We start from the raw sequence: 418,178 nt of genomic DNA on the forward strand, positions 1-418,178 counted from the left end.
GCTCTTGGTGGAGGTGTTGTTGGGGATCTGGCTGGTTTTGTAGCCTCTACCTATATGCGGGGCATTCACTTTGTTCAGATTCCGACTAGTTTGACTGCTCAGGTTGATTCTTCTATCGGTGGAAAGACGGGTGTTAACACTCCTTTTGCTAAGAATATGGTGGGAACTTTTGCCCAACCAGATGGGGTTCTGATTGATCCGCTTGTCCTTGAAACACTCGGGAAAAGAGAGCTGATTGAAGGGATGGGTGAAGTTATTAAGTATGGTTTGATTGAGGATCCAGAACTATGGGCTCTCTTGACGGAGATAGATGGTTCTGTTGAGAGCATTCTGGAGCATGCAGAGACTTTGATTGAACATTCTTGTCAGGTTAAGCGGAAGATGGTGGTCGAGGATGAGTTGGACAATGGTGTTCGCCTTTACCTCAATTTTGGGCACACTATTGGTCATGCTATTGAAGCGACTGCTGGTTATGGCAAGGTCATGCATGGCGAGGCCGTGGCCATGGGGATGGTACAGATTTCCAAGATTGCTGAGGAAAAAGGTCTTATGCCAGAAGGAATAACCCAGTCCATTAGAGAGATGTGCCAGAAATTTGGTTTACCTATTGACTATGAAAACTGGAATGTTGACAAGCTCTATCAGGCTTTGACTCATGATAAGAAAGCGCGTGGCAACACCTTGAAATTGGTCTTGGTACCAGAGCTTGGTTCAGCGACCATTCACCCAGTTTCTCTGGAAGAGATGAAAGACTACTTGGTAAAATAAGGAGAACGTATGAGATATTTAACTGCAGGAGAATCACACGGTCCTCGTTTGACGGCTATCATTGAAGGAATTCCCGCTGGACTTCCTTTGACGGCTGAGGATATTAATGGAGACCTTAAACGCCGTCAGGGTAGCTACGGTCGTGGTGGTCGTATGAAGATTGAGAGTGACCAGGTTGTCTTTACTTCGGGCGTTCGTCACGGGAAAACGACAGGGGCTCCTATTACCATGGATGTCATCAACAAAGACCACCAAAAATGGCTGGACATCATGTCTGCAGAGGACATTGAAGACCGCCTTAAAAGCAAACGAAAAATCACCCATCCACGTCCCGGTCATGCCGATTTGGTTGGGGGCATCAAGTACCGTTTTGATGATTTGCGAAATTCTTTGGAGCGCTCATCAGCTCGTGAAACCACCATGCGAGTGGCAGTTGGGGCAGTAGCCAAACGTCTCTTAGCTGAGCTGGATATGGAGATTGCCAACCATGTCGTGGTTTTTGGTGGCAAGGAAATCGATGTACCTGAAAATCTGACAGTCGCTGAGATTAAGGAACGAGCTGCCCAGTCTGAAGTTTCTATTGTCAACCAAGAACGGGAACAAGAAATCAAGGACTATATTGACCAAATCAAACGTGACGGTGATACCATCGGTGGGGTTGTAGAGACAGTCGTCGGAGGCGTTCCAGTTGGCCTTGGCTCCTATGTCCAATGGGACAGAAAATTAGATGCGCGATTGGCCCAAGCAGTTGTCTCTATCAATGCCTTTAAAGGGGTGGAATTTGGTCTTGGATTTGAAGCTGGTTACCGAAAAGGCAGCCAGGTTATGGATGAAATTCTCTGGTCTAAAGAAGACGGTTATACTCGCCGTACCAATAATCTAGGTGGTTTCGAAGGTGGCATGACCAATGGGCAACCCATTGTTGTTCGTGGTGTTATGAAACCCATTCCCACTCTCTATAAACCACTCATGAGTGTGGATATCGAAACCCACGAACCTTACAAGGCAACCGTGGAGAGAAGTGATCCGACCGCCCTTCCAGCAGCAGGTGTGGTCATGGAAGCTGTTGTGGCAACGGTTCTGGCGCAAGAAATCCTTGAAAAATTCTCATCTGACAATCTAGAGGAATTAAAAGAGGCAGTTGCCAAGCACCGAGACTATACAAAGAACTATTAAGGAGTCCTTATGGCAAAAACCATCTATATCACAGGTCTCGGTTTGATTGGTGCTTCTATGGCACTCGGTATTAAGCGTGATCATCCTGATTATGAAATTTTGGGTTATAATCGCAGTCAGGCTTCGAGAGACATTGCCTTGGAGCGGGGGATGATTGACCGTGCGACGGATGATTTTGCCAGTTTCGCTCCCCTAGCAGATGTCATCATCCTGACCTTGCCAATCAAGCAGACCATTGCTTTTATTAAGGAGTTGGCAGATTTAGACTTGAAAGAAGGCGTCATTATCTCGGATGCAGGCTCGACCAAGTCAGCCATCGTGGATGCGGCGGAGGAACATTTAGCTGGCAATCCTGTTCGCTTTGTCGGGGCCCATCCCATGGCCGGTAGCCACAAGACAGGGGCTGCCTCTGCGGATGTTAATCTCTTTGAAAATGCCTACTATATCTTCACACCTTCGAGCCTGACAAGTCCTGACACACTTGAGGAAATGAAGGATCTGCTTTCAGGCCTTCATGCTCGTTTTATCGAGATTGATGCCAAGGAGCATGATCGGGTGACTTCTCAGATTAGCCATTTTCCTCATATTCTGGCTTCCAGCCTTATGGAGCAGACAGCAGTTTATGCTCAAGAACATGAAATGGCAAGGCGCTTTGCAGCGGGTGGTTTTCGAGATATGACTCGGATTGCAGAGAGTGAGCCAGGTATGTGGACTTCCATTCTCTTGTCTAATCGTGAGACCATTCTAGAGCGAATTGCGGATTTCAAGGAGCGTTTGGAAGCGATTGGTCAGTCTATCAGCAAGGGAGATGAAGAGCAAATTTGGAACTTTTTCAATCAAGCACGTGAGCAACGGCAGGCTATGGAAATCCATAAGCGTGGTGGTGTGGATAGCTCTTACGACCTCTATGTCGACGTTCCCGATGAAGAAGATGTCATCTTGCGGATTTTGGAATTGCTACGTGGAACTTCCTTGGTCAACATTCACATCAACGAAGAAAACCGTGAGGATGTTCACGGGATTCTACAAATTTCCTTTAAAAATGCTCAGGATCTGGAACGAGCTGAGCGCTTAATTACAGAAAATACAGACTACACAGTCGTCATCAAATAAGGAGAAAATCATGTCAAATATTTACGATAGTGCAAATGAACTCAGCCGTGGGTTACGCGAATTACCAGAATACAAGGCGGTCAAGGCAGCAAAAGATGCCATCCAAGCTGATGAACAAGCTAGCAAGATTTTTGCAGACTATCTCGCTTTCCAGCAAGAAATCCAAGTCATGGCGCAAACGGGACAAATGCCAGACGCCTCTTTCCAAGAAAAGATGCAGTCTTTCAGTAAGCAAATCCAAGAGAACGCTCTTTTGTCAGATTTCTTTGCCAAACAGCAACAATTGTCTATATACCTTTCAGACATTGAAAAAATTGTCTTTGAACCTGTTTCAGAATTGTTGAAATAGTATTTTATCTGTATAAAAGCCAGAAATTTCAGGAATTTCTGGCTTTTTTGTGATAAAATAAGAAAAAGTATTGCAAGTATGAGGTCAACTATGAAACTAAAAACAAATATTCGCCACTTACATGGCAGTATCCGGGTTCCAGGTGACAAGTCTATCAGCCATCGTTCGATTATTTTTGGAAGTTTGGCTGAGGGCGAGACTAAGGTTTATGATATTTTGCGTGGAGAGGATGTACTTTCAACCATGCAGGTTTTTCGTGACCTTGGTGTTGAAATTGAGGACAAAGATGGGGTCATTACCATTCAAGGTGTAGGCATGGATGGCTTAAAAGCTCCGCAAAACGCCTTGGATATGGGAAATTCTGGCACCTCGATTCGTCTGATCTCAGGTGTCCTTGCTGGTGCAGACTTCGAAGTAGAGATGTTCGGAGACGATAGTCTTTCCAAACGTCCTATGGATCGTGTGACGATTCCATTGAAAAAAATGGGCGTTAGTATTTCAGGGCAAACTGAGCGAGACCTGCCTCCTCTTCGCCTCAAAGGAACAAAAAATCTAACACCTATTCACTATGAGTTGCCAATCGCCTCTGCTCAAGTTAAGTCTGCCTTGATATTTGCAGGCTTGCAGGCTCAGGGGGAGTCCGTTATTATCGAGAAAGAATGTACTCGCAACCACACCGAAGATATGCTACAGCAATTTGGTGGTCATTTAAGTGTGGATGGCAAAAAAATCACAGTTCAAGGACCACAAAAACTGAACGGACAAAAGGTAGTTGTTCCAGGAGATATTTCCAGTGCAGCCTTTTGGTTGGTCGCAGGTTTGATTGTTCCAAATTCTCGTGTGGTGCTGCAGAATGTGGGCATTAATGAAACGCGTACTGGTATTATTGATGTCATTCGTGCCATGGGTGGAAAACTAGAAATAACTGAAATTGACCCAGTCGCTAAATCTGCTACTTTGACTGTTGAGTCTTCAGACTTGAAAGGGACAGAGATTGGTGGAGCCTTGATTCCCCGTTTGATTGATGAATTGCCGATTATTGCTCTTTTGGCGACACAGGCGCAAGGTGTAACGGTCATTAGGGATGCTGAGGAACTCAAGGTCAAGGAAACCGACCGCATTCAAGTGGTGGCAGATGCCTTAAATAGCATGGGGGCGGATATCACACCTACTACAGATGGAATGGTTATCAAAGGGAAATCAACCCTTCATGGCGCTAGAGTCAATACGTTTGGTGACCACCGAATTGGCATGATGACAGCTATCGCAGCCCTCTTGGTTGCTGATGGAGAAGTGGAACTTGACCGTGCTGAAGCCATCAATACCAGCTATCCTAGCTTCTTTGATGATTTGGAGAGCTTGATTCATGGCTAAGGTGTTATTAGGCTTTATGGGGGCTGGCAAATCGACTATTGCAAGAGGATTGGACCCAGACTACATCGATATGGATGCCTTAATCGAGGAACGTTTGGGCATGTCCATTGCGGATTTCTTCGCTGAGAAAGGAGAAGTGGCCTTTCGTCAAGTAGAGTCAGAAGTCCTAGCTGCCTTACTAAAAACGGACCGAGTTGTGTCAACTGGCGGAGGAGTTGTCATTTCTCAGAGAAATCGTGACTTGCTCAAGACTAATCCCGATAACATCTATCTGAAAGCCGATTTTGAAACCCTCTACCAACGTATCGCAGCTGACAAGGACAATCAGCGCCCACTGTTTCTAAATAATAGTAAGGAAGAACTGGCAGCTATTTTCCAAGAAAGACAAGCTTGGTATGAGGAAATAGCCAGTCAAGTTCTGGATGTGACCAAGCTAAGCCCAGAGGAAATTATAGAGGAACTGAGATGAAAATTGCCTATCTAGGTCCCAAGGGATCTTTTTCGCATCATGTTGTGCAGACAGCCTTTCCCAAAGAGGAATTGCAGGCTTTTGCCAATATCACAGATGTCATCAAGGCCTATGAACAGGGCTTGGTGGACTATTCTGTGGTACCAGTTGAAAACTCCATTGAAGGTAGTGTCCATGAAAGTTTGGATTACCTTTTTCACCAGGCTCGCATCCAAGCAGTTGCAGAAATTGTTCAACCCATTCACCAGCAGCTGATGGCAGTTCCAGGTCAGTCAAAAATTGAGAAGATTTTTTCCCATCCTCAGGCTCTGGCTCAAGGAAAGAAATTCATCGATATGCACTATCCAGAGGCCAAAATTGAGGTAACAGCCAGTACCGCCTATGCAGCTCGCTTTATTTCAGAGCATCCAGACCAGCCATACGCAGCTATTGCTCCTAGAAGTTCAGCTGAAGAATATGGATTGGAATTGATTGCAGAGGATATTCAGGAAATGGAAGCCAATTTCACACGTTTTTGGGTGTTAGGGGCAGAGATACCGAAGATTCCTTTGAACTCACAAGCTGAAAAAATGAGTTTGGCCTTGACCTTACCAGACAACCTACCTGGTGCTCTTTACAAGGCACTTTCGACTTTTGCTTGGAGAGGGATTGACTTAACAAAGATTGAAAGTCGCCCCCTTAAAACAGCCTTAGGAGAATACTTTTTCATTATTGATGTGGACTATAGTGACAAAGAACTGGTTCATTTTGCCAGACAAGAACTAGAGGCCATTGGGATCCAGCACAAGATTCTGGGAACCTACCCAATTTTTACCATAACTGATTTAGAAAAGGAGAGTCAATGAGCAAAGAAAATCCTTTAAGTCATCACGAGCAGTTACGTTATGACTATCTCTTCAAAAATATTCATTACCTCAACGACCGTGAACGGAGGGAGTTTGATTATCTGCAACAAAAAATGACAGGTCCCAAGTCTGAAGTTCACCATTTCTACCAAGAGGAAAAAGAAGAAACTTGGGGTAGAGATATTGATCTTCCGACTTATGGCAGTAGAAGTCGATCTAAGAGACGTGAAAAGGTAGCTCCTCTGCCTAAAGTCAAAAAGAAAAAAAGAAGAATTCGCTTCAAACGAATACTGACTTGGTTCTTGCTGTTGATTACATGTGTGGCTGCAGGGATGATTTTAATGTTTCTTCGAGGATTCCAGTCAGCGGCCAATCCAACAAATAAGCCAGCTGACGCCAAGGCGGCTCAAGTAGAGGTCTTTAACGGTCAGGATACCAAAGACGGTGTGAATATCCTAGTCATGGGGACAGATGGCCGTATCGGTCAAAATAGTGCAGAAACCCGTACCGATACGATCATGGTGCTGAATGTCAGCGGATCGGATAAAAAGATCAAGCTAGTCAGCTTTATGCGTGACAACTTAGTTTATATCGACGGGTATAGTAAGATTGTAAATGGCCAGAAACAAATGGATAACAAACTAAATGTTGCCTATGAACTTGGGGAACAAGAAGGGCAAAAAGGGGCTGAAATGGTCCGCAAGGTTCTAAAAGACAACTTTGATTTGGATATTAAGTACTATGCTCTAGTTGACTTCCAGGCCTTTGCAACAGCCATTGATACCCTCTTCCCTGACGGAGTAACGATTGATGCCCAATTCTCAACATTGAATGGTCAACCTTTGACAGAAGCCACAGTTGGAGATGACCTTCATGCAACAGAGACAGAGTCCCCAACTCAAACTATCAAAGTTGGAAAACAGCAGATGAATGGATCCACCTTGCTGAACTATGCTCGTTTCCGTGATGATGATGAAGGGGACTATGGTCGTACCAAGAGACAACAACAAGTCATGTCAGCAGTTCTTGAGCAAATCAAAGATCCAACCAAACTCTTCACAGGTTCTGAGGCACTTGGAAAAGTCTTTGGCATGACATCAACAAATCTACCGTATAGCTTCTTGTTGACCAATGGCTTATCTGTTCTAGAAGGTGCTCAAAATGGAATTGAAAGACTCACCGTCCCAGAACTTGGTGATTGGGTAGATGCTTATGATGTCTATGGAGGGCAAGGACTTCTTGTCGATCAAAATAAATACCAAACCAAACTTGCTCAAATGGGGATGAGATAAAAGGCTATAAATGAAAATCAAAGTTTGATTCACTAGTGAAATGGTGGTCTGAGCTTTGGTTTTTCTTACTATCTGATAGATTTTTAAGGCTTTTTTATGGTATAATAAAATGATATAACTCGTTATTGGACAGAAGAGGAGAGATATGAGTGATTTGAAAGCGATTCAGGCTCGTAGCCTGGAAATGGCTGAATATTTCGTCGCATTTTGTAAAGAACATGATTTGTTGTGCTACCTCTGTGGAGGAGGAGCTATTGGCGCCCTTCGTAATAAGGGCTTCATTCCTTGGGATGATGACTTAGACTTTTTCATGCCCCGCAAGGACTATGAAAAATTAGCAGAACTGTGGCCCCGTTATGCAGATGAGCGTTATTTCTTGTCAAAGAGTAACAAGGATTTTGTAGACCGTAACCTTTTTATTACCATTCGTGACAAGGAAACCACCTGTATCAAGCCTTATCAGAAAGATTTGGATTTGCCCCACGGTTTGGCCTTGGATGTGTTACCTTTGGATTATTATCCTAAAAATCCGGCTGAGCGTAAGAAACAGGTTCGTTGGGCCTTGATTTATTCACTCTTTTGCGCCCAAACTATCCCAGAAAAGCATGGTGCAGTCATGAAATGGGGAAGTCGCATCTTACTCGGCCTGACTCCAAAATCTCTACGTTATCGCATTTGGAAAAAAGCTGAAAAAGAAATGACCAAGTATGGTCTGGCTGAGAGCGATGGAATTACGGAATTATGCTCAGGTCCCGGCTACATGCGAAACAAATACCCAATCGCATCCTTTGAAGACAATCTTTTCTTGCCATTTGAAGGAACAGAGATGCCCATCCCAGTCGGCTATGATGCCTATCTCAGAACTGCTTTTGGGGACTATATGACACCACCACCAGCGGACAAGCAAGTACCGCATCATGATGCTGTCATAGCTGATATGGATAAGTCTTATACAGAATACAAGGGAGAATATGGAGCATGATGGGAGAAAAAATAAGCGTTATCGTTCCGGTCTACAATGTAGAAGCCTATCTGGAGCGATGTGTGGAGTCGATTCTTCAACAGACTTATGCCCATTTTGAGTTAATCTTAATCAACGATGGTTCTACTGATTCCAGCGGACAGATCTGTGATCACTTAGCATCTCAGTATGGGAATATCAAGGCTCATCATATCGAAAATGCTGGTGTTTCAAATGCTAGAAATATGGGAATTCAGCTAGCGACGGGTTCTTGGGTTACCTTTATTGATAGCGATGATTTCGTTACCCAGGATTACCTAGCTACTTTAGCTAGTGCAGTTGAGGGGTTGAATGTAGGCTTTGTTATTGCTCCTCTGCACCATATTAAAAATGGCGTTGTAACAGACCTACCTCCACATTCTGGAAAAACAGAACTCTGGTCAACAGAAGAAACCATGAAGGAACTACTGATGACCACCAGAACGTCATTTTTTCCAGTTGCAAAACTGTTTAAGAGAGACCTGCTTGCGGATGAAAGGTTTAATACAAATTATCACCTAGCTGAAGATGCCTTATTTTTAACTGAATTGCTACTAAAGACAAGATGCAGTAGCGTATTTATTGACAAGCCTGTTTATTATTATGATCATCGTGAGGGAAGTGCAACAACATCTGTTAATCAGCATGTGTTTGATACGATAGAAGTTTATCAGCAAATAATTGCTCAAGTTTCACAAGTCTTTCCTAATTTAAAATATGAATTAAAAAATAGAGAATGTTGGTCGTACATCACAGTTTACGATAAAATTATCTTTACTTCAAGTGAAGAGTATCAAAAGGAGAAGGTCGAGCTGAGGACTTGGATTGTTCAGCATCGACGCGAAATATGGAAGGATGCTTATTTCACTACTTTTCGCAAGGTAGCGATCCTTTCACTTGTCATTTCTCCATGGCTATATAAGAAAATTGTTGGATTAAAAAACTAATATCATGAGAAGGAGTTGAAAATGAATTTTTCAAAAATGGATGAATACTTTGAAAAATCAAAACCATGGATTGCGTATCTATTTGTTTTCATTTCGATTTTAAGTATGAGTTCACTGGTTTATAAGATAGCAAATCCCCTCTACAAGGGATTGTCCGCGATTGTAGTGCTTTATATTTGCTATACCTTATTGTTTAAGTGGAAAGAAATCACAGTAGATCGCAAATTTCTATCCTTATTTGGACTCTTAGCTGGAAGTCACCTGCTATCTGCTGTCTTCAATCGCTCTGGACATCTGATTGGAAATGTGATTGAAATTCTCTTCATGGTAACCTATGTTTTATTATTTACCATGTTACAATCAGGGCAACTTAAAAAATTATTTGACTGGATTGCCTATACGGTTCAAATTGTATCTTTTTCTTCAGCAATTTTTGCGTTTGGTTTATTGATAAGTAGAGTCCTCATCCTATTTAAGATTGGTGAACAATCTTATTACTATGGTGTCATGAATGGACGTCTGTGGGGGATTGTCAATCCAAATGCAAGTGCGATATTTTCATACATTAGCATTATTTTGGCTATGTATTTGATCCATAAGGGAAGTAAATATTCTGTTTATCTTAAACTGAACAATGTGATTCAATTCGTTTACTTCGCTACGATGCAAAGTCGAGGAGCCTTACTTTCTTTACTTCTCATGATTGGACTCTATAGTTTCTTTGCTACTAGAGGAAGTATCGTTAAACGATTCCTCACTTTTATAGTTGCTGGTTTGCTGATTACTGCAACTAATATTGGATTAAGCTATGTAACTTCAATCTATATCTCATCTGAAACAGCGACTGTCTTAGATTTAAACAAAGGACAATCCTATGCTGAAACAGATTCGTCTGTTACTAAGAAGAACGGTGAGCTCCATCTGATCGAAACAACACCAAGTGGTAGAACCTATATTTGGAAAAATGCCATCAAGATGGGAAGTACAAAACCAATTTTTGGTTATGGTGTACGAAATGTTCCAGATTACTATACAGAATATTTCAGTAAATTTGAGATTCAAAACTCCCTTATCGGTGGGAATTTCCATAACATTTTTGTGACCATATTTGTCAGTTCGGGAGTTCTAGGTTTGGTATCCTTCCTTCTTGTACTGGCTTATGTCATCAAGCGCTTTTTAACGTATTTGATTGTTTCAAAGAAAAATACTGATAAATTGATCATGATCCTTTTCTTCGGTATCTTGTTTGGTCAATTATTTGAAAGTCAGATTATGTATTCAACCAACTTTATTAATATCATCTTCTGGCTAGCGATTGGCTATGGACTCGTAGTCTGCAAACGGGATGAAGGAGTTCGGTACCAAGAAGTAACAGATGTCAATGAAATTCAAGAGATGGAACTTGGAATCATGGAGTATATTCATGAAGTTTGTCAGAAAATAGGGGTTAAGTATTTCTTAGCATATGGAAGTCTAATTGGTGCTGTTCGCCATCAAGGATTTATCCCTTGGGATGATGACATGGATATCTGCATGTTACGAGAAGATTATGAAAAATTGCAAGACTACCTTATCGCTAACCCTGATGAACGTTACGAGGTCATGTCTTATAAAAACAATCTCAACTATGTCTATCCCTTCATGAAAGTGCAGGATAACCATACCTACTTGCTAGAAGAAGATGTTCGCATCGATTCCAATATGGGAATCTATGTAGATATTTTCCCTGTAGATGGCTACGAGGATGACGTAGAATTTAAAAACAAGATGACGAAACTGATAAAGAAACGTCAATTGAGTTGCTACACCTTTAAAGGCATTACTAATACGAAAAGTGTACTGAATTCACTGCTACGCTATGTGTCAGTTATTATTTTCTATTTCACCAATACGAACAAATACGTTGCCCAGATTGAAGAGCTTGCAAAATCCCGTAAAGTCTCAGATTATGAGCAAGTGGATTATCTTATCTACAAAGATATGAACAAACCAGTGTGGAGACGTGAATGGCTGGAACAAGCTACTACTGGAACATTTGAAGGTAAGGAATTTACCATTCCGAAAAATTATCATGAAATTTTGACCTCAGACTACGGAGACTATATGCAATTGCCACCGGTTGAACAAAGAGTATCTCATCATGATTTTAAATTATGGAAGATTGTTAAAAGGTCTAAATGACGGGATTGGGATTAAGAAACGTTTAAAAATATAGTCAAATTTAGGAGAATAAAACCTATGTCTGAAAGAACTTTAACTCTTGAAGAAATCAAGCAAGTAGAATTGGATATTTTAAAGTATCTACATGAGCTTTGTGAACAACATCAAATCAAATACTTTATTGATTTTGGAACCTTACTAGGAGCTGTACGCCATAAAGGATTTATCCCTTGGGATGATGATACAGATATTTCCTTGGCGCGTGATGAATTTGAAAAACTGTATAAGGTTTTACAAAATGAAAATCATCCCTACTACAAATTGATTTCATTCAGAGAAACAAAGGGATACCCATACAGTTATATGAGAGTCTATGATGTAAGGACTCGTCGAGATGCTAACCTCGTAGACCCAACGGTCGTATTGGGAACTTGTGTTGACATTTTTCCATATGATGGTGTCGTAACACAAGAAAGTGACCGTAAGAAAATGAGGCTCTACAAATATTTGATTCGTCTTTCTTCTTTGAATTTTAAAGGGATCAAGTCTGAGAATGGGGGACTTAAAAACCTCCCTCGTTATATGGGATCAGCTATTTTCCGCTTAACTTCCCCACAGCTATGGAATCAAAAATTAGAGAGCCTTGCTTTGAAGTATAGTGTAGATCAAGCAACAGATCTTACTTGTACTATCTATGACCCTTATTATCCAAATGGTATAAAAAAAGAATGGCTCTATGATTTGATTGATATGCCTTATGAAAACATTGTGGTCAAGGTTCCGAGAAGGTACCATGAAGTACTTGTCTACGAATTTGGAGAAAACTATATGACTCCACCCCCTATTGAGCAGCAAGTCCCAGGAGGGGATAAAAACTACTGGATTGATTAGATTAGTAAAAGTTGCTTATTGTTAAGATAAAGGAGTTTTCAAGATGAAAAATAAATGGTTATTAAAATCAGTTAGATATAGTGTTCTCGCATTCTTTCTATTACTGATTCAGTTATCGCAAGGAGTAGATGCAGATACTATCTCTGCAGGTTCGGTCAATCGTATCCATTTCATAAATACTAAAGCAAAATCTGGAAGTGATGCCATCCTTCTGGAAAGTAATGGTCATTATGCTTTGATTGATATGGGAGAAGACTATGATTTCCCTGATGGGAGTGACCCACGCTATCCAAGCCGCTGGGGAATTTCCATGAGAAATAATCAAGTATTGGAAGATCGCTTGATTCGCCACCTGGATCAAATAGGTGTAAAAAAATTAGATTTTATTCTAGGAACTCATGTCCATAGTGACCATATTGGTGGAGCGGATGAAATACTCAATCGATATCAAGTCGGTAAGTTTTATTTGAAAAAATATTCAGATGATCGGATCACCTCACACTGGGGACTTTGGGATAATCTTTTTAATTATGATAATGCTTTGAGAGCGGCTCAAAAACGAGGGGTTACTCTTATTCAGAATATTACAGATGAGGATAGTCACTTTAAATTAGGTGATATGGATATCCAACTCTATAACTATAAGAATGAATATGATGCTGATGGGAATCTGAAAAGAGTTCGAGATGATAACTCCAACTCCATTGTTTCAGTGGTGACTGTGGCAGGAAAGAGAATCTATCTTGGTGGAGATTTGGATAATGCCGAGGGAGCAGAAGATAAGTTAGGTCCAGTTATCGGCAAGGTTGATATGATGAAATGGAACCACCATTATGATGCGACAATTTCAAATACGATTAATTTCCTTGAAAACTTATCACCAAAAATGGTTATTCAGACAACTGGTGGAGATATTAATGTTGCTTCAACCAGAGAATACCTTCAGAAGAAAAATATTCAGGTTCTTCATGCTGCTAGCCAAACTCAAGATGCTACCGTTTTTGATATTAGCGATAAAGGATTTGCTAATGTTTCAAATACCTTCCCTGATATCCCTGTAGTTGACGAAAAATGGTATCAAGAAGATGGTTATTGGAAATATCGTTTGACTGACGGAGAAATGGCTATCGGCTGGAAAGAGATTGGCGGAGCCACTTACTTCTTTAATGGAAAAGGACAAATGCAAGCAGGTCGCTGGCTTCACCTTAACGACGACTGGGGAGAAAATGCCAAAGGGAATGATTACTATCTGAACCAAAATGGTAAAATGCAAACTGGTGGTTGGTTCAAACTAGATGACTCTTGGTATTATATCCAATCAAATGGTGCTAGACGATTTAGCGAGCTCTCTGAAATTGGAGGGAAAAAGTATCTCTTTGCGGCAGATGGGAAGATGCTAACAGGACATCAAGTCTATAATGGCAAGAAGATGTTCTTTAGCGAAAGTGGTGCACTCCAAGCAGCAGGTAAGCCTTCAACTTGGCAAAAGATTGATTCTGATTGGTATTTCTATGATGAGGATGGGCTAAAGACTGTCGGTAAAAAGAATATTAATGGAAGCACGTACTACTTTAATCAAGAAGGTGTCATGCAAACTGGCTGGACCTTTGTTGATGGTCACTGGAACTATTTTGCAAGTTCTGGAGCTATGAAAACCGGCTGGGTCAAGGATCAGGAAACATGGTATTATCTGGATAAAGATGGCATCATGTTAACTGGCAGCCAAGATATCAATGGTGTTCGTTACTATTTGAATGCTAGTGGTGCCATGCAAACAGGCTGGGCCTTTGTTGATGGTCACTGGAACTATTTTGCAAGTTCTGGAGCTATGAAAACTGGTTGGATCAAGGATCAGGAAACATGGTATTATTTGGATAAAGATGGCATCATGTTAACTGGCAGCCAAGATATCAATGGTGTCCGTTACTATTTGAATGTCAGTGGTGCCATGCAAACAGGCTGGGCCTTTATTGATGGTCACTGGAACTATTTTGCAAGTTCTGGAGTTATGAAAACTGGTTGGTTGAAAGATAATGAATCATGGTATTATTTGGATCCAGAAACAGGTATCATGGCTGTAGGCTCTAAAGAAATTGACGGTAAAACCTATTTCTTCAAATCCTCAGGTATCATGCAAGTTGGATGGCAGTGGTCAAATGATTCTTGGCATTATTACGCTATGTCTGGCGCAGTCCAAACTGGTTGGTTGAAAGATGGTGATGCCTGGTATTATCTTGAAGGTAAGGAAGGCGTTATGTTAGTCGGCCTCCATCAAGTAGATGGTAAACAATATTACTTTAGTGGATCTGGTGCCATGCAAACTGGCTGGAAATGGTTTGATAATCATTATCGTTACTTTGAATCAAACGGAGCCATGAAAACTGGCTGGATAAAAGACAAAGGCGTCTGGTATTATCTAAATCCTGAAGATGGTATCATGTTGGTTGGCCTTCATAAAGTAAATGGTGATCAATATTACTTTGATTCAACAGGAGCTATGCAAACTGGTTGGAAACAGCTTGATAGTAACTGGTACTATTTCCAAGTTGATGGTTCTTTATTGAAGAATGCAACAACACCTGATGGTTACAAAGTAAACGAAGAAGGTATCTGGAAACAGGCTGTTGCTACTGCTGTGTATAGCGATGCAGTCAAGCCAGAAAAGAAACAAGAAGCTAATTCCTCTATTGTTGAACAACCTAAACAAGATTCAAATCTAGAAGCCAACGCTTCTGAAAAGAAAGAAAACGAATAAAGAGGAATCCCCTACTGGCAAATAATTTATCAGTAGGGGATTTTTTTAATTTCGTTTTATTTTAGCAAGTACTAAGTTCAGAGCATAGTGGAGTGTTTTATCTTTAGCGATAAAGAGGGTCAAGAGGTAATAGATGCCACAAGTTGCTATGGTAGACAGAACCATGAGAATCATATCGAAGTTTACTGTGTAGGAATTGATTTGGAAAATCATCTTGAAAATATAAAAGATTGGGATAAAACCAAGGGATATGAGGCTATAACGTGTTAAGGTTATAAAAATTTCTTTTAAACTAATCAGTTGGTGTTTCTTGATAAAATGAATTTCAAGTAAAACAACGATAGTTTCTGCAATAATGGTCGTAGCGATGTAGTACTCAGGTGCAAAAATATTATTGAAATACAAGATGCTATTTAATAGTATATTGGCCCCACCACCAAGGAAGTAGAAGGCGGTTAAGCGATTTTCATGGTCGTTGATAAAGATAATCTGTTTACCAAGAATCAATTCAATAGCCCAAATGATGGTACGAAAAGCGAAGACGCTAGTTACGATACCCGCTTCAAGATATTTTTCAGAAGAATAAATAACAGTTGCGTACCGTCCCAATATCATAATCCCGATACTAGTTGGAACCATAAGGAAATAGAATAAGGATGCCGCTTGATTCACGAGATAATTATAGGACTTGTAATCCTTTTTACCGAGATAGTAGCCAAGGCGCGGAATACTGACGTTGATAGCTCCACTCAAGACACTGGCAATCAACATGACGATACTATAGGCAATTGTATAATAAGAAATGTAGTTTTCATCTGGTCCCTTGGTGATAAACATTCTATCTAGCAAGGTATAAAGCATATTAGCGTTTGCTAAGAGAAGCATAGTAAAGAGTGGTTTAGAAGCTTTAGCTAATTCGACGAAACCAATCTTAACAAAAGAAACTTCTCTCTTAATCCAAAGAAAACTGAGCAGGTAGTTGAGGATAGTGGTCGCTGTCATAACGATAGCATAAGGAACGATATCATCTGCCGTTTTAACAAAGGCGAAGATAGCGACCAGCATGGTAATTCGAATAATTAATGTTTTATAGAGGATGAAGGCATAATTTTCATAAGCCTCGTTCATCCATTCGATATTGAGAAATTGGAAGAGTGCTTGGGCCCCTAGGATGTAGTAGAGGACTTTCAGATTCTCAATGCTGGTGTCAAAGAAGATAATGAGGAAGTAGATACCAGTGGTCAGGAGAGAGGTAAAAACCGAGATATAAAACAACTTAGAAAAGACGTAGTTGATTTTATTCTTGTCATCCTTGACCTTACTGATAGCTCGAATCCCGTAGTTGTATATCCCAAAGGCAGCTAGTGGAATAACAAAGCTAGCCCAGGTATTGGCCGTATTGAAATAACCGTAATTGGATTTGCTGAGAATCCGCGTCAGATAAGGGTTGGTTATCAGTGGAAAAACGATATTGAGAATATTGACCAGCAAGCTGGCCAAGGCATTTACTTTTATATTTTTCATTGAACTTTCTTTCTTAAATCTAAAATCATATCTAGTATTATATCACATTCTCGCTTCATTCTTTTGATAAAATCGTAAAAATCTAGTATAATAGATAGACTGAAAGTATGAGGTTACTAGATATGAAGATGAAACAAATTAGTGATACAACACTGAAAATCACGATGACTTTAGATGATTTGATGGATCGGGGAATGGAAATTGCAGACTTTCTCGTTCCTCAGGAAAAAACAGAAGAGTTTTTCTATGCTATTTTAGATGAATTAGAGATGCCAGACAATTTCTTGGATAGTGGTATGCTGAGTTTCCGTGTGACGCCAAAACCTGATAAGGTCGACGTCTTTGTGACCAAGTCCAAGATTGACCAAAATTTAGATTTTGAGGATCTGGCGGACCTACCAGATATGGAAGAATTAGCCCAAATGTCGCCGGATGAATTTCTCAAAACCTTGGAAAAGAGCATTGCAGACAAGACCAAGGACGATATTGAAGCTATCCAATCTCTAGAGCAGGTCGAAGCAAAGGAAGAAGAGCAAGAGCAAACAGAAACGGAGACTGAGAGTAAGAAAGAACCTTATATCTACTATATCCTGCGTTTTACAAGTCTTGCTGACTTGGTTGCTTTTGCAAAGACGGTTAACTACCAGATGGAAACATCTGAACTCTATAAGATGAATGGACACTACTATTTGACAATCTTAGTTGATGTGGAAAACCATCCTAGTCCATATCCAGCCTGGCTCTTGGCTCGTATGCGTGAATTTGCAGACGACAGTGATATCAGTCGTTCAGTCTTGCAAGAGTATGGGCAAATCTTGATCAATCACGATGCAGTTCTCGGTCTTCAAAAAATTCATTCATAGTTTTTAGAAATCAATTTTCATTTATCAGGAAAGACGAATCATGGGATTCGTTTTTTCTTTACCAGACTGAAATAGTGATTTACTATATTAGGAATTTTCGCAAAATTCTGTTATAATGGCTATATCAGAAAATTTCTAGGAGACAAACATGACAGTTAAAATTGCTTTACTTGGATTTGGTACCGTTGCAAGTGGTGTGCCATTCCTCCTAAAGGAAAATGGAGAAAAAATCGTTCAGTCAGCTCATTCGGAGATTGAAGTGGCCAAGGTATTGGTCAAGGATGAAGATGAAAAGAATCGCTTGCTTGCGGCAGGAAATGACTTTAACTTTGTAACCAATGTAGACGATATTTTATCAGACAAGGACATTACTATCGTAGTGGAATTGATGGGGCGTATCGAACCAGCTAAAACCTTTATCACTCGTGCCTTAGAAGCTGGGAAACACGTTGTTACTGCTAACAAGGACCTTTTGGCTGTCCATGGTGCAGAATTGTTAGAAATCGCTAAAAATCATAATGTAGCACTTTACTACGAAGCAGCAGTAGCTGGTGGGATTCCAATTCTCCGCACTCTAGCAAATTCATTGGCTTCTGATAAAATCACGCGCGTTCTTGGTGTCGTTAACGGAACTTCTAACTTTATGATGACCAAAATGGTCGAAGAAGGCTGGTCTTATGATGATGCTTTGGCTGAAGCTCAAAGACTTGGATTTGCAGAAAGTGACCCAACAAATGACGTGGATGGGATTGACGCAGCTTATAAGATGGTGATTTTGAGCCAATTTGCCTTTGGCATGAAGGTTGCCTTTGACGATGTAGCCCACAAGGGAATCCGCAACATCACACCAGAAGACGTAGCTGTTGCCCAAAACCTCGGCTATGTAGTGAAATTGGTAGGTTCTATCGAGGAAACTCCTTCAGGTATTGCTGCGGAAGTAACTCCAACCTTCCTTCCTAAAGCCCATCCACTTGCCAGTGTGAATGGGGTAATGAACGCTGTTTTTGTAGAATCTATTGGTATCGGTGAGTCTATGTACTACGGACCAGGTGCTGGTCAAAAACCAACTGCAACAAGTGTTGTAGCGGACATTGTCCGTATCGTTCGTCGCTTGAATGATGCCACCATTGGCAAAGACTTCAACGAATATAGCTGTGAACTTGTCTTGGCAAATCCAGAAGATGTCAAAGCTAATTATTACTTCTCAATCTTGGCGCCAGACTCAAAAGGTCAGGTCTTGAAATTGGCTGAAATCTTTAATGCTCAAGATATTTCCTTCAAGCAAATCCTCCAAGATGGCAAAGAGGGTGACAAGGCACGTGTAGTGATTATCACTCATAAGATCAATAAAGCACAACTTGAGAATGTTTCAGCTGAGTTGGCCACAGCTTCAGAATTTGACCTCTTGAATACCTTCAAGGTGTTAGGAGAATAGGATGAAGATTATTGTACCTGCAACCAGTGCCAATATCGGGCCAGGTTTTGATTCGGTCGGTGTAGCTGTTACCAAGTATCTTCAAATTGAGGTCTGTGAAGAACGAGATGAGTGGCTGATTGAACACCAGATTGGCAAATGGATTCCCCATGACGAGCGTAATCTTTTGCTTAAGATTGCCTTGCAAATTGCGCCTGATTTGCAACCGAGACGCTTGAAAATGATCAGTGATGTTCCCCTGGCGCGTGGTTTAGGTTCTTCTAGCTCGGTTATCGTTGCTGGGATTGAACTGGCCAACCAACTGGCCAAGCTCAACTTATCTGACCATGACAAATTGCAGCTGGCGACCAAGATTGAAGGACATCCTGACAATGTGGCTCCAGCTATTTATGGTAAACTCGTTATTGCAAGTTCCGTTGAAGGGCAAGTCTCTGCTATCGTAGCAGACTTCCCAGAATGTGATTTCCTAGCCTACATTCCAAACTATGAATTGCGTACTCGAGACAGTCGTGGTGTCTTGCCTAAAAAATTGCCCTACAAGGAAGCAGTTGCAGCTAGTTCTATCGCAAATGTTGCTGTTGCAGCCTTGTTAGCAGGAGATATGGTGACAGCTGGACAAGCAATCGAGGGGGACCTCTTCCACGAGCGTTATCGTCAAAGTCTGGTCCGTGAATTTGCGACGATTAAGCAAGTAGCTAAAGAGAATGGGGCCTATGCGACCTATCTCTCTGGAGCAGGGCCGACAGTTATGGTCTTGGCTTCTCATGACAAGATGCCGGCGATTAAGGCAGAATTGCAAAAGCAGTCTTTCAAAGGCAAACTGCATGATTTGAATGTTGATACCCAAGGTGTCCGTGTCGAAACAAAGTAAAGAATAGAAGATAGGATGGGGAAACTCTTGACCAGAGGGCTTCCTATCCTTTTTTTGAAAAGAAGTTTATACTCAATGAAAATCAAAGAGCAAACTAGGAAGCTAGCCGCAGGTTGCTCAAAACATGGTTTTGAGGTTGTAGATGAAACTGACGAAGTTAGCTCAAAATACTGTTTTGAGGTTGCAGATGTAAGCTGACGTGGTTTGAAGAGATTTTCGAAGAGTATTAGTTAAAAACTTGATAAAGGAGAAATAAAGATGGCAGAAATTTATCTAGCAGGTGGTTGTTTTTGGGGTTTAGAGGAATATTTTTCCCGAATTTCGGGAGTGCTAGCTACCAGTGTAGGCTACGCTAATGGGCAAGTCGAAACAACCAATTACCAGCTGCTCAAGGAAACAGACCATGCAGAGACTGTTCAAGTAATTTATGATGAGAAGGCAGTGTCACTTAGAGAAATTTTACTTTATTATTTCCGTGTTATTGATCCCTTGTCTATTAACCAGCAGGGGAATGACCGTGGTCGCCAATATCGAACTGGGATTTACTATCAGGATGAAGCAGACTTGCCAGTTATCTACACAGTGGTGCAGGAGCAGGAGCGTATGCTTGGTCGAAAGATTGCAGTAGAAGTGGAGAAACTTCGCCACTACATTTTGGCTGAAGACTACCATCAAGACTATCTCAAGAAAAATCCTTCAGGTTATTGTCATATCGATGTGACCGATGCTGAGAAGCCATTGATTGACGCATCCAACTATGAAAAGCCTAGTCAAGAAGTGTTAAAAGAAAGTTTGTCATCAGAGTCTTACCGTGTTACGCAAGAAGCTGCTACAGAGGCGCCGTTTAGTAATGCTTATGACCAAACCTTTGAAGAAGGGATTTATGTAGACATCACGACGGGTGAGCCACTCTTTTTCGCTAAGGATAAGTTTGCCTCAGGTTGTGGTTGGCCAAGTTTTAGCCGTCCGATTTCTAAGGAATTGATTCACTACTACAAGGACCTGAGTCATGGAATGGAGCGAATCGAGGTTCGTTCTCGGTCAGGTAATGCTCACTTGGGTCATGTTTTCACAGATGGACCTCAGGAGTTAGGTGGTCTGCGTTACTGTATTAATTCTGCTTCCTTACGCTTTGTAGCCAAGGATGAGATGGAAAAAGCAGGATATGGCTATCTATTACCTTACTTAAACAAATAAAACTGAGAGGGTGGGGCTTCCCACTTTCTTCATTTCCAGAATAAGAATAGAAGGGATTTATGAAACACTTACTATCTTACTTCAAACCCTACATCAAAGAGTCGATTCTAGCACCCTTGTTCAAGCTACTAGAAGCTGTTTTTGAGCTCTTGGTTCCCATGGTGATTGCTGGAATTGTTGACCAGTCCTTGCCCCAGAGAGATCAAGGGCATCTATGGATGCAGATTGGCCTGCTCCTTATCTTTGCAGTGATTGGTGTTTTAGTGGCCCTGGTAGCCCAGTTTTACTCAGCTAAGGCAGCGGTAGGTTTTGCCAAGGAATTGACAAAAGACCTCTATCGTCATATTCTTTCTTTACCTAAGGACAGCAGAGACCGTTTGACAACTTCTAGTTTGGTGACTCGCTTGACTTCGGATACCTACCAGATTCAGACTGGTATCAATCAATTCCTGCGTCTCTTTTTACGAGCGCCCATTATCGTTTTTGGTGCCATTTTTATGGCCTATCGAATCTCAGCTGAACTGACTTTCTGGTTCTTGGTCATGGTTGTTATTTTGACCATTGTCATTGTCGGTCTTTCTCGACTGGTCAATCCTCTCTACAGCAGTCTCAGAAAGAAAACGGACCAACTGGTTCAGGAAACACGCCAGCAATTACAAGGGATGCGAGTTATTCGTGCTTTTGGTCAGGAAAAACGAGAGTTACAGATTTTTCAAACCCTTAATCAAGTCTATGCGAGATTGCAAGAGAAAACAGGTTTCTGGTCTAGTTTACTAACACCTCTGACCTATCTAATTGTCAATGGAACCCTCCTCGTTATCATCTGGCAGGGCTATATTTCGATTCAAGGAGGTTTACTCAGTCAAGGTGCTCTCATTGCTCTTATCAACTACCTCTTGCAGATTTTGGTGGAATTGGTTAAGCTCGCCATGCTGATCAATTCCCTCAACCAATCCTATATCTCAGCCAAGCGAATCGAGGAAGTCTTCGCCGAAGCTCCAGAGGATATTCATTCAGAATTAGAACAAAAACAAGTTACCAGTGATCGGGTTTTGCAAGTCAAAGAATTAACCTTTACCTATCCTGATGCGGCTCAACCTTCTCTGAGAGATATTTCCTTTAATATGAAGCAAGGGCAAATCCTTGGTATCATTGGGGGTACGGGTTCAGGTAAATCAAGCTTGGTGCAAGTCTTACTTGGTCTTTATCCAGCAGACAAGGGGAGCATTTACCTTTATCGAGATGGACGTAGTCCTCGTAATTTGGAGCAATGGCGATCTTGGATTGCCTATGTACCCCAAAAAGTTGAACTTTTTAAAGGAACTATTCGTTCCAACTTGACTTTGGGTTTCAATCAAGAAGTGTCTGATCAGCAACTCTGGCAGGCCTTGGAGATTGCACAAGCTAAGGATTTTGTCAGTGAAAAGGAAGGACTTTTGGATGCCCTAGTTGAGGGAGGAGGTCGAAATTTCTCAGGCGGACAAAAACAAAGGCTGTCTATCGCACGAGCAGTCTTGCGCCAAGCTCCATTTCTCATCCTAGATGATGCGACCTCGGCACTGGACACCATCACTGAGTCCAAGCTCTTGAAAGCCATTCGAGAAAATCTGCCAAATACGAGCTTAATCTTGATTTCTCAACGGACTTCGACACTCCAGATGGCTGACCAGATTCTCCTCTTGGAAAAAGGTGAGCTCCTAGCTGTTGGCAAGCACGAGGATTTGATGAAGACTAGTCAAGTCTATCGTGAAATCAATGCATCCCAACATGGAAAGGAGGACTAGCATGAAACGACAAACTGCAAACCAGACGCTCAAACGTTTAGCCGTAGATTTAGCAAGCCATCCCTTCCTCCTTTTCCTAGCCTTTCTAGGAACTATTGCCCAAGTTGGCTTGTCAATTTACCTACCTATTCTGATTGGACAGGTCATTGACCAGGTCCTGGTGGCTGGTTCATCACCAGTTTTTTGGCAGATTTTCATCCAGATGATCTTGGTAGTCATAGGAAATACTCTGGTACAATGGGCAAATCCCCTTCTTTATAATCGCCTAATCTTCTCTTATACCAGAGATTTGCGAGAGCGAATCATTCATAAGCTCCATCGTTTACCGATTGCTTTTGTGGATCGGCAGGGCAGTGGAGAGATGGTCAGTCGTGTGACCACGGATATAGAACAGCTGGCAGCCGGCTTGACCATGATTTTTAACCAATTTTTCATTGGTGTCTTGATGATTTTGGTTAGTATTCTAGCCATGCTCCAAATTCACCTTCTCATGACCCTCTTGGTCTTGCTGTTGACGCCCCTGTCTATGGTGATTTCACGCTTTATTGCCAAACGTTCCTATCATCTCTTTCAGAAGCAAACAGAGACGAGGGGAATTCAGACTCAGTTAATTGAAGAATCGCTTAGCCAGCAGACTATTATCCAGTCCTTTAATGCTCAGACAGAGTTTATCCGAAGACTGCACGAGGCGAATGCCAACTACTCAGGATATTCTCAATCAGCCATCTTTTATTCATCAACGGTCAATCCTTCGACTCGCTTTGTCAATGCGCTCATTTATGCGCTTTTAGCTGGAGTAGGAGCTTATCGTATCATGATGAGGTCCACCTTGACCATCGGACGTTTAGTGACTTTTTTGAATTACGTCCAACAGTACACCAAGCCCTTTAATGATATTTCTTCTGTTTTAGCCGAGTTGCAAAGTGCTCTCGCTTGCGCAGAGCGCGTCTATGCTGTCTTAGAAAGTCCAGAGGTGGCTGAAACAGGTAAGGAAGTCTTGACCAGTGACCAAGTGAAGGGAGCTATTTCCTTTAAACAGGTCTCTTTTGGCTACAATCCTGAAAGGATCTTGATTAAGGATTTGTCTATCGATATCCCAGCTGGTAGCAAGGTGGCCATCGTTGGTCCGACAGGTGCTGGTAAGTCAACTCTTATCAATCTCCTCATGCGTTTTTATCCTATTAACTCGGGAGATATCTTGTTAGATGGGCAATCCATTTATGATTATACCCGAGCGTCATTGAGACAGCAGTTTGGCATGGTGCTCCAAGAAACCTGGCTCAAGCAAGGAACCATTCATGACAATATTGCCTTTGGAAATCCTGATGCCAGTCGGGAACAAGTGATTGCTGCTGCCAAAGCAGCCAACGCAGATTTTTTCATTAAACAGTTGCCACAGGGATACGATACTAAGTTGGAAAATGCAGGAGAATCCCTCTCTGTTGGGCAAGCCCAGCTCTTAACTATCGCCCGAGTCTTTCTAGCTATCCCAAAGATTCTTATCTTAGACGAGGCAACTTCCTCCATCGATACACGGACAGAAGTGCTGGTCCAGGATGCCTTTGCCAAACTCATGAAGGGGCGCACAAGCTTTATCATTGCTCACCGTTTGTCAACTATTCAGGATGCGGATTTGATTCTTGTCTTGGTAGATGGAGATATTGTTGAGTATGGTAACCATCAGGACCTCATGACTAGAAAGGGCAAGTATTACCAAATGCAAAAAGCTGCGGCTTTTAGCTCTGAATAATCCTTTCTATTTTGAAATATTATGGAAAAAAGTTGCCTTCGGGTAACTTTTTTGTTACAATAGCTAGAAAAATCAGGGTCTTAGAAGGAGAAAACAATGAAAGTCTATCAGCATGTAAATATCGTGACTTGTGACAAAGATTTCCATGTTTATTTGGATGGTGTCTTAGCCGTTAAGGACTCTCAAATCGTCTATGTCGGCCAAGAGGAGCCAGAGATTTTAGAGCAAGCTGAGCAGATTATAGACTATCAGGGAGCCTGGATCATGCCTGGTTTGGTCAATTGCCACACCCATTCTGCTATGACAGGCTTGCGAGGGATCCGGGATGATAGCAACCTCCATGAATGGCTCAATGACTATATCTGGCCGGCAGAAGCAGGATTTACTCCCGACATGACTACCAAGGCAGTCAAAGAAGCTCTGACAGAGATGCTCCAGTCAGGGACAACAACCTTCAACGATATGTATAATCCCAATGGTGTGGATATTGAGAGAATTTATCAGGCAGTCAAGGCATCTAAGATGCGTTGTTATTTCTCACCGACCCTCTTTTCTTCAGAGACAGAAACAACTGCTGAGACTATAAGTAGAACACGGTCCATTATAGAAGAAATCTTAGGATATAAAAATTCAAATTTCAGGGTTATGGTAGCTCCACATTCTCCGTATAGCTGTAGTAGAGACTTGCTAGAAGCGAGCTTAGATATGGCAAAAGAGCTGGACATTCCCATCCATATCCATGTGGCGGAGACCAAGGAGGAATCAGGAATTATCCTGAAACGCTACGGCAAACGCCCCCTCGCCTTTCTAGAAGAACTGGGTTACTTAGATCATCCGTCTGTTTTTGCTCATGGGGTCGAACTAAACGAACAAGAAATTGAACGTTTGGCAACTTCTCATGTGGCTATCGCCCACAATCCTATCAGTAATCTAAAACTGGCCTCAGGAATCGCTCCAATCATCCAACTCCAAAAAGCAGGAGTAGCAGTGGGGATTGCGACTGACTCGGTTGCTTCCAATAACAATCTAGATATGTTTGAGGAAGGACGGACAGCAGCCCTCCTTCAGAAAATGAAGAGTGGAGATGCCAGCCAATTTCCTATCGAAACAGCTCTCAAAGCTCTAACGATAGAAGGTGCTAAGGTTCTTGGGATGGAAGATCAGATAGGAAGTCTGGAAGTTGGTAAGCAGGCAGATTTTCTGGTCATTAATCCTCAAGGAAAAATCCATCTCCAACCTCAGGAAAATATGCTCTCTCACCTCGTATACGCAGTCAAATCCAGTGATGTTGATGATGTCTATATTGCAGGAGAGCAGGTTGTCAAGGAAGGTCAAGTTTTGACAGTAGAAATTTAAAAAAATTTCAAAAAAGTTTGCAAAAATCTTGCATTCTTTTTTTGTCTATGCTATACTTATATACGGTTTGAAAAAACTGCCTAAGACAGTAGGGGAGCTCGACTCATAAAGATCCTACCGAGGACAAAACGTATCATGTAAAAAGAAGCGTATTGTACTTTCGTGTCTAGGTTTGGGCGCGTTTTTCTTTTGGAAAAATTCCCCAAGCAAAATAATTACGGAGGTGAACACACTAATGAGTGAAGCAATTATTGCTAAAAAAGCGGAACTAGTTGACGTAGTAGCTGAAAAAATGAAAGCTGCTGCATCTATCGTCGTTGTAGACGCTCGTGGTTTGACAGTTGATCAAGATACAGTTCTTCGTCGTGAGCTTCGTGGAAGCGAAGTTGAGTATAAAGTTATTAAAAACTCAATCTTGCGTCGTGCAGCTGAAAAAGCTGGTCTTGAAGATCTTGCATCAGTATTTGTTGGACCATCTGCCGTAGCATTTTCTAATGAAGATGTTATCGCGCCAGCGAAAATCTTGAACGACTTTGCTAAAAACGCTGAAGCACTTGAAATCAAAGGTGGTGCAATTGAAGGCGCTGTCGCATCTAAAGAAGAAATCGTTGCTCTTGCAACTCTTCCAAACCGCGAAGGACTTCTTTCTATGCTCCTTTCTGTACTTCAAGCGCCAGTGCGCAACGTTGCTCTTGCAGTCAAAGCGGTTGCAGACAACAAAGAAGACGCAGCTTAATCTTAAGCTACGCAGCGTAGCATAGCTACGAAAAACTATTATAATTAAAAACTTATTTGGAGGAAATAACAATGGCATTGAACATTGAAAACATTATTGCTGAAATTAAAGAAGCTTCAATCCTTGAATTGAACGACCTTGTAAAAGCTATCGAAGAAGAATTTGGTGTAACTGCAGCTGCTCCTGTAGCTGTAGCTGCAGCTGGTGCTGCTGACGCTGGTGCTGCTAAAGATTCATTTGACGTTGAATTGACAGCTGCTGGTGACAAAAAAGTTGGCGTTATCAAAGCTGTACGTGAAATCACTGGTCTTGGACTTAAAGAAGCTAAAGAACTTGTTGATGGTGCACCAGGTGTCATCAAAGAAGGCGTTCCAACTGCAGAAGCTGAAGAAATCAAAGCTAAATTGGAAGAAGCTGGAGCTTCAGTTACCCTTAAATAATAGAGCAACTACATTAGTAGCTTAAAAACATGATTAAACCGCTATTCTTAGGATTAGCGGTTTTCTTTATAATTGAAAAGAGAAAATTTATAAAGTGTCTCCAGTTGTTCCATAAGATTTTCATCATAAAGTTCTGGAGTTTGATTAGAGAACCATGTCAATCAAACTCCAACGATCGATAAAGCGATGATGTATCTGTGGAAGGAGATTATGTTTGCTAAGGTATTTTTTGCAGAAATAGTGGTACAATATCCTTAGAATAGTTCAAAATTTATCTTTGCTAGGGGAAAGGGAGATTGAACTCCCTGATGCATCCGTCTTAGTATGGGATTAATGTCCTATAAAAAGGAAATGTTATAAAGGTGATATTGATGGAAAGATATGAATTTACAGCGACAACAGCAAAATCAGATATAATAATTGGTATCCTTTTTCCCATGTTCCTCATGCTTCCTGTATTGGGGATACAGTTGGCTATATTCTATTTAAAACTGAATGATTTTTTTAAATCACAACCTCTTTTTCTTTATACGATAGTATTAGTATTTTTTGGTATTAGTTTTCTTTTAATTAAAAAAATACAAGGTAGTCTAGTGAAGAATTTTGTCGTAGAATTATCTGGAAGAAATATTAGGATTTGGTGTGATGGAAAGGAGATTGTATCAGGAGAAGTTATTTTCTGTAGGATAAAAAATAAGGAGCCTAAACTGGGGGCGAGAGCCTTAAATGTAGACATAGACACCAAGGGGGATAACATTAAATTTCGAGTTCGGTCTAAGGAATATGAAAATTTATCATCTTCTACTTGGAATCCTCTCGGGACAAGCAAACCCTCTGATGTAGAAACGTTATTATCTTTGGGCAAAAAAATAAAAAATGTTATGGAAGAAGAAGTTTTGATAGAAGATGAAGCTTCAAAAAAACCTCGATCGTTTTGATTGAGGTTTTTAGCATATTTCTTAAACAATACCTTGTGCAATCATAGCATTGGCTACATTTTCAAAGGCAGCAATGTTTGCCCCTGCAAGGTAGTCAGTACCAAGACCATATGTTTCAGCAGTTGTTTTAGCTGTGTTGAAGATGTTGGTCATGATGTCTTTGAGACGTCCATCAACTTCTTCACGGGTCCATGAGAGGCGAAGGCTGTTTTGGCTCATTTCAAGCGCTGATACGGCTACACCACCAGCGTTGGCAGCTTTGGCTGGTCCGTAAAGGATTCCGTTTTCTTTGTAGACTTTAATCGCATCAAGGTCGCTAGGCATGTTGGCACCTTCTGATACGAAATACCAAACTCAACACATTCCTCTGAAAGCGAAGTATCCTGGAGGATTTGATGCTTTGTTCCTGCTTGGCTTTATGAATCAGTTGCCCGCAACTCTCTCAGAAAAGGATAGACCAGCTATCGACGCTCTGAGCTCTGATCAACTCTGGCAAAATTGTCAAGATACCATCAAGAGGAGTATTGGTCTTTTTGAGCAAGCTGGCTATGATTTAGAGGTTGAGGATTACCATTTTACTATTTTATTGGGTAACTCTGAAAAGGCCATGTTACAGCTCAATAAGGGTTATAGCGGAGATGGTGGAATTCCAGGTTACCTCATGCTTAGTCTGCTACCGAATGACTATACTTTGCCACGAGTACAAGCAGCGTTAGCTCATGAGTGTAACCATAATGTCCGTTTCCAATTTATCAAATGGAATCAGCAGACGACACTCGCAGACTGGGTAGTCAGTGAAGGATTGGCAGAGTCTTTTGCAGCTGAGCTTTATGGCAAAGATCTAATCGGATCTTGGGTCACTTCAACCAGTCCAGAGCAGTTAGAAGAGATTAAGCCCATCATCTCAAGTCAGCTTCAGCTAACAGGTATGGCGGAAATGGCTCCTTATCTCTACGGTGATGAAATTGCTGAGATTCAAGGTCAAATACCGGTTGGAATGCCCTATGCTGCAGGCTATGCTTATGGTTATCATTTGATACAAGCTTATCTGAAAAAGACTGGCAAGAACATTATTGAGGCTACAGCGACGCCTACAGAAGAGATTTTAGAGGCGACGAAAGACTTTTGGAAATGACACTTTTTGCTTGCAAATCTGCCAGAGTTTGATATAATGTAGGTAATTTCTGGAGGTGACTATATGCACTATAAAAGAGTTGAATTAAAACTCACAAATCAAGGTATCCATGAGCGCAAGATTTTTCAAGGTGTTAAGATTTTTAGTCGCAGTAAATTGTCCAAAGATCAGAAAAGTATTCTAACACAGAAGCTTTACCTGACTCTGAAGCAAAACATCGTTTACTATCAACGTACAGATGTCAACTATGATCAGAACTGGAATCATCATAAGGACTATTACGAATTAGCTTATGGTCAGATGGATAGAGAGACGGTTTTTAAGGTTTGCCAAGATTTTGACGAACTAAGTCCTTTTCTGGAAAATGAACTGCTGGAGAAGTTAAAAGAAAAGCAGTCAACAGGCAAATTTTTTGAAAAATTAGATATATAAAAATCCGGCTGCTTTTATAAGCAGTCGGATTTCTCTAATTTATAGTTTGATAATCTTTCATGATAAAAATAGATCTATTTTTATCATGAACAGCTAACTTAGTTAGAAATTGTAGAAACAGTATAGTTGAAATCTATGAAGAATAAGTGTATAATCAAGAAAAATGATTGAGCGCTCACTCAATTTTGTAGATGTGTAAAGGAGTTCATACAATGGTTGTTCAAGCAATACAATATAGTCGTTTCGGTGATGAAGAAGTGTTAGATTTAGTGAACATTAAATCTGATTCTTTGAAACTGAATCAAGTTAGGGTAGAAGTTCATGCAGTTGGTTTAAATCCTATTGATTATAAGACTTTTGAAGGTGCAAAGCCACTCCGATTTCTATCTTTTATGACAAAACTCAGGAAGCCAAGTCGTTGGTTTGAGTCAAAATCATCTCTTTTTCCAAGAGGTGTTGGTCGGGATTTTGCTGGAGTTATCACAGAAATCGGTGAAGGAGTAAGTAGGTTTGCAGTAGGGGATAAGGTTTTTGGAACAATGATCAGTGACCCTGGATTGGGAACCAAGAGGGGAGCTTTGGCAACAGAAATTTGTGTCAATGAATCAGAAATTGTGTTGAAGCCAGAGATGATTGATATGAACCATGCAACTACTATGGGTGTAGCCTCTTTAACAGTGGGAGGTGCTTTTAGAAAGATTGAGCTAAACTCTAAAGATGTTGTAGTTATTTCAGCAGCAGGAGGAGGTATTGGAAGTATCGCAGTACAGTATGCGGTTGCTAAAGGTGCGACAGTTATTGGAATTGCGAGTAAGAAAAATTCAGATTATCTAAAGTCCTTAGGTGCCATACCAGTAGCTTACGAAGGAAACATCCAGAATGCTCTTCTATCAGCAAGTGCAAAGCCAATTACAAAATTTTTGGATTGCTATGGAAGTGATTATGTTAAATTGGCTTTCAGTTTAGGATTGAAGGGCACGGCTATTGGAACGCTAGTACCTTCACCATATGTTATGATAAGAGGAGCTCAGTTCACGGGTCCGAGACATTCTACATATGATGATTTTAACACTCTAGCGGAAATGGTCTCAGATGGGAAGGTTCGGCTGAATATTGACCAGGTTTATGATTTTTCTCTAAAGTCAGTTAGAGAGGCATATCGTAGCCTGAAGTCGGGACATACTCGAGGTAAGAAGGTTGTAAAAGTAAGAGAGTAGCAGAGAGGTGCCAGCAATGGAAAGTTTAGAACAAAAGTATGCTCAGACATTAGAAAATAGCAACTTGAGTTTAAAACAACGTCAAGTATTGTTATCAAGTCTAAAGCTATTTTCAGAAATTGGCTTTGAAAATACAACAGCTAGCCTTATTTCTAAGGAGGCTGGAGTTTCAGAAGGGACAGTTTTTAGTTACTTTAAAACTAAGGAAGGCATCTTAGAAGCTATTCTGTCAACTTTTCTCGAACAGGTTATTCCAGATATGATTGCTGATTTTTCTGAGAAGAAATTTACAGCAAACCAAGAGTCTTTTCCGCTATTTTTGAGAAGCATTGTTCGAGATAGACTGGTTTTCATTCAGGAGAATCAAATGCAAGTTAAAATTCTCTTGAGTCGTTCTTTTATTGATAAAACTATTTCTGACCAGTTAGGGAATGTCATTGTTCACTCTATCATTAAGCCAATTAGTCCAGTTCTGAATCAGTTTAAAGAAAATGGTGTTATCCGAGATTGGTCAAATGAAAGAATTGTTCGCTATATTTTAGCTTTGAGTCTTTCTTATGCTCTTCCAATGATGTTGAATAATAATGAGGACCTAGACATAGATGAAGCAGTAAATGAAATAGTTGAATGCCTGTCTTTTGCCTTAGTAGAGGTAAAATAAATCTTGATTTTAAGCTTACTATTTTAAATAGTGAGCTTTTTTGAAGCCAACATAAAAATCCCCAATCATAATGATTGAGGATTAAGCAAATGAATCTTAAACAATACCTTGTGCAATCATAGCGTTGGCTACGTTTTCGAAGGCAGCGATATTTGCTCCTGCAAGGTAATCAGTACCAAGACCGTATGTTTCAGCGGTTGTTTTAGCTGTATTAAAGATATTGGTCATGATATCTTTGAGACGTCCATCAACTTCTTCACGGGTCCATGAGAGGCGAAGGCTGTTTTGGCTCATTTCAAGCGCTGATACAGCTACACCACCAGCGTTGGCAGCTTTGGCTGGTCCGTAAAGGATTCCGTTTTCTTTGTAGACTTTAATCGCATCAAGGTCGCTAGGCATGTTGGCACCTTCTGATACGCAGATAATTCCTTGAGCAACCAAACGTTTAGCAGCTTCACCGTTGATTTCATTTTGAGTCGCACATGGAAGAGCAATATCGTAGTTTCCAGCGTAAGTCCAAACAGAGCCTTCATGATAAGTAGCAGTTGCTTTCTCAGCTGCATACTCAGTCAAACGAGCACGGCGTTTTTCTTTAACATCAACCAAAAGGTCGAAGTCGATACCATTTTCATCGATGATATAACCATTTGAGTCAGATACAGAGATAACAGTTGCACCAAGTTCAGTCGCTTTTTGAAGAGCGTATTGGGCTACGTTACCAGAACCTGAAATCACAACCTTCTTACCAGCAAAGCTGTTACCGTTGGCTTTGAGCATCTCTTCAGTATAGTAAACCAAACCGTAACCAGTTGCTTCTGGACGAATCAAGCTACCACCGAATCCAAGAGGTTTACCAGTCAAGACACCAGCATCAAATTGGTTAAGGCGTTTGTATTGTCCGTAAAGGTAACCAATTTCACGTCCACCAACACCGATATCGCCAGCTGGGACGTCAAGTGATGGTCCGATGTATTTTTGCAATTCAGTCATGAAGCTTTGGCAGAAGCGCATCACTTCAGCATCAGTCTTCCCTTTTGGATCGAAGTCTGATCCACCCTTACCTCCACCGATTGGAAGTCCAGTCAAGACGTTTTTAAAGATTTGTTCGAAGCCTAGGAATTTCAAGATCCCCTGGTTTACAGTTGGGTGGAAACGAAGTCCGCCTTTATATGGTCCAACAGCTGAGTTGAATTGAACACGGTAACCACGGTTGACTTGGACTTTGCCTTCACGGTCAACCCAAGGAACACGGAAAGAAATTACGCGCTCAGGCTCAGTGATACGTGCCAAGATGTTTTCTTCGATATACTCGGGATGTTTTTCAAATACAGGTTCCAAAGTGCTGAAGAATTCTTCAACCGCCTGGAGAAATTCAGCCTCATGCCCGTTACGAGCTTTCACAGTTGCAAACACGCTTCGGATATAGTCTTTAGCAGATGTCATATCGTTCTCCTTTTGTTGTTATATTTTATTACATGAGCCATTATAGCAGAATTTTTTTTGAGTGTAAAGAAAAAAACAGAAATTTTCTAAAAATTCTTTCAATTTACAAAACCGAACATTTTATATAGAAATTAGTTTCTCAAAGAGAAAATCTTAAAGTATGGTATAATATTAGAAATAAAAGGAATCTGGAGGATCAGAATCATGGTATCAACGAAAACACAAATAGCTGGCTTTGAGTTTGACAATTGCTTGATGAATGCTGCGGGTGTTGCTTGTATGACGATAGAAGAGCTTGAAGGGGTCAAAAACTCAGCGGCGGGTACTTTTGTCACAAAGACAGCGACCTTGGACTTTCGTCAGGGAAATCCTGAACCGCGTTACCAAGATGTTCCACTTGGTTCTATCAACTCCATGGGATTACCAAATAATGGCTTAGACTACTATCTGGACTATCTTTTGGACTTGCAGGAAAAAGAGCCAAACCGTACTTTCTTCCTATCTCTAGTTGGCATGTCTCCAGAAGAAACACATACCATCTTGAAAAAAGTTCAAGAGAGTGAATTCAAAGGACTTACAGAGCTTAATCTCTCTTGTCCAAATGTTCCAGGAAAACCTCAGATTGCTTATGATTTTGAGACAACAGACCGTATCTTGGCAGAAGTTTTTGCCTACTTTACCAAACCTCTTGGAATTAAGCTCCCACCATATTTTGACATTGTTCACTTTGACCAAGCGGCAGCTATTTTCAACAAATATCCGCTCAAGTTTGTTAACTGTGTTAACTCTATCGGAAACGGCCTTTATATAGAAGACGAGTCGGTCGTGATTCGTCCTAAAAATGGTTTTGGTGGCATTGGTGGAGAGTATATCAAACCAACCGCTCTAGCGAATGTGCACGCCTTTTACCAACGTCTCAATCCGCAAATCCAAATCATCGGAACGGGTGGTGTTCTAACGGGTCGTGATGCCTTTGAACACATCCTCTGCGGTGCGAGTATTGTGCAAGTAGGGACTACACTTCACAAAGAAGGCGTCGGTGCTTTTGAACGCATTACCAATGAACTGAAAGCAATAATGGCAGAAAAAGGGTACGAAAACCTAGAAGATTTCCGTGGGGAATTGCGCTATATTGACTAAATGAACTTGAAAATCAAGAAGAAAGGAGAGAAGATGCTAGCAGTAGAAGAGAGTCAGACATTATCTCTATCAAACTTATCTAACCTGACCTTATTTACTGGTTCGGACCAAGGTCAGTTTGAAGTTATGAAGGATCAGGTTCTGAAACAGATCGGCTATGATCCAGCCGACCTCAATTTTGCCTACTTTGACATGAAAGAAGTAGCCTATAAGGATGTGGAACTGGAGCTAGTCAGTCTCCCTTTCTTTGCAGATGAGAAAATCGTGATATTAGACCATTTTGTCGATATTACAACAGCCAAGAAACGCTTTTTAACAGATGATGAACTCAAGTCATTTGAGGAATACCTTGACAATCCTTCACCGACGACTAAACTTTTGATTTTTGCAGAAGGAAAACTGGATAGCAAAAGACGGTTGGTCAAACTGCTCAAACGAGATGCGACTGTCTTTGACGCTATTGAACCCAAGGAACAAGAGATTCGTCAGTATTTCCGAAAATGGAGTCAGACACAAGGTTTGCAGTTTGAGGGGCAGTCCTTTGAAAATCTACTCATCAAGTCCGGTTTTCAATTTAGTGAAATCCAGAAAAACCTCCTTTTTTTACAGTCTTATAAATCAGACGGCATGATTGAGGAGAAGGATATTGTCGAGGCTATTCCAAAGACTTTGCAGGACAATATTTTTGATTTGACTCAGTTTATTTTAGCTAAGAAGATTGACCAGGCGCGTGACTTGGTTAGAGATTTGACCTTACAAGGGGAGGACGAAATCAAGCTCATAGCGGTCATGTTAGGACAGTTTCGAACCTTTACCCAGGTGAAAATTTTGTCGGAGTCTGGGCAAACAGAAGCACAGATTGCAAGTAGTCTGGGAACTTACTTGGGGCGCAATCCTAATCCTTATCAAATCAAGTTTGCACTGAGAGATTCGAGAGGGATTTCCTTGGCTTTTCTCAAGCGAGCGATTTCTTATTTGATTGAAACAGACTACCAGATTAAGACAGGTGTCTATGAAAAAGGTTACTTGTTTGAAAAGGCACTCTTGCAGATTGCGACAGAGGCAAACTGAGCAAAAAACTTGAAAAAAGAGGATGATTGCGTTATCATTTTCTTATAGAAAGAAAAAGAGGTATTACAGATGGCAATTATCTTACCAGACCTTCCATACGCGTATGACGCCTTGGAACCATACATCGATGCTGAAACAATGCACTTGCACCATGACAAGCACCATCAAACCTACGTCAACAATGCCAATGCTGCTCTTGAAAAACACCCTGAAATCGGTGAAGACCTTGAAGCTTTGCTTGCTGATGTAGAATCTATCCCAGCTGATATCCGCCAAGCGCTTATCAACAATGGTGGTGGACACTTGAACCACGCTCTTTTCTGGGAATTGATGACTCCTGAAAAGACTGCCCCTTCAGCAGAACTTGCAGCAGCAATCGATGCAACATTTGGTTCATTTGAAGAGTTCCAAGCAGCCTTTACAGCAGCAGCTACAACTCGCTTTGGTTCTGGCTGGGCATGGTTGGTTGTTAACAAAGAAGGGAAGCTTGAAGTGACTTCTACAGCCAACCAAGACACACCAATCTCAGAAGGCAAAAAACCAATCTTGGGCTTGGACGTTTGGGAACATGCTTACTACGTGAAATACCGCAACGTTCGTCCTGACTACATCAAAGCTTTCTTCTCAGTGATTAACTGGAACAAGGTAGACGAGCTTTACGCAGCAGCTAAATAATAAAATATGGAGGGAAGAGTCATTCTTCTCTTTTTGTTTTATAAGGCAGGAGTCTGACAAAATCGTCAGACTTTTTTCATTTTTATGAGAAACGTGCTAACTGCTAGAAATTATGGTAAAATAGAGTGTTAAGTAATCGTGGAAAAGGAAGACTATGCGTAAAGAAATTGCACCTGAATTATACAACTATAACAAGTTTCCTGGCCCAGAATTTCATGTGAATGGGGATAAGGTTGAGACTGAAGGGATTGCTTTTACCTTGGTTGAAAATATCAAGGATGCTTTCGATGTGACAGTCTTTAATCAACGCTTCTCAGAAGTGTTGACCAAGTTTGATTATGTCGTGGGTGACTGGAGCAATGAGCAGCTCCGCCTTCGTGGTTTTTACAAAGACGACCGAACAGAGGAAAAAAATGAAAAGATTAGTCGCTTACAGGACTATCTTTTAGAGTATTGTAGTTATGGTTGTGCCTATTTTGTTCTAGAAAATCAAGCACCGAAACGGGCTTCATTTGACAAGAAAATGCGTAAAAAGGATGAGGAAAACCTTCCTAGAAGAGGGAAGAAACCTTCGCAAAACAAGAGAAAACCAAACGCGGATAAGCGAAATAGACGTCGTCATAAGGACCAAAAGTCTCAGCAAGAGGACAAGGGACAGCGCCATTTTGTCATTCGTCAGAAATAGATAGAGAATAAGGAGAAGAGATGAAACCGTCTATTTATAGTTTAACACGTCAAACCATGCAAGAATGGGTATTAGAACAAGGAGAAAAGAAATTCCGAGCAGATCAAATCTGGGAATGGCTCTACCGTAAACGTGTCCAGTCGTTTGAAGAAATGACCAACCTTTCCAAGGATTTGATTGCCAAACTCAATGACCAGTTTGTGGTCAATCCTTTGAAACAACGGATTGTACAAGAGTCAGCTGACGGTACTGTTAAGTATCTTTTCGAGTTGCCAGATGGCATGTTGATTGAGACAGTACTCATGCGTCAACACTACGGTTTGTCAGTCTGTGTGACCACTCAGGTCGGTTGTAATATCGGTTGTACCTTCTGTGCGTCAGGCTTGATTAAAAAGCAACGTGATCTTAATAACGGGGAAATCGTAGCGCAGATTATGCTGGTTCAGAAATACTTTGATGAGCGTGGTCAGGACGAACGTGTCAGCCATATCGTTGTCATGGGAATTGGTGAACCATTTGATAACTACAACAATGTTTTGAATTTTGTCCGTACCATCAATGATGACAAGGGGATGGCAATCGGTGCTCGTCACATCACGGTTTCAACCTCAGGTTTGGCCCATAAAATTCGTGACTTTGCTAATGAAGGCGTACAGGTCAATCTGGCTGTTTCTCTTCACGCACCAAACAATGAATTGCGTTCAAGCATCATGAAGATCAACCGTGCCTTTCCGATTGAAAAGCTCTTTGCAGCTATTGAGTACTATATCGAAACAACCAATCGTCGTGTAACTTTTGAATACATCATGCTCAATGAAGTCAACGATGGTGTAGAACAAGCCTTGGAATTGGCTGAATTGCTCAAAAACATCAAGAAATTGTCATATGTCAACTTGATTCCCTATAACCCAGTTAGTGAACATGACCAATATAGCCGTAGTCCTAAAGAGCGCGTGATGGCCTTCTACGATACCCTCAAGAAAAAAGGGGTCAACTGTGTTGTTCGTCAAGAGCATGGTACAGATATTGATGCAGCTTGTGGACAATTACGCTCCAATACAATGAAACGTGACCGCCAGAAGGCAGTCGCAGCGGTAAATCCATAAAATGACTAAAAAAAGAGAATTAATCTTAAGATTGGGAGTGGCTGTTTACAGCCTATGCATTGTCTGTTTTTGCTTCACTCCCCAGCCTCAACTTCCTACAGGAGTGGAAACTCCAGGTATTCAAACTTTTGGACGCCTGGTTTTTCTTTTAACTCCCTTAAACTCCCTTTGGAATCTGGGTGAAGTGACTAGTTTGGGACAAGTCCTTTGGATCTTTTTGCAGAATATTTTAAATGTCTTCTTGCTTTTCCCGCTGATTTTCCAACTTCTCTATCTTATGCCTGGTCTAAGAAATACTAAGAAAGTGATTTTGTTCAGTTTTTTACTAAGTCTAGGAATTGAGTGTACGCAACTAGTTTTAGATTTTTTCTTCGACTTTAATCGCGTCTTTGAGATTGATGATTTGTGGACCAATACCTTGGGAGGCTATTTGGCTTGGCTCCTCTATAAAGGACTGCATAAAAACAAGATAAGGAATTAGAATGAGTATTTTAGAAGTTAAAAATTTGAGTCACGGTTTTGGTGATCGTGCAATTTTTGAAGATGTCTCCTTCCGTCTCCTCAAGGGAGAACATATCGGCTTAGTCGGTGCCAATGGTGAAGGAAAATCAACCTTTATGAGTATCGTGACTGGTAAGATGTTACCTGACGAAGGAAAGGTGGAGTGGTCTAAGTATGTGACTGCTGGCTATCTGGATCAGCATGCTGTGCTAAAGGAAGGTCAAACTGTGCGTGATGTCTTGCGTACAGCCTTTGATGAGCTATTTAAAGCAGAAACTCGTATCAATGAGCTCTATATGGAAATGGCAGAGGACGGAGCGGATATTGATGCACTGATGGAAGAAGTTGGCGAACTCCAAGACCGTTTGGAGAGTCGAGATTTCTATACTTTGGATGCTAAGATTGATGAAGTGGCGCGTGCCCTCGGTGTCATGGACTATGGTATAGATACAGACGTAACAGCCTTGTCAGGTGGACAAAGAACCAAGGTACTCTTGGCTAAACTTCTCCTTGAAAAGCCTGATATCTTGTTGCTGGACGAGCCAACCAACTATCTGGATGCCGAACACATTGACTGGCTCAAGCGTTATCTCCAAAACTATGAGAATGCTTTTGTCCTTATTTCGCATGATATTCCTTTCCTCAACGACGTGATCAATATCGTTTATCATGTGGAAAATCAACAGTTGACACGTTACTCTGGTGACTACTACCAGTTCCAAGAAGTCTATGCCATGAAGAAATCTCAGCTAGAGGCGGCTTACGAACGTCAGCAGAAAGAGATAGCGGACCTCAAGGACTTTGTCGCTCGAAACAAAGCGCGTGTTGCAACACGAAACATGGCCATGTCCCGTCAAAAGAAACTCGACAAGATGGATATCATTCAACTCCAAAGCGAGAAACCAAAGCCATCCTTTGATTTCAAACCAGCTCGTACGCCAGGGCGTTTTATCTTCCAAGCCAAGGACTTGCAGATTGGTTATGACCGTCCTCTGACCAAACCCTTAAATCTTACCTTTGAACGCAATCAAAAGGTTGCAATAATTGGAGCCAATGGTATCGGGAAAACAACTCTCCTGAAGTCTCTCTTGGGCATTATCCCACCAATCGCTGGAGAAGTCGAACGTGGCGACTACCTAGAACTTGGTTATTTTGAGCAAGAAGTAGAAGGTGGCAATCGTCAAACACCTCTTGAAGCTGTTTGGAATGCTTTTCCTGCACTTAACCAAGCAGAAGTCCGTGCGGCCCTTGCTCGTTGTGGTTTGACAACTAAGCATATCGAAAGCCAGATTCAGGTCTTATCAGGTGGAGAACAAGCCAAGGTACGCTTCTGTCTCTTGATGAACCGTGAAAACAACGTTTTAGTGCTGGATGAGCCGACCAACCACCTAGATGTGGATGCTAAGGAAGAACTCAAACGGGCGCTTAAAGAATACAAAGGAAGCATTCTTATGGTTTGTCACGAACCAGACTTCTATGAAGGCTGGATGGACCAAATCTGGGACTTTAACAAGCTAACTTAAAAGCAGTAAAAAAGCCAAGTCGAAATGACTTGGCCTTTTTGACTAGTAATTTAAATAGTTTTCAACTTCAGATTTCTCAATTTCTTTACCGTAGTGGCAAATCGGACAAGAAACGAAGTAACTCTTACCATAAGGGAAAAGTGGAATCCAGTAGAGGGTGAACTTGCGTCCAGTTTCTACAATCTCCCAAGTGTCAACATTGTTACAGTGACCACATTCGATCGCAGTTTGCGTATGTCCCAAATCTTTCTGATAACCTTTAGAACCCCAAAATAAAATCATGTCATCGTCTCCTTATCTGTTGATGGCTTATTTTTTGCTGAAGTCGTAGTCTTTCACGACTTCTATACTATCAATGGTGATAGCAGACGTTGGTTTGTCTTTCTCATCTTTTTCAGCTTTGGCAATCTTGTCAACAACATCCATACCATCAATGACTTGACCAAAGACGGGGTGTTTGCCGTCTAGACTTGGATTTCCACCTTCTTTATAGGCTTCAATGATTTTCTTTGGATACTTGCTTGTAGGGAGTTTAGCTGAAATATCTGTTGAGTTTTGATTGACGAAGAACTGGCTACCGTTGGTGTTTGGTTGACCAGTGTTAGCCATAGCAAGGGCTCCTCGGATATTGTATAGGTAAGGAGAGATTTCATTTTTGAAACCAGTTCCCTTGTCCTTTGTTTTATCCTTATCATGCCAGATAGATTGGCCCCCTGTACCATCTCCCTTAGGATCTCCAGTTTGGACCATAAAGCCATCGATGACACGGTGGAAGGTGATGCCGTTATAGTAGCCTTCCTTAGCGTGAGTAAGGAAGTTTTCAACCGCAAGAGGTGCTAGTTTTGGAAAGAGTTTGATGCGGATATCGCCTTGATTTGTGTGTAAAATGACCTCAGCTTCATCTTCAGCAACTTCCTTAGAAAGTTGAGGGAAGTTGGCATTTTCATTGGTCAATGCGTCATTCAAATCTTTGGCAGCCTGAGCAGCTGCTTTTGAGCTTTCTTCAGCTGAGATGCTGGAGTCGACATATTCATCACCACGGAGACTACGTTGGATACTAGTACATCCAACAAGGGCTACAGTTGATAGTAAAAGAAGGGTTGCTAGTTTTTTCATTGTTTTCCTCTCAAAAATTCATTTCTACCATTGTACCCTAAAAGGGAGGTGATTTCAAATATTAGTGACAAGGTAGTTTAAGAGGAAGCCGACCAGAAAGTCGCTTGCTTAGAGATTTTTCTTTGGATGACGGTCGATAATGTCCTGGTACTGTTCCAGTATCTGCTCTCCCTTCGGAGTCAATTTGTAACCACGAATTGAAAAGTAACTTGCTAATTCTTCTCCTGAAAAGTTGTCACGAAGGGATTGGTCCAAATCTGGAGCCTTCATCTTAGAAAGTACTGTAACTCTCCTTACTTTTGAGGATATTCTCTTTCATAGTGGTATTTAGATGATCAAGCGAGTCAAAGACAGTTTCGACAAGAGCATAGCCTTTTTCAACAGGTATTTCTAAATTTTTGGGGGGCATCAATGCCATAAGTGTACTTGAAGTATTTAGGAAACCAGTTCTTAAGAAAGCTCGTAAAGAATCATAATTAGTAAACGTTAATTCGAAAGAATTACTATATTTTAAAAGAGCACATTTTCAACGGATTTTTTCTTTCGGATTCAATTCCTAATTAATCAATGAACTTAATGCTAGGTCTCGAAAAGAATTATGCTTCCTCTTTCTGTCTGAATTCAAAGAGGTCTTCTACTTTCAGATTAAAAACTTGAGCAATTTTAAGAGCCATTTCCAGCGAAGGATTGTAACGGTTATTTTCCAAGTGCAGAATTGTCTCGCGTCGCATGCCAATGAGGTCGGCTAACTCCTGCTGGGTCATGCCTGTGGACTCACGAACAGATTTGAGATTAGTAATAATCTTACTTTCTTTGGCCATGCTTATCCTCTCCGTTCCAAGATAAGATAGACAACCGCAAAGATGCAAATTAAGGTAGCTATGCTAATAAAGATTTGGCCCATGTAAAGAGTGAAAGACCCCATATACCCAATGATAACTGCTAGGATCATCAGTGCGCCTAGTATAAAAACAAACATCAAGCTAGCTGCCTTGGCTAAATTAGCATAAAAGCGTTCGTCCGGAGTTTCCTTGACATTTTTCAAACAGAAAAAACCAAATACAATCACTTCAATAACGAGGCCAATTCCCAAAATCCATTCTTTAATACCAGAACTTTCGCTTGGGGTCGCAACCCAAATCCCTACTGTATAAAAAATGCTTGCTGCAAACAAAAGTATCGTGTAAAGCTTAGCAGACAAGTCAAAAATAGTCTTTCCTTTACCTTTCTGACTCTTATGAGGCCATGGTTTCATATGTAGCCAGCCCCAAATAGCTACAATCTGACCTAACACTGAAATACCAGCAATAATTAACTTGGGTCCCCAACTAAGATTAGAACCAAATAAAACAGTAAAATCAATAAAGAGAGCTGCGGAAATCATTGTAATGAGGCCACCCGTTTTTTGACTTTTTTTCATGATAGACTCCTTTCCTTATGTTAGAAATATTTAACAATCTTTATATTATAAATATATCACACTTAAATTTAGAAATCAAGAATTTATGTGCCAAGGTGCAATTATTTGAAAAAATTTTTTAATGAAAGCCTTCGCTAGTCAAACAACTAAAGAATTCTTTGAAGTAATGCATCGAATTTGGTTTGGATAGTTTCGTTAATAATATTTGAAGATTAAGAATTTTTGAAAAATCTAGATACTGTATGAATCTCTACTTTTTTTCTTAGACTGTTATAAAGTCTGTCAGAATAAGCTTTGTAGGTGTAGAAGTTAATTTTTACAGAACTAAATTATTCCCCTATTTAGAATCTATTAATTCATATTTTATAAATTAATTAGTAGATATCGTTCTTAAAATCCTTGATATTTCGCTTGGGAACAGGCTTGGAATTTAGGAGCCAAGCATCCAAATCACGTTCAGGAGAGATGAAGGGTTTGACTTGATGGTCTTTATAAAATGTTTCTAAAATAGTATTTATGACATTCTCTTTCTGATTTTTCTTTAAAAATATAACAAATTTCTAAATGGTTTAAAAATTTTATAGTCTGTCAAGTTTTTTTCTTGACACCTGTTAGAAATCTGCTATAATAGAACATGTGCTAAATAGCTCAGCTATTTCACCGAAATAAAAAATAAGAAAAGAGACTTTAAAAATGGCAGTTAAAATCCGTTTGACTCGTATGGGTTCTAAGAAAAAACCTTTCTACCGTATCAACGTAGCAGACTCACGTTCACCACGTGACGGACGTTTCATTGAAACAGTTGGAACTTACAACCCACTTGTTGCTGAAAACCAAGTAACTTTGAAAGAAGACCGCGTTCTTGCATGGTTGGCTGATGGAGCTCAACCTTCAGATACAGTTCGCAACATCCTTTCAAAAGAAGGTGTATTGAAAAAATTCCACGATTCTAAATTCTCAAAATAAGTTTAAAGTAGGTTGACAGATGGATACGATTGAAAATCTCATTATTGCGATTGTGAAACCCTTGATTTCACAACCAGATGCCTTAACTATCAAGATTGAAGATACACCAGAATTTTTGGAGTATCACTTGGATCTTGACCAGAGCGATGTCGGTCGTGTTATCGGTCGTAAGGGTCGCACTATCTCAGCGATAAGAACGATTGTCTACTCTGTCCCAACTGAAGACAAAAAAGTAAGAATCGTTATCGATGAAAAATAAAGAAAGCGGGACAGATGTCTCGCTTTTTTGTAAGGAGGAGAAAATGAAGGATTTAACGTTTAGACAATTACAAGCTTACTTACTCGAACATTACCAGCAATCTCGGACTGAGGAAGGCCTCTTTATCAAGCTAGTGGAGGAAGTCGGAGAGGTAGCAGAGGTCTTGAATGGGCGCTCCGGTCGAAAAAAGGGCGTTCAGGACTCAAATGAGGAACTAGCCAAAGAACTGGCTGATATCATTCATTACACCGTCGCAATCGCGGCTATCAACGATATTGACCTAACCAAAACCATCTTTGACAAAGATAAGAAGGCTGCCATTAAGTACCAACATGAACGAGATTTGGAAGGCTTTTTGAAGGGAGATTTGAGAAATAATGGACACTGACTATTTTTTAAAAATAGACTGGGCGATGTATATTGATTGGTTATTGCGAATTATACAGATTTCGACTTTTATCGGTGTAATTTTAAAAATTAGTTTCCAGAATAAGGCCTATATTAATAATATCGAAATTCAGGAAATTAAACCAATCGAATTTGATTCCTTACATACGAGATTTCATCATATTTATGAGTTTAAACATAATAAAAATGATAAACATTATAACCATTTGATTTTTTATCCAAAAGAAGTTGATATTGAAATTGTAGAATTTTATTCTTTAATCTATGATTCAAAAAGTAATCGTTTAGTCGTTCATGATAAAATACATACAGTTAAAAATTTAAAAAATTATACATGCCTATTAATTCATACAAATTTACCTGAGACTATACCTAGTTTAAGAATGAAATGGAAGACAAGTCAAGGTCAAATTGGGGAGTATACATTTTATAGTAATATGTATAATGGGAATATAAACATTTCTTCTTTCAAATATAAATTAACATTGAAGAGGAAACTACTAGCAATTTTGGGATTATAGCTGATTTTCTTCAACTTGTGAAAATCCCTGGAACGTGATAAAATAAAGGATAGAAATAGATACAGGAGACAAGATGAACTACTTTAATGTTGGAAAAATCGTTAATACGCAGGGTCTACAAGGTGAGATGCGAGTCTTGTCTGTGACTGATTTTGCTGAGGAACGGTTTAAAAAAGGGGCAGAGCTGGCTTTATTTGATGAAAAAGATCAGTTTGTCCAAACAGTGACCATTGCAAGTCATCGTAAGCAGAAGAACTTTGACATTATCAAGTTCAAAGATATGTACCATATCAATGCGATTGAAAAGTACAAGGGATACAGTCTCAAGGTCTCTGAGGAAGACCTAAATGACTTAGATGATGGTGAATTCTACTATCACGAGATTATCGGTTTGGATGTTTACGAGGGAGATAACTTGGTTGGAACCATCAAGGAAATCCTACAACCTGGAGCCAATGATGTCTGGGTGGTCAAACGAAAAGGTAAGCGTGATTTGCTTTTACCTTACATTCCGCCAGTAGTTCTCAATGTTGATATTCCAAACAAGCGGGTCGAAGTGGAAATCTTAGAAGGACTAGATGATGAAGATTGATATTTTAACCCTCTTTCCTGAGATGTTTTCTCCGTTGGAGCACTCGATTGTTGGAAAGGCTCGAGAAAAAGGGCTCTTGGATATCCAGTACCATAATTTCAGAGAATACGCTGAAAAAGCCCGTCATGTTGACGACGAGCCCTACGGAGGCGGTCAGGGGATGTTACTCCGGGCCCAACCCATTTTCGATGCCTTTGATGCTATTGAAAAGAAAAATCCCCGTGTCATTCTTCTTGATCCTGCTGGGAAACAGTTCGATCAGGCTTACGCTGAGGATTTGGCTAAGGAAGAGGAACTGATCTTTATCTGTGGTCACTATGAAGGCTATGACGAGCGCATCAAGACCTTGGTAACCGATGAAATTTCCCTAGGAGACTATGTCTTGACTGGAGGAGAATTGGCGGCCATGACCATGATTGATGCGACCGTTCGCCTGATTCCGGAAGTGATTGGTAAGGAGTCTAGTCACCAGGATGATAGTTTTTCTTCAGGACTTCTCGAATATCCTCAGTACACTCGCCCTTATGACTATAGAGGCATGGTCGTGCCAGATGTGCTCATGAGTGGGCACCATGAAAAGATTCGCCAGTGGCGACTGTATGAGAGTCTAAAGAAAACCTACGAGCGCAGACCTGACCTGCTAGAAAACTATCAACTGACAGCTGAAGAAGAAAAGATGCTGGCTGAAATCAAAGAAAACAAAGAATAAAGGAGAACCTTATGCAAGTAATCAAACGTAATGGAGAAATTGCTGAATTTGATCCAGATAAAATTTACCAAGCTGTCCTAAAAGCAGCTCAAACAGTTTATGTTTTGACTGATGACTTACGTCAAAACTTAGCTCAAGTTACTAAAAAAGTCGTTTTGGACTTGGAAGAAGCAAAAGTAGAACGTGCCACTATCAGCATGATCCAATCAATGGTTGAGCACCGCTTACTTGGAGCTGGCTACATTACCATTGCAGAACACTATATCTCTTATCGTTTGCAACGCGATTTGGAGAGAAGTGGTTATGGCGACCATATCGCAGTGCACCTTCATTTTGAACAAATCCGTTAAGAAAAAGAGTGGGATGCAGAGAACATCTCACTCTTTCTTAAATAGACTTTTCTGAGCTTTTTGTACGGTTGAGGGAACGAAACGAAGCCGTTTAATATCACTGATACGAATGATTCGAGTCACGTTTTTTGAAAAATTCTTGACGATAATTTGTTGGCGATTGACGTCGTGTTTGACAATATCACCCGTAAAACTTGTTTCTGCAAGTATCACATGAACAGCCGTCTTTTTCTGGATGGCTTGTTCAATCATAGCAGTGAGGGAGTTGTCCTCGATTTGAGGATGATCATCATTCCCATTGAGAAAACTATGTAGTTTATCTAGAACTAGTTGGAATGCCTGTCTCATAGAATCCTCCCTTCTTATATATCCACATTATATAAAATTTTCTTAAAAACTACAAGATTTTTCGAATAATCTAATGAAAACTAAAAAGGAGAACAAAATGGCAGAATTTACATTTGAAATCGAAGAACACTTGCTCACCTTGTCTGAAAATGACAAAGGATGGACCAAAGAACTAAATAGAGTTAGTTTTAATGGTGCCCCTGCAAAGTTTGATATTCGTTCTTGGAGTCCTGACCATACCAAAATGGGCAAAGGAATCACGCTTTCCAATGAAGAATTTCAGGTAATGGTCGATGCCTTTAAAGGGCAACAATAAAAAGAATCTTGAGTGCAACTCAAGATTCTTTTTTTAGGACACAATATAGTCACAGAGAGAAGTCTTAGACAATTGAATGAAAGTCTCTCTATACTCTTCAGGTGGAATTGGATTATCTTTACGAATCCAGACTTCAATGAAAGAGATTGCCATGGTCGTAATGATATAAGCGATGTCTTCTTTACTAAAATTATATTTCAGTTGGTAATTGACATTCTTTAGTACCCACTCAGAGTATGTTCCACGCAGAAACTCCTTCCAACATGGGTCGACTTGTGTGGTATACAAGGTACCGACGACTTCTCGCTTTTCATAGATGAGAGGAAGAATGTGGTCCGCTAAGAAAGTGATGGGATCGCCATCTCTTTCAGGACAGTAGTTGTTAAAATTATTAAAGATCTGTTGATCAGTCTCCTTGTGGATATAATCGATAATATCTTCAAAGTTATTAAAGTGCTTTTGATAAATCGCTTGGCGGGAAATACCAGCTTCTGCAGCAATCTCAGTCATGGTAAAAGAAGTTCGCTGAGGGTTTGTCCTTGCAAGAGTGATAAAAGCATCTAAGATTAACTCTCTAGTTTTATTTGCCATAGCTTTACCTTCCTATCTATAAATATTAAAAATACTAGATTTAGTATTACCCCAAGTTTTCCTTTTAGCATAAATAAACTGAATAGATGATTATTCGAAAGCCTTTATAAGACTATTATATCATAGATTCATTATAAATAACAGATTATTACGGGGAGCTAGTACTATTTGCAAACTCCTATTATATCAGTATTTTCAGACAATTCTTAGGATAGTCACTTTTTATATGGTGTTATAAGATAATATATCAAAAAAGTTGACATCGTGTAAATAAATAACTTGATAGATAAAAAGATTTTAATAAAAATATTCAACGATATGTAGTACAATAGTCATGGACGATATTTTGCTATATTTCCATCTGACCAAGAGTAATGATACTCCTGCTAAAGATTGAATTGAATAAATATTTTAAATACTATAATAGTGTAATTGTTTTTCAAAGCAAGTGTTACAAGTATGTTATCGTGTAACAAATCATGCGATTGAAAGGGGTGTTGCCTACTGGGAGAAGAAGATGCACTATTCATCAATTTCAATCATTTAGAAAGGAAAGTCATGAAATTTAAGAAATTGTGGCTCTATATTTTAACGCCACTACTCGTTTTATTGGGTTCTGCTGCTTTGACAAATACAGTTCAAGCACAAGAACTTAAAAATGTCATTACCAAAGTAGGAATTTGGGAGACTGATAATGGTAAGTTTGTGACACCAGATGCTAAAGGAGTTTACAACCTATCACCACAAAATCAATCTTACGAAAACTATAAGTTTGCTGCTGATTTTGATTTGAGCGCTTATGATGGAAAACTGCAGGATGGTGATACCTTTACATTCACTATTCCAGCTCCATTATCTGTTCGTGCTGAAACCTTTGAACTCAAAGATAAAGAGACTGATACTGCTGTAGGTGATGCAACAGTTGTTTCTAATGGTGACAACCAAGGTGGTAAAGTTACCATTACTTTGAAAAACCTTGCTGAGTACCTTAAGAAAAAAGGTGGTACAGATGTTCGTGGTGTTTCAGGTACCTTCTACGTAGCTTTCAGCTCTAAGAAAGAAACAGAAGAAGAATCAATTCAACTTGATAAGACAGAAACAAAAGATGATGTCAATTTTAAGATGAAGTTCAAAAAAGGTGGAGAACAGGACTATTCTAAGGGTATTGGTAAAACAAACATTAGCAAAGTTAATGGTACTATCAATAAAGAAAAATGGGAATCAGCTCTCCTTGGAAAATCAGGAGATTATGTTCACAAGTGGAATCTTCGTGTAAACCCTAAACAAGCTGAGTACAACAAGATTGTAGTTCGCGACTGGGTTGACAAAGACTACTCTCCAATGCAAATCATCCCTGAATCAATCGTGGTTACAGCTGGTTACTACAACAAGGTATACGCTTTAGTTGACGATGTAACTCTTGAAGCAGGTAAAGACTACGAAATCAAGTGGAATGATTCTTACACTGAGTTCACTATTACCTTTAATAATGCTAAAGCTATCCGTGCTACAAACGGTAAAGCAGCAGCATTCCGTATCGTCTATAACACAACAGCGCCAGCTGACGGAACAAAAGTTCAAAACAATGCTGAAATCACAGCTGATGATAAAGTTCTTCCAGTGAGCGATGATCGTACTGAAACTATTACAAAAGTTATTGGTAACTCAACAGTTACATCAGGTGGTACTATCCAACTGAAAACTGGTTACCGTATTACGCTGTATAAAGTAGATGAAAAATCACTTGACCGTCTTGCAGGAGCTAAATTTAAAATCACTCCTCCAGAAGGTGCAATTACAGCTAAAGAAGAAATAGTAACAACAGACGCTAGTGGTGTTGCCCAGTCTAAAATCTACACTGATGAAGACGTTAAAAAGGGTGAATTCACCATCACTGAAGTTGAAGCTCCTAAAGGTTACCAATTGGATTCTACTCCAATCAAAGTAACTGTTGGTCAAGAAGGTGTTATCAAAACAGTCACAAACAAACGCAACAACACAAAAGCTCAGATCCAAGCAATTAAAAAATTGACTGGTCGTGCGATGAAAGCTGGCGAGTTTGAATTTGACTTGTTTGATGATAAGACAAATAAAGTTGTTGAAACAGTAACAAACGATCAAGACGGAAACATTAAGTTTGCTGAATTGACATTTGACAAGGCTGGTACATACAACTATCACATCGTTGAGAAAAAAGCCAATAAAACAGAAAAAGGTGTTACTTATGATGCTAACCCTGTTGGCGTTACAGTCACTGTAACAGCAGACTCTGAAGGGAAATTGGCTGCAGCTGTGTCTTACGAAAGTGATGATAAGACTTTCGAAAACACTTACGCTGCTGAAAAAACTTCAGCTTCTCTTGAAGTGACTAAGAAGTTGACTGGCCGTGAGTTGAAAGCTGATGAATTTGAGTTTGTCTTGAAGAATGATGCAGATGGTTCAGAACTTCAAAAAGTGAAGAACACTGCTGACGGTAAAGTAACATTCGCTCCAATCGAATATACTAAAGCTGGTACATACAACTATACCATTGTTGAAACAAACGCTGGTAAGACTGTTGATGGTGTGACTTACGATAATCTTGAAGTTAAAGTCACAGTAGAAGTTACAGATGACGGCGAAGGAAAACTTCATGCGAATGTGACTTACCCAGCGGACAAAGAATTCAATAACAGCTATGGAACTTCAAAAGCAAAAGCAGCTCTTGAAGTGACTAAGAAGTTGACAGGACGTGAGTTGAAAGCTGATGAATTTGAGTTCACTTTGACAGGCCAAGACGGTGATGTGAAAGAAACCGTGAAGAATGACAAAGACGGAAACGTTAAGTTCTCAGAATTGGAATTCGACAAAGCAGGCACTTATACTTATAAAATTGCTGAAAAAGCGGGTACTGCTACAGGTATCCAGTACGATACTAAAACCATCACAGCTACAGTAACTGTAGTGGACAATGGTAAAGGTGTCCTTGAAGCAACCGTTGCTTATGACGGTGAAAAAGTATTCGAGAACACTTACACTCCAGCAGGGGCTACAAGTGTAACTCTTGGAGCTAAGAAAGTTCTTGAAGGAAAAGCTCTTGAAGCTGGTAAATACAGCTTTGTTCTGAAAGAAGGCGATAAAGAGCTTGAAACAGTAACAAACGCTGCTGATGGAACGGTGACCTTCTCACCAATCTCATATGATGAGAGCCAAGTAGGAACTCACAAGTACACTATCTCAGAAGTTGCTGGATCTGAAGCAGGAATCACTTACGATAAGACAGTTCAAGAAGTTGAAGTAACGGTTGAAAAAGTAAGTGCGACTGAATTGAAAGCAACGGTTTCAAAAGAAGCAAAAGATCTTGTATTTACAAACAAATACACTCCAGCGAAAACTTCGGTTTCTGTGACGAAAAAATGGGATGATAAGGACAACCAAGATGGTAAACGCCCATCTTCTGTCACAGTTAAATTGCTTGCAGACGGTCAAGATACAGGTAAAACACTTGAACTCAATGCCGCAAACGGTTGGACTGGAAGCTTCACAGACCTTGATGCTGATAAAGGCGGCACACCTATCCAGTACACAGTAGTAGAAGTAACTGTTCCTGGTTACACTTCTAAGGTTACTGGTGACGCTGCATCAGGATTCACTATCACAAATAGTTACTCTCCAGAAACAGTTGATGTAAAAGCAACTAAGAACTGGGATGACGCGAATAACCAAGACGGCAAACGTCCAACTAAGATTACAATCAATCTTTTAGCAGACGGTCAGAAAGTCGATTCGAAAGAGGTTCAAGCAGCCACAGACGGAACATGGACTGCTACATTCGAAAAATTAGCAAAATATAAAGCTGGTAAAGAAATCAAATACACTGTAACAGAAGAAGCCGTAGCAGAATACGAATCAACTATTACAGACTTTACCATCACAAACAAATATGCACCAAAAGAAATCGACTACAAGGTAACAAAAGTATGGAACGACGCGAACAACCAAGACGGTAAACGTCCTGAGTCCGTAACGGTTCAACTTTTCAAATCTGTAGATGGATCTAAACCAGTAGCCGTTGAAGGTAAGAAATTGACCTTGACAGTTAAGGATAAGACAGACGCTAACACTTGGGTAGCATCCTTCACCAATCTTCCACAATACGAAGCTGGTAAAGAAATCACTTACTCTATCGATGAAATAGATGTACCAGCTGGCTATGAAGCCTCTGTGACTGGTCAAGTAGTGACTAACACTCACAATCCAGATACAGTTATCCTTTCAGGAACTAAGGTTTGGGATGATAACAACAACCAAAGCGGCAAACGTGCAGATAAAGTGAAAGTTCAAATTCTTAATGGCGATAAAGTCGTTCAAGAAATTGAAGTTTCAGAAAAAACTGGTTGGAAGTTTGAATCTAAAAAACTTCCTAAGTATGAAAATGGTCAAGAAATCAAGTACACTGTCAAAGAAGTGGCTGTGAAAGAATATACCTCAACAGTTACTACGGACAAAGATGGTAAGTACACAGTTACCAATGAATACACACCAGTGAAAACATCTGTAAAAGGTCATAAGATCTGGAAAGGTGATGAAAACCATAAAGACGCTCGTCCATCTTCTATCACTGTGAAACTTCTTGCGGATGGTAAAGATACTGGTAAAACTGCAATAGCTTCAGAAGCAACTGGTTGGACTTATGAGTTTACTGGTCTTGAGCGTTATAAAGATACTAAAGATACAGAAATCAAGTACTCTGTAGAAGAAGTGCCGGTTGAAGGTTATTCATCTAAAGTAGAAGGCTTCAATATCACAAATACACACACTCCAGAAAAACCAACACCAGGTAAACCAAATGAACCAGGAAAACCAGGTTCAAAACCTCAACTTCCTAACACTGGTGAAAAAGCATCTAATGTAGCAGTAGTTGCAGGACTTGCTTTGATGGCAGTGACTGGTGGATTGTACTTTGTAAGCCGTAAAAATAAATAATCTCTAAAAGAGAGTTAATTTTCAGTTAGTTCTTAGGAAGTAATTAGAAAGGAAATAGTCCAGAACAATTGTTCTGGACTATTCTTTTATCTTGAAAAATATGGAAGGCTGTTCAATCGTTCGAGTAGGGGACGACTAATGAAACTAATGGCAATAATCTTACCAAGATCAGGGAGGATAAAGGGAAGGACACCGACAGCTAGTGCCTTATCAAATGGCATCCCGGCAAGGAAGTGGAGGCTGAGAATACCTCCGACAAAGACGAGTGAATCGCCCAAGAGGTTGGCTAGGAAAATGCGAATGTAGCTACTTTTTTGATGGATGAGATAAGATGTAAGTCCAGCATAGACAAGGTCGAACCAAAGATAGCCTGCACTTGGGCCGACTAAAACGTGAAATCCAGCTCCTCCCCCTGCAAAAACAGGTAAACCAATGGCACCCAGCAAGAGATAGAGAGCTACAGATAGAACAGCTTCTCTGGGTCTAAAAACAGTAGCAATCAGACCAATCGCAAAGTTTTGCAAAGTGAAAGGTACAGGACCGATAGGGAGACTGATTTGTGCCAATACAGCGATGAGAGCAGCACCGATAGCAGGGATAGCATAGATATGAGCTTTTTTCAAAACTGTTAACCTCTTTTCAAAATTATAGTAACTATTATACTAATTTAGAAAGAAAAGTCAACCTATTTATGAAATCAAGGTAACAATTTTGTAACAGCCGATTTTGCAAGTAAAAAGAGACCTCAAGAGGTCTCTTGCGATAATTAGCGCATGGTCACAAATTCTTCTGAAGCGGTTGGGTGGATAGCTACTGTAGCATCAAAGTCCGCCTTGGTTGCTCCCATCTTGATGGCAACAGCGAATCCTTGAATCATCTCATCCACTCCGTAACCAAGTCCGTGAAGTCCAACAACTTTTTCGTCATCACCGGCGGTGATGAGTTTGAAGCGAGACTCTTGACGATGGCTTGTAACGGCTGAGTACATAGATGCAAAGCTTGACTTGTAGACTTTGATGTTATCTTGGCCGTATTCTTTGATGGCTTGATCCTCAGTTAAACCAACCGTTCCGATTGCTGGATGGGAGAAGACAACAGTAGGGATAGTCGTGTAGTCCATCTTGGCATTTGTTTTCCCGTTGAAGAGGCGTTCAGATAGGGTACGTCCTGCCTTGATGGCTACCGGGGTCAGTTCCTTCTCACCAGTAACATCTCCAAGAGCATAGATGCCATCTACAACTGTATTTTGGTATTCATCTACTTGGATAAATCCACGTTGGTTGAGTGTGACGCCAGCCTTTTCTATCTCCAGACCGTCTACATTTGGACGGCGACCGGTAGCCCAGATAACTTGGCTGGCAGTGTGACTAGAACCGTCTTCGAAATGAATGGTAATACCTTGCTCCGTTTCTTCGAGCTTGACGGGTACCTTATGTGTGTGCAAAGGTAGACCTGTTTTTTCCATTTCATTGACAAGTCCTTCAACGATGTAGCTGTCAAAAGTGCGCAAGGGACGATCGCGACGGACAAACAAATCAGTTTTTACTCCTAGCGCGTGGAGAACACCTGCTAATTCAACGGCGATATAGCCAGCTCCAAGAATCGCAACGGATTCAGGAAGTTGCTCCCAAGTAAAGACATCGTCTGAGCTACCACCAAGTTCAGCTCCAGGGATAGTTGGAATGCTTGGACGAGCGCCAGTCGCAATCACGATATGTTTGGCACGAATCAATTCACCATTAACGCTGACCGTATGAGCATCAACGAAATGAGCACGACCTTCAATCAAATCAACACCGTTGCGCTTGAAACTTCCATCATAAGATGAGCGAGCACGGTCGATGTAGGCTTCACGGTTTTGACGAAGTTTTGCGAAATCAAATTGAACATCTGAGCTCGTAAACCCATAGTCAGGGCCGTAGTGGTGGAAGCTTTCAGCGATTTGAGCTCCATACCACATGATTTTCTTAGGAACACAGCCGACATTGACGCAGGTTCCACCTAATTTTTTCTCCTCGATAACAGCTGCTTTAGCACCGTGTTCGCCAGCGCGGTTCATAGTGGCAATGCCACCGCTCCCTCCACCGATGGCGATGATATCATATTCTCTCATAGAAAACTCCTTATAGCTTTGATAGTCATATTCTATCGTTTTTATTTTTTGAATGCAAAAATCTGCTACGATAAAAAAAATTATAAAAACGCTTGCCAAATTCAAAAAGATATTGTATTATATATCTAGCACAATAATCCAATAAACGAATACCGAACGAAATAATGATCCTGAACTATCATTGTTTCCATCTGAACTGTCATTGTTTGGTCTCGGTATTTCTGATATAATGGTTTTTGTAAGGCAAAAGAATAAAGGAGCTTAAAAATGAAAAGAAATAAGAAGGCAAAAAAATGGCAATTATACACAGCGATTGGTGTTGCCAGTGCTATTGTTATCGGTGCTGCGGGGATTTTGATTTTTAGACAACCTTCCCAGTCAGCAATCAAGGAGGAAACCTCTCATATCGTTACTGCTAAGGAAGGTTCTGTTGCTTCATCGGTTCTCTTGTCAGGTACGGTTACAGCAAAAAATGAACAATACGTTTATTTTGATGCTAGTAAGGGAGATTTAGATGAAATTCTCGTTTCGGTTGGAGACAAGGTCGAAGAAGGGCAAGCTTTGGTCAAATACAGCAGTGCAGATGCTCAAGCTGCCTATGATGCAGCCGATCGTGCAGTTGCAAAGGCAGACCGTCATATCGAGGAGTTAAACAAAGCTCGTGAGAATGCATCAGCTGCACCAGCTTCTCCACAAGTTCCAGCAGAAGCTGGACTCCCAGAACAAGCGCAAGCAGCGACTTCTTCCGTATCCTCTATCGACTCTCAAATCAGTGATGCCAAGGATAACCGTGCAGATGCTGTTGCCCAACTCAACAAGGCTCAAGCTCAGCTAGATGCTGCAACTGTCCTCAGTACACTAGAAGGGACTGTAGTTGAAGTTAATCGTAATGTTTCCAAATCGCCAACAGGTAATAGCCAAGTGGTAGTACATGTCGTAAGTAATGAAAACTTGCAGGTCAAAGGGGAGTTGTCTGAATACAACCTTGCTAACCTTTCTGTAGGCCAAGAAGTTACCTTTACTTCGAAGGTTTACCAAGATAAGAGCTGGACAGGAAAAATCAGCTATATTTCTGATTATCCTAAAAACAATGGAGAAGCAGCGAATGCAGCCCTTGGAGGAAATACTGGATCTAAGTACCCTTATACTGTTGATGTGACTAGCGATATCGGTGAGTTGAAACAAGGCTTCTCTGTCAGTGTGGAAGTCAAAAACAAGAGTAAAGCCATCCTTGTTCCTTTGACAAGTGTTGTTACTGAAAATGACAAAAACTATGTTTGGACCGTTGACGACCAGAAAAAAGTAAAGAAGGTAGAAGTTACTTTGGGGAATGCGGACGCAGACAACCAAGAAATTACTTCAGGTTTGACAGACGGTGCCAAGGTCATCAGTAATCCAACATCTTCCTTGGAAGAAGGAAAAGAGGTGAAGGCTGATGAAGAAACTAATTAGTCTCAAAAATATCTGTAGGAGTTATCGAAATGGTGACCAAGAACTGCAGGTCCTTAAAAATATCAATCTAGAAGTTCATGAAGGTGAGTTTGTTGCCATTATGGGACCTTCTGGTTCTGGTAAGTCTACGTTGATGAATACCATCGGAATGTTGGATACACCAACTAGTGGAGAGTACTATCTTGAAGGTCAAGAAGTGGCAGGTCTTGGAGAGAAACAATTGGCCAAGGTCCGCAACCAGCAAATCGGCTTTGTCTTTCAGCAGTTCTTTCTCTTGTCCAAGCTTAATGCTCTTCAAAATGTCGAATTGCCCTTGATTTACGCTGGTGTTTCGGCTTCAAAACGTCGGAAATTGGCTGAGGAATTTCTGGAAAAGGTTGAGCTGACGGAGCGCAGTCATCATTTGCCTTCCGAGTTATCAGGTGGTCAAAAGCAACGTGTAGCGATTGCGCGTGCCTTGGTAAATAATCCCTCTATCATCCTAGCAGACGAACCTACAGGAGCCTTGGATACCAAGACGGGAAATCAAATCATGCAGCTGTTGGTGGAGTTAAACAAGGAAGGGAAAACCATTATCATGGTCACGCATGAGCCTGAGATTGCTGCCTATGCCAAACGCCAGATTGTTATTCGTGATGGGATCATCTCGTCCGACAGTGCTCAGGTAGAAAAGGAGGAAAACTAAGATGCAGAATCTGAAATTTGCCTTTTCATCCATCATGGCCCACAAGATGCGCTCCTTCCTCACCATGATTGGGATTATCATCGGAGTTTCGTCTGTCGTTGTCATCATGGCTCTGGGAGACTCCATGTCTCGTCAGGTCAATAAAAACATGACCAAATCACAGAAGGATATCCATGTCTTTTTCTCCCCTATTAAAAGCAAGGACGGCTCCTTTACGCAGAAACAATCCGCTTTGACAGTCAGTGGGAAAGAAGAGGATGTTCATGTTGAACCACCAAAACCACTGGAGTCTTGGGTCAAGGAGGCTGCTAAACTTAAAGGAGTAGACAGTTACTATGTCACCAACTCGACCAACGTTACCCTATCTTATAAGGATAAGAAGGTTGAACGAGCGACTCTGACAGGCGGAAATAGCACCTACATGAACGCAGTTGAAAATGAAATCGTTGCGGGTAGAAGTCTAAGACCGCAAGACTACAAGGAATTTGCCAGTGTGATTTTGCTGGACGAAGAACTAGCCAAGAGTTTGTTTGATAGTCCCGAAGCTGCAGTTAATCAAATCATTTCTGTTAATGAATTTAGTTACCGTGTGATTGGTGTTTATACTAGTAATGAAGCTAAAACTGCGAAAGCCTTTGGGATTGGTGGTCTTCCAATTACGACTAACATCTCTCTCGCAGCCAATTTTAATACTGATGAAATCTCGAACATCGTCTTTCGTGTCAATGATACTAGTCTAACGCAGACCTTGGGTCCGGAGTTAGCTCGAAAACTGACTGAGATTGCAGGTCTTCAACAAGGAGAGTACCAAGTTGCGGATGCAACTGCCGCCTTCCAAGAGGTACAACAACTATTTGGTTTTATGACCACCATTATCAGTGCCATTGCAGGAATCTCTCTTTTTGTCGGAGGAACTGGTGTTATGAATATCATGCTGGTTTCGGTGACAGAACGCACGCGTGAGATTGGTCTGCGGAAAGCTCTCGGAGCTACACGGGCTAATATCTTAGTTCAGTTTTTGATTGAGTCCATGATCTTGACCTTGCTAGGTGGTATCATTGGCCTAGTTAGTGCAGCAGGCTTGACAATGTTAGCGGGTATCCTATTGCAAAATATGATTGCAGGTATCGAAGTTGGGGTGTCCCTCCCAATCGCTCTCTTTAGCTTGGCTGTGTCAGCCAGCGTTGGGATGATCTTCGGAGTCTTGCCGGCCAATAAAGCCTCTAAGCTCGATCCAATCGAAGCCCTTCGTTATGAATAAGATATAGAACAGAAAAAAACAAGATGGACATTTATCTGTCTTGTTTTTGTATGGATTTTCCTATCGAAAATCACTAAAAATATGATATAATGAAGTGTTAGAAAAACAGGTTTCATTTGCCTGGAAAGGAAAAATTATGTCTGAAAAGAATTTTTATATTACAACACCGATTTACTATCCATCTGGTAAACTTCATATCGGTTCTGCCTACACAACCATCGCTTGTGATGTCCTAGCTCGCTACAAACGCCTCATGGGCTACGATGTTTTTTATCTGACAGGTCTTGATGAGCATGGTCAAAAGATTCAACAAAAAGCAGAAGAAGCTGGGATTACACCTCAAGCTTATGTTGATGGGATGGCGGTTGGCGTCAAAGAACTCTGGAAATTACTCGATATCTCATACGATAAATTCATTCGTACAACTGATGACTACCATGAAAAAGTAGTGGCTCAGGTCTTTGAACGCTTGCTTGCTCAAGATGATATTTACTTGGGTGAATACTCTGGCTGGTATTCAGTCTCAGATGAGGAATTCTTTACAGAAAGCCAGCTTGCGGAAGTTTTCCGTGATGAAGCTGGAAATGTAACGGGCGGTATTGCTCCATCAGGTCACGAGGTTGAGTGGGTTTCTGAAGAATCCTACTTCCTTCGCCTCAGCAAATACCAAGACCGTTTAGTTGAATTTTTCAAATCTCACCCTGACTTCATCACTCCAGATGGTCGTCTCAATGAAATGTTGCGTAACTTTATTGAGCCAGGTTTGGAAGACTTAGCGGTTTCTCGTACAACCTTTACATGGGGTGTACCAGTTCCATCTAATCCCAAACACGTTGTCTATGTTTGGATCGATGCCCTCCTTAACTATGCGACTGCTCTTGGTTACGGTCAAGAGGATCATGCTAACTACGACAAGTTCTGGAATGGAACGGTCTTCCATATGGTAGGGAAAGACATTCTTCGTTTCCACTCCATCTACTGGCCAATCCTTCTCATGATGTTGGATATGAAATTGCCTGACCGCTTGATTGCCCACGGTTGGTTCGTCATGAAAGACGGCAAGATGTCTAAGTCTAAAGGGAATGTCGTTTACCCTGAAATGCTAGTAGAACGTTATGGACTGGATCCACTTCGTTACTACCTCATGCGTAGCCTTCCAGTTGGTTCAGATGGAACCTTCACTCCAGAAGACTATGTCGGCCGTATCAACTATGAATTGGCCAATGACCTTGGAAACCTCCTTAACCGTACAGTTTCTATGATTAACAAGTATTTTGATGGGCAAATCCCTGCCTATGTAGAGGGTGTGACTGAATTTGATAATGCTCTTGCTCAAGTAGCAGAGCAATCTATCTCTGACTACCATACACACATGGAAGCAGTTGACTACCCACGTGCCCTTGAAGCAGTATGGACTCTTATCTCACGTACCAACAAATACATCGATGAGACAGCCCCATGGGTCTTGGCTAAGGATGAAGAGCACCGTGACCAATTGGCAAGTGTTATGAGCCATTTGGCAGCCAGCCTTCGTGTTGTAGCTCACATGATTGAGCCATTTATGATGGAAACTAGTCGCGCTGTATTGGCACAACTTGGCTTAGCAGAAGTTTCTAGCCTGGAAAACTTGAGCTTGGCAGATTTCCCTGCTGGTGTGACTGTTGTTGCCAAAGGAACACCAATCTTCCCACGTCTGGACATGGAAGAAGAGATTGCCTATATCAAGGAACAAATGGAAAGTAATAAACCAGCAGTCGAAAAAGAATGGAATCCAGATGAAGTTGAACTCAGACTCAACAAGGATGAAATCAAGTTCGAAGACTTTGACAAGGTTGAGATCCGTGTCGCAGAAGTCAAAGAAGTGTCTAAAGTGGAAGGTTCTGATAAGTTGCTCCAATTCCGCCTAGATGCTGGTGATGGTCAAGACCGTCAAATCCTCTCAGGAATAGCTAAATACTATCCAAACGAACAAGAATTGGTCGGCAAGAAAGTCCAAATCGTTGCCAACCTCAAACCACGTAAGATGATGAAGAAATATGTCAGTCAAGGGATGATTCTCTCAGCTGAACATGATGGCAAATTAACCCTTCTCACAGTGGATCCAGCTGTACCAAATGGAAGTGTGATTGGGTAAAAGCAAAAAACCAACGTTAGGCACGTTGGTTTTTCTTGTTATGTACGAGATTATCTAAGAAGTGGTCTATCTCCTTTTGAGACTGGAGGACAATTACTTTCTCTAGATAGGTTTCTTGAACCCGTTGATAACGTTCTTTGGCATTCTTTGTCCGTCCATCCCAGAGAATCCATCGGATAAACTCCCAGTCAAAGCGTTCAGGGCAACCTGCAGCCATACTTTCTCTGACCTTGCCTCGGTATGTGAGATACCGTTTAAAGGCTCGAAAGAGACAAGTCCATGGTGAAAAGTTGAGAAAGATAATTTGGTCAGCTTCCAGCATTCTTTCTTCATAGCAACACCAAGAGTAGTTGCCGTCGATGACCCAAGCTTCGTGCTTTGTGAGAAAGTTTTTCATCTCGGTCAACATCCATTCGCGGTCACTATATTGCCAACCAGGTTGAAATTGGAGTGTGTCCATATGCAGTTTGGGGATGGAGTAGTAGTTTGACAACTTTTCAGCTAGAGTTGACTTGCCAGCTCCAGAATATCCGATGATTGCGATTTTCATTTTCTACCTTTTCTGATTAGAGGTCAAAAAAACAGCCTCTATGGACTGTTTCTTATTTAGCAAGTTTAGCTGAAAGACGAGCTTTATCGCGACTTGCTTTGTTTTTATGAATCAAACCTTTAGTTTCTGCTTTGTCGATAGCTGAACTAGCAGCACGGAAAAGTTCTTCAGAAGGGTTTGCTTCGAAAGCTTTGATAGCAGTACGCATAGCTGATTTTTGAGCTGAGTTTTTTTCGTTTTGTTTAACGTTCAATTCAGCGCGTTTGATAGCTGATTTAATGTTTGCCAATGTTCTTACCTCCATATTTACTAACTACACTATTATATCTGAAAACTTATGTTTTGACAAGGGGAAATTATTTTTTTAGGTAAATTTCATCGATTTCATGGTTTTTAGCCTTGTGGAGAATAACCTCGGCCCGATTCCTTGTCGGTTCGATGTAGTTTTGTAGATTTGTGAGATTAATGCTGGTCCAAACCTGATGTGCAAAGGCTTCAACTTCTCCAATCGGCATTTGCGTAAAGTGGTGGTAGTAGCTGTCTGGATCGTTTTGTGCAAAGCTAAGGAGTTTTAAAAATCGGTCTAAATACCAACTCTCAATGTCCTCAACAGCAGCGTCTACATAGATGGAAAAATCAAAAAAGTCGGTGATGTAAAGGCGCTCATTTTGAGGATTTTGAAAGACATTGATGCCTTCAACAATCACAAAATCTGCAGCCTTAACACGTTGTTTCTCCCCAGGAACAATATCATAAACCTCGTGAGAATAGACGGGGATATCAACATCCTGTCCATTTTTTAAGCGATCAAGAAAATTCAGTAAGGCTTCCATGTCATAACTCTCTGGAAAGCCTTTGCGATTTAAGATTCCTTGGTCTATTAACGTTTGATTGGGATAGAGAAAACCATCGGTCGTCACTAACTCCACAGTAGCGTCAGTCACTGTACGAGACAGAAGGATTTGCAGAAGTCGGCTAGTTGTTGATTTTCCTACAGCAACACTTCCTGAAACACCGATGATGAAAGGCTGAGATTTACTCTCTCTTTGGAGAAAAATTCCCTTAGAAAAGGCTAAATCCTCTTTGGTGCGTTTGTAAATTTGGATGAGATGAGCTAATGGTAAATAAATATCTGTCACATCTTGCAGGCTGATTTGGTCATTGAAGCTCTTGATGGATTCTAACTCTTCCTCTGTCAAGGGAGGGGTTGTCTTGCGATGCAAGGACTGCCAGGTTTCACGGCTGATTTTTTCAAAATGTAAAAATTCGTTGGTCATATTTTTTCCTCGTTCGATATTTTAGTATATCATATTTCTCATCTAAAGAGAGAATGAAATTCGATATTTCTCATTCTGATTCTTGAAAGTTGCTATAAGTTGCTCTAAAAGATCAAAAATAGAGGAAGTAATACAAAAATCTTTTAATTATTGTCATAACAGATTTAGTTTGTTTGTTGAATTTTAGCTTTGTAAACGGTGTTAAAAAACCTTAAAATATGCTAAAATAGTTTTATGAGTAAAATGTATTATGCAGAAAATCCAGATGCTGCTCACGACATTCATGAGTTGCGAGTAGAATTGTTGGGACATAAAATGACCTTTTTAACGGACGCAGGTGTCTTTAGTAAAAAGATGGTTGATTTTGGTAGTCAGCTTTTACTGAAGTGTCTCGAGGTTGAAAAAGGCGAGCGGGTGCTAGATGTCGGCTGTGGGTACGGTCCCCTAGGGATTTCTTTGGTCAAGGCTTACGGAGTTCAAGCAACCATGATCGATATCAATAATCGTGCTTTGGACTTGGCGCGAAAAAATGCTGAGAGAAACCAAGTTTCAGCAACTATTTTCCAATCCAACATCTATGAGCAAGTTGAAGGGAAATTTGACCATGTTATTTCCAATCCGCCGATTCGAGCGGGCAAACAAGTTGTTCATGAGATTATCGAAAAGAGCAGAGAGTTCTTGAAAGATGGTGGCGATTTAACGATCGTTATTCAGAAAAAACAGGGTGCTCCTAGTGCCAAAAGCAAGATGGAAGACGTTTTTGGAAATTGTGAAATCATAAAGAAGGACAAGGGTTATTATATCCTTAGGAGTGTGAAATCATGAGAGCAGTTGATTTAATCCAAAAGAAACGAGATGGTCAAGAACTGTCTTCGAGTGAAATCAAGTGGCTAGTAGAGGGCTATGTGGCAGGAACTGTTCCAGACTATCAGATGTCAGCCTTTGCTATGGCAGTTTATTTCAAAGGAATGACGACACGAGAGATTTCTGACCTGACGATGAATATGGTCAAGACAGGTCAGGAGTTTGACTTGTCAGCTATTGATGGGGTTAAAGTTGACAAACATTCTACTGGTGGTGTAGGTGATAAGGTGACCTTGATTTTAGCTCCCCTTGTTGCTAGCTTTGGTGTGCCTGTGGCAAAAATGAGTGGTCGGGGACTAGGGCATACTGGTGGGACCTTAGATAAGTTGGAAGCAATCAAGGGCTACCAAGTGGAGCGCAGTCAAGAAGATTTCATTCGTCAGGTACAGGACATTGGTGTATCTGTTATTGGGCAGTCAGATCAGCTGGTTAAAGCAGACAAACTCCTCTATGCCCTCCGTGATGTGACGGCGACTGTCGACACGATTCCTTTGATTGCTAGTTCTGTCATGAGCAAGAAAATTGCTGCAGGAGCGGATGCCATTTTGCTAGATGTGACTGTTGGTGAGGGTGCCTTCATGAAGACGGTTGATGAGGCGCGTGAATTGGCTCAAACCATGGTCGATTTGGGTAAGGCCGTTGGTCGAAAGACAGTAGCGGTTATTACCGATATGAGCCAGCCCTTGGGACGAGCCATTGGCAATCGTCTCGAAATCCTAGAAGCAATTGAAATTCTTCAAGGAAAGGGTCGAGAAGATATCAGTCACTTTATTTGTGAACTAGCTCAGATTATGCTTGGTTTGGCAAATGTCGAGAAGACGGTTGAAGAAGTCCGTCAACACCTTGAAAACGGCCAAGCGCTGGCTAAGTTTGAAGAAATGGTAGCAGCTCAAGGTGGTGATTTAGAAGATCTCTATCGCCCAGTCAAGGTGGCGCATGTAGTAGATATCCCGGCTCAAGAGTCAGGTGTCATTTCAGCCCTTCCAGCGATGGAATTTGGTCTCTATGCCATGAGATTGGGAGCTGGTCGCGCAGTCAAGTCTGATGATTTAGACTATGAAACTGGAATCGTTTTTGAGAAGAAGGTCGGTGACTCCGTTCAAAAGGGAGAAATTGTCGCAAAAGTTTATACAAATGGAAAAATTTCCCCTCAACTAGTTACAGAATTCCAAAAATATGTTAAAATAAATGATAGAGTGAAACGTTTGCAGGAAATAATTGAAATCATCTCATGAAAAGGAGAGAAATTCGAATATGAAGTTAAATAAATATATCGATCATACGCTTTTAAAGCAAGATGCAAGCCAAGAACAAATTGATCGTTTGCTATCTGAAGCGCGTGAGTATGATTTTGCCAGCGTTTGTGTTAATCCTACATGGGTTAAACATGCGAAAACAGGGCTTGAAGGCTCAGATGTAAAGGTTTGTACAGTAGTAGGTTTTCCTTTGGGAGCAACAACTTCAGCTGTGAAAGCTTTTGAAACAAAAGAAGCTGTCCAAAACGGTGCAGATGAGATTGATATGGTTATCAATGTTGGTGCCCTCAAATCAGGCAATCTGGATTTGGTTGAATCGGACATCCGTGCTGTCGTAGAAGCAAGTGGTGACAAGCTGGTTAAGGTCATTATCGAAGCTTGCTTGTTGACAGACGATGAAAAGGTTGTGGCCTGCCAATTATCCCAGAAAGCAGGCGCTGACTTTGTCAAAACATCAACTGGATTTTCAACTGGTGGTGCCACTATAGAGGATGTTCAGTTGATGCGTAAAACAGTCGGACCAGATATGGGAGTTAAGGCTGCTGGTGGAGCTCGCTCATATGCAGACGCTCTTGCCTTTGTGGAAGCAGGCGCTACTCGAATTGGAACATCAGCTGGTGTGGCAATTTTAAAAGGAGAATTAGCAGATGGCGACTACTGAGTTGATTGACTTAGCAATTGAAACCAGCAAGCAAGCCTATGTACCCTATTCTCACTTTCCTGTTAGCGCTGTTCTAGTGGCGAAAGATGGTAACGTTTATACAGGTGTTAATATTGAGAATGCTAGCTATTCTTTGACGAACTGTGGAGAGCGTACAGCGATTTTCAAAGCAGTTTCCGAAGGCCAAAGAGAGTTTTCAGAGTTGATTGTCTATGGACAGACTGAAAAACCCATATCACCATGTGGTGCTTGTCGCCAAGTGATGGCTGAATTTTTTGAAAAAGATCTAAAAGTGACACTTGTCGCAAAAGATAAATCGACGGTCGAGATGACGGTCGGGGAGTTACTTCCATACTCTTTTACAGACTTAAACTAGTCTGAGTCACTCTTTGAGTGACGCGGTCCTTGTGGCCAACCAATCCATACTTGCAACATCGTTGCACATCTTATTTAGGAGGTTCAGTAATGAACAAGAAACAATGGCTAGGCCTTGGTCTAGTTGCAGTAGCAGCAGTTGGACTTGCTGCATGTGGTAACCGCTCTTCTCGTAACGCAGCTTCATCTTCATCTGAAATGAAGACCAAAGCAGCGATCGTAACAGATACTGGTGGTGTTGATGACAAATCATTCAACCAATCAGCTTGGGAAGGTTTGCAAGACTGGGGTAAAGAACACAATCTTTCTAAAGATAAAGGCTTTACTTATTTCCAATCAACAAGTGAAGCAGACTATGCTAACAACTTGCAACAAGCGGCTGGAAGTTACAACCTGATCTTCGGTGTTGGTTTTGCACTTCACAATGCAGTTGAAGAGGCAGCAAAAGACCACTCTGACTTAAACTATGTCTTGATTGATGATGTGATCAAAGATCAAAAGAATGTTGCGAGCGTAACATTTGCGGATAACGAAGCAGCTTACCTTGCTGGTGTTGCAGCAGCTAAAACAACTAAAACAAAACAAGTTGGTTTTGTAGGTGGTATCGAATCTGAAGTTATTTCACGTTTCGCTGCTGGATTTAAAGCTGGTGTTGAGTCAGTAGACCCATCTATCAAAGTCCAAGTTGACTACGCTGGTTCATTTGGTGATGCTGCCAAAGGTAAAACAATTGCAGCTGCTCAATACGCTGCAGGTGCAGACGTTGTCTACCAAGCAGCTGGTGGTACAGGTGCTGGTGTCTTTGCTGAAGCAAAATCTTTGAACGAAAGTAAAAATGAAGACGAAAAAGTTTGGGTTATTGGTGTAGACCGTGACCAAGCAGCAGAAGGTAAATACACTTCTAAAGATGGTAAAGAATCAAACTTCGTTCTTGTATCTACATTGAAACAAGTTGGTACAACTGTAAAAGATATTGCCAACAAAACAGAAAAAGGTGAATTCCCTGGCGGACAAGTTATTGTCTACTCATTGAAAGATAAAGGGGTTGACTTGGCAGTGACAAACCTTTCAGAAGAAGGTAAAAAAGCTGTTGAAGACGCAAAAGCTAAAATCCTTGACGGAAGCGTAAAAGTTCCTGAAAAATAATGGATAAAAGTCATTTCTTAGGAAGCGACCATCGGTCGCTTCTTTAAGAATTGAGGCAATTTTTGTCTCAATAGAACTTGTTAACACGATTAGCAGGTTTTATTGAAACAAAATAAATCTCGGAAAGGAAAAGCATATGGCACACGAAAATGTCATTGAGATGCGGGATATTACCAAGGTGTTTGGTGAATTTGTAGCAAACGACAAGATCAACTTGCAACTGCGAAAAGGTGAAATCCATGCACTTTTAGGAGAAAATGGAGCGGGTAAATCCACTCTGATGAATATGCTGGCAGGACTTCTCGAGCCAACTAGTGGTGAAATTGCGGTGAATAGTCAAGTTGTCAAACTAGATTCACCTTCTAAAGCTGCTAGTCTAGGAATTGGGATGGTTCACCAACATTTTATGTTGGTTGAGGCTTTTACAGTAGCTGAAAATATCATTTTGGGGAGTGAAATCACTAAAAATGGTGTGCTAGATATAGCTGAAGCTACTAAAGAAATCAAGGCTCTTTCTGAACGTTATGGTTTGGCAGTGGATCCTGCTGCCAAGGTGGCAGATATTTCCGTTGGTGCTCAACAACGTGTAGAAATCTTGAAGACACTTTATCGTGGTGCTGATATCCTCATCTTTGACGAACCGACAGCCGTATTGACTCCTTCAGAGATTGATGAGTTGATGGCTATCATGAAAAACCTTGTCAAAGAAGGAAAATCCATTATTTTGATTACCCATAAATTGGATGAAATTCGTGCGGTATCCAATCGAGTGACGGTTATTCGTCGTGGGAAATCAATCCAGACGGTTGAGATTGCAGGGGCAACCAATGCAGACTTGGCAGAGATGATGGTAGGACGTTCTGTCTCCTTCAAAACGGAGAAACAGGCACCACAACCAAAAGAAGTAGTCTTGTCTATCAAAGACTTGGTTGTCAATGAAAACCGCGGTGTACCAGCTGTGAAGAATCTTTCTTTGGATGTTCGTGCTGGTGAAATTGTCGGTATTGCAGGTATTGATGGCAATGGCCAATCTGAACTCATTCAAGCCATTACGGGTCTTCGTAAGGTTGAGTCAGGTAGCGTTGAATTAAAAGGCAAATCAATCGTGGGGATGCATCCTCGACAAATTACAGAACTAAGCGTGGGACACGTTCCTGAAGACCGCCACCGTGATGGTTTGATTTTGGAGATGATGATTTCAGAAAATATCGCTCTTCAAACCTACTACAAAGAACCACTCAGCAAGAATGGTATCTTGAACTATGCCAATATCACTTCGCATGCTAAGAAATTGATGGAAGAATTTGACGTCCGTGCGGCGAGCGAGTTTGTTCCAGCAGCAGCTCTTTCAGGAGGAAATCAACAAAAAGCGATTATCGCTCGTGAGATTGATCGTGATCCTGATCTCCTTATTGTCAGCCAACCAACTCGTGGTCTGGATGTCGGTGCCATTGAATATATCCACAAACGCTTGATTGAAGAACGTGATAACGGGAAAGCTGTGCTTGTTGTCAGCTTTGAATTGGATGAGATTTTAAATGTTTCAGACCGAATTGCTGTTATTCATGATGGGAAGATTCAAGGTATTGTGTCGCCAGAAACGACTAACAAACAAGAACTTGGTATCTTGATGGCAGGTGGAAACTTGGGAAAGGAGAAGGATGATGTCTAAAAAGTTACAACAAATTTCGGTTCCCTTAATTTCCGTATTCTTAGGAATCTTGCTCGGAGCCATTGTCATGTGGATTTTCGGCTACGATGCTATCTGGGGTTATGAGGAGTTGTTCTATACAGCTTTTGGTAGCCTCCGTGGGATTGGTGAGATTTTCCGTGCCATGGGTCCTCTTGTCTTGATTGGTCTGGGGTTTGCAGTTGCCAGTCGTGCAGGTTTCTTTAACGTTGGACTTCCTGGTCAGGCACTAGCGGGTTGGATTCTTAGTGGTTGGTTTGCTTTGTCGCATCCGGATATGCCACGCCCAATGTTGATTTTAGCTACCGTAGTAATTGCTTTGATTGCAGGTGGGATTGTAGGTGCTATTCCAGGTATTCTCAGAGCCTATTTAGGTACATCAGAGGTTATCGTAACCATCATGATGAACTACATTGTTTTGTACGTAGGGAACGCCTTTATTCATTCTTTTCCGAAAGATTTTATGCAAAGCACGGACTCAACGATTCGTGTGAGTGCCAATGCCACTTATCAGACACCATGGTTATCTGAGTTGACTGGCAATTCTCGTATGAATATCGGGATCTTCTTTGCCATCATTGCTGTTGGCGTGATTTGGTTCTTGCTCAAGAAAACGACTCTCGGTTTTGAAATTCGTGCAGTTGGTCTTAATCCCCATGCTTCAGAGTACGCTGGTATTTCAGCAAAACGTACAATCATTCTATCAATGATCATCTCTGGTGCTTTGGCTGGTCTTGGTGGAGCGGTCGAAGGTCTTGGAACCTTCCAAAACGTTTACGTTCAAGGTTCATCATTAGCTATCGGATTTAACGGGATGGCAGTTAGTTTGCTTGCTGGAAACTCACCAATTGGAATTCTCTTTGCAGCCTTCTTATTTGGAGTTTTGCAAGTAGGAGCACCGGGTATGAACGCTGCGCAAGTTCCGTCTGAGCTTGTCAGCATTGTAACAGCGTCTATTATCTTCTTTGTCAGTGTTCACTATATTATCGAACATTTTGTCAAACCCAAAAAACAAGTTAAAGGAGGTAAGTAAGGATGTCTATTACAACATTACTCACCCTCTTGGTCTCTTCTATGCTGATTTACTCAGCACCACTTATTTTTACGAGTATCGGAGGAGTCTTCTCTGAACGTGGTGGTGTCGTTAATGTCGGTCTTGAAGGAATTATGGTTATGGGAGCCTTTTCTGGGGTTGTCTTTAACCTTGAGTTTGCAGAACAGCTTGGAGCAGCGACCCCTTGGATTTCCTTGTTAGTTGCTGGTATCGTGGGAGCTATTTTCTCCCTCATCCATGCAGTCGCTACAGTTCATTTCCGTGCGGACCATGTTGTCAGTGGTACAGTATTGAACTTGATGGCTCCTGCCCTAGCAGTTTTCTTGGTTAAAGTTCTTTATAACAAAGGGCAAACGGATAACTTAAGCCAGACTTTTGGACGTTTTGATTTCCCAGTTTTGGCTAATATCCCTGTGATTGGAGATATTTTCTTCAAGTCTACCAGTCTACTAGGTTATATCGCAATTGCCTTCTCATTCTTTGCTTGGTTTATTCTCTTTAAGACACGCTTTGGTCTTCGCCTTCGCTCTGTCGGTGAACACCCTCAAGCAGCGGATACCTTGGGGATCAATGTCTACAAGATGCGATATCTTGGGGTTATCATTTCAGGTTTCCTTGGTGGAATTGGGGGAGCGATTTATGCTCAATCCATTTCAGTTAACTTCTCAGTGACAACTATTGTCGGTCCTGGATTTATCGCTCTTGCTGCGATGATCTTTGGTAAATGGAACCCAATTGGTGCTATGCTTTCTAGTCTTTTCTTTGGACTTTCACAAAGTTTGGCAGTTATCGGTTCTCAATTACCTTTCTTACAAGGAGTGCCAGCGGTTTACCTTCAAATCGCGCCTTATGTCTTGACCATCCTTGTCTTGGCAGCTTTCTTTGGAAAAGCAGTTGCGCCTAAGGCAGACGGTATCAACTACATCAAGTCAAAATAAGCATACAAAAAAACGTCAGTTTCAAACTGGCGTTTTCTATTTTTAAAATTTCAGTTTTGAAATATATGATAGTAAATTATAGCGAATAAGCAACTCTTAAATTTTAAGTTCTAATTAAACTTAGTTTTCAATTTTTAGTATTCTAAAAATTTTAGGTAACATTATAATTATATATATTAGTAGGGTTCCTCCCCCGAATATGAATATCACCCCTCCATTCACTTCTTTTTGAAAAAGATAAGTGAATACTATGGTACCTATCGGCATGATAGATGTATTTAGTGTAAATAAAGTACTCATTACTCTGCCTAAAAATTTTGTTTCGATGGTACTTTGAAGGTAAGTCATCACAATAATATTTAAAACAACAAGAGTAAACGCAATGATTCCCATAAATATACTACCAAGAAAAGAAATAATAATTTGAGAGTTAGTTGATGCAAATATGATGCCTAAACCAATAATAGCCATAGTTAAGAGAACAAGTGGCATGGTTATCTTACTCGAGAGTAAGATGTTGTTTTCTTTCTTATCTGGCAATAGTGACATTGAAATACTTGCTAAAAGCATTCCTACTGCTGCCATAGTTTCAAGCATTCCTACTGTCGAGTTACCTAACAGAAGTTGTTCTTTTACTACAAATGGCACCCCAATACTGATAGATGTGTAGAAAAAATTGAGGATAACACTTACAAGAATAATGTATTTTACAATTTGATTTTCTTTAAGAAATTGAATGATTCCTTTGACTCCATGCAGAGGATTTTCACAATTCGTAGCCTTGTTCTCTTTCTCGTTATATTCATAGTAAAATTTCATACTAAGTAGAACTCCTAAAGAGAGGAGGTTTGCAAAGATTTCAATTAGAATAAAACCTGCAAAACCTAACCAACCATAAAAAATGACTCCAATGGCTGGAGAAAGCATGGTTGCAATTGCAATGGCAGTCTGTGTAACAGAACTTAATCTTTGAATTTTTTTATCATTTACTAATTCATGAATTGAGGCTGAATAACAAGTATCACTTATATTGACTGTAATAGAGTGGAGTATTACAAATGGAATTACTAGATATAAGATACTAGAAGAATCCATAAGAAAATAAAAAGCATAAAACAAAAGAAAGATAAAAATCCTAAAGATGAAATTATATATTAAGATTTTCTTGTGTGGGTATCTATCTACTAGATTACCAATGGGAACTAAGAAAATCAAACTGACTAAAGGATAAATAATCATATTAATCCCAAAACTCATTGCAGATTTTGTTTGATCCAGTAGCATCAAACCTAAAGCAAAATTGAAAGATTTCCCGCTCAAAGAGCCAATGAAATTGCTAATAAAATCTTTTATAATTTGCTTATTTGATATACGATCACTAATTATATTTTTCATCTACATCTTCCACCATGAAAGTTATTATTTAAAAAGTATATCTAATAAGAATCACACTAGGATATTAGTGTAATTGAATATCTTTAAACGCCAGTTCAAAACTGGCGTTTTATTTGTTAGGATTTTGATGGGTTAGGTTCAATCCCCAAGGGACAAGATTTTCAGTTTTATTTTTGATACGTGTGATATTATCCTTGTGACGAATGATAATCAAGCTAGCAAGTGCTAGGATAATCAGAATGAAGAGAAGGTCATAGCTGTCTAGGATAAATCCAAATAGTGGAAATAGGAGAACTCCGATAACGGCTGCGATAGAAGCGGCAACGCTAGACAAGGAAATCATACTACCAAGATAGAGGGTTCCAAAGAATACGACTGCTAGGTAGAGACAGAAGATAGGCGCAAATCCGAAAACAACTCCAGCGCTAGTTGCGACAGCCTTACCACCTTTAAAGCCTGCAAAGATAGGGAAGGTATGTCCAATGACAGCCAAAAGTCCAAAGACAAGAGGTGATACACCTTGTAGGTGGAAAAGAATTGGAAGCAGAGTGGCCAAGGTCCCTTTGAAAAAGTCAATTACAAAGGTTGCCATACCTGCTTTCTTACCCAAAATGCGAAAAGTATTGGTTGTTCCAGTATTTCCAGAACCATGTTCACGCAGATTTGTTTGAAAGAAGATTTGTCCGATCCAAAGACCAGAAGGGATTGAGCCTAGTAGATAAGCTGAAATTAATAATACAAATGTCATCATAGACCTATTATACCATGAAATAGTGTAGAAATGATGAGAATATCCTTTAAAATTGTGACAGCTGAACGGGAAAAACTTTGCAAAATCCCTAGAAAACCTGTAAAATAGAAAAGATGAACAAATAGGAGGTTCCTTGTGTCAAAAAAGGAAATCAATATTAATAACTATAATGATGACGCCATTCAGGTGCTAGAAGGGTTGGATGCGGTTCGTAAACGTCCGGGGATGTATATCGGATCGACCGACGGTGCTGGTCTCCACCATCTAGTTTGGGAAATAGTGGACAATGCAGTCGATGAGGCCTTGTCTGGCTTTGGTGACCGCATTGATGTGACTATCAATAAAGACGGAAGTCTAACAGTAGAGGACCATGGTCGTGGGGTGCCGACTGGTATGCATGCCATGGGAATTCCAACCGTAGAGGTTATCTTTACCATTCTCCATGCCGGAGGGAAATTCGGTCAAGGGGGTTATAAGACATCTGGAGGTCTCCACGGGGTGGGGTCTTCTGTTGTTAATGCCCTTTCTAGTTGGCTAGAAGTAGAAATCACTCGTGATGGTGCTGTTTATAAGCAACGCTTTGAAAATGGTGGAAAACCTGCCATGACTTTGAAGAAAATTGGTACAGCACCCAAGACTAAGACAGGTACCAAAGTCACCTTCATGCCAGATGCCAGTATCTTTTCTACGACTGACTTCAAGTACAATACCATCTCAGAACGCCTTAATGAGTCAGCCTTTCTCTTGAAAAATGTGACCTTGTCTTTGACAGATAAGCGAACAGATGAAGCAATCGAATTCCATTATGAGAACGGGGTACAAGACTTTGTTTCTTACCTCAATGAAGACAAGGAAACCTTGACGCCGGTTCTGTACTTTGAGGGGGAAGACAATGGTTTCCAAGTGGAAGTTGCCCTCCAGTACAATGATGGATTCTCAGATAACATCTTGTCCTTTGTCAATAACGTTCGTACCAAGGACGGTGGAACGCATGAGACGGGACTCAAGTCTGCCATTACAAAGGTCATGAACGACTATGCGCGTAAGACGGGACTTCTCAAAGAAAAAGATAAAAATCTTGAAGGATCAGATTATCGTGAGGGACTAGCGGCCGTTCTTTCTATTCTTGTTCCTGAAGAACATTTGCAGTTTGAAGGCCAGACCAAGGACAAACTTGGAAGCCCTCTGGCTCGTCCTGTTGTGGATGGCATAGTATCTGATAAGTTGACCTTCTTTCTAATGGAAAATGGAGAACTAGCTTCCAATCTCATTCGCAAGGCTATCAAGGCGCGTGATGCCCGTGAAGCGGCACGTAAGGCACGTGATGAGAGCCGAAATGGTAAGAAAAATAAAAAAGACAAGGGCTTGTTGTCTGGAAAATTGACTCCAGCCCAGTCTAAAAACCCTGCCAAGAATGAACTCTATCTGGTTGAGGGGGACTCTGCCGGCGGTTCTGCCAAGCAAGGTCGTGATCGTAAGTTCCAGGCTATCTTGCCCCTTCGAGGTAAGGTTATCAATACCGCCAAGGCTAAAATGGCGGATATCCTCAAAAACGAAGAAATCAACACTATGATTTACACCATAGGTGCGGGTGTGGGGGCAGACTTCTCCCTTGAAGATGCCAACTACGACAAAATCATTATCATGACCGATGCGGATACCGATGGTGCCCACATTCAAACTCTTCTTTTAACCTTTTTCTACCGCTACATGCGTCCGCTAGTTGAGGCGGGACATGTCTATATCGCCCTTCCGCCTCTTTACAAGATGTCAAAAGGAAAAGGCAAGAAAGAAGAAGTAGCTTATGCTTGGACGGATGGTGAGTTAGAAGAACTTCGCAAGAAGTTCGGTAAAGGCGCTACCCTTCAACGCTACAAAGGTCTTGGTGAGATGAATGCGGACCAACTCTGGGAAACAACCATGAACCCAGAAACACGTACCCTTATCCGTGTCACGATTGAAGATCTCGCACGCGCTGAACGCCGTGTCAATGTCCTTATGGGAGATAAGGTCGAACCACGTCGTAAATGGATTGAAGATAATGTCAAGTTTACGCTGGAAGAAGCGACTGTGTTTTAAGTCGGTTTTTAATGAATGGGTATCAACATGAGAACAGAAACAGAAATGCTCGATGTGATTTTACAGACTGCCAAATCTTTACAAGTCGAGGCTGTCGCCATGTCTGGTTCGCGGACTGATACAAAAGTGCAAAAAGATGAGTTTCAAGATTACGACGTGATCTATGTCGTGGACGACTTAGATAATCTGACGAGTGACCTTTCTTGGTTAGACCAGTTTGGCACTCGTATCATTGAGCAGCATAATGTCCTAGGCAACCGTCGACTTTATCTCATGCTATTTGAAGATGGCAATCGGATTGATTTGACCCTCTGTCCTACGGAGTATATTCAAGAGTGGGTGGATAGTGAAGCTGATTATACAGTTTTGCAAGATAAGAAAGGCTTGTTTGTTCCCTATTTCCCAAGTCCTCAACGTTACTGGACAAGTCTATCTAGTCAGACAGATTTTGAAAAAGCCTGCAATGAATTTTGGTGGGTGTCAGCCTACGTAGTCAAAGGAATCTGTCGCAAGCAAGTCTTCTATGCGACTGATCATCTCTATGGCATTTGTCACCAAGAACTCTTGAAGGTATTGGCTTGGCAGGTAGCAAGTGATAGGGGCACGGTTGATGTTGGCAAGAACTACAAGTATCTCTTTAGCTACTTGCCTGCTGAGAAAGAGAAGGAATTCTCAAATCTACTTGATTTTTCAAGTAGTGACAAAATCACTCAATCTTTGTTTGCTACGATGCAACTTTTCCACCAAGAAGTTCAATATCTTGCTAAAAAGATGGGCTTTGACTATGATAGGGAAGTGGGTGAGAAGATGATTCAGTATGCTGAGGAGAGACTTTCAAATCACTAACTAAATAAAGTATATAATTTAAAAGATTAAACTACAGAAAGGATAGTTTGGTTACTTATTGTAACTGAACACGGGACTATTTTCTTAGGAAAAAAGATAAATCGCTTTGTGTTCATCGAACTCTGCATCGATTTCCTATTTTTCTACAGAAATTTTCGGCAGGCCGAAACGTCCCTTTGTATCTTAACTGAACATATTTTCTATAAAAACCTACTCTACATTCTTTGAAAGGAGTTGAACACGCCCTAAATGCTGGGTGAAAAAGATAAATTTTCTTGTGAGCATCGCTCACTGCAATAATTTCCTATTTTCACTTTGCATTTTACGGGCTTTGTATCCTATATGAGTAATATCCAAAACATGTCCCTTGAGGACATCATGGGAGAGCGCTTTGGTCGCTACTCCAAGTACATCATTCAAGACCGGGCTTTGCCAGACATTCGGGATGGATTGAAGCCGGTTCAGCGTCGTATTCTTTATTCGATGAATAAGGATGGCAATACTTTTGACAAGAGCTACCGTAAATCGGCCAAGTCTGTCGGGAACATCATGGGGAATTTTCACCCCCACGGGGACAGTTCTATCTATGATGCCATGGTTCGTATGTCTCAGGACTGGAAAAATCGTGAGATTCTGGTCGAAATGCACGGGAACAACGGTTCTATGGACGGAGATCCACCTGCGGCAATGCGTTATACCGAGGCTCGTTTGTCTGAGATTGCAGGCTACCTTCTTCAGGATATCGAGAAAAAGACAGTTCCCTTTGCTTGGAACTTTGACGATACTGAGAAAGAGCCGACGGTTTTGCCAGCAGCCTTTCCAAACCTCTTGGTCAATGGTTCAACTGGAATTTCGGCTGGATATGCCACAGATATTCCACCGCATAATTTAGCTGAGGTTATTGATGCGGCGGTTTACATGATTGACCACCCAACTGCCAAGGTTGATAAGCTGATGGAATTCTTGCCTGGGCCAGACTTCCCTACAGGAGCTATCATCCAAGGGCGTGATGAAATCAAGAAGGCCTATGAAACTGGGAAAGGACGCGTAGTTGTTCGTTCCAAGACGGAGATTGAAAAGCTAAAAGGTGGTAAGGAACAAATCGTTATCACTGAGATTCCTTATGAAATCAATAAGGCTAATCTAGTCAAGAAAATCGATGATGTTCGTGTTAATAACAAGGTGGCAGGTATTGCTGAGATTCGTGATGAGTCGGACCGTGACGGTCTTCGCATCGCTATCGAACTTAAGAAAGACGCGAATACCGAGCTCGTACTCAACTATCTCTTAAAATATACTGACCTACAAATCAACTACAACTTTAACATGGTGGTGATTGACAATTTCACACCTCGTCAGGTTGGGATTGTCCCAATTTTGTCTAGCTATATCGCCCACCGTCGTGAAGTGATTCTGGCGCGTTCCCGCTTTGACAAGGAAAAGGCTGAGAAACGTCTCCATATCGTTGAAGGTTTGATTCGCGTGATTTCAATTTTGGACGAAGTCATTGCCCTTATTCGTGCTTCTGAGAACAAGGCTGACGCTAAGGAAAACCTCAAGGTCAGCTATGAGTTTACTGAAGAGCAGGCTGAAGCTATCGTGACCTTGCAACTGTATCGATTGACCAATACAGACGTGGTTGTCTTGCAGGAAGAAGAAGCAGAACTTCGTGAAAAGATTGCCATGCTTGCGGCGATCATTGGTGACGAACGAACCATGTACAATCTCATGAAGAAAGAGCTTCGTGAGGTCAAGAAGAAATTTGCGACACCACGTTTGAGTACTTTAGAAGACACTGCAAAAGTAATCGAGATTGATACAGCTAGTTTGATTGCCGAGGAAGATACCTATGTCAGCGTGACCAAGGCAGGTTACATCAAGCGTACCAGTCCTCGTTCCTTTGCAGCTTCTACTCTGGAAGAAATTGGCAAACGTGATGATGACCGTTTAATCTTTGTTCAATCTGCCAAGACAACGCAACATCTCTTGATGTTCACGACTCTTGGGAATGTTATCTACAGACCAATCCATGAATTAGCAGATATTCGCTGGAAAGAGATCGGAGAGCATCTGAGCCAAACCATTACAAACTTTGAAACTAACGAAGAAATTCTCTATGCAGAAGTAGTGGATCAGTTTGATGATGCGACAACTTATTTTGCAGCGACTCGCCTTGGTCAAATCAAGCGTGTAGAACGCAAAGAGTTCTCTCCATGGCGGACCTACAAGTCTAAATCTGTCAAGTACGCTAAGCTCAAAGACGAGACAGACCAGATTGTAGCAGTGGCTCCGATTAAACTAGATGATGTACTCTTGATTAGCCAAAACGGTTATGCCCTTCGTTTCAATATCGAAGAGGTTCCAGTTGTTGGTGCCAAGGCTGCGGGTGTCAAGGCTATGAACCTGAAAGCAGATGATGCACTTCAGGTTGCCTTTATCTGTAACACTTCATCCTTCTACCTCTTGACCCAACGTGGAAGCTTGAAACGTGTCTCTTGTGAGGAAATTCCAGCGACCAGCCGTGCTAAACGAGGCCTACAAGTCTTGCGTGAGTTGAAAAACAAACCGCACCGAGTCTTCTTGGCTGGAGCAGTTGCAGAGCAAGGTTTCGTTGGTGATCTTTTTAGTACAGAAGTAGAAGAAAACGACCAAACGTTACTTGTCCAATCTAACAAGGGAACAATCTATGAGAGTCGATTGCAGGACCTCAACTTGTCAGAACGTACTAGCAATGGAAGCTTTATTTCAGACACGATTTCAGATGAAGAAGTTTTCGATGCTTACCTCAAAGAAGTCTTTAAAGAGGACAAAACAAATTCGTAAAAAGAATCAGTCCAGAGGGCTGATTTCTTTATGTTGAAAAAATTTTCAGAAAATTACAAATAATACTTGAAATTTTACTAGAAAAGTGTAGAATAGAACACATAGTTTGAATAGTATAAAGGAGAAACACATGACAGTTGCAATTGATTGGGAAAATCTTGGTTTTGCTTATATGAAACTACCTTACCGTTATATCGCTCACTACAAAAATGGTCAATGGGATCAAGGAGAATTGACAGAGGATGCGACCTTGCATATTTCAGAGTCTTCTCCAAGTCTTCACTATGGACAGCAAGCATTTGAGGGATTGAAAGCCTATCGTACGAAGGATGGTAGTATTCAACTTTTCCGTCCTGATGAAAATGCCAAGCGTCTGCAACGTACCTGCGACCGTCTCTTGATGCCCCAAGTACCAACAGAAATGTTCGTAGAAGCTTGTAAAGCAGTTGCCCGTGCAAATGAAGAATACGTACCACCATATGGAACAGGTGGAACCCTTTATCTTCGTCCTCTCTTGATTGGTGTCGGAGATATCATCGGGGTAAAACCAGCAGAAGAGTACATTTTCACTATCTTTGCTATGCCAGTTGGAAATTACTTTAAGGGTGGATTGGTTCCAACCAATTTCTTGATTCAGGATGAATACGACCGTGCAGCTCCGAATGGTACAGGTGCGGCCAAGGTAGGTGGAAACTATGCTGCTAGTCTCCTCCCAGGTAAAATGGCCAAGTCACGCCAATTTTCAGATGTTATCTACTTAGACCCATCTACACATACAAAGATTGAAGAAGTCGGATCAGCCAACTTCTTTGGAATCACGGCAGACAATGAATTTGTAACACCATTGAGTCCATCTATCTTGCCATCTATTACCAAGTACTCTTTGCTTTACTTGGCAGAACACCGCTTGGGCTTAACACCGATTGAAGGTGATGTCCCAATCGATAATTTGGATCGTTTTGTAGAGGCAGGTGCTTGTGGTACAGCAGCGGTCATTTCTCCAATTGGGGGGATCCAACATGGCGATGATTTCCATGTTTTCTATAGTGAAACAGAAGTAGGTCCTGTTACACGTAAACTCTACGATGAATTGACGGGTATCCAATTTGGTGATGTAGAAGCACCAGAGGGATGGATTGTCAAAGTGGATTAAAAGACACGAAGCAAAGAGAAACTCCATAGCAGTTGTAAGGACTGAAATGGAGTTTTTTCTTGCTAGTTTGAGTATTTTCTTGTACAATAGAAAAAGTGAAAAGAGGTAAAGTATGAGTAAAAAAGATAAGAAAATTGAAATTCAATTAACAGATGCTAAAGTGACTGTTGGAAAAGACAGTTATGAAGGATACGTTTTGACAATCGGGAAAAAGGTCATTGGCGAAATTGCCGAATTAGATAACCAATTTGCCATCATAAAGAATGGAAATGTCGATAGTTTTTATAAAAAACTTGAAAAAGCTGTGGAAATTTTGATTGAAAACTATAATTTGACAAAATAATACTTGTTTTATTGAAAATTTCATGATATAATAGTCTTCGTTGAACATTGGAGAGATAGCGAAGAGGCTAAACGCGGCGGACTGTAAATCCGCTCCTTCGGGTTCGGGGGTTCGAATCCCTCTCTCTCCATTCATCATTGGGGTATAGCCAAGCGGTAAGGCAAGGGACTTTGACTCCCTCATGCGTTGGTTCGAATCCAGCTACCCCAGTTCTTAGGTAATAAGTTCAAGATAAAAAGAAAAATATCTTAGGGTATTTTATTTTTATAATTGAAAGGCGTGAACGATGTGAACATGTCTTTGCGGGTGCTTAGGAAAAAAATTATAAGTATGTCAAGTTTGGAAAGACTTGATTGTTGGAGGATTTTTTAGATGAACGAATTTGAAGATTTGCTAAATAGCGTTAGCCAAGTTGAGCCTGGTGATGTTGTTAGTGCTGAAGTATTGACAGTTGATGCGACTCAAGCTAACGTTGCAATCTCTGGGACTGGTGTTGAAGGTGTCTTGACTCTTCGCGAATTGACAAACGATCGCGATGCAGATATCAATGACTTTGTGAAAGTAGGAGAAGTATTGGATGTTCTTGTACTTCGTCAAGTAGTTGGTAAAGATACTGATACAGTTACATACCTTGTATCTAAAAAACGCCTTGAAGCTCGCAAAGCATGGGACAAACTTGTAGGACGCGAAGAAGAAGTTGTTACTGTTAAAGGAACTCGTGCCGTTAAAGGTGGACTTTCAGTAGAATTTGAAGGTGTTCGTGGATTCATCCCAGCTTCAATGTTAGATACTCGTTTCGTACGTAACACTGAGCGTTTCGTAGGTCAAGAATTTGATGCTAAAATCAAAGAAGTTGACCCTAAAGAAAATCGCTTCATCCTTTCACGTCGTGAAGTTGTTGAAGCAGCTACTGCAGCAGCTCGTGCTGAAGTATTCAGTAAATTAGCTGTTGGTGATGTAGTAACTGGTAAAGTTGCTCGTATCACTAGCTTCGGTGCTTTCATCGATCTCGGTGGTGTTGACGGATTGGTTCACTTGACTGAATTGTCACACGAACGTAACGTATCACCTAAATCAGTTGTAACTGTTGGTGAAGAAATCGAGGTTAAAGTCCTTGATCTTAATGAAGAAGAAGGACGCGTATCCCTTTCACTTAAAGCAACAACACCTGGACCATGGGATGGCGTTGAGCAAAAATTGGCTAAAGGTGATGTAGTAGAAGGAACAGTTAAACGTTTGACTGACTTCGGTGCATTTGTTGAAGTATTGCCAGGTATCGATGGACTTGTTCACGTATCACAAATTTCACACAAACGTATCGAAAATCCAAAAGAAGCTCTTACTGTTGGTCAAGAAGTTACTGTTAAAGTACTTGATGTTAACGCTGACGCAGAACGCGTATCTCTTTCTATCAAAGCTCTTGAAGAACGTCCAGCTCAAGAAGAAGGACAAAAAGAAGAAAAACGTGCTGCTCGTCCACGTCGTCCAAAACGTCAAGAAAAACGTGATTTTGAACTTCCAGAAACACAAACAGGATTCTCAATGGCTGACTTGTTCGGTGATATCGAACTTTAATCAAATTGATAATCACAAAATCCTTTGTTTAAAACAAGGGATTTTTCTTTTGTCTCTTTCTCATTTTTGATATAATAGTTTTATGTTAGATTCAGAAAAAAAATCACGTTATCAACTGTTGAATGAGGAACTCTCTTATTTACTAGAGGGTGAGAGCAATGTTCTTGCCAATCTTTCGAATGCTAGCGCCCTCCTAAAATCTCGCTTTCCAAATACTGTATTTGCAGGTTTTTATCTGTTTGATGGTAGTGAGTTGATTTTAGGTCCTTTTCAGGGTGGTGTTTCTTGTATTCGCATTTCGCTTGGGAAAGGCGTATGTGGAGAAGCTGCCGAGTTTCAAGAGACTGTTTTAGTAGGGGATGTGAGCACCTATCCAAACTACATTTCTTGTGATAGTATGGCCAAGAGTGAAATCGTGGTTCCCATGCTCAAGAATGGTCAATTGCTGGGTGTCTTAGACTTGGATTCTTCACTTATTGATGATTATAATGCCGTTGACCGCGATTACTTGGAACAATTTGTCGCTATTTTGCTTGAGAAGACAGAATGGGACTTTACGATGTTTGAGGAGAAAGCCTAATGTATCAAGCACTTTATCGAAAATATAGGAGCCAAACTTTTTCACAATTGGTCGGACAAGAAGTTGTGGCTAAAACCCTAAAACAAGCGGTCGAGCAGGAAAAGATTAGTCATGCCTATCTTTTCTCGGGTCCTCGTGGAACAGGGAAGACCAGTGTAGCCAAGATTTTTGCCAAGGCTATGAACTGTCCAAATCAGGTGGATGGAGAACCATGTAATCACTGCTATATCTGTCAGGCAGTGACAGAAGGTAGTCTAGAAGATGTTATTGAAATGGATGCGGCTTCAAATAATGGAGTTGATGAAATCCGTGAAATTCGTGATAAATCTACCTATGCACCTAGCTTGGCACGTTACAAGGTCTATATCATAGACGAGGTTCATATGCTGTCTACAGGAGCCTTTAATGCGCTTTTGAAAACTCTAGAAGAGCCAACCCAGAATGTTGTCTTTATCTTGGCAACTACTGAATTGCACAAGATTCCAGCAACCATTTTATCACGTGTTCAACGTTTTGAGTTTAAATCCATTAAAACTCAAGATATCAAGGAGCATATTTATCATATTCTAGAAAAAGAAAATATCAGTTCTGAACCGGAGGCTGTGGAAATCATTGCCAGACGAGCTGAAGGTGGAATGCGGGATGCCTTGTCCATTCTGGACCAAGCCTTGAGCTTGACACAGGGAAACGAGCTCACGACTGCTATCTCTGAGGAGATTACAGGCACCATTAGTCTATCAGCACTAGATGACTATGTAGCCGCCTTGTCTCAGCAGGATGTTTCAAAAGCGCTTGATTCTCTGAATCTTTTATTTGAAAATGGCAAGAGCATGACTCGTTTTGTGACGGATCTCTTGCAGTATTTGCGTGATCTACTGGTCGTCCAGACGGGTGGCGAAAATACTCATCATAGTCCAGTTTTTATGGACAATCTAGCTTTATCACAGGAAAGCCTCTTTGAAATGATTCGAATAGCGACTGTGAGCTTGGCAGATATGAAAGCAAGCCTGCAACCTAAGATTTATGCTGAGATGATGACCATTCGTTTGGCTGAGATTAAGCCTGAATTAGTGCTTTCAGGAGCTGTCGAAAGTGAAATTTCTGCACTGAGACAGGAAGTAGTTCGTCTAAAGCAAGAACTTGCTAATGTTGGAACGGTGCCTAAACAAGTGGCGCCAGTCCCTAGCCGTCCAGCCATTTCCAAGACAGTCTATCGAGTAGACCGTAATAAAGTTCAGGCTATCCTACAAGAAGCTGTTGAAAATCCTGAATTGGCACGGCAAAACTTGATTCGCCTCCAGAATGCATGGGGAGAAGTAATCGAAAGCTTAGCTGGTCCTGATAAGGCTCTGCTTGTTGGTTCTCAGCCAGTTGCGGCAAACGAACACCATGCTATTTTAGCTTTTGAGTCTAATTTCAATGCTGGGCAAACCATGAAACGGGATAATCTTAACACCATGTTTGGCAACATCCTCAGTCAGGCAGCAGGTTTTTCACCTGAGATTTTAGCCATTTCCATGGAGGAATGGAAAGAGGTTCGAGCAGCATTTTCAGCTAAAAACAAGTCTTCTCAAACCAATCAAGAGGTGGAAGAAGAGAGTTTGATTCCAGAAGGATTTGAATTTTTGGCTGATAAAGTGAAGGTAGAGGAAGACTAAAGAAAGATTTCATGATACAATAAGTTTATGAATAGACAACAATTTATTATGATAGCGTTATTTACGGCTGCTGAGACTTATTTTTTCAATGAAGCCTGGATGACCGGGCGTTATTTCATGGCAGCCTTTTGGGCGATTCTACTCTTTCGAAATTTTAGGTTAAGTTACGTGATGGGGAAAATTGTAGACACCATTGATCAGCACCTAAACCGCAAGGACTAGCTCCAAGCTTCTAGACAAAATCAAAGCCTTTTAGGCTTTTTTTTGTTATACTAGTAGAGTATATTTATGGACCTTTTCTTGTATTTTTTAGAGAAATGTAAGTGATTTCTCAAAGGATAAAGGAAATAAGCCTGAAAAAGAAAGGAATTATCATGTCAGTATTAGAGATCAAAGATCTTCACGTTGAGATTGAAGGAAAAGAAATTTTGAAAGGAGTCAATCTGACTCTGAAAACAGGAGAAATCGCTGCTATCATGGGACCAAATGGTACTGGTAAATCGACTCTTTCTGCCGCTATCATGGGAAATCCAAACTATGAAGTTACCAAAGGTGAGGTCTTGTTTGATGGCGTAAACATCCTTGAGTTGGAAGTGGACGAACGCGCGCGTATGGGACTTTTCCTTGCTATGCAATACCCATCAGAAATTCCTGGAATTACTAACGCTGAGTTTCTTCGTGCAGCTATGAATGCTGGTAAAGAAGATGATGAAAAGATTTCAATTCGTGAGTTCATCACTAAACTAGACGAGAAAATGGAATTGCTCAACATGAAAGAAGAAATGGCAGAGCGTTACCTCAACGAAGGTTTCTCTGGTGGTGAGAAAAAACGTAATGAAATTCTTCAACTCTTGATGTTGGAACCAACTTTTGCCCTTTTGGATGAGATTGACTCAGGTCTAGATATTGACGCCCTTAAAGTTGTATCTAAAGGTGTGAATGCCATGCGTGGTGAAGGCTTTGGTGCTATGATCATCACTCACTACCAACGTCTCTTGAACTACATCACACCAGACGTGGTCCACGTGATGATGGAAGGTCGTGTTGTCCTTTCTGGTGGTCCAGAATTGGCAGCCCGTTTGGAACGTGAAGGATACGCAAAACTAGCTGAAGAACTTGGCTACGACTACAAGGAAGAATTGTAATTCCCTCGTATCTTTTAGGAGAAGTAAATGACTAAAGAAACTATTAAACTTTTTTCAGAAATGCATGCTGAACCAAGCTGGTTGTCAGACCTCCGTCAAAAAGCTTTTGATAAGATTGAGAGTTTGGAATTACCAGTTATTGAGCGTGTCAAATTTCACCGTTGGAATCTGGGAGATGGAACCATCACGGAAAGTGAACCTTCAGCAAATGTTCCTGACTTCACTGCTTTAGATAATCACTTGAAGTTGGTGCAAGTAGGAACGCAAACTGTTTTTGAACAAACTCCAGTTGAGTTAGCTGAACAAGGTGTTGTCTTTACAGACTTTCACTCAGCTTTAGAAGAAATTCCAGAGCTTATTGAGGAATTCTTCATGTCATCAGTTAAGTATGACGATGACAAGTTGGCAGCCTACCATACAGCTTACTTTAATAGTGGTGCTGTTCTCTACATCCCTGATAATGTTGAGATTAAAGAGCCAATCGAAGGTATTTTCTACCAAGACAGCGATAGCGATGTGCCGTTTAACAAGCATATCCTTATCATTGCTGGTAAAAACTCTAAAATAAGCTATCTTGAACGTCTAGAGTCAAGAGGTGGAGGTAGTGCCAAAGCAACTGCCAATATCACAGTTGAAGTGATTGCTCGTTCTGGTGCGCAAGTGAAATTTGCTGCTATTGACCGTCTAGGTGAAAATGTCACTGCTTACATTAGCCGTCGTGGTAAACTAGGCAACGATGCCAGCATTGACTGGGCCATTGGTGTCATGAACGAAGGAAATGTTGTTGCGGACTTTGATAGCGACTTGATTGGGAATGGTAGCCATGCTGACCTTAAAGCCGTAGCTCTTTCAAGTGGCCGTCAAGTACAAGGGATTGATACGCGAGTGACTAACTATGGTTGCAACTCAATCGGAAATATCCTTCAACATGGGGTTATCCTTGAAAAAGCTACCTTGACCTTCAATGGTATTGGCCACATTATCAAGGGTGCCAAGGGAGCAGATGCGCAGCAAGAGAGTCGTGTTCTTATGCTTTCAGACCAAGCACGTTCGGATGCCAACCCAATTCTTTTGATTGATGAAAATGACGTAACTGCAGGTCACGCGGCTTCTATCGGTCAGGTGGATCCAGAAGATATGTACTACCTCATGAGCCGTGGCTTGGATAAGGCGACTGCAGAACGCTTGGTTGTTCGTGGTTTCCTTGGATCTGTTATCGTTGAGATTCCAGTCAAGGAAGTTCGTGATGAAATGATTGCAACCATCGAAGAAAAATTGTCAAAACGCTAAGGGGAAGCCTATGTTAGATGTAGAAGCGATTCGCAAGGATTTTCCAATTTTAGACCAGATTGTCAACGATGAACCTCTGGTCTATCTGGACAATGCTGCGACGACACAAAAACCACTAGCAGTTCTGGAAACAATCAACCGCTACTATAAGCAGGACAATGCCAATGTTCACCGTGGGGTTCATACCTTGGCTGAAAGGGCGACAGCTTCCTATGAGGCGGCTCGTGAAACCATTCGTAAGTTTATCAATGCAGACTCTACAGAGGAAGTACTCTTTACTAGAGGAACGACAACCAGTCTTAACTGGGTAGCGCGTTATGCTGAGGAAATCCTGACTGAGGGAGATCAGGTCTTGATTTCTATCATGGAACACCATTCCAATATCATTCCTTGGCAGGAAGCCTGCCGTAAGACTGGAGCAGAGCTTGTCTATGTCTATCTCAAGGATGGAGCTCTGGATATGGATGACTTGCGCGCTAAATTGACTGATAAAGTCAAGTTTGTCTCCCTAGCTCACGCCTCAAATGTTCTTGGTGTGGTCAATCCTATCAAAGAAATCACGCAATTAGCCCACCATGTTGGAGCTATCATGGTGGTGGATGGTGCTCAGTCTACGCCGCATATGAAGATTGATGTCCAGGACTTGGATGTGGACTTCTTTGCTTTTTCAGGTCACAAGATGGCTGGACCAACTGGTATTGGTGTTCTTTACGGTAAAGAAAAGTATCTGGAACAAATGTCACCAGTTGAGTTTGGTGGCGAGATGATTGATTTCGTCTATGAGCAATCTGCTAGTTGGAAGGAATTGCCTTGGAAATTTGAGGCTGGAACGCCAAATATGGCAGGTGCTATCGGACTTGCTGCAGCAGTTGATTATCTGGAAAAGATTGGTATGGATGCTATTGAAGCTCATGAACAGGAACTGATCGCATACGTCTATCCCAAATTGCAGGCCATTGAAGGTTTGACTATTTATGGTTCGCAGGACTTGGCTAAACGTTCAGGTGTGATTGCATTTAACCTAGGCGATCTTCATCCCCATGACCTAGCTACAGCACTGGATTATGAAGGGGTAGCAGTTCGTGCAGGTCATCATTGCGCCCAACCCTTGCTTCAGTATTTGGAAGTCCCAGCAACAGCTCGTGCAAGTTTTTATATCTACAATACCAAGGCGGATTGTGACAAACTAGTCGATGCCCTACAAAAGACAAAGGAGTTTTTCAATGGCACTTTCTAAACTAGATAGCCTTTATATGGCAGTGGTAGCAGATCATTCGAAAAATCCTCACCATCAAGGGAAGTTGGATGATGCTGAGCAAATCAGCCTCAACAATCCAACCTGTGGGGATGTTATTAATCTCTCTGTTAAGTTTGACGCAGAGGACCGTTTGGAAGATATTGCTTTTCTAAATTCAGGATGCACGATTTCAACTGCTTCTGCTAGTATGATGACAGATGCTGTTTTAGGGAAGACCAAACAAGAAATTCTAGAACTTGCAACCATCTTTTCTGAAATGGTTCAAGGTCAAAAGGATGACTGCCAAGACCAACTTGGCGATGCAGCTTTCTTGTCAGGTGTTGCCAAATTCCCTCAACGAATCAAGTGTGCAACCCTAGCTTGGAATGCACTTAAGAAGACAATTGAGAATCAAGATAACGAGTAAGACAAGTTGCTTTTGTCTTATAAATCATTAGAAATGAAGAAAGAAAGGATATTATGGCTGAAGAAAGAGTAGAACCAAAACCAATTGATCTTGGTGAATATAAATTTGGTTTCCATGATGATGTAGAGCCTGTCCTATCGACAGGAAAAGGACTCAACGAAGGTGTTATTCGTGAATTATCTGCTGCCAAGGGTGAGCCAGAGTGGATGTTAGAATTCCGTTTGAAGTCTTATGAAACCTTCAAAAAAATGCCTATGCAAACCTGGGGAGCAGACTTGTCAGAGATTGACTTTGATGACTTGATCTATTACCAAAAACCATCTGATAAACCAGCCCGTTCTTGGGATGAAGTTCCTGAAAAGATCAAAGAAACCTTTGAACGTATCGGAATTCCAGAAGCTGAGCGTGCTTATCTAGCAGGTGCCTCTGCCCAGTACGAGTCAGAAGTGGTTTACCACAACATGAAGGAAGAGTTCCAGAAATTAGGTATTATCTTTACAGATACAGATTCTGCCCTCAAGGAATACCCAGACTTGTTTAAACAATACTTTGCGAAGTTGGTACCGCCGACTGATAACAAGTTGGCAGCCCTCAACTCAGCAGTATGGTCAGGTGGAACCTTTATCTACGTACCAAAAGGTGTCAAGGTAGATATCCCACTTCAAACCTACTTCCGTATCAATAACGAAAATACAGGTCAGTTCGAACGTACCTTAATTATCGTTGATGAGGGAGCAAGCGTCCACTACGTAGAAGGATGTACAGCACCAACTTATTCAAGCAATAGCTTGCACGCTGCCATTGTAGAAATTTTTGCTTTAGACGGAGCTTATATGCGTTATACAACCATCCAAAACTGGTCTGATAATGTCTATAACTTGGTAACAAAACGTGCCAAAGCCTTGAAAGATGCGACTGTTGAGTGGATTGATGGAAACTTGGGTGCCAAAACAACCATGAAATACCCATCTGTTTACCTAGATGGAGAAGGGGCGCGTGGAACCATGCTTTCAATTGCCTTTGCTAATGCTGGGCAACACCAGGATACGGGTGCCAAGATGATTCACAACGCTCCACATACAAGCTCATCTATCGTGTCTAAATCCATCGCTAAAGGCGGAGGAAAGGTGGACTACCGTGGACAAGTAACCTTTAACAAGAACTCTAAGAAATCTGTTTCTCATATCGAGTGTGATACCATTATCATGGATGACTTGTCAGCATCAGATACCATTCCGTTTAATGAAATCCATAACTCGCAAGTTGCTTTGGAGCACGAAGCCAAAGTATCTAAGATTTCAGAGGAACAACTCTACTACCTCATGAGCCGTGGTTTGTCAGAATCTGAGGCAACCGAGATGATTGTCATGGGATTTGTCGAGCCCTTCACCAAAGAACTTCCAATGGAATACGCAGTTGAGCTGAACCGCTTGATTAGCTATGAAATGGAAGGTTCAGTCGGGTAAGAATATGCAAAATCTGAACAGGAAGAGTTCCTGTTCAGATTTTTTTCAAAAAGGACCTAATAAATATTCACAAAAATGCTTTTATATGGTAAAATAAAACAACTATATTTAGTGGAGATGAAGTATGAATATTTTTAGAACCAAGGATGTTAGTCTGAGACAGACAGAGATGCGTCGCCATTTGAAATTGTGGGATTTGATTCTATTGGGAATTGGTGCCATGGTGGGGACAGGGATTTTCACCATTACAGGTACGGCGGCAGCAACACTTGCTGGTCCATCACTAGTGGTTTCTATCGTGATTTCTGCCCTGTGTGTTTCTCTATCAGCTCTCTTTTTTGCAGAATTTGCCTCTCGTGTACCCGCAACTGGGGGTGCTTATAGTTATCTCTATGCGATTTTGGGAGAATTGCCAGCCTGGATTGCTGGCTGGTTGACCATCATGGAATTCATGACGGCTGTTTCAGGTGTGGCGTCTGGCTGGGCAGCTTACTTTAAGGGATTGCTCAGTGATTATGGTATCTCCATGCCCCAAGCCTTGAATGGTACCTTTAATCCTGAACAGGGGACCTATATCGACCTTCTGCCTATTTTAGTGCTGACCTTGGTAACAGGATTGGTTTTATTAAATTCTAAGGCAGCCTTGCGCTTTAATTCGCTTCTAGTAATCTTGAAATTTTCTGCTCTAGCCTTATTTATCCTAGTTGGTATTTGGTACATCAAACCTGAAAATTGGTCGAATTTTGCTCCTTTTGGCTTTGGCCAGATTTATGGAGGAAGCACTGGGATTATGGCAGGTGCATCTTTGATGTTCTTTGGATTTCTCGGATTTGAGTCTATTTCCATGGCAGTTGATGAAATCCAAAGCCCGCAAAAAAATATTCCTCGCGGAATTGTCCTTTCTCTGACAATCGTCACTATTCTCTATGCTTTGGTGACCTTAGTATTGACAGGGATTGTTCACTATAGTAAGCTCAATGTGGACGATGCAGTAGCATTTTCATTACGGAGTATTGGTATCGGTTGGGCAGCCAACTATGTTTCGCTTGTAGCCATTCTCACCCTGATAACGGTATGTATTTCCATGACTTATGCTTTGTCTCGAATGATTTATAGCTTAGCACGTGATGGACTTTTACCTCGAAGCTTTAAACAACTAAGTAAAACTAGCCGAGTTCCTAAAAATGCGACCCTCTTAACAGGAGTTGTTTCAGCCCTTGCTGCAGGAGTGTTTCCTCTAGCCAGTATTGCAGCCTTCTTAAATATCTGTACCTTAGCTTATCTCATTTTGCTAGCCTACGGAATAATAAAACTCAGAAAAGATAAGGGGATGCCAAAAAAAGGAGAGTTTAAAACTCCTTTGGTGCCACTTTTGCCAATCCTTTCCATCCTTATCTGTGTTTCCTTTATGCTTCAATATAGTCTAGATACCTGGATTGCCTTTAGCATTGCTCTTGTAGTTGGTTTAATCATCTACTTTACTTACGGTTACCATCATTCAACCCTCACAGAAGAAAAATAAAAGCTGGGAAATCCCAGCTTTTTAATCTTTCACATAAGTAAAGCCTTCACCCAGAATTTCATGGGCTTCTGTGATGGTGATAAAGGCTTGAGGATCGACTTGGTGAATCATATCCTTCATTTTGACGATTTCGTTCCGACCGACGATACAGTAAATAATTTTTAAATCTTTCTTACTGTAATAACCTTGACCAGATATAAAGGTCACACCACGTCCAAGCTCCTCATTAATCTTATCAGCCAGTTGGTCAGGATATTGAGTAATAATCATAAATCCTTTACCAGCGTATCCCCCTTCGCCAATCAGGTCAATAACGCGAGCGATGATGAAGTCAAACAAGAGAGTATAGGTCACAAGACGGAGATCTTGGAAAATAAGCAGAATTAACATTAAAATGAAAAAGTCAATTCCAAAAAGCAATTTCCCAATCGAAAGATTGGTGTACTTGTTGAGGATACGGGCAACGATATCAGAACCACCAGTGGTTCCACCAGCATTAAAGATAATTCCTAAACCAACTCCCAGTAAAACCCCTGAGACTAAAGCAACGATGATGAGGTCTCCTTGTAAATCAAACTGCAAGGGGATACGCTCAAAGATTGCGAGCCAAATAGAGAGAGAAATAGAACCCAGAAGGCTGGAGTAGAGGGTCTTGGAACCAAATATCTTCCAAGCCAAAATAAATAAAGGAATATTGATTAAGAGATTCATCAATGAGACAGGGATTTTAAAAAGATAGTAGGTAATCAAGGTGATACCTGTCGCCCCTCCCTCAAATAGATGATAAGGAACAACAAAGTAGGTGAGACCAAAGGCATAGATAGCTGCTCCAAATATAATCGTAATAATCGGTTGAACTTTTCGAATCATAGCTGTTCCTCGCTTTTCTATAGATAGATTATACCAAAAATTCAGTTTTTTTAATTGGATTACTTATGATTTTTTATCATTTTTTTGATATAATAAGAGTGAAAAATCCCAATCCTATTGAGAAGAATAGAAAGATTGAACTTATGACACAAGTAAAAATTGTAACGGACTCTTCTGTTACTATCGAACCAGAAGTAGTTAAAGAATTAAATATCACTATTGTCCCCTTATCAGTTATGATTGATGGCGTACTCTACTCAGATGCTGATCTAAAAGAGGGGGAATTCCTTCATCTCATGCAACAAAGCAAGAATCTCCCTAAAACGAGTCAACCTCCAGTAGGAGTGTTTGCTGAAGTCTTTGAAGAGCTGGGAAAAGATGGCAGTCAGGTTGTTGCTATTCATATGTCTCATGCCTTGTCTGGAACGGTTGAAGCTGCTCGCCAAGGCGCAAGTCTCTCAAGTTCTGATGTGACTGTTATTGATAGTTCCTTTACAGATCAGGCTATGAAGTTTCAAGTTGTTGAAGCTGCAAAACTTGCTAAAGAGGGTAAAGATTTAGAAACTATTCTAGCACATATAGAAGAAGTGAAGAATCACACAGAGCTTTATATCGGTGTTTCGACTCTAGAAAACCTAGTGAAAGGTGGGCGTATTGGACGTGTGACGGGACTATTAAGCTCACTATTAAATATTCGTGTAGTGATGCAGATGAAAAACCACGAACTTCAACCAATCGTCAAAGGACGTGGAGCGAAAACTTTCAAAAAGTGGCTTGAGGAATTAACCAATACTCTTTCCCAAAAATCAGTTGCAGAAATTGGAATTTCCTATGCTGGAACGAATGAATGGGCAAATGAGATGAAGAGTTTATTGCAAGCCTATGTTGAGAAACCAATCTCTGTACTGGAAACTGGCTCTATTATTCAAACTCATACTGGAGAGAATGCTTGGGCAATTCTAATCCGCTATAATTCCTAAAAAAATAGAGAAAAATGTTTGAAATGGTGTTTTTGACTTGACCTATGGGCAATTTTAGGATATGATTATATTTGTTAATCAGAAATTATTTGGAGGATTTGTTAACATGGCAAACAAACAAGATTTGATCGCTAAAGTGGCAGAAGCTACAGAATTGACTAAGAAAGATTCAGCAGCAGCAGTTGATGCTGTATTTGCAGCAGTAACTGAATACCTTGCAGCTGGTGAAAAAGTTCAATTGATTGGTTTTGGTAACTTTGAAGTTCGTGAACGCGCTGCACGTAAAGGTCGCAACCCACAAACTGGTAAAGAAATCGAAATCGCAGCTTCTAAAGTTCCAGCATTCAAAGCTGGTAAAGCTCTTAAAGACGCTGTTAAATAATGAATTTTCAAAAAGCCTATTGCATCAAGCTTTCTAGCTTGGTCAATAGGCTTTTTTTGTTGCTTTGGGGCATTTTGGGGGCAAGAACTAATACTTTTCCATGACATCTGCCACTGTTGATTTCATTTCTTTAGTTATATATGTATAAATTTAGGTGTTTTTCAACTGAGTCTTTGATATGATATATAACTTCTGAGATAAGTAGTCTTTTGAAAAATAGGGTTTAAGCCTTTACAGTAAAAGAAAAAAGGTTCCCATATTTGAGAACCTTCTTTTCATTAGTTTTTAGAAGCTGCTTGGAATTCAGGGTTTTTCCATGCTTCATCAATGATAGCTTGCAATTCTTTAGCAGATGCTTGCATTTTTTGAGTTTCAGCGTCGTTCAATGGGATGTTTACTGGACGAACGATACCGTGTGCACCAACAACAGCTGGTTGACCGATAAAGACGTTTTTAACACCGTATTGACCTTCTTGGAAGACTGAAAGTGGAAGTACTGCATTTTCGTCATCAAGGATTGCTTTTGTGATACGAGCAAGTGCTACTGCGATACCGTAGTATGTAGCTCCTTTTTTATTGATGATTGTGTAGGCGGCGTCACGAACACCTTCGAACAATTCAATCAATTCAGCTTCTTGAACGTTTTGAGTATCTTTAAGGAATTCTTCAAGGTTTACACCAGCGATGTTAGCGTGTGACCAAACCGCAAATTCAGAATCTCCGTGTTCGCCCATGATGTAGGCGTGAACGGAACGAGCATCAACGTCCAATTTTTCAGCAAGTGCTTGACGGAAACGTGCTGAGTCAAGTGAAGTACCTGAACCGATAACACGTTCTTTAGGGAATCCAGAGAATTTCCAAGTTGAGTAAGTCAAAACGTCAACTGGGTTAGCCGCAACAAGGAAGATACCATCAAAACCTGATTCAACAACTTGTGTTACAATTGATTTGTTGATAGCCAAGTTTTTACCTACAAGGTCAAGGCGAGTTTCACCTGGTTTTTGAGGAGCACCTGCAGTGATAACAACAAGGTCAGCGTCTGCACAGTCAGAGTATTGAGCAGCGTAGATTTTTTTAGGTGAAGTGAAGGCAAGGGCGTGGCTAAGGTCAAGCGCATCACCAACAGCTTTTTCGTGCAATTGTGGAATTTCGATAATTCCAAGCTCTTGTGCAATTCCTTGGTTAACAAGTGCGAAAGCGTAAGATGAACCTACGGCACCGTCACCAACAAGGATCACTTTTTTGTGTTGTTTAGTTGAAGTCATTATCTAAACATCTCCTTCATTTTTTTTAGGGGAATCCCCAGACACTTTCATTCTATCACTTTTAAAAAGCTTTGTCACGAATATTCTATTCGGTTATTGATGTAAACGTTTTAGTGGTTTTCAAAGACTGAAATGAAGGACAAATTATGGTATAATATATCTAATTACTAATAGTGAAATGAGGCATTTATGAATGCAGGATAGAAATTTAGTGAATGTCAATCTGACAAAGGAGATGAAGACCAGCTTTATCGACTACGCCATGAGCGTTATCGTTGCGCGGGCCCTTCCTGATGTTCGAGACGGTTTAAAACCTGTTCACCGCCGTATTCTTTACGGAATGAATGAACTAGGTGTTACACCAGACAAACCTCATAAAAAATCAGCCCGTATTACAGGGGATGTTATGGGTAAATACCACCCACACGGGGATTCATCTATTTATGAAGCCATGGTTCGTATGGCTCAGTGGTGGAGCTACCGTTACATGCTTGTCGATGGACATGGAAACTTTGGTTCCATGGACGGGGATGGTGCCGCTGCACAGCGTTACACAGAAGCACGTATGAGCAAGATTGCTCTTGAAATGCTTCGTGACATCAATAAAAACACAGTTGATTTCGTAGACAACTACGATGCCAATGAGCGTGAGCCCTTGGTCTTGCCAGCTCGTTTTCCAAACCTTTTGGTCAATGGGGCAACTGGGATTGCCGTAGGGATGGCTACCAATATTCCTCCTCACAACCTTGGTGAAACCATTGATGCTGTGAAATTGGTCATGGACAATCCTGAAGTAACTACTAAGGACTTGATGGAAGTCTTGCCTGGTCCAGATTTTCCAACTGGTGCCCTTGTCATGGGGAAATCAGGTATCCATAAGGCTTATGAGACTGGTAAAGGTTCCATTGTCCTCCGTTCTCGTACAGAGATTGAAACCACTAAGACAGGTCGTGAGCGTATCGTTGTAACGGAATTTCCTTACATGGTTAATAAAACCAAGGTACATGAGCATATTGTTCGTTTGGTACAAGAAAAAAGGATTGAGGGCATTACAGCAGTCCGTGATGAATCCAACCGTGAAGGGGTTCGTTTCGTGATCGAGGTCAAACGGGATGCATCCGCAAATGTTATCCTCAACAACCTCTTCAAGATGACGCAGATGCAAACCAACTTTGGTTTCAATATGCTTGCTATTCAAAATGGCGTACCAAAAATCTTATCTCTTCGCCAAATTTTGGATGCTTATATTGAACACCAAAAAGAAGTGGTTGTTCGCCGTACCCGTTTTGACAAGGAAAAGGCAGAAGCGCGTGCGCACATCTTAGAAGGCCTTTTAATCGCGCTAGACCATATCGACGAAGTGATCCGTATCATCCGTGCTAGTGAAACGGATGCGGAAGCACAAGCTGAGTTGATGAGCAAGTTTAAGCTTTCTGAACGTCAAAGTCAGGCTATCCTTGATATGCGTCTTCGTCGTTTGACAGGATTGGAACGCGATAAGATTCAGTCTGAATATGATGAATTGATTGCCTTGATTGCAGACCTAACCGATATCCTTGCTAAACCAGAACGCGTAGTGCAAATCATAAAAGATGAATTAGATGAAGTAAAACGTAAATTTGGTGACAAACGTCGTACCGAGTTGATGGTTGGAGAAGTCTTAACTCTTGAAGATGAAGACTTGATTGAGGAGTCGGATGTCTTGATAACCCTTTCTAATAAGGGTTATATTAAACGTTTGGACCAAGGTGAATTTACTGCTCAAAAACGTGGTGGTCGTGGAGTCCAAGGTACAGGAGTTAAGGATGATGACTTTGTGCGTGAGTTGGTTTCAACCATCACCCATGATCACTTGCTCTTCTTTACCAATAAAGGTCGCGTATACCGACTAAAAGGTTATGAAATTCCTGAATACGGTCGCACGGCCAAGGGATTGCCGGTTGTCAATCTTTTGAAGCTGGATGAAGGGGAGAGCATACAAACCATCATTAATGTTAAATCTGAACGTAGTGATGACGCCTATCTCTTCTTCACAACCCGTCACGGTATCGTGAAACGAACCAGTGTTAAAGAATTTGCTAATATCCGTCAAAATGGACTTAAAGCCTTGAATCTCAAGGATGAAGATGAACTGATTAATGTCTTGCTGACAGAAGAAGATACAGATATCATCATTGGTACTAAGTTTGGTTATGCCGTTCGCTTTAATCAATCAGCCGTTCGTGGTATGAGCCGTATCGCGACAGGTGTCCGAGGTGTTAACCTCCGTGATGGAGACACTGTAGTTGGTGCTAGTGTCATCACTGACCAGGACGAGGTCCTTATCATCACTGAAAAAGGTTATGGTAAACGTACTCTTGCAACTGAATATCCAACAAAAGGTCGTGGTGGTAAAGGGATGAAGACAGCCAATGTTGCTGAGAAGAATGGCCCTCTTGCAGGTCTCCTCACTGTTAAAGGAGATGAAGACCTGATGATTATCACAGATACAGGTGTCATGATTCGAACAAACGTTGCCAATATTTCACAAACAGGACGCTCAACTATGGGAGTTAAGGTGATGCGTCTGGATCAGGATGCTAAGATTGTGACCTTTACAACGGTTGATGCGGTAGAAAAAGAAGAAGTTGGGACTGAAAACGAAACAGAAGGTAAAGCATAATGTCTCATAAAAAAACGAAAAGTAAGAAGAATAAGCGTAGGAATCTATTTCTCAATATTTTAGCGGTTTTCTTAATTCTTTTATCCTTAGCTTTGATTTTTAATTCAAAGATTCGAGATCTCTTTATGGTGTGGAACACCAATAAATACCAAGTCAATCAGGTTACTAAAGAAAATATAGATGAAAATCTCAAAACAGAAGGAAATTTTGATTTTGATTCGGTTAAATCTATCTCATCTGAAGCAGTTCTAGCCGCTCAGTGGGACGCTCAGAAGCTTCCTGTTATTGGAGGAATTGCTATTCCCGAAGTGGAGATTAACTTGCCAATTTTCAAAGGGTTGGATAATGTAAACTTGTTCTATGGAGCAGGAACCATGAAACCAGACCAAAAAATGGGAGAGGGCAACTATTCTCTAGCGAGTCACCATATCTTTACTGCTGAAAATGCCAGTCAAATGCTCTTCTCACCTTTAGTTAACGCTAAAGCGGGCATGAAAATTTACCTGACCGATAAGGATAAGGTTTATACTTATGAGATTACGGAAGTTAAACACGTTACTCCGGACCGAGTAGATGAAATCGAAGATCGTGAAGGAGTTAAGGAGATTACGCTGGTAACTTGTGTGGACTATAATGCGACTGAGCGTATAATTGTTAAGGGGATTTTTAAAGAATCAAAAGCTTATTCAGAGACTTCTGAGGATATTTTGAAGGCCTTTAATCAACCGTATAGACAACGTTATTAACCTCAAAAACCAGTGAAATTGCTTCTTCACTGGTTTTTTCTCAAATAGAGTCATCATTCAAAGGAGAATAATACATGTTCGAATATTTTTGGATTGGAATGAAAATGATGTGGGAAAGTCCTGTCTTTAGTTTTGCCTTTTACTTATTAACCTCTATTCTTTTACTAATCTTTTGGCGACGTTTTATAATTGTCCGTCGTAGTGGTGGTAATTTTTTTGCCCCATTTCACATTGCCAATTGGAGACTTTATATTCACAATGCTTTCGTATTTGTGAAGCGAATCATTCCGCTGAATAACATCAAAAGGATTGAAGTCAAATATATTCGAAGTGTCAAATTGAATGGGGCAAGGTATCATGTGTTTATTGAACAGAAAAACAGAAAGACTCTATCATTTTTCTGTGGCAAATCAAAACAGAATGATCTCCTTGTGAAGAATCTAAAGAATGAAACTAAAAACTACCATATTAGAATTGTAATAGATGGATAAGTGTTTAGTTTAAGAAAGGAATGATCATGGATAAGCTACAAGAAGTCAGAGAAAATGAACAGTTAAGGACCTTACTGATGACTGAATGTGATATTTATTTTTATGACAAGATAAGTGAAGTCCAGTTTTCAGGGAACAATGAGGAATACTCTCTTGCCTGTAAGGCATTTGCCCAGGATGGCAGTGGGGGCGAATATGTTTTTCTTGAAGATAACAGCATAGGCTTTATCGGAAGTGAGGGCCAAGTGGGAAGAGTAGCAGAAAGTCTGGATGACTTACTGACATTCCTACTTCACGCAGGTTGTATTTCGGATTTTAGCTGTCAGTATCTTTATCAGAATACAGACTTATTGAAAGCATTTTGTAAAGGTTATGTGTCTAAAATACGAGAAAGCTATCAGATTAAGCAGGAAGATTGGGATCAGATACGAGGAAATATGGCTCAAAAACTATCACTTGATTTTAATCCTGAAAAACTAGAAAAAGTAGCCATGGCATTTTATCAAGCAGCGACAAGGAAGCCTGTCTTTTCCTGTAAGTATATAGACGGTGAAGAAGAGTATACCTGCGATTCAGTCTTGTCGGACATTGTAGGATTGTGGACGACAGAACTTGTAGGCATGAGTAGAGAAGAAATTGAAAACTATAAAATTTGATAATGTATGATACTCGCAAGATGATCATTCAACTTTAATGGTATCTTTTCAATATGAAAGGAAACTGGTCAATAGGTTGAAAGATTTATCGTAAGAAACCGAAGGATGTCTAGTATAAGAGAGGATAGATAATGAGTCAGTTAAGAGAAAAGTCTTTAGTTGGGCTCAAAGAAGACATAACAAGTAGTTTTCAATTTGACAAGGACCTTCCTATGATATACTTGGGAGAAATTGCCAATATGGCTGGACACTGAATCTTCACAGGAAAATCGGGGGAAGTCTTATTTTGGATATCATATTTCACATTTTAGAGAGCTAAGTGAAGATGAGATATAGGACTTTCGCAGTAGGAAAAATAGATGAGGAGTTGAGAATGAATAATCAGATTGATTTAGTACTTCCGAACGTATATGCAGAATTCTTGAGCAAAATCGACAAAGCAGGAGAGTTGGTAATAGAGAATACAGGTATCACCTTATACTCGAGGCTAGATTTGCTAGAGAGAAACTCCACCTACCAAATAGAAGAGTGGGAACCAGATTTTTTCCTGATTGGGCAAGATGGGGATGTCGCTTTTTTTATAAAGAAAGATTCTGACGACACTATTTATATGAATGATTTGGGGGCATTAGGTTCACTGGAAATGAAACCCATATCTTCGAATATTTTCGAGTTTGTGCAACAAGCAAGTGAACATTCTGATGATATCTTCTAATCATTGCAAGCGTTGTTATTTTATCGTATGTGCGTGTAGAAGACATTTTTATGAAAACATTTGAACATTTTGATTAATGTTAATAAATTTTTAGTAAATGATAATGATTTGGAAAGTGAACAATGAATTTTGATGAGAGTTTACAGCAATACACTTGTGAGTATGAGGGAGTGACCTTTGTTTGGGACGAAGAGCCTGATTGTGACTTTATAGATAAAGTTGAACTGTTATCAAAAAATTATCAGGAAAATCTCAATAGAATTGTCAACTTCATGCTAGCTGATCTTAAGGAAATGTATGGAGATGTCAGCGAGGAAGATGTGAAGAACAAGCTGGGGAAACCTATCATTGACTACAATCAAGGAACAGTTAGTTATTGTGAGCAAACCTTCGATGACTGGCACCTATTTGAGTTTGAATTTTTGGATGATCAATTTGAAATATTGAAATGTTTTTCTGTTAATGGGTAAAGGAGAGATTTATGGAATTCCCCAATGCATTGATTTTCTTTGTAGAAAACGTATACAAGAAAGGCTTTTCAAAATGCGTGCTTTATGTTATAATATTCACAAATAAAAGTTTAGGAGTTTTTTTATGGTCTCTTCAGAATTTATCTCAAAGATTGAATTTGCTTGTAAGAAGAAAGAAAGTCTTTATAGCCAAAGTAAGTTTAAATATGCGATTCGTTCCATGTTTGCAGGTGCTTTTCTAACATTTAGTACGGCTGCGGGCGCAGTTGGAGCTGATTTGATTAATAAGATCGCACCAGGCAGTGGACGCTTCCTCTTCCCATTCGTTTTTGCTTGGGGATTGGCCTACATTGTTTTCTTGAATGCTGAGCTAGTAACTTCAAATATGATGTTTTTGACAGCTGGCAGTTTCTTGAAAAAAATCTCATGGAGAAAAACGGCTGAGATTCTACTTTACTGTACCTTCTTCAACCTCATCGGAGCTTTGATAGCAGGTTGGGGCTTTGCCCACTCAGCAGCCTATGCAAATTTAACACATGATAGCTTCATTTCAGGAGTTGTAGAGATGAAGTTAGGTCGTTCCAATGAGCTAGTCTTGCTTGAAGGTATTTTAGCCAATATCTTTGTAAACATTGCCATTCTTTCATTCGTTTTGGTGAAAGACGGTGGAGCCAAACTATGGCTTGTCTTATCAGCAATTTACATGTTTGTATTCTTAACAAACGAACACATTGCTGCGAACTTTGCTTCTTTTGCGATTGTTAAGTTCAGTGTTGCAGCTGATTCAATTGCTAACTTTGACATACCTAATATTCTTCGTCACTGGGGTGTAACCTTTGTCGGGAACTTTATCGGAGGAGGTCTCTTGATGGGCTTGCCTTACGCTTTCCTCAATAAAAACGAAGATACTTATGTAGATTAAAAAAACAGGCACGAGTTAATCGTGCTTTTTTGTTTGATGTGTATGACTAGTCATAGTTGTTCCTTATATCAAAATATAGAAAAACGGTATTGGAAAAGCCTGTCCCAAGATGATACAATATCCGTAATGAAGCTATTTGGAGGTCGTCTTATGACTCGTGATTTTAAATTTGAAACTCTACAATTACATGCTGGGCAAGTGGTTGATCCAGCAACTAAGTCTCGTGCAGTACCGATTTATCAAACAACATCCTTCGTTTTTGATGACACGCAGGAAGGTGCTGATTTGTTTGCCTTGAGAAAACCAGGCAATATCTATACTCGTATCACCAATCCTACAACAGCAGCCTTTGAGGAAAGAATCGCTGCTCTTGAAGGTGGTGTTGGAGCACTAGCGACAGCATCAGGTATGGCTGCTGTAACCTACACTATTTTGGCGCTTGCTCACGCAGGTGACCATGTGGTAGCGGCGTCAACTATTTACGGTGGGACCTTTAACCTCTTGAAGGAAACCCTTCCTCGTTATGGGATCACAACTACCTTTGTGGATGTGGATAATTTGGAAGAAGTGGAAGCAGCTATCGGTGACAATACCAAACTTGTCTTGATTGAAACCTTGGGGAATCCCTTGATTAACATTCCTGACTTGGAAAAATTGGCTGATATTGCGCATAAACACCAGATTCCTCTCGTTTCTGACAATACTTTTGCTACACCATATTTGATTAACGTCTTCTCTCACGGTGTAGATATTGCCATTCACTCAGCAACTAAGTTTATTGGTGGACATGGTACGACTATTGGTGGAGTGATTGTCGATAGTGGTCGTTTTGACTGGGAGGCTTCAGGGAAGTTCCCTCAATTTGTTGAGGAAGATCCGAGCTACCATAACTTGAGCTATACTCGTGATGTGGGTGCTGCAGCCTTTATTATCGCTGTTCGTGTTCAATTGCTTCGTGATACAGGCGCAGCCTTGTCGCCATTTAATGCCTTTCTCTTGCTCCAAGGACTTGAAACTCTTTCACTTCGTGTGGAACGCCATGTGCAAAATGCAGAGAAAATTGTTGATTTCCTTGTCAACCATCCTAAGGTTGAAAAAGTTAACTATCCAAAGCTTGCTGACAGTCCATATCATGCCTTGGCTGAGAAATATTTGCCAAAAGGCGTGGGTTCAATCTTTACCTTCCATGTTAAAGGTGGAGAGGCAGAAGCTCGCAAGGTCATTGATAATTTGGAAATCTTCTCTGACCTTGCAAACGTAGCAGATGCCAAATCGCTTGTTGTCCATCCAGCGACAACCACTCACGGTCAGTTGTCAGAAAAAGATCTAGAAGCGGCAGGTATCACACCAAACCAAATCCGCTTGTCTATCGGTCTTGAAAATGTAGAGGATTTGATTGAAGATTTGCGTTTGGCCTTGGAAAAAATTTAAAGTAACAGATATAAACAGTGGGTTTCGACTCGCTGTTTTTGATTTTCCCTCAGGCATGATATAATGGTTACAGAAGTCCAGAAAGAGGAAAGTTATGAACGAAATCAAATGTCCCAACTGTGGGGAAGTCTTTACAGTAAATGAAAGTCAGTATGCCGAACTTTTATCCCAAGTGAGAACAGCTGAGTTTGATAAGGAATTACACGATCGCATGAAGCAGGAGCTGGCCTTGGCTGAACAAAAGGCCATGAATGAGCAACAGACTAAACTGGCTCAGAAGGATCAAGAAATTGCGCAATTGCAGAGTCAAATCCAAAACTTTGATACAGAGAAAGAGTTAGCTAAGAAAGAAGTTGAACAGACAAGTCATGAGGCCTTATTAGCAAAGGACAAGGAAGTGCAGGCCTTGGAAAGCCAATTGGCCACCTTGCGTTTTAAGCATGAAAATCAACTGCAAAAGGCTCTTTCTGACTTAGAAAAAGAACGGGATCAGGTCAAAAATCAGCTCCTCTTGCAAGAAAAGGAAAATGAGCTGTCTTTGGCTTCTGTTAAGCAGAATTACGAAGCCCAGCTTAAGGCTGCTAGTGAACAAGTTGAATTTTACAAGAATTTTAAAGCCCAACAATCTACAAAAGCTATCGGGGAAAGTTTGGAACAGTATGCAGAGAGTGAGTTTAACAAGGTTCGTAGCTTTGCCTTTCCAAATGCCTACTTTGAGAAGGATAACAAGGTCTCTGCGCGTGGTTCTAAGGGGGACTTTATCTTCCGTGATTTTGATGAAAATGGTCTAGAATTCATTTCCATCATGTTTGAGATGAAAAATGAAGCGGACGGAACAGAGAAAAAGCATAAGAATGCAGATTTTTACAAGGAATTGGACAAGGACCGTCATGAAAAGAACTGTGAGTATGCCGTTTTGGTGACTATGTTAGAAGCAGATAACGACTACTTTAACACAGGGATTGTTGATGTCAGCCACGAGTATGAAAAGATGTATGTGGTCCGTCCTCAGTTCTTCATCCAGTTGATTGGACTCCTGCGTAATGCGGCTCTTAATTCTCTCAAATACAAGCAAGAGTTGGCCTTGGTTCGGGAGCAGAATATTGATATCACCCATTTTGAAGAAGACTTGGATGCCTTCAAAGTGGCTTTTGCCAAAAACTACAACTCTGCTTCGACTAACTTTGGTAAAGCAATCGATGAAATCGATAAGGCTATTAAGCGTATGGAAGAGGTTAAGAAATTCCTAACCACATCCGAAAACCAACTCCGCCTCGCTAATAACAAATTGGAAGATGTTTCGGTTAAAAAACTAACGCGAAAAAATCCAACCATGAAAGCGAAGTTTGAAGCACTGAAGGGGGAGTGAGAAAGCAGTGGAAAATGAATTATTAGTATTGGGTACTGAAGAAGTAGATGAGTCTAAAAATATAAACTATGACGAATTAGAAGAACTATTGGAACAGCAATTTACAATGGAGTTTTCTAATCTCGAAAAATTAGAACTAGAATGTAAAGAGATTAGTTCACCAGATAAATTAGGAGATGTTATTTTAGATGAAATCTGGGATCAATTTGCGAATCAAATTGGTTTAGATATGACAGGTGACACGCTTCTTAAGCAGTATAACGATAAACATCCTAATGGTTATACAAAAGAAGAGGGTGCTAAAATAATGAAAGATAAAAGGTATACTGATGCAAATAATGCTATGAAAGAAAAGCAAAAATCTGGAAATTTAAAGGATGAATATACTGGAAAAACTTTAAAATTAAATGAAAACGCAAATTTGGATCACGTTGTAGCACGTAAACAAATTTTTGAAAATTCTTGGAGAAAGATTGCTGATATAGATACTGCAGATTTAGCAAACAAAAAGGAAAATTTAGCAGCAACTAATGAATCACTTAATAAAAGTAAAGGTGCAAAATCTAATAGCGAGTATATAAAGGATAGAGAAGTAAGAGAAAAAAATCTAAAAGAACAAGTTGAAAGAGCTAATAAAAAAATTGACAAGAAGGATATTTCAGATTCCGAAAAACGAAATCTTAAAGCTATAAACGAAAAAAGATTAAATGATAAATTAGCTGCTGATTCACATAAGATGCTAAAGGTTGAGAAAAGTGCAAAGAAAGCTATGTATAAACCAATAGCAAAGAAAGCAGCAGTTAGAATGGCGAACAAGGCAGGTAAAGACACAGTTAAAGCTATGTTTGTTGCAGCGTTATTTGAGATGTTGAAAGAAATAATGAATGCTTTAGTAAGATATTTTAAAGCAAAGAAACAATCTTTTGATACATTTATAGAGGAAATGAAAAAAGCACTTCATTCATTTTTTGGCAAAATCAAAGATTTTATTAAAGTAGGTGTAGATAGTATTGTTGGAAGCATCGTAGGAGAAATTATTGGCAGATTTAACCAAAAATTACAAAAACTTCCAAACTTGATTAAACAATTATTTGGTTCTATAAGAGAAAGTATTTCTTATTTATCTAACCCTGCAAATCAAACACATTCTACAGCAATTAAGATAGCTCACATTTCAAAAATTATTACTTCAGGTTTAGTTGCTGTAGGAGCAATGTTTTTAGGAGAATATTTTGAACAGTTCTTAAATAAGATACCAGGTATGACTTTTGAAATAAAACTTCTAGGAACAATTGCTAATATTTTAGGGATGTTCTTAGCAAGTTTACTAACTGGAATCTTAGGAGCGATAATCATTAACGGACTTGATCAATTTATTTCAAAAAAATTAATTGAGGAAAATCAAAAACAACAAGCTGATAAGAAGAACGAATTGCTAAGAATTCAGGATGTTCAAATTTTTGTTGCTGAGCAGAATGTTGCTATTAAAAGAAATGATATATTCAGTAAGATGGCTAAGAACCATCAAAAACTAAGAGAACTTCTTGGTAATGTTCAAGAGGAGTTTTCTAATTCGAAGATTGATTTCAAACAGCGATTATTAGCTAACGAAATGTACTTTGATGAAAAGCAAAGTGAACTTGAAGAAATGCAAAGTGCATTAAATGATTTATTATAGGAGAATGTTTATGTCAGAAGAATTAGAGATTCAGGTTTTAGCAAAATCTGAAAAATTTAATGAGAAAAAAGAAGCCCTAAAAGCTTTTAGTGAAGAGATTCCAGAACAATCAAATTTACCAACTGTCCCACAAGAAGATCCAATGCTAGGATTTATTGGCATGGAATATGATGTTAAAGGTAAGGATTTAAACGCTCTCACAGATGAAGTTCAAAATAGAATGATTGAACAAAACAAGCATATTAAAAAAATTATTCAGGAATTTAATACAATTTACGAAACATTTCAAATATTGGATGATGAGTATATTCAAAGCATTTCAAAGTCTTTGGTTGCAGCCAAAGAGGCAAACAATAAGGCTATACAGGGATTGCAAGAGATAGAAGAATATCAAACAGGTAATAAAAAACTATTAGATGATGTTTTTAAACAGAATAAAGATTTAATTGATATATTGAAGAAGCATCATAAAAAGCTAGAAGAGTTAGAACAACTTGAAGAGAAGCAAAGTGAAATTCAAATTGAAATTGATAGTTTAAAAGCGAAGCTAAAATCATTAGTGAAAATAGAAAATAGTTTTAACGATTTGCATTTACAAGTTAAAGAAACACAAAATGAACTGAAAAACGATGTAGATAAGATGAATTTTCGATTAATAGACGAAAGTAAAAATCTTACTTTAATAATCGAGAAATTTAAAACTGAATTAGAGGAAAAGCAAAAAGAGATTAGTTTCCTTAGAAAAGGATTCTATGCCTTAGGAATCTTATTCGCTCTAATAGTGGTATTTCTGTTATTTAAAGGAATGTAGATGATTAGTGAAACATATTTAAAACTGTTAAAATCTGAAGTGAAGAAAATTGATGATTTAACAAATAGTACTTATGAATTAGAAATAGCTATTCAAGATATAGTTGATAATGTTAAAAATGCAGAATTAGAGTTAATAAAACGTTTAGGAAATTTATCAAATAATGATAAATTTCCCAAAATTAAAGATAGACAATCAACGGTTTTAGAGTTACTGTATAAATATCTTGGTTCTAGATTAATAGATAGTGAGTACGCTATTTTAAAAGAAATCAATACCAAATCATTTGATGAGCTGTCCGATGAATTAAACTCCTTGATAGGTTTAGAAAATGTGAAGAAAGAGATTGAAGATCTAGTCGCATTTAATAAAGTTCAGCAAAGTAGAGAAAAAATCGGTCTTAAAAAAACAAATAGAACGATGCATATGGCGTTTTTAGGTAATCCAGGTACTGGTAAAACTACTGTGGCTAGAATCGTTGGGAATATGTATCGATCATTAGGAATATTAAGTAAAGGTCATTTTATTGAGGCGACTAGAACAGACTTAATAGCAGAATATCAAGGACAAACTGCTTCGAAAGTTAAGAGATTGATACAAAAAGCCAAAGGTGGTGTATTGTTTATTGATGAAGCATATAGTATTACTGAAAACGATAAAAGTGATAGCTATGGTCGAGAGTGTTTAACTGAGTTAACTAAAGCATTAGAAGACTATCGTGATGATTTGGTGGTTATTGTTGCTGGATATGATGAATTGATGAAAAAATTTTTTGAATCTAATCCTGGGTTAAAATCAAGATTTAATTATTTTATTACGTTTGAAGATTATACTGTGGACCAAATGTTTAATATTTTTCTTTCATATTGTAAAAATGAAGAGTACATTTTACATGATTCTGCAAAAGAAATATTAAAAAAATATTTAGAATTACATAGTAGCAATCCTGAAAATAAAAATGCAAATGGGCGATTTGTAAGAAATGTATTTGATAGGATAATTATGAACCAAGCAAGAAGATTAGCCACACTATCTTTTGTTACAAAAGTTAATTACATTACAATTCTTGAAGAAGATATTTCATGAATGAAATCAGAAAGCAAAACATGAACGGTATTATCAACTTAAAAAAAGAAGCGGGCATGACCTCGCATGATGCGGTTTTTAAACTGCGTAAGATTTTGGGAACCAAGAAGATTGGTCATGGTGGGACCTTGGATCCGGATGTAGTGGGAGTTCTGCCAATCGCGGTTGGCAAGGCAACCCGTATGGTCGAATTTATGCAGGACGAGGGCAAGGTCTATGAGGGGGAAATCACTCTTGGCTATTCAACGACGACCGAGGATGCAAGTGGAGAAGTGGTCGCAGAGACACCTGTTTTGTCGCCCTTAGATGAAACCATTGTCGATGAAGCGATTGCTAGTCTGACTGGGCCTATTACTCAGATTCCGCCTATGTACTCGGCTGTCAAGGTCAATGGTCGCAAGCTCTATGAGTATGCGTATGCAGGTCAGGAAGTGGAGCGTCCAGAACGTCAGGTCACTATTTATCAATTTGAGAGGACGAGTCCGATTTCTTATGAGGATCACCTCGCACGTTTTACATTTCGTGTGAAATGTAGTAAGGGGACTTATATCCGTACCTTGTCAGTTGATTTGGGAGAGAAGCTGGGTTATGCGTCCCATATGTCCCATTTGACTCGGACGAGTGCAGCAGGTTTACAACTGGAAGATGCTCTTACCTTGGACGAAATTGCTGCAAAAGTGGAGGCTGGTCAACTGGACTTTCTCCATCCTCTAGAGATTGGAATAGGTGACCTTGTCAAAGTTTTCTTAACTCCAGAAGAGGCTACAGAAGTGCGCTTTGGTCGTTTTATTGAGTTGGACCAAACGGAAAAGGAATTTGCTGCCTTTGAAGGAGATAAATTGCTAGCCATTCTAGAAAAAAGGGGAAATGTCTACAAGCCAAGGAAGGTTTTTGGCTAGTCTAACTGGAGTGTAGGGAATGTTGTTTCCCCTAGACTATCCAAATCAGACTATAAATTTTGCTAAAAATATGATAGAATAGACGACGGATAAAAAAACGGAGGATAGCATGCAAAATAGACCAATCATTATCGGAGTGACAGGTGGTTCTGGTGGTGGTAAAACCAGTGTTTCGAGGGCCATTTTATCACATTTTCCTGATGAAAAGATTTCCATGATTGAGCACGACTCATACTACAAGGATCAGTCTCACTTGACTTTTGAAGAGCGTGTCAAAACCAACTATGACCATCCATTTGCCTTTGATACAGATTTGATGATCGAGCAGATTAAGGAATTGTTGGCAGGGCGTCCGGTGGACATTCCAACTTATGACTATACAGCGCATACACGGAGTAGCAAGACCTATCGTCAGGAGCCTCAGGATGTCTTTATCGTTGAGGGGATTTTGGTCTTGGAGGACAAGCGTCTGCGCGATTTGATGGATATCAAGATTTTTGTGGATACAGATGATGATGTGCGCATTATTCGTCGTATCAAGCGCGATATGGAAGAACGAGGCCGTAGTCTGGATAGTGTTATTGACCAATATCTGGGTGTGGTCAAACCCATGTACCACCAGTTTATCGAGCCGACCAAGCGTTATGCCGATATCGTCATTCCTGAAGGAGTCAGCAATACCGTTGCTATCGACCTTTTGACCACCAAGATTGCAAAGATTTTGGAAGAAGCACGAAACAGCAAATAATCAGATGAGGAGGCCTAGCCTCCTTTTTCTATTTTTCCTTTAGTTTCAGTAGGAAAAAGGTGATTTTTAAGCATGTTTTTGGTATAATAATACCCATGGAAAAGCAAGAAAATGAATAGTAGGTGGAGATGGAAAAGTATTTATCGGTAACAACTTTGACCAAGTATCTGAAAATGAAATTCGATAAAGACCCTTACTTGGAACGGGTCTATTTAACTGGTCAAGTTTCCAACTTTCGTAAACGTCCTACTCACCAATATTTCTCCCTAAAAGATGACCGAGCAGTCATTCAAGCGACTATTTGGTCTGGGATTTATCAAAAATTAGGCTTCGACCTCGAAGAAGGAATGAAGATCAATGTGATTGGGCGTGTACAGGTCTATGAACCAAGTGGGAGTTATTCCATCATCATTGAAAAGGCAGAGCCTGATGGGGTTGGGGCGCTTGCGATTCAGTTTGAGCAACTCAAGAAAAAATTGACGGAAGAAGGTCTGTTTCAAGAACGCTTCAAGCAACCTTTGCCCCAGTTTTCAAAGAGAATTGGTGTAGTGACAAGCCGTAGCGGAGCTGTTATTCGAGATATTATCACGACCGTCAGCAGGCGCTTTCCAGGTGTCGACATTCTTCTCTATCCGACCAAGGTACAAGGTGAAGGAGCAGCAGAAGAAATTGCTCGAAATATTGCGTGTGCCAATCAACGGGACGATTTGGATTTGCTCATTATTGGTCGTGGTGGTGGTTCGATCGAGGATCTCTGGGCCTTTAACGAAGAAATTGTGGTACGGGCTATTTTTGAATCTCGTTTGCCAGTTATCTCCAGTGTTGGGCATGAGACGGATGTGACCTTGGCAGACTTTGTAGCCGATCGTCGTGCTGCGACGCCAACAGCTGCAGCTGAACTGGCAACACCTGTCACTAAGTTGGATCTCTTGACCCATTTGCAAAATCAGGAAAAACGAATGGCGATAGCTGTACAAAATGTCCTGTCAAGAAAAAAAGAAGCTCTGAAAAAATGCAGTCAGTCTGTTATCTTTAGACAACCAGAGCGCTTGTATGACGGCTATTTGCAACGCTTGGACCAGCTGCAACTGCGCTTAAAACAAAGTTTGCGAACACGGATTTCTGACAGCAACCAACTAGTCCAAGCAAGGACACACCAATTGGTGCAATTATCACCTGTTACCAAAATCCAACGCTATCAGGATCGGCTTGCTCAGTTGGACAAGCTCCTCCGTAGCCAAATGGCCTTAGTTTATGATGCCAAGGTTGCTGAGGTCAAGCGCCTTTCGGAAGCCTTGCTGATGTTGGATACTAGCCGAATTGTGGCGCGTGGTTATGCAATTGTCAAAAAAGAAGAGTCAGTTGTTGATTCGGTTGAGAAGTTGAAGAAAAAAGACCAAGTGACGCTTTTGATGCGAGATGGTCAAGTAGAATTAGAGGTTAAAGATGTCAAAACAAAAGAAATTTGAGGAAAATCTAGCAGAACTGGAAAACATTGTCCAAAGTTTGGAAAATGGTGAAATTGCTCTGGAAGATGCGATTGCTGCCTTTCAAAAGGGCATGATCTTGTCAAAAGAACTCCAAGCGACCTTGGACAAGGCTGAAAAGACCTTGGTCAAGGTCATGCAAGAAGACGGAACAGAAAGTGATTTTGAATGAAGAAGCAAGAAAAATTAGCTCTTGTGGAGGCTGCCTTGGAAGACTTTTATGGAGATCAGCAGTTTGCCTCTAGTTTACGAGAGTCTGTTCTCTATTCCATTCATGCTGGTGGCAAGCGTATTCGCCCTTTTCTTCTTTTAGAAGTTCTGGAAGCCTTGCAGGTTGCTATTAGACCAGAACATGCTCAGGTGGCTGCGGCTTTGGAAATGATTCATACAGGGAGCTTGATTCACGATGACCTTCCTGCTATGGATGACGATGATTATCGTCGGGGACGCTTGACCAATCATAAGAAATTCGGCGAAGCGATGGCAATATTGGCAGGTGATGCCTTGTTCCTAGATCCCTATGCCTTGATAGCGCAGGCAGATTTGCCAAGTCAGATCAAGGTGGATTTGATTGCCAACCTATCCCTTGCTTCAGGAAGTCTAGGCATGGTAGCAGGTCAGGTTTTAGATATGGAAGGCGAACACCAACATTTGTCTTTGGAAGAACTTCAGACCATTCATGCCAATAAGACTGGAAAATTACTAGCCTACCCTTTCCAAGCAGCTGCTATCATAGCAGAATTAGCGCCAGAAATCCAAGCAAAATTGAAAACTGTGGGTGAATTAATCGGACTTGCCTTTCAAGTTCGAGATGATGTGCTGGATGTGACAGCTAGTTTTGAGGAAATCGGCAAGACACCGCAAAAGGATTTACAGGCAGAAAAGTCGACCTATCCAGCCTTGTTGGGCTTGGAAAAGGCCATTGCCTTTTGTAACCAAACTCTGAATCAAGCCGAGGCTAAATTAGAAGAAATTGCCCAGCAGGTTCCCTTTGAAACAGCACCGATTGTGAAAATAGTAGAAAGTTTGAGAATCAATGGCTAAGGAAAGAGTGGATGTACTAGCTTATAAACAGGGCTTGTTTGAAACGCGAGAACAGGCCAAGCGCGGTGTCATGGCTGGACTAGTCGTAGCAGTCCTTAATGGAGAACGCTTTGACAAACCAGGAGAGAAAATCCCAGATGACACTGAGCTAAAACTCAAGGGTGAAAAACTCAAGTATGTCAGTCGAGGTGGTCTAAAACTAGAGAAGGCCTTGCAGGTCTTTGATTTGTCAGTGGAGGGAGCAACTACGATTGATATTGGGGCTTCCACTGGTGGATTTACTGACGTCATGTTGCAAAATGGTGCTGAGTTAGTCTTTGCAGTCGATGTTGGCACCAATCAGTTGGCTTGGAAATTACGTCAAGACCCACGGGTTGTCAGCATGGAGCAGTTTAATTTTCGTTATGCTGAAAAGACTGATTTTGAGCAGGAACCGAGCTTTGCCAGTATTGATGTGAGTTTCATTTCCCTCAGTCTGATTTTGCCTGCCTTGCACCGTGTCTTGGCAGATCAAGGGCAGGTGGTGGCTCTGGTTAAGCCCCAGTTTGAAGCAGGTCGTGAGCAGATTGGAAAGAATGGAATCATTCGCGATGCCAAGGTTCATCAAACTGTCCTTGAATCTGTCACTGCTATGGCAGTTGAGCAAGGTTTTTCAGTGCTTGGATTAGACTATTCACCAATCCAAGGTGGACATGGAAACATTGAATTTCTGGCATATTTGAAAAAGGAAGAGGGAGCAAGTAATCAAGTTGCTCCCGAAATAGAAAAAGTTGTAGAGAGAGCACATAGAGAATTTAAAGATGAATAAAAAAGAGAGACTTGAAAAAATTAGAAGATTTGTCACGGATTATCAAATCGGGACTCAGGAAGAAATCGTTGAGCATTTGAAGGAAGCAGGTATTTCTGCTACGCAAGCCACTGTCTCAAGGGACATCAAAGAGCTTGGTATTGTTAAAATTCCTTTGAAGAACAATACCTATATTTATGAGTTACCAAAATCAATCGTCAAAAGTTTGCAGTTGGCTGAGGATAATATTGTGAGTTCCGAGCTAATGGGAAATATGATCAACCTTTCTGTTATTCCTGGAAATACTATTTTTGTGAAGAGTCAGTTGGTTGAAGCATTTCCTGAACAGATTTTTAGCTGTCTAGCTGATGATGATTCTATCTTAATTGTAGCTAGAACAGCAGAGGCAGCTGAAGAAATTGTTGAACAAGTCAAAAAATGGTAGGTCAGTATGTTACTTGAAATTTCAATAAAAAACTTTGCCATTATTGAGGCGATTTCGCTCAATTTTGAAAAGGGTATGACTGTTTTGACCGGGGAAACGGGTGCCGGAAAGTCGATCATTATCGATGCTATGAATCTCATGTTGGGGGCTCGAGCAACGACAGACGTTATTCGTCACGGTGCTCCTAAGGCAGAGATTGAGGGACTTTTCTCGGTTGAAAACAGTCGCGTTTTACAGGAACTTTTTGATGAGCAAGGTTTGGAATTGGGCGATGAAATCATCATTCGCCGTGAAATTCTCCAAAACGGACGTAGTATTAGTCGCGTAAATGGCCAGATGGTCAATCTGTCTGTCTTGCGTGCCATTGGGCAACACCTTGTGGATATTCATGGTCAGCATGACCAAGAAGAGTTGATGCGTCCCCAACTTCATATCCAAATGTTGGATGAGTTTGGTGATGCTGCCTTTTTTGAGCTTAAACAAGCCTATCAGACAAGCTTTGACGCCTATCGCAAAATGCGTAAACAAGTTCTTGAAGTCAAGAAAAATCAGCAGGAACACAAGTCTCGCATTGAGATGTTGGAATTTCAAATGGCAGAGATTGAGGCGGTAAATTTGCAAGCAGGTGAAGACTTGGCCCTCAACCAAGAACGAGATAAACTCCTCAATCACAAGAATATAGCGGATACCTTGACAAATGCCTACACTATGTTGGACAATGAGGAGTTTTCTAGCCTAGCTAATGTTCGTTCAGCCATGAATGACATGGAAAGTGTTGAAGAATACGATCCTGAATACCGTGAAATTTCAAGTTCTCTATCTGAGACCTACTATGTTTTAGAAGATATAACTAAGCGTTTGGAAGATATCATTGAAGATTTAGATTTTGATGGCAATCGCCTCATGCAGGTTGAAAATCGCTTAGACCTTCTAAATACCATTACACGCAAGTATGGTGGAACTGTGGATGAGGTCTTGCTTTACTTTGCTAAGATCACGGATGAGTACAATCTCTTGACTGGAAATAACCTTTCCTCCGAAGACATGGAAGCAGAGCTTAAGAAATTGGAAGTAACTCTTGTCGACTTGGCAGGTCGACTTGCATCAGCACGCCATGACTTGGCCCAGCAGCTTGAAGCAGAGATTAAACAAGAACTGCAAGACCTCTATATGGAGAAGGCGCAGTTCCAGGTTCGTTTTAGCAAGGGTAAATTTAGTCGTGAGGGGAATGAAACGGTCGAGTTTTTCATTTCTACCAACCCAGGTGAAGACTTTAAACCCTTGGTCAAAGTTGCGTCCGGTGGGGAACTATCTCGCCTTATGCTAGCTATTAAATCCGCCTTTTCTCGTAAGGAAGGGAAGACTAGTATTGTTTTTGATGAGGTGGATACGGGAGTTTCAGGTCGTGTGGCTCAAGCTATTGCTCAGAAGATTCACAAGATTGGCCAACATGGTCAGGTTCTTGCTATTTCTCACCTTCCACAAGTGATTGCCATCGCGGACTATCAATTCTTTATTGAGAAGATTAGTGATGAGCACTCAACGGTGTCGACGGTTCGTCTCTTGACTTTAGAAGAGCGCGTAGAGGAAGTAGCTAAAATGTTGGCTGGGGAGAATGTAACAGAGGCGGCCCTTACCCAAGCCAGAGAATTATTGCAAAAGAGGGAGAAATAAATGACAGATTATTATGTAATTGGAGATGTCCATGGAAAAGCAGGTATGTTGGAAGACCTTCTCAAAACATGGGATGGTCACACCCAGTTGCTTTTTCTAGGGGATTTGATTGACCGAGGTGAAGATAGTCGCCGTGTTCTAGAAATGGTCAAGGACTTGGTGGACAATCAAGGGGCTATCTGTCTATCAGGAAACCACGAGTATATGTTTTTAACTTGGTTGGACAATCCTGAAGAAAGCTATGACCACTATCGTCGAAATGGTGGCGATACAACTATTAACTCTATTCTAGGTCGTCCCTTAGATGCACCTGTGGATGCAGTTGAAGACGCTAAACGTGTTGCGACTGAAGCAGCAGATTTGGTCGAATTTATTCGTCAAATGTCATTTGTAGTAGAGACAGACAAGTATATCTTTGTTCATGCTGGTATTGATTTGACCTTGGATGATTGGCATGAAACGACTGATTACAAGAAAGTCTGGCTCAGAAAACCATTCCACGAAGCCGAAAATCATACTGGGAAAACCATTGTCTTTGGGCATACACCGGTTTATGGTTTGCTCAAGCAAGACCGAGGTACAGCTGAGCTTTGGATAACAGATGATGGCAAGATTGGCATGGATGGAGGAGCTGTCTATGGTGGTGTCCTTCATGGGATCGTCTTTACAGACCAAGGAATGACAGAACACCACTTTATCGAAAATGATGGCTTTGTTGCCGAAGATTAGTACTCCTAACAGGGTATGGTCTTGTCAAAATGTTAAAAACAATTTATAATTAATAGATACCCTGAAAGGAAGAGCATCATGAACTTAGAAGAATTGAAACAACGACAGGAGAAGATTCGAAACTTCTCCATTATCGCCCATATTGACCATGGGAAGTCAACGCTTGCAGACCGAATTTTGGAAAAGACAGAGACGGTTTCTAGTCGTGAAATGCAAGCCCAACTTCTGGATAGTATGGATCTTGAGCGTGAACGTGGGATTACCATCAAACTTAATGCCATTGAGCTGAATTACACTGCGAAAGATGGGGAAACTTATATTTTCCACTTGATAGACACGCCTGGGCATGTGGACTTTACTTATGAAGTTTCACGTTCGCTAGCTGCCTGTGAAGGGGCGATTTTGGTAGTTGACGCTGCACAAGGAATTGAGGCACAAACTCTTGCCAACGTTTATCTAGCCTTGGACAATGATTTGGAAATTCTGCCAGTCATTAACAAGATTGACCTACCAGCAGCTGATCCAGAGCGTGTTCGTACAGAGATTGAGGATGTCATTGGACTGGATGCCAGTGAAGCGGTCTTAGCTTCTGCTAAGGCTGGTATTGGGATCGAAGAAATCCTCGAGCAAATCGTGGAAAAAGTTCCTGCTCCTACTGGTGATGTAACTGCTCCTCTCAAGGCCTTGATTTTCGACTCTGTCTACGATGCTTACCGTGGTGTTATTCTTCAAGTCCGTGTCATGGACGGAGTTGTCAAACCTGGCGATAAGATTCAACTCATGAGCAATGGCAAGACCTTTGATGTGACGGAAGTTGGTATTTTCACGCCGAAAGCAGTAGGGCGTGATTTCCTAGCGACAGGTGACGTTGGTTATATTGCGGCTTCTATCAAGACAGTTCAAGACACTCGTGTGGGTGATACAGTTACCTTGGCAACCAATCCTGCGGCAGAGCCATTACATGGCTACAAGCAGATGAATCCTATGGTCTTTGCAGGACTTTACCCAATCGAGTCAAATAAATACAATGACCTTCGTGAATCCCTAGAAAAATTGCAGCTCAACGATGCCAGTTTGCAGTTTGAACCAGAAACATCTCAGGCGCTGGGATTTGGTTTCCGTTGTGGATTCCTTGGACTTCTCCATATGGATGTTATCCAAGAGCGTTTGGAGCGTGAGTTCAATATTGACCTCATCATGACAGCTCCGTCTGTTATCTATAAGGTTAACCAAACTGACGGTGAGTCTATGGATGTCTCTAACCCATCAGAGTTTCCAGATCCAACCAAGATTGCGACTATTGAAGAGCCGTATGTTAAGGCGCAAATCATGGTACCACAGGAGTTTGTTGGGGCAGTAATGGAATTGGCTCAACGCAAACGTGGGGACTTTGTGACCATGGACTATATTGATGACAATCGTGTCAATGTTATCTACCAAATCCCACTTGCTGAAATCGTCTTTGACTTCTTTGATAAGCTTAAGTCTTCGACGCGTGGTTATGCAAGCTTTGACTACGAATTGTCAGAGTATCGCCCATCTAAGCTGGTCAAAATGGATATCCTTCTCAATGGTGATAAGGTGGACGCCCTCAGCTTTATCGTTCACAAGGATTTTGCCTACGAACGTGGGAAACTCATCGTTGATAAGCTCAAGAAAATCATCCCTCGTCAACAATTTGAGGTTCCAATTCAAGCAGCAATTGGGCACAAGATTGTGGCCCGTACTGATATCAAGGCCCTTCGTAAGAACGTACTTGCCAAGTGTTACGGTGGTGACGTTTCTCGTAAACGCAAACTCCTTGAAAAACAAAAGGCAGGTAAGAAACGGATGAAAGCTATCGGATCAGTAGAAGTCCCACAAGAAGCCTTCCTTAGCGTCTTAAGCATGGATGAAGAATAGAAAACAAAACTCTTGAGAAATTTTCAAGAGTTTTTGCTTTAAAGGAGAATGAGAAAAATCGTCAACTGACAGAATTGATCAAGTTAAAATTTGACAGGAGTCCTGATTTTTCTTATAATGCAGATGGAAAGGTGGTAGGATGAAAAAATTATTAATTTTAGGAACTGTTGTTACTGCTAGTGTTTTTCTAGCTTCATGCTCTAATAAATCGCAAATAGCAACCGAAGAAAGTTCGACTGCGGCTGTTAGTTCTTCTAGCAGTCAGGAAACGAGTAGCTCTAGCTCTACTGTTTCCGAAGCGAAGAAGGAAGAGACTCAAATCATCGGTTCGAATGAATATGGTTTTGTCAAGGTACCCAAATCATGGGTTCGATTCCATGAAGTAGAAGGTGGAAATGATATACAGTATTGCGATGGAACAGATATCAACATTGTTACGCTGAATACCTTCAAGGCTGAGCAGTTTAATATCAGCGAAGAAGAATATGCTAAACTGGATGTTGTGACTGTCTCATCTAGTATTTTAACTTCCAAAGAACAAAGCTCTGATTTCAGTAAGGTTTGGGGCTCCAAATCGACCATTGGAGGTTATGAAGCTTATGTTGTCAATGCAATTGCTAAGTCAGGGAAATACCTCGTTACCTGGGTCTTCCGATCAAATGATGGTAAAATCCGCTATGTTTCACTTGAAGGGGATGGGGAAACTTTAAAAACAATCTTACCGATGGTTGAAAGTAGCTGGTCAACTACTAAATCTGAATAAAAGAAAAAAAGAAGATTCTTGGTCTTCTTTTTATTTTTTTTACGAATAGATAGATGAGTAGAAAAGAAGAAATGGAGTTGTATATGAAGATCACAAACTATGAGATTTACAAATTGAGAAAAGCTGGGCTGAGCAATCAACAGATTTTAACTGTTCTTGAATATGATGAGACCGTAGATCAGGAGCTCTTGCTAGGTGATATTGCAGAAATATCGGGGTGCCGTAATCCTGCTGTCTTTATGGAACGCTATTTCCAGATAGATGATGCACACTTGGAGAAGGAGTTTCAGAAATTTCCATCCTTTTCTATTCTTGATGACTGTTATCCTTGGGATCTGAGTGAGATTTATGATGCTCCAGTGCTCTTGTTTTATAAAGGAAATCTGGACTTGTTGAAGTTTCCAAAGGTTGCTGTTGTAGGGAGTCGTTCATGTTCTAGTCAGGGAGCAAAGTCGGTCCAGAAAGTCATTCAAGGTTTGGAAAACGAGTTAATTGTGGTCAGTGGTTTAGCCAAAGGGATTGATACGGCTGCCCATATGGCTGCACTCCAGAATGGAGGAAGAACAATTGCAGTGATTGGAACAGGATTGGATGTTTTTTATCCCCGAGCCAATAAACGTTTGCAGGAACACATTGGCAATCACCATTTGGTACTTAGCGAGTACGGACCTGGAGAGGAACCCTTGAAATTTCACTTTCCAGCTCGTAATCGAATCATAGCAGGACTATGTCGAGGGGTCATTGTAGCAGAGGCAAGAATGCGTTCAGGGAGTCTCATTACCTGTGAGCGAGCTATGGAAGAAGGGCGTGATGTCTTTGCCATTCCAGGGAACATTCTTGATGGCCATTCAGATGGTTGCCACCACTTGATCCAAGAGGGGGCAAAGTTAGTCACAAGTGGTCAAGATGTGCTGGCAGAGTTTGAATTTTAAGGAGAAATTTGTTCACTCAGATAAACTTTTCTTCTATATATAGGACTTAGGTCTTGACAGCTATAGAAAAATGGTTTACACTTTATAAAGTTTATTACTTTGAAAAGGTGTGATAGTGTGGCTACGGCAACAAAGAAGAAAAAATCAACAGTTAAGAAAAATCTAGTCATCGTGGAGTCGCCTGCTAAAGCGAAAACGATTGAGAAATACCTAGGCAGAAATTACAAGGTTTTAGCCAGTGTCGGGCATATCCGTGATTTGAAGAAATCCAGTATGTCAGTCGACATTGAAAATAACTATGAACCACAGTATATCAATATCCGAGGAAAAGGTCCTCTCATCAATGACTTAAAAAAAGAAGCTAAAAAGGCCAATAAAGTCTTTCTTGCGAGTGACCCGGACCGTGAAGGAGAAGCGATTTCCTGGCATTTGGCTCATATTCTCGATTTGGATGAGAATGATGCCAACCGTGTGGTCTTTAATGAGATCACCAAGGACGCAGTAAAAAATGCCTTTAAAGAACCTCGCAAGATTGACATGGACTTGGTCGATGCCCAACAAGCTCGTCGTGTCTTGGACCGCTTGGTAGGCTATTCGATTTCGCCAATTTTGTGGAAAAAGGTCAAGAAAGGCTTATCAGCAGGACGCGTGCAGTCTGTTGCTCTTAAGCTCATCATTGACCGTGAAAATGAAATCAATGCCTTCCAACCAGAAGAATACTGGACAATTGATGGTGTCTTTAAGAAGGGAACCAAACAATTTCAGGCTTCTTTCTACGGTATGAATGGCAAAAAGATGAAATTGACCACTAATGAAGAAGTCAAAGAAGTCTTGTCCCATTTGACTAGCAAAGATTTCACAGTAGACCAGGTAGATAAGAAAGAACGCAAACGCAATGCGCCTCTACCTTATACGACTTCAACCATGCAGATGGATGCGGCTAACAAAATCAATTTCCGTACTCGAAAGACTATGATGGTAGCCCAACAGCTCTATGAAGGGATCAATATCGGATCGGGCGTGCAAGGTTTGATTACCTATATGCGTACAGACTCGACTCGTATCAGTCCTGTGGCTCAGAACGAAGCAGCAAGCTATATTAACGACCGCTTTGGTAGCAAGTATTCCAAGCATGGTAGCAAGGTCAAGAATGCCTCAGGTGCTCAGGATGCTCACGAAGCCATTCGTCCATCTAGTGTCTTTAACACACCTGAAAGCATCGCTAAGTACTTGGACAAAGACCAGCTTAAGCTCTATACCCTTATCTGGAACCGTTTTGTGGCTAGCCAGATGACAGGCGCTATCTTTGATACCATGGCTGTTAAGCTTTCTCAAAATGGGGTTCAGTTTGCAGCGAATGGAAGCCAAGTTAAGTTTGATGGGTATCTTGCTATCTACAATGACTCTGACAAGAACAAAATGTTGCCAGATATGACAGTAGGAGATGTGGTCAAACAGGTCAATAGCAAGCCAGAGCAACATTTCACTCAACCACCTGCTCGCTATTCGGAAGCGACTCTTATCAAGACCTTGGAGGAAAATGGAGTTGGCCGTCCGTCAACCTACGCTCCGACCATTGAAACCATCCAAAAACGTTACTACGTTCGTCTGGCTGCTAAACGTTTTGAACCGACAGAACTGGGAGAAATTGTTAACAAGCTCATCGTTGAATACTTCCCAGACATCGTCAATGTGACCTTCACAGCTGAAATGGAAGGAAAACTGGATGATGTCGAGGTTGGAAAAGAGCAGTGGCAACGTGTTATTGACGCCTTTTACAAACCATTCTCTAAAGAAGTAGCTAAGGCTGAATCTGAAATGGAAAAAATCCAGATCAAAGATGAGCCAGCTGGATTTGACTGTGAGGTTTGTGGCAGTCCAATGGTGATTAAGCTCGGTCGTTTTGGTAAATTCTATGCTTGTAGCAATTTCCCAGACTGCCGTCACACACAAGCTATTGTCAAAGAGATTGGAGTCGAGTGTCCAAGCTGTCATCAAGGACAAATCATCGAACGAAAAACCAAGCGCAATCGTATCTTCTATGGTTGCAATCGCTATCCAGAATGTGAGTTTACTTCCTGGGACAAACCAATTGGCCGTGACTGTCCAAAATGTGGACACTTCCTTGTGGAGAAAAAAGTCCGTGGTGGTGGTAAGCAGGTTGTATGTAGTAATGGCGACTACGAAGAAGAGAAAATTAAATAAAATGCAGAGTCCTGAAAATGAATTTCAGGCTCTTTTTTGTTGATGCTTGACAAATTTCCCCCTTGTATGCGAAACTAGAGGAAGAGTAATTTATCTAGGAGAAATCATGCGTATCATTTATCTCTGTATTGGCTTTATTTCACTGGCTTTAGCTGTTATTGGAGTTGTCCTACCACTTTTACCAACAACTCCCTTTCTTTTGTTAGCTATCGCTTGCTTTTCAAAATCTTCTAAGCGTTTTGAAGACTGGCTTTATCATACAAAGCTTTATCAGACCTATGTAGCTGATTTTCGGGAAACCAAGTCAATCGCGCGAGAACGCAAGAAAAAAATCATCGTTTCTATCTATATCTTGATGGGAATTTCTATTTATTTTGCCCCTCTTTTGCCAGTCAAAATCGGTCTGGGAGCCTTGACTGTCTTTATCACCTACTATCTCTTTAAAGTCATTCCTGACAAAGAATAGATAAAAATAGTAGTTATTTGCCTTGATAAAAATGAAAGCATATTTAAAATAATATGATATAATAAATTTAAAGAAAACATCAAGGAGAATCAAATGATTTACGAATTTTGTGCTGAAAATGTGACCTTGCTTGAAAAAGCGATGCAGGCTGGAGCTCGTCGAATCGAACTTTGTGACAATCTAGCAGTAGGAGGGACAACACCAAGCTATGGAGTAACCAAGGCAGCTGTTGAACTGGCAGCTAACTACGATACGACCATCATGACCATGATTCGTCCACGTGGTGGCGACTTTGTCTATAATGACCTAGAAATTGCTATTATGCTAGAAGACATTCGTTTGACTGCTCAAGCAGGTAGTCAAGGGGTCGTCTTTGGAGCATTAACTGCTGATAAGAAGTTGGATAAGGCTAATCTTGAGAAGCTGATTGTCGCATCTAAAGGAATGGAAATTGTCTTTCACATGGCCTTTGATGAATTGAGTGATGAAGATCAGTTGGAAGCCATTGACTGGCTCAGCCAAGCTGGTGTCACTCGTATCTTGACTCGTGCTGGTGTGTCTGGTGACTCGCTAGAGAAACGTTTCGCTCATTATCACAGAATTTTGGAACATGCTAAAGGTAAAATTGAAATCTTGCCAGGTGGTGGGATTGATTTGGACAACCGTCAAACCTTTATCGAACAGTTGGGCGTGACACAATTGCATGGAACTAAGGTTGTCTTTTAAAAAATAGAAAGGAACTGCTAGCTTTGGGTAGCAGTTTTCACTTATGTTTGAAATTTTTAAATCCTATCAGTTTAATAAAGAAAAAGCCCATGCCTATGGTTTTGTGGAAAATGGGGAAGTCTGGACCTATAGTTGCCAGATTTTGCAGGGTGAATTTTTCATGACACTCTCCATCACTCCTGATAATGTGAGCTTTCAGGTTTTTGACCAGGAAACGGGAGATCTCTATCCTCAAGTTCATATGGAAAGCATGCGTGGGAGTTTTGTCGGAAGTGTCCGTGAGGCTTGTTTGGAGATTCTTTACCAGATTCGGAAGGCTTGCTTTGATGTACAGGATTTTATCTGCCCTCAGACTAAGCGTATCATGGCTCAAGTTCAGGAAAAGTATGGTAATCAATTGGAGTATTTGTGGGAAAAATCGCCTGATACAGCTGTATTGCGCCATGAAGGCAATCAAAAGTGGTATGCTGTTGTGATGAGAATTCCATGGAATAAGCTGGAAAAGGGCAGAGAAGGACTAGTCGAAGCAGTCAACCTCAAACACGACCAAGTAGCTGACTTGCTTTCAAAAAAAGGCATTTATCCAGCCTTTCATATGAACAAACGCTACTGGCTTAGTCTGGCGCTTGATGATAGTTTGCAAGATGAAGAAGTGATAGAACTCATCGAAAGAAGTTGGAACTTGACTGTGAAAAATTAAAGAAAGTTACTTGAGTTTTCAAATACTTTCAATTAGCAAAATATTCTTTACTGAAGAAATTTTCAGAAAATAATGGATTTTTTCTTGACAAGTGTTTTTAGCTATGCTAAAATACTAAACAAGATATCAAACGAAGGAGAAAGTCAAACATGAAAACAGCTAAGTTTAATCAATTTGCTTTGTTGTTGAGGTACTCGGGCTAGTGCAAAAGCATTAGTCCTGTTTGGCTTACCAAGCGGGAGTAAATCAACATCTCGCTTGGGCTTCTGAGCGAGATGTTTTTTTAAAACCACATTTGGAAAAGGGGAAATCTTATGCGTAAAGTTGAATTTTTTGATACAAGCCTTCGTGATGGGGAACAAACACCTGGTGTTAACTTCTCAATAAAGGAAAAAGTTTCCATTGCAAGACAGCTGGAGAAATGGGGAATTTCTGTAATTGAAGCTGGTTTTCCGGCTGCTAGTCCAGATTCATTTATAGCCGTTCAAGAAATTGCTAAAGTCATGAAAAAAACAGCAGTGACAGGATTAGCTCGTTCTGTAAGATCTGATATTGATGCTTGTTATGAGGCTCTTAAGGATGCCAAGTATCCTCAAATTCATGTCTTTATCGCTACCAGTCCGATTCACCGCAAGTATAAGCTCAATAAAAGCAAGGAAGAGATTTTAGAAGCTATCAAGGAACATGTTTCTTATGCTCGTTCTAAGTTTGAAATCGTCGAATTCTCTCCTGAAGATGCGACTAGAACAGAGTTGGATTTCCTCTTACAAGTCGTTCAAACAGCGGTCGATGCAGGTGCATCTTATATCAATATCCCTGACACAGTTGGCTTTACGACTCCAGAAGAGTTTGCACGTATCTTTGATCACTTGACTGAAAATATTAAATCAGATCATAAAGTTGTCTTTGGTGTCCACTGTCACGATGATCTCGGTATGGCAACTGCAAATACTTTGACAGCAATTAAACACGGTGCTGGACGTGTCCAGGGAACTATTAATGGTATCGGTGAACGCGCAGGTAATGTTGCTCTTGAAGAAGTAGCAGTGGCGCTTAATATTCGCCAAGATTACTACCAAGCAGAAACCAGTATTGTCCTAAACGAAACCATCAATACATCAGAAATGGTTTCTCGCTTCTCAGGTATTCCAGTTCCTAAAAACAAGGCGGTTGTTGGAGGAAATGCCTTCTCTCACGAGTCTGGTATTCACCAAGATGGGGTTCTTAAAAATCCTCTTACCTATGAAATCATTACACCTGAATTGGTCGGTGTTAAGAGTAATAGCCTTCCGCTTGGTAAATTGTCCGGTCGCCACGCTTTTGTAGAAAAACTAAGAGATTTGGCTCTAGACTTTACTGAAGAAGACATCAAACCACTCTTTGCTAAGTTCAAGGCACTAGCGGACAAAAAGCAAGAAATCACAGATGCAGATATTCGTGCTCTGGTAGCTGGAATCATGGTTGAAAACCCAGAAGGATTCCACTTTGATGATTTACAACTGCAAACCCATGCAGATAATGAGATTGAAGCGCTCGTTAGCCTAGCCAATATGGATGGTGAAAAAGTCGAATTCAATGCGACAGGACAAGGCTCTGTTGAAGCGATCTTTAATGCTATTGACAAGTTCTTCAAACAATCCGTTCGCTTGGTATCCTATACTATTGACGCTGTGACAGATGGGATCGATGCTCAGGCTCGGGTATTGGTCACTGTTGAAAATAGAGATACAGAGACCATCTTTAACGCAGCAGGGCTTGATTTCGATGTACTGAAGGCTTCGGCTATTGCCTACATCAATGCCAATACCTTTGTTCAAAAGGAGAATGCTGGTGAGATGGGGCGTAGTGTTTCCTACCGCGATATGCCTAGTGTGTAAAGGAGAAGGCTATGACAAAAAAAATAGTAGCTCTAGCAGGAGATGGAATCGGCCCAGAAATCATGGAAGCTGGTTTGGAAGTTTTGGAGGCCCTAGCTGAAAAAACGGGCTTTGACTATGAGATAGATGGGCGACCTTTTGGAGGGGCAGGTATTGATGCTGAGGGGCATCCCTTACCTGATGAGACCCTCAAGGCATGTAGAGAAGCAGATGCTATTCTCCTAGCGGCTATTGGTAGTCCCCAGTATGATGGGGCAGCGATTCGGCCTGAACAAGGCTTGCTGGTTCTTCGTAAGGAACTCAACCTCTATGCTAATATTCGCCCCGTAAAAATCTTTGATAGTCTCAAGCATTTGTCACCTCTCAAACCGGAACGAATTGCTGGTGTAGACTTTGTCGTGGTGCGGGAGTTGACAGGTGGGATTTACTTTGGAGAACATATCCTTGAAGAGCGAAAAGCGCGTGATATCAACGACTACAGCTATGAGGAAGTAGAGCGGATTATTCGTAAAGCCTTTGAAATTGCAGGCAATCGCAGTAAGATCGTTACCAGCATCGACAAGCAAAATGTTCTAGCGACATCAAAACTCTGGCGCAGAGTGGCTGAGGAGGTTGCCAAGGATTTCCCAGATGTGTCCTTGGAACACCAGTTGGTGGACTCAGCTGCTATGCTTATGATTACCAATCCTGCTAAATTTGATGTCATCGTGACAGAAAATCTTTTTGGAGATATTCTATCAGATGAATCAAGCGTTCTATCTGGCACACTTGGAGTCATGCCATCTGCTAGTCACTCTGAAAATGGCCCAAGTCTCTATGAGCCCATTCACGGTTCGGCACCTGATATTGCTGGTCAGGGAATTGCCAATCCTATTTCCATGATTTTATCAGTAGCCATGATGTTGAGAGATAGTTTTGGACGTTTTGAGGAAGCAGAGCGTATTGAACATGCTGTAGAAGCCAGTTTGGCAGCAGGAATTTTAACGAGAGATATAGGAGGAAAGGCTTCGACCAAGGAAATGACGGAAGCCATCATTGAAAGACTATGAAGATAAACGAAGGAATCACTCTTACCCTCTTGATTTGGAATGTCATAATTTTCATCATATATGGAATCGACAAATTCAAGGCAAGGAGAGGTGCTTGGCGGATCCCAGAGAAAATTCTCTTGACGATAGCACTTGTCTGTGGTGGATTTGGTGCCTGGTTAGCAGGAATGACCTTTCATCACAAGACTCGAAAATGGTATTTTAAAACGGTTTGGTTCCTTGGCATGGTAACCACACTAGTAGCCCTATATTTCATTTGGAGGTAATGGATGGCAGGAAAATCGATTTTTGATAAATTATGGGACCGCCATGTCATCACAGGAGAAGAGGGGCAGCCCCAACTCATGTATGTGGACCAGCACTATATTCATGAAGTGACTAGTCCCCAAGCTTTTCAAGGATTACGAGATGCAGGTCGCAGATTGAGACGGCCAGACTTGACATTTGGAACCTTTGACCACAATGTACCAACGGTCAATATATATGATATTCGAGATGTAATTTCCAAGGCTCAAATTGATAAGCTTGCTGAGAATGTTGAGGAATTTGGGATTGAACATGCGTCCCACGGTTCCGAAAAGCAGGGAATTGTTCACATGGTAGGTCCAGAAACAGGACGGACGCAACCAGGAAAATTCATCGTCTGTGGAGACAGCCATACAGCAACTCACGGAGCTTTTGGAGCCATCGCCTTTGGAATCGGGACCAGTGAAGTCGAGCATGTCTTTGCTACCCAGACTCTCTGGCAAGTTAAACCTAAGAAAATGCTGGTAGAATTCACTGGTGTTCCACAAAAAGGAGTTTACTCCAAGGATTTTATCCTCGCCTTGATTGCCAAGTACGGCGTTGCTTGTGGTGTTGGTTATGTAGTGGAATATCGTGGACAGGCTATTGATGCACTGAGCATGGAAGAGCGAATGACCATCTGCAATATGTCCATCGAGTTTGGCTCTAAGATGGGGATCATGAATCCGGATCAAACCACCTATGACTATCTCAAGGGACGGGAATGCGTTCCAGAAGATTTCGAAGAGGCGGTTGCTGACTGGAAGACGCTTGTCAGTGATGAGGATGCTGTCTATGATAAGGTTATCCAGATGGATGTCTTTGACTTGGCACCCATGGTGACCTGGGGAACTAATCCTGCTATGGGGGTTGACTTTGATAGTAGCTTCCCAGAAATTAAGGATATGAATGATGAGCGAGCCTACAATTACATGGACTTGGAGCCTGGTCAAAAGCCAGCAGATATTGAACTAGGTTATATCTTTATCGGCTCTTGTACCAATGCTCGTCTCAGTGACTTGCAACTGGCTGCGCGATTTGTCAAAGGGAAGAAGATTGCTCCCAATCTAACAGCAATTGTAGTACCAGGATCGCGTCCTGTGAAACGAGCTGCTGAGAAGTTGGGCTTGGATAAGGTCTTCTTAGATGCTGGCTTTGAGTGGAGAGACCCAGGTTGCTCTATGTGCCTAGGGATGAATCCCGACAAGGTACCTGATGGTGTCCACTGTGCCTCAACCAGTAACCGCAACTTTGAGGATAGACAGGGATTTGGTGCTAAAACCCATCTCTGCAGTCCAGCCATGGCAGCGGCGGCAGCTATTGCAGGGCGTTTCGTAGATGTTCGGCAAATGCCAGAGGCCCAGTAAGGAGAGGATATGGAGAAATTTACAGTTTATACGGGAACGACTGTTCCTCTCATGAATGATAATATCGACACAGACCAAATCCTCCCCAAGCAGTTTCTCAAGTTGATTGATAAGAAAGGCTTTGGTAAGTACCTCATGTATGCTTGGCGTTATCTGGACGATAACTACACAGAGGATCCAGACTTTGTCTTTAACCGACCAGAATACCGTAAAGCCAGTATTCTCATCTCAGGGGATAACTTTGGTGCGGGGTCTTCGAGGGAACATGCAGCTTGGGCTCTAGCGGACTATGGTTTTAAGGTTGTGATTGCAGGATCTTTCGGGGACATTCATTACAATAATGAACTCAATAATGGCATGTTGCCAATTGTTCAGCCTAGGGAGGTTAGAGAGAAACTAGCCCAGCTAAAACCGACTGACCAGGTAACTGTGGACTTGGAACAACAGAAAATCATCTCACCAGTTGGAGAATTCACTTTTGAAATCGATAGCGAATGGAAACACAAACTCTTAAATGGTTTGGATGATATCGGTATTACTTTGCAGTATGAAGACTTGATTGCTGCCTATGAAAAACAACGACCAGCCTACTGGCAGGATTAGAAAAAATAGAAAAGGAACTATAGAACTATGACAAAACACATTCAATGGAACGGAACACTTTCACAAGAAGGCTATGACATTTTAAAAGGTGAGGGCGGATGTATCGTTTGCCCTACTAAAGTTGGTTACATTATCATGACTAGCGATAAGGCAGGTCTTGAACGCAAATTTGAAGCCAAAGAGCGTAACCGTAACAAACCAGGTGTTGTACTTTGTGGTAGCATGGATGAGCTTCGCGCTTTAGCACAACTCAATCCAGAAATTGAAGCCTTCTACCAAAAACATTGGGAAGAAGACATTCTTCTAGGTTGTATCCTTCCATGGAAACCAGAAGCCTTTGAGAAATTGAAAGCATACGGTGATGGCCGTGAAGAACTCATGACAGACGTTCGTGGTACTAGCTGTTTTGTCATCAAGTTTGGTAAAGCTGGTGAACAGTTGGCTGCTAAACTTTGGGAAGAAGGTAAAATGGTCTATGCCTCATCAGCAAACCCATCTGGTAAAGGAAACCGTGGTAAGGTAGAAGGTATCGGAGAACGGATCGAAGGAGCAGTGGACCTTGTTATCGAAGCAGACGACTATGTGGCATCTATCCAACCGGACAAAACGATTGAAACTCGCTACGAGCAAGGTGTGATGGTGTCTATGGTTGATAAAGACGGCAAACTAATCCCAGAACAAGATGGAGTACGTTCAATCTCACCAGCTCCAGTTGTGATCCGCAAAGGGCTTGACATTGATAAAATCATGATGCACCTGTCAGATACCTTTAACTCATGGGACTACCGTCAGGGTGAATATTACTAAGATAAAAAAAGAAGTCTAGTGTTATGAGATATTTAAGCTCCTAACACTGGGCTTTTTGTTTGGAAATTCTTTTCTTTTTCTATAGGATATGATATTCTATATATAAAATATATGTTTATAGAAATTAATCAATTAAATTTAACAGCCTATAATGTGAAACAGGAGCTATAAAATGGAAGATAAAGTAAATTATTGGATGATAGTTGCAGGTCGTGGTGGCAATGTCTGGTCCTTATTTAAAGAAGAGAATATAGCTTGCATAGATTTTGATTCTAATTTGTCTAGTATTCTAGATTATAAAAATCCTCAAGAATTGAATCAGGGAAAACAGAGAGATAAATTTATTTGGAAATTTGCTCATGACATAAAAAAAGATGATTACATAATAGCTACCACAGGATTTAAGAAAATTTTAGGAATTGGTCAATGTGTGAAACCTTATTATTTTGATGAAACAAAATCAAAGTTTAAACATTGTATTGGTGTTAATTGGTTGAAAGTAGATGGTGGATGGGAATACCAAGGTACAAAAGGTGCAAGACAAACCATCAACTGGGACAGAAACAAGGAACGTATCAATTTATATAAATCCATTCTAAATGGCACATACAGAAAAAATATAGAGAAAGTTGTTATGAATAAAAATATTAACGATTATTTAGATATATTAAGAAAATCCAAAAACCTTATCCTTCGAGGTGCATCTGGTACAGGAAAAACACACCTTGCTATTGATATTGCAAACGAATTAACAGATGGCAACAAAGATCAAATCGGCTTTGTACAGTTTCACCCATCTTATGATTATACGGATTTTGTAGAGGGTTTGAGACCGGTATCAAATGGGGATGGATCTATTGAGTTTAGGCTACAGGACGGTATTTTTAAAGATTTTTGTCAGAAAGCAAAAGAAGCCCAATTGATTGGAGGACAAGATAATTTTGATGAGGCTTGGGATTCTTACTTAGAATATATAAATGTTGCTGAAGAAAAAGAATATATAACAAAAACATCTTACTTATCTGTTAATAGTAGACAAAATTTGTCAGTAAATTATGATAGTGGTGTTCCAGGATGGTCACTACCTCGCAAATATGTTTACGAGTTGTATAAAGATAAAAATTATAATAAGCAAGAATACTACAAAAGTGGTGGAAAAACTGTCCTAGAAACATTGAGAAAGAGATTTGGTTTGAAAGACTATGTTTCCCCAACAGAAATTGACACAGACAAGAAATTCATTTTCATCATCGATGAGATTAATCGTGGGGAGATTTCTAAGATTTTTGGAGAACTATTTTTCTCTGTTGACCCTGGCTATCGTGGTCAGAAGGGGAGTGTTTCTACTCAATATGCCAATCTACACGAAAACGATGAAAAGTTTTATATCCCAGAAAATGTTTACATCATTGGAACTATGAATGATATTGACCGTTCGGTAGACACCTTTGATTTTGCAATGCGTCGTCGTTTCCGTTTTGTTGAAGTTACTGCCGAGAGTCAAGTTGCTATGTTGGATAAAGAACTGGGTATCCATGCAGAAGAAGCAAAAACTCGTCTAAGAAACTTGAACGCTGCTATCGAAAACGTTCAGGAATTAAACAGTCATTACCATATCGGACCAAGTTATTTCCTTAAGTTGAAGGATGTAGAGTTTAACTATGAATTACTCTGGTCTGATTACCTTAAACCGCTTTTGGAAGATTACTTACGAGGTTCTTATGAAGAGACTGAAACTCTGGATACATTGAAAAAAGCATTTGATCTGACAAATAACGAGCAAACAGATCTGCAAGAGACTGGTGATAATGATGCGGATAACTGATAATCAGTATAGAATCGCTAAAGAGGACTTTGTCGCAGAATATCCCAATCTAAGTCAAGCACTTCTTGATAGAACACTAGATAACCTTTCTCGAGAGGACAGTATCTTTATTTTCCCAAATGATTTGATGAATTCTCCTGATCTAGACAGGGACCAAAAGATTTTTGAAACAGTTAATCAGGAAATCAAGACAGGAAATGTAATTGGTTTTCTTGGATATGGTCAGGAAAGATTAACGATTTCCTCTCGTTTTTCTGATGAAAGTAACGACCATTTTTTGCATTATCTTTTACAAAAGGTTCTCAATATCAATCTGACTAGTTTGGATGTTGGTCTATCTCCAGAGGATAAACTCTATCAGCTTTTGATTTACCTCTTTCCCAAATATCTGCAAGCTGCTCTCCGAAAAGGTCTTTATAAGGAATACCAGCGATTTTTCCATAACGATAGTCATGTAAAAGGTGTACTAGATGTTGGAAATCATCTGAAAAAAAATCTCCCTTTTATGGGAAATATTGCCTATACTACTAGGGAATTTACCTATGATAATCCACTCATGCAGTTGATTCGACATACGATTGAGTACATAAAGAATCAGAAAAGTTTCGGAGTTCTGCTCGATAGTAATCGTGAAAATATGACAGAAATTACTCGTGTAACTCCAGCTTATAAACTAGCTAATCGTGCCAAGATTATCAGAATGAATAAAATCAAACCCATCCGACACGCCTATTTCAGAGAGTATAGAAAATTACAGGAACTCTGCTTGATGATTCTGAGTAGAGAAAAGCATGGTCTTGGACCTCAAGTCCAGATGGTACATGGTATTCTCTTTGATGTTGCCTGGCTTTGGGAAGAGTATGTTCATACCTTGTTGCAAAAAGGTTTCATCCATCCACGAAATAAAGATAAGACGAACGGAATTTCAGTATTTTCTGTTGGGAAACGAAAAGTATATCCAGATTTTTATGACAGAGAACGAAAGATTGTTTTAGATGCAAAATATAAAAAACTGGAGTTCACTGAAAGAGGAATTAACCGCGAGGACTTGTTCCAATTGATTTCCTATTCTTATATTTTAAAAGCTGAGAAAGCTGGACTGATTTTTCCTAGTATGGAGCGGTCAGTAAATAGTGAAATAGGGGAAATAGCTGGCTATGGAGCCCAATTGAAGAAGTGGTCTATTCGAATCCCTCAGAATGCTTCATCCTATAGTGCATTTTGTAAAATGATGGAAAATTCAGAAGAAAATTTTAAAGCGATTATTGATGAAGAAGTGGGGAGAAAGTAATCTCTTCGCTTTTTTGCTATTTATAGAAGTAATTTCCGAACAATATAATTTGATTATTGAAAATATTTGACAAAAACTGTACTTTAGTTTATAATAAATCAAGGAAACGTCAGAAAAGATGTAGGGGTGCGCAAGCATAGGTAGGTCATTATAAAAGAAACGAGACATCGATATGTTAAATGAATTTCCAATTTTTGATTACGAAGATATTCAGTTGATCCCAAATAAATGTGTCATTAAAAGCCGTGCAGAAGCAGACACGAGTGTCACACTTGGAAATCACACTTTCAAACTACCTGTTGTGCCAGCAAATATGCAGACGATTTTGGATGAGAACGTAGCAGAGCAACTGGCTAAAGGTGGCTACTTCTACATTATGCATCGTTTTGATGAGGCTGGGCGCATTCCTTTTATCAAACGCATGCACGATCAAGGACTCATTGCTTCTATTTCAGTCGGTGTCAAGGATTACGAGTATGATTTTGTTAGCCAACTCAAGGCTGATGCTCCTGAGTATATCACGATTGACATTGCTCATGGTCATGCGGATAGCGTGATTTCTATGATTCAACACATCAAGAAAGAATTACCAGACACTTTTGTCATTGCTGGTAACGTAGGAACACCAGAAGCTGTGCGTGAATTGGAAAATGCCGGTGCGGATGCTACTAAGGTTGGAATCGGTCCTGGTAAGGTTTGTATCACCAAAGTTAAGACAGGTTTTGGTACAGGTGGCTGGCAATTGGCTGCCCTACGTTGGTGTGCTAAGGCTGCGCGTAAACCGATCATTGCTGATGGTGGTATTCGTACCCATGGTGATATAGCCAAGTCTATCCGTTTCGGTGCTAGCATGGTCATGATTGGTTCCCTTTTTGCAGGACATATCGAAAGCCCAGGAAAGACAATCGAAGTCGATGGGGAACAGTTCAAAGAATACTATGGTTCAGCTTCACAGTATCAAAAAGGAGCCTATAAAAATGTGGAAGGCAAACGCATTTTGCTTCCTGCCAAAGGGCATTTGCAAGACACCCTTACTGAGATGGAGCAAGATTTACAAAGTGCTATCTCTTATGCAGGTGGACGCAGGCTTGCTGACCTTAAACACGTTGATTATGTTATCGTAAAAAACTCTATCTGGAATGGAGATGCTTCCCATTAATGGACGCTTAGTCTACCCATGAAAAAACTTGTTATTAGAGCAAATTTTTGTTATAATAAGACAAGTTTCCACCCTTAGTGTAATGGATATCACGTAAGATTCCGGTTCTTGAGATGGGGGTTCGATTCCCTCAGGGTGGATGTAAATAGCCCAAGAAAGCCTTAAATAAGGCTTTTTCTTTATCTCGCCCCAAATTTGCCCCTAAAATTAAAAATTTTATTCTAAAAAATGCTCAAATCCCCTCTAGTCCCGTTTTAAAGTGACTCAGGGGGCTTTTTTTGATATAATAAAAGAGACTGTTATCAGTTAGAAAGAGGTTGGTATGAAAGAATTACAAACTGTACTAAAGAAGCGTTTTGCGATCGAATTTGCAGATAAAAACTTACTAGAAACGGCCTTTACTCATACGAGTTATGCCAATGAGCACCGCCTCTTAAAAATTTCACACAATGAGCGCTTGGAATTTTTAGGAGACGCTGTTCTGCAATTATTGATTTCAGAATATCTCTATAAAAAATATCCTAAGAAACCAGAGGGAGATTTGTCCAAACTCCGTGCTATGATTGTCCGTGAGGAGAGTTTGGCTGGTTTTGCGCGTGATTGCCAGTTTGATCAGTTTATCAAGCTAGGAAAAGGAGAAGAAAAGTCTGGTGGGCGCAATCGTGACACCATTCTTGGAGATGCCTTTGAAGCCTTTCTGGGAGCGTTGCTTTTAGACAAGGATGTTGCTAGGGTAAAAGAGTTTATCTATCAAGTCATGATCCCCAAGGTTGAAGCAGGTGACTTTGAAATGATTAAGGATTACAAGACACACCTGCAAGAGTTGCTCCAAGTCAATGGAGATGTGGATATTCGCTACCAGGTGACCTCTGAAACGGGACCTGCTCATGATAAGGTTTTTGATGTAGAAGTTCTGGTTGAGGGCAAGAGTATCGGAAAAGGTCAAGGCCGTTCTAAAAAATTGGCAGAGCAAGAGGCCGCAAAAAATGCCGTTGAGAAAGGGCTTGATTCATGTATTTAAAGGAAATTGAGATCCAGGGATTCAAGTCCTTTGCTGACAAGACAAAGGTCGTCTTTGACCAAGGTGTGACAGCTGTCGTTGGGCCCAATGGTTCTGGGAAGTCAAATATCACAGAAAGTTTGCGATGGGCCTTGGGAGAGTCTAGTGTCAAGAGTCTTCGTGGAGGCAAGATGCCCGACGTTATCTTTGCTGGAACTGAAAGCCGCAAACCACTCAATTACGCCTCTGTTATCGTGACCTTGGACAATGAAGATGGCTTCATCAAGGATGCAGGGCAAGTCATTAAGGTAGAACGCCATATCTATCGTAGTGGAGATAGCGAGTATCGAATTGATGGCAAGAAAGTGCGCTTGCGTGATATTCATGACCTCTTCTTGGATACAGGTTTGGGTCGGGATTCCTTCTCCATCATTTCCCAAGGGAAGGTTGAGGAAATTTTTAACTCCAAGCCCGAAGAACGCCGTGCTATTTTTGAAGAAGCTGCTGGAGTTTTAAAATACAAGACTCGTAGAAAAGAAACAGAGAGCAAACTGCAACAAACTCAGGACAATCTAGACCGCTTAGAGGACATTATCTATGAGTTGGACAATCAAATCAAGCCCCTTGCAAAACAAGCCGAAAATGCTCGTAAGTTTCTTGACTTGGATGGTCAACGTAAAGCAATTTACTTGGATGTACTGGTTGCCCAAATCAAGGAAAACAAGACTGAACTAGAGCTGACAGAAGAAGAGCTAACGCAAGTTCAGGAACTTTTGACTAGCTATTACCAAAAGCGTGAAGAGTTAGAAGAGGAAAATCAAAGTCTTAAAAAGAAACGCCAAGATCTCCAAGCTGAAATGGCTAAAGACCAAGGGAGCTTAATGGATTTGACTAGTTTGATTAGTGACATAGAGCGAAAACTAGCCCTTTCAAAACTGGAATCTGAGCAAGTAGCCCTCAATCAACAAGAAGCACAAGCCCGTTTGGCGACTTTAGAAGACAAGAGAAAAGCGCTAAGTAAAGAAAAATCTGAAAAAGAAGCGAACTTGGCACAGTTAGAGGAAAATCTATCTGAAAACAACAAGGAACTCAATCGTTTAGAAGCAGAATTGCTAGCTTTTTCAGATGATCCTGACCAGATGATCGAGCTCTTGCGCGAACGCTTTGTCGCTCTTTTACAAGAAGAAGCGGATGTCTCAAACCAACTGACCCGCATCGAGAATGAACTGGAGAACAGCCGTCAACTATCTCAAAAACAAGCAGATCAACTTGAGAAACTGAAAGAACAACTGGCTACAGCTAAAGAAAAGGCAAGTCAGCAAGAGGCTGAACTTGAAACTGCTAAGGAGCAGGTTCAGAAATTATTGGCTGACTACCAAGCTGGTGCCAAAGAGCAAGAGGAAAAGAAAGTTTCTTACCAAGCCCAGCAGAGCCAACTCTTTGATCGTCTGGATAGTCTCAAAAACAAACAGGCTAGAGCACAGAGTTTGGAAAACATCCTAAGAAATCATAGTAATTTTTATGCGGGTGTTAAGAGTGTTCTCCAAGAAAAAGACCGCTTAGGTGGGATTATTGGTGCAGCTAGTGAACATTTGACCTTTGATGTGCATTATCAAACTGCTTTGGAGATTGCACTTGGAGCTAGCAGTCAGCATATCATCGTAGAAGATGAAAATGCGGCAACCAATGCGATTAATTTCCTAAAACGTAACAGAGCTGGTCGTGCGACCTTTCTTCCATTGACAACGATCAAAGCGCGTACGATTTCTAGTCAGAATCAAGATGCTATCGCAGCAAGTCCAGGCTTCCTTGGCATGGCAGATGAGTTGGTGTCATTTGATAAGAGACTAGAAGCCATTTTCAAAAACTTGCTAGCCACAACGGCTATCTTTGATACCGTAGAACATGCGCGTGCAGCTGCTCGTCAAGTTCGCTATCAGGTTCGCATGGTGACGCTTGATGGGACAGAGTTGCGCACAGGTGGTTCCTACGCGGGTGGTGCCAATCGTCAGAATAACAGTATCTTCATCAAGCCAGAGCTGGAACAATTACAAAAAGAAATTGCTGAAGAAGAAGCTGACTTACGGTCAGAAGAAGCGACTTTGAAGACCTTGCAAGATGAGATGGTAGTATTAACAGAAAGATTAGAAGCTATCAAATCTCAGGGTGAGCAAGCTCGTATTCAGGAGCAAGGTTTGTATCTTGCTTATCAACAAACCAATCAGCAGGTCGAAGAACTGGAAACGCTTTGGAAACTTCAAGAAGAGGAATTAAATCGCCTTACTGAAGGAGATTGGCAAGCGGATAAGGAAAAATGCCAAGAGCGCCTTGCTACTATCGCCAGTGAAAAGCAAAATCTGGAAGCTGAGATTGAAGAGATTAAGTCTAACAAAAACGCTATTCAAGAACGCTATCAAAACTTGCAGGAACAAGTAGCGCAAGCACGCTTGCTTAAGTCCGAACTGCAAGGACAAAAGCGGTATGAAGTGACTGATATTGAACGCTTAGGTAAGGAATTAGATAACCTCAATCTTGAACAAGAAGAAATCCAGCGTCTCCTCCAAGAAAAGGTTGATAATCTTGAGAAGGTTGATACGGATTTGCTAAGTCAGCAGGTGGAAGAGGCCAAAACTCAGAAAACAAATCTCCAACAAGGTTTGATTCGCAAGCAGTTTGAGTTGGATGATATCGAGGGTCAGCTGGATGATATTGCCAGCCATTTGGATCAAGCTCGTAAGCAGAACGAAGAGTGGATTCGCAAGCAAACACGTGCTGAAGCTAAGAAGGAAAAGGTCAGCGAACGCTTGCGCTATCTACAAGCTCAATTAACTGACCAGTACCAGATTAGCTACAATGAGGCTCTAGAAAAGGCTCATGAACTGGAAAATCTAACTCTGGCGGAGCAAGAGGTTAAGGATTTAGAGAAGGCTATTCGCTCGCTGGGTCCTGTCAACTTGGACGCTATTGACCAGTACGAAGAGGTTCACAACCGTCTGGATTTCCTCAATAGCCAACGAGATGATATTTTGTCTGCGAAAAACCTGCTCCTTGAGACCATCACAGAGATGAATGATGAGGTTAAGGAACGCTTTAAATCAACCTTTGAGGCGATTCGTGAGTCCTTTAAAGTGACCTTTAGACAGATGTTTGGTGGAGGTCAGGCAGACTTGATATTAACTGAGGGTGACCTTTTAACAGCTGGTGTGGAGATTTCTGTTCAACCACCAGGTAAGAAAATCCAGTCTCTTAACCTCATGAGTGGTGGTGAAAAAGCCCTATCAGCTCTGGCTCTGCTCTTCTCCATTATCCGTGTTAAGACCATTCCTTTTGTTATCTTGGACGAGGTAGAGGCGGCGCTGGACGAAGCCAATGTCAAACGCTTTGGGGACTATCTCAATCGCTTTGACAAGGATAGTCAGTTTATCGTCGTGACCCACCGTAAGGGGACGATGGCGGCAGCGGACTCTATCTATGGAGTTACCATGCAAGAATCAGGTGTTTCTAAGATTGTTTCGGTTAAGTTAAAAGATTTGGAAGAAACAATAGACTAGTTACTAAACGATAGCATCTCTTAGGAGGTGCTATTTTTTAAAACTAAAGCGCTAAATTTTCTCTTACGGTCGGTTCAGGCGCAAAAAACGACATTTGGGATTTCCTTTTAGCGAAAAGACTTTCTCTATGATATAATAGTTTCATGATTACAACAGTACCTATTAAGAACGAAAAAGACATTGCAGTACCGGGAAAAACAGTCCTTGTATTAGGTTATTTTGATGGCATCCACAAGGGGCACCAGAAACTTTTTGAAGTAGCCAGTAAGGCTTCAATGAAGGATTATCTGCCAGTTGTCGTGATGACCTTTACAGAGTCGCCAAAACTTGCCTTACAACCTTATCAACCTGAGCTCATGCTCCATATCGTCAATCACGAGGAACGGGAGCACAAGATGAAGTGGCATGGGGTAGAGGCTCTTTTCCTACTTGACTTTAGTAGCAAATTTGCTAGTTTAACGGGTCAAGAATTCTTTGATACCTATGTTCGAGCTTTAAAACCAGCCATTATCGTAGCAGGATTTGATTACACGTTTGGTTCAGATAAGAAAACTGCGGATGATCTGAAGGATTATTTTGATGGAGAGATCATCATTGTTCCTCCGGTTGAGGACGAAAAGGGAAAGATTAGTTCCACACGGATTCGCCAAGCTATTCTTGATGGAGATGTCAGGGAAGTCAATCATCTTCTCGGCACACCGCTTCCAACTCGCGGAATGGTCGTTCACGGAAATGCTCGTGGGCGTACTATCGGTTATCCAACAGCCAACCTAGTCCTAAGAGATCGAACTTATATGCCAGCAGATGGTGTTTACGTAGTCGATGTAGAAGTACAACGTCAGAGATATCGTGGCATGGCAAGCGTTGGGAAAAATGTTACTTTCGATGGAGAAGAGCCACGTTTTGAAGTCAATATTTTTGACTTTTCAGATGATATTTATGGTGAGACTGTCATGGTCTACTGGCTGGACCGTGTTCGCGATATGGTCAAATTTGACTCCGTAGAGGAATTGGTAGACCAACTCCAGAAAGACGAAGAGATTGCTCGGAACTGGAAGGATGGAGAGTAGAAAAGTTTAAAAAAGTGAACCATATTTTGTGTTTGCTTTTTTATTTTTGAAAGAAATTTTATAGCGAGAAACATAATTGAAGGTTGATTGAAAATCTGTTAAAATAGTGATATTCATAACTTTAAAACCAAAGAAAAGAGACTAGTATGATTACAGGCGAATTAAAAAATAAAATTGATCAGCTATGGGAAATGCTGTGGACTGAAGGAAATACAAATCCTCTAACAAATATTGAATATATGATAGAAAGAGCAAAATCACAATTGGCAATTCAAAAATCTCTGGAAGAATTGGAAACCTTGAAAAAATCACTTATGCTGAGTATTCCGGTTAAGCTCTGATATGAAATAGTAGTTTTACACTATCATTGTAATTACCGTAATTATTTGTTATAATACTTCAAAGGAGGAAATAAGATGGTCGTAAAAACAAGAAAACAAGGAAATTCAATCACCATTACAATTCCAAGCGAATTCAATATTCCAAGTGGTGTTAAATATGAAGCAAAATTGTTACCAAGTGGCGAAATTATCTTTACTCCTGAAGAATTGGATCATCAGGTCTCTTATGTTTCTGATGATGCCTTTAACTTAAAATTGGATACAATTTTTGAAGAATACGACGATGTTTTCAAAGCTTTGGTGGAAAAATGACAGTCTATCTAACAGAAAAGCAAATTGAAAAAATCAATGCTTTAGTAATTCAACGGTATTCTCCAAATGAGCAAATTCAAACAGTTAGCTCTTCAGCGTTAAATATGATTGTGAATTTACCAGAACAATTTGTTTTTGGCAAGCCTCTTTATCCAACAATTTTTGATAAAGCAACAATATTATTTGTCCAATTGATAAAGAAGCATGTCTTTGCAAACGCCAATAAACGAACAGCTTTCTTTGTTTTGGTGAAGTTTTTACAATTAAATGGTTATCACTTTACTGTTTCCGTGGAAGAAGCGGTTGATATGTGCGTGACTATAGCGGTAGAAGCTTTAACTGATGAAAGAATGATAAGCTACTCTAAATGGGTTTCTGAACATTCTATCAGAGAAATGATCAAAAAATAAGATAGTACGCTGGATTGAAATGAGCATAAGAAAAAATGAAAAGACAATATTAGAATTCTGTAATGCAGAAACTCTGATATTGCCTCTTTTTATTAAAACACACGATAGACATAAGGATTTTCTGGTTTGTCTACTTTTGTGAAACTCTCAACTTCCAGTGTTGGGAGTTTTTGTTTGAGTTCTTTGTGGTAGTGGAGGGTCAGGGTTCCTCTAGCGCTAATCCAAGTATTGTCAGGATACTGGCGTGAGTTCCCCTTTGTCAAGAGTCCATATACACCAGAATCGGCGATACAGTGGATGATTCCAAAGCGAAAGAGGAACTGGCTATCTGGATGGCTAGGATCGTTATAGACAAAGCCTGTAAATTCGATTTTCTTTCCTTCAAACTCTTGAGGGTAGTCATAGAGAACTTCCATGACCTCCATATAGTTTTCATCAGTGATTTGAATGGTTGGTTGGGTGAGGTATTTGTCAGCTGTAGACCTCATTTCCTTTTCATAAGCAGATTTGGAAAAATAGGTGCTGGTATCGGGTTTGAGGTATTGACTGGATGTTCCTTCGCTTGCCTGAATAGCAGTATCGATTCCCTCAGCAAGTGGGAAATGGTATCCCTTAGCAGAGACGGTTCTCGAGTCCAAACTTACTGTCGGAAAGGCAACCCCAATCAACAGAGGTAGTGACAGTAAAAGGAGGCTGATTCGTCTAGCTCGACGACTTTCTAAATGGCTGCGAGAGTTGATTTTCTTGATCCAGATATAGAATTGGACCAGAGCCAATAGAAGAGAAAGGAGCATGGAAATATAGACTAGATAGGAATAGTGGAGGTTAATGTAGTGACTGAGCTTGCCAGAAAGCTGCAGATACAGAGTTAGGGCAAAATAACCCAGTAAAATGAAAAATCGCATCATAGCAACACTCCAAACATGTAAGAATAAAGCAAGACAAGCACTGTCACAATACCCATAAATTGCCAGATGAAGCGCACTTTGAGATAGTGTTTCATCATGAGGAGATTTTTGATATCAAGCATGGGGCCTATGATCAGAAAGGCAAGGACTGGCGCTAGGCCGAAGCTCGAGAGGAGAGAAGCTCCGATAAAGGCGTCCGCCTCGCTACAAAGAGAGAGGAGAAAGGCTAGAAACATGAGCAAGAGAATCGCAAGGACTGGACTTGCACTGATAGAGGTCAAGATCCGAGTCGGGACATAGACCTGCACGATAGCCGCAAAGAGACAGCCAAAGACCAAGTAACGCCCCATATCGAAAAACTCATCAATAGCTTGTATAAAGATCTGAAACACTTTTCTAGCGGGACCCAAGTGTGAAAAGTCATGTTCATGGCAAGCGATAGGATTCTCTTTTTGAATGGGTTCCTTCCAGAAAAATCCTAGGAAAATCCCCAGAATCAAAGCAATCACAATAGCTCCCAGAGCTCGCAAGAAGGCAAGTTTTATTGAATTGCCAAAGGCAGAATATGTGGCGAAAAGAACGATAGGATTGATGATGGGAGCAGTCACCAGAAAAGGAACCGCTGTGTAGCTGGGCACTTTCTTTTCCAGAAAACGATTGATAATCGGAACGATACCACATTCGCAAGAAGGAAAGAGAAAGCCAATGAAGGTACCAAAAAAGATCCTCCCCCAACGATTGCGAGGGAGAAACTCATAAACTTTATCAGGTGTGATATAGACCTCAATCAACCCCGAAATTAGACTCCCAATCAAGACAAAAGGAAGGGCTTCAATCATGATAGAGAGAAAAATAGCCCCTGCTTGTAAGATGCTAGGAGGAAGAGATTGGAAAACAGCCATCTATTTTTTCTTCTCAACTTTTTCTTTTTTGTTTTTGTCATCTGGAAAAGTGACTTGTGTTAAGTCAGGAAGTTTGGCGAATTCTTCAAACATCTTGTCCAAATCATCCGTTTTTGTAAATTTAACAGCCATGGGCCTACCTCTTTTCTACATTCTACCTCTATTATACTATTATTTTACGGAAATGGGGTTATTTTGATAATTAAAGAGGTAAAAATGGGTAAGGCAAAACAAGAGCTGTTCCTTATGGTATAATAGATTCATGGATAAAAAATACGAAAAAATTTCCCAAGATTTGGGTGTAACCTTAAAGCAAATCGATACCGTTCTAAGTTTGACGGCAGAAGGGGCGACGATTCCTTTCATCGCCCGTTATCGCAAGGACATGACTGGTAGTCTGGATGAGGTGGCGATTAAGGCCATTATCGACTTGGATAAAAGTCTGACAAATCTCAACGACCGTAAAGAAGCTGTCTTGGCTAAGATTCAAGAACAAGGCAAACTAACCAAGGAATTAGAAGAAGCTATTTTGGCAGCTGAAAAATTAGCAGACGTTGAAGAACTCTATCTTCCTTATAAGGAAAAACGTCGAACCAAGGCAACTATTGCCCGAGAAGCTGGACTCTTTCCTCTCGCCCGCTTGATCTTGCAGAATGTAGATGGTTTAGAGAAAGAAGCTGAGAAGTTTGTCTGTGAAGGATTTGCGACTGGTCAAGAAGCCTTGGCTGGTGCGGTTGATATCTTGGTCGAAGCCTTATCCGAAGATGTCAATCTACGTGCTATGACCTATCAGGAAGTGCTGAGACACTCTAAAATCACTTCGCAAGTCAAGGATGAAAGTCTCGATGAAAAACAAGTTTTTCAGATATATTACGATTTTTCAGAGACAGTTGGCAACATGCAGGGTTATCGTACCTTGGCCCTCAATCGTGGTGAGAAACTAGGTGTCTTAAAAGTCGGTTTTGAGCACGCGTCAGATCGTATTCTTGCTTTCTTTGCTGCCCGTTTCAAGGTGAAAAATGCCTATATAGATGAAGTTGTTCAACAGTCAGTTAAGAAAAAGGTCTTGCCTGCTATCGAACGACGCATTCGGACAGAATTAACTGAGAAAGCAGAAGAAGGAGCTATCCAACTCTTTTCTGACAACCTGCGCAATCTTCTCTTGGTTGCTCCGCTGAAAGGGCGCGTGGTTCTAGGATTTGACCCTGCCTTTCGTACAGGTGCCAAACTTGCTGTCGTTGATACAACAGGTAAAATGTTGACAACCCAAGTCATTTATCCAGTAAAACCAGCATCAGCTCGTCAGATTGAAGAAGCAAAGAAAGATTTGTCGGACTTGATTGGTCAATACGGTGTGGAAATTATTGCTATCGGAAATGGAACTGCCAGTCGTGAAAGTGAAGCCTTTGTGGCGGAAGTTCTTAAAGATTTTCCAGAAGTCAGCTATGTTATCGTCAATGAAAGTGGCGCTTCTGTCTACTCTGCCAGCGAACTTGCGCGTCAGGAATTTCCAGAATTAACCGTTGAAAAACGCTCTGCTATCTCTATTGCCCGTCGTTTGCAAGATCCCCTCGCTGAATTGGTTAAAATTGATCCTAAGTCAATCGGTGTAGGCCAATACCAACACGATGTCAGTCAGAAGAAACTGTCTGAGAGTCTGGACTTTGTCGTCGATACCGTAGTTAACCAAGTCGGTGTCAATGTCAATACAGCCAGCCCAGCTCTTCTTTCCCACGTAGCTGGACTAAATAAAACCATTTCTGAAAATATTGTCAAATACCGTGAGGAAGAAGGAAAAATCACTTCACGTTCTCAAATCAAGAAGGTTCCTCGTCTCGGTGCCAAAGCCTTTGAGCAGGCTGCTGGTTTCCTCCGTATCCCTGAAAGTAGCAATATTCTTGATAATACTGGAGTTCACCCAGAAAACTATGCTGCAGTTAAGGAGCTCTTCAAACGCTTGGATATCAAGGACTTAAATGAAGAAGCACAAAATAAGCTTAAGTCCCTTTCTGTCAAGGAAATGGCGCAAGAACTAGACCTTGGACCAGAAACCCTTAAAGATATCATTGCTGACCTCCTAAAACCGGGTCGTGATTTCCGTGATTCTTTTGATGCTCCAGTTCTCCGTCAAGATGTTCTGGATATCAAGGATCTCGTTATCGGACAGAAGCTTGAAGGTGTGGTCCGTAATGTCGTTGACTTCGGTGCCTTCGTTGATATCGGGATTCACGAAGACGGCCTCATTCATATTTCTCATATGAGTCGCAAATTTATCAAACATCCCAGCCAAGTGGTGTCTGTTGGAGATTTGGTAACGGTTTGGGTTAAGAAAATCGATACTGAACGTGAAAAAGTTAATCTGTCGCTCCTAGCTCCAGATGAAACTGACTGAGTACGTTCAGTCCGTTTCCCTCGAAGACTTTGGTAGACCTTTTACACACCAAGCCCAATGGAATTCTCGTCTGCGAACGACAGGTGGGCGATTTTTCCCTAAAGATGGGCATTTGGATTTTAATCCCAAGGTCTATAATGAACTTGGTTTGGAGGTTTTTCGGAAAATCGTGCGCCATGAACTCTGTCACTATCACCTTTATTTTCAGAAAAAGGGGTATCGGCATAAGGACCGAGATTTTAAGGAACTTTTGAAAGAAGTGGATGGACTACGCTTTGTTCCCCCTTTGAGAGCCCAAAGTAATTTCCTAGTTTATCAGTGTCAATCCTGCCAGCAACGCTATCAACGAAAGAGGAAGATTGATACCAAGTGCTATCGCTGTGGCGTCTGCCGTGGTAAACTCGTCATCCTAAATCGGCCTAAGGACTGATGTTTGTGCCCCCGTTTCATGATATACTACTTGTAAGAATACCGAAAGAGGAACAAATCATGAATACAAAATTTTATAAAATGAAACGAAATAGTATGGTATCGGGAGTTTTAGCTGGTTTATCAGACAAGTGGAATTTTGATGTAACTCTAGTCCGCTTTCTCTTTGCCATTTTTACCATATCAAATTTTGGGATTGGTGTGATTATCTACATCATCCTCGCCTCTATTCTGCCAACTAAGGAAGAGATTGAAGCAGAAATGTACGGAACAGGACCACGCAAACGTAAGGATGCTGAGGCCATTTATGACAATGATGGACGGTTTTGGTGAGTCGGATTTGGAAATAGTTTATAGATGATTTCCTTGTTTCTTGAAGAAATTAGAAAAAGTAGTGAATCCTAACCCTTGCATCCGCAAGGGTTTTCTTCTTGCCTTTCTTTTATGGTAAAATATTGATAGCGAAATTGCTTGATATTCTTCAATCTTACAAAAATGTAAGATTAAAGTCTCTTTTGTAAGGTTAGGTTATGGCAAGCCATCTTTTTTTGCGATAAACTAGACTCATAAAGAATAAAGGAGCAAAACCATGAAAAGAATTTTACAAAAGAAAACAAGAAAACCAAGTCAAAAAGATATCGAGCGTGTTCAACTGGGATGCGCTATGATGCAAGCACAGTTTCAAATGATGGGATATTAAGAAGGAGAAAATCATGACACTTTTAGATGTAAAACACGTTCAAAAAATCTACAAAACACGTTTCCAAGGAAACCAAGTCGAAGCACTCAAAGATATTCACTTTACCGTAGAAAAGGGTGACTACGTTGCCATCATGGGTGAGTCTGGTTCAGGAAAGTCAACCCTGCTCAACATCCTAGCTATGCTGGATAAACCAACTCGAGGCCAGGTTTACCTAAACGGAACAGACACAGCCACTATTAAAAATTCACAGGCTTCGAGTTTCCGTCGGGAAAAGTTGGGATTTGTCTTCCAAGACTTTAACTTGCTAGATACCCTGTCTGTTAAGGACAATATCTTGCTTCCGCTAGTATTATCACGAAAACCTATCACAGAGATGATGAAGAAATTGGTAGTAACCGCTGAAAATCTGGGCATCAACCAATTGCAAGAGAAGTACCCTTACGAGATCTCAGGAGGTCAAAAACAGCGGGTAGCAGTAGCACGCGCCATCATCACAGAACCTGAAATTCTCCTTGCGGATGAGCCAACAGGAGCCCTTGACTCCAAGTCATCTGCAGCCTTACTCGATGTATTTGATGAAATCAATGAACGCGGTCAAACTATTCTTATGGTAACCCACTCAACGGCAGCAGCCAGCAGGGCCAAGCGCGTTCTCTTTATCAAGGACGGCATTCTTTACAACCAAATCTACCGTGGAGACAAGACAGAGCGTCAGATGTTCCAAGAAATCTCTGATACTTTGACTGTTATGGCAAGTGAGGTGAATTAGTATGTTTCGATTGACCAATAAGTTAGCGGTTTCGAACTTAATCAAAAACCGCAAACTCTACTATCCCTTTGCCCTTGCTGTTCTCTTAGCAGTGACCATCACCTATCTCTTTTACTCACTGTCACTTAATCCTAATATTGGCAAGATACGAGGGGGAGAAACTATCTCTATGACGCTTGCCCTCGGTATGGTAGTTGTTACCATCGCTTCTGGAATTATTGTCCTTTATGCCAATAGTTTTGTCATGAAGAACCGCTCCAAGGAGTTGGGTGTATATGGTATGCTGGGGCTTGAAAAGCGCCATTTGATCAGTATGGTTTTTAAGGAGCTTCTTATTTTTGGTTCCTTAACCTTGACAGCTGGTCTCGGTCTAGGAGCTCTCTTTGATAAGCTAATCTTTGCCCTCCTTTTGAAGTTAATGAATATGAAGGTAGAGCTCGTTTCGACTTTTCAACCAATTGTCTTTATCCTAGTTCTCATCGTCTTTGGAGCTATCTTCCTAGGTTTGATTTTTATCAATGCCTTTCGCATCGCACGCATGAATGCCCTTCAGCTCTCTCGTGAAAAAGCCAGTGGTGAGAAAAAAGGACGTTTCTTAGGTCTTCAAACCATTCTAGGTCTGATTAGTTTGGGAGCGGGTTACTACCTAGCGGTTACAGTTGAAAATCCACTTTCTGCTGTTCTGATTTTCTTCGTAGCAGTCTTGTTGGTAATTTTGGGAACTTATCTTCTCTTCAATGCAGGGATCACAGTTTTCCTACAAATCTTGAAGAAAAACAAGCGTTATTATTACCAACCTAACAACATGATTTCCGTATCCAATCTTATTTTCCGTATGAAGAAAAATGCGGTTGGTCTGGCGACGATTGCTATTCTTTCAACCATGGTCTTAGTGACTATGTCTGCTGCAACGAGTATCTTTAAAGGCTCTGAAACTTTCAAGAAAGTCATGAATCCACATGATTTTGGAATTACAGGACAGAATATTGAAAAAGAAGACATAAATAAACTCCTAGACCAGTATGCTAGTGATAAGGGATTGACTGTTACAAAGAAAGAAGTTCTTACATACAGTAGCTTTGGTGTGGCAAATCAAGAAGGTACGAAATTAACAATCTTTGACAAAGGTCAAAACCGTGTTCAACCGAAAACTGTTTTTATGGTCTTTGACCAAAAAGACTACGAGAATATGACGGGGCAAAAACTCGCACTTTCAGGAAAGGAAGTTGGATTGTTTACTAAAAACAAAGAACTTCAAGGACAGAAAGAACTGACTCTAAATAACCAGACCTACACGATCAAAGAAGAAATCAAAAAAGATTTTATTCTTGAACATGTCCCAAATCAGTACAATATTCTAACTTCGGACTATAACTATCTGGTTGTTCCTGACCTACAAGTCTTTCTTGACCAGCATCCTAATTCTTCCATCTTTAATCAATACTACGGTGGTATGAATGTAACAGCTAGTGAGGAAGAGCAACTCAAACTTGCCAACGACTATTCAAAATTCCTTGGTGATTTTAATAGAGAATTAAGCAAAGAAGGAAGCTATGTTTACGGAAGCAATCTGGCTGATAGTAGTGCGCAGATGAGTGCTCTCTTTGGTGGAGTCTTCTTCATCGGTATCTTCCTCTCTATCATCTTTATGGTGGGAACGGTTCTCGTCATCTACTACAAACAAATCTCTGAAGGCTATGAAGACCGTGAACGATTTATCATTTTGCAAAAAGTCGGTCTCGATCAAAAGCAAATCAAGCAAACCATTAATAAACAGGTCCTAACTGTTTTCTTCCTCCCATTGCTCTTTGCTTTCCTACACCTTGCCTTTGCCTATCATATGCTTAGCCTCATTCTAAAAGTCATTGGGGTACTAGATGCAACCATGATGTTGACTGTCACTCTGTCCATCTGTGCCATCTTCCTCATCGTCTATGTCTTGATCTTTATGATTACCTCAAGAAGCTATCGCAAGATTGTGCAAATGTAAAAAAAATACCTCGATGTTTATCGAGGTATTTCTTTTATCTTAAATGCTGAAGAGTTGTCCAAATAGGTAAGTCACTCCCATAGTTAGAAGTCCGATACAGAGGTTACGGATCATAGCAGTTTTCGTAGGAGCCTTGCCTAATTTAGCACTGGTATAGCCAGTGACGAGAAGGGAAAGGGCAACGATAAAAACAGTAGCAGGAATGCGATAGTTACTTGGAAAGATGATAATGGAAAGCATAGGAGGAAGACTTCCCAGTACAAAGGCGATAAAGCTAGAGATCGCAGCATGCCAAGGATTGGTAAACTCTTCATACTCGATACCGTATTTTTCCTCAACTAAGGCTTTGAGTGGATTTTTTAAAAAGGCCTTGTTGGTCAAGAGTTGGGCGGACGTTTCACACTCACCATTTTGAAGGTAAGCAGCATAGAGGGATTGTTTTGCAGATTCGATGTCTTTATCTAAGAGTAATTGCTCTCTAGCGACAGCGGCTTCTTCCGTATCTTTCTGAGTGGATACAGAGACATATTCGCCACCGGCCATAGAAAAAGCACCAGCGAGGATAGCGGCCAATCCTGATAAAAAGATAATCCAGATATTGATCGTCGCACTGGCAACACCTATAACGACTCCAGCAATGGAAATAATTCCATCATTGGCTCCTAGAACACCTGCGCGTAGGATATTGAGTCGGCCTGTAAAGTTAGCATCAATTTCATGTTTTATTTCTGTCATAGTCATCTCCTTTCTCTCCATTATAGAGAAAAGGGTAGGGGAATACAAACTTTTTAAACTATCTGAAAAAAGTTCTACTATTCTAATTTTTAGGCCCTTTGAAGTTTCTCCGAAAAAGTAGTGCTATCCTACTGTACTGGACCTTTTTAAACTTATCTATGGTATAATAGAAGATAGATTTATCAATTGGAGAACGAAGAATTTTATGATTAAACTTGTAGCAACCGATATGGATGGAACCTTTCTAGATGGAGCGGGTCGGTTTGATATGGAACGCCTTAAAAACGTACTTGTTTCCTACAAGGAAAAGGGGATTTATTTTGCAGTGGCTTCAGGTCGCGGTATCTTGTCCCTGAAAAAGTTGTTTGCAGATGTGCGTGATGAAGTGATTTTTATAGCTGAAAATGGGAGCTATGTTGAGTTTCATGGTGAGGATATGTATGAGGCTACTATGTCTCGGGATTTTTACTTGAATACTTTTGAAGCTTTAAAGAAATCACCCTATTTTGATGAAAGTAAAATGCTCTTGACTGGGAAAAAAGCTTGTTACGTATTAGATACAGTGGATGAGACCTATCTCATGTTTAGTCGTCACTACAATGAAAACATTCAAAAAGTAGCGAGTTTGGAAGATATCTCAGATGAGATTTTTAAATTCACTACTAACTTTACTGAAGAAACGATAGAAGTTGGTGAGGCATGGGTCAACGAAAATGTTTCTGGTGTGAAAGCCATGACCACAGGTTTTGAATCCATCGATATTGTCTTAGACTATGTTGATAAGGGTGTGGCTATTGTTGAGTTGGCAAAAAAACTTGGTCTAACAATGGATCAGGTTATGGCGTTTGGCGATAATCTCAATGACCTTCATATGATGCAGGTTGTGGGGCATCCAATCGCTCCTGAAAATGCGCGACCAGAGATTTTAGAATTAGCAGAGACAGTGATTGGCCACCATAAGGACCAATCAGTGATGACTTATATGGAGGGCTTATAATGGCAGATATTAAATTGATTGCATTGGACTTGGATGGCACCTTGCTGACAACGGATAAAAAGCTAACAGAACGTACCAAGGAGGTCCTCAAAGCTGCGCGTGATCGTGGCATCAAGGTCGTTCTGACAACAGGTCGTCCTTTGAAGGCTATGGATTTCTTTCTCCATGAGCTAGGGACTGATGGTCAGGAGGACGAGTACACCATCACCTTTAATGGTGGTCTGGTACAGAAAAATACTGGAGAGATTCTCGATAAAACCGTCTTTTCAATCGACGATGTAGTACGATTGTACGAGGAAACTGAAAAACTCGGATTACCGTTAGATGCTATTTCAGAAGGAACCGTCTATCAAATCCAGTCTGACCAAGAAAGTCTATATGCCAAGTTCAATCCAGCCCTGACCTTCGTACCTGTCGCTTTTGAAGAGCTATCTAGTCAGATGACGTATAATAAATGTGTGACAGCCTTTGCCCAAGAACCCTTGGATGCAGCCATTCAACAGATTTCTCCTGAATTGTTTGACCAATATGAAATCTTCAAATCGCGTGAACTCTTATTGGAATGGTCACCGAAAAACGTCCACAAGGCAACAGGTTTAGCGAAATTAATTAAACACTTGGGTATTGACCAAAGTCAAGTCATGGCTTGTGGGGACGAGGCCAATGACCTTTCTATGATTGAGTGGGCAGGTCTGGGAGTTGCCATGCAAAATGCAGTTCCAGCAGTTAAGGAAGTTGCTAATGTCGTTACCCCCATGACCAACGACGAGGAAGCCGTTGCCTGGGCTATTGAAGAATACGTGCTAAAGGAGAATTAAAATATGGGATTATTTGACCGTTTATTCGGGAAAAAAGAAGAGCCGAAAATCGAAGATATTGTAAAAGAAGCTCTGGAAAATCTTGATTTGTCAGAAGAGGTTGAAGAAAACCAAACGGCAGTCGAAGAAACTTCTCAGGAAGAGACAGCAAGAGAAAAAGAAGAAGAAACACTTGCTCAAGAAGAAATTTCACAGGTCTCGACAGAAGAAGTGATTGAACCAGAAGCAGTCGAGGTAACTGCTCAGAAAGAGGTTGAGCTAGAAGTTGATGAGACGGAGCAAAGCCAAGAACCTAAAGAAGTTTTAGAAGGAGAGAGCCAAGAATCTCTAGAAGCTGGAGAAGAGCTAGCGTCTGAAGTAGTAGAAGAAGAAAGTCCCCAGCCTGAAGAAACTGTTCAGGAAAAATATGACCGCAGTCTCAAGAAAACCCGTACGGGATTCGGTGCTCGTTTGAATGCCTTCTTTGCCAACTTCCGTTCTGTCGATGAAGAATTCTTCGAGGAATTGGAAGAACTGCTCATCATGAGCGATGTCGGTGTGCAGGTCGCTTCAAACTTAACAGAAGAGCTACGTTATGAAGCTAAACTCGAAAACGCTAAGAAGCCTGACGCACTCCGTCGTGTCATTATCGAGAAATTGGTTGAACTCTATGAGAAGGATGGCAACTACGATGAACAAATCCATTTCCAAGATGGCTTGACAGTCATGCTCTTTGTTGGAGTGAATGGCGTTGGTAAAACCACCTCTATCGGAAAATTAGCTCATCGTTACAAGCAAGCTGGCAAGAAGGTCATGTTGGTTGCGGCAGATACATTCCGTGCCGGAGCTGTTGCCCAGCTAGCTGAATGGGGCCGCCGTGTTGATGTTCCTGTTGTGAGGGGGCCTGAAAAAGCTGATCCAGCTAGTGTAGTCTTTGATGGGATGGAACGTGCTGTAGCAGAAGGGATTGATATTCTTATGATTGATACAGCAGGCCGTCTGCAAAACAAGGACAACCTCATGGCCGAGTTGGAAAAGATTGGTCGCATTATCAAACGTGTCGTTCCAGAGGCACCCCATGAAACCTTCCTTGCCCTTGATGCTTCAACTGGACAGAATGCCTTGGTGCAAGCTAAAGAATTTTCTAAAATCACCCCAGTTACCGGTATTGTGTTGACCAAGATTGATGGAACTGCTCGTGGTGGTGTTGTTCTGGCAATTCGTGAAGAACTTAATATCCCAGTAAAATTAATTGGTTTCGGTGAAAAAATCGATGATATCGGGGAATTTAACTCAGAAAACTTTATGAAGGGTCTCTTAGAAGGCTTGATTTAATACAAAATAAATATCCTGCAAGTCAATCTTGCAGGATATTTTTGTTATTCTAAACGACCTTCTTCACGATAGGCGATATCTGGTTGCCAGGTCCATTTGGCACCATACTTCTCAAGTAAGTCAAAGCTAGCTTGAGGTCCCATACTTCCGGCTTTATAGTCATGAAGTGGAGCACCGTTTTCCGCCCAGAGCTCTTCGATACGGTCAATCAATTTCCATGAAGCACTTACCTCATCCCAGTGGCTAAAATTGGTTGAGTTGTTGTTCAAGACATCGTAGATTAATTTCTCGTAAGGATCAGGTGAGGCCCCAGTAGCAGTAGCATCTGTACGGTAATCCAAAGAGCTTGGTGCTAGGTTAAATTCTTCACCGACTTGCTTCCCATTGAGGCTGAGTGAGAATCCTTCAGTTGGTTGGATATAGATTGTCAAAATGTTTGGAGCAAGTGGTTCTCCAAAGATAGAGTCCATTTGCTTAAAGACGATATTGACATGAGTTCCTTTTTCAGTCAGACGTTTCCCTGTACGGAAGAAGAAGGGAACACCACGGAAACGATCGCTGTCTACAAAGAAGGCACCAGATGCAAAGGTTTCTGTTGTAGATTCTGGGTCGACATTTGGTTCGCTTCGATAAGAAATGTATTTCATGCCATCGATTTTACCAGAGCGATATTGACCACGGATAAACTGTTCTTTCAATTCTTCCTCAGTTGGATGATAGAGGTTTTTAAAGACCTTTATCTTTTCAGCACGAATCTCATCCTTTGTAAAGCTAGCTGGTTTGTCCATGGCCAGAAGAGAGAGGAGTTGGAGAGTATGGTTTTGCACCATATCACGAAGGGCACCAGATTGATCATAGTAGCCACCGCGTTCTTCAACACCCAAGCGTTCCGCAAAGGTAATTTGAATATTATCAATGTGCTCACGGTTCCAAACATTCTCAAAGATCATGTTGGCAAAACGAACAGCAAAGATACTCTGAATCATCTCTTTACCTAGGTAATGGTCGATACGGTAGATTTGCTCTTCATCAAAGGCTGCAAGGAGATCTTCATTGAGTTTGCTAGCTGTTTCGTAGTCTGTACCAAATGGTTTCTCAACGATTAAGCGCTCAAAACCTTTGCCATCAACAATGTTTTCAGATTTGAGGTGCTTGGCAATAGTTCCAAAGAACTGAGGTGCCATAGACAAGAAGAAGAGCTTGTTGTGTTCAGCTTGGTATTTTTCGTTTAGCTCAGCTTGTAATTGGCGCAAAGCAATGTAATGTTCCGTATCATTCACATCATGGCTTTGATAGTAGAAGTGGCTAGCAAATTCTTGGGCTTGCTCGGTACTATCTGCCAAATCAAGGATGGACTCGACAACTACAGATTCAAAATATTCTTTACTCCAAGGTCTACGAGCTGTTCCGATAACAGCAAAATGCTCAGAGAGATTGCCTGATTTATAGAGTCTGAAAAGGGAAGGGTAGAGTTTGCGTTTAGCTAAATCTCCACTCGCACCGAAAATTGTAACAATAACCTTTGATGACATCTAGCTACCTAATTTCTATATTTTTTCCTAGTTGGACTAGGGATGAGATTTTCTCATTGTCATAGATTTTATTTTATCATAATTTTCAAAAAAATCAAAAATCCAATACGCAATTAAAAAAGTGTAAGGAGAACCTTACACTTTTGTTTTATACATTTAAGACCTTGTCCAAGAACTCTTTTAGACGAGGGTGTTGCGGGTTGTCGAAGATTTGATCTGGAGTTCCATCTTCCAGGAACTCACCATCAGCCGTAAAGATAACACGATTGGCCACCTGACGAGCAAATCCCATCTCGTGGGTTACGATGATCATGGTCATGCCTTGCTCTGCTAATTCCTTCATAACGTTTAGTACATCTCCAACCATTTCAGGGTCAAGAGCGGAAGTTGGTTCATCAAAGAGCATAATATCAGGATTCATGGCAAGTCCACGAGCGATGGCTACACGCTGTTTCTGACCACCTGAAAGGCTATCTGGATTGGCATTAGCTTTATCTGCTAGTCCAACCTTTTCAAGCAACTCCATCCCCAATTTCTCAGCTTCTTCTTTGGTCATCCGTTTGTGTTCAATAGGAGCAAAAGTGATATTCTCTAGAACGGACATGTGAGGAAAGAGGTTGAAATGTTGGAAAACCATTCCCACGTTTTCGCGGACATGGTCGACATTGGTTGATTTGTCAGTCAAATCATAACCATTCACAGTGATGTGGCCACTCGTCACCTCCTCGAGAAGGTTAAGGCTACGGAGGAAAGTGGATTTACCAGAACCGGAAGGACCGATAATACAAACAACATCTCCTTCATAGAATTTAGTTGTAATGCCTTTTAAAACTTCATTTTTTCCATAATACTTATGCAAATCATTTACATCAATTTTTAGTTTTGCCATTAACGAATCCTCTTTTCTAAGCGTTTGGCTAGTCTAGTCAAAAGCGTGATAATTACAAGATAGAAGATAGCAAGGATTGCATACATCTTGAAACTTTGGTAGTTACGGGCGATGATAATCTTACCAGTTTGGAAAAGTTCCACCAAACCGATAGCAGACACGATGGTTGTATCTTTAAGAGCGATAACGAATTGGTTGACGAAGTTTGGCAACATCAATTTAGTCGCTTGTGGCAAGATAATCTTACGCATGGTTTTTCCATAAGAGATACCAAGACTGCGACTGGCTTCCATTTGCCCAACTGGAACAGCTTGAATCCCACCACGAACAATTTCAGCGATATAAGCAGCAGCATTGAGTGAGAGGGCAATAGTACCAGCTACAAAGTCATTAATTGGACTTTGTTGGCCTGTAATCGACTCGATGAAGTTTGGAATACCCCAGAAGATGAAGGCTGCAAGAATCATCAAGGGAATACCACGGATAACGTCAACGAAAATCTCAGAGATCAAACGAAGAGATTTGTATGGGCTAACACTAAACATACCAAAGATAATCCCGATGACAATAGCAATTGCAAATGAAATAAGCGCTAGAGCAAGAGTGATTCCAAGTCCACTAAGAAGTTGTTTGTAGTTGTTTTGAAGCAAGCCCCAGATAGTTGTTTCGTCAACCGTACTTGTAGAGTCAGTTGAAGTTTCGCTAGCTAGATACTTGTCAAGAATCTTTTGGAATTCTCCGTTAGCTTTGAGGTTCGCGAGTCCATTATTGAACATCTGGATCAATTCAGGGTTTGTTCCTTTTTTAACCGCAAAGGCTGTTTCACCGATTGGAGTTCCAGTGATTGGCGTTTTCAATTTTTGACCTTGGCTGATAGAATATTTTAGAACTGGCTCATCATCCATCACGGCATCAATAGATCCAGTATTCAGACTGTCATACATAGATGCGCCATCTGCGAAGGTTTTAATCTTATATCCGTATTTGTTTTGGTTTTCAGTAAGGAACGTTTGAGAAGCAGTCCCGTTTTTAACACCGACAGTTTTATCCTTGAGGTCTTCATAAGAAGCAATGGTGCTTGATTCTTTTACACCGAGAATCGTATTTGCTGTGTAGTATGATTCTGAGAAGTCGAAGGTTTCCTTACGGGCATCCGTTACAGACATACCAGCAATGATACCATCTGCTTGTCCTGCTTGTACAGCACTAATGGCTGCGTCAAATCCTGGGTTGGTAATTTCAATTTCAAAACCTTGGTCTTTAGCAATGGCCTTGATAAGGTCCATATCAATACCAGTGTATTGATTGCTTGAATTTTGAAAGACGAATGGGGCGAAAGATGAGTCGCTGGCAATAATGTACTTGCTTTTCACAGGAGTAGCTTTTTGTCCAGCAGCAGTAGTTGTCGTTGGAGTTGCCGTAGTTGTAGAAGCTGTCCATTTTTGGATGATTTGCTCCAAACTACCATCCTTTTTCATTTGTGCTAGGGCTTCATTAAACTCGGTAACCAAGTGTTCATACTTGCTCCCTTTCTTGACACCAAAGGCAAAGCTTCCAACAGCCTCACCATCCATATTGATGCTGAGATCTTGTCCTTGGTTAATCGCATACTCAATAACAGGTTTATCATCCATGATGGCATTTACAGCACCAGCACTTAGACTGTTATTCATCAAATCACCTGTATCAAAAGTTTTGATAGAGAAACCGTATTTATCTTTGATACTTTCGAGGAAACGTTGAGCGGCAGTTCCGTTCTTAACACCAACTGTTTTCCCGCTGAGTTCCTCATATTTGGTGATTTTATTTGCCTTAGTGGTAGCAATGACAACTTTTGTATCATAATAGGTATCAGACATGGTAAAGACATTTTCACGTTCTTTTGTTTTTGTCATACCTGCCATAATGGCATCTGCTTGACCTGACTGCACTGCATTTACAGCTGCGTCAAAGCCAGGATAAGACATTTGGATGTTCCATCCTTTGATTTCTGCGACTTTATTGATAATATCAACATCAATCCCTTTGTAGGTTTGATCTGAATCTTTAAACTCAAAAGGCGCGTAAGCTGTATCAGACACAATCTTAACAGTATCAGCTTTTGCCATACCTAGTGAGAAAATGGGAAATAAAATGAGCAAACATGCTAGTATTTTTTTCTTCATTTTTAGTCTCCTTTTCCGAATATTTTTCCATTATACCAGAAAAAAGGTGAAAAGGCAAATTTTATGAATTTTATGTAAGAAAATATAACATGAATTGCTCGTTCTTATCAGTTTGGAGAAGAGTCTGAAAAGCAAATTTATGGTAAAATAGAAAGATAGAAAAATGCAGATGAGGCAATCATGATTAATCGAATTACAGATAATAAATTTAAACTAGTATCAAAATATGAACCTTCAGGAGATCAACCTCAGGCAATTGAGCAGTTGGTTGATAATATCGAAGGTGGAGAAAAGGCTCAGATTCTGATGGGGGCGACGGGTACAGGGAAGACCTATACCATGAGTCAGGTCATTTCCAAAGTCAATAAACCAACTTTGGTCATTGCCCATAACAAAACCCTAGCTGGTCAGCTCTATGGGGAGTTCAAGGAATTTTTCCCTGAAAATGCTGTTGAGTACTTCGTATCTTACTATGATTATTATCAACCAGAGGCCTATGTCCCTTCGAGCGATACCTATATTGAGAAGGATAGCTCGGTTAATGATGAGATTGACAAGCTCCGTCACTCAGCGACTTCAGCCCTTCTGGAGCGCAATGATGTCATCGTCGTAGCTTCTGTCTCTTGTATCTATGGTTTGGGTTCGCCAAAGGAATATGCTGATAGTGTCGTTAGTCTCCGTCCAGGTCTGGAGATTTCTCGTGATAAACTCTTGAATGACTTGGTGGATATTCAGTTTGAACGCAATGATATTGATTTCCAACGGGGAAGATTTCGCGTTCGTGGGGATGTAGTGGAGATTTTCCCAGCTTCCCGAGATGAACATGCCTTTCGAGTAGAGTTTTTCGGGGATGAGATTGACCGTATCCGTGAAGTTGAGGCTTTGACAGGTCAGGTATTGGGAGAGGTCGATCATTTGGCGATTTTCCCTGCCACTCACTTTGTGACCAATGACGACCATATGGAAGTTGCTATTGCCAAGATTCAAGCAGAGTTAGAAGAGCAGTTAGCTGTCTTTGAGAAGGAAGGTAAACTGCTAGAAGCCCAGCGTTTGAAACAGCGAACAGAGTATGATATTGAGATGTTACGTGAGATGGGTTATACAAATGGGGTTGAGAACTACTCTCGTCATATGGATGGTCGAAGCGAGGGAGAGCCTCCTTATACGCTTCTTGACTTCTTCCCAGATGATTTCTTGATTATGATTGATGAAAGTCACATGACTATGGGGCAAATCAAGGGAATGTACAATGGAGACCGTTCGCGTAAGGAAATGCTAGTTAATTATGGTTTCCGTTTGCCGTCCGCCTTGGACAATCGTCCTCTCCGTCGGGAGGAGTTTGAAAGTCATGTGCACCAGATTGTATACGTTTCAGCGACACCAGGCGACTATGAAAATGAACAGACCGAGACAGTGATTGAGCAAATCATTCGTCCGACAGGACTTCTAGATCCTGAAGTGGAAGTTCGTCCAACTATGGGACAGATTGATGACCTCCTAGGTGAAATCAATGCCCGTGTTGAAAAGAATGAACGAACCTTTATTACCACCTTGACCAAGAAGATGGCAGAAGACTTGACCAACTACTTCAAGGAAATGGGCATCAAGGTCAAGTATATGCACTCGGATATCAAGACTTTGGAACGGACGGAGATTATCCGAGACCTACGCTTGGGTGTTTTTGATGTCTTGGTCGGAATCAATTTGCTCCGTGAAGGGATTGACGTACCTGAAGTAAGTTTGGTTGCTATTCTAGATGCTGACAAGGAAGGTTTCCTTCGTAACGAACGTGGACTTATCCAGACCATTGGACGTGCTGCTCGTAACAGCGAAGGGCATGTGATTATGTATGCGGACACGATGACTCAGTCTATGCAAAAAGCCATTGATGAAACGGCTCGTCGTCGGAAAATCCAGATGGCCTATAATGAAGAACATGGTATTGTACCACAAACCATTAAGAAAGAAATCCGTGATCTTATTGCCGTGACCAAGGCAGTTGCCAAGGAAGAGGACAAGGAAGTCGATATCAATAGTCTCAACAAACAAGAACGCAAGGAACTCGTCAAGAAACTAGAAAGACAAATGCAAGAAGCCGTCGAAGTGCTTGACTTTGAACTGGCAGCCCAGATTCGTGATATGATGTTGGAAGTGAAGGCGTTGGGGTAGAGAGGCCCTTAAGTCAAATTTAATTAGCCAAATTGCTATTTCCTTGTTTCAGTAGTCTAGATATGAAGAAAACGGTGAAAATGAATAAAAGAAATTCAAATACAAAAAAGAATCTATCAAGGAAAGAAAGTTTTCAGCATTGGCTAGATTCTCATAAAATTATAGGTTTCTTCTTAGTCCTTTTTCTAATCTTAGGAATAGGACTAGGTATTAATTTTATTTTTGAAAGCCTCCCACTTCCTTTACTATACAGAGATATTAACTATAGTTTTCCATTATATGCAAATCTTTTTTGTCTGGTCTACAGAATATTTGACTATTGGTTTCTAGATTTATCCAGGTTAAGGATGACTCTAACCAGATTTGCTGGATTATTCATCTATCTTAATAGTATCGGTTTAGTGGTCCATCTGTTTTTCGGAGTTAGTGGGAAAAACAGTAAAGGGATTTTACCATCTCTCTTATCACTAGATTACCGCTATATCTGGTTTCCTATCGCAACTTATATGCTATTCTTTTTCTTGGGATTGGTCCTTTTACTTCTTGCTAAACATTTAGAAAAGAAGAAATTGAAGAAATGATTGTAATACCTCTTTCATCTATTCTTGTCAATATAGGTCATTATATATAATTATCACTGTCAGAGTATCTTATCATAATACCATGACTTAGTTAATGCTTTTATCGTGAAATCCCCAAAAATATATTTTAATAACTTAGAAAGCGAGCAAATTCATGTCCCGTGCCCAATCAACTATTTTAACCAATATCTGTCTAATTGAAGACCTTAAAAATCAACGTGTAGTCATGCAATATCGCTCTCCTGAAAACAATCGCTGGTCTGGCTACGCCTTTCCAGGAGGTCATGTTGAGAATGGCGAGGCTTTCGCAGAGTCTGTCATACGTGAAATCTACGAAGAAACAGGTTTGACGATTCATAATCCCCAACTGGTCGGTATTAAAAATTGGCCCTTAGATACAGGTGAACGCTACATCGTCTTTTGTTACAAGGCGACAGAGTTTACTGGAAGTCTTCAATCGTCCGAAGAAGGAGAAGTATCTTGGGTGCAAAAAGACCAGATTCCAAATTTGGAACTGGCCTATGATATGTTGCCTTTGATGGAAATGATGGAAGCACCTGACAAGTCTGAATTTTTCTATCGCCATCGTACAGAGGACGGCTGGGAAAAAGAAATTTTCTAGTCTTTTACTAAATAACCTAACTGATCCAAGGCCTCCTCGATATAGTGGAGGTCTTGTTGTGTCTCGGCTTCAACAAGGTGGTAATGGATGCCGTCTGTCAATTCAGAAAGGGGTCTAAAGTCTGAATTCTCGACTTGTTCCAGAAAGTGCTGGACATCTCGGCGACAGGTGAGTTTGAGATGGGTTTCAATTTCTCCATAAACGGGATGATCGATTAAGATATTTTGAACGCGTCCGCCATTATCTACAATGGCTAGTAGTTCCTGACCGATTTCTTCCAGTTCATGTTTCACTTTAAAGAGTTTGTGGACGTAGGGACTGGCATCATTTTCTTTGTAGATATAACCACGATTGGTGGATAGGATAGGAGCCCCATCTGCTCGGAGAATAGCGATATCCTGTACGATGACTTGGCGCGTAACATGAAAGTGTTCAGCCAAGGTTTGACCATTGAGAGCTTTTGGCGCCTCTTTTAATAGTTTGAGAAGAGCTTGTTTGCGATCCGTTGTCATAGTTTTTCCTTTTAGCGACGTTTTCGAAGCACTTTATAGACAGCTAGTGCTAATGTATAGTCAACCATACTATGGACGATTGTGCCAAAACCAACTAGGACAAAGAGAACATAAAACATATTTTCAACATTTGTTCCTGAAGTAGCATAAAAGATGATACAAGCTAGTACTTCAGCGATAGCATGAACAACACCCAAAACAAAGTTAAAAATCCAAGATGCCTTTGGTTTATCCAAGGTTTCAGGGAATTTCTTTAAGTACAAAGCCCCCAAAGTACCAAAAACGATGTGAGAAAAGGCGCGTAGGACAATAACCATAGGGTAGCCTGCCATCAGGAAACCGAGACTCGAAGCAATAATCACAAAAGCAGCCATCAAAGGTGATAGGAACATGGCGATAAAGATGGGGATATGACTTCCCAAGGTGTAAGAAGCCGGTGGGATAACGATTTTAAAAGGCATAATGATTGGAATCAAAATCGCTATTGCAGTGAGTAGGGCAGTCATAGTCATAAACTGCGTTTTTTTCCGTATATCCATAAGAACCTCCATTTATCTGTATATACATAAGTATAGTACAATAAATCACCAATCAAGTCAAGAAGCATTAGTAATTTTTAAGGGATATTTGATTAAATGTGGTAAAGAATACTGGGAACTTAATTCTTATGTTTTAACTACTAAACTCCACCTTCAGGACGAAAGTGGAGTTGTTTTTTTATTTCTTCAAGGTTTCGAGACGTGGGACAATCATTACAGTCAAGATGGCTGAGATAACCAATTCGGCGATTGAGTTTGTAGAGATAACAGTTGCTAGGAGTTTTTGGATATTGCCATCGAAGACATTTCCAAAAAGGAAGAAGATTCCACCAAGGACAAAGACGGTGTTGGTAAGGGAACCAAGGGCACCAGCTAGGATTAGCCCAGTTTTATTTTTCATCAGTTTATAGACCAAGTAAGGTGTCAGACCGATCAAAATGCGAGGGACAATAGCGATAATCGCAGAATAGATGTTTCCGTTCGGTACGAATGGAGAAAAGAGGTAGCTGGTTGGAAGGATGGTAATCGTGTTTACCGTTAAGCTTAGCAGTCCCATCAAGAAACCAAGTGTAACACCAACTCGTGGGCCGTAAATGATACTAGCAATGATTACTGGAATATGAACGATAGTTGGTTTAATTGGAAATGGGAAAAGATTAAATAGGAGAGAGCTCAAAAAGTGGATAACGAGCATAACTGCAAAAAAGATAGCAATTGGGGCAATGTTAGAGCGTTTGTTCATCGAGGGTTTCCTTTATTCTTTCTAATATAGTATTCAGGTCAGCTAGGGCGCCTTTGCCGTGATCGCCACAGGCTAGTAAAGATTCTTTTGGGGAGATAATCTGATAACCATAGGTCTCTAATGTTTTTAGATTAGCCTGAGTTGCCGGATGGTCATACATTTTTGTATTCATGGCTGGTGCGACTAACTTTTTGACGTGGTTTGGCAGGGCAAGCGCTGTGCTTGTCACCATGTTGTCAGCAAATCCGTGGGCTAACTTTGCGATGGTATTAGCAGTAGCAGGGGCTACAATAAAAAGGTCAGTCCTTTTGCCTAGTTCGATATGATTGACTTGATCAGGAGCGGGTTCCTTCATGACATTAAGGTGGACAGGATTTTGAGAGAGGACCTGTAGTGTCAACGGTTGGATAAACTCTGTAGCAGCCTGAGTCATTAAGACAGTGACATGATGGCCTTGTTTCTTCAAGGAACTGACTAGGTCAGCTGATTTATAGGAGGCAATGGAACCTGTCACTGCGATGAGAATATTTGCCATGGCTTTCCTTTCTATGAATCGTATGCTTGAATTTTTTTAAGGAGGAGATTTGCAATTTCCTCTTTGGTTTGAACGGTTTGAAGATGATCATTCTCAACAAAGATAGCTCGGTGTCGATTTGCTGAAATTTGAGTCAGGTCATTTGCAATGATCAAGTCTGCTTGGTTCTTGATAAGACTCTGTCTAGCAATTTCTATGAGATAATCTTCAGAGACATCAACCAGCAGTTTAAAACCAATCAGATGAATATCAGGATTCCATTCTTTGACTAGAGAGATGATTTTGGGTGTTTTTTTCAGAAATAAAACCTGAACCTCATCAGTTGAAGAAATCTTAGCTTGATGATTCTGCTTGTTTAAGAATTCTTCTAGATTGGAGCTAGCCTGTACCTCCTCAAGCCCCGTCATATAAACAGGAGTATAGTCGGACACAGCCATTGAGTGGATTAAGACCTGATAATCCTTAACAAGATCTTGCATCACAACTAGAAGGTCGTTGGTATTATTAATTTCTCGAATGCTTAGGTTGGGATGAGGTTCTGGCTTAATAGCACTAGGAGTAGTAATCAAACAAACCTCATGACCAGCAGCAAGTAGGGCTTCGGTGATGATTTTCCCCAAGCGACCAGTCGAGTGATTAGTGATAGAGCGGACGCTATCGATAGCTTCACTGGTACCGCCTGACGTAACTAAAATTTTCATAGGACTATTGTACCAAAAAATAAAATAGAATCAAAAGAAAGCGTTTGTTTTTTTATCTAATTTTCCAGCAAGATTATAGTTTTTAGCTATAAAAACTTATAAAAAGTAAAAAAGACGACTAAAATTGGCCTTAAAACTTTATGTTTATAAACTTTACTAAGCTTTTTGTATGTGAAAAAACTTTTTTTGTGTTATAATGAGTTATCATATTAGAGGTTAGAGGAGTTTTGAATGAAAACAGATATTGAAATCGCACAGAGTATTGAGTTGAAACCAATCGTTGATGTTGTTGAGAAACTTGGTATTTCTTACGATGATTTGGAATTGTATGGAAAGTACAAGGCTAAGCTCAGCTTTGATAAAATTCGTGCAGTTGAGAACAATCCAGTTGGAAAATTGATCTTGGTTACTGCCATCAACCCAACACCTGCAGGTGAGGGGAAATCAACTATTACCATTGGTCTGGCAGACGCCTTGAACAAAATCGGCAAGAAAACCATGATTGCTATTCGCGAACCGTCTCTTGGCCCAGTAATGGGGATTAAGGGTGGTGCTGCTGGTGGTGGTTATGCCCAAGTCCTACCAATGGAAGACATCAATCTCCACTTTACTGGGGATATGCATGCCATTACAACTGCCAACAATGCTCTTTCAGCCTTGATTGACAACCACTTGCACCAAGGAAATGAGCTGGGAATTGACCAACGTCGTATTCTCTGGAAACGTGTTGTGGACTTGAACGACCGCGCCCTTCGTCATGTAACCGTTGGACTTGGTAGTCCTCTAAATGGTATTCCTCGTGAGGATGGTTTTGATATTACAGTTGCCTCTGAAATCATGGCTATTCTTTGCTTGGCTACGGACATCGAGGATTTGAAACGCCGTTTGGCTAACATCGTTATCGGCTATCGCTATGACCGAACACCTGTTTCTGTTGGTGATTTGCAGGTTGAGGGTGCTTTAGCATTAATTTTGAAAGATGCTATCAAACCAAATCTGGTTCAGACAATTTATGGTACACCTGCCTTTGTACATGGTGGTCCATTTGCTAATATCGCTCATGGATGTAACTCTGTTTTGGCAACAAGCACAGCCCTTCGCTTGGCTGATTATACGGTTACTGAAGCTGGTTTTGGTGCAGACCTTGGTGCTGAGAAATTCCTTGACATTAAGACACCAAACTTGCCTACATCTCCAGATGCAGTTATCATCGTCGCTACCCTTCGTGCCCTTAAGATGAATGGTGGTGTAGCTAAGGACGCTTTGACAGAGGAAAATGTAGAAGCAGTTCGTTCAGGTTTTGCTAACTTGAAACGCCACGTTGAGAACATCCGTAAGTTCGGTATTCCAGCAGTTGTAGCTATCAATGAATTTGTTTCTGATACAGAGGCTGAAATCGCAGCCTTGAAGGAACTTTGTGCCTCAATCGATGTACCAGTAGAATTGGCTAGTGTCTGGGCTGATGGCGCAGAAGGTGGTGTAAAACTTGCCGAAACGCTTGTCAATACAATCTCAGAAAATCCAGCTAACTACACACGTCTTTATGACAATGACCTTTCTGTCCAAGAAAAGATTGAAAAGATTGTTACAGAGATCTATCGTGGTAGCAAAGTGAACTTTGAGAAGAAAGCCCAAACGCAAATTGCTCAAATCGTTCAGAATGGTTGGGACAAATTGCCAATCTGTATGGCGAAAACTCAGTACAGTTTCTCTGACAATCCAAATGCACTTGGAGCACCAGAAAACTTTGAAATTACCATCCGTGAATTGGTACCAAAATTAGGTGCAGGCTTCATCGTTGCCCTAACTGGTGATGTTATGACCATGCCAGGCCTTCCAAAACGACCTGCCGCTCTCAACATGGATGTTGAAAGCGATGGAACCGTTTTAGGATTGTTCTAGTATATTGCAATTGATTTCAAATGAGTTTGGAAAAGCTATCCAAGCTCATTTTCGATTTTAGAAAGAGAAATATATGCCAACGATTCGAACAGTAAGGGAGTCTGATATTCCAGACCTACTTGCTATTTATGCTCCCTATGTCCTTAATACAGCCATTACATTTGAATATGAGGTGCCAAGTGTTGAAGAATTTCAAAGACCTTGCTTAAATATCCTTATCTAGTGCTAGAGGAAGAAGGCAAAATTTTGGGATATGCCTATGCCTCCACCTATTATGATAGGAGAGCTTATGATTGGTCAGTTGAAGTGTCAATTTACTTGCACCAAGAAGCCAAAGGTCGAGGGTTAGGGAGTCTACTCTATGACTGTCTGGAGGAAGAATTAGTGTCAAGGGGTTACTTACGCTTCTTAGCTTGTATCGCTTTGCCAAATGATAGGAGCATTTCTCTTCACCGAAAGAGGGGCTATGAACAAGTAGCTCATTTCCCTAAGATAGGCTATAAGTTTGAAAAATGGCATGATATCGTTTGGATGCAAAAGTCATTGACTCCTCCTGATGATATGAAAGAGTAGAATTCCACACGCAATCAGTCTAGCTAAAGATATTTTCCCTAATTTTTGATATAATAGAAACATTGACTTCAAGAGTAAGGAAGAGAAAATGAACGCATTATTGAATGGAATGAATGACCGTCAGGCTGAGGCGGTGCAAACGACAGAAGGGCCCTTGTTAATCATGGCGGGGGCTGGTTCTGGGAAGACCCGAGTTTTGACCCATCGTATTGCTTATTTGATTGATGAGAAGATGGTCAATCCTTGGAATATTTTGGCCATTACCTTTACCAATAAGGCTGCGCGTGAGATGAAGGAGCGTGCCTATGGGCTCAATCCAGCAACCCAGGACTGTCTGATTGCGACCTTTCACTCCATGTGTGTTCGTATCCTACGTCGCGATGCGGATCATATTGGCTACAACCGCAATTTTACCATAGTAGATCCTGGTGAGCAACGTACTCTCATGAAACGCATTCTCAAGCAGTTGAACTTGGATCCTAAAAAATGGAATGAACGGACTATTTTGGGAACCATTTCCAATGCTAAGAATGACCTGATTGATGATGTCGCTTATGCTGCTCAGGCTGGTGATATGTATACGCAAATCGTAGCCCAGTGTTATACAGCCTATCAGAAAGAGCTTCGTCAGTCAGAGTCTGTTGATTTTGATGATTTGATTATGCTGACCCTGCGTCTCTTTGATCAGAATCCTGATGTTTTGACCTACTATCAGCAGAAGTTCCAGTACATTCACGTTGATGAGTACCAAGATACCAACCATGCCCAGTACCAATTGGTCAAGCTTTTGGCTTCACGCTTTAAAAATATCTGTGTTGTTGGGGATGCGGACCAGTCTATCTACGGTTGGCGTGGTGCTGATATGCAGAATATCTTGGATTTTGAGAAAGATTACCCTCAAGCCAAGGTCGTTTTGTTGGAAGAAAATTATCGTTCAACCAAAACCATTCTCCAAGCAGCCAACGATGTCATCAAAAACAATAAAAATCGTCGACCTAAGAATCTCTGGACCCAGAATGCTGATGGGGAACAGATTATTTACTATCGTGCAAATGACGAACAAGATGAGGCTGTTTTTGTAGCCAAAACCATAGATGAACTTGGTCGTAGTCAAAACTTCCTCCACAAGGATTTTGCAGTTCTTTATCGAACCAATGCGCAATCTCGTACTATTGAGGAGGCCCTCCTCAAGTCCAATATCCCTTATACTATGGTTGGTGGGACCAAGTTCTACAGCCGTAAGGAAATTCGCGATATTATTGCCTACCTTAATCTTATTGCTAATTTGAGTGACAATATCAGTTTTGAGCGCATTATCAACGAGCCAAAACGTGGAATTGGACCAGGAACCGTTGAAAAAATCCGTGATTTTGCGAATATGCAAGATATGTCCATGCTAGATGCTTCAGCCAATATCATGTTATCTGGTATCAAAGGCAAGGCAGCCCAGTCTATCTGGGATTTTGCCAATATGATTCTGGATTTGCGGGAAAAACTGGATCAATTAACTATCACCGAGCTGGTTGAGGCTGTTCTAGAAAAAACTGGTTATATCGATATTCTCAATGCCCAAGCGACCTTAGAAAGCAAGGCGCGAGTTGAAAATATCGAAGAGTTCCTATCTGTTACCAAGAATTTTGACGACAATCCTGATAGTCAAGAAGAGGAAACAGGTTTGGACAAACTCAGTCGATTCTTGAATGACTTGGCTTTGATTGCAGACACGGATTCGGGCAGTCAAGAGACATCTGAGGTGACTTTGATGACACTCCATGCAGCTAAGGGACTTGAGTTCCCAGTTGTTTTTATCATCGGAATGGAGGAAAATGTCTTTCCCCTTAGCCGTGCAGCTGAAGATCCAGATGAGCTAGAAGAAGAACGCCGTTTGGCCTATGTCGGTATCACACGCGCAGAAAAGATCCTTTATCTGACCAATGCCAACTCTCGCTTGCTTTTTGGGCGTACCAACTACAATCGTCCAACTCGTTTTATCAATGAAATTAGTTCGGACTTGCTTGAGTATCAAGGTTTGGCCCGTCCAGCGAATACTAGCTTTAAAGCCTCTTATAGCAGTGGTGGGATTGCTTTCGGTCAAGGAATGAGTTTGGCTCAGGCGCTTCAAGAACGGAAACGTAATGCCGCACCAAGCTCTATCCAGTCAAGTGGTCTTCCATTTGGACAGTTTGCAGGAGGAAATAAAAAAGATTCAAGCGATACCAACTGGTCTATTGGAGATATTGCTCTCCACAAGAAGTGGGGAGAGGGAACTGTTCTGGAAGTCTCTGGTAGCGGTGATGCTCAGGAGTTGAAAATCACTTTCCCAGAAGTCGGTCTGAAAAAACTCCTAGCCAGCGTTGCCCCAATTGAGAAAAAAATCTAATTTTTCATCCTCCTCACGAATAATAAAGTGAGGAGGATTTTTATGTACAGTATTTCATTCCAAGAAGATTCACTCTTGCCTAGAGAAAGACTAGTCAAAGAGGGAGTAGAGGCTCTAAGCAATCAAGAGTTGTTAGCTATTTTGCTCAGAACGGGAACGCGTCAGGCAAATGTCTTTGAAATTGCCCAAAAAGTCTTGAATAGTCTTAACAGTCTAACCGATTTGAAAAAAATGACCCTACAGGAATTGCAGAGTCTGTCTGGTATAGGGCGAATAAAAGCCATTGAATTACAAGCGGTGATTGAACTAGGGCATCGTATTCACAAACACGAAACTCTTGAGATGGAAAGTATTCTCAGTAGTCAAAAGCTAGCCAAGAAAATGCAACAGGAACTTGGTGACAAAAAACAAGAGCACCTAGTGGCGCTCTATCTCAATACTCAAAATCAAATCATCCATCAGCAAACTATTTTTATCGGATCTGCGACACGCAGCATCGCTGAACCACGGGAAATTCTTCACTATGCCCTCAAGCATATGGCTACCTCAGTGATTCTCGTTCACAATCATCCATCTGGTGCTGTATCTCCTAGTCGAAACGACGACCATGTCACTAAACTAGTCAAGGAAGCCTGCGAACTGATGGGAATTGTTTTCTTGGACCATCTGATTGTCTCGCACTCGGATTACTTTAGTTACCGTGAAAAGACAGATCTGATTTAAAGTTCATTAACAACATAGTCAAACAATGTTTTATCCTTGGGACGATTTTCAAATAAAAATTCTGGATGCCATTGGACGCCGAGAAAGGCGATATCATCTGTCGTTGTGACTGCCTCAATAATCTTATCCTTGGGATCATAGGCCACAACCTTAAGATTAGGAGCTAGATCCTTAATACTCTGATGGTGGAAAGAATTGATATGCGAGATTTCTCCATAGATTTCTCGGAGAACGGTATCTGGTTCAGTAAGGAGACGCTGGGTCGTGTATTCGGCTGAACAATCCTGCCAGTGGTCTTCGATATCTTGATGAAGTGTGCCTCCCATGGCAACGTTAAAAAGCTGGGTACCTCGACAAACTGAGAAAATTGGTTTCTTTTGCTTAATCGCTTCTCTGATAAGGGCTAATTCAAAAAGGTCTCTTTGAAGGTGGTAGTCATCACTATCGATGGTTTTGGGTTCACCATAGAATTTTGGATCAACATTTTGCCCACCTGTTAGGATGAGTTTATCAATCATCGTGATGTAATGGATTGCCATTTCTTGATTACCAATCGGTAGGATGATGGGAATTCCACCAGCGTCCTTGACTCCTTCAACAAAGCCTTTTGCTGCATAGCTCATCATGATATCATCATCTGGATGAGCTTTTTCGTTTCCTGTAATCCCAATAACTGGTTTATTCATAAATGCTTTCGCTTTCTAATCCTCTTTCCGCATAAAATAGAGGAGGGTTTGGAGTTCACTTGTCAAATCGACATACTGAACGACCACATCTTTTGGAAGGTGCAGGTGGACAGGAGAAAAACTGAGAATGCCTTTTATACCAGCATCGACCAAAAGATTGGCAACTTCTTGTGATTTAACACTTGGAACTGTTAGGATAGCAGTTTTGACATCTGCTTCTTTAATTTTTTCCTTGATCTGAGAGATACCATAGATTGGAATCCCGTCAGGTGTCTGGGTGCCAACTTCTGGATGATCATCTAGGTCAAAGGCCATGATGATTTTCATCTTGTTTCGCTCGTGGAAGCGGTAGTGGAGAAGGGCATGGCCCATATTTCCAATCCCAACCAACATAACATTGGTGATGGAGTTATCATTTAGGAGATCAGCAAAAAAATTCATCAATTTTTTGACATCATAGCCAAATCCACGACGTCCAAGTTCACCAAAGTAGGAAAAATCTCGACGAACGGTCGCAGAATCGATACCGATAGCCTCTGCAATTTGTTTGGAGTTGGCACGTTCGATTTTCTCGGCATGAAATCTCTTGAAAATTCGATAGTAAAGAGAGAGTCTTTTTGCTGTTGCTTTTGGAATAGCAGACTGTTTAATTTTCACAAAATCACAACCTTTCTATCCTTCTATTTTATAGAAACATTGTGAAAAAATCAACAAAAATCAACGAAAATAAGAAAAAACTAAGAGAATTCTTAGTTTTAATCTGAAAAATTAGTTTGTGATAAAAAACGGTAGAGATCGCCAACTAATCCTTGATAAATCACTTTATCATTCAGTGTTAAGGAGCTAATTAGGAGAGTGTCGGGCAGGGTGACACAGCCTGATAGGGCTAGCATAAGCTCTTCGTAATCGGCAAATTCAAGTGTGCGTTCTACTTGATAGCTATCTTTATATGTGAGATGATACATAGCAAATTATCTTTCTTCTTTTGTGAAGATTCCGCGTTCTACAAGACTGTCCATGAGGAAGTAGAACTTCTCTTGGTGGATATGGTGTTCTTCAGATTTAAAGATATTCACCAAACGAAGACCGGATTTGTCAGTGATATTAATTTTAACACCTGTAAGCTCTTTATTGATGATAATTTTCAGTTGGAAACCTTCACCACTGTTAGGAACTTTTTCAAGTAAACGAGTCAGTTCGTAGTTTCCGACTTTTGTTTCAAAGAAAGTATTGTCTTTGAGTGTAAACTTTTTTACAGATGGACTGAGTGTATAGTCGTAGCGACAGTTTTGTAGTTTAATGGTTTTTTCGAATGCCATTAGGTTAATCTCCAATAATATTTTTTAAGGTTTGTGCCAGTTGTTTCAGTTCTATTTCGGTATTAAGAGGAGAAAGACTGATACGGACAGACTCTTTTAAACGATGGGAATCCGATCCATAAAGAGCTTCGAGTACATGACTGGTCTGCACAATACCAGCAGTACAGGCGGAACCGGTTGAGATTGAAATTCCTTCTAGGTCTAACCGAAGCAAAAGCAAATCATTTTTTTGACCAGGGAAACCGATATTGAAAACATAAGGCAGTTGATCTTGACCCTCATTGAGATAAAAATTGAGTTCCGCAATTTCATCAAGAAAAGCAGATTTTAAACCCTCTAGTTTTTGGTAATAGTCAGCCTGATGATCCAAGTCTTCTTTGAGGGCAGCAGCCATGCCTACAATGGCAGCGAGATTTTCTGTTCCAGCCCGTTTCTTTTGTTCTTGGTCTCCACCGTGAAGGTAGGAATCAAAGTCCGCGGAAGATGCATAAAGAAAGCCGATTCCTTTTGGTCCATGGAATTTGTGTGCGGAAGCACTGAGGAAATCAATTCCTAATTCTTCTGGATGGATAGGGATTTTTCCGATAGCTTGAACAGCATCAACATGATAAGCAGCAGGATGTTCTTTTAAAACCTGTCCAATCTCAGCGATAGGTAAGAGACTACCTGTTTCATTATTGGCATACATGGTAGAAACGAGGATGGTATCGTCACGTAAAGCTTCTTGAATCTGCTGCGCCGTAATCTCTTGATTTACTGGTTGGATGATGGTAGCTTCAAAGCCAAAATGTTGAACCAGATAATCAATGGTTTCAAGGACAGAATGGTGTTCAATAGCTGTGGTGATGATGTGTTTGCCACGTTCTTGATGACGGAGACAATAGCCGATAATGGCTGTATTGTTACTCTCTGTTCCCCCAGATGTGAAAAAGATTCGTTGTGGCTTGGTTCCTAGTAAGTGAGCTAACTCCTGACGGGCTTCACGGAGTAGTTTACCAGCATGGCGACCATGACTGTGAATACTTGAAGGATTCCCATGGGTTTCTTGCATGACCTTGGTCATTTCTGCGAGAGCTACTGCTGACATTGGAGTAGTAGCAGCATTGTCCAAATAGATCAAAGAATCACCTTATTCCTTTCTATTATATGCAAAGAGTGGGCTAACTGGTTTTCTTTCGTGGATACGGACGATGGCATCACCAATCAATTCGCTAGCGGTGATATAACATACATTTTCTGGAGTTCTTTCTTTGGTTGCTACAGAGTCTGTCACAAGGATTTCTTTAATGTTAGTCGCGTCTAGAAGTTCAGCAGCTCCTTCTACAAAGAGTCCGTGACTAGATACGGCATAGATCTCAGTAGCACCTCCGTGTTCGACTATTTTTGCTGCTTCTGAGAAAGTACGTCCAGTATTTAGGATATCATCAATCAAAATGGCCTTCTTGCCTTCAACATCACCGATGATATAGCCTTGGCTACGCTCTGAATCGTCTTGAGCATAGTCGATGATTGCGATTGGTGCATCTAAATATTCAGCTAAGCTACGGGCACGTTTGACACCAGAGTTTTTTGGACTAACAACAACGACATCTGATCCCAGCAACCCTTTATCGCTGTAGTGTTTAGCAAAGAGAGGAATTGTATAGAGGTTATCTACTGGAATGTCAAAGAAACCTTGAACCTGAACAGCGTGGAGGTCAAGTGTTAGAACACGACTTACACCAGCCTTGACAAGCATATTTGCAACCAGTTTTGCAGTGAGGGGTTCGCGAGAAGAAGCGATACGATCCTGACGAGCATAACCAAAGTAAGGAAGGACAACGTTGATACTATGAGCACTTGCACGTACACAAGCATCAACCATGATTAATAACTCCATCAAGTGGTTGCTAACGGGGTAGCTGGTTGATTGGATGATGTAGACATCGTAACCACGGACACTCTCTTCAATGTTGACCTGGATTTCACCATCAGAAAATTGGCGAGAAGATAATTTTCCGAGAGGTACCCCAACTGTTTCCGCGATTTTTTGTGCAATTTCATGATTGGAATTAAGTGCAAAAAGTTTCATGTTGTTTCTATCTGACATTATAGACCGTCCTCTGTAAACTCTAAATATTTTATCTTCATTATTTTACCAAAAAATGGAGATTATTTCAGCATTTTTTCATGCTTTTAATAAAACGAATTAATTTTGAAGGAGCTTTTTGGTAAGTAATACCATTTTCTGAAAGAAATTGCTGAAAATCTCGTTTTCCTTCCTCGTGATCGGTGACTTCTAGCTCCAGTTCGTAGTCTGTATGATCAAAGTAGTGACTTTCATCTAGTGCCATTAGACCAATCGACGTTTCCATTTCGTAACGAAGGGTTGAAAGGCAACCTAGAATAAGCCAATCATGACTTTCAATGCCAATCTTAGTGAGCTTCTCTAGAACGAGTCCTTGAGGAAGTATTTGTTTTTCTAGGTAAGATTCAGCCTCTGGAAGATTCAGTTTCTGATTGTATTCCATATTTCCTACAGTTTGTGGCACTTTCAAGGTCAACTCCGCCCAATCTGAAAAGATGCGAATGCGCATGGCAACCTTTTTTTCACGCAATTGGAAATCAGGTGTATCAATGTAGTAGTTTTTCTGTAGGACGGGTTGGATATGGGAAAACTGTTCTTTTAAATGATCGTAATCCTCTTTTTTCAGTAGTGTTTTCAGTTCAATTTCTAAATGTTTCATTTTTTTAACCTTTTCTATATCTTTGAAAGCGATTTATGGTATAATGTACAATGTATTTATTGTATACGAATGTACTGAAAAAATCAAAGATTTTCGACAGGGCAATCAAACATTACAAGGGAGAAAATATGACCATAGAATGGGAAGAATTTTTAGATCCTTACATTCAAGCTGTTGGTGAATTGAAGATTAAGCTTCGTGGAATTCGAAAACAATATCGTAAACAAAACAAGCACTCTCCGATTGAGTTTGTTACTGGACGGGTGAAGCCGATTGAAAGTATCAAAGAAAAAATGGCTCGTCGAGGAATTACTTATGCAACTCTGGAAAATGACCTGCAAGATATCGCAGGGCTGCGTGTCATGGTTCAATTTGTAGATGATGTTCAGGAGGTTGTTGCAATTTTACGCAAACGCCATGATATGAGAGTCGTTCAGGAACGGGATTATATCACCCATCGGAAGGCTTCGGGCTATCGCTCCTATCATGTGGTGGTAGAGTATACAGTTGACACCATCAGTGGTGTCAAGACGATTCTGGCTGAAATTCAAATCCGGACCTTGGCTATGAATTTCTGGGCTACCATTGAGCATTCGCTCAATTATAAGTATCAGGGGGATTTCCCAGAAGAAATCAAAAAAAGACTAGAAATCACGGCCAAAATTGCTCATCAACTAGATGAAGAAATGGGGAAGATTCGAGATGACATTCAGGAAGCGCAGGCTCTCTTTGATCCTTTGAGTAGAAAACTAAACGACGGTGTAGGAAATAGTGACGATACAGATGAAGAATACAGGTAAACGAGTTGACCTCATAGCTAATAGAAAGCCACAGAGTCAGAAAGTTTTACATAAACTGAGAGAAAAACTCAAAAAACAGCATTTTATAATTAATGATACAAATCCCGACATCGTCATTTCGATTGGCGGGGATGGGATGCTTTTGTCTGCCTTTCATAAGTATGAGAATCAGTTAGATAAAGTTCGATTTATTGGCGTACATACAGGACACTTGGGATTTTATACAGATTATCGCGATTTTGAGTTGGATCAGTTGGTTACCAATCTCCTACTAGATACTGGAGCCAAAGTTTCCTATCCTGTTTTGAATGTCAAGGTAACGCTTGAAAATGGAGAAGTGAAAATCTTCCGGGCCTTAAATGAAGCGAGTATCCGTCGATCAGACCGGACCATGGTTGCGGATATCATCATTAACCATGTTCCGTTCGAGCGATTTCGTGGAGATGGAGTGACTGTTTCAACGCCGACGGGAAGCACTGCCTATAACAAGTCCTTGGGGGGAGCTGTTTTACACCCTACTATTGAAGCCTTGCAACTGACAGAAATAGCGAGTCTTAATAACCGAGTTTATCGCACTCTGGGATCATCAATCATTATTCCCAAAAAAGATAAGATTGAACTCTTACCGACTCGTAATGACTATCACACGTTATCGGTTGACAATAGTATCTATTCCTTCCGTAATATCGAACGGGTTGAGTATCAAATCGACCATCATAAGATTCACTTCGTAGCGACTCCAAGTCACACTAGTTTCTGGAATCGTGTCAAAGATGCCTTCATCGGCGAGGTGGACGAATGAGGTTTGAATTTATCGCAGATGAACATGTCAAAGTCAAAACCTTTCTTAAGAAACACGAGGTTTCTAAAGGACTGTTGGCTAAGATAAAGTTTCGAGGTGGGGCTATCTTGGTCAATGATCAACCTCAAAATGCGACTTATCTCTTAGATGTTGGAGACAGGGTTATCATTGATATTCCAGCAGAGGAAGGCTTTGAAACTCTTGAAGCCATTGATCGTCCTCTAGATATCTTGTATGAGGATGACCATTTTCTGGTTTTAAATAAGCCTTATGGAGTAGCATCCATCCCAAGTGTCAATCACTCCAATACCATTGCCAATTTTATCAAGGGCTACTATGTCAAGCAAAATTATGAAAACCAGCAAGTTCACATCGTGACTAGGCTAGATAGAGATACATCTGGTTTGATGCTTTTTGCCAAGCACGGCTACGCTCATGCACGTTTAGACAAGCAACTGCAACGAAAGTCTATCGAGAAACGCTACTTTGCTTTGGTTAAAGGAGCTGGTGTCTTGGAGACTGAAGGGGAGATTATCGCCCCGATTGCGCGTGATGAAGATTCCATTATCACGAGACGAGTTGCCAAGGGTGGGAAATACGCCCATACATCATATAAAGTTGTAGCTTCTTACGGAAATATTCACTTGGTCGATATTCAACTGCATACTGGACGAACTCATCAGATCCGAGTGCATTTTTCTCACATCGGTTTTCCTCTTTTAGGAGACGATCTCTATGGAGGAAGCTTAGACGACGGCATTCAGCGTCAGGCCTTGCATTGTCATTATTTATCTTTTTATCATCCCTTTCTAGAGCACGATTTGCAACTAGAAAGCCCCTTACCGGATGATTTCAGCAATCTTATTACTCAGTTATCAACTAATACTCTTTAAAATCTATTTGGAGTATAATTTATTTTCTTAAAGGAGAAAACTCATGGAAGTTTTTGAAAATCTCAAAGCCAACCTAGTTGGCAAAAATGCTCGTATTGTTCTCCCTGAAGGGGAAGAACCTCGTATTCTTCAGGCAACAAAACGCTTGGTAAAAGAAACAGAAGTTGTTCCTGTTTTGCTTGGGAACCCAGAAAAAATCAAAATTTATCTTGAAATCGAAGGGATCATGGATGGTTATGAAGTAATTGATCCCCAACACTATCCTCAATTCGAAGAAATGGTTGCTGCCTTAGTAGAGCGTCGTAAGGGCAAAATGACTGAAGAAGAAGCGCGTAAAGTTTTGGTTGAAGATGTCAACTACTTTGGTGTGATGCTAGTATACTTGGGATTGGTTGACGGTATGGTGTCAGGAGCTATTCACTCAACTGCCTCAACAGTTCGCCCAGCCCTACAAATCATTAAAACTCGTCCAAACGTTACTCGTACGTCAGGTGCCTTCCTCATGGTTCGTGGTACGGAACGTTACCTATTTGGTGACTGTGCCATTAATATCAATCCAGATGCGGAAGCCTTGGCTGAGATTGCTATCAACTCAGCTATTACAGCTAAAATGTTTGGCATCGAACCTAAAATTGCAATGTTGAGCTACTCTACTAAAGGCTCAGGTTTTGGTGATAGTGTTGATAAAGTTGTTGAAGCAACAAAAATTGCACACGATTTGCGTCCTGACCTTGAAATCGATGGAGAATTGCAATTTGATGCGGCCTTCCACCCTGAAACTGCAGCATTGAAAGCTCCAGGAAGTAACGTTGCTGGGCAAGCAACTGTCTTTATCTTCCCTGGTATCGAAGCGGGGAATATTGGCTATAAGATTGCAGAACGTCTCGGTGGTTTTGCGGCTGTAGGTCCTGTATTGCAAGGTTTGAACAAACCTGTTAACGACCTTTCTCGTGGATGTAATGCAGATGATGTGTACAAGTTGACCCTTATCACAGCAGCTCAAGCAGTTCATCAATAAGATTTAGTCCTCTTTCCCATGGGAAGAGGCTTTTTAGTACTGAGAAAAGGACAGTTAGAAGCTTCTATGTTATACTAGATATATGTTAGATTTGAAAGAATACGGTATCATCATGTGGCCGGAGGAGAAGATTATGTCTTTTCGTGAAAAACTCCTCAACTGGTATGATGAAAACAAGCGAGATTTGCCTTGGCGGAGAAGTAAAAATCCTTATCACATCTGGGTATCTGAAATCATGCTCCAGCAGACCAGAGTGGATACAGTTATTCCATACTACGAACGATTCTTGGACGGGTTTCCAACAGTAGAAAGTTTGGCGAATGCCCCTGAAGAGCGTCTGTTGAAGGCTTGGGAGGGTTTGGGCTATTATTCTCGAGTACGCAATATGCAGGCCGCAGCTCAGCAGATTATATCTGACTTTGGGGGGCAATTTCCAGATACCTATGAAGGAATATCTTGCCTGAAAGGAATTGGCCCTTACACTGCGGGGGCAATTTCCAGTATTGCTTTTAACTTGCCCGAGCCAGCGGTCGATGGCAATGTCATGCGGGTTTTGGCACGCTTGTTTGAGGTTAATCATGATATCGGAGTTCCCAGTAATCGAAAGATTTTCCAAGCCATGATGGAAATATTGATTGACCCAGAACGGCCAGGAGACTTTAACCAAGCTCTGATGGATTTAGGTTCTGACATAGAGGCGCCAGTTAATCCTAGACCAGAAGAAAGCCCTGTTAAGGACTTTAGTGCAGCCTATCAGAATGGAACTATGGATGTATATCCGATTAAAGAACCCAAGAAAAAGCCCCTCCCAATCTATCTCAAGGCTTTGGTTGTGTGCAATGACCGTGGTCAATATTTACTAGAGAAAAATGAAAGTGAGAAACTGTTAGCTGGTTTTTGGCATTTCCCACTGATTGAAGTTGACGATTTCTCTAGCGATGATAATCAACTAGATCTCTTTTCTCAAGTCAAAGAGGAAAACAGGGCTTTTGGACCAAGCCCTCAAGAAAACTTTGAGCAGGATTATGATTTAGAAGTGAATTGGTCCCAGCAAGTATTTGACCAGGTCAAGCATGTATTTAGTCATCGGAAATGGCATATTCAAATCCTAGCAGGTCAAGTGACAGATTCGAAACAGTTTTCTGACAGAGAAGTTCGTTGGGTTTCTCCTCAGGAGTTTTCTGATTATCCACTGGCTAAACCTCAACAAAAAATTTGGCAGGCTTATAAAAACAACTCTCGAATATGAAGGCTTACAGTAGCCATTTGTGCCTTCTTTGTATTTTTTTGTTATAATAGATAGAGAAAAGGTGATAAAATGAAAAAAATATTAATTGTAGATGATGAGAAACCAATCTCGGATATTATTAAGTTTAATATGACCAAGGAAGGTTACGAAGTTGTAACCGCATTTAATGGTCGTGAAGCAATTGAGCTATTTGAAGCTGAGCAACCGGATATTATTATCCTCGACTTGATGCTCCCTGAAATTGATGGTTTAGAAGTTGCTAAAGCTATTCGTAAGACTAGCAGTGTGCCGATTATCATGCTCTCAGCTAAGGATAGCGAGTTTGACAAGGTTATCGGTTTGGAGTTAGGTGCAGATGATTATGTTACAAAACCTTTCTCAAATCGTGAGTTGCAAGCACGTGTCAAGGCTCTGCTTCGTCGTACAGATCTAGTTTCAGTAGATAACCAAGAGTCTGATGAGAAGAAGACGCAGCCCTTACAAATTGGTGATTTGGAAATCGTTCCAGATGCTTACGTGGCTAAGAAATATGGTGAGGAATTAGATTTGACCCACCGTGAGTTTGAACTCTTGTATCACTTGGCCTCTCATATTGGACAAGTGATTACGCGTGAACACTTGCTTGAGACTGTCTGGGGGTATGACTATTTTGGTGATGTTCGTACGGTGGATGTGACTATCCGACGTTTGCGTGAGAAAATTGAAGACACACCAAGCCGTCCAGAGTATATCCTCACACGTCGTGGTGTTGGCTACTATATGAAAAATAATGATTGAAGATATTAGACAAACTATTCTGACCAGTGATTTTATCTTTATCCTGATTTTACTTGGCTTTATCCTAGTGGTGACCTTGCTCTTGCTGGAAAACCGTCGGGATAACATCCGGTTAAAAGAGATAAATCAGAAGGTTAAGGACTTAATTGCAGGTGATTATTCTCAAGTTTTGGACTTGCAAGGTAGTACAGAGATCACCAACATCACCAATAACCTGAATGATTTGTCAGAAGTTATTCGTTTGACCCAAGAAAATTTGGAACAAGAGAGTAAAAGGTTGCATAGCATTCTCTCTTATATGACAGATGGTGTCCTTGCGACCAATCGCCGTGGCCAGATTACTATGATCAACGATATGGCCAAGAAACAGCTCGGTGTGCAGAAAGAAGATGTTCTGAATAAAAGCAGCATCCTCGAATTACTCAAGATAGAAGATGAGTATGAGCTGCGTGACCTGATTACACAGATTCCTGAGTTGACGATTGACTCCCAGGATGCTAATGGTGAATATTTGAGCCTTCGTGTACGTTTTGCCCTTGTCCGCCGCGAGTCTGGGTTCATCTCTGGTTTGGTTGCCGTTTTGCATGATACAACCGAGCAGGAGAAGGAAGAGCGTGAGCGGAGACTCTTTGTTTCGAACGTCAGTCATGAGTTGCGTACTCCTTTGACCAGTGTTAAATCTTATCTCGAAGCCTTAGACGAGGGAGCCCTGTATGATCCTGTTGCTCCTGATTTTATCAAGGTTTCACTCGATGAAACCAACCGTATGATGCGTATGGTGACAGATCTCTTGCATCTCTCTCGTATTGACAATGCGACTAGTAAACTGGATATAGAGTTGATTAACTTTACAGCCTTTATCACCTTTATCCTCAACCGTTTTGATAAGATGAGAAATCAGGATGAAGAGAAAAAATATGAGCTAGTGAGAGATTATCCAATAACTTCAGTTTGGATTGAGATTGATACGGATAAGATGACCCAGGTGATTGATAATATTCTTAACAATGCCATCAAGTATTCCCCAGATGGTGGGAAAATTACGGTCAGCATGAAAACCACGGATGACCAGATGATCTTATCAATTTCTGACCAGGGTCTTGGGATTCCAAAACAAGATTTGCCTAGGATTTTTGACCGCTTTTACCGTGTGGATCGCGCAAGAAGTCGTGCTCAAGGTGGAACTGGTCTGGGTCTGGCTATCGCGAAAGAAATCATCAAACAACACAATGGTTTTATTTGGGCAAAAAGCGAATACGGTAAGGGCTCAACCTTTACCATAGTGCTCCCTTATGATAAGGATGCCGTAAAAGAAGAAATATGGGAGGACGAAATAGAAGACTAGAATGAGTGAAAAAGGCTTTAAATACAGTATTTTAGCATCAGGTTCCAGTGGAAATTCCTTTTATCTGGAAACCCCAAAAAAGAAAATCTTAGTGGATGCGGGCTTGTCTGGTAAGAAAATCACCAGTCTTTTGAGCGAAATCAATCGCAAACCTGAAGATTTGGATGCGATTTTGATTACGCATGAACATTCAGATCATATTCATGGAGTTGGTGTATTGGCTCGCAAATATGGTATGGACCTTTACGCCAATGAAAAGACTTGGCAGGCTATGGAAAATAGCAAGTATCTTGGCAAGGTGGATTCATCGCAGAAGCATATTTTTGAAATGGGTAAAACCAAAACCTTTGGTGATATCGACATTGAGAGTTTTGGGGTTAGCCATGATGCAGCAGCACCACAGTTTTACCGCTTTATGAAAGACGACAAGAGCTTCGTCATGTTGACCGATACAGGCTATGTTAGTGATAGAATGGCAGGAATTGTCGAAAATGCAGACGGTTATCTCATCGAGTCCAACCACGACGTAGAGATTTTGCGATCAGGATCTTACGCTTGGCGTCTAAAACAGCGAATCCTATCGGATCTCGGTCACCTCTCTAACGAGGATGGTGCTGAGGCCATGATTCGTGCAATGGGAAATCGAACCAAGAAAATCTACCTCGGGCATTTGTCCAAAGAGAACAATATCAAGGAGCTGGCTCATATGACTATGGTCAACCAGCTAGCACAGGCTGATCTGGGAGTAGGAGTAGACTTTAAAGTTTACGACACCTCACCAGATACAGCAACACCATTGACAGATATATAAAAAGAAGGCGAGTGCCTTCTTTTTATATGTTTTTTACAATCCAGCAAATTCCTTGATTTCTTGTGCTGACATTGAAGAGTCACAACGGACCTTGATTTGTCCATCTGCAACGTGGACAAAACCTGGCACAGTTGGGATTCCATAACGTGAGCGGAATTCTTGCAACTCATTGAGTTGGCTTGGTTCTTCACTGTTGATGAAGTAGATGTGCGCTTTTGTCTCAGCAACGACACCAGCCAAAGTGCCAGCAAATTTACGGCAGTAAGGGCAAGTTTTACGACCAATAAAGAAGGTTGCAGTTTCTCTCTTATCAAGTGCTTTTTGAGCACGGGAAACAGTTGTGACTTCAAGATCTTTAATATTTTCTAAAAATTGTTCCATGAGTTTACCTCGCTTTCATTGATATGTCTAGTATGCCACAAAGTTCCTAAAATTGCTTAGATTTGATACGAAAAAAAGATGAGACTAGTTTATCTCATCTTTATAGAGTGTTATTTCACAAACGCATTGATTTCCGCTTCGATGTTAGCAATCTTAGCTTGTGAATCTTCGTTGTTTTCACCCACAACGGCAATGTAGAACTTGATTTTTGGTTCAGTACCTGAAGGGCGAACAGCAATCCATGAACCGTCAGCAAGTGTGTATTTCAAAACATCACTTGGAGGAGTTGTCAAGTTTGTAACAGTACCGTCAGCAGCAGTAGCAGTTTGAGCCTTGAAGTCTTCTACGACAGTGATAGCTGTTGAGTTCCATTCTTTTGGAGCATTGTTACGGAATTTAGCCATAATCGCTTTGATTTGTTCGGCACCATCAACACCAGAAAGGGTAACAGAAATAGTCTTTTCAGCGTAGTAGCCGTATTCTTTGTAGATTTCTTCGATACCGTCAGCAAGAGTCAAACCACGTGAACGGTAGTAAGCAGCAAGCTCAGCAACGACAAGAACGGCTTGGATAGCATCTTTATCACGTACGAATGGCTTAATCAAGTAACCGAAGCTTTCTTCAAATCCCATCATGTAGGTGTGATTGTGTTTTTCTTCGAATTCTTGGATTTTTTCAGCGATAAATTTGAAACCTGTCAAGACGTTGAACATAGTTGCGCCGTAGCTTTCAGCAATCTTCGTTACCAAGTCAGTTGATACGATGGATTTGCAGAGAGCAGCATTTTCAGGAAGGGTTCCAGCACTCTTATGAGCTTCCAAGATGTATTTAGCCATGATAGCACCGATTTGGTTACCTGAAAGGTTGAGGTAGCTACCATCTTTTTGAAGAACTTCAACACCAACACGGTCAGCGTCTGGGTCAGTCGCCACAAGAACATCAGCACCAACTTGACGGCCGAGTTCTTCAGCAAGTGCAAAGGCTGCTTGGTTTTCTGGGTTTGGAGATTTAACAGTTGAGAAGTCTGGGTCTGGAGTTGCTTGGGCTTCAACGACTTGAACTGAGTCAAATCCTGCTTGTGCAAGAGCACGGCGAGCCAACATTTCACCAGTACCATGAAGTGGTGTGTAGACAATCTTCATGTCTTTACCAAACTCTTCAATCAAGGCTGGGTTGATATTTACATCTTTTACTTCTTTGAGGTATTCTGCATCAACAGCTTCGCCGATAACTTCAATCAAGCCAGAAGCTTTTTCAGCTTCGACATCAGCAACTTCCACAGCAAATGGATTTTCGATTGCACGGATGTAAGTTGTCAAAGCGTCCGCGTCGTGTGGAGGCATTTGTCCACCGTCTTCACCATAAACCTTGTAACCATTAAATGGAGCAGGGTTATGGCTGGCAGTAATCATGATACCTGCAAAACAGTTGAGGTGACGAACTGCAAATGAAAGTTCTGGAGTTGGACGAAGGCTTTCAAATACGTAAGATTTGATACCGTGTTTAGCAAGAACTGCAGCAGATTCAAAGGCAAACTCAGGTGAGAAGTGGCGACTATCATAGGCGATCGCAACACCACGTTCTTTTTCATTTCCACCTTTTGACTCAATCAAACGAGCCAAACCTTCAGTTGCTTGACGAACAACATAGATGTTGATGCGGTTTGTACCTGCACCGATCAAGCCACGCATACCTGCAGTACCAAATTCAAGATTGGTGTAGAAAGCATCTTCTTTTGTTTTTTCGTCCATGTTTTCTAAATCTTGACGAAGATAGTCGGGAAGGTCGGCAAAATCGACCCATTTTTGATAATTTTCTTGGTAAGTCATAGAGTATCTCCTTTATCTATTGCTTTAATCGCTTTCATTATATCACGATTTGATATTTTAGTAAAACGATAGCATAACTTAAAATGTAGGAAATTTACTTTTATTTCATTGTAGAAGAACAGCCCTATACGCTTTCTAATGAAAAAGAAGATGAATAGTTCGGATTTTTGACTCGAACTTTTTTCATTGCAATTGTGCAAAAGAGAAAAAGATAGTAAAATAGATGTATGATTATTTTACAAGCTAATAAAATTGAACGTTCTTTTGCTGGAGAGGTTCTTTTTGATCATATCAATCTGCAAGTTGATGAACGAGACCGCATTGCTCTAGTTGGGAAAAATGGTGCTGGTAAGTCCACCCTTTTAAAGATTTTGGTTGGAGAAGAGGAACCAACTAGTGGAGAAATCAATAAGAGAAAAGATATTTCTCTCTCTTACCTAGCTCAAGATAGCCGTTTTGAGTCTGAGAATACCATTTATGATGAAATGCTTCATGTCTTTGATGACTTGCGTTGTACAGAGAAACAATTGCGCCAGATGGAATTGGAAATGGGTGAAAAATCTGGTGCTGAGTTGGAAAAACTGATGGCGGATTACGACCGTTTGTCTGAGAATTTTCGTCAAGCAGGTGGCTTCACCTACGAAGCAGACATTCGATCGATTTTAAATGGATTTAAGTTCAATGAGTCTATGTGGCAGATGAAAATTGCCGAGCTTTCTGGTGGTCAAAACACCCGTCTGGCTCTGGCCAAAATGCTCCTTGAAAAGCCGAATCTCTTGGTCTTAGATGAACCTACCAACCATTTGGATATTGAAACGATAGCCTGGTTGGAGAATTACTTGGTAAATTATAACGGTGCTCTCATTATTGTCAGCCACGACCGTTATTTCTTGGACAAGGTTGCGACGATTACGCTCGATTTGACCAAGCATTCTTTGGATCGCTATGTGGGAAATTATTCTCGTTTTGTCGAATTAAAGGAGCAAAAACTAGCTACTGAGGCAAAAAATTATGAAAAGCAGCAGAAGGAAATTGCTTCTCTGGAAGACTTTGTCAATCGCAATCTAGTACGAGCTTCGACAACCAAACGTGCCCAATCTCGTCGTAAGCAACTGGAAAAAATGGAGCGTTTGGACAAGCCGGAAGCTGGTAAGAAATCAGCTAATATGACCTTCCAGTCTGAGAAAACGTCTGGTAATGTCGTTTTGACTGTTGAAAATGCGGCTATTGGCTATGATGGGGAAATATTGTCAGAACCTATCAACCTAGACCTTCGTAAGATGAACGCTGTTGCCATCGTTGGACCAAATGGCATCGGGAAGTCAACTTTTATCAAGTCTATTGTGGATCAGATTCCCTTTATCAAAGGCGAGAAGCGTTTTGGAGCAAATGTTGAGCTTGGTTACTATGACCAGACTCAAAGTAAGTTAACACCTAGTAATACTGTTCTGGATGAACTCTGGAATGATTTTAAATTGACACCTGAAGTTGAAATCCGTAACCGCCTTGGTGCCTTCCTTTTCACAGGAGATGATGTTAAAAAGTCAGTCGGGATGCTGTCAGGTGGCGAGAAAGCTCGTTTACTTCTTGCCAAACTTTCAATGGAAAACAATAACTTCCTGATTTTGGATGAGCCAACCAACCACTTGGATATTGATAGCAAGGAAGTGCTAGAAAATGCCTTGATAGACTTTGATGGAACCCTTCTTTTCGTCAGTCATGACCGTTACTTTATCAACCGTGTGGCTACACATGTTTTGGAATTGTCCGAAAATGGTTCGGCCCTCTATCTAGGAGACTATGACTACTATGTTGAGAAGAAAGCAGAAGTAGAAACGAGTCAGTTTGACGAACTATCAACCAGCAACCAAGAAAAAGAAGCAAGTCCAGTCAATGACTACCAGGCTCAGAAAGAAAGTCAAAAAGAAGTTCGCAAACTCATGCGACAAATCGAGAGTTTAGAGGCTGAAATCGAAGAGTTAGAAAGTCAAAGCCAAACTATTTCTGAGCAGATGCAAACAACAAATGATGCAAGTGAACTGATGCAACTCCAAGCTGAACTGGACAAAATCACTCATCGTCAGGAAGAGGCTATGCTTGAGTGGGAAGAATTATCGGAGCAGGTGTAAGAAATGGAACATCTTGGAAAGGTATTTCGTGACTTTCGAACTAGTGGAAAGTACTCTTTAAAGGAAGCAGCGGGCGATTCTTGCTCGACTTCTCAGTTATCTCGTTTCGAGCTTGGTGAGTCTGATCTAGCAGTTTCCCGTTTCTTTGAGATTTTGGATAATATTCATGTGACTGTTGAAAATTTTATGGATAAGGCTAGGGATTTTCAAAATCATGAACACGTTGCCTTAATGGCAAAGATTATTCCGCTTTACTACTCAAATGATATTGCAGGTTTTCAACAGCTTCAAAAAGAACAACTACAGAAAGCTAAGGGTTCGACCAATCCCCTCTATTTTGAGCTGAATTGGATTTTGCTACAAGGTCTGATTTGTCAAAGGGATGCTCATTACACGATGAGGCAGAGAGATTTGGAAAAGGTAGCAGATTATCTTTTTCAAACAGAAGAATGGACTATGTATGAGTTGATTCTTTTCGGAAATCTCTATACTTTCTACAATGTGGACTATGTGGCTCGGATTGGCAGAGAAGTCATGGAGCGAGAAGAGTACTACAAAGAAATTGGTCGCCATCGAAAACTCGTTTTGATTTTAGCTCTTAACTGTTACCAGCATTGTTTGGAAAACCGTTCCTTTGCGGATGCGGACTATTTTGAGGGCTATGTGGAGAAGTTGATTGGAAATGGTATCAAGCTTTATGAGCGCAATATCTTTCATTATCTAAAGGGTTTTGCCCTCTACCAGAGAGACTTGAAAGAAGAGGGTTGTTGTCAGATGCAGGAATCCATGCATATTTTTGATGTGCTTGGACTTCCAGAGCAAGTGGCTTACTATCAGGAACATTATGAAAAATTTGTAAATGCTTAATTTTCCCAAATAAGGGAAAAACGAATAGACTCCTTTCAGTTTTGATACAATAGTTTCAAAATTTGAGAGGAGCTTTTTATATGAATCGGCATGCAATCCAGTTGATTAGTCGTGGGGCTATTAATAAAATAGGAAATATGCTCTATGATTATGGAAATAGTGTTTGGTTGGCATCAATGGGAACGATAGGGCAGACTGTTCTTGGGATTTATCAAATTTCTGAGTTGGTTACATCTATTTTAGTCAATCCCTTTGGTGGAGTGATTTCAGATCGCTTTTCGCGTCGCAAAATTTTAATGACAACTGACTTGATTTGCGGCATTCTCTGTTTAGCGATTTCTTTCATCAGAAAGGATAGCTTGATGATTGCCGCCTTGATTTTTGCCAATATTGTTCAGGCGATTGCCTTTGCATTTTCTCGTACAGCCAATAAAGCCATTATAACTGAGGTTGTTGAGAAAGACGAGATTGTGAACTATAATGCTCGTTTAGAGTTAGTCTTGCAGGTTGTTGCTGTAAGTTCTCCTGTACTCTCCTTCATCGTTTTACAATTCGCCAGCCTCCATATGACACTTGTCTTAGATGCCATTAGTTTTTTCATCGCGTTTGGTCTAGTGGCTCTCCTTCCCCAAAAAGAAATCCAAGTACATGAGAAAAAGAGTTTTAGTTGGAAAGACATCTTTGTTGATATGAAAGCTGGACTACACTATATTTGGCATCAGAAAGAGATTTTCTTTCTTTTATTAGTAGCTTCCAGTGTTAATTTCTTTTTTGCTGCTTTTGAATTTCTCCTCCCCTTTTCAAATCGGCTTTATGGGGCAGAAGGAGCTTATGCAAGTATTTTGACTATGGGCGCAATTGGTTCCATTGTGGGAGCTCTTCTAGCCAGTAAAATAAAGGCAAATGTTTATAATCTTTTGATTCTATTGGCTTTGACTGGAGTAGGAGTTTTTATGATGGGGTTACCACTGCCAACTTTTCTTTCCTTTTCTGGAAATTTAGTTTGTGAACTGTTTATGACAATTTTTAATATTCATTTTTTTACTCAGGTTCAAACCAAGGTTGAGGGAGAATACTTGGGGAGAGTGCTAAGTACAATTTTTACTTTAGCAATTCTATTTATGCCAATTGCAAAAGGCTTTATGACGGTGCTGCCAAGCGTACATCTTTCTTCTTTTCTGATAATTGGAAGTGGGGTTGTCATCCTGTCTTGTCTATCACTCGTTTATGTGAGAAGTCATTTTGAAAAAGAGTTATAATTTCTCTTTTTTAGAAAATATTACACTACAATCCATTTTTCAGCCCTTCTCTATTGTGAGGAGGGCTTGATTTATGGTAGAATAGTTTTATGAATGAAAGAATGAATGAGTTAGTTGCCTTGCTCAACCGCTATGCGACCGAGTACTATACGAGTGACAATCCCTCGGTGTCAGATAGCGAGTATGATCGTCTCTACCGAGAGTTAGTCGAGTTGGAAGCTGCCTATCCAGATCAAGTTTTAGCGGACAGTCCGACCCATCGTGTTGGTGGTAAGGTTTTAGATGGTTTTGAAAAATACAGTCATCAGTATCCTCTTTATAGTTTGCAGGATGCTTTTTCACGTGAAGAGTTAGAAGCTTTTGATGCGCGTGTTCGAAAGGAATTACCCCATCCAATCTATATCTGTGAGCTGAAAATCGATGGTTTATCTATCTCGCTCACGTATGAAAAGGGGATTTTGGTTGTCGGTGCGACACGTGGGGATGGTTCTATTGGAGAGAATATCACAGAGAACCTCAAGCGTGTCAAGGACATTCCTTTGACCTTGCCAGAAGAACTAGATATCACCGTTCGTGGAGAGTGTTATATGCCACGCGCTTCGTTTGATCAGGTCAACCAAGCTCGCCAAGAAAATGGGGAGCCTGAATTTGCCAATCCTCGTAATGCGGCAGCGGGAACCTTGCGTCAGCTGGATACAGCAGTAGTAGCCAAGCGCAATCTTGCCACTTTCCTCTATCAAGAAGCTAGCCTTTCTACTCGTGATAGCCAAGAAAAAGTCTTGGAGCATCTTGAACAGCTTGGATTTGTAGTTAATCCTAAACGAATTCTGGCTGAAAGCATAGATGAGATATGGGATTTCATCCAAGAAGTTGGACAAGAACGGGATAATTTACCTTATGACATTGATGGAGTGGTGATCAAGGTCAATGACCTAGCAGGTCAAGAAGAGCTCGGTTTTACTGTTAAAGCGCCTAAGTGGGCAGTCGCCTATAAATTTCCTGCTGAAGAAAAAGAAGCCCAGCTCCTTTCAGTTGACTGGACAGTAGGTCGTACGGGTGTTGTGACTCCAACTGCCAATCTAACACCTGTTCAGCTTGCTGGGACAACTGTTAGCCGTGCAACACTGCACAATGTAGATTATATTGCTGAAAAGGATATCCGCAAAGATGATACAGTTATCGTTTATAAGGCGGGGGACATCATTCCTGCTGTTTTGCGTGTGGTAGCGTCCAAGCGTGTTTCTGAAGAAAAACTAGATATTCCGACTAATTGTCCAAGTTGTGACAGTAAATTGCTTCATTTTGAAGATGAAGTGGCTCTTCGTTGTATCAATCCTCGCTGTCCTGCTCAAATCATGGAAGGTCTGATTCACTTTGCTTCTCGTGATGCCATGAATATTACAGGACTTGGTCCATCTATCGTTGAAAAGCTTTTTGCTGCCAATCTAGTAAAGGATGTGGCGGATATTTATCGTTTGAAAGAAGACAATTTCCTCCTTTTAGAAGGCGTCAAGGAAAAGTCTGCTTCTAAACTGTATCAAGCCATTCAATCATCCAAGGAAAACTCTGCTGAAAAGCTCTTGTTTGGTCTGGGAATTCGCCATGTCGGAAGCAAGGCTAGCCAACTCTTGCTCCAACATTTCCACTCTATTGAAAATCTAGCCCAAGCTGATCCTGAGGAAGTAGCAAGTATTGAAAGTTTGGGTAGTGTGATTGCTCAAAGTCTTCAGACTTATTTTGCTACAGAAGGGTCGAAGATTCTCTTAGACGAGTTGAAAGAAGCTGGAGTCAATTTGGACTACAAAGGGCAGACACTAGTGGCAGATGCGGCCTTGTCAGGTTTGACTGTTGTGCTAACGGGGAAATTGGAACGCCTCACGCGCTCTGAAGCCAAAAGTAAACTCGAAAGTCTGGGTGCCAAGGTAACAGGCAGTGTTTCTAAGAAAACGAATCTTGTCGTAGCAGGAGCAGATGCAGGAAGCAAGTTCCAAAAAGCGCAAGAACTTGGTATCGAGGTTCGAGATGAGGCCTGGCTAGAAAGTTTGTAAAGAATAGTTGAAAACTAGATGCTAGATAGTCTGGAACTATCTCTCCTGATGTGTTTTTATATCTATTAAAACTATTCTCTATTGTGCTGAATTTCCTGTTAAATTCTTCAGCACCACATAAAAAATTTAAATTGAAATTAGAAATTAGGAAAAGAAATGTATAGTTACCCTGTAGTCATCCATTTTCACCGAAAAAATGAGGATTATGCCGCTTGTTCATTCAGTAGAAAACAGGCGGATATTAAAGAAAATTTGTATTATGAAAATGACTATTTTGGAGCAAAATTCTCCTTTACAGTTACAAGTGCAGAAAGGCTCGATACTCTGACCTTTTCTGTCGAAAACGATGGAAAGACAAAAGACTATCTCCTACGGTTTAACCATTATCCACTGTTGACTGAGGTTTGGATTTTGGATGGTGATGAGACAGTTTATTATTCTGAAAATCCAGCCATTGCAAGTCCTTGCTATAAAGATCGAAACCCGTTTGCTTTTGATAAAGCCTTTCACAGTGAAAGTTTTGATCATCATTGGGGATACCAAGGAGAGTTAGGTTATAGTATCTCAGACTACCAAACAAGCTTTAAACTCTGGGCTCCAACAGCTACAGCAGTCCAGGTAGTCGTTTATGAAAATACAAGTAACGACGCGCCGATTTGGAAAACCTTTAATCTTGAGCGTGGGAATAGCTATTCATATAGTCATAAGTACAATACCATTGGTGTTTGGAGTGTAGACCTGGATGAAAATCTTGCAGGTAAAGCCTATCAGTATCAGATTGAGTTTCCGCACCACCAGACCTTGACACGCGACCCATACACTATCGCTACAAGCCCTGACGGAAAACGTTCAGTCATCCTTTCTCAGCAAGATAGACAGGTAGAAGGGTTCGAAGTCAAACATGGGACAGACGCTCCTTGGCGTTTGGAAAACCCATGTAAAGCCGTTATCTGTGAGATGCACATTCGCGATTTTACAAAATCACCGACATCTGGAGTTCCAGAAAACCTTCGAGGGACCTTCCTTGGGGCTGCCCAGACTGGAACAGTTAACCAGTATGGTCAAGCAACTGCCTTTGACTATATCAAAGAACTTGGCTGTAATTATGTTCAGCTCCAACCAATCTTTGATCGCCATAAGGAATACGACGAGGACGGGAATGTAACCTATAACTGGGGTTATGACCCTCAAAACTACAATGCGCCAGAACCAAGTTTCTCTAGCAATCCAGATGATCCAGGACAGGTTATTCGAGATCTCAAAGCCATGATTCAGGCTTATCATGATGCAGGAATCGGTGTCATTATGGATGTCGTTTACAACCATACCTTCTCAACAGTTGATGCACCTTTCCAAACAACTGTTCCTGATTATTACTATCGTATGAATCCAGATGGAACCTTCCAAAACGGAACAGGTGTTGGAAATGAAACCGCAAGCGAACACGAAATGTACCGCAAGTATATGATTGACTCACTCCTTTATTGGGTGAAAGAATACAATATTGACGGTTTCCGTTTTGACTTGATGGGAATTCACGATGTCAAAACCATGCAGGCGATTCGTTGGGCACTTGATGAAGTTGATCCTCGTATTCTCACTTATGGAGAAGGTTGGGATATGGGGACCGGTCTTGCGCCTTATGACAAGGCCAAGAAGGACAATGCCTACCAGATGCCAAATATTGGATTCTTCAATGATGATCAGCGTGATGCCATCAAAGGAGGAGAAGTTTATGGCTCCATCAAGGCAGGGTTTGTTAGTGGTGCAGCTACAGAACCAATCGTAGCCAAAGCTATTCTTGGTAGTCGAGAGTTGGGCTCATATCTTAGCCCAAACCAAGTCCTTAACTATGTGGAGGCCCATGATAATTACAACTTGCATGATTTATTGGTGACCCTTCATCCAAATCACAGTTCAGATAAGATTATGCGTCAGGTTGAGACGGCAACAGCGATGAGCATTCTCATGCAAGGAATGTCCTTTATAGAGATGGGGCAAGAATTTGGCCGCACTAAACTCCTTGCTACTGGTGAAAACGGGGAGCTGACTGCGGCAGATAGAGAACGTGCCATGAATAGTTACAATGCTCCAGATAGTGTCAACCAGGTCAACTGGGATTTAATCAATGAGAGACAAGAGAGCATTAACTTTATCCGTCAGATTATTCGCCTAAAAACACAGACCAGCGCCTTCTCTTATCCTACATATGATGAGGTCTATCGCCATGTCTTCGTCCATACAGCTGCTGAAAATAGTGGGTGGATTGTTTACGAAATTCACGGTGGACCAGAGCACTTATTGGTAGTCTTTAATGCGAAAGGGACTTCCTTCTACTTTGAGAATGCAGGAAATCTTGAAATGCTGGTGTCTAATAGTCGTTCTAAAGAATCAAATGTGATTGATGATACCAGTGTCGTAGTCTTAAAAGTACTCTCGTAAATTAATGTTCTGAAAAGGTTTAGATTAACTAGACCTTTTTTGATTTTTATTGAAAAACCAATATCTAATAGGAATAAAATTCAAATAATTTGAAGAATCAAGTTTGTGAAAAAAATATCAATATTTTCACAAAAAGGGTTGTAATTTTCTGAAAATTTGATAAAATAAGTTTTAATCATTTTCAGGAGGAAGAGAATTTGACAAATTATCAGAATTTAGTGAATGGAAAATGGAAATCATCAGAGAACAAGATTACGATCTATTCTCCTATCAATCAAGAAAAACTAGGTACAGTACCCGCTATGAGTCAGTCTGAAGTAGATGAGGCTATGAAAGCTGCGCGTGCAGCTCTCCCAGCATGGCGTGATTTAGCACCCGTTGAGCGTGCAGCCTATTTACATAAGACAGCAGATATTTTGGAACGTGATAAAGAAAAAATTGGTACAATTCTTGCCAAAGAGGTTGCAAAAGGGATTAAAGCAGCCATTGGAGAAGTAGTACGTACAGCAGATTTGATCCGTTTTGCTGCTAAGGAAGGTCTCCGTATTACTGGACAAGCAATGGAAGGTGGCGGTTTTGAAGCTGCAAGTAAAAACAAACTAGCCGTTGTCCGTCGTGAGCCAGTTGGAGTTGTCTTAGCTATCGCGCCATTTAACTACCCAGTCAACCTTTCTGGATCCAAGATTGCTCCGGCTTTGATTGCAGGGAATGTTGTTATGTTTAAGCCACCAACGCAAGGATCTATTTCTGGTCTCTTGCTAGCTAAAGCATTTGACGAAGCAGGAATCCCAGCAGGTGTCTTCAATACCATCACTGGACGAGGTTCTGAGATCGGAGACTACATCATTGAACACAAGGAAGTCAACTTCATTAACTTTACGGGTTCAACACCGATTGGTGAGCGTATTGGTCGTTTAGCTGGTATGCGCCCGATTATGCTTGAACTTGGTGGGAAAGATGCAGCAATCGTTTTAGAAGATGCAGATTTAGAGAATGCAGCCAATCAAATCGTGAGTGGTGCATTTAGCTACTCTGGTCAGCGTTGTACCGCTATTAAACGTGTCTTAGTTGTAGAAAGCGTAGCAGACAAGTTAGCCGAATTGCTCCAGGCTAAAGTCGCTAAGCTAACAGTCGGTGATCCATTTGACAATGCTGATATCACACCTGTTATTGACAATGCTTCAGCTGATTTCATCTGGGGATTGATCGAAGATGCACAAGAAAAAGGTGCTAAGGCTCTTACACCAATCAAGCGTGAAGGCAATCTTCTCTGGCCAGTGCTTTTTGACCAAGTTACAAGAGATATGAAAGTAGCCTGGGAAGAACCGTTTGGACCTGTTCTCCCAATTATCCGTGTCGCAGATGCGAATGAAGCAGTAGCAATTGCCAATGAATCTGAGTTTGGTCTTCAATCCTCTGTCTTTACAAATGACTTCAAGAAGGCGTTTGAAATTGCTGAAAAACTTGAAGTGGGAACCGTTCATATTAATAATAAAACACAACGTGGACCAGATAATTTCCCATTCCTTGGTATAAAAGGTTCTGGTGCAGGAGTACAAGGAATTAAATATAGTATCGAAGCGATGACAAATGTTAAATCCATTGTTTTTGATGTGAAATAATCTATAAAATCAGGAAAATAACTTCCTGGTTTTATTTTTTCAAAAAAATACAGTAGAAAATTGATAAAAAACGAATGTTTTGGTATTATAATAAAAAAATATATGGAAATTGTTTCGTGTTCTATTTCAGGATATATCATTTTTAAAATGCTCGGTAATTTTTTGAAGACTTTCATAAAAAAATATGATTTTCTTCGTAAATTACTTGAAAGTTATCTTAAAAGAGTGTATAATGAAAATATAGAAAACGCTTACAAAGAGAAAGGGGATTGGATGAATAATCAAGAAGCATTAAGAACCTTTACTACAGGTGAAAACTTTCACCTCCAGCATTATTTAGGAGCACATAGAGAGGAGAAAAACGGAGAAATTGGTTATACTTTTAGGGTTTGGGCCCCAAATGCACAAGCAGTTCATCTAGTTGGAGATTTTACTGATTGGGTTGAGAATCAGATTCCCATGGTTCGTAATGAAGCAGGTGTTTGGGAAGTCTTTACGACTCAAGCTCAGGAAGGTCAGATTTATAAATATCATATTACGCGTGCAAATGGTCACCAGATTATGAAGATTGATCCGTTGGCAGTTTATTTTGAAGCTAGACCGGGTACAGGAGCAGTTCTGACCAATATCCGTGAAAAGAAATGGAAAGATGGACTTTGGCTAGCGCGTCGCAAACGTCTGGGATTTTTCGATCGACCGGTTAATATATATGAGGTCCATGCAGGATCTTGGAAGAGAAATCTAGATGGTAGTCCCTATAGTTTTTCACAGCTGAAGGAAGAGTTGATTCCATACTTAGTTGAGATGAACTATACACATATTGAGTTCATGCCTTTAATGGCTCACCCACTTGGATTGAGCTGGGGCTATCAGCTTATGGGTTACTTTGCTTTTGAACATTCCTATGGTAGACCTGAGGAATTCCAGGATTTCGTTGAAGAGTGTCATATAAATAATATCGGTGTTATCGTAGACTGGGTTCCAGGTCATTTTACTATTAATGATGATGCCTTGGCATATTATGACGGTACACCAACTTTTGAATACCAAGATCACAACAAGGCTCATAACTATGGTTGGGGTGCTCTGAATTTTGACCTCGGAAAAAATGAGGTCCAGTCTTTCTTGATTTCAAGTATTAAATTCTGGATTGATTTTTACCACTTAGATGGTATTCGGGTTGATGCAGTGAGCAATATGCTGTATCTAGATTATGATAATGCTCCTTGGACTCCAAACAAAGATGGTGGAAACCTTAACTACGAAGGTTATTATTTCCTTCAACGGTTGAACACAGTGATTAAGTTAGCTCATCCAGATATCATGATGATTGCAGAAGAAAGTTCATCAGCGACAAAGATTACTGGTATGAAAGAAATGGGTGGCCTTGGATTTGACTATAAATGGAATATGGGCTGGATGAATGATATTCTCCGTTTCTACGAGGAAGATCCGATTTACCGCAAGTATGACTTTAATCTTGTGACTTTCAGCTTTATGTATGTTTTCAATGAAAACTATCTCCTACCTTTCTCACATGATGAAGTGGTTCATGGCAAGAAGAGTATGATGCATAAGATGTGGGGAGATCGCTATAACCAATTTGCCGGTTTGCGCAATCTTTACACCTATCAAATTTGCCACCCAGGTAAGAAATTGCTCTTTATGGGCAGTGAGTACGGGCAATTCTTAGAGTGGAAGTCTGAGGAGCAGTTGGAATGGTCTAATCTAGAAGATCCAATGAATGCGAAGATGAAGCATTTCACTTCTCAACTGAATCAATTCTATAAAGAACATCGCTGTCTTTGGGAAATTGATACTAGTTATGACGGCATTGAAATCATTGATGCGGATAATAGAGACCAGAGTGTTCTCTCCTTTATTCGTAAGGGAAAGAAGGACGAAATGTTAGTCTGTGTCTTTAATATGGCACCAGTTGAACGTAAAGACTTTACGATTGGGTTACCTGTTGCAGGTATTTACGAAGAAGTTTGGAATACAGAATTAGAAGAATGGGGAGGTGTGTGGAAAGAACACAATCAAACAGTTCAGACTCAAGAAGGCTTATGGAAAGATTACGAGCAGACTTTGACCTTCACCTTGCCTGCTATGGGAGCAAGCATTTGGAAGATCAAGCGTCGTTTGAAACCAGCTAAGAAAAAAGAATAGCAGGCTGTTGATTACAATTTTTAATATTTTAAAAACGGATGTACTTGTATTGGACTTGAAACACAAGAGAAATGGATTTCCTATTATTTTTATAAAAAGTTTGACTTCCGACCTTCTTTCGATTTTAACGTTCACATGTCTTTATAAAGGAGTAGAAAATGAAGAATGAAATGCTAGCTTTGATCCTTGCGGGTGGGCAAGGAACACGTCTCGGAAAACTCACTCAAAGCATTGCCAAACCGGCGGTGCAATTCGGTGGGCGCTACCGTATCATTGACTTTGCTCTTTCCAACTGTGCAAACTCTGGGATTCATAATGTTGGTGTTATTACGCAGTACCAACCTCTTGCTTTGAACAACCATATTGGGAATGGTTCTAGCTGGGGACTAGATGGTATTAACACAGGTGTTTCTATCCTTCAACCCTACTCTGCGAGTGAGGGAAACCGTTGGTTTGAAGGGACCAGTCACGCTATCTACCAAAATATCGACTACATTGATAGTATTAATCCTGAGTATGTTTTGATCCTTTCTGGTGACCATATCTACAAGATGGACTACGATGATATGCTCCAATCACATAAGGATAACAATGCCAGTCTGACTGTAGCTGTTCTAGACGTACCTCTAAAGGAAGCTAGCCGTTTTGGTATCATGAATACAGATGCCAATAACCGTATCGTTGAATTTGAAGAAAAACCTGCTCAACCTAAGTCTACAAAGGCTTCAATGGGGATTTATATTTTTGATTGGAAACGTCTCCGCAATATGCTTGTTGCTGCTGAAAAGAACAAGGTAGATATGTCAGACTTTGGTAAAAACGTTATTCCAAATTACCTTGAGTCTGGAGAAAGCGTCTATGCTTATGAATTCAAAGGCTACTGGAAAGACGTTGGTACTATCGAGTCTCTATGGGAAGCCAATATGGAATACATTGATCCAAACAACGCTTTGGATAGTCGTGATCGTCAGTGGAAAATCTACTCACGGAACTTGATTTCACCACCAAACTTTATTGGAAAACACGCTCATGTAGAAGATTCTTTAGTTGTGGATGGCTGTCTCGTGGATGGAACTGTTAAGCATTCTATTCTCTCAACAGAAGCGCAAGTACGTGAGGGTGCTGAAGTAGTAGACTCTGTAATCATGAGTGGTGCCATTATCGGAAAAGGTGCAAAAATTAAACGTGCCATTATTGGTGAGGGTGCTGTTATTTCTGAAGGTGTCGAAATTGATGGAACAGACGAAGTACAAGTAGTAGGATACAATGAAGTAGTGGGGGTAGCATCAGATGAAGATTGATAAATATTCAGCCATTTTAGGAAACACAGTTGGTTTTCATGATATGTCAACGTTAACAGAACACCGTCCGGTGGCTAGCTTGCCATTTGGAGCAAAATATCGTTTAATTGATTTCCCTCTTTCTAGCCTTGCAAATGCTGGTGTTCGTAGTGTCTTTGGAATTTTCCAACAAGACAATATCAGTTCAGTCTTTGACCACATTCGTTCAGGACGTGAGTGGGGCTTATCTACCCTTCTCAGCCACTACTATCTAGGTATTTATAATACGAGTGTTGAAAGTAGCACAGTTGGGAAAGAATATTACCAACAGCTTCTCACTTATTTGAAACGTTCAGGATCAAATCAGACGGTTGCACTTAACTGTGATATCGTGGTGAATATTGACCTCAATCAAGTATTCCATTTACATACTACTGCCGGTCGTCCGATTACAGTTGTTTATAAGAAATTACCTAAAAAGGATATTTCAGATGTTAATGCCATCTTGGAAGTGGATGAAACAGACCATGTTCTTTCTCATAAACTTTTTGATGCCAAATCAACAGATGAACTTTTCAACATGTCTACAGATATATTCGTCGTTGATACTCCGTGGTTGATTGAACGACTTGAAGAAGAAGTTCAAAAAGAATATCCAGAAAAATTACGCTATGTACTCCGCGATTTAGCTGTAAAAGAAGGTGCTTTTGCTTACGAATACACGGGCTATCTAGCCAATATTCACTCCGTTAAATCCTATTATCAAGCCAATATTGATATGTTGGAGTCTCAAAAATTCTACTCTCTCTTCTCACCTAACCAAAAGATTTATACCAAGGTTAAGAATGAAGAACCAACCTACTATGCGAATACTTCAAAAGTAAGTACTTCTCAGTTTGCTTCTGGTAGTATCATTGAGGGTGAAGTAGTTCAGTCAGTCCTATCTCGTAACATTTATGTTCACAAAGATAGTGTGGTGAAGGACAGCATTCTATTTCCTAGAGTTGTGATTGGTGAGGGTGCCCAAGTTGAATATGCTATCTTGGACAAGGGCGTTGAAGTTGCGGACGGTGTTGTCATTCGAGGAACGGCAGAACATCCAGTTGTAGTGAAGAAGGGTGAAACAGTAACAGAGGACATTTATTCATGAAAATTTTATTTGTAGCAGCAGAAGGAGCACCCTTTTCAAAAACAGGTGGTTTGGGCGATGTCATTGGCGCACTTCCTAAATCACTTGTAAAAGCGGGGCACGAAGTTGCAGTTTTCTTGCCTTATTATGATATGGTAGAAGCTAAGTTCGGCGACCAGATAGAGGATGTTCTCCACTTTGAAGTTAGTGTAGGATGGCGTAGACAGTACTGTGGTATTAAGAAAACGGTCTTGAATGGGGTTACCTTCTACTTCATTGATAATCAATATTATTTCTTCCGTGGCCATGTGTACGGTGATTTTGACGATGGTGAACGCTTTGCCTTTTTCCAACTGGCTGCTCTTGAAGCCATGGAACGCATCGGCTTTATTCCTGACCTTCTCCATGTTCATGATTACCACACAGCCATGATTCCCTTCTTGTTGAAAGAAAAGTATCATTGGATTCAAGCATATCAAGGAATCAGAACAGTTTTAACTATTCATAATTTGGAATTCCAAGGTCAATTTTCTGAAGGAATGTTGTGGGATTTGTTCGGTGTCGGCTTTGAACGCTATGCTGATGGCACCCTTCGCTGGAATGATTGTCTCAACTGGATGAAAGCAGGGATTCTCTACGCAGATCGTGTCTCAACCGTATCTCCTAGCTATGCGCACGAGATTATGACCAGTCAGTTCGGCTGCGGTTTGGACCAGATTCTTCGGATGGAGTCAGGTAAGGTTTCAGGTATTGTCAATGGTATTGACGCAGATCTTTATAATCCTCAAACAGACCCACTTTTAGATTATCATTTTGATAAGGAAGATTTGTCTGGAAAAGCACAAAATAAAGCAAAATTGCAAGAGAGAGTTGGGTTACCTGTCCGAGCAGATGTTCCTCTAGTTGGGATTGTCTCTCGTTTGACCCGTCAAAAAGGCTTTGATGTTGTTGTAGAGAGCTTGCATCGTTTCTTACAAGAGGACGTTCAAATAGTCCTTTTAGGAACAGGTGACCCGGCTTTTGAACATTCCTTCTCCTGGTTTGCGCAAGTCTATCCTGACAAACTATCAGCAAATATCACTTTTGACGTCAAGCTCGCTCAAGAAATTTATGCAGCTTGTGACCTCTTCCTCATGCCAAGTCGTTTTGAACCATGTGGCTTGTCACAAATGATGGCTATGCGCTATGGAACTCTACCATTGGTTCATGAAGTGGGTGGCTTGCGTGATACGGTTCAATCCTTCAATCCAATCGAAGGAACTGGTACTGGATTTAGCTTTGACAATTTAACACCTTACTGGCTTAACTGGAGTTTCCAAACAGCCTTGGATGTTTATAAGTACCAGCCGGACGTTTGGAAAAATCTACAAAAACAAGCTATGGAATGCGATTTCTCATGGGATACAGCCTGCAAATCTTACCTGGACTTGTACCATAGTTTAGTCAACTAATAGATAAAATCGTATGATTCTTTCATACGATTTTTGGGCTGTTTAGAAAAGAGGAGAACTGATGTCTCAAGTAAAAGGCTTGTGTGTCATGGATGTTGATGGCACCTTGATAGCAGAAGAGGTGATTGATCTTTTAGGAAGAGAAGCAGGTTGTGAAGCAGAAATTTCAGAGATTACGTATCAAGCAATGCGAGGAGATCTAGACTTTGAAAGGAGTTTGCGAGAAAGAGTCGCTTTGTTAAAAGGTCTACCCATTTCAGTTTTTGATACAGTTTCCAAATCTATTCATCTTTCCCAAAATGCTCAGGAATTTATTTCCATTCTCCAAAAGAATGACATTCTAGTTGGTCTCGTTTCAGGTGGATTTAGTCCGATTGTTGAGAGACTAGCAAAGTACCTAGGTATTTCCTATTTCACCGCCAACCAGTTAGAAGTCAAAGACGGCTTTTTAACAGGACGATTAGTTGGTGAAATTGTAACAGGTCAAGTGAAACAAGCTACTCTTGAGAAATGGAGAATGGAATTAGAAATTCCCAAAGAAAGAACGATTGCTATCGGTGATGGTGCCAATGACCTCTTGATGTTAAAGTCAGCAGGACGTGGTATTGCATTTTGTGCCAAAGAGGTCGTAAAAACAGAGATAGCTTGTCATATAGATACGAGGGATTTTTTGGAAGTTCTACCTTTGATTGATTTCTTAGAATGAGAGGGAACTATGAAAATTGTAATCGTACCCGATTCTTTTAAAGAAAATTTGACGGCAGAAGAGGTCGCTCAAGCTATGAAAAGAGGATTCCAAAAATCGATAGCAGATGTAGAATGTCTGCTTTGCCCTGTAGGTGATGGTGGGGAAGGAACTGTAGACGCTATCCGACATTCTCTTGAACTAGAAGAAAAATGGTTCCAAGTGACAGGACCTTTTGGCCAAAAAGAATCCATGCGCTACTTTCAAAAAGCCCAAATAGTGCTCTTTGAAGTTGCTGACTTGGTTGGTTTAGGAAAGATTCCGCAGGAGAAACGAAACCCTCTCCACATCCAAACCAGAGGTATCGGAGAGTTGATTCGTCATCTCGTTGATCAAGGGATGAAAGAAATCTATATCGGAGTTGGTGGTACGGCTAGTAATGACGGTGGAATAGGTATTGCTGCTGGTTTAGGGTATCACTTTTATGATAAGAATGGAAAAGAATTGCCAGCTTGTGGTCAGACTTTGCTTGAGTTCGAGTTAGTTTCAAATAGCAAGTTGTATAGGATTCCTGAAGATGTAAAAATTCGCATTTTAGCAGATGTCGTGAGCCCTCTATGTGGTCATCGAGGGGCAACTTATACATTTGGAAAACAAAAGGGCTTGGATCCTGCTTTGTTTGAAACAGTAGATTTGGCTATACAGCGGTTCTATGAAAAATTTTCACCATCAACCCTCTCTCTTAAAGGAGCAGGAGCCGGCGGTGGGATTGCTGCTGGGCTATGTGCTTTTGCTGAGGCCACTATCGTATCTGGGATTGACACTTGCTTAGATTTGATTGACTTTGACAAGAAGGTTACAGGGGCCGACTTGGTTATCGTTGGAGAAGGCAGACTGGACAGTCAAAGCTTTGTTGGAAAAGCTCCTATTGGTGTAGCAAAAAGAACTCCTGAAGGAGTTCCAGTTATCGCTATTTGTGGTAGTCTTTCCGAGGATTTACCTTCCCTACCATTCGAAAATATACAAGCAGCCTTTTCTATTTTAGAAAAAAGTGAACCTTTGGAAGACAGTCTGAAAAATGCAAGTCTCTATTTGGAGCATACAGCTACTAATATCGGTCATTTATTAAATATGAGGAGGGATTAGCCTAACCATTTTTTCCAGATTGATTTTTTAGGAGTTTCTGTCTTTTTCTCTTCCCAGAGGCTTGAAAAAGCAAGTCTAAGGTCTTTTTCTTCTATTTGAACAGGTTCGTTCGAATGGATAACTAAGCCTAAAGGAGAAGAAGTATGATTCTCTGATACAATCGTAGCTTGACTATTGGTTTTCTTAGCTTCCTTTAAGTAGAATACTTGTTTGTCAAACTCAATATTTGGCGAAATCTTCACAAAAAGAGTCTCTGTCTTTTCTTGAAAATGTTCCAAAATCGTTAAAAACCCCTTTTGTAGCTGAAGGCTATTGGCTGTCTCAACATCCGCATAGCCTAGAACTCTTTCCTCGAAAGTGCCGAGAAAACGACGTTGCTCATCCGGGTTTAATTTTGGCCCACCATGAGCCTTTTCTAGTAGTTGTTTTGATAAATCTGTCATAAAATTAGTATATCACAAAAGCTGTGAGAAAACAGACTAAAGAAAGCGATTACTTTATAAAGTTAAGGAAAATTTGCACAAAGATAACGTTTTTCCTTGAAAAAGGCGTGTATTTAAGGTATCATAGAGGAGTAAAAAATATAACTCAATAAGGAGAGTAAGAAATGTCAATTATTACTGATGTTTACGCTCGCGAAGTCCTAGACTCACGCGGTAACCCAACACTTGAAGTAGAAGTTTATACTGAATCAGGTGCTTTCGGACGTGGTATGGTTCCATCAGGAGCTTCTACTGGTGAACACGAAGCTGTAGAACTTCGCGACGGTGACAAATCTCGTTACGGTGGTCTTGGTACTCAAAAAGCAGTTGATAATGTAAACAACGTTATTGCTGAACACATCATCGGATTCGACGTACGTGATCAACAAGGTATTGACCGCGCAATGATCGCTCTTGACGGTACTCCTAACAAAGGTAAATTGGGAGCAAACGCAATCCTTGGTGTGTCTATCGCTGTAGCTCGTGCTGCTGCTGACTACCTTGAAATCCCACTTTACAGCTACCTTGGTGGATTCAACACTAAAGTTCTTCCAACTCCAATGATGAACATCATCAATGGTGGATCTCACTCAGATGCTCCAATCGCTTTCCAAGAATTCAAGATCGTACCTGCTGGTGCACCTACATTCAAAGAAGCTCTTCGTTGGGGTGCTGAAATCTTCCACGCTCTTAAGAAAATCCTTAAAGGTCGTGGTCTTGAAACAGCCGTTGGTGACGAAGGTGGATTTGCTCCTCGTTTCGACGGAACTGAAGATGGTGTAGAAACTATCATCGCTGCTATCGAAGCTGCTGGTTATGTTCCAGGTAAAGACGTATTTATCGGAATTGACTGTGCATCATCAGAATTCTACGATAAAGAACGCAAAGTTTACGATTACACTAAATTCGAAGGTGAAGGAGCTGCTGTCCGCACTGCTGCTGAACAAATCGACTACCTTGAAGAATTGGTAAACAAATACCCAATCATCACTATCGAAGATGGTATGGACGAAAACGACTGGGACGGTTGGAAAGCTCTTACTGAACGTCTTGGTGGTAAAGTTCAATTGATTGGTGACGACTTCTTCGTAACAAACACTGACTACCTTTCACGTGGTATCGAAGAAAAATGTGCTAACTCTATCCTTATCAAAGTTAACCAAATTGGTACTCTTACTGAAACATTCGATGCTATCGAAATGGCGAAAGAAGCTGGTTACACTGCCGTTGTATCACACCGTTCAGGTGAAACTGAAGATTCAACAATCGCTGACATCGCAGTTGCAACAAACGCAGGACAAATCAAGACTGGTTCACTTTCACGTACAGACCGTATCGCTAAATACAACCAATTGCTTCGTATCGAAGACCAACTTGGTGAAGTAGCTGAATACCGTGGATTGAAATCATTCTACAACCTTAAGAAATAATCTAATTTCTAGATTAGATGGCGTAAAGCCTTGATATTAAGCACTTTGGGGCGCTTTCCCTTAGTGCTTTTTATATTTTGATAACTTGAAAGTATTTACAAATAAAAATTTTTAGCATATAATTGTTTTTAGAAATAGGTGAAAAGGTACATATTATCTATTTTTACTAGGATAAAAATAGCATTGAACCGGTTTTAGAGCATATGAGAGAACTTGCTAGTAAAAATGGGAAAGATAGTAGAATGAAACTCAATAAAATACATGATGATATCGAATTGTTAGTTAACATTGAACACGTGCAGGTGACCTATATATTGAATATTTATATGAGTGAATTTGCGATTCAAAATAACTAAGGGATAGTTTTTTACTTATAGCTTGGATTAGTGGTAGTTTTATTGCACCATTTTATGAAAAAGACACAAAAGATCCCAAGGAAAGAAATTGAACAAGCTAAGAAGCATGAATTAAAAGATTTAAAAGAATTGGTTAGATAATGAAAAGTGGTACAAACAGTAGTAACTAGAAAGATGTTAGAGCTAAGCTTCTTAGCAAAGAAGAGGATTTAGAAAGTGATATGCGTATGGATATCATGAGCAAACTTATCGAGGATAGAAATGAAAATAGTATTAGTCAGAGGAAACTAGAGGAGCTTAGCGGAGTAAGCCAAATAGATATTGCAAGAATGGAAACTGGTAAGACTAGCTCACAACTTGATACTGTTTTAAAAGTGTTTGCAAGTCTTGGTAAAATATTGGCTGTTGTGCTGTTTAGAACACGAGCAAGTTTAGAAAGGTGAGGTGCTATTTTTGACTGCAGAAATTGGAATATTAAATAAAAATGGTGTTGTATTAGCTTCTGATAGTGCTGTAACCTTATCGGATGGAAAAAATTCAAAGGTTTTTAATAGTGCTCGAAAGTTGTTCACCTTGTCGAAAGAACATTCTATTGGAATCATGATATACGGAAATGCCTCATTTATGGAAATTCCTTGGGAAGTAATCCTAAATGAGTTTAAGAATACTATTGGAAAAAATACCTTAGAAAATACTGCTCAATATGTTGATGAATTAATAAGATTCTTAATTTCTTTTAAACACCTTCAAGTTGAGGAGTTATTAATAAATTATCTTGTCAGAAGTACAAAAAGTATTTTGGACAAAATTGCGTTTGAAGCACAAGAAACAGCAGATTCTAGAGTTTCTAATGGTGAAACAATATCCCAAGATGATTTTAATAATATCTTACTAGATAGTATTACTAATTTTAAATTAGAAATTTCTGAAATAAAAATAGAAGATGGTTTAGAATTTTTTGATGCTGAATTAGATATAATCAAGGAAATTGTAGAAGATTTTTTTCAAACTTTTCCACATACACCCAGTGAGGTTGAGATTATTTCTAAATCTTTATATAAAGCAATATTCATTGGATATGACTCATCAAACGTCACTGGACTAGTTATTGCAGGTTATGGGAGTAAAGAGATTTTTCCTTCCATTAGGCAAATTGAGCTGAATGGAATTTTTTCGCAGCGATTAATTTGGAGAGTTATTAATGAAAGCGAAATAAATCATCATAAAAATTGTCATATAATCCCCTTTGCACAGTCAGAGATGGTTGAAACAATTATGAATGGTATAGATCCTAACCTAAATGTATTTATAGCAGAACAAATATCATCTGTTATGGAAAAGAGGGGATTAGGTGATGAAATTGAGAAAATATTTGAAAATATATCATTTATACAACAAAGCTATTATATTAATCCTATAATAGATTTGATTGGAATGCAGCCACTTAATGAAATGGCTAGTACAGCTAAAACATTTATTGAATTAACTTCGTTTAAAAGAAAAATTGTCAATACTCTTGAAACAGTTGGAGGCCCAGTAGATGTACTTGCTATTTCTAAAGGAGAGGGTCCTGTTTGGATTGATAGAAAATACTATTTTGATATTGAAAAGAATATTGATTATAGGATGAGAAAGGAGAATTAATCATGGATTTCTTCAAACATTCATTTGATAATAAAAAAATGATCAATACAAAAATAAATACAGTAAGTTCTAAAAATAATGTTGGAAAAAGTTTTATTGATTTATATCGAGAAATGAAAGAAATACCTACTAATAAAACTCATCAATCAAAAGTTAGTACGTCATTGCCAAAAAATAGCACCTTGTGATGGGTACTATCCTTGCTTGCTGAATTTGTCAATTTTATTACCTTATTTTTTACCCTTTAAAAGTATCGCATCCTTTTCTACTTGGTTTATTAGTTAAAAGGAAGATTAAAAACAAGTGTAGTTTGATACTCTAAATAATAGGAAGATAACCTTAATAAATAATCGTTGATTTAACAACATTTCTAGCCCCTCGGATTTTTTCCGAAGGGCTTTTTTTCTATTCAGGGGGCAAAAAGGGGGCAGTGTTTATGGTATAATAGACAAAAACACTTGAATTAGAAAGAAATTATGTCTAAAGAGATTGATATTGAGTATTACCATCAACTAGCCTTGCAAAAGCAGAAAGAGCACCGCAAAGTGTTAGCTAACCTAAAGAAAAAGCCACCAAAAAATCTAGACAAGATTGCGCAGCAGATTCACCAAGAAGTCTTTGCTGAGATTGATTGCACCGCCTGTGCTAACTGTTGCAAGACTTTGGGGCCCGACTTTAAAGAAGCAGATATCACCCGTATCGCTAAGTACTTTAAGATGAAATTACCAGCCTTTGAAGCAGAGTTTTTACAGGTAGATGAAGACGGGGACAAGGTTTTCAAATCCATGCCTTGCCCCTTTCTAGGAGGAGATAATCTCTGTTCCATCTATGACGTTCGTCCCAAGGCTTGCCGTGAATTTCCCCATACAGACCGGAAAAAGATCCATCAAATCAACCATTTGACGATTAAGAATACCTTGACCTGCCCAGCAGCCTATCTCTTTGTTGAGAAATTAAAAGATAAGTTATAGATTTTACACCTTTAAATCTTGTACAAAGATTCTAGGGTGGAAGTATCTTGTATTTGTTAGAATATAGATAGAATTGAACATGGCCTAAAGCTGTGTGAAAAAGATGAAATTTTCTCGGAGCAGGAGCCCCTCCGTCAATTTTCCAATTTTCACTTTGTTTTTAACGGCCTTAGTATCTTTTATGAGGTGAAAAAGAATATGATGCATCAATTCAATCAAACCATGGATTATTTGGAGCAGCAGCTGACTGGCGAAGTGGATATGAAAAGATTTCAGCAGCTATCGGGCTATTCTTACCCGCTCTTTAGCAGGCTATTTTCTATCCTGGCAGATATGACATTAGCAGAATACTTGCGCAATCGCAGGTTATCAGAAGCTGTGACAGACTTGCGAGAAGGCTCTGAGAAAGTCATTGACATAGCACTGAAATATGGCTATGACTCTGCGGATGCTTTTAGCTCAGCCTTCAAGAAATTCCATGGGGCAACTCCCTCAGAAGTTCGAAATGGAAAACCTTATCGGGTCTTTCCTAGACTTCAATTATCCTTAAAAATCACAGGAGGAAAGACTATGGATATCAAGATTCAAAAGAAGCCTTCATTTACCGTGGCAGGTGTCCTATTGGAAGCTATTGACAATAGCCAATGCCCATCTGCTTGGGAACAACTCTATGAGAAACACAGCTTTGAAAATCTAGAAAGTCTGGGTAGTGGCCAATCCTTTGGTCTCTGCTCTGATGTCAAAGAAGGCGAAATCATCAACTATATGGCTGCTTATGATGTGACGGATAAAGTCAAAGCAGAAGAGCTAGGTCTATCAATCAAAGATATCCCAGTGGCTGAATATGCTATCGTCCCAGTCAAAGGTTCAGTACCAGCTAGCATTCACAATGCTTGGAAATATGTCTTGGAGGTCTTTTTCCCTGAAACAGGATATCGCCACTCAGGAGCGCCAGATTTCGAAGTCTATACTGAAGGTGACATGTCGTCACCTGACTATCAAATGGAACTCTGGATTCCGGTGATTAAGAACTAGATCATTTTCTGATTTTTTATAAAGATGCAAATCGAACTCTGTAGAAGATAGCTTTTACAGAGCTTTTCTTTGTTTGAATTTGGAATTTTCTAAGAATAACAATAAATCTGATTTTACTTAAATTTAAGTATAAGGAATTTTTAAGCATTTACTTGTATACTTTTCCAATCATCAAAGAAAGAGGTGTAAATATGAATTATCTAGTTATCCCAGCTTACGAACCTGACTACAATCTTATTAAATTGATTGAAAAGATTCACCATAGGAGCAATTTTTACATCATTGTCATTGATGATGGAAGTTCGGCAGAATGCCAAGACATTTTTGCTCGAGCGGAGGACTTTGCGACGGTGCTTCACCACCAGGGCAATCAAGGAAAAGGTCAAGCTCTGAAAACAGCTTTTGAGTACATTCAGTCTCTCAATAAACCAGGAACCGTGGTTACAGCAGACGCAGATGGACAGCACAGGATCTGGGACATTTTTCGTAGCTTGACCAAATCAAATGAAAATCCTAATACACTTGTTCTTGGTGTTCGTGCCTTTACTGGTAAGGTTCCCTTGCGTAGTCGCTTTGGAAATAGCTTGACTCGTATCTTGTTTAAACTGCAAACAGGTGTTGCTGTATCCGACACACAGACAGGATTACGTGCCTTTTCAACGGATCTGATTCCTTTTATGCTCAAGATAGAAGGACAACGGTATGAATACGAGATGAATATGCTCCTAGAAGCAAGCCAAGCCTACCCAATCTTAGAAGTTCCAATTGAAACGGTCTATATCAACGACAACCAAGCTTCTCACTTCAGACCTATTCGAGATGGTTTGATGATTTATAAAAATATTTTAAAGTTTGCGCTCTCGTCTTTTAGTAGTTTTATCGTAGATTATGTGGTCTACGCTCTCTCTATTCTATGCTTGAGCTTTATTCCGACAGGTTTGCGTGTCCTTCTCTCAAATGGTTTGGCACGTGTGACTAGTTCTGTATTTAACTTTTCTACCAACAAAAAATTGATCTTCAAGAACAAGGCGAGCAGTTTTAAAACAGGATCAGGCTATTTCGGACTAGCAGTTGGCCTCTTTATCTTAGACACCGTCCTGATTCGCCTCTTTAATTCAGGTCTTGGAGTCAATTTGCTGATTGCGAAGATACTTGTCGGAATCATGCTCTTTATTCTCTCTTGGACAGTTCAAACTCTCTATATTTTCAAAGAAAGGACTTGTAGCCCATTATGAAAGTTTTTAAGAAACCCTATCTATACGCCTCGGTCTTGGGCTTGCTCCTGACAAGCTCCTTTACCTATTCGATGTTGAAGACCTTTGTACTCGCTGAAACGATTTCCACTGTATCTAATACCGGCTCAATCTCTAACACCGCAGCAGCAAGTCAGGCAGCAAAAAATGCTCAAGTGACGGATACTAGCTATTCAGATGGAAATATCAGTGTCACCCTCACTGAAAAGACTGTGAATGAAACGCAGGTCTATGTGGCAGATATAACCCTCAGTTCATCGGATTATCTAAAAACAGCCCTAGCTCAAAACTCCTATGGCACCAATGTCACGGCTAAAACCTCTGTGACAGCTGCTGAAAACAATGCTATTTTAGCTGTCAACGGTGACTACTATGGAGCCAATAGCTCTGGTTATGTTATCCGTAATGGAGTTGTATATCGGGACAGTGTCCGTGAAGATACTAGTAACGGTGACCTTGCTATTTACAAGGACGGCTCCTTTAAAATCATCTACGAGGACCAAGTTTCAGCCGATCAGTTGGTTCAGGACGGTGTCGTCAATCTACTGGCATTTGGTCCGTCTCTAGTTGAGAATGGAGAAATATCTGTTGATACCAATACAGAAGTCGGTCAGGCCATGTCCTCGAATCCTCGTACAGCTATCGGGATTATCGATGAAAATCACTACATCATCGTCGTTTCGGATGGTCGTACCTCTGAAAGCAAAGGCTTATCACTTTACCAGATGGCAGAAGTGATGAAATCATACGGAGTGAAGACAGCCTATAACCTTGATGGTGGTGGATCCTCAACTCTCTACTTTAACGGTCAGGTAATCAATAAACCGACTACAGGTGGAAGCAAGATATCAGAAAGGGCGGTGAGTGATATTGTCTACATCGGTTACTAAAAACAAAAACAAACGTCTCAAAAAGACACTCGTAAGTTATAGTCTTCTCACTATTTTCTTCTTTGCATTTAGCCGTATCTACGAGTCCTTTAGTTTTGGGGAGACATCGCTTCATATGCACTATCTCTTTGCAGTTCCTCTACTAGGAGGCATCGTTCTGGCATTGTTGTTGAAAATCATGCCAAACGTAGGACGAATCAACCTAAACTTGTGGAACTCGGCAGTTGCAGTCCTAACAGCTGGAATGCTCTTTCGAGGTATTGTCAATCTATCAGGTCGTTCAACGACCTTAGACCAACCTTACTGGTATGTTGGCCTAGCATTTGCTATTTTGGCTATCGCCTCGCTTTTCTTTCATAAGAAGAATAGTCAAGAATTAGCTTAAAAATTGAAAACTGGATGTTGAGAGAAACAGCCAGTTTTCTTGTTGAAGTTCATGACTATAGATTACAAATACCCATATTTTTTGTTTGGATTTTATGGGGCATGAGAATAGTTTTCTCGGTATAATAGTCCCATAGAAGATAAGGAGGCAAGAATATGCAGATGTATTTTGGAGATGTGTCACTTTGCTACAGTTATTCATTGGCAATGGCACTCGACGCCTATGGTTATGACTTTAAAGCAGAGTTTTTAGAGGCAATTATGGTGATGGGAAATGGTGCTAGTATCGTAAAGGAAGATGAGCAGCACCCTCTAGTATTCTTTGATAACGGAATGCCAGATCTTTCCATCACCCATTCCTTAAAAATACTAGGGTTTGACTATGAGGATTTCTATGTAAAAGATGGAGCAGAAGTAGATTTGGAAGAGGTTAAAAGAAAGTTGGAAACCTTTCTGTCCAATGGGCCTGTCGTACTGGGACCTCTTGATATGGGGCATCTGACTTACAATCCCAATAACACAATCCTTTATGGTGTAGATCACTTTGTAACAGTTTATGCTGTTGATGGGCAGTATCTCTATTTGCATGATCCAGCCGGTTTTGCCTGTATGAAGGTTGCTTTTAATGATATTTTAGAAGCTTGGAAAGCGAAGGCTATTGACTATAAGCGTGGAGCCTACTCCATGTGGGGAAATTTTAAGAAGGTCAAGAATCCTAGTCAAACTCAAATCTATCAAGAAACGGCAAGAATTATGAGGGACAGATATCTGGATGGACAAAGTAATGTCTTGGAATTCTATGCAAAAGCAGTTGCTGAACATGGCTTAAATACGGAGCAAAAGCAATTGCATCAGTATTTCAGCTTTAAACTTGCTGCTGTTCGAAATCTCTATCTCAGTAAATTCTTAAAAGACCATGATCCCGAAGGGGCAAGATTAAAAGAAGAATTGGCTACTCTATTTGGTCAAGCCCACTTTTCATGTTTAAAAGAAGATTACCAAGAACTAGCCCACTTGCTCTATCAGATAGCTGAAGCGGACCGTCGCTTTAGAGGTTTATATGTAAAGTAGTGACTATAAGCATAAAATAACTAGTCAGTAAAAGCAGTTTTTCGTAAAGAACTGCTTTTTGATTATGGTATAATGAAGTGAGGAAATAGCATATCCAACTAAAAAATGAAGGGAGAACTCCTATGCCTAGACCAAGAACGAAAGAAGAATTAGTGTTAGCCTCTAAGGAAAACTATGAAAAGCTCAATCACTTTATATCTAAATTAAGTGAAGAGGAACTACAGACTCCTTTTGATTTTTCAAAAGACCAAAAGAAAAAAGAAGCTCACTGGAAAAGAGATAAAAATCTAAGAGATGTTCTGATCCATCTCTATGAATGGCATCAGTTACTTTTGACCTGGGTACATTCCAATCAAAAGGGTCATGAAAGACCTTTTCTCCCGGAACCTTATAATTGGAAAACTTATGGGGAAATGAATGTCGCTTTTTGGAAGATGCACCAGAGAACGTCCTTAGAAGAAGCAACCAAACTCCTCAATCAATCGCATGAAGAGGTTTTAGAGTTGATGGAAGGCTTCAGCAATGACGAATTGTTCACAAAAGGTGTCTATAAGTGGACGGGAGGAACAAGTCTAGGCTCCTACTTTGTGAGTGCCACTTCCAGTCACTATGATTGGGCTCTGAAAAAACTCAAAGCTCATCAGCGAAATTGTAAGAATAGCTAGTTGAAGTGCTATTGAAATTTACCAAAGGTTCTTCTAAGCTTCGAATAGCTTCATTCTCGTGATTTTGAGCTATTCTGGCTTTAGAATCCTTCAAAAATTAAAATTTAAGGTTATCATAGACTTAGAATAGACCTAAAACATTTATTTTAATGTAATTCTAAGTTTAGAATTACAATGATATTAAAGTAATAGAGCTGTTCGATGCTTAGAATGTCTTGATTCTGAGAAATCTTGACTAGAAAATGCCTCGAATGGCTTTTTTCTGATATAGGTTGATAGATAGATGGGTGAGATGATGAACACACAAAAAGAGAAAGTTAGAAAAGAGTTGGTGTCCCTTTGTTTGGGAGAGTTCACAGCCGTCCTATCCTTTTGGTTGTGTTTTTTCCTTTTGAAAAATCGACTTGCTGATTGGAAGAGTCTAGTCACTATTCTCTATCCTTTGTCTTTACTGACATTTATTTTGCTTCAAGGTTCAATCTATTGGGCAATTTTGATTAGAAGACTGTCGAATCCCCAGTTCGGAAGTGGAAGTGTTCCCAAACTATATGTTGGTTTCAGAATACTAGACCTTGTTTTACTTATTTCAGGCTTTCCTTTTATAGTCTGGAACACCCAGAGTGTCCAAGTGACTATTATAGCCACACTAATACAGCTTTTTGCCCTTATCGAATGGGTAAATTATTTCCTCCTACGCTTATCCTATAGTCTGAACCCACTTGTTTTATGGAAACGAATTACCAAGGGAAAACTTGAAAAAAGCAGAATAGCCAAGGAGTTGGGGTAAGGGAGAATAAAGAGGTTACCCATTCGTTTTGTAATATGCTATAATTAATCTATCAAATTTTTTGAATAACTACTTGAAGTGAGATAGATATGCAAATAAACTACAATAGAAAACAGAAATCAGATATTGTTATTTCTAAACCGTCAGCCATTGAAGTAGGAAAATACTTGAAAACGTGGAAAAATCTTAAAAATTATCAGTTGCAAGAAGATGCTTTAGATAAATTATTTTTTGAGCTTTTACCAATATTTTTTCAGTTTATCCAGTTGCAGAACATATTCTAAGTCTTAAAATTGATGAGAGGTTGAGACAAGGTGATGTAACTTTAGTCAAGGAAATTCAAAATGTTACTATTAATGGAGTCACTAGAAAGTTTTATTCTTTTTCTACCAAATACTGTTCTCATCATAATCCTAACGAATACCCTATTTATGATAGCTATGTAGAAAAGGTATTAAAATATTTTAGAAAAACAGATAAATTTTTCAACCTTAAGAATGCAGACCTAAAAGATTATCAAGAATTTAAAAATATAATTATTGCTTTTAGAGAATACTACGGATTAGAAGAATTTAATCTTAAAGAGATTGATCAGTATTTATGGCAGTTGGGAAAAGAATATTTCCCTAATAAATACTAGTAACTTGTTCTCACATAGAAAGGAAAACTTCAAATTGCCCTACAAATTTTTACTTTTCGACCTTGACCATACCTTGCTTGATTTCGATACTGCTGAGGATGTGGCTCTGACGCAACTTCTAAAAGAAGAAGGAGTTGCGGATATTCAAGCCTACAAAGACTATTACGTTCCCATGAACAATGCTCTCTGGAAGGACTTGGAGCAAAAGAAAATTAGTAAACAAGAGCTGGTCAACACGCGCTTTTCTCGTTTATTTGCCTATTTCGGACAGGAAAAAGACGGTATGTTACTTGCCCAGCGTTATCAATTTTACTTAGCCCAACAGGGGCAAACTCTTTCGGGTGCTCATGAACTCTTGGACAGCCTCATCGAGAGAGATTATGAGCTATACGCTGCGACAAATGGGATTACTGCCATTCAGACAGGACGTTTGGCTCAATCAGGTCTGGCTCCCTATTTCAACCAAGTCTTTATCTCCGAGCAACTGCAAACACAAAAGCCTGATGCACTATTCTATGAAAAAATCGGTCAGCAGATTGAAGGCTTCATCAAAGAAAAGGCGCTGATGATTGGAGATTCTCTAACCGCCGATATCCAAGGTGGCAATAATGCTGGTATTGATACTATCTGGTACAATCCCCATCATCTGGAAAATAATACACAAGCCCAGCCGACTTATGAAGCTCATTCTTACCAAGACTTGCTGGATTGTTTGGATAAACTGTAAAAAGTGGTTTCAATAGCCACTTTTTGCTATAATAGAAGCAGTAAAAACGAAGGAGTTGGCGATGCAACACTCATCTTGGCATGCTTTGATTAAGGAGCAATTACCTGAGGGGTATTTCGGGAAAATCAATCAGTTTATGGAGCAAGTCTATGCTCAGGGAACTGTGTACCCGCCTAAGGGAAAAGTTTTTCAGGCTCTCTTGACTACACCGCTTGAAGAAGTGAAGGTGGTGATTCTAGGGCAAGACCCTTATCACGGGACAGGTCAGGCGCAGGGTTTGAGTTTTTCTGTACCCGATGCTATTCCAGCGCCACCGTCCTTACAAAATATCTTGAAAGAATTGTCAGATGATATCGGGGTTAAGAAATCACATGATTTGACCGCTTGGGCTGAGCAAGGAGTCTTACTTCTCAATGCTTGCTTGACGGTTCCTGCTGGTCAAGCCAATGGTCATGCTGGGCAGATATGGGAGCCTTTTACAGATGCTGTGATTCAGGTGGTCAATAATCTAGATAGACCTGTAGTCTTTGTACTCTGGGGCGCTTATGCACGCAAGAAGAAATCATTGGTGACAAATCCTAAGCATTTGATTATCGAATCAGCTCACCCCAGTCCTTTATCTGTTTACAGAGGATTTTGGGGTTCCAAGCCTTTTTCCAAGACTAATGCATTCTTAAGAGAGACAGGACAAGAGCCAATCGATTGGCTTAGATAAGGAGAGAATATGCCTCAGTTAGCGACGATTTGCTACATTGATAACGGAAAAGAACTGCTCATGCTGCATCGCAATAAGAAGCCGAATGATGTCCATGAAGGCAAATGGATTGGTGTGGGTGGTAAGTTAGAGCGAGGGGAGACACCTCAAGAATGCGCAGCGCGTGAAATCTTCGAAGAAACAGGTTTGAAAGGTAAGCCTGTGCTAAAAGGCGTTATCACTTTTCCTGAGTTCACGCCTGATTTAGACTGGTACACCTATGTTTTTAAGGTAACGGAGTTTGAGGGGGACTTGATTGACTGCAATGAGGGGACGCTGGAATGGGTTCCCTATGATGAAGTTTTGAGCAAGCCGACTTGGGAGGGTGATCACACCTTTGTTGAGTGGCTTTTAGAGGACAAACCCTTCTTTTCAGCTAAGTTTGTTTATGATGGGGATAAATTGTTGGATACTCAAGTTGATTTCTATGAATAAAGGAGAAAGCAGATGTTACTAATCAAAAATGGTCGTGTAATGGATCCCAAGTCTGGTTTGGATCAAGTGTGTGATGTTTTGGTCCAAGATGGGAAAATTGTCAAAATTGCGCCTGAAATTAAGGAAGAAGGAGCAGAACTGATTGATGCTACTGGGCTTGTAGTTGCGCCTGGACTCGTGGATATTCATGTTCATTTTCGTGAACCTGGTCAGACCCACAAGGAGGATATCCATACTGGTGCTCTAGCAGCCGCTGCAGGTGGTTTTACAACGGTCGTCATGATGGCTAATACCAATCCAACCATCTCAGATGTGGAGACTTTGCAAGAAGTTCTTCAGTCAGCTGCTAAAGAGAAAATCAATGTTAAGACGGTTGCGACCATTACTAAGAATTTTAATGGCCAAGACTTAACTGACTTTAAGGCACTTTTGGAAGCTGGAGCAGTTGGTTTCTCAGATGACGGTATCCCGCTTGAAAGTAGCAAGGTTCTCAAAGAAGCCTTGGAAAACGCCAAGAAACTAGGTACCTTTGTTTGTCTTCACGAGGAAGATCCTGGTTTGAATGGAATTCTTGGTTTCAACGAAAACATCGCTAAAGACCACTTCAAGATCTGTGGTGCGACAGGTGTAGCAGAATACGCTATGATTGCGCGTGATGTCATGATTGCCCATGCAACTAAGGCCCACGTTCATATCCAGCATTTGTCTAAGGAGGAAAGTGTCAAAGTAGTAGAGTTTGCTCAAGGTTTGGGGGCCCAAGTCACAGCAGAAGTGGCACCACAACATTTTTCTAAGACAGAAACTCTTCTTTTAACTCAAGGGAGCAATGCCAAAATGAATCCTCCGCTTCGTTTGGAGTCAGACCGCCGTGCCGTTATCGAAGGTCTCAAGTCAGGTGTTATCACAGTTATCGCAACGGACCACGCGCCTCACCATGCAGATGAGAAAAATGTAGAAGATATCACCAAAGCGCCATCTGGTATGACCGGTTTGGAAACCTCTCTTTCTCTTGGTTTAACTTATTTGGTGGAAGCTGGTGAGCTAAGCTTGATGGAATTGCTTGAAAAAATGACTGTTAATCCAGCTAAATTGTACAACTTTGAAGCTGGTTACTTGGCTGAAAATGGTCCAGCGGACATCACTATCTTTGATGATAAGGCTGATCGTACTGTTGGTCCAAACTTCGCTTCGAAATCAGCTAATTCTCCATTTATCGGGGAAACTTTAAAAGGGCAGGTTAAATATACTATCTGTAAGGGACAAATCGTCTACCAAAACTAGATGGGATTCTGCTCTATAAACTATAAGAATAGAGAGCGTATATGTATCCAACCCATCAATTTAAAGATAAGTTTGTCCTATTTCTTAAGATATTTTTCCCTATCCTGATTTACCAGTTTGCCAATTATTCTGCCTCTTTTGTTGATACAACCATGACTGGACAGTACAATACCATGGACTTAGCAGGAGTATCAACTGCAACGAGTCTATGGAATCCTTTCTTTACTTTTTAACAGGGATTGTTTCGGCCATGGTTCCCATCATAGGCCATCATCTGGGAAGGGGCAAAAAGGAAGAAGTAGCATCTGATTTTTACCAATTTATCTACTTGGCTTTCGGACTGTCTTTGGTCTTGCTTGGAATGGTAGTATTCTTAGCGCCACCTGTCTTAAACAACATCGGACTAGAAGCTCAAGTGGCGGCAGTTGCAGTTTCTTATCTTTGGTACCTGTCTATCGGGATTATTCCCTTGTTGCTTTTTAGTGTCATTCGGTCATTGTTAGATTCTCTTGGTTTGACCAAGTTATCTATGTATCTGATGCTCCTATTACTTCCGCTAAATAGTGGTTTTAACTATCTTTTGATATATGGAGCTCTTGGTTTTCCAGAGCTTGGTGGTGCAGGAGCAGGGCTAGGAACTTCTCTAGCCTATTGGGTTTTATTGGGAATTTCCCTGCTTGTTTTGTTCAAACAGGAAAGATTAAAAGCGTTACATCTTGAAAAACGCATTCCACTAAATATAGATAAAATCAAGGAAGGCGTTCGATTAGGTCTACCAATCGGAGGAACCGTCTTTGCGGAAGTGGCTATTTTTTCCGTGGTGGGACTAATCATGGCTAAGTTTTCATCGCTCATCATCGCCAGTCACCAGTCAGCTATGAACTTTTCCAGCCTCATGTATGCTTTTCCTATGAGTATTTCCTCTGCTATGGCAATTGTTGTGTCTTACGAGGTGGGGGCTAAACGTTTTGAGAATGCAAAAACCTATGCTCGTCTGGGGAGAGTAACAGCCCTCATTTTTGCAGGTCTTACCCTGTCCTTTCTCTACATTTTTAGAGATCGTGTAGCAAGTCTATATGGGAATGACTCTCAGTTCATTGAAACAACGGCTGTATTTCTGACTTACAGTCTCTTCTTCCAGCTAGCTGATACCTTTGCGGCTCCGCTCCAGGGGATTCTAAGAGGCTATAAGGACACTATCGTTCCTTTCTATCTTGGCCTAATCGGATATTGGGGAGTAGCGATACCTCTAGGATATCTATTAGATCAAGCAACTGACTTAGGGGCATTTGCTTACTGGATTGGGTTAATTGCCAGCTTGATTGTTTCTGGTTGTTTGTATCAATGGCGTTTGAAAACCGTAATGAAAAGATTGAGCTAATTTTAAGAAATTATCCTGAAAAAACAACTTTGTGAAAAAATGCTCTAACTAGAGAGAATCCCTGTTTTAACAGGGATTTATTTTTTTATATTGTGAAATTTTATTAGCCATATATTTTGACAGTGTATACTAAAAAAGGTAAAATAGTAAGGTAAGAACAAAGTTAGAAAGGCAAGATTATGTCAACTTTAGATAAGAATCTTTTGCTAGATATGTTCCGTAAGATGGAAGAAATCCGTCGCATGGACTTAAAAATTGCTCAGTTAGTGAAAAAGGGGAAAGTTCCCGGTATGACTCACTTTTCTGTCGGAGAGGAAGCTGCTAACGTCGGAGCAATGCTGGCTCTTAATCCAGATGATCTGATTACCTCAAACCACCGTGGACATGGGCAAGCTATCGCCAAAGGGATTGACCTCAATGGAATGATGGCTGAAATCCTTGGAAAGTACACTGGGACCTGTAAAGGAAAAGGTGGTTCTATGCACATCGCTGACCTGGATGCTGGGAACCTCGGTGCCAATGGTATCGTAGGTGGTGGTATGGGGATTGCTGTTGGTGCAGCCCTCAGTCAGAAAATGCAACAAACTGGTAAAATCGTGGTCTGCTTCTTTGGAGATGGTGCGACCAACGAAGGCGTTTTCCACGAAGCAGTGAACATGGCTTCTATTTGGAAACTTCCTGTTATTTTTTACTGCATTAACAACGGTTATGGGATTTCTGCGGATATCAAGAAAATGACCAATGTAGAACACATCCATCAACGTAGTGCGGCATATGGAATTCCTGGAATGTTTATCGAAGATGGGAACAACGTCATCGATGTCTATGAAGGATTTAAGAAAGCTGTAGATCATGTTCGTGGTGGAAATGGCCCAGTCTTGATCGAAAGTGTAACCTATCGCTGGCTTGGCCACTCATCATCTGACCCTGGTAAATATCGTACGCGTGAAGAAGTGGAATTGTGGAAACAAAAAGACCCAATCGAAAATCTTCGCAACTATCTCGTTGAGAACAACATTGCAAGTGCCGAAGAATTGGAAGAAATCCAAGCGCAAGTCAAGGAAGCAGTAGAAGCTTCTGTTAAATTTGCAGAAGAAAGCCCATTCCCACCACTAGAATCAGCATTTGAAGATATTTACGCAGACTAAGGAGAAAGAGATAAAAATGGAAACAAAAACAATGTCCTTCCGTGACACCATTATCCTTGCTATGTCTGAGGAAATGCGTCGCGATGAAAATGTGTTCTTGATGGGAGAAGACGTCGGTGTCTTCGGAGGAGACTTCGGAACTTCTGTTGGAATGCTCGAAGAATTTGGTCCAGAACGTGTCCGTGACTGTCCGATTTCTGAAGCTGCCATCTCGGGAGCAGCAGCAGGAGCAGCCATGACAGGACTTCGTCCAATTGTCGATATGACCTTCATGGACTTCTCGGTTATTGCCATGGATAATATCGTCAACCAAGCTGCTAAAACACGTTATATGTTTGGTGGTAAAGGTCAGGTTCCAATGACTGTACGTTGTGCAGCTGGTAACGGAGTTGGTTCTGCGGCCCAGCACTCGCAATCTCTAGAGTCTTGGTTTACACACATCCCTGGTCTCAAGGTTGTAGCTCCAGGTACACCTGCTGACATGAAAGGACTGCTCAAGTCTTCTATCCGTGATAACAACCCTGTTATCATCCTTGAATACAAGTCAGAATTTAACCAAAAAGGGGAAGTGCCAGTTGATCCAGACTACACAATCCCACTTGGGATTGGGGAAATCAAACGCGAAGGAACAGATGTAACAGTCGTTACTTATGGCAAAATGCTTCGTCGTGTGGTTCAAGCTGCTGAAGAGTTAGCAGAAGAGGGAATTTCAGTTGAAATTGTGGACCCACGTACTCTTGTACCGCTTGATAAGGATATCATCATTAACTCAGTTAAGAAGACTGGTAAGGTGGTGCTAGTCAACGATGCTCACAAAACAAGTGGCTATATCGGAGAGATTTCAGCTATTATTTCAGAATCAGAAGCATTTGATTATCTAGACGCACCAATCCGCCGTTGCGCCGGAGAAGATGTGCCAATGCCTTACGCGCAAAACCTCGAAAATGCAATGATTCCAACAGTTGAAAGCATCAAAGATGCAATCCGTAAGACATATAACAAAGAATAGAATTGCATAAATTAAATTATGTAAATTTGCGACAGTTTTTTGACGAATCGATAATATTCGACAAAAAACTTAGTAAGTCTACTAGGTTGGTCGCCAGATAGCGGCAACCGTAGTAACTTGAGATACGTTCCGTGTCCAAGTTACTTGTAGAGTTGAACACGGGCTAAAAGCTCGGAAAAAAGATAAATCTCCTTGGCTTCATCGAAGCCAGCGTCGATTTCCTATTTTTCAGTCGCTTTTGACGCCCTTTATATCATAAATAGAATTGGAGAGGTCATGGCTGATGACAAGCTAAGAGCGACTCCTGCGGCTAGAAAGTTAGCGGATGATTTAGGGATCAATCTCTACGATGTTTCTGGCTCAGGTGCAAACGGTCGTGTCCACAAAGAAGACGTGGAAACTTATAAAGACACAAACGTGGTTCGCATTTCGCCACTTGCAAAACGAATTGCCCTCGAACATAACATTGCTTGGCAGGAAATCCAAGGAACAGGTCATCGTGGTAAAATCATGAAGAAGGATGTTTTGGCCTTACTTCCTGAAAATGTCGAAAACGACACCATCAAGTCTCCTGCTCAAATCGAAAAAGTGGAAGAAGTTCCAGACAATATCACTCCTTATGGTGAGATTGAGCGTATTCCAATGACACCAATGCGTAAGGTTATCGCTCAACGTATGGTTGAATCCTACCTAACTGCGCCAACCTTCACGCTCAACTACGATGTCGATATGTCAGAAATGTTGGCTCTTCGTAAGAAGGTTCTTGAGCCGATTATGGAAGCAACTGGTAAGAAGACTACTGTAACAGACCTTCTTTCACTCGCTGTTGTGAAGACCCTTATGAAACACCCATACATCAACGCTTCATTGACAGAAGACGGCAAGACCATTATCACTCATAACTATGTCAACCTTGCGATGGCGGTTGGGATGGATAACGGATTGATGACACCTGTTGTCTATAATGCTGAAAAAATGAGCTTGTCAGAGTTGGTTGTAGCCTTTAAGGATGTGATTGGTCGTACCTTGGATGGTAAATTGGCTCCAAGTGAGTTACAAAACTCAACCTTCACAATTAGTAACTTGGGAATGTTTGGCGTTCAGTCCTTTGGTCCTATTATTAACCAACCAAACTCAGCTATCCTCGGGGTTAGCTCAACAGTTGAAAAACCTGTAGTTGTCAATGGTGAGATTGTCATTCGCCCTATCATGAGCCTTGGATTAACCATTGACCACCGTGTTGTAGATGGTATGGCTGGTGCTAAGTTTATGAAAGACTTGAAAGCCTTAATTGAGAACCCAATCTCAATGTTGGTTTAAAAATACAGTATTTATTTTTAAAGATATAGATAAAGGAAGTAAGACATGGCCTTAGAAGTAATTATGCCAAAAGCCGGCGTGGATATGACAGAAGGACAAATCGTCCAATGGAATAAAAAAGTCGGAGAATTTGTAAAAGAAGGAGAAATCCTTTTGGAAATCATGACTGACAAAGTCAGCATGGAATTGGAAGCAGAAGAAGATGGCTACTTGATTGCTATCCTCAAAGGAGATGGTGAAACTGTCCCAGTAACGGAAGTCATTGGCTACCTTGGTGAAGAAGGGGAAAATATCCCAACGGCTGGAGCAGCACCAGAAGCTAGTCCAGCGCCTTCAGTTAGTGCCTCAAACGACGACGGCAAGAGCGACGATGCCTTTGATATCGTTGTGATTGGTGGGGGTCCTGCTGGATATGTAGCGGCTATTAAAGCAGCCCAACTTGGTGGTAAGGTTGCCCTTGTTGAGAAATCAGAACTCGGTGGAACCTGCTTGAACCGTGGATGTATCCCAACTAAGACCTACCTTCACAACGCTGAAATCATCGAAAACATCGGTCATGCAGCAAACCGTGGTATCGTCATCGAAAATCCAAACTTCACTGTTGATATGGATAAACTTTTAGAAACTAAATCTAAAGTTGTCAATACCTTGGTAGGTGGTGTTGCGGGTCTTCTTCGTAGCTACGGAGTTACTGTTCATAAGGGTGTTGGTACCATCACTAAAGACAAGAATGTCTTGGTAGATGGTTCTGAATTGCTTGAAACCAAGAAAATCATCCTTGCCGGTGGTTCAAAAGTTAGCAAGATTAACGTCCCTGGTATGGAATCTCCACTTGTCATGACCAGTGATGACATTCTTGAAATGAACGAAGTTCCAGAGAGCCTCGTAATCATCGGTGGTGGTGTTGTCGGTATTGAACTCGGTCAAGCCTTCATGACATTTGGTTCAAAAGTGACTGTTATTGAAATGATGGACCGTATCGTTCCAGCTATGGATGCGGAAGTTTCTAAGAATCTTCGCTTGATTTTGGAACGCAAAGGTATGACTATCTTAACAGGTACAAAATTGCAAGAAATCATCGAAGAAAATGGTCAACTTCGTATCAAGGTTGAAGGAAAAGACGATATCATCGCAAGCAAAGCTCTTCTTTCAATCGGTCGTGTGCCAGATCTTGAAGGAATTGGCGATGTTGAGTTTGAATTGGATCGTGGTCGCATCAAGGTTAACGAATATATGGAAACTTCTGTTCCAGGTATTTACGCACCAGGTGACATTAACGGTACTAAGATGTTGGCGCACGCGGCCTTCCGTATGGGTGAAGTTGCCGCTGAAAATGCCCTTAAAGGAAATCATGCTGTTGCCAAATTGAACTTGACTCCTGCAGCCATCTACACTCTTCCTGAAGTAGCAGCAGTAGGTCTAACTGAAGAACAAGCTCGTGAGAAATACGATGTTGCAATCGGTAAATTCAACTTTGCAGCCAACGGTCGTGCCATTGCATCTGATGCTGCTCAAGGTTTCGTAAAAGTTATCGCTGATAAGAAATATGGGGAAATCCTTGGTGTGCACATCATTGGTCCTGCAGCCGCAGAACTGATTAACGAGGCATCAAGCATTATCGAAATGGAAATCACTGTTGAGGAAATGCTGAAGACCATCCACGGACACCCAACCTACTCTGAAGTGATGTACGAAGCATTTGCAGATGTTTTAGGAATGGCTATCCATTCACCTAAGAAAAAATAAAACGAAGATAGACTAGACTGGAAAGATGTTTTCCAGTCTCTATCGTATAAAGGGATATCATGAAATACATTATCAATCATTCAAACGACACTGCTTTTAATATCGCCTTGGAAGAATATGCCTTTAAACACCTACTAGATGAGGATCAAATCTTCCTTCTTTGGATTAACAAACCTTCTATCATTGTTGGACGTCACCAGAATACTATCGAAGAAATCAATCGTGATTATGTTCGAGAAAATGGTATTGAGGTAGTCCGCCGTATCAGTGGTGGTGGAGCTGTTTATCACGATTTAAACAACCTCAACTATACTATCATTTCAAAAGAAGATGAAAACAAGGCCTTTGACTTCAAGAGCTTCTCAACTCCAGTTATCAACACCTTGGCTCAACTAGGCGTTAAAGCTGAGTTTACAGGCCGTAATGACCTTGAGATTGATGGCAAAAAATTCTGTGGCAATGCCCAAGCCTATATCAATGGGCGTATCATGCACCACGGTTGCTTGTTATTTGACGTTGATTTGTCAGTCCTTGCTAATGCCCTCAAGGTTTCAAAAGACAAATTTGAATCAAAAGGTGTGAAATCCGTTCGTGCCCGTGTAACCAATATTGTCAATGAATTACCTGAAAAAATCACAGTTGAAGAATTCCGTGATTTGCTATTGGAATACATGAAAAAAGAGTACCCAGAGATGACTGAATACGTTTTTTCTGAGCAAGAATTAGCGGAAATCAATCGCATCAAGGATACCAAATTTGGTACTTGGGACTGGAACTACGGTAAATCACCTGAATTTAACGTCCGTCGTGGAACAAAATTCACCAGTGGTAAGGTTGAAGTTTTTGCCAACGTCATTGAATCAAAAATCCAAGATATCAAGATTTACGGTGATTTCTTTGGTATCGAGGACGTTGCAGCTGTAGAAGATGTCCTTCGTGGCGTAAAATATGAACGCGAAGATGTTCTTAAGGCACTAGAAACTATTGACATCACACGCTACTTTGCTGGTATTAGCCGTGAAGAAATCGCTGAAGCGGTAGTGGGATAAAAAGAAAAAGAAGTTGGTTGTATGACCAGCTTCTTTTTTGAACTATTATTTACATAATTTATTTTATGTAATTCACAAACTATCTAAAGCATTCTTTTGTTCATCGTTGACGATATGGGTATAGAGGTCAGTGACTTGTGTACTGGCGTGTCCTAGCTGATGGCTGACCAAAACTTGCGATTTAGTAGCATCGTAGAGCCTAGTAGCCAGGGTATGGCGTAGTTTGTGGGGAGTTACACGAACTTTGAAATCCTCTGAGTACTTAGCAACCATTTTTTCAACACTAGAAGCGTCGATACGATTGGGAACACCTCGGTATAAGGTCAGAAAGAGCGCTGTATCTGTCTTTTCCGTCTTATAGCGTTGATTTCGAATGGCGAGATAATTCTCTAGGTAAGGCTTAGCAAAGGCTGCGACATTGACAGAATCACGTTTGCCACCTTTTCGAGTGACATCAATGACCATCATTTTGAGATTAAGGTCTCTTAGATCCAGATTAACAGCTTCAGATAGGCGGACACCAGACGCCAAGAGAAGGGCAATAATGGCCAAATCACGTTCTTTATTCTTATTAAATGACGAGAGAGCGCGATTTGAGAGTTGTTGTGGGTACTCTTGGTCGATATAAGTCAGAAAACCTTCTGTTTCATCACCTAGAAAGAGTTTTTGCTTGATGTTTTCAGCTCTGGAAGCAAGTGTTTCTTTCTTTTTCTTGGTTGAAACTTTCTTCATTACATTACGATAGAAATAAGGCTCCCCTTGGTCGTTTTCAACCTCCTCTGTTAGATACTTGTAAAGACTAGAAAGTGCCGACAAAGTCCGATTAATGGTCGTCTGAGAGACACCTTGTTTGGTTGTATTGGCATTCAGCAAAGGTCGTTCTCGTAGATATAGGATAAAAGCTTCCATATCTTTTTTAGACATATTTTCCAAGACAGATAAAGGAATGTCGGACATTTTATCAACATTTGAAATACCAGACTCCAAAACCCAGCTAAAAAATCGATCGTATTCCTTGAGGTATTCGTACAAGGTTGTAAAACTGTAGGGAACAGCAAGCTTTGATTGGTAGTATTCCAGAACATACCAAGGCATGATTTGTTTTAGTTTGTCGATTCGTTCCAGTAAAATCTCACGTTTCATGCATTTTCTCCATAATTAAGTCTACCAGTAGTATAGCATAGACTTATATATTTTTCAAGAAAATTATAGTTTTTCGGAAAGATGTTATGGGAGTTTTCAAAGAATAGAAAAAAGACTTAGATCTATGAAATACAGAACTAAATCTTTTTTCTATTGTGAATCATTATCTAGTGCTTTTTCTAGTTTCCAAATACTAAACCAGAATGAAATAGTCAGCAGAATAAGGAAAATAAAAAAGAGATTATCAGTAACGATACTTCTGTTCATTCTACATAACTGAAGAGCTATATAAGGAGCTATGAGATACAAAATACATTGTATAATTGCTATTGTTTTCTTTTTCATGATTTTTAATCTTACTGTACAGATTTGATACAGTAAACTCCTTTCTAGCTTTATCATTCCTAACTTAATTATAGTCTTATTTTTTACAAAGTTCAATTACTTGTATGTTGAAATACCTTATCAGTAAGAAATAACCGATCTCATTGCAGAGAATCGGTTTTCAAATGTATTTAATTAAGAAATATTTTTGTTGCATAATATAAATTATGTAAACAAAACTTACAACAACAAATCTTTGACTTTTCCAATTTCACTTTTTGGAATCACCAGGTGAATCATATCACCCAGATACATTCTAGTTGAGCCGTTAACTGTTTGGCTTTTGCCATTATGGACTTGGGTGGTGATGAGTACGTTATGTGGCAAGTTGAGTTCATGAACCTGTTTTCCAGCGATTTTATCTGATACAGGAATTTCAATGAGGGTGACTTCTCCTTCATCTGTCGCTTCTTCTGGCAACATTTTTTCTAGCATGGCCTCATAGACTGGAGCACCCTTGAGTAGATCCATGACGATGTAGGCGACCAAGGTCACTAAGCCAAGTGGCATGAGGTTGCGAATGTCCCCTACCATCTCAGTTACGAGGATCATAGCGGTTAAGGGAGCCTTGGATATTGCCCCAAAGTAGCCACTCATTCCTAAAATGACAAATATAGGGAATTGTTGCTGACTGACAAGTCCAAGATTGACACAAATAACACCAACCAGGGCACCAAGTAAGGAACCGAGAGCCAGAATGGGAAGGAAAATTCCTCCTGGGAGACCACTTCCATAACTAATCATGCTCCAAACAAAGCGAATCAAAAAGTAAGCTAATAGAATTTGGAAACTAAAATTTTGCTCAGTCAAGGAAAGAACGACCTGATTTCCACCACCGAGAATTTGTGGCAAGAAAATCCCGACTGGTATGATAAGGATAAAGGCTAGGATTGGATAATAAGCTCTATCTAAATGGATTGTTTGGCCAACCCAATCATAAACTCGACCAACATTGAGTACAGCCTTCTCATAGAGAAAACCAGAAAGCCCGAGAAAAACTCCCATAAGGACGTATATCCAATACTGGTCTAGGGTCATGAGAGGGATGTTATCTGGCATATCCAGTACGGGGGTTAGGCCAAATATGAGCAGAGAAATAAAGTTTGCTACGAGACTAGCTGCTAAAGTTGAGACCCAAAAAAAGCGTGAAAAATGGTGGTAAACTTCTTCTATAACAAAGAGAAGACCTGCGATTGGTGCATTAAAGGCAGCTGCTAATCCTGCTGCAGCACCACTGGCAATCAAGGAACGTTCCTCTACTGGGCTAGATTTGAGCCACTTGGCAATGCCTTTACCACCAACTGCTCCAAGTTGAATACTTGGCCCTTCTCTACCTAGCATAAGGCCACTGGCAATAGCAAGAATCCCTAGAATATACTTTTTCCAGAGGACACTCCACCAGTTAAGAGTCATGAGTCCTTTTAATTCGGCTTCGACTTGAGGAATTCCTGAACCCTTGATATCTTTTTCCGATCGAGTCAATTTCGCACTGAGCCAGCTAACAATTAGATAAAATAGACCAATGATAAAAAGATTGCGGACTAGGTGCGCTTGACCTTGATAGAGTCCTTGTATCAGGTGGAAGCCCTTTTCGATTAAGAAACGAAAGGATCCGACGATGAGCCCGACGACAAGACCAACAATGACTCCTCGCCCAACTTGGGATAATATGGTGCTTGAGGCAAAGGCAAATTCTTTCTTGGAACTGAGTGTTTCTGACTGTTCCTCCATAATCATTTCCTCTTACTTATCTTTCTTAGTTGAAACCAGTGTTTTGACTGGTTCAAAACTGGTTCGATGAATTTGGGTGACACCTAGTTTTTCCAATCCTTCTAGATGTTTAGCTGTTCCATAGCCAGCATTAGCCGTGAAATCATAGCCAGGATATTGGTTGTCATAGTCCTTCATAATATTATCCCGTGTCACCTTGGCCACTATAGATGCAGCTGCAATAGAGAGAGAGTTTGCATCTCCTTTGATGATTGCTGTTTGAGAAATCGGCAACTCCAGTTTCATGGCATCTATCAAGAGGTGCTCAGGTTGTGGACTGAGCTGGGAGATTGCTTCCTTCATGGCCAGTTTGGTCGCCTCGTAGATATTGACTTGGTCAATGATGTGATTATCCTTGATACCAATACCTATTGCCAAGGCCTGGTCTTGAACGGTTTGATAAATTTCCAGATGTTTCTTTTTAGGGATCTTCTTGCTGTCGTTGAGCCCTCTAATCTTACAATTTTTTGGTAAAATAACGGCTGCAGCGACCACAGGTCCAGCCAGTGGACCACGGCCGACCTCGTCAACGCCTGCTATTAAGGTCACTCCTTGCTTATAAAGTTCTTTTTCATAGGAAAGCATGGATTCCAAACGAAGATCCTCATCCAGTTCAGCCTGAATGGCTTTTTTACGCTTGCTGATTTCCTTTTGAACTCCAGAACGAGTATCTTTTTCGAATTCTAGAAAAAGAGGATTGTCTAATTCTTTAACAGTGGCAAGAAGTTCTCTGATTTCTTTAATCGTCGTCATCAATGTCGTCCAATGTATCTAAGGTATAGTTACCGAGTTTTCCATCACGGACTTCCTTGACGAAGAGACTATAAAAACGGTCGTAATCATCTCGGAAACCGAGCGCACGTGTCATATCCATGATGATAACAGGTGCTTCTTCTTCTATCTTCATTTGTTTGAAGCGTTCAGCTAGCTTTTCTGGATAATGTTTTTTGAAATAATTGAGACCAAAAATAGTCACTTCATCCATTGGGAGTAGTTGATCTTTGATAGCTCCCGTCAAGGCTAGTTTAAGTGCGACAGCATCATCCTCAAACTTAGGCCAGAGAATCCCTGGTGTATCTAGGATTTCAAGGTCTTTATTGGTTTTTAGCCATTGTTGCCCCTTGGTAACACCTGGTTTATTGCCGACCACCGCAATCTTTTTACCAGCCAAACGGTTCATGAGAGTTGACTTACCGGCATTTGGAATTCCGATAATTATGGTCCGCAAGGTTTCAATTTTGATACCGCGTTCTTTCTGGCGTGCAATCTTATCAGCCATAAGCTTTTTAGCAGCATCAGTCACAACTTTTACAGTAACTTGCTCTTTGGAGTTGATTGCTAGAGTTTGAATCCCTTGTGATTCAAAGTACTGACGCCATTCTTTTGTCATTGCTGAATCAGCCAGGTCTGCCTTGTTTAAAATTAAGAGTTTGGGTTTATCACCAACAATTTTATTTAACATAGGATTTTGACTAGATAAAGGTAGACGCGCATCCACCAAAATTGTCACAAAATCAACAAATTTTAAATTCTCCTGAACTTGTCGCCGAGCCTTAGACATGTGGCCCGGAAACCATTGAATAGTAGCCATAAATTTCCCTTTCCGACTAAAAAAACGTAATAAAACGTTTTCTTTCTCACCATCTATTCTATCATAAATTAGGTGCTTTTGCACAGGCTTTGACCACAATAAATGACAAATAGTATTGGTCCGAAACATCTTTGATGCCAGTCACGATTTACTTGACTTTTTTTGCTAACAGGTATATACTTAGTGTATACTAATTCGTGGAGGTAGAGCAATGAATACAGTAAAGACTCGGAAGGTAGGAAATTCTCTCACTGTGACTATTCCGAAAAATTTGGGGATGACAGAAGGTCAAGAAATGGTTGTCTACAAAGGGATTGACGGAGTCATTGTCTTAGCTCCAAAAATGAAAGATCCTTTTGATGGGATTACTGATTTGAGAATGACAAATGATTTTGAAGGGGTAAGGTCACTTGATAGCGAAATCTGACTATATTCCTGAAAAGCAGGATATCATTTGGCTGGACTTTGATCCATCAGTCGGTCGAGAAATTCAGAAAAGGCGACCAGCCTTGGTTGTTTCTAGGAGAGAATATGCCTTGCAAACTGGTTTTGTGGCTGTCTGTCCCATCACTCATGGCCAACAACGTTTGGCAGAAAAAGGCTTGCTCGTTCCTGTCTCGTCGGATAAGGTAGATGGCGCTGTCAATCCATTTCAACTGTATACCTTTGATTTTCGGATGCGAAATGCTCAAAAAATAACAAGAATGGACACACAATGTTTTCAGAAAGTCGTCCAACTTTACCAGTACATCTTTGGAGATACTTAAATCCTACCATGCATAGACAAGGTAGGATTTTTTCTATATGAGTAACCTATTTAAGAACGGATGAAGACAATTGAGGAGAATCCCTCTAATCCAGCTTTCTTGTGCTGATGATAGATCCTCTGCTTGAAGGCATTCTTTTAGAAAATCGCGGACTTGTTCTGGAGCAATCTCAAACTCAAAGGCCTTCATCTTGTAGAAAAAGTCAATGAGATGCTCAGATAAGTAACCATCTGAAAAGGGTACTTCTCCACTTTTTCGATACTCTAGTAAGAGTCGAGAAAATCTGGCTTTTTCATCAGGCAAATCACGAAAATAGGAATTAAGAAGCCAAGTCTGTTTCTGCTTTCGTTCAATAGGATCTTGATTTGCAATACGCTGATCCTTTTCCAGCTCCTTTTGGTTTTGTTTAGCCTTGATAGCCCGTTCGTCTCTATTTTTACCAAAGAGGATTTTCTCCCATTTTCGTTCTTCTTGGGTCAAGGTTTCTGTAAAGCCAAAGTAATCTTGATAAGCGCGTTCTGCAGGTCCCATGGCAAGAATGAGGTTGTCAGCGTATTGCTTGGCGATTTTATCTCTTTTCTTACGTTCTTTCTCTGCTTGAATCCGTAAATGCTGCTCGTAGTCGATTTTCTCCTTGCCTAATTTGACAAGGTAGAGTTGGTCATCGGACTTACCAAGTAGAAAAGGTTTGATACACTTTTCCAGCACTTCTTCCATACGGGCCTTCTTCTTTGGCTCTGCCTTGGTCCAACTTCCTCCTTGAAAGACTTCTAGGAAGAGCCGATAATCTTTCTCAGGCGAGAATTGATTGCCACGATTGGCTTTGAAAACACCTTTCTCCCAAAACCATTTTAGAAGTCGTTCGTCAAAGTCGCTTTTATTAACCTTGATTTTTTCCTTTTTCTGAGCCTTTTTAGTTAGATTTTCAACTTTTCTGAGTAGTCTTTCTTCCTCCTCCAGTTGCTGGTCTAAAGTCACTCGATGAAAATGACGAACACAGTCACTGCCGATTGGAAAGAGGCGTTGGCCTGTGACACCATTAAAGAGTTCGTAGGCGTATTTTATGGCGTTCCCGCAAACACAATTACTACGACCAATGCCATTAAAAATCAAGGAAACTTCATTCCATTCCTTGGTAGCTTGATCCCAAGTATCGGCTTTTGAAGCCTGTAAAACCGCATCGTGCAGGGATTTTCTAACCGGAAGTGTCATGAGGTCTCCTTTCTAGGTTATACTTTTACAACTTGAACCTCGTCTTTACCGAGTAAAATCAAGTATTTTTCTATGTTTTCAATCAAATAGGCTCGTGATAAAGCTTCTCCGTATAAGGCTAACTGCCCACGATAGCGTTCAATAAGCTGATTTGCTTCATCATAACGGTCAGTCTTATAGTCAAAAAGAACGATACGATCCTCGAAAAGCAGATACCCGTCCAAGATTCCACGGACAACAAAGTCTTCTTGACTCTTTTGGTCTCGTTTGAGCATAGAAAAAGGTTGCTCTCGATAGAGATGGTTTGTATTGGCAAGAATCTCCTGACCGAGTTCTGTGTTAAAGAATGCAAGGATTTTCGCAAGATTGATCTTGTCTCTGACAGCTGGACTCGTTTGAACTTGTTTGAGAGTTTCTGTCAGACTAGCAAGTGTTGGTTGCTGACCGAGGTCAATTCTCTGCATGAGTTCGTGGGTTGCACTACCAATCTCCGCACCAGTTACTTTTTCTTTAGTTGAAAAATCTGGTAAATCGAAGCTGATTTGCTTCTCTGTTGATTTGGTTTGGTTAGCAATTTGTACCCCTTCCATATCCATTACTGGTTCGTAGAATTTCTTGATTTGGCTAGGAGTTTGGACGCTAGGAAGTTCAATAGCCGCACGGTGAAGAGTATTATAGACTTCTACTTCTTTTAGCATTTCCAGAGCTTCTTTGATAGTTTCTGACTGGCGATTGTCTGCTTGAGAACTATCTTGTAGAGGGCTCTTGTTTTCCAATTCTCCGATAGCTTCTCTGGTCAGCTGGTCTTCACCGACAAAGCGATAGCTAAAGTTGAGATGATCTTTGGCAAACACTTTAGTGATAGCCCAGACCCAATCTTGGAAATTCTTGGCTTGCAGTCTGGTATTGCTATCTAGTTTTTCGTTTTCAGCAGCTGGATATTCCTTGGCTTCCAGCTTTTCACGAGAGCCCTTACCGACAAGATAAAGCTTTTTCTCAGCCCGTGTCATGGCAACATACAGCAAACGCATCTGCTCTGAATAGCTAGCCAGTTGCAGCTCTTCTTCATTTTGCATATAAGTGAGGCTAGGAATGGAGAGTTTAATGGTTTTAGGATAGTGGGCTTCTACTGCTCCTGTTTCTACCTTGGCAATGTATTTGACACCAAGACCATTTTGACGACTGAGAATAACATCAGACATCGAGTCTTGCTTATTGAAGTTCTGATCCATGTTGAGGATAAAGACATAAGGAAACTCCAGACCTTTGCTCTTGTGAATAGTCATAAGTTCCACAGCATCCTTTGGCGGTGCGACAGCCACGCTTGCTAGATCGTGCTGGGCTTCCAAAACTTGATCAATCATATGAATAAAACGAGACAAGCCTTTGAAATTACTCTTTTCAAACTGGTCTGCTCTCAAAGCTAAAGCATAGAGATTGGCTTGTCTAGCAGGACCGTTTGGTAAAGCACCAACATAATCGTAGTAAAAACGGTCATTATAAATCTTCCAAATTAAGTCATAGAGAGAGTGGGTTTTGGCATACGAGCGCCAAGAATCCAAAATATCCATGAATTGATTGAGTTTTTTAGCTAGTTCTGTGTGAATCAAGTTTTTTTGGCTAGCTTCTTGTTTTTGAGCATTGACAAGTTTCTCATAGAGATTTTCTTGGACCTTATCTTCTACTTTCTGAAGGGACAAGCGTGCCAGATCGTCTTCATCAAAATCAAACATTGGAGACTTCATAAGGGCAACCAAGGCATAGTCTTGGAGGGGATTGTGGATGACACGAAGAGTGTCTAGCATGACTTGCACTTCTAGGGATTGGAGGTAATTATTTTGTTCTCCGTCTGTTTTTACAGGAATTCCGTACTCAGACAGGGCGAGGAGAATCTGGTCATTTCGACTGCGACTGGAGGTCAAAAGGGCGATTTCTTTAAAAGCAACACCTTTTTCCTGATGGAGTTTCAAGATTTCCTTGATGACTAGGCGCATTTCTCCTGTGAGTTTTATTTCTGTTTGGCTCTCTTCCTCCTCTTGTCCACTGTCGTCCTTATCGTAGAGGAGAAATTCTGCCTTGTTGTCTGGATTGGGAGTTAGTTTGCTATTGGCAAAAACAAGCTGGTGCATGCTGTCATAGTTGATTTCCCCGACCTCTTGATCCATAAGGCGTGCAAAAACATCATTGGTTGCAGACAGCACTTCTGAACTACTACGGAAATTTTCCTTGAGGAGAATCAATTTACCCTCTTTAGGATTTTGCGCATAGCGTTGGAATTTTTCATTGAAAATCTGCGGGTCTGCCTGACGGAACCGGTAGATAGACTGCTTGATATCTCCAACCATAAAGCGATTGTGACCATTCGACAGCAACTCCAGCATCCGTTCTTGAATGTGGTTGGTATCCTGATACTCATCGACCATGACTTCATGGAATCGCTCCTGATATGCATCACGAACTTGTGGGAAATTCTCTAAAATTTCAATGGTGTAATGGCTGATATCAGCAAACTCAAAGGCATTTTCCTGGCGTTTACGTTCACGATAAGCCTCCACAAAATCACTCATAAATGTTTGGAAAGTTTTAGATAACTCCCAGGTGTCTCCATGATAACGTTCTTGATAGTCGAGAATTGTTATCTGGTCTGCTAGTTGTCCAAGTTTAGCAAACTGGGCCTTTCTTTCTTCGTTGTAGGCATCAGCCAGTGGTTTCAAATCGGCTTTACGACTAGAATTAGCTAGAGCTCTACCATTTTTTTCTTTCGAGATGGCGACAACACGCGTAAGCACTGCTTGATAAGCCTGGCTATCGGACTCTTGATTTAAGGAACCAATTTCATCCAGAACCAACAGCACATTTTCTAAATAGGTAGCTTTTGGAAACTCCTTGGCATCGTTATCCAGATGATAACGGAGGAAACTTTCCAAATCCCATAGCGCCTGTTTGATTTGCTCAGTTAATTTGTCTTTTTCAATTACAAAGTCAGCTTCTTCAAACCCTTTGAGGAAAGAGTTACTCAACCATTTTTTGGGGCTACTGGTGGATTGGAGGAAATCATAAATTTTGTAGACTTGTTGACGAAGACCACGTTCATCCTTGCCTCTACCAGCAAAATTCTTGACCAATCGACTAAAGCTCTCTTTATTTTCACCTTGGTAATGATCTTCAAAAACCTGATGAAAAACCTCATTTTTTAAGATTAACTGTTCACTTTCATTTTGTAGAATACGGAAGTTCGGTGCGATATCAATCAGATAGCCATGTTTGCCAAGGAATTTTTGCGTGAAGGAGTCCATGGTTCCGATGGCAGCGTTTGGCAGTTCTGCCAATTGACGTCCCAAGTGTTGTTTGAGATCGACATCATCGGTTTCTTGGATTTGTTGGCTGATTTTTTTCTCCAAACGTTCCTTGAGTTCAGCAGCAGCCTTGACGGTAAAGGTCGAGATAAAGAGTTGGCTGATTTCCACACCACGTGCTAACTGATCCAGAATACGCTCTGCCATGACAAAGGTTTTCCCTGAACCAGCAGACGCTGAGACTAGGATATTTTGCCCAGCAGTATAAATAGCTTGGATTTGCTCGGCAGTTCTTTTCTGTTCCTTGCTTGAACTCGCTTCTGTTTCTTGTAATTTTTGAATTTCTTCCTCAGTTAAAAAGGAAATGGGCTTCATCGGTTCAACTCCTCTCTCATTTTCTCAAACCAAGCTTGCTTAAGTTTTTCTCCTACCAGACGCTTGCCATCAGATAAGTCTAATTTCTCAAGGAAACGGGCTTGTCCCAAGTGGTAATTGGCTTCAAATCCAGTAATGGCTTGGTGTTGCTGAACGTATGGGGCAATACTTCTGCCATTCTCTGTGTATGGATTAATGGCAAAATGGCCTTCTAAAATCTTTTCAGCAGCCTTCTTGTAAAGATGGGCATTGTAGTCCAATAAGAGCTGGAACTCCTCGTCTGTCAGCTGATTGGCCTTGTTTTTGTTGTAAAATTCGCCCAAGTGACTGCTTTCTTTCTCTAAAAAGAGTCCCTGGTATTTCATAGACTTGCTGGCTTCTGCTACTGCTCCTGCCAGACTTTTAACAGCTAATAAAGATTGGACAGGCTCAGCCATTTCCAAGTACATGGCACCGAAAAAGTTCTGCTCCCCCTCTCTTTTTAGGGCAGCAAGATAGGTTGGCAGCTGGGAATTAAGGCCATTAAAGAAATTCGGAAACTGGAACTGAGTTAAACTAGACTTGTAGTCTACCACTCCTAACGCTCCATCAGCTTTCAGGCGGTCAATACGGTCAACCTTGCCTCGCACATGGACACTGCGACCATTATCCAATTGAATAAAGGCTTGATCCTTGCCACCAAATGTTGCCTCCTCTTGGATGGTTTCGATAGCTGGATTATGACGAAGGATGTGGCCCGTAGTTCGCGCAACATCAAGCAGAATTTCCTTTGTAAACTGAGCTTCCAGACTTTCCTGATAAATAGCCTCAAATTCACGTTCTTGGCTGGTTTCTTGAATAGCTTGTTCCAGACGTTGGTCAAAGGAATCTTCATCAGGCAGTTTCAAGGCACGTTCAAAAATACTATGCAAGAAATTCCCGTGACTTCGAGCATCAGGACGCAGGCGCAATTCCTCCTGCAAGCCTAAGACATAACGGAGGAAATAACTATATTCATTGCGGTAAAACTCCGTCAAACCAGAGGTAGACAAGTAAAACTCCTTGTCAACTGGATAGAGTGCCTGCAAGGTATCTTTTTCTAATGGCTTGCTGCTTGGACTAGTTGGGATAGCTGGATTTGTAAGACCTTTTTGGTCAAGTTTTTTCCCCATGACACGAGCCAAAACCTTGACAAAGGTCAAATCTTGCTCAGTATCACTCGTTTCACTCTGCTGATGATAGGCAACTAGACTAGACAAGAGACTGTGATAAGAACCCATATCATCCTTAGTCAGACTTTTTTGATGAATCTTCTTCTCTATCCGGCTAAATCCAAAACTCACCAGTTCCTGAAGATAGGCCGATTCCTTGCTCTCATTTTCATTGAGGAGACTTGGAGCGGATAACACCAACTGCTTACGAGCAGCATTGACTAAGGAAAGCATGGTGTAGCGATTTTTCTTGAGGTTTTCACTACTTGCAATCAGTAATTGTGCTCCCTCCTCAGTTGCTTGGTTTAGACTTTGTCTTTCTTCGTCTGTCAAAAGACTGGTATTTTGCGCGATTTTTGGTAAATGATCCTGAGTCAGACCGATGGCATAGACAAAATCAGCCGTTAAGGGCGCAATCAAATCGTAACTCTGCACCAGAACGGTGTCAACAGTTGCTGGAATGGTGCGATACTGGGACAAACTCATTCCAGAATGGAGCAAGGCTAGGAAATCCTCCAGACTAACTTGTGAACCAGCAAAAACCGTCGCAAATTGTTCTAAAACATGACAGAACGCTTTCCAAACTTCGGCTTGTCTTTCCTGTTCAAGAGCTTCCATGGTAGCTGTCAATTCTTGCATCTGCTTGCTTAAAGCAGCATTTTTTAGAAAAGTATTCCACTTTTGCAAGAGATTTTCAGTCTTTTGCTTCCGACTGGCAAATAAGGTTTCAAGTGGTGACAAAATACGCAAACGAAGAGTATTTAAATGAACTAAATCAAATTTTCCATGGTGGGATTTAGTAAATGTTTGCTGAAAAGCTGGCAAGCCATTGATGCCAAGATAGCGGAGATATTGCTCAAAAGTATCAATATCCGCTTGGCTAAGGTCAGTATACAGACCAGTTCGGAGGAGATTAATCAAATCCTCCTGACGGAAACGGTAGCGTTTCAAACGCAAAATAGATTCGACATACTGGGTTAAGGGATGATGGGCCATGGATTCACTTCTACCAAGATAGAAAGGAATCTGGTACTGCTCAAAAATGGTTTTCAGCGATAACTGGTAAGAAGCCACATCACCCAAGAGAATACGAAAATTCTTGTAACTTAATTCTGGATGGTCATGTAATTTCTGACGAATAGCGCGAGCCACCAGCTCCAACTCCTCTTTTTGCATCAAACAAGACCAAATTTGCAGATTTTCACGGTCTTTCTCATCAACCTCCAATGTTAATTCTGAAAAGTCATAAGAAGACTCCAGCAAACGAGAGGCCTTGTCAAAACTATCCATTTTCTCATGTGTCTGAGAACGATCCTGAGCAGGTGTTTGGTATTTTGCACCCAAATGATGGAGGAATTCCACACTGGCTTGATAGAGATTCCCTTCAGTGAACGGACTGGTATAGGCTTTTTTGCTTGCATAAGCCCCAATAACAATCTCGACACCTTTTCGATGGAGCAGATCCACCACATGCTCTTCCTCAGCAGAAAAACGGGTAAATCCGTCAATGATTAAGGCGATCTGACTAAAATCACTACTTACCTTGCCATTTTCAATAGCCTCAATCAAATGGGACAACTGACTTCCCTGAGCCAACTGACCTTGATTGAGATAGGCTGTTACTTTCTCAAAAATCAAGAGTAAGTCTGCTCGCTTATTCTCATCTGTTAAACTTTCCAAGTCCAAAAAGCTCATCTGAGCAGTCGTCATCTCATGATAAAGTTCAATCAACTGCTGGATAAATTGAGGATCCTGCTTAATAGCACCATAAACTCGCAAGTCCTTGGGATCGAGTTCCACAAGACATTTATAAAAAGCCATCCCAAGCCCGATGTCATCTAGACTGGTCTTGACAGGCAAATCATTTAAAACCAGATAACGAGCCATCTGAGCAAAACGCGTAACGGTAATCGCAAAAGAAGCCTGCTGGGACAAGCATTCCAGCACGGCGCGTTCCTTTTCAAATGAAAGAGAGTTGGGGGCGATGTAGAAAACCCGCTTGCCTGCAGCAACTAGCTCTTCTGCCTCTCTCGTTAGAATTTCAGTCAAAGAAGTCCGAATATCAGTATAAAGTAATTCCATCTCAGCCTCGTTTGGTTTATCAAAGTTTCTTACTCTATTATAGCAAAGTTCGCTTCACAGTCCAAATCCAAAATTCTAGTTGACAATCATTTAACTAGGAAATCAATCCTCCATCATCCACTTTCATATGCTGAAAGATATAGAGGAAAAAGTCTTTGGAAACTTCAAAATGCCCATAGCGGAGGCGAGAAGTATAGTCTTTCCATTCAGGATGTTGTCTGGCTATTTCTATGGAACAATCTTTGACTGGTTGATAATACTCGACATTTCGTCTAAAGGGAAAGAATCCTTCAAACTGCTCTACTTGATAGGCCTTGTCGTCTATAATTTTACCTACGGCCACAAAAGCCTGTAACTTATCTTGACCATTCATATCGTATTTCGGACTATAGTATAAAAGGTAGTCTCCTTTTTTCATACGGTTTAAGGGGCCGCCCTTTCCATGACAGACCTGACAAAAATTCCCTTCAACTCCTCTTAAAACATGGTTCTTTGAAACAACTCCGACCCAATATCTAGGCATTTTTATCCTCCAACTCTACTAAAAAGCGATTAAAAACTTCTCTATCGTTAGATAGTTTTTCAAAAAATTCTTCATCAACACCTTCTACTAAAGGCAAAGCTTGATTGACCTTCTCCGCGCCAGAATTCGTCACTGAGACCAGTTTTGCCCGACTATCCTTTGGATGTTGATCTCGTCCAATGTAGTCTTTCTTCTCCAGTAGCCTAACAATCTGGGAAACCGTCATGACATCCATTCCAGTGAACCGAGCAATATCAACTTGCGTTACATATTCCTCTCTATTGGACAAAAACAAGAGCGAGGTTAAAACGATAAATTGGGGCAAAGTGAGTCCAACCGATTTCAAGACTCTTTTCAAATTGCTTTCCCACTTGTTGTAGACTTTGATGAAAAGAAGACCTGTAGACTCTGTTTCATCATTTTTGTAAATTGAATTAAAGTGATACTTTGACATTTTTTCTCCTTAAATATTAAGTATACATATTATATAAGAATTTATTTTGTTTTTCAAGAAAAGGAAGCTTGAATTTTACAATTCTGTCAGACATTTCATAGTCTATATGCTATAATAAAAGCAAAACACCTAGAAAAGGAAGTCTTATGATTAAACTACTAGCCTTGGATATGGACGGAACCCTCCTTAACGAAGCCAAGGAAATTCCACAAGCCCACATTACTGCCATTCACCAAGCCATTGAAAAAGGTGTCAAACTGGTTCTCTGTACAGGTCGCCCGCTTTTCGGTGTCCTCCCCTACTATAAAAAACTAGGACTTGACCTCCAGAACGAGTACGTCATCGTCAATAACGGTTGTTCAACCCACCAGACCAGTGACTGGGGGCTAGTTGACTGGCAAGAACTCAGTCCAACTGACATCGAATACCTCTATGACCTAGCTGAAAAAAGTGATGTTCAGTTGACTCTTTTTGATGAGGAACACTATTTTGTCCTCGGTGGTAAGCCTAATCAAATCGTTCAAAATGATGCCAAGCTTGTCTTTTCAGACCTGACTGAAATCTCCCTTGAGGAAGCTACCAGTGGTAAGTATCGCATGTTCCAAGGCATGTTTTTAGGAACAAAAGAGCAAACAGACGATTTTGAGCAGCGATTTGCTGAGGAACTCTGCCAACGATTTAGCGGAGTTCGTTCGCAGCCTGTCATTTATGAAGCTATGCCACTTGGAACGACAAAGGCTACTGCTCTTTCACGTCTAGCTCAGATTTTGAAGATTGATTCCTCAGAAATCATGGCCATAGGCGATGCTAATAACGATATCGAAATGCTTCAGTTTGCAGGACTTGGCATTGCTATGGGAAATGCCAGCGACCATGTCAAATCCCTTGCTAATGACGTTACAGCCAGCAATGAAGAAGAAGGCGTTGCGCGTGCGATTGAGAAGTATATTTTATAAAAAAGAAAAGCAAATAGACAGAAATTACTGCTATTTGCTTTTTTTGCTATTTAACCAAATAAGCAATCAAGGTTATAATCCATAGATGAGCTGGGTAGAAAATATAAAAGAAATATTTACTCCAACTGGTTTCTTTTCCTCGCTGTCCATTATAAAGTGCCATAAAAGGAAATACGGTGATAAAGAGCCAGTCAGAATTGTAAAGCATCATTTCCAGTGTTTGGTACCATGTGTCGTAGATTTGGATGGAAGTCACTAACAAGAAGGCCCACAGAAAGGCATATAGGAGATTTCGCAAGCCCTTGCGATTTCGACAAGAGTAACTAATCAAGAGAAATTGTAGCATGGTGATGCCACCCTCAGTAAAAAGACACCCGAAAATCAAGAGCCCAGCAAGCCCAATACGACGCCACAACTTCTCCTTTTTATCCAACTCTTTTCTGGGAAAACCAATCCAAAGCATGGTGACACCGATGGCCAAAGTCAAGAAAATATTATTAGTAACCATTACACCCTTAGAGGCAAACAGAGTATTGAGAAGGCTATTTCCAGCAAACATGATAAGCGCCCAAGACCAGAGGCGGATGAGGTAGTTTTTCAAATTTCGAGTATGGATGAAGCCTTCCATAGCCATATAGGCAAACCAAACTCCCACACAACGGGTCAAGGCGTGAAAGATACTTTCCCACAAAGGAGAAACGATTCCTGTAATATGCGGAATATGGTCTAGAACCATTACTGCCGCCATCAGATACTTCAACTGCGTTGCATTCCATTTTTTCATAATAAACCTCTTTCTTTTTGATCTACATAGAGTATAGCATACATTTCCGCGTATAATCGTACACCTATCTTACATTTAAAAAGCCTATCTTACATTTTTGTAAGACAGGCATGAATATCAAAAATTTATTATGAAAGTTACCTTCTAGTCCGTAATTCGTTGGTACATTTCTGGTCTTCTATCTCGAAACAGTCCCCAGTTGAGGCGTTCACTTGCTCCTTTGTCAAGGTCATAGGTCGCTAACAGAACAGCTTCACCTTGTCTTTCAGCTTTCTCTAGAATAGTTCCTGTTTCATCCGTCATAAAGGAGGAACCGTAGAAGTCAAGACTGGAACTCTGTCCGCCATTTTCCTCACTAGGAGTGACTTCCTCCACACCATAACGATTGGCTGCAATGACTGGGACAATATTAGCTGCTGCGTGCCCTTGCATAGTACGTTGCCAGTGACCACAACTGTCTGTATCCAAAATTGGCTCTGAACCGATAGCGGTTGGGTAAAAGAGCAATTCTGCCCCATTCAACGCAAGACAGCGCGCTGTTTCAGGGAACCATTGATCCCAACAGATGCCAATCCCAATCTTAGCGTAGCGAGTATCCCAGACCTTGAAACCAGTGTTACCAGGCGTGAAATAGAACTTTTCTTGATAATAATGGTCATCTGGTATGTGGGTCTTCCGATAAACACCCAGCACTTCTCCATCAGCATCAATGACGGCGATAGAATTATACAAGACATTGCCATCTTTTTCATAGAAACTAATCGGTAGAACAACCTGTAGTTCCTTAGCAATCACTTTAAAATGCTGAATGGCGGTATTTTCTGTCACTGACTGAGCATATTGGTAGTAGTTATACTGGCGTTCCTGACAGAAATAGGGGCGTTCAAACAACTCGGGTAAGAGGATGATTTGTGCGCCTTGTTCCGTAGCTTGACGTACTAGACGTTCCGCTGTTTGGATATTTGTTGCTACATCCTTAGCACATTGCATCTGGATTGCTGCAACTCTAACATTTCTCATCTTTTTCTCCTATTCTGGGATTTGTTGGGTGATACAGTGGATATTGCCACCACCTAATAGAATATCTCTGGCTGGAATTCCGACAACTTTACGGTCTGGGAAACACTTGCTGAGGATATCTAGGGCCACTTGGTCATTGACATCCTGAAATTGTGGCACTAAGACAGACTTGTTGGCAATATAAAAGTTTACATAGGAGGCCGCAAGACGTTCACCTGCATATCGCTCCTCTTCACCTTCTTCATAGATGTAGCCTGGCAGATCCTCTTCGGTTACAACTTGATGAAGCGCTGGGATTGGCAATTTATGAATGGTGAAGGGACGCCCTTTTGCATCTGTTTCTTTTTTTAAAAGCTCAAGGTCAGCTGCAGACATGGCATACTGAGGATCATTTTGATCATCTGTCCAAGCCAAGACAAGTTCTGCAGGACCAACGAAAGTGGCAACATTGTCAACGTGTTCATTGGTTTCGTCCTGATAAATACCATAAGGCAGCCAGATAACTTTTTCAGCGCCAAGATAGTTCAATAATCTTCTCTCTATTTCCTCTTTACTGAGATGAGGATTGCGACCAGCACTAAGTAAGCAACTTTCAGTCACAAGAATGGTTCCTTGACCGTCGCTGTGTATGGCTCCGCCTTCCAGTACAAAAGGTTTAGCATCGTAAACAGGCATTTCCAACGCCTCAGCAAAGCGACTGGCTACTTGGTCATCATCTTCATAATCTTGGTAGAGGCCATCGACTGCACCACCCCAGGCATTGAAAGACCAGTCTACTGCCAACTTTTCTCTTTTATCATTGACGAGAATGGTCGGACCCGTATCACGCGCCCATGCATCATTTGTCGGAATATCTAAATAAACAACCTTGTCTCCAAGATAAGATTGGGTTTCAGATAGATGGGCCTGATCCACCAAGAGATAGACTCTTTCCCCTTCTGCTATGTTTTTTATAATTTGGCTAAATGCTCTTTTGGCAGCCTTTCCTTGAAAGGGCCATGAACCTGGTCGAGTTGGCCATATCATGAGGGTGCCATGATGGGGCTCGTATTCTGCTGGCATGCGATAGCCTAATTTTTTGGGACTGTCCATCATGATAATCTCCCTTTAAAATCTTGATAGCCAAAGGATTTGACTAAGCTGCAGTCACCTTGCTCGTCCATAAGATAGAGACTTGGCAATCCAATACCATTAAAGGTATTGTTTTTGACAAATGAGTAAATAGCCATATCTTCAAAATAAAGTCTGTCTCCGATTTGAACTGGATTTTCAAAGCTATAATCACCAATCACATCGCCTGTCAGACAAGTATTGGAAGAAAGTCTATAGGTATGGGCTTTTTCCTGTGCCTCAAAGCCATTCCTCAAAGGTGGACGATAGGGCATTTCAAGTACATCTGGCATATGGCAGGTCGCGGAGGCATCTAAAACCAAGATCTCTATATCATTTTCTACAATATCCAATACTTCAGTTGCTAGATAACCCGCATTGAGCGCAATAGCTTCACCCGGCTCGATGTAGACTTCAAGATTGTAAGTTTCTCGAATTCTTTTAATCTCAGAAATCAGCAAATCCACATTGTAGTCTTCTCTCGTTATGTGGTGTCCTCCACCCATATTGAGCCATTTAACATGATGTAAATAGGTTCCAAACTGCTCTTCTACCGCTTTCAAGGTTGTCTCTAAATCATCTGCCCCTTGCTCGCAAAGGGTATGAAAGTGAAAGCCATCCACCAAGTCCAGCAAATCGCTCGGTATCTTGTCAAGAGTAACTCCAAAACGGGATCCAGGTGCACAAGGGTCATAGAGCGCGTGGTTACCCTGCGTTGAACATTGAGGATTGATACGCAAACCGACACTGATACCAGCCGCTCGACAACGAGCACCATGTTTACGCAATTGTCTCTCGGAGTTAAAAACGATATGGTCAGATATTTGCAGTAGCTCTTCCATATCTGATTCCTTGAAAGCTGGCGCAAAGACATGGACTTCTCCCGGGAATTCTTCTCTAGCAAGCTTCGCTTCATAGAGTCCACTAGCCGTCGTACCTGACAGATACTGACTAATCAAGGGATAGGTTTTATAGAGGGAATAAGCTTTCTGAGCTAGCAACACCTTACAACCGGCTTTTTCTTGGACTTCTTGTAGAATGCGACAATTCTCTTCTAATTTTCCTAAGTTAATGATATAAGAAGGTGTTGGTACTTGTTCTAACTTCATTAGTCCACCATTTGCGGGTTTTCTACCACAACCCAAGGCAAGCCGTACTCATTCAAAGCTTCCATGAATGGATCTGGATCCAATTCTTCAAGGTTGTAAACTCCAGGTTGTTTCCAAGTTCCGTTCATAACTAATTTTGTCCCAATCATAGCTGGAACTCCAGTAGTGTAAGAAATTGCCTGTGAACCAACTTCTGCGTAACATTTCTGATGGTCGCAAACATTGTAGATATAGATAGTCTTTTCAACGCCATCTTTGACACCTGTAAAGATACAGCCGATATTGGTTTTTCCAACTGTACGTGGGCCAAGGCTGGCTGGATCAGGAAGCAAGGCTTTTAAGAATTGAATCGGTACAATGTCTTGTCCATTAAAGTTAATAGCATCCGTACGAAGAAGACCAACGTTTTCCAAGCATTTCATATGCGTTAGATAAGATTGGCCAAAAGTCATAAAGAAACGAATGCGTTTAACACCTGGAATGTTTTTGGCAAGTGATTCGATTTCTTCATGGTGAAGGAGATACATGTCTTTCTGTCCAACTTGAGGGAAGTCATACTCACGCTTGATAGACATAGCTTCGACTTCGACCCATTTTCCATCTTCCCAGTAAGAACCTGGAGCAGAAACCTCGCGGAGATTGATTTCTGGGTTAAAGTTTGTTGCAAATGGATAACCGTGGTCACCACCATTACAGTCTAGAATATCGATATAGTGGATTTCATCAAAATAGTGTTTGAGGGCATATGCTGAAAAGACGCTGGTTACACCTGGGTCAAAGCCAGATCCAAGCAGAGCGGTCAAGCCTGCTTCTTTGAATTTTTCCTGATAAGCCCACTGCCATGAGTAGTCAAAGTAGGCTGTAAAACCAAGTTCCTTGCAACGTTTTTCGTAGATGGCACGCCACTCAGGATCTTCTGTATCCTCAGCCTCGTAGTTGGCAGTATCGATATAGTGGACTCCAGTTGCCAAACAAGCATCCATGATGGTCAAGTCTTGATATGGGAGTGCTACGTTCAAAACAGCTTCTGGCTTGTAACTTTCAATCAAAGCAATCACTTCTTCAACCTTATCAGCATCAAGAGCAGCTGTTTCAATCTTTGTACTTGTTTTACCTTCTAATCTAGCCTTCAAGTCATCACATTTTGACTTTGTACGGCTAGCAATCATAATTTCTGTAAAAGTTTCGCTATCTTGGCAAATCTTTGAAATAGCAACTTGGGCAACGCCCCCACATCCAATAACTAATAAACGACTCATTTTTTTCCTTCCTCTTCTTCTAAAATGTCCTCAACATACTTGGGCAACATAAAGGCCCCCACATGTAAGTTTGCAGTGTAGTATTCTGTGAAAAGCTGGCGTTTTTTCCAGCCTTCCTTGTCAAAATCTTTGATAGGGTGGTATTTTTTCGATGCAAATCCAAATAGCCAATAGCCAGCTGGACTGGTTGGGATATGGGCCTGATAGACTCGGCTGATTGGAAAGGCTTGATTGACCTTACGGTGCATGCTTCGGCAAGCTGACTCATCTTCGTCAAAAAAAGGACTACCATGCTGGTAAATCATGATACCATCTTCTTTAAGAGCGCGATAACTATTGCCGTAAAATTCCTTGGTAAAGAGCCCTTCCGTATGTCCAAATGGATCTGTCGCATCGTTGATGATAATATCGTAGTCATCTTCACAGTTTCGCAAAAAGCGAAGACCATTTTGGTAGTAAATGGTAACACGAGGATCATCTAGCCCTGCAGCAAAGTCTGGGAAATACTCACGACAGACTTCAACCAACATCTCATCCGGTTCCACAATATCGATTTGTTCCAGTTCAGGATAGAGTGTTAATACTTGGGCAACACCGCCGTCACCACCCCCAATAACCAATACTTTCTTTGGATTTGGATGGACAGCCATGGGTACGTGGACGGTCATTTCATTGTAAACAAAATCATCTGCATCTGAAAACAAGACATGGCCATTTAAGATTAATATTTTCCCAAAAGCTGGTGTATCTAATACCTCTATATCCTGCCATTCACTTTTTCCAGCGTAAAGTTGCTTGGCTGTTCTCAAGGACAATTTCACATCTGGAGTATGAACTTCAGAAAACCATAAATCCATCTAGTTCTCCTTTCTATCAATAACGTTGATGTGATTGACCTCTGGATCTTCCGTCCCTTGGAGGGAGCAACCACGTTCTTTGGCAAATAGGATATAATCCACAATTTCTCGTGTAATACGTTCACCTGGTGCTAGAATCGGGATCCCTGGAGGATAACACATGACAAATTCTCCACAGACTTGTCCGACTGATTCGTCTAAGGTCAAACTTTTTCTCTCTGAATAAAAGGCTTCTTGAGGAGAAAGGACCAACTCTGGTTGGATATATTCTCCAGCTATCAAGTCCTTTCCATCTCTTGAGTAGAGTCTCTTGATATCAGCCAAAGCACCGACCAAACGTTCGATATCTTGGATGCGGTCACCAATTGAAATGTATGCCAAGATATTACCAATATCACCAAATTCGATCTGAATGTCGTATTCATCTCGCAAGAGGTCATAAACCTCGATACCTGTTAGCCCAATTCCCTGAGTATAAACTGACAGCTTGGTCACGTCAAAATCACAGACCGATGCACCATCTATCAACTCTTTTGAGTAGGCATAGTAGCCACCGATAGCATTGATTTCACGACGAGCGTACTCGGATAGCTCAATGACTTTCTCAAAGGATTCTTTGCCTCGAAGAGCTAAGTTCCGACGCGAAATATCCAGACTAGCCATCAACAAGTAAGAGGCAGATGTAGACTGGGTCAGGTTGATAATCTGACGAACGTACTCAGGATTCATCTGCTCCCCGATAAGAAGGATGGAGCTCTGGGTCAAACTCCCACCAGACTTATGCATAGAAACCGCCGCCATATCCGCTCCAGCGTCCATAGCAGATAATGGCAATTTATCTGTAAAATGCAAATGCGCTCCATGGGCTTCATCCACTAAAACCAGCATGCCAGCTTCGTGAGCCATCTCTGTTAATCCTCTCAGATCCGAACAAATCCCATAGTAAGTAGGATTATTGATTAGGATAGCTTTAGCGTCTGGATGTTCCTTAATGGCCTGGGCAGCCCGGTCATTTTCAAGACCTAAAGCGATGCCGATTTTAGGATCCACACTCATCTCGATATAGATGGGAATGGCTCCACATAGAACCAACGCATTGATAGCAGATTTGTGGACATTTCGTGGCAGAATAATCTTATCTCCAGCCTTACAGGTGGAAAGAATCATGGTTTGAACTGATGAGGTTGTACCGCCAATCATGAGAAAGACATGGGCTGCACCAAAAGCATCCGCAGCTAATTCCTCCGCATCCCGAATAATCGAAATGGGGTGACCAAGATTATCCAATGGTTTCATCGAATTAACATCAATACCAACACATTTTTCCCCTAACAGTTCGACCAATTCTGGATTTCCCCGTCCACGCTTGTGACCCGGCACATCAAAGGGAACAATCCTTTTCTTGCGTAGTTTGACCAAGGCCTCGTAAATTGGGGCTTGGTTTTGATCTAACTTCTTCAAGACATACTCCTTCACCGTATTTTTAGCACCTCAAGAAGATAGAGGCGACTAAAGGTTGACTTATGAAAAAAGAGCAGGTCTTCACCTGCTCTGCAATCTTCTGACGTGTGTATTTTGGTTTCTGTTGAGTATGTCTGTTCCTGATGTTTCCTAACTCTCTAGTAGCAAATATTACGTACTTTATTGATCGTTTCACAAGATGACGTGTGCTTTCACCACACTAAAAATTTATGAATTAGGACAAACGTCCTAACATCAACTTATAAAAGTAGGCTTTTAACCCTATCAATAATGTGGCCTTTCAACCACGCTTCGGCATTCAACCCTGCCTGTCCGTAGGCATTTTTTACTCGGGTTTATATTTGCTAGAAAACATCATCTCATTTTCTAAGCCTTATAACTATACCATGTTTATAAGAGCTTGTAAAGGATTTTGTGAAACTTTTTTAAACAATTTCTTTTTTTGTTCGTGAAATATTACTCAACAATAAAAAGAAACCGTTTAAAATTGAAATCAAAAAACAAAAACAGGAACTAAATTGATTAGTTCCTTTGTTGAATCATAAGTATAGTCAGTTATTCAAAATCTTATCTACTTATCTCGTGCTACTTGAACAGCTAGTTCAAAATCAGTCATCATATAATTTTCATCTAGGCGGATGAGACCATAGTACTCATTCCAAAATAGCGAATCACTGTTGCTGGACCACTTTAATCCATACCATAGTTGAGTGACATCATTTGTATTTGATGGTGGAATTGACCATAGATGCTTCTTGAAAATTTCTTGAACAAGCGGAACATCTAGTCTAGTAGTCAAGTCAAGTTCATTTAATTTGAAAGTAATAGAATGTTTTTTCGCTGCCTCAATACTGTCCTTGTTAAATCGAACCTGAATAACCTTAGAATCTTCTATAGCCACATCATGGTCCTCAGCACCGTAAAAGGAAATACTGCCCAGTACTATGCCATCTTTTGCTAGGAGATAGGGAGCATAAGGAACAGCATTGCTATCAAGCCTGAAGCCTTTTTCGATGGTAACTGTTTTATCTCCAGGATACTTTTGGAAACTGCCATCTGTCAGGAGCTCTTCGTAGTCGCTACCACCATCGCCCTGTCTTACATAGATGTCAAAACCAGCATCCATCAGCTCACTGGCTTTAGTTTCTGCTAAAATGATTTTACTTTCATTAATTTGCAAAATTGGTGCTTGAGGTGGCAAACCAATCGTGAGATTAAACATGACTCCTACCAGAAAGACCATCAAAGTTATAAGGAGGGCAAGTAAAGACTTTCCAGTCCTTTTTCTTGCATTGAAAAGAGCCATTAGAGCAGGTAGGAGGATCATTTTGGCTAAAATAGAATTCCCCACACCACCTCTATTTAAGGTCTGAAAAGCAAAGACTCCTGCAATAGCAATCAGGGACAGGTAGACCAAAATCTCACCTAGACCCAGCTTTTCAGTTCGAGTCTGTTGGTTTACAGGCGTTTCGTACAATGACTGCCCATTCTCTTTCCTCTTTTTTAGAAAGAGATAAAAGCCCAGACCAAGTAGCAGATTAAAGATTGCAAAAACTATTAAAGTACCTATTATCGCCGTTCTAGCCATGGCTCTCTACTCCTTTATGTTCTCTCACAAATCTTATCTTTCTCTTTAGTACCCAATTCCCAATCAATAAAACCAGCAAGAAGAAGGGGCCGCCTTCTATCAGCACAATGGGTAAAGCCACTAGAGCAATCATCAAAAAACTAGCTTTCTTCTGACGCCAACTACCGCCCCATTCTCCGTTTATCAGTGACCCTAAATAGTCGATGTAGTCAGTAAACCAAGCCAATAAGGGATTTTGAATATCATTAGCCCTAAGGTAAATGAACAAAGCAGAATTTAGCAAAACATAAAGAATTCCAAGGACTAGAATAATCTTTTGACTAGTTCGAGTAGCCTCTAGAACGATTTTTTCTCTCTTCTCTGGTTTTATTTCCTTGAGACTTGGATTCTTACAAGAGAGTTTTTCAAATCTAAAGGCCAGAAATCGGTAGAGATAATACTTTTTTATATCATGCTTCATAAAACCTCCAATCTAGGAAGGATAATTATTTATAAATCATGGTTTAAATATCTAATTTCAAGGAATTGCCTTCCAAATAGACAGCTTTTGACTCAGTGATTTTGATTTTTTGACCTTCTGAAAAGCCAATGGTTTCACCATCCTTTAAGGTGACATCACTGCCTAAAACATACTGAAGAATAGACAGGAGGAAATAATATAAGTCATCGCTATTCATAGGAGACTCGATAATTTCAATCTCAGTTTTTCCAAACTCTTTCAAACCATAAGTGTAAATGCTGGTCTTATCTTTCTGATTGATAATCCCCATATAGATCCAGAGTTGAAGGGGAAGCATTTCTTCTTTCAAAAGGTCTGCCAGGTCTAGATAAAGATCTTTAGGCAAAAGCAATGTAGCAGAACCTTGATAAATACCAATAGCTGATTGACTAGTTTTTAGGATAGAGGCATTGACTTTAGTTAATAGGGAATAAGTTTCTACTGGCGAAAGATTGTCAGACAAAATAGAAACAATGGCGTGTTGTGTGTGCTCCTGTGTATCCTTCTCAACATCCTGCCAGAGGTAAGAATAGGCATACAATTCTTCAAATTCTTGACTTGGGATAGGCAAATCCATTAAAGCCAGCGCAACGAGAGCACCATCAATCACAAATGTTGCACTAGAATCATCCCCAGAAACTTCAGAAATTTCAAGCGCCCAGTGAGATTTCAATTCCTGAACGACCTGGTCTAAAGAATAGGCCTGCTTGCCTTTGAAGAGAGGCATGGACAAGTTCAGTTGTTTTTTCTTCTCTGACTTTTCTTTCTTACTTGTAAATAGATTTTTTAAAAAATTCACAGGACTTCTCCTTTTTCTCATATCAGTTGGAAAGCAAAGCTCTCTTACTCAAAGTAAGTCGCCATACCAAGTTTCCTCATCCTCAAAACCGTAAAATTTCTCATCAAGTAGCCAATTTCCATCCACCAATCTAAGTACAAACTGATGCTTCATTTCTAAAGCTTCTTGATAATGGGTGATGACTCTTGCTTCTTCAGCCTTTGTCATGATGAAATCTACAGAAAAATCATTCCTTTTAACATAGTTATACTCACTTGGGGAGCTATAAGAAATTCGAACTCCTCCTTCCAAGTAATTTTGAGTCACTCGTCCAGTTAGAAGTTGCATTTGCCTCTGAAAATAGTCATCCATAAGTTCATTCCACTTGGGATGAATTTGATTTGCTGGGATGCCAAGGCCTTCTTTTTCCTTATCCAGTGCTCTGTTACGCTCAAAAATCTCCTCTTCTAACAAGGTTAAACTTTTGAGTAAATCAAGCAAGGGTGGGATGATTATTTCCGCCATAGCTCGATAGTTTTCAGGGGTATTTTTATAGTTCACTCTCATGATTCCTCTCTTAACACTCCTGGATTAATTGCTTTACTTCTATGTCTGAAAGTTGTCCATCCATGTAGAGTTTCCTAAGTAAATCTTTATCTACGGTAATTTCATAATAGTCAGTCACAAACTCATGAAATCTCTCAAAGCTATCAAAAAGGTAAGAGAGCAACCATTCTCCGCCATCCTGATCTTGGTAAGTCTGTTGATGCGCGTGATCGTCATACCAGATAAAGAAGGTTGTTTCATCCTTTTGGTCTTTTGAATAAAGTGAGAGATACTTTTCATCCAGACCTTTATAAAATCCGTCTATGATGTCTTGATTCCACTCATCCGCAGCAAATTGACTCAAACTGCTTTCATGATCAAAGCCCTTTATAAGGATCATTTTATCAGTAAAGATCACATCTAGAGAATCACCAGAACCGTTGTCGATAAGGTAACGGATTCCGTAGCTTTCCTCAGTCTTAACGATCAATCGAAGCCAGGTCTTATTTGGATCTGTTCGATACTCTTCAATGACAAGCAAGGCATCTAAGCGCGTCTTTATCTTGTCCCAATCAATCTTTCTCATCTCTAAAAACCTCCATCTTATTCTTCGATTTATCAAGATCACAAGCTCTGTAACGAGCTGTTAGATAGCCTGAAAAGCTAATCTGAGGGATATTCCACTCATTAGGCAAATAAATCGAACAATCTACCTGGTCACCTAGAGGGGAACTTGCTGAGAAGACGTATCTTCCCAAATCCTCATTATTAGGATTTCTTTCAACTTGACCCAATCTGCTAGTATTGAACCAGTCTTTAAACAGTAACCAGATTTGCTCGGCATCTTCGTTTAATAGGGAGACTTTCAAGTTGTAGCTGATTCCGACTCTACATCTTTTTTTGAATCCTGACTCATCAGCCTTACAAACTTTTATCGATCCCTTATCATACTGCCAGTTATCACTATCTAATAGGGGAAATTGAACAGATAGATTGTCTTTAAATCCCTGCATAGTATCAAATAAATCTTTGGAGGCAGCTTCGAATAATTCTAGTTCTTCCATAGTCTTCTCTTTAATTTTCATAGCTAATCACATTTCGATTTAATCTGCATCAACCCAGATCTGGTATTTTTGACAATGTAGACATCTAAACAAATAACCACAGATAGGCCCGTCTTTGACCAAGTAGTCTTCTACCTCTTGATATTCTTCACACGCTTCATAGTCTGCCAAGACTTGCTCAGCGATTCCCAAATCTTTCAATTCTCGAGTTCCAACTGTACCCAAGTAAGCACAGTAATCTTGGCAACAAGAAAGCCAATATTCTCCCTGCCAACTAGAGTATCCTGGGGTCTGACAAAAAAGTAGCTGATTCTTTTCTGGATCCAATTCACCCTGCCACTCGGCATCTTGGATAAATTCTGCATCGAATTTTTTAGCTGCTTGACCATTTGCAATGCAAGTTGGGCAGAGATGTTCTACCTCTTCAATACTGTAGGGTCTAAGAGCATAATAAACATTGCTTTCTTTCCCACAAGATGGACAAACCTTAGCTTCTCCTTCAACAAATGAACCTGTAGCTAAGGGATCTGGATGATAGAGAAAATGTGGCAAAGACTGTAATAACTTCTGTCTTTGCTTCTTCTCTTCTTTTCTTAGGGGACGAGGAAGGGCATAACGATCACCATGACTCTGATTCATTTCTTGTAAACGGCTCAGTTTCTTTTTCTGTTTTCGATCTGGTTTATCTAAGATTTCGGTAAATAAGCTATAGGCACTAGTGTAGAGACCCAATTGTTCATAGAGGTCAACTAAGACTTTTTTAGCTTCTAAATCATCAGACTTAGCTAATTCATCAGCCAAATCATAGAGTGCCGCAACACTTGAAGGCTTTCCATCTTTAGCATGGTATTCCCTTGTCCGGGTGATATATTCTTGTAAATATGGATTCATCTGGCCGCCTTCCTAATGGATGACATAAAATCTTAACAAATAGTAACTAGGACATTTCCATTGAGCTCCAGAATCTTTTTGTAAAAGTCTTTCATTTTGACAAAGCAGGTTGAAATATCATCCTTTATTTCTTCCTCTTCCTCAAGATAATCCCAAATATTAGGATACAAATCGGCCTTCTTACAAGCTTCCATACTAAAGTCTTCCAAGGCTCTGTGCATGTCAAAACTTTCTAGAGCTTCTATGATTTCGGCTATCTTATTTTTTTCAGTATAGGCTATGTACTCAGACACTTCTTCTAAAGGAGTCACTCCTAAAACCGCTTCTCTCAAGGGATTGTCATCCAAAAATTCTGAACTACTAAATCCTGTCAAGACAAAGATCAAGGCATCCCACATTTTGTCAATATCTAGTAAGATATCATGACTATCAGCGGAATCCTCTGCAAAATCTAACAAGTCATCTTCTTGATTGGAAAGACCTTTTATTTGATCTAATTCATCGTCTGGTAAATATTGATAATTGGCAATCATTCCCATGATTTTACTCCTTTGAATCAGTTAGTATTATACGGATCTTTCTAGCTCTATTTCCCTAGAAAATGCTATAATGGAGCTAAGAAATTGTTTTATTGAATGTTAAATAGGGGGAAATAGTAATGTTCACTAGTATTGTTTTGGGTTTTTATGCTCTTTTCTTTCTATCCTTGTCCTTTACTATCTATCTCTATATCAGACTTGTAGTTGCGGTCAGACAAGGGAAAGATGTCCCAAAATGGATCTATAAACTCGGCCATGCCATTCAAGGTAGAATTCACGTTGACTATGAAGAAATCACAGATGCTAATGCCCTTAAAGAGATTCATTGGTTCTTGCTGATCTATTTAATCGTAAATCTACTGGTATTGGCTGGCTTCTACTATCGTGGCAATAGCTTTCCGCAAGCAATTTATGAATGTTTGAAAAAACAATTTTTTATCGTACTTGTTAGTATGGTTTTAAAAAGTATCGGCAAATTAATCGTATTAGCTATAAGAAAAAACTTTCAAAACAGTCATGCCTATGCATCAACCAACGCTTTTGTCGGGACAGCCTTTTTAACGAGTTATGTTTTTATGTTTTGCATGATGATGAGTGGTCTTCCAGCTCAACCTGTTCCAGTAACCATTCAAGATACCACTGTCATTATCGGGGAGACCAAGGCTTCCGAGCTTTTAGACCAAGGCTTTACCTTTGGAGATAAAGGCGCAGAGAGTTTCATCACCAATCCAAAAAACGACCATTTCTACTACGGCCAGCTTCTCGAAATCAAGCGTGAAGATCAGTCCTATGGTTTTATGATCCTTACTCCTACTGGCAAAGATACTGATCAACTCAAAAACTGTGTCATTACCTACTATAGAACGCCTAAGGATGCCCATCAATTGCAGGGGATTTCTATCAATCATGTCAGTTTAGCAAATCTCAAGCTCCAAGATTTTCAAACAAGAAAATTAATCGATATCTTTGAAGTCAATCCTGCTGATTACAATGTCGCTGAGACTGACTCAAACTACATCCTAACCATTCAAACGGCAGATTACGACCTCTGGAAAAGATACAGGATTGAAGCCAAGTTCAATTCAGATGGTTCCATAGATCGTTATGGTGTTAGAGCTCAACACAGTATGTGGGAATAAGATAGTATCATTTCAATACGAGCAAGTATAAGATTAAGTAAATGATTAAAAACTACTTAATCTTATGCTTGTTCATTTTTTCTTGGAAAATATCTGTAAGAATTTGTCGCAATTCTTGAGCTTCCTTTTCTGGAAGTTGACCTTCTTGTTTAGCAACAGCGTACAATTCCGGATATTCAAGAGAAATTCTCTTGACTGTACGTGTAATAGCATGTTTTCTAACAAAAAACGGAATCCGTTTAATCATATCTTGAGGAAGTAAGGCGATAATCTTATCGGCAGTTTCCTTATCGTTAAGCTTAGAGAAAGTTAGTCCCTCTTTAATCATTTCTTGTTCTTTTTCGGTAAAATCTTGTAATTCCATATATCTACTCCTTATCTTCAACAACTTGTTTTTGTATGAGAGCTATTCTAACTATTCATGAAAATGGTTTATCTAGATACTCCCGTGTATGTTTCCCTCTGTTAAAAAATTCTTATTCTTTCGGTTGAGAATATACTTCGATATGCTGACCTAGTACCTTGATTTCTACAGGTAGATTATCGGATTTGTCACCATCAACATCCGTTTCCAATTCACTATCTGAAGAGATTTTTATATGTCGAGCTTTCAGATACTCGATATTGTCATTTACGACAACATCCCCTTTTAATAAATCAGGGATAACTGACAATTTAGTAAGAATTGACGCATCTTTTAGAATCAAAATATTAGCATAACCATCCTTGTCTTCATCAAAGATTTTTTTGTCAGCGAAATAATTTGTGAGGAGAACTAAAACATGACTGGCTGGGCCAATGTAATTACCATTATCAGTCTCAACTTTAATGTTAAATGCTTGATCTGTAACCACAGACTTCATGGTATTAATCGCATAGGCGAGCATACCAAACTTTGTTTTATCTTCTATCCCAACGTTGTGGATAGCTTCTGGCAAAGAGCCAATACTAAAGATATAACCAAAATAATTTCCATTTGATTTTCCAATATCAATCTTGTTGGTAGAACTGAAATCAAGCTCGTCAATAGCACTATCAATATCCTGAGAGATTTCTAATAGTTTCGTAATGAGATTTCCAGTTCCCCCTGGGATAATCGCCAGTTTAGGAATATAGTCTTTCTCAGCAATACCAGAGATTACTTCATTGACAGTCCCATCTCCACCAAAAACAAGAACTGCATCATACTGCTCTCGAGCAGCTTCTTCTGCAAAGTTTGTTGCATCTTGCGCTTTTTCCGTAATTTTAATCTCTACATCATCAAAGTAGTCTCTAGCTTTATTCTCCAGCTTCACCTTATAATCCAGAGCTTTTTCACCTCCAGATGTTGGATTAATAATCACCATAATTTTATTCATTTATTGTTCTCCTGTCATTAGATTTTCTTACTTTAACTAACCATCTCAAGTTTGGTCCATATAAATTTTGATCGCTTGGTATTCCTGCTCTTTAGCATAGGCAAACACCTCTGAAGCTCTAATGTAATCAAAGATATTTTCCTCTAAATCTTCATCCCAGATCGATTCATGAAATATTTCATTCTCTTGACATGCTTCATAGAAAATATCGAGGTGAACCTGATAAAACTCTTCATCTTCATTTGAGGCTTGTCTTACTAAGGATAGTTGAAACATTGGCTTATCAGATATAGCTGTAAATGTCCCCGTTTCAAATAAAATCATCTCATCCTCAATGGGCTCACGACACAAGTCTTCAAAGATTGCTACCATTTCCTCTAAGGGCATCTTATCGGTGATTCTTTCTCTTAAAAATTCAAGTGATTGCTTCATATTTTTTCTCTTTCTAGATGGTTTTCGTTCTTAGAATAATCCTATTAAAAAATTGAATCCCTACACCTTTTATTATACTACATAAACAGAAAAAAGACCTAACCAACGGGCCCTTACCTTTATCTCAGTCTAGATCTTTTTGATAATCGGAAAAACCTCTGTAAGGACGTCTATCCCAAAATTAATTCCCTGTACTTGGTAGTGATAGATTGGGTCTAAGCAAAGTTTAAAACTCACAGATACAACTTTCATCTCACATTCTTTAGAAATTCTCACGATTAACTTCTTCAAAATAGTCATCCAGATGATGGTAGATTTGCATATCTTCTTCTGAACCATCTTTCAAAACTGCAAATACCTTCACTTTATCATCATTGACAAATACGAAATTATGTTCACCAAAATAAGCCTGATAACCCTTGTCAACTAAGGTCCAAAGTTCATCTTTTGTTAAACCAAAAATATCTTTTTTTACAAGATAGGTTTTCCCGATTTCCATTTTCATGATAGATATTTCTCCTTAAGAAGCTAGATAGTGCTAGATGTTTTCTCTTTACTGCTCAATCCGTCTACTAAAGCAGTAGCATACACTCACAAAGAACTTTGGTTGACTATTGAATATCTTACATCGCTTCTTTCACATATCCTTCGACATCTTCAATCTCTACAAACAACGGGTCTAAGTGACATAGGAAGTGCCAATCTTCGGTGTCGCGTTTTCTGTAGACAATCGCTTCACCGTCTTCACTTCCGAAAAAGCTTCTGTCGACTTCGTACCCTTTGCTTTCTAAGAAAGCTTTTGCCTTGCGGAAGTTTGCTTCTCTGACTTCGACGTAAGCTTTCACTTCATCGTTGTTAACGACATACGCGTCTACTTTTGTAGCTCCTTCGATCACTTTATCGTTTTTAAAGGATAGATTCGAAACCTCTTTCCAAATAATGTCCACATTTTCCTCAGAATTAAACGAAAACCTAGATAAAGGGACAATATTCCCGTTAAAGACAATCTCCATATAATCCGGTAGATTTTTTGAATTAAAATATTCCACTTCAAAACCATCTTCGTTTTCTAATGTATACCCAGGGATTCGAGTTACAAATTCCCGTCCTTCTTCTAAAGTCTCAAATAAGACTAAATCCTTTGAATAATTGTTTTGGTACAATTCTAATAGATACATCATTAATCCTTCCAATATTTGGATAGATGATAGTTTTTTAGCAAACTAATATATTTAACACGTGAGGATAGAGGTTCAAGCATTCTTTTTTACTAAATAGGATTGATTGCTAAAAATTTCACCGGCTTACCTCCTCTTATCTCATCCTCAATTATAACACGTTTCCACTCACATATCAGATATTTATTATTGGACCAAATAACCTTTTGAAATAGAAAACAAGCTCACCAATTCATCAAGTCTATATTTTTTATGAGATTCTTCTTGATGTTAGATAAAGGGCTTCGACTTGCAAATCTATGGTATTTGATTCTGCTAACTTGTATAGCAGTAATAACATGCATTTTACTAATGAATAAACAAAAATCTGAGTAAATAGCTGAATAAAGCAAAATGGATTAATTACACCATTAATTTAAAAGAAAAAAGTGACGAGTTTATTTGTTATCTCGTCGCTTTGCTGTTTTTCAGTGGTCAAGCTCATGACTTGGTTAAGTTTGTTTCTGCCTTTTCTTCTCAAAAGGTGATAACTCTTTACCCTAGTATTTGCTCAACTTCCTTAATCTTATTTTTCAGAGTTTAATACTGACTAATTAGTATCCGTTATGATATCGAAACTTCTTTCTCCCATCGTCTGAGCACATCTTTTAAAGGCTCATCTAGATAGGTATAGGCTTTGTCTTTAATCCAATCAGGTATACCATAAGCAGCTTCTGCAATACTTCCTGTGATGGCAGCAAGAGTATCACTATCCCCACCAATAGAGATAGCATTTCTGATAGCGTCCTCAAAGTCTGTACTTTCAAGAAAGGCAATGATAGCTTGAGGTACCGTATTCTGGCAAGTTTCATTGAAACGATAAGTAGGACGAATTTCATCTAGTGTTTGTGAAAGATTATATCCATACTCTTGTTCTATATGCTCCTTGATAAGTCTCTTACACTCTGTAGGATTATCGTTGATCGGTTTTCCATAGTCACCACTGTAACCTCCGAAGTAATAACGACACATAAAGATAGTATCAGACGTCGCCATAGCTCCTTTGACACCCTCTGGATGGTTATGAGTCACCTCTGCAGAAAGTCGTGCAACTGCTCTTCTGGACGGCCAGACTCCCGTTCGTGCACAGAAACTACAATCCATGGTCCAGGCACATGGAGAAACACGCATTGCTGAGCCATTTCCAAAGCTATTATAAGGTTCTCGATCGTCGCCATCAACCCAATTCCCAAATCTTGCACCGTAACCTGCATCGGGATACATCCTACCATATTTTTTCATGGCGTCAATAAAGTCATCCTTCTGACCGCCATTCATAATAGCTTCTGCAACAGCACAGGTCCTAACCGTATCATCAGTGAAAAAACAATTCTCACGAAATAATGGAAAGTCTTTCGTTTTAATATTGTCCCATTCGTAAACTGAACCCACAATGTCTCCAACAATTGCTCCTAGCATGGTATTCCTCCTTACAAACTATTGGTTGAGACTGACATTTCTACTTTTCATACTCGTCTATTCTATCAGCATATTCAGTCAAAAGTTTTTTTGAATAAACTTTTTCTTTCTTTGAGTCTCGAACTTCTTTCCAAAGAATAGAAGCTACTTTTAGTTTATTCGAGTAGTTACCACTATTTTCGTCTGCACAGAAATCCTTTAAAAACTGATTCCATTGACAAACCGAATGATCATACTTAGCATAATCTGAATTTCCATAATAAACTTTTAGCATATCTTGGATTGTAAAACTCAAATCATTTTCTCTTTTTACTTTTCTCCAAGCTGTAGCCATATCAGCAGTAAATTTAAAGGGCGAAACATCTGTTAAAGTTGAGAAATATTCTCTAAAGTATGCATTAAAGGAGAATCCACATTCAAGTAAGGGAGTATTTAAGGTAAGGACTTCGACTCGTTTCTTATTCCTTTTTATTGATGATTTTTTAATCAAATTACCCTTAAAGTACTGCTCAATAATATCATTCAGTTCTTGTTTTGTACCTCTATATTCAAGCCCTAATGACTTGCATATCTGTGAAAGTTCATCCCGATACCAATAGTATTTATTAAATTCATCAAAGGATGTGATTTTATCAAACTCAGGTCTGCTTTCTATCAATATAACACTCCTTAAAGTCAGTTTAGGTTTTCATCTCAAAATAATGGAGTTTTAGTTTCTTTATTTTGAGGATTAACTACGTTTCACTAACAAACTCACACACTCAGCGGTTCGGACTTACCGTATCATCTGTAAAAAAGCAGTCTTCCCGAAATAAATGAAAATCCTTCGTTTTGATATTGTTCCATTCGTAAACTGAACCTACAATATCTCCAATAATTGCTCCTAGCATGGTATTCCTCCTTATGGCATATCAGATTCGTTACACATTTCTAATGAGTCACTCTTTAAAAATGGCACCACCAAATCAATCCACTCATAAGGCAGGTAAGCTGATAAATAGCCGTGGTTATAGCCCTTTGCTTCATACAAAATTGTATTTGAATGTAGTTGATGAAATAATTTCGCTGATTCTTTCACACAGTTCAATTCTTTTTCACCATAAATATACAGAACCTGAGCCTTGCTAGCAGAAATCATATCTTTCAGCTTGTAACATCCCATATAGTTTTTGTAAATGGTCACCAATGTTTTGACAGGGGTCCTTGGCAAATCCTCCAAATAATAAGCTTTTATTTCCTCTGGATAAGCCAGTTTAGGATAGAGTTTGTTCATCATGCTTAACTGAAGTTTGCAAGAGAATTTATTGAACATCAGTTTACCAAATAGAGACACTAGAAAGATGCTGATTTTAGCTAACCTTGGTTGAGGAATACAGAGGCTTCCATCTATGATGGCCTTCTCTGCAATTTCACTGTCTAAAGACAAAAGCTCCATGGCAATTTGACCACCAAGTGAAACACCACCGATTGCAAACAATTTCCCACCACAGTTTGCTTTGATATAGTCTAGAATCTCCAAAGCAGAATCTTCAGTAGAAACATAATCAAGTTGATATTCCTCGCCGTGGCCATTCAAAGTGGGTAGAATTATACGATATTCTTCTGACAAGATTCGTGCTTGACGAAGATAATTCCACCAAGAACTTCCACCACCATGTATCAGTAAAATAGGAGGCAAATTCTTATCACCAAATTCATGGAATTTCATGTTTAAACTCCTTATTGTAGGACTTTCACTAGCTACACCCTTGTTTAATCAGCTCGTACAAGCAGTGACACCGCCTCAACATGTGGTGATCGCAAACTCCTATATTTAGAACGAAAGTGACTGAGTTGTTGTTTAAAATTAAACTTTAGAATGAAAATATTTTATAGTTAGCATTTTTCAAACTTTATAGCTGATAATTGTCACTCAATAAATTTACTTGCTAACTTGTAAACCTTTTGAATCTCTTTACTTTTAACGTCCCAACTATCAAGTTCTTCTTTGATCAACTCTGAAAATTTTTTGCTAATATCCCTCAAAGCATTACCAACTGATTTTCTAACATATTCACTAGAATCTTCTTTTAATGTTGCGATTCGTTTAATAGCTTCATCTGGATTATCCTTGAAATATGGTCTACTCGTCCATATTCTTAATCCCTCTGTTACTGCTCTCCTTGTATTAGGATTGGTATTTTTTAACCATTCATCAATCACTGGAAGTGCTTTTTCATATCCTATTTTTTTGCAAAATTCATCAAATGCTTTCGCCAATACTTCCTGAACTCTCCAATTATCATCTTTTGAAACTTTATCTCGCATAAATGCTAAAATATCATCTTGTTCTGATAAGTATCCAAAAAGAAATACACTGTACATTCTAACTTGATATACATTGGATTTAAAGGCTAGAAATGCTAATTCTTTGATATACGCAATATCGTTTGATTGATAGTCAGAAAGAGCTCTTTTTTCTTCTTCTTTAAATCCATTTTCTATTAAAGAGAATTCTTTTTCTAAATTTAAAATATATTCTTTCATGTAACTTCGGTTCCTCATAGAATTTTAAGTATTATTCTATACAAGTTTTTAACGCTTTTACCAGTAATTCTAAACACTTGACGTAACTTAATAAAATTAGAAATAAGAAAAACTTCGTATTTTGATTTATTAGATACTTACACACATAAAAAATGTTATGTATTAAACCAAACTGACAAATCCTCATCAGATACAAAATATTTCCAAGCAACTGTAAATCCATAGAGTTCCTTATATTTTTCAATCCATTCCGCATAATATGGAACTCCAACAGGTGTTTCAGAGACTTCCTGTTCTAGATAAGAATATGGATGAGCCACAATACCTAGATCAATATTATCGACTTGCCAATTATAACCCTCTTTATGCTCACCTCCTAAATTATCTATTAATCTAGAACTTCTTAAATCAATATCTGAGCAGATTGTCAACGATTTAAACTTTTCAAAATCAGAATTGAAGGGTTTTATGTAATAGGAAGCCTCCACATAGTATTCATCATCATTATTTGGATAATGTGCACCAATGGAAATTTTTATGGGGGAACCATTAAGTTCTAACCAAAAATTTCCGATTGGTGTTTTTAGGATATCATAAGCTTGCTTAGAATTCATCACTTCTTTAGCTTCTGATAAATCGCAGATTACTCCTTCACTTATTAAACTGTTGTTGGTTTCTATTATCTTTTCGTTTATAGTAGATAATTTTCGTTCTACTTTTTTTATTTTTTCAAGAGGGAACGGCGGTTTGTTGGCTTGTTTTTTGAAAACTTCAGTAACTTGTGCTTCTTTTAGATTAGAGTTGTTTCCAACAGGAACTTCTATCCAATCAAATTTCTCTATTGACTCATCAGAACAATAATAAACATATTCTTTGTCATTCGAAAAGAATCGAACATTACAAAAATTCAATTCTTTACATGGTTTCCATAACAACTCTGGTTCTAAAGGTCTTTTTTTAAAATAATGTGTTTCGTCCCTATCCCAAAAATCTTTATACATCCATATATTACAATAGGGGCAAAAATACTCATCATAATCGTCCAAATAACATTGATTTGCATGACAATTTAAACATACTAAGTCATCATCTATAAAACCATCTAATTTTACACCATTTATGCATAAAATATATTCATCTTCTACCTCTAAAACATCTGTTTCGATTGAATGATCAACAAAACTTAGCCATTCTTCAAGCGTAAATCCATATATGCTGTATAGCGTTACCTCAGACCATCTTTCTCTTAGTGACTTACCATCATATATTTTAGCATTAAAAAGTTCATCAGCCGTTCGAAATCTAGCACCATTAGGTAAGTCACATAAACCAGCCCAATATGGCAAGGGGTCATTTTCTGAATAACCAATAAAGCGAAACTCTGTTATAGGATCACTTTCAAACGAGAAGCAAGTTTCGTCTATATTCTTTCCAGCCTTAAATTCCTGAAGTAGATAATCTATATGTAAACTTTGAATGTCATTCCCAATTGAAGTTTTAGAGCTATAAGGAATACCCAATTTAAAATCAGTTACCTTAAATGAAAAATAGCCATCTAACAGATGAAAATGAAGGTAATTGTCTTCAAAGTATAGAGCATGAAGCCACCATTTAGATAATCCACCCATATCTTTCATGAGGAAATCACTAACACATTCACACTTTAAATCCCAAACTAGTGAAGAAGAGTTTGTAAAATCACTTGAGGCTTTATCCTCTTCAATTGTTAGATATAATAATTTCTTTTCACTATAGAAACTGAAAGAGCTAATGATACAGTCAGTGAAATTATTTACCTTTTTTAGATAATCCGAAAGCTCATTTACTTCGGTTAAATAATGTATTCTTTTAGTCCACATTATCTTCTCCTCTATTAAACTAGTGATAGGAGGATACATTTATTCCCATTTACTTCTTATCTTTAGAAACAAAAGCATCCCCACAGTGTTTTTAGAAATAGAATTCATCTCCAATAAGTTATTAAACCTAGTAAAAAATATGAGCAGTTACTCTAATACTTCCCCTCTAAACGAGAAAAGGTCTTACCTTCAAGGCATTTCTTATCCCTCTGTTACAAGGTTTTTACGCTTTTACCAGCAAAGCTACACACTCAGCGGTTCGGACTTACCGTATCATTTCGTCGATTCCCCTCCTCATTCTACGAGTCCTATCCCATGGGCGGAGCATCTACTTCTACTTCGCTGATACCTCAGCTCGTACAAGCAGTGATACTGCCTCAACATGTGGTGCTAGCAAGCATCTATATTATAGAACGAAAGTGATAGAGTTAATGTTTAAACTTAAACTTTAGAATGAAAATATTTTTTCTTTTCTTACCCTACAGTATCCGTACAAATTTTATAGGCTTCATCTCATAAAAACTTGTACCTTGCTAAATTCAACAAACTGAAGCTTGTTTGTCTCATTTAGCTTTCTTGGGTTTCTTTTCTGGCAGTTCCGCATACATACCTTTCAGTAGTTCAGTAATCAAATCCATATCCTCAAATCTGTCGAATGCATACATCAATGTCTTTGAACCCTCATACGGATAACGCAATTCTGAGTCTGCAAGAAGTTTGTCCGATGTCGGCGTTCTCTTTAAAAATAGTTCATTATCGCAAATGTCACCTATCAGCTTACCGTTAAAATATATAAGGTAGCCACCCATCATGGATCTTATGACAATATCACCTACTGCAGAAAAAATCTCACGAACAAATTCATTAAATTCATTCACTATGATTACCTCCTTCATAATAAACCTTGTAAATTTTGCGAATCTTCGTTAATGCGATTTTTCTATTGTCTCTGCAGCATCAATGACTTTCCTATTAAGTCTACTGATGCAACCTTATAACCCGCTGCAAGGATTGTATTTGGCATCGTGTGTGTCGGTGACGGTGCCCAGTAAGCTGAATAATTATATGCTGACTTGCAGAGAGTACATCCAATAATGCACTCAATATCTGCGAAGGATAATGTAAGTTCAGTCTTTCCACATTCTTCGAGGTACTGTTTCAGTTTTGAAAATTTATCCTTTTCTACTGGCTCTTCGTCCATTTCACCGACCTGAACAAGTGCATTACTGAGTTCATCACATTTATCGACCATCCAGGAGAAATATTCCTCCTGCTTTGATGGGTTGAACACATCAGCCTCACGCTTGTAAATGATGCGTTTTGCCTCGCTGCCTTCCCGGCTGGAATACCAGTCTAGCTTGTCACCGAAGATTTCTTCTATCTCACTCTTCTTACTTTCCAATCTTTCAAATGCATTCTTGGTATAGGCATAGATCAGTAAAGTGAGGTACTTACTTCGTGTCACTGTATACGAAAGATGATAATCTGCTCCATTCACAGGAACATCATACCAGTTCTGTGCTAACGGTTTTCTAAGTGCAATATCGTTATCTCGACCATCTGCCTTGCAGTAATCCACAAAGTTTGCCCAAAATTGAAGCTGAAGTTCACCCAGATCACCCACAGGTTTTGTCACCTGTTTTTCCTTTTTAGATGACTCAGCAGGTTTTTCCTTTTCTTCAGGCAGCGAGGCTGGAATTGCTCTTCCATCGTTTACCCATGTAACATATATAAGTTTATCCATCTGCTGTGAGGTAAAACTGAACTTCCATCGATTTTCCATAAACTCCAGAAGTTTTTTACTTCTTTTATAGATATTACCTGCTGTCCAGTCAATCTCCTGTGCCACTTCAATTTCGGAATGCGATCCATTCTGATATCCTCTTCGTCCTCCATTCTTGGATGTCTTCTTATCTTCAAAGCTGTCATTCTGCAATGCAGAATTGATACTCTGTGAAAGAGGAAGAAGATTTCCAAGAGCACCGGACAGAAAATCAATCTCTTCACTACTAAACTGGCGGAACTGATTACGCCAGTAGTATTTTGATGGAGTCTGTGGAAGGATATGTTCAATAGAAACCTTATCCTTTTCCGTCTTTGTAAACATCTCCCAGCTTACCTTATCCAGGTTATTCTTCTTGGCAAGTTGATACTCATACTCATATAAGAAGTATTTGATGGAATTCCAATAATAGAAACCGCCCTTATTGTCAAAGTGCTTTTCAATCTTTGTTATAAAGTTCGGAAGTGCATACTCGATATTAGCTTCCGTAGTATCATTGATATCATTAATCAAATCATCAATGTCCATTTCCTTAAGGTAAATGCTTCTTGCAGCACGATAATACTCACTGCTTCTGAATGTGGCATTAAAGTAACCAAGACGGAAACAGATAAAGATGAATCTCTCAACCGCTGTAAACAGTTCGATTCTTTTCTCCGGCGGCAAGTCCCTTCGACCAATCACTGTCATTATTAAAGGCCTAAAGTGTCCGATTCCTATACGATTCAAACGGTCAACCCATACCTTTTCATCATCAGTAAGGTTATCGCTCTGCATTGGGAAGAAGGTATCATACCAATACTTCACCATGTCCTTAAGGCTGTATACATAGTTCAAAATCTCTGATGGTTCTAATTTAAAAACCTCAACGGTATCTGCTTCGCCAGGTTCGTCCTCAATATCAACATCAGGGTCATACTCACTATCCCCAACAACTGCCGGAAATTCGCCTGATACAACAACGGTCTTCTTTTCAAAAATATTCTTTACTGAGAACTTATTTAATAAGAAGTGGATGTAATCATCACCTTTTCTTCTAGAATAGGCAAAGTAAGCTATCCAATGTGCTCTTAAAAACTCATCATCAGAAAGAGGAGTCTTTTCATTTCTTCCAAGCTGATAATAAACTTCCTTCCACGTATCGTTGATCTGTTTACGAAGATTATCCTTGTCCATCTTATCGAACTTGTCATCAGCATAAAGTGTTGTCAGATATATCAAACGATTCTTCAGCAGTTCCAAATTCGTAAGTTTCTTACCACGATTGTTCATGGTTTCAAAAGCAACAAACACGTCATAATCATCATCGATTTCATGGATGTTGAACATCAATCTCTGAGTTAATTTCAGATACAGTTCATTGATGCCATCCATTCCTTCGTTCTCGTAAAGAGCAACCAGGTTTTCTCTAAAGAAGTTCTTTGCAAATTTAAGATTTCTTGTATAGTACGTTTCATTTACAGTCCCAGAATATGGTTCATTGAAAATTCTATACTGCAGATAATCGGAACTTGGATTATCCACCTCATAGCCGAACAGGTATGTAGTAATCTGTTTATTCGGTGGTCTGTGCTGACAGATATACTTGGAAATGACATCCTCTAATGTTTCGTATCCAAGTACAATGTCTCGGTCAGATAAACCTTCATTTTCCTTTAAGGTTCTGGAGTACTTTACGATTTCATTTAGAAGAATGACAAAGCTGGTAAGTCTCTGCTGTCCATCAACAATGTGGCAAGGTTTATATCCTTTCGACACCATCCACAGGTCACTACCCCATGATGTTGTCTCGGACGATTTCAGATTTTTTAGAGACAGTAAGCCCGTGTAATGATATCTACCGTCCTGCAAATTAATTAGATCATCCCAGAAATCCGCAAGTTGTGACTGCTGCCATGCGTACCCTCTCTGATAATCTGGTATTCTGAATAATCTGTTTTGAAATAACAGAGATAGTGGTTGAAGTTCATTAGCCATTATTCCTGCCTCCTAACATTCACTTTCGTTACTTGTTTTTATCTGTTCACCATCAGGCAGAATAAAAGATTGCTCAAATGTAACTTCCAACACATCCCCTATCTGTTTCATTTCCTCAAGTGAAACCGTATCCCTTTTAAGTTTCTTTCCAAAGTACTGAGGAGTCTGTCCAATCCTTCTGGCAAGTTCAGATATACTTATATTCTTTTTATTACATAACTCTTTAATCATATCGGATGTTTTCACGTGCTGACCTACATCCACTTAACTAATAAAGCATTTATAATTGTTTCTCAATCCAATTATCAATTCTGTTTTTTATATTGTTATAGTAAACTTCTGTCCATGATTTTGAATAAAAAGCACTATAATTGTCTATGTATGTACCATCATTTTTTTCCAAATCGAAGACTCTATATTTTCCATTTTCTTTTCTTACAAAGGAATTTTCTAATCCGTACCATTCAACTATTTTATTAAAATCGTACGCAAAGTGTTCCAGCCATTTTGCAGTTCCAGCTTTAGTATAAATATTTTCTAATCTACAATCAGTTTTACCTTCACATTTTCTTTTCAAATCAAATAACATATGGTCTATCCGGTCATAAAACTTATAGTATCTTGACGTGTTTAATCCTCCCATTTCACAAGGAAAGAAAAAAATCGGTTTACTACGATAATTCTTAAATGTTTCTACAAAATTAGAATTAAAACCTTCATGTTCCTTTATTCGTTTTACAGATAACAAAGCATCACAAGTACATTTCACACCATCGATAGTTTTATACTTGTGAGATTCCAAAGGGTATCCATCAGGGTCTTTATAAAATTCATAAAATACTTCCCAAGCTTTTTCGCTATCTTCGTATTTATTCAAAATACAGTTCATTAAATCAATATCAAATTCAAAAACATCTCTATATGTTAGATTTTCATTTACAAATCCCATTATCATTCCCCACAATATATTTATATATTCATTTCACCTTCATATAGCTTAGTATAAACCATTTGGTTTATAAATTCAATATTTCTACATTTTTCGCTTGTAAATTTTTTATGAATAAGAAAAACACCCTGCATTGCTGCAAGGTGTCCGTATCGTAGTTCTTGTTCAATTATCTCTTTAATTCAAGTGTCATGCCGGATTTGAATTCAAAGATAAGATTATTTTAGTTATATTTGCTTTTTGGATTAATAAAATTGGTTTATCGCATCTCTTTTCTTTAATAATGCAAATATATCATAAAGAAGAAACAATATCAACATTATTTAGTAATTTTTCCGGTTTTTAAAAATAATTCCCGCGTACACATGTCTGATAACTAAAAAATTCTTTTATCAAACACTAATAAAAAACAGTGACTTACTAGGTATAGTTACACACAGATCTACTTCTGTTCCTTTTAGAAACTTATATTTTCATTTTCAGGCATAGTAAAGACATCGTTTTTTTCAAAATAAGGTTTTACCATTTCTTTCCATATAGCTTTATGAAAATTGATTGAGTTTAAAGGAGATAGGCCATAATTTTCCAATGCATAACCATCATTTACTTCAACAACAAATGTTCTTCCATCACGAGTAACACCTATTTCTAGCCCATAAGCTATAGGCGCATCTTTCCAACATGATATCACTTCATCAACTACACTAGGATCAAATTGTGCATGATATTCACCTGTATAGGGTCGAACATCTAATACTTGACCATCTAACACAAAACAACGCCATTCTGCTATGGATGTTACAACCTAACTAATATTATATCTATAACAGATAATCTTTCCCTTATTACTCTTTGTTCAAAGATTCCAGTATTTCTCCATAACCTTCGTAGAAACGGTCTCTTGTAACTACTTCACCAGGATATTTTTTTCAAGAAGTAAGAATATATCATTTGGATTAATCCCTTCATCTAATAAATCTTGATACAGTAAGCTACATAATCTCATTTCACCCTTACTTGAAAATTTTAAAAATGTTCCAAATATTGGAATCATTGACAATAGATTGTATAGACTTTTTTTCATTGTTTACCATTTATCTAAGTTTATTAATTTAATCAAATATAACTACCCTATCATTACTGAAGTTATTAAAGGTAAGATTTACTTTATCATAAACTTCCTGAGTTTCCTTATAAATCTTATCAGAAACATATGAAGCTCTCAATTCGGATTTCTCAATAAGCACCCACTTTAACTGAGAGTATGAATATTTTGCAAAAGCAATCCATTGTGCGTAATTTATTGTCATTGGATTTTTTGTAAAGTAGATTTTCCCTGCATTAGCAGATGCGGCTATAGAATGTCCAATAAATAGCATCGTATGTAATTTGGGATGTTTCTCTCTATCCAACGAAAAAGGAATAGAATTTTTTATTGAATGTCCTTCGTTGATTTTCTTAAGGGCGTATCCAATTCTAATTATAACTTCAATAATCATTGTGGAAATAGCCATACTACTAAAATGAATGAAATCATAGCCTTCGTAATACATTCCTTGTACTATTTCTGCTATTGTTTGATCCTCGTCACCAATTTTTCCAAACTGAAGCAAATTAAATAATCCCATCAATGGTGCAGGTAATCCCATTGATGTCGTAATATCAGATTTAAAATGAATTATCTGCTTCGCTATTGCTGCAAAAATATCACTTTCTTTTCTATCTGTGTAGTTCTCCATAAATTGAGAAACTATTTTCCCAGTTTTATCAATAGTAGTCATCTTACCATTTAGAATATCACATACACCAATCACTAAACCAAGAAGTGGATCATGTCCAAGAGATAACAATCTATGATAGTAAGCAGATAGTCCATTAATATTTACTTTGGTATGACGATTATCTTGAGCGTCAAAAGGGACTTTACTGACCTTTGAATTTGCCAACTTTTCCATTTCTTCTTCAGGGAATCGTTGATTGAACCAATCTCTTACATAATTAGATAAAGGGCCACCTTTTAAACCATTTGGAGTTTTCTCAGGTATTCCAATTAAAAGAATATCAACAATCGCTGCTAATATCCCAGCTCCTGCACAAATCGATATATCAATTTTATCAAGTTTATGAATGTTGTTAAAATCATCCTGCAATGATTGAATAACTGTCTGATTAAGTTCCAATTCTTCATTTGTGAAGAGTGCATCTAGTTCATTCATTGAACCAACTTCGCACTCCGCTTTTACTACTAAGTCTTCCCATTTAGGTACAACGATAGTTTGTTTTTTAGTTTTGGTATCTATTATTGGTAGATCAGTCAGAGTATAGCCTAGCTCTCTCAATAATTTTTCACTTTCCTCTATACGTTCTTCTGCAATAGACATATCGGGTCTGTTTATTAAATCTAACTCTTTGGTTTGATAAGTTAAAATATTATTGAATTTTTGTTCTTCATCAGAATAAGTGAATTTACTCATTATTAGTCACCTAAATCATTTTTCAGATCCTTTATTGCTTGAGTTAGGAGGATATTTAAACTCTGTAGATAATCTAGCCGTTCCTTATCAGCATCTGCCTCGGTTTTCAGAGCTTGTATAATAGCTTCGTGTTTTTGCAATGCTTCTTTATATAACCGTTCTTTTTCCTGTTTAAGTTGTTTATTTTTTAGATTAGAAGCTAATAATATACCACCTCCGGCTAATACAACAACTGGAGCAGCCATTACAAACACTCCAGCTACCATACCACCTCCAACGACACCGCCAATAGCTGCAAGACCCGAAGTAATACCAGCCGCTGATAACCCTACAGTACCTAAACCATAAAGAGCTGCAAATGAACCTATCCCACCAATACCTGCCCCCAATGCACCAGCTAACACTTCTGGAATTGGACTCTCTCTTATTGTACGTGTTTTATCATTAAGAGCTGCCGCTGCTTCATTAATTATGTTTACAACTTGTTGTAGTGATTCTACATTTTGAAATACTGCTTCTTTACTCATAAAAAATCCTCAATCTTTTATTATTTTAATTATACCATGTATAAATTGAAAAACTGCAACATAAAAGTTAGACAGAAAAAATCTAACTTTTGGGGTGTTTTATTATGAAATTGAGTTATGAGTATATAGTTCAAATCTATGAACTTAGAAAGCTAGGTCAAAGATTCAAGCAGCTTTCAAAAAGATTTGATTTAGATGTTTCTGGGTTAAGATACATGATGAAATTAATTGACCGTTATGGGATAAAAATCGTCAAGAAAGGTAAGAATTGTTATTATTCTCCAGAACTAAAAAAAGAAATGATTGATAAGGTCTTACTTGAAGGAGGAAAAAGAAAAACGGAAATTGTTCAAGGATTTGTAACAGAGTTTTCTTTAGATATTCTTCTAAAGATTATTAAGCTTGCCCGTTCGACCTATTATTACCACTTAAAACATCTAGGGCAAACGGATAAGAATCAGGAACTTGAAGCTGTAATTCAGGCCATTTATTGTGAGCATAAGGACAAATATGGCTATCGTCGGATCCACTTAGAACTAAGAAATCGTGGCTTTGTGATGAATCATAAGAAGGTCCAACGTATGATGAAAATCCTTGGTTTAAGTGCTCGAATTCGCCGGAAACGGAAGTATTCCTCTTACCAAGGAGAGATTGGCAAGAAAGCAGAGAATCTCATTCAACGCCAGTTTGAAGCATCTAGACCAAGGAAAAAGTGTTATACGGATGTGACAGAGTTTGCCATTCCAAATAGCACGCAGAAATTGTATTTATCGCCTGTTTTAGATGGCTTTAACAGCGAAATTATTGATTTTAATCTTTCTTGTTCTCCTAATTTAGAACAAGTAAAAACGATGTTGGAACAGGCCTTTACAGAGAAACACTACGAGAATATGATTCTCCATAGTGACCAAGGTTGGGTTGGCAATACCAACACGATTCTTATCATCGGTTCCTAGAGAGTAAGGGAATCCAACCATCTATGTCACGCAAGTGCAACAGCTCAGACAATGGTATGATGGAGTCCTTCTTTGGCATTCTTAAGTCTGAGATGTTTTATGGATATGAGAAGAATTTTAGGTCTTTAGAAGACCTTGAAGAAGCTATTGTAGACTATATTGATTACTACAACAATAAACAAATTAAGGTAAAACTAAAAGGACTTAGCCCTGTACAATACAGAACTGAATCCTTTCAATTATTATTTTTCTAACTTTTTGGGGTCAGTACATAGACGAATGGTTATGATTTACTCCAAGGTAAAAACTGAGAAATAAAGTCTCGAATCTGGTTTGCATTGAGTGTCCATGAAATCACAATAATTATAGCAATAGCTAAACATGCAATATTCAACGCCTTAATATTAAAGAGCTTTGCATCCTTCTCGTTAATTGTAAAAATAAATTTTACCAAAATATATATTACATTAATAAGAACAAATGCCAAGAAATCAACTACCAGCAGTAGTCTAAATACGCTTACCACAGAAATATTCTGCAGAACGGATGTTGAAAATGTTATTCCTCCAACAAATGCCAATACAATTGCGGCGAATATCCCAAGTATGGAGATATATTCTTTTTCAACACCTTTTATTTGCTTTTGTAGGTTCTCTTTTGCCTCTTCAATACTATTAGCAAAAATATTATTAACGTTTTCAATCTGATGTAATGCCAGCTGAAAATGGTCGTAAATCTTTACAATCATCTTCTTACAGTCATCATTTACATCATTTTTATCATCAAGTGAATAAAGCAACAACTTTTCTAAATTTGTAGCAAAAATCCCTCGTTCTGACATTTCCAATGAATAGACATAATTACTTATCTCCGAATAAAGGATTCTGTCTAACTTGTTGCTTGATGAAATATATGATTCTATATTTTCGACTGTTTTTTGTGGCTCGTAATTCTGAGTCTTTAGAGACAATGCTTTACAAATACTGTTAATTTTTCTTTTGGTGTATGTAAATTTTTTTGACTGCTCCAGCGATATTATTGTATTATCTGTCGTTCGGAGCAATACATCCAAATTAGCATCAGCCATTAAAATACTCCCTTATTGTCTTGATTGTTATCTCGTTATTCTGATACGGAGTGTATGCGTCGATCCATGGCGATTGTCTGTGCGTCAATGACACAAGGTCTGTCGCTGAATAATCTGCAAATTTATCTACGACTTTATCAATAAGAGATTTATCATCATCCGAAATTGCTGTGTCCTCAAACTCAACTCTTTTAGAATTCCAAACATCATCTTCATCAAACATAATAAAAGATTCTATCGTAGGAATATCTCCACTTCCATACTGTTTATATTCATGGTATGCTTCTGGCACAACTGGTCCAAAATCCCATGCTTCAATTTTCTCATCAAAACAAGGAGTGTGGTCTTTCTTTTTTGTCAGAAAATAAGCCTGAATAAAATAAAGTACCTTCTGAAGTTTTAAATTTGAGATTCCGTAGTCGTGCTCATTGCTATAATTAATCACATGACGACATACATCTAAAACTTTATAGCTCATTGTCTCTACCTCCCTCCTTTATAACTATTTATTATATCACTATTTATATGTTTTGGGTGAACATTTTTAAAATTTTGTTGTCATCTATTCCACTGCCGAGGCTACCCCTTAATATAGAGTGGCTTGAACTACGGTCAGCCTTGTTATCCAAATCACTATCACAACTCCTGACATCTAATCCACAGCCTAAACCGTACCACTTATTTTTGAGCCTCGGCAAATTCGATTAGTAGATATATTTCCATATAAGAAAACCGAGCTTCCCGTCAGGCTTCTCTGATGATAACAACCTTACAAAAAACGAAAATACGCCACTTTTCAGCCTTTATTTATCCTCCCTTGACATCAACGCTACTGCCTCAACATGATGCGTCTGCGGAAATAGATCCACCGGCTGGACTTTCTTCAATTCATAACCCAATTCTTGGTAGAGTTTGATATCACGCACCATGGTTGCGACATTACAAGAGATATAAGCAATACGGTCTACTCCTGTTTGAGCGCTTGCTTTGATAAAGCTCTCAGTCAATCCCTTACGTGGAGGATCAACCAAGATAACGGTTGGTTGGATACCTTCCTTGAGCCAATTCTTCATAGCATTTTCAGCAGTATCACAGACATAGTGGGCATTTGTGATATTATTTAATGTAGCATTCTTCTGGCTATTCTCCACTGCTTCTGGAATCACTTCAACACCGTAGACTTCTTTGACATGCTTCGCAACGGACAATCCAATCGTTCCAATCCCTGAGTAGGCATCGATCACCACATCATCTACTTTTAATCCTGCAAAATCAATAGCTGTCTGATAAAGCTTCTCTGCCATTTCAGTATTGACCTGGTAAAAGGCTGGGCCAGCGATTTGGAAGTCATTTCCCAACATCTGGTCCGTAATATAGTCTTGACCATAAAGAGTCTTCCACTTCTTGCCAAAAATCGCATTGGTGCTCTGATCGTTGATATTTTGCATGACAGACACAATCTCTGGAAACTGCTTGATGAGTTGTTCAATCAACTGCTCTACTCGAAAAACTTTCGGACGAGTTGTTACTAAAATGACCATGATTTGTCCTGAATAGTGACCACGACGCACCACAAGATTTCGAATCAAGCCAGACTGTTCCTTTTCGTCATAAGGTTTTAAATCAAAACGACGAAGCAAATCGCGTAGAACTACTACGACTTGGTCAATAACAGGATCCTGGATAAAGAAATCTTCAAGAGGCATGAGGTCATGCGAATTTTTACGGAAAAATCCAGTTTCCAAGATACCATTCACTCGACGAACGGGCACCTGTGCCTTATTTCGATACTTGACAGGATTCTCCATACCAAGTGTTTCAGCAACCTCTACATCTGTAATACCAGCAATCTTGTAGAGACTGTCTTTGACTTGCTTGGTTTTAAACTTGAGCTGCTCTGGATAAGCAAGATGCCCCAAATCAGCGATACCTGAGCGTAGATAAGCTAGGTCAAGGTCTTGGTTACGATGTGGAGAGTAAGTAAGGTATTCTTCAACTTTTCCATAGCCGATCTTTTTATTGACTTTAAGGACTCGCATGAGGATTTTCTCAGTTGGTAGAGCATTTTCTACAAAGAAAACCAAACCATCTACCTTAGCAACCCCTGCACCTTCATGGGTCAAATCGACAATTTCAACTTCTACAATATCATTTTTCTTTAACATATTTTTCACTTTCTATCGGCCGACAAAAAAAGACGGCAACATTTCTGTTACCATCTATTATATCATGAAATGACCTAAGCACCAAAACTCTTGAAAAAGTTGACAATGGCTTGCCAAAGGGAGCTCAAAAAGTTGCCCCCCTCTTCTAGCGCTTTATTGGCATCAAAGTTGAGGTTGATATTTTTAAAACTATCTCCAGCTTGGGAAACGATGCTTTCCTTGAGGTCATTTAGAGTTTTAGTGAAATCAGCATTGTTCAAAATGTCACTCTTTGAGAGATTAAGTGCAAAATTGATGATGATATTGACCTGATTTCCTGTTATAACCTGATCGAGTTTGTAGTTTTTTAGCGTGTCTTCAACGATTTTGCGAACATCCTCTTCTGTCAAATTACCTTTGGCTTCTTTTGCCTTTGCGATTCCTGCCTTGATATCTGTCATAGCCGCATTGAGCTTATTGGCATCGTAACCTGACTTGTCCTTGTTTTCAGCATTGATATCGGACAAGGCTTTTAGCTCCTCTTGAGCCAGATCTTTATTGGCTTGCGGAACTTTAGCACCATTGGCCTCTAACGAGTAGTAAATTCCAGCTAGAGCGCTCTCACCTGTAACTGGAATAGGAGCTGCAACTGTGATTTTGGCATGCTCCACTCCCAAGGTAACTGCTGCGTTACGGTACATATCCTGCGTCACCTTGGTGATATTTTCAGGCGTTTCAATCTTGACCTCTAGAGGTGATTTATCACCTAGCTTTTGAATCTTGGCTGACGAATAGAGCTGTAAACTAGCATCATTAGCCACATTCATGATTTTCGAATAGATATCAGGTGTCATGGTTTTGATATCTTTGGTATCTTTCGATACGTCATAGCCAAGTTTTCTAAGTGTTTGATTTTTCTGGTCTTCCGTTAGTGAAGAGCCAAGAACATATTCAGGTTGTACATAGGTTTCATCGATTACTTTTTGAACATCGGTTGCTGCGTGGACACTAGTCATAGCTGTTGCTGCCCACAAAACTGCAGCGCTTGTTAGAAAGAATTTCTTTCTCATAGGGTATTCCCTCCTTTACCTTTCTAGGGTAATAAAACAATCTTAAAGAAAGCTTATAGTGAAAAACACCTGGTAAAACCAGATGTTTAGAAGAAATTAAAGAATTTCATGATATACAAGTTAAAGCGTACCTGTCTCGAGTAGTAATAATTTCCACCATTTTCATAGAGTTCGGCTCCATGAAAGATAGAAATAGGGGTGATATAGGTGTAGGTCTTCCCCGTGGTATTCCCAAGGATTGGAGCGACTGTTTCTCGGGAATAACGCTTGGCCAGTGCTAGTGTATTTTTCTTGCCATTCTGAGCGATAAAGTCTATATAGGCAGGTCCAAAATTATAGGCTTGAACAGCGGTCCAGACATCTACCCCCTTGCTCTGAGCCAGATAGAGGTTATCTGTTAGAGTTTGAATACCTTGACGAATACTGGAGGCATTATCATTGATAGTGTTGGTTGAGCCACTTGCAGACTCACTAGACTGCATAACATCCCCTTCTTTTCCCTTCGTTTCAGTATAAATCATGGCGAGCACAAGCTCTTCATTGGCTGGAGTATCTTTTTCACTCAAGATTTCTCGAACCATAGGTTGATAAGTCATGACTTGCTTGACGTCTTGGTGAACTCGGTAAACTTTATAACCAGCAAAAAGGAGGACTGCTAGCACTAGCATTCTTCGTATAAATTTAAACATTATTTACTTTGAATATCCTCAATATTTTTGATTAAGATAGAATAGGTTCCATTGTCATTTTGAATAAACTCAACAGACTCCGCATCTTGATAGACGTTATTGGGAACGATGAGTTCGATTCCGTTTGACAAGGAAAGTTTTTGATTTTCAAATTTCTTGAGCTGACGACTGGCATCAATTTCATCGAACTGGACTGGCTCTGGTACAGCTTCCTTGACTTGGTCGATAAAGCTTAGACGAGCTGTCAGATTGTTGTCAAAAAGGTCATTAGCCAATTTTTCAGGTGACAATTCATTGCTTTCTTCAAGATTGTTGAAAATAGCTGATTTAACCTTGGATTGAAACTGAAAGTCATCTGTGTTAAAGGACTCTGCAATTCTCTGAGCCGTTTTTTCCAATTCCTTGATGGATTTCTTGGGAGAGATCTTAGGCGCGACAGCTAGGAGATTTTCTGAAAAGTAGTTCAAAAAAGAGCCATTATACTTGATTCTTTTTTCTATCAGGTGGTACTTGCGACTTTGAAGATTGACCACCAAGGCCTCATCAGCCCCCGTTCCAAATCCAGGCAAGTTATTCTGAGTTAGCTTAATTGGGTTGTCATCTTCTCCACCGAGGTGGGTCAAGGTTTCCCGCAAGGCAATTCGCAAGAAAGCAAAATGTTCAACGCCTTCTTTAGAAAACTGCACAAAAATCAAGTCATTGGTCTTGAGATTTTCAGAAATGCTAAACTCCTCTTTCCAGAGATTAGCCAGTGTTACTGATGTCTCCAACAAATCGTCAGTAATGTGATTGAAGAAGGGATTTTCTTCTTCGAAAATCCCAGTCTTGGCTTCATCTGAATACACACGTTCGATTTTTTTGCGCAAGTATTCTTCGATTTTTGGTGTGATATTGAGAAACTTATCCGCTAGAAACAACTCGGTATCATCCGGGCTGAACTGATGGATAATGGCTTTCTTAATATAAATGTCCATAAAAGTATTAGTCCTCATATAATGGGAAGGCATCTGTCAATTCTTTGACTGCGCTTCTCACTTCTTCTAAGACAGCCTCATTTTCTGCATTTTTAAGAGTTTTAATGATGAGTTCAGCCACTTTACGGCTTTCTTCTTCACCAAATCCACGTGCAGTGATGGCTGCAGATCCGATACGAATCCCACTTGTCTTGAATGGTGACAAGGTTTCGTATGGAATTGAGTTTTTATTTAGGGTAATATTGACTTCATCCAGCAAGTTTTGAGCAACTTTTCCGTTTTCAACAACCTTAGTGACATCCACTAGGAAGAGGTGATTTTCAGTACCACCAGAAATGATACGGAAATCAGGGTCTTGCAAGAAGACTTCAACCATAGCTTTGCTGTTTTTGATGACATTAGCAGCATATTCCTTGAAGGCTGGATCCAAAACTTCTTTGAAGGAAACCGCCTTAGCCGCCACAACATGCTCCAAAGGACCACCTTGAATACCAGGGAAAATAGCTGAGTTGATTTTCTTAGCTAGATCCTCATCATTTGTCAAGATCAAGCCACCACGAGGTCCACGAAGAGTTTTGTGGGTCGTTGTTGTCGTGATATGAGCGTATGGCACTGGACTTGGGTGAAGACCAGCTGCAACCAAACCAGCGATATGGGCCATATCTACCATAAGCTTAGCCCCAACAGCATCTGCGATTTCACGGAATTTTGAGAAGTCGATAATTTGAGAATAGGCTGAAGCACCTGCTACAATTAATTTTGGTTTTACTTCTTGAGCTTGTTTCAAGATAGCATCAAAGTCCAAGAGTTCCGTTTCAGGATCCACACTATATGACACAAAGTTGTATGTTTGACCTGAGAAACTGACAGGAGCTCCGTGAGTCAAGTGCCCACCCGCTGCCAAATCCATCCCCATAACGGTATCACCTGGCTCAATCAAGGCCATGTAAGCCGCACAGTTGGCTTGGCTTCCTGAGTGAGGTTGAACATTGGCGAATTTAGCACCGAAAATTTCTTTTGCACGTTCAATAGCTAGAGTTTCTACCACGTCTACTACATCAGTTCCACCATAATAACGGCGTCCTGGGTAACCCTCGGCATATTTGTTTGTCAAGATAGACCCTTGAGCTGCCATAACAGCCTTGGAAACCACGTTTTCCGAAGCAATCAACTCGATGTTGTTTTGTTGGCGTTCTTCTTCTTTGGCAATAGCATTCCAGAGATCAGCATCGTATGCTTTAAAATCATCTTTGTCAAAAATCATAGGTCTTCTCCTTTATAGTGTAACTGGTCCTTTAGTTTTTTTCCAATAAGAAAATAAACTAAAAGATGCGAATAAACCGTTTCTGCACTTTATCACAAGTATAACCAACTTTTTCATAAAATGCATGAGCTCCCAGACGATGATCAGCAGAGTTTAAGCGGATAAACTCATAGCCACGTCTTTTGGCTTCTTCCTCCAACCCTTGCAGTAAGCTTTTACCGATACCTTGCCCTTGTGCTTGAGGAGAAACTGCTAAGCCTAAGATATTAAATCCCGCTTTGGAATAGAGTGATTCGTAAACTTCAGCATGGACATATCCAAGCAAGATATGACTAGCTGCATCCTCATAACCAAGTAGGAAATGATGGGAATCCTGAGACAGTCTAGCTAGTTGACTAGCTGTGTCCTCTGGACTAAAAGAGTAGCCCAAAGCCTCTTGGTTAATCTCACATATAGCATTCACATCTGTTTCTTGCAAATCTCTTAGCATCTCATTCCTCCTCAAAAGAAATCTCTGGCAACTGTGCAAGAATATCTTCTCGCTTAATCGCCCCTTGGCGTAGGATTTTCACCTTGTCTCCAGACAAATCCAAAATAGTCGAATCCTGTCCAGTTAGAAAAGCGTCATCCTCCAGACCCAGAACCTCTTGGTCAAAATCTTCTAGAATTTGAGCAAAGGTCACTCCACTTGCCTGACCCGAGATATTGGCAGACGGCCCAATCAAGGGTCCTGTCTCTCGAATCAAATCCAGTGTAATGGGGTGACTGGGCATCCGAAATCCCACCGTTGCAAGACCAGAATTGACCCAATAGGGAACTCTGTCATTGGCTTCTAGGATAATGGTTAAGGGACCTGGTAAAAAGGTCTCTACAAGTTTTTGTAGATAAGTTGGCTGGTTCTTTGAAAAGTGCAAGATGTCCTCTATAGAAGCGACATTAAGATTGAGCGCCTTATCTCTAGGACGATGTTTGAGTTGGTAAACATGGTCAACAGCTTTTTCGTCTAAGGCCTTAGCAAAAAGACCATAAACTGTCTCGGTTGGTAGAACAACAGCTCCGCCCTTTTCCAACTCTTGTCTAATCCTGTCCATCATCAACTACAACCATCCTATCTTGACCAAATTGGTCCTTGAGTGTTCGTACTCGTTTTTCAGGAAGATGTTTCCTAAAAAGCGCAGGAACACTTTGACCTTGCTTGTATCCAATTTCAAGGTAAATCTTACCACCATCTGTGAAATAGTCTTTTGCATCTTCCGCAATTCTACGATAAATAGCTAGGCCATCCTCATCTGCAAAGAGAGCTAGATGAGGCTCCGAATGTAAAACATTCAAACCAACCTCTGACTCATCTTCACGAGAGATATAGGGTGGATTGGATACAATTATATCATATTTTTCAGAAATTTCTGCAAAACAATCAGATTTTTTAAAAAATATATTAAAATTTTGATTTCTAGCATTCTCTGATGCAACCTCTAAGGCATCTTGGGAAATATCTGCTGCTGTCACTGACCAATCTGGTCTGTTTTTTGCTAATCCAAGAGCTATGGCGCCACTACCTGTTCCGATATCAAGAACTGAAAGGTTCGTCTCAAGATTTTCGGCTAGGATGAGTTCCACCAACTCTTCTGTTTCTGGACGAGGAATCAAAACCCGCTCATCTACTTTTAACTGCATTCCAAAAAAATCTGCGTGACCAATGATGTACTGTGCCGGTTTGTGAGCCACTAACTGCTGGTAAATTTCTTCTACAAATTGTTTTTCTTCCTCTGTTACCTCTTGTTGAAGAGCAAAGACAAAGTCCGTAAAAGAGAGATTTTTTAAGCTACGATAGACAAAAGAGAGGCTTTCTGCTTCCTCTCCTTGTCTTATCAACTCTTCTTCAAAATCTGAAAATAATTGAGCTAATTTCATTATTTGTTTAATTCTTCTAATTTTTGTGTTTGGTCATAAAGAACCAAAGCATCCACAACTTCATCCAATTTACCGGATAAAATCGTATCTAGTTTTTGGAGGGTCAAGCCAATACGGTGGTCTGTGACACGGTTTTGTGGGAAATTGTAAGTACGGATACGTTCTGAACGGTCACCAGTACCAATAGTAGACTTACGCTCAGCGTCTTGTTCATCCTGGGCAATTTGTGCAAAGTGGTCAGCAACACGCGCACGGATGATTTTCATGGCCTTCTCACGGTTTTTCTGCTGGGTACGTTCTTCCTGCATCTCAACCTTGATATTGGTTGGCAAGTGAACGATACGCACGGCAGTCGCAACCTTATTGACGTTCTGACCACCAGCACCAGATGCGTGGTAGATGTCAACACGAAGGTCTTTTGGATCAATATCGTATTCTACTTCTTCCACTTCAGGCATGACAAGGACTGTCGCTGTCGAAGTGTGTACACGGCCTTGGCTCTCTGTTACAGGGACACGTTGCACACGGTGGGCACCTGATTCGTACTTGAGTTTAGAGTATACAGACTGACCAGAAACCATAGCAACCACTTCTTTGAAACCACCGACACCGTTCATAGAGGCTTCCATGACTTCAAAGCGCCAGCCTTGGGCTTCCGCATACTTTTGGTACATAGTTAGAAGGTCTCCGGCGAAAAGTGCTGCTTCGTCTCCACCGGCTGCTCCACGGATTTCAAGGATGATGTTCTTATCATCGTTTGGATCCTTTGGAAGGAGCAAGATTTTCAGTTTTTCTTCGTATTCTTCTTTTTCAGCCTTGGCATCTTTCAGCTCTTGCTTGGCCATTTCTTCCAAGTCCGCATCTCCGCCTGATTCTTTAATCATTTCTTCAGCATCAACGATGTTTTGAATGACTTGTTTGTACTCACGGTAGGCTGTTACCGTATCACGAGTTGAAGCCTCTTCTTTTGAAAGCTCCATAAAACGCTTGGTGTCTGAAACGACATCAGGGTCACTCAGCAATTCTCCTAGTTCTTCATAACGGTCTTCTACAGCTTGTAGTTGATCATAGATGTTCATTTTTCTTCATTCTCCTTATTGATTTCAGGCGCAAAATAATGTTTACGGCAAACTGAGATATAGGTTTCATTTCCACCGATCTGAATTTGTTCGCCATCATAGACTGGCACACCATCCTGCGTACGCAACACCATGGTCGCCTTTTTCTTACAGTACTGACAGATGGTCTTGATTTCTTCAATCTTGTCTGCTAAGAGCAAGAGGTATTTTGAACCTTCGAACAACTCATTTCGAAAGTCATTCTTCAAACCAAAAGCCATGACAGGTATATCTAACTCATCAACAACACGAGCTAGGTCGTAAACATGGTGACACTTGAGAAACTGGGCCTCATCGACCAACACACAGTAAGGTTTTTCAGGTAAGTCTCGGATATAACCAAAGATATCCGTCGTTTCCTCAATCGCAATGGCTGGGCGTTTCATGCCGATTCGACTCGACACATAGCCAACACCGTCACGCGTATCCAGAGCCGAAGTCATAATCACAACTCCCTTTCCTTGCTCCTCATAGTTATAGGCCACCTTGAGAATCTCAATCGTCTTACCAGAGTTCATGGTCCCATAACGATAATACAACTGTGCCATGCTTCTAATTCACGTCCATTTCTAAATTTTTGCTACATTCTAGTATATCATAATTTTCTGAAGCTTTAAACGGCAAAATGTGGTAAAATAGAAGAAATCAAAAACTAGTGGAGGAAGCTATTATGCCATTTGTACGCATCGATTTATTTGAGGGACGCACGCTCGAGCAAAAGAAAGCCCTTGCTAAGGAAGTAACGGAAGCTATTGTCCGCAACACTGGAGCACCTCAATCTGCCGTCCATGTCATCATCAATGATATGCCAGAAGGAACTTACTTCCCACAAGGGGAAATGCGCACCAAATAAGCTAGCTTAAGCAGAATTGCTTAGGCTTTTTCAATCTACAAGTAGCATCCATTGAAGAAATAGTTTAAATTTGTTACAATTTGAAGAGATGCTTGGATACCATATCCTAAGAAAAGAAATACAAAAGGAATTAGTATGATTACACGTGAATTTGATACCATCGCTGCTATCTCTACTCCACTAGGTGAAGGAGCCATTGGTATTGTCCGTTTGAGCGGAACTGACAGTTTTGCCATTGCGCAAAAGATTTTTAAAGGCAAGGATTTGAGTAAGGTTGCCAGCCACACTCTTAACTACGGTCACATTGTTGACCCTCAAACTGGTAAGGTTATGGACGAGGTTATGGTTGGGGCCATGAAATCTCCAAAGACCTTCACTCGTGAGGACATTATCGAGATTAACACCCACGGTGGGATTGCGGTGACCAATGAGATTCTCCAGCTAGCTATCCGTGAAGGAGCTCGATTGGCTGAACCGGGTGAATTTACCAAGCGTGCCTTTCTAAACGGTCGTGTGGACTTAACACAGGCTGAGGCGGTAATGGACATTATCCGTGCCAAGACAGATAAGGCCATGAATATTGCAGTCAAACAATTGGACGGTTCTCTTTCTGACCTCATTAATAATACTCGCCAAGAAATCCTCAATACACTTGCCCAAGTAGAGGTCAATATCGACTATCCTGAGTATGATGATGTTGAGGAAGCTACTACTGCTGTTGTCCGCGATAAGACTATGGAGTTTGAACAATTGCTAACCAATCTCCTTAGAACAGCTCGTCGCGGTAAGATCCTTCGCGAAGGAATTTCAACAGCTATCATTGGCCGTCCCAACGTTGGGAAATCCAGTCTTCTCAACAATCTCCTGCGTGAAGATAAGGCCATCGTAACAGACATCGCTGGTACGACACGAGATGTTATCGAAGAATACGTCAACATTAACGGGGTTCCTCTCAAATTGATTGATACAGCTGGTATTCGGGAAACAGATGACATCGTGGAACAAATCGGTGTCGAGCGTTCGAGAAAAGCCCTCAAGGAAGCTGACTTGGTACTACTAGTGCTAAATGCTAGTGAACCACTAACAGCACAAGACAGACAACTCTTAGAAATCAGTCAGGACACCAATCGTATTATTCTACTTAATAAAACTGATCTTCCTGAAGCGATTGAAACTTCTGAACTACCAGAAGATGTCATCCGTATTTCAGTCCTTAAAAATCAAAACATCGATAAGATTGAAGAGAGAATCAACAACCTCTTCTTTGAAAATGCTGGTTTGGTTGAGCAAGATGCTACTTACTTGTCAAATGCCCGTCATATTTCCTTGATTGAAAAGGCCGTTGAAAGCTTACAAGCTGTTAATGAAGGTCTGGAACTGGGGATGCCAGTTGATTTGTTGCAAGTTGACTTGACTCGTACTTGGGAAATTCTCGGAGAAATCACTGGAGATGCCGCACCTGATGAACTCATTACCCAACTCTTTAGCCAATTCTGTTTAGGAAAATAAGAAAAATCCATGATCGTTCTTGCGGTCATGGATTTTATTGTCTTTATTAGTAATCTGGTCTAAGGACGCCTGTTACAGTTGCCTTAGTCGCCTCGTAGTCGCCATCTACGACAACCTTGATAATGCGTTTAGCATCTTCTTCTGGTGCTGGAACAAGAGGTAGGCGAGTTGGACCAGCTTCAAATCCCATGTAGTTCAAAACTGCCTTAACAGGTGCAGGACTTGGATAAGAGAAGAGGGCATTGACTTTAGGGATGAATTTACGTTGAATAGCTGCTGCTTTCTTCATATCGCTTTCTGCAATGGCAGTGAGCATCTCGTGCATCTCATCTCCATTTGTATGGGAGGCAACAGAAATAACCCCATCCGCACCAAGATTCATAGCATGGAAAGCGTCTCCATCCTCACCAGTATAGATCAAGAACTCTTCTGGCTTGTGCTCAATCAAGTAAGCCATATTTGCCAAGCTGGTACATTCTTTAACACCGATGATATTTGGATGGTCAGCCAAGCGAAGCATGGTTTCTGGAGTTAATTCCACTACTACACGCCCTGGAATGTTATAGATGATAATAGGCAAGTCAGAAGCATCTGCAATCGCTTTAAAGTGCTGGTACATTCCTTCTTGAGAAGGTTTGTTGTAGTATGGTACGATCGCAAGTCCAGCTGCGAAACCGCCAAATTCTGCGACTTCTTTGACAAACTCGATGGAGTCACGTGTATCATTGGTACCTACACCTGCAATCAAAGGAACGCGTCCATTGACAATCTTTTGTACAGCTGCAAAGAGTTCCAACTCTTCATCGTGAGTCAAAGTTGGACTCTCAGCAGTCGTTCCAGCTAGGAGAATGCCGTCTGTGTGATGGGCCAATAAATGCTCAATCAAGGCTGGAATGGCATCAAAGTTGATGGAACCATCCTCATGGAAAGGGGTAATGAAGGCTGTGATGATTTTACACTCTTTTAAATCTTGATAAGACATGAAAACACCTCTCTATTCAAAGAAGGAGTTCATCTGAACTCCTAAACGATATGACTATTTTAATTCAAATTTCAATTCAGCTGTTGGACGAACCAATCCACGTTCGTGAAGCGTTTCTGCAATCTGAACTGAGTTCCAAGCAGCACCTTTAAGAAGGTTGTCTGAAACAACCCACATGTGGATTCCTTTTTCAGCGTCCAAGTCTTTACGGATACGACCAACAAAAGTATCACGCGAACCCACTGCATTGACAGCTTGAGGATAGATTTGGTGCGCTACGTCATCCTCAAGAACAGCACCTGGAAAGGCTGCGATGGCTGCTTTGACTTCTTCGATTGGTGCCACTTCTTTTGTTTCAATGTAAACAGACTCAGAGTGAGCTGACAAGACTGGAATACGAACACATGTTGCAGATACTGCGATGCTATCATCTTCCATGATTTTCTTCGTTTCCTTGGTCATCTTCATCTCTTCGTAAGTGTAATCATTGTCAGTAAAGACATCGATTTGTGGAAGAGCGTTAAAGGCGATAGGATAGTGTTTCTTATCACCACCTGAAGGCAAAATTTCCGCATGCAAATCACGTGGATTCACACCGTCATTCAAGACTTCACGAAGTTCACGTTGTGTTTCAAGGATCGCTCCCATACCAGCACCTGAGACCGCTTGGTAAGTTGAAACGATGATACGATCCAAGCCCCATTTTTGACGAACTGACTCAAGAGCCACCATCATTTGGATTGTTGAACAGTTAGGGCAGGCAATAATCCCGTTGTGGGCATCAAGTGCATGAGCATTGACCTCTGGAACAACCAAAGGAACATCTGGATTTTGACGGAAATAAGATGTGTTATCTACTACTACCGCTCCAGCTTGAACTGCGTATGGTGCATACCTAGCTGATGTCGAACCACCTGCTGAGAAGAGTGCAATATCAACACCCTCAAAAGCTGTCTCAGTTGTCTCTTCAATCGTAATATCTTGGTCTTTAAATTTCAAAGTTTTGCCTGCTGAACGTGCAGAAGCAAGGTAACGAATTTTATCGATTGGAAGTGTTGATTCTTCCAACATTTTTATCATCTGAGCTCCGACAGCACCTGTCGCGCCGACTACAGCAACTGTATATCCCATAAATAACCTCTTTCGGAATTTTCTAAAAATTTCTATAATAGATGTATTATACTACTTTTTACAGAAATTGAAAAGTATTTTTAGACTATATTTTCTGAAAACTAAAAATCCCTAGCCATTCGACCAGGGACTAAGAGGCATCTTCATGTGATGAGCAGGTTCACACAACTCATCAAGATCCGCTCCTGCGTTATGACCTCCTTATGCTCAATAGCAGTCCGAAGACTACCTATCGACTCATCGCATCTACTATTCTACTAGATAGAGTCACTTTTGTCAACAGCCAAAACTCTTTGCTTCATTTATATAGGTGCTTAAGAAATATCTTTGAAAAATTTGGGGCAGATTTGAGGCAGACATAACAAAAACCCTTGTAAATCAAGGGCTTTTCTGTCTATTTCATGCTAATTGCCGGGATTGAACCGGCGACCTCATCCTTACCATGGATGCGCTCTGCCAACTGAGCTAAATCAGCTTACCTAAAAAGTATACTATAGTTCTATGTTCTTGTCAAGCGCTCTCTTTTAATTTTATGGAATGAAAAAAGCTAGATTTAGCAAGAATCTAGCTTATAAACTTCTTATCTTGTTAGATCGATTCGGCGCCCTAATTTTCCGATTAAAATAGCACCTACGATAAGTGATGCAAACTCACCAATCCCCGTAGAGAACCATGTAAAGAAGAATGGGGCTTCTGCAACAATATAGAGTTCTGCTGCGATGGTAATCATTGAAATAGAAAAGAGGATTGAAAAGAAGAAATGATCTTTTCGAATCAAACCATTAAACAGATAGTCTTTCTTGTACTTGCTAAAAAGCCATACACCTAGACTTAGGAAAACTAGGGTAGAGCCCCCGCCGACAAAGACATCTATTGGACCAAAGCTAAAGAAATTTGCAATCATACAACCAATCGTCACACCGATGATATATTTAGGATTGTAAAAGGCCAAGAAATTCATCATCTCTGAAATACGGAACTGGTAGGCGCCGTAGCTAATGGCATTCAGCGGTGGGGTAATGGTCAAAACCACATAAATAGCAGCGACAATAGCGATATCCGCCATATCACGAACAGTTAATTTTTTCATGTTTTCTCCTTTAGCGGTTTCCCGCGTAAAATATGCTTGGTGAAAGAAGCTAAGCACCAAGGGTTGAGACTATCAACCTTACCAGTATAGCACAATATAGGACTTTATGCTATACTAAAACCATGAAAAGAATAATAAAGGCATTCTTCGATAACGAAATCCTCTCCTACCTATTTTTCGGTGCTGCTACTACTCTGGTTTCTATCTTATCGCGTTTGGTTATTTATCACATCAGCCACCAGGAAATCCTGGCAACCGTACTCGCAAATCTTATCGGGATTCTCTTTGCCTTTCTCACAAATGATACAATCGTCTTTAAACAAGAGAGAAGAAATTGGCTAACCCGTCTGGCTAAGTTTTTCTTAGCTCGTCTCTCTACTCTTGGTCTTGACGTTCTTTTAACTTATATCTTTGTTACAACCTTTCCTGATATTATTGGCCAGTTTGTCGAACAGAATATAGATAGGGTTAATACTGTTGAAACTATTCTAGCACAAATTTTGATCATCATTTTAAACTACATTTTCAGTAAAATCTATATTTTTAAAAGGAGCAACTGACCACTTTGAGGATTCAAGTTGCTTTTTGTCACATTTTAGGATATAATAAATTAGAAATTTAGGAAAGGACATTATGAAAATGTTAAAGGATTTAAAAGAATTCTTGCTTCGTGGTAATGTTGTTGACCTTGCTGTCGGTGTAATCATTGCCTCTGCTTTTGGTGCTATCGTTACTTCATTTGTTAATGATATCATCACTCCACTTCTATTGAACCCAGCTTTGGAAGCTGCGAAAGTACAAAACATCGCTGAGCTTGCATGGAATGGTGTTACATATGGTAAATTCTTGAGTGCTATTATCAACTTTCTCGTTGTAGGTACTGTGCTTTTCTTCGTTATTAAAGCTATGGAAAAAGCGCAAAACCTTCGTAAGAAAGAGGAAGTGGTTGAGGAAGCACCTGCTGCTCCAACTGAACTTGAAGTTCTTCAAGAAATCAAAGCTCTTCTTGAGAAAAAATAAAACAGATAAAGGATCTAGCTTAAAGCTAAATCCTTTTTTCTTTACTCTTTTGGTAACTTCCCAGCCTTTTCGAGCATTTTCTTAATCAAGTAAGGCATCTTCACATTCTCACGGCCTTTTTTCTCAATGAGTTTTTTGACAAATTCTGGCATCTGAAGGTCGTCTGTCTCCTCCATAATATCCTTTGTAGTTGCTGACGGTGCTAACTCATCGAAGGTTTCTTCTTCTGGAAGAAAAGCTTTAAATTCTTTGTGTTCATTGGCTCTTACAGTAGCAACTAAAGCGTCAATTAAACGGCTATCCGTATTGGGCATAGGTGGACGATGGTAGGTGACACCTATTTTTTGACACAAATCATAACATTCCACATCATTATCAAACAAGACTTCGATGTGCTCACTGATAAAACTAATCGGAATAAAAATATAATGTTCTGGATGTTGCTTTTGTTCTCGTAAATATTCTAAGACATCTGGCTTGATCCAAGGGATTCCAATATCGCTTTCGCTCTGCCAAGTATTGGTATACTGGTCGGCTGTTAGGCCGAGTTGTTCAGCAATTAGCTTGCTATTATCGAAAATCTGATCGATATAAGGATCTCCATAGTCTAAGGCAAAAATGGGAACACTGTGAGCTGAAAAGATTACCTTGAAAGATTCTTCTCCCACCTGATTTCGTAAAATTTTTCTAATCTCATCTGTCCAGAAGTCCAGCAAAGGCTGTTGTTGATACCAGTTCTTAATAACTAAAAATCGGATCTGCTGGCTTTCCAGAAACTTTTCATACCCCATGACTGAGTAAAAAGAATAATGAGGTTCCAAAATCAAGCAGATACATTCTTCAACACCATCAGTTTCCATCTGCTTGATCACGTCTGGAATAAAGGGACGAGAAAATTTATTGGCAAAGTAGATACCGTACTCCACCCCTAAGCTTTCTCTTACTAAAGCAACTTCTTCCCTTGTAATCGGCTGCAAGGGCGTCCCACCGATAAGGACGTAGTTGTCATAGAGGGTCTGAATCTCGTGGTCTTGGGGTCTAACACCACGACGAATATTTGTAAAAAATTCTGCTACTCCTTCAAAACTAATCTCCTCTGGTGATCCAAAGGTCATCATTAATATAGCTTTTTTCATGTTATCATCCTTATGATATTATTTTCACTATCTATTCTATCATGAAAGAAAAAAATAGTAAACGCTTCCGACGTCTACTATTTCTTTTGTTCTTTAGTCTTTTTATCTCGTCTCATGATTAGGATGATAACAACAAGAAGCAAAATAACGATAATCAGGAGAAGAAAGGCAAGGATATAAATCCAATGCGTTGGAATCCCTTGATCGAAATACCGCGTCCCCACTGCTTCTCCACTTTTATCCTGTGCTGTTTTTACTGGTGCATCTGTTATTTTAGCTAAGAGGATATGTCGTCCGTTGGTAATATTAAGGAAACAGGTGCTTAACAAAACAATCTTGTCCGTTGAAGTCAAAGAAACATCTCGCTTGTACTTAGCTTTACTTAGCAGATATTGATAGTAAGCCTGGTGTTCCTCGTCGTTGGAACTCAAGGTTCGGTAAATCTCCGTGTCATATGCATCTACTTCTAAAATCCCAAATATCTCAAGACCACGTTCTCGACCATTGTAGTAGATAGAGCCATAGCGATGCTTTTCAAAAAAATCTTGATCCGCAAATTTTTGAATCTCCCCAAACATAGCTCCAGAAGCCATGGAGTGACCATAAATGATAGTGTTAAAGTCAGTAAAGTTTGGGTTAAAACGATAGTCTAGGAATATAGAGCCTGACACAGTATAATCACCAAAAGCATTGCGGTCAAGGTATTTGATATTGTCCTGACTCTGCAAGAGGGGATAGTCTACCTTGGTTCCATCAAGGCTAATCCAACCACAAACATCCTTGTTGAGGTGCTGCAAGGTTTCAAAGCCCGTACTGCTGGCATCTTTTTCAATGGGATTATAATGATCGTAGTCACTCGCAAGAACTCTATCAGCTGTAAAAAGACAGAAAAAAGCTAGAAAGAGGGATAGAATGACCTTTATAACTTTGCGACTCGTACTTGTTTTCATATTTCCTTCTTTCTCCTCTCTAGCCTTGAAAATAAAAGAGCAAGAGAGGCTGTCCCTTTCTCTTTTATTGGTAGTTTAGTCAGTAATGGTATCTGCCCCTTCTTCCTTTGCTTCTTTTCTACGACGCAAGATCAAGTAGAGGATGATGAGCAAGAAGATCAATAGCAAGAGCAAGATAAACAAGATGATGTACCATATCCACAAAGGAATCGATGAGAGAAATCGTCCGAGCGACGAATCATCAAAGACACTATAAGGGAATGGTTTTGATTTTTTCGTATGGAAGGTGTCCTTTGGAACCGTATCCGTAATCTTGGCAACTACGATATGTCTCCCATTTGTTACGTCTAGGAAACAGGTACTGAGAAGGATGATATGGTCATTTGGCCCCAGTGTAATGTCTCGTTTGTGGATGGCAACCGAGAGTAAGTGATCGATATATTCTTGGCGCCGATTATCCCCATTAATACCTGGATCGTAGATGTTAAAGTCATAGGCGTCCACCTCGAGCATCTCAAAGATCTCAAGACCTTTTTCAACACCATTATAGTAAATACTACCGTAGCGATGCTGGTCAAAAAATTCCTTATCAGAAAACTTCGCTACATCTCCAAACATAACCCCATTTTCTACATGGTGTCCGTAGATGATGGTATTAAAGTCTTCGAATTTGGATTCATTTCGAGCCTCAAGGAAAATAGCTCCTGTAGCTGCAAATTCTCCCTTGGAATCCTTGTTCAGGTATTTTTCATTGTCTTTGGCTTGGACTAAGGGATAGTCGATATTGGTGCCATAGACATTGATCCAACCGAGAACCTCTGGATTGACTTGCTGTAGCTTGTGAAAGCCAGAAAAACTATCAAGCTCATCCTTCTCACTGGTACTAACAGGTCTATAAGCCTCATACTCACTTGATGAAGCCTGAGAATAAACCTGATTGGCATCCCAAAGGGCGTAGAAACCAAAGAGAAAGACTAAGGCTGCCAAGAGGAGCAAGATATGATTCATCAATGCATCTACAGCAAGGACCAGCCGCCTAGACAAACTCTTTTTTGGTTTCTCACGCTTGATTTTCATCGGTCAAACCACTTGCTTAAGCTTGTCTGCGTTTTTTAGACAAAGCAACAAATCCAGCCAAACCAAGACCAATCATCAAGATGAAGGGAAGATTGTCAATCAAGAGACCAGTAGGGGTAACGTCTTGGAATTTATTGGTAAAAGTGTTGTCGTTCAATTTTTCACCGACAAGAACATTTTCAACTGTATAATCTTGGGCTTGAGTACCATCTGATTTGGTTTTACTTTCACCATTCTCAGTATATTTAGAAGTAGCGGTATATCCTTTGCTTCCGGTTTCTTTTACAGTATAACGAGAACCTGCTGGAAGATTAGCAATGGCAAACTCTTGACCATGCTTCAAAGTAAAAGTTTTAGTAAATGTGACTTTATCGGTAGCAACATCAACATTTTCAGTTTTATCACCATAATGAACTGTAATTTGTGTTACAGGAGATACTGCTGTTTCATTTGTTTTGGGTAATTTTACAGTTATCTCAAATTGGAAATCTTTTGTACGATCCGCAGTCCCTCCGTCAACTTTTTTTAGAATAGTTAAGGATTTTTTTGCATTGTCTGTTATATCTTTTGTTGGTTCATTTGGGTGTTTAGGATCTGTTGGATCAATTTTCCCTCCGTTTTTAGTATATGTGTTCTCAAATAAATCATATTTGAAAATATTTGAATTTGAAGATGGAGCAACTTTAGCAGCGCCAGGTTTATTCTCTTCTCTAAAGTAAACAGAAGAAATAAAGGTACCTGAATTTTCTTTATTTTTGACAATTACATGCATTTTATAAGTGCGAGTATCATATTTCACAGCATCTATATCTTGATCATTTTTATCTTTAATAGGTGTATAAGTTTTATCTGTTTCCTTTACGAGGTAAACATACTCGCCTGCATGATCATAAGAAACTCCAGCAAAAATGTCACCTGTATCTTTTTTAATGCTTGATTGACCACTGGCTAAGCGATCAGCTTCCGAATAAGTCACCGTACGATCAGGAATGAATCCCTTATTACTTTCCGAATTTGAAGCCATTTGATAAGGAGCATCATTTGAAGAAGTTCCAGGTTGTGGAGTAAAAGTAAACCTAAAAGTCGCTTTCGGTGTTGTAATTCCTTCAGCAATATTCAGTGTTTTATTAATAGCTACTTTTGCACTTGTTTCACCAGTTGCTTTAGCAGTTGCCACATCATTATCATCCGCAAATGTTGGAACTCCTCTAAAGACCGACAAGGCGGTTACAGCTGCAATGCTTGCAGTAACTAATTTTTTCAAAAATCTTTTTTTCATGATTATTCCTTTTGTTTTTAAATTTCTTTTTTCATAAATTATCATCAAAAGCCCCGTCGCCTTAGGACTGTTACCACCTTGCCATGGGTATCCTGTATAGGAATGGTTCCAAAAGCACGACTATCTACAGCCGTTGTTCGATTGTCTCCGAGGACAAAGAGTTGTCCTGCTGGGACTTTCATTGGGAAGGTAGCCCCTTCCTTATAGAGCAGCGTTTCTTTGTAGATATCCTGCTCTTGTTGAGGAGAACCGTTGATGATGAGACCATTTTCGTTTATATCGATTGTACTTCCTTCGGTTGCTATGACACGCGCCACTCTTTCCTTGCCTTTATAACTATAGACTAGCAAATCACCAATCGAATAGCGTTTATCCAACCTATAATAGACGACCAGGTCGCCATCTTTTAAGGCTGGCTTCATGCCATCGTCATTGTATCTTAATAGTCCAAAGACGAAAAAGTAAAGGGTGGCTAGTACAAATCCAACCATCAGAAGTTTACTGACTAAGTATAGGATATCTCCCCAGACACTCGGCGGAGACTTATCCCGATTGACTTGTGTTACTGGTTTCTTATGTTTCTTTTTAAGCAGCATCACTTCCTCCTATTCACCACAAGGTGACCAAGTAAGATGATAAAGAAGATTCCTCCTAGAGGAAGAACGACTCCAAGCATGAGAGTGCTACTCAAGAAGTCAATTCCCGTTTCAGGTACGCTGTTTTTATTATTCGTGACCGTCGCGGACTTATCCCCATCAAGCTTGCCTTCTTTATTTTCATAAGAAACCCGATATCCACGAGACGAACTTGCTTCTTCTTCGATACTGTAACGAGCATTTAGAGGAAGGTCGAGAATCTTAACAGTTTTATCTTTCTTTAGATCGACTGTCGCCTTACCATTTGTAAATTTCAGGGTTGTTTTTTGATTATTTACTATTGCACTATACGATCCATTCAATGGTTTATTTTGCGCATCCTTTACGTTAATGGTAATCTTAAAGGATTGCAAAAGATTAGCAAAGGCACCTGTAATTTTTTTTGTAACTGAAAGTGTCGGAAGTCTGTGGTTGGTGACGATTGTTTGAACATCCTCTGACAAGGTTCCCTCTTGTTTTTCATAGGTAACATGATATCCCGCTCTAGATGTCTCTACTTCTTCTACCTTATAGTGGGTATCACGAGGCAGGTATTTGAGGACAGTTTCCTGACCATTTTTGAGAGAAATCTGTACTTTCCCGTTAGTCACTGTTGTATTCCCAAACTTGCCGTTAATCGGTTTGCCATCCTTATCTGAAAGGGTAACATTAATTGTGAAAGACTTATTAGGTGATTGCTCACCTTCTAGGATTTTCTTTATGGTGAGGCTTGGAAGCTGTCGGTAAATAACTTTGAAGGATGGTTTCTCTTTCGTACCTGTCTTTTGAACTTCGACTGTGTAGCCCGGAGCGTCTGGTGCTTTCAGTTCGTAGTCATATCCCTTGGCTACCTTTGCAAAACTAGCATTTTCAGTAAAACTATTCGTTTGAACTGAACTAGTGACCTTTCGATAGGAATCCTTTGTACTTCCATCTTTCTTTTGGTTTAATTTTAATTCGACACTAGGTGGACGATTTGCTGATGGATTTGATTTCCCATCCACACCTTTCCATTCAATCTCTACAGGAACCGCCAATGGATCTGACGGCTTGAAAGTGGGCTTCTCAGAATAGTCTTTTGTTTTGGTATGTGAAGTCCCAATACCATAGGAGTAAGCAACACTTGCCCCCTTGTTGGAATAGAGTTTAGTAGCATCGGCACCTTCGGCATCATCACTAGTAAGTGTCTTATCACCTGCAATCGCATCAAAGGCTTCTTGGGTAGAGGTGACAGTAAACTTGAGAACGTACTTGGCGTCATCCTCCAAAGTGTAACTCGGATCAAACTTGGCTGTTACTTCCACTAATCCCTGTTCGCTCTTCTTACTTTCAATCGTCACTTGATTAGTTGTCAGTTCTTCCTCATTACCATCCTTTATTTTGACGACACGAAAACCTGAAGAACTATTAGGTAATAATTGAACATATTTGGATAGTACATCCTTAATAGTCACATGGTGTACGCCTAAAGGTAGAATTTTATCAGTGATGTCTTTAAATTTTTGTTGCAAGTCATTTTCATTATTTGCAGAAAATATTTCGTTAGGAATATTGGGATTATATTGCCCTATGTATGATTTAATATTGGAAATACTGTCTCTATTATTAGTATACCTAAACTTAATCGAGTAAAATCCATCAATTCTAGGTGCTAAGCTTGATGAAAGCCCTAATACGAATTGCTTGAGATAGTCATTAAACCAGTCGGGAGCTGTTTCTGTTTTAGCATCGATATTATTCCAGTTATATATTGTATATCCTTGATTATCGTAATACATATTAGCGAAACCATCTGATAGTAAAATAACAACCTTTTTCGCATTGCTTCTCGCATTATTAAGGAGTGTATCTGCCTCCCACAAACCAGCTCCAATGTTTGTTCCAGTACCAATTCCTTGAGAAGCATTTTGAGGTATTGACATGTCATTTACTGAAGATATTGCCGCATTTCTATCACTACTCCATCCTAAAATTTGTTTAGAATCATCATATTTAGCAGCCCAACTATAATATCCAGCAAAGTCATCTGGCCACCTATAATATCGGCGCAAATTATAATTGTAACTTTCATATTGATTATCTATCTTTCCAGCAAAACCAACTATAGATAGACGGTTTTGAGAATTAGAAAGAATTGTATCAATTAAACCTTTTTGATTATTTGTGCCACGAAGTGTGTTTTTTAACGCTTCAATCCTACTGATGTATCTTCCACTAGAGTAAGACCACACATCTTGATTTTCCATACTTCCTGAAAGATCGGCGACTAGGACAACATCCAAGGGTTCTGACTGGGTCTCCGTCCCCAGTTTAGATGTGATATCCAGTGACAATTCATACTGGTCTTCCTGCCCTGATATCGGAGTAATCGTTTTGCGAAGGGTTGTCTGAGGTTCGGTTGTTGAATCTGCATGTAAAGAATTAATCGGTGCACACAAAAAAAGAATAGCTAGAAAGATAACTAAACGACTAGTGAAACATTGAATTTTCTTAAAATCATATTGAATGTTCATGCTATCTCCCTTACTAGAATATGTTTAAATCTGTTACTATATAAATCTGAAACATCCATAGGTTAATTATATAATAATGTTGAACTCATGTCAATCAATGTGTTTGAAAACATGTTATTATAAATCGCAAAAAAGTATGATTCTTCTTTGTTTTTCAATGTTTTCTGTGGTAAAATGGAAAAAATAGTAAAAAATTTCATAAAATAAAGATGCATATATTTTATTCTAATTGTTCGAAAATTTCTTTTGAAAGTCTTCTGAATTTGAATTATTATATTTTTTCAAAATTCATGAAATTTCTCAAATCATATTTTTCCGAAGTTTTGCATTCTATTTTATGATAAAAAAAGGAGTTTTTATGTCTTATCCGAACCTTTTGGAACGCTTTTTAACCTACGTTAAGGTCAACACGCGTTCTGATGAACACTCTACTACTACTCCAAGTACGCAGAGCCAGGTAGATTTTGCGACCAATGTTCTTCTTCCTGAAATGAAACGTGTCGGCCTGCAAAATGTTTACTACCTACCAAATGGTTTTGCTATTGGGACCTTGCCAGCTAATGATCCGAGCTTGACACGTAAGATTGGATTTATCTCCCACATGGATACAGCTGACTTTAATGCTGAGGGTGTTAATCCGCAAGTCATCGAAAATTACGATGGTGAAGCTATCAACTTAGGTGATTCTGGATTTAAACTAGATCCGGCTGACTTTAAGAGTCTTGAGAAATATACAGGCCAAACGCTTATCACAACTGATGGCACGACCTTGCTGGGGGCTGATGACAAGTCAGGGATTGCTGAAATTATGACTGCTATCGAATATCTGACTGCTCACCCTGAAATCAAACACTGTGAAATCCGTGTCGGTTTTGGACCAGATGAAGAAATTGGTGTCGGTGCTAATCAATTTGATGCAGAAGACTTTGATGTTGACTTTGCCTATACTGTTGATGGCGGTCCGCTAGGTGAGCTTCAATACGAAACTTTCTCAGCAGCTGCTGCTGAACTCCATTTCCAAGGGCGCAATGTTCACCCTGGTACTGCTAAAGGACAGATGGTCAACGCTTTACAGTTAGCGATTGATTTTCATAATCAACTTCCAGAGAATGACCGACCTGAACTGACAGATGGTTACCAAGGTTTCTATCATCTTATGGATGTGTCAGGTAGTGTCGAGGAGGCGCGTGCAAGCTACATCATTCGTGACTTTGAAAAGGATTCCTTTGAAGCACGTAAAGCAGCTATGCAGTCTATTGCTGACAAGATGAATCAAGAACTTGGGAATGATCGCGTGACCTTAACTCTGACCGACCAGTACTACAATATGAAGGAAGTCATTGAGAAAGACATGACGCCTGTTACCATTGCTAAAGCTGTTATGGAAGATTTAGGGATCACGCCTATTATCGAACCAATCCGTGGCGGAACAGATGGCTCTAAGATTTCCTTTATGGGTATCCCAACTCCAAATATCTTTGCAGGTGGTGAAAACATGCACGGACGTTTTGAATACGTCAGCCTTCAAACTATGGAGCGTGCGGTGGATACCATCATTGGCATTGTATCTTATAAAGACTAAAAAAGACGAGGTAGCTCAGCTACTTCGCCTTTCTTTTTATTCGTTTGGTTGAGCATTTGGCTCAGACTCACTTTGTGCTTGCTTTTCTGTTGGTTGAGAAGCAGCTGTTTCACTGTCTTTCTCGGACTTAGATTGGCTATCAGTTTCACTTGCTTTTGAACGGAGTTCCTGGTTCAAGCTAATGATTTCTTTAGCTAGAGTGAGGAGACCTTCTTTATCACTGCTTTTGGCTGCAAGTTGATCAAATAGGGCATCAACACGTTCAAAGTCAGCATCTGTTCCTTTGTTATCCTCTAAGTACTTGTGAAGAGAGAGCAAGACATTATAGAGTTTTTGGTAGATGATCACCGTTTGTGGATCTTGTTCCGCTTCTTTTTTCTCTCGTTGGATAGTCGCTGCAATACGATTCAAGAGATCCTCAAGTTGTGTTTTAGCTTCGTCAAGGTCTGCATTTTCCTTTTCAGTAGCCGCTTTGATATTAGCTGCTTCTTCAGCTAGGGATTGTTTGACACCATCTTCTTTGACACGTGCTAGGAGTTGGGCAGCTTTAGTTAGGAGAGCATCCACTTCTTCCTTCTTAACATGGCTAACCCGCTCTTCTGGCATAAAATCACCGTAGAGTTCTTTTAGGAATTCATAGATGGCTGTCTTAGCAGTTTGACTATCTACTTTTTCCGTATCTAGAATAGTCTTACCAGCTTTTGTAGATACGGGTTCTTCTTTGAGAGCTTCTTCTACTTCTAGCTTAGTTTGGTAAATAGTTGGGAATAGCTTGTTCAAGTCGGTTGCTTTGAGGAAAGATTGTGACTGGTAAAGTTCCCATGTCAACTTGGCAACACGGTTCCGAAGTTCTTCTCTCAAACGACCATCAGACACATGTTCATAGAAATACTTGATGTACTCTACTGTTGTAACCCCGGTCCGATCTCGGAAATCTTGCAAGGCCTGCAGTTTCGCTTCAATGGCAGCCAACTCTGTCTCATCCTGTGCTAGTTTTGCTTCCTGCAAATGTACCAAAAGATCTTTCTTAGGCAAGCCATAAGTATCTGTATCCAATGTATTGATCTTATCTACTAGAGCTTGGTACTTCTTATCTAAAGGTGAAGTTTCAACCGGTGCCACACTTTGATCCACATGGATATACTGTTTATCAAAGAGATCCAAGGCTGCTAGGTATCCAGCAGTTGAGTTTGTTGCCAGTTTTTTCATATTTTCGGTGAACTGCCCCAAAGCAAGTTCAACACGTCTCTGCATGATTGGCTGGTCTTTGTAGAGACTTCTGCTATCTGCTAACAGTTGATCCACTTTAGATAGAACAGTTTGTTCATCAAATGCTCCAGGTTGATAGGTCGATTGTAGGGCCGGAATCTTATTTTTCAAAGCTACTTCATAGCCCTTAGTTTGAACCTTGATGTAGTGATTGTGGTCTCCGTGAGGAATCACAAAACTACCATTTTCTACTTGCAAACTATAAGGAGACACCCCATCACGTAGGGCAGTCGTATAAAGTTCATTTAGGAAATCCAGTTCTGGATTTCCAGTTTGGAGAGGAATACGAACATGTTCTTTTCGAACGGCATAGGGATGGATATGGGTTGGATCATAGGCTTGATCCGGATTTCCAAAGACAAAGAATCCATTTGAAATACGAATCGCTTCGAGCGGAACCCCGTAGGTCTGTGAGATATACTTGATTTTTTCTTCATCGCTAGCATCTCTTGAGAAACTTTCCACAGTCTTTGCAAGTGGTTGAACGTGCTGCGGCTGATGATTTTCTTTCAAGTGATCTTGGGCAGCTTTGATTTGGGCTGCAGTCAAGTCCTTCTTAAAGAAATAATGAGCGTGATCTCCATGAGAAACTACAAAACCTTGCTCATCTTCACTAATAACACGGTCAGCTGCAAAACCATGATCATGTTCTTCACCGTGATGATGGTCATGCTCCTCTCCATCATGTTCATGATCTTCATGGTTGGTATCCTGACTTCCATGGTCACCGTCTTGGTCATGAGGATGTTCTGGTTGAGCTGGATGTTCTGCTGGTTTGCTTGGATTTTCCAAAGGTGTTGGCTTCCCACTGTCGCTATTTAAAGGAATCATACGAGCAATCTTTTCTTCCAAAGCAGAAAGCTTTGTATATGGAATAAAATGATAGTGATTTCCATGAGGAATCGCTACGCCACTCGGTGTTCTACTTGAAATCTTAGCAGGATCAAAAATCAAGCCATCTGATTCAGCATAACGTTGAGTGCTTGGAAGAGCATAGAGCTGTTGCAATAGACTCTGAAGACTCTCAACTTGATTACTTGGTGCTTCAGCCTGTTGACTTGGGTTGGTAGTTTGACCAGTTTCGTTTGGACTAGGACGATAGTTAGTCACACTTGCTTGTTTTCTAGTTCCAGAGAGGTAGGCTTGGGCAGCAGCCAATTCGCTAGCAGACAAGGAACTCTTTGGAATGTAGTGGTAATGTCCACCATGAGGAACGATATAAGCATCACCAGTATCTTCTATAATATCAGATGGATTAAAGATGTAGCCATCATCTGTAGTATAACGACCTTGAGATTGAGCAAGCGCCACTGCACTGTTAGAAGTTGGTGCATCATGAGTATGATCTTGTTTTTGGCGCTCAATTTCGTCCTTCGTACGAATATTATCAGCATGAGCCGCATCTTTAAGGTAGACATAATACTTGCCATCCACCTTGATAATATAACCACCTTTGATTTCGTTGACAATGTCAGCGTCTTTCAGTTGATAATTGGCATCTTTCATCAAAAGCTCTTCGCTGAAAATCGCGTCAAAAGGAACTTTCCCATTGTAATAATGGAAATGATCACCGTGTGAAGTCACATAACCTTGATCGGTGATTTTCACGACAATTTGCTCAGCCTGAATATCTTCTTTTTTGCTAACTTGATCTGGTGTCTGGGTCTCTGTTTTTTGAGAGTCTTGCTTCCCATCAACATAAGACACACGATTATTATCTTTGTTTCCTTCTACCTGGTGTTGATTTAATGCATAGATACAAAGACTTAAGGAAAGGACTAGAGCCGATCCTGCTGCAAGATATTTTTTCTTAATTTTCATAATCTCCTCATTTTAATTCTTCTGCAAGAACATTCATATTTTCTTCTAGATTTTCTAAGTAAGTTTTGTCATTTTCAGGGTCTGCTTCCAAAGGATTGAGAGTTTTCAGACTAACTCCTGTTGATTTGACTAAGGTTTCAGCAACTTTAGAGGACGCATTGCTCTCAGTAAAGATGGTTTTGACATTATAAGTTTTGACAAATTCTTGGATTTCTGTCAACTGTCTCGGACTTGGCTCTTGTTCAGGGGAAATCCCTGCTATACCAAGTTGTTTCAATCCAAACCGTTTAGCGAGATAAGAAAAGGCTGTGTGTTGCGTAACAAAGGTCTTTTGACTCGCTTTTTCAAAAATAGGCTGGTACTTCTTAGTCAATTCTTGGGATTTAGTAATAAAGTTTTTAGCATTCTTTTGATACGTTTCCTTATTGGCACTATCAAGTTCCGAAAGTTTGTCTGCAATAATCTGTGCCTCTTCACCTGCTTTTTCTGGATCTAACCAAGTGTGAGGGTCGTAGAGTGTTTTTTCATCGATGCCGTCACCAGCTTCAACATCTTCCAAACCTGGTACACGCTCCAACGTCATTCCTTCAGAAGCTTCTAAAACCTTAACTTTTGAGTTTTTTAAGTTTGGATCTAGACTTCCCGCCCAAGATTCGAGCGTATGAGAATGGTAGACAAAGACATCCGCGTCATAGATAGCAGCAATGTCATTTGCTGACGGTTCAAAGGAGTGAATCCCACTACTTGACTGAATCATCCGTACGTCATTCAAGTCACCTGATACCTCTTTGACCATGGCATAGATTGGGTAAAAACTTGTTACAATCTTCATTCCTTTTGCTTCTTGTTTTTCTTTTTGACTACATGCTCCTAAGACAAGAACCAAGAGACCTACCACTAATAATAGAAATGTTCTTTTTTTCATTGTTACTCCTTAACTAGTATTTAACCATTCAATTAACTAGTAAATAGTTTATCTTTATTTACACTATATGTCAAGATATTTTACATATTTTCATGAAAAAAATGAGAACTAGAACTTACATTCTGTTCTCATTTTCGATTTTAACTTTTCTAGTTCTCCTATCCTGTTTTTAGGATCTAGAAAATGCTACTACCTTTACTTGCTCTCCTTTAATAAAGCCAACAACTTTTCAGCTTCAGCCATAATGGTATTGTTATCCTGAGCACCAAATAGCAGGTTATTTTTTAAGCCAGTGAGAGTTTCTTTGGCATTGGACTTGATAATGGGGTCTTGGATCTTTGCAAGTAGCTCTTCAGCCTCTCTCAACTTCGCTTCAACCTTTTCAGTCTCGACCTGAGGTTCTTCTGGTTCCTCTGGTGATTCTTCCTCCGGCTTCTCAGTTGGTTTTGGAGATTCTGGTTTCTCACTTTGAGGCTTCTCTTCGCGAGGTTTTTCTTCCTCAGGTTTGTCTGTCCGAGGTTTCTCCTCTGATGGTTTTTCCGTTTGATTGGTATCAGCTTGACCGTTTTGGTTTCTTTGAACATGGTCACTTGCATTTCCCCAACCACTATCTGAATGCGGACGTTCGTTTGGATGTTCGACATAGTACTTGACAGTCGCAAAGAGATCCTCTAGACTATAACCCTTAGGTGCCTCATAAAGTCCTTCGTCAAACCACTCAAATTTGATGTTATGGTAATGATCATAATGAGGAATGATTAAACTACCGTTTTTAACTTCCACGGTATGTTGGAGATTGTAAGGCATACGATCAAGCGGCACCTTCTTAGCTGCTTTCACGCGGTTGTAGATAGCTTCTGCTCCTTTAGCTTCAGTATTTCCTGGATTCTGATGGTCTGTTGAAGGAGGAGTCAAACCTTTCTCTTTAGCATAAGCCTGGGCTGCCGCTCTTTCGGCTTCAGACAAACTATCTTTCTTAATCCAATGACTATGGGTCATATGCGGAGTTACATATGCATCCCCCTCATCACTGGTGATATCATGAGGATCAAAGATATAGCCATCTTCTGTTGTATACTTGCCTGCCAACTTGGCTACCTGAATCTCATCATCAGTGTAGGTAATTTGCGCATTTGGTTTTCCTAGACGTTCTGGATGACGAATCGGTGCTAGGAAGGCCAGGATATCATCCACCAACTTGATTTTATCACTTGAGGTATCATTGAGACGTTCCAACAGTTTATCCAAAGTGTCAAAATCAGCTTGGCGCCCTTTATTATCAAGTAAGTCTTGATGAACTCTTGCTAGTAAATCATAAGCCTTATTATAAAATCCTTGATCACCAGATGGGAGGTTGGTTTTCTTAGCTCCGAGCTTATGAGCTAAACTTTCTTGCTTGGCTAGCTTACTATCAATGGCTGCAGTAGTTTCAGCTGATAATTCCTTGGCAGGAATATAACGAGATGTTCCATTCTCCTCAAATACATAACCATCATCTACTTTTCGAATTGCCTGTTTGACCAATTTTTCGTCAATTGGATTGCTTGGAGATGGTTGAGGATTTGGTGCAGGTTGCGGGCTTGGACTAGGTTCCGGAGTCGGTTGTGGACTTGGTTGTTCTGGTCTTGAATCTGGCACCCTATGGTTCGAACTGTACTGCAGAGGAATAATACGAGCGATTCGTTCTTCCAATTCAGACATCTGTGAATAAGGGATGAAATGGTAATGGTTCCCATGAGGTACAGCAACTCCTCTAGCTGTTCGACTTGTAATCTGTGCTGGGTCGAAGACAAGGCCATCAGATTCTACGTGTCGTTGGCTGAGTGGCAAGGCGTAAAGTTGTTTCAGAAGGCTATCAATATCCTCATCACTCTGACTTGCTTGGTTATCGTCGCTACTGTTGTTAGCTGTGTTCGTGTTCGTATAGCTGTTGCTTTGATTGTTATAGCTGTTGCCTTGATTATTATAGGATGGAGTCCATCTATCTACATCGCTGCTAGCACTGTTGTTATTGCTACGGCGATAAGTAGGCGTATTCGATTGACCACTTCTACCAGATAGAAAGGCTTCTGCTGCAGCCAATTCGCTGGCTGATAACTCACTTTTAGGAATGTAATGATAATGGTCGCCATGAGGAACGATGTAAGCATCACCAGTATCTTCAATGATATCAGAGGCATTAAAGATGTAGCCATCATCCGTGGTGTAGCGTCCTTGTGAACGTGCCAAGGCTACCGCACCATCATTTGCTGAAGTTCCTCCTTCACGATGCTGACTATGCTCTTGTTTTTGTCGATTGATTTCTTCTTTCGTACGGACATTATCCGCATGGGCCGCATCCTTAAGGTAGACATAGTATTTCCCATCTACCTTGATGACATAACCACCCTTGATTTCACTGACAATATCCTCATCTTTTAGTGTATAGTTTGGATCCTTCATCAGCAACTCTTCACTGATGATAGCGTCGTAAGGAACCTTACCATTGTAATAATGATAGTGGTCACCGTGTGAAGTGACATATCCCTGGTCTGTAATCTTGATGACGATTTGTTCGGCATTGATGCCTTCTTTTTTGCTGACCTCATCAGGAGTCAGATTCTCTGTTTTTTGCACAGCCTGTTTTCCATCAACGTAAGACACACGGTTATTTTCTTTGACCGTTCTGGCTTGATACAGTCCCAACTCGTAAGAGCAAACACTTAAAATTAAAGCTGCCGCAGAACCAGCAAGGTATTTTTTATTAATTTTCATCGAAACTCTCTTTCTTTTTGATATTTCTAGTTGCAATTCATTTCTAAATTGCAGAAACTCCTCTCTAAAAGTTAACTGGTTAATAGTTTACTCCTAAATTTTCAACTTGTCAAGAATTTTATGAACCAGTTAACGATTTTTTTGTTTTCTACACTATCTTCTATCTGAACAGTCTGATTTGAGAATCCTATATTGAAAATCAATCACCAAATTTTTAAAACAAAAAATCCCTGCAACTGAGTTGCAAGGACCTTTCAATTAATCAAAGTCAACGTATTCTTTTTGAAGTTCAAGAACTTCTTCCATTGTTGAGCATTCTGTAAGGGCACGGTTTGCGTACTCTTCCATATTAGCTGTGTCGAGTTTCTTCATCAAGCTACGTGTACGAAGGACAGATGTTGCTGACATAGAGAACTCATCCAAGCCCATTCCGACAAGAAGTGGAACAGCTTTTTGGTCACCAGCCATCTCACCACACATACCTGCCCATTTACCTTCAGCGTGAGCTGCTTTGATAACGTTGTTAATCAAACGTAGGATTGATGGGTTATATGGTTGGTAAAGGTATGAAACTTGCTCATTCATACGGTCTGCTGCCATTGTGTATTGGATCAAGTCGTTTGTACCAATTGAGAAGAAGTCAACTTCTTTTGCAAATTGGTCTGCAAGCATTGCTGCTGCTGGGATTTCGATCATGATACCAACTTGGATATTATCCGCAACTGCAACACCTTCAGCAAGAAGGTTTGCTTTTTCTTCGTCAAAGACTGCCTTCGCTGCACGGAATTCTTTCAAGAGCGCAACCATCGGGAACATGATACGCAATTGACCGTGTACAGACGCACGAAGAAGAGCACGGATTTGTGTGCGGAACATAGCATCTCCAGTTTCAGAAATAGAGATACGAAGGGCACGGAATCCAAGGAATGGGTTCATTTCATGAGGCATATCGAAGTAAGGAAGTTCCTTATCTCCACCGATATCCATTGTACGAACAACAACAGGCTTACCGTTCATTCCTTCAAGTACAGCTTTGTATGCTTCGTACTGCTCGTCTTCTGTTGGGAAGTCTTGAGAATCCATGTACAAGAACTCTGTACGGTAAAGACCAACAGCTTCGGCACCGTTGGCATTGACACCTTCAACGTCTTTTGGAGTACCGATATTAGCAGCCAATTCAAAGTGTTTACCATCAGCAGTTACTGTTTTAGCATCTTTCAAGAGAGCCCATTCAGCTTTTTGTTTCGCATAAGCTTCACCAGCAGCCTTGAATTCTGCCGCTTGCTCATCAGTTGGGTTGATAATCACTTCACCAGTGATACCGTTAACAGCAAGGATATCACCATCTTTAACAATTTCAGTGATGTTGTTTGTACCCAATACTGCCGCGATTTCAAGTGTACGCGCCATGATAGCTGAGTGGCTTGTACGTCCACCGATGTTGGTTACAAAAGCTTTTACAAAGTTTTTGTCCAATTGAGCTGTATCTGAAGGAGTCAAGTCATGCGCAATCACGATCACTTCTTCATTGATAGAAGCCGGGTTTGGCAATTTCTTACCAAGGAGATTTGCCAATACACGTTTTGTCACGTCGCGGATATCCGCTGCACGTTCTTGCATGTATGGGTTGTCTTCCATACCTTCAAAGATAGTGATAAACATGTCTGTCACTTCTTTCAGACCTGCTTCTGCATTCACTTTCTTCGCACGGATTGTTTCCTTGATTTGGCTGATCATTTCTGGGTCAGCAAGAACCATTAAGTGAGCATCAAAAACTTGAGCTGCTTCTTCACCGAGCGTACCTACTGCTTTCTCACGAATAACAGAAAGCTCGTCTTGTGATGCTTTTAGAGCGGCATCAAGGCGAGCTTCTTCTGCGTTTGTATCTTCGACTGTAATAGTCTCAAATGACAAATCCGGTTGAACGAGTAGATATGCTTTTGCAACTGCAACACCGTCTGATGCTGCGATTCCTTTAAGCATTTCTGTCATTTTCCTTATGCCAATCCTTCTTTTTCCATAGTTTCAGTGATAGCAGCGATTGCGTCGTCAGCATCTGCACCTTCAGCTGAAATTGTAACATCAGCACCTTGGCCAACACCAAGACTCATAACACCCATGATAGATTTAAGGTTTACTGATTTACCTTTGTACTCAAGAGTGATATCTGAAGCAAATTTGCTAGCTGTTTGAACCAACAATGTTGCTGGACGTGCGTGGATACCTGTTTCTGCCACTACGTGGAAATCTTTAGAAGCCATAGTTTGACTCTCCTTTAATTATTTCTTTTTTGGATTATATGTGATAACCCTTACAAGACTGTATTATATCACCTTCTAGATAATTTTTCAAGCATTTTATGGATTTTCTTCGTTTTCCTTTCTGATAACTTGCTGAAAATCTTCTATTTATATTGCCAATATACAGTATGTAGTTTTTTTATTTTGAGAAAGTTTGACAGTTCAACGGAAGTCAAAATTTATGTTTTCAAAAACACTATATCTTGTGTTTTGATTTTAAAACCGTAACTTTTTAGCACAAGATTTAGTTTAAAATGATTGACAAAGTTTTTTTTTCTGATATACTAAGATAGTATTAAATTTTGAAAGAGGAGTTACGAAAATGGTAACCGTTTATTCTAAAAACAACTGTGTCCAATGTAAGATGACCAAGCGTTTCTTGGACAGCAACAATGTCGCTTATCGTGAGATCAATCTCGACGAGCAACCAGAGTACATCGATCAAGTTAAAGAGCTCGGTTTCAGCGCTGCTCCTGTTATCCAAACACCAACTGAAGTCTTTTCAGGCTTCCAACCAGGAAAACTGAAACAATTAGCATAATCTTAGTACATCATCCAGAAGAGATTGCTTCTAGGGCTAACTTAGAGGCCTTTCTTTTGTAATTAGATAAAGGAAATTTTATGGGATTAAAACATCTTGAGGACGTAACTTACTTCCGTCTCAATAACGAAATCAACCGTCCTGTCAATGGACAAATCATGCTTCATAAAGATAAGGAAGCCTTGGATGCCTTCTTTAAAGAAAATGTGGTTCCAAATACCATGGTTTTTGATTCAATTACTGATAAAATCAACTACCTCATTGAACACAACTACATAGAAACTGCATTTCTCAAGAAATACCGTCCAGAGTTTTTGGAAGAATTGCATCAATTTATCAAAGACCAAAACTTCCAATTCAAATCATTCATGGCTGCCTATAAGTTTTACAACCAGTATGCCTTGAAGACTAATGACGGTGAATATTACCTTGAAAGTATGGAAGACCGTGTCTTCTTTAATGCACTTTATTTTGCTGACGGGGATGAAGCGATTGCGACTGATATTGCCAATGAAATCATCCACCAACGCTACCAACCTGCTACTCCTTCCTTCTTGAATGCTGGTCGTGCTCGTCGTGGGGAGTTGGTATCTTGCTTCTTAATCCAAGTAACTGATGATATGAACTCTATCGGCCGTTCTATCAACTCAGCTCTCCAACTTTCACGTATCGGTGGTGGTGTGGGAATTTCCCTCAGCAACCTTCGTGAAGCTGGCGCACCTATCAAAGGTTATGAAGGTGCTGCTTCTGGTGTCGTACCAGTTATGAAACTCTTCGAAGACAGTTTCTCCTACTCTAACCAATTGGGTCAGCGTCAAGGTGCTGGGGTTGTCTACCTCAATGTCTTTCACCCAGATATCATCGCTTTCCTTTCAACTAAGAAAGAAAATGCCGATGAAAAAGTTCGTGTTAAGACCCTCTCACTTGGAGTTGTGGTGCCCGATAAATTCTACGAATTAGCTCGTAAAAATGAAGAAATGTATCTCTTTAGCCCTTACTCTGTAGAGCTTGAGTATGGTGTACCGTTCAACTACATCGACATCACTGAGAAATATGATGAATTGGTTGCAAATCCAAATATCCGCAAGACAAAAATCAAGGCGCGTGATTTGGAAACTGAAATTTCTAAATTGCAACAAGAGTCTGGTTACCCTTATGTAGTCAACATTGATACAGCCAACCGTGCTAATCCCGTTGATGGTAAGATTATCATGAGTAACTTGTGCTCTGAGATTCTTCAAGTTCAAGAACCAAGCTTGATCAACGATGCTCAAGAATTCCTTCAAATGGGAACGGACGTTTCATGTAACCTTGGTTCAACCAACGTTGTCAACATGATGACTTCACCTGACTTTGGTCGTTCTATCCGTGCGATGGTTCGTGCTTTGACTTTCGTTACAGATAGTTCACACATCGTAGCTGTTCCTACTATCGACCACGGAAACAGTTTGGCTCACACCTTTGGTCTTGGTGCCATGGGACTTCATAGTTACCTTGCCCAACAACTGATTGAGTACGGATCACCTGAGTCAATTGAATTTACAAGCATCTACTTTATGCTTATGAACTACTGGACCTTGGTAGAATCTAATAACATCGCGCGCGAACGTGGTATCACCTTCCACAACTTTGAAAAATCAGATTATGCTAACGGAAGCTACTTCGACAAGTATGTAACTGGTGAATTTGTTCCAAAATCAGACCGTGTTAAAGAACTCTTCAAAGATGTCTTTATTCCAAATGCTGCTGATTGGGCTGAACTTCGCGAAAAGGTTCAAGCAGATGGTCTTTATCACCAAAACCGCCTTGCTGTAGCGCCAAATGGTTCTATCAGCTACATCAACGATGTTTCTGCTTCTATCCACCCGATTACGCAACGTATTGAAGAACGCCAAGAGAAGAAAATCGGTAAAATCTATTATCCTGCTGCAGGTTTGTCAACAGATACTATCCCTTACTACACTTCTGCTTACGATATGGATATGCGTAAGGTGATTGATGTTTACGCTGCTGCAACAGAGCACGTGGACCAAGGACTTTCACTCACCCTCTTCATGCGTAGTGATATTCCAAAAGGTCTTTACGAATGGAAGAAGGAAAACAAACAAACGACACGTGACCTATCTATCCTTCGTAACTATGCCTTTAACAAGGGTATCAAGTCTATCTACTACGTCCGTACCTTTACAGACGACGGTGGAGAAGTCGGTGCTAACCAATGTGAAAGCTGTGTGATTTAATTTTTATCTGGGGCAACCACATTTTCTCAGACTACTGATTAAGTTCCCCATCATACAAAACTTGATAAGTATCTTAAATACTATGAAAAACTAAAAAGTCGGTCTTCCGACTTTTTGTGCGATACTCTTCTCAGACTATGATAAAATAGAGATGATTCGACAATCGCATTATTACATACAGAAAGAGATTTCAAATGGAAACTTACTACAAAGCCATTAACTGGAATGCCATCGAAGATGTCATCGACAAATCAACTTGGGAAAAGCTGACGGAGCAATTCTGGCTCGACACTCGTATCCCCTTGTCAAATGACCTTGACGACTGGAGAAAACTATCAAACAAGGAAAAAGACCTAGTAGGAAAAGTCTTTGGTGGTTTGACCCTTCTTGATACCATGCAATCTGAAACAGGTGTTCAGGCGCTTCGCTCAGACATCCGAACACCGCATGAGGAAGCTGTTTTCAACAACATCCAATTTATGGAATCTGTCCACGCAAAATCTTATTCATCTATCTTTTCTACCTTGAACACAAAGGCCGAGATTGAAGAAATTTTTGAATGGACTAACACCAACCCTTACCTACAAAGAAAAGCGGAAATTATCAACGAAATCTACCTCAATGGTACGCCTCTTGAAAAGAAGGTTGCCAGCGTCTTCCTTGAAACCTTCCTCTTCTACTCTGGTTTCTTCACACCCCTCTACTATCTTGGTAATAACAAACTTGCCAATGTTGCGGAAATTATCAAGTTGATTATCCGTGATGAATCTGTTCACGGAACCTACATCGGTTACAAATTCCAACTTGGTTTTAATGAATTACCTGAAGAAGAGCAAGAAAAACTCAAAGAATGGATGTACGACCTGCTCTATACCCTCTATGAGAACGAAGAAGGTTATACAGAAAGTCTCTATGACGGTGTTGGTTGGACTGAGGAAGTCAAAACCTTCCTTCGTTACAATGCTAATAAGGCCCTTATGAACCTAGGACAAGATCCACTCTTTCCAGATTCAGCTGATGATGTCAATCCTATCGTCATGAACGGAATTTCAACAGGAACTTCCAACCACGACTTCTTCTCTCAAGTTGGAAATGGTTACCTCCTTGGTGAAGTTGAAGCCATGCAAGACGAGGATTACAACTACGGTTTAGACTAATTTGGCCAATCATTCAAAATATCATGGTTTGTTTAATACAACCATGATATTTTTGTTTTTTGTTTTATTTTGTTTTTTTCTATTTGATATATTGAGCGTTTTATGGTAAGATAATGATAGTAGAAATTGAGGTGATAAGGATGCTGAAGCAAGAAAAGCTAGATAGTATTTTAGAAACAGTGAATACTAAAGGAACCATTACCGTAAAAGAAATCATGACGCGTCTGGATGTATCAGATATGACAGCTCGTCGCTACTTACAAGAATTGGCAGATAAAGATTTACTGGTCCGTGTGCATGGTGGTGCTGAAAAACTTCGTACAGGTTCTCTCTTAAACAACGAACGGTCAAACGTTGAAAAACAAGGATTACAGATTGCTGAAAAACAAGAAATTAGCCGTTTTGCAGGTCATTTGATTGACGAAGGTGAAACTATTTTTATCGGGCCAGGAACAACCTTAGAATGTTTTGCTCGTGAGCTCCCTATCGATAATATTCGTGTTGTAACAAACAGCCTTCCTGTTTTTCTCATCCTAAACGAACGAAAACTAACAGATTTGATTTTGATTGGTGGAAATTATCGCTCTATCACTGGAGCTTTTGTGGGAACACTTACCCTGCAGGATTTGACCAATCTTCAGTTTTCTAAAGCTTTTGTAAGCTGTAATGGTATTAAGGATAAGGCAATTGCTACTTTCAGTGAAGAAGAGGGCGAGGTACAACGAATCGCCTTGAACAATGCCAATAAAAAATACTTACTGGCAGACCACAGCAAGTTTAATAAGTTTGATTTTTACACTTTCTACAATATCTCAGAGATTGATACCATCGTTTCAGATGCCAAACTGAGTCAGGAAACATTTGAAGACCTGTCAAAACAAACAACCATTCTTTTATCAAAACCATAAAAATTCCCCTGCCTTTTGGTGGGGAATTTTTGTTGAATTTTATTCAATAAGTTGTGTCTCAGCTAGTTTCTTGTACCAGTGAGCTGATTTCTTTGGATAACGCTCCTGAGTTTCAAAATCAACATAGAAGAGACCGTAACGCTTTTCGTAACCATTTGACCAAGAAAAGACATCCATCAACGACCAGATAAAGTAGCCTTTGACATTGGCTCCATCAGAGATTGCATCTGCAATCACTTCCATATGTTTCTTAACATAATCAATCCGTCCATCATCGTAGACTGTCCCATCCACAAACTCATCTTTATATCCAAGACCATTCTCTGTGATGTAAATCTTCTTGTAATTTGGGTAATCTTTCTTTACGCGCATGATTTGATCATACAAACCTTGAGGATAGATAATCCAGTCCCAGTCCGTACGTGGTACATAATCAGGCGCCACTCGACGTCCAACTCCCTTAATCTGATATTTAGAGCTTCCTTTTTCACCCTTACCGTTATGAATGATTTCTGTTTCGCCATCAAAGGCTTGCATCCAATCACTCATGTAGTAGTTAATTCCAAGGAAGTCATTCAGGTCTTTTGCAGCTTCTAGGACTGCGAAGTCTTCTTCACGCAAATCTAAGCTTCCACCATTGACTGCTAAGATATGGTTGACACCTTCCATTGTTTCTTCGGAATATCGTCCTAGATAAGTCGCATCCAAAATAAATTTATTGTGAATGATATCTTCTAACTCGGCTGCACGAACATCTGCTGGATTATCTGGATCCAGAGGATACTTAGTAGGCAGTGCATGAACCACACCAATTTCACCCTTATATCCCTTATCCTTGAAAAATTTTACTGCACGCGCATGCGACACCATCATATTGTGATGAGATTGGAAGACTTTGGCAAGATTGTACTGGATACCTGGTGGAAATTTCCCAACCAAATATTGACCATCACCGATTGGTCCAATTTCATTGAATGTTGTCCAAAAGTTAACTTCAGGAAATTCTTCAAAACAGAAGGCCGCATAATCCACAAAGTGATCAATGTTTTCTCTATTCAGGAAATCTCCGTTTGAATGAAGTGCTTCTGGCGTGTCAAAGTGATGGAGAGTCACGAAGGGCTCAACATGCCTCTTGTGGCACTCTGCAAATAGATTATGATAGAACTCAACTCCCTTGGCATTGACTTTCCCGTAACCAGTTGGAAAGATACGTGACCAAGCGATTGAAATACGGATACCATTGACACCATACTCTTCTGCTAGTTTGAGGTCAACTGGGTATTTGTGGTAGAAATCACTGGCTGGCTCAGCAGTGTACCAATAGTTATCTTTGAGGTATTTGTCCCAGGCAACTGGTCCTTTACCATCAGTATTGGTAGCACCTTCTGCTTGATAGGCTGCTGTTGCCCCGCCAAAAATAAAGTCTTTTGGAAGTGTTTTTGTCATTTGATTCACCTTTCAAGAAATAGAAATGAGATGGAGATAGAGTTGGGAGGAATTCCTCCATCTCACTTCTTCGCTATTTACATTTTATTCTTCGAACTGCGCTTGAACAAAGGCAAGAGCGCCTTTTCCATCGCGAGTCAGTTTAATGTATTGGCCACCTTCTGTCTTGGCAAGTTTGATACCAAGTTTGTCGGTTTCGGCCTTCATGTCTTCAAAGTTTGAAGCAACTTGAGGAGCAAGGATAACCAGATCAAACTCAGGCAACATTTCACGGTGAGCTCCATAGCCACCAGCCGCTGCTTTAACAGGAACCTTGTACTCCTCAGCTGCCTTGTTTAGAGCATTTGCAAGGAGACCACTTGTACCTCCTCCTGCACAGAGAACGAGAACATTAGTTTCTTCTGTGATTGTGTTTTGCGCTGTTTCTACACCAGCTTTTTCAAGAATAGCATCTGCTTTGGCAGTATTGAAGTTTGCTGCTACTTTTTCTTTCAATTCATCATTGGCTTTACCTGAACGCTCTTCTTCAAGAATTTGTTCATCATAAACCTTGAGGAATGGATAGTAAATGGCTACGTCTACAAGAATTAACAAAGCAGCAAGTACAAATGACAAGAATTGGAAGTTTGTACCGAGAACAATACCGAGAGGACCTGGTGTTGTCCAAGGAAGGTTGGCAGTAAATGAGTTCATGCCAAGCGTTTCAATAAAGAATTTAAAGATCCATACGTTAGCAATTGGCGCAAAGATAAATGGAATAAAGAAAATCGGGTTCAATACAAGCGGTGCACCAAACAAGATTGGTTCATTTACACCAAAGAAAGTTGGCACTACTGAAGCACGTCCGATTGCACGATTTCGTTTTGATTTAGTTAACCACATGAACATGAATGGAACAACCAGTGTTGCACCTGTACCACCCATGGTAACAATAAACATTTGTGTACCTGAAGTAAGGATCTTGTCTGCATGCATCCCTTGTTGGAGAAGGTTCAAGTTGACTTCGGCATTTGCATAGGTAATAGCTGCGATTGCTGGTTCAACGATAGATGGACCATGGATACCAACAAACCAGAAGAAGGCAAAGGCACCAAAGATAATCGTAATACCTAGATAACCATCAGCAGCAGAGAATAACGGTGCAAAGAATTTACCGATTGATTCAGCTACGCTTGCACCAACAAAATGACGAGCTAGTAAATCGAGAGCATAAAGAGAAACCACTGATAGAGTGAATGGAATCACATCTTTAAAGACTTGTGAGATATTTGGTGGAACTTCGTCAGGCATACGAATAGTGACGTTGTTCTTAACACAAACCTTATAGATGGTTACAGTAACAAAGGCAGCAAGGAATGCTGAAAGCAAACCTTTTGTTCCAAGGAAACCTGTCGCAAAGCCACCTTCAATCGGATCAGCTGCTAACATCAACAAACCAACAATCGCAGCTAAAAGTGTTGACATATAGTTGATTTGGTTCGTTTTCTCCATGCTACGGTTTACTGAGTCGGTCAATGACTTAGCTGTTGTACCAGCTACCAAGAGAGCTAGAATCCCCATTGAATAGCTATAAGGTTTCATAAGGAGATTTACAACATCATCAGACCATTTAAAGCCCCATGAGTTTGGTACAAAAGCAATCAAGATAAAGATACTTGAGAAGAGAATAACTGGCATACCAGCAATGAAACCATCACGAATAGCGCGAAGGTAGATATTACGAGACAGTTTTTCAAAGAAAGGCTTTCCTTTCTCGATAAAAGAAATTAGTTTGTTCATTACTTAACTCCTCTCTTGTAGAGTTCGATTAAATGGTGCATCAAATCTTTTAACAAAATGGTAGTCATCAAGTGATCCTGACCGTGCATCATGGTTACACTATAAGCCAAATCTTCACCAGCTGCCTCCTTAGTCAAAAGGCTTGTTTGCGCGTGGTGTGCCTCCGCGATGCAACCACCAGCTTCCTCTACGAGAGTATCAGCTTTCGCAAAATCGCCAGCTTCAGCAGCCTTTAAAGCTTCCAATAGTTTTGATCGAGCATCGCCAGCATAGGCAACAATTTCAAAACCTAACAATGTTACTTCTTCTCTATTCATGATAGAATTCTCCTTATGTATTTTTAATTAAATTTTTATGACAATAAACGTTGGATATGTAGAACTAGATAAACTCGTTCACTTTTATACAAATCAAGACCCGTATGTTGCGTAATCACATCATAGATTTTGGAACCGATCTCAAATGCTTTTGGATAGGATTGTTTAATATGATCTTCCATATCCAGAAGTGATTGGTTATCATCTCTAGATCTGTCTAAATAATCCAAGAAATAATTCAAATGAATCATAAAGCGATCATAGAAATGATTATTCTCTTTGGTTCGTTGAATTGCATAACCCTTTAGCACTTCTTCAACATTCCTGAGAATTTCTTTCCTCTTATCAATCGACTCAACCACTTGAACTTCATTTTCACCTTCGGCATTAATGAAATGATAAGCGATCCGAATAATTTCATCCTCAGGGAAATGATCTGTCAACTTCTGACGATAGATTTCAAAGGCTTCCTTTGCGATTTGAAAAGCGACAGGATACTTAGTGGAAATATCTGGCAGATTACTATCCTTGTACCTTCCTTGTGCTAGAGCTTGGTAAGAGCAGTAAATATGATCTGTCAAGGTTACGTAGAGATACTCTTGAATCGGATAATGATATTTCTTTGATAGCTTATCAATGATTTCATAAGTCACTGTGATAAAATCAAGCGGAACATCTTTGAGGAGAGCCATAAAGTTTTCTCTTGACTCTTCGGTCTTCATCCGAAAGATTTTCTCAACCTGATTTTCAGCAATCAAATCCCCCTTCTTCTTTCCGAATGCAATCCCCTTACCAATTACAATCACCTCTTCTCCTTTGTCATTTCTGACAAGTGAAACATTGTGATTCATTGGGTTTAGAATTCGATACATGTCAACCTCCTTTTATCTCTTAAAGGTATATGAGTACAAAAAATGACCACAAATGAACTAGAAAATCCTTTGATTTCTAATCCACCTGTGATCATGCCTAATATTACTTAGTAACACTCACCTTGTATTAACTTGTGATTTAAGTATAGCACAAGTAAGTTTTTTTGTAAACCTTTACATTCAACTTTTTTTAAATTTTTTATTTAGATCAATGTTCCTAAGATTAGGGGGGAAAACTTATACACGTTCAGTCCATGAAGTTGCTGTTGTTTGAAGAACCTTGTTGAGTTCGTCAATGTTCTCAAATCCAGTTGTGCGTAGCCATTCACGAGCTGCTGCCTCACCGTCTTTGATGTAGGCTTCAACTGATCCAGCCCATGTTGCACGTCCACAAAGAACACCGTTGAAGTTTGCGCCTGATTCGTGGGCAAAGACAAGCGTTTCTTGGAAGAGTTTAGCTGATACACCCGCACTCAAGTAGATGTAAGGAAGATTTGTTGCTTCGTCTTGAGCTTTGAAGAAGGCTGCTGCTTCTTCGCGTGTATGAACGACTTCTCCATCACCAAAGCCTTCAACGTATTTCACATTGACTGGAACTTCCACTTTCAAAACATCGATGTTGAAGCGTGGGTCTGAGAAGACTTTCATAGCACCGATAACCTTGTGTGGCTTCACTTTTGCGTATTCTGCTGAACCTGCATCAGCAATCTTTTCATCGTAAGCCAAGATCTCAAGGAAGAAAGGAATGTCTTCTGCCACACACTCTGAACCGATGCGTTCGATATAGGCTTGTTTTTGTTGGTTGAGTTCATCAGAGCTGTCTACGTCATAGTAAAGCAAGAACTTGACAGCATCTGCACCTTGTTCTTTGATGCGTTTGGCAGACCAAACATCCAAGCAGTCAGGCAAGCGTTTAGTGCTAGTTGTGTCATAACCCGTTTTCTCATAAGCAAGGAGAAGACCAGCATTTGGTGCAAGAGCTTTTGTAGCTGGAAGACCATACTCTGGGTCAAGAAGCATAGAGGATGCGTATTTAGTCAATTCATCTGCTACCAATACTTTGAGTTCTTCCATTTGAGCGACTGTTGGCTCTTCTGTTTGGTATTGAGCCATAAGGCGTTTCAAAGCACCACGTTGGTCAAAGGCAAGAGCGGAGATAATGCCATTTTCATCTGAAAGTTTTTCTAAGCGTGCACGTTTTTGTTCTGTTAAAGCCATTTTATACCTCTTTTACTATTAATTGATCATATAAAGCTTGATAGTTGGCCATATTGACATGACCTGTCATCTTTTCTTGGGCATTGAGCATACCAAGGACATTGGCCTTGATGAGGAGTTCTTGATCAGATTCCTTATGAAGAAGACCTGATGAAATACCTGCAACAGTAGAATCTCCAGATCCGACAGGATTGACTACCTGAATTCTTGGAATATCTACTTTATAGAAAGTATCACCATGTTTTGCAAAAGCACCATTTGCACCAAGTGAAACGATAATCCACTCAATCCCTGCAAATAGAGGCTCTTGAAGAACTTCTTTTAATTCATCCAAATCCTCAGAAACTTCTTTCCCAAGAAGCTGAGACAATTCTTCGTTATTTGGTTTGATTACTGTTGGTTTATGTGGTGATTCAAGAACCTCCTGAAGGGCAGCACCTGAGCAATCCAGAACAACTGGTTTTCCTGCGCGATTAGCAAGTTCTACTAAGCTCGCATAGTAGTCAACTGGAAGGCCAGCTGGAAGACTACCTGAGATGGCTACTACTTCTACAGTGTCAAGAAGATTTTCGAAATGAGCCAAGAAATCTTGCCCTTCTTGTTCAAGAACTTCGGGACCTTTTTCAAGGATTTCTGTTTGGTTTTCACCGTGTAGAATAGCGATACAGTTACGAGTCTCTCCTTGAATGGAGAAGAAACGTTTCGTTACTTTATCGTCAATATGCTCTACTAAAAACTCACCAAGTTTACCACCGACCAAACCAGTAGCAGCAACAGAATCACCAAATTCTGAAAGAACTCGTGTAACATTGAGACCTTTACCACCAGCTGTCTTGGTCACGTCCACCACACGGTTGACAGTGTCAATTTTTAATTCATCCAAAGGATAAGAAATATCAATGGATGGATTCATTGTGACTGTTAAAATCATGCGTCACCTCTTAGTCGTGGTATTCACCGCGATCCCATTTTTCAAGGAATTCTGTAAAGAAGTTTGCATCTGCTTGATGAGCATTGTGAGTTTCAACGTGCTCAATTTTCGCAATCAATTTTTTGTTTTCTTCTGATGGTTTGTATTCAGCATTGATGAAAGCTTCAATGATGTCGCACATGAGCAATTCACCAGTGATTTTACCACCAAAACCAATAACATTGGCGTTCAATTGTTCTTTTGCATAAAGAGCTGTTGTCATATCACGAACCAAGGCAGAACGAACTCCTGGAACTTTATTTACAGCGTTGTTGATACCAACACCAGTACCACAGATACATACCCCAAGATCAGCTTGACCGCTTGTAACGGCTTCACCAACTTTTTTACCAAAGATTGGGTAGTGAGTACGTGTGTGGTCATAGGTACCAAAGTCGATGACTTCATATCCTTTTGATTTCAAAAATTCTGAAACCGCCATTTTTTCATCTGTTACGATGTGGTCACATCCAATTGCAATTCTCATTTTTATTTTACCTTTCTTACTGTAATCTAGTTAGCACATTTTGTTCAACATATCAACACGAATTTGGTGACGGCCACCGTCGTATTTGCCGTTAACAAAGCCTTTAGCAATATTTTTAGCCAATTCATCACCAACGATTTCTGCACCCATAGTGATCATACGTGAGTTGTTGTGTCCACGAGTCATATATGCTGAACGTTCATCTGAAACTTCTGCAGCAACCATTCCTTTGATTTTAGTTGCGACCATGAATGGACCAGCACCATAAGCATCAATCACGATACCAAGATTTTGTTCTTCTTTGTTTACTTCTGTAGCAACAGCAAGAGTCACATCAACAAAGTCTTGACCTTCAGCTGTAACATCCACAACGTGGAAGTTTTCTTTTTCCAAGAAGTCTTTCACAACTTCTTTCAATCTCAAACCTGCAGCATCTGCACCGATAACAATAGACATATTGTTTACTCCTTTTTATTATTCTAGGCTAGTAAAGACTTTTATAGCTAGCAGTTTACCTACAAAAGATTTTCTAGCAGTTTATTGACAAATTTGATTGAATGAGATGAATAACACCTTATCCAAGTCCAGGAAATCAATCTCCTGGAAACAAACTTTCTCCGTTAAAGAGAATATAACAAGCGATTATTTGTTTGTTACAAACATCATTTGTTGTTTACAAACATAATATACTCCTATTTTTAGAAAAAGTCAACACTTAATGTTTGTTTTTGTGTTTTATTTTTTAATCTAAAAGATTTCAATATCAAAGCCAATCTGATCGAATTGGCCTGGTTCCAAGAGCCGAACATTATTCTTATCTTCTAGATGATCTCCTTCTTCAAGGGATGTTGATAAGCCTGACCAAGGTTCAAAAGCGATGAAAGGTCCCTTATTCAAAGTTGACCAAATGATGAGATTTGAGAACTCTTGGAAGTGTACTTTTAATCCCTTCTCATACTTACGAGAACGGAGGGCAATTGTTCTAGATTGCAACTCATCCAAAGTCACTGCATCAACACGAAACAGATCGTAACTGAGATCCACTTCCTTTTGTGAATCCAACCATGGACTTCTATCTTGGAAGTCTAACATTCCTGTTTCTGGGAATGGACGCGGAACAGAGCAAGTCTCTTCTTTCTCAAACTCTAAATAGTAGTCTTCATAAGTTTCGCCATCTAGTAGAGGGCAATTAAATCCTGGATGTCCTCCTATAAAGAATGGCATTACTTTATTGGTTTCTTTATTGAAAATCTTGTATTGAGTACGAACTATCTTGCCAGTAACCTTATAAGTGATTTCAAGGCGGAAATGATAAGGATAGTTCTGATAAGTATTCTCATCATCTTCGATAGCAAAGGTTACGCTGTTTTCTGTTTGATCAACTAATTCAAATTCTTTTTTGCGAACCAAACCATGTCGAGGAATAGTTCCTTTCGTCTCAGGTCCATCTGCGTGACTGTAGAAGGCTGTATCCTCTCTTAAAGAACCACAGATTGGAAAAAGTACAGGAGCTTGCCCACTCCAATAGGTGGCATCTCCTTGCCACAAGTACTCAACGCCATCTCGATCCTTGATTGACGACAAGGCACCACCAAAAGTTTTAAATTGGACCGTCAATTGCTCTGATTTTATTTCAATTACCATTATTTTCTCCGATTTCTTGATAGTTTATAAAAAACTAGGCTGTCACTCCCCATTAGGAAACTGACAACCTAGTTTTCACAATTTACATTTTATAGGAGCGAATTATTTAGCATTTGCTGCGTATTCTTCATTACGTTTAATCATTTGTTTTCTATACCAAGCAAAGATACCTACATAGAATACAAGGAAGACTACTGCACCAAGGATTGCTTTGATATCACCTGTTGTGGCATTACCAATTGCCCAACCAAGAAGTTTTTCGATTGGTCCTTCAAGAGTTGAGTGAGTAATCAATTGAGTTTGACTCACACCTTCTGGGAAGGCACCTACACCTTTAGCAAGTTCAGTTGCAAATGGTGCAATAAGTGTACCTGAAAGAAGGAAGAGTGGCAACAAGAGAGTTCCAAAGATAATCATACGGAGCAATTTACCACGAGTAACTACCAAGAGAGCTGGAGTTACACCCATTGCGATGATACCTGCAAGTGGCAAGATACCATTTCCGACTTTAGAAAGAAGTACAGCTTCTACTAGCATGATTGGAGCAAGTACGTTGGCACAAGCCCAGATTTCAGCACGACCAGCGATGAAAGGCCAGTCAAGACCGATGTTGAATTTACGTCCTTGAAGACGTTTAGTAGCAACGTTTGTAATACCTTGTGAAAGTGGTTCTACGGCTGCGATGAACCAAGATCCGATAAGTGAAAAGAGCTCCAAGCTGACACCGGCAGTCAAACCAAGGCTCAACCAACCTTTAATAACAAGTTCCCAAGATGCTGCTTCTTCTACTCCAGCAACTGGATGTGGAGTTCCCATCAAACCGATAACGATACCAAGAATGAAACCGATGAAGAATTTAGATCCCCAGAAACCGATTTTTTTGTTCAATTTTGCAGCGTCAAAGTCGTATTTATCAAGACCAGGCAATACTTTATCAAAAATCTTATCCAAAACCATGATAACTGGGTTCATCATGTAGTTCATGTGAGTTGAAGTCATTGGAGATGAACTTGGTGCGTTAAGAAGGTCGTCGAATGTTGGTTTCATCAAGTCAGAGTTGATGATTTTCAAAATACCTACAAGGACAACTGCTGCAGTTGCGATGAAAAGTGAAACCCCTTGGCTAACTCCATTGTTGTCTGCGTACCATTTGATCAAAAGACCAGTGATTGACAAGTGCCAGATATCGAAGATATCAACGTCAAGTGTATCTGTTTTCTTCATTGCAAGCATCACAACGTTGACAATCAACATCACAAGCAAGAAGTAAAGTGTCCAAGCAGATCCCCAAGTGATGGTAGCAAGTGGTGCCCAACCAACGTCAGTGATGTTCAATTGAATACCAGTATTTTCAACGAATTTCGCAAGTGATGCTGAGAAAGCTCCATTGAGCATACCGATGATGGCACCGATACCAGTAAGGGCGATGGCAAGTTTGATACCACCTTCAAGCGCTTTGGAGAATTTCACTCCAAAAAGTAGGGCCAATACTGTCAAAATGATCAGCATGATGATAGGGCCACCCATAGCCAAGATAGGTTTGAAGATATCGTTGGCCAGATTGATAATGACATCCATAATAGTTCCTCCCGTTTTTCTAAGTTATATGAATGTTAACAAGATAAAGAATGAATTAGCTTAGTCCATGTTCTTTGATAGCTGCTTCAATATTGTCAAATACTGGAGCACTCATCGCTGGAATACGGAACAAGATTGGTCCAGCTTCAATTACTGGAATTCCTGGTTCAAAACCAAGGTCAGTTGCAGCGATTGGAGTAAAGATATCGTAGCCCTTGATAAGGTCTTCGTTTACATCTTTCACCATGACTGCATCACAGTGAACGTCATAACCACGATTTGAGAGTTCTTCTTCTAGAGCACTTTTAATTTGGTGACTTGAGTTAACACCTGCACCGCAGGCAGCAAGAATTTTAATCATTTGGATTTCCTCCGATTTTATATTTTAATAGACAAGATTAAGCTGTTGCTTCAGCAATATAAGCATAAAGTTTTTCTGGTTCAGAAATTTTTGATAAATCTTCTAGATGATCCTTCCCTGTAAAGAAATCCATCAACTGAGCCAGAATATTCGTTTGACTGGAACTTGAGTTGTTAATGATAAAGAAGAGCAGTGAAACTTCGACCTCTCTATCAGGAGCAATCATGTTGTGAAAAGTTACTGGTTTTTCTAATCGAACAACCACTACTTTCTCAGCTAGATTATGAACAATATCTGTATGAGGAATAGCCACATTTGGTAAATCTTTCCCCAAAAATTCCATATCTAAACCAGTTGGAAATGACTTCTCACGCGCGATCAAGGCTTCACGATAAGTTGGAGTAACGATTTCTCGTTCTTCCAATAAGGTTGCCACCTGATTAAAAAGTTGTTCTTGATTATCCGCTTCTAAGCAAAACACCAGGTTTTTGTCAAAGAAATGATCTAATCCCATAACCTTTTCCCTTCTTTCAATTATCTTTTATGGTATAAGTATAACACTATATGAAATCGTTGTCAATATTTTTTGTTTCATTTTGTTCATTTTTTTGTAATTTTTGTTTTGTTTCAAGAATATAATCAATATCAAACATTTCTGTTTTAAAATCTACAAAAAAAGAAGGCTCAAGCCTTCTTCTCTTTCCTTACTCAATAGTAGATAAAATCTCTTCTAACTTATGGTAATCTTTTACACTATCAATTTCATAAATGCTATTGTCTTCTAATTCTTCAACATACACATCTAATTCTTTGATATTATCCTTAACCATATTGTCCCAGTAGAGATCAACAAATTCACCACTCTCGTAAGCTTTGTCAATAAAGCCAACAATCTTCTCAGCAGTTGGAGCATCCCAGAATGAAACCCCACTCAAAATGCGACCAGCTTTGCTGTCAACAATAATGTCTTGGACCTTGTAGTCATCACCGTAAACCAAGAACCACTCGTTCGTACAGTCTTCACGATAAACGCTAAAATAGGTAGAACGTTTAAGATCGTTTCGAAACATATTTTTGAAAAGATAGTTATCTGCATCGATGACGTAGCTGTTAGCCAAATCTTCTTTTACTAGATAAAGTGAGTAAAAGTTATTGTAATCAGCATACTTGTCGTTAAAGACTAAACGGACACCATATTTTTCTTTTAGGTAGTCAAATTGTTCTTTGAGGTAACCGACAACGATGATAATCTCATCAATTCCTCTCTCTTTCAAAAACTCGATTTGGTATTCTACCAAAGGTTTTTGATTAACCTTAACCAAAGCTTTTGGGGTATTTTCAGTCATAGGGCGCAGACGACTTCCTAATCCCGCTGCTAAAATAATCGCTTTCACATGAATCTCCTTTATTCTTTAATAATAATATAAACACCAGCCATAACAATAAGTGAAGTGATAATTGTCAGCATATCTAGCGGTGCACCTAAGAAAATAGCTGCAAATAAGACAGTCCAAACTACATAGCTCACATTCAAACCTGTCGCTTTCGCAGGTTGCAAACGATTAATAGCGATATAATAAGCTAAGTAGGAAATCATATCAAAGGCTGCAAAGACAATCAAAAGGACTAGTAACTGCCCATCTGCCACTTCTGCAAATGAGTGGTGAGAAAAGAGCACAATCACAAGATAGGACAGGAATGAGGTTACTTGTCGGATTAACAAGGCTTCAATTTCACTTAATTCACTTTCCATGGCGTAGGAACTAAGAACACTTTCACTCCCCCAGGCAATGGCACAGATAAGGGCACAAAGAATCCCAATGTAAAACGAGTTTACTTGTTCAACCTTGTAAGTCTGAGCAATGATCGCTGCAATAATCAAGAAAACACCGAATACTGTATTCTTTGAAACCTTGTGTTTCAAAATGAAGAAGGCGAGCAAAACTGAAATTGCTGGGTAAATAGCCGATACAGATGAAGCTAGAGAACTACCGATATATTTAACCGCATAAAGATTGGCCTGCATGCCTATTGGTCCTGCTAGTAAAGCTCCGATAATTACACTTACATTTCGAATATTTAAGAAAATCGAGAGGCGAACTTTTCCTTCTTTTACCAAAAGAAAAGCTAACAAGATAAAGATACTCAAGAAATCATGAGCAGCAGCCACCACAAAAGGCGAAAGATTTGTAAAAATTGAAAAGATATAAGCACTAATCGTTAGACCTAATCCCCAGAAGATACCAGAGAGCAGACCAAAGGAAACACCATTTTTATTCTTCATCCTAACCTCCATAATAAGTCAAACCTTCGACAGCTCTTTGGTAACGGTTGATACCATAATCTCCAAAATCAGCTCCTTGAGCTTCTTTGTACACTGTCCACAAACTCCAGATAGTATCTTGCAAGATTTTATAGATACGAATCTTCTCACGTGATACAGGCGTTTTGTCACTTTCATAGTAGGAAAGGAAATCATCTTCCTCTTGCTTTGTAAATTCAGACTCTAAGAAAAGAGCTGCCAAATCCCACATCGGGTCATTCATAGAAGAGTATTCCCAGTCAATCAAATACAAACGACCTTGTGGTGACTCGATAAAGTTTTCTGGTACCAAATCGATATGACAGGATTTTCTATCAACACCCAAATCAGCCAATCTCTTTTCTAGTGAAAATACATCTTTTCTTACAGCTTCATAGTTTTCATAAGGGATAGCTCCCTCAATCAAGGATTCATATTTGCTGATTTCCTCAAAAGGAGCAAACTCTCCTCTTAATTCTTTCCCTGAAGCATGGATGGTTTGTAAAATTGGTGCAATCTTTTCAAACTTGGACTTGATTGATGTTGAATCAAGAGTTACTGCTGATTCGATGTACTCATTTACTTTAATCCCTGACTCAATATCAAAAAGATAATTTTTGACATCTAAATCTAAATCCTCTAAAAGTTCAAGATTGTACTTTTCATTTTGACGATTGATGAGTTTTTCAGTCCCTTTACCAAAAAATTTCACAATATACTGTTTGTTGGTTGTTTTAACCAAATAGTTTTGATTGGTCATGCCTCCCAGCTGTTCAACACTGAGTACTTCCTCTTCATTAGATAGTAAAGAAGAAATTTTTTCTTTGATGAGTTTCTCCACAATTAACCTCCATCTTCTACACTTCCCACTTAAATACTGTTTTGAAAGCAGTATTTAGGTCTGTAGCAAAGACACGGTGAATGTCCTTGATTTCTCTCACAGGCTCTTCAACATAAAGGATATTCTTCAGACGATTCGCAAACTTTTTAACTTCCATCATTTGAATGGCCTTCTCAAAATCGACGCGTCCTGAACGAGATGAGCCTACTAATAACAATCCTTTTTCCAAAGCATCTCGTGTATTGATATTAACCTTGTATTCGCTCACTCCCATCATGAGAATCGTTCCCTGTGGACGAATATAGCGAATCAAGTCATTGATAGCTGGGCCTGTACCATCACCACCGCAACACTCAAATCCATGATCAAAGGTCAAATCCTCTGGGATATTATCCGTGATATAGCACTCTTTTGCAAAAGAGAAGAGCTCCAATTTTTCCCAATGGCGACCAATGACGATAATCTCTGCTTCTGGCAAGGTGTAATTGATGATATTTGCAACCACAAAGGCCAAACTACCATCTCCGATAACAGCGATTCGCTCTCGCTTGCTATGAGCAAGATGCAGGAATCGAGCCATAGCATGCATGCCAACACTTACAAACTCGGTGATGGCAGCAACTGTGTCCTCAATGTCATTATAAGACACAACACGATCTTTTGGAAGAGAGACAAATTCTCGCATAAAGCCGTCATAGCCACTAGATAGGAAGTAGGTCCCTGTCATGTAGTTCTCGTAGAACTCCTTGTCACTCTGCATAGGCGGTTGATTGGGAATCATAACTACCTTTTGACCGACTTCATAAGTCCCAGTTGGATCTGAAATAACAGTTCCACAAGACTCGTGAATCATCGCCATAGGAAGCTTTTTGGCCAATATCTTTGGATCGCGTTTCCCTTGATAGTAACGTTGATCTGCATGACAAACCGCCATATAATTTGGACGAATCAGGATATGATTCTCCTGATCAATGTCCTCTTCTTGGTATTTTACATTGATAAACTTTGGTTTTGTCAGTTGATAAATTTGATTAATCATAGCCCTAATCTTTCTCAATCATGCTTTTCGCGATTTTCAAGTCTGTCACAGTTGTGATTTTAAGATTTGAATATTCCCCTTTAGCTAGAGCAACATCCTTCCCTTTGATAACAAAAATCTTACATGCATCCGTCAGGATTTCTTTTTCTTGATCAGATAGGGAACCATACAAATCCATGAAATCCTTACAACGGAAAGTCTGAGGTGTTTGACCTTGATAAAGGTGAGCACGATTTGGAATATCAGTGATAAACTGACCATTGGTACTTTCAACAATGGTATCAACCGCTTCTACTACTGTGTCAACCGCATCATGATTTTGGGCCAGTTTTATATTGTCCTGAATCATGCGAAGTGTGATAAATGGACGAACAGAGTCGTGAGTAATCACAATATCTTCTGGAGTGATTGGACGATAGGCATTAATGGCTTCTATTATCTTCTCGATACTGGTATTGCGATCAGCCCCACCTTTGGTAATGATGATGCGATCCTTGTGAAGAGAAAGATACTTGTCAACCAAGTCCTCAGCATGAGATACCCAATCTCCATGAACTCCAACTACAATTTTTTCAATACTTGGTTCTAAGACAAATTTTTCAATTGTGTGGATCAAAATAGGTCGATCACCCAACTCCAAGAATTGTTTTGGTAAATTACTGATTCCCATGCGTGTGCCAGTTCCTCCGGCTAGGATTCCTGCATAGATCATTTATATTCTCCTTTAGTTTATTCTAAAAAACTCATTACCATCTATTATATCACAATATATGCCTATCATGAAGAAAAGATAAAGAGCCACTATATGAATCGGCTCATTATTTAGGATGAAAAATGAACAATATTCAACAAAATCTGAAAAATCATAACAAATTAAGAAATAAATTTAGGTTATTCTCTATCCCCCTTATTCAACGTTCGGTTAATATAGAGTTCTTTAGAATATAATAGAAACCTTAAAGAAAACTTAAACATATTTTTTGAAATACAAGAAAAAGCTCGGAAAATTATGGCATCCATTTTTGTAAATTTAAGAAAGCAATCTCTACGATGTTTTAAACTATTGTTAGACTTTTGCTCCTAAAATTGGTAAAATAAAAAAGAAAATAATAGAAAAAGGAAACTGTAAACCGCCATGATGAACATGCAAAACATGATGCGCCAAGCACAAAAACTTCAAAAACAAATGGAACAAAGCCAAGCAGAACTCGCTGCCATGGAATTTGTTGGAAAATCTGCTCAGGACCTTGTCCAAGCGACCTTAACTGGTGACAAAAAAGTTGTCAGCATTGACTTCAACCCAGCAGTTGTAGATCCAGAAGATCTCGAAACCCTTTCTGACATGACTGTGCAAGCGATTAACGCTGCTCTTGAACAAATTGATGAAACGACTAAGAAGAAACTCGGTGCTTTCGCTGGAAAATTGCCTTTCTAATCCACAAAAAAAGAGAAACAGATGTTTCTCTTTTTTTCTTAGAAATCAAAGAATTCCATTGCTTTCTTTAAGAGTAATTCCGTGTATTCTGGATCGTCTTGAGCCATTGTGACTTGTGACTGGACCATTTCAAGATCATCCGTTATCATGCCATCTGCTCCAAGTCTGACTGCCTTATCCAAGGACTCAGAACTATTCACAGTCCAAACATAGAGTCTCTGATCAGTTGTCCAGAGTTTATTGACAAAGTATTCGTCCAAAGTTGAGTACTCCATAGTGTAACCAGTTGCCTTGGTTCTTGGGAAGATACTGTTATAGGGAAGAATAAAGTAAACTGGAATTTCAGAATCATAAGTCAACACTTTATCAATCACATGGTAGTCTAGCGATTGCATCTGGTGTCCATATTTCTTGATAGTCGCTCCGTACTTTTCGAGGAAATGGTCCATCATTTGCGGACTATCTTTTTTACTGGTCTTAATCTCAATCAGCAATTTTTGGTTTAAAGCATTTGCACGCTCTAAATAGGCATCAAAGCTTGAAATCTTTGTTTGATAACCATTCTCGTAAATATCTGTATTTGTTAATTCATCCAGAGTCAAATCTTGCGGTGTAGCATTAATACCTGTTAAATTTTTGAGGTTAGCATCGTGCATCATCACGAACTGACCGTCTTTCGTTTCCTGCACATCCATTTCGATGAGATCTGGTTTTAGTTGAGCTGTTTTTTCTAAAGACTGCACCGTATTTTGAACACCGTTTTTATTACTTACTCCTCTGTGCGAAATCACTAAAGGTGTATTGGTATCTGGAGTTTCCAGATAAACGTAGCCTTCTATGGCAAAGATGATGCTTGCACACCCCATGACACCCCATCTCATCAGATGATCTTTCTTTCGCCTTGGCATAATCTCTAGTTCTTCTCCTGTCAGGAAGGAAACAAACTTCACTAGGAAATAAGTCAGGGTCATGTAATGGAAATTTTTAATCAAGACAAAATTAATCACACCGAGAATCAAGGATTCTTTTTGAGTTAAATTATCCATCACTGCTTGCGCAAAAAGCAAGGGAATTAACAAACCAAAGAAGAAGAGATAGGTTTTAATAATAATGAGTAAGAGATGCCAAGAGAAGAAAAGGACATTTTTCTTTGTCTTTTGGAGACTATATTTCACACTTTCTCTTATTGTCTTTCTTTCAAAGAGAATCTTAGGCAGGGCAAACATAAATCGGACAGAGATGTAGAGAAAGATCCAAGCGGATGCTATGATCATCAGACCTACCAGCCAATGCTTACCTTCCCAATAATTCACAATAAAATCAGGGATAATAATCTTGTTGAGGTAGTAGATTTTTAAAATCTTACGGATGAACGGGAAAAGCAAAGCAATGTAAAAAAAGACAAAGGCCATCTTACAAAAGCTCAATCGCTTAACGAATAGAAAGCTCTGGTGAAATACTTTTCTACTGTACTCAATTAAAGTTCTCTTTTCATGATAGAGAAGGTGACGAGCCCCTATAAACAAAAGACAAATCTGGAAATAGGCAACCAGGAGATTGATTGCAATTAAGATGAGAAAGGCTAAACTGATAAAAGGCGAGCCTTGTATAATCGCCCAAAAGTTATTGTAGGAGATAAACAAATAACCGGTTTGTCTCAGAAGGATGCCAGCAATCCATGAATTTAATGGTAGCCAGACAAACTCAACCATCATAAATATCAAGAAAAATAGAAATAAAATCTTATCTAGGTTATAGTATATCTTCCTAAAACCTAGCTTTTTAGGTTTTTCAGGTTTCATAGGCACTCCTAGTCTATAAATTGGGATAAATCTAAGCCACCAAAAGGATTATTCATAGAAAAACTACTCTGGTCTTCTATTAATAGCTTTCCTTCATCTGATTCCAAAAAAGCTTCGTAAACACGCGCCGTCATGCGGGCATCCTCTAAACTGTTATGAGACTTCCCGTGAAAGCCTAAAAAATTCGCTACAGTTTGTAATTTAAGATTGGCTATGCCGTGTAAATCAGAACTACGGCGTTCAAAAGCCTCATCATATAGGTCGACCTTATACTGGTCACGATAATCAATGCCATGCTCCAAGAGAATAGGCAAATCACTCTTAGCTGCATTGTAACCAACAATAGGTAAGTCGCCAACAAATGCCTGAAAGTCCTTTAAAACTTGTTCTACCTTTGGCGCATCTTTCAAGGTTTCAGCTGTGATTCCAGTCAAACCATTGATAAAACTCTTCAATGGGGCTGTAGTATGAACATAAGAATCAAAAGCAGCACATTCTTGTCCATCTTGAAAGCGGACTGCCGATACTTGAATTAAATGGGTAACCCCCTCGTGTTGATTGAATTCCAAATCAAAGGCGATATAATCTCTTAATTTTTCCATCTTTTACCTCAGTTCCGACTCAATTTAAACCATAAATAATAAAAGAAGCTATCAGGTTAGTGAATAACCCAAACAGCTTCTTTATTTTCCTCCAAATAAGCGAGCAAAAAAGCCTTTTTTGGTAGCTTGAACTTCTTCTTTTGCTTGGTCCAACTCTAGTTTCAAACTTTCTTGATCCTTCATAGCTTGAAGAGTTAATTGTTGCTGTTGGTCCAATTGTTTGTCCTTTTCAGCAATCTGTCGATCTTTAACACGCATCTGTTCATCTTTTTCTGCCAACTGCTGGTCTTTGGCCTTGAGCTGCTCATATAAACGAAGAATTTCAGCATTTTTCTCATCGACTAAGATTTCCATCAGTTCGCGTTGTTTGACATCATCACTGACTGGTTCATCTTCAAAAATCGTTTTTTTATAGATTTCTTCTAGCTTAATCAAGCCACTTCGAGTAACTACAGTTACACCTTTGTCATTTTTTTTCGTGTCCTCTTCTGGAAGTTCTTTGACACGATTGTTGATTGCTTGACGAGAGAGTCCTAGGACCTCTGCAATCTCACTGACGGTCATTTCAATACTCATAATATCCTCTGAAACGTTTTCTAGCTTTTCTTTACTTAAATCTTATCATAAGCTAGATAAACTGTCAAATTTCCGCTTAATCCATAACCTTTAAAAAGGCCAGTAAAACTTGGGCAGAACGACGTCCAGCTTCAATGATAAACTCATCAAAAGAGATAGAAGCCTCGTGATTGGCATTGTCGCTCATGGCACGAATGACTAGGAAAGGTAGGCCAAGAGCCTGAGCTGCCTGTGCAATCGCTGCCCCTTCCATTTCAACTGCTAAAACATCCGGAAAGTGGGATTTGATACTAGCAATCTTATCATCTCCAGCTATAAAGCTATCCCCTGTGGCAATCAATCCTAGGTGCCAGGTCTGTTCTAATTGAGATAAATTCTCTTTAATCCTAGCGATAAAGTTCTTATCGGATTCAAAGTAAAGAGGTTGACCAGCCATCTGACCATAAGCGTAGCCAAATGCAGTCACATCCACATCATGGTAGACAAGTTTATCCGCAATCACGACATCTCCAACGGCAATCCCTTCTGCAACTGCACCTGCCGATCCTGTATTGATAACGGCATCTACTTGGAAATGGTCAGCTAACACCGCTACACTCATAGCTGACATGACCTTTCCAATCCCACTCTGAACTAGAACAACTTCTGTCTTGCCAACAGTACCAGTGTAGTAAGTATTTCCCAAAACCTGAACTTCTTGAGCTTTGGCCAAGTTCTGAGTCAGGTGTACGAGCTCTTCTGACATGGCAGCAATGATTCCAATTTTCATTTTATGTCCTTTCGATTACAAGAGTTTCATTGCCAACACTAACAAAATTAAGAGTAGGATGACTGCAAATAAGATACGATTGAGTTTTAAATTAAAAACATTTCTCTTGGTATTCTCAATGCGACGGCTCTTATGAATCGTTGGCTCTACTTCAATTGTTAAAGTATCTTGAATAGAATTATAGTCTCTAGAACGTGAATAACCAAAGTTTTGTGAAGAAGTTGATAAAATTTTAGTTTCCTCATCATCTTGAAGAGGTGGCCCGGAGATTTTCTCCCCACGATTGGCACGTTCGATTATTTCATCTGTTAACAAAGGTTTTCCCATGGGCTACTCCTCTATTTCTTTTGCAATTCCCAGTACTGGATTGCCATAATCGTCTTGGCATCACAGATATGGCCAGACTGAATTAAGTTTTTTGCTTCCTCAAGGCTGACCTCTAGAACTTCCAAGGTTTCATCATCATCTTGCGGACGAGGATTTTCCACCTTAGTTAAATCTCTTGCGAGGTAAAGTTTTAATTTTTCATTACAAAAACCAATAGCAGAGTAGAAATCATATAGAAGCTCTAACTTACCTGTATAGGCAACCTCCTCCTCCAATTCACGAAGGGCCGCCGACATGGGATCTGCATTTTCACCAAGTTCCAGTTTACCAGCAGGAATTTCATAAGAGATGGCTTCAATAGCTTTTCGGTATTGCTTAACAAGGACGATTTTATCCTCAGCTGTCACAGCTAGAACACATACTCCTCCATTGTGAAAAATCAGATCACGTTGGGCAGTTCCCTTCCCTTCTGGTAGTTCCACCTGATCTTGCACTAGCTTAAAAATAGGACCTTGATAGATTTCCTTCCGGCTAATCGTTTTTTCTTCAAATTCCATGATAGACTCCTACTGATTCTTAGGATGATGAGGCAAACGTAATGCATATTCATCTTTATTAACTTGACGTCCACGTCCAATAGCAATGGCGTCAGCTGGAACATCTTTTGTAATCGTTGAACCAGCTCCAACTAGTGAATTATCACCAAGTTCCACTGGAGCAATGATAGTTGAGTTTGATCCAACAAAGACATTATTGCCAATGACCGTCTTGTACTTATTCTTCCCGTCGTAGTTAACTGTAATCGTACCTGCACCAAAGTTAACATGGCTACCCACTTCACAGTTTCCGATATAGGTCAAATGACCTGCCTTGGTATTTTCACCGATTGAAGATCCTTTTACTTCAACAAAGTTTCCAATGTGAACTTGGGAAGCTAGACTTGAGCCTGGACGAATATGAGCATACGGACCGACTGTCACACCATCTGCAACTGTACTTTCCTCAATCATGGAATTCGTAATCACAGCTCCAGCTCCGATAGCGCTATCCACGATATAAGTTCCATTTGTTAAAACAGTTTCCGCCCCAATCTTCGTTTGACCTTTCAAGGTAACGTTGGCTTCGATTTGGACTTCAGGAGCAATCTCGACATCAACATCGATGTAAGTTGCTTCTGGATTGACAAAACTAACACCATTAACCATATGTTTTTGATTGATACGGCGACGCATCACTGCTTCCGCAGTGGCAAGAGCCACACGGTCGTTTACCCCAAGACTTTCATCAAAATCCTTGAGAGTATAGGCGCCAACCTTCTCACCTGCATTACGGAAAATACCAATCACATCAGTAATATAATACTCACCTTGGGCATTGTTGGTGTTGATGTTTTTAAGAGCCTCAAAAAGACGTTCATTGTCAAATACATAAGTTCCTGTATTGATTTCCTTAATTTGCTTTTCAAAGTCTGTAGCATCTTTCTGCTCAACAATACGAAGAACTTCAGCGTTATCGTTACGGACGATACGACCATACCCAAAAGGATCCGCTGCTTCAGCCGTTAAAATAGTCGCCACATTTTTGTGATTAATATGGAAATCCAAGAGGTTTTTCAAGCTTTCACCTGTAATCAGAGGAGTATCCCCAGCGATAACCAAGGTGTGGCCAGAGCGGTTTTGGAGAATGGGCTCTGCCATCATGACAGCATGCCCAGTTCCTAATTGTTCTGACTGAGTTACAAAGTCTGTCTGTCCAGCCAAGACTTGCTCAACTAACTCTGCCTTGTGTCCCACTACAGTAACAGTTTTTTCAGGTTGAATAGCTTCAACACTACGAAAAACGTGTTCCAACATCGAAATTCCTGCTACTTTATGAAGTACCTTTGGAAGATCTGATTTCATGCGAGTACCCTTACCCGCTGCTAAAATAATGGCATAATTTGACATACTATTCTCTTTTCTGTGAAAATTCCCTTATATTATACCATAATTTACCTCCTTAGGAGTAAACAAACAGAGAAATAGGGGAAAACATGCTAGTTCATTCATCTTTTCAACGTTTTCTTTGATTTTTTTATCTATTTACGTTAAACTAATTAGATATGAGAAAAGAGATTCATCCAGCTATTATTTGTAGTCTATTCACCATTGTTATAGCTATTTTAATCTTTAATAAACCAGCTTATGAAGACCATTCGGTCAAGTCAAAAAGCAACACTGCTCAAGTTGAAAACCAGGCCTTGCATAATCTTGATAAACCCATTATTGACATTTCTGGTTGGCAAAGACCGGAGGAGATAAACTACGATATTTTATCTCAAAACATTTCTGGTGTTATCGTTCGCGTGCACAATGGGGCACAGCACACTGAAACAAATGATGCTGCCTTTATCAATGGGGTCGATAAAGCCTATAAAAATCACATTGCAGAATTTCAAAAGCGCAATGTCCCCGTAGCCGTTTATGCTTATCTAGCTGGTACGAACAAAGAAGAAATGGAGAAAGCGGCTGAAGTTTTCTACAATTCTGCTTCTCCATACAATCCTAGTTATTACTGGCTTGACGTTGAAGAAAAAACAATGTCCAATATGAATGAAGGTGTTGAAGCTTTTCGTGCCAAACTGGAATCTTTGGGTGCTAAAAACATTGGCATCTATATTGGAGTTTACTTCATGCAAGAACACAGTATCAATACAGATAAGTTCACTGCTATTTGGATTCCTTCCTATGGAACTGACTCTGGTTATTTTGAAACTAAGCCAAATACTGATTTAGATTATGACCTCCATCAGTATACTTCCAAAGGAAAAATTGCAGGATTTGAACATCACCTAGACATCAATCTCATTTCTACTGATAAGGAAAAAGAAGAAACCTTCAGAAAGCTATTTTTAAGACCGTAAAGCAAGTGAAAGTCGCAACTTTTTCACTTGCTTTTTCATTTTTTTGCTGTCTGTGTTATAATTGATAGGATAGAGAAAGAAATTTATGAAATTGAGGAGTCTAATATGTTTTCATGGATTGCAAGAGTTATCAAAGGAATCGTCATTGCCTTAGGATTTATCCTACCTGGAATTTCTGGTGGTGTTCTGGCTGCAATTTTGGGTATCTACGAGCGAATGATTGGCTTTCTGGCTCATCCCTTTAAAGATTTTAAAGAGAATGTCCTATACTTTATCCCAGTAGCCATCGGGATGTTGCTAGGTATTGGTTTATTTTCTTATCCGATTGAGTATTTGCTAGAAAATTACCAAGTCTATGTTTTGTGGAGTTTTGCTGGAGCTATCATCGGTACAGTTCCTAGCCTCCTTAGAGAATCTACTCGAGAATCTGATCGTGACAAGGTTGACCTAGCCTGGTTCTGGGCTACCTTTATCCTTTCAGGTCTAGGGCTCTACGCGCTAAACTTTGTTGTTGGTTCTCTCAGCGCCAGTTTCGCTAGTTTCATCTTGGCAGGTGTTCTTTTAGCTCTAGGTGTCTTGGTGCCTGGTTTAAGTCCATCAAATCTACTCTTGATTTTGGGACTGTACGCTCCAATGCTAACTGGCTTTAAGACCTTCGATTTATTTGGTACCTTCCTTCCTATCGGGATTGGTGCAGGAGCAACTCTTATCGTTTTTTCAAAATTAATGGACCATGCCTTGAACAACTACCACTCCCGTGTTTATCACTTTATTATTGGAATTGTGCTATCAAGTACCCTCTTGATTTTGATTCCAAATGCTGGAAGTGCTGAAAGTATCCAATACACTGGACTTTCCATCGTAAGCTATGTTCTCATCGCCTTCTTCTTTGCACTTGGCATTTGGCTTGGTATCTGGATGAGTCAATTGGAGGATAAGTATAAATAATGGCAAAGAAAGTTAAGATTAAGAAAACCTTGGTCGAACAAATCTTGACCAAAGCAGGAATTGAGAACACAGGGATTCAAATCAATGCGCTTGAGGGAGAACTTCCTTCGGAATATGATCGAACACATATCTTTAAAACCTTGGCTCTGCTGGGGGACAAGACAGGCCCAATTATCGGAATCGTTCCCATAACAGAACACCTCGCTGAAAAAAAACTAGCAAAGGTTTCTGGTAATAAAAAAGTGAGTATGATTCCACAAAAAGACCTAGAAAAAACGACAGGCTATATTCATGGGGCAAATAACCCCGTCGGCATTCGCCAAAAACACAACTATCCTATTTTTATTGATAAAACAGCTTTAGATTTAGACAAAATAATCGTCTCTGCTGGGGAAGTCGGGCATAGTATCATTATTGCTCCACAGGACTTGGCTAGCTTTGTGAAAGCAGATTTTGCAGATATCTTGGAGGAAAACAACTGATGAAACTCTATTTTGTGCGTCACGGCCGAACTATCTGGAATCTTGAAGGACGTTTCCAAGGTGCCGGAGGGGACTCACCTCTTCTTCCTGAGTCTATTGATACCTTAAAGGTGCTCGGTCAATATCTCAGCAATATTCCTTTCGATGAGATTTATTCAAGTGATTTACCAAGAGCGGTCAAATCTGCTGAAATTATCCAAAGTCAACTCCAGACGCAATGTCCTTTAGAGACTATTCCTGACCTGCGTGAATGGCATCTCGGAAAACTAGAGGGATTAAAAATTGCAACATTAGAGGCCATCTACCCACAACAAATCGAGGCTTTTCGTACAAACTTAGCTAAGTTCGATACAAGAATGTTTGAAGCGGAATCCCTCTACAGTACAACTCAACGTACCATTCAATTTATCAAATCTCTGAAGGGGAGTCAGGCTAAGAGAGTTCTAATCGTTGGTCATGGTGCAAATCTCACTGCTAGTCTTCGTACCCTTCTAGGTTATAAAGAGCCCCTTCTTCGAAAAGATGGTGGTTTAGCAAATGCTAGTCTAACAATTTTAGAAACCGAGGATTTTGAAACTTTCACTCTGGAAAGGTGGAATGACACTTCCTATCAAGGAAAATAATGGAACTTGATCTTAATGGTCAAGTTCTTTTTAGTTTTCAAAGAATATCCGTGAATTTCTTGACTATTTATGATAAAATGGGAGTATCGCAAAAAGACTCATCGTATCAAATTTTGAGTAAAATTAGGAGGATTTCATGTCTACAGAACATATGGAAGAACTAAATGACCAGCAGATCGTTCGCCGTGAAAAAATGGCTGCGCTTCGTGAACAAGGAATTGATCCCTTCGGAAAACGTTTTGAACGTACTGCTAACTCTCAAGAACTAAAAGACAAATTTGCAGAACTCGATAAAGAACAATTACATGAATTAAACGAAACTGCTACTATCGCTGGACGTTTAGTTAGTAAACGTGGTAAAGGTAAAGTCGGCTTCGCCCATCTTCAAGACCGAGAAGGTCAAATCCAAATCTACGTTCGTAAAGATGCTGTTGGTGAAGAAAACTATGAAATCTTTAAGAAGGCTGATCTCGGTGACTTCCTCGGTGTCGAAGGTGAAGTCATGCGTACAGATATGGGAGAGCTCTCTATCAAGGCAACTCACATTACACACTTGTCTAAAGCACTTCGCCCGCTTCCTGAGAAATTCCACGGTTTGACTGACGTTGAAACAATTTATCGTAAACGTTACCTTGACTTGATTTCTAATCGTGAAAGCTTTGAACGTTTTGTCACTCGTTCAAAAATCATCTCTGAAATTCGTCGTTATCTAGATGGACATGATTTTCTTGAAGTGGAAACACCTGTACTTCACAACGAGGCCGGTGGTGCTGCTGCCAAACCATTTATTACACACCACAATGCTCAAAATATTGACATGGTGCTTCGGATAGCTCTAGAACTTCATCTCAAACGTCTAATTGTCGGTGGTATGGAACGCGTCTATGAGATTGGCCGTATCTTCCGTAACGAAGGAATGGATGCAACTCATAATCCTGAATTTACTATGATTGAGGTTTACCAAGCTTATGCCGATTTCCATGATATTATGGATTTGACAGAAGGTATTATCCAGCATGCTGCAAAGGCTGTCAAAGGTGATGGTCCAGTCAACTACCAAGGTACTGAAATCAAAATCAATGAACCATTTAAACGTGTTCACATGGTGGATGCTATCAAAGAAATTACTGGTGTAGACTTCTGGAAAGATATGACTTTCGAGGAAGCCAAAGCTATCGCTGCTGAGAAGAAAGTTCCAGTTGAGAAACACTACACTGAAGTTGGTCACATCATCAATGCCTTCTTTGAAGAATTTGTCGAAGAAACCTTGATCCAACCAACCTTCGTTTATGGGCATCCAGTAGCTGTCTCTCCACTTGCTAAGAAAAACCCTGAAGACGAGCGCTTTACTGACCGTTTTGAGCTCTTTATCATGACTAAGGAGTACGGTAATGCCTATTCTGAGTTGAACGACCCAATCGATCAACTTAGCCGTTTCGAAGCTCAAGCCAAAGCTAAAGAACTTGGGGACGATGAAGCAACAGGTATCGATTACGACTACATCGAGGCTCTTGAATACGGTATGCCACCAACAGGTGGTTTGGGTATCGGTATCGACCGTCTCTGCATGCTCCTCACTGATACAACTACTATCCGTGATGTATTGCTCTTCCCAACAATGAAATAAACTCTTATCCTCTGGTACTTGCCAGAGGATTTTTTGATGCAAAAAGAGATTGAGTTTCTCCTCAATCTCTTTTCTTATTCTTGATTTTTAACTTGACTGGTGGCTACATCTTCCCCAAACCATTTTTGGCTGATTTCCTGGAATTTTCCTTCTTGGTATAGTGAGATAAAGGCTTGGTTCAAAGCGGCTAACAAAGTTTTATCAGCAGGTCTAACACCCACTGCAAAAGCTTCACTTTCAAATCCATCTGAAAAGACATTGTAGTCATTTAATATTCCTTCAGACTGGAGATAATAATTGGCATATACCCGGTCAATCAACAAGGCATCAATCCGATCGTTTTTCAAATCAATTAAGGCTTCATTGAAACTTTGGTATTGATTGGCCTTCTGGTCTTTTACTCGATTCTTGAGTAGTTCGGGTTGTCCTTCAAAATTCAAATAACCAGAAGATCCAGCCTGGGCCCCTAAAACTTTGTCAGTCATATCCTGAACTGAGTGAATATTTTGAGACTTTTTAGAGACCAAAACTTGTTGATTTTCCATGTAAGGAATGGTAAAAGCAACCTTCTCTTTCCGTTCATCTGTAGCTGTATAGCCATTCCAGATGGCATCAATGGTACCATTTTGTAGTTCGGTTTCTTTCATATCCCAGTCGATGGGTTGAAATTTAATCTGAATTCCTAGCTTTTCAGAAACAGCTTGGGCTAGATCAATATCAAAACCCGCATACTGGCCATTCTTTTCCTCAAATCCCATGGGAACAAAGGTATTGTCAAAGCCAATAGTAATGCTTCCCTGCTTCTGATATTTGGCCCAATTATCCTGATTTGGATCACTTGCCTTCTGAGTACAAGCCGTCAGGAAGAAGCTAAAGAACAGAGCAAGTACAAGGGCAATTTTCTTTCTCTTCATAGGCACCTCCTACTCCTACTTTGGATCAACCTTAAGGATCTGATCAGCAATGTTTTCCGCAAACTGAAGATCGTGGGTCACAACAATCTGAGTCATCCCACGCTCTTTATTTTGAAGGATAAGTTTTTCTACTTCTAATCGCAATTCTGGGTCTAAGGCTGATGTAGGCTCATCATATCCAATAATTTCTGGGTTTATCATCATAGCGCGTGCTAAGGCCACCCGTTGTTTTTGCCCACCTGAAAGTGAGAAAGGAAAGGCATCTGCATGCCCAGCTAACCCAAGTTGTTCTAACAAACCACGCGCCTTCTTCTCAGCAATTTCCTTCTCCATGCTCATCGTTTTTATGGGCGACAAGGTTAAGTTATCTAGAACTGACAAATGCGGAAAGAGTTGAAAATCTTGGAAAACAAATCCCAGAAGATTGCGCTTTTCTAGTTCGTCTATAGCTAGCGATACGCCGTTATAGTGGATTTCTCCAGAATCGATGGTTTCCAATCCAGCTAGCATACGTAACAAGGTGGTCTTGCCTCCTCCTGATGGACCTACGATTGCGAGGATTTGCTTTTCAGGAATTGATAGACTGAAATTGGTTAAGATTTGTTTGCCACCAAAGGCCTTGTTGATATTTCGTAATTCTAACATAGCAATCCTCCTATCTGTAATAACTGTACTTCTTCTCAAGTTTTTTCGCTACAATGGTTACAAGACCAATCATAATCAAATAAATCGCTCCAGCTAAAAACATAGGAACAAGACTGGCGTCCCGATTAGCTGCTGTCCGACTAGCTAAGATCAAATCTGAGATCCCAAGGGCATAAACCAAAGAAGTATCCTTGACCAAACTCATAATTTCATTAAAAACACTCGGTAAGACAATCTTTGTCACCTGAGGAAGGATGATATAGCGAACTGTATCAAAGGAGCCAAATTTTAACACTTTTGCGGCTTCATACTGCCCTTTGGGAATGGTTTCAATCCCACCACGAAAGATTTCTGCAAAGTAGGCTGCATAGTTCAATACAAAAGCAATCACAGCAGCAGGCAAACGATCTAAACGTATCCCAATGCTAGGAAGAACATAGTAAATAAAGATTAATTGCAAGAGCAAAGGAGTCCCTCGCATTACCCAAATATAAAGGTCAATGAGATAATGGAGGGGTTTCCAGCGGACTTGTAAAGCAAAGGCAACGACAATACCTAAAGGAATTGAAAAAATTAAAACCAGAGCAAAGACTTGAAGAGTCATACTTGCACCGTTCAATAAACTGGGTAATATCTCAAACATATAAGACATACTGCACCTCCTAAAAATAATTGTTCCTATTATAGCATAAATAAACAATTTAGCAAGAGTAATTGTAAAAAAATTCTATTTCTTCCAAAAAAACGTATCTGCCAAATTGACGGATACGTTTTTAGAGAGATAACTTTTAAAGTGTTTCTAAGAGTTCTTGCATCTGAACATCATCTGGAACGAGTTTTAAATAGGCTTCAGCTTGTATCTTGGCCTCTTCAAAATATCCTAATTCACGCAGGAGATAAGTATATTGCTCTAAAAACTCGGGATTGTCCTTGAGGTCAGATGACAGTTCTTGATAGAGCTCATAGGCCTTATCTAAATCCTCGATTTCCTGGTAAGAGCGTGCAATCATCCACTTGGTCAAGAGGTTTTCAGGTTCTTGACTTTGGAGAGCAATGATATCTTCATACCGCTCTTGTTCCATATAAATGGTTGCGAGGCGAAGAAAAATTTCTTCTGTATCCTCTGCATCTTCTTTAGCAGTAAGGAGAAACTGCTCTGCAGCACTAGGATCATGCAATTCATACGAAAACTGAGAAGCAGCTAGCAAGAGACGGGTTTCAAATGGATTTTTCTGCAGTCCTTTTTTAACGATACGAAGGGCCTCTTCCACCTGATGTTCCTTATGCAAGGCTTGACTATAACCATACTCATATCCTTCAAAATCTGGTGAAATGGTATCAATCTGCTTAAAGTAAAGAACAGATTTTTGATACTCTTCTTGATCAAAGTAAAGACTAGCCAGTTCAAAGGCAGTTTGGTCATCGTATTCTAATTCTAAAGCTTTTTCTAAGAATTCAGTTGCAGCTTCAAACTTACCTAACTGGGCATAAGCATAACCAATTCGTTGATAGGTTGAGACACCCGTTTGCTCATAGATAGAGCGATTGTCTAACTGAGCATAGCCCTGAATGGCTTCCTGATAATTCCCTAACTCGCTATCCAACTCAGCCAAACCAAAAACTAATAAGGAATCGTCTGAGTAGTTTAGGGCTTCCAGTAACTTTTCACGCGCTACATCTGTCAATCCTTCCAACTGATAGAGGTCTGCCTTCAAGGCCAAGGCCGATACATACCAGTCACTTTCGGAAGTGATTTCCTCAAGGTAAGCAAAGGCTTCCTCAACATTGCCATCCTCGCTAGCAATGCTAGCTAAGTTCAGATTCACTTCTGGAAATTCTGTAACGATATGTTGGTAAATTTCTTTTGCTTGAGGATAAAAGCCAATTCCCTCTAGATAGCTTGCTAGTTCGTAAAGAACTTCACTTGAATCTGTTTCGAGGGCTTTGTGATAATACTGATCCGCCTTGGTTAAATCCTGTTCATCCAGAGCCTGGATCATGCGTTGACTATTGTTCACTCTTGATTTCCTCCCCTTCTTCTTCATACAGACCGCTGACTTTTTTATACCAGTTAAAGATAGCTGAGATAACGACCTTGGCAGAAGCATAGACAGGAATTCCCAGCAAGACTCCCCAAATACCAAACATAGAACCTGAAGTTAGGAGAACAAAGAGGACATTGATCGGATGGATGTTTAGCTGACTACCTAAAATAAGCGGAGAAACGAAGCGACCTTCAATCGTTTGTTCAACAATAAAGACAATAATCACTTTCAAAAGCATAACAGGTCCTGCAATCAAGCCCAAAACCAAAGCAGGCAACATCGCTAGAAAACTACCTAGATAAGGTACTAGATTGAGGATACCAGCCGTAATCCCAAGAGTCACAGCATATCTGAGACCAATGATCTTAAAGAAGATAATAAACATAATTGCCACGATAATAGCAACAGTAACCTGCCCTCTAACATAGTTTGATAACTGTTTATTAACATCTGACAAAACTTGTCCGACAGGTTCTTTTAACTTGTTTGGGATGAATTTAGTTAGGTAATCCCGCAAGCCTTTTCCATCTCTCAAAAGATAAAAGAGCATGAAGGGTACGATAATAACCGCTACAATGACCTGGGAAACACTACTGATAAAGGCGCTGACCCAGTTAACGGCTTGAGAAGAGATTTTGCTGGCCCACAGGGTAGCTTCACTAGAAACATTGGAAAGAACCTGCTCCAACTGTGGTCTAAAATCATCTGGCAAACGTTTGGTTACAAGATCATTGATGACACGGTCAGCATCTTCGAGGTATGTCGGTACATTTTTCGCAAAAGTTAAGACTTGGCGTTGGAGATTTGGAATTGCGACTGCCAGACCCCAAATGATAAAAAGTCCAATGATGACAAATACAATACTGATGGCAAGTACACGATTGATCTTGTGTTTCTCCATCCAGTCAACAATCGGATTGAGGAGGTAATAAAGTAAACCAGATAAAATAACTGGCAACATGACAACTCCTAGGAAATCCAAAACTGGTAAAAAGATAAAACTAATCTTACTTAGAATAAAAATGTTTAGCCCCAGTAACAAGGTTACTAAAAATACAGTGATGGCTTTATTATCCAAAAACCACTTGAAGAACCAAGATAGGCTAAAATGTTTCTCTTTATGTTCCATAAATACATCCTTTCTGTCATCCTCTCATTATACCATTTTTAGACTAAAATAACTCTTTTTTAAAGTGCTTACATGAATAGACAAAAAGAAAAATCTCCTCTATTGAACTGCACCCCAAAAGTTAGATTTTTCTGTCTAACTTTTAGGGTGCAAATCAAATTGAGGAGATTTATTTAATCTTTAATATGACTTGATAGTTGTTTTTGGTATTCTTCGTTTGATTTTGCTTTTTCTTCAGCAAATTTCTTGCGGAATTCTTCCATTTCTTTACTTGTCACAATCTTATCTTGAATCTTCAGATATTTATAACTGTTTTCACCTGTTTTATCACCGACCCAACCATCTGCTCCTGTTCCTGGGACTTTCTTTGTAACAAGCATTTGGGCACCGTCTGAGTGTACAGGAATAACTAGAGCACTATCTGTCAACCATGCTTGAGCTTTAGCATATTTTGAATAGCGTTTTTCGAGATCTGTTTTCTCACCGTTTGCATCATCAAGTAATTCTTTGTATTTATCCAATCCTACTGCCTTAATGGCTGAACTATCTGATCCTGGTGCAATACCAAGTGCTCCAAGAAGAGTTGGTCCAGATGTTGGATCAAATGCATCAAGATAGGTTGATGGATCTGCATAGTCTGGGCTCCATCCACTGTTTGGATTGATATCCCAGTCGATATTGTCTTTTGAAGTTGCAAGAACGGTCATACTTCCCAATTCATCATCAGAAACTTGTTGGATATCAACCACGACATTTTCAACTCCAAGAGCTTCCTCTATTGATTGTTTATACGATTGAGCTTGACGTACAAAATCTGTTTGAGTAGAGGAAACTGGCAAGTCCAAATGAATAGGGAACTGAACACCGTCAGCTTGAAGAGTTTTCTTAGCCGCTTCAAGTTTAGTTTTAGCTTTATCTACATTATGAAGTGAATCTTGTGCATCATCTAGGCTAACATCGCTCCAAGCAGTATCCAACTTGTCAAGTTCTGCTTTTGTTACTTGACCAAAAGATTGATCTCCAATTTGAACAAATGTTGGAGGTGTAAAGCTAGTACGTAATTTACGAGGGGCAACTTCATCACCAAATACTTGAGAGACAGCAGCCTTACGATCTGCTCCAAAAGCCAAGGCTTGGCGGAAATCTTTGTTCAACAAAGCTTTCTTAGTAGATGTCTTTTCTTCGTCCGTTGTTTTAGAAGTATGGTTATAGGCTACACGGTCAATATTAGTTGAAATGTAGTAGCTACCTCCTCTTTGTTGACCATACACAATGTTGTCTTTGTATTTTTCTTTGAATCGCTCATAGTTTGCAGAATTCTTAAAGAGCGGAGCTGCTGGGTAGTGGCCTTCATCAAAACCACGACCAAGAGAGTCTGCATCTTGACCATCAAAGAAGGTCAATTTTATATCATCAATGAAGACATTTCCTTTATCCCAATAGTTTTGGTTTTTTGTCATCTCGATTGAAGATTTCGATGTGAGACCTTTCAGAAGGTAAGGACCATTGTATAGAATACTTGTAACATCAGTAGGTTTACCAAAATCATCCCCTTTAGAGGCTAAAAAGTCTTCATTGATTGGTGCTAAAACACCCATCGTTGTCTTGGAATTCCAGAAAGATTCAGGATTATTAAGCGTATAAACGAGTGTATAATCATCTGTCGCCTTAATTCCAACAGTAGAAAAATCATTTGTTTTCCCGTTAATATAATCATCCAACCCTTTGATTGAATCCTGTACGAGATAGAGGGCTTGTGATTTCTTAGCGACAGCATGTTTCAAACCTGTCACGAAATCCTGAGCCTTTACTTCACCATATTCTTCGCCTTCATTAGTGTACCACTTAATCCCTTTTCGGATTTTATAGGTGTAAGTCAAACCATCTTTAGAAACACTCCAGTCCTCTGCTACAGACGGTACAAGATTTCCATATTGGTCATTCTCAAGCAAACCATCGATGACATTCCCAGTCACCTGTTTGGTACTGGAATTTCCAGAAACTGTGTAGTCCAAAGTTGCGGGATCCGATGAGAAGACATAAGTATAAGTCACAGGTTGGTTGGCATTTTTACCACCAGACGAACAAGCTGCTAGTAGTGCTGAGGACAACACTGCTACTGCAGCCGTTAGAAAAATACGTTTTTTCATAAGGCACTCCTTTAAATCAAATATATGATTATTATATCACTTTGATTTTTGAAAGCAAGGTAAAAACTAAATAAATCTCCCTAAGGTGTTTTCTGTAATTTTCAAAAAATGATGAAAGTCAGTTAAGAATTTCATTTTGTGGTATAATAAATTTATCATTATTAAGAGGTATGGACATGAAAGAAACTGTTTATTTTGGAACTTACACTCGTCGCTTATCTAAAGGGATTTACAAAGCTGATTTTAATACAGAAACAGGCCAGCTTGCAAACCTTGAACTCTTTGCTGCTGAACCAAGTCCGACCTACCTTGCCTTTGACCAACAGCAACATTTATACACCGTAGGGAGCCAGGATGGCTTGGGTGGAATCGCTGCTTACAAGACAGATGGCACTTTGTTAAATCATGTGGTGGAAGAAGGCGCTCCTCATTGTTATGTGGCAGTAGATGAAAAACGTAATCTCGTTTATGGGGCCAACTATCATAAAGGTCAAGTTCTAGTTTATAAACGTCAAACAGATGGTAGCCTCATCCAAACAGATCTGGATCAGCATAGCGGACAAGGCCCTCATGAAAACCAAGCTTCCCCACATGTACACTTTACGGATCTAACACCTGACCAGTATCTCGTTACATGTGATCTAGGCACGGATGAAGTAACAACCTATGATGTTAGTCCAGAAGGAAAACTAAATAAACTCTACACTTATAACAGCCAAGCTGGGGCAGGTGCTCGCCACATCGTTTTCCATCATCATTATAAGATTGCCTACCTCATCTGTGAACTCAACAGTACCATTGAAGTCTTGATTTACGATGGTGTTGGTGAATTTGAACGCATGCAAGTCATTTCGACTTTGCCAGTTGGATATGAGGGATTTAATGCTACTGCCGCCATTCGTCTTTCAAAAGATGGTAAATATCTCTATGCATCCAACCGAGGTCATGATTCCATTGCTGTATTTAGCATCCTAGCTGATGGTAGTCTGGAGTTATTAGAAATTGTGCCCAGCCACGGACAAAATCCGCGCGATTTCAATCTTACTCCTGACCAAGAATTTCTAATTGCAGTTCACCAAGATTCAGATAATGCAACCGTCTTTAAACGTAATCCCGAAACTGGTCGATTAGCTGAGCTTTCTAACGATTTCCAAGTTCCCGAAGCCGTTTGCATCACATTTAAACATTAATGTAAAATAAAAATGAACTTGCTTAAGCAAGTTCATTTTTATTTTATAGTTTATTTCCGACATTGATACGGTTGATAGCACGTTGCAATGCGATTTTTGCACGACGTTCTTGGTCAATCAAATGCTTGTCATGAGCTTCTTCGATTTCTCGTTCAGCTCGAAGTTTCGCACGTTCTGCACGACTGATGTCAATATCACGAGCACGCTCTGCTGAGTCTGCTACAATAGTAATGATATCATTAGCAATCTCGATAATTCCTCCGTTCACTGCAATCCAGTTCACATGAGTATCATCATCGATACGTTTTACCTTCACTTCATCAACCGCTAAAACCGCAATCATATTTTCATGTCGTGGCAAGATCCCCATCTCACCATCCAGAGTTCGTACCGATACAAAGCTGGCATGGTGATCATAGACGAGGCCATCTGGTGTCACGATCTGGACAGTTAAATGAGCCATAGATCACCTCTTAAAATCCCATTTTTTCTGCCTTAGCAATGACGTCTTCGATTGAACCGACACCACGGAAGGCATCTTCTGGTAACTGGTCATGTTTTCCTTCAAGGATTTCCTTAAAGCCACGAACTGTTTCCCCTACTGGCACATAAGAACCAGGTTGACCAGTAAATTGTTCGGCAACGTTAAAGTTTTGAGACAAGAAGAACTGGATACGTCGGGCACGTGCAACCAAAGTCTTTTCTTCATCAGAAAGTTCATCCATACCAAGGATAGCAATGATATCTTGCAATTCATGGTAACGTTGAAGGACACGTTTGACTTCCGCAGCAACTGCATAGTGCTCCTCACCAACAATCTCAGGTGCCAAGGCACGAGAGCTTGAAGCCAACGGATCAACGGCTGGGTAGATACCCAACTGTACCAACTTACGTTCCAAGTTTGTAGTTGAATCCAAGTGAGCAAAGGCTGTTGCTGGCGCCGGGTCAGTATAGTCATCGGCTGGGACATAGATAGCCTGGATAGAGGTTACAGAGCCCTTCTTGGTTGATGTGATACGCTCTTGCAATTGACCCATTTCAGTAGCAAGTGTTGGTTGGTAACCAACGGCTGAAGGCATACGACCCAAAAGGGCAGATACTTCTGAACCAGCTTGAGTGAAACGGAAGATATTGTCGATAAAGAGAAGCACATCTTGGCCTTCTACATCACGGAAGTATTCGGCGATTGTCAAACCAGTAAGGGCAACACGCATACGTGCTCCAGGTGGCTCATTCATCTGACCAAATACCATGGCTGTTTTCTCGATAACGCCTGATTCTTTCATTTCCCAGTAAAGGTCGTTCCCTTCACGAGTACGTTCCCCAACACCGGTAAATACTGAAATACCACCGTGTTCTTGGGCAATGTTGTGAATCAATTCTTGGATCAAGACAGTTTTACCAACTCCGGCACCACCGAAAAGTCCAACTTTACCACCTTTTAGGTAAGGGGCAAGAAGGTCGATAACCTTGATCCCTGTTTCTAAGATTTCAGATGAGGTAGACAATTCATCAAAAGTTGGAGCTTTCTTATGAATTGGCTGACGCTCAGCGTCTTCAGCGAAAGGAGCATCCAAGTCAATCGTATCCCCCAAAACGTTGAAGACACGTCCCAAAGTTTCTTTACCTACTGGTACAGAGATTGGACGGCCTGTGTCCAAAACTTCCATTCCACGAGTCAAACCATCTGTTGATTCCATGGCGATCGTACGGACCATACCATCACCCAACTCCAAGGCTACTTCAAGGACGATTTTTGTTTTTCTTTCGTCATTTTTGTAGACGACAAGTGCATTATTAATCTCAGGAAGTGTTTCCCCTGCTGCAAACAAGACGTCTACAACGGGTCCGATAACCTGAGCAATTTTACCTGAACTCATCTCCTTCTCCTATTCTATATAAGATACTGTCGGTTCCTAGCTCAACTAGGTCCTAATACTCTTCAAAAATCAAATTCAAACTACGTCAGCGTCGCCTTACCGTACTCAAGTACAGCCTGCAGCTAGCTTCCTAGTTTGCTCTTTGATTTTCATTGAGTATAAGTTCATTTTCATACGAGGGAGGCAAAGCCTTATTCTAAGGCACTAGCCCCCGCTACGATTTCTGTAATTTCTTGTGTAATCGCCGCCTGTCTAGCACGGTTATACTGGATTGTCAAATCATTGATGACCTTTTTGGCATTATCGGTCGCCGTTTGCATGGCTGTCATACCTGCAGCATTTTCAGCTGTCTTGGCATCGATAATAGCCCCGTAAATCATACTTTCGGCATACTGTGGCAACAACTGCTCTAGAATCTCATCACGGCTCGTTTCCAACTCAAAGGTTAAGCTATACTCTTCATCCGCTTCATTTGGATCCAAGTCAACAATCGGAAGCATTTGTTCCACACGCATTTGACTTGTGAGAGTATTGACATGATGGTTGTAGCAGACGTACAATTCATCAAAAAGTTCGTTTTGGTACATCTCAATCGTTTTTGAAATAATTTTACGAACTTCATCAAAACTAGGTTGATCTGCCAAGCCACGTAGTTCATAAATTGGCTGAATACCACGAGCCTTAAAGAAATCAGCTCCCATACCACCGATACAGATTATCTCAAAATCTTTACCATCTGGATGGTATTCTTCTTTCAACTCCATAACCGCTTTCAGGATGGAAGCATTATAACCTCCAACCAAGCCACGGTCTGAAGTAATAACGATATAGCCTGTTTTCTTAACTGGGCGACTGATGAGCATCGGATTGGTTGAACCAGCAGATCCGTTACCATGCAGAATATCCGTTAAAAGCTTACGAACCTTCTGAGCGTAAACTTGGAAGTTGCGCGCTGCTTCTTCAGAGCGACCTAACTTGGCAGCCGATACCATTTGCATGGCATTAGTGATTTGACTCGTATTTTTGGTTGAGGCGATTTTTGTTTTAATATCATTTAGAGATACTGCCATCTGACACCTCTATTCTTATTGGAAGCTGGATTGATTGAGAAACTCTGTAATCGCAGCATCCAAGACTGCTTCTTCTGGCAAGTCTTTTGTTTCACGAATGGTTTCCAAAATCTCTGGATAATGAGCATCAAAGAAAGTATGGAACTCTTCCTCAAAACGAACAATGTCATCTACAGGAATCGTATCCAAGAAACCATGTGTCAAAGCATAGAGAATGGTTACTTGTTTCTCAACAGGTAGTGGTTTGTGAACAGGTTGTTTCAATACTTCCACAGTACGACGTCCACGGTTCAACTTAGCCTGTGTTGCTGCATCCAAGTCAGAACCAAACTTAGTGAAGGCTTCCAACTCACGGTATGAAGCAAGGTCGATACGAAGTGTACCAGCAACCTTTTTCATGGCTTTGATTTGTGCAGAACCACCTACACGGGATACAGATGAACCCGCATCGATGGCTGGACGAATACCCGCATTGAAGAGACCATCACCGAGGAAGATTTGACCATCTGTGATTGAAATCACGTTGGTTGCGATATAAGCAGAGATATCTCCTGCTTGTGTCTCGATAAATGGTAGAGCTGTGATTGAACCACCACCAAGTTCATCAGAAACTTTAGCTGAGCGCTCAAGCAAACGGCTATGGAGGTAGAAAACATCCCCTGGGAAGGCTTCACGACCTGGTGGACGACGAAGCAAGAGAGAAAGTTCACGATAAGCGACCGCTTGTTTTGAAAGATCATCATAAACGATCAAAACATGCTTCCCTTGGTACATAAACTCTTCTGCCATGGCAACCCCAGCATAAGGAGCTAGGAAGAGCAATGGAGAAGGTTGTGAAGCAGAAGCTGTCACAACGATTGTGTAGTCCAAGGCACCGTACTGACGAAGTGTTTCAACTTGCGTACGAACAGTTGACTCTTTTTGTCCAATCGCTACATAGATACAGATCATATCTTGACCTTTTTGGTTCAAAATAGCATCAATAGCGATGGTTGTTTTCCCTGTCTGACGGTCACCGATAATCAACTCACGTTGACCACGACCAATCGGAACAAGGGCATCAATAGCTTTCAAACCTGTTTGCAATGGTTCTGATACAGACTTACGTTGCATAACACCAGGAGCCGACGCTTCTACTGGACGAGACTTATCAGTATGGATTTCTCCAAGACCGTCAACTGGACGACCAAGTGGATCCACAACACGTCCAATAAGGCTCTCACCAACAGGAACTTCCATGATTTTACCTGTACGACGAATGGTATCGCCTTCACGAATATCTGTAAAGTCACCTAGGATGATAATCCCAACGTCTGTTGACTCCAAGTTTTGCGCCATTCCATAAGAGCCGTTTTCAAAAATCAACAGCTCTCCACTCATGGCATTTTCAAGGCCGTGAGCACGCGCAATTCCGTCCCCGATATAGGTTACAACACCTGTTTCAGATACATCAAAATTGGGTTTGAAATTTTCAATTTGTTGCTTAATTAAAGCGCTGATTTCTTGTGCGTTAATTGCCAAAAGAACACCACTTTCTATTTCAAATTTTCTTTAACAACTCGAAGTTGTTGTTTAATACTCACATCAATTGTCTTGTGATTAGCAAAAATGACAAAACCACCAATGAGTCCTTCATCAATTTGTTCTTTGACACTCCGCACTTTCAGAGACATTTTTTTCTCTATCAATGGGAGCAGACGTTCCTTCTGTTCATCTGTTAAAGGATGGGCTGAAGAAATCGTGACTACAAAATGATTGGTCTCTTTTTCAAGGCGATTCAAACAATCCGCAATTACCTCATAAAAAAGATTTGCTCTGTGATTGTAAACCAGGACTTGAATAAAGTTTTGCATTAAAGGTGACACAGAGTCTTGAAAGAAACGAACTGTTTTTTCCTTATCTGACTCATCAACTGCTACCTGAGCTAAAAAAGAAGGTAAGCCCGTTTCTTCTGCGACTTGCTTGATTTGATCCAAGTCTGAAAAAATCCGGTCCTCTTCTCCTTTTTCAATCACTAATTGGACAAAAGGCATGCTGTATTTTTCAATTACCTTTGCTGTTTTCTTGTCCATTAGGCTTCTCCTAGCTGATCGATATACTGATCAATGAGTTCCTTATGGGCATGACTGTCAAGGTTTTGTGAGATGATTTTCCCAGCTAGACTAACTGTCAAATCTGCCACCTCGCCCTTAACACTTTGTAAAGCATCAGCTTTATTTTGAGCAATTTCTTGGTTGGCTTTTTCTTTTAAGCGCCCTGCTTCAAGTTTAGCTTCGGCTAAAATATCGGCTTTACTTTTCTCAGCAGTTCCCTTTGCATTCTCGATAATCGTTTTAGCTTCGGTACGGCTACCTGCTAACTCAGCTTCACGTTTGTTAGCTAGTTCCTCAGCCTTTTTACGGGCTTCCTCGGCACCATCAATATCTGAAGAAATCTTTTCAGCACGTTCATCCAAGATGCTGGAAATATTTCCCCAAGCATATTTTTTCACTAAAAAGATCAATAAAAGGAAGGAACCAGCGATAAGAATAAAGTCACCGATAATGGTACTAATAGTTAAATCCATCTTCTAATCCTCCTCTACTTACTCTTCCCCTTCATTTATTTTTTTACCAATGTACATAGATGACAACATGGTAAATACATAAGCCTGAATACATGAAATGAAAATTGAAAAGGCTGTCCATAACATGTTTGCGATAAAGGCAAAAGGATACCAATACAAAGCATTTTGTGACAAGGCTAATAGCAATCCAGCTAAGACCTCACCGGCAAAAATATTTCCGTAGATCCGAATCGCCAAGGAAGCAAAATTGGTGAACTCTTCTAAAATGTTCATCGGAGTCATAAAGCCAGGTGTAACAAATGCTCTCAAATATTCTTTAACGCCTCTACGACGAACTCCTTCTACATGGGCGATCAAAGTGATCAAGAATGATAGGGATAAATCGTATCCAAGGTTGGCTGTTGGGGAAGTCCACAAGTTATAACCGTTTGTTGTTTGTACTTTTGCCATTAAGCCGATATTATTGGCAACCAAGATAAACAGAAATAGAGAAAACAGAAATAAGGAATAATCCTTGATGTATGATTCTCCAATGTTTGGTTTGGTAAAACCAATCACAAAGTCGTAAATCATCTCAAGAGCATTTTGTTTGCCCTTTGGACGGATGGTCATTTTACGACTTGCCCAGTAGACAAAGGCAAAAACCATCAAAACAGTTACAAGAGACATGGCAAGCAGGGTCAAATCAAAGGATATTGGTCCAATATTAACGGTTGGATTCAAACTTTCTTCCATGGTTTGACACCTCCATTTCTAAATAGAGTTGTCTATTTAATGACAAATGACATCGCCAAGGTTACAAAGAATGTTCCTTCGATAAAGGCAATCCCCATGATCATCAAACTACGCAATTGTGGGATGATATCTGGTTGGCGTGCTGCAGATTTGAACAAACCGTTCATCAAAAATCCTTCTGCAAGAGATACACCCATACAGGCAAGACATAGACCGAAAAATGTTAAATTCATGATGAATTCTCCTTTTATTTAAAATTTACTTACTTAGTTTAGTCCTAAAATTTGTTTTTGTCAACTTTTTACTTACGTTGAAAGCGTTTCAGATGATTTATTTCTATTTTTATACTACAGTATAGATAAGTTTCTCATTTTATGACGAAATGTGTTTCCACTTTTTCTACATTTTCCGAGATAAATTGAAAAATCCAAGTTTAGAACTTGGATAGATTCAGTTTATTTGAAATAGTAGGAATAGTGTTGTTTACAACTTAGATTAAATGGAGATTTGCAATAAGGGCAGGCTATCTGCTTTTGGTATTCTTGGAAAGTCATTATCCTCTTACAAACCCCACATAAAATCGGTCGATCCTCCGCAAGCGTCAAGGGGTAGGGTGAAAATATATGTGTCTCCATCGCATTGTGACACTGATAGCATGCGTAGTATTTCTTGCATTCATAACACTGGAGTGAAACAATATCCTTTTCGCCATGGTAATGAATACACCTACTTTCATCATCTACCAATAAACCTTGTGCTTGATTCATTCACTTTTCCTTATCTATGCACGAACTGTGACACTTGTCCCGTCTTCCTTATAGAGGTTGATAAGTCCTTCTTTCAGAGCACGGACCATGTCACCTGCTTGCACAGGCTGTGGAACCTTGATGGTCAAGAGTTCCATTGGATTTGGAGCGCGATCGATTTTATTTCCTTTGGCATCGTGAAGATCCTCAATATAGGTCTCAAAATGACGGAAACCTGGACCATAAAACTCAACTTGGTCGCCCTCGTTGATTACGTTCCGTTGACGAATGGTTGCTGTCTGGGTTGCTTCATCATAAGAAACCACCTCAGCGACAAACTTGTACTCAGGAATCTTACGGCGAGCGCCAAATAACTGTTCATTTTCTGTAGGTGTGCTATAGTAGAAACCTGTTGCCAATTCACGTTGGGCAACCTTCCACATCTCATCTACCAGGTCTTGTTTAATAGCTTCAAATTTTTCTGGACTTTCAAGGTAAGCATCCACAGCCGCCTTATAACAGTTGGTTACTGTTGAAACATAGTGGATTGACTTCATACGACCTTCGATTTTTAGACTATCTACACCATTTTCAATCATATCTGGAATATGATCAATCATAGACATGTCAACGGCTGACATCGAAAATTCTTCTGGAATTTCACCTTTAAGACTCTTGCGTTCTTGGCCAAAGGGCATGTCGTAGAGGTCGTATTTCCAACGGCAAGATTGAGAACACCCCCCGCGGTTAGCATCACGCATACTCATGTGGTTTGAAAGCGTACAGCGACCTGAGTAAGAAATACACATAGCACCATGGACAAAGGCCTCAATCTCAACATCTGTACGTTTGCGAATCTCTGCCAATTCTTCCATTGAAACTTCACGAGCCAAAACCACACGAGTTAGACCCAGTTCTTTCCAGAACTCTAGCGTTTCATAGTTGGTCGCACTGGCTTGAGTTGAAAGATGGATTTCAAGACCTGGTGCTTCTGTTGCTGCAATCATGATCAAGGCTGGATCTGATACAATAACTGCCGCAATTCCAATATCACGCAACTTACGGAACCATTCACCAGCACCAGCTTCATTTCCTTCATGCATGACCATATTGGCAGCCACATAAACCTTGGCACCGTATTTAGCGGCGAACTGCACGCCTTCTTCCATCTGTTCAAAGGTAAAGTTTCCAGCACGGCTACGAAGCCCATAGGCTTGACCACCGATAAAGACCGCATCTGCACCATATCGAACAGCTACTTTTAGCTTCTCTAAAGTCCCTGCAGGTGATAAAACCTCAGGACGTTTTAATGTTTTTGTCATTTTTTCTCCTATTTGCAATATAAAAGTTTGACGTTTTTCCTTCTCATTTTATAGTAAATAATGAATAAAATCAAGCCTAGGCAGATTGTTTTGACAATTCTAATCTTCTTAGAAACGAAAAACTAGTCTTCTGAGACTAGTTGTTTTCAAGATAAAATTCAAAACGTTCACCCACATACTGACTCTTAACATATTCAAAAGCTGTCCCATCATCGAGATAGGAAACCTGAGTCAAGGCTAAAATGGCATGCCCTTTTTCGACTTCTAAGTAATGGGCAATCTTTTCCTTAGCCAATCTCGCATAAATGGTCTGTTGGGATTTTCCAATTCGGTAACCATGTTCTTGCAAGGTCTGAAAGAAATGACTGGTTATTTCTTCTTTTTTAAAATTCTTAATAAACTTTTCTGGAATCGAAGCCACTTCATAAACAAGCGGAACTTGATCAGCATACCGAACCCGTTCCATACGGATGATATTATCAGTTGGTGAAATCCCAAGTTTTGCCACTTCCTGCTCGTTGGGAATGGTTCTTCTGTAAGAAATGAGTTGGCTGGAAGGTACTTTCCCCTGAGATTTGACAATCTCCGTAAAACTAGTGGTTCCACGCATTTTTTCTTGAACTCGAGTGCTAGAAACAAAGGTTCCGCTTCCTACACGACGCTCCAAAACTCCCTCCTCAACCAAGAGAGAGATGGCTTGTCGCAAGGTCATCCGGCTAACTTGAAACTGGTCTGCAAGATCCCGTTCACTTGGAAGCCTTTCTCCTATCATCCAACGATGCTCGTCGATATCTTTTTTTATCTGATCGTGGATTTTCATATAAGCTGGTAACATGCTTTTCACTTCTTTTCTTTATTTTCTCTATTGTACCGTATTTAATTAGGAAAAGTCAAACTTCCCTTTGTTTAGTTGGTAATTCGCTCTCATTTGTGATAAAATATTGAAAAAGATATTTCTTTTGAGAAAGGAAAAAGATGAGCAACATTTCAACTGATCTGCAAGATGTCGAAAAAATCATCGTGCTGGACTATGGTAGCCAATACAACCAGCTGATTTCACGCCGTATTCGTGAAATTGGTGTTTTTTCAGAGCTAAAAAGTCACAAAATCTCAGCCGCAGAAGTTCGTGCGATTAACCCTGTAGGGATTATCCTCTCTGGTGGACCAAACTCTGTATACGAAGATGGTTCATTTGATATTGACCCAGAAATTTTTGAACTTGGCATTCCAATTTTAGGAATCTGCTATGGTATGCAACTTTTAACTCATAAACTTGGAGGAAAAGTTGTACCTGCAGGTGATGCTGGTAACCGCGAGTATGGCCAATCACCACTTACCCATACCACTTCTGCCCTCTTTGAAGGGACTCCTGAAGAACAGATTGTTTTGATGAGCCATGGCGATGCGGTTACAGAGATTCCAGCTGATTTCGTTCGTACTGGAACTTCTGCTGACTGTCCTTATGCAGCTATTGAAAACCCTGACAAGCACATCTATGGTATCCAATTCCACCCAGAAGTTCGCCATTCTGTATACGGAAATGATATTCTTCGCAACTTTGCCCTTAACATCTGTAAAGCTAAAGGCGACTGGTCAATGGACAACTTTATCGATATGCAGATCAAGAAAATCCGTGAAACTGTAGGTGACAAGCGTGTTCTTCTCGGTCTATCAGGTGGTGTTGACTCTTCTGTTGTTGGAGTTCTTCTCCAAAAAGCAATCGGTAATCAATTAATCTGTATCTTTGTAGACCACGGTCTTCTCCGTAAGGGAGAGGCTGACCAAGTTATGGACATGCTTGGTGGTAAGTTTGGTTTGAATATTGTCAAAGCTGATGCTTCAAAACGTTTCCTTGACAAACTTGCTGGCGTTTCTGACCCTGAACAAAAACGGAAAATCATCGGTAACGAGTTTGTTTATGTCTTTGATGACGAAGCAAGTAAGCTAAAAGATGTGAAATTCCTTGCTCAAGGAACGCTTTACACTGACGTGATTGAGTCTGGTACAGATACTGCTCAAACCATCAAATCACACCACAACGTAGGTGGTCTTCCAGAAGACATGCAGTTTGAATTGATTGAACCATTGAACACTCTTTATAAAGACGAAGTCCGTGCCCTCGGTACAGAGCTTGGTATGCCAGACCACATCGTATGGCGCCAACCATTCCCAGGACCAGGACTCGCTATCCGTGTCATGGGTGAAATCACTGAAGAAAAACTAGAAACTGTTCGTGAGTCTGATGCTATCCTTCGTGAAGAAATCGCTAAAGCTGGTCTGGACCGCGATATCTGGCAATACTTTACTGTCAACACAGGCGTTCGTTCAGTCGGTGTTATGGGTGACGGTCGTACTTACGACTACACGATTGCTATTCGTGCCATCACTTCTATTGATGGTATGACAGCTGACTTTGCTAAGATCCCTTGGGAAGTCCTTCAAAAGATCTCTGTACGTATCGTAAATGAAGTAGATCACGTTAACCGTATCGTCTACGACATTACAAGTAAACCACCTGCAACTGTTGAGTGGGAATAAACCAATCAAACACAAAAGAACTCTGAATCCGATTCAGAGTTCTTTTTAAGGTAAGCACTTCTGCTTTCCTTTTTTATTTGCGTTTTTTCTTCGCTTTTTTCATTTTGTTGGCCATGCGTTTCATAGACTGTTTCATGGCAAATTCACCGATTTTACCTTTAAGTCCTCCACCAAACATCTGGCTCATATCTGGCATTCCAGCTCCTCCAAGAGCTGACATATCTGGCATGCCGCCTTGTCCCATCATGCCTTCAAGGGCAGACATATCCATTCCTCCCATATTTGGCATATTTTTAGGAAGGTTATTTGGATTGATTCCCATTTGTTTCATCATCTTGTTCATATCACCAGACATGACACCTTGCATGAGCTGTTTGGCCTGGTTAAAGTCCTTGATGAATTTATTGACTTCAACAAAGGTATTTCCAGAACCTGCAGCGATACGACGGCGACGACTTGGATTTAACAAATCAGGATTTTCACGCTCTTCAGGAGTCATAGAAGACACGATGGCACGTTTGCGCGCAATCTGGCGCTCATCCACCTTCATATTTTGAAGGGCAGGGTTGTTAGCCATACCTGGAATCATCTTGAGCAAGTCTTCCATCGGTCCCATGTTTTGCACCTGATCCAATTGATCAATGAAATCATTGAAATCAAAGGTGTTTTCACGCATCTTTTCAGCCATTTCAAGGGCCTTCTGCTCATCGTATTCCTGAGAAGCTTTCTCAATCAAGGTCAGCATATCCCCCATGCCAAGGATACGGCTTGACATACGGTCTGGGTGGAAGGTTTCGATATCTGTAATCTTTTCACCCGTACCAGTGAACTTGATAGGTTTACCAGTGATGTGGCGAACAGACAAAGCCGCACCACCACGAGTATCCCCATCAATCTTGGTAAGGATAACACCAGTCACTTCTAACTGAGCATTAAACTCACGGGCAACATTAGCCGCCTCCTGACCAATCATGGCGTCCACTACAAGTAGAATTTCGTTTGGTTGGGCCAATGCTTTTACGTCACGAAGCTCATTCATGAGAAGTTCATCAATCTGTAAACGACCTGCCGTATCGATTAAGACATAGTCGTTATGATTGGCTTGTGCTTGCTCCAAACCTTGTCGAACAATCTCAACAGCTGGTACTTCTGTTCCAAGAGCGAAAACAGGAACATCAATCTGCTGTCCAAGTGTTTTCAGCTGATCGATGGCTGCTGGACGATAAATATCTGCCGCAATCATCAAAGGACGAGCATTTTCTTCCTTCTTGAGTTTATTAGCCAGCTTACCAGCAAAGGTCGTTTTACCAGCCCCTTGCAAACCGACCATCATGATAATGGTTGGAATTTTTGGTGACTTGATAATCTCTGCCGTATCGGAACCTAAAACAGCCGTCAGTTCCTCATCAACGATTTTAATAATCTGTTGTGCTGGATTAAGGGTATCAATGACGTCGTGCCCTACTGCACGCTCACGAACCTTCTTGATAAAATCCTTTACAACAGGCAAGGCAACGTCAGCTTCCAGCAAGGCCAAACGAATCTCTTTGGTTGCTTCTTGGACATCAGCCTCAGAAATTTTTCCCTTTTTACGTAGATTTTTAAAGACGTTCTGTAAACGTTCTGTTAAACTTTCAAATGCCATTTTTTTCTCCTATGTTTCATTAATTCGGTGGAAAACGTCCAAAATCTTGTAAACAAACAAGTTCTTCTGGAGTGACTTCTTTCATTATCTCATTTGGATATCCCCAACAGCTAAATCCCTCTTGAAAAGCTCGGGAGATAGAATCAGGTGAGAGGATTTGTAGTCTTATGGGAAAAGGGTCCTCAGCAGCTAATAGTGTACAGGGTATACCTTTGTAGATGACTATACTTCCCACACTTATTCTCTATTATCAATGCTTGTTAAAACTTCTATCTGCTCCTGCAGAAAGTCATCCTTGGGATAACGCTCCAAGATCTGGTCAAAAATCTGACTGCGGACAATGTAGTCCGAATACATGTGCAGTTTCATCTCATAATCTTCTAGAATCTTTTCCGTCCGCTTGATATTATCATAAACAGCTTGACGACTGACACCGAACTCTTCAGCAATCTCAGCAAGACTGTAGTCATCAGCATAGTAGAGTTCAATATAGTTCATCTGCTTGTCTGTCAAAAGCGCAGCATAAAATTCAAAAAGCGCATTCATACGATTGGTTTTTTCGATTTCCATAACCTTTATTATACCAAAAAAACGATTATACTGCTAGAGTAGGAGCACTTTAAATAGATCAAGAACAAAAAAAGAACCTTGCAAGGCAAGATTCTTTTAGTGTCTGACTTAAATAATTGTTCTTCTGGGAACTTAATCGAATTAAGCTTCGATTTCTGTAACCATACCTGAACCAACAGTACGTCCACCCTCACGGATAGAGAATGTAGTACCTTGTTCTACGGCGATTGGGTGGATCAACTCAACGTCGATAGTCACGTTATCACCAGGCATTACCATTTCAGTACCTGCTGGAAGTTCGATTGAACCTGTAACGTCAGTAGTACGGAAGTAGAATTGTGGGCGGTAGTTGTTGAAGAATGGAGTGTGACGTCCACCTTCTTCTTTAGTAAGGATGTAGACTTCACCTTTGAATTTAGTGTGTGGATTGATTGAACCTGGTTTAGCGATAACTTGTCCACGTTCGATTTCGTCACGTTGAATACCACGAAGAAGTACACCTACGTTATCTCCGGCAAGACCTTCATCAAGTTGTTTACGGAACATTTCAACACCAGTAACAACTGCTTTTTTAGTTTCGTCTTTGATACCAACGATTTCGATTTCGTCGTTGACACGAACAGTACCGCGGTCGATACGTCCTGAAGCAACAGTACCACGTCCAGTGATTGAGAATACGTCTTCGACTGGGAGAAGCAATGGTTTATCTGTATCACGTTCTGGTTCTGGGATGTACTCATCAACAGTATCCATCAATTCCATGATGATGTCTTCATATTTAGTATCACCTTCAAGTGCTTTAAGAGCTGAACCTTGGATAACTGGAAGATCGTCGCCTGGGAAGTCGTATTCTGACAAGAGGTCACGGATTTCCATTTCAACCAATTCAAGCAATTCTTCGTCGTCTACCAAGTCAATTTTGTTCATGAAGACGATAAGGTGTTTAACACCAACTTGACGTGAAAGAAGGATGTGTTCACGAGTTTGTGGCATTGGTCCGTCAGTTGAAGCTACTACAAGGATAGCTCCGTCCATTTGAGCGGCACCAGTGATCATGTTTTTAACGTAGTCCGCGTGTCCTGGAGCGTCGATGTGAGCATAGTGACGTTTTGCAGTTTCATACTCAACGTGCGCAGTGTTGATAGTGATACCGCGTTCGCGTTCTTCTGGAGCAGCATCGATAGACGCATAGTCTTTAGGTTGGTTAACTGCTGAAGGCAAGCGACGTGCCAAAACAGTTGTGATAGCTGCAGTCAAAGTAGTTTTACCGTGGTCAACGTGTCCGATAGTACCAATGTTAACGTGTGGTTTACTACGATCGTATTTTTCTTTTGCCATTTGAGTAAAAGCCTCCAATAAAATATATTTTATAGATAGACAGTAGGCAATACAGTCTAACTTTCCTTACTATTTTATCAAATTTCTGCTAAATTGCAAGTGTTTTACACATATTTTATGAATTAATCTGAATCTTACAAAGTGCTGTTCTTCTGCTTCTTTATACAATTCAAGCTTATTTCATTCTAGCGGTATTATGCTCACAAAAAAATCAGGTTCCCCTGATTCTAAATGGATTCTGATTTTTCCAGTTCTTTAGCTTCCTTATGATTTTCATATAATTTCGCCAAGAACTTAGTGATTTCTTTGAGAATAGAGTAGGTTGGCACTGCTACAATCATCCCTATGACGCCGTAGATATTACTTGACAGTAAGAGGAGCACCAAAATCGTAATCGGATGCACTTTCATAACCCCTCCAACGATACGTGGATAGAGAACATTTCCATCGATTTGCTGAATAATAAGCATATAAGCAACCGCAATCAACATACGATGAGGATCCGTGAACACATTGGCAATCACCATTGGAATCAAGCCAATACTTGGACCAACATAAGGAATTAAATTTGCGATTCCAGAGAAAATAGCAAAAACAAGAGCGTACTTTAATCCGATAACGCTATAACCAATATAGGCTAAACATCCGATAATAACAGCATCAATCGCAATTCCACTGATATAGCGCGCTATGGTTGTATTGAGATTGGTTAAAAGGCTAGAAAGATTCAATTTGTCATGTTTTAAGACAGTACGTTCCAACATTGGTAGCAACTTATGACCATCCAACAAGAAATAAATCAAGAATACAGGGGTCATAATGAGAATCAGAACTGTACTAAACAAGGCTGAAAGAACACTTCCTAAACTATTGCTGACGCTATTAAGGATATTCTGGAGGATATCCACATAGGAGAGATTTAACTGTTGAATTGTTTGTTGAATATCGATATTCTGGAAAATAGGGTTCATCGACAAATCAATGATTAAATCTTGTAGTCTACTATAGATGTTTTGACTAGAAATAATCAAGCTGGTCAACTGATTAATCAGAATCGGTAAGAGATAAACAACGCCTACAACGATAGCACCAATTAAAGCACAGAGAGTGACCAAGACACCAATTAGACGATTAATCTTACATCTCTTTTCCAAAAAGGTAACGATTGGATTTGTAATGTAGTAAAAAAATCCGCCTAACAAGAATGGAATCATGATGGTATTAACAACCGTCACAAAGGGAGTAATGATGGCCCCCATTTCTCTCCAAAGATAGAAAATGAGTGTTAATAATAAAATTTCAGCTGTCCAAAAAAATAATTTGTTTCTACGGAACATAGGTATCCTCCTTCTCTCTATTTTATCATATTTCTGAAAAAGATAAGATGGCTTTAGTAAAAAAGCGAGAATATTTTTTTTCTTTATGATAAAATAAAGCTAATATGAAAAAAATAATTTTATCTTTTATAACACTTTTTGTTTTTGGAACAGCTTCTACTGTTTCTGCTCAGGAGTTTGACGTTGCTGCTAAACATGCCATTGCTGTCGAGGCTACAACTGGAAAAATCCTCTACGAAAAAGATGCAAATCAGCCTGTAGAAATTGCTTCTATTACGAAACTAGTTACAGTTTATTTGGTCTATGAAGCCTTGGAACAAGGGACTATCAGTCTGTCAACACCTGTTGATATTTCGGACTATCCTTACAAACTTACAACTAATTCTGAGGCCAGTAACGTCCCTATGGAAGCTCGAAATTATACTGTTGAACAACTATTAGAGGCTACAATGGTATCCAGTGCAAACAGCGCTGCGATTGCGCTAGCAGAAAAGATTGCTGGTTCTGAGAAAGACTTTGTAGACAAGATGAGGGCTAAACTTCTTGAATGGGGAATCCAAGATGCAACTATTGTAAACACTACTGGTTTAAATAATGAGACCCTTGGCGATAATATCTATCCTGGTTCTAAAAAAGACGATGAAAACAAGTTGAGTGCATACGACGTTGCAATCGTCGCTCGTAATCTCATCCGAGATTATCCTCAAGTTTTGGAAATCACTAAAAAGCCAACTTCTACTTTTGCTGGACTTGAAATCCACTCAACCAACTATATGTTGGAAGGAATGCCAGCCTATCGTGGTGGTGTCGACGGTTTAAAAACAGGTACTACCGACAAAGCCGGTGCCTCTTTCGTTGGAACAACCGTTGAAAAAGGAATGCGTATCATTACGGTTGTTTTAAATGCGGACCAACAAGATAGCAACCCTTATGCACGTTTTACTGCAACTTCTTCACTTTTAGATTATGTTTCTGCGAACTTTGCTTTAAAAACTGTCGTTCAGAAAGGCGAAACCTATAAAGATAGTAAAGTGACAGTCCTTGACGGGAAAGAAGATAAGGTAGCCGCAATTGCTAAGTCAGATATTGCAATCGTCCAACGAGTTGGAAGTGAAACAACATCAGCTCTTCAATTCACATCAAAATCAGAAATAGCTCCACTGGAAGAAGGCAAGGTTGTCGGTACTCTAACCTATGACGATCAGGATTTGGTCGGTCAAGGTTATCTCACTTCTGAAAAACCATCTTTTGAAATGGTTTCTGAAAAGAAAGTAGAAAAAGCCTTCTTTTTGAAGGTTTGGTGGAATCAATTTATCCGCTTTATCAATGAAAAACTATAAAAAAATCGCGAACAATCGCGATTTTTTCTTTATTTTATTTCATTTCTTTAAACGCTGCTTCTGCATCAGCATTGCTAATAGCACCAAATTGGATTTTTCCGATTTTACCCTGACTGTCAATCAAGTATTCCGTTGGAATACTACGAATTTGGTAGGCTTGGAAGGTAGTTGCTTGCGTATCATATAAAACTGGTATATCCTTGTAGCCTTGTTCTTGGTACCATTTTGGAAAGTCTTGAACTGTTTTTTCACCTTGGAGACCTGGTGCAATGACACTCAAGATTTCAAAGTCTCGATCTTGTTTGGCAGCTAATTCCATCAACTCAGGCATGCTTTTTTTACATGGTCCACACCAAGAAGCCCAGAATTTCAAATAGACCTTTTTCCCTTTGTAGTCTGATAACTTCACTTCTTTGCCATCCATAGACTGCAAGGTAAAGTCTGGCGCATCCTTACCGACTGCGATTTGTTGTACAGCAGGTTGTTTTGGACTGCTTGTCTGTCTGGTTTCTTTTTCACCACAGGCAATCAACAAGAATAGAGACATGAGGCTCAATCCAGCAAAAATAACTTTTTTCATTTTTTCTCCTTTTATCCAAGAATTCCTGACAAGGCATTTAACTGCCCTAGCATTAATAATAATCCCATCAAAATAATCAAAGCTCCCCCGATTTTCTTTAGTATGATCATATGGGGTTTTAATTTACTAAAGTAGGGCATAATCCAGCCCGAAGCCAAGGCCAAAACAATGAAAGGAAGGGCCATTCCCAATGTGTATACTAATGTTAACACGGCTCCTTGCCAAGCACCATTGCCACCGGAAGCTGCTAGGGCCAAGACCGAACTCAAAACTGGTCCGATACAAGGGGTCCAACCAAAACTAAAGGTTATCCCAAGTAAAAAGGCTGACAGATAGTGATTAGGTTTTGATTGTTTGAAGGTGACTGTCTTTTGAACCTCCAGTTTATTGAAATGCAAAATTTCCATCTGGTGAAGGCCCAAGAGGATAATGACTGCTCCCATAACATAACGAAACCAGTCTGCATAGAGCATGTGCCCTAGGAATCCAGCTCCAAATCCTAAAATAAAGAAAATAAGGGAGATTCCAGCAATAAAGCACAAGGTTCGAATTAAACCTGACCATGCAACGTCTCTTCCAAAAAAGCGAAAGCTTTTCGAATTTCCCTGATCATCCAGTAAAATACCAGCATAGACTGGTAGCAAAGGAAAGATGCAGGGTGAAAAGAAGGACAGGATACCTGCTAAAAAAACGGATACTAGAAATATAATCGACTCCAACGAATTACCTACTTCCTCAAAATTCTAATCCTATTTTACTACAAAAGAATAAATTTGTAAGAAGTCTGCTACGCTTATTTATTTTGACTAAATATGACACAAAAAAAGGAGCTAAGCTCCCTTTATTTTAATACGTTCCTTCTTCACCTTGACTAGTCAAGATAACAGGGCCGTCTTTGGTAATCACGAACTGATGTTCATATTGGCAAGACAGGCCGCCATCTATAGTCTTATGAGCCCAGCCAGTCTTCATATCTGTATCAATTTCCCAGTCACCAGTATTAATCATGGGTTCAATAGTTAGTACCATTCCTTCACGGAGACGGAGCCCACGGCCTGCTATACCGTAGTTAGGAACCATTGGCTCTTCGTGCATAGTTGGACCAACACCATGACCAACCAAATCACGTACGACACCATAACCGCGACTTTCAGCGTATTCTTGAATGGCTGCACCAATATCACCGATGCGATTGCCAACAACTGCTTTCTCAATCCCTATATACATAGCTTTCTTGGTCACGTCCATCAAGTTTTTCACTTCTTCAGACGGTGTACCAACCGCATAAGCCCAACATGAGTCAGCTAAACCACCAGTATAACTTTGGGTGTATTTTTTCATTTGCTCAACATTGTTGAAGTTGAGTTTAGATACATTGAGGTCAGATTTGGCAATCGGACCACCCAGTACCATGTCAACCTTGAGCAAATCGCCATCTTTCAAGATGTAATGACGTGGAAAAGCATGAGCAACTTCGTCGTTGAGAGAACAACAGGTAGCGTATGGGTAATCCATGACTGCGCCATCCACGCCAATCTGTAGAGGAAGAAAATTCTCCTCTTTGCAACGTCGACGAACGTACTCTTCAACTTCCCACATATCCACGCCTGGCTTAATCAAATCACGTAAGCCGATATGGATACTTGCTAAGAAATCACCAGCCTTGTCCATGGCTTCGATTTCACGTGCTGATTTTAAAGTTATCATTTTTTCTCCTAGATTCTAATTAATTTTAACCGTAACATTTGCTTTTGAAACAATCTGATGCCCATGATAAATATCATAATCAATAATAGCTGAACGTCTCGTGTGGTGAATAATCCGAGCCTGAATCCGCAAAGTATCATCTATCTGCACAGCCTGCAAGAAATAAATCAACATCTGTTCAATGATGAGATTACGTCCACTATTGACAACGAGGTCTTGGGTCATATGGTTGAGGATTTCAGCCAAGACTCCATTAGCAAGGACCCCATTTTTCTCCAGCATGAAGGGCTCAACAGTAATAACGACTTCATCATGATGATAAGACAGTTTTTGCCCGATTTGCTCTGAGAAGGTCGGCAAAGCTGAAACCTGAGAACGACTCATCTTTTCCATGACATCTCGTCGTGTTACGACACCGAGCAAGGTTTGGTTACTTCTGACAACGGGAACCATCTCAAAGTCTTCTGCGATCATCCGTTGACTAACATTGGCAATATTGGTCGCTAAGCCTGTTACAAAGATACTACGTGTCATCACCTTGTCAATCGTTGTGCTGGGGGATTTATCTCCTGCGTCACGCATAGTAACAACCCCAACAACCACTTGGTGTTGGTTAATGACTGGGAAACGGCTGCTTCTGTTCTTACGTACCAAGTCCAGGTAGTCTTTGACTGTATCCGTTTCTCTCAAAAAGCCATACTCATGATTCGGACGATAGAGCTTTTCGACTGTTAAAATGTCTGTTTTGATTTGAACATTTGAGAGAGCTTTGTTAATCATGGTTGCGACTGTAAAGGTATCATGCTTACTTCTCAGAACTGGGATACCTTTTTTATTGGCAAGAGTCAATACATCATCTTGGACATGGAAACCACCAGTTACAAGGACTGCATTTTCATTTTCAAGTGCTAAAAGTTGAATACGAGTACGGTCACCTACAATCAAAAGTCCCCCATCATGGAGATAAGAGAGGATATTCTGCTCAGTCATGGCGCCAATGGAGAATTTACTAAACTCTCTCTCTAACCCTTCCTGACCTGCTAAAACCTCGGAACTAGTCACTTCTGCAATTTCTGCATAGGTTAGTCGCTCAATAGCTACTTTCTTTGACTTGACACGTATGGTTCCACTGCGGGGGCGAGTTTCAACAATTCCTCGATTTTCAGCTTCTTTGATAGCCCGATAGGCGGTTCCATCACTAACACCTAGGTGATTTGAAATACTTCGAACACTAACTCTCTTCCCAATTGGTAACTCTTCCAGATAAGACAAAATTTCCTGGTGTTTACTCATTGAAATCTCCTTTTACGTAACGAAATTCAAGATAGTCCCTCATTTTTCGTGTATAGCGATCGCTCCCCTTAAACTGTCGGAAGAGACTAAATCCTGATTTTAAGGCTACTTTTTGGCTAGCTTGATTCTCCAGATGAGTGATGATGGATAATTGTTTTAAACCAAATTCTTCAAAGGAAAGCTGACAAAGTTTGGTAACTACTTCTGTCATATAACCTTGTGACCAAGAATCTTTTTTTAAGAAATAACCAATTTCTGCTTCTTTTTTGATTTCATCAATCTTTTCAAATTTAATAGAGCCAATCATTTCCTGATTTCCTTGGAGACAAATTGCCCAAACTCCTAGAGGAGCCTTCATAAAATAGTTGGCAAGCGCGTATTGACTTTCTTCTAAACTTGATTGACTAGGAAAAATAAACTGCAAATTTTCAGGATTGGAAGCAATCTCGTAAAATGCTTGACTGTCACTAAAAAAGAAAGGACGCAAATACAAGCGCTCCGTTTCAAAAAAAGAAAACATTGCTAATTTGGTCCAAATATTCATAATCACCTCAACGGTTTAGTCTTCAACGAGTGTAATATCCGCTCCGAGACTACGTAATTTCTCAATAATATCTGAGTAGCCACGAAGGATAAACTCAATATTCGTAATTTCAGTCTGGCCTTGAGCCATCAAACCAGCGATGACAAGTGCTGCACCAGCTCGCAAGTCTGTAGCTTTTACACTTGCCCCGTGTAACTTACGACCACCGTTGTAGATAATGTGATCATTTGTAGTCGTAATATCCGCATCCATTTTTGCTAACTCAAAGACATGATTGACACGTTTCTCATAAATCGTATCAATAATCGTTCCACGACCTTGCGCAGTTAGTAAAAGTGGCGTGATAGGCTGTTGCAAATCGGTTGCGAACCCTGGATAGGGAGCTGTTTTAATATTGATAGCCTTCAAATCAGACTGTTCTTCAACGAAGATACTATCCTCAGAGACCGTCATATGAACGCCCATTTCTTCTAGTTTGGCGATAAAACCTTCTAAGTGCTCATAGAGAACGTTGTTAATGCGAATTCCTTTTCCTACCGCTGCAGCAAGTGAAATATAGGTTCCAGCTTCGATACGGTCTGGAATGACTTGGTGACGCGTCCCATGAAGTTTCTCAACACCATCAATAATGATAATATCAGTCCCTGCACCACGAATATGGGCCCCCATGTTGTTCAAAAGGGTAGCCACATCGATGATTTCTGGTTCACGGGCCGCATTTTCAATGACAGTACGTCCCTTTGCTTTAACCGCGGCAATCATGGTGTTAATCGTTGCACCAACGCTAACAGTGTCCATGTAAATACTTGCTCCGTGAAGCCCCTTGCCTTGGGCAGATAAATTCATATTATCTCCCTCGTAGCTCACCTTAGCCCCCATAGCTTCAAAGGCTTTTAAGTGAAGGTCAATCGGACGAGGCCCCAGATCACATCCACCAGGAAGTCCAACTGTAGCTTCACCAAAGCGACCTAAAAGACTTCCGTAGAAATAATAAGAAGCACGCAAGCTATTAATCTTGCCATAAGGCATCGGAATGTTTTGAACCCTTCTTGGATCAATCTCCAAGACATCGTCACATCGCTTAACAGATGCTCCCATGATCTCCATGATTTCGACAAGACTAGCAACGTCTGAAATATCTGGAACACAATCTAAAGTGACAATATCATCCGATAAGATAATGGCTGGAATAAGCGCTACAACACTATTTTTAGCACCACTAATGGTGATCTCACCTTGCAATGGACGTCCACCATTGATGACAATTTTTCTCATGTTTTACTCTTTCAAAATTTACTAAAAAGGTCTTTTCATTCTATTATACCATAATTTTCAATTTTTTCCCATTCCTATTAATTAAACATTCCATTTTGATAAAAAAAGACCTATCACACAAGCAATAAAGCTTGATATGATAGGCTTTGTAATGTTAGATTAACGTACAGTGCGGATACGCATTGTGTTTGTACGAACAGCTTCTCCAACTGGTACACCTGCAACGATAACGATATCATCACCAGATTCTACAAGACCTGCTTCAACTGCTTTACGTTCAGCAATTTCGAACATATCGTCAGTTGATGATGGAGCATCTGTCAACATTGGGATAACACCCCAGTTCAACATCAATCCACGTTCTGTCAATTCGTCAAATGTCAATGCCAAGATATCAGCATTTGGACGGTATTTAGAAATCAAACGTGCTGTGTGACCAGTCTTAGTAAGAGTTACAACCAATTTGATGTCCATTGAATTTGTAGCATCTTTAACTGCTGAAGCCATAACTTCTGTCTTAGAATTACGTTCAAATGAATCTGAGTTCAAACGTCCGTATTCATTAAGAAGAGTTTGAGCGTTCTTGTCAATTGTAGCCATTGTTGTAACTGACTCAAGTGGGTATTTACCATTTGCAGACTCACCTGAAAGCATTGTTGCGTCAGTTCCATCGATAACAGCGTTAAATACGTCTGATACTTCTGAACGCGTTGCACGTGGTTTTTCAGTCATAGTTTCAAGCATGTTTGTCGCTGTGATGGCGACTTTACCAGCTGCGTTAACTTTAGTGATAATCATTTTTTGGTAAACTGGAACCATCTCGAATGGTACTTCGATACCCATGTCACCACGAGCGATCATGATACCATCAGCAGCTTCGATGATTTCATCCAAGTTGTCGATACCTTGTTGGTTTTCGATTTTCGCGAACAATTGAACGTGACCGTTACCAGTTTCTTCACAGATTGCACGAACTTCGTTAACGTCTTTTGCGGTACGGACGAATGAAATCGCGATGAAGTTAATACCTTGTTCAAGACCAAAGCGGATATCATCGTTATCACGTTCAGCAAGAGCTGGGAAAGGAATTTTAGTGTTAGGGATGTTTACACCTTTTTGTTTAGCGATCACACCGTCATTTTCCACTTCAACTACAAATTCACGAGTTGCATCGTCTTTTTCTACAACGCGAAGACCAAGTTTACCATCGTCAACCAATACTTGGCGACCAACTTCAACGTCATCATAGATGTCAAGAGCACCAGCAACGTTCAAAGCAATCACTTCACGAGTTGATTTGATTCCTTGTTTAGTTGCAACACGGATTTTTTCACCAGTTTTGTATGAGTACTCTTTAGCTTCACCTTCGAACAACTCAGTACGGATTTCTGGTCCTTTAGTATCAAGAAGGAAACCAACTTTCTTACCTGCAAGTTTTTCTGCAAGTTTAACAGTTGCCATACGTTCACCTTGTTCTTGGTGGTCACCGTGTGAGAAGTTGAAACGGAAAGTGTTAGCTCCCGCTTCAATCAATTTAGCAATGTTTTTTGCTGAAGCTTCAACGTCAAGTTTTTCACCCCAGTATCCGTCATCACCGAATTTCTTTCCACCACGGATTTCAACCGCAGGACCCAAAGTTGCAACGATTTTTACACGTTTATTCATGATTTGTGACTCCTTTATATAATTTGACCTTTTATGGTCATTTTACCAGATTAGTTAAAGTTGATTATGACAAGCTCTTATTCAAGCTAGCAAGTTCAAGGTCAGCTTTGTGAGGGTTGTTAACAACGATTTTGCCATCAGCTGTTAGGCTGAACAAGGCTCCTTCTTCTGCTGTTCCAAGAATTGGGTTTTCAACCATTTTTTCGTTACGGATACCAACAGCGACACCACCGATTCCTTGTTTGAGAAGTTTAACAGCGTGTGCTCCCATACGTGACGCTAATACACGGTCACGAGCGGTTGGTGAACCACCACGTTGGATATGTCCAAGCTCAGTCACACGAAGGTCACTAGTATCTCCTGCTTCCTTTAGTTTCTTACCAAATTCATCGGCAGACATAACCCCCTCGGCCAAAACGATGATGTTGTGTTTTTTACCACATTCATAACCAGCTTTGATACTAGCTACGATATCTTCCATCTTGAAGCCTTCTTCAGGGATAATGATTTCATCAGCACCAGTTGCAATACCTGCCCAAAGTGCGATATCGCCAGCATTACGTCCCATTACTTCAACAACGAAAGTACGACGGTGACTTGATGATGTATCACGAATCTTATCGATTGCATCCATTGCAGTAGTAACTGCAGTATCAAATCCGATTGTGAAGTCAGTACCTACGATATCGTTATCGATTGTACCTGGAAGTCCGATAGCAGGGAATCCATGCTCAGTCAAGCGCATAGCTCCGTGATAAGAACCGTCACCACCGATAACAACGACACCTTCGATACCGTGTTTTTTCAACTGCTCAATCCCTTTAAGTTGACCTTCAAGTTGTGCAAACTCAGGGTAACGAGCAGAGTGAAGGAAAGTACCACCACGGGAAATGATGTCTCCTACTGAAGCAGCATCAAGTGGATAAATTTCGCCGGCAACCATACCTGCATACCCATCATAGATACCGAAAACTTCCATTCCTTCTGAGATTGCTTGGCGAACTACTGCACGGATGGCAGCATTCATACCAGGGGCGTCTCCACCACTGGTCAAAACAGCAATACGTTTCATTTGGTTATGCTCCTTTTTCTTTTAACATTCTTACTGATTATACCACATTTAATTGGAAAATTCTTCTATTTTCCGTATTTTTAGCGATAAATCGTTTTCATAACAATTCCTTCTAATTTTTCCTGTAAAAGGGGATCTTTTTTTACAAAATGTTGGGAGGAAACAATGGTTTTCTCTTCCTCAACATACCTGATAATTACAGGAATAGAGCCTTTATGTTGTTCTAAAATAGTTGAAATTTCTTTATCGTATTTATGATTTTTAACTTGAATCCAGAATCGTTCAGCGACTGCTTCTTTCAAATCTTGTGCAATCATTTGCAGACGACCATCTCGTGATTGAACTTTGCCATTGATGTAGTAGAATTTTCCTTCAGATAAGATGGAAGCGTATTTTCGATACTGATCTGAAAATACAGTCACATCCAGTCGAGACTTACTGTCATGAACCTGTAGAAAGGCCATACTCTCGCCCTTCTTAGTTCGAATGACTTTTATTTTTTGCACTTCAACTAGAAGAGTTACATGACTCCCCTCAGTGATTGTAGCAATGGGGGTTGTCGGATAAAGAGCTTGTTTGGCAAGTGTTTGTAAAGGATGGGCACTGATACCAACCCCTATTAGTTCCTGCTCCTTGTAAAATTTCTCTGCTTCAGTAAAATCATCTACCTCAGTCCAACTATAGCTTGCATCTGCAAATAGTCCTCCCAACTCCTCAACAAAAACAAATAGGTTTGGCAGATTCACTAAAATTTTCTGACGATTCTTGTCAAATTCATCAAAAAGCCCTAGTTCAACCAAAGGAGTCAAAAGCGACAGTTTCTTGTAATTCTTGGGAAGACGTGTGACGAAATCTTCCACACTTGAAAAAGGACGATTTTCGATGATCCAGTAAGAAAAATCTCTTGGGATGCCCTTAATGGCTTTTAGACCAAGATATATTTTCTTCTGAGCAATTTTATCGTGATAGGGAATGCTATTGATTGCTAACGGGGCTACTTCAAAGCCCATCTGCAATGCATCCACAATGTAATCGCTACTGGAATAATTCAACATGACTTGGAAGAAAATAGCAGGATAGTGTGTCTTGAAATAAGCAAGCTGGAGAGCCAGCGCTGAGTAGGCATAAGCGTGGGATCTGTTAAATCCATAGCCCGCAAACTTTTCCATCACTGCAAAGACTTGGTTAGCTTTTTCTTCTGAATGCCCCAAGTTCATAGCTCCTGTGATAAAATCTTCCTTCATCAAATGCATCTCTTTAGCATTTTTCTTACCCATGGCTCGTCTGAGAATATCAGCTTTACCAAGGCTGAAGCCTCCAAATCGCTGAGCTACCTGCATGACCTGCTCTTGATAGAGCATAATACCATAAGTTGATGACAGAATATCCTCCAAGACAGGATCCAGCACCGTCACCTTTTCTTTGCCGTGCTTCCGAGCGACAAAGTTATCAATATAATCACTAGCTCCTGGTCTGTTGAGGGAGGTTGTGGCTACTACCTCTTCAAAGACTTGTGGCTGAACTCGTTTCAAGAGTCGAATGGCACCAGGTTGTTCAAATTGGAAAATCCCCTTGGTATTTCCAGCAGCAAAGAGGGCCAGCGTTTCCTTATCTTCCAAATCAATCTCTTCGATTCTCAGATGAATACCTTCTGATTCTGCTAGTAATTCCTGCATTTTTTGTACGAAAGTCAGGTTACGTAAACCAAGGAAATCCATTTTTAAAAGGCCATTAGCTTCAACTGCATGTGCATCATATTGGGTGATCAGCATATCCTCACCGTATTTGAGCGGGATATAGTCTGTCAGATCTTGGTCACTCATAACGACCCCAGCGGCATGAATAGAGGTCTGACGAGGATACCCTTCTATCTTTCGAGCAATCTCAAAAGCTTTTTGGTATTCAATCTTGCTATTGATAATCTGCCTAAACTGCAAATTCTTTTCATAGGCTGTCGTTAGCGTATCTCGGAAACTGATTTTTTTCGTAATATTTGTTAATTCGTACTCTGGAACGCCATAGCGTTTAAAAACATCACGAATTGCCTGTTTTGCTCCAAAGGTCGAATAAGTGACAATCTGTGCCACGTGTTGACTACCATACCGATCACGAACATAGCGAATGAACTCTGGTCTATAGAGGTCAGGGATGTCGATATCGATATCAGGCATGGTGTAACGCTCACGATTTAAAAAGCGCTCGAAAATCAGGTTCTTTTCAACCGGGTCAATTCCTGTAATATCCAGTGAGTAAGCTACTAGACTACCCACAGCAGACCCACGCCCCATTCCCATATAGTACCCTTGGGAACGTCCAAAACGCAACAAATCCCAAACTACAAGAAAATAGTCGTCAAATCCCATATCATGAATCACAGCTAATTCCTCATTCAGTCGCTCATGATAAATAGCTGAGGTTAGCCCCTTGTCAATCAAGCCTTTCTCAGCTCTTGCTCGAAGCTCTTCCACCGCTGGTCTTTCAGGATTAAAGCGAGGAAGTTTTAAACTTGGGTCGATTTGATAGCTTACATTCTCTATCAAATCCTGGAGATTGGCAAGCGCCTGAGGGAAGCGATTTTTAAACCGAGCTTCTAAATCTGAGGCAGTTAGAAAGATCCCCTGTTGTGAATGCAGATCCACTTCTCTTAGGCTGACATTATCCTTGACTGCTGACAAGATTTGTAAAACCTGTAGGTCTTCTTTTTCAAAAGAGTTGACTTGATAGAGTGGAAGAATAGATCTAGTAAAGACTTCTTGAGGAGTATCTGGACTGACACCGATATAATAGTCATAGCCTAAATCTAACTGTTCGACCCCATTAAAATAGGGAACAATAATAGCAACATCTTCGAGGTGGGAGGTGAAGTCAGACCAATTTTTCCGTCCAGTCATTTTTAAAGTGGATAACTTCATCAACTCTTGATAACCTTTAGTGGATAGGGCTAGAAAACGTAGAGAGAGATTCTCCTCATCTTTGACCAAGGTCATTTCTAAACCAATTAAAGGTTGAATGCCATGCTTACGAGTTGCTTCTAGAAAATGATAGGCTCCATAGAGATTATCCACATCCATGATAGCAAGGTGAGAATAGCCGTATTCTTTAGCCATTTGTACATATTTTTCAATCGAAACCACACTTTCCATAAAACTATAAACAGTCTTGGTGTCGAGCTGTGCAATCATTTCTTCTCCTCCTTGCTTTCGTTTTACTACTATTATACCATTTATACCATTTAAAGTTGGATATTGAAGCAACTCGGATGCTTTCTTTTTAACATCAGCATTTACACCCTCTCCGTCTTTCTTCCCTTTAATTTTTAATATTATAAGATGGATTTGAATGTCATTTTAGACATTTTTATACTAAGTAAAGTATAATAAAGCCGGACTCTATATGCAATTTCACATATAAAAAATTCTAAGAAAGAGCTTTTTATTATAGTATTTATTCATCATTTTATAATAACTTACTAAATAGGTATTCCGCTTCACGAAATTTCTTGCATTAAAGTTTATTTATTCCATTTTTCCTTATTTTTTGATATAATAAATTCAGTCTGTTTTCAAAGGAGAGAACCATGCGTTTTAATCAATTTAGCTATCTTCCGACCTTTAGTTCTCAACAATTAGATGAATTAGCAAGTCTTGGTCTGGAATTGTCCCCTCAACTGCCCTTAAAAAAGCAATTTGAAGACTTCATCCGTTGGAGTTTTTTCACTTATTCTAACACGGATTATGCCTTATCCACTTTGGCTGCGGATAACGAAACAGATCTATTAACTTTTTTCCAATCAGAGCGTGATTTAACTGCTGATGTTTTCTACACGGTAGTTTTTCAACTTTTAGGGTTTAACTATCTTGTTGACTTTGAGGACGCCGAACAATTCCGTAAAGAAACTGGATTTCCTATTGTTTATGGAGATCTCATCGAAAATCTTTATCAGTTACTCAATACGCGAACGAAAAAAGGAAATACGCTCATCGACCAATTTGTTAGTGACGGACTCATTTTAGAAGACAATCACTACCACTACTTTAACGGTAAGAGCTTGGCAACCTTCTCTACTCATGATGTCATTCGTGAAGTCGTGTATGTCGAGAGTCGTGTGGATACTGATAAAGACGGTCTCCCTGACTTAGTCAAGGTCAGCATTATTCGCCCGCGTTATGATGGACAAATTCCTTCAGTTATGACTGCCAGCCCTTATCACCAAGGGACCAACGTCAAAGCTAGCGATAAAGCTCTCTACAAAATGGAAGGGGAGCTTGAGGTCAAACCTGCCCACACCATTCAGCTTGAGGAGCCCAAGCTGAATTTAGTCGAGCCTATCGGCCAAGCTGAACCCGTCTCTGAAGCTGAAGAAAAGTTAGCTCATATCAATAGCTCATACACTCTCAACGACTACTTCCTCCCACGTGGATTTGCCAATCTCTATGTATCGGGTGTTGGAACCAAAGATTCCCAAGGTCTCATGACCAATGGGGACTACCGGCAAATTGAAGCATATAAAAACGTGATTGACTGGCTTAATGGTCGTTGCCGTGCTTTCACAGACCACACACGCAAACGTCAAGTCAAGGCTGATTGGTCAAACGGCAAAGTTGCAACAACAGGAATTTCCTATCTAGGCACCATGTCCAATGGTCTCGCCACCACTGGTGTTGATGGCTTAGAGGTCATTATCGCTGAAGCAGGTATTTCCTCTTGGTACAACTACTATCGGGAAAATGGTTTGGTGACTAGCCCAGATGGTTATCCAGGTGAGGATTTTGACTCACTTGCTGAATTGACCTACTCCCGTAATCTCCTAGCTGGTGATTATATTAGTGGCAATGGAGTTCATCAGGCAGACTTAGAGAAGGTAAAAGAACAATTAGATCGCAAGACTGGTGACTACAATCAGTTTTGGCATGACCGCAACTATCTACTCAATGCTCACAATGTTCAAGCTGAGGTCGTCTTTACGCATGGTTCTCAGGATTGGAACGTCAAACCTCTTCATGTTTACCAGATGTTTCATGCCCTTCCAACTCATATCAACAAGCACCTCTTTTTCCATCATGGTGCCCATGTCTATATGAACAACTGGCAGTCAATTGACTTCCGCGAGTCCATGAATGCCTTGTTGAGTAAGAAATTGTTAGGACTTGACTCAGGCTATCAACTTCCTACTGTCATCTGGCAGGACAATACCGCACCGCAAACATGGCAGAGACTTGATAACTTTGGCAAACAAGATGAACTGCATACCTTCTCTCTTGGTAATGAGGAAAAAGTGATTCAAAACCAGTATGATCAAAAAGATTTTGAGCGTTATGGCAAGACTTACCAGACCTTTAACACTGAACTTTACCAAGGAAAAGCTAATCAGATCACCATTGACCTTCCAGTAAGTCAAGACATTCACTTAAATGGTCGAGTGGAGCTGAAACTTCGTGTCAAATCAAGTACAAACAAGGGCTTATTGTCTGCTCAAGTCCTCCAACTAGGACAACAGAAGTACCTTCAACCCTATCCAGCGGTTCAATCAGTCCGAACCATTGACAATGGTCGTTACCACATGTTAGAAAATCTCTGTGAACTGCCATTCAACCCAAGTGCCCAACGTGTCATCACCAAAGGCTACCTCAATCTTCAAAACCGAGATGATCTCTTGACAATCGAAGAAATTCAACCAAATGAATGGATGGATTTCAAGCTAGAGCTTCAACCAACTATCTACAAACTTAAAGAAGGAGACACTCTCCGCTTGGTTCTCTACACAACAGACTTTGAGATTACAATTCGAGATAATACAGACTATCAGTTGACTGTTGATTTAGCACAGTCTACTATCACTATTCCCTCATAAAAGGAGCTATTAACACTTATGAACAAATCTGAACACAGACACCAACTTATTCGTGCCCTCGTTTCAAAAAACAAAATCCATACCCAAGCGGAATTACAAGCCTTGTTAGCCGAAAACGATATCCAAGTTACACAGGCAACCTTATCACGCGATATCAAAACCATGAACCTTTCAAAAGTACGAGAAGAAGATAATTCTTACTACGTGCTAAATACAGGTTCTATCTCCAAGTGGGAAAAACGTCTCGAAAATTATATGGAAGATGCTCTTGTTATGTTGCGTCCTGTCCAACACCAAGTTATTTTGAAAACTTTACCCGGTTTAGCCCAATCATTTGGATCTGTAATTGATTCCTTGGACTTTCCAGATGTCATTGCAACGCTTTGTGGAGATGATGTCTGCATGATTATCTGTGAAGATGCTACAAAAGCGCAAGCTTGTTTTGAAAGCCTTAAAAAATACGCACCACCATTTTTCTTTGGCGAATAACACAAATCCCGTGATCAAAAGATCACGGGAATTTTTTATTTCTTGGACTGTGTTTCTTCTTTCTTTGTGCGTGCCAATCGAAGAGCACGTTTAGGGTTGAGACGATTAAACAATTCTTCTAGTTTCTTTTCATTCCACACATCTGCTGCAGAAACAAAATTTCCATCTGCATCTCGGAATGATATCGGTTTATCTCCCATATCAATCTCCTAGTCTACAAATTCAAACTCAAATTTATCGATGCGGACCAAATCGCCATCTTTGGCTCCACGCGCACGAAGGGCTTCGTCAACCCCCATACCACGAAGCTGGCGAGCAAACTTCATGACCGATTCGTCACGGTCAAAGTTGGTCATGTTAAAGAGTTTCATGAGTTTTTCACCAGAAAGTACCCATGTAGCATCATCATCACGACTAATCTCAAAGGCCTTTTCTTCCTCATCAAAGCCGTAGTATGCCTCTTCTTCCATATCAGACTCATCATAGATCGGAAATTCTGGAGTCTTGTCCAACAATTCAGCTGTCGCATCCAAAAGAGTTGCCAAACCTTGCTTGGTCAATCCAGAAATAGGGAAGATGGCTGGAAGTTCCTCAAACTCGTCGTAGTTTGCTGCCAACTTCTCCTTGAAAGTTTTCAGATTTTCCTGACTTTCAGGCATATCCATCTTGTTGGCCACAATAATCTGTGGACGTTCCATGAGACGAAGGTTATAAGATTCTAATTCCTTATTGATAGCAAGGTAATCCTCATAAGGATCACGTCCTTCACTAGCTGACATATCGATGACATGGAGGATAACTCGTGTACGTTCGATATGACGAAGAAACTGGGTTCCAAGACCAACACCTTGACTAGCCCCTTCAATCAAACCTGGAAGATCTGCTACTGCAAAAGATTCACCTGACTGCGTACGAACCATGCCCAAATTAGGGACAATCGTCGTAAAGTGGTAAGCACCGATCTTAGGTTTAGCTGAAGTGATGACACTAAGCAATGTTGACTTTCCGACAGATGGGAAACCGACTAGACCAACATCCGCTAGAATCTTCAATTCCAGTTGTAACTCACGTTCTTGACCTGGTTCTCCATTCTCAGAGATTTCAGGCGCAGGATTTTTTGGTGTTGCAAAACGGATATTCCCACGACCGCCTCGACCGCCATGAGCCACGATAAATTCTTGACCATGTGCAATCAAGTCTGTAATGACTTTACCTGTTTCTGCATCACGTACAGTAGTTCCCTGTGGCACACGAACACGAAGGTCTTCTGCACCACGTCCATGCATTCCTTTGGTCATCCCTTTTTCACCGGAATCAGCCTTGAAATGACGGTTATAGCGGAAATCCATCAAGGTACGTAAGCCTTCGTCTACCACGAAAACAACGTTACCTCCACGTCCACCATCACCACCCCAAGGACCGCCATTAGGGACATATTTTTCACGACGAAAGGCAACCATGCCATCGCCACCATTACCAGCCTTGACCTTGATCTTGGCTGTATCTAAAAACATACTCATATTTTCTTCTCACTTTAAAAAGGCTGGGGAGAACCCAGTCATTAGTTATTGTTTCTATTCTCGCAGCTTGCTTAGAATCTGCTAAACGCTCCAAGTGCTGTCGCAAAGATACCAGCAAGGGTTACAAACAACATGATGAGCACGACAACAAGTGTCACTTTCTCAAACAATGTTTTTTTACGTTTTCCATTATCTCCAAAAGCCATAACTTCTCCTTTTTCTATATAATTCTAATTTAATAGTCTGTCGAAACCGGTGCAACCACCCATAAAATGATGTAAGCAAGGATTCCTGCTCCATAACAAAATGCAAGAACACCCCAAACAACACGAACAATTGTTGGGTCAATATCAAAATAATGGGCAACTCCTGCACAGACTCCACCAATTATTTGGTTTTTTCCACTTCGCATTAATTTTTTCATAATATTTTCCTCTTATTCTATTATTTGAATTCATCTTTCCAATAATCTCTGATGCTGGATAATTGCTTCCGAGAAGCCCGCAAAATACGCTTAGACTCTTTTACTGGACTTGTAACAGCCTGTTGGGGTAGATATAAAATCGTTTTTAAAAAGCGCTGACTGACAGGTTTTCCATCATGCAATTCATGTTCAAAGTTATTTGAGATAATGGCATCAAGGTAAAACTCATGTACTCGTTTTCCAAAGTTCTCAGCCGAAATTTCGTACAACTTATCCGCCAACTTTTGTTCAGACATATCAGGAGTAGCGATTAATGCTTCAAGGATAGCTCCCGCAAGCTCTCGTTCTCCGTAGTAGAGGGTACCAAACATTTTATCATTGATCAGGTTATCAAGATAGGGGTTGCCATGAGCGATAACAGGCGTTCCACTGGCTAGACTTTCTAGATAGGTTAAGCCCTGAGTTTCACTCGTTGAGGCAGAGATGAAGAAATCTGCAGCCTTATAGTATAAGGCTGTCTCGCTTGGAGCAATCATACCTGTAAAAATCACATGTTTTTGCAGGTTTAATTTCACTGCTTGCTCTTTCAGACTGTCCAGATAAGGACCGTCTCCAGCAACGACCAGCTTCACCTTATCTTCTTCTTTCAATACTTCAGCAAAAGCATCTAGGACTGCTTGGATATTCTTCTCAAAGGAGATACGAGAAAGACTCAGTAGCATTTTCTCGCCTTCCTGAATACCTAACTTCGAACGAAGTTCTTGCAAGTTTTCCTCTTTAATCTCAGGCCGTTCAAACTTAGCTAGCTCAATTCCGGTTGGAATGACACGTTTTTCAACCTTCACTTTGTATTTAGATAAAAGGTCCCGAACAATCTCACTAGGGCAGATTACTCCATCTACATCACGAAGGAAACCACGTACCAGATATTTTACCATACTTGGACGAATCAACATCCCCTTAGCAATATAATGCACATAGTCTTCGTACTGGGTATGGTAGGTATGGATAACAGGAATTCTCAATTCTCGTGCGATCCAAATCCCTAATAATCCAAGTGAAAATTCTGTCTGGGTATGAATGATATCGAGCTGATACTGCTTGGCGATTTCAAGTGCCTTTGTAAAACCTCGATAGGCAAATCGTCGATCTTTAAATGCAAAGAAAGGAACACTCGGAATTCGAATAATTTGCCAATCCTCGTAGCGGTTCACATCTTTATCTGTTGTTGTAAAGATAAAAACTGCATGGCCTTGCTTCTCAAGCTCTGTCTTCAAGGTTCGAATACTGGTCGCAACCCCGGAAACCTGAGGAAAATAGGTGTCTGTAAATAAACCAATTCGCATAGATTACCTCACTTTTTACCTAGAGCAGCCTGTTCCCGATAAAATTTTAACCAAATTCCCAGTAAACGCTCTTCTGAATACTGCTTGGATATCCTTTTAGCTTTTTCTTTCAATTCTTTCAACGCTTCAGGATTTTCTTTATATTCTAGGATTGCTTCTCTCATCTCAGAGACATCACTTGTAGCACGATAATCTCCCTCAAGAATGACCTTATACAGGTTCAAATCCCTTAACATAATAGGAGCCTCGCAACTAGCTGCCTCTAAGATGGTCATAGGGAATAGTTCATTATAGCTAGGTAGTAAGAACAAATCAGCTAAAGCATACAGTTCCCGCATCCTCTCCGGTGACACAATACCTGGGAAAATTAGATTTTTAGGTGGATTGTCCATAATCTTCTTATAGCGTTCATAACCATCTGTTATTCCACCAAATGAAAAACCACCAGCCCAGATAAAGGTAATTTCTGGCAATTCTTCAGCAAGACGGATAAAATCATCTATCCCTTTTCGTTTCTGAACCTGGCCCGCACCAACCACGACAAACTGATCTTTTGCGAGATCCATTTCTTCACGAAGTTGTGCAACTTGTTCAGCTGGTAATGGATGCCATTTTTCTTTGTTTACAAAATTGGGAATATAAGTTATTTTTTCTCGTGGAATACCCGCAGCAACTAGATCCTCGATAAACATGGGATTGACCACCACCAAGTGTTCCATCCGATTGTAAAAGGAAAAAACATAGCGTTTGACAATTCCTTTTAGGAAAAATGGAATTTTCAAACTCCCTTCGAGTGTCTCAGGCAAGAAATGCACATAGCCAACTTTTCTCCCAGAGCGTTTCTTTTGAAATGTGGATAAATAATAAGGGAAATCAATGGTGTGAAAGTGGGTTACGTCTGCCTCTACAGGAAGATTCTCCGTAACAATTAACTGATCTTTGGCATCACGGTGAAGGAGACTAACCAATTCTCTATAAGCTCCTGATACTCCTTGACCAGCCACTTTTTCACTTGAACTTAGCATATTAATACGCAATTTTTTGTTTTCCATATTACTCATTATACCATTTTATTTCAAGAAAATCAGTAAAAGAAAGAAGAGACCAGAGGAAAATGGAGGAGCCCCTCTCTTTTCCAATCGTCTCTCGTAATTTTCCAATCGATTACTTAATTCCTAGGGCGATACGCGCATAGCGACTCATTTTTTCAACCGTCCAGGCTGGATACCAGACCAATTTGACTTCGATATTGGTTACCTCAGGCACCTCTGTCATCGCATCGTGTATCTGGTCTGTTAAGAGGTCAGCCAGTGGGCAACCCATAGTTGTCAAGGTCATATCAATTTCCGTGTGACCTGTTTCACCATCAAAACGAATCTCGTAAATCAAACCTAGGTTGACAATATCAATTCCCAACTCAGGGTCGATGACCTCTTCCAAGGCATTTAAAATGCGTGTTTTGATCGTTTCAATTTGCTCTTCTGTATAAGTCATGTTATTCCTCACTCTTAGTCTTCAATAAAATCACGAAGTGGTTTGCTGCGACTTGGTTGACGCAATTTTCTCAAAGCCTTGGCTTCAATCTGACGAATACGCTCACGAGTCACGTTAAAGACTTTACCAACATCTTCAAGAGTACGCATTTTCCCATCATCTAGTCCGAAACGCAAGCGCAAGACGTTTTCTTCACGGTCTGTAAGAGTATCCAAGACTTCATCCAACTGCTCACGCAAAACGATACGAGTTGTGTAGTCTACTGGATTTTCAATCACTTCGTCTTCGATAAAGTCCCCAAGATGGCTATCGTCCTCTTCACCAATCGGTGTTTCAAGTGATACTGGTTCTTGAGCGATTTTCAAGATTTCACGGACCTTGTCAGGTGTCATATCCATACGCTCAGCGATTTGTTCAGGAGTTGGATCTTGCCCCAATTCCTGAAGGAGATTCCGCTGTTCACGGACAAGCTTGTTAATGGTTTCAACCATGTGGACAGGGATACGAATGGTACGAGCCTGGTCAGCGATGGCACGAGTGATTGCCTGACGAATCCACCAAGTTGCGTAAGTTGAAAACTTAAATCCTTTTGAATAGTCAAACTTGTCAACAGCCTTCATCAAGCCCATGTTTCCTTCTTGGATCAAGTCAAGAAACTGCATGCCACGCCCTACGTAGCGCTTAGCGATAGAAACCACCAAACGAAGGTTGGCTTCGGCAAGACGTTGTTTGGCCTCGATATCACCAGCCTCAACAGCTAGGGCCAATTCTTTTTCCTCTTCGTTGGTCAAGAGAGGAACGACCCCGATTTCCTTCAAATACATACGGACTGGGTCATTAACCTTGGCAGAAGTTGAGCCAATCAAGTCCTCATCACTGAGTTCTGGTTCTTCTTCTGTACTAAGAACACGCGCACTTGGATTTCCTTCATTATCTGTGATAGAAATTCCAGCATCCTGAATCCGTTGCAAAAGGTCTTCAATGCCGTCTGCATCCAAAGTAAAAGGAATAACCAGACTTGAATTGATTTCGTCGTCTGTTGCTGTTCCTGTTTTTTTGTGGTTACGGATAAAGTCTGCTACTTGCACATCAAATGTGGTTACTTCTTTTTGTTTTGTTGCCATTATTACTCCATTCTTCTCTTTTGGGAAATCAATCGTTGCAATTCTTCCAAGGCTGTGTCTGTATCTCCTACATGACTAGCTTCCTGCACTTTCTTTTTAATTCTTAAGTTGTCCTTGCTGAGGAGGGCACGGTTTCGAGTCGCTTCGACTTCCACGAGCTCCTGAGGCGACATCTCAGCTGGCAAATCCAGACTAAGCACGTGGTACCAGGCATTTTCAACTTCAGGCGTCTGATGAGAAAGCTCCTCTGAGCCGATTTCTCCTTGCTCACTTAATAATTCGTAAAGAATCTGAAATTCTGGGGTATCAAAGAAAAAATCTTCTCTTAATCGATAGTCATTCAAAACAACTGGATTCTCAGCCATCCTATAGAGGAGATGAGCCTCTGCTCTCATGACTGCTGTCAGTTGCCGCGTTACAGGTAAACTAATCGCTGCTGGAGGTTGCTCCTCTTTGACTCTTTCCTGCCTTTGAACAATGCGACTTTCATTTACTATCTGTTCCACCTGCTGGTAATCAAAAGAAGGTAGATTATCCGCCAGAATATGGATATAAGAATTCTGGGCAGTGATAGACTTTTCTTTGGCGATTAGGGGTGCAATCTTTTCAATGAACTCGATTTGCGCCTGCAAGTTATCACTATTTTCTGGCTTGAGCTGGTAAATATAGAACTCTATAGGGCTAATCCGAGTCTTGGTTAAAAGGTAAGCCAGGTCTTCAGCAGAATTCTTTTGCAAATACTCATCTGGGTCCATAGCATCAGGTACTCGAACAACTTCCACTGAAAAGTCTTTTAACTCCTCTAGTGCCTTGGCTGTTGCTGCCTGTCCTGCCTTGTCGCCATCATAGCTGAGAACAATTTTTTTGGTAAAGCGTTTGAGGTGGTCAACATGCTCCTTGCTTAAGGCTGTTCCCATGGAAGCTACAGCATTTTCTATACCAGCACGGTAGGCTGCGATTACATCCATGAAGCCTTCCATCAGATAGAGCTCTGTGATCTTACCTGTTCCCTTTTTTGCCTTGTCCAAATGATACAATTCGTAACTCTTGTTAAAAATTGCAGTCGAGCGACTATTTTTATACTTAGCAGTCTGACTATCCGTTTCTTGCCAGATACGACCTGAAAAGGCAATAACCTGCCCCTTGTCATTGGTCAAAGGAAAGATGATCCGTCCGAAAAAGGTATCATAAAATTGATTGCCATCTGACAGGTAAAACAAGCCCGAATCCAATAAATCTTTTTCCTCAAACTTGTCAGCCAAACGTTGGTAGAGATAAGTTCTCTCTGCTGGAGCCAGTCCAATTTGGAAGTGCTTCAGAACATCGTCTGTCAACCCTCGCTTATATAGATAAGCCCTTGCTTCTTCTCCCATCTTGGTCGTCATGAGAATTGCATGGTAAAAACGAGCAGCTTCTTCATGCATATCATATAGAGCTTGATGGGGAGAAGCTTGTTGAGGACGAGACTGGACAGGCATGGCTAGTTGAATACCGACGCGCTCCCCTAAGAGCTGAACGGCTTCCATAAAGGACACACCTTGGTATTCTTCGATGAACTTAAAAACATCTCCTGAACGACCACAGCCGAAGCAATGATAAAACTGCTTGTCTTCCACAACGTTGAAAGAGGGGGTCTTCTCACCATGAAAAGGACAGAGCCCTAAATAGTTCCGTCCAGCCTTTTGTAAAGAAATCACGTCGCCTATGACTTCCACAATGTTGGTATTGTTTTTGATTTCTTCAATAACTTGCTTGTCAACCATACACAATACCTCCATGTTATCATAGTTTTACGTTAACTAGTATAGCTTATTTCTGAAAAAAAGTAAACCATTTCATACGCTTTCCCTACTTATATTTCATAAAAACTCACTGTTATCATGTTATCGGGAGTCTTCTCCTTAACTCCTCCAACTTATCCTTTTATTTTCTTGTAAGATTGCTCATAAGTTACTTTTATTTTACTTGTTCTTGAAGATTATTTTTCAGTATTCTGCTAATATATTGTCCATCTTTTCTGCTGATACAAGCCGTTGCAAAAGTCATGGGTGCTATATATACTTCTCCTCGATAGGAAGGATCAACCAACACAGGCATGGAATAATAAGCATTCTTTTTATTCTTTAGGTCAATGAACCACTTGCCACCTAAGTGCTTGCGGAAGGTTTCTCCGATATAGACTGTTAAATAATCCAAGAGTTTTTTATCCTCTATCAAGACATGGTGATTTTCGTAATGAGCCAAAATCCAAGCCTCCAAATCATCCAAGGACTGCATGCTATAGTCCAAGATTAAATTTTGCTCTTGGGCAAAATCCTTAGTAAAATAATCCATTTTAAATTCAATCTGGAAAATCCATTCCTGAAAGTCTTCTTGTGTGTAAGTCATTTTTTACCTCCATAAACAATATGTTTTATTGAATTTTTTTCACTTTGAATGACTTATTATTATCCTAGATATCCTTGATTTTGATATTTTCTTAAAAGGCTAGGAATAATCTTGTATTTATACTCCATGTTGATACTTATTATACTATAAAATGAAGCAACTTGGACAAGTGCACCAATCGATCTAATTATGTCACTAAAAAAACTAGAAACATCTGCGTGCTTCTAAGTTTTGATTTTATATAGTCTCAGGAAGTTCCTGCCGTCTCCTATTCAAACAGTTGATAGTAGTCTGAAATTTTCATCTTAGCTTTTTCTTCTTTATTGAGGTCTTGGATGATTCGGCCTTCCTTCATGACTATCAGACGATTTCCATACTTCAGTGCATCTTCCATATGGTGAGTAATCATCAAGGCTGTCAGATGATCCTTGCTGACAAAGTCATCTGTTAATTCCATCAAGGCCACACTTGTTTTTGGGTCAAGAGCTGCTGTGTGTTCATCCAACAAGAGCAACTCTGGTCGCTTCAAGGTTGCCATCAAGAGACTCAAGGCCTGACGTTGTCCACCTGATAGAAACTCAATCGGAGTATCTAGATGCTTTTCAAGACCATTTCCCACTTTTTCAATGGTAGCCTGAAACTCTTCCCTATGGCTTGAAAGCCTTCTAGGCAGGAGTCCTCTCTTCTCACCACGAAACTTGGCAATTAAGAGATTTTCCGCCACTGTCATACGGGGAGCCGTACCCATCTTAGGATCCTGAAAGACACGAGACAAATACTTAGCCCGCTTTTCAGGTGAAAAATGCGTCACGTCCTCACCCATGATACGAATACTTCCACTTGTTAAAGGTAAGGTACCTGCAATAGTGTTAAAAAGCGTTGACTTCCCTGCTCCATTTCCACCTAGAATAGTAATGAAATCATGTTCGAAAATTTCAAGAGAAACATCATTCAGAATGATTTTTTCCTCATCAAAGCCATTCGTGATGACTTTGGTAGCATTTTTTAATTCTACAATTGCTGTCATTTGCTAAACTTGACTCCTTTCAGGTATTTGCTTTTGAAGGTTGGAATCATAAGGCAAACTGCCAAAATCAAGGCACTGTACAAACGAAGATAACTTGTATTAAACCCAAGAGCAATCACTCCCCAAACGAGGAACTGATAAGCAATAGAGCCTACGACAATGGTCATGAGACGCTCTGCCAAGGTCAAACTCTTGAACAATACCTCACCAATAATCAAGCTGGCAAGCCCTACGACAATCACACCGATTCCTCGAGAAACATCTGCATATCCTTCTTGTTGAGCAATTAAGGCTCCTGCAAGCGCGATAATCCCATTTGAGAGAACCAGGCCCATGAGTTCCATACGTCCCGTATTGATACCAAAGCTACGAGCCATATCGGGATTGTCACCTGTAGCGATGTAGGCCTGACCTAGTTTGGTATCAAGGAAAAAGAGCATGAGACCAATAACAAAAGCTACAAAGATTAATCCAGTCAGGAGTTGATTGAGATCCGAATCGAAAGGCAAGACATCCTGAATTTGCTTGGTTCCAAGAAGCCCCAGATTGGCGCGTCCCATAATCATGAGCATGATGGAATGGCAGGAAGTCATGACCAAAATCCCTGATAAGAGGGTTGGGATTTTCCCTTTAGTATATAAGAGACCTGTCGCCATTCCAGCTAGACAGCCCGCTCCTACTGCAGCTAAGGTTGCTAAAAACGGGTTGACTCCCTGTGTTATCAAGGTTACAGCTACTGCTCCCCCAAGAGGAAAAGAACCTTCAGTAGTCATATCTGGAAAATTCAAAATTCGAAAAGTCATAAAGATTCCCAAACCTAAAATCGCCCAGACCATCCCCTGAGAAATAATGGATACTATCATAATCTTTCACTCATTTCTTTCTTTAGTAAAAATGGGAGGAGATGTGTCCAGCTCCTCCTTTATCTTTATTCAATCACTTGTCCTGCTTCTTTTAGAACGGACTCAGGAATGGTGATACCAAGTTCCTGCGCTAGTTTTTTATTAATCACTGACTTACCAGTTGAAAAGACATTAACTGGCGTATCAGCTGGTTTTTCACCCTTCAAAACTTTAGCAATCATCTTACCAGTAGCCACACCAAGATCGTGTTGGTCAACTACTACAGATGCTAGTCCACCTGCTTCTACCATGGCAGTGGCACTTGGATAGATTGGCTTTTTAGCTGTTTGGTTGCTTGAAACAACTGTTGAAAATGCGGATGCAATAGTGTTGTCAATTGGAACCCAAATCGCATCGACCTTGCTGGTCATAACATTGACTGTTGAAGCAATTTCATTTGTTGATGGAACAGCAAATGTTTCGACTGTCAAACCTGCTTTTTCAGCATAAGCCTTGAATTCTTCTACCTGTGTTTTTGAGTTATCTTCGCTACTTGAGTAAAGAGCGCCGATTGTTTTGACATTTGGTGTCAAAGTTTTAATCAATTCCACTTGCTGTTCAGCTGGGTTATGATCTGACACCCCTGTAATGTTGCCACCTGGTTTTTTCAAATCTTTGACCAAGTTAGCACCGATTGGGTCTGTAATAGCAGCCATGATAACAGGTAGGTCTTTTGTAGCACTAGCGAGTCCTTGAGCAGCTGGTGTCGCAATCCCAACAACAACGTCGTTTCCATTTGCCACCAATTGTTTGCTCATGGTTGCAACCTTGCTCTGATCACCTTCAGAGTTCATAAAGTCGATTTTTACTTGATCGTCTTTATAGCCTTCTTCAGCTAGTCCATCTTGAATCCCTTGGTAAATTAAGTCCAAGGATGGGTGACTAACAAATTGAAGGACACCAACCTTAGCGACCTTTTGCTCTTCCTTAGCTGCTGGCTTGTTCATTGATGAATAAATCAAGCTAGCCACTACCAATACTGCTAATCCAGCGACAATTCCAATCAAACGTTTATTTTTCATATTCTTTCTCCTTTTAAATCACTTGTATAATACTCTTTTCACTCAAAACAAGCGACGCCATCGTTTAAATTTCATAATCTTTCCTCCCATAAAAAAATCCTCACACAAAAAACTTGTGTGAGGACGTCGATGCGCGGTACCACCTCAATTATAGGGAATATCCCTATCGCTCTTTCTCGCAATAACGAGTTGCACTGTAAGGTGTGCTCACCGAATTTTTATGATTTCAAATTCTTAATAAGATTCAGCCCAATTTCATCACTTTCATCTATCTGCTTCCACCAACCACAGACTCTCTTAAAAATGAGCATGATTACTTTCTGAATGTTTAAATTATATCATTTTTCAACTACTTGTCAAGATTATTTTTAGAATTTTTTAAACAATTCAAAAACTTCCCCTTGAAAAAAGAGGAAGTTTGTAGAATATCAGCCTGAATTACGCAAACCGGTTGCAATTCCATTGATAGTTGTATGGATCAGTTTTTCTTCGTCTGCTGACAATTCACCGCGACGTTGACGTTTAATCAATTCCAACTGGATGTAGTTAAGGATATTAAAGTAAGGCATACGGTAGTTTAGGCTGTCTTTTAGGTAAGAGTTTTCTGCCAAGAGTTCGTCATAGCCTTCGATAGCTAAAATAACGTCCTTAGTCAACTGCCATTCATCTAAAATAGTGTAGTAGATAGCTTGTACTTCTTCGTCTTCACAGAGCTTAGCATATTCAAAAGCAATGTTCATGTTAGACTTAGATAAGACCATATCTACATTGGAAAGCAAAGATTGGAAGAAAGGCCAGTTTTGGTACATGTCTCGAAGAAACTCGATATTCTTTGGATCTTGATCTATAAACTCTTTAAAGCTGGATCCCACACCATACCATCCAGGGAACATGACACGACTTTGTGACCATGAGAAGACCCAAGGAATGGCACGTAGACCACCGATTTCAGTGATGGTCTTACGAGCTGCTGGACGCGAACCAATATTGAAGCTTGAAATAGCCTTGATTGGGCTTGACTCGAAGAAATAGTCATAGAAATGTTCATTTCCAAAGACCAAATCACGGTAGATATCGTAGCTACGGTCCACCACTTGATCCATAACAGCTTCATAACGATTTGACGTGTTGGTATCGCTCTTCTTCTTGGTAATCATACGGTTAATGGCTGCAGAAACCAACATTTCAAGATTATAGTAGGCAGCGTCTTTGTTTCCGTATTTGTTTCCAATGACTTCTCCTTGCTCAGTCAGACGGATACGGTCCTTGATAGACTTGAGCGGTTGAGATGTGATGGCTTCATAAGTTGGACCACCACCACGACCTACAGTACCACCACGTCCATGGAAGAAGGTAACTTTAACGCCAAATTCATCCCCGATAGCAGTCAGTTGTTGTTGTGCTTTATAGAGAGTCCAACATGATGATAAATAACCACCGTCTTTATTACTATCGGAGTAGCCAAGCATGATTTCTTGGTAGTTGTCTTTTGAAGCAATCCATTTTTTAGCCAATGGAAGAGAGAAATATCTTCTCATGGTTTCTTCCGAGTGATCCAAATCTTCAATCGTTTCAAAGAGGGGAACAATCTGAACGCGCGCTTTTTGAGCATCCACCAAGCCGACTTCCTTGAGCATAATGGCTAATTCTAGCATATCAGATACACTTGTCGCGTGAGAGATGATGGTTTGGCGAATGACATTTTCACCCAGTTTATCCTTCAACTTACGAGCAGTTTTGAAGATAGACAATTCTTTCTCAAGCAGTTCTGACTTTTCAGCATGAGTAGCTGAGAGGATACGAGGATCTTCTTCCAACTCTTTTAAGAGTAGGGCACATTTTTCATCTTCAGAGAGATCGCTATAATGGTCGTTGATGCCGGCAGATGCTAACAATTCAGCCACACAGGCTTCATGAACACTAGAGTCTTGGCGCATATCGATAGAAGCAAGGTAGAAGCCAAAGATTTCAACGGCTTGCATCAGTTCAACAAATTCTCCTGAAATCAGGTATTCTCCTTTGTTCTCAAGGAGAGAATCTCGAATGGCCAACAAATCTTGATAGAATTCATCCGCAATGGCATATCTAGGTTGAAGATCCTTATCATCTATCAAATAAGCCTTTGTTGCCTGCATCTTAGCTTGGATATCAAAAAGAGCACGACGATAGAGTTCTTTTTCACGGTAAATGGAGTTATCTTGTGACTTCAGCGCCATCTCACGAACTTTATCACTGACATTCACAATACTGGTTGACAGTGAAAATTCACGATAAAGATTATAAATCTTTTCATCGTAGTAGTTCATGATGACTTCGCACTGAGTCAAAGCTGATTTATTGAGGGTTTCCGCTGTTACGAAAGGATTTCCATCACGGTCTCCTCCAATCCACATCCCCATAGTAATTGGTTTTGGATGTTGGAGCTCAATTCCTTGTTCTTTAGCTAGTTTCTTATATTCAGCCGTCAAACGCGGAACAGCATTCAGGAATGAACTTTGATAGTACTCCATCACGTTGGTGATTTCGTTAGTTACTTTCAACTTCTTCTCACGAATCATGTCTGTTTGCATGATAATTTCAATGTAACGACGGAGATCCATGTTCCATTTTTCTTTATTAATCAAGCCTAGTTTGACATCACGGTACTTACGCAAGAGCGTATGGATATGGTTGGTCAAGTCCAGCATACTCTTGCGTTGTACTTGCGTTGGATGGGCGGTTAAGACAGGAACGACATTTAACTTTTCTAAAATTTCAGCTGCATTTTCTTTTTCAGCTACCATCTTTATGGTTGTAGACAATTTCCCTAGATAGTCTTGGTCCACATTGTTCTGGTGGTTAATTTTATAGGCTAAGTCCACATCCTCAGATATATTAATCAAGAGTGGAAGGATAGAGAAATAACGAGAAATGTAAATCATTTCTTCATTGGAAAGGCTAGTCACCAGTTCATTGAGCCCTTGATAGTTTTCATTTGTTGATAATTCCTTCAACTGCATGATTTTTTCAAAGGTCTCTGGCGCTAGCATATTTTTTGTGATATCTTCTAGCAGCTCTGTCAAAATCAAGACTTCTTCTTGGATGACGGCTTTATTACTATAGTTTTCTAATTTCTGAAGAGACATATATTTTTCCTTTCCATACAATCCTTACAGACCTTCAACAGTTTGAGATTCGTATTCTCTAATGAGTTTAGCACGTTTCTCGCTGGCATCGATATTTAATACAAGGGCAATGGCTACGGATAATACCAGGAGACTGTTCCCACCTTGTGAAAGGAAGGGGAAGGTTACCCCTGTAGAAGGAATCAAACCAGAAATCCCACCGATATTGACAAAGATCTGAACAAGAATCATCCCTCCGACACCGATAGCAACCATGGAGTTAAAGGGATCCTTAGCTCGAATACCAACCAAGATGATTCGCAAAATTAAGAAGAAGAGTAAAGCCAAAATCATACTCGCTCCTACGAATCCAAACTCTTCGATAACAATCGAAAACACGAAATCCGTATGGGCTTCTGGCAGATAACCACGCTTCTCGATCGAATTTCCCAAGCCCAGTCCGAACCAGCCACCATTTACCATGGCATAGTAGGAATTTGCAAGCTGATGTCCTGCACCTGCCAAGTCATTAAAGGGATTAAAGAAGGCACTAAAACGTTTAGCAACGTAACCAAATACCGGTATCTGAGAAAATTTTTCAACCCCAACGAGACGAATGACAGACAATACTAAAATTGAACTCCCTGCCAAGAGAGCTAGAATGGTCGAGAACCAACGATAGGCAATTCCACTAACGGTGTACATAATGAGCGCTACCAAAACCAAGATGGTCGCATTTCCCAAGTCGGGGAAAATCCCCAAGCTACCAATCAGAACCAGCAGAACAAAACGCCAATCGTTAAAAGCTCGAGGTAGCCATTGATTTTGGGTCAACACCTGGAAATCATAAACTGCAATCTCATCTTGCTGTTTTGAAAAACGATGTGCCAAGTACCAGATGATGATAATCTTAAGGTATTCAGCCGGCTGAATCGTTACAGGTCCTACAGAAATCCATCCGTATGCTCCATTGACGGGTGTTCCGACCAGACGCGCTAGGGCTAAAAGAACCATCTCCACAATCATCACGATAAAAATGAGACGTCCATTTCTCAGGAAACCTAATTTTAATTTATAGATTAAGGCAATCAAAACTAAACTAGCCACCCAGAAAATCCCCTGGTTACGTACCAATTGAAAAGCGCTTTTTCCTTCTTCAATTAGGGTTGCACTCGTTGTCGAGTAAACTACAATCAACCCCAAAATTGACAGAAGAAAATAAGGAATCAAAATGGAATAGTTTAGTAGGTGCCTTTTACTAATTTTCATATTTCACCACTCTAATAGGAACAGAGGTGGTTGTCCCTAATTCCGTTTTATTTTCTAGTTTTGATTGTTATTATACCACTTTTTCAGAAAGAAAAAAACTATTATCCTTTAATCCTTCGAATTTTACCTATTTTTTGTCTTCAAGCATAAAAAATACAAACCTCAAATGAGATTTGTATTTTCATTGCTTAGTTAGATGAAGAGCTACTGCTTGAGCTTGAGTCACCACCACCAATGTATTGGGTGAAGATGTTTTGGAAGGCTTGATCTTTGACCTTGATGTTTGCTGCTTGCAATTCTTTACCAATTACTCCTTGAACAAAGGCTGAATCATTTTGTTTTTGAGTCAAAATGATGGTCTTCAATTTTTCTTTGTAATCCTCTAAGTTAGAAGATTTTTCTGTCTTCTTCGTTACTTTAACGATGTAGAATTGATTGCTGTAGGCTTGTGTTCCAGTAGCCGTAATCACATCAGAAACACCGTTCACATCCAAGGCAAAGGCTGCTTTTTTGACTTGTTCTGGAAGTTCTGTTGAAGCAGAGTCAAAAGTGATTTCTCCACCATTTTCTTTTGTTTTGTCATCGTTAGAGTTGTCTTTTGCCAACTGAGCAAAATCTGCACCTTCTGCTTTGGCTTTTTCAAGCACTTCTTTTGCCTTGTCTTCATTATCCATACGGATGATTTGAGCTGTTACATCTGGTGTATAAGACTCAAAAGCCTTTTGGTAGGCTTCGTCTGTCAACTCACTCTCAGCAGCCTTCTTAACCGCTAATTCAACCAATTTGCTGGTACGGATTTGAGCTTTACGAGTCTCAGGTGTCATACCTGCACGTTGAAGCACGCTGTTGTAGCTATCGCCGTATTTCTTTTGTTCTTCAGCAACGGCATCATCCACATCTTTATCCGTTACCTCTGATCCATATTGTTGTTCAAATACTTTTTGGATAGTCATATTGAGCAAGACTTGTTGTGCAGTTGGATTGTTCTTTACTTCTTCAAAGAACTGATGCTCTGTAATCACATCGCCCTTCATGCTGATCAAATCTTTTCCTTCAGAACTGTTTGAACAAGCTGCAAGTGTTGCTACTGATAAAAGTGTGATGGCTCCTGCCATAATTTTTTTCTTCATGTTTACTCCTTTTACGGTAAGTGTTACTTTATCTATTTTACTATAATTTCTTAAATTTTTCTGAAAATCATTTATCATCAGGTAGCTGTACATCTGCTACGTTCTTTCGTAGCATGAGAATGCCATCACCAAGAGGAACTAGAGTTGCTGTTAGACCTGGATTGTCCAAAGTTGCGTCGAAAAGTCTTTGCAAACCACGATAAATGGTTCGTTGACCACGGCGGACTTCCATGATGTCCTTGGCAACATCACCCCCTTGAAAAATATCATCCAAGACAACCACTCCACCAACTTCAAGTCGTTTAAGGATTTCAGGCAGAAAGACGATGTACTTGGACTTAGCCGAATCCATAAAGACAAAGTCATAAGTTTCTGTCAGAGTAGATAAAACATCGACGGCATCTCCCTCTAAAAGAGTGATTTGCTTACGACTGTCAAACTGGGCAAAGTTTTCCTTGGCAAAGCCTATCATCTCAGGATTACGGTCAATGGTTGTAATCTTAGCATCTGGCGCATGCTCCGCCATCAAGAGTGCTGAAAATCCAATAGCTGTCCCAATTTCCAAAATGTTCTTGGGCTGTATGGTCTCCATGAGAAATCGAAAGTAGGCAACTGTTTCATGGGGAATGATTGGGATATTTTCCTTGCGAGCGAAGATCTCCAATTCTTTCAAAGAACCAGTCACCTGCTTTTGACGCTGGCGCATGAGTTCAACGATTTCTTTCTTGACGACGGGACGTCGCATATTGTGATTGGCATTTTTACTATAAGACTCTACCATCTTAAGCTAGTCCCAATTTTTCAACAAGGGCTTCAAACTCGTTTAAGCGACGTTCAAAGACTGCAAAGGCATCGTTAAGATAGTCTTCTTTTTCCATATCCACACCCGCTTTTCTCATAACATTGAGCGGATAGTCAGACTTACCTGCCTTGAGGTAGTCGATATAGCGGTCACGGTCTTCTTGACTACCATGGACAATCTTCTCAGCCAAGGCTGAAGCAGCTGCAAAACCTGTTGAATATTGATAAACATAGTAATTATAGTAGAAGTGTGGGATTCGAGCCCACTCGTATTGGATCTGAGGATTGTCTTCCTTGCTGAGTCCATAGTACTCTTGGTTCAAGTCAGCGTAGAGTTTATTGAGGAAATCACTTGTCAAGACTTCTCCATTTTGGTCTGCTTGGTGGATAGCATGTTCAAACTCAGCGAATTGAGTTTGACGGAAGACTGTTCCACGGAAACCGTCTAGGAAGTTATTGAGAATAGCAAAGCGAGTTGCGTCGTCTTCCACTTCTTCCAACAATTTCTCTGTCAAGATATTTTCGTTTGTGGTTGAGGCAATCTCCGCCAAGAAGATAGAGTAATCCCCGTAAACATAAGGCTGGGTTTCACGAGTATAGCTTGAGTGCATACTGTGACCTGTTTCATGGACAAGGGTAAAGAGATTGTCTAGATTGTCCTGCCAGTTGAGAAGCATGAAGGCATTGGTATCATAAGAACCACCAGAGTAGGCACCAGAACGCTTGCCTTGGTTTTCATAAACATCAATCCAACGCTCACTGAAGGCACGTTTGACACGGCTCAAGTAGTCGTCACCTAAAACTGCCAAGGCTTCTTCTGCCTTTTTCAAGGCTTCTTGATAGGTAAAGCTGTATTCTACTGAAGACAGTGGTGTGTAGACATCGTACATCTTGAGATCAGAAATACCCAAGATTTTAGAACGAAGTTCTAGGTAACGATGCAAGAGTGGCAAATGCTTGCGAACTGCTGCTACTAGATTGTCATAGACACTTTCTGGAACAAAGTTTGCTGCGAGGGCTGCATGGCGAGCACTCTTATAGTTGCGAACTTTTGCTCGGTAGTTTTGCACCTTAACATTTGTCTGCAAAGTCTTAGCGTAAGTATGTTGGAATTGCTCGTATGTCGCATAAAGGGCTTCATAGGCACCACGACGCACTTCACGGTTTTTAGACTCCATCAAACGGATGTAAGTACCGTGTGAGAGTTGTACTTCATTGCCTTCGTCATCAAGAACGTATGGGAAGCTAATATCCGCATTATCCAAAATAGCAAAGGTTTCACTAGCAGCGCCAAAGATTTCTCCTGCTCCAGCAAGCAATTCTTCCTCACGTTGTGAAAGAACATGATCTTTCTTTTGCAAGAGCTTGTCAAAAAAGTGCTTGTAAACTTGGAGTTTTGGTTGAGCTTCTAGGAAGGCAGCATACTGCTTTTCGCTAACCTCCATAAACTCAGGTTCATAGAATGAAAAGGCTTGTTCTAACTGACTGTACAGGGTCATTGCCTTAGCATAGTACTCTTGATACTTGGCTTCACGCGTGTCCTGATCATTTTTCATATGCGCATAGACATAAAGCTTTTCAACTTGGCGTTCCAAGTCAAGTGAGAATTCTGTAATCTCAAGCAAACTGTCTGCACTATCCAAGAGATGCCCTTCATACTGAGATGCTGTTTGTACTTTTTCAGTTAAATCTTTCAAGGCTTCTTCCCAAGCCTGGTCTGTTGGGTAGATTGTTGAAAGATCCCATGTATCTTTTTCATTTATTTCATGTCGTTGTAATACCATAAGATTCCTCCATCCTTTCTATTTTACCACATTTTTTGAGAAATATAAGCGATAAAAGGCTGGCGGATAGAGCTTTTGGCGATTATTTTTCGGATTTTTTTGATAGTAAGCCTGAAAATTTCTATAATAGCTAGTCAAATCCGTTTCAATCTGCAAAAAATCACCTGATTCTATCGGCTTGACTTGAGGATACCAGTCGTCTAGTTGATGGTTTAATAGATTGTCTCCTTGATAATAAGCTTCCTCCTGCTTCTTCATCCAGTAGGGCGTTTGATAGTACAACTGCTGGCGAATGTAGTGACAGATAGTGGAATCTTGCACAACTGCAAAACGAGGCAGTTTTTGTTTTTGATAAGGAAATCGTAGAATTTCCAAGAGATTTCCTTGGCCATAGGGAAATTCCTTGACCTGAAAATGAAGCTTGCCACGTAGATCCTGATGCAAAAGATATTTGAGTCTCAAAACTTGCTTTTTGAGATCCAGTTCCCAAACATAGAAACCCATATTTTGACTAATATAGAGGAATCCTCTTTGCAGTTGTGTTAACCGCTCTTTTAACCAGAGTTTTTCTCCCAGTAGCCAGATAACCTGATAGCCCTGGCTGCGGTATCCTTGACTTCTATCGCCTAAAAGCTTTTGAGACAAGGGACTGCACTGAACCTCCAGAGCTAATTTCTCATTGACGAGAACATCCGCAACCTGCTGGATCTCGGGCAAACTATATTCTAAGGCGACCTGATTGTCCTTCTTGGCCCAGTAATAAAGGGCCTCTTTGTTGCCTAAGTGTTCTGGACTTTCATTTTCAAAAATGGCAATACAATCTCTTAACCTTTCATGAGCAAAATGCGTTCGAATACTCTGTCCTTGGCGTAATCGTAGTCCGCCCCCACAGGCGGGGCAGGTATAAGCTTGCTTGGTCACATCTTTTTCAAGGGCATTCACCAAATTCCCCTTGGCATCTCTGGCTACAAACATGATCTACCTCCTTTTCTCATTTATTCGAAAAAGAAGCAAAAAAGACTGGATTCCCAGTCTTTCATGATATTATTTCTTATCTTTTTTGTCTCTTAGAATATTTTTTTAGCATGGGAATGAGATTGGGAATCTGCTCACTTCTAATGACCAGCACCCCGTATTCCTGACAACGATTGGCATAAACGGGATTGATTTTCCCCGTACAGACAATTAACTTGAGGCAACTCTCCCCAGCAAAATGATTGGCGTAGACTTCTAGTTCATTGATGGCTTCGACTGATAAATCTGTCATCTTGCAAGAGATAAAGGTAATCGAGCGTCCCTTTCTCAGAATGACATCAATCTCATTTTGAACATTGTCCGCCTCTGGAAAGATGCCATTCCAATCAATCTCACCGCCTATCATGCACTCATCAAACAGCTGAGATTCAAGCGCCAAGAGATAGAGATATACCTCTAAAATATGCCCCTTGTTGCGACAAAAGACCTGAGCTTCTTGACTTGGAAAACTGTAAGCTACTCGCTCCTTGTCCTCACTTTCAATACGAAGCATCCCCGCTTCCACTAGTAAGGGGATGACGGTTTCTGGATAGAGGTAATACTTGCCGTTGTTTTCCAGCATCTTTTCGGTTTCCGCATGCAGGTCATTGGTCTTAGCTAGAGAGAAAAATTGGGTTACTTGATACCAGTGGGCGGGATTGGAAATAGCCGAGCTGGCTAGTTTTTTAATGGCCGCAATTTGCTCAACTGAGTGGATAGGACGTTTTGATTTAAGCATTTTTCCACCACGCAAGGCTATCAACTGTTGGATGCTTAGGGTTGGAATGTCCAAACCTTCTTTTTCCAACTGGCCAGCTACCCACTTGTATTGTTTTCCTCGTTCAACATCCATGGCAACGATGGGGAGGTGGCGATCCAAGCCATATTGATAGAGAGATAAGGCTAGTAGTGAATCTCCGCCAAAAACATCAAGAAGAACCTGGTCATAGCCTGCTAGGCAATAATCTAACTGGTACTCTAGTTGTTCTAAAGATAGCTGACGAAAGGTCACACGCTGGATATGGGGGACTTCATCCGTGATAAAGTGGCGCAGTGAAAGTTTATCGTTATTGCTTATTTTCGTCAAAGATAGGAAGAGAATCTCATCACAATCACTGACGAAGGCTTGGTAGACATTCTTTTCCAATACATGCCGATCATACAGTTCCACCAAAAGATTCGCCATGGGATCACCTCCATCATCTACACTTTCTTGAACTGAGAGTAACAGTAATACAACTCTACTACTAATATTTCCTACTTCTAGTATAGCATAAAATCCTGCTTGCCCCAATCTAAGGCCGCAAATAAAAACGAATAGAAACCTTGCAAAGTGATTTCTATTCGTTTGTAAAGATTTAATTTACTTGATTTTCTTGGCTAGCATGGTCGCAAATCGGAGTTGAATGCGATTGCCATTTTCATCACGACGGTGCAGATGTCCTGGATTTTCATTGTACTTGACCAACTCCCACTCCTTGTAGTAGTCAGCTAATTCCCCTTCTTTAAAGGTGAATGGGAAGTTAACCGAGCAAGGATAATCCTCCGTGTCCATGGCACAGACGATGAGGTTGTAGCCCCCAACACTAGTTTGCTCCTGCATATTTTGGATAATAGCTGGAATACGGTCCGCTTGAAGAAACATAAGAACAACTGTTGAAACGATGAAATCATAGACTTGGCTAATGCTGGCTGAATTAATATCATAAAGCCCTACAGGCATGTCTAGATCCTCTTGCTCTACAATGCTTTGCAAGATTTCAAGCGATAGTTCATTTTGATCCACAGCTGTCACATCAAAACCTTGTTGTGCTAAGAAGAGAGAGTTACGGCCTTGACCACAACCCAAATCCAAGGCTCTTCCTGGTTTCACCGTTTGCATGGCTTCTAGGACCTCTGAATGGACTGGATTGGTCTGGTATTTCTTAGGGAAATAATCCTCAGGTTTACAATAAAATTCCAAGTACCATTCTACATCGTCTGTTGCGGCCTCTACTCGGTGCCAGGCTTGCGGTTGTGCCATAGGATTGTCAGCTCCTGCCTCAAAGAAGTGCTCAGCTAGAACCTCACTATCCTCCGTCAACTCAATAAACTTAAGAGTCCCTTTCAAAACGGTGATTTTCCCCCATGTCCCTACCTTAGTATTGTGCTTCTGCTGGACAATTTCTGGCATGGTCTGTTTATTCCACAAGGGCATTCGTTTATAGGCAATTAGTTTTTCCATTTTACTTCCTCTTCTTAACGCTGGTTGACAGCTTTCATAACACGCGCGATGTCGCGGTTTTGTTCACGTCGCTTGATTGACTCCCGTTTGTCATAGTCATGTTTCCCTTTGGCAAGGCCTAAAAGGAGTTTGGCATAGCCATCTTTGAGATAGACTTTGAGGGGAACTAGGGTCATTCCAGTCCCTTTGGTTTCTTGTTCCAATTTTTGAATTTGCTTCTTATGGAGCAGGAGTTTGCGACGGCGTTCAGGTTCTTGATTCCAGATATTTCCCTCTTCGTAAGGAGCGATATGAACATTGCTCAACCAGACCTCCCCATTTTTTACTTGGGCAAAGCCGTCCTTGAGATTGATACGTGCAGCTCGTACACTCTTGATTTCCGTTCCTGTCAGCACCATTCCTGCCTCTAGCGTATCTACGATTGTATAGTCATGACGCGCTTTTTTATTTTGTGCGACGACCTTTCCCTCGCCCTTTGCCATGTTTGGCTCCTTTCTTAGCTACTTCTTTGTAAAATGGTTTCTTACCCTTTTTCTTGTCTTTTGATGAAGACTTGCGTTTGTCGCTAGGACGTCCTTGTCTTCTCTTGTCCTCTTTTTTGTCTGAACGACGGTTGGAAGATTTCCCTCTTTCTTTGCGACCAACTTGTTTCAAGCCTTTTTCGATGACATCAAACTCACTTGGGATATAGGAGAAATCAATCTCACCTGTCATCTTATCCGCTCTTTCAACACGAATGCGAATCTGCTGTCCCACACGGAAGGTTGTACCCGATTTCTCTCCACGAAGAGTCAAGTCACGCTCGTTGAAATGATAAAATTCAGGCAAATTGGTGACGTGAATCAAACCTTCAACTGTATTTGGCAATTCGACAAAGAGACCGAACTTGACGATACTGGATACAACAGCATCGTACTCTTCGCCCACGTATTCTTCCATGTACTCAGCCTTTTTCATGGCTTCGACTTCACGCTCAGCCTCGATGGCACGACGCTCACGGTTGGAAGACTGGGTCGCAATCTCTGGAATCACTTGCTCAAAATGCTCTGCTATCTCCTTGGAACGCCCATAGTCACGAATCATCCGATGGACTAGTAGGTCTGGATAACGGCGAATCGGACTGGTAAAGTGAGTATAATAGTTAGCAGCTAGGCCATAGTGACCGTGATTGTGCTCAGAATAGCGAGCCTGTTGCATAGAACGGAGAAGCATCATGGACAATACATCCGCATAGGGCTCTCCCTCAACAGCACGCATGATATCTTGGAGGGCCTCCTGGCTCATCTCACTGGCAGTCCCATAAATTCGCAAGCCAAAGCTCGAAGCGTAATCAATAAACTTCTGAACTTTTTCAGCCTTGGGCTCCTCATGAATCCGATAGATAAAAGGTAGATCCAACTTGCTAAAGTGCTCAGCAACTGTTTCGTTGGCTATCAACATAAAGGATTCAATCATGCGCTCAGCAATGCCACGTTGGCGAAGAACGATATCCACAGGCTTACCTTTTTTATCCACTAAGATCTTAGCTTCACTGGTATCAAAATTGAGAGCTCCACGTTTCTCACGCATGCCTTCTAGCCTTTCATGAAGCTTAGCCATGAGCTCGATACTAGGAACAATTTTCTTAAACTCTTGTCTCTTTTCCTCATCGCCAGCTAGGATGTCATTGACAGCGCTATAGGTCATACGGAAGCTAGTCTTGATAACTGTTTGGGTAATGGTGTAATTGACCACACGACCATGTTTATCAATCTCCATAATAGCAGACTGGGTCAAGCGATCGACTTGAGGATTGAGAGAGCAGATGCCATTTGACAAACGCTCTGGAAGCATTGGAACCACTCGGTCTGTCACATAGACAGACGTCGCGCGGTTAAGGGCTTCCTTGTCAAGAGCAGAACCCTCAGTCACATAGTAGGAAACATCCGCGATGTGAACTCCGAGTTCGATATTGCCATTTTTCAAAGGCTTGATGTGAACTGCGTCGTCCAAGTCCTTGGCATCCGCACCGTCAATAGTAAATGTAAGCTCATCTCTCAAATCAAGACGCCCTTCCATATCCTTTTCTGTGGGAGCATCAGGCACACTTTCTGCTTCTTTTAAAACAGCCTCTGGAAATTCTGAAACAATATCCATGGACTCCAAGACTTCAAGGACATCAATCCCAGCATCAGTCGAGTGTCCCACCACGTCCAGCACACTAGCGACAAAGAAATCGTGTTTCTTACTTGGGTATTTGTCGATAAAGACCTTGAGAACCTCTGTCCCTTCCAACTTGATAGCTGGTTTCTTAACATAGATGGGTTGGCTGATTTTTTGATTTTTTGAACGAATGTAACCCGCATACTTGGGCTTTTCCTGATCCAGAACGATTTGACCGACAACGGTTGTCAAACTGTGTTCTAAGATATCAATAATTTTGGCTTCGGCAGCTGTTCCCTTATTACGATCAGCAACTTTCTTGATAACGACCTCAACGGTATCTCCATCAATGGCATAATTGACATCGTTTTTTCCTACAAAAAGGTCGTCCTCTTCCCCTTCTAGACTAACAAAGCCAAAGCCGTTTTTATGGGCATGAAAAATCCCTTTGAGGGTGATTTCATGTTTCTTCTTTTGGTCCAGACATAAACTACCATCATCTTCAAAACGAATCTGATGCTTTCTTTCCATCAGAGACAGGGTTTTAATCAACTCACGGAAATCCTTAGATCCATCTTTTCCGAGAGCATGAGCTAGGTCATTGACCGTCACTCGCCCCTTCTCTTGCAAATATTCTTTAATTTTATCTTTCATGTTTTCTTTCTAGATTTTTATAATTTTTTTGACTGATAACTTTCTAAGTGTCATTAAAAATAAAAATAGGCTAAGACCTAGTCTCGCCCATTTCTTATCTACTTGATAATACCGTCAATGCTAAGGCAATGGCTAGCCAGAAAAAGACTAAAATACCTGTCAAACGTTGCATCACAGCTTCAAAACCACGCGCCTTACTACGTTCAAACAAATCACCTGAGCTGGCATCAAATACATTGCTGGATTGGTTCTTAGTTGGTTGCATGAAAATCGCAATCACAATCACAACAGATAATACTAATAAAATGGTTAATAATAGGTTGTACATATCAAACTCCTTAAAATCCCTATTATTTTACCATAAATTCTACTTAGATTCAAGATGTAGGGTTACTTTTCTTTCCTTGGGACAATACTTTAAAACCTCAATCTTGTCTGGATGAGTTTTGGAGTTCTTACTGGTTATATAATTTATGCTGCCACAAGAGGAGCACTTGAGATTGATTTTTACTCGCACTAGATTTCCTTTACTTTTAATAATGATCTAAATTGAACTAAGTTAAATAAACAACTGAAAGCCACACAGGCTGCTGTCGCATAAAAAACAGAGTGGTAGCCAAATTGCCCCGCGACTGCTGAACCAGTCATGGGACCAACAACACCCCCAAGGTAGAAAAAGACTTGGTTAAAGGCAAAAATCCTTGAAATGCCTGCTTTGGGAGTCATCTTACTAAGCAATGCATTAACACCTGGTATCAGAGCACCCGTTCCCAAACCAAATAGAAAACGATACAAGCCAAGTTGAATGGGGCTGGTCGCATGGGCACAAAGAAGGTAGATGATGACTGAATACATCTGTGCTGCGACTAAAAGTCTATGATTTCCCACCTTATCTCCTAGTTTTCCCATCACTCCAGCACTCATCATGCTAGAAAATCCCATACTCGATACTATCAAACCAGATACAAAGAGGAGATTTTCAGTCCGCCCTAAGTCCCGCACATAGAGAGCCAGGATAGGACCAATTGATTGAGCTGAAAATTGAATGACAAAGCTGGTTAAAAACAAATTAATCAAAAGATGAGAGTGTTTAATAGAACTAAACAACTCTTTTGTTGGTATTGCCTTCTCCTTAGCTACTGGCTGAAAATCTTCCTTGATAAAGAAAATGGTTAAGATTGCGGCTAAAAACAAGAAGCCACCTACCAATAAAAAAACATTGCGGATACCAAAAATTTCAGCAATCAAGCCCCCCACAAAGGGGCCCGTTAGGGTTCCAGCTACTACTCCAGTTGATAAAGTTCCCAAAGCATAGCCCGACTTATCTTTAGGTACCTGACTAGCAATCAAGGCCGTCGCATTGGGAACAAAACCAGTAAATACACCATTTAATAATCTAAGAAAGATTAACCAATAGATATTCGGAACAAAGGCCAAACCTCCCATAGTAATGGTCATGGCAAGGCCAGCTCGAACCATCATGGGTTTTCGACCGTACTTGTCAGCAAGAATACCCCAGATAGGGGAAATCAAAGCTGCTGAAACAGCCGAAACTGAGATGGCTAAACCAGCATAAAAAGCAACTTGATCCCTTTCAATTCCCAACTGCTCTACAAAGATAGGCATGAAAGGAACGACTAAGGATATACTGGTTCCCGTTAGAAAACTACCAAACCAGGCGACACGAAGATTATCTTTCCAACTAATCTCTTGCACAACTATCGCCTCCTTCAAGTAACTTCACTACTTGACTCACAAGCTGATCACGACTGCCATTATTATCTAGTATATAACTCGCTAGTTTTTTCTTTTCTTCTAAAGACCACTGAGTTGCCAGACGGTCTTCAGCTGATTCCTTAGAAAGTTGATCCCGTTTCATGAAACGTTCCACCTGAACATCTCGATCCACATAGATCAACCAAGTTTCATCAAACCAGTTGGCATAGTCTTGCTCAAAAAGCAGGGGAATATCCATGAAAAAAATCGATTCTGTCTGAACTAACTTATCTCGCAATGCTGCTAGTTCCTCACGAATAATCTCTCCTTGGGTTTGCTTAGACCATTCCTGCTCCTCAGGATTTGAAAAGATGAGACTAGCTAGAAGAGGACGATTGAGTTCTCCATTTTCTAAGAGAATTTCCTGTCCAAAATGCTGAACTAAGACCTGATAAAGACGACCACCAGGTTTTTGTAGTTGGTGGACAACTGCGTCGGCATCAATCACTTGAAAGCCTTGCTGTCTCAGAAAATTTGTCACAGTTGACTTACCAGAGGCGATGCCTCCTGTGATTCCGATGATTTTCCCCATCAGCCCCTCCTTTGACACTGAGGACAAAAATGAGTTCCTCGTCCACCGAGCTGGAATTTCTCAATCACTGTCCCACAGCGGGAACATGCTTGTCCAGTCTTATCATAGACCTGATGGAAGTCCTGCATGGTTCCGTCTTCCCCAAAGGCATTGGTATAGGTCCGAATGGTGGAACCGCCCTTTTCGACTGCCTGTCCCAAAACAGCAATAGTCTGGTCATGTATAGCTGAGGTTTCGTCTGCTGTCAAAGTCTGCGAAGGTCTTGCTGGATGGACCTGTGCTCGCCAGAGGACCTCATCCACATAGATATTGCCAAGGCCAGCTACCAAGGTTTGGTCTAGGAGGTGGGATTTGATAGGCTTTTTAGATTTGGCTAGGGCGGCTTGGAAGGGCAGCAAATCAAAGTCCTTCTCTCTTGGTTCAGGCCCTAATTTTTTAGAAACAAAGTAGGCTTCCAATAGGTCGAGGGCCAGCAGTTCCATGGTGCCAAACTTGCGTACATCCTCATAAACAAGCGTACCACCATCTTCGAACTCAATGAAAACATGGGCGTGTTTACGTTCAGGAACCTGATCCGGATAGTAGAAATACTTGCCCTCCATCCGCAAATGGGAAATCAAGACCTTGTCTGTCAGGAAAAAAAGCAAATATTTTCCACGACGCCCCATGGACTCAATTACTTGACCAGGCACTTCCTTTCGAAACTCGTCCAAATCTGTCTTAATCATCTTGGGATAAGCAATCTCAATATTAGAAATCTTCTTTCCCAAGATCAATTTTTCTAAGCCACGACGAACCGTTTCAACCTCAGGTAATTCAGGCATAAGTCCTCCTTCTGTAAAAACAAGAAGCAGGCATGAGCCCACCTCTACTTAGTATTCTTTTTCATTATAGCCAAAGTCAGCCAAATCTAGTTTTTTATCACGCCAGTTTTTCTTGACCTTGACCCAAGTTTCTAGGAAAACCTTGTCCCCTAGCATGAGTTCGATATCACGACGGGCCATGGTCCCAATTTTCTTGAGCATAGCGCCACCTTTACCAATGATAATACCTTTTTGACTATCACGCTCGACCATTATGGTTGCCCGGATATGAACCTTGTCGGTCTCCTCATCACGCTTCATAGAGTCAATCACTACTGCAACTGAGTGAGGGATTTCTTCACGCGTTAGGTGCAAGACTTTCTCACGAATCATCTCTGAAACCAAGAAACGCTCTGGGTGGTCTGTGATTTGATCAGCTGGGAAATACTGGAACCCTTCCTCAAGATTTTCACTGAGGATGTCAATTAGACGAGATACGTTATTTCCCTGAAGGGCTGAGATAGGTACAATTTCCTTAAAGTCCATTTGATTACGGAAGTCATCAATCTGAGCCAAAAGCTGATCTGGATGGACCTTGTCAATCTTATTCACCACCAGAATCACAGGAACCTTGGCAGCTTTCAGACGCTCGATAATCATATCGTCGCCCTTACCACGTGGCTCATCAGCTGGCACCATGAATAGAACAGTGTCTACTTCACGAAGGGTGCTGTAGGCAGATTCCACCATGAAATCCCCAAGAGCTGTTTTGGGCTTGTGAATTCCTGGTGTGTCGATAAAGACGATTTGCTCCTTATCTGTGGTGTAAATCCCCATGATTTTATTGCGCGTTGTCTGCGCCTTGTCACTCATAATGGCAATCTTTTGCCCCATGACGTGATTTAAAAAGGTTGACTTCCCAACATTGGGACGTCCTAAAATGGCTACAAAGCCTGATTTAAATGTCATAATTTCCTCTTATTGTTTAAAATAGTAAATCCCAAATACGTGGGAGAAAGATAAGTGCACCTGTCACTGCAGCAAGAAGGGAAACCACAAGCACGGCACCAGCTGCCATGTCCTTGGCTTTCTTCGCCAACATAGAAAAGTGATAGTGACTGGCCAGATCCACCACATTTTCAATAGCAGAGTTAATAATTTCAAATGCTACTACCAAGAAAATGCTCATTAGGAGAAAGAGCCATTCAATGCGTGACACCTGAAAAACAAAACCTGCAAGGATGACTACTAGAGCCGTCACTGCATGTTTTCGCATATTGCGTTCTTCCTTGAAAGCAGTCAGAATTCCTGTAAGGGCAAATTCTAAACTGGATACAAGGTCACGATTTTTCCATTTTCGTTTATTGTCTTGTGAGTCCATAGGCTGTCAAAATTTCTTCTTGTAAACCGAACATCTCCGCTTCTTCTTCAGGAGTGTAGTGATCGTAGCCGTTAATGTGTAAAAAGCCGTGTACTGCCAAGAAGCCCATTTCACGCTCAAAGCTGTGACCGTATTCCTCAGCCTGCTCATGCGCTTTATCGATAGAGATGAACAGTTCCCCAATATAGGCATCAAACTCGGACATCATTTCTGCTAATTCAGGGTTTTCAAGCAGATCTTCTTCATCAAAGGCAATGTCCAACTCTGGCTTATACTCAAGGCTAATGACATCTGTCGGACGATCCGTATCACGGTACTCAAGGTTGAGTTCATGGCTACGCTCATTGGTCACAAAAGTAACTGCCATCTCCTTGTCTTCTTTTCCTATTTTTTGGGCTGCAAATTCCAAAATTTCTTGGGTTTGTTGCAAGATTTCTTGTGAAACTTGGCCAGTTTCATCTACCATTTCAATATACATGTACTTCTCGATTCTCTTTACTTGGCTTTATTATACCATATTTCCATGATTTTATTCTACCTTTTTGATATAATACTATGGAATACAATCACAAGGAGAGAACGATGTCATTTGACGGATTTTTTTTACACCACATGATTGAGGAATTGCGAAGAGAGTTAGTCAATGGTCGCATTCAGAAAATCAATCAACCTTTTGAACAAGAATTGGTCTTGCAAATCCGCAGCAATCGCCAAAGCCATCACTTGCTCCTCTCTGCTCATCCCGTTTTTGGACGCATCCAACTGACCCAAACGACTTTTGAAAATCCAGCCCAACCTTCTACTTTTATCATGGTTTTGAGGAAGTATTTACAGGGTGCCGTGATTGAGTCGATTGAACAAATCGAAAATGACCGTATCGTAGAAATCACCGTTTCCAATAAAAACGAGATTGGAGATCATATCCAAGCGACTCTCATTATCGAGATCATGGGCAAACACAGCAATATTCTCCTCGTGGATAAAAGTAGTCATAAGATTCTCGAAGTGATCAAACACGTTGGTTTTTCACAAAACAGCTACCGCACCTTGCTCCCCGGATCGACCTATATCGCTCCCCCAAGTACCGAATCCCGCAATCCTTTTACTATCAAGGATGAAAAGCTCTTTGAAATCCTACAAACCCAAGAACTAACAGCAAAAAATCTTCAAAACCTCTTTCAAGGTCTGGGACGCGATACAGCAAATGAATTGGAAAGTTTATTGGTCAGTGACAAACTATCCACTTTCCGTAACTTTTTCAGTCAAGAAACCAAGCCATGCTTAACAGAAACTTCCTTCAGTCCAGTTCCTTTTGCAAATCGTATAGGAGAGCCTTTTGCCAGTCTTTCTGATCTTCTAGATACCTACTACAAAGATAAGGCAGAGCGCGATCGCGTCAAACAGCAAGCCAGTGAACTCATTCGCCGTGTTGAAAATGAATTGCAAAAAAATCGCCACAAACTCAAAAAACAAGAAAAAGAACTAGAGGCAACTGAAAATGCAGAAGAGTTTCGCCAAAAAGGAGAGTTACTGACAACCTTCCTCCACCAAGTTCCCAATGACCAAGACCAGGTTACCCTAGACAACTACTACACCAACCAGCCTATCACTATCACGCTTGATAAGGCTTTGACTCCCAGTCAGAATGCCCAACGCTACTTTAAACGCTATCAGAAGCTCAAAGAAGCTGTCAAATACTTGACTGAGTTGATTGAAGAAACCAAGGCTACCATCCTTTATCTAGAAAGTGTCGAGACTGTTCTCAATCAAGCTGGGCTGGAGGAAATCGCTGAAATCCGTGAAGAATTGATCCAAACTGGCTTTATTAGAAGACGCCAACGCGAGAAAATTCAGAAACGCAAAAAACCAGAACAGTATCTGGCGAGCGATGGCAAGACCATCATCTATGTCGGACGAAACAACCTGCAAAATGAGGAATTGACCTTTAAAATGGCCCGCAAGGAGGAACTTTGGTTCCATGCCAAGGACATTCCTGGAAGCCACGTCGTCATCTCAGGAAATCTTGATCCATCTGATGAAGTTAAAACAGATGCGGCAGAACTAGCGGCCTACTTTTCCAAAGGGCGCTTGTCAAATCTAGTTCAGGTAGATATGATTGAAGTGAAAAAACTCAATAAACCAACTGGTGGCAAACCCGGTTTTGTAACCTACACAGGACAAAAGACCCTCCGCGTTACACCAGACCCAGAAAAAATCGCATCTATGAAAAAATCCTGATTCCACTTGAAATCAGGATTTTCTTTTACATTTTACTCTGCAATCAAGGTTTCCAAACCAACCTTCATCATATCAGTGAAGGTATTTTGGCGTTCTTCTGCCGTAGTGTCTTCATCTGGATTGACCAAGCTATCAGAAATGGTCATGATAGCAAGTGCATCAACGTGGTGTTGGGCAGCAAGATAGTAAAGAGCCGCTGCTTCCATTTCCACAGCCTTGACTCCCCATTTACCAAGCTCGATATTCTTTTCAAAGTAGTTTGAGTAAAAGACATCTGATGACAAAACGTTCCCAACGTGGGTGGTCATACCAAGTTCTTTGGCGATATGGTAGGCCTTGTCTAGCAAATCAAAACTAGCGATTTGTGGAAAATCATACTGTGGCCAGTCGTTGCGGATAATGTTTGAGTTGGTTGCAGCCGCCTGCGCCAAGACCAATTCACGGACATGAACATCTTCATTTAATGAACCCGCAGTTCCCACACGGATCAATTTCTTTACACCATAGTCCACAATCAACTCACGCGCATAAATCGAAATGGACGGCATCCCCATCCCAGTTCCCATGACCGATACACGGTGCCCTTTGTAAGTACCAGTGTAACCAAACATGTTACGCACTTCATTAAAACAAACAGCATCTTCAAGGAAGTTTTCCGCAATAAATTTCGCACGAAGAGGATCCCCAGGAAGAAGAATTTTATCAGCAATTTCACCCTGCTGAGCAGCAATATGGATAGACATAATATAAGATACCAAACCCGTCAAAAAGCGAAGGGAAAATAGGAGTTGGTCGCAGTGAGCGATGCTCGCTAGACCAACTATCTTTTTCCCACTGCTTTTAGGGTGGGTTCAATTCCTTTCTTTCTTAATTTTGATGATAAATAGGAGAATAGCTCGGGTTCAATTCAAAACCAAACTACCCTACCTTTCAATGTTTTAGAAAAGTTTTCCGCTCGTGTTCAAATCTGAACACCTTACTCTACCTTTCTTTTTGTATATTTAGGATAGCGACAGAGAACAAAGTAAAAATAGGAAACTGACGACGCATCGCAGATGCTAGACAGTTTATCTTTTTTACACAGTTCTCCGCCCGTATTCAGTTCAACAAATACGGTTTACCCATCCTTTCTTTCTTGATTTTAAAATTAAATATTTCACAGAACAATTAGCCCGAGTTTGACTATAACTCAGATACTCTGCCTTTCTGTAATTCCTAGTTTACCAATGAATCTAAAAATACATACAGTTTTGCATTCATTTCAGAATAATCGTTTCCACGTAATTCTTCTGGTGTTTGAACAAAAGGCAACTTTTCACTTTGCTCTCTTAATTTCTCCTCACCATCCGCAGCAATCAATAACTCTATTGCGTCTGGATCAAATTCCAAATGAGCCTGAAAGGCATAATGTTTTGGACTGAAACGAATAATCTGACGTGGACAACCTTGACTGGTCGCAAGAACAACAGCATCCTCTGTCAGCCCTGGCATATCACCATGCCAGTGGCCGGTTTCTATGTTTTTTCCGAACAAGCTGACATGAGGATCTGTTAGACCTTGCATCGTCAATGTCACAGGATAAACGCCGATCTCGCGCTCTGGACTATGTTCATACTTCGCACCATAGGCAACAGACAGGAGTTGCGCACCAAGACAGACACCAACAATATAAATATCTGCAGCAATCGCTTCTTTCATAAAAGCAAGCTCAGCCTTTGGATCATAGTATGGGAAGTTTTCTCTATCCTCATCAGGTGATTGAGGACCACCCATGACAATCAGAAAATCAATCCCGTCAATTGTTTCAGGAAGAGGTTCTTTTTCATAAACCTTTGTTGATGTAATTTGATGACCTCGTTCTAGAGCCCATTTTAGATATGCGCCTGGAACCTCAAATGTCTCATGTAAAATAAAGTGAACTCTCATGACATTACAATTCAGCAAGAATCGCTTTAAGCAAGCCTTTGAAGTCGCCTTTAACACGCTCTGTCACTTCCACAACTTCCTCGTGGTTGAGTTCTTCTTGGAAACCAGCAGCATGGTTCGTAATACATGAAATACCGAGAACTTTCAAGCCCGAGTGAGCTGCCACAATAACTTCAGGAACTGTAGACATACCAACTGCATCTGCTCCCAATGTCTTATAGGCACGAATCTCTGCTGGGGTTTCATAAGTCGGACCTGTTACACCAATATAGACACCTTCATCAAGCTTGATACCGAGTTTTTTAGCCACTTCATGGGCAGTAGCACGGTATTCTGGAGTGTAGGCTTTAGACATATCTGGGAAACGTGGACCAAAATCATCCAAGTTTTCACCCATCAATGGGTTTTGCCCCGTCATATTGATATGGTCTGAGATAGCCATCAAGGTACCAGGACCAAATCCAATACCTCCAGCTGCATTGGTTACAATGACACCTTCACATCCGAGTACTTTCATTACACGTACTGGGAAAGTCACGACTTCAAGAGGATTTCCCTCGTAGAAATGGAAGCGTCCTTGAAGAGCCAAGACCTTGCGCCCTGCAAGTTCACCATATACCAATTTACCAGCGTGCCCAACTACTGTAGAGCGGCCCCAGTTTGGAATGTCTGCATAGTCTACTACAACTGGATTTTCGATTTCTTCTGCCAATTCTCCAAGTCCTGATCCAAGGATTAAACCAAACTCAGGTGCTTGGATTCCCTTGTCTTTCAGGAAAGCAGCTGTTTCCTTGATTTTATCTAAAAATGTCATTGTGTGTCTCCTTTATTATTTTTTAGCATTTGACCGATTTTGTCAAAGGTTTTTGCGTTGCGAATGGTGATGTTGCGGTAGAAAGGCATCTTGAGCAAGTACTTGTGATAGGCAGTTGCATAGTAGGATTTTTCAGAGAATTTCCCCCAGAAAATCCCAAGTCTTCCAAAATGAATCACTTCATCTTTCAGTTCCAAACTTTCAACTTTCTCGATGACTTGATCCACATCCAAGCCCTCCGTGTAAAAGAGGACGTCCTTTCGTGCCAAATCTTTGGTCCACCATTCAGGCAGATTTTCAAGTTCCTCTTCAAAGTCCTCAAGACTCAACAAGGAAAAGCTCTGAATAAATGGATAATGGATTTCAAAGAAAGCCTCTAACTTTTCAACCAATTGGGCTTTGGGAGCTGTCGAAGTAAAGAAAATGTTGCCACTGTTGATGTAGGTTTCAACCTTTTCCAGTCCCAACTCTGTCAGTTCTTGACGAAGTTGCGCCATGACAACTTTATTCTTGCCACCGACATTAATTCCCCTTACCAGTAAAGCATAGCGTTTCATCTTATACCAATTTATCTAAGAAACTTTCCCCAATCATGGCAGTTTCAACACCAAAGTTATCCGCAACTGTTGCTGAGATATCTGCAAAATGTCCAACTGGAATGACACCATTTCCTTTAAAGGAAGGACTGTAAGCCAAAAGTGGAATATATTCGCGAGTGTGGTCTGTTCCTGCATAGGTTGGGTCATTTCCATGGTCCGCAGTAATCAAAAGAAGGTCATTTTCTCTCATTGCTGCGATAATTTCAGGCAAGCGTTCATCAAACTCATGCAAGCAATCACGGTAACCATGAGCATTGCGGCGGTGTCCATAAAGGGCATCAAAGTCAACTAAGTTTGTGAAAGAGAATCCTTTTTCAAACTCAGCAAGTCCCATGGTCTTCAAGAGTGTATCAATTCCATGACTGTTTGACTTGTTGTGGCCCATGTCATGATTGATACCAGCGCCATTAAAGATATCGTTGATTTTACCAACAGCGTAAGTATCGATGCCAGCTTCGTTCAATTTATCCAAAACAGTTGGTGCAAATGGAGATACTGCCAAGTCACGACGGTTTGCTGTACGAGTGAAATTACCTGGCTCACCAACATATGGACGGGCAATGATACGACCTAGAAGAGCAGGACGCTCAAGGGTAATCGAACGAGCGTATTCACAAATACGGTACAATTCATCCAAAGGAATAATGTCTTCGTGGGCAGCAATCTGCAAAACAGGGTCAGCTGAAGTATAGATAATCAACTCCCCAGTTTCCATCTGACGTGGTCCAAAATCATCGATAACAGCTGTTCCTGAATAAGGTTTGTTGGCTTCACGAATGACCTTGCGTCCTGAAAATTCTTCGATTTTTGTCAGGATTTCTTCTGGGAATCCGTTCCAGAAAGTATCGAAAGGCTCGGTAATATTGAGTCCCATGATTTCCCAGTGTCCAGTCATAGTATCCTTACCAAGGGAAACTTCTTCCAATTTTGTTGCATAACCTGTTGGGTTGATTTCTGCTGGTACAGTCTTAAGAGGAGTTTCACGTGGAATATTTCCTAAACCAATTTTAGCCATGTTTGGCACATTCAAACCAACTGTTTTTGAAATGTGTCCTAGTGTGTCAGAAGCTCCATCTGGAACCCCTGCATTGACAAAGTTATTGGCATCTGGTGCAGCACCGATTCCCACAGAATCCAGTACCACCAAGTGAATACGATTAAATTTTGACATAGTATGTCTCCTTATTTTTTTGATTAGTTTGCTTTTGTTGAAGTTAAAATCTGAACACCATCTCGTCCCGCTACGATGACCTTGTCCACCATTTGGTTGAACAAGCCATGCTCTACGACACCAACGACATGGTCCATTTCTTGCCCGAAAGTAATCGGATCTTCAATGACATCCAAGGCTAGGTCAATGATAAAGTTCTGCATATCGGTCACAAAACGTTGGCCGTCTTTTTCACGGAAACTTGGTTTGTAGCCAGCTCGTTCAAACCGACGAAAGACCTGTTCTGCACCATACTGAACCACTTCTACTGGCAATTTAAAAGCACCTAGTTTCTCTACTAGTTTGCTTTCATCTACCACCCAAATGTATTCTTTTGAGGGCGTTGCCACAACCTTCTCCATCAGAAGGGCACCACCACCGCCTTTGATTCCGTTAAACTGGCTATCTACTTCATCCGCCCCATCAACCGTCACATCGACAAAGTCTACTTGATCAATTGACTTGAGCGGGATGTTAAGACCTTCAGCCTGTTTACTAGTCACACTGGAAGTTGTCACAGCAGTAATCTGCAAACCTTCTTCCTTAATCCGACGACCGATTTCTTCTACGAAATAGTAGGCAGTAGAGCCCGTTCCAAGTCCGACTACCATGCCATCCTTGACAAACTCAGCAGCCTTGATACCTGCCATTTTCTTCAGATTTTCCACTCAAACACCTCCATTAAAGAGCTATTTTTATTATAACATGTATCCGTTTTTATTTCATGGATACACTGGAAAAACCCGAACATTTTTATTTCGGGTTTTGGTGTCCTATTTAACCATATCAGGATCGTAATCATAGAATCCTGTGTCGAGGAAACGGTTTTTAGGGTGTAACTTGCGCACTTCCTCATCTAACAAGAAAGCTTGGTCATGGCTGAAATTCCCCTCTTGAATCAAGCTACGTGCTTGGATAAAGAGTTTAGCAATTTCTACAAAATTCTGACCAGGTGTGTAGAGCCCCTCTAGCTTCCAGTGAGTAAAGCCGTGCTCGACCAATTCTGTCAATTTGGTCATCAAATCAAGGTCATTGTTGGCAAAGATGTGAGTACCATGATTGTCTTCAAAGATAGAATAATGGCTCTCAGGGTCACTCGGTTCTGCTAAGAAGAGGTCACGTTTACGTGTCTTTTCATCATCGATGTGCGTGAAGTTATAGTAGTTTTGCAAGAGCGGACGCTTAGAATGGTGAATGACACTAGCCCCATAAACCAATACTTCAGCAGGAATTTCCAAAATCTCTGGCATCTTGAAGAGTTCAGCAGATGGAATTTCACGCGCCAAAACCGCCTCAGAGGCGCCAGCCTTTTGACCCCAGAAGTTAATCTGACGACTGCTTGTTACCATGGTTGAAGCATCATAAATGGTCTTAAAGGAATAACCATCGCGATTGACAACGTAAAAGACACCTGCATCCCCAACAGTAATATAGTCTGTCTTGATTTCTTCCAAGAAGTCTAGGAAAGGCTTGATACGGTCCATCATATCTTGGTGCATGAGGGCATTAACCGAAACAATCAATTCTTTGCCAGCTTCATGAACCAACTTAGCAATCTCACGCAATTGGTCATGACTAAAAGTCGTTGGCAGACGAAGGCCAAAATCTTTCTCACCGACATAGATACGGTCTACGCCAGCTTCGAGTAGTTGTTCAACTTGTTCAATACTTTCAGCAGTTGCTGTAATGATAATCTTTTCCATAAGGAAGATTATACCACATTTCTCAAAAATCAGCTATGGTTACTGAGAGTTTCACAAAAAGTTAAACTTGTTTCTATCTTTTCCAATCAAAAAAGTGAACAGTAACTTGTACCATTCACTCTATTTTATGCATGTGTTTCTTCAACTAGGTGGCCATCGTTCATGACATAAATACGATCAACCTTATCAAGAAGACGAGTATCGTGCGTAATCATAACAACTCCTCTACCTTGTTCATGGGCAATGGCAGCCAGCATCTCCGTTACTTGGTAAGCACGCTCAGTGTCAAGACTGGCTGTCGGCTCATCTGCAAGCACAATGCTTGGATTGTTATAGAGCGCTCTAGCAATCGCGGCACGTTGACGTTCACCACCCGATAGAGCTTTGGGATAATGATTTTGAACTTTTTCCAAATCCAACAAGTCAAACAGCTCTTTTCGGTCACTTTTACTATTTTTCCCCTTATCTAGTCTGTCTATCAAATCTAGCTGTTCCTTGACCGTTAGAAAAGGAATTAAGTTTGAAGCCTGAAGAATGAAACCAAACTCTCTAAAACGGAGATCTGTTTTTTCCTTCTCCGTCAAACTGCCTGTTTCCTTCCCCTTGACTAGAATCTTTCCACTCGATGCTTCCTGTAGTTGTCCTAGAGTTGTTAGAAAGGTCGTCTTTCCGGAACCTGAAGGTCCAACGATAGCTACGAACTCTCCCGCATTTAGCTGAAAATTCGTCTCATGCAGGGCTACGACTTTCATCTTTCCTTCCCCGTAGGTTTTTGTCACTTGATTCATTTCAATCAATGCTGTCATACTATTCTCCTTATCATTCTGCAATCGCAGTAATCGGGTCCACCTTTAACAAGCGTGGAAGTGAAATGACACCACCTAGAAGGGCCATCAAGGAAATTACCAAACTTAGGACAGAGTAGGCTATCCAACTTGGATAGAAAAAGAAGGTAGCTGGTAAGACTAAAATCACTCCTCCGATTGCCAGCAAGGCTAAAGCAATCCCCATACCAGCTAGGAGGAAGATTTGACAGAATAGAGACCATACAATGGTTTTGATCTGTATCCCTTGAGCTCGCATTATTCCATAAAGGCCTAGTTTTTGGATGGTAATGATATAAACAAAAATCCCCACAATCAAGCCTGTAATGACAATCATAGCGAGAATCATTCCTGAAAATACATTCACCTGAGGTGTGTAACCAGGAATTTTCGAAATCATTTTTGGAATGGAAATCTGTTTCAGTCCATCGCCAGACACTTCTATGTCATTTTTCAATACCAAGGCAGTGATGGAACGATTGGCTTTCAAGGTTCCTTGTAAGGTCCAATAAGTTGTCAGACTCGTAAAGACAACAGGCTCAGTGAAAAACTTATTTCCTTGAGTCAGGCCTACAATCTTGTAACTTGAATCACTTCCATTGAGCTGAATGGCATCACCTAGCTTCATCCCATAGTTCTCAAAAGACTGATCCACGACAACCTCATCATCTCCTTCAGGATAACGACCCTCCGTCAAACTAGGAGAGATAAAAGAGTCCCAGTTTTGAGCAAAAATGGAAACATTGACCTTTTCACTACCATCGACTAGATTGGTTACAGCGAACATATAGCCCAATGGAGCAGCCTCTTCAGAACTCTTGTCCTTGTAGTCCTTTTCAGGAATAAAGGATGCTGTCAAATTATCATTTGCGTAGTCGGATAAAACGACACCCGTCGCTTGCCAATTATCAATAGCTGCTCGGTTGTTTCGCACAAGACCAAGAGCTAGACTGGTCATAAAAAAGACCATGAAAGCGATAAGAAAAATGGTAGTTAGAATCAAACTATATCGAAGTTTGTTTCGTAATATCTCTTTGATAGCAAGATACATGCTTATCTCCTTTTTACTTTTCCCCAGAGGTAGCAAAATGCTACCCAGTCCAATAGACAGCATCTCTGTCTTATCATCCATTCAAAACAACTCCTACCTCTTTTACAAAGAATCACGGTAGCAACTCAACAAATTATCTTAGGAAAAGCACTTGCTTGCTATCAATTTATATAAGTTATCCCTTCCTCAGTATATTTATAATAGAGAAGGTCAGGTCATCTGTTTCAAGTGTAACATCCATGCTATCACTTTCCCTAGTGGGTGTCAAGAAAAGCAACTTAGAAGATGATATAAGACTTTAGTAGTTTTGTAACAATTCTGTAATAATTCTCTGCATAAAAAATGATAAAATAGTTATGTACTGTTAAGGAGAGAATCATGCCCGCAAGAAAATTAGAAGCTTATGAGTTTGAACAAACTCCCGAATCGAATCAAACTCCGCTTTATCAAGACTATACACTGGAAGCTCCTGTTAGCTCCAATTTAAAAGAAATTTTATTTTTTGTAAATATTGCTTGTTTTTGTATTTTTATGGTGTTTTTTAGTTTTATCTTTTTAGCCTTAAAATTGAACACAGCTTTATCATTTGTTGCTGCTATAGGGGCAAGCTTGGCACTCCTCCAACTCCAACGAAAGATCATTAAACGAAAAATTTCAAAATAAAGGTTGGTACCATTACCAACCTCTTTTCTAGTTATCAAAAAAGACAGTTATATTGTACTGACCCCAAAAAGTTAGACAAATAATTATTGAAAGGATTTAGTTCTGTACTGCACAGGACTAAGTCCTTTT

General features: G+C 40.4%; 396 protein-coding genes, 4 tRNA genes, 9 pseudogenes, 1 riboswitch and 2 other annotated features (1 of these 412 cut by a window edge). Of the genes and pseudogenes, 204 read left to right on the plus strand and 205 right to left on the minus strand.

Annotated features, from left to right (window positions below; genetic code table 11):
* The 13 genes from aroB to EKB01_RS01540 all read left to right on the plus strand — a co-directional run.
* Positions 1-768: the 3' portion of a 3-dehydroquinate synthase gene (gene aroB / locus EKB01_RS01480; RefSeq protein WP_167265394.1), read on the plus strand. The gene continues 300 nt to the left of window position 1, outside the view; the window shows 768 of its 1,068 coding nt (coding positions 301-1,068); its start codon lies beyond the left edge, outside the window; it ends in the stop codon at positions 766-768.
* Between the two features lie 9 nt (positions 769-777).
* Complete coding sequence (aroC, locus tag EKB01_RS01485) at positions 778-1,944, plus strand: chorismate synthase (RefSeq protein WP_167265396.1); 1,167 nt, start codon at positions 778-780, stop codon at positions 1,942-1,944.
* A 9-nt stretch (positions 1,945-1,953) separates the two neighbouring features.
* Positions 1,954-3,057, plus strand: a complete 1,104-nt coding sequence (locus EKB01_RS01490) for a prephenate dehydrogenase (RefSeq protein WP_167265397.1) — start codon at positions 1,954-1,956, stop codon at positions 3,055-3,057.
* A gap of 10 nt (positions 3,058-3,067) precedes the next feature.
* Positions 3,068-3,406, plus strand: coding sequence for a YlbF/YmcA family competence regulator (locus tag EKB01_RS01495; RefSeq protein WP_000065973.1), 339 nt, complete (start codon positions 3,068-3,070; stop codon positions 3,404-3,406).
* Between the two features lie 90 nt (positions 3,407-3,496).
* Positions 3,497-4,780 (plus strand): 3-phosphoshikimate 1-carboxyvinyltransferase, encoded by a 1,284-nt coding sequence (aroA, locus tag EKB01_RS01500; protein ID WP_167265399.1) that lies wholly within the window; start codon positions 3,497-3,499, stop codon positions 4,778-4,780.
* Positions 4,773-5,249, plus strand: coding sequence for a shikimate kinase (locus EKB01_RS01505; RefSeq protein WP_167265401.1), 477 nt, complete (start codon positions 4,773-4,775; stop codon positions 5,247-5,249). Before aroA ends, EKB01_RS01505 begins: the two co-directional genes overlap by 8 nt.
* Positions 5,246-6,094 carry a prephenate dehydratase gene (gene pheA / locus EKB01_RS01510; protein ID WP_167265403.1) on the plus strand — a complete coding sequence of 283 codons (849 nt, stop codon included), beginning with the start codon at positions 5,246-5,248 and terminating at the stop codon, positions 6,092-6,094. The genes EKB01_RS01505 and pheA overlap by 4 nt, the downstream gene beginning before the upstream one ends.
* Positions 6,091-7,386, plus strand: coding sequence for an LCP family protein (locus EKB01_RS01515; protein ID WP_167265405.1), 1,296 nt, complete (start codon positions 6,091-6,093; stop codon positions 7,384-7,386). Before pheA ends, EKB01_RS01515 begins: the two co-directional genes overlap by 4 nt.
* Before the next feature lie 145 nt (positions 7,387-7,531).
* Positions 7,532-8,368 (plus strand): phosphorylcholine transferase LicD, encoded by an 837-nt coding sequence (locus EKB01_RS01520; protein ID WP_001281443.1) that lies wholly within the window; start codon positions 7,532-7,534, stop codon positions 8,366-8,368.
* Positions 8,365-9,333 carry a glycosyltransferase family 2 protein gene (locus EKB01_RS01525; protein WP_167265407.1) on the plus strand — a complete coding sequence of 323 codons (969 nt, stop codon included), beginning with the start codon at positions 8,365-8,367 and terminating at the stop codon, positions 9,331-9,333. Before EKB01_RS01520 ends, EKB01_RS01525 begins: the two co-directional genes overlap by 4 nt.
* Positions 9,334-9,354: 21 nt before the next feature.
* The gene (locus tag EKB01_RS01530; protein ID WP_167265409.1) at positions 9,355-11,514 is read left to right on the plus strand and encodes a LicD family protein; all 2,160 of its coding nucleotides are present in this window, start codon (positions 9,355-9,357) and stop codon (positions 11,512-11,514) included.
* Positions 11,515-11,571: 57 nt separating this feature from the next.
* The gene (locus tag EKB01_RS01535) at positions 11,572-12,384 is read left to right on the plus strand and encodes a LicD family protein (protein WP_084939790.1); all 813 of its coding nucleotides are present in this window, start codon (positions 11,572-11,574) and stop codon (positions 12,382-12,384) included.
* A gap of 43 nt (positions 12,385-12,427) precedes the next feature.
* On the plus strand, positions 12,428-15,139 hold the full coding sequence (locus tag EKB01_RS01540) for an MBL fold metallo-hydrolase (protein ID WP_167265411.1): 2,712 nt from the start codon (positions 12,428-12,430) through the stop codon (positions 15,137-15,139).
* Positions 15,140-15,184: 45 nt separating this feature from the next.
* On the opposite strand, the gene EKB01_RS01545 is transcribed toward EKB01_RS01540, so the two are convergent.
* Positions 15,185-16,663: an oligosaccharide flippase family protein gene (locus EKB01_RS01545; RefSeq protein ID WP_167265413.1), complete on the minus strand. Its 1,479-nt coding sequence runs from the start codon at positions 16,661-16,663 to the stop codon at positions 15,185-15,187.
* A gap of 122 nt (positions 16,664-16,785) precedes the next feature.
* Here EKB01_RS01545 and mecA point away from each other — a divergent pair, with 122 nt between their 5' ends.
* The 10 genes from mecA to EKB01_RS01595 all read left to right on the plus strand — a co-directional run bounded on the left by mecA (position 16,786) and on the right by EKB01_RS01595 (position 28,033).
* The gene (mecA, locus tag EKB01_RS01550; protein ID WP_167265695.1) at positions 16,786-17,526 is read left to right on the plus strand and encodes an adaptor protein MecA; all 741 of its coding nucleotides are present in this window, start codon (positions 16,786-16,788) and stop codon (positions 17,524-17,526) included.
* A gap of 148 nt (positions 17,527-17,674) precedes the next feature.
* Positions 17,675-18,961 (plus strand): homoserine dehydrogenase, encoded by a 1,287-nt coding sequence (locus EKB01_RS01555; protein ID WP_167265415.1) that lies wholly within the window; start codon positions 17,675-17,677, stop codon positions 18,959-18,961.
* 1 nt (position 18,962) lies between these two features.
* Positions 18,963-19,832 carry a homoserine kinase gene (gene thrB / locus EKB01_RS01560; RefSeq protein WP_167265416.1) on the plus strand — a complete coding sequence of 290 codons (870 nt, stop codon included), beginning with the start codon at positions 18,963-18,965 and terminating at the stop codon, positions 19,830-19,832.
* Between the two features lie 258 nt (positions 19,833-20,090).
* Positions 20,091-21,029 carry a peptide-methionine (R)-S-oxide reductase MsrB gene (gene msrB, locus EKB01_RS01565; protein ID WP_007520243.1) on the plus strand — a complete coding sequence of 313 codons (939 nt, stop codon included), beginning with the start codon at positions 20,091-20,093 and terminating at the stop codon, positions 21,027-21,029.
* Between the two features lie 59 nt (positions 21,030-21,088).
* Positions 21,089-22,813 (plus strand): ABC transporter ATP-binding protein, encoded by a 1,725-nt coding sequence (locus EKB01_RS01570; protein WP_167265418.1) that lies wholly within the window; start codon positions 21,089-21,091, stop codon positions 22,811-22,813.
* 1 nt (position 22,814) lies between these two features.
* On the plus strand, positions 22,815-24,563 hold the full coding sequence (locus EKB01_RS01575; protein ID WP_167265420.1) for an ABC transporter ATP-binding protein: 1,749 nt from the start codon (positions 22,815-22,817) through the stop codon (positions 24,561-24,563).
* 96 nt (positions 24,564-24,659) lie between these two features.
* On the plus strand, positions 24,660-25,919 hold the full coding sequence (locus EKB01_RS01580) for a TRZ/ATZ family protein (RefSeq protein ID WP_167265422.1): 1,260 nt from the start codon (positions 24,660-24,662) through the stop codon (positions 25,917-25,919).
* Between the two features lie 61 nt (positions 25,920-25,980).
* Positions 25,981-26,116: a sequence feature (ribosomal protein L10 leader region), on the plus strand.
* Between the two features lie 38 nt (positions 26,117-26,154).
* On the plus strand, positions 26,155-26,655 hold the full coding sequence (gene rplJ / locus EKB01_RS01585; protein ID WP_001287266.1) for a 50S ribosomal protein L10: 501 nt from the start codon (positions 26,155-26,157) through the stop codon (positions 26,653-26,655).
* Between the two features lie 71 nt (positions 26,656-26,726).
* The gene (gene rplL, locus EKB01_RS01590) at positions 26,727-27,095 is read left to right on the plus strand and encodes a 50S ribosomal protein L7/L12 (protein WP_001196962.1); all 369 of its coding nucleotides are present in this window, start codon (positions 26,727-26,729) and stop codon (positions 27,093-27,095) included.
* A gap of 371 nt (positions 27,096-27,466) precedes the next feature.
* A complete protein-coding gene (locus EKB01_RS01595; protein ID WP_000443019.1) occupies positions 27,467-28,033 on the plus strand; it encodes a hypothetical protein in 567 nt (188 codons plus the stop codon).
* A 21-nt stretch (positions 28,034-28,054) separates the two neighbouring features.
* Here the strand turns inward: EKB01_RS01595 and EKB01_RS01600 are convergent.
* Positions 28,055-28,375, minus strand: a pseudogene (locus EKB01_RS01600) (NADP-specific glutamate dehydrogenase); the annotation flags it as partial.
* On the opposite strand from EKB01_RS01600, the pseudogene EKB01_RS01605 reads away from it, so the two are divergent.
* The 4 genes and pseudogenes from EKB01_RS01605 to EKB01_RS01620 all read left to right on the plus strand — a co-directional run.
* Positions 28,356-29,168, plus strand: a pseudogene (locus tag EKB01_RS01605) (DUF2268 domain-containing protein); the annotation flags it as partial. The pseudogenes EKB01_RS01600 and EKB01_RS01605 overlap by 20 nt on opposite strands.
* Before the next feature lie 63 nt (positions 29,169-29,231).
* Complete coding sequence (locus EKB01_RS01610; protein WP_033585737.1) at positions 29,232-29,600, plus strand: EXLDI protein; 369 nt, start codon at positions 29,232-29,234, stop codon at positions 29,598-29,600.
* Between the two features lie 212 nt (positions 29,601-29,812).
* Entirely contained in the window at positions 29,813-30,817 is a 1,005-nt protein-coding gene (locus tag EKB01_RS01615) for an NADP-dependent oxidoreductase (protein ID WP_167265426.1), read from the plus strand.
* A gap of 16 nt (positions 30,818-30,833) precedes the next feature.
* Positions 30,834-31,478 (plus strand): TetR/AcrR family transcriptional regulator, encoded by a 645-nt coding sequence (locus tag EKB01_RS01620; RefSeq protein ID WP_033585739.1) that lies wholly within the window; start codon positions 30,834-30,836, stop codon positions 31,476-31,478.
* Between the two features lie 96 nt (positions 31,479-31,574).
* Here the strand turns inward: EKB01_RS01620 and gdhA are convergent, their stop codons facing one another.
* Entirely contained in the window at positions 31,575-32,921 is a 1,347-nt protein-coding gene (gene gdhA, locus EKB01_RS01625) for an NADP-specific glutamate dehydrogenase (protein ID WP_167265428.1), read from the minus strand.
* A 204-nt stretch (positions 32,922-33,125) separates the two neighbouring features.
* On the opposite strand from gdhA, the gene EKB01_RS01630 reads away from it, so the two are divergent.
* The 7 genes from EKB01_RS01630 to EKB01_RS01660 all read left to right on the plus strand — a co-directional run bounded on the left by EKB01_RS01630 (position 33,126) and on the right by EKB01_RS01660 (position 39,622).
* Positions 33,126-34,061: a dihydroorotate oxidase gene (locus tag EKB01_RS01630; protein WP_084851442.1), complete on the plus strand. Its 936-nt coding sequence runs from the start codon at positions 33,126-33,128 to the stop codon at positions 34,059-34,061.
* A 33-nt stretch (positions 34,062-34,094) separates the two neighbouring features.
* On the plus strand, positions 34,095-35,132 hold the full coding sequence (gene holA / locus EKB01_RS01635; RefSeq protein WP_167265430.1) for a DNA polymerase III subunit delta: 1,038 nt from the start codon (positions 34,095-34,097) through the stop codon (positions 35,130-35,132).
* 69 nt (positions 35,133-35,201) lie between these two features.
* Complete coding sequence (gene sodA, locus EKB01_RS01640; RefSeq protein ID WP_000974733.1) at positions 35,202-35,807, plus strand: superoxide dismutase SodA; 606 nt, start codon at positions 35,202-35,204, stop codon at positions 35,805-35,807.
* 154 nt (positions 35,808-35,961) lie between these two features.
* Positions 35,962-36,492, plus strand: a complete 531-nt coding sequence (locus tag EKB01_RS01645; RefSeq protein ID WP_167265432.1) for a YutD family protein — start codon at positions 35,962-35,964, stop codon at positions 36,490-36,492.
* A gap of 20 nt (positions 36,493-36,512) precedes the next feature.
* Entirely contained in the window at positions 36,513-37,598 is a 1,086-nt protein-coding gene (rlmN, locus tag EKB01_RS01650) for a 23S rRNA (adenine(2503)-C(2))-methyltransferase RlmN (protein ID WP_000804762.1), read from the plus strand.
* 1 nt (position 37,599) lies between these two features.
* The gene (locus tag EKB01_RS01655) at positions 37,600-38,079 is read left to right on the plus strand and encodes a VanZ family protein (protein WP_000163106.1); all 480 of its coding nucleotides are present in this window, start codon (positions 37,600-37,602) and stop codon (positions 38,077-38,079) included.
* Between the two features lies 1 nt (position 38,080).
* Positions 38,081-39,622 carry an ABC-F family ATP-binding cassette domain-containing protein gene (locus EKB01_RS01660; protein WP_084880811.1) on the plus strand — a complete coding sequence of 514 codons (1,542 nt, stop codon included), beginning with the start codon at positions 38,081-38,083 and terminating at the stop codon, positions 39,620-39,622.
* A gap of 42 nt (positions 39,623-39,664) precedes the next feature.
* Here EKB01_RS01660 and EKB01_RS01665 read toward each other — a convergent pair whose 3' ends face one another.
* The 5 genes from EKB01_RS01665 to EKB01_RS01685 all read right to left on the minus strand — a co-directional run bounded on the left by EKB01_RS01665 (position 39,665) and on the right by EKB01_RS01685 (position 42,158).
* Positions 39,665-39,904, minus strand: a complete 240-nt coding sequence (locus EKB01_RS01665) for a zinc-ribbon domain-containing protein (RefSeq protein WP_000600214.1) — start codon at positions 39,902-39,904, stop codon at positions 39,665-39,667.
* Between the two features lie 27 nt (positions 39,905-39,931).
* Positions 39,932-40,738, minus strand: coding sequence for a peptidylprolyl isomerase (locus tag EKB01_RS01670; protein ID WP_000731941.1), 807 nt, complete (start codon positions 40,736-40,738; stop codon positions 39,932-39,934).
* Between the two features lie 108 nt (positions 40,739-40,846).
* Complete coding sequence (locus EKB01_RS01675) at positions 40,847-41,008, minus strand: hypothetical protein (protein WP_002883133.1); 162 nt, start codon at positions 41,006-41,008, stop codon at positions 40,847-40,849.
* 326 nt (positions 41,009-41,334) lie between these two features.
* The gene (locus EKB01_RS01680) at positions 41,335-41,559 is read right to left on the minus strand and encodes a helix-turn-helix transcriptional regulator (protein WP_167265434.1); all 225 of its coding nucleotides are present in this window, start codon (positions 41,557-41,559) and stop codon (positions 41,335-41,337) included.
* Positions 41,560-41,561: 2 nt separating this feature from the next.
* Positions 41,562-42,158, minus strand: coding sequence for a DUF3796 domain-containing protein (locus EKB01_RS01685; protein WP_167265436.1), 597 nt, complete (start codon positions 42,156-42,158; stop codon positions 41,562-41,564).
* A 693-nt stretch (positions 42,159-42,851) separates the two neighbouring features.
* Between EKB01_RS01685 and rpsP the strand changes: the two genes are divergently transcribed.
* The 7 genes from rpsP (at position 42,852) to EKB01_RS01720 (ending at position 45,963) form a co-directional block, all read left to right on the plus strand.
* Positions 42,852-43,124, plus strand: coding sequence for a 30S ribosomal protein S16 (gene rpsP, locus EKB01_RS01690; protein WP_000268760.1), 273 nt, complete (start codon positions 42,852-42,854; stop codon positions 43,122-43,124).
* 19 nt (positions 43,125-43,143) lie between these two features.
* Positions 43,144-43,383, plus strand: coding sequence for an RNA-binding protein KphA (gene kphA / locus EKB01_RS01695; protein WP_000379617.1), 240 nt, complete (start codon positions 43,144-43,146; stop codon positions 43,381-43,383).
* 43 nt (positions 43,384-43,426) lie between these two features.
* The gene (locus EKB01_RS01700) at positions 43,427-43,771 is read left to right on the plus strand and encodes a MazG nucleotide pyrophosphohydrolase domain-containing protein (protein ID WP_167265438.1); all 345 of its coding nucleotides are present in this window, start codon (positions 43,427-43,429) and stop codon (positions 43,769-43,771) included.
* Complete coding sequence (locus EKB01_RS01705; protein WP_167265440.1) at positions 43,761-44,312, plus strand: hypothetical protein; 552 nt, start codon at positions 43,761-43,763, stop codon at positions 44,310-44,312. Before EKB01_RS01700 ends, EKB01_RS01705 begins: the two co-directional genes overlap by 11 nt.
* A gap of 73 nt (positions 44,313-44,385) precedes the next feature.
* A complete protein-coding gene (gene rimM, locus EKB01_RS01710; protein ID WP_061599233.1) occupies positions 44,386-44,904 on the plus strand; it encodes a ribosome maturation factor RimM in 519 nt (172 codons plus the stop codon).
* A complete protein-coding gene (gene trmD, locus EKB01_RS01715; protein WP_033585994.1) occupies positions 44,894-45,613 on the plus strand; it encodes a tRNA (guanosine(37)-N1)-methyltransferase TrmD in 720 nt (239 codons plus the stop codon). Before rimM ends, trmD begins: the two co-directional genes overlap by 11 nt.
* A gap of 11 nt (positions 45,614-45,624) precedes the next feature.
* Positions 45,625-45,963, plus strand: coding sequence for an ATP cone domain-containing protein (locus EKB01_RS01720; RefSeq protein WP_001196045.1), 339 nt, complete (start codon positions 45,625-45,627; stop codon positions 45,961-45,963).
* Between the two features lie 27 nt (positions 45,964-45,990).
* Here EKB01_RS01720 and EKB01_RS01725 read toward each other — a convergent pair whose 3' ends face one another.
* Entirely contained in the window at positions 45,991-46,311 is a 321-nt protein-coding gene (locus EKB01_RS01725; RefSeq protein WP_084939773.1) for a hypothetical protein, read from the minus strand.
* A gap of 97 nt (positions 46,312-46,408) precedes the next feature.
* On the opposite strand from EKB01_RS01725, the gene EKB01_RS01730 reads away from it, so the two are divergent.
* On the plus strand, positions 46,409-46,627 hold the full coding sequence (locus tag EKB01_RS01730; RefSeq protein WP_049479683.1) for a YdbC family protein: 219 nt from the start codon (positions 46,409-46,411) through the stop codon (positions 46,625-46,627).
* Between the two features lie 33 nt (positions 46,628-46,660).
* On the opposite strand, the gene EKB01_RS01735 is transcribed toward EKB01_RS01730, so the two are convergent.
* Positions 46,661-47,218 (minus strand): TetR/AcrR family transcriptional regulator, encoded by a 558-nt coding sequence (locus tag EKB01_RS01735; RefSeq protein WP_167265442.1) that lies wholly within the window; start codon positions 47,216-47,218, stop codon positions 46,661-46,663.
* Positions 47,219-47,776: 558 nt separating this feature from the next.
* Here EKB01_RS01735 and EKB01_RS01740 point away from each other — a divergent pair.
* On the plus strand, positions 47,777-52,183 hold the full coding sequence (locus tag EKB01_RS01740; protein WP_167265444.1) for a Cna B-type domain-containing protein: 4,407 nt from the start codon (positions 47,777-47,779) through the stop codon (positions 52,181-52,183).
* 86 nt (positions 52,184-52,269) lie between these two features.
* Here the strand turns inward: EKB01_RS01740 and EKB01_RS01745 are convergent, their stop codons facing one another.
* Positions 52,270-52,806: a biotin transporter BioY gene (locus EKB01_RS01745; protein ID WP_000709012.1), complete on the minus strand. Its 537-nt coding sequence runs from the start codon at positions 52,804-52,806 to the stop codon at positions 52,270-52,272.
* Positions 52,807-52,949: 143 nt separating this feature from the next.
* Positions 52,950-54,296: a glutathione-disulfide reductase gene (gene gor, locus EKB01_RS01750; protein WP_167265446.1), complete on the minus strand. Its 1,347-nt coding sequence runs from the start codon at positions 54,294-54,296 to the stop codon at positions 52,950-52,952.
* Positions 54,297-54,563: 267 nt separating this feature from the next.
* On the opposite strand from gor, the gene EKB01_RS01755 reads away from it, so the two are divergent.
* From EKB01_RS01755 to metG, 4 genes are all read left to right on the plus strand, one after another.
* Complete coding sequence (locus EKB01_RS01755) at positions 54,564-55,748, plus strand: efflux RND transporter periplasmic adaptor subunit (RefSeq protein WP_167265448.1); 1,185 nt, start codon at positions 54,564-54,566, stop codon at positions 55,746-55,748.
* On the plus strand, positions 55,732-56,433 hold the full coding sequence (locus tag EKB01_RS01760) for an ABC transporter ATP-binding protein (protein WP_049477654.1): 702 nt from the start codon (positions 55,732-55,734) through the stop codon (positions 56,431-56,433). The genes EKB01_RS01755 and EKB01_RS01760 overlap by 17 nt, the downstream gene beginning before the upstream one ends.
* 1 nt (position 56,434) lies before the next feature.
* Positions 56,435-57,694, plus strand: a complete 1,260-nt coding sequence (locus EKB01_RS01765; RefSeq protein WP_167265450.1) for an ABC transporter permease — start codon at positions 56,435-56,437, stop codon at positions 57,692-57,694.
* Positions 57,695-57,830: 136 nt separating this feature from the next.
* Positions 57,831-59,828 (plus strand): methionine--tRNA ligase, encoded by a 1,998-nt coding sequence (gene metG, locus EKB01_RS01770; protein WP_167265452.1) that lies wholly within the window; start codon positions 57,831-57,833, stop codon positions 59,826-59,828.
* A gap of 16 nt (positions 59,829-59,844) precedes the next feature.
* Here metG and EKB01_RS01775 read toward each other — a convergent pair whose 3' ends face one another.
* The 3 genes from EKB01_RS01775 to coaA form a co-directional block, all read right to left on the minus strand.
* Positions 59,845-60,378 (minus strand): DNA topology modulation protein, encoded by a 534-nt coding sequence (locus tag EKB01_RS01775; RefSeq protein WP_167265454.1) that lies wholly within the window; start codon positions 60,376-60,378, stop codon positions 59,845-59,847.
* A gap of 52 nt (positions 60,379-60,430) precedes the next feature.
* On the minus strand, positions 60,431-60,667 hold the full coding sequence (gene rpsT / locus EKB01_RS01780) for a 30S ribosomal protein S20 (protein WP_001274000.1): 237 nt from the start codon (positions 60,665-60,667) through the stop codon (positions 60,431-60,433).
* Positions 60,668-60,734: 67 nt separating this feature from the next.
* Positions 60,735-61,655: a type I pantothenate kinase gene (gene coaA / locus EKB01_RS01785; RefSeq protein WP_167265456.1), complete on the minus strand. Its 921-nt coding sequence runs from the start codon at positions 61,653-61,655 to the stop codon at positions 60,735-60,737.
* Between the two features lie 234 nt (positions 61,656-61,889).
* Between coaA and EKB01_RS01790 the strand changes: the two genes are divergently transcribed.
* The 8 genes from EKB01_RS01790 to EKB01_RS01825 all read left to right on the plus strand — a co-directional run bounded on the left by EKB01_RS01790 (position 61,890) and on the right by EKB01_RS01825 (position 69,639).
* On the plus strand, positions 61,890-62,480 hold the full coding sequence (locus EKB01_RS01790; RefSeq protein WP_109290110.1) for a class I SAM-dependent methyltransferase: 591 nt from the start codon (positions 61,890-61,892) through the stop codon (positions 62,478-62,480).
* Positions 62,477-63,754: a pyrimidine-nucleoside phosphorylase gene (locus EKB01_RS01795; RefSeq protein ID WP_167265458.1), complete on the plus strand. Its 1,278-nt coding sequence runs from the start codon at positions 62,477-62,479 to the stop codon at positions 63,752-63,754. The genes EKB01_RS01790 and EKB01_RS01795 overlap by 4 nt, the downstream gene beginning before the upstream one ends.
* Positions 63,755-63,773: 19 nt before the next feature.
* Complete coding sequence (gene deoC, locus EKB01_RS01800; protein WP_000773700.1) at positions 63,774-64,436, plus strand: deoxyribose-phosphate aldolase; 663 nt, start codon at positions 63,774-63,776, stop codon at positions 64,434-64,436.
* Complete coding sequence (locus EKB01_RS01805; protein WP_000246081.1) at positions 64,423-64,812, plus strand: cytidine deaminase; 390 nt, start codon at positions 64,423-64,425, stop codon at positions 64,810-64,812. The genes deoC and EKB01_RS01805 overlap by 14 nt, the downstream gene beginning before the upstream one ends.
* A gap of 89 nt (positions 64,813-64,901) precedes the next feature.
* Entirely contained in the window at positions 64,902-65,957 is a 1,056-nt protein-coding gene (locus tag EKB01_RS01810) for a BMP family protein (protein ID WP_167265460.1), read from the plus strand.
* Between the two features lie 136 nt (positions 65,958-66,093).
* Positions 66,094-67,629: an ABC transporter ATP-binding protein gene (locus EKB01_RS01815; protein ID WP_167265462.1), complete on the plus strand. Its 1,536-nt coding sequence runs from the start codon at positions 66,094-66,096 to the stop codon at positions 67,627-67,629.
* On the plus strand, positions 67,622-68,680 hold the full coding sequence (locus tag EKB01_RS01820) for an ABC transporter permease (RefSeq protein WP_000038677.1): 1,059 nt from the start codon (positions 67,622-67,624) through the stop codon (positions 68,678-68,680). The genes EKB01_RS01815 and EKB01_RS01820 overlap by 8 nt, the downstream gene beginning before the upstream one ends.
* 2 nt (positions 68,681-68,682) lie before the next feature.
* Positions 68,683-69,639, plus strand: coding sequence for an ABC transporter permease (locus tag EKB01_RS01825; protein ID WP_000029134.1), 957 nt, complete (start codon positions 68,683-68,685; stop codon positions 69,637-69,639).
* A 120-nt stretch (positions 69,640-69,759) separates the two neighbouring features.
* Here EKB01_RS01825 and EKB01_RS01830 read toward each other — a convergent pair whose 3' ends face one another.
* Entirely contained in the window at positions 69,760-71,034 is a 1,275-nt protein-coding gene (locus tag EKB01_RS01830; protein ID WP_167265464.1) for an MFS transporter, read from the minus strand.
* A gap of 109 nt (positions 71,035-71,143) precedes the next feature.
* Positions 71,144-71,785 (minus strand): glycerol-3-phosphate 1-O-acyltransferase PlsY, encoded by a 642-nt coding sequence (plsY, locus tag EKB01_RS01835; RefSeq protein WP_167265466.1) that lies wholly within the window; start codon positions 71,783-71,785, stop codon positions 71,144-71,146.
* A gap of 135 nt (positions 71,786-71,920) precedes the next feature.
* Here plsY and parE point away from each other — a divergent pair, with 135 nt between their 5' ends.
* The 17 genes from parE to EKB01_RS01920 all read left to right on the plus strand — a co-directional run bounded on the left by parE (position 71,921) and on the right by EKB01_RS01920 (position 89,929).
* A complete protein-coding gene (gene parE / locus EKB01_RS01840; RefSeq protein ID WP_167265469.1) occupies positions 71,921-73,864 on the plus strand; it encodes a DNA topoisomerase IV subunit B in 1,944 nt (647 codons plus the stop codon).
* 27 nt (positions 73,865-73,891) lie between these two features.
* Entirely contained in the window at positions 73,892-74,710 is an 819-nt protein-coding gene (locus tag EKB01_RS01845) for an aminoglycoside 6-adenylyltransferase (protein WP_167265471.1), read from the plus strand.
* 342 nt (positions 74,711-75,052) lie between these two features.
* On the plus strand, positions 75,053-77,533 hold the full coding sequence (gene parC, locus EKB01_RS01850) for a DNA topoisomerase IV subunit A (protein WP_167265473.1): 2,481 nt from the start codon (positions 75,053-75,055) through the stop codon (positions 77,531-77,533).
* Positions 77,534-77,648: 115 nt separating this feature from the next.
* Positions 77,649-78,686 (plus strand): branched-chain amino acid aminotransferase, encoded by a 1,038-nt coding sequence (locus tag EKB01_RS01855; RefSeq protein WP_279633969.1) that lies wholly within the window; start codon positions 77,649-77,651, stop codon positions 78,684-78,686.
* Between the two features lie 112 nt (positions 78,687-78,798).
* Entirely contained in the window at positions 78,799-79,029 is a 231-nt protein-coding gene (locus EKB01_RS01860; RefSeq protein WP_000037105.1) for a DUF2969 domain-containing protein, read from the plus strand.
* Between the two features lie 49 nt (positions 79,030-79,078).
* Positions 79,079-79,159, plus strand: a tRNA-Tyr gene (locus EKB01_RS01865).
* 8 nt (positions 79,160-79,167) lie between these two features.
* Positions 79,168-79,239 (plus strand) — tRNA-Gln (locus EKB01_RS01870).
* A 162-nt stretch (positions 79,240-79,401) separates the two neighbouring features.
* Positions 79,402-80,604, plus strand: a complete 1,203-nt coding sequence (rpsA, locus tag EKB01_RS01875) for a 30S ribosomal protein S1 (protein WP_001001620.1) — start codon at positions 79,402-79,404, stop codon at positions 80,602-80,604.
* Positions 80,605-80,686: 82 nt separating this feature from the next.
* Positions 80,687-81,184 carry a GAF domain-containing protein gene (locus EKB01_RS01880; protein WP_167265475.1) on the plus strand — a complete coding sequence of 166 codons (498 nt, stop codon included), beginning with the start codon at positions 80,687-80,689 and terminating at the stop codon, positions 81,182-81,184.
* Positions 81,184-82,842, plus strand: coding sequence for a DNA polymerase III subunit gamma/tau (dnaX, locus tag EKB01_RS01885; protein WP_167265477.1), 1,659 nt, complete (start codon positions 81,184-81,186; stop codon positions 82,840-82,842). The genes EKB01_RS01880 and dnaX overlap by 1 nt, the downstream gene beginning before the upstream one ends.
* 27 nt (positions 82,843-82,869) lie before the next feature.
* On the plus strand, positions 82,870-83,064 hold the full coding sequence (locus EKB01_RS01890; protein WP_001081611.1) for a DUF3272 family protein: 195 nt from the start codon (positions 82,870-82,872) through the stop codon (positions 83,062-83,064).
* A 152-nt stretch (positions 83,065-83,216) separates the two neighbouring features.
* Positions 83,217-83,987, plus strand: a complete 771-nt coding sequence (gene sufC, locus EKB01_RS01895) for a Fe-S cluster assembly ATPase SufC (protein ID WP_033606356.1) — start codon at positions 83,217-83,219, stop codon at positions 83,985-83,987.
* Positions 83,988-84,014: 27 nt separating this feature from the next.
* Positions 84,015-85,277 (plus strand): Fe-S cluster assembly protein SufD, encoded by a 1,263-nt coding sequence (gene sufD, locus EKB01_RS01900; RefSeq protein ID WP_084873249.1) that lies wholly within the window; start codon positions 84,015-84,017, stop codon positions 85,275-85,277.
* Between the two features lie 10 nt (positions 85,278-85,287).
* Positions 85,288-86,514: a cysteine desulfurase gene (locus EKB01_RS01905; protein WP_167265479.1), complete on the plus strand. Its 1,227-nt coding sequence runs from the start codon at positions 85,288-85,290 to the stop codon at positions 86,512-86,514.
* Entirely contained in the window at positions 86,501-86,941 is a 441-nt protein-coding gene (gene sufU, locus EKB01_RS01910) for a Fe-S cluster assembly sulfur transfer protein SufU (protein ID WP_167265481.1), read from the plus strand. Before EKB01_RS01905 ends, sufU begins: the two co-directional genes overlap by 14 nt.
* Before the next feature lie 53 nt (positions 86,942-86,994).
* The gene (sufB, locus tag EKB01_RS01915; RefSeq protein ID WP_000797071.1) at positions 86,995-88,407 is read left to right on the plus strand and encodes a Fe-S cluster assembly protein SufB; all 1,413 of its coding nucleotides are present in this window, start codon (positions 86,995-86,997) and stop codon (positions 88,405-88,407) included.
* A 124-nt stretch (positions 88,408-88,531) separates the two neighbouring features.
* Positions 88,532-89,929: an amino acid permease gene (locus EKB01_RS01920; RefSeq protein WP_084853458.1), complete on the plus strand. Its 1,398-nt coding sequence runs from the start codon at positions 88,532-88,534 to the stop codon at positions 89,927-89,929.
* Between the two features lie 21 nt (positions 89,930-89,950).
* On the opposite strand, the gene EKB01_RS01925 is transcribed toward EKB01_RS01920, so the two are convergent.
* Positions 89,951-90,799 (minus strand): YitT family protein, encoded by an 849-nt coding sequence (locus EKB01_RS01925; RefSeq protein WP_000619963.1) that lies wholly within the window; start codon positions 90,797-90,799, stop codon positions 89,951-89,953.
* A gap of 143 nt (positions 90,800-90,942) precedes the next feature.
* Between EKB01_RS01925 and EKB01_RS01930 the strand changes: the two genes are divergently transcribed.
* The gene (locus tag EKB01_RS01930) at positions 90,943-91,779 is read left to right on the plus strand and encodes a DegV family protein (RefSeq protein WP_033584840.1); all 837 of its coding nucleotides are present in this window, start codon (positions 90,943-90,945) and stop codon (positions 91,777-91,779) included.
* 106 nt (positions 91,780-91,885) lie between these two features.
* The gene (locus tag EKB01_RS01935; RefSeq protein ID WP_001284635.1) at positions 91,886-92,161 is read left to right on the plus strand and encodes an HU family DNA-binding protein; all 276 of its coding nucleotides are present in this window, start codon (positions 91,886-91,888) and stop codon (positions 92,159-92,161) included.
* A 278-nt stretch (positions 92,162-92,439) separates the two neighbouring features.
* Here EKB01_RS01935 and EKB01_RS01940 read toward each other — a convergent pair whose 3' ends face one another.
* Positions 92,440-93,426, minus strand: a complete 987-nt coding sequence (locus EKB01_RS01940) for an L-lactate dehydrogenase (RefSeq protein ID WP_000204722.1) — start codon at positions 93,424-93,426, stop codon at positions 92,440-92,442.
* Positions 93,427-93,619: 193 nt separating this feature from the next.
* On the opposite strand from EKB01_RS01940, the gene gyrA reads away from it, so the two are divergent.
* From gyrA to EKB01_RS02160, 45 genes are all read left to right on the plus strand, one after another.
* Entirely contained in the window at positions 93,620-96,088 is a 2,469-nt protein-coding gene (gyrA, locus tag EKB01_RS01945; protein ID WP_167265483.1) for a DNA gyrase subunit A, read from the plus strand.
* Positions 96,088-96,834 carry a class A sortase gene (locus EKB01_RS01950; protein WP_000018514.1) on the plus strand — a complete coding sequence of 249 codons (747 nt, stop codon included), beginning with the start codon at positions 96,088-96,090 and terminating at the stop codon, positions 96,832-96,834. The genes gyrA and EKB01_RS01950 overlap by 1 nt, the downstream gene beginning before the upstream one ends.
* Before the next feature lie 74 nt (positions 96,835-96,908).
* Positions 96,909-97,325: a hypothetical protein gene (locus EKB01_RS01955; protein WP_167265485.1), complete on the plus strand. Its 417-nt coding sequence runs from the start codon at positions 96,909-96,911 to the stop codon at positions 97,323-97,325.
* 26 nt (positions 97,326-97,351) lie between these two features.
* The gene (locus EKB01_RS01960; protein WP_167265487.1) at positions 97,352-97,981 is read left to right on the plus strand and encodes a hypothetical protein; all 630 of its coding nucleotides are present in this window, start codon (positions 97,352-97,354) and stop codon (positions 97,979-97,981) included.
* A 131-nt stretch (positions 97,982-98,112) separates the two neighbouring features.
* Entirely contained in the window at positions 98,113-98,235 is a 123-nt protein-coding gene (locus EKB01_RS09335; protein ID WP_269139686.1) for a hypothetical protein, read from the plus strand.
* A 119-nt stretch (positions 98,236-98,354) separates the two neighbouring features.
* Positions 98,355-98,696 (plus strand): hypothetical protein, encoded by a 342-nt coding sequence (locus tag EKB01_RS01965; protein WP_167265488.1) that lies wholly within the window; start codon positions 98,355-98,357, stop codon positions 98,694-98,696.
* Between the two features lie 122 nt (positions 98,697-98,818).
* Complete coding sequence (locus EKB01_RS01970; RefSeq protein WP_167265490.1) at positions 98,819-99,166, plus strand: hypothetical protein; 348 nt, start codon at positions 98,819-98,821, stop codon at positions 99,164-99,166.
* A gap of 124 nt (positions 99,167-99,290) precedes the next feature.
* The gene (locus tag EKB01_RS01975) at positions 99,291-100,088 is read left to right on the plus strand and encodes a formate/nitrite transporter family protein (protein ID WP_049478154.1); all 798 of its coding nucleotides are present in this window, start codon (positions 99,291-99,293) and stop codon (positions 100,086-100,088) included.
* A 150-nt stretch (positions 100,089-100,238) separates the two neighbouring features.
* The gene (locus EKB01_RS01980; RefSeq protein ID WP_167265697.1) at positions 100,239-101,519 is read left to right on the plus strand and encodes an O-acetylhomoserine aminocarboxypropyltransferase/cysteine synthase family protein; all 1,281 of its coding nucleotides are present in this window, start codon (positions 100,239-100,241) and stop codon (positions 101,517-101,519) included.
* 94 nt (positions 101,520-101,613) lie between these two features.
* The gene (locus EKB01_RS01985) at positions 101,614-102,888 is read left to right on the plus strand and encodes a DUF2130 domain-containing protein (protein ID WP_084920712.1); all 1,275 of its coding nucleotides are present in this window, start codon (positions 101,614-101,616) and stop codon (positions 102,886-102,888) included.
* A 7-nt stretch (positions 102,889-102,895) separates the two neighbouring features.
* Positions 102,896-104,566, plus strand: coding sequence for a hypothetical protein (locus EKB01_RS01990; RefSeq protein WP_167265492.1), 1,671 nt, complete (start codon positions 102,896-102,898; stop codon positions 104,564-104,566).
* Positions 104,567-104,576: 10 nt separating this feature from the next.
* Positions 104,577-105,377, plus strand: a complete 801-nt coding sequence (locus EKB01_RS01995) for a hypothetical protein (RefSeq protein ID WP_167265493.1) — start codon at positions 104,577-104,579, stop codon at positions 105,375-105,377.
* A complete protein-coding gene (locus EKB01_RS02000; RefSeq protein ID WP_167265495.1) occupies positions 105,378-106,463 on the plus strand; it encodes an AAA family ATPase in 1,086 nt (361 codons plus the stop codon). It abuts the gene before it with no gap.
* A 20-nt stretch (positions 106,464-106,483) separates the two neighbouring features.
* On the plus strand, positions 106,484-107,362 hold the full coding sequence (gene truB, locus EKB01_RS02005; protein WP_167265699.1) for a tRNA pseudouridine(55) synthase TruB: 879 nt from the start codon (positions 106,484-106,486) through the stop codon (positions 107,360-107,362).
* A 109-nt stretch (positions 107,363-107,471) separates the two neighbouring features.
* Positions 107,472-108,110: a uridine kinase gene (udk, locus tag EKB01_RS02010; protein ID WP_001181369.1), complete on the plus strand. Its 639-nt coding sequence runs from the start codon at positions 107,472-107,474 to the stop codon at positions 108,108-108,110.
* A gap of 128 nt (positions 108,111-108,238) precedes the next feature.
* A complete protein-coding gene (gene xseA, locus EKB01_RS02015) occupies positions 108,239-109,579 on the plus strand; it encodes an exodeoxyribonuclease VII large subunit (protein WP_167265498.1) in 1,341 nt (446 codons plus the stop codon).
* A complete protein-coding gene (locus tag EKB01_RS02020; RefSeq protein WP_167265500.1) occupies positions 109,557-109,769 on the plus strand; it encodes an exodeoxyribonuclease VII small subunit in 213 nt (70 codons plus the stop codon). Before xseA ends, EKB01_RS02020 begins: the two co-directional genes overlap by 23 nt.
* Positions 109,766-110,641, plus strand: a complete 876-nt coding sequence (locus EKB01_RS02025; RefSeq protein WP_167265502.1) for a polyprenyl synthetase family protein — start codon at positions 109,766-109,768, stop codon at positions 110,639-110,641. Before EKB01_RS02020 ends, EKB01_RS02025 begins: the two co-directional genes overlap by 4 nt.
* Positions 110,634-111,449 (plus strand): TlyA family RNA methyltransferase, encoded by an 816-nt coding sequence (locus tag EKB01_RS02030; RefSeq protein WP_049478160.1) that lies wholly within the window; start codon positions 110,634-110,636, stop codon positions 111,447-111,449. Before EKB01_RS02025 ends, EKB01_RS02030 begins: the two co-directional genes overlap by 8 nt.
* On the plus strand, positions 111,442-111,873 hold the full coding sequence (locus EKB01_RS02035) for an arginine repressor (RefSeq protein WP_167265504.1): 432 nt from the start codon (positions 111,442-111,444) through the stop codon (positions 111,871-111,873). Before EKB01_RS02030 ends, EKB01_RS02035 begins: the two co-directional genes overlap by 8 nt.
* A 6-nt stretch (positions 111,874-111,879) precedes the next feature.
* Positions 111,880-113,547 (plus strand): DNA repair protein RecN, encoded by a 1,668-nt coding sequence (gene recN, locus EKB01_RS02040; protein ID WP_167265506.1) that lies wholly within the window; start codon positions 111,880-111,882, stop codon positions 113,545-113,547.
* Positions 113,548-114,276: a metallophosphoesterase family protein gene (locus tag EKB01_RS02045; protein WP_167265508.1), complete on the plus strand. Its 729-nt coding sequence runs from the start codon at positions 113,548-113,550 to the stop codon at positions 114,274-114,276.
* Between the two features lie 78 nt (positions 114,277-114,354).
* Positions 114,355-116,178 carry a translation elongation factor 4 gene (gene lepA / locus EKB01_RS02050; protein WP_167265510.1) on the plus strand — a complete coding sequence of 608 codons (1,824 nt, stop codon included), beginning with the start codon at positions 114,355-114,357 and terminating at the stop codon, positions 116,176-116,178.
* Positions 116,179-116,317: 139 nt separating this feature from the next.
* Positions 116,318-116,941 (plus strand): hypothetical protein, encoded by a 624-nt coding sequence (locus EKB01_RS02055; protein WP_167265512.1) that lies wholly within the window; start codon positions 116,318-116,320, stop codon positions 116,939-116,941.
* 83 nt (positions 116,942-117,024) lie between these two features.
* Entirely contained in the window at positions 117,025-117,873 is an 849-nt protein-coding gene (gene dprA, locus EKB01_RS02060) for a DNA-processing protein DprA (protein ID WP_167265514.1), read from the plus strand.
* Between the two features lie 117 nt (positions 117,874-117,990).
* Positions 117,991-120,078: a type I DNA topoisomerase gene (gene topA, locus EKB01_RS02065; protein WP_167265516.1), complete on the plus strand. Its 2,088-nt coding sequence runs from the start codon at positions 117,991-117,993 to the stop codon at positions 120,076-120,078.
* A gap of 106 nt (positions 120,079-120,184) precedes the next feature.
* The gene (locus EKB01_RS02070; RefSeq protein ID WP_001220351.1) at positions 120,185-120,544 is read left to right on the plus strand and encodes a YbaN family protein; all 360 of its coding nucleotides are present in this window, start codon (positions 120,185-120,187) and stop codon (positions 120,542-120,544) included.
* 93 nt (positions 120,545-120,637) lie between these two features.
* Positions 120,638-121,270 (plus strand): copper homeostasis protein CutC, encoded by a 633-nt coding sequence (locus EKB01_RS02075; protein ID WP_167265518.1) that lies wholly within the window; start codon positions 120,638-120,640, stop codon positions 121,268-121,270.
* A gap of 43 nt (positions 121,271-121,313) precedes the next feature.
* Positions 121,314-121,970: an MmcQ/YjbR family DNA-binding protein gene (locus tag EKB01_RS02080; protein ID WP_167265520.1), complete on the plus strand. Its 657-nt coding sequence runs from the start codon at positions 121,314-121,316 to the stop codon at positions 121,968-121,970.
* 314 nt (positions 121,971-122,284) lie between these two features.
* Positions 122,285-123,847, plus strand: a complete 1,563-nt coding sequence (locus EKB01_RS02085; protein ID WP_167265522.1) for a 2-isopropylmalate synthase — start codon at positions 122,285-122,287, stop codon at positions 123,845-123,847.
* An 11-nt stretch (positions 123,848-123,858) separates the two neighbouring features.
* A complete protein-coding gene (gene leuB, locus EKB01_RS02090) occupies positions 123,859-124,896 on the plus strand; it encodes a 3-isopropylmalate dehydrogenase (protein ID WP_167265524.1) in 1,038 nt (345 codons plus the stop codon).
* On the plus strand, positions 124,893-125,162 hold the full coding sequence (locus tag EKB01_RS02095) for a DUF1294 domain-containing protein (protein ID WP_167265526.1): 270 nt from the start codon (positions 124,893-124,895) through the stop codon (positions 125,160-125,162). Before leuB ends, EKB01_RS02095 begins: the two co-directional genes overlap by 4 nt.
* 3 nt (positions 125,163-125,165) lie before the next feature.
* Positions 125,166-126,548 (plus strand): 3-isopropylmalate dehydratase large subunit, encoded by a 1,383-nt coding sequence (gene leuC / locus EKB01_RS02100; RefSeq protein ID WP_167265528.1) that lies wholly within the window; start codon positions 125,166-125,168, stop codon positions 126,546-126,548.
* Between the two features lie 9 nt (positions 126,549-126,557).
* Positions 126,558-127,151: a 3-isopropylmalate dehydratase small subunit gene (gene leuD, locus EKB01_RS02105; RefSeq protein WP_000410640.1), complete on the plus strand. Its 594-nt coding sequence runs from the start codon at positions 126,558-126,560 to the stop codon at positions 127,149-127,151.
* Positions 127,152-127,178: 27 nt separating this feature from the next.
* Positions 127,179-127,958, plus strand: coding sequence for a Sua5/YciO/YrdC/YwlC family protein (locus tag EKB01_RS02110; protein WP_167265530.1), 780 nt, complete (start codon positions 127,179-127,181; stop codon positions 127,956-127,958).
* 172 nt (positions 127,959-128,130) lie between these two features.
* Entirely contained in the window at positions 128,131-129,783 is a 1,653-nt protein-coding gene (locus EKB01_RS02115; protein ID WP_167265532.1) for an AAA family ATPase, read from the plus strand.
* Complete coding sequence (locus tag EKB01_RS02120; RefSeq protein WP_167265701.1) at positions 129,770-131,074, plus strand: McrC family protein; 1,305 nt, start codon at positions 129,770-129,772, stop codon at positions 131,072-131,074. The genes EKB01_RS02115 and EKB01_RS02120 overlap by 14 nt, the downstream gene beginning before the upstream one ends.
* Positions 131,075-131,246: 172 nt before the next feature.
* Entirely contained in the window at positions 131,247-132,233 is a 987-nt protein-coding gene (locus EKB01_RS02125; protein WP_167265534.1) for a GMP reductase, read from the plus strand.
* A gap of 68 nt (positions 132,234-132,301) precedes the next feature.
* Positions 132,302-132,373, plus strand: a tRNA-Arg gene (locus EKB01_RS02130).
* A 182-nt stretch (positions 132,374-132,555) separates the two neighbouring features.
* Positions 132,556-133,254: a ribonuclease III gene (rnc, locus tag EKB01_RS02135; protein WP_000661472.1), complete on the plus strand. Its 699-nt coding sequence runs from the start codon at positions 132,556-132,558 to the stop codon at positions 133,252-133,254.
* Positions 133,245-136,784 (plus strand): chromosome segregation protein SMC, encoded by a 3,540-nt coding sequence (gene smc / locus EKB01_RS02140; RefSeq protein WP_167265536.1) that lies wholly within the window; start codon positions 133,245-133,247, stop codon positions 136,782-136,784. The genes rnc and smc overlap by 10 nt, the downstream gene beginning before the upstream one ends.
* A 143-nt stretch (positions 136,785-136,927) precedes the next feature.
* A complete protein-coding gene (locus EKB01_RS02145; RefSeq protein WP_167265538.1) occupies positions 136,928-137,854 on the plus strand; it encodes a bifunctional riboflavin kinase/FAD synthetase in 927 nt (308 codons plus the stop codon).
* Between the two features lie 146 nt (positions 137,855-138,000).
* Positions 138,001-138,195, plus strand: a complete 195-nt coding sequence (locus EKB01_RS02150; RefSeq protein WP_084938678.1) for a hypothetical protein — start codon at positions 138,001-138,003, stop codon at positions 138,193-138,195.
* A 75-nt stretch (positions 138,196-138,270) separates the two neighbouring features.
* A complete protein-coding gene (locus EKB01_RS02155) occupies positions 138,271-138,507 on the plus strand; it encodes an AbrB family transcriptional regulator (RefSeq protein WP_033585340.1) in 237 nt (78 codons plus the stop codon).
* A complete protein-coding gene (locus EKB01_RS02160; RefSeq protein ID WP_167265539.1) occupies positions 138,504-138,917 on the plus strand; it encodes a type II toxin-antitoxin system death-on-curing family toxin in 414 nt (137 codons plus the stop codon). Before EKB01_RS02155 ends, EKB01_RS02160 begins: the two co-directional genes overlap by 4 nt.
* Before the next feature lie 92 nt (positions 138,918-139,009).
* On the opposite strand, the gene EKB01_RS02165 is transcribed toward EKB01_RS02160, so the two are convergent.
* From EKB01_RS02165 to EKB01_RS09340, 3 genes are read right to left on the minus strand one after another with little or no spacing between them, the layout of a single operon-like run.
* Positions 139,010-139,825, minus strand: a complete 816-nt coding sequence (locus EKB01_RS02165) for a TIGR03943 family protein (RefSeq protein WP_167265541.1) — start codon at positions 139,823-139,825, stop codon at positions 139,010-139,012.
* Positions 139,822-140,727, minus strand: coding sequence for a permease (locus EKB01_RS02170; RefSeq protein ID WP_167265543.1), 906 nt, complete (start codon positions 140,725-140,727; stop codon positions 139,822-139,824). The genes EKB01_RS02165 and EKB01_RS02170 overlap by 4 nt, the downstream gene beginning before the upstream one ends.
* A complete protein-coding gene (locus EKB01_RS09340) occupies positions 140,728-140,859 on the minus strand; it encodes an SPJ_0845 family protein (RefSeq protein WP_000268697.1) in 132 nt (43 codons plus the stop codon). It abuts the gene before it with no gap.
* Positions 140,860-140,989: 130 nt separating this feature from the next.
* Between EKB01_RS09340 and EKB01_RS02175 the strand changes: the two genes are divergently transcribed.
* The 5 genes from EKB01_RS02175 (at position 140,990) to EKB01_RS02195 (ending at position 147,010) form a co-directional block, all read left to right on the plus strand.
* Positions 140,990-143,119, plus strand: a complete 2,130-nt coding sequence (locus tag EKB01_RS02175) for a Tex family protein (RefSeq protein ID WP_167265545.1) — start codon at positions 140,990-140,992, stop codon at positions 143,117-143,119.
* Complete coding sequence (locus EKB01_RS02180; RefSeq protein ID WP_000778613.1) at positions 143,106-143,549, plus strand: SprT family protein; 444 nt, start codon at positions 143,106-143,108, stop codon at positions 143,547-143,549. Before EKB01_RS02175 ends, EKB01_RS02180 begins: the two co-directional genes overlap by 14 nt.
* A gap of 59 nt (positions 143,550-143,608) precedes the next feature.
* Positions 143,609-143,881, plus strand: a complete 273-nt coding sequence (locus EKB01_RS02185) for a PspC domain-containing protein (RefSeq protein WP_001092787.1) — start codon at positions 143,609-143,611, stop codon at positions 143,879-143,881.
* A 380-nt stretch (positions 143,882-144,261) separates the two neighbouring features.
* Positions 144,262-145,020, plus strand: coding sequence for an ABC transporter ATP-binding protein (locus EKB01_RS02190; RefSeq protein WP_000173369.1), 759 nt, complete (start codon positions 144,262-144,264; stop codon positions 145,018-145,020).
* A gap of 1 nt (position 145,021) precedes the next feature.
* On the plus strand, positions 145,022-147,010 hold the full coding sequence (locus tag EKB01_RS02195; protein WP_084878369.1) for an ABC transporter permease: 1,989 nt from the start codon (positions 145,022-145,024) through the stop codon (positions 147,008-147,010).
* A gap of 39 nt (positions 147,011-147,049) precedes the next feature.
* Here the strand turns inward: EKB01_RS02195 and EKB01_RS02200 are convergent, their stop codons facing one another.
* Positions 147,050-147,745 carry a VIT family protein gene (locus tag EKB01_RS02200; RefSeq protein ID WP_084857550.1) on the minus strand — a complete coding sequence of 232 codons (696 nt, stop codon included), beginning with the start codon at positions 147,743-147,745 and terminating at the stop codon, positions 147,050-147,052.
* 205 nt (positions 147,746-147,950) lie between these two features.
* On the opposite strand from EKB01_RS02200, the gene EKB01_RS02205 reads away from it, so the two are divergent.
* From EKB01_RS02205 to ftsY, 3 genes are read left to right on the plus strand one after another with little or no spacing between them, the layout of a single operon-like run.
* A complete protein-coding gene (locus EKB01_RS02205; protein WP_084857547.1) occupies positions 147,951-148,742 on the plus strand; it encodes an HAD family hydrolase in 792 nt (263 codons plus the stop codon).
* Positions 148,742-149,560 carry a Cof-type HAD-IIB family hydrolase gene (locus tag EKB01_RS02210; RefSeq protein ID WP_084857544.1) on the plus strand — a complete coding sequence of 273 codons (819 nt, stop codon included), beginning with the start codon at positions 148,742-148,744 and terminating at the stop codon, positions 149,558-149,560. Before EKB01_RS02205 ends, EKB01_RS02210 begins: the two co-directional genes overlap by 1 nt.
* 3 nt (positions 149,561-149,563) lie before the next feature.
* Positions 149,564-150,874: a signal recognition particle-docking protein FtsY gene (gene ftsY / locus EKB01_RS02215; RefSeq protein ID WP_084857542.1), complete on the plus strand. Its 1,311-nt coding sequence runs from the start codon at positions 149,564-149,566 to the stop codon at positions 150,872-150,874.
* A gap of 44 nt (positions 150,875-150,918) precedes the next feature.
* Here ftsY and zwf read toward each other — a convergent pair whose 3' ends face one another.
* The 3 genes from zwf to EKB01_RS02230 all read right to left on the minus strand — a co-directional run bounded on the left by zwf (position 150,919) and on the right by EKB01_RS02230 (position 155,460).
* Positions 150,919-152,406 carry a glucose-6-phosphate dehydrogenase gene (gene zwf, locus EKB01_RS02220; protein WP_084857539.1) on the minus strand — a complete coding sequence of 496 codons (1,488 nt, stop codon included), beginning with the start codon at positions 152,404-152,406 and terminating at the stop codon, positions 150,919-150,921.
* Between the two features lie 148 nt (positions 152,407-152,554).
* Positions 152,555-153,295: an amino acid ABC transporter ATP-binding protein gene (locus EKB01_RS02225; RefSeq protein WP_007516801.1), complete on the minus strand. Its 741-nt coding sequence runs from the start codon at positions 153,293-153,295 to the stop codon at positions 152,555-152,557.
* On the minus strand, positions 153,295-155,460 hold the full coding sequence (locus EKB01_RS02230) for an ABC transporter substrate-binding protein/permease (RefSeq protein ID WP_033585323.1): 2,166 nt from the start codon (positions 155,458-155,460) through the stop codon (positions 153,295-153,297). The genes EKB01_RS02225 and EKB01_RS02230 overlap by 1 nt, the downstream gene beginning before the upstream one ends.
* A gap of 180 nt (positions 155,461-155,640) precedes the next feature.
* Between EKB01_RS02230 and uvrB the strand changes: the two genes are divergently transcribed.
* Positions 155,641-157,629, plus strand: a complete 1,989-nt coding sequence (gene uvrB / locus EKB01_RS02235; RefSeq protein ID WP_167265547.1) for an excinuclease ABC subunit UvrB — start codon at positions 155,641-155,643, stop codon at positions 157,627-157,629.
* Positions 157,630-158,364: 735 nt separating this feature from the next.
* Complete coding sequence (locus EKB01_RS02240) at positions 158,365-158,832, plus strand: 8-oxo-dGTP diphosphatase (protein ID WP_033585320.1); 468 nt, start codon at positions 158,365-158,367, stop codon at positions 158,830-158,832.
* Here EKB01_RS02240 and EKB01_RS02245 read toward each other — a convergent pair.
* The 5 genes from EKB01_RS02245 to coaB all read right to left on the minus strand — a co-directional run bounded on the left by EKB01_RS02245 (position 158,829) and on the right by coaB (position 161,861).
* Complete coding sequence (locus EKB01_RS02245; RefSeq protein WP_000205862.1) at positions 158,829-159,344, minus strand: transcription repressor NadR; 516 nt, start codon at positions 159,342-159,344, stop codon at positions 158,829-158,831. The genes EKB01_RS02240 and EKB01_RS02245 overlap by 4 nt on opposite strands.
* A gap of 11 nt (positions 159,345-159,355) precedes the next feature.
* Positions 159,356-159,883: an ECF transporter S component gene (locus EKB01_RS02250; RefSeq protein WP_000354641.1), complete on the minus strand. Its 528-nt coding sequence runs from the start codon at positions 159,881-159,883 to the stop codon at positions 159,356-159,358.
* 178 nt (positions 159,884-160,061) lie between these two features.
* Positions 160,062-160,625, minus strand: a complete 564-nt coding sequence (locus EKB01_RS02255) for an ECF transporter S component (RefSeq protein ID WP_033585319.1) — start codon at positions 160,623-160,625, stop codon at positions 160,062-160,064.
* A complete protein-coding gene (gene coaC, locus EKB01_RS02260; RefSeq protein WP_033585317.1) occupies positions 160,609-161,160 on the minus strand; it encodes a phosphopantothenoylcysteine decarboxylase in 552 nt (183 codons plus the stop codon). Before coaC ends, EKB01_RS02255 begins: the two co-directional genes overlap by 17 nt.
* Positions 161,161-161,171: 11 nt before the next feature.
* Positions 161,172-161,861, minus strand: a complete 690-nt coding sequence (gene coaB / locus EKB01_RS02265; protein ID WP_033585316.1) for a phosphopantothenate--cysteine ligase — start codon at positions 161,859-161,861, stop codon at positions 161,172-161,174.
* Between the two features lie 231 nt (positions 161,862-162,092).
* On the opposite strand from coaB, the gene EKB01_RS02270 reads away from it, so the two are divergent.
* The 4 genes and pseudogenes from EKB01_RS02270 to radC all read left to right on the plus strand — a co-directional run bounded on the left by EKB01_RS02270 (position 162,093) and on the right by radC (position 167,439).
* Positions 162,093-163,763 (plus strand): formate--tetrahydrofolate ligase, encoded by a 1,671-nt coding sequence (locus EKB01_RS02270; RefSeq protein WP_167265549.1) that lies wholly within the window; start codon positions 162,093-162,095, stop codon positions 163,761-163,763.
* Between the two features lie 73 nt (positions 163,764-163,836).
* Positions 163,837-164,336, plus strand: a pseudogene (locus tag EKB01_RS02275) (N-acetyltransferase family protein).
* A gap of 88 nt (positions 164,337-164,424) precedes the next feature.
* A complete protein-coding gene (gene pcrA, locus EKB01_RS02280; protein WP_167265551.1) occupies positions 164,425-166,716 on the plus strand; it encodes a DNA helicase PcrA in 2,292 nt (763 codons plus the stop codon).
* A gap of 42 nt (positions 166,717-166,758) precedes the next feature.
* Entirely contained in the window at positions 166,759-167,439 is a 681-nt protein-coding gene (radC, locus tag EKB01_RS02285; protein ID WP_000286939.1) for a DNA repair protein RadC, read from the plus strand.
* Here the strand turns inward: radC and EKB01_RS02290 are convergent.
* The 7 genes from EKB01_RS02290 to EKB01_RS02320 all read right to left on the minus strand — a co-directional run bounded on the left by EKB01_RS02290 (position 167,436) and on the right by EKB01_RS02320 (position 172,170).
* Entirely contained in the window at positions 167,436-168,125 is a 690-nt protein-coding gene (locus EKB01_RS02290) for a gamma-glutamyl-gamma-aminobutyrate hydrolase family protein (protein WP_167265553.1), read from the minus strand. The genes radC and EKB01_RS02290 overlap by 4 nt on opposite strands.
* A 15-nt stretch (positions 168,126-168,140) precedes the next feature.
* Positions 168,141-168,782: a redox-sensing transcriptional repressor Rex gene (locus EKB01_RS02295; protein WP_000695081.1), complete on the minus strand. Its 642-nt coding sequence runs from the start codon at positions 168,780-168,782 to the stop codon at positions 168,141-168,143.
* A gap of 98 nt (positions 168,783-168,880) precedes the next feature.
* Positions 168,881-169,090: a DUF4649 family protein gene (locus tag EKB01_RS02300; RefSeq protein ID WP_167265555.1), complete on the minus strand. Its 210-nt coding sequence runs from the start codon at positions 169,088-169,090 to the stop codon at positions 168,881-168,883.
* Between the two features lie 6 nt (positions 169,091-169,096).
* Positions 169,097-169,444 carry a DUF1831 domain-containing protein gene (locus EKB01_RS02305; protein ID WP_000863521.1) on the minus strand — a complete coding sequence of 116 codons (348 nt, stop codon included), beginning with the start codon at positions 169,442-169,444 and terminating at the stop codon, positions 169,097-169,099.
* 4 nt (positions 169,445-169,448) lie between these two features.
* The gene (locus EKB01_RS02310; RefSeq protein WP_167265557.1) at positions 169,449-170,564 is read right to left on the minus strand and encodes a cysteine desulfurase family protein; all 1,116 of its coding nucleotides are present in this window, start codon (positions 170,562-170,564) and stop codon (positions 169,449-169,451) included.
* Between the two features lie 9 nt (positions 170,565-170,573).
* Positions 170,574-171,533, minus strand: coding sequence for a ribose-phosphate diphosphokinase (locus EKB01_RS02315; RefSeq protein WP_167265559.1), 960 nt, complete (start codon positions 171,531-171,533; stop codon positions 170,574-170,576).
* A gap of 67 nt (positions 171,534-171,600) precedes the next feature.
* Positions 171,601-172,170, minus strand: coding sequence for a CYTH domain-containing protein (locus EKB01_RS02320; RefSeq protein ID WP_167265561.1), 570 nt, complete (start codon positions 172,168-172,170; stop codon positions 171,601-171,603).
* 128 nt (positions 172,171-172,298) lie between these two features.
* On the opposite strand from EKB01_RS02320, the gene EKB01_RS02325 reads away from it, so the two are divergent.
* The 8 genes from EKB01_RS02325 to EKB01_RS02360 all read left to right on the plus strand — a co-directional run bounded on the left by EKB01_RS02325 (position 172,299) and on the right by EKB01_RS02360 (position 179,865).
* Complete coding sequence (locus EKB01_RS02325) at positions 172,299-172,970, plus strand: GTP pyrophosphokinase family protein (RefSeq protein ID WP_167265563.1); 672 nt, start codon at positions 172,299-172,301, stop codon at positions 172,968-172,970.
* Positions 172,954-173,772, plus strand: a complete 819-nt coding sequence (locus EKB01_RS02330) for an NAD kinase (protein WP_167265564.1) — start codon at positions 172,954-172,956, stop codon at positions 173,770-173,772. The genes EKB01_RS02325 and EKB01_RS02330 overlap by 17 nt, the downstream gene beginning before the upstream one ends.
* Complete coding sequence (locus EKB01_RS02335; protein WP_167265566.1) at positions 173,769-174,665, plus strand: RluA family pseudouridine synthase; 897 nt, start codon at positions 173,769-173,771, stop codon at positions 174,663-174,665. Before EKB01_RS02330 ends, EKB01_RS02335 begins: the two co-directional genes overlap by 4 nt.
* Positions 174,666-174,708: 43 nt before the next feature.
* Entirely contained in the window at positions 174,709-175,683 is a 975-nt protein-coding gene (gene pta, locus EKB01_RS02340; RefSeq protein WP_000451563.1) for a phosphate acetyltransferase, read from the plus strand.
* A gap of 82 nt (positions 175,684-175,765) precedes the next feature.
* Positions 175,766-176,932, plus strand: coding sequence for an A/G-specific adenine glycosylase (mutY, locus tag EKB01_RS02345; protein ID WP_167265568.1), 1,167 nt, complete (start codon positions 175,766-175,768; stop codon positions 176,930-176,932).
* A 69-nt stretch (positions 176,933-177,001) separates the two neighbouring features.
* Positions 177,002-177,709, plus strand: coding sequence for a response regulator YycF (gene yycF / locus EKB01_RS02350; protein ID WP_167265570.1), 708 nt, complete (start codon positions 177,002-177,004; stop codon positions 177,707-177,709).
* Positions 177,702-179,054: a cell wall metabolism sensor histidine kinase VicK gene (gene vicK, locus EKB01_RS02355; RefSeq protein ID WP_084873151.1), complete on the plus strand. Its 1,353-nt coding sequence runs from the start codon at positions 177,702-177,704 to the stop codon at positions 179,052-179,054. Before yycF ends, vicK begins: the two co-directional genes overlap by 8 nt.
* Position 179,055: 1 nt before the next feature.
* Complete coding sequence (locus tag EKB01_RS02360; RefSeq protein ID WP_084873149.1) at positions 179,056-179,865, plus strand: MBL fold metallo-hydrolase; 810 nt, start codon at positions 179,056-179,058, stop codon at positions 179,863-179,865.
* Between the two features lie 33 nt (positions 179,866-179,898).
* Here EKB01_RS02360 and EKB01_RS02365 read toward each other — a convergent pair whose 3' ends face one another.
* The gene (locus EKB01_RS02365) at positions 179,899-180,246 is read right to left on the minus strand and encodes a PedC/BrcD family bacteriocin maturation disulfide isomerase (RefSeq protein ID WP_084873147.1); all 348 of its coding nucleotides are present in this window, start codon (positions 180,244-180,246) and stop codon (positions 179,899-179,901) included.
* Between the two features lie 110 nt (positions 180,247-180,356).
* Positions 180,357-182,075 carry a phospho-sugar mutase gene (locus tag EKB01_RS02370; protein WP_084873145.1) on the minus strand — a complete coding sequence of 573 codons (1,719 nt, stop codon included), beginning with the start codon at positions 182,073-182,075 and terminating at the stop codon, positions 180,357-180,359.
* A 227-nt stretch (positions 182,076-182,302) separates the two neighbouring features.
* Here EKB01_RS02370 and EKB01_RS02375 point away from each other — a divergent pair, with 227 nt between their 5' ends.
* The 12 genes from EKB01_RS02375 (at position 182,303) to EKB01_RS02430 (ending at position 200,302) form a co-directional block, all read left to right on the plus strand.
* Positions 182,303-184,204, plus strand: coding sequence for an ABC-F family ATP-binding cassette domain-containing protein (locus EKB01_RS02375; RefSeq protein ID WP_084873143.1), 1,902 nt, complete (start codon positions 182,303-182,305; stop codon positions 184,202-184,204).
* A gap of 3 nt (positions 184,205-184,207) precedes the next feature.
* Positions 184,208-185,071, plus strand: a complete 864-nt coding sequence (locus EKB01_RS02380; RefSeq protein WP_167265572.1) for a MutR family transcriptional regulator — start codon at positions 184,208-184,210, stop codon at positions 185,069-185,071.
* 80 nt (positions 185,072-185,151) lie between these two features.
* Positions 185,152-186,330: an MFS transporter gene (locus EKB01_RS02385; RefSeq protein WP_084873140.1), complete on the plus strand. Its 1,179-nt coding sequence runs from the start codon at positions 185,152-185,154 to the stop codon at positions 186,328-186,330.
* Between the two features lie 89 nt (positions 186,331-186,419).
* Positions 186,420-188,378 carry an NAD-dependent DNA ligase LigA gene (ligA, locus tag EKB01_RS02390; protein ID WP_084873139.1) on the plus strand — a complete coding sequence of 653 codons (1,959 nt, stop codon included), beginning with the start codon at positions 186,420-186,422 and terminating at the stop codon, positions 188,376-188,378.
* 156 nt (positions 188,379-188,534) lie between these two features.
* Positions 188,535-190,820 (plus strand): type I pullulanase, encoded by a 2,286-nt coding sequence (gene pulA, locus EKB01_RS02395; RefSeq protein WP_167265574.1) that lies wholly within the window; start codon positions 188,535-188,537, stop codon positions 190,818-190,820.
* A gap of 197 nt (positions 190,821-191,017) precedes the next feature.
* Complete coding sequence (locus EKB01_RS02400; RefSeq protein ID WP_167265576.1) at positions 191,018-192,442, plus strand: NADP-dependent glyceraldehyde-3-phosphate dehydrogenase; 1,425 nt, start codon at positions 191,018-191,020, stop codon at positions 192,440-192,442.
* Between the two features lie 273 nt (positions 192,443-192,715).
* Positions 192,716-194,611: a 1,4-alpha-glucan branching protein GlgB gene (gene glgB, locus EKB01_RS02405; protein WP_084873134.1), complete on the plus strand. Its 1,896-nt coding sequence runs from the start codon at positions 192,716-192,718 to the stop codon at positions 194,609-194,611.
* A gap of 158 nt (positions 194,612-194,769) precedes the next feature.
* Positions 194,770-195,912 carry a glucose-1-phosphate adenylyltransferase gene (locus EKB01_RS02410; protein WP_000787257.1) on the plus strand — a complete coding sequence of 381 codons (1,143 nt, stop codon included), beginning with the start codon at positions 194,770-194,772 and terminating at the stop codon, positions 195,910-195,912.
* Positions 195,902-197,041, plus strand: a complete 1,140-nt coding sequence (gene glgD, locus EKB01_RS02415; protein WP_084854310.1) for a glucose-1-phosphate adenylyltransferase subunit GlgD — start codon at positions 195,902-195,904, stop codon at positions 197,039-197,041. Before EKB01_RS02410 ends, glgD begins: the two co-directional genes overlap by 11 nt.
* Positions 197,038-198,471, plus strand: coding sequence for a glycogen synthase GlgA (gene glgA, locus EKB01_RS02420; RefSeq protein WP_000697276.1), 1,434 nt, complete (start codon positions 197,038-197,040; stop codon positions 198,469-198,471). The genes glgD and glgA overlap by 4 nt, the downstream gene beginning before the upstream one ends.
* Positions 198,472-198,532: 61 nt before the next feature.
* On the plus strand, positions 198,533-199,177 hold the full coding sequence (gene serB, locus EKB01_RS02425; RefSeq protein ID WP_167265578.1) for a phosphoserine phosphatase SerB: 645 nt from the start codon (positions 198,533-198,535) through the stop codon (positions 199,175-199,177).
* Positions 199,178-199,186: 9 nt separating this feature from the next.
* Positions 199,187-200,302: a glycerate kinase gene (locus tag EKB01_RS02430; protein WP_000706608.1), complete on the plus strand. Its 1,116-nt coding sequence runs from the start codon at positions 199,187-199,189 to the stop codon at positions 200,300-200,302.
* On the opposite strand, the gene EKB01_RS02435 is transcribed toward EKB01_RS02430, so the two are convergent.
* Positions 200,299-200,745 carry a DUF1694 domain-containing protein gene (locus tag EKB01_RS02435; RefSeq protein ID WP_000131084.1) on the minus strand — a complete coding sequence of 149 codons (447 nt, stop codon included), beginning with the start codon at positions 200,743-200,745 and terminating at the stop codon, positions 200,299-200,301. The genes EKB01_RS02430 and EKB01_RS02435 overlap by 4 nt on opposite strands.
* A gap of 164 nt (positions 200,746-200,909) precedes the next feature.
* Between EKB01_RS02435 and eno the strand changes: the two genes are divergently transcribed.
* The 24 genes and pseudogenes from eno to EKB01_RS02555 all read left to right on the plus strand — a co-directional run bounded on the left by eno (position 200,910) and on the right by EKB01_RS02555 (position 222,760).
* Positions 200,910-202,214, plus strand: coding sequence for a surface-displayed alpha-enolase (gene eno / locus EKB01_RS02440; RefSeq protein WP_048790537.1), 1,305 nt, complete (start codon positions 200,910-200,912; stop codon positions 202,212-202,214).
* Between the two features lie 203 nt (positions 202,215-202,417).
* Positions 202,418-202,733: pseudogene (locus tag EKB01_RS02445) on the plus strand (type II toxin-antitoxin system RelE/ParE family toxin).
* Positions 202,711-203,013 (plus strand): annotated as a pseudogene (locus EKB01_RS02450) (helix-turn-helix domain-containing protein). Before EKB01_RS02445 ends, EKB01_RS02450 begins: the two co-directional pseudogenes overlap by 23 nt.
* A gap of 10 nt (positions 203,014-203,023) precedes the next feature.
* The gene (locus EKB01_RS02455; protein ID WP_109290213.1) at positions 203,024-204,214 is read left to right on the plus strand and encodes a hypothetical protein; all 1,191 of its coding nucleotides are present in this window, start codon (positions 203,024-203,026) and stop codon (positions 204,212-204,214) included.
* 2 nt (positions 204,215-204,216) lie between these two features.
* A complete protein-coding gene (locus EKB01_RS02460) occupies positions 204,217-204,402 on the plus strand; it encodes a hypothetical protein (protein WP_109290043.1) in 186 nt (61 codons plus the stop codon).
* Positions 204,403-204,690: 288 nt separating this feature from the next.
* Positions 204,691-205,185: a YkgJ family cysteine cluster protein gene (locus EKB01_RS02465; RefSeq protein ID WP_000031476.1), complete on the plus strand. Its 495-nt coding sequence runs from the start codon at positions 204,691-204,693 to the stop codon at positions 205,183-205,185.
* A gap of 198 nt (positions 205,186-205,383) precedes the next feature.
* Positions 205,384-206,220 (plus strand): AraC family transcriptional regulator, encoded by an 837-nt coding sequence (locus tag EKB01_RS02470; RefSeq protein WP_045617166.1) that lies wholly within the window; start codon positions 205,384-205,386, stop codon positions 206,218-206,220.
* 191 nt (positions 206,221-206,411) lie between these two features.
* On the plus strand, positions 206,412-207,455 hold the full coding sequence (locus tag EKB01_RS02475; RefSeq protein WP_167265579.1) for a bifunctional glycosyltransferase family 2/GtrA family protein: 1,044 nt from the start codon (positions 206,412-206,414) through the stop codon (positions 207,453-207,455).
* Positions 207,452-208,363 (plus strand): phosphodiester glycosidase family protein, encoded by a 912-nt coding sequence (locus EKB01_RS02480; RefSeq protein WP_109290041.1) that lies wholly within the window; start codon positions 207,452-207,454, stop codon positions 208,361-208,363. Before EKB01_RS02475 ends, EKB01_RS02480 begins: the two co-directional genes overlap by 4 nt.
* A complete protein-coding gene (locus tag EKB01_RS02485) occupies positions 208,338-208,748 on the plus strand; it encodes a hypothetical protein (RefSeq protein ID WP_109290040.1) in 411 nt (136 codons plus the stop codon). The genes EKB01_RS02480 and EKB01_RS02485 overlap by 26 nt, the downstream gene beginning before the upstream one ends.
* 155 nt (positions 208,749-208,903) lie before the next feature.
* Positions 208,904-209,818, plus strand: coding sequence for a peptidase (locus tag EKB01_RS02490; RefSeq protein WP_167265581.1), 915 nt, complete (start codon positions 208,904-208,906; stop codon positions 209,816-209,818).
* Positions 209,819-209,940: 122 nt separating this feature from the next.
* Positions 209,941-210,483, plus strand: coding sequence for a ClbS/DfsB family four-helix bundle protein (locus tag EKB01_RS02495; RefSeq protein ID WP_167265583.1), 543 nt, complete (start codon positions 209,941-209,943; stop codon positions 210,481-210,483).
* 283 nt (positions 210,484-210,766) lie between these two features.
* Positions 210,767-211,270 carry a hypothetical protein gene (locus EKB01_RS02500; RefSeq protein ID WP_167265585.1) on the plus strand — a complete coding sequence of 168 codons (504 nt, stop codon included), beginning with the start codon at positions 210,767-210,769 and terminating at the stop codon, positions 211,268-211,270.
* 89 nt (positions 211,271-211,359) lie between these two features.
* Positions 211,360-211,910, plus strand: a pseudogene (locus EKB01_RS09370) (hypothetical protein).
* 34 nt (positions 211,911-211,944) lie between these two features.
* Entirely contained in the window at positions 211,945-212,637 is a 693-nt protein-coding gene (locus EKB01_RS02510) for a YjjG family noncanonical pyrimidine nucleotidase (RefSeq protein WP_167265587.1), read from the plus strand.
* A gap of 61 nt (positions 212,638-212,698) precedes the next feature.
* Positions 212,699-213,352, plus strand: a complete 654-nt coding sequence (locus EKB01_RS02515) for a uracil-DNA glycosylase (protein ID WP_109290034.1) — start codon at positions 212,699-212,701, stop codon at positions 213,350-213,352.
* Positions 213,353-213,361: 9 nt separating this feature from the next.
* Positions 213,362-213,826: an 8-oxo-dGTP diphosphatase gene (locus EKB01_RS02520; RefSeq protein ID WP_001135762.1), complete on the plus strand. Its 465-nt coding sequence runs from the start codon at positions 213,362-213,364 to the stop codon at positions 213,824-213,826.
* Positions 213,827-213,838: 12 nt separating this feature from the next.
* Positions 213,839-215,107, plus strand: a complete 1,269-nt coding sequence (locus EKB01_RS02525) for a dihydroorotase (protein WP_167265589.1) — start codon at positions 213,839-213,841, stop codon at positions 215,105-215,107.
* Positions 215,108-215,148: 41 nt separating this feature from the next.
* Positions 215,149-216,488 (plus strand): annotated as a pseudogene (locus tag EKB01_RS02530) (MATE family efflux transporter).
* A 179-nt stretch (positions 216,489-216,667) separates the two neighbouring features.
* On the plus strand, positions 216,668-217,636 hold the full coding sequence (locus EKB01_RS02535; protein ID WP_033585264.1) for a thiamine pyrophosphate-dependent dehydrogenase E1 component subunit alpha: 969 nt from the start codon (positions 216,668-216,670) through the stop codon (positions 217,634-217,636).
* A gap of 16 nt (positions 217,637-217,652) precedes the next feature.
* Positions 217,653-218,645, plus strand: coding sequence for an alpha-ketoacid dehydrogenase subunit beta (locus EKB01_RS02540; protein WP_038806115.1), 993 nt, complete (start codon positions 217,653-217,655; stop codon positions 218,643-218,645).
* A 276-nt stretch (positions 218,646-218,921) separates the two neighbouring features.
* Positions 218,922-219,965: a dihydrolipoamide acetyltransferase gene (locus EKB01_RS02545; RefSeq protein ID WP_109290031.1), complete on the plus strand. Its 1,044-nt coding sequence runs from the start codon at positions 218,922-218,924 to the stop codon at positions 219,963-219,965.
* A gap of 45 nt (positions 219,966-220,010) precedes the next feature.
* Complete coding sequence (gene lpdA, locus EKB01_RS02550; protein WP_007521960.1) at positions 220,011-221,711, plus strand: dihydrolipoyl dehydrogenase; 1,701 nt, start codon at positions 220,011-220,013, stop codon at positions 221,709-221,711.
* Positions 221,712-221,770: 59 nt separating this feature from the next.
* Complete coding sequence (locus EKB01_RS02555; protein ID WP_000874002.1) at positions 221,771-222,760, plus strand: lipoate--protein ligase; 990 nt, start codon at positions 221,771-221,773, stop codon at positions 222,758-222,760.
* 72 nt (positions 222,761-222,832) lie between these two features.
* Here EKB01_RS02555 and xerS read toward each other — a convergent pair whose 3' ends face one another.
* The 4 genes from xerS to ylqF all read right to left on the minus strand — a co-directional run bounded on the left by xerS (position 222,833) and on the right by ylqF (position 227,648).
* The gene (gene xerS / locus EKB01_RS02560; protein ID WP_033585260.1) at positions 222,833-223,903 is read right to left on the minus strand and encodes a tyrosine recombinase XerS; all 1,071 of its coding nucleotides are present in this window, start codon (positions 223,901-223,903) and stop codon (positions 222,833-222,835) included.
* Positions 223,904-224,467: 564 nt separating this feature from the next.
* The gene (locus EKB01_RS02565; protein ID WP_033585258.1) at positions 224,468-226,018 is read right to left on the minus strand and encodes a ClC family H(+)/Cl(-) exchange transporter; all 1,551 of its coding nucleotides are present in this window, start codon (positions 226,016-226,018) and stop codon (positions 224,468-224,470) included.
* A 12-nt stretch (positions 226,019-226,030) separates the two neighbouring features.
* Positions 226,031-226,810 (minus strand): ribonuclease HII, encoded by a 780-nt coding sequence (locus tag EKB01_RS02570; protein ID WP_033585256.1) that lies wholly within the window; start codon positions 226,808-226,810, stop codon positions 226,031-226,033.
* Positions 226,797-227,648, minus strand: coding sequence for a ribosome biogenesis GTPase YlqF (ylqF, locus tag EKB01_RS02575; protein ID WP_167265591.1), 852 nt, complete (start codon positions 227,646-227,648; stop codon positions 226,797-226,799). The genes EKB01_RS02570 and ylqF overlap by 14 nt, the downstream gene beginning before the upstream one ends.
* Before the next feature lie 211 nt (positions 227,649-227,859).
* On the opposite strand from ylqF, the gene EKB01_RS02580 reads away from it, so the two are divergent.
* Complete coding sequence (locus EKB01_RS02580; RefSeq protein ID WP_033585252.1) at positions 227,860-228,075, plus strand: AbrB family transcriptional regulator; 216 nt, start codon at positions 227,860-227,862, stop codon at positions 228,073-228,075.
* Positions 228,059-228,415 carry a type II toxin-antitoxin system PemK/MazF family toxin gene (locus tag EKB01_RS02585; RefSeq protein ID WP_000560798.1) on the plus strand — a complete coding sequence of 119 codons (357 nt, stop codon included), beginning with the start codon at positions 228,059-228,061 and terminating at the stop codon, positions 228,413-228,415. The genes EKB01_RS02580 and EKB01_RS02585 overlap by 17 nt, the downstream gene beginning before the upstream one ends.
* Positions 228,416-228,448: 33 nt before the next feature.
* On the opposite strand, the gene EKB01_RS02590 is transcribed toward EKB01_RS02585, so the two are convergent.
* The 5 genes from EKB01_RS02590 to EKB01_RS02610 form a co-directional block, all read right to left on the minus strand.
* Positions 228,449-229,627 carry a hypothetical protein gene (locus EKB01_RS02590; protein ID WP_033585250.1) on the minus strand — a complete coding sequence of 393 codons (1,179 nt, stop codon included), beginning with the start codon at positions 229,625-229,627 and terminating at the stop codon, positions 228,449-228,451.
* Positions 229,628-229,644: 17 nt separating this feature from the next.
* A complete protein-coding gene (addA, locus tag EKB01_RS02595) occupies positions 229,645-233,298 on the minus strand; it encodes a helicase-exonuclease AddAB subunit AddA (protein ID WP_167265593.1) in 3,654 nt (1,217 codons plus the stop codon).
* Positions 233,295-236,570 carry an ATP-dependent nuclease subunit B gene (gene rexB, locus EKB01_RS02600; RefSeq protein WP_167265595.1) on the minus strand — a complete coding sequence of 1,092 codons (3,276 nt, stop codon included), beginning with the start codon at positions 236,568-236,570 and terminating at the stop codon, positions 233,295-233,297. Before rexB ends, addA begins: the two co-directional genes overlap by 4 nt.
* 94 nt (positions 236,571-236,664) lie before the next feature.
* Positions 236,665-237,093, minus strand: coding sequence for an EVE domain-containing protein (locus EKB01_RS02605; protein WP_001138493.1), 429 nt, complete (start codon positions 237,091-237,093; stop codon positions 236,665-236,667).
* Positions 237,086-237,547, minus strand: a complete 462-nt coding sequence (locus EKB01_RS02610) for a MarR family transcriptional regulator (protein WP_000049665.1) — start codon at positions 237,545-237,547, stop codon at positions 237,086-237,088. The genes EKB01_RS02605 and EKB01_RS02610 overlap by 8 nt, the downstream gene beginning before the upstream one ends.
* Before the next feature lie 146 nt (positions 237,548-237,693).
* Here EKB01_RS02610 and EKB01_RS02615 point away from each other — a divergent pair, with 146 nt between their 5' ends.
* A complete protein-coding gene (locus tag EKB01_RS02615; protein WP_109290023.1) occupies positions 237,694-238,503 on the plus strand; it encodes a Cof-type HAD-IIB family hydrolase in 810 nt (269 codons plus the stop codon).
* 46 nt (positions 238,504-238,549) lie between these two features.
* On the opposite strand, the gene EKB01_RS02620 is transcribed toward EKB01_RS02615, so the two are convergent.
* The 15 genes from EKB01_RS02620 to EKB01_RS02690 form a co-directional block, all read right to left on the minus strand.
* Positions 238,550-239,287, minus strand: a complete 738-nt coding sequence (locus EKB01_RS02620; RefSeq protein WP_167265597.1) for a TraX family protein — start codon at positions 239,285-239,287, stop codon at positions 238,550-238,552.
* A gap of 144 nt (positions 239,288-239,431) precedes the next feature.
* Positions 239,432-240,307, minus strand: coding sequence for an N-carbamoylputrescine amidase (gene aguB, locus EKB01_RS02625; RefSeq protein WP_109290021.1), 876 nt, complete (start codon positions 240,305-240,307; stop codon positions 239,432-239,434).
* 9 nt (positions 240,308-240,316) lie between these two features.
* Positions 240,317-241,402, minus strand: a complete 1,086-nt coding sequence (gene aguA, locus EKB01_RS02630) for an agmatine deiminase (RefSeq protein WP_109290020.1) — start codon at positions 241,400-241,402, stop codon at positions 240,317-240,319.
* The gene (nspC, locus tag EKB01_RS02635; protein WP_167265599.1) at positions 241,399-242,526 is read right to left on the minus strand and encodes a carboxynorspermidine decarboxylase; all 1,128 of its coding nucleotides are present in this window, start codon (positions 242,524-242,526) and stop codon (positions 241,399-241,401) included. Before nspC ends, aguA begins: the two co-directional genes overlap by 4 nt.
* Positions 242,526-243,785: a saccharopine dehydrogenase family protein gene (locus EKB01_RS02640; RefSeq protein ID WP_084939693.1), complete on the minus strand. Its 1,260-nt coding sequence runs from the start codon at positions 243,783-243,785 to the stop codon at positions 242,526-242,528. Before EKB01_RS02640 ends, nspC begins: the two co-directional genes overlap by 1 nt.
* Positions 243,782-244,642 (minus strand): polyamine aminopropyltransferase, encoded by an 861-nt coding sequence (gene speE / locus EKB01_RS02645; RefSeq protein ID WP_000366710.1) that lies wholly within the window; start codon positions 244,640-244,642, stop codon positions 243,782-243,784. The genes EKB01_RS02640 and speE overlap by 4 nt, the downstream gene beginning before the upstream one ends.
* On the minus strand, positions 244,643-246,103 hold the full coding sequence (locus EKB01_RS02650) for an aminotransferase class I/II-fold pyridoxal phosphate-dependent enzyme (protein WP_109290017.1): 1,461 nt from the start codon (positions 246,101-246,103) through the stop codon (positions 244,643-244,645).
* Positions 246,104-246,695: 592 nt separating this feature from the next.
* On the minus strand, positions 246,696-247,712 hold the full coding sequence (locus EKB01_RS02655; protein ID WP_033585225.1) for a hypothetical protein: 1,017 nt from the start codon (positions 247,710-247,712) through the stop codon (positions 246,696-246,698).
* Entirely contained in the window at positions 247,705-248,172 is a 468-nt protein-coding gene (locus tag EKB01_RS02660) for a hypothetical protein (protein ID WP_109290015.1), read from the minus strand. Before EKB01_RS02660 ends, EKB01_RS02655 begins: the two co-directional genes overlap by 8 nt.
* Positions 248,173-248,215: 43 nt before the next feature.
* The gene (locus EKB01_RS02665) at positions 248,216-249,010 is read right to left on the minus strand and encodes a DUF4261 domain-containing protein (RefSeq protein ID WP_109290014.1); all 795 of its coding nucleotides are present in this window, start codon (positions 249,008-249,010) and stop codon (positions 248,216-248,218) included.
* Between the two features lie 48 nt (positions 249,011-249,058).
* Entirely contained in the window at positions 249,059-249,556 is a 498-nt protein-coding gene (locus tag EKB01_RS02670) for a hypothetical protein (protein WP_033585221.1), read from the minus strand.
* A 10-nt stretch (positions 249,557-249,566) separates the two neighbouring features.
* Positions 249,567-250,121, minus strand: coding sequence for a hypothetical protein (locus EKB01_RS02675; RefSeq protein ID WP_109290013.1), 555 nt, complete (start codon positions 250,119-250,121; stop codon positions 249,567-249,569).
* Entirely contained in the window at positions 250,108-250,620 is a 513-nt protein-coding gene (locus EKB01_RS02680) for a hypothetical protein (RefSeq protein ID WP_208288047.1), read from the minus strand. Before EKB01_RS02680 ends, EKB01_RS02675 begins: the two co-directional genes overlap by 14 nt.
* 18 nt (positions 250,621-250,638) lie before the next feature.
* Complete coding sequence (locus tag EKB01_RS02685; protein WP_167265601.1) at positions 250,639-251,490, minus strand: CbrC family protein; 852 nt, start codon at positions 251,488-251,490, stop codon at positions 250,639-250,641.
* Positions 251,491-251,522: 32 nt separating this feature from the next.
* Entirely contained in the window at positions 251,523-252,029 is a 507-nt protein-coding gene (locus tag EKB01_RS02690; protein WP_033606440.1) for a YfbM family protein, read from the minus strand.
* Between the two features lie 119 nt (positions 252,030-252,148).
* On the opposite strand from EKB01_RS02690, the gene EKB01_RS02695 reads away from it, so the two are divergent.
* Positions 252,149-253,168, plus strand: a complete 1,020-nt coding sequence (locus EKB01_RS02695; RefSeq protein ID WP_167265603.1) for a hypothetical protein — start codon at positions 252,149-252,151, stop codon at positions 253,166-253,168.
* A 52-nt stretch (positions 253,169-253,220) separates the two neighbouring features.
* On the opposite strand, the gene EKB01_RS02700 is transcribed toward EKB01_RS02695, so the two are convergent.
* The 18 genes and pseudogenes from EKB01_RS02700 to EKB01_RS02790 all read right to left on the minus strand — a co-directional run bounded on the left by EKB01_RS02700 (position 253,221) and on the right by EKB01_RS02790 (position 269,689).
* A complete protein-coding gene (locus EKB01_RS02700; protein WP_000422663.1) occupies positions 253,221-253,532 on the minus strand; it encodes a hypothetical protein in 312 nt (103 codons plus the stop codon).
* Positions 253,533-253,644: 112 nt separating this feature from the next.
* Complete coding sequence (locus EKB01_RS02705; protein WP_167265605.1) at positions 253,645-254,526, minus strand: diacylglycerol kinase family protein; 882 nt, start codon at positions 254,524-254,526, stop codon at positions 253,645-253,647.
* Between the two features lie 45 nt (positions 254,527-254,571).
* A complete protein-coding gene (locus tag EKB01_RS02710) occupies positions 254,572-254,958 on the minus strand; it encodes a hypothetical protein (RefSeq protein ID WP_033585209.1) in 387 nt (128 codons plus the stop codon).
* A 262-nt stretch (positions 254,959-255,220) separates the two neighbouring features.
* A complete protein-coding gene (locus EKB01_RS02715) occupies positions 255,221-255,463 on the minus strand; it encodes a hypothetical protein (RefSeq protein WP_000781504.1) in 243 nt (80 codons plus the stop codon).
* A gap of 118 nt (positions 255,464-255,581) precedes the next feature.
* Positions 255,582-256,136 carry a hypothetical protein gene (locus EKB01_RS02720; protein WP_025169554.1) on the minus strand — a complete coding sequence of 185 codons (555 nt, stop codon included), beginning with the start codon at positions 256,134-256,136 and terminating at the stop codon, positions 255,582-255,584.
* Between the two features lie 603 nt (positions 256,137-256,739).
* Complete coding sequence (locus EKB01_RS02730; RefSeq protein WP_167265607.1) at positions 256,740-257,594, minus strand: ADP-ribosylglycohydrolase family protein; 855 nt, start codon at positions 257,592-257,594, stop codon at positions 256,740-256,742.
* Positions 257,595-257,634: 40 nt separating this feature from the next.
* Complete coding sequence (locus tag EKB01_RS02735) at positions 257,635-258,252, minus strand: SAP domain-containing protein (protein ID WP_109290006.1); 618 nt, start codon at positions 258,250-258,252, stop codon at positions 257,635-257,637.
* A gap of 103 nt (positions 258,253-258,355) precedes the next feature.
* Positions 258,356-258,484, minus strand: a complete 129-nt coding sequence (locus tag EKB01_RS02740) for an ADP-ribosylglycohydrolase (protein ID WP_109290005.1) — start codon at positions 258,482-258,484, stop codon at positions 258,356-258,358.
* Positions 258,485-258,495: 11 nt separating this feature from the next.
* Positions 258,496-259,302, minus strand: a complete 807-nt coding sequence (locus EKB01_RS02745) for an alpha/beta hydrolase (protein ID WP_084851154.1) — start codon at positions 259,300-259,302, stop codon at positions 258,496-258,498.
* Between the two features lie 200 nt (positions 259,303-259,502).
* On the minus strand, positions 259,503-260,120 hold the full coding sequence (locus EKB01_RS02750; RefSeq protein WP_167265609.1) for a DNA alkylation repair protein: 618 nt from the start codon (positions 260,118-260,120) through the stop codon (positions 259,503-259,505).
* A gap of 155 nt (positions 260,121-260,275) precedes the next feature.
* Positions 260,276-261,979 carry a hypothetical protein gene (locus EKB01_RS02755; protein WP_033585195.1) on the minus strand — a complete coding sequence of 568 codons (1,704 nt, stop codon included), beginning with the start codon at positions 261,977-261,979 and terminating at the stop codon, positions 260,276-260,278.
* Between the two features lie 563 nt (positions 261,980-262,542).
* The gene (locus EKB01_RS02760; RefSeq protein ID WP_033585194.1) at positions 262,543-262,857 is read right to left on the minus strand and encodes a TfoX/Sxy family protein; all 315 of its coding nucleotides are present in this window, start codon (positions 262,855-262,857) and stop codon (positions 262,543-262,545) included.
* A 62-nt stretch (positions 262,858-262,919) separates the two neighbouring features.
* Positions 262,920-265,739, minus strand: coding sequence for a DUF4268 domain-containing protein (locus EKB01_RS02765; RefSeq protein ID WP_081730838.1), 2,820 nt, complete (start codon positions 265,737-265,739; stop codon positions 262,920-262,922).
* 12 nt (positions 265,740-265,751) lie between these two features.
* Entirely contained in the window at positions 265,752-265,985 is a 234-nt protein-coding gene (locus tag EKB01_RS02770) for a helix-turn-helix transcriptional regulator (RefSeq protein WP_033585399.1), read from the minus strand.
* A 34-nt stretch (positions 265,986-266,019) separates the two neighbouring features.
* Positions 266,020-266,688: a hypothetical protein gene (locus EKB01_RS02775; protein ID WP_156025218.1), complete on the minus strand. Its 669-nt coding sequence runs from the start codon at positions 266,686-266,688 to the stop codon at positions 266,020-266,022.
* 457 nt (positions 266,689-267,145) lie between these two features.
* Positions 267,146-267,502: pseudogene (locus EKB01_RS02780) on the minus strand (ATP-grasp domain-containing protein); the annotation flags it as partial.
* 298 nt (positions 267,503-267,800) lie between these two features.
* A complete protein-coding gene (locus tag EKB01_RS02785) occupies positions 267,801-269,162 on the minus strand; it encodes a hypothetical protein (protein ID WP_167265611.1) in 1,362 nt (453 codons plus the stop codon).
* Positions 269,163-269,164: 2 nt separating this feature from the next.
* A complete protein-coding gene (locus tag EKB01_RS02790; protein WP_000031285.1) occupies positions 269,165-269,689 on the minus strand; it encodes a hypothetical protein in 525 nt (174 codons plus the stop codon).
* A 104-nt stretch (positions 269,690-269,793) separates the two neighbouring features.
* Between EKB01_RS02790 and EKB01_RS02795 the strand changes: the two are divergent.
* Positions 269,794-270,899 (plus strand): annotated as a pseudogene (locus EKB01_RS02795) (IS3 family transposase).
* Positions 270,900-270,928: 29 nt separating this feature from the next.
* Here EKB01_RS02795 and EKB01_RS02800 read toward each other — a convergent pair.
* From EKB01_RS02800 to EKB01_RS02855, 12 genes are all read right to left on the minus strand, one after another.
* Positions 270,929-271,732, minus strand: coding sequence for a hypothetical protein (locus EKB01_RS02800; protein ID WP_050589083.1), 804 nt, complete (start codon positions 271,730-271,732; stop codon positions 270,929-270,931).
* Entirely contained in the window at positions 271,725-272,210 is a 486-nt protein-coding gene (locus EKB01_RS02805) for a type II toxin-antitoxin system antitoxin SocA domain-containing protein (RefSeq protein WP_033584222.1), read from the minus strand. The genes EKB01_RS02800 and EKB01_RS02805 overlap by 8 nt, the downstream gene beginning before the upstream one ends.
* A 325-nt stretch (positions 272,211-272,535) precedes the next feature.
* Complete coding sequence (gene rlmD, locus EKB01_RS02810) at positions 272,536-273,897, minus strand: 23S rRNA (uracil(1939)-C(5))-methyltransferase RlmD (protein ID WP_167265613.1); 1,362 nt, start codon at positions 273,895-273,897, stop codon at positions 272,536-272,538.
* A gap of 74 nt (positions 273,898-273,971) precedes the next feature.
* Positions 273,972-274,946, minus strand: a complete 975-nt coding sequence (locus tag EKB01_RS02815) for a DUF1002 domain-containing protein (RefSeq protein ID WP_001227381.1) — start codon at positions 274,944-274,946, stop codon at positions 273,972-273,974.
* 86 nt (positions 274,947-275,032) lie between these two features.
* Entirely contained in the window at positions 275,033-275,635 is a 603-nt protein-coding gene (locus tag EKB01_RS02820) for a lysozyme family protein (protein ID WP_025169555.1), read from the minus strand.
* The gene (locus EKB01_RS02825; RefSeq protein WP_162279074.1) at positions 275,635-276,609 is read right to left on the minus strand and encodes a nucleoid-associated protein; all 975 of its coding nucleotides are present in this window, start codon (positions 276,607-276,609) and stop codon (positions 275,635-275,637) included. Before EKB01_RS02825 ends, EKB01_RS02820 begins: the two co-directional genes overlap by 1 nt.
* 7 nt (positions 276,610-276,616) lie before the next feature.
* Complete coding sequence (gene glyA / locus EKB01_RS02830; RefSeq protein WP_000575497.1) at positions 276,617-277,873, minus strand: serine hydroxymethyltransferase; 1,257 nt, start codon at positions 277,871-277,873, stop codon at positions 276,617-276,619.
* 58 nt (positions 277,874-277,931) lie between these two features.
* The gene (locus EKB01_RS02835) at positions 277,932-278,363 is read right to left on the minus strand and encodes a GNAT family N-acetyltransferase (protein WP_000942952.1); all 432 of its coding nucleotides are present in this window, start codon (positions 278,361-278,363) and stop codon (positions 277,932-277,934) included.
* Position 278,364: 1 nt separating this feature from the next.
* Positions 278,365-278,967: an L-threonylcarbamoyladenylate synthase gene (locus EKB01_RS02840; protein WP_002877612.1), complete on the minus strand. Its 603-nt coding sequence runs from the start codon at positions 278,965-278,967 to the stop codon at positions 278,365-278,367.
* Complete coding sequence (gene prmC, locus EKB01_RS02845; protein ID WP_167265615.1) at positions 278,951-279,787, minus strand: peptide chain release factor N(5)-glutamine methyltransferase; 837 nt, start codon at positions 279,785-279,787, stop codon at positions 278,951-278,953. Before prmC ends, EKB01_RS02840 begins: the two co-directional genes overlap by 17 nt.
* Positions 279,787-280,866 (minus strand): peptide chain release factor 1, encoded by a 1,080-nt coding sequence (gene prfA / locus EKB01_RS02850; RefSeq protein WP_001028808.1) that lies wholly within the window; start codon positions 280,864-280,866, stop codon positions 279,787-279,789. The genes prmC and prfA overlap by 1 nt, the downstream gene beginning before the upstream one ends.
* Positions 280,863-281,453, minus strand: a complete 591-nt coding sequence (locus EKB01_RS02855) for a thymidine kinase (RefSeq protein WP_000068121.1) — start codon at positions 281,451-281,453, stop codon at positions 280,863-280,865. The genes prfA and EKB01_RS02855 overlap by 4 nt, the downstream gene beginning before the upstream one ends.
* Positions 281,454-281,575: 122 nt before the next feature.
* Here EKB01_RS02855 and EKB01_RS02860 point away from each other — a divergent pair, with 122 nt between their 5' ends.
* Both EKB01_RS02860 and mnmE read left to right on the plus strand, forming a co-directional pair.
* Complete coding sequence (locus tag EKB01_RS02860; protein WP_001117397.1) at positions 281,576-281,758, plus strand: 4-oxalocrotonate tautomerase; 183 nt, start codon at positions 281,576-281,578, stop codon at positions 281,756-281,758.
* A 135-nt stretch (positions 281,759-281,893) separates the two neighbouring features.
* Complete coding sequence (mnmE, locus tag EKB01_RS02865; RefSeq protein WP_167265617.1) at positions 281,894-283,267, plus strand: tRNA uridine-5-carboxymethylaminomethyl(34) synthesis GTPase MnmE; 1,374 nt, start codon at positions 281,894-281,896, stop codon at positions 283,265-283,267.
* A gap of 46 nt (positions 283,268-283,313) precedes the next feature.
* Here mnmE and dapA read toward each other — a convergent pair whose 3' ends face one another.
* The 4 genes from dapA to EKB01_RS02885 form a co-directional block, all read right to left on the minus strand.
* On the minus strand, positions 283,314-284,249 hold the full coding sequence (dapA, locus tag EKB01_RS02870) for a 4-hydroxy-tetrahydrodipicolinate synthase (protein WP_167265619.1): 936 nt from the start codon (positions 284,247-284,249) through the stop codon (positions 283,314-283,316).
* 54 nt (positions 284,250-284,303) lie between these two features.
* Positions 284,304-285,380 (minus strand): aspartate-semialdehyde dehydrogenase, encoded by a 1,077-nt coding sequence (locus EKB01_RS02875; RefSeq protein WP_167265621.1) that lies wholly within the window; start codon positions 285,378-285,380, stop codon positions 284,304-284,306.
* A 402-nt stretch (positions 285,381-285,782) separates the two neighbouring features.
* Positions 285,783-285,855, minus strand: a tRNA-Thr gene (locus tag EKB01_RS02880).
* Between the two features lie 105 nt (positions 285,856-285,960).
* The gene (locus EKB01_RS02885) at positions 285,961-286,470 is read right to left on the minus strand and encodes a QueT transporter family protein (protein ID WP_000737309.1); all 510 of its coding nucleotides are present in this window, start codon (positions 286,468-286,470) and stop codon (positions 285,961-285,963) included.
* Positions 286,468-286,564, minus strand: a riboswitch (PreQ1 riboswitch). (Overlaps the previous gene by 3 nt.)
* A 28-nt stretch (positions 286,565-286,592) precedes the next feature.
* Between EKB01_RS02885 and EKB01_RS02890 the strand changes: the two genes are divergently transcribed.
* Complete coding sequence (locus tag EKB01_RS02890) at positions 286,593-287,030, plus strand: GtrA family protein (protein WP_167265623.1); 438 nt, start codon at positions 286,593-286,595, stop codon at positions 287,028-287,030.
* A 79-nt stretch (positions 287,031-287,109) separates the two neighbouring features.
* Positions 287,110-287,490: a large conductance mechanosensitive channel protein MscL gene (gene mscL, locus EKB01_RS02895; protein WP_000910206.1), complete on the plus strand. Its 381-nt coding sequence runs from the start codon at positions 287,110-287,112 to the stop codon at positions 287,488-287,490.
* A 41-nt stretch (positions 287,491-287,531) separates the two neighbouring features.
* Here mscL and hemH read toward each other — a convergent pair whose 3' ends face one another.
* The 6 genes from hemH to pitA form a co-directional block, all read right to left on the minus strand.
* Entirely contained in the window at positions 287,532-288,626 is a 1,095-nt protein-coding gene (gene hemH, locus EKB01_RS02900; RefSeq protein ID WP_167265625.1) for a ferrochelatase, read from the minus strand.
* 77 nt (positions 288,627-288,703) lie between these two features.
* Positions 288,704-289,576 (minus strand): class B sortase, encoded by an 873-nt coding sequence (gene srtB, locus EKB01_RS02905; RefSeq protein WP_000858436.1) that lies wholly within the window; start codon positions 289,574-289,576, stop codon positions 288,704-288,706.
* Between the two features lie 75 nt (positions 289,577-289,651).
* Positions 289,652-290,653, minus strand: coding sequence for a class B sortase (srtB, locus tag EKB01_RS02910; protein ID WP_000695085.1), 1,002 nt, complete (start codon positions 290,651-290,653; stop codon positions 289,652-289,654).
* Between the two features lie 16 nt (positions 290,654-290,669).
* Positions 290,670-291,977: a DUF5979 domain-containing protein gene (locus EKB01_RS02915; RefSeq protein ID WP_025171513.1), complete on the minus strand. Its 1,308-nt coding sequence runs from the start codon at positions 291,975-291,977 to the stop codon at positions 290,670-290,672.
* A complete protein-coding gene (gene sipA / locus EKB01_RS02920) occupies positions 291,977-292,528 on the minus strand; it encodes a PI-2 pilus system signal peptidase SipA (protein ID WP_033605637.1) in 552 nt (183 codons plus the stop codon). The genes EKB01_RS02915 and sipA overlap by 1 nt, the downstream gene beginning before the upstream one ends.
* Positions 292,528-295,080, minus strand: a complete 2,553-nt coding sequence (pitA, locus tag EKB01_RS02925) for a PI-2 pilus tip adhesin PitA (RefSeq protein ID WP_109289991.1) — start codon at positions 295,078-295,080, stop codon at positions 292,528-292,530. Before pitA ends, sipA begins: the two co-directional genes overlap by 1 nt.
* Positions 295,081-295,438: 358 nt before the next feature.
* On the opposite strand from pitA, the gene pepT reads away from it, so the two are divergent.
* Positions 295,439-296,662, plus strand: a complete 1,224-nt coding sequence (gene pepT / locus EKB01_RS02930) for a peptidase T (RefSeq protein ID WP_033584188.1) — start codon at positions 295,439-295,441, stop codon at positions 296,660-296,662.
* 36 nt (positions 296,663-296,698) lie between these two features.
* Here the strand turns inward: pepT and EKB01_RS02935 are convergent, their stop codons facing one another.
* The 5 genes from EKB01_RS02935 to EKB01_RS02955 all read right to left on the minus strand — a co-directional run bounded on the left by EKB01_RS02935 (position 296,699) and on the right by EKB01_RS02955 (position 305,692).
* Positions 296,699-299,752, minus strand: coding sequence for a pneumococcal-type histidine triad protein (locus tag EKB01_RS02935; protein WP_167265627.1), 3,054 nt, complete (start codon positions 299,750-299,752; stop codon positions 296,699-296,701).
* Between the two features lie 7 nt (positions 299,753-299,759).
* The gene (locus EKB01_RS02940; protein ID WP_033584184.1) at positions 299,760-300,677 is read right to left on the minus strand and encodes a metal ABC transporter substrate-binding protein; all 918 of its coding nucleotides are present in this window, start codon (positions 300,675-300,677) and stop codon (positions 299,760-299,762) included.
* Between the two features lie 195 nt (positions 300,678-300,872).
* A complete protein-coding gene (locus EKB01_RS02945) occupies positions 300,873-303,431 on the minus strand; it encodes a pneumococcal-type histidine triad protein (RefSeq protein ID WP_061588157.1) in 2,559 nt (852 codons plus the stop codon).
* Positions 303,432-303,689: 258 nt separating this feature from the next.
* On the minus strand, positions 303,690-305,423 hold the full coding sequence (ptsP, locus tag EKB01_RS02950; protein WP_109289988.1) for a phosphoenolpyruvate--protein phosphotransferase: 1,734 nt from the start codon (positions 305,421-305,423) through the stop codon (positions 303,690-303,692).
* 5 nt (positions 305,424-305,428) lie between these two features.
* The gene (locus EKB01_RS02955; RefSeq protein WP_000146948.1) at positions 305,429-305,692 is read right to left on the minus strand and encodes a phosphocarrier protein HPr; all 264 of its coding nucleotides are present in this window, start codon (positions 305,690-305,692) and stop codon (positions 305,429-305,431) included.
* Between the two features lie 361 nt (positions 305,693-306,053).
* Between EKB01_RS02955 and nrdH the strand changes: the two genes are divergently transcribed.
* From nrdH to EKB01_RS02975, 4 genes are all read left to right on the plus strand, one after another.
* Entirely contained in the window at positions 306,054-306,272 is a 219-nt protein-coding gene (gene nrdH / locus EKB01_RS02960) for a glutaredoxin-like protein NrdH (RefSeq protein ID WP_000259240.1), read from the plus strand.
* An 80-nt stretch (positions 306,273-306,352) separates the two neighbouring features.
* Positions 306,353-308,512, plus strand: a complete 2,160-nt coding sequence (nrdE, locus tag EKB01_RS02965) for a class 1b ribonucleoside-diphosphate reductase subunit alpha (protein ID WP_167265629.1) — start codon at positions 306,353-306,355, stop codon at positions 308,510-308,512.
* Between the two features lie 194 nt (positions 308,513-308,706).
* Positions 308,707-309,669, plus strand: coding sequence for a class 1b ribonucleoside-diphosphate reductase subunit beta (gene nrdF / locus EKB01_RS02970; protein ID WP_000451379.1), 963 nt, complete (start codon positions 308,707-308,709; stop codon positions 309,667-309,669).
* Positions 309,670-309,809: 140 nt separating this feature from the next.
* A complete protein-coding gene (locus EKB01_RS02975) occupies positions 309,810-310,577 on the plus strand; it encodes a DeoR/GlpR family DNA-binding transcription regulator (protein ID WP_167265631.1) in 768 nt (255 codons plus the stop codon).
* 39 nt (positions 310,578-310,616) lie between these two features.
* On the opposite strand, the gene lacG is transcribed toward EKB01_RS02975, so the two are convergent.
* The 17 genes from lacG to EKB01_RS03060 all read right to left on the minus strand — a co-directional run bounded on the left by lacG (position 310,617) and on the right by EKB01_RS03060 (position 326,143).
* Positions 310,617-312,023 carry a 6-phospho-beta-galactosidase gene (gene lacG / locus EKB01_RS02980; protein WP_167265633.1) on the minus strand — a complete coding sequence of 469 codons (1,407 nt, stop codon included), beginning with the start codon at positions 312,021-312,023 and terminating at the stop codon, positions 310,617-310,619.
* A gap of 84 nt (positions 312,024-312,107) precedes the next feature.
* Positions 312,108-313,802, minus strand: a complete 1,695-nt coding sequence (locus tag EKB01_RS02985; protein ID WP_167265635.1) for a lactose-specific PTS transporter subunit EIIC — start codon at positions 313,800-313,802, stop codon at positions 312,108-312,110.
* Positions 313,802-314,119, minus strand: coding sequence for a PTS lactose/cellobiose transporter subunit IIA (locus EKB01_RS02990; protein ID WP_001078327.1), 318 nt, complete (start codon positions 314,117-314,119; stop codon positions 313,802-313,804). The genes EKB01_RS02985 and EKB01_RS02990 overlap by 1 nt, the downstream gene beginning before the upstream one ends.
* A gap of 35 nt (positions 314,120-314,154) precedes the next feature.
* Positions 314,155-314,991 (minus strand): transcription antiterminator, encoded by an 837-nt coding sequence (locus EKB01_RS02995; RefSeq protein ID WP_167265637.1) that lies wholly within the window; start codon positions 314,989-314,991, stop codon positions 314,155-314,157.
* Between the two features lie 237 nt (positions 314,992-315,228).
* Entirely contained in the window at positions 315,229-316,209 is a 981-nt protein-coding gene (lacD, locus tag EKB01_RS03000; RefSeq protein ID WP_125328014.1) for a tagatose-bisphosphate aldolase, read from the minus strand.
* A 1-nt stretch (position 316,210) separates the two neighbouring features.
* On the minus strand, positions 316,211-317,140 hold the full coding sequence (locus EKB01_RS03005; protein WP_125854051.1) for a tagatose-6-phosphate kinase: 930 nt from the start codon (positions 317,138-317,140) through the stop codon (positions 316,211-316,213).
* 10 nt (positions 317,141-317,150) lie between these two features.
* Positions 317,151-317,666 carry a galactose-6-phosphate isomerase subunit LacB gene (gene lacB / locus EKB01_RS03010; protein ID WP_001216921.1) on the minus strand — a complete coding sequence of 172 codons (516 nt, stop codon included), beginning with the start codon at positions 317,664-317,666 and terminating at the stop codon, positions 317,151-317,153.
* A 30-nt stretch (positions 317,667-317,696) separates the two neighbouring features.
* A complete protein-coding gene (lacA, locus tag EKB01_RS03015; RefSeq protein ID WP_084873018.1) occupies positions 317,697-318,122 on the minus strand; it encodes a galactose-6-phosphate isomerase subunit LacA in 426 nt (141 codons plus the stop codon).
* 291 nt (positions 318,123-318,413) lie between these two features.
* Positions 318,414-319,310, minus strand: a complete 897-nt coding sequence (locus EKB01_RS03020; RefSeq protein ID WP_167265639.1) for an aldose 1-epimerase family protein — start codon at positions 319,308-319,310, stop codon at positions 318,414-318,416.
* A gap of 102 nt (positions 319,311-319,412) precedes the next feature.
* Positions 319,413-320,888: a PTS galactitol transporter subunit IIC gene (locus tag EKB01_RS03025; protein WP_000382525.1), complete on the minus strand. Its 1,476-nt coding sequence runs from the start codon at positions 320,886-320,888 to the stop codon at positions 319,413-319,415.
* Between the two features lie 55 nt (positions 320,889-320,943).
* A complete protein-coding gene (locus EKB01_RS03030) occupies positions 320,944-321,249 on the minus strand; it encodes a PTS sugar transporter subunit IIB (protein WP_000590551.1) in 306 nt (101 codons plus the stop codon).
* A gap of 37 nt (positions 321,250-321,286) precedes the next feature.
* Positions 321,287-321,763, minus strand: coding sequence for a PTS sugar transporter subunit IIA (locus EKB01_RS03035; RefSeq protein ID WP_000521983.1), 477 nt, complete (start codon positions 321,761-321,763; stop codon positions 321,287-321,289).
* A 190-nt stretch (positions 321,764-321,953) separates the two neighbouring features.
* Positions 321,954-322,643 (minus strand): NTP transferase domain-containing protein, encoded by a 690-nt coding sequence (locus EKB01_RS03040; RefSeq protein WP_167265641.1) that lies wholly within the window; start codon positions 322,641-322,643, stop codon positions 321,954-321,956.
* Between the two features lie 11 nt (positions 322,644-322,654).
* Complete coding sequence (locus EKB01_RS03045; protein ID WP_167265643.1) at positions 322,655-323,533, minus strand: DMT family transporter; 879 nt, start codon at positions 323,531-323,533, stop codon at positions 322,655-322,657.
* A gap of 1 nt (position 323,534) precedes the next feature.
* The gene (locus EKB01_RS03050; RefSeq protein WP_045617049.1) at positions 323,535-324,392 is read right to left on the minus strand and encodes a phosphotransferase family protein; all 858 of its coding nucleotides are present in this window, start codon (positions 324,390-324,392) and stop codon (positions 323,535-323,537) included.
* A gap of 16 nt (positions 324,393-324,408) precedes the next feature.
* The gene (locus EKB01_RS03055) at positions 324,409-325,431 is read right to left on the minus strand and encodes a ribitol-5-phosphate dehydrogenase (protein ID WP_084867180.1); all 1,023 of its coding nucleotides are present in this window, start codon (positions 325,429-325,431) and stop codon (positions 324,409-324,411) included.
* Between the two features lie 4 nt (positions 325,432-325,435).
* Entirely contained in the window at positions 325,436-326,143 is a 708-nt protein-coding gene (locus EKB01_RS03060) for a 2-C-methyl-D-erythritol 4-phosphate cytidylyltransferase (protein WP_000638516.1), read from the minus strand.
* A 423-nt stretch (positions 326,144-326,566) separates the two neighbouring features.
* Here EKB01_RS03060 and EKB01_RS03065 point away from each other — a divergent pair, with 423 nt between their 5' ends.
* On the plus strand, positions 326,567-326,866 hold the full coding sequence (locus EKB01_RS03065; RefSeq protein WP_000981516.1) for a YbaB/EbfC family nucleoid-associated protein: 300 nt from the start codon (positions 326,567-326,569) through the stop codon (positions 326,864-326,866).
* Positions 326,867-326,904: 38 nt separating this feature from the next.
* On the opposite strand, the gene EKB01_RS03070 is transcribed toward EKB01_RS03065, so the two are convergent.
* From EKB01_RS03070 to glmU, 7 genes are all read right to left on the minus strand, one after another.
* Positions 326,905-328,668, minus strand: a complete 1,764-nt coding sequence (locus EKB01_RS03070) for a glycerophosphodiester phosphodiesterase (RefSeq protein WP_167265645.1) — start codon at positions 328,666-328,668, stop codon at positions 326,905-326,907.
* A gap of 8 nt (positions 328,669-328,676) precedes the next feature.
* Positions 328,677-329,270: a 3'-5' exonuclease gene (locus EKB01_RS03075; protein WP_167265647.1), complete on the minus strand. Its 594-nt coding sequence runs from the start codon at positions 329,268-329,270 to the stop codon at positions 328,677-328,679.
* 81 nt (positions 329,271-329,351) lie between these two features.
* Positions 329,352-329,846, minus strand: coding sequence for a chromosome segregation protein RocS (rocS, locus tag EKB01_RS03080; RefSeq protein ID WP_000021249.1), 495 nt, complete (start codon positions 329,844-329,846; stop codon positions 329,352-329,354).
* Positions 329,847-329,922: 76 nt separating this feature from the next.
* Positions 329,923-330,615 carry a 5'-methylthioadenosine/adenosylhomocysteine nucleosidase gene (locus EKB01_RS03085; protein ID WP_167265649.1) on the minus strand — a complete coding sequence of 231 codons (693 nt, stop codon included), beginning with the start codon at positions 330,613-330,615 and terminating at the stop codon, positions 329,923-329,925.
* 15 nt (positions 330,616-330,630) lie between these two features.
* Entirely contained in the window at positions 330,631-330,942 is a 312-nt protein-coding gene (gene macP, locus EKB01_RS03090) for a cell wall synthase accessory phosphoprotein MacP (RefSeq protein ID WP_061588140.1), read from the minus strand.
* 11 nt (positions 330,943-330,953) lie between these two features.
* The gene (locus tag EKB01_RS03095; RefSeq protein WP_000393800.1) at positions 330,954-331,499 is read right to left on the minus strand and encodes an NUDIX hydrolase; all 546 of its coding nucleotides are present in this window, start codon (positions 331,497-331,499) and stop codon (positions 330,954-330,956) included.
* 9 nt (positions 331,500-331,508) lie between these two features.
* On the minus strand, positions 331,509-332,888 hold the full coding sequence (gene glmU, locus EKB01_RS03100) for a bifunctional UDP-N-acetylglucosamine diphosphorylase/glucosamine-1-phosphate N-acetyltransferase GlmU (RefSeq protein WP_061588139.1): 1,380 nt from the start codon (positions 332,886-332,888) through the stop codon (positions 331,509-331,511).
* 155 nt (positions 332,889-333,043) lie between these two features.
* On the opposite strand from glmU, the gene EKB01_RS03105 reads away from it, so the two are divergent.
* The 5 genes from EKB01_RS03105 (at position 333,044) to lysS (ending at position 337,524) form a co-directional block, all read left to right on the plus strand.
* Positions 333,044-333,844, plus strand: coding sequence for a glycoside hydrolase family 25 protein (locus EKB01_RS03105; RefSeq protein ID WP_167265651.1), 801 nt, complete (start codon positions 333,044-333,046; stop codon positions 333,842-333,844).
* A gap of 105 nt (positions 333,845-333,949) precedes the next feature.
* Complete coding sequence (locus EKB01_RS03110) at positions 333,950-334,792, plus strand: DUF368 domain-containing protein (RefSeq protein WP_167265653.1); 843 nt, start codon at positions 333,950-333,952, stop codon at positions 334,790-334,792.
* The gene (locus EKB01_RS03115; RefSeq protein ID WP_109289974.1) at positions 334,792-335,274 is read left to right on the plus strand and encodes an aminoacyl-tRNA deacylase; all 483 of its coding nucleotides are present in this window, start codon (positions 334,792-334,794) and stop codon (positions 335,272-335,274) included. The genes EKB01_RS03110 and EKB01_RS03115 overlap by 1 nt, the downstream gene beginning before the upstream one ends.
* Positions 335,274-335,897 carry a histidine phosphatase family protein gene (locus EKB01_RS03120; RefSeq protein WP_109289973.1) on the plus strand — a complete coding sequence of 208 codons (624 nt, stop codon included), beginning with the start codon at positions 335,274-335,276 and terminating at the stop codon, positions 335,895-335,897. Before EKB01_RS03115 ends, EKB01_RS03120 begins: the two co-directional genes overlap by 1 nt.
* Positions 335,898-336,033: 136 nt before the next feature.
* On the plus strand, positions 336,034-337,524 hold the full coding sequence (gene lysS / locus EKB01_RS03125) for a lysine--tRNA ligase (protein ID WP_109289972.1): 1,491 nt from the start codon (positions 336,034-336,036) through the stop codon (positions 337,522-337,524).
* A 74-nt stretch (positions 337,525-337,598) separates the two neighbouring features.
* Here the strand turns inward: lysS and EKB01_RS03130 are convergent, their stop codons facing one another.
* The 6 genes from EKB01_RS03130 to EKB01_RS03155 form a co-directional block, all read right to left on the minus strand.
* Positions 337,599-338,438 (minus strand): amino acid ABC transporter substrate-binding protein, encoded by an 840-nt coding sequence (locus tag EKB01_RS03130; protein ID WP_109289971.1) that lies wholly within the window; start codon positions 338,436-338,438, stop codon positions 337,599-337,601.
* 15 nt (positions 338,439-338,453) lie between these two features.
* On the minus strand, positions 338,454-339,083 hold the full coding sequence (locus EKB01_RS03135; RefSeq protein ID WP_109289970.1) for an amino acid ABC transporter ATP-binding protein: 630 nt from the start codon (positions 339,081-339,083) through the stop codon (positions 338,454-338,456).
* A 10-nt stretch (positions 339,084-339,093) separates the two neighbouring features.
* The gene (locus EKB01_RS03140) at positions 339,094-339,735 is read right to left on the minus strand and encodes an amino acid ABC transporter permease (RefSeq protein WP_061598464.1); all 642 of its coding nucleotides are present in this window, start codon (positions 339,733-339,735) and stop codon (positions 339,094-339,096) included.
* A 136-nt stretch (positions 339,736-339,871) separates the two neighbouring features.
* Positions 339,872-341,101: a tetratricopeptide repeat protein gene (locus EKB01_RS03145; RefSeq protein WP_061598466.1), complete on the minus strand. Its 1,230-nt coding sequence runs from the start codon at positions 341,099-341,101 to the stop codon at positions 339,872-339,874.
* Complete coding sequence (locus EKB01_RS03150; RefSeq protein ID WP_167265655.1) at positions 341,091-342,257, minus strand: AI-2E family transporter; 1,167 nt, start codon at positions 342,255-342,257, stop codon at positions 341,091-341,093. The genes EKB01_RS03145 and EKB01_RS03150 overlap by 11 nt, the downstream gene beginning before the upstream one ends.
* A gap of 173 nt (positions 342,258-342,430) precedes the next feature.
* Positions 342,431-344,407: a peptide ABC transporter substrate-binding protein gene (locus tag EKB01_RS03155; protein WP_109289968.1), complete on the minus strand. Its 1,977-nt coding sequence runs from the start codon at positions 344,405-344,407 to the stop codon at positions 342,431-342,433.
* Between the two features lie 176 nt (positions 344,408-344,583).
* Between EKB01_RS03155 and EKB01_RS03160 the strand changes: the two genes are divergently transcribed.
* Positions 344,584-345,597, plus strand: coding sequence for a lactonase family protein (locus EKB01_RS03160; RefSeq protein ID WP_084851923.1), 1,014 nt, complete (start codon positions 344,584-344,586; stop codon positions 345,595-345,597).
* Between the two features lie 43 nt (positions 345,598-345,640).
* Here EKB01_RS03160 and EKB01_RS03165 read toward each other — a convergent pair whose 3' ends face one another.
* The 11 genes from EKB01_RS03165 to EKB01_RS03215 form a co-directional block, all read right to left on the minus strand.
* A complete protein-coding gene (locus tag EKB01_RS03165; RefSeq protein WP_000940835.1) occupies positions 345,641-346,060 on the minus strand; it encodes a F0F1 ATP synthase subunit epsilon in 420 nt (139 codons plus the stop codon).
* Positions 346,061-346,070: 10 nt separating this feature from the next.
* Positions 346,071-347,477, minus strand: coding sequence for a F0F1 ATP synthase subunit beta (gene atpD / locus EKB01_RS03170; protein ID WP_070535203.1), 1,407 nt, complete (start codon positions 347,475-347,477; stop codon positions 346,071-346,073).
* Positions 347,478-347,668: 191 nt separating this feature from the next.
* Positions 347,669-348,547, minus strand: a complete 879-nt coding sequence (locus EKB01_RS03175) for a F0F1 ATP synthase subunit gamma (protein WP_000301225.1) — start codon at positions 348,545-348,547, stop codon at positions 347,669-347,671.
* Between the two features lie 15 nt (positions 348,548-348,562).
* Complete coding sequence (atpA, locus tag EKB01_RS03180; protein ID WP_167265657.1) at positions 348,563-350,068, minus strand: F0F1 ATP synthase subunit alpha; 1,506 nt, start codon at positions 350,066-350,068, stop codon at positions 348,563-348,565.
* 14 nt (positions 350,069-350,082) lie between these two features.
* Positions 350,083-350,619 carry a F0F1 ATP synthase subunit delta gene (locus tag EKB01_RS03185; protein ID WP_167265659.1) on the minus strand — a complete coding sequence of 179 codons (537 nt, stop codon included), beginning with the start codon at positions 350,617-350,619 and terminating at the stop codon, positions 350,083-350,085.
* Positions 350,619-351,113 (minus strand): F0F1 ATP synthase subunit B, encoded by a 495-nt coding sequence (atpF, locus tag EKB01_RS03190; RefSeq protein ID WP_033584140.1) that lies wholly within the window; start codon positions 351,111-351,113, stop codon positions 350,619-350,621. Before atpF ends, EKB01_RS03185 begins: the two co-directional genes overlap by 1 nt.
* An 18-nt stretch (positions 351,114-351,131) precedes the next feature.
* Positions 351,132-351,848 (minus strand): F0F1 ATP synthase subunit A, encoded by a 717-nt coding sequence (atpB, locus tag EKB01_RS03195; RefSeq protein ID WP_000392938.1) that lies wholly within the window; start codon positions 351,846-351,848, stop codon positions 351,132-351,134.
* A 32-nt stretch (positions 351,849-351,880) separates the two neighbouring features.
* Complete coding sequence (locus tag EKB01_RS03200) at positions 351,881-352,081, minus strand: F0F1 ATP synthase subunit C (RefSeq protein WP_001054551.1); 201 nt, start codon at positions 352,079-352,081, stop codon at positions 351,881-351,883.
* 222 nt (positions 352,082-352,303) lie between these two features.
* Positions 352,304-352,615: a CHY zinc finger protein gene (locus EKB01_RS03205; RefSeq protein ID WP_007521764.1), complete on the minus strand. Its 312-nt coding sequence runs from the start codon at positions 352,613-352,615 to the stop codon at positions 352,304-352,306.
* 14 nt (positions 352,616-352,629) lie between these two features.
* On the minus strand, positions 352,630-353,916 hold the full coding sequence (locus EKB01_RS03210) for a U32 family peptidase (protein ID WP_084938537.1): 1,287 nt from the start codon (positions 353,914-353,916) through the stop codon (positions 352,630-352,632).
* A 136-nt stretch (positions 353,917-354,052) separates the two neighbouring features.
* The gene (locus tag EKB01_RS03215; RefSeq protein WP_084938538.1) at positions 354,053-354,751 is read right to left on the minus strand and encodes a GntR family transcriptional regulator; all 699 of its coding nucleotides are present in this window, start codon (positions 354,749-354,751) and stop codon (positions 354,053-354,055) included.
* Between the two features lie 140 nt (positions 354,752-354,891).
* Here EKB01_RS03215 and guaA point away from each other — a divergent pair, with 140 nt between their 5' ends.
* Positions 354,892-356,454, plus strand: a complete 1,563-nt coding sequence (guaA, locus tag EKB01_RS03220) for a glutamine-hydrolyzing GMP synthase (RefSeq protein WP_084938539.1) — start codon at positions 354,892-354,894, stop codon at positions 356,452-356,454.
* Between the two features lie 73 nt (positions 356,455-356,527).
* Here the strand turns inward: guaA and ffh are convergent, their stop codons facing one another.
* The 5 genes from ffh to EKB01_RS03245 form a co-directional block, all read right to left on the minus strand.
* Positions 356,528-358,099: a signal recognition particle protein gene (gene ffh, locus EKB01_RS03225; protein WP_084938540.1), complete on the minus strand. Its 1,572-nt coding sequence runs from the start codon at positions 358,097-358,099 to the stop codon at positions 356,528-356,530.
* Positions 358,100-358,118: 19 nt separating this feature from the next.
* Positions 358,119-358,334: a 2-oxoglutarate:acceptor oxidoreductase gene (locus EKB01_RS09375; protein WP_084938541.1), complete on the minus strand. Its 216-nt coding sequence runs from the start codon at positions 358,332-358,334 to the stop codon at positions 358,119-358,121.
* 2 nt (positions 358,335-358,336) lie between these two features.
* Entirely contained in the window at positions 358,337-358,669 is a 333-nt protein-coding gene (locus tag EKB01_RS03235; RefSeq protein WP_000402068.1) for a putative DNA-binding protein, read from the minus strand.
* A 141-nt stretch (positions 358,670-358,810) separates the two neighbouring features.
* The gene (tuf, locus tag EKB01_RS03240; RefSeq protein WP_001040715.1) at positions 358,811-360,007 is read right to left on the minus strand and encodes an elongation factor Tu; all 1,197 of its coding nucleotides are present in this window, start codon (positions 360,005-360,007) and stop codon (positions 358,811-358,813) included.
* Between the two features lie 227 nt (positions 360,008-360,234).
* A complete protein-coding gene (locus EKB01_RS03245; protein WP_007519455.1) occupies positions 360,235-361,344 on the minus strand; it encodes an AI-2E family transporter in 1,110 nt (369 codons plus the stop codon).
* A gap of 104 nt (positions 361,345-361,448) precedes the next feature.
* Between EKB01_RS03245 and pbp3 the strand changes: the two genes are divergently transcribed.
* Complete coding sequence (gene pbp3 / locus EKB01_RS03250; RefSeq protein ID WP_084938542.1) at positions 361,449-362,684, plus strand: D-alanyl-D-alanine carboxypeptidase PBP3; 1,236 nt, start codon at positions 361,449-361,451, stop codon at positions 362,682-362,684.
* Positions 362,685-362,718: 34 nt separating this feature from the next.
* Here pbp3 and sdbB read toward each other — a convergent pair whose 3' ends face one another.
* The 9 genes from sdbB to EKB01_RS03295 form a co-directional block, all read right to left on the minus strand.
* Positions 362,719-363,264 carry a thiol-disulfide oxidoreductase-associated lipoprotein SdbB gene (sdbB, locus tag EKB01_RS03255; RefSeq protein WP_084872989.1) on the minus strand — a complete coding sequence of 182 codons (546 nt, stop codon included), beginning with the start codon at positions 363,262-363,264 and terminating at the stop codon, positions 362,719-362,721.
* Between the two features lie 11 nt (positions 363,265-363,275).
* Positions 363,276-363,983, minus strand: coding sequence for a thiol-disulfide oxidoreductase-associated membrane protein CcdA2 (ccdA2, locus tag EKB01_RS03260; protein ID WP_084872987.1), 708 nt, complete (start codon positions 363,981-363,983; stop codon positions 363,276-363,278).
* A gap of 127 nt (positions 363,984-364,110) precedes the next feature.
* Positions 364,111-364,971 (minus strand): methionyl aminopeptidase, encoded by an 861-nt coding sequence (locus tag EKB01_RS03265; protein WP_061588126.1) that lies wholly within the window; start codon positions 364,969-364,971, stop codon positions 364,111-364,113.
* A gap of 15 nt (positions 364,972-364,986) precedes the next feature.
* Positions 364,987-366,264 carry a CBS-HotDog domain-containing transcription factor SpxR gene (gene spxR, locus EKB01_RS03270; protein ID WP_084872986.1) on the minus strand — a complete coding sequence of 426 codons (1,278 nt, stop codon included), beginning with the start codon at positions 366,262-366,264 and terminating at the stop codon, positions 364,987-364,989.
* Positions 366,257-366,808 carry a GNAT family N-acetyltransferase gene (locus EKB01_RS03275; protein WP_061588124.1) on the minus strand — a complete coding sequence of 184 codons (552 nt, stop codon included), beginning with the start codon at positions 366,806-366,808 and terminating at the stop codon, positions 366,257-366,259. Before EKB01_RS03275 ends, spxR begins: the two co-directional genes overlap by 8 nt.
* A gap of 15 nt (positions 366,809-366,823) precedes the next feature.
* On the minus strand, positions 366,824-368,083 hold the full coding sequence (locus EKB01_RS03280) for a UDP-N-acetylglucosamine 1-carboxyvinyltransferase (RefSeq protein ID WP_084872983.1): 1,260 nt from the start codon (positions 368,081-368,083) through the stop codon (positions 366,824-366,826).
* A gap of 159 nt (positions 368,084-368,242) precedes the next feature.
* Entirely contained in the window at positions 368,243-369,748 is a 1,506-nt protein-coding gene (gene pyk, locus EKB01_RS03285) for a pyruvate kinase (protein WP_084872981.1), read from the minus strand.
* A gap of 64 nt (positions 369,749-369,812) precedes the next feature.
* Positions 369,813-370,820, minus strand: a complete 1,008-nt coding sequence (gene pfkA, locus EKB01_RS03290) for a 6-phosphofructokinase (RefSeq protein ID WP_000820879.1) — start codon at positions 370,818-370,820, stop codon at positions 369,813-369,815.
* 80 nt (positions 370,821-370,900) lie between these two features.
* Positions 370,901-374,002 (minus strand): DNA polymerase III subunit alpha, encoded by a 3,102-nt coding sequence (locus EKB01_RS03295; protein WP_167265661.1) that lies wholly within the window; start codon positions 374,000-374,002, stop codon positions 370,901-370,903.
* A gap of 395 nt (positions 374,003-374,397) precedes the next feature.
* Between EKB01_RS03295 and EKB01_RS03300 the strand changes: the two genes are divergently transcribed.
* Both EKB01_RS03300 and EKB01_RS03305 read left to right on the plus strand, forming a co-directional pair.
* On the plus strand, positions 374,398-376,671 hold the full coding sequence (locus EKB01_RS03300) for a Xaa-Pro dipeptidyl-peptidase (RefSeq protein ID WP_109289955.1): 2,274 nt from the start codon (positions 374,398-374,400) through the stop codon (positions 376,669-376,671).
* Positions 376,672-376,689: 18 nt separating this feature from the next.
* Entirely contained in the window at positions 376,690-377,160 is a 471-nt protein-coding gene (locus tag EKB01_RS03305; RefSeq protein WP_007519472.1) for an arginine repressor, read from the plus strand.
* A gap of 35 nt (positions 377,161-377,195) precedes the next feature.
* On the opposite strand, the gene EKB01_RS03310 is transcribed toward EKB01_RS03305, so the two are convergent.
* The 31 genes from EKB01_RS03310 to ybeY all read right to left on the minus strand — a co-directional run bounded on the left by EKB01_RS03310 (position 377,196) and on the right by ybeY (position 407,499).
* A complete protein-coding gene (locus EKB01_RS03310; protein WP_000502578.1) occupies positions 377,196-377,360 on the minus strand; it encodes a hypothetical protein in 165 nt (54 codons plus the stop codon).
* A 9-nt stretch (positions 377,361-377,369) separates the two neighbouring features.
* Positions 377,370-378,680, minus strand: a complete 1,311-nt coding sequence (gene obgE, locus EKB01_RS03315) for a GTPase ObgE (protein ID WP_084854109.1) — start codon at positions 378,678-378,680, stop codon at positions 377,370-377,372.
* A gap of 71 nt (positions 378,681-378,751) precedes the next feature.
* Positions 378,752-378,886 carry a DUF4044 domain-containing protein gene (locus tag EKB01_RS03320; protein WP_000863851.1) on the minus strand — a complete coding sequence of 45 codons (135 nt, stop codon included), beginning with the start codon at positions 378,884-378,886 and terminating at the stop codon, positions 378,752-378,754.
* A gap of 29 nt (positions 378,887-378,915) precedes the next feature.
* Positions 378,916-379,104, minus strand: coding sequence for a PspC domain-containing protein (locus tag EKB01_RS03325; RefSeq protein WP_000735791.1), 189 nt, complete (start codon positions 379,102-379,104; stop codon positions 378,916-378,918).
* A gap of 20 nt (positions 379,105-379,124) precedes the next feature.
* A complete protein-coding gene (locus EKB01_RS03330) occupies positions 379,125-380,450 on the minus strand; it encodes a glycosyltransferase family 4 protein (protein WP_109289954.1) in 1,326 nt (441 codons plus the stop codon).
* Positions 380,451-380,458: 8 nt separating this feature from the next.
* Positions 380,459-381,502 (minus strand): glycosyltransferase family 4 protein, encoded by a 1,044-nt coding sequence (locus tag EKB01_RS03335; RefSeq protein ID WP_208288051.1) that lies wholly within the window; start codon positions 381,500-381,502, stop codon positions 380,459-380,461.
* Positions 381,503-381,614: 112 nt separating this feature from the next.
* Positions 381,615-381,944, minus strand: a complete 330-nt coding sequence (locus EKB01_RS03340; RefSeq protein ID WP_033584109.1) for a metal-sulfur cluster assembly factor — start codon at positions 381,942-381,944, stop codon at positions 381,615-381,617.
* A 14-nt stretch (positions 381,945-381,958) separates the two neighbouring features.
* On the minus strand, positions 381,959-383,068 hold the full coding sequence (gene rpoD, locus EKB01_RS03345; protein ID WP_000201893.1) for an RNA polymerase sigma factor RpoD: 1,110 nt from the start codon (positions 383,066-383,068) through the stop codon (positions 381,959-381,961).
* A gap of 2 nt (positions 383,069-383,070) precedes the next feature.
* A complete protein-coding gene (gene dnaG / locus EKB01_RS03350) occupies positions 383,071-384,831 on the minus strand; it encodes a DNA primase (RefSeq protein ID WP_243830645.1) in 1,761 nt (586 codons plus the stop codon).
* Positions 384,832-385,024: 193 nt separating this feature from the next.
* Positions 385,025-385,456 carry a hypothetical protein gene (locus tag EKB01_RS03355; RefSeq protein ID WP_000222726.1) on the minus strand — a complete coding sequence of 144 codons (432 nt, stop codon included), beginning with the start codon at positions 385,454-385,456 and terminating at the stop codon, positions 385,025-385,027.
* A gap of 268 nt (positions 385,457-385,724) precedes the next feature.
* Complete coding sequence (locus EKB01_RS03360; protein ID WP_000125419.1) at positions 385,725-386,483, minus strand: ABC transporter ATP-binding protein; 759 nt, start codon at positions 386,481-386,483, stop codon at positions 385,725-385,727.
* On the minus strand, positions 386,480-387,346 hold the full coding sequence (locus tag EKB01_RS03365; protein ID WP_167265665.1) for an ABC transporter permease: 867 nt from the start codon (positions 387,344-387,346) through the stop codon (positions 386,480-386,482). Before EKB01_RS03365 ends, EKB01_RS03360 begins: the two co-directional genes overlap by 4 nt.
* 65 nt (positions 387,347-387,411) lie before the next feature.
* Positions 387,412-388,407 (minus strand): tryptophan ABC transporter substrate-binding protein, encoded by a 996-nt coding sequence (gene trpX / locus EKB01_RS03370; RefSeq protein ID WP_000792183.1) that lies wholly within the window; start codon positions 388,405-388,407, stop codon positions 387,412-387,414.
* Between the two features lie 116 nt (positions 388,408-388,523).
* Positions 388,524-388,739: a binding site (T-box leader), on the minus strand.
* Between the two features lie 96 nt (positions 388,740-388,835).
* Entirely contained in the window at positions 388,836-391,532 is a 2,697-nt protein-coding gene (gene ppc, locus EKB01_RS03375) for a phosphoenolpyruvate carboxylase (protein ID WP_167265667.1), read from the minus strand.
* Between the two features lie 24 nt (positions 391,533-391,556).
* Complete coding sequence (locus EKB01_RS03380; RefSeq protein ID WP_000703349.1) at positions 391,557-392,780, minus strand: FtsW/RodA/SpoVE family cell cycle protein; 1,224 nt, start codon at positions 392,778-392,780, stop codon at positions 391,557-391,559.
* Between the two features lie 188 nt (positions 392,781-392,968).
* Positions 392,969-393,910 carry a peptidylprolyl isomerase PrsA gene (gene prsA, locus EKB01_RS03385; RefSeq protein WP_000727164.1) on the minus strand — a complete coding sequence of 314 codons (942 nt, stop codon included), beginning with the start codon at positions 393,908-393,910 and terminating at the stop codon, positions 392,969-392,971.
* 67 nt (positions 393,911-393,977) lie between these two features.
* Entirely contained in the window at positions 393,978-394,691 is a 714-nt protein-coding gene (locus tag EKB01_RS03390; RefSeq protein WP_167265669.1) for an O-methyltransferase, read from the minus strand.
* A gap of 1 nt (position 394,692) precedes the next feature.
* The gene (gene pepF / locus EKB01_RS03395; RefSeq protein WP_033584098.1) at positions 394,693-396,495 is read right to left on the minus strand and encodes an oligoendopeptidase F; all 1,803 of its coding nucleotides are present in this window, start codon (positions 396,493-396,495) and stop codon (positions 394,693-394,695) included.
* A gap of 18 nt (positions 396,496-396,513) precedes the next feature.
* Positions 396,514-397,470, minus strand: coding sequence for a competence protein CoiA family protein (locus tag EKB01_RS03400; RefSeq protein ID WP_033584097.1), 957 nt, complete (start codon positions 397,468-397,470; stop codon positions 396,514-396,516).
* A gap of 76 nt (positions 397,471-397,546) precedes the next feature.
* Positions 397,547-398,695, minus strand: coding sequence for a DUF1887 family protein (locus EKB01_RS03405; protein WP_167265671.1), 1,149 nt, complete (start codon positions 398,693-398,695; stop codon positions 397,547-397,549).
* 177 nt (positions 398,696-398,872) lie between these two features.
* Positions 398,873-399,733 (minus strand): SAM-dependent methyltransferase TehB, encoded by an 861-nt coding sequence (gene tehB / locus EKB01_RS03410; protein ID WP_167265673.1) that lies wholly within the window; start codon positions 399,731-399,733, stop codon positions 398,873-398,875.
* Between the two features lie 14 nt (positions 399,734-399,747).
* A complete protein-coding gene (gene smpB / locus EKB01_RS03415; RefSeq protein ID WP_001051752.1) occupies positions 399,748-400,215 on the minus strand; it encodes an SsrA-binding protein SmpB in 468 nt (155 codons plus the stop codon).
* Positions 400,178-402,529, minus strand: coding sequence for a ribonuclease R (gene rnr / locus EKB01_RS03420; RefSeq protein ID WP_167265675.1), 2,352 nt, complete (start codon positions 402,527-402,529; stop codon positions 400,178-400,180). Before rnr ends, smpB begins: the two co-directional genes overlap by 38 nt.
* Before the next feature lie 94 nt (positions 402,530-402,623).
* Positions 402,624-402,857 (minus strand): preprotein translocase subunit SecG, encoded by a 234-nt coding sequence (gene secG / locus EKB01_RS03425; protein WP_000282517.1) that lies wholly within the window; start codon positions 402,855-402,857, stop codon positions 402,624-402,626.
* 39 nt (positions 402,858-402,896) lie between these two features.
* Positions 402,897-403,046, minus strand: coding sequence for a 50S ribosomal protein L33 (gene rpmG, locus EKB01_RS03430; protein WP_167265677.1), 150 nt, complete (start codon positions 403,044-403,046; stop codon positions 402,897-402,899).
* Positions 403,046-404,245 carry a multidrug efflux MFS transporter gene (locus tag EKB01_RS03435; protein WP_167265679.1) on the minus strand — a complete coding sequence of 400 codons (1,200 nt, stop codon included), beginning with the start codon at positions 404,243-404,245 and terminating at the stop codon, positions 403,046-403,048. The genes rpmG and EKB01_RS03435 overlap by 1 nt, the downstream gene beginning before the upstream one ends.
* Positions 404,232-404,837, minus strand: coding sequence for a dephospho-CoA kinase (coaE, locus tag EKB01_RS03440; RefSeq protein WP_167265681.1), 606 nt, complete (start codon positions 404,835-404,837; stop codon positions 404,232-404,234). The genes EKB01_RS03435 and coaE overlap by 14 nt, the downstream gene beginning before the upstream one ends.
* Entirely contained in the window at positions 404,837-405,661 is an 825-nt protein-coding gene (gene mutM / locus EKB01_RS03445; protein WP_167265683.1) for a DNA-formamidopyrimidine glycosylase, read from the minus strand. The genes coaE and mutM overlap by 1 nt, the downstream gene beginning before the upstream one ends.
* Before the next feature lie 48 nt (positions 405,662-405,709).
* Complete coding sequence (gene era, locus EKB01_RS03450; protein WP_109289941.1) at positions 405,710-406,609, minus strand: GTPase Era; 900 nt, start codon at positions 406,607-406,609, stop codon at positions 405,710-405,712.
* Between the two features lie 16 nt (positions 406,610-406,625).
* The gene (locus EKB01_RS03455; protein ID WP_045616975.1) at positions 406,626-407,021 is read right to left on the minus strand and encodes a diacylglycerol kinase; all 396 of its coding nucleotides are present in this window, start codon (positions 407,019-407,021) and stop codon (positions 406,626-406,628) included.
* Positions 407,002-407,499 carry an rRNA maturation RNase YbeY gene (gene ybeY, locus EKB01_RS03460; RefSeq protein WP_000275169.1) on the minus strand — a complete coding sequence of 166 codons (498 nt, stop codon included), beginning with the start codon at positions 407,497-407,499 and terminating at the stop codon, positions 407,002-407,004. Before ybeY ends, EKB01_RS03455 begins: the two co-directional genes overlap by 20 nt.
* 104 nt (positions 407,500-407,603) lie before the next feature.
* Between ybeY and pavA the strand changes: the two genes are divergently transcribed.
* Positions 407,604-409,259: an Rqc2 family fibronectin-binding protein PavA gene (pavA, locus tag EKB01_RS03465; protein WP_167265685.1), complete on the plus strand. Its 1,656-nt coding sequence runs from the start codon at positions 407,604-407,606 to the stop codon at positions 409,257-409,259.
* 32 nt (positions 409,260-409,291) lie between these two features.
* On the opposite strand, the gene deoD is transcribed toward pavA, so the two are convergent.
* The 9 genes from deoD to EKB01_RS03510 all read right to left on the minus strand — a co-directional run bounded on the left by deoD (position 409,292) and on the right by EKB01_RS03510 (position 417,386).
* Positions 409,292-410,002: a purine-nucleoside phosphorylase gene (deoD, locus tag EKB01_RS03470; protein ID WP_000022091.1), complete on the minus strand. Its 711-nt coding sequence runs from the start codon at positions 410,000-410,002 to the stop codon at positions 409,292-409,294.
* A 472-nt stretch (positions 410,003-410,474) separates the two neighbouring features.
* Positions 410,475-411,185 carry a type 1 glutamine amidotransferase gene (locus EKB01_RS03475; RefSeq protein WP_167265703.1) on the minus strand — a complete coding sequence of 237 codons (711 nt, stop codon included), beginning with the start codon at positions 411,183-411,185 and terminating at the stop codon, positions 410,475-410,477.
* A 4-nt stretch (positions 411,186-411,189) separates the two neighbouring features.
* Positions 411,190-411,999 (minus strand): purine-nucleoside phosphorylase, encoded by an 810-nt coding sequence (locus EKB01_RS03480; protein ID WP_060628514.1) that lies wholly within the window; start codon positions 411,997-411,999, stop codon positions 411,190-411,192.
* Positions 411,996-412,556 carry a DUF1697 domain-containing protein gene (locus EKB01_RS03485; RefSeq protein ID WP_070838703.1) on the minus strand — a complete coding sequence of 187 codons (561 nt, stop codon included), beginning with the start codon at positions 412,554-412,556 and terminating at the stop codon, positions 411,996-411,998. Before EKB01_RS03485 ends, EKB01_RS03480 begins: the two co-directional genes overlap by 4 nt.
* A gap of 1 nt (position 412,557) precedes the next feature.
* On the minus strand, positions 412,558-413,769 hold the full coding sequence (locus tag EKB01_RS03490) for a phosphopentomutase (protein ID WP_070838705.1): 1,212 nt from the start codon (positions 413,767-413,769) through the stop codon (positions 412,558-412,560).
* Between the two features lie 23 nt (positions 413,770-413,792).
* Positions 413,793-414,476 (minus strand): ribose-5-phosphate isomerase RpiA, encoded by a 684-nt coding sequence (gene rpiA / locus EKB01_RS03495; protein WP_084937877.1) that lies wholly within the window; start codon positions 414,474-414,476, stop codon positions 413,793-413,795.
* 105 nt (positions 414,477-414,581) lie between these two features.
* A complete protein-coding gene (locus EKB01_RS03500) occupies positions 414,582-415,511 on the minus strand; it encodes a peptidase U32 family protein (RefSeq protein WP_000411170.1) in 930 nt (309 codons plus the stop codon).
* Positions 415,512-415,636: 125 nt separating this feature from the next.
* Positions 415,637-416,317, minus strand: coding sequence for an ABC transporter ATP-binding protein (locus EKB01_RS03505; protein WP_000125730.1), 681 nt, complete (start codon positions 416,315-416,317; stop codon positions 415,637-415,639).
* A 13-nt stretch (positions 416,318-416,330) separates the two neighbouring features.
* Positions 416,331-417,386 carry an ABC transporter permease gene (locus EKB01_RS03510; RefSeq protein ID WP_000280277.1) on the minus strand — a complete coding sequence of 352 codons (1,056 nt, stop codon included), beginning with the start codon at positions 417,384-417,386 and terminating at the stop codon, positions 416,331-416,333.
* A 378-nt stretch (positions 417,387-417,764) separates the two neighbouring features.
* Between EKB01_RS03510 and EKB01_RS03515 the strand changes: the two genes are divergently transcribed.
* Positions 417,765-418,049 (plus strand): DUF3270 domain-containing protein, encoded by a 285-nt coding sequence (locus EKB01_RS03515; RefSeq protein WP_084872933.1) that lies wholly within the window; start codon positions 417,765-417,767, stop codon positions 418,047-418,049.
* Positions 418,050-418,178: the final 129 nt, after the last annotated feature.

Source organism: Streptococcus sp. CCUG 71758, assembly GCF_011714815.1.
In the GTDB taxonomy this organism is placed as follows: domain Bacteria; phylum Bacillota; class Bacilli; order Lactobacillales; family Streptococcaceae; genus Streptococcus; species Streptococcus halitosis.

Bases quoted from the DNA above. Each gene is read 5' to 3' on its own strand.
- aroC (WP_167265396.1), top strand. From the start codon at position 778: ATGAGATATTTAACTGCAGGAGAATCACACGGTCCTCGTTTGACGGCT.
- EKB01_RS01490 (WP_167265397.1), top strand. From the start codon at position 1,954: ATGGCAAAAACCATCTATATCACAGGTCTCGGTTTGATTGGTGCTTCT.
- EKB01_RS01495 (WP_000065973.1), top strand. From the start codon at position 3,068: ATGTCAAATATTTACGATAGTGCAAATGAACTCAGCCGTGGGTTACGC.
- aroA (WP_167265399.1), top strand. From the start codon at position 3,497: ATGAAACTAAAAACAAATATTCGCCACTTACATGGCAGTATCCGGGTT.
- EKB01_RS01505 (WP_167265401.1), top strand. From the start codon at position 4,773: ATGGCTAAGGTGTTATTAGGCTTTATGGGGGCTGGCAAATCGACTATT.
- pheA (WP_167265403.1), top strand. From the start codon at position 5,246: ATGAAAATTGCCTATCTAGGTCCCAAGGGATCTTTTTCGCATCATGTT.
- EKB01_RS01515 (WP_167265405.1), top strand. From the start codon at position 6,091: ATGAGCAAAGAAAATCCTTTAAGTCATCACGAGCAGTTACGTTATGAC.
- EKB01_RS01520 (WP_001281443.1), top strand. From the start codon at position 7,532: ATGAGTGATTTGAAAGCGATTCAGGCTCGTAGCCTGGAAATGGCTGAA.
- EKB01_RS01525 (WP_167265407.1), top strand. From the start codon at position 8,365: ATGATGGGAGAAAAAATAAGCGTTATCGTTCCGGTCTACAATGTAGAA.
- EKB01_RS01530 (WP_167265409.1), top strand. From the start codon at position 9,355: ATGAATTTTTCAAAAATGGATGAATACTTTGAAAAATCAAAACCATGG.
- EKB01_RS01535 (WP_084939790.1), top strand. From the start codon at position 11,572: ATGTCTGAAAGAACTTTAACTCTTGAAGAAATCAAGCAAGTAGAATTG.
- EKB01_RS01540 (WP_167265411.1), top strand. From the start codon at position 12,428: ATGAAAAATAAATGGTTATTAAAATCAGTTAGATATAGTGTTCTCGCA.
- EKB01_RS01545 (WP_167265413.1), bottom strand. From the start codon at position 16,663: ATGAAAAATATAAAAGTAAATGCCTTGGCCAGCTTGCTGGTCAATATT.
- mecA (WP_167265695.1), top strand. From the start codon at position 16,786: ATGAAGATGAAACAAATTAGTGATACAACACTGAAAATCACGATGACT.
- EKB01_RS01555 (WP_167265415.1), top strand. From the start codon at position 17,675: ATGACAGTTAAAATTGCTTTACTTGGATTTGGTACCGTTGCAAGTGGT.
- thrB (WP_167265416.1), top strand. From the start codon at position 18,963: ATGAAGATTATTGTACCTGCAACCAGTGCCAATATCGGGCCAGGTTTT.
- msrB (WP_007520243.1), top strand. From the start codon at position 20,091: ATGGCAGAAATTTATCTAGCAGGTGGTTGTTTTTGGGGTTTAGAGGAA.
- EKB01_RS01570 (WP_167265418.1), top strand. From the start codon at position 21,089: ATGAAACACTTACTATCTTACTTCAAACCCTACATCAAAGAGTCGATT.
- EKB01_RS01575 (WP_167265420.1), top strand. From the start codon at position 22,815: ATGAAACGACAAACTGCAAACCAGACGCTCAAACGTTTAGCCGTAGAT.
- EKB01_RS01580 (WP_167265422.1), top strand. From the start codon at position 24,660: ATGAAAGTCTATCAGCATGTAAATATCGTGACTTGTGACAAAGATTTC.
- rplJ (WP_001287266.1), top strand. From the start codon at position 26,155: ATGAGTGAAGCAATTATTGCTAAAAAAGCGGAACTAGTTGACGTAGTA.
- rplL (WP_001196962.1), top strand. From the start codon at position 26,727: ATGGCATTGAACATTGAAAACATTATTGCTGAAATTAAAGAAGCTTCA.
- EKB01_RS01595 (WP_000443019.1), top strand. From the start codon at position 27,467: ATGGAAAGATATGAATTTACAGCGACAACAGCAAAATCAGATATAATA.
- EKB01_RS01610 (WP_033585737.1), top strand. From the start codon at position 29,232: ATGCACTATAAAAGAGTTGAATTAAAACTCACAAATCAAGGTATCCAT.
- EKB01_RS01615 (WP_167265426.1), top strand. From the start codon at position 29,813: ATGGTTGTTCAAGCAATACAATATAGTCGTTTCGGTGATGAAGAAGTG.
- EKB01_RS01620 (WP_033585739.1), top strand. From the start codon at position 30,834: ATGGAAAGTTTAGAACAAAAGTATGCTCAGACATTAGAAAATAGCAAC.
- gdhA (WP_167265428.1), bottom strand. From the start codon at position 32,921: ATGACATCTGCTAAAGACTATATCCGAAGCGTGTTTGCAACTGTGAAA.
- EKB01_RS01630 (WP_084851442.1), top strand. From the start codon at position 33,126: ATGGTATCAACGAAAACACAAATAGCTGGCTTTGAGTTTGACAATTGC.
- holA (WP_167265430.1), top strand. From the start codon at position 34,095: ATGCTAGCAGTAGAAGAGAGTCAGACATTATCTCTATCAAACTTATCT.
- sodA (WP_000974733.1), top strand. From the start codon at position 35,202: ATGGCAATTATCTTACCAGACCTTCCATACGCGTATGACGCCTTGGAA.
- EKB01_RS01645 (WP_167265432.1), top strand. From the start codon at position 35,962: ATGCGTAAAGAAATTGCACCTGAATTATACAACTATAACAAGTTTCCT.
- rlmN (WP_000804762.1), top strand. From the start codon at position 36,513: ATGAAACCGTCTATTTATAGTTTAACACGTCAAACCATGCAAGAATGG.
- EKB01_RS01655 (WP_000163106.1), top strand. From the start codon at position 37,600: ATGACTAAAAAAAGAGAATTAATCTTAAGATTGGGAGTGGCTGTTTAC.
- EKB01_RS01660 (WP_084880811.1), top strand. From the start codon at position 38,081: ATGAGTATTTTAGAAGTTAAAAATTTGAGTCACGGTTTTGGTGATCGT.
- EKB01_RS01665 (WP_000600214.1), bottom strand. From the start codon at position 39,904: ATGATTTTATTTTGGGGTTCTAAAGGTTATCAGAAAGATTTGGGACAT.
- EKB01_RS01670 (WP_000731941.1), bottom strand. From the start codon at position 40,738: ATGAAAAAACTAGCAACCCTTCTTTTACTATCAACTGTAGCCCTTGTT.
- EKB01_RS01675 (WP_002883133.1), bottom strand. From the start codon at position 41,008: ATGAAGGCTCCAGATTTGGACCAATCCCTTCGTGACAACTTTTCAGGA.
- EKB01_RS01680 (WP_167265434.1), bottom strand. From the start codon at position 41,559: ATGGCCAAAGAAAGTAAGATTATTACTAATCTCAAATCTGTTCGTGAG.
- EKB01_RS01685 (WP_167265436.1), bottom strand. From the start codon at position 42,158: ATGAAAAAAAGTCAAAAAACGGGTGGCCTCATTACAATGATTTCCGCA.
- rpsP (WP_000268760.1), top strand. From the start codon at position 42,852: ATGGCAGTTAAAATCCGTTTGACTCGTATGGGTTCTAAGAAAAAACCT.
- kphA (WP_000379617.1), top strand. From the start codon at position 43,144: ATGGATACGATTGAAAATCTCATTATTGCGATTGTGAAACCCTTGATT.
- EKB01_RS01700 (WP_167265438.1), top strand. From the start codon at position 43,427: ATGAAGGATTTAACGTTTAGACAATTACAAGCTTACTTACTCGAACAT.
- EKB01_RS01705 (WP_167265440.1), top strand. From the start codon at position 43,761: ATGGACACTGACTATTTTTTAAAAATAGACTGGGCGATGTATATTGAT.
- rimM (WP_061599233.1), top strand. From the start codon at position 44,386: ATGAACTACTTTAATGTTGGAAAAATCGTTAATACGCAGGGTCTACAA.
- trmD (WP_033585994.1), top strand. From the start codon at position 44,894: ATGAAGATTGATATTTTAACCCTCTTTCCTGAGATGTTTTCTCCGTTG.
- EKB01_RS01720 (WP_001196045.1), top strand. From the start codon at position 45,625: ATGCAAGTAATCAAACGTAATGGAGAAATTGCTGAATTTGATCCAGAT.
- EKB01_RS01725 (WP_084939773.1), bottom strand. From the start codon at position 46,311: ATGAGACAGGCATTCCAACTAGTTCTAGATAAACTACATAGTTTTCTC.
- EKB01_RS01730 (WP_049479683.1), top strand. From the start codon at position 46,409: ATGGCAGAATTTACATTTGAAATCGAAGAACACTTGCTCACCTTGTCT.
- EKB01_RS01735 (WP_167265442.1), bottom strand. From the start codon at position 47,218: ATGGCAAATAAAACTAGAGAGTTAATCTTAGATGCTTTTATCACTCTT.
- EKB01_RS01740 (WP_167265444.1), top strand. From the start codon at position 47,777: ATGAAATTTAAGAAATTGTGGCTCTATATTTTAACGCCACTACTCGTT.
- gor (WP_167265446.1), bottom strand. From the start codon at position 54,296: ATGAGAGAATATGATATCATCGCCATCGGTGGAGGGAGCGGTGGCATT.
- EKB01_RS01755 (WP_167265448.1), top strand. From the start codon at position 54,564: ATGAAAAGAAATAAGAAGGCAAAAAAATGGCAATTATACACAGCGATT.
- EKB01_RS01760 (WP_049477654.1), top strand. From the start codon at position 55,732: ATGAAGAAACTAATTAGTCTCAAAAATATCTGTAGGAGTTATCGAAAT.
- EKB01_RS01765 (WP_167265450.1), top strand. From the start codon at position 56,435: ATGCAGAATCTGAAATTTGCCTTTTCATCCATCATGGCCCACAAGATG.
- metG (WP_167265452.1), top strand. From the start codon at position 57,831: ATGTCTGAAAAGAATTTTTATATTACAACACCGATTTACTATCCATCT.
- EKB01_RS01775 (WP_167265454.1), bottom strand. From the start codon at position 60,378: ATGAAAATCGCAATCATCGGATATTCTGGAGCTGGCAAGTCAACTCTA.
- coaA (WP_167265456.1), bottom strand. From the start codon at position 61,655: ATGACCAACGAATTTTTACATTTTGAAAAAATCAGCCGTGAAACCTGG.
- EKB01_RS01790 (WP_109290110.1), top strand. From the start codon at position 61,890: ATGAGTAAAATGTATTATGCAGAAAATCCAGATGCTGCTCACGACATT.
- EKB01_RS01795 (WP_167265458.1), top strand. From the start codon at position 62,477: ATGAGAGCAGTTGATTTAATCCAAAAGAAACGAGATGGTCAAGAACTG.
- deoC (WP_000773700.1), top strand. From the start codon at position 63,774: ATGAAGTTAAATAAATATATCGATCATACGCTTTTAAAGCAAGATGCA.
- EKB01_RS01805 (WP_000246081.1), top strand. From the start codon at position 64,423: ATGGCGACTACTGAGTTGATTGACTTAGCAATTGAAACCAGCAAGCAA.
- EKB01_RS01810 (WP_167265460.1), top strand. From the start codon at position 64,902: ATGAACAAGAAACAATGGCTAGGCCTTGGTCTAGTTGCAGTAGCAGCA.
- EKB01_RS01815 (WP_167265462.1), top strand. From the start codon at position 66,094: ATGGCACACGAAAATGTCATTGAGATGCGGGATATTACCAAGGTGTTT.
- EKB01_RS01820 (WP_000038677.1), top strand. From the start codon at position 67,622: ATGTCTAAAAAGTTACAACAAATTTCGGTTCCCTTAATTTCCGTATTC.
- EKB01_RS01825 (WP_000029134.1), top strand. From the start codon at position 68,683: ATGTCTATTACAACATTACTCACCCTCTTGGTCTCTTCTATGCTGATT.
- EKB01_RS01830 (WP_167265464.1), bottom strand. From the start codon at position 71,034: ATGAAAAATATAATTAGTGATCGTATATCAAATAAGCAAATTATAAAA.
- plsY (WP_167265466.1), bottom strand. From the start codon at position 71,785: ATGATGACATTTGTATTATTAATTTCAGCTTATCTACTAGGCTCAATC.
- EKB01_RS01845 (WP_167265471.1), top strand. From the start codon at position 73,892: ATGAGAACAGAAACAGAAATGCTCGATGTGATTTTACAGACTGCCAAA.
- parC (WP_167265473.1), top strand. From the start codon at position 75,053: ATGAGTAATATCCAAAACATGTCCCTTGAGGACATCATGGGAGAGCGC.
- EKB01_RS01860 (WP_000037105.1), top strand. From the start codon at position 78,799: ATGAGTAAAAAAGATAAGAAAATTGAAATTCAATTAACAGATGCTAAA.
- rpsA (WP_001001620.1), top strand. From the start codon at position 79,402: ATGAACGAATTTGAAGATTTGCTAAATAGCGTTAGCCAAGTTGAGCCT.
- EKB01_RS01880 (WP_167265475.1), top strand. From the start codon at position 80,687: ATGTTAGATTCAGAAAAAAAATCACGTTATCAACTGTTGAATGAGGAA.
- dnaX (WP_167265477.1), top strand. From the start codon at position 81,184: ATGTATCAAGCACTTTATCGAAAATATAGGAGCCAAACTTTTTCACAA.
- EKB01_RS01890 (WP_001081611.1), top strand. From the start codon at position 82,870: ATGAATAGACAACAATTTATTATGATAGCGTTATTTACGGCTGCTGAG.
- sufC (WP_033606356.1), top strand. From the start codon at position 83,217: ATGTCAGTATTAGAGATCAAAGATCTTCACGTTGAGATTGAAGGAAAA.
- sufD (WP_084873249.1), top strand. From the start codon at position 84,015: ATGACTAAAGAAACTATTAAACTTTTTTCAGAAATGCATGCTGAACCA.
- EKB01_RS01905 (WP_167265479.1), top strand. From the start codon at position 85,288: ATGTTAGATGTAGAAGCGATTCGCAAGGATTTTCCAATTTTAGACCAG.
- sufU (WP_167265481.1), top strand. From the start codon at position 86,501: ATGGCACTTTCTAAACTAGATAGCCTTTATATGGCAGTGGTAGCAGAT.
- sufB (WP_000797071.1), top strand. From the start codon at position 86,995: ATGGCTGAAGAAAGAGTAGAACCAAAACCAATTGATCTTGGTGAATAT.
- EKB01_RS01920 (WP_084853458.1), top strand. From the start codon at position 88,532: ATGAATATTTTTAGAACCAAGGATGTTAGTCTGAGACAGACAGAGATG.
- EKB01_RS01925 (WP_000619963.1), bottom strand. From the start codon at position 90,799: ATGATTCGAAAAGTTCAACCGATTATTACGATTATATTTGGAGCAGCT.
- EKB01_RS01930 (WP_033584840.1), top strand. From the start codon at position 90,943: ATGACACAAGTAAAAATTGTAACGGACTCTTCTGTTACTATCGAACCA.
- EKB01_RS01935 (WP_001284635.1), top strand. From the start codon at position 91,886: ATGGCAAACAAACAAGATTTGATCGCTAAAGTGGCAGAAGCTACAGAA.
- EKB01_RS01940 (WP_000204722.1), bottom strand. From the start codon at position 93,426: ATGACTTCAACTAAACAACACAAAAAAGTGATCCTTGTTGGTGACGGT.
- gyrA (WP_167265483.1), top strand. From the start codon at position 93,620: ATGCAGGATAGAAATTTAGTGAATGTCAATCTGACAAAGGAGATGAAG.
- EKB01_RS01950 (WP_000018514.1), top strand. From the start codon at position 96,088: ATGTCTCATAAAAAAACGAAAAGTAAGAAGAATAAGCGTAGGAATCTA.
- EKB01_RS01955 (WP_167265485.1), top strand. From the start codon at position 96,909: ATGTTCGAATATTTTTGGATTGGAATGAAAATGATGTGGGAAAGTCCT.
- EKB01_RS01960 (WP_167265487.1), top strand. From the start codon at position 97,352: ATGGATAAGCTACAAGAAGTCAGAGAAAATGAACAGTTAAGGACCTTA.
- EKB01_RS09335 (WP_269139686.1), top strand. From the start codon at position 98,113: ATGAGTCAGTTAAGAGAAAAGTCTTTAGTTGGGCTCAAAGAAGACATA.
- EKB01_RS01965 (WP_167265488.1), top strand. From the start codon at position 98,355: ATGAATAATCAGATTGATTTAGTACTTCCGAACGTATATGCAGAATTC.
- EKB01_RS01970 (WP_167265490.1), top strand. From the start codon at position 98,819: ATGAATTTTGATGAGAGTTTACAGCAATACACTTGTGAGTATGAGGGA.
- EKB01_RS01975 (WP_049478154.1), top strand. From the start codon at position 99,291: ATGGTCTCTTCAGAATTTATCTCAAAGATTGAATTTGCTTGTAAGAAG.
- EKB01_RS01980 (WP_167265697.1), top strand. From the start codon at position 100,239: ATGACTCGTGATTTTAAATTTGAAACTCTACAATTACATGCTGGGCAA.
- EKB01_RS01985 (WP_084920712.1), top strand. From the start codon at position 101,614: ATGAACGAAATCAAATGTCCCAACTGTGGGGAAGTCTTTACAGTAAAT.
- EKB01_RS01995 (WP_167265493.1), top strand. From the start codon at position 104,577: ATGTCAGAAGAATTAGAGATTCAGGTTTTAGCAAAATCTGAAAAATTT.
- EKB01_RS02000 (WP_167265495.1), top strand. From the start codon at position 105,378: ATGATTAGTGAAACATATTTAAAACTGTTAAAATCTGAAGTGAAGAAA.
- truB (WP_167265699.1), top strand. From the start codon at position 106,484: ATGAACGGTATTATCAACTTAAAAAAAGAAGCGGGCATGACCTCGCAT.
- udk (WP_001181369.1), top strand. From the start codon at position 107,472: ATGCAAAATAGACCAATCATTATCGGAGTGACAGGTGGTTCTGGTGGT.
- xseA (WP_167265498.1), top strand. From the start codon at position 108,239: ATGGAAAAGTATTTATCGGTAACAACTTTGACCAAGTATCTGAAAATG.
- EKB01_RS02020 (WP_167265500.1), top strand. From the start codon at position 109,557: ATGTCAAAACAAAAGAAATTTGAGGAAAATCTAGCAGAACTGGAAAAC.
- EKB01_RS02025 (WP_167265502.1), top strand. From the start codon at position 109,766: ATGAAGAAGCAAGAAAAATTAGCTCTTGTGGAGGCTGCCTTGGAAGAC.
- EKB01_RS02030 (WP_049478160.1), top strand. From the start codon at position 110,634: ATGGCTAAGGAAAGAGTGGATGTACTAGCTTATAAACAGGGCTTGTTT.
- EKB01_RS02035 (WP_167265504.1), top strand. From the start codon at position 111,442: ATGAATAAAAAAGAGAGACTTGAAAAAATTAGAAGATTTGTCACGGAT.
- recN (WP_167265506.1), top strand. From the start codon at position 111,880: ATGTTACTTGAAATTTCAATAAAAAACTTTGCCATTATTGAGGCGATT.
- EKB01_RS02045 (WP_167265508.1), top strand. From the start codon at position 113,548: ATGACAGATTATTATGTAATTGGAGATGTCCATGGAAAAGCAGGTATG.
- lepA (WP_167265510.1), top strand. From the start codon at position 114,355: ATGAACTTAGAAGAATTGAAACAACGACAGGAGAAGATTCGAAACTTC.
- EKB01_RS02055 (WP_167265512.1), top strand. From the start codon at position 116,318: ATGAAAAAATTATTAATTTTAGGAACTGTTGTTACTGCTAGTGTTTTT.
- dprA (WP_167265514.1), top strand. From the start codon at position 117,025: ATGAAGATCACAAACTATGAGATTTACAAATTGAGAAAAGCTGGGCTG.
- EKB01_RS02070 (WP_001220351.1), top strand. From the start codon at position 120,185: ATGCGTATCATTTATCTCTGTATTGGCTTTATTTCACTGGCTTTAGCT.
- EKB01_RS02075 (WP_167265518.1), top strand. From the start codon at position 120,638: ATGATTTACGAATTTTGTGCTGAAAATGTGACCTTGCTTGAAAAAGCG.
- EKB01_RS02080 (WP_167265520.1), top strand. From the start codon at position 121,314: ATGTTTGAAATTTTTAAATCCTATCAGTTTAATAAAGAAAAAGCCCAT.
- EKB01_RS02085 (WP_167265522.1), top strand. From the start codon at position 122,285: ATGCGTAAAGTTGAATTTTTTGATACAAGCCTTCGTGATGGGGAACAA.
- leuB (WP_167265524.1), top strand. From the start codon at position 123,859: ATGACAAAAAAAATAGTAGCTCTAGCAGGAGATGGAATCGGCCCAGAA.
- EKB01_RS02095 (WP_167265526.1), top strand. From the start codon at position 124,893: ATGAAGATAAACGAAGGAATCACTCTTACCCTCTTGATTTGGAATGTC.
- leuC (WP_167265528.1), top strand. From the start codon at position 125,166: ATGGCAGGAAAATCGATTTTTGATAAATTATGGGACCGCCATGTCATC.
- leuD (WP_000410640.1), top strand. From the start codon at position 126,558: ATGGAGAAATTTACAGTTTATACGGGAACGACTGTTCCTCTCATGAAT.
- EKB01_RS02110 (WP_167265530.1), top strand. From the start codon at position 127,179: ATGACAAAACACATTCAATGGAACGGAACACTTTCACAAGAAGGCTAT.
- EKB01_RS02115 (WP_167265532.1), top strand. From the start codon at position 128,131: ATGGAAGATAAAGTAAATTATTGGATGATAGTTGCAGGTCGTGGTGGC.
- EKB01_RS02120 (WP_167265701.1), top strand. From the start codon at position 129,770: ATGCGGATAACTGATAATCAGTATAGAATCGCTAAAGAGGACTTTGTC.
- EKB01_RS02125 (WP_167265534.1), top strand. From the start codon at position 131,247: ATGTTAAATGAATTTCCAATTTTTGATTACGAAGATATTCAGTTGATC.
- rnc (WP_000661472.1), top strand. From the start codon at position 132,556: ATGAAAGAATTACAAACTGTACTAAAGAAGCGTTTTGCGATCGAATTT.
- smc (WP_167265536.1), top strand. From the start codon at position 133,245: ATGTATTTAAAGGAAATTGAGATCCAGGGATTCAAGTCCTTTGCTGAC.
- EKB01_RS02145 (WP_167265538.1), top strand. From the start codon at position 136,928: ATGATTACAACAGTACCTATTAAGAACGAAAAAGACATTGCAGTACCG.
- EKB01_RS02150 (WP_084938678.1), top strand. From the start codon at position 138,001: ATGATTACAGGCGAATTAAAAAATAAAATTGATCAGCTATGGGAAATG.
- EKB01_RS02155 (WP_033585340.1), top strand. From the start codon at position 138,271: ATGGTCGTAAAAACAAGAAAACAAGGAAATTCAATCACCATTACAATT.
- EKB01_RS02160 (WP_167265539.1), top strand. From the start codon at position 138,504: ATGACAGTCTATCTAACAGAAAAGCAAATTGAAAAAATCAATGCTTTA.
- EKB01_RS02165 (WP_167265541.1), bottom strand. From the start codon at position 139,825: ATGATGCGATTTTTCATTTTACTGGGTTATTTTGCCCTAACTCTGTAT.
- EKB01_RS02170 (WP_167265543.1), bottom strand. From the start codon at position 140,727: ATGGCTGTTTTCCAATCTCTTCCTCCTAGCATCTTACAAGCAGGGGCT.
- EKB01_RS09340 (WP_000268697.1), bottom strand. From the start codon at position 140,859: ATGGCTGTTAAATTTACAAAAACGGATGATTTGGACAAGATGTTTGAA.
- EKB01_RS02175 (WP_167265545.1), top strand. From the start codon at position 140,990: ATGGATAAAAAATACGAAAAAATTTCCCAAGATTTGGGTGTAACCTTA.
- EKB01_RS02180 (WP_000778613.1), top strand. From the start codon at position 143,106: ATGAAACTGACTGAGTACGTTCAGTCCGTTTCCCTCGAAGACTTTGGT.
- EKB01_RS02185 (WP_001092787.1), top strand. From the start codon at position 143,609: ATGAATACAAAATTTTATAAAATGAAACGAAATAGTATGGTATCGGGA.
- EKB01_RS02190 (WP_000173369.1), top strand. From the start codon at position 144,262: ATGACACTTTTAGATGTAAAACACGTTCAAAAAATCTACAAAACACGT.
- EKB01_RS02195 (WP_084878369.1), top strand. From the start codon at position 145,022: ATGTTTCGATTGACCAATAAGTTAGCGGTTTCGAACTTAATCAAAAAC.
- EKB01_RS02200 (WP_084857550.1), bottom strand. From the start codon at position 147,745: ATGACAGAAATAAAACATGAAATTGATGCTAACTTTACAGGCCGACTC.
- EKB01_RS02205 (WP_084857547.1), top strand. From the start codon at position 147,951: ATGATTAAACTTGTAGCAACCGATATGGATGGAACCTTTCTAGATGGA.
- EKB01_RS02210 (WP_084857544.1), top strand. From the start codon at position 148,742: ATGGCAGATATTAAATTGATTGCATTGGACTTGGATGGCACCTTGCTG.
- ftsY (WP_084857542.1), top strand. From the start codon at position 149,564: ATGGGATTATTTGACCGTTTATTCGGGAAAAAAGAAGAGCCGAAAATC.
- zwf (WP_084857539.1), bottom strand. From the start codon at position 152,406: ATGTCATCAAAGGTTATTGTTACAATTTTCGGTGCGAGTGGAGATTTA.
- EKB01_RS02225 (WP_007516801.1), bottom strand. From the start codon at position 153,295: ATGGCAAAACTAAAAATTGATGTAAATGATTTGCATAAGTATTATGGA.
- EKB01_RS02230 (WP_033585323.1), bottom strand. From the start codon at position 155,460: ATGAAGAAAAAAATACTAGCATGTTTGCTCATTTTATTTCCCATTTTC.
- uvrB (WP_167265547.1), top strand. From the start codon at position 155,641: ATGATTAATCGAATTACAGATAATAAATTTAAACTAGTATCAAAATAT.
- EKB01_RS02240 (WP_033585320.1), top strand. From the start codon at position 158,365: ATGTCCCGTGCCCAATCAACTATTTTAACCAATATCTGTCTAATTGAA.
- EKB01_RS02245 (WP_000205862.1), bottom strand. From the start codon at position 159,344: ATGACAACGGATCGCAAACAAGCTCTTCTCAAACTATTAAAAGAGGCG.
- EKB01_RS02250 (WP_000354641.1), bottom strand. From the start codon at position 159,883: ATGGATATACGGAAAAAAACGCAGTTTATGACTATGACTGCCCTACTC.
- EKB01_RS02255 (WP_033585319.1), bottom strand. From the start codon at position 160,625: ATGAACAAACGCTCTAACATTGCCCCAATTGCTATCTTTTTTGCAGTT.
- coaC (WP_033585317.1), bottom strand. From the start codon at position 161,160: ATGGCAAATATTCTCATCGCAGTGACAGGTTCCATTGCCTCCTATAAA.
- coaB (WP_033585316.1), bottom strand. From the start codon at position 161,861: ATGAAAATTTTAGTTACGTCAGGCGGTACCAGTGAAGCTATCGATAGC.
- EKB01_RS02270 (WP_167265549.1), top strand. From the start codon at position 162,093: ATGAAAACAGATATTGAAATCGCACAGAGTATTGAGTTGAAACCAATC.
- pcrA (WP_167265551.1), top strand. From the start codon at position 164,425: ATGAACGCATTATTGAATGGAATGAATGACCGTCAGGCTGAGGCGGTG.
- radC (WP_000286939.1), top strand. From the start codon at position 166,759: ATGTACAGTATTTCATTCCAAGAAGATTCACTCTTGCCTAGAGAAAGA.
- EKB01_RS02290 (WP_167265553.1), bottom strand. From the start codon at position 168,125: ATGAATAAACCAGTTATTGGGATTACAGGAAACGAAAAAGCTCATCCA.
- EKB01_RS02300 (WP_167265555.1), bottom strand. From the start codon at position 169,090: ATGTATCATCTCACATATAAAGATAGCTATCAAGTAGAACGCACACTT.
- EKB01_RS02305 (WP_000863521.1), bottom strand. From the start codon at position 169,444: ATGGCATTCGAAAAAACCATTAAACTACAAAACTGTCGCTACGACTAT.
- EKB01_RS02315 (WP_167265559.1), bottom strand. From the start codon at position 171,533: ATGTCAGATAGAAACAACATGAAACTTTTTGCACTTAATTCCAATCAT.
- EKB01_RS02320 (WP_167265561.1), bottom strand. From the start codon at position 172,170: ATGAAACATTTAGAAATTGAACTGAAAACACTACTGAAAAAAGAGGAT.
- EKB01_RS02325 (WP_167265563.1), top strand. From the start codon at position 172,299: ATGACCATAGAATGGGAAGAATTTTTAGATCCTTACATTCAAGCTGTT.
- EKB01_RS02330 (WP_167265564.1), top strand. From the start codon at position 172,954: ATGAAGAATACAGGTAAACGAGTTGACCTCATAGCTAATAGAAAGCCA.
- EKB01_RS02335 (WP_167265566.1), top strand. From the start codon at position 173,769: ATGAGGTTTGAATTTATCGCAGATGAACATGTCAAAGTCAAAACCTTT.
- pta (WP_000451563.1), top strand. From the start codon at position 174,709: ATGGAAGTTTTTGAAAATCTCAAAGCCAACCTAGTTGGCAAAAATGCT.
- mutY (WP_167265568.1), top strand. From the start codon at position 175,766: ATGTTAGATTTGAAAGAATACGGTATCATCATGTGGCCGGAGGAGAAG.
- yycF (WP_167265570.1), top strand. From the start codon at position 177,002: ATGAAAAAAATATTAATTGTAGATGATGAGAAACCAATCTCGGATATT.
- vicK (WP_084873151.1), top strand. From the start codon at position 177,702: ATGATTGAAGATATTAGACAAACTATTCTGACCAGTGATTTTATCTTT.
- EKB01_RS02360 (WP_084873149.1), top strand. From the start codon at position 179,056: ATGAGTGAAAAAGGCTTTAAATACAGTATTTTAGCATCAGGTTCCAGT.
- EKB01_RS02365 (WP_084873147.1), bottom strand. From the start codon at position 180,246: ATGGAACAATTTTTAGAAAATATTAAAGATCTTGAAGTCACAACTGTT.
- EKB01_RS02370 (WP_084873145.1), bottom strand. From the start codon at position 182,075: ATGACTTACCAAGAAAATTATCAAAAATGGGTCGATTTTGCCGACCTT.
- EKB01_RS02375 (WP_084873143.1), top strand. From the start codon at position 182,303: ATGATTATTTTACAAGCTAATAAAATTGAACGTTCTTTTGCTGGAGAG.
- EKB01_RS02380 (WP_167265572.1), top strand. From the start codon at position 184,208: ATGGAACATCTTGGAAAGGTATTTCGTGACTTTCGAACTAGTGGAAAG.
- EKB01_RS02385 (WP_084873140.1), top strand. From the start codon at position 185,152: ATGAATCGGCATGCAATCCAGTTGATTAGTCGTGGGGCTATTAATAAA.
- ligA (WP_084873139.1), top strand. From the start codon at position 186,420: ATGAATGAAAGAATGAATGAGTTAGTTGCCTTGCTCAACCGCTATGCG.
- pulA (WP_167265574.1), top strand. From the start codon at position 188,535: ATGTATAGTTACCCTGTAGTCATCCATTTTCACCGAAAAAATGAGGAT.
- glgB (WP_084873134.1), top strand. From the start codon at position 192,716: ATGAATAATCAAGAAGCATTAAGAACCTTTACTACAGGTGAAAACTTT.
- EKB01_RS02410 (WP_000787257.1), top strand. From the start codon at position 194,770: ATGAAGAATGAAATGCTAGCTTTGATCCTTGCGGGTGGGCAAGGAACA.
- glgD (WP_084854310.1), top strand. From the start codon at position 195,902: ATGAAGATTGATAAATATTCAGCCATTTTAGGAAACACAGTTGGTTTT.
- glgA (WP_000697276.1), top strand. From the start codon at position 197,038: ATGAAAATTTTATTTGTAGCAGCAGAAGGAGCACCCTTTTCAAAAACA.
- serB (WP_167265578.1), top strand. From the start codon at position 198,533: ATGTCTCAAGTAAAAGGCTTGTGTGTCATGGATGTTGATGGCACCTTG.
- EKB01_RS02430 (WP_000706608.1), top strand. From the start codon at position 199,187: ATGAAAATTGTAATCGTACCCGATTCTTTTAAAGAAAATTTGACGGCA.
- EKB01_RS02435 (WP_000131084.1), bottom strand. From the start codon at position 200,745: ATGACAGATTTATCAAAACAACTACTAGAAAAGGCTCATGGTGGGCCA.
- eno (WP_048790537.1), top strand. From the start codon at position 200,910: ATGTCAATTATTACTGATGTTTACGCTCGCGAAGTCCTAGACTCACGC.
- EKB01_RS02460 (WP_109290043.1), top strand. From the start codon at position 204,217: ATGGATTTCTTCAAACATTCATTTGATAATAAAAAAATGATCAATACA.
- EKB01_RS02465 (WP_000031476.1), top strand. From the start codon at position 204,691: ATGTCTAAAGAGATTGATATTGAGTATTACCATCAACTAGCCTTGCAA.
- EKB01_RS02470 (WP_045617166.1), top strand. From the start codon at position 205,384: ATGATGCATCAATTCAATCAAACCATGGATTATTTGGAGCAGCAGCTG.
- EKB01_RS02475 (WP_167265579.1), top strand. From the start codon at position 206,412: ATGAATTATCTAGTTATCCCAGCTTACGAACCTGACTACAATCTTATT.
- EKB01_RS02480 (WP_109290041.1), top strand. From the start codon at position 207,452: ATGAAAGTTTTTAAGAAACCCTATCTATACGCCTCGGTCTTGGGCTTG.
- EKB01_RS02490 (WP_167265581.1), top strand. From the start codon at position 208,904: ATGCAGATGTATTTTGGAGATGTGTCACTTTGCTACAGTTATTCATTG.
- EKB01_RS02495 (WP_167265583.1), top strand. From the start codon at position 209,941: ATGCCTAGACCAAGAACGAAAGAAGAATTAGTGTTAGCCTCTAAGGAA.
- EKB01_RS02500 (WP_167265585.1), top strand. From the start codon at position 210,767: ATGGGTGAGATGATGAACACACAAAAAGAGAAAGTTAGAAAAGAGTTG.
- EKB01_RS02515 (WP_109290034.1), top strand. From the start codon at position 212,699: ATGCAACACTCATCTTGGCATGCTTTGATTAAGGAGCAATTACCTGAG.
- EKB01_RS02520 (WP_001135762.1), top strand. From the start codon at position 213,362: ATGCCTCAGTTAGCGACGATTTGCTACATTGATAACGGAAAAGAACTG.
- EKB01_RS02525 (WP_167265589.1), top strand. From the start codon at position 213,839: ATGTTACTAATCAAAAATGGTCGTGTAATGGATCCCAAGTCTGGTTTG.
- EKB01_RS02535 (WP_033585264.1), top strand. From the start codon at position 216,668: ATGTCAACTTTAGATAAGAATCTTTTGCTAGATATGTTCCGTAAGATG.
- EKB01_RS02540 (WP_038806115.1), top strand. From the start codon at position 217,653: ATGGAAACAAAAACAATGTCCTTCCGTGACACCATTATCCTTGCTATG.
- EKB01_RS02545 (WP_109290031.1), top strand. From the start codon at position 218,922: ATGGCTGATGACAAGCTAAGAGCGACTCCTGCGGCTAGAAAGTTAGCG.
- lpdA (WP_007521960.1), top strand. From the start codon at position 220,011: ATGGCCTTAGAAGTAATTATGCCAAAAGCCGGCGTGGATATGACAGAA.
- EKB01_RS02555 (WP_000874002.1), top strand. From the start codon at position 221,771: ATGAAATACATTATCAATCATTCAAACGACACTGCTTTTAATATCGCC.
- xerS (WP_033585260.1), bottom strand. From the start codon at position 223,903: ATGAAACGTGAGATTTTACTGGAACGAATCGACAAACTAAAACAAATC.
- EKB01_RS02565 (WP_033585258.1), bottom strand. From the start codon at position 226,018: ATGGAGGAACAGTCAGAAACACTCAGTTCCAAGAAAGAATTTGCCTTT.
- EKB01_RS02570 (WP_033585256.1), bottom strand. From the start codon at position 226,810: ATGACGACGATTAAAGAAATCAGAGAACTTCTTGCCACTGTTAAAGAA.
- ylqF (WP_167265591.1), bottom strand. From the start codon at position 227,648: ATGGCTACTATTCAATGGTTTCCGGGCCACATGTCTAAGGCTCGGCGA.
- EKB01_RS02580 (WP_033585252.1), top strand. From the start codon at position 227,860: ATGAATACAGTAAAGACTCGGAAGGTAGGAAATTCTCTCACTGTGACT.
- EKB01_RS02590 (WP_033585250.1), bottom strand. From the start codon at position 229,627: ATGACACTTCCGGTTAGAAAATCCCTGCACGATGCGGTTTTACAGGCT.
- addA (WP_167265593.1), bottom strand. From the start codon at position 233,298: ATGAAGCCCATTTCCTTTTTAACTGAGGAAGAAATTCAAAAATTACAA.
- rexB (WP_167265595.1), bottom strand. From the start codon at position 236,570: ATGGAATTACTTTATACTGATATTCGGACTTCTTTGACTGAAATTCTA.
- EKB01_RS02605 (WP_001138493.1), bottom strand. From the start codon at position 237,093: ATGCCTAGATATTGGGTCGGAGTTGTTTCAAAGAACCATGTTTTAAGA.
- EKB01_RS02610 (WP_000049665.1), bottom strand. From the start codon at position 237,547: ATGTCAAAGTATCACTTTAATTCAATTTACAAAAATGATGAAACAGAG.
- EKB01_RS02615 (WP_109290023.1), top strand. From the start codon at position 237,694: ATGATTAAACTACTAGCCTTGGATATGGACGGAACCCTCCTTAACGAA.
- EKB01_RS02620 (WP_167265597.1), bottom strand. From the start codon at position 239,287: ATGAAAAAATGGAATGCAACGCAGTTGAAGTATCTGATGGCGGCAGTA.
- aguB (WP_109290021.1), bottom strand. From the start codon at position 240,307: ATGAGAAATGTTAGAGTTGCAGCAATCCAGATGCAATGTGCTAAGGAT.
- aguA (WP_109290020.1), bottom strand. From the start codon at position 241,402: ATGATGGACAGTCCCAAAAAATTAGGCTATCGCATGCCAGCAGAATAC.
- nspC (WP_167265599.1), bottom strand. From the start codon at position 242,526: ATGAAGTTAGAACAAGTACCAACACCTTCTTATATCATTAACTTAGGA.
- EKB01_RS02640 (WP_084939693.1), bottom strand. From the start codon at position 243,785: ATGAGTCGTTTATTAGTTATTGGATGTGGGGGCGTTGCCCAAGTTGCT.
- speE (WP_000366710.1), bottom strand. From the start codon at position 244,642: ATGGATTTATGGTTTTCTGAAGTTCATACTCCAGATGTGAAATTGTCC.
- EKB01_RS02655 (WP_033585225.1), bottom strand. From the start codon at position 247,712: ATGGCTAGAACGGCGATAATAGGTACTTTAATAGTTTTTGCAATCTTT.
- EKB01_RS02660 (WP_109290015.1), bottom strand. From the start codon at position 248,172: ATGAAGCATGATATAAAAAAGTATTATCTCTACCGATTTCTGGCCTTT.
- EKB01_RS02670 (WP_033585221.1), bottom strand. From the start codon at position 249,556: ATGAGAGTGAACTATAAAAATACCCCTGAAAACTATCGAGCTATGGCG.
- EKB01_RS02675 (WP_109290013.1), bottom strand. From the start codon at position 250,121: ATGAGAAAGATTGATTGGGACAAGATAAAGACGCGCTTAGATGCCTTG.
- EKB01_RS02680 (WP_208288047.1), bottom strand. From the start codon at position 250,620: ATGAAAATTAAAGAGAAGACTATGGAAGAACTAGAATTATTCGAAGCT.
- EKB01_RS02685 (WP_167265601.1), bottom strand. From the start codon at position 251,490: ATGAATCCATATTTACAAGAATATATCACCCGGACAAGGGAATACCAT.
- EKB01_RS02690 (WP_033606440.1), bottom strand. From the start codon at position 252,029: ATGGGAATGATTGCCAATTATCAATATTTACCAGACGATGAATTAGAT.
- EKB01_RS02695 (WP_167265603.1), top strand. From the start codon at position 252,149: ATGTTCACTAGTATTGTTTTGGGTTTTTATGCTCTTTTCTTTCTATCC.
- EKB01_RS02700 (WP_000422663.1), bottom strand. From the start codon at position 253,532: ATGGAATTACAAGATTTTACCGAAAAAGAACAAGAAATGATTAAAGAG.
- EKB01_RS02705 (WP_167265605.1), bottom strand. From the start codon at position 254,526: ATGAATAAAATTATGGTGATTATTAATCCAACATCTGGAGGTGAAAAA.
- EKB01_RS02710 (WP_033585209.1), bottom strand. From the start codon at position 254,958: ATGAAGCAATCACTTGAATTTTTAAGAGAAAGAATCACCGATAAGATG.
- EKB01_RS02715 (WP_000781504.1), bottom strand. From the start codon at position 255,463: ATGAAAATGGAAATCGGGAAAACCTATCTTGTAAAAAAAGATATTTTT.
- EKB01_RS02720 (WP_025169554.1), bottom strand. From the start codon at position 256,136: ATGTATCTATTAGAATTGTACCAAAACAATTATTCAAAGGATTTAGTC.
- EKB01_RS02730 (WP_167265607.1), bottom strand. From the start codon at position 257,594: ATGCTAGGAGCAATTGTTGGAGACATTGTGGGTTCAGTTTACGAATGG.
- EKB01_RS02740 (WP_109290005.1), bottom strand. From the start codon at position 258,484: ATGCTAGGAGCAATTATTGGAGATATTGTAGGTTCAGTTTACGAATGG.
- EKB01_RS02745 (WP_084851154.1), bottom strand. From the start codon at position 259,302: ATGAAATTCCATGAATTTGGTGATAAGAATTTGCCTCCTATTTTACTG.
- EKB01_RS02750 (WP_167265609.1), bottom strand. From the start codon at position 260,120: ATGAAAGAATATATTTTAAATTTAGAAAAAGAATTCTCTTTAATAGAA.
- EKB01_RS02755 (WP_033585195.1), bottom strand. From the start codon at position 261,979: ATGTGGACTAAAAGAATACATTATTTAACCGAAGTAAATGAGCTTTCG.
- EKB01_RS02765 (WP_081730838.1), bottom strand. From the start codon at position 265,739: ATGGCTAATGAACTTCAACCACTATCTCTGTTATTTCAAAACAGATTA.
- EKB01_RS02775 (WP_156025218.1), bottom strand. From the start codon at position 266,688: ATGGGATTTGTAAATGAAAATCTAACATATAGAGATGTTTTTGAATTT.
- EKB01_RS02785 (WP_167265611.1), bottom strand. From the start codon at position 269,162: ATGAGTAAATTCACTTATTCTGATGAAGAACAAAAATTCAATAATATT.
- EKB01_RS02790 (WP_000031285.1), bottom strand. From the start codon at position 269,689: ATGAGTAAAGAAGCAGTATTTCAAAATGTAGAATCACTACAACAAGTT.
- EKB01_RS02800 (WP_050589083.1), bottom strand. From the start codon at position 271,732: ATGGCTGATGCTAATTTGGATGTATTGCTCCGAACGACAGATAATACA.
- EKB01_RS02805 (WP_033584222.1), bottom strand. From the start codon at position 272,210: ATGAGCTATAAAGTTTTAGATGTATGTCGTCATGTGATTAATTATAGC.
- rlmD (WP_167265613.1), bottom strand. From the start codon at position 273,897: ATGTTAAAGAAAAATGATATTGTAGAAGTTGAAATTGTCGATTTGACC.
- EKB01_RS02815 (WP_001227381.1), bottom strand. From the start codon at position 274,946: ATGAGAAAGAAATTCTTTCTAACAAGCGCTGCAGTTTTGTGGGCAGCA.
- EKB01_RS02820 (WP_025169555.1), bottom strand. From the start codon at position 275,635: ATGTTTAAATTTATACGAAGAATGCTAGTGCTAGCAGTCCTCCTTTTT.
- EKB01_RS02825 (WP_162279074.1), bottom strand. From the start codon at position 276,609: ATGGACATTTATATTAAGAAAGCCATTATCCATCAGTTCAGCCCGGAT.
- glyA (WP_000575497.1), bottom strand. From the start codon at position 277,873: ATGATTTTTGACAAAGATGATTTTAAAGCATACGATGCTGATCTCTGG.
- EKB01_RS02835 (WP_000942952.1), bottom strand. From the start codon at position 278,363: ATGCTAAGAGATTTGCAAGAAACAGATGTGAATGCTATATGTGAGATT.
- EKB01_RS02840 (WP_002877612.1), bottom strand. From the start codon at position 278,967: ATGATGGACAGGATTAGACAAGAGTTGGAAAAGGGCGGAGCTGTTGTT.
- prmC (WP_167265615.1), bottom strand. From the start codon at position 279,787: ATGAAATTAGCTCAATTATTTTCAGATTTTGAAGAAGAGTTGATAAGA.
- prfA (WP_001028808.1), bottom strand. From the start codon at position 280,866: ATGAACATCTATGATCAACTACAAGCTGTAGAAGACCGTTATGAAGAA.
- EKB01_RS02855 (WP_000068121.1), bottom strand. From the start codon at position 281,453: ATGGCACAGTTGTATTATCGTTATGGGACCATGAACTCTGGTAAGACG.
- EKB01_RS02860 (WP_001117397.1), top strand. From the start codon at position 281,576: ATGCCATTTGTACGCATCGATTTATTTGAGGGACGCACGCTCGAGCAA.
- mnmE (WP_167265617.1), top strand. From the start codon at position 281,894: ATGATTACACGTGAATTTGATACCATCGCTGCTATCTCTACTCCACTA.
- dapA (WP_167265619.1), bottom strand. From the start codon at position 284,249: ATGTCTTATCAAGATTTAAAAGAGTGTAAAATCATCACAGCCTTCATT.
- EKB01_RS02875 (WP_167265621.1), bottom strand. From the start codon at position 285,380: ATGGGATATACAGTTGCTGTAGTCGGCGCGACAGGTGCTGTCGGAGCT.
- EKB01_RS02885 (WP_000737309.1), bottom strand. From the start codon at position 286,470: ATGAAAAAATTAACTGTTCGTGATATGGCGGATATCGCTATTGTCGCT.
- EKB01_RS02890 (WP_167265623.1), top strand. From the start codon at position 286,593: ATGAAAAGAATAATAAAGGCATTCTTCGATAACGAAATCCTCTCCTAC.
- mscL (WP_000910206.1), top strand. From the start codon at position 287,110: ATGTTAAAGGATTTAAAAGAATTCTTGCTTCGTGGTAATGTTGTTGAC.
- hemH (WP_167265625.1), bottom strand. From the start codon at position 288,626: ATGAAAAAAGCTATATTAATGATGACCTTTGGATCACCAGAGGAGATT.
- srtB (WP_000858436.1), bottom strand. From the start codon at position 289,576: ATGAAAACAAGTACGAGTCGCAAAGTTATAAAGGTCATTCTATCCCTC.
- srtB (WP_000695085.1), bottom strand. From the start codon at position 290,653: ATGAAAATCAAGCGTGAGAAACCAAAAAAGAGTTTGTCTAGGCGGCTG.
- EKB01_RS02915 (WP_025171513.1), bottom strand. From the start codon at position 291,977: ATGATAATTTATGAAAAAAGAAATTTAAAAACAAAAGGAATAATCATG.
- sipA (WP_033605637.1), bottom strand. From the start codon at position 292,528: ATGCTGCTTAAAAAGAAACATAAGAAACCAGTAACACAAGTCAATCGG.
- pitA (WP_109289991.1), bottom strand. From the start codon at position 295,080: ATGAACATTCAATATGATTTTAAGAAAATTCAATGTTTCACTAGTCGT.
- pepT (WP_033584188.1), top strand. From the start codon at position 295,439: ATGTCTTATCCGAACCTTTTGGAACGCTTTTTAACCTACGTTAAGGTC.
- EKB01_RS02935 (WP_167265627.1), bottom strand. From the start codon at position 299,752: ATGAAAATTAAGAAAAAATATCTTGCAGCAGGATCGGCTCTAGTCCTT.
- EKB01_RS02940 (WP_033584184.1), bottom strand. From the start codon at position 300,677: ATGAAAAAAAGAACATTTCTATTATTAGTGGTAGGTCTCTTGGTTCTT.
- EKB01_RS02945 (WP_061588157.1), bottom strand. From the start codon at position 303,431: ATGAAAATTAATAAAAAATACCTTGCTGGTTCTGCGGCAGCTTTAATT.
- ptsP (WP_109289988.1), bottom strand. From the start codon at position 305,423: ATGACAGAAATGCTTAAAGGAATCGCAGCATCAGACGGTGTTGCAGTT.
- EKB01_RS02955 (WP_000146948.1), bottom strand. From the start codon at position 305,692: ATGGCTTCTAAAGATTTCCACGTAGTGGCAGAAACAGGTATCCACGCA.
- nrdH (WP_000259240.1), top strand. From the start codon at position 306,054: ATGGTAACCGTTTATTCTAAAAACAACTGTGTCCAATGTAAGATGACC.
- nrdE (WP_167265629.1), top strand. From the start codon at position 306,353: ATGGGATTAAAACATCTTGAGGACGTAACTTACTTCCGTCTCAATAAC.
- nrdF (WP_000451379.1), top strand. From the start codon at position 308,707: ATGGAAACTTACTACAAAGCCATTAACTGGAATGCCATCGAAGATGTC.
- EKB01_RS02975 (WP_167265631.1), top strand. From the start codon at position 309,810: ATGCTGAAGCAAGAAAAGCTAGATAGTATTTTAGAAACAGTGAATACT.
- lacG (WP_167265633.1), bottom strand. From the start codon at position 312,023: ATGACAAAAACACTTCCAAAAGACTTTATTTTTGGCGGGGCAACAGCA.
- EKB01_RS02985 (WP_167265635.1), bottom strand. From the start codon at position 313,802: ATGAACAAACTAATTTCTTTTATCGAGAAAGGAAAGCCTTTCTTTGAA.
- EKB01_RS02990 (WP_001078327.1), bottom strand. From the start codon at position 314,119: ATGAATAGAGAAGAAGTAACATTGTTAGGTTTTGAAATTGTTGCCTAT.
- EKB01_RS02995 (WP_167265637.1), bottom strand. From the start codon at position 314,991: ATGTATCGAATTCTAAACCCAATGAATCACAATGTTTCACTTGTCAGA.
- lacD (WP_125328014.1), bottom strand. From the start codon at position 316,209: ATGGCTTTAACAGAACAAAAACGTGCACGCTTAGAAAAACTTTCAGAT.
- EKB01_RS03005 (WP_125854051.1), bottom strand. From the start codon at position 317,140: ATGATTTTAACAGTCACAATGAATCCATCCATTGATATTTCTTATCCT.
- lacB (WP_001216921.1), bottom strand. From the start codon at position 317,666: ATGAGAATTGCAATTGGATGTGACCACATCGTAACAGATGAAAAAATG.
- lacA (WP_084873018.1), bottom strand. From the start codon at position 318,122: ATGTCTATTGTTATCGGTGCAGATGCTGCAGGTTTGAGATTGAAAGAA.
- EKB01_RS03020 (WP_167265639.1), bottom strand. From the start codon at position 319,310: ATGGTAATTGAAATAAAATCAGAGCAATTGACGGTCCAATTTAAAACT.
- EKB01_RS03025 (WP_000382525.1), bottom strand. From the start codon at position 320,888: ATGGATGTCATTATCAATCTGGCCAACGATATCTTCAAACCTATCTTG.
- EKB01_RS03030 (WP_000590551.1), bottom strand. From the start codon at position 321,249: ATGATTAAAATTCTTGCTGCCTGCGGTGCAGGTGTTAACTCAAGTCAC.
- EKB01_RS03035 (WP_000521983.1), bottom strand. From the start codon at position 321,763: ATGGGATTAGATCATTTCTTTGACAAAAACCTGGTGTTTTGCTTAGAA.
- EKB01_RS03045 (WP_167265643.1), bottom strand. From the start codon at position 323,533: ATGAAGAATAAAAATGGTGTTTCCTTTGGTCTGCTCTCTGGTATCTTC.
- EKB01_RS03055 (WP_084867180.1), bottom strand. From the start codon at position 325,431: ATGATTAATCAAATTTATCAACTGACAAAACCAAAGTTTATCAATGTA.
- EKB01_RS03060 (WP_000638516.1), bottom strand. From the start codon at position 326,143: ATGATCTATGCAGGAATCCTAGCCGGAGGAACTGGCACACGCATGGGA.
- EKB01_RS03065 (WP_000981516.1), top strand. From the start codon at position 326,567: ATGATGAACATGCAAAACATGATGCGCCAAGCACAAAAACTTCAAAAA.
- EKB01_RS03070 (WP_167265645.1), bottom strand. From the start codon at position 328,668: ATGAAACCTGAAAAACCTAAAAAGCTAGGTTTTAGGAAGATATACTAT.
- EKB01_RS03075 (WP_167265647.1), bottom strand. From the start codon at position 329,270: ATGGAAAAATTAAGAGATTATATCGCCTTTGATTTGGAATTCAATCAA.
- rocS (WP_000021249.1), bottom strand. From the start codon at position 329,846: ATGAGTATTGAAATGACCGTCAGTGAGATTGCAGAGGTCCTAGGACTC.
- EKB01_RS03085 (WP_167265649.1), bottom strand. From the start codon at position 330,615: ATGAAAATTGGAATCATTGCTGCCATGTCAGAAGAGCTCGTACACCTG.
- macP (WP_061588140.1), bottom strand. From the start codon at position 330,942: ATGGGAAAACCTTTGTTAACAGATGAAATAATCGAACGTGCCAATCGT.
- EKB01_RS03095 (WP_000393800.1), bottom strand. From the start codon at position 331,499: ATGGAATTTGAAGAAAAAACGATTAGCCGGAAGGAAATCTATCAAGGT.
- glmU (WP_061588139.1), bottom strand. From the start codon at position 332,888: ATGTCAAATTATGCCATTATTTTAGCAGCGGGTAAGGGTACTCGCATG.
- EKB01_RS03105 (WP_167265651.1), top strand. From the start codon at position 333,044: ATGAGAAAAGAGATTCATCCAGCTATTATTTGTAGTCTATTCACCATT.
- EKB01_RS03110 (WP_167265653.1), top strand. From the start codon at position 333,950: ATGTTTTCATGGATTGCAAGAGTTATCAAAGGAATCGTCATTGCCTTA.
- EKB01_RS03115 (WP_109289974.1), top strand. From the start codon at position 334,792: ATGGCAAAGAAAGTTAAGATTAAGAAAACCTTGGTCGAACAAATCTTG.
- EKB01_RS03120 (WP_109289973.1), top strand. From the start codon at position 335,274: ATGAAACTCTATTTTGTGCGTCACGGCCGAACTATCTGGAATCTTGAA.
- lysS (WP_109289972.1), top strand. From the start codon at position 336,034: ATGTCTACAGAACATATGGAAGAACTAAATGACCAGCAGATCGTTCGC.
- EKB01_RS03130 (WP_109289971.1), bottom strand. From the start codon at position 338,438: ATGAAGAGAAAGAAAATTGCCCTTGTACTTGCTCTGTTCTTTAGCTTC.
- EKB01_RS03135 (WP_109289970.1), bottom strand. From the start codon at position 339,083: ATGTTAGAATTACGAAATATCAACAAGGCCTTTGGTGGCAAACAAATC.
- EKB01_RS03140 (WP_061598464.1), bottom strand. From the start codon at position 339,735: ATGTCTTATATGTTTGAGATATTACCCAGTTTATTGAACGGTGCAAGT.
- EKB01_RS03150 (WP_167265655.1), bottom strand. From the start codon at position 342,257: ATGGAACATAAAGAGAAACATTTTAGCCTATCTTGGTTCTTCAAGTGG.
- EKB01_RS03155 (WP_109289968.1), bottom strand. From the start codon at position 344,407: ATGAAAAAACGTATTTTTCTAACGGCTGCAGTAGCAGTGTTGTCCTCA.
- EKB01_RS03160 (WP_084851923.1), top strand. From the start codon at position 344,584: ATGAAAGAAACTGTTTATTTTGGAACTTACACTCGTCGCTTATCTAAA.
- EKB01_RS03165 (WP_000940835.1), bottom strand. From the start codon at position 346,060: ATGGCTCATTTAACTGTCCAGATCGTGACACCAGATGGCCTCGTCTAT.
- atpD (WP_070535203.1), bottom strand. From the start codon at position 347,477: ATGAGTTCAGGTAAAATTGCTCAGGTTATCGGACCCGTTGTAGACGTC.
- EKB01_RS03175 (WP_000301225.1), bottom strand. From the start codon at position 348,547: ATGGCAGTATCTCTAAATGATATTAAAACAAAAATCGCCTCAACCAAA.
- EKB01_RS03185 (WP_167265659.1), bottom strand. From the start codon at position 350,619: ATGGACAAGAAAACAGCAAAGGTAATTGAAAAATACAGCATGCCTTTT.
- atpF (WP_033584140.1), bottom strand. From the start codon at position 351,113: ATGGATTTAACTATTAGTACCATTATCGGTGACTTTATTCTTATCGCT.
- atpB (WP_000392938.1), bottom strand. From the start codon at position 351,848: ATGGAAGAAAGTTTGAATCCAACCGTTAATATTGGACCAATATCCTTT.
- EKB01_RS03200 (WP_001054551.1), bottom strand. From the start codon at position 352,081: ATGAATTTAACATTTTTCGGTCTATGTCTTGCCTGTATGGGTGTATCT.
- EKB01_RS03205 (WP_007521764.1), bottom strand. From the start codon at position 352,615: ATGAATCAAGCACAAGGTTTATTGGTAGATGATGAAAGTAGGTGTATT.
- EKB01_RS03210 (WP_084938537.1), bottom strand. From the start codon at position 353,916: ATGACAAAAACATTAAAACGTCCTGAGGTTTTATCACCTGCAGGGACT.
- EKB01_RS03215 (WP_084938538.1), bottom strand. From the start codon at position 354,751: ATGTTACCAGCTTATATGAAAATCCACGATCAGATAAAAAAAGATATC.
- guaA (WP_084938539.1), top strand. From the start codon at position 354,892: ATGAGCAACATTTCAACTGATCTGCAAGATGTCGAAAAAATCATCGTG.
- ffh (WP_084938540.1), bottom strand. From the start codon at position 358,099: ATGGCATTTGAAAGTTTAACAGAACGTTTACAGAACGTCTTTAAAAAT.
- EKB01_RS03235 (WP_000402068.1), bottom strand. From the start codon at position 358,669: ATGGAAATCGAAAAAACCAATCGTATGAATGCGCTTTTTGAATTTTAT.
- tuf (WP_001040715.1), bottom strand. From the start codon at position 360,007: ATGGCAAAAGAAAAATACGATCGTAGTAAACCACACGTTAACATTGGT.
- EKB01_RS03245 (WP_007519455.1), bottom strand. From the start codon at position 361,344: ATGTTCCGTAGAAACAAATTATTTTTTTGGACAGCTGAAATTTTATTA.
- pbp3 (WP_084938542.1), top strand. From the start codon at position 361,449: ATGAAAAAAATAATTTTATCTTTTATAACACTTTTTGTTTTTGGAACA.
- sdbB (WP_084872989.1), bottom strand. From the start codon at position 363,264: ATGAAAAAAGTTATTTTTGCTGGATTGAGCCTCATGTCTCTATTCTTG.
- EKB01_RS03265 (WP_061588126.1), bottom strand. From the start codon at position 364,971: ATGATAACTTTAAAATCAGCACGTGAAATCGAAGCCATGGACAAGGCT.
- spxR (WP_084872986.1), bottom strand. From the start codon at position 366,264: ATGAGTAAACACCAGGAAATTTTGTCTTATCTGGAAGAGTTACCAATT.
- EKB01_RS03275 (WP_061588124.1), bottom strand. From the start codon at position 366,808: ATGAATATTTGGACCAAATTAGCAATGTTTTCTTTTTTTGAAACGGAG.
- EKB01_RS03280 (WP_084872983.1), bottom strand. From the start codon at position 368,083: ATGAGAAAAATTGTCATCAATGGTGGACGTCCATTGCAAGGTGAGATC.
- pyk (WP_084872981.1), bottom strand. From the start codon at position 369,748: ATGAATAAACGTGTAAAAATCGTTGCAACTTTGGGTCCTGCGGTTGAA.
- pfkA (WP_000820879.1), bottom strand. From the start codon at position 370,820: ATGAAACGTATTGCTGTTTTGACCAGTGGTGGAGACGCCCCTGGTATG.
- EKB01_RS03295 (WP_167265661.1), bottom strand. From the start codon at position 374,002: ATGATTGCACAGCTCGACACCAAGACTGTTTATAGTTTTATGGAAAGT.
- EKB01_RS03300 (WP_109289955.1), top strand. From the start codon at position 374,398: ATGCGTTTTAATCAATTTAGCTATCTTCCGACCTTTAGTTCTCAACAA.
- EKB01_RS03305 (WP_007519472.1), top strand. From the start codon at position 376,690: ATGAACAAATCTGAACACAGACACCAACTTATTCGTGCCCTCGTTTCA.
- EKB01_RS03310 (WP_000502578.1), bottom strand. From the start codon at position 377,360: ATGGGAGATAAACCGATATCATTCCGAGATGCAGATGGAAATTTTGTT.
- obgE (WP_084854109.1), bottom strand. From the start codon at position 378,680: ATGAGTATGTTTTTAGATACAGCCAAGATCAAGGTCAAGGCTGGTAAT.
- EKB01_RS03320 (WP_000863851.1), bottom strand. From the start codon at position 378,886: ATGGCTTTTGGAGATAATGGAAAACGTAAAAAAACATTGTTTGAGAAA.
- EKB01_RS03325 (WP_000735791.1), bottom strand. From the start codon at position 379,104: ATGAAAAAATTAATGCGAAGTGGAAAAAACCAAATAATTGGTGGAGTC.
- EKB01_RS03330 (WP_109289954.1), bottom strand. From the start codon at position 380,450: ATGCGAATTGGTTTATTTACAGACACCTATTTTCCTCAGGTTTCCGGG.
- EKB01_RS03335 (WP_208288051.1), bottom strand. From the start codon at position 381,502: ATGGAAAACAAAAAATTGCGTATTAATATGCTAAGTTCAAGTGAAAAA.
- EKB01_RS03340 (WP_033584109.1), bottom strand. From the start codon at position 381,944: ATGACTTATACAGAAGAGCAAATTGAAACGATCAAAACACGCATTTTA.
- rpoD (WP_000201893.1), bottom strand. From the start codon at position 383,068: ATGGCAACAAAACAAAAAGAAGTAACCACATTTGATGTGCAAGTAGCA.
- dnaG (WP_243830645.1), bottom strand. From the start codon at position 384,831: ATGGTTGACAAGCAAGTTATTGAAGAAATCAAAAACAATACCAACATT.
- EKB01_RS03355 (WP_000222726.1), bottom strand. From the start codon at position 385,456: ATGACTTACACACAAGAAGACTTTCAGGAATGGATTTTCCAGATTGAA.
- EKB01_RS03360 (WP_000125419.1), bottom strand. From the start codon at position 386,483: ATGACAGCAATTGTAGAATTAAAAAATGCTACCAAAGTCATCACGAAT.
- EKB01_RS03365 (WP_167265665.1), bottom strand. From the start codon at position 387,346: ATGATAGTATCCATTATTTCTCAGGGGATGGTCTGGGCGATTTTAGGT.
- trpX (WP_000792183.1), bottom strand. From the start codon at position 388,407: ATGAAAAATAAACGTTTGATTGGAATTGTCGCTGGATTAGCAGTATTG.
- ppc (WP_167265667.1), bottom strand. From the start codon at position 391,532: ATGTCTCTTCAGAAATTAGAAAACTATAGTAATAAAGCCGTCATCCAA.
- EKB01_RS03380 (WP_000703349.1), bottom strand. From the start codon at position 392,780: ATGAAAATTAGTAAAAGGCACCTACTAAACTATTCCATTTTGATTCCT.
- prsA (WP_000727164.1), bottom strand. From the start codon at position 393,910: ATGAAGAAAAAAATTATGGCAGGAGCCATCACACTTTTATCAGTAGCA.
- EKB01_RS03390 (WP_167265669.1), bottom strand. From the start codon at position 394,691: ATGGTAGAGTCTTATAGTAAAAATGCCAATCACAATATGCGACGTCCC.
- pepF (WP_033584098.1), bottom strand. From the start codon at position 396,495: ATGGTATTACAACGACATGAAATAAATGAAAAAGATACATGGGATCTT.
- EKB01_RS03400 (WP_033584097.1), bottom strand. From the start codon at position 397,470: ATGTTTGTAGCCAGAGATGCCAAGGGGAATTTGGTGAATGCCCTTGAA.
- EKB01_RS03405 (WP_167265671.1), bottom strand. From the start codon at position 398,695: ATGGCGAATCTTTTGGTGGAACTGTATGATCGGCATGTATTGGAAAAG.
- tehB (WP_167265673.1), bottom strand. From the start codon at position 399,733: ATGGAAAAACTAATTGCCTATAAACGAATGCCCTTGTGGAATAAACAG.
- smpB (WP_001051752.1), bottom strand. From the start codon at position 400,215: ATGGCAAAGGGCGAGGGAAAGGTCGTCGCACAAAATAAAAAAGCGCGT.
- rnr (WP_167265675.1), bottom strand. From the start codon at position 402,529: ATGAAAGATAAAATTAAAGAATATTTGCAAGAGAAGGGGCGAGTGACG.
- secG (WP_000282517.1), bottom strand. From the start codon at position 402,857: ATGTACAACCTATTATTAACCATTTTATTAGTATTATCTGTTGTGATT.
- coaE (WP_167265681.1), bottom strand. From the start codon at position 404,837: ATGGGGAAAATCATCGGAATCACAGGAGGCATCGCCTCTGGTAAGTCA.
- mutM (WP_167265683.1), bottom strand. From the start codon at position 405,661: ATGCCTGAATTACCTGAGGTTGAAACGGTTCGTCGTGGCTTAGAAAAA.
- era (WP_109289941.1), bottom strand. From the start codon at position 406,609: ATGACATTTAAATCAGGCTTTGTAGCCATTTTAGGACGTCCCAATGTT.
- EKB01_RS03455 (WP_045616975.1), bottom strand. From the start codon at position 407,021: ATGGACTCACAAGACAATAAACGAAAATGGAAAAATCGTGACCTTGTA.
- ybeY (WP_000275169.1), bottom strand. From the start codon at position 407,499: ATGTATATTGAAATGGTAGATGAAACTGGCCAAGTTTCACAAGAAATC.
- pavA (WP_167265685.1), top strand. From the start codon at position 407,604: ATGTCATTTGACGGATTTTTTTTACACCACATGATTGAGGAATTGCGA.
- deoD (WP_000022091.1), bottom strand. From the start codon at position 410,002: ATGTCTATCCATATTGCTGCTCAGCAGGGTGAAATTGCTGATAAAATT.
- EKB01_RS03475 (WP_167265703.1), bottom strand. From the start codon at position 411,185: ATGAGAGTTCACTTTATTTTACATGAGACATTTGAGGTTCCAGGCGCA.
- EKB01_RS03480 (WP_060628514.1), bottom strand. From the start codon at position 411,999: ATGACATTTTTAGATAAAATCAAGGAAACAGCTGCTTTCCTGAAAGAC.
- EKB01_RS03485 (WP_070838703.1), bottom strand. From the start codon at position 412,556: ATGAAACGCTATGCTTTACTGGTAAGGGGAATTAATGTCGGTGGCAAG.
- EKB01_RS03490 (WP_070838705.1), bottom strand. From the start codon at position 413,769: ATGTCAAAATTTAATCGTATTCACTTGGTGGTACTGGATTCTGTGGGA.
- EKB01_RS03500 (WP_000411170.1), bottom strand. From the start codon at position 415,511: ATGGAAAAGATTATCATTACAGCAACTGCTGAAAGTATTGAACAAGTT.
- EKB01_RS03505 (WP_000125730.1), bottom strand. From the start codon at position 416,317: ATGACAGCATTGATTGAAATGAATCAAGTGACAAAAACCTACGGGGAA.
- EKB01_RS03510 (WP_000280277.1), bottom strand. From the start codon at position 417,386: ATGTATCTTGCTATCAAAGAGATATTACGAAACAAACTTCGATATAGT.
- EKB01_RS03515 (WP_084872933.1), top strand. From the start codon at position 417,765: ATGCCCGCAAGAAAATTAGAAGCTTATGAGTTTGAACAAACTCCCGAA.